Annotated in this window: 417 protein-coding genes, 9 tRNA genes, 1 other RNA gene, 3 pseudogenes and 2 riboswitches (2 of these 432 cut by a window edge); of the genes and pseudogenes, 240 read left to right on the top strand and 190 right to left on the bottom strand. The window is 64.4% G+C overall.

The window, feature by feature from the left end:
* On the top strand, positions 1–1,310 hold the 3' portion of the coding sequence (gene aroA / locus L0V05_RS08380; protein WP_234869657.1) for a 3-phosphoshikimate 1-carboxyvinyltransferase. Its footprint begins 34 nt before the window's first position; the window shows 1,310 of its 1,344 coding nt (coding positions 35–1,344); the start codon falls outside the window, past its left edge; the stop codon is at positions 1,308–1,310.
* Positions 1,311–1,401: 91 nt separating this feature from the next.
* Here the strand turns inward: aroA and L0V05_RS08375 are convergent, their stop codons facing one another.
* A complete protein-coding gene (locus tag L0V05_RS08375; protein ID WP_234869656.1) occupies positions 1,402–1,800 on the bottom strand; it encodes a VOC family protein in 399 nt (132 codons plus the stop codon).
* A gap of 106 nt (positions 1,801–1,906) precedes the next feature.
* Here L0V05_RS08375 and L0V05_RS08370 point away from each other — a divergent pair, with 106 nt between their 5' ends.
* Positions 1,907–2,521 carry a (d)CMP kinase gene (locus tag L0V05_RS08370; RefSeq protein ID WP_234870569.1) on the top strand — a complete coding sequence of 205 codons (615 nt, stop codon included), beginning with the start codon at positions 1,907–1,909 and terminating at the stop codon, positions 2,519–2,521.
* A complete protein-coding gene (locus tag L0V05_RS08365; protein ID WP_234869655.1) occupies positions 2,518–3,294 on the top strand; it encodes an SDR family NAD(P)-dependent oxidoreductase in 777 nt (258 codons plus the stop codon). The genes L0V05_RS08370 and L0V05_RS08365 overlap by 4 nt, the downstream gene beginning before the upstream one ends.
* Positions 3,295–3,311: 17 nt before the next feature.
* On the opposite strand, the gene L0V05_RS08360 is transcribed toward L0V05_RS08365, so the two are convergent.
* Entirely contained in the window at positions 3,312–4,340 is a 1,029-nt protein-coding gene (locus L0V05_RS08360; RefSeq protein ID WP_234869654.1) for a COG3904 family protein, read from the bottom strand.
* A gap of 181 nt (positions 4,341–4,521) precedes the next feature.
* Here L0V05_RS08360 and rpsA point away from each other — a divergent pair, with 181 nt between their 5' ends.
* The 9 genes from rpsA to L0V05_RS08315 all read left to right on the top strand — a co-directional run bounded on the left by rpsA (position 4,522) and on the right by L0V05_RS08315 (position 11,571).
* Positions 4,522–6,243, top strand: coding sequence for a 30S ribosomal protein S1 (gene rpsA, locus L0V05_RS08355; RefSeq protein WP_255683684.1), 1,722 nt, complete (start codon positions 4,522–4,524; stop codon positions 6,241–6,243).
* Positions 6,244–6,429: 186 nt separating this feature from the next.
* Positions 6,430–6,711 carry an integration host factor subunit beta gene (ihfB, locus tag L0V05_RS08350; RefSeq protein WP_234869652.1) on the top strand — a complete coding sequence of 94 codons (282 nt, stop codon included), beginning with the start codon at positions 6,430–6,432 and terminating at the stop codon, positions 6,709–6,711.
* A 49-nt stretch (positions 6,712–6,760) separates the two neighbouring features.
* Positions 6,761–7,120 (top strand): lipopolysaccharide assembly protein LapA domain-containing protein, encoded by a 360-nt coding sequence (locus L0V05_RS08345; protein ID WP_234869651.1) that lies wholly within the window; start codon positions 6,761–6,763, stop codon positions 7,118–7,120.
* A gap of 2 nt (positions 7,121–7,122) precedes the next feature.
* Positions 7,123–7,776: a phosphoribosylanthranilate isomerase gene (locus L0V05_RS08340; protein ID WP_234869650.1), complete on the top strand. Its 654-nt coding sequence runs from the start codon at positions 7,123–7,125 to the stop codon at positions 7,774–7,776.
* A gap of 120 nt (positions 7,777–7,896) precedes the next feature.
* Positions 7,897–9,123 (top strand): tryptophan synthase subunit beta, encoded by a 1,227-nt coding sequence (trpB, locus tag L0V05_RS08335; protein ID WP_234869649.1) that lies wholly within the window; start codon positions 7,897–7,899, stop codon positions 9,121–9,123.
* A 224-nt stretch (positions 9,124–9,347) separates the two neighbouring features.
* Positions 9,348–9,488, top strand: a complete 141-nt coding sequence (locus L0V05_RS08330) for a hypothetical protein (protein WP_234869648.1) — start codon at positions 9,348–9,350, stop codon at positions 9,486–9,488.
* A gap of 154 nt (positions 9,489–9,642) precedes the next feature.
* Positions 9,643–10,284 (top strand): hypothetical protein, encoded by a 642-nt coding sequence (locus L0V05_RS08325; RefSeq protein WP_234869647.1) that lies wholly within the window; start codon positions 9,643–9,645, stop codon positions 10,282–10,284.
* A 379-nt stretch (positions 10,285–10,663) separates the two neighbouring features.
* Positions 10,664–11,038: a hypothetical protein gene (locus tag L0V05_RS08320; protein WP_234869646.1), complete on the top strand. Its 375-nt coding sequence runs from the start codon at positions 10,664–10,666 to the stop codon at positions 11,036–11,038.
* Entirely contained in the window at positions 11,035–11,571 is a 537-nt protein-coding gene (locus L0V05_RS08315) for a helix-turn-helix transcriptional regulator (RefSeq protein WP_234869645.1), read from the top strand. Before L0V05_RS08320 ends, L0V05_RS08315 begins: the two co-directional genes overlap by 4 nt.
* 3 nt (positions 11,572–11,574) lie before the next feature.
* Here the strand turns inward: L0V05_RS08315 and L0V05_RS08310 are convergent, their stop codons facing one another.
* The 4 genes from L0V05_RS08310 to L0V05_RS08295 form a co-directional block, all read right to left on the bottom strand.
* Positions 11,575–11,949, bottom strand: a complete 375-nt coding sequence (locus L0V05_RS08310) for a DUF2237 family protein (RefSeq protein ID WP_234869644.1) — start codon at positions 11,947–11,949, stop codon at positions 11,575–11,577.
* A gap of 63 nt (positions 11,950–12,012) precedes the next feature.
* Complete coding sequence (locus tag L0V05_RS08305; protein WP_234869643.1) at positions 12,013–13,122, bottom strand: calcium:cation antiporter; 1,110 nt, start codon at positions 13,120–13,122, stop codon at positions 12,013–12,015.
* A gap of 66 nt (positions 13,123–13,188) precedes the next feature.
* Positions 13,189–13,878, bottom strand: a complete 690-nt coding sequence (gene pth / locus L0V05_RS08300; protein WP_234869642.1) for an aminoacyl-tRNA hydrolase — start codon at positions 13,876–13,878, stop codon at positions 13,189–13,191.
* A gap of 138 nt (positions 13,879–14,016) precedes the next feature.
* Positions 14,017–14,610, bottom strand: coding sequence for a 50S ribosomal protein L25/general stress protein Ctc (locus L0V05_RS08295; RefSeq protein WP_234869641.1), 594 nt, complete (start codon positions 14,608–14,610; stop codon positions 14,017–14,019).
* A gap of 199 nt (positions 14,611–14,809) precedes the next feature.
* Between L0V05_RS08295 and L0V05_RS08290 the strand changes: the two genes are divergently transcribed.
* Positions 14,810–15,967 (top strand): MFS transporter, encoded by a 1,158-nt coding sequence (locus L0V05_RS08290; protein WP_234869640.1) that lies wholly within the window; start codon positions 14,810–14,812, stop codon positions 15,965–15,967.
* A gap of 23 nt (positions 15,968–15,990) precedes the next feature.
* Here the strand turns inward: L0V05_RS08290 and L0V05_RS08285 are convergent, their stop codons facing one another.
* From L0V05_RS08285 to L0V05_RS08260, 6 genes are all read right to left on the bottom strand, one after another.
* The gene (locus L0V05_RS08285; RefSeq protein WP_234869639.1) at positions 15,991–17,154 is read right to left on the bottom strand and encodes an alpha-hydroxy acid oxidase; all 1,164 of its coding nucleotides are present in this window, start codon (positions 17,152–17,154) and stop codon (positions 15,991–15,993) included.
* A gap of 62 nt (positions 17,155–17,216) precedes the next feature.
* A complete protein-coding gene (locus L0V05_RS08280; protein ID WP_234869638.1) occupies positions 17,217–17,795 on the bottom strand; it encodes a TMEM175 family protein in 579 nt (192 codons plus the stop codon).
* Positions 17,796–17,889: 94 nt separating this feature from the next.
* Positions 17,890–18,681 (bottom strand): tryptophan synthase subunit alpha, encoded by a 792-nt coding sequence (trpA, locus tag L0V05_RS08275; protein WP_234869637.1) that lies wholly within the window; start codon positions 18,679–18,681, stop codon positions 17,890–17,892.
* 80 nt (positions 18,682–18,761) lie between these two features.
* Complete coding sequence (locus tag L0V05_RS08270) at positions 18,762–19,151, bottom strand: VOC family protein (RefSeq protein WP_234869636.1); 390 nt, start codon at positions 19,149–19,151, stop codon at positions 18,762–18,764.
* Positions 19,152–19,313: 162 nt separating this feature from the next.
* On the bottom strand, positions 19,314–19,802 hold the full coding sequence (locus L0V05_RS08265; protein ID WP_234869635.1) for a GNAT family N-acetyltransferase: 489 nt from the start codon (positions 19,800–19,802) through the stop codon (positions 19,314–19,316).
* Between the two features lie 71 nt (positions 19,803–19,873).
* Positions 19,874–20,284 (bottom strand): VOC family protein, encoded by a 411-nt coding sequence (locus tag L0V05_RS08260; RefSeq protein WP_234869634.1) that lies wholly within the window; start codon positions 20,282–20,284, stop codon positions 19,874–19,876.
* 118 nt (positions 20,285–20,402) lie between these two features.
* Here L0V05_RS08260 and ychF point away from each other — a divergent pair, with 118 nt between their 5' ends.
* Positions 20,403–21,500: a redox-regulated ATPase YchF gene (gene ychF, locus L0V05_RS08255; protein ID WP_234869633.1), complete on the top strand. Its 1,098-nt coding sequence runs from the start codon at positions 20,403–20,405 to the stop codon at positions 21,498–21,500.
* A gap of 78 nt (positions 21,501–21,578) precedes the next feature.
* Here the strand turns inward: ychF and L0V05_RS08250 are convergent, their stop codons facing one another.
* The 3 genes from L0V05_RS08250 to L0V05_RS08240 all read right to left on the bottom strand — a co-directional run bounded on the left by L0V05_RS08250 (position 21,579) and on the right by L0V05_RS08240 (position 23,525).
* Positions 21,579–22,364: an ATP-grasp fold amidoligase family protein gene (locus L0V05_RS08250; protein WP_234869632.1), complete on the bottom strand. Its 786-nt coding sequence runs from the start codon at positions 22,362–22,364 to the stop codon at positions 21,579–21,581.
* A 367-nt stretch (positions 22,365–22,731) separates the two neighbouring features.
* On the bottom strand, positions 22,732–23,313 hold the full coding sequence (locus L0V05_RS08245) for a disulfide bond formation protein B (protein ID WP_234869631.1): 582 nt from the start codon (positions 23,311–23,313) through the stop codon (positions 22,732–22,734).
* Entirely contained in the window at positions 23,310–23,525 is a 216-nt protein-coding gene (locus L0V05_RS08240; protein WP_234869630.1) for a hypothetical protein, read from the bottom strand. The genes L0V05_RS08245 and L0V05_RS08240 overlap by 4 nt, the downstream gene beginning before the upstream one ends.
* 148 nt (positions 23,526–23,673) lie before the next feature.
* Here L0V05_RS08240 and L0V05_RS08235 point away from each other — a divergent pair, with 148 nt between their 5' ends.
* Entirely contained in the window at positions 23,674–23,997 is a 324-nt protein-coding gene (locus L0V05_RS08235) for a hypothetical protein (RefSeq protein WP_234869629.1), read from the top strand.
* A gap of 29 nt (positions 23,998–24,026) precedes the next feature.
* On the opposite strand, the gene L0V05_RS08230 is transcribed toward L0V05_RS08235, so the two are convergent.
* Positions 24,027–24,479 (bottom strand): c-type cytochrome, encoded by a 453-nt coding sequence (locus L0V05_RS08230; protein ID WP_234869628.1) that lies wholly within the window; start codon positions 24,477–24,479, stop codon positions 24,027–24,029.
* A 235-nt stretch (positions 24,480–24,714) separates the two neighbouring features.
* Positions 24,715–26,901 (bottom strand): excinuclease ABC subunit UvrB, encoded by a 2,187-nt coding sequence (uvrB, locus tag L0V05_RS08225; RefSeq protein ID WP_234869627.1) that lies wholly within the window; start codon positions 26,899–26,901, stop codon positions 24,715–24,717.
* A gap of 148 nt (positions 26,902–27,049) precedes the next feature.
* Between uvrB and L0V05_RS08220 the strand changes: the two genes are divergently transcribed.
* From L0V05_RS08220 to L0V05_RS08205, 4 genes are all read left to right on the top strand, one after another.
* Positions 27,050–27,361, top strand: coding sequence for an ETC complex I subunit (locus L0V05_RS08220; protein WP_234869626.1), 312 nt, complete (start codon positions 27,050–27,052; stop codon positions 27,359–27,361).
* A gap of 99 nt (positions 27,362–27,460) precedes the next feature.
* Complete coding sequence (locus L0V05_RS08215) at positions 27,461–28,876, top strand: hypothetical protein (RefSeq protein WP_234869625.1); 1,416 nt, start codon at positions 27,461–27,463, stop codon at positions 28,874–28,876.
* On the top strand, positions 28,876–29,340 hold the full coding sequence (locus L0V05_RS08210) for a GNAT family N-acetyltransferase (protein ID WP_234869624.1): 465 nt from the start codon (positions 28,876–28,878) through the stop codon (positions 29,338–29,340). The genes L0V05_RS08215 and L0V05_RS08210 overlap by 1 nt, the downstream gene beginning before the upstream one ends.
* Before the next feature lie 43 nt (positions 29,341–29,383).
* Positions 29,384–29,461: transfer RNA gene (locus tag L0V05_RS08205), tRNA-Arg, on the top strand.
* Positions 29,462–29,530: 69 nt separating this feature from the next.
* On the opposite strand, the gene L0V05_RS08200 is transcribed toward L0V05_RS08205, so the two are convergent.
* The 5 genes from L0V05_RS08200 to L0V05_RS08180 all read right to left on the bottom strand — a co-directional run bounded on the left by L0V05_RS08200 (position 29,531) and on the right by L0V05_RS08180 (position 34,368).
* Positions 29,531–30,766, bottom strand: a complete 1,236-nt coding sequence (locus tag L0V05_RS08200) for a mandelate racemase/muconate lactonizing enzyme family protein (RefSeq protein WP_234869623.1) — start codon at positions 30,764–30,766, stop codon at positions 29,531–29,533.
* Between the two features lie 165 nt (positions 30,767–30,931).
* Positions 30,932–31,657, bottom strand: a complete 726-nt coding sequence (locus L0V05_RS08195; protein ID WP_234869622.1) for an alpha/beta fold hydrolase — start codon at positions 31,655–31,657, stop codon at positions 30,932–30,934.
* An 85-nt stretch (positions 31,658–31,742) separates the two neighbouring features.
* Positions 31,743–32,537, bottom strand: a complete 795-nt coding sequence (gene pcaD, locus L0V05_RS08190) for a 3-oxoadipate enol-lactonase (RefSeq protein ID WP_234869621.1) — start codon at positions 32,535–32,537, stop codon at positions 31,743–31,745.
* Positions 32,534–33,511, bottom strand: a complete 978-nt coding sequence (locus L0V05_RS08185; RefSeq protein ID WP_234869620.1) for a threonine ammonia-lyase — start codon at positions 33,509–33,511, stop codon at positions 32,534–32,536. The genes pcaD and L0V05_RS08185 overlap by 4 nt, the downstream gene beginning before the upstream one ends.
* Positions 33,508–34,368: an alpha/beta fold hydrolase gene (locus L0V05_RS08180; RefSeq protein ID WP_234869619.1), complete on the bottom strand. Its 861-nt coding sequence runs from the start codon at positions 34,366–34,368 to the stop codon at positions 33,508–33,510. The genes L0V05_RS08185 and L0V05_RS08180 overlap by 4 nt, the downstream gene beginning before the upstream one ends.
* A gap of 223 nt (positions 34,369–34,591) precedes the next feature.
* On the opposite strand from L0V05_RS08180, the gene L0V05_RS08175 reads away from it, so the two are divergent.
* Together L0V05_RS08175 and L0V05_RS08170 are read left to right on the top strand one after the other, a co-directional pair.
* A complete protein-coding gene (locus L0V05_RS08175) occupies positions 34,592–36,367 on the top strand; it encodes an ABC transporter transmembrane domain-containing protein (RefSeq protein WP_234869618.1) in 1,776 nt (591 codons plus the stop codon).
* Positions 36,368–36,477: 110 nt separating this feature from the next.
* The gene (locus tag L0V05_RS08170; RefSeq protein WP_234869617.1) at positions 36,478–38,373 is read left to right on the top strand and encodes an acyl-CoA synthetase; all 1,896 of its coding nucleotides are present in this window, start codon (positions 36,478–36,480) and stop codon (positions 38,371–38,373) included.
* An 87-nt stretch (positions 38,374–38,460) separates the two neighbouring features.
* On the opposite strand, the gene dtd is transcribed toward L0V05_RS08170, so the two are convergent.
* From dtd to L0V05_RS08150, 4 genes are all read right to left on the bottom strand, one after another.
* On the bottom strand, positions 38,461–38,904 hold the full coding sequence (dtd, locus tag L0V05_RS08165; protein ID WP_234869616.1) for a D-aminoacyl-tRNA deacylase: 444 nt from the start codon (positions 38,902–38,904) through the stop codon (positions 38,461–38,463).
* On the bottom strand, positions 38,901–39,824 hold the full coding sequence (locus L0V05_RS08160; protein WP_234869615.1) for a carbohydrate kinase family protein: 924 nt from the start codon (positions 39,822–39,824) through the stop codon (positions 38,901–38,903). Before L0V05_RS08160 ends, dtd begins: the two co-directional genes overlap by 4 nt.
* A 66-nt stretch (positions 39,825–39,890) precedes the next feature.
* Positions 39,891–40,865 carry a phosphoribosylaminoimidazolesuccinocarboxamide synthase gene (locus L0V05_RS08155; RefSeq protein ID WP_234869614.1) on the bottom strand — a complete coding sequence of 325 codons (975 nt, stop codon included), beginning with the start codon at positions 40,863–40,865 and terminating at the stop codon, positions 39,891–39,893.
* 47 nt (positions 40,866–40,912) lie between these two features.
* Positions 40,913–41,890, bottom strand: a complete 978-nt coding sequence (locus tag L0V05_RS08150) for a LysR family transcriptional regulator (RefSeq protein WP_234869613.1) — start codon at positions 41,888–41,890, stop codon at positions 40,913–40,915.
* A 91-nt stretch (positions 41,891–41,981) separates the two neighbouring features.
* On the opposite strand from L0V05_RS08150, the gene L0V05_RS08145 reads away from it, so the two are divergent.
* The 3 genes from L0V05_RS08145 (at position 41,982) to L0V05_RS08135 (ending at position 44,856) form a co-directional block, all read left to right on the top strand.
* Positions 41,982–42,428 (top strand): cupin domain-containing protein, encoded by a 447-nt coding sequence (locus L0V05_RS08145; protein WP_234869612.1) that lies wholly within the window; start codon positions 41,982–41,984, stop codon positions 42,426–42,428.
* Positions 42,429–42,441: 13 nt separating this feature from the next.
* Complete coding sequence (locus tag L0V05_RS08140) at positions 42,442–43,239, top strand: glutathione S-transferase family protein (RefSeq protein ID WP_234869611.1); 798 nt, start codon at positions 42,442–42,444, stop codon at positions 43,237–43,239.
* A gap of 66 nt (positions 43,240–43,305) precedes the next feature.
* Positions 43,306–44,856 (top strand): acetolactate synthase large subunit, encoded by a 1,551-nt coding sequence (locus tag L0V05_RS08135; protein ID WP_234869610.1) that lies wholly within the window; start codon positions 43,306–43,308, stop codon positions 44,854–44,856.
* 218 nt (positions 44,857–45,074) lie between these two features.
* Here L0V05_RS08135 and L0V05_RS08130 read toward each other — a convergent pair whose 3' ends face one another.
* The 6 genes from L0V05_RS08130 to L0V05_RS08105 form a co-directional block, all read right to left on the bottom strand.
* Positions 45,075–46,193, bottom strand: a complete 1,119-nt coding sequence (locus tag L0V05_RS08130) for a TFIIB-type zinc ribbon-containing protein (protein WP_234869609.1) — start codon at positions 46,191–46,193, stop codon at positions 45,075–45,077.
* A gap of 12 nt (positions 46,194–46,205) precedes the next feature.
* Positions 46,206–47,300, bottom strand: coding sequence for an SPFH domain-containing protein (locus L0V05_RS08125; protein WP_234869608.1), 1,095 nt, complete (start codon positions 47,298–47,300; stop codon positions 46,206–46,208).
* Between the two features lie 22 nt (positions 47,301–47,322).
* Positions 47,323–48,270, bottom strand: a complete 948-nt coding sequence (locus L0V05_RS08120; protein WP_234869607.1) for a DUF2927 domain-containing protein — start codon at positions 48,268–48,270, stop codon at positions 47,323–47,325.
* A gap of 17 nt (positions 48,271–48,287) precedes the next feature.
* Positions 48,288–49,457, bottom strand: a complete 1,170-nt coding sequence (locus L0V05_RS08115) for a toxic anion resistance protein (protein WP_234869606.1) — start codon at positions 49,455–49,457, stop codon at positions 48,288–48,290.
* 3 nt (positions 49,458–49,460) lie between these two features.
* Positions 49,461–50,402 (bottom strand): 5-bromo-4-chloroindolyl phosphate hydrolysis family protein, encoded by a 942-nt coding sequence (locus L0V05_RS08110; RefSeq protein ID WP_234869605.1) that lies wholly within the window; start codon positions 50,400–50,402, stop codon positions 49,461–49,463.
* Positions 50,403–50,585: 183 nt separating this feature from the next.
* Complete coding sequence (locus L0V05_RS08105; protein ID WP_234869604.1) at positions 50,586–51,704, bottom strand: pseudouridine synthase; 1,119 nt, start codon at positions 51,702–51,704, stop codon at positions 50,586–50,588.
* Between the two features lie 133 nt (positions 51,705–51,837).
* Between L0V05_RS08105 and L0V05_RS08100 the strand changes: the two genes are divergently transcribed.
* Together L0V05_RS08100 and L0V05_RS08095 are read left to right on the top strand one after the other, a co-directional pair.
* Entirely contained in the window at positions 51,838–52,296 is a 459-nt protein-coding gene (locus tag L0V05_RS08100) for a nucleoside deaminase (RefSeq protein ID WP_234869603.1), read from the top strand.
* A gap of 342 nt (positions 52,297–52,638) precedes the next feature.
* Positions 52,639–52,860: a hypothetical protein gene (locus L0V05_RS08095; RefSeq protein WP_234869602.1), complete on the top strand. Its 222-nt coding sequence runs from the start codon at positions 52,639–52,641 to the stop codon at positions 52,858–52,860.
* Positions 52,861–52,875: 15 nt separating this feature from the next.
* Here L0V05_RS08095 and L0V05_RS08090 read toward each other — a convergent pair whose 3' ends face one another.
* Entirely contained in the window at positions 52,876–53,571 is a 696-nt protein-coding gene (locus L0V05_RS08090; RefSeq protein ID WP_234869601.1) for a metal-dependent hydrolase, read from the bottom strand.
* A gap of 56 nt (positions 53,572–53,627) precedes the next feature.
* On the opposite strand from L0V05_RS08090, the gene L0V05_RS08085 reads away from it, so the two are divergent.
* The gene (locus L0V05_RS08085) at positions 53,628–54,284 is read left to right on the top strand and encodes a ceramidase domain-containing protein (RefSeq protein WP_234869600.1); all 657 of its coding nucleotides are present in this window, start codon (positions 53,628–53,630) and stop codon (positions 54,282–54,284) included.
* On the opposite strand, the gene L0V05_RS08080 is transcribed toward L0V05_RS08085, so the two are convergent.
* The gene (locus L0V05_RS08080; protein WP_234869599.1) at positions 54,265–55,008 is read right to left on the bottom strand and encodes a heparan-alpha-glucosaminide N-acetyltransferase; all 744 of its coding nucleotides are present in this window, start codon (positions 55,006–55,008) and stop codon (positions 54,265–54,267) included. The genes L0V05_RS08085 and L0V05_RS08080 overlap by 20 nt on opposite strands.
* Before the next feature lie 159 nt (positions 55,009–55,167).
* Here L0V05_RS08080 and gatC point away from each other — a divergent pair, with 159 nt between their 5' ends.
* The 8 genes from gatC (at position 55,168) to L0V05_RS08040 (ending at position 60,636) form a co-directional block, all read left to right on the top strand.
* Positions 55,168–55,455, top strand: a complete 288-nt coding sequence (gene gatC / locus L0V05_RS08075; RefSeq protein ID WP_234869598.1) for an Asp-tRNA(Asn)/Glu-tRNA(Gln) amidotransferase subunit GatC — start codon at positions 55,168–55,170, stop codon at positions 55,453–55,455.
* On the top strand, positions 55,452–56,936 hold the full coding sequence (gene gatA / locus L0V05_RS08070) for an Asp-tRNA(Asn)/Glu-tRNA(Gln) amidotransferase subunit GatA (RefSeq protein WP_234869597.1): 1,485 nt from the start codon (positions 55,452–55,454) through the stop codon (positions 56,934–56,936). The genes gatC and gatA overlap by 4 nt, the downstream gene beginning before the upstream one ends.
* Before the next feature lie 57 nt (positions 56,937–56,993).
* Positions 56,994–57,770, top strand: a complete 777-nt coding sequence (locus tag L0V05_RS08065; protein WP_234869596.1) for a hypothetical protein — start codon at positions 56,994–56,996, stop codon at positions 57,768–57,770.
* Entirely contained in the window at positions 57,767–58,462 is a 696-nt protein-coding gene (locus L0V05_RS08060; protein ID WP_490372019.1) for an N-acetylmuramoyl-L-alanine amidase, read from the top strand. Before L0V05_RS08065 ends, L0V05_RS08060 begins: the two co-directional genes overlap by 4 nt.
* Before the next feature lie 12 nt (positions 58,463–58,474).
* Positions 58,475–58,879: RNase P RNA component class A (gene rnpB, locus L0V05_RS08055), an RNA gene on the top strand.
* A gap of 216 nt (positions 58,880–59,095) precedes the next feature.
* Complete coding sequence (gene rpmG, locus L0V05_RS08050) at positions 59,096–59,263, top strand: 50S ribosomal protein L33 (RefSeq protein ID WP_018301779.1); 168 nt, start codon at positions 59,096–59,098, stop codon at positions 59,261–59,263.
* An 83-nt stretch (positions 59,264–59,346) separates the two neighbouring features.
* Positions 59,347–59,853 (top strand): GNAT family N-acetyltransferase, encoded by a 507-nt coding sequence (locus tag L0V05_RS08045; RefSeq protein ID WP_234869595.1) that lies wholly within the window; start codon positions 59,347–59,349, stop codon positions 59,851–59,853.
* Positions 59,854–59,943: 90 nt separating this feature from the next.
* Positions 59,944–60,636 (top strand): VIT1/CCC1 transporter family protein, encoded by a 693-nt coding sequence (locus tag L0V05_RS08040; protein WP_234869594.1) that lies wholly within the window; start codon positions 59,944–59,946, stop codon positions 60,634–60,636.
* Between the two features lie 64 nt (positions 60,637–60,700).
* Here L0V05_RS08040 and L0V05_RS08035 read toward each other — a convergent pair whose 3' ends face one another.
* Together L0V05_RS08035 and L0V05_RS08030 are read right to left on the bottom strand one after the other, a co-directional pair.
* Positions 60,701–61,444 (bottom strand): Bax inhibitor-1/YccA family protein, encoded by a 744-nt coding sequence (locus tag L0V05_RS08035; protein ID WP_234869593.1) that lies wholly within the window; start codon positions 61,442–61,444, stop codon positions 60,701–60,703.
* 143 nt (positions 61,445–61,587) lie between these two features.
* Complete coding sequence (locus tag L0V05_RS08030; protein ID WP_234869592.1) at positions 61,588–61,806, bottom strand: DUF1127 domain-containing protein; 219 nt, start codon at positions 61,804–61,806, stop codon at positions 61,588–61,590.
* A gap of 130 nt (positions 61,807–61,936) precedes the next feature.
* Between L0V05_RS08030 and L0V05_RS08025 the strand changes: the two genes are divergently transcribed.
* Complete coding sequence (locus L0V05_RS08025) at positions 61,937–62,806, top strand: LysR family transcriptional regulator (protein ID WP_234869591.1); 870 nt, start codon at positions 61,937–61,939, stop codon at positions 62,804–62,806.
* Here the strand turns inward: L0V05_RS08025 and L0V05_RS08020 are convergent, their stop codons facing one another.
* The gene (locus L0V05_RS08020; RefSeq protein WP_234869590.1) at positions 62,807–63,766 is read right to left on the bottom strand and encodes an NADPH:quinone oxidoreductase family protein; all 960 of its coding nucleotides are present in this window, start codon (positions 63,764–63,766) and stop codon (positions 62,807–62,809) included.
* A 332-nt stretch (positions 63,767–64,098) separates the two neighbouring features.
* Between L0V05_RS08020 and L0V05_RS08015 the strand changes: the two genes are divergently transcribed.
* From L0V05_RS08015 to L0V05_RS08000, 4 genes are all read left to right on the top strand, one after another.
* Complete coding sequence (locus L0V05_RS08015) at positions 64,099–64,464, top strand: helix-turn-helix domain-containing protein (RefSeq protein ID WP_234870566.1); 366 nt, start codon at positions 64,099–64,101, stop codon at positions 64,462–64,464.
* Positions 64,465–64,538: 74 nt separating this feature from the next.
* Positions 64,539–65,339, top strand: a complete 801-nt coding sequence (locus L0V05_RS08010; RefSeq protein WP_234869589.1) for an inositol monophosphatase family protein — start codon at positions 64,539–64,541, stop codon at positions 65,337–65,339.
* A gap of 245 nt (positions 65,340–65,584) precedes the next feature.
* Entirely contained in the window at positions 65,585–66,922 is a 1,338-nt protein-coding gene (locus L0V05_RS08005) for an 8-oxoguanine deaminase (RefSeq protein WP_234869588.1), read from the top strand.
* Positions 66,923–66,934: 12 nt separating this feature from the next.
* Positions 66,935–67,255, top strand: a complete 321-nt coding sequence (locus L0V05_RS08000; protein WP_234869587.1) for a ribonuclease E inhibitor RraB — start codon at positions 66,935–66,937, stop codon at positions 67,253–67,255.
* Here L0V05_RS08000 and guaD read toward each other — a convergent pair.
* On the bottom strand, positions 67,252–68,532 hold the full coding sequence (gene guaD, locus L0V05_RS07995; RefSeq protein ID WP_234869586.1) for a guanine deaminase: 1,281 nt from the start codon (positions 68,530–68,532) through the stop codon (positions 67,252–67,254). The two genes, L0V05_RS08000 and guaD, sit on opposite strands and share 4 nt — an antisense overlap.
* Before the next feature lie 128 nt (positions 68,533–68,660).
* On the opposite strand from guaD, the gene mgtE reads away from it, so the two are divergent.
* The 9 genes from mgtE (at position 68,661) to L0V05_RS07950 (ending at position 78,272) form a co-directional block, all read left to right on the top strand.
* Entirely contained in the window at positions 68,661–70,043 is a 1,383-nt protein-coding gene (gene mgtE / locus L0V05_RS07990) for a magnesium transporter (protein ID WP_406565961.1), read from the top strand.
* Positions 70,040–70,597, top strand: a complete 558-nt coding sequence (locus L0V05_RS07985) for a 5-formyltetrahydrofolate cyclo-ligase (RefSeq protein WP_234869585.1) — start codon at positions 70,040–70,042, stop codon at positions 70,595–70,597. Before mgtE ends, L0V05_RS07985 begins: the two co-directional genes overlap by 4 nt.
* A 190-nt stretch (positions 70,598–70,787) precedes the next feature.
* A complete protein-coding gene (locus L0V05_RS07980) occupies positions 70,788–71,600 on the top strand; it encodes a TIGR00282 family metallophosphoesterase (RefSeq protein ID WP_234869584.1) in 813 nt (270 codons plus the stop codon).
* Positions 71,597–72,502, top strand: coding sequence for a DMT family transporter (locus L0V05_RS07975; RefSeq protein WP_234869583.1), 906 nt, complete (start codon positions 71,597–71,599; stop codon positions 72,500–72,502). Before L0V05_RS07980 ends, L0V05_RS07975 begins: the two co-directional genes overlap by 4 nt.
* A gap of 51 nt (positions 72,503–72,553) precedes the next feature.
* Positions 72,554–74,338, top strand: a complete 1,785-nt coding sequence (locus tag L0V05_RS07970; RefSeq protein ID WP_234869582.1) for an SLC13 family permease — start codon at positions 72,554–72,556, stop codon at positions 74,336–74,338.
* Positions 74,339–74,429: 91 nt separating this feature from the next.
* Complete coding sequence (locus L0V05_RS07965) at positions 74,430–75,170, top strand: YebC/PmpR family DNA-binding transcriptional regulator (protein ID WP_234869581.1); 741 nt, start codon at positions 74,430–74,432, stop codon at positions 75,168–75,170.
* 150 nt (positions 75,171–75,320) lie between these two features.
* Positions 75,321–76,226, top strand: a complete 906-nt coding sequence (locus tag L0V05_RS07960) for a lysophospholipid acyltransferase family protein (protein WP_234869580.1) — start codon at positions 75,321–75,323, stop codon at positions 76,224–76,226.
* 176 nt (positions 76,227–76,402) lie between these two features.
* Positions 76,403–76,786: a hypothetical protein gene (locus tag L0V05_RS07955; protein WP_234869579.1), complete on the top strand. Its 384-nt coding sequence runs from the start codon at positions 76,403–76,405 to the stop codon at positions 76,784–76,786.
* 181 nt (positions 76,787–76,967) lie between these two features.
* Positions 76,968–78,272 (top strand): UDP-glucose dehydrogenase family protein, encoded by a 1,305-nt coding sequence (locus tag L0V05_RS07950; protein ID WP_234869578.1) that lies wholly within the window; start codon positions 76,968–76,970, stop codon positions 78,270–78,272.
* Between the two features lie 39 nt (positions 78,273–78,311).
* On the opposite strand, the gene L0V05_RS07945 is transcribed toward L0V05_RS07950, so the two are convergent.
* Positions 78,312–79,232: a glycosyltransferase gene (locus L0V05_RS07945; protein ID WP_234869577.1), complete on the bottom strand. Its 921-nt coding sequence runs from the start codon at positions 79,230–79,232 to the stop codon at positions 78,312–78,314.
* A 109-nt stretch (positions 79,233–79,341) separates the two neighbouring features.
* On the opposite strand from L0V05_RS07945, the gene L0V05_RS07940 reads away from it, so the two are divergent.
* Entirely contained in the window at positions 79,342–81,786 is a 2,445-nt protein-coding gene (locus L0V05_RS07940; RefSeq protein ID WP_234869576.1) for a calcium-binding protein, read from the top strand.
* Here L0V05_RS07940 and L0V05_RS07935 read toward each other — a convergent pair.
* Both L0V05_RS07935 and L0V05_RS07930 read right to left on the bottom strand, forming a co-directional pair.
* Positions 81,768–82,448, bottom strand: coding sequence for an ABC transporter ATP-binding protein (locus L0V05_RS07935; protein WP_234869575.1), 681 nt, complete (start codon positions 82,446–82,448; stop codon positions 81,768–81,770). The genes L0V05_RS07940 and L0V05_RS07935 overlap by 19 nt on opposite strands.
* Positions 82,449–82,450: 2 nt before the next feature.
* Positions 82,451–83,656, bottom strand: a complete 1,206-nt coding sequence (locus L0V05_RS07930; RefSeq protein WP_234869574.1) for a KpsE/RkpR family capsule polysaccharide export protein — start codon at positions 83,654–83,656, stop codon at positions 82,451–82,453.
* 86 nt (positions 83,657–83,742) lie between these two features.
* Here L0V05_RS07930 and L0V05_RS07925 point away from each other — a divergent pair, with 86 nt between their 5' ends.
* A complete protein-coding gene (locus L0V05_RS07925; protein ID WP_234869573.1) occupies positions 83,743–84,531 on the top strand; it encodes an ABC transporter permease in 789 nt (262 codons plus the stop codon).
* Between the two features lie 19 nt (positions 84,532–84,550).
* On the opposite strand, the gene L0V05_RS07920 is transcribed toward L0V05_RS07925, so the two are convergent.
* Genes L0V05_RS07920 through L0V05_RS07910 form a run of 3 tightly spaced genes read right to left on the bottom strand, consistent with a single transcriptional unit; the run spans position 84,551 to position 88,601 of the window.
* Positions 84,551–85,315 carry a sulfotransferase family 2 domain-containing protein gene (locus tag L0V05_RS07920; protein ID WP_234869572.1) on the bottom strand — a complete coding sequence of 255 codons (765 nt, stop codon included), beginning with the start codon at positions 85,313–85,315 and terminating at the stop codon, positions 84,551–84,553.
* Entirely contained in the window at positions 85,315–86,043 is a 729-nt protein-coding gene (locus tag L0V05_RS07915) for an LbetaH domain-containing protein (RefSeq protein ID WP_234869571.1), read from the bottom strand. The genes L0V05_RS07920 and L0V05_RS07915 overlap by 1 nt, the downstream gene beginning before the upstream one ends.
* Positions 86,040–88,601, bottom strand: a complete 2,562-nt coding sequence (locus L0V05_RS07910) for a glycosyltransferase (RefSeq protein WP_234869570.1) — start codon at positions 88,599–88,601, stop codon at positions 86,040–86,042. The genes L0V05_RS07915 and L0V05_RS07910 overlap by 4 nt, the downstream gene beginning before the upstream one ends.
* Positions 88,602–88,882: 281 nt before the next feature.
* Between L0V05_RS07910 and galE the strand changes: the two genes are divergently transcribed.
* The 3 genes from galE (at position 88,883) to L0V05_RS07895 (ending at position 91,685) form a co-directional block, all read left to right on the top strand.
* Positions 88,883–89,869 (top strand): UDP-glucose 4-epimerase GalE, encoded by a 987-nt coding sequence (galE, locus tag L0V05_RS07905; protein WP_234870562.1) that lies wholly within the window; start codon positions 88,883–88,885, stop codon positions 89,867–89,869.
* A gap of 13 nt (positions 89,870–89,882) precedes the next feature.
* Positions 89,883–90,872: an MDR family oxidoreductase gene (locus L0V05_RS07900; RefSeq protein WP_234869569.1), complete on the top strand. Its 990-nt coding sequence runs from the start codon at positions 89,883–89,885 to the stop codon at positions 90,870–90,872.
* A gap of 354 nt (positions 90,873–91,226) precedes the next feature.
* Positions 91,227–91,685 carry a hypothetical protein gene (locus L0V05_RS07895; protein ID WP_234869568.1) on the top strand — a complete coding sequence of 153 codons (459 nt, stop codon included), beginning with the start codon at positions 91,227–91,229 and terminating at the stop codon, positions 91,683–91,685.
* Here L0V05_RS07895 and L0V05_RS07890 read toward each other — a convergent pair.
* The 9 genes from L0V05_RS07890 to L0V05_RS07850 all read right to left on the bottom strand — a co-directional run bounded on the left by L0V05_RS07890 (position 91,659) and on the right by L0V05_RS07850 (position 103,355).
* Entirely contained in the window at positions 91,659–92,240 is a 582-nt protein-coding gene (locus tag L0V05_RS07890) for a recombinase family protein (RefSeq protein ID WP_234869567.1), read from the bottom strand. The genes L0V05_RS07895 and L0V05_RS07890 overlap by 27 nt on opposite strands.
* Before the next feature lie 305 nt (positions 92,241–92,545).
* Positions 92,546–95,710: a type I restriction endonuclease subunit R gene (locus tag L0V05_RS07885; protein WP_255683682.1), complete on the bottom strand. Its 3,165-nt coding sequence runs from the start codon at positions 95,708–95,710 to the stop codon at positions 92,546–92,548.
* A complete protein-coding gene (locus L0V05_RS07880; protein ID WP_234869565.1) occupies positions 95,707–96,060 on the bottom strand; it encodes a hypothetical protein in 354 nt (117 codons plus the stop codon). Before L0V05_RS07880 ends, L0V05_RS07885 begins: the two co-directional genes overlap by 4 nt.
* Positions 96,057–97,283 carry a restriction endonuclease subunit S gene (locus L0V05_RS20640; RefSeq protein WP_234869564.1) on the bottom strand — a complete coding sequence of 409 codons (1,227 nt, stop codon included), beginning with the start codon at positions 97,281–97,283 and terminating at the stop codon, positions 96,057–96,059. The genes L0V05_RS07880 and L0V05_RS20640 overlap by 4 nt, the downstream gene beginning before the upstream one ends.
* Positions 97,280–98,845 carry a type I restriction-modification system subunit M gene (locus L0V05_RS07870; protein ID WP_234869563.1) on the bottom strand — a complete coding sequence of 522 codons (1,566 nt, stop codon included), beginning with the start codon at positions 98,843–98,845 and terminating at the stop codon, positions 97,280–97,282. Before L0V05_RS07870 ends, L0V05_RS20640 begins: the two co-directional genes overlap by 4 nt.
* A 220-nt stretch (positions 98,846–99,065) precedes the next feature.
* Positions 99,066–100,391 carry a hypothetical protein gene (locus L0V05_RS07865; RefSeq protein WP_234869562.1) on the bottom strand — a complete coding sequence of 442 codons (1,326 nt, stop codon included), beginning with the start codon at positions 100,389–100,391 and terminating at the stop codon, positions 99,066–99,068.
* Positions 100,388–101,008: a hypothetical protein gene (locus tag L0V05_RS07860; RefSeq protein WP_234869561.1), complete on the bottom strand. Its 621-nt coding sequence runs from the start codon at positions 101,006–101,008 to the stop codon at positions 100,388–100,390. Before L0V05_RS07860 ends, L0V05_RS07865 begins: the two co-directional genes overlap by 4 nt.
* A gap of 607 nt (positions 101,009–101,615) precedes the next feature.
* Positions 101,616–103,199, bottom strand: a complete 1,584-nt coding sequence (locus L0V05_RS07855) for a DUF6538 domain-containing protein (protein ID WP_234869560.1) — start codon at positions 103,197–103,199, stop codon at positions 101,616–101,618.
* Positions 103,200–103,280: 81 nt separating this feature from the next.
* A tRNA-Thr gene (locus L0V05_RS07850) sits at positions 103,281–103,355 on the bottom strand.
* A 138-nt stretch (positions 103,356–103,493) separates the two neighbouring features.
* On the opposite strand from L0V05_RS07850, the gene L0V05_RS07845 reads away from it, so the two are divergent.
* The 4 genes from L0V05_RS07845 to L0V05_RS07830 are packed head-to-tail and all read left to right on the top strand — an operon-like array spanning position 103,494 to position 106,026.
* Complete coding sequence (locus L0V05_RS07845) at positions 103,494–103,682, top strand: hypothetical protein (protein WP_406565960.1); 189 nt, start codon at positions 103,494–103,496, stop codon at positions 103,680–103,682.
* Between the two features lie 9 nt (positions 103,683–103,691).
* Complete coding sequence (gene murA, locus L0V05_RS07840; RefSeq protein ID WP_234869559.1) at positions 103,692–104,960, top strand: UDP-N-acetylglucosamine 1-carboxyvinyltransferase; 1,269 nt, start codon at positions 103,692–103,694, stop codon at positions 104,958–104,960.
* Positions 104,960–105,436: a DUF2948 family protein gene (locus L0V05_RS07835; protein WP_234869558.1), complete on the top strand. Its 477-nt coding sequence runs from the start codon at positions 104,960–104,962 to the stop codon at positions 105,434–105,436. Before murA ends, L0V05_RS07835 begins: the two co-directional genes overlap by 1 nt.
* Positions 105,437–105,489: 53 nt before the next feature.
* A complete protein-coding gene (locus L0V05_RS07830) occupies positions 105,490–106,026 on the top strand; it encodes a dihydrofolate reductase family protein (protein WP_234869557.1) in 537 nt (178 codons plus the stop codon).
* Between the two features lie 13 nt (positions 106,027–106,039).
* On the opposite strand, the gene L0V05_RS07825 is transcribed toward L0V05_RS07830, so the two are convergent.
* A complete protein-coding gene (locus L0V05_RS07825; protein ID WP_234870558.1) occupies positions 106,040–107,665 on the bottom strand; it encodes an alpha-amylase family glycosyl hydrolase in 1,626 nt (541 codons plus the stop codon).
* A 214-nt stretch (positions 107,666–107,879) separates the two neighbouring features.
* Between L0V05_RS07825 and L0V05_RS07820 the strand changes: the two genes are divergently transcribed.
* Positions 107,880–108,395, top strand: a complete 516-nt coding sequence (locus tag L0V05_RS07820) for a putative pterin-binding protein (RefSeq protein ID WP_234869556.1) — start codon at positions 107,880–107,882, stop codon at positions 108,393–108,395.
* A 44-nt stretch (positions 108,396–108,439) separates the two neighbouring features.
* Here the strand turns inward: L0V05_RS07820 and L0V05_RS07815 are convergent, their stop codons facing one another.
* Complete coding sequence (locus tag L0V05_RS07815) at positions 108,440–109,462, bottom strand: LLM class flavin-dependent oxidoreductase (RefSeq protein WP_234869555.1); 1,023 nt, start codon at positions 109,460–109,462, stop codon at positions 108,440–108,442.
* Between the two features lie 256 nt (positions 109,463–109,718).
* Between L0V05_RS07815 and L0V05_RS07810 the strand changes: the two genes are divergently transcribed.
* A complete protein-coding gene (locus L0V05_RS07810; protein WP_234869554.1) occupies positions 109,719–110,888 on the top strand; it encodes a Gfo/Idh/MocA family protein in 1,170 nt (389 codons plus the stop codon).
* Here the strand turns inward: L0V05_RS07810 and L0V05_RS07805 are convergent.
* Positions 110,878–111,765, bottom strand: a complete 888-nt coding sequence (locus L0V05_RS07805; RefSeq protein ID WP_234869553.1) for a LysR family transcriptional regulator — start codon at positions 111,763–111,765, stop codon at positions 110,878–110,880. The genes L0V05_RS07810 and L0V05_RS07805 overlap by 11 nt on opposite strands.
* 121 nt (positions 111,766–111,886) lie before the next feature.
* Here L0V05_RS07805 and L0V05_RS07800 point away from each other — a divergent pair, with 121 nt between their 5' ends.
* Positions 111,887–113,101 carry an acyl-CoA dehydrogenase gene (locus tag L0V05_RS07800; protein WP_234869552.1) on the top strand — a complete coding sequence of 405 codons (1,215 nt, stop codon included), beginning with the start codon at positions 111,887–111,889 and terminating at the stop codon, positions 113,099–113,101.
* Positions 113,102–113,815: 714 nt separating this feature from the next.
* On the opposite strand, the pseudogene L0V05_RS20635 reads toward L0V05_RS07800, so the two are convergent.
* A pseudogene (locus L0V05_RS20635) lies at positions 113,816–113,959 on the bottom strand (IS3 family transposase); the annotation flags it as partial.
* Between the two features lie 193 nt (positions 113,960–114,152).
* Between L0V05_RS20635 and L0V05_RS07790 the strand changes: the two are divergent.
* The 8 genes from L0V05_RS07790 to L0V05_RS07755 all read left to right on the top strand — a co-directional run bounded on the left by L0V05_RS07790 (position 114,153) and on the right by L0V05_RS07755 (position 130,186).
* Positions 114,153–114,581: a hypothetical protein gene (locus L0V05_RS07790; RefSeq protein WP_234869551.1), complete on the top strand. Its 429-nt coding sequence runs from the start codon at positions 114,153–114,155 to the stop codon at positions 114,579–114,581.
* Positions 114,582–114,868: 287 nt separating this feature from the next.
* Positions 114,869–116,485, top strand: a complete 1,617-nt coding sequence (locus L0V05_RS07785) for a YcjF family protein (RefSeq protein ID WP_234869550.1) — start codon at positions 114,869–114,871, stop codon at positions 116,483–116,485.
* Positions 116,472–118,010 carry a GTPase family protein gene (locus tag L0V05_RS07780; RefSeq protein WP_234869549.1) on the top strand — a complete coding sequence of 513 codons (1,539 nt, stop codon included), beginning with the start codon at positions 116,472–116,474 and terminating at the stop codon, positions 118,008–118,010. Before L0V05_RS07785 ends, L0V05_RS07780 begins: the two co-directional genes overlap by 14 nt.
* 432 nt (positions 118,011–118,442) lie before the next feature.
* Positions 118,443–121,952 (top strand): DUF8742 domain-containing protein, encoded by a 3,510-nt coding sequence (locus L0V05_RS07775; protein WP_234869548.1) that lies wholly within the window; start codon positions 118,443–118,445, stop codon positions 121,950–121,952.
* 31 nt (positions 121,953–121,983) lie between these two features.
* Entirely contained in the window at positions 121,984–122,799 is an 816-nt protein-coding gene (locus L0V05_RS07770; protein WP_234869547.1) for a hypothetical protein, read from the top strand.
* Positions 122,796–125,585 carry a DUF1156 domain-containing protein gene (locus L0V05_RS07765; RefSeq protein WP_234869546.1) on the top strand — a complete coding sequence of 930 codons (2,790 nt, stop codon included), beginning with the start codon at positions 122,796–122,798 and terminating at the stop codon, positions 125,583–125,585. Before L0V05_RS07770 ends, L0V05_RS07765 begins: the two co-directional genes overlap by 4 nt.
* A 285-nt stretch (positions 125,586–125,870) precedes the next feature.
* On the top strand, positions 125,871–129,173 hold the full coding sequence (locus tag L0V05_RS07760; protein WP_234869545.1) for a DUF499 family protein: 3,303 nt from the start codon (positions 125,871–125,873) through the stop codon (positions 129,171–129,173).
* Positions 129,174–129,469: 296 nt separating this feature from the next.
* Positions 129,470–130,186, top strand: a complete 717-nt coding sequence (locus tag L0V05_RS07755) for a PEP-CTERM sorting domain-containing protein (RefSeq protein WP_234869544.1) — start codon at positions 129,470–129,472, stop codon at positions 130,184–130,186.
* A gap of 452 nt (positions 130,187–130,638) precedes the next feature.
* Here L0V05_RS07755 and L0V05_RS07750 read toward each other — a convergent pair.
* The 3 genes and pseudogenes from L0V05_RS07750 to L0V05_RS07740 all read right to left on the bottom strand — a co-directional run bounded on the left by L0V05_RS07750 (position 130,639) and on the right by L0V05_RS07740 (position 133,793).
* Positions 130,639–131,545 (bottom strand): annotated as a pseudogene (locus L0V05_RS07750) (IS481 family transposase).
* Positions 131,546–131,608: 63 nt separating this feature from the next.
* A pseudogene (locus L0V05_RS07745) lies at positions 131,609–132,770 on the bottom strand (IS3 family transposase).
* A 678-nt stretch (positions 132,771–133,448) separates the two neighbouring features.
* Positions 133,449–133,793 (bottom strand): hypothetical protein, encoded by a 345-nt coding sequence (locus tag L0V05_RS07740; RefSeq protein WP_234869543.1) that lies wholly within the window; start codon positions 133,791–133,793, stop codon positions 133,449–133,451.
* A 363-nt stretch (positions 133,794–134,156) separates the two neighbouring features.
* On the opposite strand from L0V05_RS07740, the gene L0V05_RS07735 reads away from it, so the two are divergent.
* Together L0V05_RS07735 and L0V05_RS07730 are read left to right on the top strand one after the other, a co-directional pair.
* Entirely contained in the window at positions 134,157–136,529 is a 2,373-nt protein-coding gene (locus tag L0V05_RS07735) for a hypothetical protein (RefSeq protein ID WP_234869542.1), read from the top strand.
* A complete protein-coding gene (locus L0V05_RS07730; protein ID WP_234869541.1) occupies positions 136,526–142,465 on the top strand; it encodes a DEAD/DEAH box helicase in 5,940 nt (1,979 codons plus the stop codon). Before L0V05_RS07735 ends, L0V05_RS07730 begins: the two co-directional genes overlap by 4 nt.
* A 226-nt stretch (positions 142,466–142,691) precedes the next feature.
* Here the strand turns inward: L0V05_RS07730 and L0V05_RS07725 are convergent, their stop codons facing one another.
* From L0V05_RS07725 to L0V05_RS07675, 11 genes are all read right to left on the bottom strand, one after another.
* Positions 142,692–143,729 (bottom strand): ADP-ribosylglycohydrolase family protein, encoded by a 1,038-nt coding sequence (locus L0V05_RS07725; RefSeq protein ID WP_234869540.1) that lies wholly within the window; start codon positions 143,727–143,729, stop codon positions 142,692–142,694.
* Between the two features lie 65 nt (positions 143,730–143,794).
* Entirely contained in the window at positions 143,795–144,040 is a 246-nt protein-coding gene (locus tag L0V05_RS07720) for a hypothetical protein (protein ID WP_234869539.1), read from the bottom strand.
* Between the two features lie 400 nt (positions 144,041–144,440).
* Positions 144,441–147,554 carry a helicase-related protein gene (locus tag L0V05_RS07715; protein WP_234869538.1) on the bottom strand — a complete coding sequence of 1,038 codons (3,114 nt, stop codon included), beginning with the start codon at positions 147,552–147,554 and terminating at the stop codon, positions 144,441–144,443.
* The gene (locus L0V05_RS07710; protein WP_234869537.1) at positions 147,547–149,388 is read right to left on the bottom strand and encodes a phospholipase D family protein; all 1,842 of its coding nucleotides are present in this window, start codon (positions 149,386–149,388) and stop codon (positions 147,547–147,549) included. The genes L0V05_RS07715 and L0V05_RS07710 overlap by 8 nt, the downstream gene beginning before the upstream one ends.
* A complete protein-coding gene (locus tag L0V05_RS07705) occupies positions 149,378–150,535 on the bottom strand; it encodes a DUF6361 family protein (protein WP_234869536.1) in 1,158 nt (385 codons plus the stop codon). The genes L0V05_RS07710 and L0V05_RS07705 overlap by 11 nt, the downstream gene beginning before the upstream one ends.
* On the bottom strand, positions 150,535–153,693 hold the full coding sequence (locus tag L0V05_RS07700) for a UvrD-helicase domain-containing protein (protein WP_234869535.1): 3,159 nt from the start codon (positions 153,691–153,693) through the stop codon (positions 150,535–150,537). Before L0V05_RS07700 ends, L0V05_RS07705 begins: the two co-directional genes overlap by 1 nt.
* Entirely contained in the window at positions 153,690–156,278 is a 2,589-nt protein-coding gene (locus tag L0V05_RS07695) for a PD-(D/E)XK nuclease family protein (protein WP_234869534.1), read from the bottom strand. Before L0V05_RS07695 ends, L0V05_RS07700 begins: the two co-directional genes overlap by 4 nt.
* Before the next feature lie 61 nt (positions 156,279–156,339).
* Positions 156,340–156,990, bottom strand: coding sequence for a HEPN domain-containing protein (locus L0V05_RS07690; RefSeq protein WP_234869533.1), 651 nt, complete (start codon positions 156,988–156,990; stop codon positions 156,340–156,342).
* 179 nt (positions 156,991–157,169) lie between these two features.
* Entirely contained in the window at positions 157,170–157,595 is a 426-nt protein-coding gene (locus L0V05_RS07685; RefSeq protein ID WP_234869532.1) for a DUF6508 domain-containing protein, read from the bottom strand.
* 109 nt (positions 157,596–157,704) lie between these two features.
* Positions 157,705–158,814, bottom strand: a complete 1,110-nt coding sequence (locus tag L0V05_RS07680) for a hypothetical protein (RefSeq protein ID WP_234869531.1) — start codon at positions 158,812–158,814, stop codon at positions 157,705–157,707.
* 42 nt (positions 158,815–158,856) lie between these two features.
* On the bottom strand, positions 158,857–159,237 hold the full coding sequence (locus tag L0V05_RS07675; RefSeq protein ID WP_234869530.1) for a thermonuclease family protein: 381 nt from the start codon (positions 159,235–159,237) through the stop codon (positions 158,857–158,859).
* 441 nt (positions 159,238–159,678) lie between these two features.
* On the opposite strand from L0V05_RS07675, the gene L0V05_RS07670 reads away from it, so the two are divergent.
* On the top strand, positions 159,679–160,671 hold the full coding sequence (locus tag L0V05_RS07670) for a helix-turn-helix transcriptional regulator (protein ID WP_234869529.1): 993 nt from the start codon (positions 159,679–159,681) through the stop codon (positions 160,669–160,671).
* A gap of 209 nt (positions 160,672–160,880) precedes the next feature.
* Here the strand turns inward: L0V05_RS07670 and L0V05_RS07665 are convergent, their stop codons facing one another.
* On the bottom strand, positions 160,881–161,432 hold the full coding sequence (locus L0V05_RS07665; protein WP_234869528.1) for a hypothetical protein: 552 nt from the start codon (positions 161,430–161,432) through the stop codon (positions 160,881–160,883).
* Between the two features lie 228 nt (positions 161,433–161,660).
* Here L0V05_RS07665 and L0V05_RS07660 point away from each other — a divergent pair, with 228 nt between their 5' ends.
* From L0V05_RS07660 to L0V05_RS07650, 3 genes are all read left to right on the top strand, one after another.
* Entirely contained in the window at positions 161,661–164,540 is a 2,880-nt protein-coding gene (locus L0V05_RS07660; protein ID WP_406565968.1) for a UvrD-helicase domain-containing protein, read from the top strand.
* 784 nt (positions 164,541–165,324) lie between these two features.
* On the top strand, positions 165,325–166,341 hold the full coding sequence (locus L0V05_RS07655) for a tyrosine-type recombinase/integrase (protein ID WP_234869526.1): 1,017 nt from the start codon (positions 165,325–165,327) through the stop codon (positions 166,339–166,341).
* A 107-nt stretch (positions 166,342–166,448) separates the two neighbouring features.
* Positions 166,449–166,522 (top strand) — tRNA-Cys (locus L0V05_RS07650).
* A gap of 116 nt (positions 166,523–166,638) precedes the next feature.
* Here L0V05_RS07650 and L0V05_RS07645 read toward each other — a convergent pair.
* Together L0V05_RS07645 and L0V05_RS07640 are read right to left on the bottom strand one after the other, a co-directional pair.
* Positions 166,639–167,691, bottom strand: a complete 1,053-nt coding sequence (locus tag L0V05_RS07645; protein ID WP_234869525.1) for a sugar phosphate isomerase/epimerase family protein — start codon at positions 167,689–167,691, stop codon at positions 166,639–166,641.
* A 66-nt stretch (positions 167,692–167,757) separates the two neighbouring features.
* The gene (locus L0V05_RS07640; RefSeq protein WP_234869524.1) at positions 167,758–168,684 is read right to left on the bottom strand and encodes a LysR family transcriptional regulator; all 927 of its coding nucleotides are present in this window, start codon (positions 168,682–168,684) and stop codon (positions 167,758–167,760) included.
* Between the two features lie 148 nt (positions 168,685–168,832).
* Here L0V05_RS07640 and chvE point away from each other — a divergent pair, with 148 nt between their 5' ends.
* The 8 genes from chvE (at position 168,833) to L0V05_RS07600 (ending at position 178,869) form a co-directional block, all read left to right on the top strand.
* A complete protein-coding gene (gene chvE, locus L0V05_RS07635) occupies positions 168,833–169,900 on the top strand; it encodes a multiple monosaccharide ABC transporter substrate-binding protein (RefSeq protein ID WP_234869523.1) in 1,068 nt (355 codons plus the stop codon).
* 81 nt (positions 169,901–169,981) lie between these two features.
* Positions 169,982–171,496 (top strand): multiple monosaccharide ABC transporter ATP-binding protein, encoded by a 1,515-nt coding sequence (gene mmsA / locus L0V05_RS07630; protein WP_234869522.1) that lies wholly within the window; start codon positions 169,982–169,984, stop codon positions 171,494–171,496.
* A 16-nt stretch (positions 171,497–171,512) separates the two neighbouring features.
* Positions 171,513–172,706 carry a multiple monosaccharide ABC transporter permease gene (gene mmsB, locus L0V05_RS07625; RefSeq protein WP_234869521.1) on the top strand — a complete coding sequence of 398 codons (1,194 nt, stop codon included), beginning with the start codon at positions 171,513–171,515 and terminating at the stop codon, positions 172,704–172,706.
* Positions 172,707–172,715: 9 nt separating this feature from the next.
* Positions 172,716–173,687, top strand: coding sequence for an AraD1 family protein (gene araD1 / locus L0V05_RS07620; protein ID WP_234869520.1), 972 nt, complete (start codon positions 172,716–172,718; stop codon positions 173,685–173,687).
* Positions 173,688–173,699: 12 nt separating this feature from the next.
* On the top strand, positions 173,700–175,442 hold the full coding sequence (gene araD / locus L0V05_RS07615; RefSeq protein WP_234869519.1) for an L-arabinonate dehydratase: 1,743 nt from the start codon (positions 173,700–173,702) through the stop codon (positions 175,440–175,442).
* A gap of 2 nt (positions 175,443–175,444) precedes the next feature.
* Entirely contained in the window at positions 175,445–176,371 is a 927-nt protein-coding gene (locus L0V05_RS07610; RefSeq protein ID WP_234869518.1) for a Gfo/Idh/MocA family protein, read from the top strand.
* A gap of 34 nt (positions 176,372–176,405) precedes the next feature.
* Complete coding sequence (locus L0V05_RS07605; protein ID WP_234869517.1) at positions 176,406–177,911, top strand: aldehyde dehydrogenase (NADP(+)); 1,506 nt, start codon at positions 176,406–176,408, stop codon at positions 177,909–177,911.
* A 220-nt stretch (positions 177,912–178,131) separates the two neighbouring features.
* Entirely contained in the window at positions 178,132–178,869 is a 738-nt protein-coding gene (locus tag L0V05_RS07600; RefSeq protein WP_234869516.1) for an SDR family oxidoreductase, read from the top strand.
* On the opposite strand, the gene L0V05_RS07595 is transcribed toward L0V05_RS07600, so the two are convergent.
* The 3 genes from L0V05_RS07595 to L0V05_RS07585 all read right to left on the bottom strand — a co-directional run bounded on the left by L0V05_RS07595 (position 178,853) and on the right by L0V05_RS07585 (position 180,180).
* Positions 178,853–179,155 carry an ArsR/SmtB family transcription factor gene (locus L0V05_RS07595; RefSeq protein WP_234870556.1) on the bottom strand — a complete coding sequence of 101 codons (303 nt, stop codon included), beginning with the start codon at positions 179,153–179,155 and terminating at the stop codon, positions 178,853–178,855. The genes L0V05_RS07600 and L0V05_RS07595 overlap by 17 nt on opposite strands.
* 220 nt (positions 179,156–179,375) lie before the next feature.
* Positions 179,376–179,879, bottom strand: coding sequence for a flavin reductase family protein (locus tag L0V05_RS07590; RefSeq protein ID WP_234869515.1), 504 nt, complete (start codon positions 179,877–179,879; stop codon positions 179,376–179,378).
* Between the two features lie 154 nt (positions 179,880–180,033).
* Positions 180,034–180,180 (bottom strand): hypothetical protein, encoded by a 147-nt coding sequence (locus L0V05_RS07585; protein WP_234869514.1) that lies wholly within the window; start codon positions 180,178–180,180, stop codon positions 180,034–180,036.
* A gap of 226 nt (positions 180,181–180,406) precedes the next feature.
* On the opposite strand from L0V05_RS07585, the gene L0V05_RS07580 reads away from it, so the two are divergent.
* The gene (locus L0V05_RS07580; RefSeq protein ID WP_234869513.1) at positions 180,407–181,366 is read left to right on the top strand and encodes a magnesium transporter CorA family protein; all 960 of its coding nucleotides are present in this window, start codon (positions 180,407–180,409) and stop codon (positions 181,364–181,366) included.
* 12 nt (positions 181,367–181,378) lie between these two features.
* Here the strand turns inward: L0V05_RS07580 and L0V05_RS07575 are convergent, their stop codons facing one another.
* On the bottom strand, positions 181,379–182,074 hold the full coding sequence (locus tag L0V05_RS07575; RefSeq protein WP_255683680.1) for a DUF1045 domain-containing protein: 696 nt from the start codon (positions 182,072–182,074) through the stop codon (positions 181,379–181,381).
* A 59-nt stretch (positions 182,075–182,133) separates the two neighbouring features.
* On the opposite strand from L0V05_RS07575, the gene L0V05_RS07570 reads away from it, so the two are divergent.
* The 3 genes from L0V05_RS07570 (at position 182,134) to L0V05_RS07560 (ending at position 185,014) form a co-directional block, all read left to right on the top strand.
* Positions 182,134–183,276, top strand: a complete 1,143-nt coding sequence (locus tag L0V05_RS07570; protein WP_234869512.1) for an alpha-D-ribose 1-methylphosphonate 5-triphosphate diphosphatase — start codon at positions 182,134–182,136, stop codon at positions 183,274–183,276.
* A 57-nt stretch (positions 183,277–183,333) separates the two neighbouring features.
* Positions 183,334–184,257, top strand: a complete 924-nt coding sequence (locus L0V05_RS07565; protein ID WP_234869511.1) for a PHP domain-containing protein — start codon at positions 183,334–183,336, stop codon at positions 184,255–184,257.
* A 97-nt stretch (positions 184,258–184,354) separates the two neighbouring features.
* Positions 184,355–185,014 (top strand): hypothetical protein, encoded by a 660-nt coding sequence (locus L0V05_RS07560; RefSeq protein ID WP_234869510.1) that lies wholly within the window; start codon positions 184,355–184,357, stop codon positions 185,012–185,014.
* 160 nt (positions 185,015–185,174) lie between these two features.
* Here L0V05_RS07560 and trpE read toward each other — a convergent pair whose 3' ends face one another.
* From trpE to fabI, 7 genes are all read right to left on the bottom strand, one after another.
* Positions 185,175–186,683 (bottom strand): anthranilate synthase component I, encoded by a 1,509-nt coding sequence (trpE, locus tag L0V05_RS07555; RefSeq protein ID WP_234869509.1) that lies wholly within the window; start codon positions 186,681–186,683, stop codon positions 185,175–185,177.
* Positions 186,684–186,695: 12 nt separating this feature from the next.
* Entirely contained in the window at positions 186,696–188,582 is a 1,887-nt protein-coding gene (locus tag L0V05_RS07550; protein ID WP_234869508.1) for a peptidylprolyl isomerase, read from the bottom strand.
* Positions 188,583–188,736: 154 nt separating this feature from the next.
* The gene (locus tag L0V05_RS07545) at positions 188,737–189,909 is read right to left on the bottom strand and encodes an aminotransferase (RefSeq protein WP_234869507.1); all 1,173 of its coding nucleotides are present in this window, start codon (positions 189,907–189,909) and stop codon (positions 188,737–188,739) included.
* 72 nt (positions 189,910–189,981) lie between these two features.
* Positions 189,982–190,482: a DUF2127 domain-containing protein gene (locus L0V05_RS07540; RefSeq protein ID WP_234869506.1), complete on the bottom strand. Its 501-nt coding sequence runs from the start codon at positions 190,480–190,482 to the stop codon at positions 189,982–189,984.
* Between the two features lie 5 nt (positions 190,483–190,487).
* Complete coding sequence (gene gpt, locus L0V05_RS07535) at positions 190,488–191,009, bottom strand: xanthine phosphoribosyltransferase (RefSeq protein ID WP_234869505.1); 522 nt, start codon at positions 191,007–191,009, stop codon at positions 190,488–190,490.
* Between the two features lie 10 nt (positions 191,010–191,019).
* A complete protein-coding gene (locus L0V05_RS07530) occupies positions 191,020–191,634 on the bottom strand; it encodes a LysE family translocator (RefSeq protein WP_234869504.1) in 615 nt (204 codons plus the stop codon).
* Positions 191,631–192,461, bottom strand: a complete 831-nt coding sequence (fabI, locus tag L0V05_RS07525) for an enoyl-ACP reductase FabI (RefSeq protein WP_234869503.1) — start codon at positions 192,459–192,461, stop codon at positions 191,631–191,633. The genes L0V05_RS07530 and fabI overlap by 4 nt, the downstream gene beginning before the upstream one ends.
* 110 nt (positions 192,462–192,571) lie before the next feature.
* Here fabI and pdxH point away from each other — a divergent pair, with 110 nt between their 5' ends.
* From pdxH to L0V05_RS07505, 4 genes are all read left to right on the top strand, one after another.
* Entirely contained in the window at positions 192,572–193,174 is a 603-nt protein-coding gene (pdxH, locus tag L0V05_RS07520) for a pyridoxamine 5'-phosphate oxidase (protein WP_234869502.1), read from the top strand.
* A gap of 145 nt (positions 193,175–193,319) precedes the next feature.
* On the top strand, positions 193,320–193,823 hold the full coding sequence (locus L0V05_RS07515; RefSeq protein ID WP_234869501.1) for a cold-shock protein: 504 nt from the start codon (positions 193,320–193,322) through the stop codon (positions 193,821–193,823).
* Positions 193,793–194,278: a DUF192 domain-containing protein gene (locus L0V05_RS07510; protein ID WP_234869500.1), complete on the top strand. Its 486-nt coding sequence runs from the start codon at positions 193,793–193,795 to the stop codon at positions 194,276–194,278. Before L0V05_RS07515 ends, L0V05_RS07510 begins: the two co-directional genes overlap by 31 nt.
* Before the next feature lie 41 nt (positions 194,279–194,319).
* Positions 194,320–194,396 (top strand) — tRNA-Pro (locus tag L0V05_RS07505).
* Between the two features lie 132 nt (positions 194,397–194,528).
* Here the strand turns inward: L0V05_RS07505 and L0V05_RS07500 are convergent.
* On the bottom strand, positions 194,529–195,293 hold the full coding sequence (locus tag L0V05_RS07500; protein WP_234869499.1) for a hypothetical protein: 765 nt from the start codon (positions 195,291–195,293) through the stop codon (positions 194,529–194,531).
* 207 nt (positions 195,294–195,500) lie between these two features.
* Here L0V05_RS07500 and L0V05_RS07495 point away from each other — a divergent pair, with 207 nt between their 5' ends.
* Positions 195,501–196,061 (top strand): hypothetical protein, encoded by a 561-nt coding sequence (locus L0V05_RS07495; RefSeq protein WP_234869498.1) that lies wholly within the window; start codon positions 195,501–195,503, stop codon positions 196,059–196,061.
* Between the two features lie 244 nt (positions 196,062–196,305).
* Entirely contained in the window at positions 196,306–197,124 is an 819-nt protein-coding gene (locus tag L0V05_RS07490) for a class I SAM-dependent methyltransferase (protein ID WP_234869497.1), read from the top strand.
* 22 nt (positions 197,125–197,146) lie between these two features.
* Here the strand turns inward: L0V05_RS07490 and L0V05_RS07485 are convergent, their stop codons facing one another.
* From L0V05_RS07485 to L0V05_RS07465, 5 genes are all read right to left on the bottom strand, one after another.
* Complete coding sequence (locus L0V05_RS07485) at positions 197,147–198,541, bottom strand: glutamine synthetase family protein (RefSeq protein WP_234869496.1); 1,395 nt, start codon at positions 198,539–198,541, stop codon at positions 197,147–197,149.
* A gap of 1 nt (position 198,542) precedes the next feature.
* A complete protein-coding gene (locus L0V05_RS07480) occupies positions 198,543–199,934 on the bottom strand; it encodes an aspartate aminotransferase family protein (RefSeq protein ID WP_234869495.1) in 1,392 nt (463 codons plus the stop codon).
* A gap of 195 nt (positions 199,935–200,129) precedes the next feature.
* Positions 200,130–201,743, bottom strand: a complete 1,614-nt coding sequence (locus L0V05_RS07475) for a 5-guanidino-2-oxopentanoate decarboxylase (RefSeq protein ID WP_234869494.1) — start codon at positions 201,741–201,743, stop codon at positions 200,130–200,132.
* A 40-nt stretch (positions 201,744–201,783) separates the two neighbouring features.
* The gene (locus tag L0V05_RS07470; protein WP_234869493.1) at positions 201,784–202,971 is read right to left on the bottom strand and encodes a pyridoxal phosphate-dependent aminotransferase; all 1,188 of its coding nucleotides are present in this window, start codon (positions 202,969–202,971) and stop codon (positions 201,784–201,786) included.
* The gene (locus tag L0V05_RS07465) at positions 202,968–203,612 is read right to left on the bottom strand and encodes a TetR/AcrR family transcriptional regulator (RefSeq protein ID WP_234869492.1); all 645 of its coding nucleotides are present in this window, start codon (positions 203,610–203,612) and stop codon (positions 202,968–202,970) included. Before L0V05_RS07465 ends, L0V05_RS07470 begins: the two co-directional genes overlap by 4 nt.
* 124 nt (positions 203,613–203,736) lie before the next feature.
* On the opposite strand from L0V05_RS07465, the gene L0V05_RS07460 reads away from it, so the two are divergent.
* The 5 genes from L0V05_RS07460 to L0V05_RS07440 all read left to right on the top strand — a co-directional run bounded on the left by L0V05_RS07460 (position 203,737) and on the right by L0V05_RS07440 (position 208,381).
* Complete coding sequence (locus L0V05_RS07460; protein ID WP_234869491.1) at positions 203,737–204,528, top strand: ABC transporter ATP-binding protein; 792 nt, start codon at positions 203,737–203,739, stop codon at positions 204,526–204,528.
* Between the two features lie 34 nt (positions 204,529–204,562).
* Positions 204,563–205,336, top strand: a complete 774-nt coding sequence (locus L0V05_RS07455) for a transporter substrate-binding domain-containing protein (RefSeq protein WP_234869490.1) — start codon at positions 204,563–204,565, stop codon at positions 205,334–205,336.
* Between the two features lie 13 nt (positions 205,337–205,349).
* Positions 205,350–206,087, top strand: a complete 738-nt coding sequence (locus L0V05_RS07450) for an ABC transporter permease (RefSeq protein WP_234869489.1) — start codon at positions 205,350–205,352, stop codon at positions 206,085–206,087.
* Positions 206,084–206,860 carry an ABC transporter permease gene (locus L0V05_RS07445; RefSeq protein WP_234869488.1) on the top strand — a complete coding sequence of 259 codons (777 nt, stop codon included), beginning with the start codon at positions 206,084–206,086 and terminating at the stop codon, positions 206,858–206,860. The genes L0V05_RS07450 and L0V05_RS07445 overlap by 4 nt, the downstream gene beginning before the upstream one ends.
* Before the next feature lie 93 nt (positions 206,861–206,953).
* Entirely contained in the window at positions 206,954–208,381 is a 1,428-nt protein-coding gene (locus L0V05_RS07440; protein WP_234869487.1) for an arylsulfatase B, read from the top strand.
* Positions 208,382–208,384: 3 nt separating this feature from the next.
* On the opposite strand, the gene L0V05_RS07435 is transcribed toward L0V05_RS07440, so the two are convergent.
* Positions 208,385–209,359, bottom strand: a complete 975-nt coding sequence (locus L0V05_RS07435; protein ID WP_234869486.1) for a GlxA family transcriptional regulator — start codon at positions 209,357–209,359, stop codon at positions 208,385–208,387.
* Between the two features lie 69 nt (positions 209,360–209,428).
* Between L0V05_RS07435 and bcoG the strand changes: the two genes are divergently transcribed.
* The 11 genes from bcoG to L0V05_RS07380 all read left to right on the top strand — a co-directional run bounded on the left by bcoG (position 209,429) and on the right by L0V05_RS07380 (position 220,821).
* Positions 209,429–210,343: a 3-dehydrocarnitine:acetyl-CoA trimethylamine transferase BcoG gene (bcoG, locus tag L0V05_RS07430; protein WP_234869485.1), complete on the top strand. Its 915-nt coding sequence runs from the start codon at positions 209,429–209,431 to the stop codon at positions 210,341–210,343.
* A complete protein-coding gene (locus L0V05_RS07425; protein ID WP_234869484.1) occupies positions 210,340–210,876 on the top strand; it encodes a lipocalin family protein in 537 nt (178 codons plus the stop codon). Before bcoG ends, L0V05_RS07425 begins: the two co-directional genes overlap by 4 nt.
* Before the next feature lie 168 nt (positions 210,877–211,044).
* Complete coding sequence (locus L0V05_RS07420; RefSeq protein WP_234869483.1) at positions 211,045–212,508, top strand: carnitine 3-dehydrogenase; 1,464 nt, start codon at positions 211,045–211,047, stop codon at positions 212,506–212,508.
* A gap of 1 nt (position 212,509) precedes the next feature.
* Positions 212,510–213,265: an SDR family oxidoreductase gene (locus L0V05_RS07415; protein WP_234869482.1), complete on the top strand. Its 756-nt coding sequence runs from the start codon at positions 212,510–212,512 to the stop codon at positions 213,263–213,265.
* A 9-nt stretch (positions 213,266–213,274) separates the two neighbouring features.
* Positions 213,275–214,438, top strand: coding sequence for an acyl-CoA dehydrogenase family protein (locus tag L0V05_RS07410; protein WP_234869481.1), 1,164 nt, complete (start codon positions 213,275–213,277; stop codon positions 214,436–214,438).
* Between the two features lie 3 nt (positions 214,439–214,441).
* A complete protein-coding gene (locus L0V05_RS07405) occupies positions 214,442–214,741 on the top strand; it encodes an Rdx family protein (RefSeq protein WP_234869480.1) in 300 nt (99 codons plus the stop codon).
* Positions 214,742–215,074: 333 nt separating this feature from the next.
* Positions 215,075–217,078, top strand: a complete 2,004-nt coding sequence (locus L0V05_RS07400) for an acetate--CoA ligase family protein (protein WP_234869479.1) — start codon at positions 215,075–215,077, stop codon at positions 217,076–217,078.
* Positions 217,075–217,878, top strand: coding sequence for a carnitinyl-CoA dehydratase (locus tag L0V05_RS07395; protein ID WP_234869478.1), 804 nt, complete (start codon positions 217,075–217,077; stop codon positions 217,876–217,878). Before L0V05_RS07400 ends, L0V05_RS07395 begins: the two co-directional genes overlap by 4 nt.
* A 183-nt stretch (positions 217,879–218,061) precedes the next feature.
* A complete protein-coding gene (locus L0V05_RS07390; RefSeq protein ID WP_234869477.1) occupies positions 218,062–218,481 on the top strand; it encodes a DUF1810 domain-containing protein in 420 nt (139 codons plus the stop codon).
* Between the two features lie 114 nt (positions 218,482–218,595).
* Positions 218,596–220,212, top strand: a complete 1,617-nt coding sequence (locus L0V05_RS07385) for a GMC family oxidoreductase (protein ID WP_234869476.1) — start codon at positions 218,596–218,598, stop codon at positions 220,210–220,212.
* A gap of 180 nt (positions 220,213–220,392) precedes the next feature.
* Positions 220,393–220,821 carry a hypothetical protein gene (locus L0V05_RS07380; protein WP_234869475.1) on the top strand — a complete coding sequence of 143 codons (429 nt, stop codon included), beginning with the start codon at positions 220,393–220,395 and terminating at the stop codon, positions 220,819–220,821.
* Positions 220,822–220,880: 59 nt separating this feature from the next.
* Here the strand turns inward: L0V05_RS07380 and L0V05_RS07375 are convergent, their stop codons facing one another.
* The 6 genes from L0V05_RS07375 to fabA form a co-directional block, all read right to left on the bottom strand.
* On the bottom strand, positions 220,881–221,087 hold the full coding sequence (locus L0V05_RS07375; protein WP_108436549.1) for a cold-shock protein: 207 nt from the start codon (positions 221,085–221,087) through the stop codon (positions 220,881–220,883).
* A gap of 240 nt (positions 221,088–221,327) precedes the next feature.
* The gene (gene cysK, locus L0V05_RS07370) at positions 221,328–222,401 is read right to left on the bottom strand and encodes a cysteine synthase A (protein ID WP_234869474.1); all 1,074 of its coding nucleotides are present in this window, start codon (positions 222,399–222,401) and stop codon (positions 221,328–221,330) included.
* Positions 222,402–222,420: 19 nt separating this feature from the next.
* Complete coding sequence (locus L0V05_RS07365) at positions 222,421–223,914, bottom strand: pyridoxal phosphate-dependent decarboxylase family protein (protein ID WP_234869473.1); 1,494 nt, start codon at positions 223,912–223,914, stop codon at positions 222,421–222,423.
* A 217-nt stretch (positions 223,915–224,131) separates the two neighbouring features.
* On the bottom strand, positions 224,132–224,920 hold the full coding sequence (locus tag L0V05_RS07360) for an enoyl-ACP reductase FabI (RefSeq protein WP_234869472.1): 789 nt from the start codon (positions 224,918–224,920) through the stop codon (positions 224,132–224,134).
* A 25-nt stretch (positions 224,921–224,945) separates the two neighbouring features.
* Positions 224,946–226,175, bottom strand: coding sequence for a beta-ketoacyl-ACP synthase I (gene fabB, locus L0V05_RS07355; protein WP_234869471.1), 1,230 nt, complete (start codon positions 226,173–226,175; stop codon positions 224,946–224,948).
* A 22-nt stretch (positions 226,176–226,197) separates the two neighbouring features.
* On the bottom strand, positions 226,198–226,707 hold the full coding sequence (fabA, locus tag L0V05_RS07350) for a bifunctional 3-hydroxydecanoyl-ACP dehydratase/trans-2-decenoyl-ACP isomerase (RefSeq protein WP_234869470.1): 510 nt from the start codon (positions 226,705–226,707) through the stop codon (positions 226,198–226,200).
* 206 nt (positions 226,708–226,913) lie between these two features.
* On the opposite strand from fabA, the gene irrA reads away from it, so the two are divergent.
* Positions 226,914–227,330, top strand: a complete 417-nt coding sequence (gene irrA, locus L0V05_RS07345) for an iron response transcriptional regulator IrrA (RefSeq protein WP_234869469.1) — start codon at positions 226,914–226,916, stop codon at positions 227,328–227,330.
* A gap of 8 nt (positions 227,331–227,338) precedes the next feature.
* Here the strand turns inward: irrA and L0V05_RS07340 are convergent, their stop codons facing one another.
* Positions 227,339–227,593, bottom strand: a complete 255-nt coding sequence (locus tag L0V05_RS07340; protein WP_234869468.1) for a DUF1127 domain-containing protein — start codon at positions 227,591–227,593, stop codon at positions 227,339–227,341.
* Positions 227,594–227,811: 218 nt separating this feature from the next.
* Positions 227,812–228,087 (bottom strand): hypothetical protein, encoded by a 276-nt coding sequence (locus L0V05_RS07335; RefSeq protein WP_234869467.1) that lies wholly within the window; start codon positions 228,085–228,087, stop codon positions 227,812–227,814.
* A gap of 167 nt (positions 228,088–228,254) precedes the next feature.
* Here L0V05_RS07335 and L0V05_RS07330 point away from each other — a divergent pair, with 167 nt between their 5' ends.
* Positions 228,255–229,115, top strand: coding sequence for a helix-turn-helix domain-containing protein (locus tag L0V05_RS07330; protein ID WP_234869466.1), 861 nt, complete (start codon positions 228,255–228,257; stop codon positions 229,113–229,115).
* A gap of 4 nt (positions 229,116–229,119) precedes the next feature.
* Here L0V05_RS07330 and L0V05_RS07325 read toward each other — a convergent pair whose 3' ends face one another.
* Positions 229,120–229,998 carry a glycosyltransferase family 2 protein gene (locus L0V05_RS07325; RefSeq protein WP_234869465.1) on the bottom strand — a complete coding sequence of 293 codons (879 nt, stop codon included), beginning with the start codon at positions 229,996–229,998 and terminating at the stop codon, positions 229,120–229,122.
* 134 nt (positions 229,999–230,132) lie between these two features.
* Here L0V05_RS07325 and miaB point away from each other — a divergent pair, with 134 nt between their 5' ends.
* The 16 genes from miaB (at position 230,133) to L0V05_RS07245 (ending at position 243,176) form a co-directional block, all read left to right on the top strand.
* Complete coding sequence (miaB, locus tag L0V05_RS07320; protein WP_234869464.1) at positions 230,133–231,437, top strand: tRNA (N6-isopentenyl adenosine(37)-C2)-methylthiotransferase MiaB; 1,305 nt, start codon at positions 230,133–230,135, stop codon at positions 231,435–231,437.
* Positions 231,438–231,651: 214 nt separating this feature from the next.
* Entirely contained in the window at positions 231,652–232,218 is a 567-nt protein-coding gene (locus L0V05_RS07315) for an OmpA family protein (RefSeq protein WP_234869463.1), read from the top strand.
* A 2-nt stretch (positions 232,219–232,220) separates the two neighbouring features.
* Positions 232,221–232,550, top strand: coding sequence for a hypothetical protein (locus tag L0V05_RS07310; RefSeq protein ID WP_234869462.1), 330 nt, complete (start codon positions 232,221–232,223; stop codon positions 232,548–232,550).
* Positions 232,551–232,747: 197 nt separating this feature from the next.
* On the top strand, positions 232,748–233,767 hold the full coding sequence (locus L0V05_RS07305) for a PhoH family protein (protein WP_234869461.1): 1,020 nt from the start codon (positions 232,748–232,750) through the stop codon (positions 233,765–233,767).
* The gene (gene ybeY / locus L0V05_RS07300) at positions 233,751–234,254 is read left to right on the top strand and encodes an rRNA maturation RNase YbeY (RefSeq protein ID WP_234869460.1); all 504 of its coding nucleotides are present in this window, start codon (positions 233,751–233,753) and stop codon (positions 234,252–234,254) included. The genes L0V05_RS07305 and ybeY overlap by 17 nt, the downstream gene beginning before the upstream one ends.
* Before the next feature lie 57 nt (positions 234,255–234,311).
* Complete coding sequence (locus L0V05_RS07295) at positions 234,312–235,229, top strand: transporter associated domain-containing protein (protein ID WP_234869459.1); 918 nt, start codon at positions 234,312–234,314, stop codon at positions 235,227–235,229.
* A gap of 1 nt (position 235,230) precedes the next feature.
* A complete protein-coding gene (gene lnt / locus L0V05_RS07290) occupies positions 235,231–236,709 on the top strand; it encodes an apolipoprotein N-acyltransferase (protein WP_234869458.1) in 1,479 nt (492 codons plus the stop codon).
* 34 nt (positions 236,710–236,743) lie between these two features.
* Positions 236,744–236,791, top strand: a riboswitch (SAM-SAH riboswitch).
* A gap of 6 nt (positions 236,792–236,797) precedes the next feature.
* Positions 236,798–237,964, top strand: a complete 1,167-nt coding sequence (gene metK, locus L0V05_RS07285; RefSeq protein ID WP_234869457.1) for a methionine adenosyltransferase — start codon at positions 236,798–236,800, stop codon at positions 237,962–237,964.
* 55 nt (positions 237,965–238,019) lie between these two features.
* On the top strand, positions 238,020–238,469 hold the full coding sequence (locus L0V05_RS07280; protein WP_234869456.1) for a DMT family transporter: 450 nt from the start codon (positions 238,020–238,022) through the stop codon (positions 238,467–238,469).
* A 41-nt stretch (positions 238,470–238,510) separates the two neighbouring features.
* Positions 238,511–238,975: a preQ(1) synthase gene (gene queF / locus L0V05_RS07275; protein ID WP_234869455.1), complete on the top strand. Its 465-nt coding sequence runs from the start codon at positions 238,511–238,513 to the stop codon at positions 238,973–238,975.
* 147 nt (positions 238,976–239,122) lie between these two features.
* Entirely contained in the window at positions 239,123–239,830 is a 708-nt protein-coding gene (gene trmB, locus L0V05_RS07270; protein WP_234869454.1) for a tRNA (guanosine(46)-N7)-methyltransferase TrmB, read from the top strand.
* A 77-nt stretch (positions 239,831–239,907) separates the two neighbouring features.
* Entirely contained in the window at positions 239,908–241,221 is a 1,314-nt protein-coding gene (gene hisD, locus L0V05_RS07265; protein WP_234869453.1) for a histidinol dehydrogenase, read from the top strand.
* The gene (locus L0V05_RS07260; protein ID WP_234869452.1) at positions 241,218–241,697 is read left to right on the top strand and encodes a UPF0262 family protein; all 480 of its coding nucleotides are present in this window, start codon (positions 241,218–241,220) and stop codon (positions 241,695–241,697) included. The genes hisD and L0V05_RS07260 overlap by 4 nt, the downstream gene beginning before the upstream one ends.
* Positions 241,698–241,762: 65 nt before the next feature.
* Positions 241,763–242,179, top strand: coding sequence for an arsenate-mycothiol transferase ArsC (locus L0V05_RS07255; protein ID WP_234870552.1), 417 nt, complete (start codon positions 241,763–241,765; stop codon positions 242,177–242,179).
* A complete protein-coding gene (locus L0V05_RS07250) occupies positions 242,176–242,592 on the top strand; it encodes a ketosteroid isomerase-related protein (RefSeq protein WP_234869451.1) in 417 nt (138 codons plus the stop codon). Before L0V05_RS07255 ends, L0V05_RS07250 begins: the two co-directional genes overlap by 4 nt.
* Positions 242,589–243,176 (top strand): GNAT family N-acetyltransferase, encoded by a 588-nt coding sequence (locus tag L0V05_RS07245; RefSeq protein WP_234869450.1) that lies wholly within the window; start codon positions 242,589–242,591, stop codon positions 243,174–243,176. Before L0V05_RS07250 ends, L0V05_RS07245 begins: the two co-directional genes overlap by 4 nt.
* Here L0V05_RS07245 and L0V05_RS07240 read toward each other — a convergent pair.
* Positions 243,163–244,185 (bottom strand): ABZJ_00895 family protein, encoded by a 1,023-nt coding sequence (locus L0V05_RS07240; protein WP_234869449.1) that lies wholly within the window; start codon positions 244,183–244,185, stop codon positions 243,163–243,165. The two genes, L0V05_RS07245 and L0V05_RS07240, sit on opposite strands and share 14 nt — an antisense overlap.
* A 106-nt stretch (positions 244,186–244,291) precedes the next feature.
* On the bottom strand, positions 244,292–244,750 hold the full coding sequence (locus L0V05_RS07235; RefSeq protein WP_234869448.1) for a hypothetical protein: 459 nt from the start codon (positions 244,748–244,750) through the stop codon (positions 244,292–244,294).
* A 272-nt stretch (positions 244,751–245,022) separates the two neighbouring features.
* On the opposite strand from L0V05_RS07235, the gene infA reads away from it, so the two are divergent.
* The 13 genes from infA to L0V05_RS07170 all read left to right on the top strand — a co-directional run bounded on the left by infA (position 245,023) and on the right by L0V05_RS07170 (position 261,035).
* On the top strand, positions 245,023–245,241 hold the full coding sequence (gene infA / locus L0V05_RS07230) for a translation initiation factor IF-1 (protein WP_234869447.1): 219 nt from the start codon (positions 245,023–245,025) through the stop codon (positions 245,239–245,241).
* Positions 245,242–245,817, top strand: coding sequence for a Maf family protein (locus tag L0V05_RS07225; protein ID WP_234869446.1), 576 nt, complete (start codon positions 245,242–245,244; stop codon positions 245,815–245,817).
* Complete coding sequence (locus L0V05_RS07220; RefSeq protein ID WP_234869445.1) at positions 245,814–246,857, top strand: ribonuclease E/G; 1,044 nt, start codon at positions 245,814–245,816, stop codon at positions 246,855–246,857. Before L0V05_RS07225 ends, L0V05_RS07220 begins: the two co-directional genes overlap by 4 nt.
* 8 nt (positions 246,858–246,865) lie before the next feature.
* Positions 246,866–247,033, top strand: a complete 168-nt coding sequence (locus L0V05_RS07215; RefSeq protein ID WP_406565967.1) for a DNA gyrase inhibitor YacG — start codon at positions 246,866–246,868, stop codon at positions 247,031–247,033.
* Positions 247,034–247,121: 88 nt separating this feature from the next.
* Positions 247,122–247,197: transfer RNA gene (locus L0V05_RS07210), tRNA-Phe, on the top strand.
* A 202-nt stretch (positions 247,198–247,399) separates the two neighbouring features.
* Positions 247,400–249,244, top strand: coding sequence for an NAD(P)H-dependent oxidoreductase subunit E (locus L0V05_RS07205; RefSeq protein ID WP_234869443.1), 1,845 nt, complete (start codon positions 247,400–247,402; stop codon positions 249,242–249,244).
* The gene (locus tag L0V05_RS07200; RefSeq protein ID WP_234869442.1) at positions 249,241–249,960 is read left to right on the top strand and encodes a 2Fe-2S iron-sulfur cluster-binding protein; all 720 of its coding nucleotides are present in this window, start codon (positions 249,241–249,243) and stop codon (positions 249,958–249,960) included. Before L0V05_RS07205 ends, L0V05_RS07200 begins: the two co-directional genes overlap by 4 nt.
* Positions 249,953–250,522, top strand: coding sequence for an NADH-quinone oxidoreductase subunit B family protein (locus tag L0V05_RS07195; RefSeq protein ID WP_234869441.1), 570 nt, complete (start codon positions 249,953–249,955; stop codon positions 250,520–250,522). Before L0V05_RS07200 ends, L0V05_RS07195 begins: the two co-directional genes overlap by 8 nt.
* A gap of 9 nt (positions 250,523–250,531) precedes the next feature.
* The gene (locus L0V05_RS07190; protein WP_234869440.1) at positions 250,532–251,974 is read left to right on the top strand and encodes a Ni/Fe hydrogenase subunit alpha; all 1,443 of its coding nucleotides are present in this window, start codon (positions 250,532–250,534) and stop codon (positions 251,972–251,974) included.
* The gene (locus tag L0V05_RS07185) at positions 251,967–252,437 is read left to right on the top strand and encodes a hydrogenase maturation protease (RefSeq protein WP_234869439.1); all 471 of its coding nucleotides are present in this window, start codon (positions 251,967–251,969) and stop codon (positions 252,435–252,437) included. Before L0V05_RS07190 ends, L0V05_RS07185 begins: the two co-directional genes overlap by 8 nt.
* Positions 252,438–252,852: 415 nt before the next feature.
* A complete protein-coding gene (locus L0V05_RS07180; protein ID WP_234869438.1) occupies positions 252,853–257,919 on the top strand; it encodes a peroxidase family protein in 5,067 nt (1,688 codons plus the stop codon).
* Between the two features lie 93 nt (positions 257,920–258,012).
* Positions 258,013–259,734 (top strand): type I secretion system permease/ATPase, encoded by a 1,722-nt coding sequence (locus tag L0V05_RS07175; protein ID WP_234869437.1) that lies wholly within the window; start codon positions 258,013–258,015, stop codon positions 259,732–259,734.
* The gene (locus L0V05_RS07170) at positions 259,731–261,035 is read left to right on the top strand and encodes an HlyD family type I secretion periplasmic adaptor subunit (RefSeq protein WP_234869436.1); all 1,305 of its coding nucleotides are present in this window, start codon (positions 259,731–259,733) and stop codon (positions 261,033–261,035) included. Before L0V05_RS07175 ends, L0V05_RS07170 begins: the two co-directional genes overlap by 4 nt.
* A gap of 15 nt (positions 261,036–261,050) precedes the next feature.
* On the opposite strand, the gene L0V05_RS07165 is transcribed toward L0V05_RS07170, so the two are convergent.
* Positions 261,051–261,644: a response regulator transcription factor gene (locus tag L0V05_RS07165; protein ID WP_234869435.1), complete on the bottom strand. Its 594-nt coding sequence runs from the start codon at positions 261,642–261,644 to the stop codon at positions 261,051–261,053.
* Between the two features lie 536 nt (positions 261,645–262,180).
* Here L0V05_RS07165 and L0V05_RS07160 point away from each other — a divergent pair.
* Complete coding sequence (locus L0V05_RS07160) at positions 262,181–263,317, top strand: efflux RND transporter periplasmic adaptor subunit (protein ID WP_234869434.1); 1,137 nt, start codon at positions 262,181–262,183, stop codon at positions 263,315–263,317.
* Positions 263,318–263,327: 10 nt separating this feature from the next.
* Complete coding sequence (locus L0V05_RS07155) at positions 263,328–266,474, top strand: efflux RND transporter permease subunit (protein ID WP_234869433.1); 3,147 nt, start codon at positions 263,328–263,330, stop codon at positions 266,472–266,474.
* Between the two features lie 4 nt (positions 266,475–266,478).
* Here L0V05_RS07155 and L0V05_RS07150 read toward each other — a convergent pair whose 3' ends face one another.
* Positions 266,479–267,132 carry a glutathione S-transferase gene (locus L0V05_RS07150; RefSeq protein WP_255683678.1) on the bottom strand — a complete coding sequence of 218 codons (654 nt, stop codon included), beginning with the start codon at positions 267,130–267,132 and terminating at the stop codon, positions 266,479–266,481.
* A gap of 103 nt (positions 267,133–267,235) precedes the next feature.
* Here L0V05_RS07150 and L0V05_RS07145 point away from each other — a divergent pair, with 103 nt between their 5' ends.
* From L0V05_RS07145 to L0V05_RS07135, 3 genes are all read left to right on the top strand, one after another.
* Positions 267,236–268,447, top strand: coding sequence for a polyhydroxyalkanoate depolymerase (locus L0V05_RS07145; RefSeq protein WP_234869431.1), 1,212 nt, complete (start codon positions 267,236–267,238; stop codon positions 268,445–268,447).
* A 91-nt stretch (positions 268,448–268,538) separates the two neighbouring features.
* Positions 268,539–268,880, top strand: a complete 342-nt coding sequence (locus tag L0V05_RS07140) for a helix-turn-helix transcriptional regulator (RefSeq protein ID WP_234869430.1) — start codon at positions 268,539–268,541, stop codon at positions 268,878–268,880.
* A gap of 84 nt (positions 268,881–268,964) precedes the next feature.
* Complete coding sequence (locus tag L0V05_RS07135) at positions 268,965–270,893, top strand: HEAT repeat domain-containing protein (RefSeq protein WP_234869429.1); 1,929 nt, start codon at positions 268,965–268,967, stop codon at positions 270,891–270,893.
* Positions 270,894–270,919: 26 nt separating this feature from the next.
* Here L0V05_RS07135 and rfbA read toward each other — a convergent pair whose 3' ends face one another.
* The 11 genes from rfbA to L0V05_RS07080 all read right to left on the bottom strand — a co-directional run bounded on the left by rfbA (position 270,920) and on the right by L0V05_RS07080 (position 282,732).
* Positions 270,920–271,798, bottom strand: a complete 879-nt coding sequence (rfbA, locus tag L0V05_RS07130) for a glucose-1-phosphate thymidylyltransferase RfbA (RefSeq protein ID WP_234869428.1) — start codon at positions 271,796–271,798, stop codon at positions 270,920–270,922.
* A 1-nt stretch (position 271,799) separates the two neighbouring features.
* Positions 271,800–272,651: a dTDP-4-dehydrorhamnose reductase gene (rfbD, locus tag L0V05_RS07125; protein WP_234869427.1), complete on the bottom strand. Its 852-nt coding sequence runs from the start codon at positions 272,649–272,651 to the stop codon at positions 271,800–271,802.
* Positions 272,652–272,753: 102 nt separating this feature from the next.
* Positions 272,754–273,794 carry a dTDP-glucose 4,6-dehydratase gene (rfbB, locus tag L0V05_RS07120; protein ID WP_234869426.1) on the bottom strand — a complete coding sequence of 347 codons (1,041 nt, stop codon included), beginning with the start codon at positions 273,792–273,794 and terminating at the stop codon, positions 272,754–272,756.
* 4 nt (positions 273,795–273,798) lie between these two features.
* Positions 273,799–274,359, bottom strand: a complete 561-nt coding sequence (gene rfbC, locus L0V05_RS07115; RefSeq protein ID WP_234869425.1) for a dTDP-4-dehydrorhamnose 3,5-epimerase — start codon at positions 274,357–274,359, stop codon at positions 273,799–273,801.
* 80 nt (positions 274,360–274,439) lie between these two features.
* The gene (locus tag L0V05_RS07110) at positions 274,440–275,954 is read right to left on the bottom strand and encodes a DUF2793 domain-containing protein (RefSeq protein ID WP_234869424.1); all 1,515 of its coding nucleotides are present in this window, start codon (positions 275,952–275,954) and stop codon (positions 274,440–274,442) included.
* Between the two features lie 247 nt (positions 275,955–276,201).
* Positions 276,202–277,647 carry a gamma-aminobutyraldehyde dehydrogenase gene (locus L0V05_RS07105; RefSeq protein ID WP_234869423.1) on the bottom strand — a complete coding sequence of 482 codons (1,446 nt, stop codon included), beginning with the start codon at positions 277,645–277,647 and terminating at the stop codon, positions 276,202–276,204.
* A 14-nt stretch (positions 277,648–277,661) separates the two neighbouring features.
* A complete protein-coding gene (locus tag L0V05_RS07100) occupies positions 277,662–278,471 on the bottom strand; it encodes an ABC transporter permease (protein WP_234869422.1) in 810 nt (269 codons plus the stop codon).
* Entirely contained in the window at positions 278,461–279,402 is a 942-nt protein-coding gene (locus L0V05_RS07095) for an ABC transporter permease (protein ID WP_234869421.1), read from the bottom strand. The genes L0V05_RS07100 and L0V05_RS07095 overlap by 11 nt, the downstream gene beginning before the upstream one ends.
* Positions 279,399–280,400: an ABC transporter ATP-binding protein gene (locus L0V05_RS07090; protein ID WP_234869420.1), complete on the bottom strand. Its 1,002-nt coding sequence runs from the start codon at positions 280,398–280,400 to the stop codon at positions 279,399–279,401. Before L0V05_RS07090 ends, L0V05_RS07095 begins: the two co-directional genes overlap by 4 nt.
* 130 nt (positions 280,401–280,530) lie before the next feature.
* Positions 280,531–281,691: an ABC transporter substrate-binding protein gene (locus L0V05_RS07085; protein ID WP_234869419.1), complete on the bottom strand. Its 1,161-nt coding sequence runs from the start codon at positions 281,689–281,691 to the stop codon at positions 280,531–280,533.
* A 123-nt stretch (positions 281,692–281,814) separates the two neighbouring features.
* Entirely contained in the window at positions 281,815–282,732 is a 918-nt protein-coding gene (locus L0V05_RS07080) for a LysR substrate-binding domain-containing protein (RefSeq protein WP_234869418.1), read from the bottom strand.
* A 131-nt stretch (positions 282,733–282,863) separates the two neighbouring features.
* Here L0V05_RS07080 and L0V05_RS07075 point away from each other — a divergent pair, with 131 nt between their 5' ends.
* Both L0V05_RS07075 and L0V05_RS07070 read left to right on the top strand, forming a co-directional pair.
* Entirely contained in the window at positions 282,864–283,691 is an 828-nt protein-coding gene (locus L0V05_RS07075) for a glycosyltransferase family 2 protein (protein ID WP_234869417.1), read from the top strand.
* Positions 283,688–284,473, top strand: a complete 786-nt coding sequence (locus tag L0V05_RS07070; protein WP_234869416.1) for a hypothetical protein — start codon at positions 283,688–283,690, stop codon at positions 284,471–284,473. Before L0V05_RS07075 ends, L0V05_RS07070 begins: the two co-directional genes overlap by 4 nt.
* Here the strand turns inward: L0V05_RS07070 and L0V05_RS07065 are convergent.
* The gene (locus tag L0V05_RS07065) at positions 284,437–285,273 is read right to left on the bottom strand and encodes a glycosyltransferase family 25 protein (protein WP_234869415.1); all 837 of its coding nucleotides are present in this window, start codon (positions 285,271–285,273) and stop codon (positions 284,437–284,439) included. The two genes, L0V05_RS07070 and L0V05_RS07065, sit on opposite strands and share 37 nt — an antisense overlap.
* Positions 285,274–286,716 carry a mannose-1-phosphate guanylyltransferase/mannose-6-phosphate isomerase gene (locus L0V05_RS07060; RefSeq protein WP_234869414.1) on the bottom strand — a complete coding sequence of 481 codons (1,443 nt, stop codon included), beginning with the start codon at positions 286,714–286,716 and terminating at the stop codon, positions 285,274–285,276.
* A 129-nt stretch (positions 286,717–286,845) separates the two neighbouring features.
* Here L0V05_RS07060 and L0V05_RS07055 point away from each other — a divergent pair, with 129 nt between their 5' ends.
* The 7 genes from L0V05_RS07055 to L0V05_RS07025 all read left to right on the top strand — a co-directional run bounded on the left by L0V05_RS07055 (position 286,846) and on the right by L0V05_RS07025 (position 295,587).
* Complete coding sequence (locus tag L0V05_RS07055) at positions 286,846–288,216, top strand: phosphohexomutase domain-containing protein (RefSeq protein WP_234869413.1); 1,371 nt, start codon at positions 286,846–286,848, stop codon at positions 288,214–288,216.
* 87 nt (positions 288,217–288,303) lie between these two features.
* Positions 288,304–288,741, top strand: a complete 438-nt coding sequence (locus L0V05_RS07050) for a sugar 3,4-ketoisomerase (RefSeq protein WP_234869412.1) — start codon at positions 288,304–288,306, stop codon at positions 288,739–288,741.
* Positions 288,738–289,847, top strand: a complete 1,110-nt coding sequence (locus L0V05_RS07045) for a DegT/DnrJ/EryC1/StrS family aminotransferase (RefSeq protein ID WP_234869411.1) — start codon at positions 288,738–288,740, stop codon at positions 289,845–289,847. The genes L0V05_RS07050 and L0V05_RS07045 overlap by 4 nt, the downstream gene beginning before the upstream one ends.
* 88 nt (positions 289,848–289,935) lie before the next feature.
* Positions 289,936–290,907, top strand: coding sequence for a glycosyltransferase (locus L0V05_RS07040; RefSeq protein ID WP_234869410.1), 972 nt, complete (start codon positions 289,936–289,938; stop codon positions 290,905–290,907).
* Between the two features lie 289 nt (positions 290,908–291,196).
* Positions 291,197–293,524, top strand: a complete 2,328-nt coding sequence (locus L0V05_RS07035) for a glycosyltransferase family 2 protein (RefSeq protein WP_234869409.1) — start codon at positions 291,197–291,199, stop codon at positions 293,522–293,524.
* 51 nt (positions 293,525–293,575) lie between these two features.
* The gene (locus tag L0V05_RS07030; protein ID WP_234869408.1) at positions 293,576–294,043 is read left to right on the top strand and encodes an acyltransferase; all 468 of its coding nucleotides are present in this window, start codon (positions 293,576–293,578) and stop codon (positions 294,041–294,043) included.
* Positions 294,044–294,660: 617 nt separating this feature from the next.
* Complete coding sequence (locus tag L0V05_RS07025) at positions 294,661–295,587, top strand: glycosyltransferase family 61 protein (RefSeq protein WP_234869407.1); 927 nt, start codon at positions 294,661–294,663, stop codon at positions 295,585–295,587.
* 40 nt (positions 295,588–295,627) lie between these two features.
* Here L0V05_RS07025 and L0V05_RS07020 read toward each other — a convergent pair whose 3' ends face one another.
* Positions 295,628–297,223, bottom strand: a complete 1,596-nt coding sequence (locus tag L0V05_RS07020) for a glycosyltransferase family 2 protein (RefSeq protein ID WP_234869406.1) — start codon at positions 297,221–297,223, stop codon at positions 295,628–295,630.
* A gap of 348 nt (positions 297,224–297,571) precedes the next feature.
* On the opposite strand from L0V05_RS07020, the gene L0V05_RS07015 reads away from it, so the two are divergent.
* Together L0V05_RS07015 and L0V05_RS07010 are read left to right on the top strand one after the other, a co-directional pair.
* Positions 297,572–299,899 (top strand): Tex family protein, encoded by a 2,328-nt coding sequence (locus tag L0V05_RS07015; RefSeq protein WP_234869405.1) that lies wholly within the window; start codon positions 297,572–297,574, stop codon positions 299,897–299,899.
* A gap of 100 nt (positions 299,900–299,999) precedes the next feature.
* On the top strand, positions 300,000–300,854 hold the full coding sequence (locus L0V05_RS07010; RefSeq protein WP_234869404.1) for a class I SAM-dependent methyltransferase: 855 nt from the start codon (positions 300,000–300,002) through the stop codon (positions 300,852–300,854).
* A 37-nt stretch (positions 300,855–300,891) separates the two neighbouring features.
* Here L0V05_RS07010 and tldD read toward each other — a convergent pair whose 3' ends face one another.
* Complete coding sequence (tldD, locus tag L0V05_RS07005; RefSeq protein WP_234869403.1) at positions 300,892–302,313, bottom strand: metalloprotease TldD; 1,422 nt, start codon at positions 302,311–302,313, stop codon at positions 300,892–300,894.
* Positions 302,314–302,483: 170 nt separating this feature from the next.
* On the opposite strand from tldD, the gene coxB reads away from it, so the two are divergent.
* The 13 genes from coxB to L0V05_RS06940 all read left to right on the top strand — a co-directional run bounded on the left by coxB (position 302,484) and on the right by L0V05_RS06940 (position 313,593).
* Positions 302,484–303,386 (top strand): cytochrome c oxidase subunit II, encoded by a 903-nt coding sequence (coxB, locus tag L0V05_RS07000; protein ID WP_406565959.1) that lies wholly within the window; start codon positions 302,484–302,486, stop codon positions 303,384–303,386.
* Between the two features lie 73 nt (positions 303,387–303,459).
* A complete protein-coding gene (gene cyoE, locus L0V05_RS06995; protein WP_234869402.1) occupies positions 303,460–304,404 on the top strand; it encodes a heme o synthase in 945 nt (314 codons plus the stop codon).
* Between the two features lies 1 nt (position 304,405).
* A complete protein-coding gene (locus tag L0V05_RS06990; RefSeq protein ID WP_234869401.1) occupies positions 304,406–304,597 on the top strand; it encodes a cytochrome c oxidase system small membrane protein in 192 nt (63 codons plus the stop codon).
* The gene (locus L0V05_RS06985) at positions 304,594–305,184 is read left to right on the top strand and encodes a cytochrome c oxidase assembly protein (protein ID WP_234869400.1); all 591 of its coding nucleotides are present in this window, start codon (positions 304,594–304,596) and stop codon (positions 305,182–305,184) included. Before L0V05_RS06990 ends, L0V05_RS06985 begins: the two co-directional genes overlap by 4 nt.
* 54 nt (positions 305,185–305,238) lie before the next feature.
* Positions 305,239–306,057, top strand: a complete 819-nt coding sequence (locus L0V05_RS06980) for a cytochrome c oxidase subunit 3 (protein WP_234869399.1) — start codon at positions 305,239–305,241, stop codon at positions 306,055–306,057.
* Positions 306,058–306,138: 81 nt separating this feature from the next.
* Positions 306,139–306,810: an SURF1 family protein gene (locus tag L0V05_RS06975; RefSeq protein WP_234869398.1), complete on the top strand. Its 672-nt coding sequence runs from the start codon at positions 306,139–306,141 to the stop codon at positions 306,808–306,810.
* An 11-nt stretch (positions 306,811–306,821) separates the two neighbouring features.
* The gene (gene thrC, locus L0V05_RS06970; RefSeq protein ID WP_234869397.1) at positions 306,822–308,207 is read left to right on the top strand and encodes a threonine synthase; all 1,386 of its coding nucleotides are present in this window, start codon (positions 306,822–306,824) and stop codon (positions 308,205–308,207) included.
* The gene (locus L0V05_RS06965; RefSeq protein ID WP_234869396.1) at positions 308,204–309,463 is read left to right on the top strand and encodes a M16 family metallopeptidase; all 1,260 of its coding nucleotides are present in this window, start codon (positions 308,204–308,206) and stop codon (positions 309,461–309,463) included. The genes thrC and L0V05_RS06965 overlap by 4 nt, the downstream gene beginning before the upstream one ends.
* Positions 309,463–310,053: a GNAT family N-acetyltransferase gene (locus L0V05_RS06960; RefSeq protein ID WP_234869395.1), complete on the top strand. Its 591-nt coding sequence runs from the start codon at positions 309,463–309,465 to the stop codon at positions 310,051–310,053. The genes L0V05_RS06965 and L0V05_RS06960 overlap by 1 nt, the downstream gene beginning before the upstream one ends.
* A 3-nt stretch (positions 310,054–310,056) precedes the next feature.
* The gene (locus tag L0V05_RS06955) at positions 310,057–310,584 is read left to right on the top strand and encodes a DUF1697 domain-containing protein (protein ID WP_234869394.1); all 528 of its coding nucleotides are present in this window, start codon (positions 310,057–310,059) and stop codon (positions 310,582–310,584) included.
* Between the two features lie 66 nt (positions 310,585–310,650).
* The gene (locus tag L0V05_RS06950; protein WP_234869393.1) at positions 310,651–311,451 is read left to right on the top strand and encodes an MBL fold metallo-hydrolase; all 801 of its coding nucleotides are present in this window, start codon (positions 310,651–310,653) and stop codon (positions 311,449–311,451) included.
* 50 nt (positions 311,452–311,501) lie between these two features.
* Positions 311,502–312,914, top strand: coding sequence for an FAD-binding oxidoreductase (locus L0V05_RS06945; protein ID WP_234869392.1), 1,413 nt, complete (start codon positions 311,502–311,504; stop codon positions 312,912–312,914).
* A gap of 187 nt (positions 312,915–313,101) precedes the next feature.
* On the top strand, positions 313,102–313,593 hold the full coding sequence (locus tag L0V05_RS06940) for a DUF2165 family protein (protein WP_234869391.1): 492 nt from the start codon (positions 313,102–313,104) through the stop codon (positions 313,591–313,593).
* On the opposite strand, the gene L0V05_RS06935 is transcribed toward L0V05_RS06940, so the two are convergent.
* The 6 genes from L0V05_RS06935 to L0V05_RS06910 all read right to left on the bottom strand — a co-directional run bounded on the left by L0V05_RS06935 (position 313,590) and on the right by L0V05_RS06910 (position 318,592).
* On the bottom strand, positions 313,590–314,123 hold the full coding sequence (locus tag L0V05_RS06935) for an adenine phosphoribosyltransferase (RefSeq protein ID WP_234869390.1): 534 nt from the start codon (positions 314,121–314,123) through the stop codon (positions 313,590–313,592). The two genes, L0V05_RS06940 and L0V05_RS06935, sit on opposite strands and share 4 nt — an antisense overlap.
* Before the next feature lie 16 nt (positions 314,124–314,139).
* Complete coding sequence (locus L0V05_RS06930) at positions 314,140–314,799, bottom strand: DUF2927 domain-containing protein (RefSeq protein ID WP_234869389.1); 660 nt, start codon at positions 314,797–314,799, stop codon at positions 314,140–314,142.
* Positions 314,796–315,665 carry an S-methyl-5'-thioadenosine phosphorylase gene (locus L0V05_RS06925; protein WP_234869388.1) on the bottom strand — a complete coding sequence of 290 codons (870 nt, stop codon included), beginning with the start codon at positions 315,663–315,665 and terminating at the stop codon, positions 314,796–314,798. The genes L0V05_RS06930 and L0V05_RS06925 overlap by 4 nt, the downstream gene beginning before the upstream one ends.
* Before the next feature lie 146 nt (positions 315,666–315,811).
* Entirely contained in the window at positions 315,812–316,816 is a 1,005-nt protein-coding gene (locus L0V05_RS06920) for an LLM class flavin-dependent oxidoreductase (protein WP_234869387.1), read from the bottom strand.
* Between the two features lie 70 nt (positions 316,817–316,886).
* Positions 316,887–317,945 carry a glycosyl transferase family 90 gene (locus L0V05_RS06915; protein ID WP_234869386.1) on the bottom strand — a complete coding sequence of 353 codons (1,059 nt, stop codon included), beginning with the start codon at positions 317,943–317,945 and terminating at the stop codon, positions 316,887–316,889.
* A 56-nt stretch (positions 317,946–318,001) separates the two neighbouring features.
* Positions 318,002–318,592, bottom strand: coding sequence for a flavin reductase family protein (locus tag L0V05_RS06910; RefSeq protein WP_234869385.1), 591 nt, complete (start codon positions 318,590–318,592; stop codon positions 318,002–318,004).
* Positions 318,593–318,674: 82 nt separating this feature from the next.
* Here L0V05_RS06910 and L0V05_RS06905 point away from each other — a divergent pair, with 82 nt between their 5' ends.
* A complete protein-coding gene (locus L0V05_RS06905) occupies positions 318,675–319,160 on the top strand; it encodes a GNAT family N-acetyltransferase (protein ID WP_234869384.1) in 486 nt (161 codons plus the stop codon).
* Positions 319,161–319,204: 44 nt separating this feature from the next.
* Entirely contained in the window at positions 319,205–319,972 is a 768-nt protein-coding gene (locus tag L0V05_RS06900) for an EcsC family protein (protein ID WP_234869383.1), read from the top strand.
* 9 nt (positions 319,973–319,981) lie between these two features.
* On the opposite strand, the gene ptsP is transcribed toward L0V05_RS06900, so the two are convergent.
* Both ptsP and L0V05_RS06890 read right to left on the bottom strand, forming a co-directional pair.
* Positions 319,982–322,225, bottom strand: a complete 2,244-nt coding sequence (gene ptsP, locus L0V05_RS06895) for a phosphoenolpyruvate--protein phosphotransferase (protein WP_234869382.1) — start codon at positions 322,223–322,225, stop codon at positions 319,982–319,984.
* A gap of 173 nt (positions 322,226–322,398) precedes the next feature.
* Entirely contained in the window at positions 322,399–323,646 is a 1,248-nt protein-coding gene (locus tag L0V05_RS06890; RefSeq protein WP_234869381.1) for an aspartate kinase, read from the bottom strand.
* Positions 323,647–323,824: 178 nt separating this feature from the next.
* On the opposite strand from L0V05_RS06890, the gene L0V05_RS06885 reads away from it, so the two are divergent.
* The gene (locus L0V05_RS06885; protein ID WP_234870549.1) at positions 323,825–325,327 is read left to right on the top strand and encodes a pyruvate kinase; all 1,503 of its coding nucleotides are present in this window, start codon (positions 323,825–323,827) and stop codon (positions 325,325–325,327) included.
* Here L0V05_RS06885 and L0V05_RS06880 read toward each other — a convergent pair.
* Positions 325,324–326,226, bottom strand: coding sequence for a bestrophin family protein (locus L0V05_RS06880; protein ID WP_234869380.1), 903 nt, complete (start codon positions 326,224–326,226; stop codon positions 325,324–325,326). The genes L0V05_RS06885 and L0V05_RS06880 overlap by 4 nt on opposite strands.
* A complete protein-coding gene (gene purD / locus L0V05_RS06875) occupies positions 326,223–327,488 on the bottom strand; it encodes a phosphoribosylamine--glycine ligase (protein WP_234869379.1) in 1,266 nt (421 codons plus the stop codon). Before purD ends, L0V05_RS06880 begins: the two co-directional genes overlap by 4 nt.
* A 119-nt stretch (positions 327,489–327,607) precedes the next feature.
* Here purD and L0V05_RS06870 point away from each other — a divergent pair, with 119 nt between their 5' ends.
* Together L0V05_RS06870 and xseA are read left to right on the top strand one after the other, a co-directional pair.
* On the top strand, positions 327,608–328,255 hold the full coding sequence (locus L0V05_RS06870) for a glycine-rich domain-containing protein (RefSeq protein WP_234869378.1): 648 nt from the start codon (positions 327,608–327,610) through the stop codon (positions 328,253–328,255).
* Between the two features lie 104 nt (positions 328,256–328,359).
* A complete protein-coding gene (gene xseA / locus L0V05_RS06865) occupies positions 328,360–329,916 on the top strand; it encodes an exodeoxyribonuclease VII large subunit (RefSeq protein WP_234869377.1) in 1,557 nt (518 codons plus the stop codon).
* 4 nt (positions 329,917–329,920) lie between these two features.
* Here xseA and L0V05_RS06860 read toward each other — a convergent pair whose 3' ends face one another.
* Together L0V05_RS06860 and L0V05_RS06855 are read right to left on the bottom strand one after the other, a co-directional pair.
* Positions 329,921–330,316 (bottom strand): hypothetical protein, encoded by a 396-nt coding sequence (locus tag L0V05_RS06860; RefSeq protein ID WP_234869376.1) that lies wholly within the window; start codon positions 330,314–330,316, stop codon positions 329,921–329,923.
* 25 nt (positions 330,317–330,341) lie between these two features.
* Positions 330,342–331,403, bottom strand: coding sequence for an alkane 1-monooxygenase (locus L0V05_RS06855; RefSeq protein ID WP_234869375.1), 1,062 nt, complete (start codon positions 331,401–331,403; stop codon positions 330,342–330,344).
* Positions 331,404–331,516: 113 nt separating this feature from the next.
* On the opposite strand from L0V05_RS06855, the gene ftsY reads away from it, so the two are divergent.
* From ftsY to L0V05_RS06840, 3 genes are all read left to right on the top strand, one after another.
* Positions 331,517–332,599, top strand: coding sequence for a signal recognition particle-docking protein FtsY (gene ftsY / locus L0V05_RS06850; RefSeq protein WP_234869374.1), 1,083 nt, complete (start codon positions 331,517–331,519; stop codon positions 332,597–332,599).
* Positions 332,600–332,811: 212 nt separating this feature from the next.
* Positions 332,812–334,899: a hypothetical protein gene (locus L0V05_RS06845; protein ID WP_234869373.1), complete on the top strand. Its 2,088-nt coding sequence runs from the start codon at positions 332,812–332,814 to the stop codon at positions 334,897–334,899.
* 3 nt (positions 334,900–334,902) lie between these two features.
* Positions 334,903–335,505: an inner membrane-spanning protein YciB gene (locus L0V05_RS06840; RefSeq protein ID WP_234869372.1), complete on the top strand. Its 603-nt coding sequence runs from the start codon at positions 334,903–334,905 to the stop codon at positions 335,503–335,505.
* Positions 335,506–335,650: 145 nt separating this feature from the next.
* Here the strand turns inward: L0V05_RS06840 and L0V05_RS06835 are convergent, their stop codons facing one another.
* The gene (locus L0V05_RS06835) at positions 335,651–336,562 is read right to left on the bottom strand and encodes a DUF726 domain-containing protein (RefSeq protein WP_234869371.1); all 912 of its coding nucleotides are present in this window, start codon (positions 336,560–336,562) and stop codon (positions 335,651–335,653) included.
* Between the two features lie 171 nt (positions 336,563–336,733).
* A riboswitch (SAM riboswitch) is annotated at positions 336,734–336,811 on the top strand.
* Between the two features lie 77 nt (positions 336,812–336,888).
* Here L0V05_RS06835 and metZ point away from each other — a divergent pair.
* The 3 genes from metZ (at position 336,889) to L0V05_RS06820 (ending at position 340,801) form a co-directional block, all read left to right on the top strand.
* Complete coding sequence (gene metZ / locus L0V05_RS06830) at positions 336,889–338,070, top strand: O-succinylhomoserine sulfhydrylase (protein ID WP_234869370.1); 1,182 nt, start codon at positions 336,889–336,891, stop codon at positions 338,068–338,070.
* A 138-nt stretch (positions 338,071–338,208) separates the two neighbouring features.
* Entirely contained in the window at positions 338,209–339,300 is a 1,092-nt protein-coding gene (gene folE2, locus L0V05_RS06825) for a GTP cyclohydrolase FolE2 (protein ID WP_234869369.1), read from the top strand.
* 28 nt (positions 339,301–339,328) lie between these two features.
* The gene (locus L0V05_RS06820; protein WP_234869368.1) at positions 339,329–340,801 is read left to right on the top strand and encodes a TrkH family potassium uptake protein; all 1,473 of its coding nucleotides are present in this window, start codon (positions 339,329–339,331) and stop codon (positions 340,799–340,801) included.
* 79 nt (positions 340,802–340,880) lie between these two features.
* On the opposite strand, the gene fabF is transcribed toward L0V05_RS06820, so the two are convergent.
* From fabF to L0V05_RS06805, 3 genes are all read right to left on the bottom strand, one after another.
* A complete protein-coding gene (gene fabF / locus L0V05_RS06815) occupies positions 340,881–342,149 on the bottom strand; it encodes a beta-ketoacyl-ACP synthase II (RefSeq protein ID WP_234869367.1) in 1,269 nt (422 codons plus the stop codon).
* Positions 342,150–342,223: 74 nt separating this feature from the next.
* Positions 342,224–342,643, bottom strand: coding sequence for a MarR family winged helix-turn-helix transcriptional regulator (locus L0V05_RS06810; protein ID WP_234869366.1), 420 nt, complete (start codon positions 342,641–342,643; stop codon positions 342,224–342,226).
* Positions 342,644–342,693: 50 nt separating this feature from the next.
* Complete coding sequence (locus L0V05_RS06805; RefSeq protein ID WP_234869365.1) at positions 342,694–344,466, bottom strand: serine protease; 1,773 nt, start codon at positions 344,464–344,466, stop codon at positions 342,694–342,696.
* A gap of 155 nt (positions 344,467–344,621) precedes the next feature.
* On the opposite strand from L0V05_RS06805, the gene L0V05_RS06800 reads away from it, so the two are divergent.
* The 10 genes from L0V05_RS06800 to glmM all read left to right on the top strand — a co-directional run bounded on the left by L0V05_RS06800 (position 344,622) and on the right by glmM (position 357,280).
* Positions 344,622–345,560, top strand: coding sequence for a glycine--tRNA ligase subunit alpha (locus tag L0V05_RS06800; protein WP_234869364.1), 939 nt, complete (start codon positions 344,622–344,624; stop codon positions 345,558–345,560).
* Positions 345,557–346,078 (top strand): DUF6446 family protein, encoded by a 522-nt coding sequence (locus tag L0V05_RS06795; protein WP_234869363.1) that lies wholly within the window; start codon positions 345,557–345,559, stop codon positions 346,076–346,078. The genes L0V05_RS06800 and L0V05_RS06795 overlap by 4 nt, the downstream gene beginning before the upstream one ends.
* A complete protein-coding gene (gene gltS, locus L0V05_RS06790) occupies positions 346,075–347,286 on the top strand; it encodes a sodium/glutamate symporter (protein WP_234869362.1) in 1,212 nt (403 codons plus the stop codon). The genes L0V05_RS06795 and gltS overlap by 4 nt, the downstream gene beginning before the upstream one ends.
* A 72-nt stretch (positions 347,287–347,358) precedes the next feature.
* Positions 347,359–348,069: a class I SAM-dependent methyltransferase gene (locus L0V05_RS06785; RefSeq protein WP_234869361.1), complete on the top strand. Its 711-nt coding sequence runs from the start codon at positions 347,359–347,361 to the stop codon at positions 348,067–348,069.
* Positions 348,070–348,098: 29 nt separating this feature from the next.
* Positions 348,099–350,204 (top strand): glycine--tRNA ligase subunit beta, encoded by a 2,106-nt coding sequence (gene glyS, locus L0V05_RS06780; protein WP_234869360.1) that lies wholly within the window; start codon positions 348,099–348,101, stop codon positions 350,202–350,204.
* A 204-nt stretch (positions 350,205–350,408) separates the two neighbouring features.
* The gene (locus tag L0V05_RS06775) at positions 350,409–352,961 is read left to right on the top strand and encodes a putative PEP-binding protein (RefSeq protein ID WP_234869359.1); all 2,553 of its coding nucleotides are present in this window, start codon (positions 350,409–350,411) and stop codon (positions 352,959–352,961) included.
* 219 nt (positions 352,962–353,180) lie between these two features.
* Positions 353,181–353,858 carry a cell wall hydrolase gene (locus L0V05_RS06770; protein ID WP_234869358.1) on the top strand — a complete coding sequence of 226 codons (678 nt, stop codon included), beginning with the start codon at positions 353,181–353,183 and terminating at the stop codon, positions 353,856–353,858.
* 115 nt (positions 353,859–353,973) lie between these two features.
* Positions 353,974–354,882, top strand: a complete 909-nt coding sequence (locus L0V05_RS06765; RefSeq protein WP_234869357.1) for a dihydroneopterin aldolase — start codon at positions 353,974–353,976, stop codon at positions 354,880–354,882.
* A gap of 44 nt (positions 354,883–354,926) precedes the next feature.
* Entirely contained in the window at positions 354,927–355,940 is a 1,014-nt protein-coding gene (gene folP / locus L0V05_RS06760; RefSeq protein WP_234869356.1) for a dihydropteroate synthase, read from the top strand.
* Positions 355,937–357,280, top strand: a complete 1,344-nt coding sequence (glmM, locus tag L0V05_RS06755) for a phosphoglucosamine mutase (RefSeq protein WP_234869355.1) — start codon at positions 355,937–355,939, stop codon at positions 357,278–357,280. Before folP ends, glmM begins: the two co-directional genes overlap by 4 nt.
* A 13-nt stretch (positions 357,281–357,293) precedes the next feature.
* Here the strand turns inward: glmM and opgC are convergent, their stop codons facing one another.
* The 3 genes from opgC to ilvC form a co-directional block, all read right to left on the bottom strand.
* Positions 357,294–358,469: an OpgC domain-containing protein gene (gene opgC, locus L0V05_RS06750; RefSeq protein WP_234869354.1), complete on the bottom strand. Its 1,176-nt coding sequence runs from the start codon at positions 358,467–358,469 to the stop codon at positions 357,294–357,296.
* Between the two features lie 288 nt (positions 358,470–358,757).
* On the bottom strand, positions 358,758–359,255 hold the full coding sequence (locus tag L0V05_RS06745) for a GFA family protein (protein ID WP_234869353.1): 498 nt from the start codon (positions 359,253–359,255) through the stop codon (positions 358,758–358,760).
* Between the two features lie 102 nt (positions 359,256–359,357).
* Positions 359,358–360,380, bottom strand: coding sequence for a ketol-acid reductoisomerase (ilvC, locus tag L0V05_RS06740; protein ID WP_234869352.1), 1,023 nt, complete (start codon positions 360,378–360,380; stop codon positions 359,358–359,360).
* Between the two features lie 132 nt (positions 360,381–360,512).
* Here ilvC and L0V05_RS06735 point away from each other — a divergent pair, with 132 nt between their 5' ends.
* The 3 genes from L0V05_RS06735 (at position 360,513) to L0V05_RS06725 (ending at position 362,708) form a co-directional block, all read left to right on the top strand.
* Positions 360,513–360,968 carry an Lrp/AsnC family transcriptional regulator gene (locus tag L0V05_RS06735; RefSeq protein WP_234869351.1) on the top strand — a complete coding sequence of 152 codons (456 nt, stop codon included), beginning with the start codon at positions 360,513–360,515 and terminating at the stop codon, positions 360,966–360,968.
* Positions 360,965–361,423 (top strand): Lrp/AsnC family transcriptional regulator, encoded by a 459-nt coding sequence (locus tag L0V05_RS06730; RefSeq protein WP_234869350.1) that lies wholly within the window; start codon positions 360,965–360,967, stop codon positions 361,421–361,423. The genes L0V05_RS06735 and L0V05_RS06730 overlap by 4 nt, the downstream gene beginning before the upstream one ends.
* A gap of 157 nt (positions 361,424–361,580) precedes the next feature.
* Positions 361,581–362,708, top strand: coding sequence for an aminotransferase class V-fold PLP-dependent enzyme (locus tag L0V05_RS06725; RefSeq protein WP_234869349.1), 1,128 nt, complete (start codon positions 361,581–361,583; stop codon positions 362,706–362,708).
* Positions 362,709–362,711: 3 nt separating this feature from the next.
* Here L0V05_RS06725 and L0V05_RS06720 read toward each other — a convergent pair whose 3' ends face one another.
* From L0V05_RS06720 to L0V05_RS06710, 3 genes are all read right to left on the bottom strand, one after another.
* Complete coding sequence (locus L0V05_RS06720; RefSeq protein WP_234869348.1) at positions 362,712–363,911, bottom strand: UbiH/UbiF family hydroxylase; 1,200 nt, start codon at positions 363,909–363,911, stop codon at positions 362,712–362,714.
* A 75-nt stretch (positions 363,912–363,986) separates the two neighbouring features.
* Positions 363,987–364,211, bottom strand: a complete 225-nt coding sequence (locus tag L0V05_RS06715; protein ID WP_234869347.1) for a hypothetical protein — start codon at positions 364,209–364,211, stop codon at positions 363,987–363,989.
* 80 nt (positions 364,212–364,291) lie between these two features.
* Entirely contained in the window at positions 364,292–364,939 is a 648-nt protein-coding gene (locus L0V05_RS06710) for a pyrimidine 5'-nucleotidase (RefSeq protein WP_234869346.1), read from the bottom strand.
* Between the two features lie 92 nt (positions 364,940–365,031).
* Between L0V05_RS06710 and L0V05_RS06705 the strand changes: the two genes are divergently transcribed.
* Positions 365,032–365,685 carry a GntR family transcriptional regulator gene (locus tag L0V05_RS06705; RefSeq protein WP_234869345.1) on the top strand — a complete coding sequence of 218 codons (654 nt, stop codon included), beginning with the start codon at positions 365,032–365,034 and terminating at the stop codon, positions 365,683–365,685.
* A gap of 110 nt (positions 365,686–365,795) precedes the next feature.
* On the opposite strand, the gene L0V05_RS06700 is transcribed toward L0V05_RS06705, so the two are convergent.
* Both L0V05_RS06700 and carA read right to left on the bottom strand, forming a co-directional pair.
* Positions 365,796–367,679: a glycosyltransferase gene (locus tag L0V05_RS06700; protein WP_234869344.1), complete on the bottom strand. Its 1,884-nt coding sequence runs from the start codon at positions 367,677–367,679 to the stop codon at positions 365,796–365,798.
* Positions 367,680–367,762: 83 nt separating this feature from the next.
* Positions 367,763–368,932 (bottom strand): glutamine-hydrolyzing carbamoyl-phosphate synthase small subunit, encoded by a 1,170-nt coding sequence (carA, locus tag L0V05_RS06695; RefSeq protein ID WP_234869343.1) that lies wholly within the window; start codon positions 368,930–368,932, stop codon positions 367,763–367,765.
* Positions 368,933–369,113: 181 nt separating this feature from the next.
* Here carA and L0V05_RS06690 point away from each other — a divergent pair, with 181 nt between their 5' ends.
* On the top strand, positions 369,114–369,572 hold the full coding sequence (locus L0V05_RS06690) for a GatB/YqeY domain-containing protein (RefSeq protein WP_234870547.1): 459 nt from the start codon (positions 369,114–369,116) through the stop codon (positions 369,570–369,572).
* A gap of 79 nt (positions 369,573–369,651) precedes the next feature.
* Here L0V05_RS06690 and L0V05_RS06685 read toward each other — a convergent pair whose 3' ends face one another.
* The 5 genes from L0V05_RS06685 to lipB all read right to left on the bottom strand — a co-directional run bounded on the left by L0V05_RS06685 (position 369,652) and on the right by lipB (position 374,055).
* Positions 369,652–369,981 (bottom strand): GYD domain-containing protein, encoded by a 330-nt coding sequence (locus tag L0V05_RS06685; RefSeq protein ID WP_234869342.1) that lies wholly within the window; start codon positions 369,979–369,981, stop codon positions 369,652–369,654.
* Positions 369,982–370,441: 460 nt separating this feature from the next.
* A complete protein-coding gene (locus L0V05_RS06680) occupies positions 370,442–370,969 on the bottom strand; it encodes a DUF2244 domain-containing protein (RefSeq protein WP_234869341.1) in 528 nt (175 codons plus the stop codon).
* Positions 370,970–370,978: 9 nt separating this feature from the next.
* Complete coding sequence (gene ctaD, locus L0V05_RS06675) at positions 370,979–372,649, bottom strand: cytochrome c oxidase subunit I (RefSeq protein WP_234869340.1); 1,671 nt, start codon at positions 372,647–372,649, stop codon at positions 370,979–370,981.
* Between the two features lie 237 nt (positions 372,650–372,886).
* The gene (locus L0V05_RS06670; protein WP_234869339.1) at positions 372,887–373,297 is read right to left on the bottom strand and encodes a c-type cytochrome; all 411 of its coding nucleotides are present in this window, start codon (positions 373,295–373,297) and stop codon (positions 372,887–372,889) included.
* An 83-nt stretch (positions 373,298–373,380) separates the two neighbouring features.
* On the bottom strand, positions 373,381–374,055 hold the full coding sequence (gene lipB / locus L0V05_RS06665; RefSeq protein ID WP_234869338.1) for a lipoyl(octanoyl) transferase LipB: 675 nt from the start codon (positions 374,053–374,055) through the stop codon (positions 373,381–373,383).
* 166 nt (positions 374,056–374,221) lie between these two features.
* Between lipB and L0V05_RS06660 the strand changes: the two genes are divergently transcribed.
* A tRNA-Leu gene (locus tag L0V05_RS06660) sits at positions 374,222–374,308 on the top strand.
* 59 nt (positions 374,309–374,367) lie between these two features.
* On the opposite strand, the gene L0V05_RS06655 is transcribed toward L0V05_RS06660, so the two are convergent.
* Positions 374,368–375,216, bottom strand: a complete 849-nt coding sequence (locus L0V05_RS06655) for a LysR family transcriptional regulator (RefSeq protein WP_234869337.1) — start codon at positions 375,214–375,216, stop codon at positions 374,368–374,370.
* Positions 375,216–375,785: an isochorismatase family protein gene (locus tag L0V05_RS06650; RefSeq protein ID WP_234869336.1), complete on the bottom strand. Its 570-nt coding sequence runs from the start codon at positions 375,783–375,785 to the stop codon at positions 375,216–375,218. Before L0V05_RS06650 ends, L0V05_RS06655 begins: the two co-directional genes overlap by 1 nt.
* 107 nt (positions 375,786–375,892) lie before the next feature.
* On the opposite strand from L0V05_RS06650, the gene L0V05_RS06645 reads away from it, so the two are divergent.
* The 8 genes from L0V05_RS06645 (at position 375,893) to L0V05_RS06610 (ending at position 387,578) form a co-directional block, all read left to right on the top strand.
* Positions 375,893–378,334: a GcvT family protein gene (locus tag L0V05_RS06645; protein WP_234869335.1), complete on the top strand. Its 2,442-nt coding sequence runs from the start codon at positions 375,893–375,895 to the stop codon at positions 378,332–378,334.
* Positions 378,331–379,362: an alcohol dehydrogenase catalytic domain-containing protein gene (locus L0V05_RS06640; protein ID WP_234869334.1), complete on the top strand. Its 1,032-nt coding sequence runs from the start codon at positions 378,331–378,333 to the stop codon at positions 379,360–379,362. The genes L0V05_RS06645 and L0V05_RS06640 overlap by 4 nt, the downstream gene beginning before the upstream one ends.
* Entirely contained in the window at positions 379,359–380,246 is an 888-nt protein-coding gene (locus L0V05_RS06635) for a homocysteine S-methyltransferase family protein (protein ID WP_234869333.1), read from the top strand. Before L0V05_RS06640 ends, L0V05_RS06635 begins: the two co-directional genes overlap by 4 nt.
* Positions 380,243–382,690 carry a GcvT family protein gene (locus L0V05_RS06630; RefSeq protein WP_234869332.1) on the top strand — a complete coding sequence of 816 codons (2,448 nt, stop codon included), beginning with the start codon at positions 380,243–380,245 and terminating at the stop codon, positions 382,688–382,690. The genes L0V05_RS06635 and L0V05_RS06630 overlap by 4 nt, the downstream gene beginning before the upstream one ends.
* A 77-nt stretch (positions 382,691–382,767) precedes the next feature.
* The gene (locus tag L0V05_RS06625; protein WP_234869331.1) at positions 382,768–383,601 is read left to right on the top strand and encodes an isocitrate lyase/PEP mutase family protein; all 834 of its coding nucleotides are present in this window, start codon (positions 382,768–382,770) and stop codon (positions 383,599–383,601) included.
* 30 nt (positions 383,602–383,631) lie between these two features.
* Positions 383,632–385,185 (top strand): trimethylamine methyltransferase family protein, encoded by a 1,554-nt coding sequence (locus L0V05_RS06620; RefSeq protein WP_234869330.1) that lies wholly within the window; start codon positions 383,632–383,634, stop codon positions 385,183–385,185.
* Between the two features lie 5 nt (positions 385,186–385,190).
* Positions 385,191–386,621 carry an aldehyde dehydrogenase family protein gene (locus L0V05_RS06615; protein ID WP_234869329.1) on the top strand — a complete coding sequence of 477 codons (1,431 nt, stop codon included), beginning with the start codon at positions 385,191–385,193 and terminating at the stop codon, positions 386,619–386,621.
* 57 nt (positions 386,622–386,678) lie between these two features.
* Positions 386,679–387,578 carry an NAD(P)-dependent oxidoreductase gene (locus L0V05_RS06610; RefSeq protein WP_234869328.1) on the top strand — a complete coding sequence of 300 codons (900 nt, stop codon included), beginning with the start codon at positions 386,679–386,681 and terminating at the stop codon, positions 387,576–387,578.
* 198 nt (positions 387,579–387,776) lie between these two features.
* On the opposite strand, the gene L0V05_RS06605 is transcribed toward L0V05_RS06610, so the two are convergent.
* From L0V05_RS06605 to pyrC, 13 genes are all read right to left on the bottom strand, one after another.
* Positions 387,777–388,754 (bottom strand): DMT family transporter, encoded by a 978-nt coding sequence (locus L0V05_RS06605; RefSeq protein WP_234869327.1) that lies wholly within the window; start codon positions 388,752–388,754, stop codon positions 387,777–387,779.
* Positions 388,755–388,943: 189 nt separating this feature from the next.
* On the bottom strand, positions 388,944–389,603 hold the full coding sequence (locus L0V05_RS06600) for an SDR family NAD(P)-dependent oxidoreductase (protein WP_234869326.1): 660 nt from the start codon (positions 389,601–389,603) through the stop codon (positions 388,944–388,946).
* Positions 389,604–389,666: 63 nt separating this feature from the next.
* Positions 389,667–390,047, bottom strand: a complete 381-nt coding sequence (locus L0V05_RS06595; protein ID WP_234869325.1) for an iron chaperone — start codon at positions 390,045–390,047, stop codon at positions 389,667–389,669.
* A complete protein-coding gene (gene purF / locus L0V05_RS06590) occupies positions 390,044–391,507 on the bottom strand; it encodes an amidophosphoribosyltransferase (RefSeq protein ID WP_234869324.1) in 1,464 nt (487 codons plus the stop codon). Before purF ends, L0V05_RS06595 begins: the two co-directional genes overlap by 4 nt.
* Before the next feature lie 90 nt (positions 391,508–391,597).
* Positions 391,598–392,254, bottom strand: a complete 657-nt coding sequence (locus L0V05_RS06585; protein WP_234869323.1) for a CvpA family protein — start codon at positions 392,252–392,254, stop codon at positions 391,598–391,600.
* Between the two features lie 95 nt (positions 392,255–392,349).
* Positions 392,350–393,708 (bottom strand): DNA repair protein RadA, encoded by a 1,359-nt coding sequence (radA, locus tag L0V05_RS06580; RefSeq protein WP_234869322.1) that lies wholly within the window; start codon positions 393,706–393,708, stop codon positions 392,350–392,352.
* A 52-nt stretch (positions 393,709–393,760) separates the two neighbouring features.
* Entirely contained in the window at positions 393,761–394,090 is a 330-nt protein-coding gene (locus L0V05_RS06575) for a hypothetical protein (protein WP_234869321.1), read from the bottom strand.
* Positions 394,091–394,205: 115 nt separating this feature from the next.
* A complete protein-coding gene (locus tag L0V05_RS06570; RefSeq protein ID WP_234869320.1) occupies positions 394,206–394,952 on the bottom strand; it encodes an ABC transporter ATP-binding protein in 747 nt (248 codons plus the stop codon).
* Positions 394,949–395,731, bottom strand: coding sequence for an MlaE family ABC transporter permease (locus L0V05_RS06565; protein WP_234869319.1), 783 nt, complete (start codon positions 395,729–395,731; stop codon positions 394,949–394,951). The genes L0V05_RS06570 and L0V05_RS06565 overlap by 4 nt, the downstream gene beginning before the upstream one ends.
* On the bottom strand, positions 395,728–396,777 hold the full coding sequence (gene alr, locus L0V05_RS06560; RefSeq protein ID WP_234869318.1) for an alanine racemase: 1,050 nt from the start codon (positions 396,775–396,777) through the stop codon (positions 395,728–395,730). The genes L0V05_RS06565 and alr overlap by 4 nt, the downstream gene beginning before the upstream one ends.
* A gap of 182 nt (positions 396,778–396,959) precedes the next feature.
* Positions 396,960–398,453 carry a replicative DNA helicase gene (locus tag L0V05_RS06555; protein ID WP_234869317.1) on the bottom strand — a complete coding sequence of 498 codons (1,494 nt, stop codon included), beginning with the start codon at positions 398,451–398,453 and terminating at the stop codon, positions 396,960–396,962.
* 345 nt (positions 398,454–398,798) lie between these two features.
* Positions 398,799–399,479, bottom strand: coding sequence for an orotate phosphoribosyltransferase (locus L0V05_RS06550; protein ID WP_234869316.1), 681 nt, complete (start codon positions 399,477–399,479; stop codon positions 398,799–398,801).
* A 20-nt stretch (positions 399,480–399,499) separates the two neighbouring features.
* Complete coding sequence (gene pyrC, locus L0V05_RS06545; RefSeq protein WP_234869315.1) at positions 399,500–400,540, bottom strand: dihydroorotase; 1,041 nt, start codon at positions 400,538–400,540, stop codon at positions 399,500–399,502.
* 215 nt (positions 400,541–400,755) lie between these two features.
* Between pyrC and L0V05_RS06540 the strand changes: the two genes are divergently transcribed.
* The 13 genes from L0V05_RS06540 to ureG all read left to right on the top strand — a co-directional run bounded on the left by L0V05_RS06540 (position 400,756) and on the right by ureG (position 408,442).
* On the top strand, positions 400,756–401,586 hold the full coding sequence (locus L0V05_RS06540) for an urease accessory protein UreD (RefSeq protein ID WP_234869314.1): 831 nt from the start codon (positions 400,756–400,758) through the stop codon (positions 401,584–401,586).
* 13 nt (positions 401,587–401,599) lie between these two features.
* On the top strand, positions 401,600–401,902 hold the full coding sequence (locus L0V05_RS06535; protein WP_234869313.1) for an urease subunit gamma: 303 nt from the start codon (positions 401,600–401,602) through the stop codon (positions 401,900–401,902).
* A gap of 9 nt (positions 401,903–401,911) precedes the next feature.
* Positions 401,912–402,217 (top strand): urease subunit beta, encoded by a 306-nt coding sequence (locus L0V05_RS06530; RefSeq protein ID WP_234869312.1) that lies wholly within the window; start codon positions 401,912–401,914, stop codon positions 402,215–402,217.
* 33 nt (positions 402,218–402,250) lie between these two features.
* Positions 402,251–402,571, top strand: a complete 321-nt coding sequence (locus L0V05_RS06525) for a hypothetical protein (RefSeq protein ID WP_234869311.1) — start codon at positions 402,251–402,253, stop codon at positions 402,569–402,571.
* A complete protein-coding gene (locus tag L0V05_RS06520; protein WP_234869310.1) occupies positions 402,568–402,954 on the top strand; it encodes a lysozyme inhibitor LprI family protein in 387 nt (128 codons plus the stop codon). Before L0V05_RS06525 ends, L0V05_RS06520 begins: the two co-directional genes overlap by 4 nt.
* 16 nt (positions 402,955–402,970) lie before the next feature.
* The gene (locus tag L0V05_RS06515) at positions 402,971–403,156 is read left to right on the top strand and encodes a hypothetical protein (RefSeq protein WP_234869309.1); all 186 of its coding nucleotides are present in this window, start codon (positions 402,971–402,973) and stop codon (positions 403,154–403,156) included.
* 16 nt (positions 403,157–403,172) lie between these two features.
* Positions 403,173–404,882, top strand: a complete 1,710-nt coding sequence (gene ureC, locus L0V05_RS06510) for an urease subunit alpha (RefSeq protein ID WP_234869308.1) — start codon at positions 403,173–403,175, stop codon at positions 404,880–404,882.
* A gap of 89 nt (positions 404,883–404,971) precedes the next feature.
* Positions 404,972–405,628 (top strand): hypothetical protein, encoded by a 657-nt coding sequence (locus tag L0V05_RS06505; protein WP_234869307.1) that lies wholly within the window; start codon positions 404,972–404,974, stop codon positions 405,626–405,628.
* The gene (locus tag L0V05_RS06500; RefSeq protein ID WP_234869306.1) at positions 405,625–406,269 is read left to right on the top strand and encodes a hypothetical protein; all 645 of its coding nucleotides are present in this window, start codon (positions 405,625–405,627) and stop codon (positions 406,267–406,269) included. The genes L0V05_RS06505 and L0V05_RS06500 overlap by 4 nt, the downstream gene beginning before the upstream one ends.
* A gap of 100 nt (positions 406,270–406,369) precedes the next feature.
* Positions 406,370–406,594 (top strand): hypothetical protein, encoded by a 225-nt coding sequence (locus L0V05_RS06495; RefSeq protein ID WP_234869305.1) that lies wholly within the window; start codon positions 406,370–406,372, stop codon positions 406,592–406,594.
* 11 nt (positions 406,595–406,605) lie between these two features.
* The gene (ureE, locus tag L0V05_RS06490) at positions 406,606–407,196 is read left to right on the top strand and encodes an urease accessory protein UreE (protein WP_234869304.1); all 591 of its coding nucleotides are present in this window, start codon (positions 406,606–406,608) and stop codon (positions 407,194–407,196) included.
* Positions 407,196–407,834, top strand: a complete 639-nt coding sequence (locus tag L0V05_RS06485; protein WP_234869303.1) for an urease accessory protein UreF — start codon at positions 407,196–407,198, stop codon at positions 407,832–407,834. The genes ureE and L0V05_RS06485 overlap by 1 nt, the downstream gene beginning before the upstream one ends.
* On the top strand, positions 407,831–408,442 hold the full coding sequence (ureG, locus tag L0V05_RS06480) for an urease accessory protein UreG (protein WP_234869302.1): 612 nt from the start codon (positions 407,831–407,833) through the stop codon (positions 408,440–408,442). The genes L0V05_RS06485 and ureG overlap by 4 nt, the downstream gene beginning before the upstream one ends.
* Here ureG and L0V05_RS06475 read toward each other — a convergent pair.
* Both L0V05_RS06475 and L0V05_RS06470 read right to left on the bottom strand, forming a co-directional pair.
* A complete protein-coding gene (locus tag L0V05_RS06475; protein WP_234869301.1) occupies positions 408,439–409,386 on the bottom strand; it encodes a phosphoadenosine phosphosulfate reductase in 948 nt (315 codons plus the stop codon). The two genes, ureG and L0V05_RS06475, sit on opposite strands and share 4 nt — an antisense overlap.
* 148 nt (positions 409,387–409,534) lie before the next feature.
* The gene (locus tag L0V05_RS06470) at positions 409,535–410,563 is read right to left on the bottom strand and encodes a glycosyltransferase family 2 protein (RefSeq protein WP_234869300.1); all 1,029 of its coding nucleotides are present in this window, start codon (positions 410,561–410,563) and stop codon (positions 409,535–409,537) included.
* A 203-nt stretch (positions 410,564–410,766) separates the two neighbouring features.
* Here L0V05_RS06470 and L0V05_RS06465 point away from each other — a divergent pair, with 203 nt between their 5' ends.
* From L0V05_RS06465 to L0V05_RS06455, 3 genes are read left to right on the top strand one after another with little or no spacing between them, the layout of a single operon-like run.
* On the top strand, positions 410,767–411,477 hold the full coding sequence (locus tag L0V05_RS06465; RefSeq protein ID WP_234869299.1) for an FkbM family methyltransferase: 711 nt from the start codon (positions 410,767–410,769) through the stop codon (positions 411,475–411,477).
* Positions 411,477–412,430, top strand: a complete 954-nt coding sequence (locus tag L0V05_RS06460) for a hypothetical protein (RefSeq protein WP_234869298.1) — start codon at positions 411,477–411,479, stop codon at positions 412,428–412,430. The genes L0V05_RS06465 and L0V05_RS06460 overlap by 1 nt, the downstream gene beginning before the upstream one ends.
* The gene (locus L0V05_RS06455; protein WP_234869297.1) at positions 412,390–413,475 is read left to right on the top strand and encodes a glycosyltransferase family 61 protein; all 1,086 of its coding nucleotides are present in this window, start codon (positions 412,390–412,392) and stop codon (positions 413,473–413,475) included. The genes L0V05_RS06460 and L0V05_RS06455 overlap by 41 nt, the downstream gene beginning before the upstream one ends.
* Here the strand turns inward: L0V05_RS06455 and L0V05_RS06450 are convergent.
* Positions 413,472–415,322: a glycosyltransferase family 92 protein gene (locus L0V05_RS06450; RefSeq protein WP_234869296.1), complete on the bottom strand. Its 1,851-nt coding sequence runs from the start codon at positions 415,320–415,322 to the stop codon at positions 413,472–413,474. The two genes, L0V05_RS06455 and L0V05_RS06450, sit on opposite strands and share 4 nt — an antisense overlap.
* 339 nt (positions 415,323–415,661) lie before the next feature.
* On the opposite strand from L0V05_RS06450, the gene L0V05_RS06445 reads away from it, so the two are divergent.
* From L0V05_RS06445 to L0V05_RS06415, 7 genes are all read left to right on the top strand, one after another.
* Positions 415,662–416,471, top strand: a complete 810-nt coding sequence (locus tag L0V05_RS06445) for a hypothetical protein (protein ID WP_234869295.1) — start codon at positions 415,662–415,664, stop codon at positions 416,469–416,471.
* Positions 416,472–416,482: 11 nt separating this feature from the next.
* Positions 416,483–417,409, top strand: a complete 927-nt coding sequence (locus L0V05_RS06440; RefSeq protein ID WP_234869294.1) for a GT-B fold glycosyltransferase domain-containing protein — start codon at positions 416,483–416,485, stop codon at positions 417,407–417,409.
* A 221-nt stretch (positions 417,410–417,630) separates the two neighbouring features.
* On the top strand, positions 417,631–418,338 hold the full coding sequence (locus L0V05_RS06435) for an FkbM family methyltransferase (protein WP_234869293.1): 708 nt from the start codon (positions 417,631–417,633) through the stop codon (positions 418,336–418,338).
* Between the two features lie 65 nt (positions 418,339–418,403).
* Positions 418,404–419,750, top strand: a complete 1,347-nt coding sequence (locus tag L0V05_RS06430; RefSeq protein ID WP_234869292.1) for a DUF1800 domain-containing protein — start codon at positions 418,404–418,406, stop codon at positions 419,748–419,750.
* A 3-nt stretch (positions 419,751–419,753) separates the two neighbouring features.
* On the top strand, positions 419,754–420,911 hold the full coding sequence (locus L0V05_RS06425) for a DUF1501 domain-containing protein (RefSeq protein ID WP_234869291.1): 1,158 nt from the start codon (positions 419,754–419,756) through the stop codon (positions 420,909–420,911).
* Between the two features lie 22 nt (positions 420,912–420,933).
* Positions 420,934–421,830 (top strand): MBL fold metallo-hydrolase, encoded by an 897-nt coding sequence (locus L0V05_RS06420; RefSeq protein ID WP_234869290.1) that lies wholly within the window; start codon positions 420,934–420,936, stop codon positions 421,828–421,830.
* Positions 421,831–421,934: 104 nt separating this feature from the next.
* Positions 421,935–422,414 (top strand): DUF2721 domain-containing protein, encoded by a 480-nt coding sequence (locus L0V05_RS06415; RefSeq protein WP_234869289.1) that lies wholly within the window; start codon positions 421,935–421,937, stop codon positions 422,412–422,414.
* 52 nt (positions 422,415–422,466) lie between these two features.
* Here L0V05_RS06415 and infC read toward each other — a convergent pair whose 3' ends face one another.
* Positions 422,467–423,120, bottom strand: coding sequence for a translation initiation factor IF-3 (gene infC / locus L0V05_RS06410; RefSeq protein ID WP_319937754.1), 654 nt, complete (start codon positions 423,118–423,120; stop codon positions 422,467–422,469).
* Between the two features lie 98 nt (positions 423,121–423,218).
* On the opposite strand from infC, the gene L0V05_RS06405 reads away from it, so the two are divergent.
* Positions 423,219–423,821 carry a hypothetical protein gene (locus L0V05_RS06405; RefSeq protein ID WP_234869288.1) on the top strand — a complete coding sequence of 201 codons (603 nt, stop codon included), beginning with the start codon at positions 423,219–423,221 and terminating at the stop codon, positions 423,819–423,821.
* Between the two features lie 48 nt (positions 423,822–423,869).
* On the opposite strand, the gene L0V05_RS06400 is transcribed toward L0V05_RS06405, so the two are convergent.
* Positions 423,870–424,301 carry a MerR family transcriptional regulator gene (locus L0V05_RS06400; protein WP_234869287.1) on the bottom strand — a complete coding sequence of 144 codons (432 nt, stop codon included), beginning with the start codon at positions 424,299–424,301 and terminating at the stop codon, positions 423,870–423,872.
* A 101-nt stretch (positions 424,302–424,402) separates the two neighbouring features.
* On the opposite strand from L0V05_RS06400, the gene L0V05_RS06395 reads away from it, so the two are divergent.
* Complete coding sequence (locus L0V05_RS06395; RefSeq protein WP_234869286.1) at positions 424,403–426,664, top strand: heavy metal translocating P-type ATPase; 2,262 nt, start codon at positions 424,403–424,405, stop codon at positions 426,662–426,664.
* A gap of 63 nt (positions 426,665–426,727) precedes the next feature.
* On the opposite strand, the gene L0V05_RS06390 is transcribed toward L0V05_RS06395, so the two are convergent.
* The 6 genes from L0V05_RS06390 to cobA all read right to left on the bottom strand — a co-directional run bounded on the left by L0V05_RS06390 (position 426,728) and on the right by cobA (position 431,607).
* Complete coding sequence (locus tag L0V05_RS06390) at positions 426,728–427,567, bottom strand: ferredoxin--NADP reductase (RefSeq protein ID WP_234869285.1); 840 nt, start codon at positions 427,565–427,567, stop codon at positions 426,728–426,730.
* A gap of 51 nt (positions 427,568–427,618) precedes the next feature.
* Entirely contained in the window at positions 427,619–428,032 is a 414-nt protein-coding gene (locus L0V05_RS06385) for a DUF934 domain-containing protein (protein WP_234869284.1), read from the bottom strand.
* 61 nt (positions 428,033–428,093) lie between these two features.
* The gene (locus L0V05_RS06380) at positions 428,094–428,870 is read right to left on the bottom strand and encodes a phosphoadenylyl-sulfate reductase (protein ID WP_406565958.1); all 777 of its coding nucleotides are present in this window, start codon (positions 428,868–428,870) and stop codon (positions 428,094–428,096) included.
* Positions 428,839–430,509, bottom strand: coding sequence for a nitrite/sulfite reductase (locus tag L0V05_RS06375; protein ID WP_234869283.1), 1,671 nt, complete (start codon positions 430,507–430,509; stop codon positions 428,839–428,841). Before L0V05_RS06375 ends, L0V05_RS06380 begins: the two co-directional genes overlap by 32 nt.
* A gap of 16 nt (positions 430,510–430,525) precedes the next feature.
* Positions 430,526–430,828 (bottom strand): DUF2849 domain-containing protein, encoded by a 303-nt coding sequence (locus L0V05_RS06370; protein WP_234869282.1) that lies wholly within the window; start codon positions 430,826–430,828, stop codon positions 430,526–430,528.
* The gene (gene cobA / locus L0V05_RS06365; protein WP_234869281.1) at positions 430,825–431,607 is read right to left on the bottom strand and encodes a uroporphyrinogen-III C-methyltransferase; all 783 of its coding nucleotides are present in this window, start codon (positions 431,605–431,607) and stop codon (positions 430,825–430,827) included. The genes L0V05_RS06370 and cobA overlap by 4 nt, the downstream gene beginning before the upstream one ends.
* Before the next feature lie 142 nt (positions 431,608–431,749).
* Here cobA and L0V05_RS06360 point away from each other — a divergent pair, with 142 nt between their 5' ends.
* Positions 431,750–432,211 (top strand): Lrp/AsnC family transcriptional regulator, encoded by a 462-nt coding sequence (locus L0V05_RS06360; RefSeq protein ID WP_234869280.1) that lies wholly within the window; start codon positions 431,750–431,752, stop codon positions 432,209–432,211.
* Between the two features lie 141 nt (positions 432,212–432,352).
* Here L0V05_RS06360 and L0V05_RS06355 read toward each other — a convergent pair whose 3' ends face one another.
* The 6 genes from L0V05_RS06355 to L0V05_RS06330 form a co-directional block, all read right to left on the bottom strand.
* Positions 432,353–433,537 (bottom strand): cytochrome P450, encoded by a 1,185-nt coding sequence (locus tag L0V05_RS06355; protein WP_234869279.1) that lies wholly within the window; start codon positions 433,535–433,537, stop codon positions 432,353–432,355.
* Position 433,538: 1 nt separating this feature from the next.
* Positions 433,539–434,453, bottom strand: coding sequence for a DMT family transporter (locus tag L0V05_RS06350; RefSeq protein WP_234869278.1), 915 nt, complete (start codon positions 434,451–434,453; stop codon positions 433,539–433,541).
* Between the two features lie 79 nt (positions 434,454–434,532).
* On the bottom strand, positions 434,533–435,273 hold the full coding sequence (tpiA, locus tag L0V05_RS06345; RefSeq protein ID WP_234869277.1) for a triose-phosphate isomerase: 741 nt from the start codon (positions 435,271–435,273) through the stop codon (positions 434,533–434,535).
* A gap of 64 nt (positions 435,274–435,337) precedes the next feature.
* Complete coding sequence (locus L0V05_RS06340) at positions 435,338–435,724, bottom strand: HesB/IscA family protein (protein ID WP_234869276.1); 387 nt, start codon at positions 435,722–435,724, stop codon at positions 435,338–435,340.
* 78 nt (positions 435,725–435,802) lie between these two features.
* Positions 435,803–436,297, bottom strand: coding sequence for a DapH/DapD/GlmU-related protein (locus tag L0V05_RS20630; RefSeq protein ID WP_319937750.1), 495 nt, complete (start codon positions 436,295–436,297; stop codon positions 435,803–435,805).
* Between the two features lie 35 nt (positions 436,298–436,332).
* Positions 436,333–436,698, bottom strand: coding sequence for an SUF system Fe-S cluster assembly protein (locus tag L0V05_RS06330; protein WP_234869275.1), 366 nt, complete (start codon positions 436,696–436,698; stop codon positions 436,333–436,335).
* Between the two features lie 228 nt (positions 436,699–436,926).
* Here L0V05_RS06330 and tgt point away from each other — a divergent pair, with 228 nt between their 5' ends.
* Positions 436,927–438,057 carry a tRNA guanosine(34) transglycosylase Tgt gene (gene tgt / locus L0V05_RS06325; RefSeq protein WP_234869274.1) on the top strand — a complete coding sequence of 377 codons (1,131 nt, stop codon included), beginning with the start codon at positions 436,927–436,929 and terminating at the stop codon, positions 438,055–438,057.
* Positions 438,058–438,065: 8 nt separating this feature from the next.
* On the opposite strand, the gene speD is transcribed toward tgt, so the two are convergent.
* Positions 438,066–438,515, bottom strand: coding sequence for an S-adenosylmethionine decarboxylase (gene speD / locus L0V05_RS06320; RefSeq protein WP_234869273.1), 450 nt, complete (start codon positions 438,513–438,515; stop codon positions 438,066–438,068).
* Positions 438,512–438,967, bottom strand: a complete 456-nt coding sequence (locus L0V05_RS06315) for a PACE efflux transporter (protein WP_234869272.1) — start codon at positions 438,965–438,967, stop codon at positions 438,512–438,514. Before L0V05_RS06315 ends, speD begins: the two co-directional genes overlap by 4 nt.
* Before the next feature lie 271 nt (positions 438,968–439,238).
* Between L0V05_RS06315 and L0V05_RS06310 the strand changes: the two genes are divergently transcribed.
* The 4 genes from L0V05_RS06310 to L0V05_RS06295 all read left to right on the top strand — a co-directional run bounded on the left by L0V05_RS06310 (position 439,239) and on the right by L0V05_RS06295 (position 443,837).
* Positions 439,239–440,312 carry an alkene reductase gene (locus L0V05_RS06310; RefSeq protein ID WP_234869271.1) on the top strand — a complete coding sequence of 358 codons (1,074 nt, stop codon included), beginning with the start codon at positions 439,239–439,241 and terminating at the stop codon, positions 440,310–440,312.
* 256 nt (positions 440,313–440,568) lie between these two features.
* Positions 440,569–442,968 (top strand): endopeptidase La, encoded by a 2,400-nt coding sequence (gene lon, locus L0V05_RS06305; RefSeq protein WP_234869270.1) that lies wholly within the window; start codon positions 440,569–440,571, stop codon positions 442,966–442,968.
* A gap of 157 nt (positions 442,969–443,125) precedes the next feature.
* Entirely contained in the window at positions 443,126–443,743 is a 618-nt protein-coding gene (locus L0V05_RS06300; RefSeq protein ID WP_234869269.1) for an HU family DNA-binding protein, read from the top strand.
* Positions 443,744–443,762: 19 nt separating this feature from the next.
* Positions 443,763–443,837 (top strand) — tRNA-Val (locus L0V05_RS06295).
* 62 nt (positions 443,838–443,899) lie between these two features.
* Here L0V05_RS06295 and L0V05_RS06290 read toward each other — a convergent pair.
* Complete coding sequence (locus L0V05_RS06290) at positions 443,900–444,835, bottom strand: ATP-grasp fold amidoligase family protein (RefSeq protein WP_255683675.1); 936 nt, start codon at positions 444,833–444,835, stop codon at positions 443,900–443,902.
* Between the two features lie 128 nt (positions 444,836–444,963).
* Here L0V05_RS06290 and L0V05_RS06285 point away from each other — a divergent pair, with 128 nt between their 5' ends.
* Entirely contained in the window at positions 444,964–446,028 is a 1,065-nt protein-coding gene (locus L0V05_RS06285; protein ID WP_234869267.1) for an N-acetylneuraminate synthase family protein, read from the top strand.
* A 72-nt stretch (positions 446,029–446,100) separates the two neighbouring features.
* Here the strand turns inward: L0V05_RS06285 and L0V05_RS06280 are convergent.
* Positions 446,101–446,175: transfer RNA gene (locus L0V05_RS06280), tRNA-Glu, on the bottom strand.
* 63 nt (positions 446,176–446,238) lie between these two features.
* Positions 446,239–447,036 carry a lytic murein transglycosylase gene (locus L0V05_RS06275; RefSeq protein WP_234869266.1) on the bottom strand — a complete coding sequence of 266 codons (798 nt, stop codon included), beginning with the start codon at positions 447,034–447,036 and terminating at the stop codon, positions 446,239–446,241.
* A 209-nt stretch (positions 447,037–447,245) separates the two neighbouring features.
* Here L0V05_RS06275 and L0V05_RS06270 point away from each other — a divergent pair, with 209 nt between their 5' ends.
* From L0V05_RS06270 to L0V05_RS06260, 3 genes are all read left to right on the top strand, one after another.
* Positions 447,246–447,719: a hypothetical protein gene (locus L0V05_RS06270; protein WP_234869265.1), complete on the top strand. Its 474-nt coding sequence runs from the start codon at positions 447,246–447,248 to the stop codon at positions 447,717–447,719.
* 98 nt (positions 447,720–447,817) lie between these two features.
* A complete protein-coding gene (locus tag L0V05_RS06265; RefSeq protein WP_234869264.1) occupies positions 447,818–450,010 on the top strand; it encodes a DUF3141 domain-containing protein in 2,193 nt (730 codons plus the stop codon).
* A gap of 40 nt (positions 450,011–450,050) precedes the next feature.
* Positions 450,051–450,503, top strand: a complete 453-nt coding sequence (locus L0V05_RS06260) for a hypothetical protein (RefSeq protein WP_234869263.1) — start codon at positions 450,051–450,053, stop codon at positions 450,501–450,503.
* Between the two features lie 38 nt (positions 450,504–450,541).
* Here the strand turns inward: L0V05_RS06260 and L0V05_RS06255 are convergent.
* The 3 genes from L0V05_RS06255 to L0V05_RS06245 all read right to left on the bottom strand — a co-directional run bounded on the left by L0V05_RS06255 (position 450,542) and on the right by L0V05_RS06245 (position 452,949).
* Positions 450,542–450,616: transfer RNA gene (locus tag L0V05_RS06255), tRNA-Glu, on the bottom strand.
* 54 nt (positions 450,617–450,670) lie between these two features.
* Complete coding sequence (gene recJ, locus L0V05_RS06250) at positions 450,671–452,410, bottom strand: single-stranded-DNA-specific exonuclease RecJ (protein WP_234869262.1); 1,740 nt, start codon at positions 452,408–452,410, stop codon at positions 450,671–450,673.
* A gap of 80 nt (positions 452,411–452,490) precedes the next feature.
* A complete protein-coding gene (locus L0V05_RS06245; RefSeq protein ID WP_234869261.1) occupies positions 452,491–452,949 on the bottom strand; it encodes a cupin domain-containing protein in 459 nt (152 codons plus the stop codon).
* Between the two features lie 108 nt (positions 452,950–453,057).
* On the opposite strand from L0V05_RS06245, the gene L0V05_RS06240 reads away from it, so the two are divergent.
* Positions 453,058–453,972, top strand: a complete 915-nt coding sequence (locus L0V05_RS06240; protein WP_234869260.1) for a LysR family transcriptional regulator — start codon at positions 453,058–453,060, stop codon at positions 453,970–453,972.
* Between the two features lie 3 nt (positions 453,973–453,975).
* Here the strand turns inward: L0V05_RS06240 and glpX are convergent, their stop codons facing one another.
* Positions 453,976–454,085, bottom strand: partial view of a class II fructose-bisphosphatase gene (glpX, locus tag L0V05_RS06235; RefSeq protein ID WP_234869259.1) — the end only. It continues 856 nt past the right edge of the window; the window shows 110 of its 966 coding nt (coding positions 857–966); the start codon falls outside the window, past its right edge; it ends in the stop codon at positions 453,976–453,978.

Here is a 454,085-nt window from a genome sequence, read left to right as displayed (position 1 = left end):
CCCGCCGCTCGGGCCCGCTCAAGGGCCGCGCCGAGGTGCCGGGCGACAAGTCGATCAGCCATAGAGCCCTGATCTTCGGGGCGATGGCCGTGGGCGAGACGAAGATCACCGGCCTTCTGGAAGGGCAGGATGTGCTCGACACCGCCAAGGCGATGCGCGCCTTCGGGGCCGAGGTCACGCAACATGGTCCCGGAAGCTGGTCGGTGAATGGCGTGGGGGTGGGCGGATTCTCTGAACCGGCCGATGTGATCGACTGCGGCAATTCCGGCACCGGCGTGCGGCTTATCATGGGGACGATGGCGACGACCGCGATCACCGCAACATTCACTGGCGATGCCTCGCTGCGCAAGCGGCCGATGGGCCGGGTGACCGATCCCCTGTCGCTGTTCGGCGCGCGCGCCTTCGGACGGCAGGGCGGCCGGCTACCGATGACCATCGTTGGCGCGGCCGATCCGGTGCCGGTGCGCTACACGCTGCCGGTCGCCTCGGCCCAGGTGAAATCGGCGGTGCTGCTCGCCGGCCTTAATGCCCCTGGCGAGACCGTGGTGATCGAGAAGGAACCGACCCGCGACCATTCGGAACGGATGCTGCTGGGTTTCGGTGCGAAACTGTCGGTCGAAAAGACGGCCGAGGGCCACGTCATCACGCTGACGGGCCGGCCGGAGCTCAAGCCGCAGACAGTCGCCGTTCCGCGCGACCCGTCCTCGGCCGCATTTCCGGTCTGTGCCGCACTGATTGTCGAAGGGTCGGACATCCTCGTGCCCGGCGTCAGCCAGAACCTGACTCGCAATGGCCTTTACATCACGCTGGTCGAGATGGGGGCCGACATTGAATTCCAGAACCCGCGCGAAGAAGGCGGCGAGCCTGTGGCGGACCTGCGGGTGCGGGCCAGCAGCCTCAAGGGAATTGAGGTGCCGCCGGAGCGGGCGCCCTCGATGATCGATGAATACCCGATCCTGTCGGTCGTCGCGGCTTTTGCCGAAGGCAAGACGGTGATGCGCGGGGTGAAGGAACTGCGCGTCAAGGAAAGCGACCGGATCGACGCCATGGCGCGCGGGCTTGAGGCCTGTGGGGTGCGTGTTGAGGAGGACGATGACACGCTGATCGTCCACGGCCTAGGCGCGGGTGGCGTTCCGGGCGGCGCGACGGCGAAGACCCATCTCGACCATCGGATCGCTATGAGCTTCCTTGTCTGCGGGATGGCGGCGAAGCAACCGGTCGGCGTGGATGACGCCTCGCCCATCTTGACCAGCTTTCCGGTCTTTGAAGGCTTGATGAAGGGGCTGGGCGCGGACCTCGTCCGCCGCTGACGCCGTGGGTCAGGCAGAAGGGGGCGCTGCCCCCTCGCGCCCTTGGGCTCACCCCCCGGGTTGCTTTTTCAAAAGAAGAAACCCGGCGCCGCTAGTCGAGGGGACGTTCGCCAATCCTCTGGGCGACCATCACCAGATAGCCGTCGGGGTCCTGCACGAGGAATTCCCGCTGGCCGCCCAGCCTGTCGCCCCAGTGGCGCCAGCGTTCTCGAAGTGCCACATAGAGGGGCACGCCCGCCGCGGCGACGGTCCGGGCCAGCGCATCGACATCGTGAACATAGACCTGAAACACCACGCCACGGCCGAAGGGGCGCTCCATCGGGCCGGTCTCCCAGGCACCGTCGCGCGGATACATCATCGCCTGTGCGCCATCGGGATGCTCGAGATAGACAAATTGCTGCTCGGGCCGGGAGTAGGCGATGCGGAAGCCGAGGACACCGCGCCAGAAGGCGAGGCTTTCGTCCAGATCAGTGACGAGGAATTCGGGCATGCCCATCGCCCAGGTTCGAGGCGGTGCGCCGGTGATCATCGGTCCCTCGCGGTTTGACAGGGCTCCATCCTTGGGCAACAAGGTCAGCCGGCGCAAGGAGGAGCGGATGATCTTCACGGTGGCGATCGACGGGCCGGCGGCATCGGGCAAGGGAACGATCGGACGTGCCATTGCGGAGCGGTTCGGCTTTTCGCACCTGGATACGGGCCTTCTCTACCGGGCAGTGGGAGCAAAAGGGGGCGATCCGGTCGATGCGGCGCGCGGGCTAGGGGCAGCAGACCTGGCGCGCGAGGACTTGCGCACGGCCGAAGCGGGACAGGCGGCGAGCAGGGTGGCTGTCATCCCGGAGGTCCGCGCCGCCCTGTTCGATTTCCAGCGGCGCCGGGCACGGGCCGTGGGGGGCGCCGTGCTGGACGGGCGCGACATCGGCACGGTGATTTGCCCCGAGGCCGAGGTGAAGCTCTTCGTCACCGCCTCGCCCGAGGTGCGGGCGCGGCGGCGCTGGCTGGAGCTCGGCGGAGAGGCGGCGCCTCTGAGCTACGACGCGATGCTGGCCGAGGTGCGCGACCGCGACGCCCGCGACATGGGCAGGGCCGACGCTCCGCTGAAGCCGGCAGAGGATGCCATAACCCTCGATACATCCGAGATGGATATCGACAGCGCGGTCGCCCGCGCCATATCGATCGTAGAGGTGGCTTTGGCAAAGGGCGGGGCGGGATGACAAGGCTTCGGATACCTGATCTGGAAGGCAAGGCGGTTCTTGTTACGGGAGCTTCGACCGGTATTGGCGCCGCCGTCGCGCGTGCATTCGCCGCCCAAGGGGCACGGGTGGGGCTGCACTACAACGCAAGTGTCGAGGCGGCGGAAAAAATTGCAGCCGAGATCGAGGCGGGGCAGGGCAAGGTCCGGCTGATCCGTGCGGATGTTTCGACGGGAGCGGGCGCGCGCGACGCGGTGGAGCAGGCCGTGCGGGCATTTGGCGGCCTTGATGGCCTCATCAACAACGCGGGCGGCATGGTTCGACGCGTGCCCTATGCCGAGGCGCGTGAGGCCGATTACGACGAGATCATGGACCTCAACGCCCGGTCCGTGATCGTGGCGTCGCAGGCGGCCATCGCGCCGATCAAGGCGGCAGGAGGTGGGTTCATCATCAACACCACTTCGGTTGCGGCGCGAAATGGGGCGAGCGGCGGGGCAGGGCTTTACGGCGCGTCCAAGGCCTTCGTGCACAACGTGACGCGCGGCATGGCGAAGGAACTGATCCCCTTTGGCATCCGGGTCAACGCGGTCGCCCCGGGGGTAATCGAGACGCCGTTTCACGAACGCTATTCGACGGAGGCGCAACTCAAGGCGCAGCTTGCGACCATTCCCCAGGGCCGGCTCGGAACGGTAGAGGACTGCGTGGGTGCCTACCTGTTCCTCGCCTCGGCGGTCCTTTCTCCCTACATCGTCGGCCAGGTGATCGAGGTGAATGGCGGACAGCTTATGCCGTGATCCGGCCCCCGGGGCGATCAGTCCTCGGGCACCCAGCCGCCGAGGGCTGGCTGGCTGTCGATCACCTTCAGATAGGTCTGGATCGCAGTCAACTGGTCAAGTCGGGCTGTCAGCGCCGCGCCGATACAGGCAGGGACGCGCCGGTCGGGAGCCACGGTGCGGGCCAGTTCCATCGCCTCGGGCAGGGCATCGCTGAATCGCACCCCCGCGCAGGACCGCCAGTTGGCCTCGAAGCGTTCGGTCTGGGCCATATCGTCATCTGCCCGTTCGTCGCCCGACAATGCCGCCGTCACCAGTTCGATCTGGCGATAGATGCGCGCCAGATCGACCTCGGTGCACAGCCAGGCTTCTGCCTCATCAGCCGGCCCGGCCCCGGCTGCCGCGCAGGAGGCCAGCCGTCCTTCCACAACGGGCAGATATTGCGATGGCCGCAGCGCGGTCGTGATGATCCCCCAGTTCGCCAGATCCGGGTCGGCGACCAGGGCGGTGTTGGTCGAGCCCACCTGCAGCGCCGCGCGGATCATCCGGTCGTCGCCGATCATCTCTCGCGCATAGGCGATCTGGTCCACGGCAAAGGATTGCAGGTCGAATTGCTGGGCCAGCGCCTCTTCGGAGGGCACCACGACATCATTTTCATAGCGCGCCGCATGGATGCCGAAGTCACCCTCGACTTTCCGCTTTACCCCGCCCAGGAACATAAGCGTGCAGGCCGAATGGCAGCCGACGTCTCCGGCGGGGACCAGGGTGTCAAGTCCCGCCTCGCGCACGGTGCGGCCCAGAATCATTGCCGTGCCCGGCTCGCCGCCGCCTGACTCGAGGACCAGAAGCGGGCGGTAGGGGCTGTCGGGCGCCATGGCGACCAGCGACTTGAACAACGCCTCGGGGAAAAGCGCGAAATCGTCGGGCGTGATCGTGCCCGAGGCATGCAGGATGACCCGGCCGCTCTCGGCATCGGTCGAAACCTCGTAGCTCATCGCATCGGCGGGACCTGCGCCAAGGCCAGCTGGCAAACAGACCGACAGGATCACGGCCGCGGTTTTCGTCATGGAGTCCCCCAGTCGCAATTTCGCGGCGCAACGCTACCACAACCACGTACCGGCTTCATCGTCGCTTGCCAGCGGGCCGGATACTCCCTATATCGGCGCCGACCCGTACGGGTCTTTGCCCCTCCGGCCTCCGGACGGGGTAATTGCTGTTTCGAGCATGAAGACCGGCGGAGCCAACCGCATGGCCAGTGAAAATGATGAAAGGACCAAACTACGCATGTGCGCTAAAGCATCCATGGAAGAATTCGAAGCCCTCCTGAAGGAAAGCTTCGAGATTGACACCCCCGAAGAGGGCTCGGTTGTCAAAGGCAAGGTGATCGCCATCGAGGCGGGCCAGGCCATCATCGACGTCGGCTACAAGATGGAAGGCCGCGTTGACCTGAAAGAATTCGCAAGCCCCGGCGAAGCGCCCGACATCCATGTCGGCGACGAAGTCGAGGTCTATCTGGACCGGGTCGAGAACGCGAAAGGCGAGGCTGTCATCAGCCGCGAGAAAGCCAAGCGCGAAGAGGCCTGGGACCGTCTGGAAAAAGCCTATGCCGCCGAAACCCGCGTCGAAGGCGCGATCTTCGGCCGCGTCAAGGGTGGCTTCACCGTCGATCTGGGCGGCGCCGTCGCCTTCCTTCCGGGCAGCCAGGTTGACGTGCGCCCCGTGCGCGACGCCGGCCCGCTCATGGGCATGAAGCAGCCCTTCCAGATCCTGAAGATGGACCGCCGCCGTGGCAACATCGTGGTGTCGCGCCGCGCGATCCTGGAAGAGAGCCGCGCCGAACAGCGTGCCGAAGTCATCTCGAACCTGACCGAAGGCCAGGTTGTCGATGGTGTGGTCAAGAACATCACCGAATACGGTGCGTTCGTTGACCTGGGCGGCGTGGACGGCCTGCTGCACGTGACCGACATGGCCTGGCGCCGTGTCAACCATCCGTCGGAAATCCTGTCGATCGGCGAGACCCTGAAGGTTCAGGTCATCAAGATCAACAAGGACACCCACCGGATCTCGCTTGGCATGAAGCAACTCCAGGCCGATCCGTGGGATGCCGTTGAGAAAGCCTATCCGATCGGGTCGGTCCACAAGGGCCGAGTGACCAACATCACCGATTACGGTGCGTTCGTCGAACTGGAAGCCGGCGTCGAAGGCTTGGTCCACGTCTCGGAAATGAGCTGGACCAAGAAGAACGTCCATCCCGGCAAGATCGTCTCGACCTCGCAGGAAGTCGACGTCATGGTTCTCGAGATCGACAGCGCCAAGCGTCGCGTCTCGCTGGGCCTGAAGCAGACGCAGCGCAATCCGTGGGAAGTCTTCGCTGAAAGCCATCCGGTCGGTTCGACCATCGAGGGCGAAGTCAAGAACATCACCGAATTCGGTCTGTTCGTCGGCCTCGACAACGATATCGATGGCATGGTGCACCTCTCCGACCTGAGCTGGGATCAGCGCGGCGAGGATGCGATCCAGAACTACCGCAAGGGCGATACGGTCAAGGCCGCCGTCACCGAGGTGGATACCGAGAAAGAGCGCATCTCGCTCTCGATCAAGGCTCTGGGCGACGACAGCTTCTCGGATGCGGTCGATGGCGTGAAGCGCGGTTCGGTCATCACGGTCACTGTCTCGGCGATCGAGGATGGCGGGATCGAGGTGGAGTACAACGGCGCCAAGTCGTTCATCCGCCGCTCGGACCTGTCGCGTGACCGTTCGGAGCAGCGCCCTGAGCGCTTCCAGGTCGGTGACCACATCGACGTCCGCGTGACCAACATCGACCCGAAGACCCGTCGTCTGGGCCTGTCGATCAAGGCGCGCGAGATCGCGGAAGAGAAAGAGGCCGTCGAACAGTATGGCTCGTCCGATTCGGGCGCGTCGCTGGGTGACATCCTTGGGGCGGCGCTCAAGGGCTCCGACCGGGGCTGAGGCCGCTCGCCGCTCCGCAGCAATTGGGGCTCCGCCGCTGGCGGGGCCCTTTCTTTTTGCGCGAAGCCCCGCCAAGTGCAGGCGCTGGAAGGGTTTTCCTGTTTGTGCGACGAATATTCTTCCCTATAGTCGACCAAAGAACATGTGGCGGCGGCCTGGCACGACCACAGGGGGGGACTTAAGGACATGATCCGGTCTGAACTGATCCAGAAGATCGCGGACGAGAATCCGCATCTCACTCAACGCCACGTCGAGCGTATCGTGAACACCGTGTTCGAAGAGATCATCGAGGCGCTGGCCAAGGGCGACCGTGTCGAGTTACGGGGCTTCGGTGCCTTCTCGGTCAAGGCCCGCGATGCCCGTCTGGGCCGCAATCCGCGCACCGGCGAAGCGGTCGATGTCGAGCAGAAGGACGTGCCGTTCTTCAAGACCGGAAAGCTCTTGCGCGACCGGTTGAACGGCAAGTAAACCCCCCGTCGGGATCGACTGCCCGATCCTTGGGACGCGAGGTCTGACGATGCGGTTTCTTCGCTACCTGCTGCTTGGGCTACTTACAGTTGCCCTTCTGACGATTGCCCTCGCAAATCGTGATCCTGTCGCGCTGCGGCTTCTGCCTGACAGCATCGGCCCCTTCGCCGGGATCGGTTGGACGATCCAGATCCCGCTGTTCCTGGTTGTCTTTGGCGGCATCGTCGTGGGGGTGCTGATCGGTTTCGTCTGGGAATGGCTGCGCGAAACCAAGCATCGGTCGATCGCCAGCCGCAAGTCGCGGGAAGTGGCCAATCTCGAACGCGAGGTTGCCCGGCTTCGCGAGGATAAGCCTGAGCACAAGGACGAAGTTCTGGCGCTCCTGGAAAGCCCCCGCAAGGCGAGCTGAGCATGACCGAGATCCGGGTCAAGATCTGCGGCCTGCGGACGGCGGCAGATGTCGAGGCTGTGGCCGAGGCGGGTGCCGCCTATGCGGGCTTCGTCTTTTTTGCGAAATCGCCGCGCAATCTTTCGATACCTGAGGCGCGGACAGCCGCTCTTGCCGCTCCGGTCGGCCTCGCAAAGGTGGCGCTCGTGGTCGATGCCGATGACGCTGCCCTCGACCGGATCACCGGCGAGGTGCCGCTCGACATGCTGCAACTCCACGGGCGCGAAAGCACTGACCGGGTTGCCGAGATCCGCGCCCGCTACGGGTTGCCGGTGATGAAGGCGGTGGGCGTGGCCGAGGCAGGTGATCTGGCCGCGGTGCTCGACTACAGCCTCGTGGCCGACCAGATCCTGGTCGACGCCAAGCCTCCCATGGACGCGGTTCTGCCGGGCGGCAACGGACTGACCTTCGACTGGCGGCTGGTGGCGCAGCGCCGCTGGCTTCGGCCGTGGATGCTCGCGGGCGGGCTGACAGCCGAAAATGTCGCCGAGGCGATCCGGTTGACCAACGCGCGGCAGGTCGATGTCTCGTCCGGCGTCGAAGGCGCGCCGGGGATGAAGGACCCGGCGAAGATCCGGGCGTTTGTGAAGGCGGCCCGCGGCTTCACGCTTCCTTAGGAGCCACAGTCTGCGGCCAAGGTTCTCAGATTGGCTCCCTGCTTCGGTCGGGTCAAAACCTCGCGCTTTACCCTGCGCCTGTGCAGCGCTACATCCATCGGGCCAAGCCCGGAGGATGCGATGCCCGAAGACATGCCCAACAGCTACATGACCGGCCCCGACGAACAGGGCCGCTTTGGCATCTTTGGCGGGCGCTTCGTATCAGAAACGCTGATGCCGCTCATCCTCGATCTCGAGGAACGCTACGAGCATGCCAAGACCGACCCGACCTTCTGGGCCGAGATGAACGATCTCTGGACCCATTATGTCGGCCGCCCGTCGCCGCTTTACTACGCCGAGCGCCTGACGCAGCACCTTGGCGGTGCGAAGATCTACATGAAGCGCGACGAGTTGAACCATACCGGCGCGCACAAGATCAACAACGTGCTGGGCCAGATCATCCTTGCCCGCCGCATGGGCAAGACCCGGATCATTGCTGAGACGGGGGCGGGCCAGCACGGCGTGGCAACCGCGACCGTCTGCGCCAAGTTCGGGCTGAAATGCGTGGTCTACATGGGGGCCCATGACGTCGAGCGCCAGGCGCCGAACGTGTTCCGCATGAAGCTTCTCGGGGCCGAGGTGATCCCGGTTACGTCAGGCCGCGGCACGCTCAAGGATGCGATGAACGACGCGCTGCGCGACTGGGTCACCAATGTGCGCGACACCTTCTACTGCATCGGCACGGTTGCCGGTCCGCATCCCTATCCGGCGATGGTCCGCGACTTCCAGTCGATCATCGGCAAGGAAGCCAAGCAGCAGATCCTCGAACGCGAGGGCCGGCTGCCCGACACGATCATCGCCGCGATCGGTGGCGGGTCGAATGCGATGGGGCTGTTCTATCCCTTCCTCGACGACAAGAGCGTGCGGATCATCGGGGTCGAGGCCGGCGGCAAGGGTGTGGACGACCGGATGGAGCATTGCGCCAGCCTTACCGGCGGTCGGCCCGGCGTCCTTCACGGCAACCGGACCTACCTCTTGCAGGACGAGGACGGCCAGATCCTCGAAGGCTATTCGATCTCGGCGGGGCTCGACTATCCCGGCATCGGGCCAGAGCATTCCTGGCTGCATGATGTCGGCCGTGCCGAGTACGTCTCGATCACCGATGCCGAGGCGCTGGCAGCCTTCCAGCTCTGCTGCGAGCAGGAGGGAATCATCCCGGCGCTGGAGCCGAGCCATGCGCTGGCCCATGTGATGAAGATCGCGCCGACGCTTCCGAAGGACCACCTGATCGTGATGAATCTCTGCGGTCGCGGCGACAAGGACATCTTCACGGTGGCCAAGCACCTTGGCGTCAACATGAAAATCTGACGGACGGTCTCATCCTCCGAAATTCTGAAAGCCCTGCCTTTTGGCGGGGTTTTTCCTTTTCCGACAGTGGGTTGCGCTGAGCTCCAAGCGCCTAAACCCAGGTTTATGGACCTAAACCGCCTGCCAATGGCACCAATGCTAAACTCTCGGCGAATGGTCCGCTGCCAGAATATGCGGCCTCGTTGGCTTGTCGCAACACCGCGGCGCAACAGAGAGGAAAGGCCATGAAGATCTTGATCGCGTCCTCGATCGCCATGTTCATCTTCGCGGCTGGCAGCCTGCCATCTCAGGCTGCCGCATTATCCGGTGTCGGGCTTCAGCCCACCGTGATGGAGAGCGGCAAGACATCAGGCGAACCGGCTTAACTCGCTCGCCGCGGCCGTGGCACCGACGATCCAGCAGGAGATACGCGCCACTGATGCGGCGCCGAAGATCCGGTTGGCCATGGCCAAGCCAGACGATCGCGGTCGGCTGCCGTCGCGGCCGGCCGTTTCCCCAGAATCCTGAAAGGAGACCCCATTGAAACACACACTCCTCCCCGTCACGCTTTTCCTGCTGCTCTCGGGCGGCGGCGCCTCTGCCGAGGTCAACGTCAACGCCCTTGCTGCGGACCTTCAGTCGCAGGGCTTCACGCGCATCGAAATGCGGGAGACACCAAACCAGCTGAAAGTCGAAGCAATCCGCGGCACCGAAAAGGTCGAGACCATCTACGACAAGTCGACCGGTGCCGTCCTCAAGTCCGAGACCGAGAAGGTCGGCGCCTTTGAAGACACCAGCCCCGGTGTTACCCTGCGCCAGAGGAACCGCGATTTCGTTCGCGCGGCCGAGGGGCAGTCATCCGACGACGATTCCGCAGACGATAACTCGTCCGATGACGACAGCCAGAGCACGGGATCAGATGACGGTCCGAACCACGATGTCGGAGACGATCATGGCAGCGATGACCGTGGCGATGACAGCGGCGATGATGGCGGTGATGACAATGGCGGCGATCATTCGTCTGGTGGCAGTTCCGGTGGTGGATCGGATGATGGCGGCGCGGATGATCACGGCGGCAACAGCGGCTCGGATCACGGCGACTCTGGCGGTGATAGCGACGGCGGATCGGGTGGATCGGACCACAGTGGGAGCGGCGGCGGAGGCGAAGGATCGGACGACTGATCTGCTCCTCGATTGAACCTTGAGACCCGGCGTGGGGAAGTCTTGCCCCGCGACCGGGCCTCGTCGATACTGACCCGGCCCTGCCCGGGGGAGAGTGAGGAAGACATGCGGCGAAGAACCCTGCTTCTGGGGCTGGCACTGATGGCGGTTCCACTCGCGCCTGCCCTTGCTCAGGATGTTGGCCAGCAGATTGCTAGCCGCCTGCGTGAGCTTGGTTACCAAGACATTACCATGTCGCGGACCCTGTTGGGGCGGGTGCGCATCACGGGCATTCGCGGCAGTCAGCAGCGTGAGATCGTCATCAACCCCAGCTCGGGAGAAATCCTACGCGACCTCGCGACGGACACGCGCACAGGGTCGGCGGCGTCTGACATTCTCGATGACGATGGCCGATCGGATCAAGGTCGTTCCGGATCGTCCGGAACTTCGGGAGGTGACGACTCCGGCGGCAGCAACTCGGGAAGCGGCGGGTCCGGAAGTGGCGGCTCGGGTGGCGGCGGCTCGGACGATGGCGGGTCTGGTGGAAGTGGCTCCGGCGGAAGCGGTTCCGACCATGACGGCGGCTCGGGTAGCGACAGCGCCGGCTCCGGCGACGGTGGTGGCTCGGACAGCAGCGGCGGGTCCGGCAGCAACAGCGGTTCCGGAGGGTCCGGTTCGGGAGGCTCCGGATCGGATGATTCAGGTGGAGATCACGGATCTGGTGGCGATGACGACTGACGGCGTACTGCGACGGCGCAGGGTGGGCCGGGAATGAGGAAGGGTTGGCTTGTTCTGGCCATTCTGTTCTTTCAGGCCGTTTGCACGGTTTTCTTCGTCTGGGACATCCTGAGTTCGGTTCTGGGTTTGCAATCGCACCCCCTCAGCTGGGAGGCGCGGGAACTCCTGGAAATCGGCGCGGCTGTCGGTCTGTTGCTTGGGCTGGTTCTGGGGGGCTTCGCGCTGTTCCGCGCCATCGCGGATCGCAACCGCGCAGAAGAGCGGTTGCGCCGTGCGTCTGGGGCCTTCATGGAGCTTCTTGAGGAGCGGTTTGCCGAGTGGGGTCTTACACCGGCGGAAAGTGATGTTGCCCTGTTTGCGATCAAGGGGATGACAACCGCCGAGATCGCCAGCCTGCGCAAGACCAGCGAAGGTACGGTCAAGGCGCAAACCAACGCGATCTACCGCAAGGCCGGGGTGACCGGCCGCTCGCAACTCTTGAGCCTCTTCATCGAGGATCTGATGACGGGCGAACTTGGCGGTGCGAGCCCGGCTGTCGAGAAGGCTGCACGCCAGGTCGAGACCGTCTGAACGCTATTCTGCATCCACGGCATAAAGCCGAAGCGTTTCCAGCGGGACGATGTCGAGCGTCCGGCGGTGCGTCGCCTTCAGCCGAACCTGCGGGGCTGCGCCTTCGTGATGGGCCTGCAGGAAGCGCGCCGCACAAAGGCACCACTGATCCCCGGCCTTCAGTCCGGCAAAGCGGTATTCCGGCCGTGGGGTTGACAGGTCGTTGCCGAGGTATTTCGACAGTGCCAGGAACTCGTCTGTCATCAGGGCGCAGACAGTGTGGACGCCGTGGTCATAGGGTCCGGTGTCGCAGCAGCCGTTGCGGAAGAAGCCGGTCAGAGGCTCGGTCGAACAGGAATCGAGCGGCCCGCCCAGCACGTTGATCGACTTTTCCTGCATCGCCGCCTCTCTCAGGTTCGACCCAGCATCTATTTCAGGTCGGCCGCCCGGCAAGTCACTTGGTCAGGGGATGGCCGAAAGCAAAAGGAAGATCGCGAAGATGACCAGATGAACCGCCCCCTGAAGCACGTTTGTCCGTCCCGTCGTGCCAAGCGTCAGGAACGAGATCACCAGGGTCATCACCAGAAGCACCGTATGCTCGCCGTTCAGGCCAAGCTCCAACGGGCGGTCAAGCGCCAGCGATACAACGGCGACCGTCGGGATGGTCAGGCCGATGCTGGCGAGGGCCGAGCCGAGCGCAAGGTTGACGCTGCTTTGCAGCCGGTTGGCATGGGCGGCCTTCAGCGCCGCCATGCTTTCCGGCAGCAGCACGATGGCAGCGATCACCACGCCGACGAAGGATGGCGGCAGGCCCGCCCCGACGATCGCTGCATCGAGCGGCTTCGACAGCACCTTGGCCAACAAAACGACAGCGACCAGCGACAGGAGAAGCAGTACGAGGCTGGCTGCTGCGATGCGATTTGAGGGCTGCTGCGCGAGGGGAACCGAAGAGTGATCCGGCAGCGTCGACAGCTCGAGGAAGTATTCGCGGTGCCGGACTGTCTGAACGAAGACGAAGGTCATGTAGAGGATCAGTGACACGACGCCCACGACCAGCAGCTGCTGCGGTGCATAGGTCGGACCGCGGGTCGCCAGCGTGTAATTGGGCAGGACCAGCGCCACGATCGCCAGGGTGCACAGGACCGAGAGGGTCGCGGCAGCTCCGTCAATGCGGAAGGACTGTTCGCGGTGGCGGATAGACCCGACCACAAGACAGAGCCCGACGATGCCGTTCAGGACGATCATCACCGCCGCATAGACCGTGTCGCGGGCCACGGCCGAACTGCCCGGCGCATCGGACAAAAGGATCGACACGATCAGCGCGACCTCGATGATGGTGACCGAGACAGCGAGCAGGATCGACCCGAAGGGCTCGCCCAGACGCAGGGCCAGCACCTCGGCGTGATGGACGGCGGCGAAGACCGACCCGCCCAAGAACAGTGCCGCCAGGACAAGGACGGGCGCCGATCCGGCATAGACCGTTCCGGTCAGGATCAGGGCAAGCCCGACCAGCGCAGCTATCGGTATCGCCGAGGTCCAGAGCGGCACTCGATCGTGGGAGTTTGCGACCATGCGGTGTCCCTCCGTCCATCCTGCCCGGCAAACGTGCGCAACCGGCGAACCAAGGTCAATGGCGGTTCAGCGGAAGCGGTCGGCCAGACGCTGCAGCGCGTTCCGGGTATCCGGCTCAGGCTCCGGTTTGGGTTTGGGTTCGGGCTTGGAAGCAGAGGCCGCCGCCTGCATCCCGGTGGAAGATCGGGGCGGGGCCGTTCGCAGCGCGACCGAGTTCAGAAAACGGGGGCCATCGCCCTCGGCCAGCGCCACCGCGCCATCCGAGACCCCGCGCAACACGGCGTCGAGCCAGTCCTGATCGGACTTGGCGAAATCGTGCAGGACATAGGACGCAACCGCGTCCTTGTGCCCCGGATGCCCGATGCCAAGCCGCACACGACCATAAGCCTCGCCGATATGGGCGTGAATTGAGCGCAAGCCGTTATGCCCGGCATGGCCGCCCGATTGCTTCACACGCACCTTGGCAGGAGCGAGGTCAAGCTCGTCATGAAAGACCGTCACGTCGGCCGGCGTCAGCTTGTAGAAGCGCAGCGCTTCGCCGACGGACTGGCCGGACAGGTTCATGAAGGTCTCGGGCTTGAGAAGGATGACCTTTTCGCTGCCAAGCCGCCCTTCGCTGACCAGCCCCTGAAAGCCCTTCCGCCACGGACCAAATCCGTGGTCGGCCGCGATCCGGTCCACGGCCATGAAGCCGATATTGTGCCGGTTGCCGGTGTACTTGGCGCCCGGATTGCCGAGGCCGACGAAGAGCTTCATCGCAGGGGTCTTCCGTCCAAGGGGGCGGTTTCGCTTCTGGAGGTAGCCTTGCCAGGGCACGCGCGCAAGGCGCGCGTTGCAAAAGGAAAGGGCGCGGTCGGGTTTCCCCGCCGCGCCCCGGTTCCGCCTGAGCGGTGATTACTCGGCGTCGGCCGCCACCAGGCCCGACGGGGCCGAGATGTTGGCGATCACGAAGTTCCGCTCGATCGTCGGTTTCGCGCCGGAGGGCAGGGCCACGTCGTTGATGTGGATGACGTCGCCGATCTGCTTGCCGGTCAGGTCCACGGTGATGTGGTCCGGGATGTCCGACGCAACCACTTCGAGTTCGACTTCGGGACGAACCACGGTCAGGGTGCCGCCGCGCTTGATGCCCGGGGCCGCTTCGTGGTTGATGAAGTCGACGTGGATGAACAGGTTGATCCGGCTTTCGTCATGCAGGCGCATGAAGTCGATATGCGTCGGCAGGTCTTTCACCACGTCGCGCTGGACGCCACGGCAGATGACATGCGTGTCGGGCTGGCCTTCGACCTTGAGGTTGATCAGGGTCGACAGGAAACGGCCGGCTTTCAGACGCTTCAGAAGGGTGTTGTAGTTCACCTTGATCGGCGTCGGCTCCTTGCCGTCGCCATAGATGATGCCAGGTACGTAGCCCTCGCGACGGGCTTGACGGGCGGCCCCCTTGCCTGTCCCCGTCCGTACCTCGACCATAAGATCCGGGATCTCACGAGCCATAGAGGTTCTCCATATGTTAGGTCCGCCGCCCTCCAAGGGTGTGCGGCGCGACCGGGGGCCTATAGCGGGGATTCGTCACCTTGGAAAGCGGAAATCGCGCCATTCGCATACGCCGTCGCCGTCAGGACGGGCCGTGTCGGGGCCAGACTTGCCGGATTGCGGGACCCCCGCTACCTATCGCCGCGAAGACGGAGTTCCCATGTCAGCCCTTACCACCCTCAAGGTCGCACGTCCGGCCGTGGCCGCCTTCGCTGCCATGGGCGTGGTCTGGGGCACCTATGCAGCGGTCCTGCCGGATATCAAGGCGCAGCTTGGCGTCGATGAAAGCCAGCTTGGCTTCCTGATGCTGATGACGCCGATAGCTGCGGTTCTTGCGATGCTCATAGCCCCGGCGGCGGGTGTCGCATTCGGCCGGGTGGCGCTTCCTGTTGCCGCCATCGCGATGGCGCTTGCCTTTGCCCTGCCGGGGCACGTTCATGCGCTTTGGCTGTTCCCGCTGGCGATGATGGCCTGCGGTGCCGCGACCGGCCTCACCGACGTGCTGATGAATGCGCGCGTCGCCGATATCGAGAACAGTCGCGATGTCCAGCTGATGAACCTCAGCCATGCCGCCTATTCCTTCGGTTATGCCGGCGCCGCAATCGGGACGGGCGTCCTCCGGTCTGCCCAGTGGTCCCCCGCCTGGGTCATGGGAACGATGGCGCTTGTCGCGCTGCTTTTGGCATTTGCGACCTTCGAGCGGGACGGCACCATCCACGGGCTGAAAAAGCCGAAGGACGGTCGCCATGGCGGTCTTGGACTTGTGCCAATCATCGGCGGGGCGATCGTACTCATCGCCTTCATGACCGAGAATGCGGCCGAGAACTGGTCGGCGCTGCATATCGAGAAGACGCTGCACGGCTCGCCCGCCCAAGGGTCAATGGGGCCGGCGGCGCTGGCGCTGACCATGGGCTTTGCGCGGTTGGCAGGGCAGGGACTGGTTACGCGGACAAGTCCCTTGTTCCTGCTGCGGGCCGGTGCGGTGATATCTGCCGTCGGGGCGATGGTGGCGGCCATGGCCGTCAGCCCGGCGATGGCCTATGCCGGCTTCATCGTGATGGGGGTCGGATCTTCCGTCATTGCGCCCACCGCCTTTTCGCTGGTCGGTCGCCTTGCGCGCCCCGATGCACGGGCGCGCGCTGTCGCGCGGGCCACGCTTCTTGGTTACTTCGGCTACTTCTTTGGCCCGCCGATGCTCGGCTTTCTTGCTGGATCGTTCGGTCTGCGGGCCGCTTTCGTCTTCGCAACCGTCATGCTGCTGACCGTGCTGGCGCTTGTGGCGGTGATGGAGCGGAACCGCTCGACCGTCGCCGCCTGAGACGCGCTTCGACCGATCCAGCCCTAGGCCCAGACTCCCTCGAAATCCGCCGGCACCAGCAGGTTGTGCCGGCCGAAGTTCCGAATGTCACGTTCGCCGCACAGTGCCATGGTGATGTCCATCTCCTTGCGGATCACCTCGAGTGCCTGTGTCACGCCTTCTTCGCCCATGGCGCCAAGACCATAGATGAAGCTGCGGCCGATGAAGGTGGATTTCGCCCCCATGCCTATTGCCTTGAGCACGTCCTGGCCGGACCGGATGCCACCGTCGACATGGATCTCCACCTGGTCGCCCACCGCACGGACGATCTGGGGCAGCATCCGGATCGAGGACAGTGCTCCGTCCAACTGCCGCCCGCCATGGTTCGACACCACGATGGCGTCGGCACCGAAATCGGCCGCCATCCGGGCATCGTCAGGGTCGAGGATGCCCTTGAGGATCATCTTGCCGCCCCACTGGTCGCGGATGCGGGCGATCTTCTTCCAGTCGAGCTGCGGGTCGAACTGCTCGTTGGTCCAGCTCGACAGCGAGGCAAGGTCGCCCACGTTCTTCACATGGCCGACGATGTTGCCGAAGCTGCGCCGCTTGGTGCCGAGCATCCCCATGCACCAGCGCGGCTTCGTCATCATGTTCAGGATGTTGGGAAGGGTCAGCTTCGGCGGCGCGGACAGTCCGTTCTTTATGTCCTTGTGACGCTGGCCGAGGATCTGGAGATCCAGCGTCAGGACCAGCGCCGAGCAACGTGCGCGCTTGGCCCGCTCGATCATCTCGTCGACAAAATCCTCGTCGCGCATGACATAGAGCTGGAACCAGAAGGGCTTTGCCGTATTGGCGGCCACATCCTCGATCGAGCAGATCGACATCGTCGAAAGCGTGAACGGCACGCCGAACTTCTCGGCAGCCCGCGCCGCCTTGATCTCGCCATCCGCCCATTGCATCCCGGTCGAGCCCACGGGCGCCAGCGCAACGGGCATCGTGACCGGCTGGCCGATCATCTCGGTCGCAAGCTTTCGGTCCGACATGTCGACGGCGACCCGCTGGCGGAGCCGGATCTTGCTGAAATCGCTGCAATTCTCGCGGAAAGTCTGCTCAGTGTAACTGCCGCTCTCGGCATAGTCCCAGAACATCTTCGGCACGCGCCTGCGGTGCAGCCGCTTGAGGTCGTCAATGCAGGTGATGATCGTCAAGGCGCTCTCCGATGATACTGGTCATTTTTTTTTACCAATTCTGCCGAACGTCTGCAATCCGGTCATGCGGCTTCCGGCGGGCGAGCAAAGCGGCGGTCGGGCACGATCCAGATCAGGGCGACAGCAAGGATGAGCGCCAGCGAAATCCAGACGTTCACAAAGGCCATGGGCACCGACACGACATAGGCAAGGAGCGATATCTTCCCCTTGCGGTCCGATCCGAGTGCCTTGGCAAAGTCGGAGTTGCGGCCATGCTCTGCCAGGAGCGACATGACGAGCAGCGTGTAGGCCACCGCACACATCAGCAGGTCGAAGCCGTAGACGGCCACGGGAATTGGTTGAAAGCCGCTCTCCTCCATAAAGCCTGTAGCGAAGGGCATGAGCGACAGCCAGAACAGAAGATGCAGGTTGGCCCAGAGCACCCAGCCGCCGACATGCTTTACGGCGTGAAACATGTGGTGGTGATTGTTCCAGTAGATGCCGACATTCGCAAAGGACAGCACATAGGCGAGGAAGATCGGGAGGAGCTGCCGCAGAGCTTCCAGATTGTATTCCTCCGGCACCCTCAGTTCCAGCACCATGATGGTGATGATGATCGCCAGGACTCCGTCCGAGAATGCTTCGAGCCGCCCCTTGGTCATGCAAAAATCCCCCGCTTGCCGCAGAGTCATGCTGCGCAGGACGCTCGGGAAAGGCAAGCCGGGCCGGTCACTCAAGGCCCGCGGGGGCCGCGTGTCAGGCCGAATGTGCGCCTTGGGCCAGGGCCGCCACCTGCGCCAGCACTTCGGCCGGGGCCTTGCCGGCACCGATCTCCTTGACGATGGCGGAACCGACGACGCAGCCGTCGGCGATGGTCGCGATGGCCTTCGCGCTGTCCGGCGTGGAGATGCCGAAGCCCACGATCACGGGCAGGTCGGTTGCCGCCTTGATCCGGGCAACCTCGGGCGCGACCTCGGCCGCCTGCGCAGCCGCCGCCCCGGTGATCCCGGTGATCGAGACGTAGTAGACGAAGCCCGACGTATTCTGCAGCACCTTGGGCAGGCGCTTGGCATCGGTCGTCGGCGTGGCAAGGCGGATGAAGTTCAGCCCGGCCTTCTGCGCGGGGAGGCACAGTTCCTCGTCCTCTTCCGGCGGAAGGTCCACGACGATCAGCCCGTCGATCCCGGCCTCCTTCGCCTCGACGAGGAAGCGATCGACGCCACGCGAATAGATCGGGTTGTAATAGCCCATCATCACGATGGGTGTGGTCTGGTCGGTCTTGCGGAAGGTCCGCACCATGTCGAGCGTCTTGGCCAGCGTCTGGCCGCCGTCGAGCGCACGCTGCCCGGCCAACTGGATCGTCGGGCCGTCTGCCATCGGATCGGTGAAGGGCATGCCAAGCTCGATCACATCAACCCCGGCGCCCGGAAGGCCCTGCATGACCGCAAGCGAGGTATCGAGGTCCGGGTCGCCGGCCATGATATAGGCCACAAAGGCCTTGCGGCCCTTGGCTTTCAGCTCCGCAAACCTGTCGTCGATCCGGGTCATCTGCCCCAAGCCCTCGCCTTGAAATCCTCGCGCCCCGGTTTGCACGGGGCGGCCGGGAAAAGCAAGGACTGGCGGGCGGGTCACTCGGGGCGGTGGCAGACCGCCTCGACATTGTTGCCATCGGGGTCGAAGACGAAGGCTCCGTAGTAGTCGGGATGGTACTGCGGGCGCAGACCTGGTCCGCCATTGTCGCGCCCGCCCGCCTTCAGCGCGGCCTTGTGGAAGGCATCCACCTCGGCGCGGTTCCGGGCCGACAGGGCGATGTGAATCGGCGATGAGGCCCCCTCGGGCCCGGCCTCGGTCAGCCAGAAGACCGGGTTCTCGCGCCCGAACCCGAGAACAGTCAATCCGCCTGTGTATTCCTTGGGAACTTCCTTTCGCTCGCCTCCGCCAATTGCCGCGAAGGCCTCATCATAAAAGCGGCGCGAGGCGGCGATATGGGCGGTTCGGATGCCGATATGATCAATCATGGGAAACTCCTGTCCTGAAATGCCGGCAGTCTGGCATGCCGGCGGGTCTTGGGCCAGCACCCTGGGTTTCAAGTTCGGGGCAGGGAAGGGGGCTTTCCGCCCCCTCGCGCGCGGCGCGCGCTCACCCCCGAGGATATTTGTGAAACAGAAGAAGGGGAAAGATCAGCTCTCGCGGATAAGATAGCGCACGACCTTGCCGGGGGCAGGGGAGCCGCGCCCCATCTCGGTGAAGCCGAGCGCTGCGTGGAAGGCATCGGATCCGGGATTGGGCGGGTCGGAGTTCACCTCGCAGACGAGGGGGCCTAGGTCGTGTGCGGCGGCATGCGCCGCGAAGGCGTCGTACAGGCGGCGGGCATGTCCCTGGCCGCGCGCGGTTTCGGCGACCACGACACGGTCGATATAGGCGAAGCGGGGCAGGCGGTCGCAGAACCAGCGGTAGTTCGGACTTTGGTAATCGGCGCCGGTGGCGAAGCCGATCAGGAAGGCGGCAAGCGGGCCGTCCGGGGCAGGTATGCCCTTGGCGAAGGTCGCAGCGGCGAGGAGGCGGTCCAGCGCTGGCCGGTCGAGGGGCGAGGTCTTGACCTCGACCGCGCGGTTGAGGGCGAGCACTTCATCGAGCCGGGCATCGCCGGCGCGTTTAAGATTGCGCAAATGCATCTGATCCTTCCCGTCTTGCCCGCGTTCGGTTCTGTCAGGGTCGCTGCGGCACGGCAAGGCACCCTTCAGGATGCAGGTCCGGCCGCGATGATCCAGTGGGTGCCGAAGCGGTCCTTCACCATGCCGAAGCCCGAGGAAAAGAAGGTCGGGCCGAACGGCTGGATGACCGCGCCGTCCTTTGCGAGCGCCGTGAACCAGCGGCCGGCCGTCGCGACGTCGGGTGCGCTCTGCATGACCGACACCGCCGCCTGCGCCTCGCCGGGCGCTCCGGGCGGGAAGTCCGATGCCATGAGCGTGCCGTCCCCGATCGTGACCTGGCCGTGCATGATCCGGTCCGAGCCAGACCAGGCGGGGGGCGCGTCCGGGCCGTCTGCGTAGCGCATCATCTGCAAGTTGGCGCCGCCGAAGACCTCGGCATAGAAGGCGAGTGCGTTCGCGCAGTCGCCGCGGAAATGCAGGTAGGGCATCGTGGGCATGGGGTTCTCCTGTTCGCAGCCGTCAGGATAGGGACGACGCCCGAGTCGCGAAACCTTGAACCTGCTCCGCGGGATCACTAGAAGCGGCGCCGGATGACGGTCGGCGGAGGCAGGGCAGATGGGTTTCAAGATGGGCATCGTTGGCCTGCCGAATGTCGGCAAGTCGACGCTCTTCAACGCGCTGACGCGCACGGCGGCGGCGCAGGCGGCGAACTTTCCCTTCTGCACCATCGAGCCGAACGTGGGTGAGGTTGCAGTGCCCGATCCGCGGCTCGATACGCTCGCAGCCATCGCCGGGTCGAAGCAGATCATTCCGACCCGTATCACCTTCGTCGATATCGCCGGACTTGTCCGCGGTGCCTCGAAGGGCGAGGGCCTCGGGAACCAGTTCCTGGCCAACATTCGCGAATGCGATGCCATTGCCCATGTGCTGCGTTGCTTCGAGGATGGCGACATCACCCATGTCGAGGGCCGGATCGACCCGGTCGCCGATGCCGAGACGATCGAGACCGAGCTGATGCTGGCCGACCTCGAGTCGATCGAGCGGCGTCGGGCGAACCTCGCCCGCAAGCTGAAGGGCAATGACAAGGAAGCGGCAGACCAGGACCGTCTCCTGGCGCAGGCACAGGCGGCGCTGGAACAGGGCCAGCCCGCCCGCACGGTCAAGGTCGCCGAGGACGATCAGCGCGCCTGGCGGCTGCTGCAGCTCCTGACCGCGAAGCCCGTGCTTTACGTCTGCAACGTCGAGGAGGCTTCGGCCGCCACCGGCAACAGCCAGTCGGCCCGAGTCGCCGAGATGGCGAAGAAACAGGGGGCGGCGACGGTGGTGATTTCGGCCCGGATCGAGGAAGAGATCAGCCAGTTACCCCCCGAAGAAGCAACGATGTTCCTCGAGGAGATGGGCCTGCACGAGGCCGGGCTCGATCGTCTGATCCGTGCCGGCTACGACCTTCTTGGTCTGCAAACCTACTTCACTGTCGGACCGAAGGAAGCCCGCGCCTGGACGATCACCAAGGGCACGCTTGCGCCACAGGCGGCGGGTGTGATCCACGGCGACTTCGAGAAAGGCTTCATCCGCGCTGAAACCATCGCCTACGACGACTATGTCGCTGGCAATGGCGAAGCCGGAGCAAAGGAAGCCGGCAAGTTCCGGGTCGAAGGCAAGACCTACGAGGTGCAGGACGGCGACGTGCTGCACTTCCTGTTCAACGGCTGACGCCGACAGGCCGCGCAGACCGTTCCCGTTCCTCACACGCCCGCAAGGCGCGAGCTCGCCTTGCGTTGGCTTCGGCGCCTATTCGGCGGCAAGCCGAGGAACTCTGCCTTCAGGGGATTCGTCGTTGCCGCAGCCTTCCAGGCCCTGCCACATCGCCCCCATCCAAAGGTCGCAGAGAGGGGTAACCTCTCGGCCCCGTGCCGGAAAGGGTGTGAACTCGCCAAAGACCGGGCCTCGGGTCGTGGCATAGAGGTCGATCCGCATGAACACGTTGAGATGCCGCCCGATGTCGGAGGCCATGGCGAACATTGCGTCAAGAAATGGCGGGGCCGGTGCGATCCCGCGCTCTGGACGGACGTCCCACCTCAGGCGCATCGGCACCTCTTTCCACTCTGGCGTCATGTACCAGTAGCGGTTCAGGTCGCCGTGCCCGGTAATCGTGTTGCGCTCGATCACGGTGCAATAGGCGATCCGCGGGCCGAAACAGGAGAACTTGTAGTCAAGCGGCGCGCCGGCCCGTCCGTCGAAGTTCACCAGCAACTCTTCCGCCATGTAGGGAACGTCGGCCTGCTTTCCGGCTTCGGACAAGAGCCAGTCGCGTGTCGCCGTCTTGCCCGTCAGCTGGTCCACTCCGTCCCGCAGCAGGAAGACGCCCTTGGCGGAATAGCCGTGCTGGGGCTTCAGCACGACGTTGGGGGGGAGCTGCTCAAGCGAAACCTCGGCGAGGCTCGGGAACAGGCCGTATGTCTCGGGTACTGCATGACCAAGGCCGCGGATGTACTCGATGCCCTTCAGCTTGCGGGAAAGCCCCGCGGTCCAATGCGCAGTGTCAGGATCACGCCAACGGACGATGCGATCGCGCATTCTCTGCTGGAACCCGATTGTTCCCAGCTCCGATGCGCGGGGACAGGTAAGTCTGGACAGCCTGCGGCGTACAGGCAGCGCAAGACGGTCGAGGCGTCCGGCAATGGACATGATGAACCCACAAGCAAGGAATACTTTCAATTGTGCCCAATTTATCAGCAAAGGACGCATTCACGCAATTGAAGATTGGGCAAATGACTGTCCGCGACTGACATAGCAATCGAAGGCGATCCGCACAGCCAAACCGGCCGGCGCCTTTCTGCCCAGGGTTGTCCCGCAGGGAAGACTTGGGCCGTCAGGCACAAGGCTCCAAATGCTCGCGGGATTGGCGCCAGAGGCAAGGGCGCTGTTCCGTCACTTCAGACGGCTAGCCTGCGGGCAGAGGATCCCCGAGCAAGCGGTAACCTTCGGTATGGCATTGGCCGAGACCGCATTGGACCACGACGGCGACGAGGTTGATCGCACAGAGCAGGATAAGGATCAGCCCAACTGCGCTGCCGATCCGAAAGAGCGAAGGGAAATAGTGCGACGGAACCTGGTGAAGATGGCCATCATTGCCCAGGGCCGTCAGCTTCAGCGCATAGGCAAACAGCGTGCCAAGCCCGATCAGGATCGACCAGACCGGCATGTGCAGGCCAAGGATGGCGCTGCCGATATAGGCGTGTCCCGGCCGGGGATAGATGTCGAGGAGGGTCTGGCGCGTGGCGATGACCACCAGCAGGATCGCGAAAAGCAGGATCAACCCCATATGCTTGCCGCTGAACCCACCGCGCAGGTTCATCACCACGCCAAGCCCGATGCCGAACATGCAGACCCGTTCCAGAAGGCACAGCGGGCAGGGCAATTCGCCCATTGCGAACTGGATCACCAGAGCGGCGGTAAGAATGGTTGCCATCATCGCCGCGAGCGCGACCTGAAAGCCGTAGTCCAGAAGGGCAAGCGTCCTCATGCCTGTGCCTTCGTCTCGATCCGTTCCAGACGGGTGTCGATCCAGGGCATGCGGAACCCGTCGACCGGACTCCAGACCTCCCAAAGGAAAAGCAACGCCGTCAGGAGGAGGCAAAGACCCGCAGCCACCCAGGTCGCATCCTTTTGCCGTGCCCAGGCAAACGACAGAGCCGCAAGCATCGTGAGAAAGATCGCGACCATCATCGTCGGCACGCCCCTTTGTTTCCGCAACGGCAGGCTAGCCGGTTTTCGGGCCGGGACAAGCCGCATCGCCTCCGCAGGAGCGCCGCGAAATCGTCTGATTGGGAGGAAATCCTGGACGCCAATGAGGGAGGATAGGGTGCGCCCGAGAGACCGCGGAATGCCGCTTGCCAGCCTGCACGAGGACCTGCCTCTCGAGGTCGAACCACTGCGCGACCCGCGCCCCCTTGCTGGCCGTCTGCGTGGCCTTGCGCATCGCAACGGCGCCGCCATTGCGCTTGCGCTGGCGATCCTTGGCCTGACTGCGCCCGTACTCTCTGCGTCCTATTTGGTTGGCACTGATCTGCTGCCTGACAGTGCCGCGATGTCAACTTGCGCGTCAGAGTCGCTCTTTCGCGATTCTCGCGTCACTCAGGCGAATGCCGTGCCATTGCAGGCCGCAGACATTGCCAATCCAGTTTGCGACAACGATCTTGCAGGATAGGACTAGCCGACAGGGCAGGCATCCTTCTCTCAGTCTTGGATCGACTCAAGATAGTAGGCCAACGAAAGTACTCTGCCCCTCACCAGTAGCTCAGGTTCTCCGGCCTCCTCGACGAAGACCGCATCCTCTTTGAAGCGATCTCCCCAAACCGGCATGGGCGCGCCGTGGGCCTGAATTTCAGGAGTTGGCCGACTGCAGGGCTTACCTTCTAGCAGGGGTCCGCACCGACGGCCATCGACGATGTGCAAAACATCGCTCATGGGGAATACACCGTTGTTCTTCGCGGAAAGCGTCGTCAGATCGGGCACAGTGACCTTTAGAAACTTGGCCATCTGCCCGTCTCCCTTTCCTCCCGCCCCGTGACAACTTGCGCAGGAGTTCATGAATTCCATTTGACCGATATCTTCGGCGGCGGCAGGCATCGACGAGGCAATTGCGGTACAAAATACCACTGCGAACAATGAAGCTGATGCTTTCGACATGATGAAAACTTCCCTCCTTGGGCTGCCCAGATCAATCTCGGACGCGTTTCCCCTTCGTCGAACACCCTTCCGACTTGGCCTACGTCCGCTCCCTGATTGAACGATGGACCATGTCGAATGGCTTGCGTTTGATCTGGCGCAAAATGAGGAAATCATATGCTTCGCGAAGAATGCTTGACTGATCCTTGTCGGGCCAAGGGGAAGTATTGGATGCCGCAAGAGTGAGCGGAGCGCGTTACCGCCTTCCCCGGTTCGACCTTTTCCCGCCGCGCTGACCAGGTCTGCCGGCGGTGGAGCGCCCGGAGAGTTTCACCGCATCTTCGACTGCTTCCTCGACCGCAGATTGACGCGCGAGCGGGTCGTCGGCCACGGCAAGCTCCACCGCCTCCAGCCGCTTGATCTCGTCGCGAAGCCGTGCGGCTTCCTCGAATTCCAGGTTCTCGGCGGCCTTGCGCATCTGGGTCCGAAGGCCGTCGAGATGCGCGGCCAGGTTGGAGCCGACCATCGGCTTGTCCACCTTGGCCGTGACGCGGGCCATGTCGGTGTCGCCTTGCCACAGGCCCGCCAGCACATCCTCGACGTTCTTCTTCACCGTCGTCGGCGTGATGCCATGTGCCAGGTTGTAGGCGGTTTGCTTCTCGCGGCGGCGGTTCGTCTCGGCAATCGCTCGCTCCATGCTGCCTGTGATCCGGTCGGCATACATGATGACGCGCCCCTCGGCATTCCGCGCCGCGCGGCCGATGGTCTGCACCAGCGAGGTTTCCGACCGCAGGAAGCCTTCCTTGTCGGCATCCAGGATTGCGACCAGCCCGCATTCAGGGATGTCGAGCCCCTCGCGCAGCAGGTTGATCCCCACGAGGACGTCGAAGGCCCCAAGGCGCAGGTCGCGCAGGATCTCGATCCGCTCGATCGTGTCGATGTCGGAATGCATGTAGCGCACGCGGATGCCCTGCTCGTGCAGGTATTCGGTCAGGTCTTCGGCCATGCGCTTGGTCAGGGTGGTGACCAGCGTCCGCATCCCGTTGGCGGCGACCTTGCGCACCTCGTCCAGAAGATCGTCCACCTGCATTTCCACCGGGCGGATCTCGACCTCCGGGTCGATCAGGCCCGTCGGGCGGATCACCTGTTCGGTAAAGACGCCACCGGTCTGCTCCAGCTCCCAGGCGGCGGGGGTGGCGCTGACGAAGACCGACTGGGGCCGCATCGCGTCCCATTCCTCGAATTTCAGCGGGCGGTTGTCCATGCAGGAGGGCAGGCGGAACCCGTGCTCGGCCAGCGTGAACTTGCGCCGGTAGTCGCCGCGATACATGCCGCCGATCTGCGGCACCGAGACGTGGGATTCATCCGCGAAGACGATCGCATTGTCGGGGATGAACTCGAACAAAGTCGGCGGCGGCTCGCCCGGCGCGCGGCCGGTGAGATAGCGCGAATAGTTCTCGATCCCGTTGCAGGAGCCAGTGGCCTCGAGCATCTCGAGGTCGAAGTTGGTCCGCTGCTCCAGCCTTTGGGCCTCAAGTAGTTTCCCCTCGTTAACCAGCTGGTCGAGCCGTGTGCGCAGCTCGTGCTTGATGCCGTGGATCGCCTGCTGCAGCGTCGGGCGCGGGGTGACGTAGTGGCTGTTGGCGTAGATGCGGATCTGGCGGAAGGTGTCCGTTTTCGCGCCGGTCAGAGGATCGAATTCGACAATTGATTCAAGTTCTTCTCCGAAGAAGCTGAAGCGCCAGGCCCTGTCTTCGAGGTGCGCCGGCCAGACTTCCAGGCTGTCGCCGCGCACCCGGAACGATCCACGCGCGAAGGCCTGATCGTTGCGGCGATACTGCTGGGCCACGAGTTCGGACATGACCTTGCGGATATCGTAGGGGTTGCCCACAATCAGGTCCTGCGTCATTGCCGAATAGGTCTCGACCGAGCCGATGCCGTAGATGCAGCTGACCGAGGCCACGATGATCACGTCATCGCGTTCCAAAAGCGCCCGGGTGGCCGAGTGGCGCATCCGGTCGATCTGTTCGTTGATCTGGCTTTCCTTCTCGATATAGGTGTCCGACCGCGGCACATAGGCTTCGGGCTGGTAGTAGTCGTAGTAGCTGACGAAGTACTCGACCGCGTTGTCGGGGAAGAAGCCCTTGAACTCTCCGTAAAGCTGGGCGGCCAGCGTCTTGTTGGGCGCAAGGATGATCGCCGGGCGCTGCGTCTCCTCGATGATCTTGGCCATGGTGAAGGTCTTGCCGGTCCCGGTCGCGCCAAGAAGCACCTGGTTCCGCTCGCCCGCGAGCACCCCTTCCGTCAGTTCCGCAATCGCCGTGGGCTGGTCACCCGCCGGCTGGAACGGGGTCGAGAGAGTGAAGCGACGGCCACCCTCAAGCTTGGGTCGGGTCAGCACCTCGGGGCGCTGCGAAAGGGCGTTGTCGTTGTTGTGGGGCATGGCGCTGATTCCTGCGGGAGCACAAGATTTGATCCGTTTTTGTTCCGGTTCAAGGCCAGTGCCGCGCAGCTTGCCGCAGATGGGCGCCGCCCCTTGCATCATCGGGGGGATTTCCGCCATAAACGGGCGTCGAATTTCGGAGTTCCGCATGCAAGCCCGTATCTACCAGCCCGCCCGCACCGCGATGCAGTCCGGCACCGCCAAGACCAAGGACTGGGTTCTGGAATTCGCCCCCGATAGCCCTCGCGAAATTGATCCGCTGATGGGCTGGACCTCGTCCTCTGACACGCAGCGTCAGGTCAAGCTGCGCTTCGAAACCCAGGAGGCCGCCGAGGACTATGCCAAGGCGAAGGGCATCGATTACGTGGTGCTCCAACCCAAGACGCGCGCCGCCAACGTTCGTCCGCGCGGCTATGGCGAGAATTTCGCGACCGACCGCAAGGGCGCCTGGACGCATTGACGCCACAGTCCGGCGGCACGGTCCCCAAAATTGATTCCAAGGGAGGACTCTGCCGTGATTCATTTTCGTAATTGCCTGACGGCCCTGCCGTTGTTTGTCATGACCGGTACCGCCGGTCTGGCTGCCGATGCGACGCCCGAAGGCGCCGTCCGCCTCACGGAAGTCTTTCAGACCTATCTGGGAAAGACCCCGGGCGTAGTGACTGTCACCCCGGCCGGTGCCGTGTACGACCTGCGGCTTGATGCGGGCCCACTCCTGGCCAAGATGCCGGAGGGCGAGGGGACTGCCACGGTATCGCCGCTTGTGATGCAATTGACCGACAATGGCGACGGGACCTGGGGCGTAACCCAAGACCAGGCGCTTGACGTGAAGATCCAGGTGCCCGGCGAAATCGACATGTCTGTGAAGGTCGGATCCTACAAGGGAACCGGCGTCTTCGACGAGAAACTCGGAGTCTTCACGACCTCTAGCGCCGACTTCACCGATCTGACGGCAGTCCAGACCATCACGACTCCCGAAACAGGGCAGAGCCATTCCGAATACTCGGTGGCGAGCGGCCATATCGACATGACGGGCTCGGCCGGTGCGACGGGCGGGGCCGATCTGGTCCAGACATTCAACATGAGCAAGCTGAGCCAGACGATCCGCGCTCCCATGGAACCGGGCGGGTCGCCTGTGGACATCATCCTGACCGCAGATACGTACAACATCGACGGCACGATGAAGGGCCTCCGTTCGCATCCTGTGCTCGGGACGCTGGCCTTTTTTATCGCCCATCCGTCGGAGACCGAGGTCAAGGCGGCACAGGAGGATCTGCGCGGTGGCCTGAAAGAGGCCTTGCCGGTCTTCGACAGCATGACGGCATCGGGCCTGCTCACCAATGTCGCGGCACAGACGCCGATTGGTCCGGTCACGGTCGCACGTCTTGGGGTCGATGTCGATGCGAATGGCCTCGTCGCCGACGGCATGGCTCGTGAAGCGATAAACCTGGATGGTCTGGTGCTGCCGCCGGGGCTGGTGCCGGAATGGGCAGCCGCGCTATTGCCCGAGAAGACTGCGCTCGACGTAAAGGTTTCGGGCTTCGATCTCGCCAACCCCATCGGCCAGATGATTGCGACCTTCGACCTGACCAAGCCCGAACCACTGGAGCAGGCCTTCCTCGACAGCCTCCTTCCGGCATTCCTTCCGAACGGAGCGGTCGACATCACGCTCGCCCCGGGGGAAACGGTCGCTCAGGCGTTCACGCTTGGCTACGAGGGCACGATGAAGGTTGGTCCCGAGCAGCAGATTCCCACCGGCACGGCCAAGATCAGCCTGAAGGGGTACGACGCCATCATAGCTGCGCTGTCCGGCGCTCCGCCCGAAGTCGGGCAGCAGATGCTGCCGGCGCTGACGATGATCCGGGGCATGGCGCAGCAGGTCGGGGATACGCTGGTCTGGGACATCGACGCGTCGACCCCTGGGACAATGCTTGTCAACGGTGCCGACCTCGGCCCGATGTTGGGGCAGCCCTGATGACGATCACGATCCGGCGGGAAAGCCCGGCAGGGGCGGACCTCACCCTGCTTTTCGAACGGCACACTGCGGACATGCACGCCGATACACCGCCCGAGAGCATCCACATGATGGATGCCTCGGAACTGGACATACCCGAGGTGTCGTTCTTCGTCATGCGCGACGCGGGCGAACCGGTCGCCATGGGGGCATTCAAGCGGATCGGCGAGGGTCATGGCGAGATCAAGTCGATGCATGTGCTGGTCGAACGCCGGGGGCAGGGCCTGTCGCGCCGGATGCTGGACCACCTCCTGTCCGAAGCCCGGGCTGCCGGACTAACGCGCCTGAGCCTTGAGACCGGATCGCAGGCGATGTTCGAGCCGGCCCGCGTCCTTTATGCCCGCGCGGGCTTCGAGGAATGCGGGCCGTTCGAGGGCTATGTGCCAGATCCCAATTCGATCTTCATGACGCGAAGCCTTGCGTGAAGCCTTGCCTGATGGGCGCATCTGCCGCTAAACGGGCGGCGACGGTCCCGTAGCTCAGCTGGATTAGAGCAGCCGCCTTCTAAGCGGCGGGTCGGGGGTTCGAGTCCTCCCGGGATCGCCAGCACCACAGGCTGCCATCCGCACGGGCATCGAGCCCGTGCGTCCGGCGTTGCCACGGACAGTGGAGCCGTCAGGTCTCGGACGGGGCGCCGCCCTCGAAGCGGTTGCCGTGGCGGTAGTCGCAGGGGGCTTCCTGCATCTCGAGATGAAGGCGCGTGCCAGTGTAGGGATGGGCGCGGGCAAGGTCCTCGTCGAAGTCGATGCCGAGGCCCGGAGCCGTGGGCGGAATGATGTAGCCGTCTTCCCACTGGATCGTGTGCTTGATGAGCGCAAGGTGGAAGGCGCCGCCGGTCTGGATCGTCTCGGCCATCAGGATGTTCGGAATCGACGCGGCGAAGTGGATGTTCGCTGCCCATTCGACTGGACCCGCATAGAGATGCGGCGCCACCTCGGCGTTGAAGACCTCGGCGATTGCGGCGATCTTCTTCGCCTCCCAGATGCCGCCGACGCGCCCGAGGGCCGGTTGCAGGATCTTCACTCCGCCAAGACGCAGAAGCGTGCCGAACTCGGCCTTGGTCGTGAGCCGTTCGCCGGTCGCGAGCGGAATTCGGACCTGCCGCGCCACTTCGGCGAATTCGGGCAGCATGTCGGGCGGGATCGGTTCCTCGTACCAGAGCGGGTTGTAGGGTTCGAGCTCGCGCCCGAGCCGGATCGCGCCGGGAGTGTTGAACTGGCCGTGCGTGCCGAACAGGAGATCGGCCTTGTCGCCAACCGCTTCGCGGATCTTCGCGCAGAAGGCCACCGAGCGGCTGATGTCGGACATGGCGGGCTGATGCCCGGTGCGGATCGTGTAGGGGCCGGCGGGGTCGAACTTCACCGCGGTGAACCCTTGCCTGACGCAGTTCGCCGCCGCTTCAGCGGTCCAGTCCGGGTTGACCCAGAATTCGGCCGCATCCTGACCCGGTTCCGGGTAGAGATAGGTGTAGGAGCGAATGCGCTCGTTGATCCGTCCGCCAAGAAGCGCCCAGACCGGGCGGTTCCGCGCCTTGCCGATAATGTCCCAGCAGGCGATCTCGAGGCCCGAGAAGGCGCCAATCGTCGTCGGGTCGGGGCGCTGCGTAAAGCCCGAGGAATAGACGCGGCGGAACATCAGTTCGATCTCTTCCGGCGAGGTGCCGAGCATGTGGCGTTCGAACACGTCGCGGATGACGGCATCCATCGCCTTGGGTCCGACGGTCGAGACGTAGCATTCGCCGATGCCGCTTATGCCGTCGTCGGTCGTCAGTTTCACGAAGGTCCAGTATCGCCCGCCCCAGCCTGGCGCTGGCGGGGCAACGGTGAAGATCTCGAGATCGGTCAGGCGCATCGGTGGGCCTTTCATTCTGACGGCGGTCCGGGTGGCGATCCCCGGGGGTTTCACACCCCCGGGACCCCCGTGGGGTATTTCTCGAGGAGAAACTGACAGCGGAGGCTAGAGCCATCACAACGCAGAGCGCGCGGGATTGCGACATTTTCTGCCGCAAACGGGTAATCAACTGGTGCCCCGGAACCGGGCGGCGATATCGAGAAGGCGTGCCGCAAGGGCGTCTGGTGCCGCGAAATAGGGGGAGTGGCCGCAATCGAGAGAACTTGTGTCAACGCCCGCCGCATGTGCCATCGCGGCCTGCCACTCGGGTGGGATGACGCGGTCGGCGGTGGTGACGATCGCATGGCGGGGCAGGGAGTGCGACGCTTCGGTCAGGGGCAGCGCCGTTTCCTGTGGCGCGACGGGCTCGGCTCCGAGCAGGGGCAGGGCACGGCTGGCAGTTCCGGGCGGGCAGTCGTGGAAGAGGAGCGGTGCGATCGTCGCCGGGTCGAAGCGGTAGGTTGGTGCGCCGCGGTCGTGGAGGATCTTGCCGCGCAGGGGCTGGCTCGGTCCGGCCCGGCGCAGGTCTGCCACCGACAGGCCGGGCCGGGGGATATAGGCGCAGAGGTAGATGAGACCCGAAACCTTGCCTTGCGCGGCTTCCGCCGCCGCGGTGATCGGAAAGCCCCCCGCGGAATGCCCGACAAGGATCACGGGGTCTTCGATCCGGTCGAGGATAGCGGTTCCATAATCCGAAAGGGTGACCGCGGCCGGGTCGGACCGGTCGGCGCCATGTGCCGGGAGGTCAATGGACCTGGCCTCGGCACCGGCGAGGACGAGACGGGGCAGGAGGTCCTGCCAGCACCAGGCGGCATGGCAGGAGCCATGGACCAGGAGGAAGCGCATCGTCATCGCGGCGCAGGGCCGGGCCGCCCGGCACGTTGAGCGGGACGGCCCGGCCCTGGGCGTGGGTCTCGGCGCAGGGTGGGGTGCCCTGTCAGCATTGGCCGATGGAGCTGAGGAAATCCGACACGGCTCCGGCCCAGGCCTCTGGCCTGTCGACCGGCGGAAGGTGGCCGGCGCCGCGTAGGAGTTCAAAGCGGCTGCCGCGGATCAGCGCGGAGGTTTCGCGGACAAGGTCGGCGGGAGTGGACCCGTCCTCGGATCCGGCAAGGGCCAGCGTGGGCAGGGTCAGTGTGGCGGTGGTGGTGTAGAAGTCGGTTCCCGCGATCGCTGCGGCGCAGCCGATCCAGCCCTGAGGGTCCTGCGCCAAAAGTCGGTCGCGCCAGTGCTGCGCCGCCGCCGAGGAGCGGGAGGCACGAGAGAACCAGCGCTCGATCGTCTGGTCGGTCACGGCAGCCATGCCCCCCCTGCGGACGGCATCGATCCGCGCAGCCCAGGTTTCGGCTGTGGCGATCTTGGCGGCTGTATTCGACAGCACGAGCCCGCGCACGAGGTCAAGTCGCTTCACCGCGAGCCCCTGGGCGATCATGCCGCCGATCGACAGTCCGATCACGACTGCATCGCGTATCCCGAGCAGTTCCATGGCGCGTTCCGTGTCGCGGATCAGCGCTCCCATGGCATAGGGCGGGGGCGGGCAGTCCGAGGCGCCATGGCCGCGCATGTCGAGGCGGATGTAGCGAGGGCCGTCCGGCAGAAGGGGCAGGACATTGTCCCAGAGCGTCAGATCGGTGCCGAGCGCGTGAAGGAACAGCACAGGCGGGCCGTCGGCGCGGCCATCCAGGGCCAGGCTTACGGTCAGATCACCCAGGTCGAGCCGAGTCGCTGTCACGAGCCGAACCTGTTGAGGGCCTCGATGAAGACCGAGGGATCGACATTCCCGCCCGAGGCGACGGCGATCACCGGTTCGTCCGGGCGTGCCGGCTTGCGGAATATGGCAGCCGCCAAGGCCACCGCCCCGCCAGGTTCAAGCACGATCCTCAGATGGGCGAAGGCGAGCGCCATCGCGTGCAGCGCTTCGTCATCGCTCACCGTCAAGCCTGGCCCGCACAGGCGCTTCATGATCGGAAAGGTCAGTTGGCCGGGTGTCGGTGTGATGATCGCGTCGCAGATCGAGCCGGTCAGCCGCTCGTTCTTCCGGTGCGCCCCCGCTGCCAGGCTCCGCGCCACATCGTCGAAGCCTTCCGGCTCGACCGGGCGGGCGCGCAGGCCTGGGGCATGCCTTTCGAGTGCAAGGGCGATACCGGAGGTCAGGCCTCCCCCACCGCAGCACACCAGCACATCGGCCATGTCGATACCAAGCAGGGCGGCCTGTTCAGCGATCTCGATACCGGCGGTGCCTTGCCCGGCGATCACTTCCGGGTTGTCGAAGGGCTTGATGAGTGTCAGGCCGCGCTCATCGGCCAGTTTCTCGCCAATCGCGTCTCGATCCTCGGTTTCGCGGTCGTAGAGGATGACCTCGGCGCCATAGGCACGGGTATTGGCGATCTTCACGGCCGGCGCGTCCGACGGCATCACGATCACTGCCGGAATACCGTGCCGGGCGGCGGCCAGCGCAACGCCCTGGGCGTGGTTGCCCGAGGAAAAGGCGATGACGCCGCGATCGCGCACCGGAGCGGGGAGGGCCGAGATGGCTGCCCACGCCCCCCGGAACTTGAACGAGCCGGTGAACTGCAGGCATTCGGCCTTGACGAAAATCCGCCGGCGCGCGAACCGGTCGAGCAGCGGCGAGTTCAACAGCGGCGTGCGCCGGACATGACCCTTGAGCCGTTCCGCGGCCCTTTCGACCCGATGAATGTCGGTCATGGTGCTGCGGCCGCAGGTTGCAGCTCGGCCACGAAGGCGCGGATCGCCGCGATGCATTCGGCTTCGTCGAGGAAGGGGGTATGGCCACGGTCGCGCACGGTCACCGCGACAAGGCCCGGATGGCGCGTCCGCATCTTTTCGACGGTCGAGCCCGAGAGGATGTCGGAGTTTTCACCGTGAAGGACCGTGACCGGCAATTCCTTGAGCTGGTCGAAGAACAGCCAAAGATCTGGCGCGGCGCCGGCTGCCGATTGCTCGATCAGGGCCCGGCGCAACAGCGGGTCATAGCGCAGGGCCAATCCTTCGGGGCTTTCGCGCCACATCCGCTCTGCCGCCTGCCGCCATTCACCGCGCGAAACGCCGGGGAACTCCTTGGCGAAAGACCGGGTCAGCCTGTCGGTCACCGCCTCGTAGGTCGGTTCGGCCGGAGGGATGCCGACATATTCCATGATCCGGGTCATGCCCTGCGTTCCCACCTCGGGGCCGACATCGTTCAGGATCGCGCCAAGGAGCCGTTCGCGGTGCATCGCCGCAAGGGCCATCGCGATCAGCCCCCCCCGCGAGGTGCCCAGGATCGCTACCTTATCGATACCGAGGTGATCCAGCAGCTCCAGAACGTCGTGAGCCTCGCGCAGGACGTTGTAGTTCATGTAGTCCGGGTCGTTATCCGACAGGCCGCGTCCCCGGCTGTCAAGCCGGATGAGCCGGCAGATGCCCGCCAGAGGCTCAAGGATCGGTTCGAAGTCTGCCATGTTCCGGGTCAGCCCTGCGAGACAAAGAAGCGGCAGTCCGCTTCCTCGGTCGTCATAGGCCAAGCGCAGGCCATCGCTTGTCGTGAACTGCTGCGCACCGGTCAATTGGCGCTTCTCGCGAAATGAGCGTGGGTGAGCGAGCGGATCACCAGCGTCCTCCTCATTCGTTGGGATACCTGCCGAAGGTGGCACAGCGATGACACCGAGGAAAGGGCTGAAGGCCCGCCGCCGCCGAATGCCGCAGTTCCATGAGGGCGAAGGCCGCTTGCCGCACAGGCGGTCAGGGCATAAACCCCTGCGGACGGCAGGACGACAGGAAGACGCGCGGATGGCGGAACAGCTGGAAGAACGGCAGGGCTCGAAAAGGGTCGGTGCTCTCGGCGGATTGATGCCCTTCCTGCGGCCCTATCGGGTGCTGGCCATGATGGCGGGGCTGGCGCTTGTCCTGACGGCGGCGGTCAGCCTTGTGCTGCCGATCGCCGTGCGCCGGGTCGTGGACGGTTTCGAATCCGGCAGTGCTGCGCTTCTCGACCAGTATTTCGTCGCGGCGCTGTTCATCGCGGCCCTGCTCGCGATTGGAACCGGTGCGCGATACTATCTTGTCACCCGTCTGGGCGAACGGGTCGTGGCCGACATCCGCCGCGCGATGTTCGACCGGGTCGTCGGGCTTAGCCCCGCTTTCTTCGAGCGCATCATGACGGGCGAGGTCGTCAGCCGCCTGACCACGGACACGACGCTGATCCTGTCGCTGATCGGGTCGTCCGTCTCGGTGGCGCTGCGCAACCTGCTGATCCTGATCGGCGGCATCGTGATGATGTTCTTCTCCTCGCCCAAGCTTGCAGGGCTGGTGCTGCTGCTCGTGCCGCTGGTCGTTGTGCCGATCGTCGTGCTGGGCCGGCGACTGCGGGCGCAGAGCCGCGAGAACCAGGACTGGATCGCGGCTTCGTCGGGCAATGCGTCCGAGGCACTGCAGGCCGTTCAGGCCGTGCAGGCCTTTACCCATGAAGCGGAATCGCGCGACAGCTTCGGCGAGATCACCGAGAAGTCCTATGCCTCGGCCCGGACCCGGATCGGTACGCGGGCGGTGATGACGGTTATCGTCATCTTCCTCGTCTTCTCCGGGATCGTCGGCATCCTGTGGATCGGCGCGCGCGACGTGCGGGTGGGCGCGATGAGCCCGGGCGAACTGATCCAGTTCCTGATCTATGCGGTGATGGTCGCGGGATCGGTGGGTGCGCTGTCCGAGATCTGGGGAGAACTCCAGCGGGCGGCGGGCGCGACCGAGCGGCTGCAGGAACTTCTGGCGACCGAAGACCCCGTGCTTGACCCTGCGCGGCCCCGGCCGCTGCCGCGCCCGGTGCGGGGCGAAGTGGTCTTCGACGACGTGATCTTCCACTACCCGGCGCGGCCCGAATACAGGGCGTTGAACGGGGTGAGCTTTACCGTGCAGCCGGGCGAGACGGTGGCGCTCGTCGGCCCCTCGGGTGCGGGGAAGTCTACGGTCTTCCAGATCCTCCTTCGCTTCTATGACCCGCAGTCGGGCCGGGTGACGCTGGATGGGATCGACCTGCGCGACATGGCGCGCGGCGATTTCCGCCAGGCGATGGCGCTGGTGCCGCAGGATCCGGTGATCTTTGCCACCTCTGCACGCGAGAACATCCGCTTCGGACGTCCGGAGGCGACCGATGCCGAGGTCGAGGCGGCGGCGAAAGCGGCGGCTGCGCATGATTTCCTGATCGCGCTGCCCCAAGGTTACGACACCTTCGTGGGCGAGCGGGGGGTGATGCTCTCTGGCGGGCAGAAACAGCGCATCGCCATCGCCCGCGCGATACTGCGCGATGCGCCAGTGCTGCTGCTGGACGAGGCGACAAGCGCGCTGGATGCGGAAAGCGAGCGGGCGGTGCAAGTGGCAGTGGAGCGCCTGTCGCAGGACCGCACCACGATCGTCGTGGCGCACCGTCTGGCCACGGTGAAACGCGCCGACCGCATCCTGGTCTTCGATCATGGCCGGATCATCGACAGCGGCACCCATGACGAACTGGTGGCGGGCGGCGGGCTTTACGCGCGGCTTGCGCGGCTGCAATTCACCGACGGCACGCTCTGACGCAACGCTGCGTCGCCTCGGGTCGCCACGCCTTGCGAGGCTGCGACATTCCGTCCATCCTCGGCGCGGGAGACAAGCTCGCCGGTCAACGGCGGCAGGGAGGGGTTTGAATGCGGGAGTTCTCGTCCGTCGCGGATGTGCGCGCCATCGAGGCCGAGGCCGACTGGGCTGGCCGGGGTGAACCGGCGACGATCTATGATTTTCTGAGCCGCACCAAGGCAAGACACGGCGACAGGCCGGCGGTGTCGTTCCAGCTTTTGTCGGGTGCAGCCGACCCGGCCCGGACCCTGACCTGGAGCGAGTTGCATGGCCGCGTCACCCAGGCCGCAAACGCCTTTCGCGCGCTTGGTGTAAGTGAGACGGATGTCGTCGCCTATGTGCTGCCGAATTGCCTCGAAACGGTCGTGACGCTGCTAGGCGGCATGGTCGCCGGGATCGTCAACCCGATCAACCCGCTGCTAGAGCCGCAGCAGATCGGCGCGATCCTGCGCGAGACCAAGGCAAAGGTCGTGGTCACCCTTCGTGCCTTTCCCAAGACCGATGTGGCTCAGAAGGTGGCGGAAGCGGTGCGCCACGCACCGAACGTCCGCACGGTCATCGAGATCGACCTTGTGCGCTACCTGAGCCCGCCGAAAAGCTGGATCGTCCGCATGATCCGGCCGAAGAACCCGACATCCCATGATGCGCTGGTGAAGAGCTTTCGGTCGCAGCTGGCGGCGCAGCCCGCCGACCGGCTGACCTTCGAGGACCGCAAGGCCGACCGGGTCGCGGCCTATTTCCACACGGGCGGCACGACGGGGATGCCGAAGGTCGCACAGCACCGCGTCTCGGGCATGGTCTATAACGGCTGGCTCGGCCATACGCTCTTGTTCCGCGAGACGGACGTGGTGATCTGCCCGCTGCCGATGTTCCATGTCTTTGCGGTCTATCCGATCCTGATGTCGATGATTGCCTCGGGTGCGCATGTCGTCTTCCCCACCCCGGCCGGCTATCGCGGCGAGGGGGTGTTCGACAATTTCTGGAAGCTCATCGGGCGCTGGAAGGTGACCTACATCATCACCGTGCCGACCGCGCTGGCCGCGCTGATGCAGCGCAAGGTTGACGCCGATGTCTCGACGCTGCGCGGCGCCTTCTCGGGGTCGGCCCCGTTGCCGGTGGAGCTTTTCAACCGGTTCGAGTTGGCGACTGGCGTGAAGATCATCGAGGGCTACGGCCTGACCGAATGCACTTGTCTCGTTTCCTGCAACCCGCCCGGCGGGGCCAAGAAGATCGGCTCGGTCGGCATTCCCTTCCCCTATACCGAGGTGCGGATTCTGCAGTTTGGCTCGGATGGCCAGGTCAGCCGCACCTGCGGCACCGACGAGGTCGGGGAGATCTGCATCTCCAGCCCGGGGGTCTTTGTCGGCAAGACCTATACGGAAGCCGAAAAGAACAAGGGCCTTTTCGCTGATGAGCGCTTCCTGCGCACCGGCGATCTGGGGCGCATCGACGCCCAAGGCTATTTGTTCATCACCGGCCGGGCGAAGGACTTGATCATTCGCGGAGGTCACAACATCGACCCCGCCGAGATCGAGGAAGCCCTGATGCGGCATGAGGCTGTCGCCTTTGTCGGTGCAATCGGCCAGCCCGACAGTTTCGCCGGAGAACTTCCCTGCGCCTATGTGGAACTCGTCAAGGACAAGACGGTGACCGAGAAGGAGCTTCTCGATTTCGCGCGTGAGCACATTCACGAGCGGGCGGCAGTGCCGAAACACATCGAGATCCTGACGGAACTGCCGAAAACCGCGGTCGGCAAGGTGTTCAAGCCCGACCTCCGCCGCAAGGCGATCATCCGCGTCTACGACGCTGCGCTGTCCGAGGCCGGTCTTGCGGCAGGCGTCCGCGAGGTCGTCGAGGACAAGAAGCGCGGCCTTGTCGCCAAGATCGAGCGGCGCGGCGATGTGGACGAGACGGCGCTGAAGCAGGTGCTCGGCACCTTTGCCGTCGCCTGGGACATGGCCGACTGACGCAAGGAGAGAGGGGGCTGTCTGCCCCCTCGCGCGCGGCGCGCGCTCACCCCCGAGGATATTTGGGAACAGAAGAAGGGCTGCCGATCAGAGTGTGGCCGTGTCGAGCCAGATCGTCACTGGCCCGTCGTTGACGAGGTTGACCGCCATGTCCGCCCCGAACTCGCCGGTCTCGGTCGCGAACCCTTCAGCCCGCATCCGCGCGGCGAAGTGTTCGTACAGGCGCCGGCCCTCGGCGGGAGGGGCTGCGTAGGAAAAGCCGGGACGGTTGCCGCGCAGGTCGGCGGCCAGGGTGAACTGGCTGACGACCAGAACGGACCCCTGAGTGTCCCGGAGAGAGAGATTCATCTTCCCTGCTTCGTCCTTGAAAATGCGGAGCTTTGCGATCCGTTCGGCCAGGCGATCCGCCTCTGGCTCTCCATCACCCTGCATCGCGCAGACGAGGATCATCAGGCCCGGACCGATCTGGCCTATCACGTCACCTTTGACCGTGACCCGGGCTTCGGTAACGCGCTGGACGACCGCCCTCACAGCTCGTGCGCCCAGGGCGGGTTTGCGCCGGGTCGCGAGACGGTGACGGCGGCGGCGCGGCTGCCAAGCGACAGGGCGGCGTCCAGGGCGGCATCCGACAGCTCGGCCACCGCGGCTTTGGTCAGCATCCCGTCCCGGTCGAGCGCCGCCATAACCCCGGCGTTGAACGTGTCACCCGCCCCGACGGTATCGGCCACGGTGACTTTCTGCGAGGCGACGAAACGCTCGCCGGTCGCGGTGATGGCGCGGGCCCCCTTCGCGCCTTCGGTTATGAATACGACCTTGGGTCCGCGCGCAACGATCCCGCGGGCCAGCGCAGTGATGTCGCCTGCGCCTTCCAGCCAGTGCAGATCCTCGTCCGACAGTTTCACGATGTCCGCGCGGGCCATCATGCGGGCGATCCGGGCACGGTAGGCGGCCTGATCGGTGATGAAGCCGGGCCGGATGTTCGGGTCGATCATCGTCACCCGGCCCGCGGCGGCGGCGCGGGACTGAAGCTCGTCATAGGCCCCGGCGGCAGGGTCGTTCACAAGACTGATGCCCCCGAAGAACAGCGTGCCGATATGGGAGGGCAGGGCAGGCAGGTCCGCGACGGAGAGGAGGCGACCAGCAGTGTTCTCGTCGTAGAAGGCATAGGTTGCCTGCCCGTTCACCAGCTTGACGAAGGCGAGCGTCGTTGGCCGCCCCGAGCGGGCGCAAAGCGACGTGTCGACCTTGGAGGCGGCCAGCGTCTGGTCGAGGATTTCGCCAAACAGGTCGGTCGAAAGCCCGGTGAAGAAGCCCGATGTCGCTCCAAGCCTGCCAAGGGCGATGGCGGTGTTGAACACGGCGCCGCCTGCATAGGGCGCGAAGGCGGCCTCTCCAGCCGTGCTTTCGCGCGGCAGCATGTCGATCAGCGCTTCGCCGCAGCTCAGGATCATCGGAACTCCCCCTTCGGTCTTTTCCCCTCCATAGGCGGGCGGGGCGTTTCGGGCAATGGGAAGATGTTAGCGCCCAAACCAGGGAGCGAGGTTTGTCCGGACCCGCTCCAGCGGCGTTGCACCCGACATGTCGGGCACGAATGTCTGGCCGGTGATCGTCTCGTAGGCCTCGATATAGACGCGGGCCGTCCGCTCGATCATCTCGGCCGGAATTTCCGGGATCGGATCGTGGTACGGATCGCAGCGCGCCGCGACCCAGGCCCGGATCACGTCCTTGTCGAAGGACGGTGGGCGGGCGCCCGTTTCGAAAGCCTGCTCATAACCCGAGGCGATCCAGTAGCGGCTTGAATCGGGGGTGTGGATCTCGTCGGCGATCAGGATGTTGCCTTTGACATCGACGCCGAACTCGTACTTGGTGTCGACGAGGATCAGCCCCCGCGCTGCTGCCATCTGCTGTCCGCGCGCGAAGAGCGCCAGCGCCCGGTCCGAGACGAACGCCCATTGCTCTGCAGTGAGGATGCCCGACGAGATGATCTGCTCGGGTGTGAGCGGCGCATCATGGCCGCCATCGAACTCCTTCGAGGTCGGCGTGATGATGGCCTGCGGCAGCGCCTGGTTCGGGCGCAGGCCGTCGGGGAAGTCGTGGCCATACATCTGCCGTTCGCCCTTCTGGTAGAGCGTCAGGATCGAGGTTCCGGTGGTGCCCGCCAGATAGCCCCGCACCACCATCTCGACCGGCAGGATGGTGACATGCTTGCCGATCACCACGTTCGGATCGGGATAGGCGAGGACGTGGTTCGGGCAGATGTCGACCGTATGTTCGAACCAGTAACGCGCCATCTGGGTCAGAACCTGCCCCTTCCACGGGATCGCCGCCAGAATCCGGTCGAAGGCCGAGATCCGGTCGGACGAAATCAGGATGCGCCGCGGCCCGTTCACGCCATCGTCGGGCAGGTCGTAGCAGTCGCGGACCTTGCCGAAATAGGGGTTGGGCAGTTCCGCGATGCGGGCGTGGTCGAGGACGCGGGACAGGTCAATCATGGGGCGCTCCGGGCTATGGCGCTCTATCCGTCGGAGGCGCGGGGGAGTCAACCGGACGCAAGGCTGGGCGGGCGGCTGTCGTCAAGCGGGCGCATCGACTGCTGAAGCAGGGTGCGCAGCCATCGGTGTGTGGGATTGCCGGTCGAGCGCCGATGCCATGCCGCCACGATGCGCATGGTCGGCATCGGGATCGGCGGTTCGTAGGAGACAAGCCCCATCTTCGGGCCAAGGATCAGGCCAAGCTGTCTTGGCACGACCGCGATGAGATCGCTTTCGGCCACGACCCGGCAGATGCCCGAAAAGACCGGCATCGTCATCACGACCTCACGCGATTTCCCGATCTTCGCCAGCGCCTCGTCGGTGATCGACTGCATCCGCCCCTCGGGCGAGAACAGGGCGTGGCCAAGCGAACAGAACAGATCGAGCGGGAGCGTGCCGCCCGGCGCGATGCCCGCTGCCAAGATGGCCGGATGGTCCGGCCGGGCAATCACGCCGAATGGCGACTGGAACAGGGTGGCCGCTTCGACCCAGTCCGGAAAGGTCTCCGCCGGGATCAGCGCGATGTCGGCCTGATACCGCTCGAGGCTGTCGAGATAGTTGCTTGGCAGCAGGTCGATCAGTTGCACCCGGACCTTCGGGGCGCGGGCCGGAAGCTCGCGCGCCAGGACCGGCATCAGCACCTCGGCGAAGAAATCGCTGCCGGCCAGCCGAAAAGTGCCTTCAGCCGTGGACGGATCGAAGGCTGTCGGTGGAATGAACAGCGCCTCGATCCGGTCGATCTCCTGTCTGAGCGGCAGGGCAAGACCGCGCGCATAATCCGTCGGCACGAGGCCCGATCCCTGGCGGACGAACAGCTCGTCGTCCAGCGCATGGCGAAGGCGACCAAGTGCAGCCGATACGGCGGGCTGCGACAGGCCAAGGCGTTCGCCAGCCCGGACCGTTGATCCTTCGCGCAAGAGCGCGTCGAGCACCCGCATCAGGTTGAGGTCGAAGGTCGCGAAATTCATGATGTCGATACCGTGCATAACATCAATCGATTTGGTTTATACGCCATCGCCCGGTAACGTCCATCCCAGAGGCGCCTCACCTTCACCCCTGTGCAAACGGAGACTTCCGATGTTCGACGAATTTCAGGGACCCGGCACGCTGGACTGGAATGGTGTGCTCTACCGCGTCCTGCTTTCGACCGCCGACACGGGCGGTGCCATGTCGATCGTGGACAGCTGGTGCCCGGCCGGCGAGGGCCCGCCGCGCCATGTGCATGATGCCGAGGATGAGGCCTTCGTCGTGATCTCCGGCCGGATGCGGTTCTGGCTCGACGGTGTTCTGAGCGAGAAGGGCCCGGGCGAAACCGTGTTCATTCCCCGTGGCCATGAGCACACCTTCCAGGTCACCGAGGACGGACCCTCGCGCCACCTCGTTATCCTGACACCCGGCGGGTTCGAGGGATTCTTTGCCGACATGGCGGCGGGCCGCTATCAGATCCCGGCCGACATGGGTCCGATCCTCGAATCCGCCGCCCGCCACAACCTGCGCTTCACCGGCCCGCCGATCGGCGCCTGACACGAGAGAGACCATGACGACCGCGACCCGACCGATTGTTTACCACATCCCCGTCTGCCCCTTTTCCCAAAGGCTCGAAATCCTGCTCGGGTTGAAGGGGCAGCGCGACGCGGTGGAGTTCCGCACAGTTGACATCACCAAGCCCCGCGACCCGGAGCTCTTGCGCAAGGCGAACGGCACGACCGCCTTGCCGATGATGGAACTGCCAGACGGTCGGATCCTGAAGGAAAGCCTGGTCCTGCTCGACTACCTCGACGAAACCCTGCCCGGCGGCCCGATCCGCCGGGCCGCCCCCTACGACCGTGCGGTCGAGCGGATGCTGATCGCGAAGGAAGGCCCCTTCGCCACCCAGGGCTATGTCTTCGTGATGAACGCCGACCCCGAGCGGCGCGCGGCGCATCAGGCGAAGATGGACGCGCTCTGGCGGGATCTGGATACCTTCCTTGTCCAGCACAATCCGCAGGGCGACTTCCTGTTCGATCGCTTCGGTCTGGCGGAGGCGGTCTTTACGCCGCTATTCATGCGGTTCTGGTTTCTCGGTTACTACGAGGGCTATGACCTGCCGGCAGACGCGATCCGCGCCCGGCGCTGGCGTGAGGCCTGCCTTGCCCATCCGGCGGCGCAGCAGGTGACCCGGGAAGAGATCGTCAAGCTCTACTACGACTATGCGCTTGGAGCCGGGAACGGCGCGCTGGTCGAAGGACGCACGCGGTCGAGCTTCGTCTTCACCCCGGACTGGCGAGAGCGGCCCTGGCCGAGCCCCGACAAGTATGGTCGCCGCGCGACGGATGCGGAACTCGGGCTGGTCTGAGCCGCGCCCCTTGCATCGCTGGTCCCCTTCGGCGAGCCTCCGCACGGATCACGACGGAGGCACAGCATGAACGGGGCAGAGACGCTGGCGGATACGCTGCTGGCGAGCGGGGTGACCGTCTGTTTCGCCAATCCCGGCACGTCGGAGATGCATTTCGTCTCGGCGCTGGATGCCCGCCCCGAGATGCGTTGCATCCTGTGCCTGTTCGAAGGCGGCGTGACCGGCGCGGCGGACGGCTATTTCCGCATGTCGGGACAGGTGGCGGCGACGCTTCTTCACCTTGCGCCCGGCTTCGCCAACGGCATCGCCAACCTGCACAATGCGCGCAAGGCGGGCAGCGGCGTGATGAACGTCATGGGCGACCATGCGAGCTATCACCTGCGCCACGAGACGCCGCTCAAGGGCGATACCGAGGCCATGAGCCGCACCGTCTCGCACTGGACGCGCAAGACCGCCGATGCCGGGTCGGTGGCGCAGGACGGCGCTGCGGCGGTTCGGGCGGCGCGGTCGGCCAACGGCCAGATCGCCACGCTGATCCTGCCCGCTGATGCCGCCTGGGGCGAGGCCGCCGAGGCCGTCGTCGCCGCAGCCCCGCCCGTTCTGCCCCGCCCGACGGCGGCGCAGGTCGCGGCGGCGGCAGAGGCGCTGAAGGTGCCGGGGGCGGTCCTGTTCCTCGACGGTCCGGTGCTGCGGCCCGAGCATGCGATCTGGGCGGCGCGGGTGCAGAAGGCGACAGGCTGCCGCCTGATGACCCAGTACTTCGCCGCCCGGATTCCTCGTGGTGAGGGGGCGCTCCGGCTCCAGCGCTTGAGCTACCGGATCGACGATGCGATGGCCGACCTGAAGGGCGTGCCGGAACTGGTGCTGCTTGGCGCGACGCGGCCAGCCGGGTTCTTCGCCTATCCGGGCAAGCCGAGCCTGTCGGAAGACCCGTCTTCGCGCGTGACAGAGCTTTGCACGCCCGAGATGGACGGGGTCTGGACCCTTCAGGCGCTGGCGGCGGAACTGGGCGCGGCGGCGCTCGAGGTGACGGACGCCGACCTGCAACCCCATATGCGCTCTTCGCTGCCTGCCGGTCCGATCACTCCTGCCGCCATCGGCCAGTCTGTGGCGGCACTGATGCCCGCCGGCACGGTGGTGGTGGACGAGGCGATCACCGCCTCGGCCCCGCTGGCGGCGGCGACGGAGAAGGCGCGGGCGCATGACTGGCTGAACGTCACCGGCGGCGCGATCGGCTTCGGCCTGCCGGTCGCGGTCGGCGCGGCGGTGGCCTGCCCCGACCGAAGGGTGCTGGCGCTGCAGGCCGACGGCTCGGCCATGTACACGCTGCAATCGTTCTGGACCATGGCGCGGGAGGAGCTGGACGTGACCGTGGTCATCCTCGCCAACCGCGGCTACCAGATCCTGCGGCTCGAGATGCTGAACCTCGGCCTGCCCCCCGCCGGCGGCAACGCAAGGCGGATGGTCGATGTGGCGGGGCCGGAACTCGACTGGGTGGCACTGGCGAAGGGCCACGGGGTCGAGGCAATTCGGGTGACGGACATGGACGCCTTCAACGCCGCGCTGGAGGCCGGGCTGGGGCGGAAGGGGCCGTATCTGATCGAGGCGGTGTTGTAGGGGGCGTCCTGCGCGTGGCAGAGGGCAGGGCCCGACCGCGGGAGGGCGCTGCCCGGCGGCGCTTGCGCGCCTTGTTCCGGGCGGGTCCGGATGTGGCAGTCGTTAGCACTTTCTAAAGCCTGTTTCGGCCAGCCTGCATGGAACGGGAACAGGTGGACGGAGTTCGCTGTCTGAAAGAGGGTACGGCGAACTGGTCGTATCCGGACCATCGCCGTCTCCTACTGGATCTGTATCACCCCGATCTCCCGCAGATACACCAGCCCGCCAACCACAATCGCCGCCGCCAGCACCGCCAGCATGATCTTCCACACCGAATAGGGCCGCTCGCCCTGGACCTCGCCGGTCTGGGCGTTGACGAGGAAGCGGTAGCTCTTGCCGTTGTACTTGTAGGCCGCCGACCAGATCGGCAGCAGGATGTGCTTGAAGGTCTCGGCCGAGTGGCGCGTCTCGACCGCCTCGATGCGCTGCTCGTCGCCGCCGATGTCGCGGGCGACGTCGAGGCGGATGATCTGGTCCATCCGCGCCCGTGCCTCGGCATGGCCGTCGCGCAGCGCCACGGTGTAGCCCTCGGCCCGGAAACCGGCGAGGTAGTCGGGGCGGTAGGGCACCAGCGCGCCAAGGTCCCAGGGCGTCAGCTCGTCGCCCAGCCGCTTCGGCAGGCTGGTCGAGGCCATGACCAGCACATCGTCGAAGCGGCGCGTGACCTGGCCTGAAACCGGATACCAGCGGATCTTGCGCACCTGCACCTGCCGCCGCTCGTTGCGGCCGTTGACGTTCACGGTGACCGTCTGCGTCTCGTAATAGGCGACGCCGCGCTGGCCGCGATAGCGGCTGGCGGTGTCGGCGTCGAAGGTCCAGAAGGGCACATACATGCCGGCGAGTGCCCGCCCCTTGCGGGTGTACTCGACCAGCCCGTTCGGCGCGAACCACAGGCGCCCCAGCCACTTGACCATCTCGGCCCGCGCCTCGGCCTCGGACAGCCGGAACGGGATCAGCGCCTGCGGCTTGATGAGCCGGCTCGTGCCGGTGTCGATGACCACGGGCGTGGCGCAGAACGGGCATTCGGCGGCATGGGTGGCGCCGTCGAACTCCACCACCGCGCCGCAAGAGGGGCAATGCGCGGTGCGCACCTCGACCATCTGCGATTGCGGCAGGTCGTTGGCGAGGCCCGAGCGCAGGTCGTATTCGGTCAGCGCCGAGCGGCGCGAGGGCGTGTCGGCCTGAGGGATGCCCTGCACATGGCCGCAATAGGGGCAGACAAGCTCGGTCTGGCCGGGCGCGAACCTCAGGTCCGCGCCGCAGCTTTCACAGGGAAAGCGGTGTTCTTCCTGCGGCACGTCGGCCTCCCGTCAGGCCCCCGGCGGCAGGGGCGGCGGGGTTTGCGGCAGAAGCTCGGCCAGCGCGGTGTCAGCGGCGACCTTCCAGCCCTCCTGCCCGGCGGTCCAGACCAGGGTCTTTGCCGTCAGAGTTCCGTTCGCGGCCATGCCGGCGAGTTGCGACTGCGGGAAGGGTCCTTGCGTCGCGCCATTGGCGGCGATGTGCCACTGGCGCTCGGTTGGCGGTGCCGGCGGCGGGGGCGGGGCAGCGGCGCCTGGAGCCGCGCCCCAGGGCCCGCGCCGCGCCATCTCCATGCCAAGGCCCGCGCCCATGCCCGTCGCCATGGCCGAGCCCGCTCCGGAGGCCGGGTTGTTCAGCGCCTCGGCGGCCGAGAATTCGGTGTATTTCGACAGGTCGCCCGCGATGCCCGTGGACGTCCGCTTGTCGAGCACTTTCTCGACTTCCTCGGGCAAGCTGATGTTCTCGATGTAGAATTCCGGCAGGATCAGCCCGTATTCGGCGATCTGCGGCGCGATCGCGGTGGTGATGAGCTTGGACAGGTCCTTGGTATTCGCCGCCATGTCGAGCACGGGAATGTTCGACGAAGCCAGCACCCGGCTGACCTCCTGCAGGATGACGTTGCGGATCTGGAAGCTGATCTCGTCTGCGGTGAATTCGCCATCGGTGCCGACGATCTCGGTCATGAAGCGGGCGGGGTCCGCGACGCGCATCGAATAGGTGCCGAAGGCGCGCAGGCGGATTGGGCCGAATTCGGGGTCGCGGGTAATGATGGGGTTCTTGGTGCCCCATTTCTGGTCGTTGAAGCGCGTGGTGTTGATGAAATAGATCTCGGACTTGAACGGCGACTTGAAGCCATGGTCCCAGTGCTGGAGCGTGGTCAGGATCGGCAGGTTGTTGGTCTCGAGCATGTAGAGCCCTGGGCCGAAGGTGTCGGCCAGTTGCCCCTCATGGATGAAGACCGCCGCCTGCCCCTCGCGCACGGTGAGCTTTGCGCCGTACTTGATTGCGTTGCCATGGCGCTCGAAGCGCCAGACCATCGTGTCGCGGGTGTCATCGGTCCATTCGATGACGTCGATGAATTCTCCGGTGAAGAAACCAAGGACCATCAGGGCCTCCTTGTTCTGACAATCAACTGTTGCCGCCGACGAGCTCGGTGGCGAGGGAATAGACGATGGGCCGCGCCTCGGCCTCGGTCATGCCGGTCGTCAGGCGCTTGTCGTAGAGCATCTTCAGCATCATCTCGTCCATCGGCGTGAGCAAGGCGAATTCCTCATCATCGTTGAAGATCGATGGGCGCGCATCTGGGCTGTCATTGGCGAGGCCCAGCCCCTGCGTCACCTCTTCATGGATGCAGGACAACTCCATCAGGTCCGGGTGCTCGGCCCGGATGACAGCCAAGGCCCGAGTATAGGCCGACTGACCATTCGGAGACATGGCATAGACGAGACAATAGGTCGAAAGCGGCATGTCGGTGATGCCCCGCAACTCGGCGGAACTGAGCCCCGGCAAGATCGAGGAGAACACGTGCCCCATTCCGCGCCGCTCATCCTCGTCCACGACAAAGATGAAGAAATTCGGGCTCTCGTCGGTCAGGAGAATTGGATGACCGCTGACCTTCTGCAAGCGTTTGAGGAACGAGCCGATCAGGGCCCGGTCGGTTGCCTGCCTTTCCTTCGAGACTGAAGCTCCGAAGCGAAGCGAGACCCGCACCGGTTCCTCCCACCGTCGCAACACGCTTGGTGTCGCGCGTTGCACCGGCCCAAGCGGGGAACGGGCGTATTCGTCGAACAGCGCCACCCGGATGAAGCTCTCCGCCAGCATCGTGTCGGTGAAGGGCGCATCTTGCCCGCCGCCATCCGTCCGCATCAGGCCGCGGGCCAGAAGACTGTCCTGAACCTGAGCGTAGTAGGCCTGAACCCGCAGGCTTTCGGCCGACTGTGGCTTTGCCTTCGGTTCTTCATGCGGCGGCGGTGGAGGAGCAGAGACAGGTGTCGGAGGGGGGGTGACGCATCCCATCAGCGCCATCAGGACGATGAGGCTACATGCCCTGATGAGACGCAGATGCAAGGCGATCATGATCGACGATGACCCCCTCAGGCCGATGCGGGGGGCACTGTGCGGGCCCTTGCCGATGCCAGGGTGTCACGCAGTTCGGCCTCCATCTTTATGAGTTCGCCTTCGGCCACGGCCCGCCGGGCCTTGCCCTCGTCGGCGATCCGCAGAGAGTCTTCGATCGTCGCGATCAGGGTCGCATTGGCGTGTTTGACCGACTCGATGTCGAAGACACTGCGCTCCATCTCCTCGCGCACCACGCGGTTCGACTCTCGCAGGTTGTCGGCATTCGAGCGCAGGAGCTCGTTCGTCAGATCATTTGCCTCTTTGACTGCGGTTGCCGCCTCGTGCGAGCGCTGGATCGTAACCGCTTGCGCGAGCTGCGTCTCCCACAGCGGCACGGTGTTGACGAGGGTCGAGTTGATCTTGGTGACCAGGCTCTTGTCGTTCTCCTGCACCAGGCGGATCGACGGGAGGGACTGCATGGTAACCTGGCGCGTCAACTTCAGGTCATGCACCCGGCGTTCCAGGTCATCCCGCGCCGCACGCAGGTCGCGCAACTCCTGCGCCCGCATGACCTTGTCGGATTCGGCAGCGGCGTTCACGGCGGCTTCGCGCGCCGGGATCTCCTTCTCATCGACCTCCTTCAGCTTCGCCTCGCCGGCGGCGATGTATAGGCCGAGTTCATCGTAGAAATTCAAGGTCTTGGCATAAAGCAGGTCAAGCGACTTGATGTCCTTCAAGAGCTTGTGCTCGTGGCCCAGAAGCTCTTCCGTGACCCGGTCGATCTGTTCCTGGACCTTCTCGAACTTCGCCACGAACTCGGCAAAGGGGGCGGCCTGGCCGGTCAGCCATTCCCACCAGCTGCGTTCGCGCCGCACGTCGAGTTCTTCCGAAGAAAAGCCGCGCAGGGTCGAGACGATCTTGCGCAGCGAGTCGCCTGCCGGACCCACATCCTTGTTGCGGACATCGGTCAGCATGGCCTGGCTGATCGTCTGCAACTCCGCCTGCGCAGCCGAGCCGAAGCCGATGATCGACTGGGTGTTCCCAAGATCGAGTTCCGCCATTCGGGCGCGGATGGCCGCGGCCTTGTCCACCGTCGCGGATTCAAGCGGCACGATTTCGGCCACCGGCTCGGGCAGCAGGTTGGCCGTCAGGGCCTCTGCTTCGGCAAGGGCAGCCTGGGCTTCGGCGCGGGTCGAGTCGGACATCGGTCAATCTCCCTTGGGCAAGCTTTGTGTCGAAAGGATCGGGTCGGAAAGTGGATCGCCTAACGGGTTCGGCGCGGCGAGCGACAGACGTTCCCGCAGCACGCTGATCTCGACGTCAAGATCACTGCGGTCGTTCGACAACAGCATGTCGATGCGCTTGCGGAAATGGCTTTCGAGATCTGTCAGCAGCTGTTCGTAGTCGCTGCGGGCCTGCGCGGAACGGGTCTGGGCATAAAGGTCGACAAATTTCACCGTCGCATCCCGCGCCCCCATCAGGAAGACGCCGATCTCTCGGCGGGACGAGGTCAGGTCGCGCGGATCGCCTTCGATGGTCCGGAATAGCTGGCGGGCCGTCGCGGCAAAGCGGTCGACGCGCGCCTCGAGAGGCCGGTCCTGCGCGCGCAGGATCGCGTCCTGCATCGCCTTCAGATAGGCCTCGCCTTCATCGACCGCGCGGGCAACCCGGTCGGTCTGGAACTTGTCTATGCCCTCGGCACCCTTGTCCCTGAGCGGGTCGGGTCCGAAGGCCACAAAGTGGAGGACCGCGCCGATCAGGCCCAGTGCGGCGGGAATTATGAATCCCGTCCCGTTGACCAGCGCGCCGGTGAATAGTCCGACACCGGTCAGGGCCGAGCCGAAGATCTTGCGGGGCAGGGCGGGGCGGCGCGCAACGCGGCGGGCATCGTAGGCTTCCTGCGCGGCGACGCCTTCGCGGGTCATCCACGCGGCGGCAATCAGGATCGCGAAGGCGGCAAAGTTCAGCACCAGCCCGCTCTGGTCCATCCCGAAGGCCCGCAGGGCGAAGAGGATCGGCAGGACGAAAAGCAGGTTGACCCGCGCACCCATTCGGCTGGCACGTTTGCCTGCCAGTCCCGATGCGGGCGGGGCGGACGGCTCACCTTCCCTGGGCTGCGGGCTGTATTTGCCGCCGTAGCGCTGCGCCATCAGGCCCCGCCTCCAGCAACGGCGACATAGACCATCAGCGCCAGGAGAAGCAGATAGGCCAGTCTCTGAAGCCTCTCGTCCGTCATCCGCCTCTCCGACAGGTCATGGACCGTTTCCATTCTGGAGATGAACTATAGGGGATGAGGAAACGGCTTGCCAGCGGCTTTGGCCTGCCCAGACTGGCTATCCCTTGCGGGAGGGCGGTTTTTTTCCCCGCGGTCCGGCCGGTCCGGGGCGCCCGCCGCCTGGTGAGGCCGGTGCGCGCGGGGTGGCGGAGGGCGACGGACCTGACGATCGCGCCGGACGGGGCGCCGAAGCCGCTTGGTCGGCCGATGCGCGGCTGCGGAACGTCTTCGCGGCGGGTTTCGCGCTGTCCGTTTGCTGGCGCGAGACGAAAGGCCGTTCGGCTGGCTTGCCGATAGGGCGCGATCCACGCCCAAGGCCGTCACCCGGTCGGGCGGGCCTTGCCTTTGCGCCGCCGGGGCGTGGCGGTTTTGCGGTGGCCCGTCCTGTCCCTTCGGGTGCATCGAGGCCAAGCTGATCGCGCAAGACCTTGGGTCGTACCTCTTCCACCTCGCCGGGCTTCATCTCGTTCAGGCGGAAGGGGCCATAGCTGACCCGGATCAGGCGGTTCACATAAAGGCCGATGGCCGACATCGCCCGGCGGATCTCGCGGTTCTTGCCCTCGCGGAGGCCGATCGTCAGCCAGGCATTGGCGCCTTGCACCCGGTCGAGCTTGACCTCCATCGGCTGGAATCTCTCGCCTTCGACGGTGATGCCCTTGCGGAGCGGGTCGAGATCGGGATCGGTCGGGTTGCCGTTCACCCTCACCCGGTACTTGCGCAGCCAGCCGGTCGAGGGCAGCTCAAGCCGCCGCTTGAGTTCTCCGTCATTGGTCAGAAGCAGCAGTCCCTCGGAGTTGAGGTCGAGACGGCCAACGGACATCACCCGCGGCATGTCAGGGGGCAGGCGGTCGAACACGGTTTCGCGGCCCTTCTCGTCCGCGGCCGAGGTCACCAGGCCATCGGGCTTGTAGTAGAGCCAGAGGCGGGCGGGTTCCGGCTCCTTCAGCGGCTGGCCTGCAACGGTGATCTTGTCCTTCGCCGTCACATTGAGTGCCGGGCTGTCGATCACCTTGCCGTTGACCGTGACCTGGCCGAGTTCGATCAGCCGCTCGGCCTCGCGCCGCGACGACACGCCGGCGCGCGACAGGACCTTGGCGATGCGTTCACCCTCCGGGGCCGTCCCGGCTGAAGGAGAGGACGCAGCCGGTTTTCCGGAGCGGGAAGGTCTTTCGGTCATTGCGGAGTCCCGGCCGCGGGAGGGGCGGCGACCCCCGGGGGCTGTCTGCCCCCGGAACCCCCGAGGATATTTGGGAACAGAAGAAGGAACAAGGCGGCTTGCCTTGGACGGATGTCGGTTGCATGACCGAGCCATGACGTTCCGATCCCATATGGTCATCGCGCTGGACGAGGCGCGTGCGGCCGCCGCGCGGGGAGAGATCCCCGTCGGTGCCGTTGTCGTCTCGCCGTCCGGCGAGGTCGTGGCCCGGGCGGGCAACCGGACACGGGAACTGGCCGATCCGTCAGCCCATGCCGAGATGCTGGCAATCCGGGCGGCCTGTGCTGCCGCCGGATCGGAACGTTTGCCTGGCCATGATCTCTACGTGACGCTTGAGCCTTGCCCGATGTGTGCGGCCGCGATCGGCTTTGCGCGGATCGCGCGGCTTTACTACGGGGCCGCCGACCCGAAATCGGGTGGTGTGGCGCAGGGCCCACGCGTCTTTGCCCATCCGCAATGCCATCATGTGCCAGAAATATATGATGGAATTGGTGCCGGCGATGCGGAGGCACTGCTCAGGCGGTTCTTCGCGGGCCTGCGCGGCCGCGACTGAGGCGCGTGTCTGTTGGGCCACAGCCCTCGGCCCGGGGATGACGCAGCGGAAAATTTCGGTTGGCGCGACTCGGCCATTGGCCGTAGCACGGAGCATCTCGAAACCCTCAGCCTTGGAGGCGCGACATGACGATATCGTACAACGCCTGCCCACGAGAGGGATTTGGGTCAATCGGAGTCGGCGCAGCGCGCTACTGACCTGACCGAGACCGGCACGCGACGCGTGTCCTGACTCCACCCTCCGCAGCCACGCATGATTTAGCCCCTCGCGGGAGAGTTGTGCCCTTTTCATCCCCAACCAAGAGGCGCCGTCCGGCCATTGGCCCATGCGGCGGAATCCATCTTGACCCTGAACGACATCCGGGCGCTGGAGCGCCCCGACCTGATCCTGTCCGACCTCATCGCCCTGCACGGGGCGCGGCGAATGACCGTGGCGCTTCTGCGCGCGCTTGTCCGCCCGAACCCCGCCCCCCGCCTGCGCAACCTGCGGCTGTCGCCGCATCTGATGCGGGACATAGGGATGGAGCCACTGCCCGAGGCGCCGCCCTGGGACATTATCCGGTAAGGCGGGCGGAGCCGGTCAGATCGCGGCCGGCTCCAACACCTGCGGTTCGATCACGCGCACGCCGGGCGGCACCCCGGCGCGCAGCGCGTCGGCGGTCTGCTCCAGAAGCGGGAATGTCCGGTAGTGGCAGGGGATGATTGTACGGAAATTGAAATACTTCCGCGCCGCGAAAGCCGCACGCGCCATGTCCATAGTGAAATGCCCGCCGGCTGACAGGATGCCGATGTCGGGATTGTGCAATTCTCCCATCCAGGCCATGTCGGCCATAATGTCGGTATCGCCCGAGACATAGATCGTATGATCTTCGCCCGAGATCATGAAACCGGCTTCGGACCCGGCGGCGATCGGGCCGTCCGGCCCTGCGACCGAAGAGGAATGGCAGGCATTCACCATCGTCACCTTCGCTCCGTTGAGAGAAACGGTGCCGCCCTTGTTGAAGCCGATGATTTCCACCCCTTCGCGGGCCTGGTACCAGGTGACGAGATCGTAGATTCCCACGAGTGGAATGCCCTGCGCCTTGGCGGTCGCGGCGGCATTGCCCGCATGGTCGCCATGGCCATGCGTCAGGAGCACATGCGTCGCGCCCCGGATCGCCTCGTCCTCTCGCCCCTGCGGGAACATCGGGTTGCCGGTGAACCAGGGATCGATCAGCAACACCGCCTGTTCGATCTCGATGCGAAAGCCGGAATGGCCGAGCCAGATGATTTTCATATGTGCGTCTCCGCTTTAGGGTCGGGCTTAGGATAGGTCTCCTGGAGCAGAAGGGAATGCCCTGGCTCGATGCGGTCGACGGCTATTGCGAACGGCTCGGGCCGGGGCTTTGGGCCGAGCCGGTCAATGCCGTGACGAATCTCGCCTTCGTCGTCGCGGCCGGCTTCATGTGGCGGCGGTCACGAGGCGACCGTATGGCGCGCGCGCTGTCGCTCGTGCTGGGGGTGATCGGCATCGGCTCGGGCCTGTTCCACAGCTTTGCCAACCGTTTGACCGGGCTTATGGACGTGCTGCCGATCCTTGGCTTCATCCTGCTTTATCTGTTTGCCGCGAGTCGCGACATGCTGGGCCTGCGGACGGGCGGGGCCCTGGCCGCGACGGTCGCCTTCCTGCCCTATACGGCGGTCACCGTCCCGCTTTGGTCGCACATCCCGGGACTTGGCTCTTCGGCAGGGTATATGCCGGTTCCGGTCCTGATCCTGTTCTACGCCTGGTTGCTGCGCGCACGCTCGCCAGATACGGCACGAGGATTGGCCATCGGGGCGGGGCTTCTGCTTCTTTCGCTGGTCGCGCGAACGGTGGACGAGCCGCTTTGCGCCGTCGTTCCGGTGGGCACCCATTTCCTCTGGCATCTGCTGAATGCCACGATGCTGGCCTGGATGATCCTGGTCTACCTGCGCCACCGCGAGGCGATCAGCCGAATGCCCAGGTAAGTCCGCCGACCAGTGCGAGGAGGATCGGCTGGTGGACGAGATAGATCACGAGGCTGTGCCGACCCGGCCAGCTGAGCCGGTACGTCCATTTGCCGGGCCGGGCGGGCCAAGCCCGCAGACGGTCGGCAAGACCCGTTCTCGCCGCAGCCGAAGCGAGCGCGATGCCCAGAAGGAAAGTGCCGAACCAGGGAAAGAGCGGCTCGAAATCCATGGTCAGGGGCGGGAAGGGCGAGAGGCCGGTCCAGACCAGCCAGGGTTCGGCAAACAGCGGGGCGGTGAACAGGGTGCGTCCGGCATAGATGAGGCCGGCAACCGCCACGAGGAGGAGCGGCGGCAGCCGAATGAACAGAAGGCCCAGGACCGAAAACGCGGCGATGGCGTGGAGGATGCCGAAGAAGACATATTGCTCCGGCAACGCCATGTAGGTCGCAAGGCTCACAAGTGCGGCCGCGCCGACGATCCGGGCCAGCCTCAGCAGAAAGTCACGCCAGCGGATGCCGCCTCCATGGGCAAGGTAAAGGCTGACCCCGGCAAGGAAGATGAAGCTGCCCGCCACCACCCGTGCAAAGACCGCCCAGAAGCCCGGCCAGGCGGTTGTGCCGGGGGGAAGATGGCCGAAAAGCTCCAGATCAAAGGTGAAGTGGAAGATCGCCATTCCCAGCAGGGCTGCGCTCCGGGCCAGATCGACAAGGGCGATGCGCCGGGGGCGCAGCGAAGCGGGCATGGGACTCTCCTGGTTCTCGGGGCAGCATGGCGATCCTTCGGCGGGGGGCAAGGGGCTTGTCGCGCCCACGCGGCTATGCACATGCCCCCAGTCCTCGCGCTTGCAGCGCCGCCCCGGCATGGGTAAACGGGGCCGATCATTTCTGGAAAGCGAACTCGCATGTCCATCGACATCGACACGGCCCGCAAGGTGGCCAAGCTGGCGCGTATCCGCGTCGAGGAACCCGATCTGCCAGCGCTGGCGGGGGAACTCTCGGGCATCCTGACCTTCATGGAGCAGTTGAACGAGGTCGACGTGACCGGCGTCGAGCCGATGACATCGGTCACGCCGATGCGGCTCAAGCGCCGGGCGGATGTCGTGACCGACGGGAACATCCAGGCGCAGATCCTCGCCAACGCGCCGGACGCGAGAGAGGGCTTCTTTGCGGTGCCGAAGGTGGTGGAATGAGCGCGAACGAACTGACGATCGCCGCCGCGCGGGATGCGCTGCGCAAGGGAGACCTGACCGCGGTCGACCTGACCATGGCCTGCCTGACGGCGATGGACGCGGGCGACGAGTTGAATGCCTTCGTGCACAAGACCCCCGAGATCGCGCTGGATCAGGCGCGGGCGGCGGATGCGCGACTGAAGGCCGGCGATGCGCCGTCGCTCTGCGGCATTCCGCTTGGGATCAAGGACCTGTTCTGCACCAAGGGCGTGCCGAGCCAGGCGGCCTCGAACATCCTGCGGGGATTCAAGCCGGAATACGAATCGACCGTCACGACGAAGCTGTTCGCGGCGGGCGGAGTCATGCTCGGCAAGCTCAACATGGACGAGTTCGCCATGGGATCGTCGAACGAGACGTCCTGTTATGGCAATGCGGTGAACCCCTGGCGGCGCGGCAATGACGAAACCGCCCTGACCCCAGGCGGGTCGTCGGGCGGCTCGGCGGCGGCGGTGGCGGCGGACCTGTGCCTTGCGGCGACGGGCACCGACACCGGCGGCTCGATCCGTCAGCCGGCGGCGTTCGTCGGCATCACCGGCATCAAGCCGACCTATGGGCGCGTCAGCCGGTGGGGCATCGCCGCCTTTGCATCGTCGCTCGACCAGGCCGGGCCGATGACCAAGTCGGTGCGCGATGCGGCGATCCTGCTCGAGGCGATGGCCGGGCATGACCCGAAGGATTCGACCAGCGCCGACCTGCCCGTGCCGGATTTCGAGGCGATGCTGACCGGCGACATCCGCGGGAAGAAGATCGGTATACCGCGCGAATACCGCATGGACGGAATGCCCGACGAGATCGAGAAGCTCTGGGCCGATGGGCAGGCCATGCTCAAGGATGCCGGGGCCGAGATCGTCGACATTTCGCTGCCCCATACGAAATACGCCCTGCCGGCCTATTACGTGATTGCGCCTGCAGAAGCCTCGTCGAACCTCGCGCGCTATGACGGGGTGCGCTATGGCCACCGCGCCAAGCTGGCGCAGGGCGACGGCATAACCGAGATGTACGAAAAGACCCGCGCCGAAGGCTTCGGCAAGGAAGTGCAGCGCCGGGTGATGATTGGCACCTACGTGCTGTCGGCGGGCTTCTACGACGCCTATTACAACCGCGCCCGCAAGGTCCGCGCCCTTATCAAACGCGACTTCGAGTTCGCCTTCGCCGCGGGGATCGACGCGATCCTGACCCCCGCCACCCCGTCGAGCGCCTTCGGCCTGGGCGAGATGGCCAGCGCCGATCCGGTCGAGATGTATCTCAACGACGTCTTTACCGTGACGGTGAACCTTGCTGGCTTGCCGGGCATCGCCGTGCCCGTGGGCCTCGACCGCAAGGGGCTTCCCTTGGGGTTGCAGCTGATCGGCCGCCCATGGGAGGAGGGTGATCTGCTGAATCACGCCTATGTGCTGGAGAAGGCCGCAGGCTTTGTGGCAAAACCCGAGAAATGGTGGTAAGCGCCGCCGCTGAGTTTTGCCTGCCGATACGCGGGCCTGCTACGATCGAGGACTGACATGCGTCGTTTCCTGCCAATTCTCCCGCTGCTTGCACTCAGCGCCTGTGTGTCGGCTGAATCCGGGGCGGGCGGGAACAACATGTACAACGCGACCTATACCGGTATTCCGGCCGCGACCGGACCGATGGGGGCGACCTCGACCACCGCACTTGGCGGCGCGCCCGCGAGCGGCTTCGATCCGGCCCGTGTGGGTGCGGCGATCGACGCAGCCGAAGGCGGAACGGCCGCTCCGGCCGCCGCTCCCCTGCCGCAACCGACAGGCGATGCCCTGAGCCTTAACAACACGGGCTACAGCGCCACGCAAAGCGACGCAGCCCTCTTCGACCCCAATCGCCCTCGCGGCAACGCCCCCACGACCATCGCCGAGACGACAAGTGAAATGGTCCCGTCGCATGCCGGCATCTCGGACGAGCAGGACTTCGCCGCCGTGTCGTCGCGAGAAACCATCCAGTCGGACGCCGATCGCATTGCCCGCAACCGTGCGCAATATGTCGTCATCCAGCCGACTGAAGTGCCGCAGCGGCCGGACAACAGCGGTCCGAACATCGTGCAATACGCGATCCAGACCACGAACGCGCCCGGCCAGCAGCTCTACACCCGGTCAGCGATCCGGCTGTCCTCGCCCGAGGCGGCCTGCCGCCGTTACGGTTCCACCGACCAGGCCCAGGAGGCGTTCCTGGCCGCGGGTGGTCCGCAGCGCGATCCGAAGGGGCTTGACCCTGACGGCGACGGCTTTGCCTGCGCCTGGGATCCGCGCCCGTTCCGTCTGCAGTGAGTGATACCCTGCGCGTGACCTCCTGTCCGTCGCCGAATTTCGGCGAGCGGCGGAACGGTGCGGTGCCGGATCTGGTCGTTCTGCACTACACAGGCATGTCGAGTTGCGATGCCGCGCTGGAGCGTCTGTGCGACCCGGCGGCCGAGGTTTCAGCGCACTACCTGATCCGCGAGGATGGCGAGGTCGTCGCTCTGGTGCCGGAAGCCGCGCGGGCCTGGCACGCGGGGGCGGGCAGCTGGGGGGGCCGCGAGGACGTGAACTCGCACTCGATCGGGATCGAGATTGCCAATACCGGAGATGCCCCCTTTGCGGCCCGGCAGATTGCGGCGCTGGAGCCGCTTCTGGCCGGAATTCTGGCGCGCTGGTCCATCCTGCCCGAGCGGGTCATCGCCCATTCCGACATGGCGCCCGACCGCAAATCCGATCCCGGCCCGCGTTTCGACTGGCGGGCGCTGGCCCGGGCCGGCCTTTCGGTCTGGCCTGAAGCTGTGACCGCGCCGCCGGACGAGACGGGCTTTCTGGGAGCGCTGAGGCGCTTTGGTTATCCAGAAGCGATGCCGGACCAGTTGCTTCGCGCGTTTCGTCTGCGGTTCCGGCCCTGGGGACAGGGGGCACTGTCGGCAGGGGACATGGGCGCTGCGCTGGACCTAGCGCGGCGCTTTCCGGTTGACGGCGGTCGGTCGCGCGCCTAACTCCGGCGACGCGCGGATGGCCGGACGGCCGCGGGGGTGCAAACCCTCGAGGAAAGTCCGGACTCCATGAAGCAAGGGTGCCGGGTAACGCCCGGCCGGGGAAACCCGAGGGAAAGCGCCACAGAGAAGAGACAGCCCCGTTTCGACGGGGTGATGGTGAAACGGTGGGGCAAGAGCCCACCGCGGGACTGGCAACAGGACCGGCACGGCAAGCCCCACCCGGAGCAATGCCGAATAGGGGCCTCGCGCGGAAAGGTCCGGCCAGTGGTCGCAAGGCCGGTCGGAGACCTCCGCAGGGACGCTTCAGCCCAGAGGCCCGGGTTGGCAGCTAAAGCCCGTCGGCAACGGCGGGACGAGAGGAATGGCCGTCCAGGGGGCAACCCCGGACAGAATCCGGCTTACAGGCCATCCGCGCATTTCACGCCGATCAAGCGGAGCCGCCTTCGGCGGCACGCCTTTCCTCTCGCCTTTCGCGGATCCGCGAAAGGCTCGGGCCGGCTCCGCCGGGGGTATTTCGGCAAAGAAGAAACCGGGGTGTTTTCGCTGTTGACTCTGCCGGTTCGCTGGCTAAAAGGCGGGCTTCAAGGATTTCGCAGGGCGCAACCCGGTTGCACCCGCCAAGGAGAGACGACAATGGCGAAGCCGACGACGATCAAGATCCGTCTGAACTCGACGGCGGGCACCGGGCACTTCTATGTGACCAAGAAGAACGCCCGCACCATGACCGAGAAGATGACGGTTCGCAAATACGACCCCGTCAAGCGGGAGCATGTCGAATACAAGGAAGGCAAGATCAAGTAAGATCTGCCGTCTGCGTTCGGATTGCGGGGCCGCGTCGGAAGACGCGGCCCCTTTTGCTTTATATCCTGCGGAGGACCACGGTGATGACAGAGACCCTGCAACTGCGTCTGGCCCGACCCGCCGATCTGGCGGCGGTGGATGCGCTGCTTGCGCGGAGCTATCCGCGTCTGCTGGCGGCAGACTATCCGCCCTCCGTGCTGGTAACAGCCGTGCCGCTTATCGCGCGGGCACGGCCAGAGCTTCTGGCCTCTGGGCGCTATTGGCTGGCCTGTGACACAGAGGACCGCGTGCTGGCGGCCGGAGGGTGGTCGGCAGGGTCACCTGAGGCTAGTGACGTTCGGCAGGGGCTTGCGCATATCCGCCACGTGGCGACCGATCCTTCTGCCACCCGTCGTGGCATCGGCAGGGCGCTCCTGTCACGGGCGATGGACCAGGCCCGGGCTGAAGGCTTCGTCCGCTTTTCCTGCCTGTCCACCCGGACGGCGGTGCCCTTCTACGCCTCGCTCGGGTTCCGGGTGCTCGGAGAGGCCGAGATCGCTCTGGCGCCCGGCATCGGGTTCCCGGCCATACGGATGCAGGCGGGCGACTGAGGCAGTCCAGCCCTCGCCCTGATTGATCTGGCGCATTGCGCCCAGCGCCGGATCGGCGCTCTGTGTCTGCAGGCAACCGTGGAGGCGGCGATGGCAGGCAAGGGCGAGCGGCATTTCATCGACAGGATCGGCTGGCTTCGGGCCGCGGTTCTGGGCGCAAATGACGGGATAGTCTCGACGGCCAGTCTGATCGTCGGGGTGGCCGCAGCAGCGACCGGGCGATCGGAGATCCTGCTGGCCGGGGCGGCCGGGCTGGCCGCCGGGGCATTGTCGATGGCGGCAGGGGAGTACGTCTCGGTCAGCTCGCAGGCCGATGCCGAAAGTGCCGATCTGGCACGGGAGCGGGGCGAGCTGGCGGCCATGCCGAAGGATGAGCTCGAGGAACTGGCCGGGATCTATCGCGAGCGCGGTGTTTCGGCCGAGACTGCCTGGAAAGTTGCCGAGGAGTTGACAGCGAAGGACGCCCTGGCCGCCCATGCCCGCGACGAACTGGGCCTGTCCGCGCATTCGACAGCGCAGCCATTGGTGGCGGCCTTCGCCTCGGCTCTTTCCTTTGCCGTGGGGGCAACGCTGCCGCTTCTGGCTGCAGCCCTCGCGCCCGAAGCGTGGTTGGTCTGGGCCGTGACCGGACTTTCCTTGATCTTCCTCGCGATGCTCGGTGCCCTGGGGGCCTGGGGTGGAGGCGCGCCGGTTGGCCGCGGAGTATTGCGCGTCACCTTCTGGGGGGCCATCGCGATGGCCGTGACTGCCGGGGTCGGCAAGATCTTTGGTGCAGTCATCTGATCGGCCAGAATGAAAAAGGGCCGGTGAAACCACCGGCCCTGTCCCTTAGTCTGTCGCGTCCGCCTCAGTTGCGGTTGTTCCCCATGAACTGCAGCAGGAACATGAACAGGTTGATGAAGTCGAGGTAGAGCTGAAGCGCGCCCATGATGGCGGCCTTCCCCAGCCATTCGCTGTCACCGACCTGCGCGTGCTGAAGGTAGGTGTTCTTGATGTTCTGAGTATCATAGGCGGTCAGCCCGGCGAAGAGCAGGACACCGATCACCGAGATCGCGAAGGCCATCGCCGAAGAGGCGAGGAAGATGTTCACGACCATCGCGACCAGGAGGCCGATCAGGCCCATCATCAGAAAGGTGCCGAAGCCCGACAGGTCCTTCTTGGTGGTGTAGCCGTAAAGCGACAGGCCCGCGAAGGCGATCGCGGTGATGAGGAACGTTTGCGCGATCGATACGCCGGTGAACACCTGGAAGATCCAGGCGAGCGACAGGCCCATCACCGCGGCATAGGCATAGAAGAACAGCTGCGCGGTCGCGGCCGATGCGCGCTGAAGCACGGCACCGAAGGCGAAGACCATGATGAGCGGCAGGAACATGACAATCCAGCCAAGGATATTCGGCTGAAGCGTCGCCGGATCACGGAAGATCGCCAAAAGGGTTTCGCTGGTACCTACCGCCCAAGCGACGGCGCCGGTCAGCAGCATGCCCACGGACATCAGCCCGTAGACCTTGTTCATATGGGCGCGCAGGCCCTCATCGATCTCGAGGGCGCGCGTACCGGCACCGGTTCTCGGGATCGTCTGATAGTCAGCCATTCAAGCCTCCGATTAGCTCCCTGATGCGGGCCCGGTTGATCCGGACACCACCACACTTCGCGAATATCGGTAGCCGCTGTGCGGTTTTCAAGGATTTACATGTCCGACTTTGGACGGAACGGCGTGATTGGCCGTGACAGCCTTCAGCGACGCCAGCGCGGAGGGACATCCCACATCGGACGCAGCGCTTCTCGCATGGCCTGGTCGCGACTGAGCCCGATGTCGCGCAGAGTGGCATCATCCAGATCGGCAAGCCGGCGGCGTTCGGCGCGAACTGTCAGCATGGCGACCAGTCTGGCGAAAAGGTTGCGCCGGTGCGGGGTCGCGGCGCCGATCGCGGCGACAGAGCTGTGGTTGGACATCTCGAACTCCTTTCATTCGAATTGGCGATGGTGATTCTGTCATCCATCACACATGCTGATACTTGTCTCACGGATCGGTGTATTATAGAAATGAATGATAGTTGTCATCTGCATCAGAATCGGTGATGGAATGCGAAACCTTGATCTGACCGCGCTGCGGTCTTTTGTGGCCGTCGTCGATGCCGGGGGCGTGACCCGGGCAGCGGGGTTCCTGAACCTGACCCAATCGGCCGTCTCGATGCAGATCAAGCGGCTGGAAGAGTTGCTGGGCATCGATGTGCTTGACCGTTCGGCGCGGCGGGTGGCGCCGACCGCGGCGGGGGAGCAGTTGCTGAGCTACGCCCGGCGGATGCTGGCCCTGAACGACGAAGTATTTGGCCGGCTGACCCACGACGCCTTCGAGGGGGAGATCGTGCTTGGGGTACCCCATGACATCGTCTACCCGGTTATCCCCGGGGTGCTGAAGCAGTTTCACGCGTCTTTTCCGCGAATGAAGGTCAACCTGATTTCGTCCTTTACGCTCAAGCTCCTGGACGAGTTCGCGCGCGGCGAATGCGATGTGATCCTGACAACCGAAGACCAGACGGGTCCGGATGGCGAGACGCTCGCCGAATTGCCGATGGTTTGGGTCGGGGCGCCGGGCGGTTCAGCCTGGAAGCAGCGGCCGCTGCGCTTGGCCTACGAGCAGAACTGTCTGTTCCGGGCCGGAGCGCAGGCGGCTCTGGACCGGGCCGGCATTCCTTGGGAAATGGCCGTCGATTCTGGAAACACCCGGGCGATCGAGGCCGTCGTCAGCGCCGATCTGGCGGTGCACAGCATGCTGCTTGGGTGCGAGAGCCAGTATATGGAGCGCGTCCCGCATGGCGGGTTGCTGCCGGAACTGCCGGGCAAGCGCATCAACCTCTATATCGGTCAGGCGCTCAAGGGGCCGGCTGTCGCTGCTCTGGCGGACCTGATCCGCAGCGGTTACGCGGCGCGGCTCGCATCACGGGCGGCGTGATCAGGGGGTGATGACCACCTTGCCGGTTGCCGCGCGGCGACGGAGCAGATCGAGACCTACGGCCGCCTCGGTCAGAGGCAGCACATGGCTGACGTGGGGCTTCAGGCTGCCGTCGGCGATCCAGCCGACAAGCCGGCTCAGGCTGTCGCGGAGAACGGCCGGCCGAAATCCCATGTATCCGCCCCAGTAGAGGCCAATCACCGTCAGGTTCTTGACCAGAAGCAGGTTCGCGGGGATCTGCTGCACCTCGCCTCCGGCGAATCCGATGGTAAGCAGGCGGCCTTCAGGCCTCGTGGCGCGCAACGCTTCAAGAAAGGCGGGGCCGCCGACCGGATCGTAGACAACATCGACCCCGCCAAGCGCCTTGAGTTGGCCCTTCAGATCGGGCGTGTCGCTGTCGATGACAATATCCGCTCCTGCTGCGCGGGCTATCTCAAGGCGCTCCGGTCCCCTGGCCGAGGCGATCACCCGCGCGCCCATGCGTTTGCCGATTTCGACGGCGGTCAGTCCGACGCCTCCGGCCGCACCCAGAACGAGAAGGGTTTCGCCGGGCTGAAGACGCGCCCGGTGATCCAGCGCCAGATGCGAGGTGCCATAGGCAATTGGGAACGCCGCGGCCTGGATCATGCCGACCTCGGGCGGAAGGATCAGGCACCGGTCGACCGGTACGCAGGAGACTTCGGCCAGTCCGCCCTGGCCGGCAAAGGCGACGACCCGGCTGCCCGGTGGCGGACCATCGGTGCCCGGTCCGAGCGAAAGCACCGTGCCCGCGATTTCCATTCCAAGCGTGAAGGGAGGCGGCGGCGTGTCCTGATAGCGGCCTTCCGTCATCAGAAGATCGGCGAAGTTCAGCCCGCAGGCTTCAACGCCGATCTGGACCTCTCCTGCTGCGGGCAGGGGGACCGGCAGATCGGCCAAGACCGGGCTTTGACCTATGGATTCGACGCGTAGGCTTAGCATTGCGCACCTCATTCGGGGTCAAGACCGACGCTAGAGACGCGACGCGTGAAGTTCCAGCGCGCGGATTGTCCATTATGCAAGAAACTGCAGCCGAAAACGTTGCAAAATGCAATGCACTTTGGAAATCGCGCTATGCGGGAAAATGGAGCTTCGACATTTATCAACAGGCGATTTCAGGCTCTTCAGAGCCTCTGTATGTTCGGACATATCCGAAAAGACAGGTTTTGACTGCGCCGTCAATTTTCCGCCGATCAACTGGAGAGCATGAGGATTTGGCACGAATTCTGCTTATAAGGAGGGTAGGGGAAAGTCACTTTGTTACCGGAGCAGCTATGAAGCACCCTGTTGATGCGCATGTTGGGAAGCGGATTCGTCACCGCCGTTGGATGGTGGGGATGACCCAGCAGCAACTGGCAGACAAGGTTGGAATCAAGTTCCAGCAGATCCAGAAATACGAGACGGGCATGAACCGGGTCAGCGCCTCGCGCCTGTGGGACATTGCTGACGCACTGGGCGTGCAGATCAGCTTCTTCTTCGAAGGTCTCGAAGACGCCCAGGCTGCCGCCAAGAGCACCGAAAACGATCTGATGGCCGACAAGGAAGCACTGGAACTGGTTCGGTCGTACTATGCGATTCCGGAGGCGCAGCGCCGCCGCCTCTTCGACCTTGCCCGTGTCCTGAGCGACGCGGCCGCCTGATCCGGCATTCCTCATGCTTGACCGGCTCCGCCGCTTTGGATAGCGGCGGGGCTTGTCATGTGCGGGGGGGCGTCATGAGGAACTTTTCGCAGCAGGAAGTCGCAGATCTGATCGCGACTGCGAATGCCTTGGCCGACGTTGCCCGCGTTGCAACGCTCGCCCATTTCCGCAGCGACGGACTGACAGCCGACAGCAAGGAAGACCACCGCTTCGATCCGGTGACGGTGGCCGACAGGTTGGCCGAGGATCGCATGCGCGAGGTGCTGGCAGCGAGGCGCCCGCAGGACGCGATCCTTGGGGAAGAGAGGGGCGCATCGCAGGGCACCAGCGGACTGACCTGGGTCCTTGACCCTATCGACGGAACGCGCGGCTACCTGTCAGGCACGCCAAGCTGGGGGGTGCTTGTCGCGGTTGCCGACGCGCAGGGTCCGATCTACGGCGTGATCGACCAGCCCTTCATCGGCGAGCGCTTCCAAGGTGGTCTGGGACGGGCCGAGACCGAAGGACCGCTAGGCCCGCGGCGGCTCAAATGTCGACCGGGGCGGGACCTGCGCGAAGCGATCCTGTTCTCGACCTTCCCCGAGGTCGGCTCGCCTGAAGAGGGGGCAGCCTTTCACCGGTTGGCAAGCAGGATGCGCCTCACGCGCTACGGCATGGACTGCTATGCCTACGCGCTGGTGGCGGCCGGGCAGATTGACCTCGTTGTCGAGGCGGGCTTGCAGAGTTACGACATCATGGCCCCGATCGCGGTGATCGAGGCGGCGGGTGGCATCGTGACCAGCTGGGATGGCGGACCGGCGCATCATGGCGGCCGCGTGGTGGCTGCGGCGAACCGCGAGGTGCATGCCGCCGCGCTGGCGGTTCTCAATCCGTAGCCCCGCCGCGCGGGGGTATCGAGCCCCCTTTCGGCAGGCTGCCGCGGCACAATGTCGATGCCTTCGCGGCAGGCGACGCTCGGATCGGGTATTTGGCCGAAGAAGAAACAGCTTAGGGCCATCCCGAACGACCCCGCGATTGCGCGCGGCCCGCCGCTCCGGCAGATTGGGAGCCGGCGCGCCGAGTCCTTCCCCCTTCTGTCGCGCGTCCGGGTCCACCGAAGGGGGTGGAGAAGGGGAATCAGATGAACGAGCTGTTGATCCGGGGGGCCGAGGCCGTCGTTACCATGGATGGCGCACGGGCAGAGATCGCCGGTGGTGACGTGCTGATCCGGGGCGGGACGATCGTGGCGGTGGGGCAGGGGCTGACAACCACGGGCGAGGTGGTCGAGGCGCGGGGATGCGTGGTGACGCCGGGCCTCGTGAATACCCACCACCACCTCTACCAGACCCTCACCCGGGCAGTCCCGGGAGGGCAGGATGCGCTGCTCTTCGGCTGGCTCAAGACGCTTTACCCGATCTGGGGCCGCTTCGGGCCCGAGGAGATGTTCATCTCGGCCCAGATCGGGCTTGCGGAGCTCGGCCTGACGGGGTGCACGCTGACGTCCGACCACCTCTACCTTTATCCCAACGGCGCACGGCTGGATGACACCATTGCCGCCGCCCGCGAGGTGGGATTGCGTTTTCACCCCACTCGCGGCGCCATGAGCATCGGTGAAAGCGCGGGCGGCCTGCCGCCGGATGCGCTGGTCGAGCGCGAGGCGGCGATCCTGGAGGATTGCATCCGCGTGGTCGATGCATTCCACGACCCGGCGGAGGGGGCGATGGTGCGGGTCGGGTTGGCGCCCTGCTCGCCTTTTTCGGTGAGCCGCGACCTGATGCGCGAGGCAGCCCTGCTCGCGCGCGACAAAGGCGTGATGCTGCACACCCACCTGGCCGAGAATGACGAGGATATCGCCTATTCGCTGGCGCAGTTCGGCTGCCGGCCGGGGCAGTATGCCGAGGATCTGGGCTGGACCGGCGACGATGTGTGGCACGCCCATTGTGTTAAGCTAGATGGTTCGGAAATCGATCTTTTTGCCCGGTCGGGGACCGGAGTTGCCCATTGCCCATGTTCGAATTGTCGCCTTGGTTCAGGTATTGCCCCGGTACGGCGGATGCGCGACCGGGGAGTGAAAGTGGCGCTCGGCGTCGATGGTTCCGCTTCGAACGACGCAGGTAACCTGATCGGCGAGGCGCGGCAGGCGATGCTCCTCCAGCGCGTCGCAAACGGCGCCGACGCCATGAGCGCCCGGGAGGCGCTCGAGATCGCGACGCTCGGCGGGGCGCGGGTGCTGGGCCGGTCCGATTGCGGATCGCTGGAGCCGGGCAAACGCGCCGACATCGCGATCTGGGACGTGTCGCGCATCGAAGCGGCCGGTAGCTGGGACCCGGTCGCGGCTTTGATCCTCTGCGGACCGACCCGCGTGCGCGACCTGTTCGTCGAGGGGCAGCGCGTGGTAAGGGACGGGCAGATTGCCACGATCGACCTGCCACGGGTCATCGAGCGGCAGAATGCGCTGGCCCGGCGGCTGGCCGGATAGGGGGAGCGCGACGTGTCGCACAATTACGAGGCGCAGCGGCGCGAGACCTTCGCCACCTTCAAGAAGGCCGGAAAAGGTGTGAAGCTGCCCGCGACCGCCGTGGTCGACTACATCTTCTTCATTGAGGAACTCGATGCCAGCTGGTCCGCGCTTGAAAAGGCCCTGCGTGCCGCCGGCTTCAAGACCCGTCGCCTGCCCGACAATGAAACCCTGATCGCGAGCATCGGCCCCATCCCTGTGACCCCCGAGGCGATCTGGGAGCATGAACGCACGGCCACCACCATCGCGCTGACGCACGACTTCTATCCCGATGGCTGGGAACTGGCGGATTAGTCTGCCCGGGGTTTGCCCCCGACCCAGACCGCCCGGATCGCCCGGTCATCGCCCATCATGATTGTGGGGAACAGTGCCTCCCAGATCGTGCCGGCGCGGCGGGTCGCCTGTTCGATCGCGAAGGTCGAGGCGAGGTCGACCACCACCAGATCGGCCTCCATCCCCGGGGCGATGTTGCCGATCCGGTCCTCGGCGTGCAGCGCCCGGGCCGAGCCTTGTGTCGCCAGCCACCAGAGCTGCGCGGGATGCAGGGCCTGACCGCGCAACTGTGCAATCTCGTAGGCGGCTGCCATCGTCCGCAGCATCGAAAAGGACGACCCGCCGCCGGTATCCGTTGCCAGCCCGACCCTGAGCTTCGTCGCCAGCCCCATGTCGAACAGGCCCGAGCCGATGAAGGTGTTCGAGGTCGGGCAATGAACGAGGCTCGCACCTGCCTCGATCAGCCGGGCACGCTCGCGGTCGGTCAGGTAGATCGCATGGCCGTAGACGGCGCCTTCGCGCAACAGGCCCTGCGCCTCGTAAGTGTCGAGATAATCGCGCGACTGCGGGAAAAGCGACTTCACCCAGGCACATTCGTCAGGCTGTTCGGACAGGTGGGTCTGCATCAGGCAGTCGGGGAATTCCCGCCAGAGCGTTCCCATCGCTGCCAGTTGCTCGGGCGTGGACGTCGGCGAGAAGCGGGGGGTTATGACATAGGACAGCCGGTCGACCCCGTGCCATTTCTCCAGTAGGCGCTTGCTGTCGTCATAAGCCGACTGCGCGGTATCAAGCAGGCCATCGGGCGCGTTGCGGTCCATGCAAGTCTTGCCGGCATAGATCCGCTGCCCGCGTGCCTGCGCCGCCTCGAAGATCGCATCGACCGAGGCGGGATGGATGGTCGCGTAGGAACACACGGTTGTCGTCCCGTGGGCGAGGGTCAGGTCGAGGTAGCGGTTGGCGATCTCGGTCGCATAGGCGCGATCGGCAAAGCGCATCTCCTCGGGGAAGGTATAGGTGTTCAGCCAGTCGATCAGCCGCTTGCCCCAACTCGCGATCATCGCCGTCTGGGGATAATGCACATGGGCATCGACAAATCCGGCCGAGATCAGCGCCCGACCGTAGTCCGTCACCTGCGCCTGTGGATAGGCGGCGCGCAGCCGGTCTGCCGGGCCGACGGCCACGACGCGGCCCTGATCGACCAGCACCGCGCCTTGGCTGTCATGGCGGGCCGCGCCTTCGCCCTCGACCATCGGGTCGCCCTCGAAGCGCAGCACCTGTCCCAGCAGAAGATCGGCCATCGCACACCCCGTCCATTTCCCGAGCGGCAAGCCTACGGGGTTTCTGCGCCTGCGTAAATTTGCCGTGGCGACCCTGTTTCTTTGAAACACCTTTCGCTAAGGTCGCGCCAATCGACCAGGGGGGTACCATGGCAGAAACCGCCAAGCGCGAAGAGGTGGAGGAGGAACTGATGGGCCTCGACCCCGAACGCGTCGAGGCGATTCTCGAGGCGGTCGAGGAAGGCAATTCCGAGCGCCTCTCCGACCTGATGGCGCCACTCCACGCCGCCGACATCGCCGACCTTCTGGAGCAGATCAGTTCTGCCGACCGTCGCGACCTGTTGAAGCTGTGGTCGGGTGAGATCGACGGCGAGATCCTCTCCGAGATCGACGAGTCGATCCGCGAGGAAGTGGTCGAAGCCCTGCCGCGCGAGGTGCTGACCGAAGCGGTCCGCGAGCTTGAGACCGACGACGTCGTCGACATCCTCGAAGACCTCGAACAGCCCCAGCAGGACATCATCCTGCAGGCCCTCGACGATGCCGACCGGGTCGCCGTCGAACAGGCGATGTCCTACCCGGAACACTCCGCGGGCCGCCTGATGCAGCGCGAGGTCGTGGTCGCGCCGATGCACTGGACCGTAGGCGAGACGATCGACTTCCTGCGGCGTGAGGAGTGGCTGCCCGACCAGTTCTATCACGTCATCCTTGTCGATCCGCGGATGAAGCCGCAGGCCTATGTCACGCTCGGGCGGCTTCTGTCGTCCAAGCGGACCGTCGCGCTCAAGGACATCACCGAGGACAGCTTCCGCACCATCGCGGCCACCGACCCGGAAGAGGACGTGGCCTATATCTTCAACCAGTATCACCTCATCTCCTGTCCCGTGGTCGATGCCGATGACCGGCTCGTCGGCGTCATCACCATCGACGACGCGATGAACGTGCTGGATGAAGAGCATGAAGAGGATATCCTGCGCCTCGCCGGTGTGAGCGAGGAGCCCAGCCCCTCCGATGGCCCATTCGCCACGGCGCGGACGCGCCTGCCCTGGCTTATAATCAACCTCTTCACCGCCTCGATCTCGGCCTTCGTGATCTCGCGCTTCGAAAGCACCATCGCCACCCTGGTGACGCTTGCGGCGCTGATGCCGATCGTCGCCTCGACCGGCGGGATCGCCGGAACCCAGTCGCTGGCCGTGTCGGTCCGGGCGCTGGCAACACGCGATCTCACCTCGACCAACGCCCGCAGCGTGATCCTGCGCGAAATCGGCGCTGGCTTGCTGAACGGCATCGGCCTTGCCGCCATCCTCGCGCTCGGCGCGATCCTTGTCCTACACGAGCCGATGCTCGGCGGTGTGCTGGCTGCGGCGATGATCACCAACCAGCTGGTCGCGGCGCTTGGCGGAGTGCTGGTGCCGCTCGGTCTGCACCGGATTGGCCTCGACCCGGCGCTGGCCTCGGGCACCTTCGTCACCACGCTGACCGATGTGCTGGGCTATCTCGCCTTCCTCGGCTTTGCCACATGGTTCCTGTTATGACCCTGACCGAGATCAAGGCCGAGGCGCGCCGCGCAGCCTTCGCCCGCCGCAAGGCCGCCTTCGCGGCCGGGCAGGGGCAGGCCGCCGAGATCCTGGCCGATCTTCTGGCCGCCCATGCAGGCAAGGTCCTGTCTGGCTACATGCCGATGCGCACCGAAATCGACCCGCTTCCGGCGATGGCCGCGCATCAGGGGCCGGTCGGTGTGCCGGTCATCCCCGGCAAGGGCGTGCCGCTGCGGTTCCGCGAATGGTCGCCCGGCTGCGCCCTGGAGGAGGGGGAATTCGGCGCGCTGATCCCCGCCGAAGGCGCCTGGCTTGAACCGCAGGTGCTTATCGTGCCGTTGCTGGCCTTCGACCGGCGTGGCTACCGGCTCGGATACGGCGGCGGCTTCTACGACCGCACCCTGGAACGGCTCCGCTCCATGCACCCAGTCACCGCCATCGGCTTTGCCTTCGCCGCGCAAGAGGTGGACGAGGTGCCAATCGAACCCACCGACCAGCCGCTCGACGCCATCGTCACGGAACAGGGGATGGTCGACCTCCTGCGTTCCTAAGTTTCTTCTGTTCACAAATATCCTCGGGGGGAGGCGCGGAACGCGCCCGGGGGGATGAGCGGCGTCTGGAAAGCCGTCCAGTGGACGGCTTTCAGCCGCGAATGCCCGGCCCGTGGCCGGGCCGGGTGGCAGCCCCCCGTCCGTCCTCTCCACCTTGCCGACGCCCCGTCGACCGACTAAGCCTTTCTCCATGAAACTCCTCTTTCTCGGCGATGTCATGGGCCGTGCGGGCCGCGCGGCGATCACGGCGCGGCTTCCGGCGATCAAGGCCGACTGGGGCCTCGATTTCGTCGTGGTCAACGGCGAGAATGCCTCCTCCGGCGCAGGCCTGACCCCAGAGCATGCAAAGCTCATTCTTCAGGCCGGTGCCGATTGCGTCACGCTTGGCGATCACGCCTTCGACCAGAAGGACATGCTCGCCTTCATCGAGACCGAGCCGCGCATTCTCCGCCCCCTGAACTTTGCCCGCAGCGCGCCCGGGCACGGCGCACGGGTGTTCACGGCCTCGGGCGGCCGCAAGGTGCTGGTGATGCAGGCACTGGGCCAGGTCTTCATGAAGCGCCCCTTCGACGATCCCTTCTCGGCGGTCGAGGCGGTGCTCAAGACCCACACGCTTGGCGGGGTGGTGCAGGCGACCATCGTCGACATCCACGCCGAGGCGACCTCCGAAAAGATGGCGATGGGCCACTGGTGCGATGGGCGGGCGAGCCTCGTCGTGGGTACGCATACCCATGTGCCGACCGGCGATGCGCAGATCCTCACCGGCGGCACGGCCTACCAGACCGATGCCGGCATGTGCGGTGACTACGATTCAGTCATCGGCATGGACAAGCTCGAGCCGATGCGCCGTTTCATCACCGGCATGCCCAAAGGCCGCTTCGAGCCCGCCGCGGGCGAGGCGACCCTCTCGGGCACCTATGTCGAGACCGACGACCGCAGCGGAAAGGCGACGAAGGTCCGCATGATCCGCATCGGCGGGCGCCTAGAGCCGTCGTTTCCGTGACACCGCGCCGCCGCCTGGGCTTCACCGCCCTTCTGCTGATTATCGGCATCGGCTGGGGATCGACCCAATCGCTCGGCAAGATCGCTGTATCGACCGGCTACGGCCATTTCGGGCTGATCTTCTGGCAGCTCGCCATCGGTGCCGCAGTGCTTGGCGCGATCCTGATCCTGCGTCGCCGCCGCGTGCCGCTGACCCCTGTGACACTGCGCTTCGCCGCGCTGATCGCGCTGATCGGGACGCTGATCCCCAACTCGACCTTCTACCTCTCCGTGGCCCATCTGCCGGCAGGTGTCATGTCGATCATCATCTCGACTGTGCCGATGATGGCCTTCCCCTTGGCCCTGGCGCTTGGCATGGAACGGCTGAGCCTGCGCCGGCTTGCCGGACTGGCGCTTGGCCTCTGCGGCGTCGCGATGATCGCGCTGCCGCAGGCGGGGCTGCCGCAGGGGCTGGCGGCCGCCTGGCTGCCGATCGCGTTGATCGGACCGCTCTTCTACGCCATCGAGGGCAACGTGGTCGCCAAATGGGGAACAGCCGGCCTCGATCCAGTTCAGGCGATGTTCCTGGCTTCGGCCGTCGGGGCGGTGCTGGTGCTGCCCCTCGTCCTGGCGACTGGGCAATGGATCACACCGCCCTGGCCCCTGCAGAAGCCTGAACTGGCGCTGACGGCATCTTCCGTCGTCCATTGCCTGATGTATGCCGGTTACGTCTACCTCGCCGGGGCCGCGGGCGCGGTCTTTGCCACACAGACCGCCTATATCGTCACGGCATCGGGCCTGCTTTGGGCCATGGCCTTGCTCGGCGAACGGTTCACCCCGCTGGTCTGGCTGGCCGGTGCCGTTCTGCTTGCCGGATTGGCATTGGTGCAGCCGCGCGGACGCGAACAACGCCTGGCAGATTGAATCATTCGAAATCTCTGCTAAAGCGGTCGTGAATTCGCTGTGGCAGGGCCGATGATCGGAATAGAATTCTCCCAGACGGTGCAAGCCTTCATCGCACTTGCGATCCTCGCCGGAATGTTCGTGATGTTCGTGCGCGAAACCTATCCGGTGGAAGTCACGGCGATGGGCGGCGCGGCGCTGATGCTGGTGCTGGGGATCCTGCCCTTCAAGGAGGCAGGCGCGGTTCTGTCGAACTCGGCCCCCTGGACCATCGCCTTCATGTTCCTGGTCATGGGCGGGCTGGTCCGGACCGGTGCGGTCGAGATGCTGATCGGCATTGCCGAGGCACATGTCGGCAACCGGCCAAAGACCACGATCGTGGTCCTGTTCAGCTTCATCGCCGTCGCCTCGGCCTTCATGAACAACACACCGCTGGTCGCTGTGATGATCCCGGTGGTGATCCAGATCGCAGTGAAGCTGCGTACAGCGCCGTCGAAATTGCTGATCCCGCTCAGCCACATGACCGTGTTGGGGGGCATGATCACCTTGATCGGCACCTCGACCAACCTCCTGGTCGATGGAGTGGCCCGGGACCAGGGACTTGCGCATTTCTCGCTGTTCGAGATCGCACCGCTAGGCATCGCGGTGACCGTGGCAGGCGGCCTGTATCTGCTTCTCTTCGCCAACCGCCTGCTGCCGGTGCGCCAGTCGATGGGCACGCTGCTCGGGAAACGCAAGAACATGCGCTACTTCACAGAGGTCGCGATCCCCGAGGAGTCGATCCTGATCGGCCAGAAGGTGCTTGACGTGGCACAGTTCAAACCGAACGGCGTGCGGGTCGTCGATGTTCTGCGAGGAGATGCCTCGCTTCGACGCGACCTGGGTTCGGCAGTGCTGCAGGCCGGAGACCGCGTTGTGCTCCGCACCGAGATGACCGAGCTTCTGGGCCTGCAGGGCGACAAGGACATCCGCCTCGTGGATCGCCTGTCTTCGGTCGCGACCGAGACGGTCGAGGTCCTCATCACCCCCGGCTGCCGCCTTGTCGGCCGCTCGCTTGGCGAATTGCGCCTGCGCCGGCGCTACGGCGTCTATGTGTTGGCCGCACATCGTCGCAGCGAGAACATCGGCCGTCAGCTTGACGATCTGGTTGTACAAGTTGGCGACACGCTGTTGATCGAGGGCTCGGCGGAAGACATTCGCCGACTGGCGGAGGATGTGGACCTTGTCGACATCAGCCATCCTACCCACAAGCCCTATCGTCGGCAGAAGGCGCCGATCGCCATCGGGGCCCTGGCCTTCGTGGTCATCCTGTCGTCGCTCGATGTCGCACCCATTCAGGTGCTGGCCTTCATTGCCGTCACCGTGATCTTCGTGACCCGATGCATCGACGCCGATGAGGCGCTGAGCTTTGTCGATGGCCGCTTGATGGCGATGATCTTTGCGATGCTTGCGGTAGGCGAGGGACTGGACCGATCGGGCGCTGTCGAGATGATCGTCTCGCATGTGAGTCCGTGGATGATTGGCCTGTCGCCCTTTGCGATGATGCTCGCCGTCTATCTGCTGGGCCTGATCCTGACCGAGTTCCTGTCGAACAACGCGGTCGCGGTGATCTATACACCGATCGCGATCCAGTTGGCGCATTCGCTTGGGGCCGATCCGCGGCCCTTCGTCGTGGCGGTCATGTTCTCGGCCACGCTCGCCTTCGGCACGCCGATCGGTTACCAGACCAACATGATGGTCTATGGTCCGGGGGGCTACAAGTTCCTCGACTTCACCAAGATCGGGATCCCGCTGAACATCATCACCTGGCTGCTCTGCTCGTTCCTGATCCCGATCCTCTGGCCGCTCTACCCTTGACCACCCGATAGCCGAGGGTGCCGGGGTTGCGGCCCCCCCTGTGCCACGTGTATAGGGCGCCATCACCCAAAATGGGATCGGAGTAGGGGTCATGGCAGGCCATTCTAAATGGGCGAACATCCAGCACCGCAAGGGCAAGCAGGATGCGGCGCGCTCGAAGATGTTCTCGAAGCTGGCGAAGGAGATCACAGTCGCCGCCAAGATGGGCGATCCCGACCCCGACAAGAACCCGCGCCTGCGTCTGGCGGTGAAGGCCGCCAAGGCCCAGTCGATGCCGAAGGACGTGATCGACCGCGCCATCAAGAAATCCATGGGCGGCGACGCGGCGGACTATACCGAGATCCGCTATGAGGGCTACGGCCCGAACGGTATCGCGATCATCGTCGAGGCGATGACCGACAACCTGAACCGCACCGCGTCCAACGTCCGCAGCTACTTCACCAAGGGTGGCGGAAACCTCGGCCAGACCGGTTCGGTCAGCCATTCCTTCGACCGGGTTGGCGAGATTTCGTACCCTGCCTCGGCGGGCGATGCCGACACGGTGATGATGGCCGCACTCGAAGCCGGGGCGGACGATGTCGAGTCCGACGACGACGGCCACTGGATCTATTGCTCGGTCGAGAACCTGTCCGAGGTCTCGGACGCGCTGGAAAAGGCGCTTGGCGAGTCGACGGAATCAAAGCTCGTCTGGCGGCCGCAGACCCGCACGGAGGTCGATCTTGAAACCGCGCAGAAGCTGATGCGCCTCATCGACCTTCTGGAAGAGGACGACGACGTGCAGACCGTGACCCACAACTTCGACATCCCCGAAGAGGTCGCGGCGCAGCTCTGACGATCGCGTCAAGGGCCGTCCAAGGTGTTCGTCGGCCCTGGGCAGAGCCATTCGTAGATCTATGAGCCGCTTCGATTAGTAGGGCCCGTCACCGGGCCGTTACTCGGTCCCGCTATCCTGTGTCCTTAACTGGACAGAGCGGGGACGCATATGGAACAGGTGGTGAATGCAGGCGGCAGGATGCCTCGGCGCAAGGGGCGGCGGTTCCCGGTCACCTATGCCCGTCCCGAACAGGGCCTGTTTCGCCGCAGCCTCATCACCGGCATCGAATATCTGAGCGGTAGGGCCAGGCTGGAGCGCCTCTACGCAGAATGGGATGAAACGCGCGACCCGGAAGAGCCTGTGTTCTCGGCGGCGATCCGGGTGCTTGGAATCCGTTCGCGCGTCCTCGGCGTCGCAGCGGATGCCATGCCGGGCGAGGGGCCGCTGCTGATTCTGGCGAACCATCCCTTCGGCATCATCGACGGTCTGCTGATCGGCCATCTCGTCTCGCGCGTCCGCAAGGACGTGAAGATCATGACCCACAGCCTGCTCTGTCAGCCGGAAGCGGTGCGGGATGCGGTTCTGCCGGTTGATTTTGGCCCGGGCGAGGCCGCGCGCCGCACCTCCGCCGAGACGCGGCGGCAGGCGACTGAATGGCTCGACCAGGGCCATGCCCTGATCGTCTTTCCCGCCGGCAGCGTGGCAACAGCGCCGAAACCGCTGGCGCCCCACGCCGTCGATGCCGAATGGCATCCCTTCGCGGCGCGCCTGGCCGCACGACCGGGGGTGCAGACGGTGCTGATGCATGTCCACGGCCAGAATTCGCGCCTGTTCCAGATCGCGAGCCATCTGTCCTATCCTTTGCGGGTGGCGCTTATCTTGCGTGAAACCGCGCGGCGGATCGGGCAGCCGGTGACCGTTACCGTTGCGCCGCCGTTCGAACTGGGTCAGCACGGCCGTCGTGGCCGCAGCCTCGCTGCAGCGGAGTTGCGCCGCGCCTGCTGGTCCATGGCACGCGCCGAAGGTGCCGACCCCGATCAGGTCTTCGTCTGGCCGAAGCATATCCGCTGGTAGGCTTCCTGGGAGCGCTTCGCCCCTTGCGGTTCGCGGCAGGATCGGCTCCCTTTCGCCGATAACCGCGGCTGCCCTTTGCCATATGCGACCGGTCCGGGCTGTTCTCCGGATGCTGCTGTCGCGCCTGTGTTTCGTCGCGGTCAACGCCATCGTGCGCCATCTGGGAACGGCTGGCCTTGAGGCGGATCCTCGCGGTGCTGGTGGCACTTGCCGGCGCAATGGTGGTCCTGCGACGCGGACTTCGCGATCTTTCCTTTGCCCAGCTTTCGCAGCTTTGCGCCGCAGCCGGGTTCGCCGGCTCGTACCTTTTTGCCAAACGGCTGAGCCAGATTGCCCCGGCGGGGTTGATCGTTGCGATGATGTCGATTGCGGTGACGCTTCTTCTCATGCCGCTCGCCATCGCCGTCTGGCTTCCGGTGAGCGCCCCACAGATCCTGTGGCTTGGGCTTACGGTGGCCTTTGAGGCGCCGCCGACGGTGACGCGGCCGGTCAGATTCTTGCAACTCGTTTGGGCGTCGCTTCTGGGAACGATTGTCTTCGGCGAGCCGGTCGATCCTTAGGTGCTTGCAGGGGGCGCGATCATCATCGCGGCCGTCACTTACATTGCATGGCGAGAAACAGTGCTGGCCAAAAGAGCATCAAGACCTTTCGTCGAAGCGACAAAACTCCAGAAGGTTTGACACGGGTGCTGCAACTGCATAGTCAGGGTGCCGGGGGGCATTCTGAGCAGGTGCCGAATTCATGAAGATTGCAATGATTGGGACCGGATATGTGGGCCTCGTGTCAGGGGTCTGCTTTTCCGATTTTGGACATGACGTTGTTTGCGTCGACAAGGATCCATCGAAGATCGAGAAATTGAACCGGGGGGAGATTCCTATCTTCGAACCGGGTCTGGATGTGCTTCTGGCCAAGAACGTGAAGGCCGGGCGCCTGTCGTTCACCCAGGACATCAAGGCAGCCGTTCATGGCGCCGACGCCGTATTCATCGCGGTCGGCACGCCGACGCGGCGCGGCGATGGCCATGCCGACCTGACCTATGTGATGGCCGCCGCGGCCGAGATCGGTCAGGCGCTGACCGGCTATGCGGTGATCGTCACCAAGTCGACAGTCCCGGTGGGCACCAACCGCGCCGTGCAGAAGGCTGCGCGCGAGGCCAACCCGGATGCCGATTTCGACGTCGCCTCGAACCCGGAATTCCTGCGCGAGGGTGCGGCGATCGACGATTTCATGCGGCCCGACCGCGTTGTCGTGGGTGTCGAATCCGAACGCGCCAAGGCCGTGATGGCCGAGATCTATCGCCCGCTGTTCCTGCGCGACTTCCCGATCGTCTATACCGATCTCGAAAGCGCCGAGATGATCAAGTACGCGGCGAACGCCTTCCTCGCCACCAAGATCACGTTCATCAACGAGATCGCGGCGCTGTGCGAAAAGGTCGGTGCCGACATCAAGGCGGTATCGAAGGGTGTGGGGCTGGACGGCCGGATCGGCAACAAGTTCCTGCATGCCGGGCCTGGCTATGGCGGCTCGTGCTTCCCCAAGGACACGATGGCGCTGGCCCGTATCGGCCAGGAATTCGCCGCGCCGATGCAGATCGTCGAGACCGTGATCAAGGTGAACGACGAGATCAAGCGGCGGATGATCGGCAAGGTCATCGATCTGTGCGACGGCTCGGTCGCGGGCAAGACCATCGCGGTGCTGGGCGTGACCTTCAAGCCGAACACCGATGACATGCGCGATGCGCCATCGCTGACGATCGTTCCGGCGCTGGTCGGCGGTGGAGCCAAGGTTCGTGTCGTCGACCCGGAAGGCCGCCGCGAGGGCGTGAAGCTTCTGCCGGGCGTCGAGTGGATCGAGAATGCCTATGACGCGGCCACGGGCGCCGATGCCGTGGTGGTCCTGACCGAGTGGAACGAGTTCCGCGCGTTGGACCTCGACCGGCTGGCCAAGGTCATGGCCGCGCCGCGGATGGCCGACCTGCGCAACATCTATTCCGAGGAAAGCGCCACTGCGGCGGGCTTCTCGGACTACGTCGCCGTCGGCCGCTGACGCGCAAGGCGTGGCGGTTTGCCGCCGCGCCAGAGGCGGTTATGCCAGCCCACAGGCGGCCGCGCCCCACAAGGCAAGCGTGCCCAGCCGGCCATTGCGCCGAAGGCCGAGACGCCGGAAACTCTTCAGTCGGGCCGTCCCAGAGGGGGCGGCCCGCTGCATTTCGGTCAGGATCAGGCGCGCCTCGGGCGAGAGCAGATGCGACCGGAGCGCCAGCGCCCGCCGATGCGACTCTGACCAGCGGCGGAAATCGCGTCCCAAAACCAGCCGCGTGCGCGCAAGGGCGGAGGCGATCCCCCTCCCGCCACCGATCAGGTTCGTCCCATGCTGGCGGTACAGCGCCACCGGCTGAGGGTCGAACAGGCATTCGCCCCCGGCGCCGGACACAAGCTGATAGAGCCACCAGTCATGGAAGGCCAGGTCCCGAGGGATGCCCGCCGCACGTGCCAGCCTGACCGCCGCAGGGTTCAGGCAAAGGGTGTGACCGGAAAAAATGTTCTGTGCCAGAGAATTGGCGAAGGAAGCTGAAGCGCAGGCGGAGCGGTTCACGGCCTTCGGGCGCAGCGCGACATCAGTGATGAGGCTCGCAGCGCCGTATAGCCCGGGACGGTCACTGTTGGGCAGAAGATCAAGCGCGCGTGCCAGTTTTCCCCGCAGCCAGACATCGTCCTGATCGCAGAAGGCCACCGGGCCAAGGGGCAGATCCGCACGGCACAGCAAGGTCAGGAAGTTTGCCGCCGACCCGCGCCGGGGGCCATCGAACAGGCGGATGTCCCGGTCGGGATGATCTGCCGCAAAGCCCGACAGGAGCGCCCTCGTGCCGTCGGTCGATCCGTCATCGCTTACCCACAGCCGCCAATCGCCATGGCTTTGGCGGATGAGGCTTGCGAGTTGGTCGGGCAGATGGCGCGCGCCGTTGCAGGTGGCCAGAAGGATCGTGACGGTCGGCCATGCGCACATGTGCAAGTCCTTAGAGGTTTAGCTATTGCGGCCAGTCTTGCGCGTCGCGGTTAAGGAAAGACCAAGGACGGACAGGCGACTTTGGTGCAGTGGCGGCAGGAGGCGGCATGTGACGTTCAGGGTGGTCGGGACCTTTCTCGACGGGCCGGGCAACCTTCTTTCGGGCATCACCGACATGGAGGTGATGACGACAGCGGGCGGATGGCAACTTTTCACAGCGACCCGGCCGGGCGGCGGCGTCCTGTCGATCGCCGTGGGCGAAGCTGCGATGACCCTGACCGATCAGGAGGCGATCGCCGTCACGGGGACCCTGCCGGCGCCGGCGCATCTGGATATCGTGATGCTCGGCACGCAGACGGCGCTGCTCTACTCCGGGGCCAATGACGGGCGCCTCAACGATTTCGCGCTTGGCGGCGATGGCAGTCTTGGGAGCGTCGCGCAGATCAAGGGCAGCCCGGCAGGGGCGGTGACGGCCCAGGTCACTGTCGATCTGGGAAGCGAGCGTTTTCTCTACACCTCGCGCATGGGCGCCAGCGTGCTGACCACCAGTCACTACCTGTCGAACGGCCGGATGGAAGAGGTCGGTGAGCAGCTTCTGAACGTCTCGACCACGACGACGGACATTACCGCGCTGGCTTCGGTCGCGCTGGCGGACGGGCCCTATCTGCTGGCTCTCTCGGCGGTCCAGAACGCTGTTCTGGGCTTCAGGATCGGGGCGGACGGTCTGCCCGTTCAAGTCACCAGCCTTGGGGCCTCTGGCGGTCTGGGTATTTCTGCGCCCTCCGCAATCGAGACCGCGACGTTCGGTGCAAAGTCCTACGCGATCGTTTCTGGTACTGGGTCTTCGTCGCTGAGCGTGATCGAGATCGGGGCGGGCGGATCGCTTTCGGTGGTCGATCATGTCATCGACAGCCTGGATACAAGGTTTCAAGGCGTTCAGGCGCTGGATGTGGTGACGATCGGCGGTCGGGTCTTTGTCTTTGCGGGGGGCGGGGATGATGGGATCAATGTCTTTGTGCTTCTTCCCGAGGGGCGCCTCATCCTGCTCGACACCGTGCTTCAGGCCGAGGGGCTGACCCTGTCCGGCATCACCGCGATCGAGGCCGCGGCCAGCGGTGGCACGGTCGAGGTTTTCGTCGCAACCGAGGCAGCCGGCATCACCCGGCTGCACTTCGATCCCGGCAGCCTTGCGCCGATCAAGACCGGGGGGGCGACCGCAGACCGCCTGACCGGCGATGCGCGCGGCGATCTGATTTCTGGCGGGGCAGGGGCAGACACGGTCGATGGCGGAGCGGGCGCCGACATTCTGATGGACGGCCTCGGCAGCGACGTGATGACTGGCGGGGCAGGAGCCGACTGGTTCGTTCTGGCCGGCGACGGCGCCAGCGACAGGATCAGCGACTTCGACCCCACCGAAGACCGGCTGGACCTGACCGCCTGGGGACGTGTCTACGATATCTCTGCGATCGAGATTACCACCACTGCGACCGGTGCCATCCTGCGCTTTGGTGGTGAGACGCTGGTGTTGGACACGGCCGATGGATCGGGAATCCCCGGTTCGGCCTTCAGTTCGGGCGAATTGTTCACCCTGACCCATGTCGTCGGCGATCCGGTGGTGGCTGGGATGACCCTGACCGGCACCGCCGGCAACGACACGCAAAAGGGTGCAGCGGGCGACGATGTGCTGCTCGGGTCGCCCGGGGCCGACCGGATGGAGGGGGCGGGCGGCTTCGACTATGCCGACTATTCGATGGCAAACGGCAGCATGAGGGTCGATCTGCTCTACCCGGCGCTGAACACCAACCTCGCCGCAGGAGATGTCCATGTCGGGATCGAGGGGCTGATCGGCGGCGCTGGCCCGGACAACCTGCGCGGAACGCTCGGGTCGGATGTGTTGCGCGGGGGGGCGAATGTCGACTGGCTGTTCGGGCGCAAGGGCGACGATGTGCTTGATGGCGGGATCGGAGATGATGTTCTGCTCGGCGGGGCAGGGCAGGATACGCTTTCGGGCGGCGAGCATCGCGACCGCGCGCAGTATTCCGAGGCGCTGGCCGGGGTCACGGCCGATCTTCTGAAGCCGCAGACCAATACCGGCGAAGCGATGGGAGACGTCTATGTCGATATCGAGGATCTGGCTGGGTCGAGCTTCGATGACCGGCTCTCGGGCGACAGCGGCGCCAACCGGCTGTTCGGTCGGGACGGCAGCGACCTTCTCTCGGGCAGGAATGGGGCCGATTACCTGAATGGCGGTTCCGGGCGCGACACGCTCGACGGCGGCCCGCACGGCGACACGCTTCGCGGCGGAACCCAGGCCGATCTGTTCATCTTCAACGGAGGTTCGGATGTGATCGAGGATTTCAGGCCTGCCGAGGGCGATCGTCTGCAGATCGACGACACGATCTTTGGCCCCGGATGGACATCAACAGATCTGGTGCAGGCCTTTGCCCATGTCGAGGGGCGCGCGGAGGTCTTCGACTTCGGCTTTGGCAACAGCCTGACCCTTGAAGGCAACGCCACGCTGACCGGCCTGGCCGGCTACCTTGAGATCATCTGAACCGCTTCGCTCCGCATCAGCGCTTCGTGGCGTGCAATGGCCTCGCTCACATCGTCGAACCAGGTGAGACGGCCATTCTCCAGCAGGCAGGCGGCATCGCAAAGCTCGCGGATCTGGCCCATCGCATGGCTGACGACGATGGCGCCGGCCTGCCGCATCCGGTCGCGGAAGAGGGCCGCGCTTTTCACCCGGAAAGCCGCATCGCCGACTGCGGTGATCTCGTCGACCAGATAGGTGTCGAAACGGATGCCCATCGATACGCCGAAGGCCAGCCGCGCCTTCATCCCCGAGGAATAGGTGCGGAACGGCGCGCGAAAGGCCGGGCCGAGACCGGCGAAGCCCTCGGCGAAGTCGACAAGCTCGTCGCTGTCCACCCCGTAGATGCGGGCAACGAACCGGGTGTTCTCGATGCCGGTCAGGTCCCCGTGGAACGACCCTGCGAAACCCACGGGCCAGGACACCCGGCCCGCCAGCCTGACCCGTCCCGAGGTCGGATTCATCGTGCCCGCGATCAGTCGCAGAAGCGTCGATTTGCCGGCGCCGTTGCGGCCAAGAAGCGCGACGGACCGCCCCTTCGGGATGGTCAGGCAGACATCGTCGAGCACCGTGCGGCGCTGCCCGCCCTGGTGGAAGACCTTGGTCAGGTGATCGAGTCGGATCATTTCTATCGCCGGTCACGCAACGCGGAGTATATCAGCACCAGCACCGTCCAGCCCAGGAACAGGAACAGCGTGGCGGTGGCGAAAATAGTCCAGCGTTGTGGGAACCGGGCGCTTTCGGGTCGGGCGGGCGGGACATGGGCGGCGATGTAGCGACCCTGCCGCCGTGCTTCGGCCTGGGCGGCGTCGTAGGCTGTGCGGGCGGCGCGGTAGCTTTCCTCGGCGAAGGTCAGATCGGCCGCCAGGGCCTCGTACTCGCCGAGGACGGCGGCTGCGGCGGCATCTCCGGTCGAAGTATCGCTGACCTTGCGCCGTTCCTCGGCGATACGATCTTCGACCACCCGCACCCGGTCACGGGCGTTCACCAGCCGGAAATCGCCCTCGCGTAACGAGGCTGCCAGCCGGTCGACATCCATCTGCGCCTCGGCGAGCTGTTCCTGCAGCGTGGCGATCAGCCCACCCTGGCTTTCCGCCTCGGCGCCCGGATCGACGAGGCGGTGGCTGACGCGAAAGCGCGTGACTTCTGCACGCGCGCGTCGCAGGCGGGTTTCGGCCTCGGCCAGATCGGTGCGGGCATTGGCGACGGTATCCTCGCGCGCGACCGCGTTGAGGTCATTCAGCATCGCTTGCGCATGGGCCAGCGCGGCGCGCGCAATTCTGACGGAATCATCGGGAGCGAAGGCCAGTACCCTGAGTTCGATCAGCCGCGTGCTGCTGTCATAGGAGATGCGGACCATCCGTTGCCAGTGATCGGTCAGATCCTCGATCGTGCCGGGGGCGGCATAGCCGAAGACCGGGTCGCCTGCGGCCTTCGACCAGATCTGGCGCAGGTCCAGTTCGCGGTCGATCTGGGCCACCAGGCGCGGGCTCGATAGGTAGTCGTAAAGAATGTCGGCGTCGGGAGCCGAGGATTCGCCAAGAGCTGTGATGCCGCCCAGAAGCTCCATCGCTGTGCCGCTGTTTTCCTTGCGGACGGAAAACGCCGTGGTCGCCGCGTACTGGTCGGCGGCCCGCAACCAGAGATAGGCCGCGGTCGCGGCTGCCGGCAGCGCCACGAGGATCAGAAAGCTGAGTGCCAGCGCGATATGCCGTCGGCGGATGCGGCCGGGCCGCGCGGCGGGGGGGAAGGCTGCGCTCCAGCCTGGGGGCAATGGCTGATCGGGCGACGGAATGGCGACGGCGGGGCGGGAAAGCGCGGCGGCGGCGGTCATGCTCGGCTCCGGGGCAAAGGGGTTAACTGGGCGTTAAGGCTGGCCATGCTTGGCTCGCCCCAAAGGACGGCCAGCGGAGCGGGGCAATGATCGGGATGGCGGCACCGGAACGGCGATGGGCAAGCCTCCGCGCGATCTGGGCCTTGCTTCTGCGCGAGATGGCGACGGGGTATGGCCGCTCGCCGGGTGGTTATGTCTGGGCCGTGCTGGAGCCGGTGGGTGGGATTGCGCTTCTGTCGGCATTGTTTTCGCTCGGCTTCGAACAGCCGGAACTCGGGCGCAACTTTCCGATCTTTCATGCGACAGGGCTTCTTCCGTTCCTTGTCTTTGCGACGGTCTCGGGCAAGGTCGCAACCTCTCTGCTGTTTTCGCGCGCGCTGTTGGCCTATCCGGCGGTCACCTGGGCGGATGCGATCATCGCCCGCTTCCTGCTGACGCTCGCGACCCAGCTTCTGGTGGCCTATCTGATCCTTGGCGGCATTCTCTGGTCCTTCGAGACCCAGACCGTCCTTGATCCCTCGCCGATCGCTCTGTGCTTTGGCCTCGCCGCGGTGCTGGCGCTTGGGGTCGGTACGCTGAATGCCTTCCTGTTCACCCGCTTTCCGGCCTGGCAGATGGTTTGGTCGATCCTGATGCGGCCGGTCTTCCTGATGTCGGCGGTGTTCTTCACCCCCGACCGGTTGCCCGCGCAATACCGCGACATTCTGTGGTGGAACCCGCTCGCCCATCTGCCTGGCCTGCTGCGACGCGGGTTCTATCCGGGGTACCACGGCGATTACGTCTCGCCACTCTATGTCCTCGCCGTTGCCCTGATCGCCCTTGCTGCCGGGCTTCTGCTTTTGCGCTGGCAGGCGCGGGACCTGCTGAACGACTGACGAGCCGGTCATCTTTGAATCAGGTCCAGGCATGGCGCGGGGCAAGCAGGGCTTCGTCGCGGTCGACGAAGCTTTCGATCCGTCGCCGGGCGGCATCGCTGCCGAGCGCGTCGAGAAGGATGGGCCAGCGCCGGGTTTCCGGTCCAAGGTCGGCGGCGTTGTCCTTGCGGGTGTCGAAGCGCACGGTCAGGCCATAGCGTTCGGCCAGGGCCGCCTCGAGAGGTCTGAGGTCGTGGGTCGCGAAAACGCCATCCAGCGCCGCGAGCCCTTCGCGGGCACGCGCGATGGCGGTATGGGCCGTCAAGGACCGGATCGCGGCTCCGCCCCGGAACCTGCCAGTGCCGAAATAGCCGCAGTAGAAGTTGTCGTAGTGGTCCCGGATGAAGGTCTGCCAGGCGGCGTCGCCGCTGAAGAAGTAATCCTCCGCAGTCCAGTCGAGTGCTCGGCGGCGGCCGATATTCGACGGGAGCGCCAGTTGGGCCGGATCGAGCCGCAGTGAGTCGCGGCGCAGGTAAAGCCAGAATGAGGCGATGCGTTCGCGCGGGTCGCGCAGAATGGTGAAGGTGAAACGCCCCCGCGGCAGATGCCCGGCCTCGGCCATGTCCAGATGCCCTGAGTATAGCGCGTAACCCGGCGGAAACTGCCGACTGCCCTCGGCATGGCTGTGCACTCGGATCGGTGAGACATGCTGGTTCCTTAGCGCGGCGGCGAGCGCATTGTGCACCGTCTGGCCCGCCGTCTTTGGCAGGTGAAGAAAGACGATCGGGTGCTGGATCAGGTCCATCAGGCGGCCTCCCTCAGGTCGATGACGGTAGGCGCAAAGGGTTCGACCGCATCCATGCGGAAGACACCGGTGATGAAGGCCTCGGGGCGCGCCGGGTCGAGATGGGCGAGTTGCCAGGGAGCGAAGCGCCACCACCGGCAGCGGAGCATCGGGGCGATGAGAAGCGGCGGAAGGCGGAACTTGCGGATGGTCGCGGGATTGCCCGCCACCACCGCGTAAGGTGGCACGTCGCGCGCGACGACAGCGCCCGCAGCCACCACCGCGCCGTCGCCAATCGTCAGCCCGGCCCGGATCATTGCCCCGTGTCCGATCCAGACATCGTTGCCGATGGTGGTGATGCGCGCCCGGGTCGGCGTTTCGGACGGGCGGGTCTGGAAGCCTTGCCATTCGGAGGCGCCGGAAAAACCGCTGCTCAGATCGAAGGTGCGACCGTTAAGGTAAAAGACCGGGCTGGTCGAGGCCCAGGTCATCGGGTGGTCTTGCCGGCCGATCTGCACCTCTTCGCCGAAGGAACAGTAACGACCGATCCGCGCCGCGAAGCAGTAGCCCGAGACCTGGTAGGAAAACGCGCCGAGTTCGATCGAATGGCCGAAGACAGTCCATTTCAGGCTGGCCGGCGCCTCGATCACAGTATGGGCAGGCAAGGTGAGGCTCGCGCCCTGTCCGGGCCTGCGCAGGACTTCGACACCCTGGCAGATCAGGTCGGCGATCTGGATGGCGCGGGTCATGCGCTGAGCCTCTCAGTCGCGGTCCGAGAGGGGGCGAGGAGCCGCGCGATGATCCTGTCGGCGGCCTCGCAGCCCTCGGGGAGCGGCAGGATCCCGCCCGCAGCCCCCTCGGCCAGCGCCGCCGCCACGGCCTCTGCCTGGGCTCCTAGGTCGAAACACCAGACCGGCAGGCCCGTGGCCAAAGCCTCTCGCACGCTGAACGAGAAGGTTTCCGGCCAGATGGACGGGATCAGCCAGCGATCGATACCGTAGCGGCTGGCCAGAGCCGGGATCTCCTCGCGCCGGTAGGCGCCGTGAACCTGCGTCTGCGGCGACAGGACATAGGCCGGGTCGATGGTGCCGATCAGCACGAGGTCGGCCGCTCCGGTGGCGGCAAGGCGGCGGCTCAGTTCGGCGACGACAGCGGCACCTTTCTGATAGCCGATGTTGCCCAGCACGCCGATCACCGGACGGTGGCGGGCAGGCGGAATGACACGGGGCAAGGCGGCGAGAGGCCGGTGAGGAACCAGCCGTAGCGCCGCCGCGGCTTCGGGATAGGCGCCGAGCATGAGTGCGCGGCTGGTTTCGGAGAACACCGTCACCGCGTCGGCCTCGGCGATCAGTCGGCCCCAGGCGCTCCGCCAATCGGCCAGCGTGGTCACCCTGCGGTCGCGTCCGACGTGGCGATGCGCGCGGTCGGCGCTCTCCGGGACGGGCAGGCCGCGGAACCGTCCATCGCCACCGAGCAGCGTGTAGGATGGGCTGAGCGGCAGGTAGTCGTGCACGAGCACCTCGATCCGGTCATCGACCGCGCGCTTCAGCGACAAGAGCTGGCCCGGCAGCGCGAGAGGATCCTCGACGCCGACCCCGCAGGAATAGCGGATGTCACGGCGCCGGACCGGCTCGAGCAGGCGCTGGACAAAGGCGAAGCTGTCGGTCGCCCCCAAAAGGACGCCATCGCGGCGATGGAGTTCGATCTGCCAGGCGAAGGCGCCGCCGACCCGCAGGACGATGGCTGCGCGGCCATCAGCCAATTCATCATTCAGCCTGGCCTTCAGCCAGTCCTCAGCGCCGCCACCAAGCGAATGCGCCAGATAGATCGGCATCGGCAGCACGGCCGCATCTGCCGCCAGCGCTATGGCCAGGGCCAGCCGCGGGGTGACGAGCGGATCGTTGCGCAGCGCTGCCTGGACCTCGGTGTCGAAACGGGGGTAGCGGCGGGAGATGATCGCATTGTGGGCGGCGATGAGGGCACGTTTCTCGGCACCGAAGGACGCCCCGCCGCGATGCTCGACGAAAAGGCCGGCATGCCCAAGATGCCGCCCGCCAAGCGCCCTCACGCGCTGGCACCAATCGACCTCTTCGCCGTAGCCACGACCGAAGGCCGTGTCGAAATCCGGGACCTTCCGCAGCCAGTCGATTCCGATAGCCATGCAAAATCCGACGCCAGTCGGCAGATCGGTCAGCGCCGCATCAGGATGGAAGCGGCCGGCAAGCGTATCGATCCGGTCCGCCACTCCTGGGGAGAGGTCCGACCGCTGGCAAGCGAGCGGCGCGGACAGAAGTTCGGCATCGTTCGACATCGGCGTTACGCTTGCAATGTCGGGATGGGCGAACAGCGGCCGGATCAGGCGCGAGGCCCAGCCAGACGGAAGCAGGGCGTCGGAATTGAGCAGGACGACGTGGTCGCCCCTGTCCCGGGCGCGGGCAAGGGCGAGATTGACCGAACCGATGAAGCCGAGATTCCGTTCGTTCTCGATCAGCGTCACGCGCGGCCCCTGGGCTGCGGCCCAGTCGCGAAGGAAGGGGCGCACCGCCGGATCGCTGGAGGCATCCTCGACCGCGACAAGGTGCCAGGGCAGGTCGGTATGGCGCGCGATGCGATCCAGCACCACGGGCAGAAGATGGAATGCATTGTAGACTGGCAGGATCAGGGTGACGGCGCATCTTTTCTTCTGGGGAAGGTCGAGACGCGCCAGCTCGGCTTGCCTGCGCTCCGGCGGCAGGGAGGCGAGCGCATCCTCAAGGAAAAGATGCGTCTGCAGGCCACGTGCCGGGGTGTCCCCTGCCATGCCGAGCCTTCGCTTCACCCGCGCCCGGGCCGATGGACTGCCCGTGGCCAGGGCCACGACGATGGCGGGCGATGCCAGGGTCAGATCGCGCACGAAGCGAGGCAGTAGCCGTGAGGCTGCCCATGCCTCCGTCAGGGGACCGGGCTTTGGGAGCGGCAGGAAGACCTGCCGCCCGGGCAGCGACAGACCGACCAGCACCTGGCTGCCAGCCGGCGTCAGGTCCAGGAAAAACCCCGGCTTGATGTCGGCGAGGTCCGGATGCGCGCAGAGCACATCCGTGCGCTCGAGCGTTGGCACCACATCGGCCGCCGCCATTCCAGAGCGCAGCATCACGCGATCGGCTGTGGTCCAGCCCTCGACGCGGATGCGGCCCTGGACAAGTTCGATGCGGTCGATCCGGCCAAAGGGGCGACCTGCCTCGTCTTCCAAGGCCATGCCGGGAAGGGACATGGCAAGGTGAGTGGCGCGGTAGCGCCGGAACAGGGCGGCAAGGCGGCGGATCGGCATGGCAGGTCTCGCTTGGCAATGGGGAACCGGCCTCGCGCGGTGGGGGCGCGAGTTGGGCGGGTAATGATTGGCGTTCGAGAGGATCAGCCGTCAGGTCTGGATATCATCGGCGGCTCCGGCATTCTGCAGCGGGCTGTGGTCAGGCTTTGCGCAGAGTTCGCCGGTCATGCTTAAGGTGACGTTACCGAATTCTTCTGCGGCCCGTCCCCGGGCGCTTCCGGTCGACGTCCGGATGTGCAAGGGTCACGATCGATTGGGACGGGCAGGGATCGCACGGGATGATCGCGGAGCGTATTCTGGTGACGGGCGGGGCGGGCTATATCGGCTCTCACGCCTGCAAGGCCTTGAAAAACGCCGGTTTCATTCCTGTGGCCTTCGACAATCTCTCAACCGGCTGGTCCGAGGCTGTCCGCTTTGGCCCCTTCGTCCAAGGCGATCTGATGGACAGGGCGTCCATCGACGCGGCCCTTGCCGAATGGCGCCCCGTTGCCGTGATGCATTTCGCCGCCCTGTCCCTTGTCGGCGAATCGATGCGCGATCCCGGGCGCTACTGGCGCGAGAACGTGACCGGCGCCCTGAACCTGATCGAGGCGACACTCGCAGCCGGCATCAGCCGCTTCGTCTTCTCCTCGACCTGCGCCACCTATGGCGATCAGGACGGGGTCATCCTGACCGAGGACACACCGCAGCGCCCGATCAACGCCTATGGCGCCTCGAAGCTTGCGATCGAGGAAATGCTGGAGAATTTCGCGAAGAGCCACGGACTCGACCACGTCATCTTCCGATATTTCAACGTGGCCGGCTGCGATCCCGACGCTGAAATCGGCGAACAGCATGATCCGGAGACGCATCTGATCCCGCTGATGCTGGACGCGATCGCGGGTCGACGGCCGGCGCTGACGGTGTTCGGGAGCGACTACGATACCCCCGACGGCACCTGCATTCGCGACTATGTCCATGTCTCGGATCTCGCAGAAGCCCATGTGCTGGGACTGAGGCGGTTGATGAATCAGGGCGGCAGCCGCGTCTATTGCCTTGGATCTGGCACGGGTTTTTCGGTTCGCGAGGTCATCGCCCATGCCGGTCAGATCACCAATAGCCCCGTCCCGATCATCGAGGGGGGCCGGCGCCCCGGCGATCCGACACGTCTTGTCTGCGGAAGCGAGCGCGCAAAGAGCGAACTGGGCTGGTCTCCTCGTCGCTCAACCCTTGATCAGATGATCGCCGATGCCTGGCGATGGGCCAATCGGCCCGGCTTTACCCGTTAGAAGGAGAAGACCGATGTTCCGAGCTCTTGTGGTCGAAAAGGACGATGCCGGTGCAACCCGCGCCACGATCCAGGACCTGCCCGATGACCGGCTTCCGCCGGGCGACGTCACCGTCGCGGTCGAATATTCAACGCTGAACTACAAGGACGGACTGTGCCTTGGTTCCGGTGGCGGGCTGGTGAGGCAGTGGCCGCATGTTGCGGGGATCGACTTCGCCGGCACGGTCGAGACGAGCGAGGACCCGCGCTATCGCCCTGGTGACCGGGTGGTGCTGACCGGCTGGCGCGTGGGCGAAGTCCACTGGGGAGGGTATGCGACGCGGGCACGGGTCAAGGCCGATTGGCTGGTGCCTCTGCCCGAGGGGCTGACGACACGGAACACAATGGCTGTCGGTACGGCAGGATTTACCGCGATGCTGGCCGTCATGGCGCTCGAGGAGCATGGGCTGACGCCGTCGTCGGGCGATGTGCTCGTCACCGGTGCGGCCGGCGGCGTCGGATCCGTGGCCACGGCAATTCTTGCGCGGCTCGGCTACTCCGTGGCCGCCGTGACCGGACGGCCCGAGACGGAGGCCTACTTGCGCGATCTGGGTGCGACCAGGATCGTCCCTCGCTCCGATCTGGCAGATGCGCCGAAACGGCCGCTTGAAAGCGAAACCTGGGCAGGCGCCGTCGACTCGGTCGGAGGGCCGATGCTGGCGCGGGTTCTGGCGCAGATGAAGATGGACGCGAGCGTCGCCGCCGTCGGCCTCGCCGGCGGGGCTGACCTGCATACGACTGTCATTCCGTTCATCATCCGGGGCGTCAACCTGCTCGGCATCAACTCTGTCTTCCAGCCCTTCGCCCGCCGCCGCATGGCCTGGGAGCGGATCGTCACGGACCTGCCGATGGCCAAGCTTGAAGGCATGATCCACGAGGCGACACTCTCCGACCTGCCGGACCTGGGCCGCGCTATCCTCAAGGGCGGCGTGCAGGGCAGGGTCGTGGTGGACGTGAACGCCTGACACTTGGGAGCAAAGGCTGGCAGGGCGGCTGCGACGTGACCGCATACAGGAACGGCAGGCGGACCATCAGGGCAAGAGGGGGATAAATGGTGCTGCAAGAGAGGATTGAACTCTAGCAGATCATGCAAATACCATTGATTTTGCGTAACTTTTTGGCTTGTTCTCGCTCCGTTTGTGTACCAAGCGTGTGCACCTTTTTCCAGCGCCGTCAAGATGCGTGGCTCGCTCATCAGAAAGAAGTACTCCTGCATAGCCAGTAGCGGGCCGGGGCGAACGGCACCCAGTGGTTGTCTTGTGCAACCTTTCCATGTTCCCTAGGGTGTATGGGTCAACCGTATTATTTGGAGTGAAGTTGTGTTTCGCGGAGTCAAGGATCAGTGGAAGAAGGCTGAGGCCGCAACCGTTATCGAGATCTTGCTTGAGAGACAGGTCAAGATGGGTCTACTCGATGCTAACCCCGCTTTGGTGGCCAACAAGCTGGTAGAAAAAGCCTGGGATAACCAGCGGCAGTTTTTCGACGGTCGCATAGGTAATCGGCCCCACAAGATCTCATTTGCCGCTGGTGTTATGGCCATGGCTTTGGAGCAGCTTCCCCCGACTGGGTTACTCTACGGACCAGTAATGGAATGTCTTTGCGCACTTTTGACAGACTTGGATGAACGGGGAATTGACTTCCCAGTGACGTCGATTGACGCAAAGCTCCTTGCAGCAGCACAGCAAGTGGTAATTGACCAGTTGAGCGATTTGCCACGCAGCGAACTGCACCAAGAGTTGGACGCCCTGCTGTCAACGGCTAGAGATGGCGGTGTTTGACGCTGTACCTGCCAAAGCACGGTAAACGCTCGCCCGCCCAATACCCAGTCTCTTTGCGATTTCCGATGCGCCAAGACCTTCGTCCCTAAGGCGTCGTACTTCAGGCTCTTTCGCCATCGCCGTAGGTCGCCGCCCTTTGTACTTTCCTTCCGCCTTCGCCTTCGCGATCCCTTCGCGCTGCCGCTCCAGCATGATTGACCGTTCGAACTCGGCCACCCCGCCGAGGATCGTCAACATCAGCTTCCCGGTCGGTGTGCCCGTGTCGATCCCCATCCCTAGAATACGAAGTGCAGCGCCCTTTTTGTTGATGCGGTCTAGGACTTCCATCAAGTGCGCAACGGAGCGGGCCAGGCGATCCAACTTGGTGACAACTAGCGTGTCCCCCTCACGCATGAACTCGAGTGCCTCGGTTAGCTTCACCCTTCCGACTGCATCAACGGATGATATCTGTTCCACAAAGAGCTTCTCACACCCAGCGGCGTACAGGTCACGCTCTTGCGCCTCTAGGCCAGCCTTCTGCTCAATTGTCGAAGTCCGCGCGTAGCCGATCAGCATTTCTCACTCCTTGTCTCAATGAGATCTAAGACATGGTGAAGGGGCTGTCTCAGAATGTCAATACCAACCTCAATGAGACATCAGAGTGTGGAGGCGGAGACGTCTCATTGAGGCAAGGTTCAATGAGACGTGAAGGTAGGCTTTCAGCTGCTCCAGACAACGCGCTTACCCCCGGGGAGGGGGGGATGCCGAGCAATCCGCAATTGATCTCAGGGCAAAGAAAAGTTTGCTGTGAATATTCCGCGTTAGAGGATCTACCTTGAACACAGACGGATTACTGTTGGGTGAGCCATAAAGCCCAACAGCTAGGCGGCTGCGTAGATACCGCTGGGACCAGAATGATACGCTTCAAAGACGTGGCGGTAGAGGCTGTCGCACTTACGGTTGAAAACCGCCTCGTCATAGGGATCGGGAAGACCATCGTCGAGGGTCAGCTCGATGGCCTGCCGAACCGCTCCTCGCGTCTCTTTTTTCTTCGTCCAGTCAAGGACGAGCTTCTCGCGCTTTAGGGTGTCGAGCAACGAGCGGGCAACGCCCTTCACCTTTTCCCGTTCCTTCTCCGTGAGTTCGGGTTCCGGCTTGGTCAAGATGTCGAAGATAGCCTTCTCTTCCTCGGTCAGCCCTTCCCTGATGGTCTCTTGCTCCTCTGCAGACAGGTCCTCGGCAAAGGCCATCAACGCTCGGAAGAAGGCCTCGATGTTCTGGCTGCCGTTGTTGTAACTGTCGATCAGCTTCTGGAACCGCTCGAGGAAGTCCGTCCGCGTCGGGTTCCTTGCGACCATCTGCGTGAGCTTTTCCGCCAGCAATGCCCTCAGCTTCTCTGCCTCGGTCCGCCTGCTGCCTGTGTCGAACATCGCTCGGAGCTTGTCGAAGTCCACCGCGCTGATGTCGATCACCTCCGGCTCTTCTGGGGTGGCGTAGGGGATCGGAGCGACGGACCGATCAAGGAGGTCTTCTACGTCCTGCATAATCGCTGCGATGTCCGGCTGCGGCAACAGCGCACGGATGCGTTCCGCAAGGACGGAAATCAGCACGACATCAGGTGAGAACTCGGAAGAGGCTGGATCGGGCAGGATCGCCTTGTAGACCCGCGCGACCGTCCGCGCTCGTGACAGGTAGTCACGCTTCTCGACATCGGTTCCGATCAGTTTCTCCACCGCTTCCCCAAGTAATGCGACTTTCTCCAGTCCCTGCGCCCGCCTGATCTGTCCGCTGTCGATGCTGCGCTCTTCAAGGTAGGCCAGCATGGCCGCAACGAGATGGCGGAGGTGTTCGACCAGATCGCTCTTGTCCCTGATCGGCGGGTCTCCTGCACCTGTATTCCCGCCCCCGTAGATGGCGAGAGCCTTCTGGAGGTTCCTGAACACCCCCACGTAGTCAACGATGAAGCCTGCTTCCTTGCCGGGGTAGTTGCGGTTGGCCCGTGCAATGGTCTGCATGAGCGTGTGATTCTTCATGGGCTTGTCGAGGTAGATCGTCGAGCAGGACGGCACGTCGAAACCCGTGATCCACATCGCGCAGACGAACACCAGACGGAGAGGATCGCTGGCATCCTTGAACCGCTCGTCGAGGTCTTCTTCGACCATCCGCTTTCTGTGCGGCCTGATGTCCAGCCCCTTGGCTTCTAAGTCCCTGATCTCGTTCTGGCTCTGTGACACCACCACGGCCATGTCGGTGGTCCGCATGGTTTCGATCTGCGCCTCGATCACTGGCCTCTCTTCTGGGGCTGCCAATGCCAGAGAAGCCTCGAGCGTTGCCTGATGGGCTGCCCAGTGCTTGCGGACCTTGTCATGCATCCGCACCGCCGTGGCTTTGTCGATGCACACCATCATGGCCTTGCTGCGACTGCCCCGGCCAACGAAGTGCTTCACCAGATCGGCGGCGATGGTCTCCAGTCGGTCATCTCGGGTGATCAGGTGGTATTCCCGGGCGAACTCCCGCTCGACCTTCCGCGCTTGGGCGTCGTCCAGATCAGCCTCGTCCAGCAGCTCCTCGAGGTCGTCGCTCAGGTTCTCGTTCGTCAGCTGCAGCTCGGGGATGCGGTTTTCGTAGTAGAGGGGGACGGTCGCACCATCCGCGATGGACTGGGCGAAGTTGTAGACCGAGATGTAGTCACCGAAGACATCCCGCGTCTTCTCCTCCCCGGCCATCAGCGGTGTCCCGGTAAAGCCCAGGAACGCGGCGTTGGGCAGGGCGTTCCGCATGTTCAGGGCCAGCGTGTCATACTGGGTGCGGTGTGCCTCATCAGTGATCACGATGATGTCGCGGCGGTCAGACAGCTTCGGATAGGCCGCACCATCCCGGGTGCCGAACTTCTGGATCAGCGTGAACACGTAGCGGTGGTCAGCCGACAGGAGCTGCTTTAGATGCGCCCCGCTGTCTGCATGAACCTCGGTGTGCGTAACCGCCCCAGTGGAGAGGAAGGTCTTGTAGATTTGCTCGTCCAGCTCTTGCCGATCCGTGACGATCACGAAGGTCCAGTTCCCCGGCACAGTTCGCAGTATCTTCTGGGTGAAGAAGACCATCGACAGCGACTTGCCGCTTCCTTGCGTGTGCCAGAACACGCCCAGCCGCCCCGCCTCACCCTCCGGTCTGTCCTTCGAGCGGATCACCTCCGTGATGGCACGGTTGACCCCGAGATACTGATGGTTCTTCGCCAGCATCTTGATCAGCCCCGCGTTCGCCTCCTCGAAGACCGTGAAGTTCTCGATCAGGTCGAGCAGCCGCTCCTTGGCGCACATCCCTCGGATCACGGTCTCCAGAGAGACGATGCCTGCTTCTCCCTCGTCGTTGATCCGCTTCCACTCGTTGAAGAACTGCCAGCCCGCGAAGGTGCTGCCCACCTTGGTGTCTGCACCGTTCGACAGGATGATGAAGGCGTTCGGAACGAAGAGGTGAGGGATGGTGTCGCGGTAGTCGGTCAGGTTGTCGTCATAGGCTGCCTTCACAGGGACGCTGAACTTCTTCAGTTCGACCATCAGCAGGGGCAGGCCGTTGACGAAGCCGATCAGGTCGGGTCTGCGGCGGTGCATCTCACCCTTAACCCAGAACTGCGAGGCCAGCAGGAACTCGTTCGCCTCCGGGTTCCGCCAGTCCACGATCCGCACGGTGCGGGTCTCTGCCCGTCCTCGGTCGTCCACCACCCGGACCTTCACCCCGTCCCGCATGAGCGCCCAGAGTTCGCGGTTGGCGTTCACGGGGATCATGCGGGAACGGTCGAGCGTGACCTCCTCCGCCACCTGATCAATGGCGCTCGGCGGCAAGCCGGGGTTCAGCCGTGCAATGGCAGACCGCAGCCGCGCCTCCAGCACGACTTCCCGTTCGGTCTGCCTGCCTTCCGTGGACTTCCCGCTGGCCCACTCGTTGTAGAGGTTCACCGTCTCCCAACCCATCGATGCGAAGAGCTGGATCGCGGGCTGCTCAATAGCCGCGTCCTCTCCGTATTCGTGAGCTTGGCTGGGTGGGGTCAATAGCAAGCCGCTCCGCTCTCTGCGCGGCAGTTGAACCGTTCCACCACCTCGTTGGCGCGTTCGATCTGCTCTGTCTTCTCCTGCTCGATCTCGTCGATCTGCTGTCTCAGGTTTTCAATCTCGCTTAGTTTGGCTTCCTGCTCTTCCTGCTGGCACTCGGCAAAGTCGGTTACTTCCTCGACGAAGTTCTCGACCTCCCAGCGGCAGCTCTCGAACTCGTCCTCGCTCCGAAAACTGTCATCGTCATCGAGGCAGAACGGCTCACTACCGGGTTCGGAGCAGTTAGCGACAGCAGCAGTCGGCAGAGTAAAGGCCACCACGCAGGTAAGGGCAGCAGCGGAAAGCCTCATTCTGCCGCCTCCAGCAGCTCCTCAGCACCGCTTACGTCGATCTCGCCTGAAATGAGCTTCGGCAGCAGCATGTCGCGCTGGGCGTGGAGATTGGCGTTTTTCCGTTTCAGGGTCAGGATTTGGCCGTAGCTCGGTTCCAAATGCTTCATGGCAAGGTCAAGACCGCGCTGATCAGGCAAGACAATCTGCATCTGCTTCATGTCACGGGCGCTGAGATGTGCCACGGTCGTGCCTACGATGGTTTCCTCAAGGCGCTTGATCGGGCTTGCGACAGTCTGGAACAGCAAATGGCGAGGCATCCAAGGCTTCGGTCGAAGGCAGCAAACTCGTTGGTTGAGCCAAGCATCCCCCCCCGCCCACCGTCCCAAGTAGAAAGCACCGTCCATGCCAACGAGGATGTCACCGTTCGACAACCGATGCTGAGGCTTACCTTCTTCGGTCGTGGAGGCACTTGCGCGATCCGCGATCACGTCACGTATTCGAACGACCCCAAGTCCTTGTCCGTCGGTGTTGAAGAGACCCGACTTGAAGGGATGGCCATACACAACGTCTGCCACGTCGTAGAGGCCCGTTCGCGCCCAGCCTTTCGGCAGTCTCTCTTCTTCGTCCCCGTCGAACTCCGCCTCCTCATGCCCCGGAAAGCGGAAGTGGACGAACCACTCCTCGTAGAGCCGCCGCGCCATCTCCTCGAGGATCGCGATGCGGCGCGTGTTGTTCTGGAGCAGGTCATCATAGGCCGACAGGATCGCGGCGATGCGCTGTTGAGTTGGCAAAGGGGGGACAAGGAAGTCAAAACGAAGGAGCTTGTCCAAGCTGAGATTGTCTTGCGTCGTGCCGAGAGAAGCGGCTTGCATCGCCAGTTTCAGCGTATCAAGCCGATACTTGATGAACTTCGTGTCGGCGAGATTAGGGTCGGCTACGAAACCGACAACGCTGTCAGGAAAGCAGCCGGGGATGGTCAAGATCGCACTTTCTGCGATGTTGGCTGCGATGGTTATGCATAGTGTCCCGGGCTGCCAGAGCTTGCTCTGGGCTAATCCGAGTTCGTTGTAAGTCGCCTCATGCTCACGCAGATAGAGTTCCGCCGCCTTCACGTCTCCTGTCTGGAAGAAGGGATACCTGCCCCCATAGAGGCGGGGATCATTCCTTGGACGATGTCTCGACTTCCCTCTGCCGACGAAGCCAAGTTCATCGAGCTTGAAAGCCTTCCACTCACCGTTCACTGCGCGGCCTCCAACACCAACGCCGCGTTCTCCGCGATCTGCTGCTCCAGCGCCGCCGCCTCTGCGTTCAGCTGCACCAGCTCCTCGTTCAGCGCCTCGAACCGCTCGACGAAGTCCACATCCTCGCCATCCCGCGCCGTGGCCCCGACATAGCGCCCGGGGTTCAAGCTCCAGCCCTGCGCCTCGATCTCTGCAAGCGTGGCGACCTTGCACAGCCCAGGCACGTCCGCGTAGCCCGCGTCCAGCCCATGCTGCGCCAGCAGGCCATCGCTGCCCGCCTCCGTCTCCACCTCCTCGCCCCGGTAGAGCCGCACGATGTTGGCAAGGAACTCGATCTGCTCGGGCAGGAAGTCCCGATGGGCGCGGTCGATCTGGCGGTAGATGGCGCGGGCATCGAGGAACAGCACGGTATCGGCGCGGTCGGTCCTCCGCTTGCCCTTGTCGAAGAACCACAGGGTGCAGGGCAGCGTGACCGTGTAGAAGAAGTTCGACCCGATGGAGGCGATCACATCGACCGACCCATCATCGATCATCCGCTGCCGTATCAGCTGCTCGCTCCCCCGCGCATCGGCTGCAGAGTTGGCCATGACGAAGCCCGCACGGCCCCGGTCGTTCAGGGCAGAGTGGAAGAGTTGCATCCAGAGGTAGTTGGCGTTGTCGGGCTTGGGGATGCCGTAGGGAAAGCGCCAGTCGCCCTCCAGATCGTCCTTGCGGACGCCCGAGACGTTGAAGGGAGGGTTGGCCATCACGAAGTCGAACCCGCCGCCCTCGCTGAAGACACGGGGGAAGAGTTGCCTGATGTCTGCCGCATAGGTGTTGGCCTCGCGCACGTCGCCCGACAGACCATGAACGGCGAGGTTCATCTTGTTCAGGTTGACCGTCACACGGTCCTTCTCGATCCCGTAGATGCTGATCTCGTTGGTTGCGTTCTGACCGTGCCGCTCGACGAAGGCAGCTGACTGCACGAACATGCCACCTGACCCACAAGCTGGGTCCAAGATGCGCCCGTGGAAGGGTTGGATGATCTCCACGATCAGCTTCACGATGCTCTCGGGCGTGTAGAAGACCCCGCCCTTCTGCCCCTCGCGCATGGCGAAGTTGCCGAGGAAATACTCGTAGACTTTGCCGAAGGCGTCCCCCGTCAGGTCGATGGGGGCGAGGAGGCGGAGCAGCTCCACCAGCACCGCGTTGCCGAGGTCGGTGTATGTTCGGGGAAGCGCTCCAGCCAGATCGGGGTTGTCCTCCTCGATGTTGGCCATCGCCTCGTTGATCGCCTTGCCGATGTCGTCGCTCTCGGTGAGCTGCTGGAGATGGCTGAAGCGGGCTTCCGGGCGCAGGAAGATCACGCCCTCCGCGTCATAGTCCGCCTTGCTGACCTTGCGCCTGTTGCCCGACCCGACCGGACCGATGCGCTGCTCCGCCTCCGCGAACCGCTTCTCCGCGTAGCGCAGGAAGATCAGACCGAGGACAGGTGTCGAGAACTGGGCAGGCTTCAGCCCTGTGTTGGCCCACAGTTGATCAGCTGCTGCCCATAGGCGCTTCTCAACATCCGCACTGACCACTGTACACCTCCCGAACGCTTCGCCTAACAGTTGCGAGTCATTTCTCGCAGGATTGAGAGACCAAGCGCAAGTGTCGATCTCGATTGGGCTTTCCGGAGAAAGAAGGCTTATGAGTCCCTTTAAGGGGGAGGGTGAATATATACCTATGATAGATAACCATTACCCTCTCCCTGATAACCATCCTATCAAGATATCCATACTAGCTGACTTAGCTTCATTGTCAGTATCGGTGGACTATTGCCCCTAAGCCGGTTCTTGCTCTGAACACATCCTCCATCAAGGCTTGAGCCTCATCAGCCCTGCTTCGCTTTACGATGATTGCGTCGTGGATCGGCAAGGCGACCAAGCCGATGTCGTTGCATCGAGTTAGCAGCTCGACCAGCAGCTCGCTTTCCAGAAACTGAAGATGATGGCCGATGCCGGTGTGGAAGCAGTGTGCGATGGCTGGATGCTCTCGCTGCAAAGCATCGACAAGTCTCCCGATGGGAGCATTGGGTAGCAGCTTTGCAGTGCCTTGGGGCTTTCTCGAGAGTGGTCGATCAGCGAAGAGAAGCGCGTTGAAGAGCTTCTTGAACCCATTGCGAAAGATTGCCGGGTGATGGCCACTAATCAGATAGGCGTCATCGCTGGGAGGAGTTGCTCCGACGAGCGCGTAGAGGAGCCTCGGAGCCATCTGGCCATAGTCAAGTTCTACCGTCTCCTCATCTTCGATGGTTAATCCCTCCCTGCGATCAGCCTTCGTCATCTCCTGCCAGAAGCCCCCGAAGAGCCTCCCGCCACTCTGGAACGACCCGCGCGTGAACACTCGGTACAGCCAGCGCTGCCGCGTCGAGAGATGATCGGGCAAGGCCCAAGGATGGCAGTCGATATCAGCGGTTTCGAGGAATGAGTTCAAGTTGCGAACTGCAGATCTCATCCCAAGCGTTTCCGCTGTGTCGTCGTACTCGATCCATTCGCCCTGATCGAAGTGCCCCTCCTTTGGTCGTTTCAGGATGATGCACTCCCGCTCGGCGCAGTAACCGAAGTCGCCTTCCTCGAGGGACAGTTCCTCGATGCGGCTGGTCAGCCTTCTACCTGGTTTGACCAACGTCAGCTGATTGCCAAGAAATGGATTGAGATGACCGAGTTCCTGAACAACAAACTCAAGTTCTGGAGACGCCAGCTTGTCGAGGATGACCGGTAGCGTCTTGTTGGCGCAAGCAGGTCGATATCGTGATTTGCGGCCAAGCACCCGGTTGGATCGGCTCAGGAGAACCCCATCATCAGCCCAAATGTGGGCCAGCGCCAGATCGCAGACGATGGCTTCGATGGTACTTTCGAGCACTTCCTGATCGCGCTTTCTTCTTGCTCTTTGTCTAGGTGATCGGTGCTGCTCGTACCGAAGAAACTGGCCGAGAACTGTCCTGACCAGTTCCTTGGCTGCGGGGCTCTTGGCAGTGCGCCAGGGATCGAAGTTTCTCGTCGGTCTTTGGTCGGTTTGGCCTGCGTCAGGCTGAATCGAGGCTTCGGGTAAGCATCGGGGCCAGTGCTTCTCGATCACGCTCATCGCTGGACGATTTCCATGATTGCTTCCTTTGTTGCCCTAACGAGCTGTTGCTTCTGCTCCCGGTGCTTCATCGCCGCTTTTGCGATGGCAAGCCCGAGCCCCCCGAAGGTCGCGCCGAGGATTTGGGCAAGCGCCATCACCTCCTTCTCTCTGGGTGTGTCGTAGCAGTGCTTTGTCTTCCCCGAAGCAGGATCAAACCAAGATCCGCGCGAGGTCAGGGTCATGTTCCGGACTCGTCGAACTACCTGAAAGACAAATGCCCGATCTGACACAAAACGTTCCGGGCGAAGCTCCCGATAGAGATAGAGCGAGGCGACGGTGACCAGGATGTCTTCAGCGAGAACGTCTTTGGACAAGTTGCTTAAGGTCTGGGCTGCTTTCACCTTCCAACTCGGCAACGCCTTTCCCTGCTCATGATATTCATCGAGGGTCAGCCTGGCTTGATCGACAACACCGGCCCACAGCTGGCCAACGACCGCCTTGCCAGACCAGTCCTTCTGTCCGCCAAGGATCGACTTTATCTCTCGCTTGAGTGGTTCAAGCTCTACCGCCTTGACGCCTTTCTGGAGTGCGTCCCCATGGCGTCTATGGGCGGTCTGGTGTGCGGCACAGCGCACGTCTTTGCCCTTCGCTGGGCGGCTACACCCAGCAATTCTGCAAGCTTTCATCGAAGTACGGTCCTGATTGATTGGCGAAGGAACCCACTCGGTTCTCTTCTTTCGGGATGATTGGGGGTAATCAGGACAGCCCAGTCATCAGACAGAAGGTGTGATGAAGGCGGTGATGCTCGCTACCGAGATCTCACAGGAGCCCTGCTTAACCGGGGTTACAGGGCTATCTTCCATATGGCCTAGTGCTGGTAGCCAATCTTTCGAGATACCCTCTAAAATGCCACTTATCGGGCCTCAGAGCCCTCCTGCATCAGGGACAGTCGGTCATACTTCCTTTGCTTCAGCCCAGCGTGTCCAGATAATCCCCTCGGTCTTGGTCCATGCAATCTCCCCCAAGGAATGGAAGACGAAGGTAAGGCCCGGCTTTGTCATAGGAGAAAAATACCCTGAACTGCCCGCGGCCAAAGCCAAAGTGGAATATCATTCTTGTGGTCCCTTACTGGTTGAGGCATCCAGAAAAGGAATAATCCCTCACGAGTGGAGGACTAAATAACAAATAATTACAGTCACTTATGGAACCATCCCGCCTGAGGATTGGTGTTCTGATTGTCCGTCACACCGAAAACCGAGGAAGCTTACAAATCTCTTTGTACAAGGTCGATAATTCGTATTCCCCATAGCCGCTGCTGGCACTTCCGTCTTCGTGGCCTGTAATCGCATCGCTCATGTCTCTGGGTATGCCAACAGTTCTCGCAATCGTCTTGAAGCGGTGACGCCATGCATGGTTGGGTTGAAGGCTCTTGTCTTCGATGCCAGCCACTTCCCGCACCCACTGGCCGACCTTACCGCGAACATCTGCCGCTTGCGTTGTTCCGTCCTTCCTTACCCGCCCGGTAGAAACGAAAAACAACGGCCCATCAGGACGTGAGTTGACCCAGTCCAGAAGACCAATCTCTATCAGATGTGGGTGTAGCGGGACGATGCGGAACTTCCTTGTCTTCGTCGAGCCTGCCTCTGGCGTGATCTTGATTGCAGTAACCCCGCCTTGTTCGATCACGTCCATTTTTCGCAACTGTGTGATCTCCCCAGATCGTGCTCCGGTGTAAGCGCATATCCACGGCACCCACTTGCATGCTGCCTTGGTCTCTGGAGCAGCCCCGCTCTTGTTGTGTTCTGCGCTCAGTGCCGCCTTGAGGATCTGAATTGCCTCTTCGTCTGTGAAGCCCTTGGAGCGGATAGACGGGGCCTTCGCCACCTTGACCCGCACGTTCACTGTCGGATCGACCGAGATGATCCCCGATCTCAACCCAGTCCGATAGATCGACCTGACAGCCGCCAGGTATTTCTCCGACACGGTCTTACCTGACAGATTGAGTTCAAGAGACAGGTGATCGCACCAACGCCTTATGTCTGTCTGACTGACGCGCTGAGCCTCGTCGTGACCGAGGAAGGAAACCAGACTGTCGATCTTTCCCTTGAAGTCTCCCACCGTGCGTTGGGACTTGCCTTCCTTGAGGTGGTAAGAGGTCCAGTGGTCGAAAAGACGAGTAAGCAAGATCACCTCACCGCCATCTCTCGGGGCCACCGAAGCAAGCGGAAAACGATTGATTGTCTCGTCTGTGCTGTAATCACCTGAGGCCCGTTTCTTGAGTGTCTCGACTGCGTCCAAGTGGGCTCGATTCATCTCTCCGATGAGGGCATGTCTGCTGGTCGTTGAGATCATCGCCCCGAACTTGCGAAGCAGTAGGTCTGCGTCTGCCCCATGTAGCCGTTCGGCAAGAACGGGATCATCGAACGCTGCAATCACAGGGTCGAGGCTCGCATCCCATCCATCTGCAGGACCGGGGTTATCTTGGTGAGCCGCTACAACCGTGCGGTAGTACTCGCCCGCCAAGGCCAAAACCTCTCTGTGAGTCAGATCAACTAACCCATTTGCACCTGCTTTCCTCGCTCGTGTCCAAGCCTCGCTTAGGGCGTATGCGACGGTTTGATGCCGATCCTTCGCTTCCCTGACTAGCTTCGTCCTGAGCGATAGCTTGACCATCCCCTTGGCAACTGAAGCAGTCACGCGTTCTTCGCCGATTGACAGGTCTATCCTCTGTCCTTCCACAATGGGCGCAACGTCGACCGGCACTCGTTGCCTGTAGTAGAACGTTCCTGTGTCAGGGTGTTTCCAAGGTGTCTGCATCTTGACCATCGTGTGTACCGCCCTTGTGTACCAGTCGAGCGGACCAAAGCCTTGATAGGCAAGGCAATATCACGAAATCAAGGAGATAAATGGTGCTGCAAGAGAGGATTGAACTCTCGACCTCTCCCTTACCAAGGGAGTGCTCTACCACTGAGCTACTGCAGCGCCGGGGGCGTCCAAGGCCGGATCGGGCCAGCGCTTCGGGCGTCACGGGCGGCTGATTAGACGCAATCCGGGACCCGTGCAAGAGCAATCTGGCGGCATCTTCTGGACCCTTCTGTGGCACTGGAGTATGGGAACGCAATGTCGCGGATGCAGGACAGGGGCAGGGACGGTGGCGCGTCGCAGGGGAAATCCGCTGCGGAGGAACGCGCAGACCGTCTGAAGGCGGCGCTGAAGGCCAACATGGCCCGGCGCAAGGCCCAGGCGCGCGCGAGAGACGACAACGGACAAGGCCGCGAGGACGACGGCCCGAGCGACAACAACGACTGAGGCGGGCAGATGGATTCGATACTGATCAAGGGGAACGGCCCCCTCAACGGCCAGATTGCGATCGCAGGGGCGAAGAACGCCTGCCTGACGCTCATGCCGGCAACGCTTCTGACCGACGCGCCGCTGACGCTGACGAATGCGCCGCGCCTGTCCGACATCCGCACGATGACGCAGCTGTTGCAATCACTTGGCGCCGAGGTGGCCAGCCTACAGGGCGGGCAGGTGCTGGCGCTGTCGTCGCATGACCTGACGAGCCACCGGGCCGACTATGACATCGTGCGCAAGATGCGCGCCTCGATCCTTGTTCTGGGTCCGATGCTGGCGCGCGCCGGCGAGGCGATCGTATCGCTGCCGGGCGGCTGCGCCATCGGCGCGCGCCCTGTGGACCTGCACCTGAAGGCGCTCGAGGCGATGGGGGCGGTCCTTGATCTGCGCGACGGCTATGTTCACGCCAAGGCGCCGGCGGGCGGGCTGAAAGGTGCGGTCATCGACTTTCCGCTGGTATCGGTCGGCGCGACCGAGAACGCGCTGATGGCAGCGACTCTGGCCAAAGGGACGACGGTCCTGAAGAACGCCGCCCGCGAGCCTGAGATCGTCGACCTGGCCCAGTGTTTGCGCCGCATGGGGGCGCGGATCGAGGGTGAGGGGACCGAGACCATCACCATCGAAGGGGTCACCGCGCTTGGGGGTGCTACCCACGCCGTCGTGGCCGACCGGATCGAGCTTGGCACCTACATGCTCGTCCCCGCGATCACCGGGGGCGAGGTGGAGTGCCTTGGCGGCCGGATGGACCTTGTCGGTGCCTTTGCCGAGAAGCTCGATGCCGCCGGCGTTTCGGTCAGCGAAACCGAGCGGGGCCTGAAGGTCAGCCGGAAGAACGGTCGCATCCGTGCGGTGGATGTGGTGACCGAACCCTTCCCCGGATTTCCCACCGACCTGCAGGCGCAGATGATGGCGCTTCTCTGCACCGCGGATGGGGTCAGCGTTCTGGAAGAGCGCATCTTCGAGAACCGCTTCATGCACGCGCCGGAGCTGACGCGGATGGGCGCGCGGATCGATGTCCAGGGCGGCACGGCGACCGTGACCGGGGTGGAAAAGCTGAAGGGGGCACCCGTGATGGCGACCGACCTGCGCGCCAGCGTGTCGCTGATCCTTGCGGCTCTGGCGGCCGAGGGCGAGACCGTCGTCAGCCGGGTCTATCACCTCGACCGCGGCTATGAGAAAGTCGAAGAGAAGCTCTCGGCTTGTGGAGCGCTGATCGAAAGGATCCATGGCTGATGGCGGACGCGCGCTTCGAGGATGCCGACGAGGGCCCGCTGCATCTGGTCGCGCTGGATGGCGAGGACCTGCGCGTCATCGCAGCGCTGACACAGGATGCGGTCTTTCCGATCACCGAGATCAGCTGGAACCCGAAGCGCCGGCGTCTTGCGCTGCTCATCAATCGTTTCCGGTGGGAGGATCGCGAGGCGGCGGATCGGGCCGGCAGGCCCTATGAACGGGTTCAGGCGCTGCTCTGGGTCGAGGACGTACTCAAGGTCCGGTCACAGGGGATCGACCGTGCGGCGAAGGAGACCGTCCTGTCGCTGCTCGACATCGAGTGGGCCGAAGGGGCGGAAGGTGCGGGTGTCGTGACCTTCGTCCTGGCAGGAGACGGCGCCATTGCGATGGAGGTCGAGGCGCTTGAAGTGGCTCTGCGCGACGTGACGCGGCCCTATATCGCCCCGTCGCATCAGGCTCCGTCGCATCCGGAATAGCCGCAGGCGCGGGCGGTCCATTCGCGGTCGGACTGGACAGGGGAGGGGCGCCCGTGATCGGCGGACATGTCTTCATTGCCACCAGCCTCGACGGCTTCATCGCCCGCGAGGATGGCGATATCGGTTGGCTCTTGAGCCGAGACGATCCGGATGAGGATCACGGCTACACCGATTTCATTGCTGGAATGGACGGCCTTGTCATGGGGCGGGGCAGCTACGAGGCCGTGTCGCGGTTTGGTGCCTGGCCCTATGACAAACCGGTTGTCGTGCTTTCTCGGTCATTGGCCGGAACGGCTGTGCCCGAGGTTCTGCTGGGACGTGTCCGCTTCGTCGACCTGACCCCGTCTGCGGCTATGGAGATGCTGGCAATCGAGGGGTGGCGGCACGTCTATGTCGATGGCGGACGAGTGGTCCAATCCTTTCTGCGCGACGGGCTGATCGAGGATCTGGTGATCACGCAAGTCCCCGTGCTTATCGGTCAGGGACTGCGCCTGTTCGGGTCGCTCGACCGCGACGTCGCGCTGCACCATCTGGGCACGACTACATTTCCTTCGGGACTCGTCCAGTCGAAGTACCGTGTCCAGCGCTAGGCACGGCTGTCCCTCAGCCCCCGAGGACCAGGGCCTCAGTTGCTCCGCTTGGGGCAAGGAAGGCGAACCCGCTCGGTCCGAGGCGCAGCGTCTCACCCACGAGGGTTGCATCCTGCGCGGGGCCTGACAGGCGCCCCCCCTTCGCCGGTATGGTCACCGGTATCGGGGACAGATTGAACGCGCAGGCGATGCTCTGCCCTCCCGCATCCCGCCGGAAGGCGAGGAGGGGTTCGGGCGTTGCAAAGAAGCGGGTCCGCCCGGTTCGCAAGGCGGGCGAGCCCCGGCGGTAGGCCAAGAGGGCGCGGTATGTTTCCAGCACAGATCCGGGCACGCCTTCTTGCGAGGCCACATTTCGCGCAAGCTGCGGCGGTTTGACGGGCAGCCAAGGCCTGCCAGTGGTAAATCCACCGTTGGGACTGTCATCCCAGACCATCGGCGTGCGACAGCCGTCTCGCCCCTTGTATTCCGGCCAAAAGGCGATTCCGGGCGGGTCGGTCAATTCCTCGAACAAGATGTCGGTCTCGGTCTGGCCAAGTTCCTCGGCCTGATAGAGGCAGAGCGACCCTTCGAAGGATACCAGCATCGCAGCGGCGAGCCGCGCCAGCGCCTCGGGCGAGGCGCCGTGCTTTTCCCATCGGGTGACATGGCGGATCACGTCATGGTTCGAAAAGGCCCAGCAGGGCCAGCCATCGGGGGCCCCCTCGAAGAAACCCTCGATCTTGCCGCGGAAATGTGCGGCTGTGAACTCGGGGCCCAACATGTCGAAGCTGTAGGCCATGTGCAGCCGCCGGTCGCCGCGGGTGTAATCTGCCATCACCTGAACCGCCCGGCGCTTGGCCTCGCCAACCTCGCCCACTGCGGCGCGATCGGGAAACTCGTCAAGCAAAGCGCGGATGCGTTCGAGGAATGGCAGGTTCTCGGGCTGAGTCTTCGAGTAGAGGTGATCCTGCATGTCGTAGGGGTTGACCGCAGGCTCGTTCTCTTCGCGCTCCTCGGGCGGGTTCGAGCGCAGACGCCGGTCATGGAAATAGTAGTTCACGGTATCCAGACGGAACCCGTCCACGCCGCGCTCCAGCCAGAAGCGCATGTTGGCCAGGTGCCAGTCCTGCACCTCGGGATTGTGGAAGTTGAAATCGGGTTGCGATGGCAGAAAGTTGTGCAGGTAGTACTGCCGCCGCCGCGTATCCCACTCCCAGGCCGGGCCGCCAAAGACCGAGACCCAGTTGTTGGGCGGGGTGCCGTCGGGCCTGGGATCAGCCCAGACAAACCAGTCAGCCTTGGAGTTGCTGCGGCTGGCCCGGCTTTCGACAAAGGCGGGGTGATCCTTGGAGCAGTGGCTGATCACCTGGTCGATGATGACCTTCAGGCCGAGAGCATGCGCGCGTGAGACCAGAGCATCGAAATCGGCAAGGCTGCCGAACAGAGGATCAATGTCGCGGTAATCGGACACATCATAGCCCATGTCGGCCATCGGTGAGCGGAAGACCGGCGAAAGCCAGACCGCATCGGCCCCGAGCCGCGCGACATGCTCAAGCCGTTCTGCGATCCCTTTAAGGTCGCCTATGCCGTCGCCATCGGAGTCCTGAAAGCTGCGGGGATAGACCTGATAGGTCACTGAACCGCGCCACCACTCGTTCATGCCCGCCTCGCCCATGCTTTTGAGGGGAAGGCTAGCTGGTGGTCCGAAAATCGCAACCTGATCGGCGAGATGGCGGCTGAGATTGTGCGGAATGGTACCATCTGGGCCGACATTCCCGCCTATAGTGCCAATATCTATGCTTTCGAGACATGGCAGGGCCTTGGATTTGCCGACAGATGAGGGAAAACTGCTCCAATTGGCATTTGGTTCGGGCATGTCGGTTCTGAGATTTCGTGCTTTGCTGGCCCTGATTGTGGCCGCTCTTGCCTCCAGTTTTGCTCTGGCCAGTTGGGCAGAACATCGCGCTGGCGATGACGTCGTTCTCACGGTGCGTAACCTGTCGGGCGTCATGCATGTCTATAGCAGGTCTGATCTGGCAAAGATGCGCCGTGTGACGTTCTCGACGACAACGATCTGGACAGAAGGCAAGCACGAATTCTCGGGCGTACCGCTGAGCGACGTCCTGAAGGTGTCAGGCGTCGAGATCGGCGTTGTCGATCTTTACGCTGCAAACGATTATGTCGCGACCGTGCCGCTGGACGAGATCACTCCGGACGTGCCGATCGTTGCCGATCTCTTCGACGGTCAGCCGATGAGCCTTCGTGACAAAGGCCCCCTCTGGGTCGTCTACCCCTATGACTCGGATCGCGCCTATCAGTCCGAGACCACCTATACGCGGAGCGTATGGCAGCTTGTCAGGATCGAGGCGGTGCCTGCGACCGGCGATTGACCCGAGACGCATGGCATCGCACGCAAAGCCGCCAATCTGCCCGATCAGCGCCAGCCGAGCGCTGGCGCGACATGGGTCAGGATCGCCTCGATCACATGCGCATTGTAGTCGACGCCCAACTGGTTCGGAACCGTGAGAAGCAGCGTGTCGGCCTCGGCAATCGCTTCGTCCTTGCGCAAATCCTCGATCAGCTTGTCAGGCTCGGCTGCATAGCTGCGGCCGAAGATCGCGCGGGTCCTCTCGTCGATATAGCCGATTGAGTCCTTCTCGGGGCGGCCGCCGCCGAAATAGGCACGGTCCATGTCGCTGACCAGCGCGAAGATGGACCGGCTCACCGAGACACGCGCCGGCCGCGTGTGACCTGCCGCCTTCCACGCGTCGCGATAAACCCGGATCTGGCGTGCCTGCTGCACATGGAACGGCTCGCCGGTCTCGTCGTCCTTCAGCGTCGAGCTCTGCAGGTTCACACCGAGCTTCGCCGCCCATTCGGCCGTCGCGTTCGACCCCGATCCCCACCAGATCCGGTCGCGCAGCCCTTCGGAATGGGGTTCGAGCCGCAGAAGGCCGGGCGGATTCGGGAACATCGGCCGCGGGTTGGGTTGTGCAAAGCCCTCGCCCTTCAACACATCTAGAAAAACCTCGGCATGGCGACGGCCCATGTCGGCATCGCTTTTTCCCTCTTCGGGGCGGTAGCCGAAGTATTTCCATCCGTCGATCACCTGTTCCGGCGATCCGCGGCTGAGGCCCAGCTGCAACCGTCCGCCGGAGATCAGGTCAGCCGCCCCCGCGTCCTCGGCCATGTAGAGCGGGTTCTCATAGCGCATGTCGATGACTGCGGTGCCGATTTCGATCTTCTTCGTGCGCGCGCCCACCGCGGCAAGCAACGGGAAGGGCGAAGCGAGCTGGCGAGCGAAGTGGTGCACCCGGAAATAGGCGCCATCCGCACCCAGGTCCTCGGCCGCTACGGCGAGGTCGATGGATTGCAAAAGCGCGTCGGCGGCTGAACGCGTGCCCGATTGCGGAGAGGGCGTCCAATGGCCGAAGGAAAGGAAGCCGATCTTTTTCATGGTTCATTGCCCTTCAATGCGGCCCTGTTGATACCGCCTGCTTGGTCCCATGTAGGAGGGGATCGCCCGCTGCGGCAAGGCCGGCGCGTGGCTGCGGCCGCACAGAACCTGTGCGGCGAAGCCACGACGAACTTGCGGGGCAGGTTACTTCCCGGCATCAAAGGCAGCGAGGAGGGGGCGCTGCCCCCTCGCCCCCTTGCGGGGCTTCACCCCCGGGGTATTTGCGCAAAGAAGAGACAACAGGGAGGAGGACGCAATGGCGATCGAAGGTCGCAACGAAGGCCGCTCGCCGCGGATTCGGCTTGGCATGGTAGGGGGCGGTCGCGATGCGTTCATCGGCGCGGTCCATCGCATCGCAGCCCGGCTCGACGACCAGTACGAGCTGGTCGCAGGTTGCTTTTCCTCGACCCCGGAAAAGGCGCTTGCCTCGGCCGCCGACCTCGGGGTGCCGCGCGCCTATGCAAGCTTCGCCGAGATGGCGGTGAAGGAGGCCCGGCGTAAGGACGGTATCCAGGCTGTGGCGATCGTCACGCCGAACCATATGCACGCGCCGGTGGCCATGCAGTTCCTGCGCCGCGGCATCCATGTGATCTGCGACAAACCGCTGACCGCGAGGCTGCCCGAGGCGAAGAAGCTGGCCAGAGCCGCTGAGGAGTCGGGCGTCGTCTTCGCGCTGACCCACAATTACACCGGCTATCCCATGGTCCGGCAGGCCCGTGCGATGGTCGCGGCGGGCGAGCTTGGCGACATCCGCCTTGTGCAGGTCGAATATGTACAGGACTGGTTGAGCGAGCCGATCGAACAATCGGGCCAGAAACAGGCGGGTTGGCGCACCGACCCCAAACAGACCGGGGCAGGGGGATCGACCGGCGATATCGGCACCCACGCCTTCAATCTCGCCAGTTTCGTCTCGGGGCTGGAACTGGAGTCGCTGGCGGCAGACCTGCAATCCTTCGTGCCGGGCCGCCGGGTGGATGACAACGGCCATGTCCTGCTGCGCTACAGGGGCGGTGCGCGGGGCATGCTGTGGTGCAGTCAGGTCGCCGCCGGCAACGAGAACGCGCTGAAGCTCCGCGTCTTCGGAACCAAGGCCGGCATCGAATGGGCGCAGGAGGATCCGAACTACCTTTGGTTCACGCCCCTCAACGGATCGCGCCAGCGCATCACCCGTGGCGGGGCGGGGGCCGGTCCAGAGGCCGCGCGCGTGACCCGGGTGCCGCCCGGCCATCCCGAAGGCTATTTGGAAGGCTTCGCCAATATCTACACCGAGGCCGCGCGCGCGATCCGCGCCCGGATCGAAGGGACTGCGATAGATCCGGCGGTGACCTTTCCGACGGTCCGCGACGGTGTCACGGGTGTTGCCTTCGTCGATGCCTGCGTCCGCTCCTCGGCACGGAATGCCGCCTGGGTGACCCTCAACCTTTGACCTGCTCCGCCAACCAGTCGGTCAGGCTCGCAAGCGCGGGCCTGGCCGGGCGGTTCTTGGGCCAGACCAGCCAGTAGCTGCCCGAACTGCGCTGCCGTGCGCCCCATGCGATTGTCAGCCGGCCGGAAGCAAGCTCGGGCTCGGCCAGGAAGGTGGGCAGAAGGCCGATTCCAAGGCCGTGGATCGCAGCCTGGCTCATGGTCGAGAACTGATCGAAGACCATGCCACGGGGGATTGTCGCCGACACACCCTCCGCCGCCATCCAGCGATGCCAGGCACCTGGACGGGATTCCAGCAGGAGAAGCGGATAGGCGAGCAGATCTTCCGGCGCCTTTGGCGGTTCCTTCAGGAAGCCGGGGGCACAGACCGGCAACACCTCTTCCTCCATCAGCAGGAGATGCTCGGCCCCCGGCCAGTCGGCGTGGCCGAAATGGATGGCGGCATCGAAGCCCTCGGCGTCGAAGTCGAAGGGCTTCATCCGGGTCGAGAGGTTGACTGTCACCTCCGGATGCAATCGCGCGAACTCGGCCAGCCGCGGTGCGAGCCAGTGGACGCCAAACGCGGGCAGGATCGCGAGGTTCAGCGTACCCCCCGTGGGATTGGCCTTGAGCTTGAGCGAGGCCTGGGCGATCTGCTCCAGCGCCGCCCGCACCTGACGGACATAATCGCGCGCCGCCGGTGTCAGGCGCAGCTGCTTGCGGTCGCGCAAGAGGAGCTGGACGCCCATCTGTCCCTCGAGCGTCTGCAGTTGCCGCGAGATCGCGCTTTGCGTCAGCGACAGCTCCTCGGCCGCCGCCGAGGCGCTGCCGAGCCGATCCAGCGCCTCGAGTGCCAGAAGCGAGGGGATCGAGGGTAGATAGCGGCGCGGCGCGATCATTGCGTTTTACTCATAGGTCATGGAGGACATATCGTTAGTCCTCTCATCTGTTCTGTGCAATATGCGCTTCAGATCCCTTCGCCTTGCATGAGCAAAGCGCGACGAAACTCGAGGAAATGCCATGACCGCGACGCTGAAATCCAAGGACGCCCCCGATCTTTCCAGCTTCAATTGGGAGGACCCCTTCCGCCTTGAGGACCAGCTGACCGAGGAAGAGCGGATGCTGCGCGATGGCGCCCGCGCCTTTGCCCAGGAGAAGCTCCAGCCCCGCGTCATCGCCGCCTATCGCGAGGAAAAGACCGATCCGGCGATCTTTGCCGAGATGGGCGAGATGGGCCTTCTCGGCTCGACCATCCCCGAGGAATATGGCGGGATCGGTGCCTCCTACGTGGCCTACGGCCTGATCGCCCGCGAGGTCGAGCGGGTCGATAGCGGCTATCGCAGCATGATGTCGGTGCAGTCCTCGCTGGTGATGTACCCGATCTATGCCTACGGCACCGAGGCGCAACGGAAGAAATACCTGCCCGGCCTCGCCGCCGGCACACTGATCGGCTGCTTCGGCCTGACCGAACCCGATGCGGGGTCGGACCCGGCGGGCATGAAGACGACGGCGAAGAAGACCGCCAACGGCTACGTGCTGAACGGCGCGAAGATGTGGATCTCGAACGCACCGATCGCCGATGTCTTCGTGGTCTGGGCCAAGTCAGAGGCGCATGGCGGCAAGATCAAGGGCTTCGTGCTTGAGAAGGGCATGAAGGGGCTCTCGGCGCCCAAGGTCGGAGGCAAGCTAAGCCTGCGCGCCTCGATCACCGGCGAGATCGTGATGAAGGATGTCGAGGTCGGCGAAGACGCGTTGCTACCGAATGTCGAGGGGCTCAAGGGCCCGTTCGGCTGCCTCAACCGAGCCCGCTACGGCATCGCCTGGGGCGTGATGGGCTCGGCCGAGTTCTGCTGGCACGCCGCCCGGCAATATGGCCTCGACCGGCATCAGTTCGGCCGCCCGCTCGCCCAGACCCAGCTGTTCCAGCTGAAGCTTGCCGACATGATGACCGAGATCAGCCTGGGTCTTCAGGCGGCGCTCCGCGTCGGCCGGCTGATGGACGAGGCGAAGGCCGCGCCCGAGATGATCAGCCTCATCAAGCGCAACAATTGCGGCAAGGCGCTGGAGATCGCGCGCAAGTCGCGCGACATGCATGGCGGCAACGGCATCCAGGAGGATTTCCAGGTGATCCGCCACATGGTGAACCTCGAGACGGTCAATACCTACGAGGGCACGCATGATGTCCACGCGCTGATCCTCGGCCGGGCGCAGACCGGGCTGCAAGCGTTCTTCTGATCGCAAGCGGGGCCGAACGGCGCCTCCTGATCCGCAGTCAGACCGGCCGGAGGATGGGGGCGTCGGGGGTAAAGGCCACTGCGACCGCGCGGCCGCCGCGTCCGAAGAACCGTCTCAGAATTTCCCAGATCATCGCACCGATCCTGCTCGTTACGTCACTGCCCCAATTCCGCCGCATTTCCGCCCGGTTTCAAACGAAATCGCCTTGCGGCCCTTTGGCGGCATCTGGCCGTGGACGGTCCATTTTCCGAAGCGGGATTGGTGCGGCGGAGGAAATCGTCGAGGCTGGGATCCTGTCCCGAAGCAGATACGATTCGCAGGGTCCCTGACGGCAGGAGCACCTCGCCTGTCGCAGGTTCCACCTTGACGCTACCGAGGAAAGCCCCTAATCCCCGGCTGGCTCCGGCGGGTTGGCGGAGAGGTTACGCAGCGGATTGCAAATCCGTCTGCTATATTATTTTAATACAATGGTTTAGATCGTTTTTCTGCAACAGACATAGCGTGAACGAAGCGTGAAAGTTGACAAAACTGTCCGCTCCGAAATGTCGTAATCTGCGAATTTCTTGGGAAGTCTTGTGCGAAGTTCGTCGGCATGTGCGACGTGGTTTCTCGCAATTCCGCGCGCTAGATCGCGGAAGTTCGAGGCTGCCTTCAGTTCGCGTCGTTGCCGGAGTTGAACGGCAAAGAAATCCTGGTGGCCGATGTCTCCGTTTCGATGTTTTCCTCGCCGCGCAGCCCTTCCAGCACGATCCTGATCTTCTCTTCGGCACATGGGTGCATCTGCGTGCGCAGGCGGATGTCATTCAAAACGACCTCCGCAGTCGCCTTCGATGTTCCGGGTTTCTGTCTCGTCCTCACTCCTAGGCGGTTCCCATGAGCCAGAAACCCTCTATCGCGAAGTCAACTCAGACGCCCCAAGGGCGATGATGCCGGACAGGTCACGCCACCACTTCCGGAGCCAAGCAGCGTTCGCCGACCGTCATCTCATACCTCTAGGCAATCACCGTTCCATTCGCCTAGTGTTGAGAGATAAGCGTTTCAGGGTGCCTCTATGTCTAATGTTCCAAAAGTCGATGTTGAGAATTTGCGCGAGATCAATGCAGCACTACCGTTGCGCAAGATTTCCGACCAGATCGACAGGTTAGCGCTTTCCGCTGATGTAAAATCACTTGTCATGGATCTTGCGCGCGTCACCGTGGCGGTTGGTGACGTGGTCCTGCAGATCGGCCGCAAGATCCTGACGGTCGTGTTCGAAATCTTGGCGCGCTTTCCAAACACGGTGTTCGGCGTCGTGATCTCGGTAGCTGTCGGACTGCTCGTTGCCTCGATCCCATTTATTGGCGCGACCTTGTCTGCTTTCTTGATGCCACTGCTTGTCGCCTTCGGCTTGACACGAGGGGCTATCGCCGATTTTGCCAACGCGAGTTGGACCTCGCGGATCAACGAGCTCGAGGCTCGGCTTGCTCGGGTCGGGGCCTAATGGAAGCGGATGGGGCCGCCCGCCCGGTCGGTTTTGATAGAGTCGCGCGAGTCGTCGCAGATCCACTTCGCTTCAAGGCCAAGCTTGGCATCGGAGAGGATGCTTATCTGAGTTTGACAGCCGGGCGCACTGTCGGCGATCTCTGGCAGGTCGGTTCTGCAGCTGCAGCCGGAGCAGTCGTCGCAGGTTCATCGACTGTCGCTTCCACTTTCTTCGGCACATGGCTCACTGCGATCGGAATAGGCACGGCGGTTACGCCGGTTGGTTGGGTAATTGGGGCGGCCACGATGGCTGGTGCGATCAGCTGGGGTGTCATGAGGGCTTGGCGGAGCTACTCAGGATCCCGGGTCGAAGCCGTGCCCAAATTCATAAACACCCCAATCGATCTTTTGGCCGCTTCACTGTTCGACTTGATTGCGGGGCTATCAGTCCTGATCCAGCGAGAGGCTGGCGCGCTCGATCAAGCCGAACTTGGCGCGATTGCGGAGTACTTCACCAGCGAATGGGGGATAGCGCCCGACTACATCGACGCAGCACTGCCCATCATTGAAGAAAGCATCAGTGGCAGATCAATCACGGAAGCAGCGAAAGCACTGTCTTCATACAAGCGACAGAATCCTGATTGCGACTACGACGCGATGTCGGCCGAGGTCCTCCGCTTTCTGACGGAAATCGCCGAGGTTGACGGCCATGTTAACTCAATCGAAAAAGCCAGCATCGCTGAGGTAGGCCGAGTGTTTGCCGACGAAAATGGGTGGCGGTTTTGGGGTGCGGTTTCCGATGCCGCAGGGGCCGTCGTCGATGCACCAAAGGCGCTCTGGAACGAAGCAAAAGACTGGATCTGGTCCGCCTCGCCCGACGACAGGCCAAGTCCGAAAGCTGTCGGCGAAACGTGCCTTCCGGTGCCAACGCTCTGGTTGCTCGGAAAGACAGGAGCAGGCAAGAGCTCGCTAGTTCAGGCGCTGACCCGCCTAGATGGGGCGGCGATTGGAAATGGGTTCAATCCTTGCACGCGTACGGCGCGGTCCTTTGATTTTCCGCCGAACGAACCCGTGATGCGATTTCTTGACACAAGGGGCCTTGGCGAGATCGACTACGATCCTGCCGCCGATCTTGCCGAGATCCAGACTACAGCGAACGTAGTTTTGGTCGTGATGCGGCTTGACGATCCGGTGCAGGGCGCAATCGTCGAGGCCTTGCGCCGCATTCGCAAGGTGAGCCGCAAGCAGCCGGTCATCGTGATTCACACAGGGGCAGACCTTATTTCCGATGTGTCGGCACGGGGCAGAGCGCAGGCCCACAACCAGAAAGCCATCGAGTCGGTTTTTGGAGCAAACTTGCCAATGGTCACGCTTGACCTCTCCAATCCCGTTAAGGCCGATTTGGAGCCGTTTTCGAAAGAACTTGTCGAGATACTGCCTTCGGTTGTGATGTTCTTGGCGGGCGAGACTTCCTCGGACGAGGAAGGCTCGGAGTTTGGGCGGAACCGGGCGTTGGTGCTAGGTTACGCAGGCAGCGCTACCGCTGCTGGAGCACTCCCTTTGGTCGGCGCGGCGTCTGTACCTACTCTTCAGGTTGCGATGCTGTCGGCATTGGCAGGTCGCTACGGAGTTGAGTGGAGCGCGAGCCGACTGGCACAGCTTGGTGCAGCCCTCGGCGCTGGCGTATTGGGTGGCCAAGCCCTGGCCTTTGCCGCTCGTGAGGGGGCTAAACTGGTGCCGGTAATTGGCCAGACTGTTGCCCCAGTCGCGGGCGCTACTTGGGGTTTCACGTCAACCTGGGCCCTTGGTCGGGTAGCAGCTTGGTGGTTTTATCATCTTCGTGAGGGTAACCCGATTGACGAAGCGGAACTTCGGCGCCGCTTCTCCGATGCAATGCGTGGGGCCGCGCATGACCCCGCATAGGAAGATCCTGTCGCTGTTTCTCAGGGGCCGGGTGTTGCTGGGAATCCTGCTCTATCTCATGCCGCTCGTCGTCTTGGTTGCTCTTGGCTTCCTTTGGTTGGCTGAAAAGGGTTGGCTGCTGCGCTTCGTTCTAGCGACTGTCGCGGTGATCGGCATCTCCCGGCTCGCTCTGTGGGCGATGTCACGCTGGGCTAGGCGCGCCGCTCGCGCGACCCCCGGTAACTCATCGCCTCTGGTCAAGGCAAACCCGGATTGGACGGATCGGGAGCTTGAGGTCTTCCTGCGCCTGAGTTCTGACATCCGGGATCAACTCATCGCACCATTGCCTTGGGGCGACCTGCAAAGGCAGGCGATCGATGTCGTTGGTCGCGCGGCCGGAGAGCTTTCAGGTGGAACACGTACCGCTCTGGATTTCTCGATTCCCGAGGCACTCTTGCTATTCGACCAGGTCGCGACCCGGTTGCGCGGGGACATGCGCAGCTATGTGCCAATGGCCGATACGATACGCATTAGTACTTTGGTCTGGTTCTGGTCCAATCGAATTTGGTTCCGGCGCGGTGCATACATTGCCCAAAATGCATGGCGCATGAAGCGACTTGTCGCCAACCTGCCGGTCGCAATTCTGCAGGAGATACAAAACATTCTCTTGGGTGAGGCAACAGGCGCAATTCAAAATACCGCCGAAACAAGCCTGCAAAGGCTGATCCTTGAGGAAGTCGCCCGCGCTGCAATTGACCTGCACGCAGGCCATCTGCGGTTTTCGGATGCTGAGCTTCTCGAGATTGAACTGGAATCGCATCGCAGAGATCTGGCACGCGAGCCCGAAGTGGATGCGCCGTTGCGGGTTATGGTCGTTGGTCAAGTGAGCGCTGGGAAAACAAGCCTTATCAATGCTTTGTCTGGGTGTGATATGGCGGAAACAGACGTCGTGCCGACCACTCAGGGACTTGTCAGTCATCAGATCGAATTGTCAGGGATCGGATTCACTTTCGTTGACAGCGAGGGGATCGATGGTTCCGACATGGTCGAGGAACGGCTTCTCGAACAGTTAATGCAATGCGATCTGGTCTTATGGGTCGTTCGTGCCAACCGGCCGGCACGGGCTCCCGACCTTGCGCTGCTGTCGCGTTTTCGGGAGAGCTTCGCCAGCGATTTTGCACGCCGCCGACCTCGCGTCATCGTCGCTGTAAATGCAGTGGACAACTTACTTGAAGGTTGGCCCTGGGCCGAACACCTGTTGCCGCCGGAGGCACTAGCGAAGCTAGCCGAAGTGGTGCGGGCCGTTTCGGCAGATCTTGGAGAACCCATCGTCTTGCCTATTTCATGTGAGACGCCAGTCTGGAACATCGGCCAACTCGAGACGCTCATCGCGCAGGAGGCCGGAGAGGCGCTTATGGTCCAGCGCAACCGCCGCAGGCTCGAAGGGAGGTCGGAAGTAAGTGGAGTGCTGGTTGAAGTCGGCCGGGCAGGAGCAGGAGCAAGGCAGCTTGGTCGCCTTCTTTGGCACGGGTGGCGAGACAGGTAGATGATTAGTCGGCCGTGCCCTGCTGAATCGGGTCTATTGGTCAGAGCAGATCATTTTTCTAAGAATGGGTGCCATCTAAACTGCTCGACCATCTACAACTCCTTGTGGTTGTTTCACTTTGCTGATCTTCTAATCACCGAACTGTTCGCGCAAATGTTCGTGGATGAACTGGTTCGGCAATGTTGTTGTGTGGCTTCGCGGCCAGAGAGAAAACAGTGAGAATGGTTGGTCGGAAATACGCAGGGGGGCAGGGCAGTCGCCTGACTTCCAGATCAACGGTTTTCGGCCACCGTCACCGTTTGTTCCGGGAAAAGTCCATTCCTATGTTCTATCCGACGGGAATTGCTGGTTTTCAGGCTGTTTGGTCACGCGTTTAAAGTAGGCTGGTGTGCTGCGTCAATTCGAACAGCGCGTGAGCCGGGCGGAGGTTAGATGACGGTTCTGGAAGACATCAAGAACGGCGCTCAATTGCGCGGTGTCGTTCCCGGCCAGCCAGTCGAGGTCGTTTCTGTTGAATGGATTGGAGATCAAGCGATCAATCTGGTATTCAGAGCGCCGGGTGGTGGTGTTTCTGAAACGACCCTTTATCGCGATGATCAGGCCCGAATTGAACTCGATGCTCATGGACGAGTCTGGTCGTTTGATGCAGACGGCAATCTCTTGCGTCTTGTCACCGAGGCTAATCGCATCAAGCTGGCGCATTATTTCGATCCTTACCTCGCCATTCATACCAGCCTAGTTGATCCGCTTCCGCACCAGATTTCTGCGGTTTATGGTGAAATGCTGCCCCGCCAGCCGTTGCGGTTTCTCTTGGCTGACGATCCGGGTGCCGGGAAAACCATCATGGCGGGCCTGCTGATCAAGGAATTGATCGCCCGGAGTGATCTTGAACGCTGTCTAGTCGTTGCGCCTGGAAGTCTCGTCGAACAGTGGCAGGATGAACTGGGCGAGAAGTTCGGGTTAGAGTTCAACATCCTGACCCGCGACATGATCGAGAACTCAAGGTCGGGTAATCCGTTCAGCGATCACAACCGGTTGATTGCCCGACTGGACGTCCTCGCCCGCAATGAGGAACTGCAGGTCAAGCTGGCGAAAGCGGCTGAGTGGGACCTGATTATCTGTGACGAAGCCCACCGCATGTCCGCGACCTATTTTGGTGGTGAAGCTAAGTACACCAAGCGATACCGCGTTGGTCAGAAGCTCGGCGAAGTGTGCCGTCATCTGCTGCTGATGTCGGCAACGCCCCACAATGGGCATGAACAGGATTTCCAATTGTTCATGGCGCTGCTCGACGGTGACCGTTTCGAGGGTCGGTTCCGCGACGGTGTGCATTATGCTGACACCGCTGACATGATGCGCCGCCTCACCAAAGAAGAGCTCCTGCGGTTTGATGGCCGCCCGCTTTTTCCCGAACGCCGAGCCTATACCGTCAAGTATGATTTGTCGGCAGACGAGGCGGCGCTCTACGCGGCGGTGACCGAATATGTCCGCAACGAAATGAACCGGGTCCAGCGCTTTGCTGCAGAGGATGGCAAGAAGCGGAACAATGTCGGCTTCGCATTGCAGATCCTGCAGCGTCGTCTGGCTTCGTCCCCAGCCGCGATCTACCAGTCCTTGAAGCGGCGCCGCGAACGGTTGGAGGCAGAATTGGCCGAGGCAAGGCTGATGGTTCGCGGCAAGCGCTCTGGTTTCGACGCGCCCGACGTGCCAGACGATGTGTTGCAGAACATCGAGGAATTTGGCCAGGACGAGATCGACGACATTGAGGACCGGATTTCCACGACGGCGACAACGGCTGAGACCGTGGATCAGCTCGCGCTTGAGGTCGAAGCATTGCAAACCCTTGAACGGATGGCGCTCGGGGTGCTCAGTTCCGGGCAGGACACGAAGTGGTCGCAGCTCAACCGGATCCTCGACGACGAACTGATGGTCGATTCCCACGGCAATCGCCGGAAGCTGATCATTTTCACCGAACCCAAAGACACCCTTTATTACCTACATGACCGCGTGCGCTCGAGGCTCGGTCGTGCCGATGCTGTCGAGGTGATCCATGGCGGCGTGTCGCGCGAGGATCGGCGGAAGATCGTCGAGCGGTTCATGCAGGACCGTGACATGCTGGTACTGATCGCGAACGACGCGGCTGGTGAAGGCGTGAACCTTCAGCGTGGCCATCTTATGGTGAACTACGACCTCCCCTGGAACCCGAACAAGATCGAACAGCGGTTTGGCCGTATTCACCGCATCGGTCAGACCGAGGTCTGCCACCTCTGGAACCTTGTCGCGGCCGACACGCGCGAAGGTGAGGTCTATGCCCGGCTCCTAGAAAAGCTGGAGGCCGCGCGCGAGGCGCTGGGTGGGCGAGTCTACGATGTCCTCGGCGAGTTGTTCGACGGGACGGCGCTGAAGGATCTGTTGTTCGAGGCGATCCAGTACGGTGAGCAGCCCGAAGTGAAGGCCCGGCTGTTCCAAGCCGTCGATGGTGCCGTCGATCAGCGGCACCTCCTTGATCTTTTGGCCCGCCGGGCGCTGACCAACGATACGATGCCTGCCGCCAAAGTGCAGGAAATCCGCATCGACATGGAACGCGCCGAGGCTCAGCGCCTCCAGCCGCATCACATCCAGAGTTTCTTCGTCGAGGCGTTTAGGCGCCTCGGCGGCCAGATCAAGCCTCGGGAAGAGGGCCGGTGGGAAATCACCCATGTCCCGGTCAGCATCCGCGAGCGCGACAGGCAGATCGGGACCGGTTCTCCAGTCCAGAAAAAGTACGAGCGCATCTGCTTTGAGAAGGGAAAAGTGAATCAGCAGCCAGTGGCAACGTTCGTCTGTCCTGGCCACCCTTTGTTGGAAGCCGTCATCAGCATCGTGCGCGAACAGTACGACCACCTGATGAAACAGGGCGCGGTCATGGTTGATGAAACCGACCCTGGCCAGGACCTGTCCGCGATCTTCCTGTTGGAGCACAGCGTTCAGGACGGCCGCCCAACCAGCACTGGCAAACCCCACATCATTTCGGAGAAGCTGCAGTTCGCCTCGATCGACAAGACAGGGCAAGCCGCGAATGCGGGGATCGCCCCGCACCTGAACCTGCGCCCCGCTACGGCTGAGGAAATCGTGCTGGTTTCTGACAAGCTGCACGAGGACTGGCTGCGTAATGATCTGGAAAAGGCCGCCATCCGCTTCGCTACGATTGATCTCGCGCAGAGCCACGTGGCCGAGGTGAAGGCGCGGCGTCTGCCGGAGGTGGCGAAGGTCGAGCAGGAGGTAAAGGCTCGCCTGAAGAAGGAGATCAACTTCTGGGACAACCGGGCCGCCGAATTGCGCGAGGATGAGAAGGCCGGAAAAAAGACCCGCCTGAACTGGCAGAACGCAGAACGGCGTGCGGAAGACCTGGCCGATCGACTGAAACGCCGGATGGAACTTCTGGAGAAGGAGCGCTTCATCTCGGCACAGCCGCCGCGGGTGCGCGGGGGCATGGTCGTCGTGCCCAAGGGGCTGCTGTTGGCGAAGGCGGCTGTCGTTGCAGGCACCAAACCCAATGCGTTTGCTGAAGACCCGGAGGCCCGGAGGATCAGCGAGTTGAGGGCCATGGAAGCGGTCATCAAGGCAGAGCGGGCGCTGGGCAATGAGCCGCGCGATGTTTCGGCGCAAAAGGTTGGCTACGACATCGCCTCTTACGATCCTCGCTCTGGGCATCTGCGTTTCATCGAGGTCAAGGGTCGGATCGACGGCGCCGACACGGTGATGCTGACCCGGCAGGAAATCATCACTTCGCTGCATGAACCCGGGAAATACATCCTGGCCATCGTCCAGATCGAGCGTGGCTATGCGCAAGAACCGCGGTATGTGCGCGGTGCGCTGTCGGACCACGAACCGTCGTTCGAACATACGGCGATCCAGTTCAACCTAAAGCGCCTGTTGGAACGAGCTGAGCAACCGAAGTAGAGCAGAAACACAGGACTTAGTGGTCGAAAACATGCGTGATCAGATAATCGCGGCGCTTCAACAGGCCGGAAACCAACGACTTACCCGGAATAGCCTGTGGATGACTATTCCCGGCCTCGATGGCAGTCCAACCGATGCATACTGGGAAGCTGAACAGTCCCTCGTGGACGAGGGTCGAATTGAGCGGAGAAGGGGACGGAACGGTGGGATTCAGCTTCTGCCACCAGCTGAGGTAGCTGTTGAGGTTGTGCCTGCAGCGCAACCGCAACAAGCAGCGGAAGTGATGGAACAGGATCGAGAGATTGACCATTATGAGCCGGTGCTTAGGGAAATCCTGAATAACTGGACAGAGCAGCCCGGGTTCACCCATGTCTTCGGAGCTATCACTGGACAACAAGGTCGTAGACAGACGGGAGGCCGATGGAGTCGGCCAGACATCGTCCTTTGCACCGTTTCGGACTGGTTGTTCTCGTCGCGCCCGGAAGGAGACGTGCGCACGATTGAAGTGAAGCGTTTCGAGGTCACAGATGTCCTCGCCGTCTATGAAGCCTTGTCACACAAGGCGAGATCGCACTACGCGTACCTCTTGATCGTCGGCTTTCCGGCGCAACTTACCGAAGACCAACAGGCAGATTTCGAAAATCTTTTGGGAGTTGCTGGAAAGAACGGCGTCGGAGTGATTACAGCACCCGACAGTGGTGACTGGCGCACGTGGGAGTTCCAGCTTTATCCGACCCGCAGCGATGCGGATCACCAGGCAATCAACCAGCTGCTGTTGGACCAAGTGCCGCCCGGCGTTCGTGATGACTTTCGTGCGGCAATCAGAAGAATCGTTGTTCAAATATGACCCAACCCTACAAGAAGAAACTGATCGAAGTCGCCATCCCGCTTGAGGCCATCAACGCCGCCTCGGCGCGGGAGAAGTCGATCCGGCATGGGCATCCCAGCACGCTGCATCTGTGGTGGGCGCGGCGGCCGTTGGCGGCGTGTCGGGCGGTGCTCTTTGCGCAGCTGGTGGACGATCCCTCGAGTCACCCCGACCAGTTCCCCGCCCATGAGGATCAGGAGCGCGAGCGGCAGCGGCTGTTTGCCATCATCGAAGACCTGGTGAAGTGGGAGAACTCGACCAACGAAGAGGTGCTGGAACGCGCGCGGGCGGAAATCCGGCGGTCGTGCGGTGGAGTGCTGCCGCCGGTCTATGACCCGTTCTCGGGCGGCGGATCGATCCCGCTCGAGGCGCAGCGGCTGGGCCTGCCTGCCTATGGGTCCGACCTGAACCCGGTGGCGGTGATGATCGGTAAGGCGATGATCGAGATCCCGCCGAAGTTCAAGGACATGCCTCCCATCCACCCCGGCATCAAGGAGCGGTCGTTCTACCGCAACGCCGAAGGGCTGGCCGAGGATGTGAAATACTACGGCGAATGGATGCGCGAGAAGGCATGGGAGCGCATCGGGCATCTTTACCCGCAAGTGGACCTGCCGAAGGAGTATGGTGGCGGCAAGGCAACGGTGATCGCCTGGATCTGGGCGCGGACGGTGCCGAGCCCCGACCCGGCCTTTGCGGATGTCCATGTGCCGATTGCGTCGAGCTTCCTTCTGTCGTCCAAAGCCGGGAAAGAGGCATGGATCGAGCCTATCGTTGACCGGCAGGCCAAGACGATCACCTATCGTATCCGGCAGGGTGGGACGAAAGCCGAGCTTGAGGCGGCTAAAGAGGGAACGAAGGCCGGGCGCGGGGCAAACTTCCGCTGCCTGATCTCGGATACCGCGATCACAATGGAACACGTTCGGCGTGTTGCAAAGGATGGCTTGGGAGAGCAACTTATCGCAATTGTTGCAGAAGGTCCGCGAGAGCGGATTTTTGTTGCTCCAATCGCCGAACAGGTCGAAGCCGCCCGCGCTGCGAAGCCCTCATGGCGGCCAGAGATGACGATTTCGCCTGATCGCCGCGCGTTCACTCCTCCAGATTATGGAATGGAGACCTTCGGTGATCTTTTCACCGATCGGCAGCTAGTGGCGTTAAACACCTTCAGCGATCTTGTGCATGAGGCGCGGTCACAGATTGAGGCCAACGCATCCGCGACCCTTTCCGCCGATCCCACCGTGCTGCGCGACGGTGGCAAAGGCGCCAAAGCCTATGCCGAGGCAGTTAGTGTGTATTTGGCGTTTGGCGTCAGCAGATTGACTGACATTCAAAACTCACTTTGCAGATGGGAATCGTCGAAAACACAGGTCCGAAACCTTTTCGGTCGTCAGGCTATTCCCATGATGTGGGACTTTGGCGAAAACAACGTCTTTTGCGATGCTGCGGGAGACTACCGGACTAGTCTTGGAAGCATCGTTAAGGTGATTGAGCGATTTCACCCCAGTGGCGAAGGTATTGAGATCAACCACGACGCTCAAACCGTTGTCTACCCCGAAGGAGCGGTAATTTCTACTGATCCACCATACTATGACAATATAGGCTACGCTGATCTGTCAGATTTCTTCTTTTGTTGGCTAAAGCCAGCCCTCCGATCAGTATATCCTGATATCTTCAGTGTATTGGCTACTCCGAAGGCAGAGGAATTGATTGCTGCGCCCCACCGGCAAGGCGGGAGGGACGCAGCCGAAGTTTTCTTTCTGGACGGGATGCGCAGAGCAATCGCGAACATGGCTCACCAGTCCGCCAATGTTTTTCCTGCGGCGATCTACTATGCTTTCAAACAAAGTGAGGTCGCGAACGAAGGGATTAGTTCAACTGGTTGGGCGACGTTCCTGCAGGGGATTCTAGATGCCGGGTATTCAGTCGTAAGTACTTGGCCGATGCGAACAGAACTTGCGAACCGAATGAGGGGGCAGGAGAGTAACGCCCTCGCAAACTCCGTCGTCCTCGTCTGCCGCAAAAAGGAAGCCTCAGCCGAGGTCATCACCCGGGCCGAGTTCATCCGTGCCCTGAAACGCGAATTGCCACCGGCCATCGCCGAGCTTCAGGCTGCCAACATTGCCCCGGCCGACATGCCGCAATCGGCCATTGGCCCCGGCATGGGCGTCTTCTCGCGCTACAGGGCGGTGCTGGAATCCGATGACAGCCCGATGACGGTGAAGGCCGCGCTGCAGCTGATCAACCGCGAGCTCGACGAATACCTTGGCGGCATCCAGGGCGAGTTCGATGCCGACACCCGCTTTGCCATCACCTGGTTCGAACAGAACGGGCTGAAGGCTGGCGACTATGGCACAGCGAACAACATCGCCACCGCGCGCGGCATCTCGGTCGAAAGCGTGAAGCATGCCGGGATCGTGGAAAGCGCGGCCGGAAAGGTGCGCATCCTGAAGCGCGACGAGATGGATGCCGAGTGGGAGCCGGATGCCGATGGCCACCTGACCGTCTGGGAATGCTGCCAGCATCTGGTGCGTCTGCACGAGAAATACGGGATCGGCTATGAGGCGGCGGTGATGCTGAAGAAGTTCGGCTCCAAGGCGGATGACGTGCGCGACCTGGCCTATGTGCTTTACAACATCTGCGAAAAGCGGGGCGACGCGAAGGAGGCGACCGCCTACAACGCGCTGATCGCGGACTGGACGGACCTGACCCGTGAAGCCGCCACCGCGCCGCTGACGAACCGCAGCGGTCAGATGCGGATGGATGTGTGACATGACGGGAAGCTCGGCGCCAAAGTTCATGACTACTTGCTTCACCTGCGGGCGAGCTTTTCAGTTCGGGCCGCACCTCTATGCCGGCAAACACGTTCCGCGCTATAGCATCACAGTCTGTAGAGACTGCTATGACGCGAACTGGGATGGTTGGGCCCCGCAGTTCGAAGCCAAGATTCTGGCGCATCTCGAGAAGAACAACCTGCCAGCGCCAATACGAAATACTGATGGTTTGTTGCCCCGTGACTGAAGGCCAACTTCAGCAGAAAAGGTAGGATTGATCTGATGGCTAAGTCGACGCGCCAGTATGTGTTCGAGGGTATGGAGTTCATGCGCGACGGCCTGCATGGCTATGTCTTGCGGTCGCTGGAGAATGGCTTGGGGGCAAACTGGCCACAGAGGGTCATTGCCGATTTCCCTCAGTGGCGACCTGAGCAGAATGGCAAGTTCACACTGGATACTCAGAAGCTCTTGCAGATCATGGAGCGGTTCTGGAATGACTGCTTCCGGAACACGCTTGAGCGGACCCATCGATCCATCGTCAACGAGTTGGTCGATGTCCGCAACAAGCTGGCCCATGACGGCACATTCACCTACGACGATGCCGAGCGAGCCTTGGACAGCATGCGGCGGCTTCTGGAGGCCGTGAGTGCCAGTGAGGCGGCTGACAAGATTGCCGCCATGCGAGATACAATTTTACGCACCAAATTCACAGAGTTGCAGCGCAACGAGGAGCGTCGGAAGAGTCAGAAGCTGGACATCTCGGTCGACACAGTGGCCGGACTGTTGCCATGGCGCGAAGTGGTCGAGCCGCATCGTGATGTGGCGACCGGCGAGTTCCAGCAGGCCGAGTTTGCCGCCGACCTGGCCAAGGTCCACAATGGGAGTGCGCCGTCGGAGTATCGCAATCCGACGGAGTTCTTCTCGCGCACCTATCTGACGTCTGGCCTGTCGACCCTGCTGATCGGCGCGGCTAAGCGGCTGTCGGGCATCGGCGGGGATCCTGTTGTAGAGTTGCAGACCAACTTCGGCGGCGGCAAGACCCACTCAATGCTGGCGCTCTACCACATGGCGGGTGGCACGCCGGTCGAGGATCTGCCCGGGTTGGACCAGCTTTTGTCGCGTGAGGGGCTGACCGTTCCGGGCAAGGTCAACCGGGCGGTCCTGGTGGGCACCTCCTATGGGCCCTCGGATTCGGCAAAGCGACAGAAGGACTATGGCCGACCGATCCGCACGACCTGGGGGGAACTGGCGTTCCAGCTTGGCGGCGAAGCGGGTTACGCGCTGGTGGCCGAGAACGACGAGAACGGCATAGCGCCGGGTTCGAACCTGCTGGAAGACCTGTTCCGGCAATGCGCGCCGTCGCTGATCCTGATCGACGAATGGGTCGCCTACCTTCGACAGATCTACAAGGTTGAGGGGCTGCCCTCGGGGTCCTTCGACTCGAACCTGTCCTTCGTGCAGTCGCTGACCGAGGCGGTGAAGGCTAGCCCCGGCACACTGCTGGTGGCATCGCTGCCCGCATCGCAGATTGAAGTCGGCGGGGAAGGGGGCCAGGAGGCGCTGTCACGCCTGAAGCAGACCTTCAGCCGGGTCGAGACCGGCTGGCGCCCGGCCGACCAGGAAGAAAGCTACGAGATCGTCCGTCGGCGCCTGTTCAAGGAAATCCCCGGTGACAAGTTTCACCACAGGGACAACACGTTGAAGCAGTTCGCGAAGATGTATCGGGAGAGTCCTGAGTCATTTCCGCAAAACAGTGACGGCGAGGACTATCGCCGCAAGCTGGAAAAGGCCTATCCGATCCATCCGGAGCTTTTCGATCAGCTCTATACGAGCTGGGGATCGCTCGAGAAATTCCAGCGTACTCGTGGTGTGCTGCGGCTGATGGCGCAAGTGATCCACGAGTTGTGGATGAACAACGACCCGTCGGTGATGATCATGCCGGGCAGCGTCTCCATCAGCTCTGCAAGGGTTGAGCCTGAGCTACTGCATTACCTCGACGTGTCGTGGCAGTCGATCATCGCAGGGGATGTCGATGGGCCGAACTCCACTCCCTACCGGATTGACCAGTCTTCTCCCAACCTCAACCGATACTCGGCCACCAGACGAGTTGCGCGAGCGATCTTCATGGGGACCGCGCCGCTTTACAGCCAGGAGAATAGGGGCCTCGATGATCGCCGGATCAATCTTGGCGTCGTGCAGCCGGGAGAACGTCCCGCCATCTTTGGCGATGCCCTTCGACGGCTAGAGAATAACGCCCGGTTCATGCACGGCGATCTCGGTCGCTATTGGTATTCTATGTCGGCCAGCCTCAATCGCCTCGCGGCGGATCGGGCAGGGCAGATCGAGGAGCCAATGGTTCTGCTAGAAATTGACAAGGCCTTGTCAGTCTACATCAATGGTATTGGTGACCGCGGCTTCTTCGATGCCGTTCAGGTGGCACCAAGCAGCTCAGCCGATGTCCCTGATGAACCAGGCGGCGTGCGTGCGGTTGTGCTCGGCGTAGACCATCCCCACACGGGGCGCGACAGTTCTGACGCCCTGATCGAAGCGAAGAACATACTGCTGCAGCGGGGGGCAACGCCTCGGGTGTATCGGAACATGCTCGTCTTCCTCGCAGCAGAGTCACGACAGTTAGATGGGGTCAAAGAGGCGATGCGCTCGTTCTTGGCCTGGGCCGGTATCGTCAGGGATACAGACCGTTTGAATCTGACGCAGCGCGACAGCTTGCTTGCCAAGTCAAAAGTGGCTGAGGCGGCAGAAACGGTGAAGACGAGACTCAAGGAAGCCTGGTGTTACCTTCTCTATCCTGTGCAAGATGGTGCGCAGGCAGACTTGGAGTGGATCGCTTCGAAAGTGCCGGCGCAGGACGGTCTCTTATCTCGCGCCAGTAAGAAGTTGGCCAGTGACGAGGGCTTGCTCCCAGAGCTCGGACCAGCTCGTCTCGACCGCGAACTTCAGAAGTATATCTGGAATGGCAAGGATCACCTGCTTCTTCGAGATCTTTGGGAGTACTTGAACCGGTATATCTATCTGCCACGGGTCAAGGATCGAAATGTGCTCTTAAAGACAGTGCGGTCGTCGGTGGAGGCAATGGTTCCTGGCCCGTTCTCGTATGCGGAACGGTGGGACGACAAGGGCGGCCGGTACATCGGCTTGGTGCTCCAGAATGCGGCCAACGCACCGATTGTCATAGACGCAGACAGCGTCATCGTTAGGCCTGAGGTTGCAGAAAGGCAGGCCATCGAAACCACAGCAGCCATCGCTGCGTCATCGGAACCGGCACACATACAGTCCAATGCCGCGACCGAACAGAAAGTGCTTCGTTCCGCGGAGGGCGCCGTTCAGGTGGAGAGGGAGCCAACCAGGTTCATCGGGACTGTGTTGATTTCTGCCGATCGTCCTGCCCACGAAATGCGCCAGATCGTGGAAGCGATCATTGAACAGCTTACCGTTCTGCCGGACAGCGAGGTGACGCTAAAACTCGAGATCGATGCGGAAGTGCCGAATGGTCTTGATCGAAGCAAGGTCCGCACTTTGCTTGAGAACGCGAACACGCTGGGTTTCATCGACAAAGTAATCAAGTGAGCCGGAGCGTGACCGACATTTGCCGTCACGCGCTACCCGACGCGAGAAGCCGCAAGGCGGGGCATACTTGAGTACATCAAGTTGCGATACAACCCGCAGTGTAAGCAGAAGAACAACGGCATGGAGTCGCGCGTTGACATCGAAGTCAGGCAGCGGACACTGAATGAGGCGGGCGTCTAGGAAACTCGGGGCACCACAAAGCACCAAATTCTCTGGGTCGCGCTTTTCCTTGCCATTGGAGAATCACAAATGCCATGACACGTTCACGTTGTGATGAGTGTCAGGGAGATTGCTCAATGCGCTTTTTTGCGATTTTGGCGGCTGCATTCTTGGGAGGACAGGCGGAGGCAGCTACGCTGGTGACGGGGACGGCGACAGAGGTTCCATGCGGCCCCGACTATGAGACATATGATGGCAACGCCTATTGCTTGAGCAATGGCGAATACCTCTGGTCAAACAGCATGTCGTATCCGGATGGCTTCACTTATGTGCACGACGACAGCGGGGCCTTTACAACATTCTTGACCAGAAAGGATGGCAGGGCGTTCACCATCACTTCTGCCGAACTGTGGTTCCAGAACTACATCTGGCGAAGTTCAGATGATGCTCAACCGCCCAACGATGACGAAGGTATCGCCCTTAAGACTTGGGCGATGGCATCAAAACCGTACGAAGTTACGCTTAAGGTGCTTGGGTATGACGACTGGGGTGATTTGACGGCCCTTGATGAGGTCTCGAGCAAGGGAGGAATTGTCAACTACACTTTTGGATCGGACTTCAGAGATGTGAATCTGGTGGTATTCATGCTCGATATGCCACTCTTTGATCACTACTTTGACTTTTACGACGCTCTCGAACCTGGCCAAGAGTGGTGTGGAGACTGGTGCGGAGGTGTTATTGTATGGTCTCTAGAAGGAGAAGGTCCCGCCCAGGTTCCACTGCCAGCCAGCTTGCCACTTCTGGCCGGGGCGCTTTGCCTTGGGTTTGCGCTTCGCCGGCGGGACCTTCTCTAGACTGTTGCAGTGTACTCAGGCCAGCCCACAGGGCTGGCCGGCGCGCCAATCGAATCTGAGCGAAATCCGACTGCCGATAGCAAAGATTTTTGCATTGCTGAAGCCACAACACTGGCGGAAGTTGGGGCAAGTGCAATGCTGACCCGCAGTGCAGACTGTTTGAATTTGAAGGTTCAGATGTTCGGATGCTAACGGGCTTATCATTGTTTATCACTCGTGACCGGCCACGGGATTGTTTCTGCACCTGCGACCAGAGCGCGTCCCAAGATGCTGTGAGGCCTAACCTTTGACCGCCAAGGCCCGGAGTTTTCCGGTTCTGATCACGATGACGGGCTGGTTGCGCCGCCGATCGCCTGCGCCTTGAAAACTGGTCGTCCATGTCGTGAGGCTTTCGAGCCATTTGGAAGACGAAGAATTGCCCCAGAAGAAGCGCAAGCCCGAGGGAATCGTCACTAGGTGTTCAGTCCCGGCATCTGGTGGATCGGATCGAGGATGAAACGATCCGGCCCTGATGTCCAGATTTTGGAGATGTATTCGTAGGGCGTGAGGCCGCCGAGGGTCTTTGAGGCGCCTGGCGAAGTTGTGGGCTGCCAGGAAGTCGGCGAGATGAGTACGCAACTGATCGTGGTTTTCGTAGTGGAACCGTTTCACGGTCGCTTCCTTGATCGTCCGGTTCATCCGCTCCACCTGGCCATTGGTCCACGGATGGTTGGGCTTGGTGAGTCTGTGCTCGATGCCGTTCGCCTCGCAGATCATGTCGAAGCGCATTGGCCGGGAGTAGATGGTGTTCCGGTTCCGCAGCTGCTCTGCGAACTGAATGCCATTGTCGGTAAGAACCGTGTGGACTTGGTAGGGTACGGCTTCGAGCATGTGCTGCAGGAACTCCCAGGCTGTCTTTCTGTCCGCTGTCGCAACCAGTTGGGCGACAGCGAACTCGGACGTCCGGTCGATTCCCACAAAGAGAAAGAGCTTTCCTTCGGCGGTCTGCACCTCGGCAATGTCGATGTGGAAGAAGCCGATGGGGTACCGCTTGAACTTCTGCCGCCCGGGCTTGTCACCCTCCACATCCGGCAGACGCGAGATGCCGTGCCGTTGCAGGCACCGATGCAGTGCTCACCGCGTGAGGTGCGGAATCGAGGGCTGCAAAGCATAGAGGCAGTCGTCCAGCGGCAGCAGTGTGTGCCTTCGAAAGGCGACGACCGCTGCCTCCTCTTCCTCGGTCAGCACTGTCGACCGCGGTTCCTTCGGCCCGGTCTTCATGTCCTCGACCGCCGCACGTTTGCGCCACTTCGCTACCGTCTTGGGGTTGATGCCCAGTTCTCGGCTCAGCTGCGCGAGCGAAGCTTGCGATCGCTGTATTGCTGCTCTGACGGCGTGCGTGGTTGAGCTACTCCCCGATCCTTGGACAGATTTCCGGCTGACTTAAGCTACTGCCTGCGCCTGCGGATCGGTTTCGATGGTGTTGAAGTAGACTACGGCGGGCGGCTGTCCACCATGGGCGGTGTGTGGGCGATGGTGGTTGTAGAAGGTGATCCAGCGCCCGATGCCTGCCTTGGCCTGTGTCCCCGTCTCCCTCGCATGCAGGTAGACGCATTCATACTTCAGGGATCGCCAGTGGCGTTCGATGAAGATGTTGTCGAGGGTGAGGCCATCGCCGAACGCCCTTGCCGTCCATCGAGATCCGGGTGCCGATACGCTTTAACCGGTCGGTCCAGGCGAAGGATGTGAACTGGCTGCCCTGATCGGTGTTCATGATCTCGGGCGGGCCAAACTTGTGGACTGCCTCGTTCAGCGCCTCGATGCAGAAGTCGGCCTCAAGCGTGTTCGAGATACGCCAGGCCAGAACCTTGCGGGTGAACCAGTCCATGACGGCGACCAGATAGAGGAAGCCGCGGCGCATGGGCAGGTAGGTGATGTCGGCGCACCAGACCTGGTTGGGCCGCTCCACCCTTAGCCCACCCAGCAGATAGGGGTAGGTCTTGTGCCCATTCGCAGGCCGGCTGGTGTCGGGCTTCTGGTAGATCGGCATCAGGCGCATGAGCCGCATCAGTCGCCGGATGCGCTTGCAGTTCACAGCATGGCCCTCGTTCTGCAAGTGCCACGTCATCTGCCGCACGCCATAGAAAGGGGTTTCCAGGAACTGCTTGTCGATCAGCAGCATGAGGTCGAGGTTCATCACCGTCTCGCCCCGTGGCGCGTAGTAGAACGATGACCGCGAGATCGACAGCAGACGGCATTGCGCCCCGACCGACAGGCTTGGGTGGTTCTTCTCGACCATCCCGCGCATCACTTCCCGATCCAAGGCTTGAGCTTTCTGGACAAAAAATCGTTGGCCACGGCCAGTTCTCCGATCTTGGCGTGCAGGTCGCGGACCGTTTCTTCGGCAACCTCCGCCGCCATAGCGGCCTTACCACCGCGTTCGAAGATGCCTGTGGCACCCGCCAGCAGCGACGCTTCCATTGGTGGATCATCGTCGGATGCACGCCATATTCGGCGCCAGATCCGACACCGTGCGCTCTCCCTTCACGGCCTCCAGCGCCACACGCGCCTTGAATGCTGCGTCGTGGTTCCTGCGCTTCGACATGTCCTGATCTCCTCGTGCTTGGAGACCAGCAGACTTCAGATCGTAGCTTCCGTCACTGTCCGATTTTGGGGGAGTAGCTCACCCGAGCTGGCTAGATGATAGCCGTGTCAGCAAGCGTCAGCGCCAGTTCAGTCGCTTTGCAGCGATAGAGGTCCGTGAGAATTGGGCACTGACGCACAGACGAAGGTGCGGGCGCATTAAGTTCACGATCGAGTTCAGCGATTCATGCGTCGAGGTATTCCAACTGCGCCTTGATTCCCCAGCTCCGGAGACGCTCAGCAATTCCATGATAGAGACCGTCGAGTTTGTGCTGCGCGGTTGATTGCTCCGCCAAAGCCCACTGAGGTTGAATTATGTTCTGCAGAGAAGGTCGAGCGCGGACTATTTCAGAAGGGTTCTAATCCAGAGGGCGAAGTATAAAGCAGCAGATATTGCCTTGAAGTTGTGCAGATTGTGCGCAACGATCTGACAAAGATGAATATTTTACGCGGTGATTTCGTGAACTGTCGAGCATCCGACTTTCTTCTTTTCCAACAGCTGAAACGTGCCGAAGCCCCCCCATTCCTTGGTCTGCTCTCTCTGAGCGAGCAATCACGCGAGGAGGCCCTTTCGCGAGTACGCACCTTTCTGGGTGGCAGGGCACAAGCCATTCCGGGGTTGTTCCACGCGCATGGATACCTAGCGGGGTGGGCAGTGACCCATGCGCTGAATGACAGTTACGGCGGCAATGACCTGCGCATCTACGCGCATCTGGAAGATGTGCTGGGCGTGCGGCTTGGAACGCCAGCGGTGAGGGAGGGCTTGCATCGGAGCTTTCTGGCCCTGTGTGACAGGCTGGGCTTGCCCAGCCGGGGGCTGGAACGGATGGTGGACCTTTATCTTCTGCATGCGGGGGTGCCGCGGGCACATGTGCAGCAGCTTATCGAAGCGTTCCAGCGCCAGCATGACCTGTTCGGTGCGCCGCCGGTGGATTCCTCGACGTTGCTGAACCGATGGGAAGACGATGCGCTGGAGTTCCTGCATCCCACGGTCATCACTCCCCGGCGGTCGATCCTTTGGGATGAAACGGCCTGGCACGCCCGGCTTTATGCGCGGGTTGCGGCAAATCCGACTGGATTTCTGGCAAAAAGCCCGTTCGAAAGTTACTTTGCCGAATGCTTTGACCGGGCCGGAAAAGAGCGTGCCCGCGTTGGGTTGGCCGCGGCCCTTCCGCCCCGTCCGCGGCTGGTCTGGGACGCCGACGGGCTGGCCTTGCGGCTGCCTCGCGCAAACGGGCGGATCGCCGTGCAGATGGATGATGCGGCTCGGCCTCTGCGGCTGAAAGGGGGCGAGGACTGGGCGCTGGAGCAACCCTGGCCCAAGCGTTTGTCGGGGCTGATCGACGGAATGCCCTTTGCGCTGGAGTTTCTGGCCGATGACGGCCACTTTGCTGTGTTCGACCTAACGGTTGGCCAGTTCCTGTGGGAAGGTGCGGCCAATGGCCTCCGCGATCTGATGTTGGATACATCCGAGGCACTTGTTGCAGCGCGGCGCCCCTTTACGCTGGACAATCTGGAGTCGGTGCCCCTTGGCGACGGCTGTTTTCTGCAGCGCGCATTGCTAGACCAGAGGCCGAAGGTTCTGCGGATCGGCGGACAAAGCATGACGCTGGCGACCCGGCCGCGCCGCCGCTTGGGGTTGACCGGCGGAGTGATCGCCATTGGCCGGCAGGGGCGACTGTTCGGACCGCACGCAGTGGTCAGGGTCGAGACCGGGTTGCAGACCAACGAAACTCGGCGCATGCGCATGCGCGTGGCCGGCGTAGAAACGGTGATCGACGTCGCTGTGACAGAGGGCCTTGGTGAATGCGCTTTGGCCGATTTCCTGCCGCCCGGCCTTCCCTCGAGGCCGGCGCGACTACGGTTGGAACTTCTGGCGCCCGACAGGGAAGCGCGGTCAGCCGGCATCACCTTTGGCGCGTTTGTCTGGCCAGGGTTTGAATGTGCGCGGGGGCTGGACCTGATTTGCTCTGCAGCGCCATCCAACTTTCTGCCTTCGCATTCCCAGCATGTCACGTCCTTTGAGGGCGGCCTGCAGCTTGATCCCAAGGGGGGCTACGCTCATGCCACCGCCGCCTTCGGGATCGAGGGGGAGGTCGTGCCGTTCCACCTCGTTTGGCCCGACATCAGTCTGCAGCGCCTGCGGTCGGATGGGGCAGTCAGCCCGGTGCCTTTGGGCGCCCGCATTGGCGTAGGTGCGGAAGATAGGTTCGGCCATGTCTCGATTCGGTGCCCGGATCGCGGGGCGGCCTTGCGGGTTGGGGCGCGGCACGAAGCCCAGCCTTTTGCATTGGGGATGACCCGCAATATCGCGATTTCAGAGCTTGTGGGGCGGAACGCTGCAGTTGTGCTGCGACGGTCGAACGGGGCCGAGGTGGTGCTGTTCGAGGTCGTAGACGCACTTCAGCCCGCGCGGTTTGATCTGCGACTAGTCCGGGTTGGGGTGCAAGCCACCTTTGCCATTAGCACGGCCATTGATGCTGTTGCGGTCGAGGCCGAGGACGAGATGGGCAAGCGAAGCTTTCACGAGATCGCCCTGGGGAGACGGCCCGTACGCCGGGCGGCGTCCGAGTGGCTGCGTGCCGAGCTATCTGGCACTGACGCCCGCGACGTGACGCTCACCATCGCCCAGCAGCCAGCCAATCAAGGACTGATGATCGGGAAGATTTTCGTGCGGCCAGACATCGCTAACCCGGATCTTGGATGGCGTCCCCTACGGAACGGAAGGGGCGATACCTATGCCTTGCCGCTGACAGCTTCGCACAGCCTGTCTGATGCGCCAGTCGATTTCATCCAGACCCGGTTTGAGACACTGTGCCGCTGGCTTTCGGATTGTTATGCGGTGGACTGCTGGCTGGACCATGGTTTGGAACGCAGCCTGCTGCCTCGATGGCGTAAGCTGGGAGCTATGATAGCAGGCCTGCCCCTATCGAGTGGGCTTCTCATGCGGGCGGCGCTTTTGCCGATGCCGGGGGAAACTTCGCCAAGCTGGGTGCCGATGGTGCACCCGGTGGAGATCGATCCCGGGCTGTATTCTGCCCTGCCGGCTGCGTTTGATGCTTTGGCCGATCAGACCGATGATGGGCTGAGAGCAGGTTCCATGCTGAGTGCGTTTTCGCGGGAACGCCTGCGCGAGGGGTTGTTGCATGCGCAGGCGCTGATTGCCTTTGCTAATGCCACCGAAGCTGAACGGAACGCCGAAACGGTGCTGGCGGGCTTTCGGCCTGAACGCTTCTTCAAGCTTTTTGCGCCGCTGGATACCGATGCCGGAGCGGGATGGTTCTGGCATGGCACACCGATCATGGGCCCGGCCCATCTGCGGGCCGCACAGCTACGCATGCTGGAGAGATTCGAGGCGGCCAATGTGTTGTTCGATTCACCGAGCGAGAGCGGCGGCAACAGCCGGCGCGCGGAAGCCTTGTCGACCCTTGCCCTTCACGTGCTGGCTCAGTGTCCGCCCGTATGGCGCCCGCCCATGCCAAAGCGCCGACCCGAAGATGACCGTCCTCATGCGATCGATTTGGCCGTTGCGGCCACCCTTTCCGAGTTCGCCCGCGCCAGCCGGACAGGATCAGCCAGGCAGTTCATCGATACCCTAGCCACTACCCTGAGCTGGCGACCGGGCGATGTATTGGCATCCGTCGGGTTCCTACTGCGACTCGCACCCGAATTGTTCTTCTATTTCCTTCTTGTCTGGCAGCTGGCCAAGGTACGTCCATGACCCACGAACTCGACCCATTACTGTTCAAGGACCGGCTGCGTGAAACGCTTGCCCGCTATACCTCGACTGCCGCGGGGGTTTCGGCGGCCCGGGCGCCGCTTTTGTCGCAGCGCGTGGCGGCAACGATTGCGGCGGCCGATCTGGTGAAGGGCCCATTTGTGGAAAGCCTGCCGGATTTCGAAAAGGGCGCTTCGATCCGCCGGATGGTGCAGGACGGGCGGCTGCACAAGGGCTGGATGGCGCTAGAGGGCAGCGACAGTGGGCGCGCCCTGATGGACCGACCGTTGCATCTGCATCAGGCGGCGACCATCGGGCTGGAAGAAAACTATCTGGTGGCCACGGGAACCGGTTCGGGCAAGACGGAATCCTTCCTGTTTCCGCTGGTCGACAGCTTGCTGCGCGACCCTGATCTGGCGCGCCCCGGGGTTCGGGCCGTTCTGGTCTATCCGCTGAACGCGCTGGCCAATGACCAGATGCACCGCATCTCGCGACTGCTGTTTGCTGATCTGAAGGACCCCGGCATCACGCTGGGCCGATACACCGGTCAAGTCCGGTCGAATGAGATACGCAGCGACGTTGAAAACGACCTGGTGCAAAGCCCGTCGTTCCAAGCGAATTTTCCCGATGCGGCCCGCGTTCCGGCCAGCTGGCTGTTGTCGCGGCAAGAGATGCTGGACACGCCACCGCATATCCTGATTACGAACTATGCCATGCTGGAGCACATCCTGCTTCTGCCGCGCAACCGCCGGCTTCTGGAAGAGGCCGACCTGAAATGGATCGTGCTGGATGAAGTGCACACATATACCGGGGCGCAGGCCATCGAGGTGGCATTTCTGCTGCGCAAGCTGAAAACCCAGCTGGGACTGGCCCCGGGGCGGCTGCGTTGCGTGGGTACCTCGGCCAGCCTTGATCCGGCACGGCGCGATGAACTGGCGCGCTTTGCCGAAAACCTTTTCGGCGAACCCTTTCCCAGCGGGGATGCCGCGGTCATCACGTCAGCGCGGCGGCTGCACCCGCAGCTGATCGAAGGCGATGCAGCCCATGGGTTTGACGCGAAGACCTGGGTGCAGATCGGCGAGGTAATTGCCCAGCTACGCGCCGCGAACCTTTTTTCCGATGAGAATGCCGAACATCAAGTGGGCGAATGGAACGCCGCCATGGAGGCGGCGGGGATCGACGCGCTGCGGCTGGAAGGCCAGCATCTGGGCGAGGCGCTAATTCATGCACTATCTGGATTGGCCGAGGTTAGGCAGGTGGCACGGGCATTAATGTGCCGGTCTCTGCCGTTCGACGGATTGGCGCGAACGATCTTTGGCGACGATTCGGGGCTTGCCCACCAGGCCTTGACCGCGCTGATTGCTGCCGGTGTTCTGGCCAAGCCCGCTATACTAGGCGCCTTTCCGCTTTTGCCGGCGCGCTATCACCTGGCGGCATCGGGCGTGGAGGGCCTTGCACTGACGCTGTCAGCTGAAAATCCCGAGCATTGGGACGGGATGCCAGTCGTGCATCGTGCCGGAACGCATGTGGATGGCGTTCCGGCCTATCCGCTTCTGGTCTGTCGCAACTGTGGCGAGCCCTATGTCGAGGGATGGGATGATGGCCATGCTCTGCATCCCCGGCCCGATTTGGCGCAGCGAGGTACGCGCCGCGTGTTGCGGCTGGTCGGCGCGGGTCAGAGCGCGTTTGAGGACGATGCCGAAGAGGTTGAGGCCGCCGGGGCCGAGGCGGTGGAGCTGTTCTGGTTCGATCCTAAGACCGGCGACCTGATAGACGGGCCCGCGGATGGTCTGCTGGGGCTGCAAGAGGCCGAGATGGTGCAGGACACCGAGGAGCGGCGCAGCTATGTGAAGCGATGCCTATCTTGCGGGCAAAGGGGTGGCCGCTATGCTGAGCCGGTGACGGCGATCAACCCCGGTGACGATGCGCTGGCTGCGGTCGCTGCACAGACGCTGATCGAAGCCCTGCCACCGCCGGCCAACCGCGAGTCGGACGCGCCGATGAAGGGGCGCAACCTGCTGGTTTTTGCCGACAACCGTCAGGATGCGGCATTCTTCGCCCCATTCTTCGAACGCACTGCCCGGGATCAGGCCCTGCGCGCTGCGATGGTCGAGGCGCTGAAGCGGGCCGAGGACGAGAAGCTGGATCTGGAAGGGCTGAAGGAAGGGGTATGGCGGGCCATGCGGCGTGAGGGATTCCGGCTTTACGACCGGCGCAACCCCGATCCCCTGGGCAGCACGGCGGTGAAGGACAGGCTGATGGCGCTGATTGCCGGCGAATTGTGTGACGGCGCCCTGCGGCTTTCGCTGGAAACGCTGGGCCTGATGGAGGTGCAGTATCACGGTGAGGATCAGGTGGTGCGCAGCGTGGCCCAAGCCCTGCCCGAAGGCCGGCGGCACCTTGCCGCGCCACTGGTGCGGTTCCTGCTGGATCAGATCCGCTATTCCCGCGCGATCAACGATCTGGGTGGGGTGATTGACCTGACGGATGAAACCCTTTGGGGCGAGGGCAAGGCCAGCGGTGACATTTCCTGGGCCGAAGTCCGGGTGAAGGCGTCGCGCCGGTTGCACACGCTGATGCCAGCGCCAAACGCGCAGAACCGTATCAGCTGGCTTATGGGCCAGAAGCTGGGTTTTTCGCCCGATCAGATCGGCACCGCGATGCGCGCCTTCTGGCAGGCGGCCACGCGGCCCGGCTCGGGCCTTCTGAAACCGGGAGGTCATGGTCATGTGCTAAACTTGGCGGCATTGCGGTTCGTTCCGGCACCTGCTGGCAGCCTGTATCGCTGCCACAGTTGCGGGGCGGTCGCGCATGTCGATCTGGAAGGCCAGTGCACCGCGTGGCGCTGCGCCGGCGAGGTGGAGAAGGTATCGCGCGAGGCGCGCGCGGTTGCTGAAAGTTCGAACCACTATCTTGAGCGCTATCGCGCGCGACCGCAAAGCGCTATCGCCCGCGAACATACCGCTGCCATCGGCGTATCGGAACGGGCCGAGATCGAAGAGCGATTCCGGCGGGGTGAGGTGAACCTGCTTAGCTGCACCACCACGATGGAAATGGGGGTTGATCTGGGCGATCTTGAGGCCGTGTTCTGCCGCAACGTTCCGCCGGGTATCGCGAATTACCAGCAGCGTGCGGGCCGTGCCGGTCGACGGGCACAAGTCGCGCCGATTGCCCTGATGCTGGCGCGGGGAAGCCGGTATGACCAGTCTAGTTTCCGCAACCTGCAATCCTATCTGGAGGCGCTGCCGGCGCCGCCCTACCTGACCCTAGAAAACCCCGACTTCTTCCGCCGTCACCAGGTGTCCATAATCCTGTCGGGCTGGCTGGAGCATCGCCTTGCTGGTTCCACCAAGACAGGCGCGCCGCAGTTGCGCGACATTCTCGGCGAAAATCTGGACCATGCGCGCGAAGCCGCCATTCTGGCCGATCTGCGATCCTGGCTGGCGTCGGATGCGGGCAAGGCGGCGCTAGCATCTGCCGATGCTCTGGCGGGAACGCTTCCCGGTTCGCTGGCGTCGGTCGCCCTGCGCGGGGCCGATCTGGCGGCGCATTTCCTGCAGAAGGTGGAAGGATTTGTCGCCGTAATCGCCGGGCGCTGGCGCGGGATACACGAGGGCTATGAACAGGCCATGGCTGCGCATCATGCGGCCACGACTGATGCGGAAGCCCAGAAGGCGCTAAGACGGGCAAACGGCCGGATGCGCGACAAGAAGCTGTATCTGGACCGGTTTGTGGTCGAGGCGATGTCGCGCGCAGCCGTGATCCCGACCTATAGCTTCCCAGTTCATTCCATTCATCTGGAAATCGTGACCGATCAACAGTCGCACGGCGATCAGGGCCGAGCGCTGCAACTGGACAGGGATGCCAGCCTTGCCATCGCGGAATATGCTCCTGGGGCTGAGGTGGTGGCGGGGGGCCGCATCTGGACCAGCGAAGGCATCGCCCGCAAGGCTGCGATCGGCGGCGGGGATGCTTGGACCGAAAAGGGCTATTACCGCATCTGCCCTTCCTGCAACCATGTGCAAATTCACGACGACCGCGAGGGCTTCGAGGAAAGTTGCCCGCAATGCGGGGCTGGCCAGCAAGGGCTGAAGGCGCGCTTCATCGAACCCTTCGGATTCCTTACATCCTACACCGGGCGCATGGGCCGTGACCCCGGTTCATCGCGCCTGCGTGTCCGACCGGTGGATGAGGCGCGGTTGCTGACCCGCGCGATGGAAGAGGACTTCCGACCGTCCGACCTGAATGGTGTGATGAGCTTTTTCGCCCCGGCAGTACCACGCAGCAGGGAAAAGCCGGGGCAGATGTTCATCGTGAACCGTGGTCCGCAGGGCAGGGGCTATCTGTGCTGTCCGCGCTGCGAGTTCGCCATGCCCGCCCCGCGTGATCTGGCACATGGGGCCGAGGTGCAGAAGCGCCACAACAATCCACGCAGCGGCGAGACCTGCCAGGTGGACAAGCTGGGCTGGCCCGTCGATCTGGCCCACATCTTCGAAACCGACCTGCGGGCGATCCGCTTTTCGACCCCCTTGCCCGATTTTGGGCGTAAGAAGGAAAGTGAAACCCGCGAGGCACGCGAAGGCTTTGTCCGCACGCTGTCAGAGGCGCTGAGGCTGGCGGCGACCGACCTGTTGGAGACGGACCCGCGCGATATCCGCGCCACGGCCGAGATTCCGTCCGGGCAGCCGTCGGTCATCCTGTCCGACGCCGTGCCGGGCGGGGCTGGCTATTGCCGCCGCCTTCTGGCCGATGATGAGCCACGCTTTTCCGCGCGCGCCGTGATCGGGCGGGCCTTGCAGATCCTGGAATGCCCGAGCGGCGATGCCTGCGAGACAAGTTGCCCGCACTGCCTGAACGATTTTTCCAACCAGCAGCACTGGGACAAGCTGAACCGGCACCCAGTGCGAGCCTGGCTTACGGGCGTGCTGGCCCAGACGCAACCCCGGCCCCCGTTTGCGCCGGCGGATGTGGTGCCGATTGCCAATACCGCGGCCGAAACACTTGGCCTGCGTCTGCAGGGGGCCAGCCTAATCATTCTTGCTGCGCAACAGCTTTGGGGCGCGCAGGGGCATGAACAGGCGGCCGCAAGTCTGCGGGCCTTGCGCCGTTGGCTGGACGATGATCGAACGAGGAAGCTCTATTACCTGCTTCCGGAGACGGCCGATATGGCCGGGGCCGAAGCCACGGGGCTGGACCGGCGCCTGGTGGACGGATTGGTGGAGTATGAGCGCAATGCACAGATCGAGGTTCATCTTACCCGTGCCGATCGGCTTGCCGCAGCACCGCGGCTGACGGTGGTCAAGACCGATGCGGTAGAGGAATTTTGGGCCGAGGCCGATGCAGCCCCTGTGCTGGAAGGGCCATTGGCGGGCGTGTCGCATTTCGGGCGCAGGGCTGTGACGGAAAGCTGGATAGGGTGCAACATCCGTGAGCTTTCGTTGCGAAAGGGCGTGCTGGAGGCCTTCAACGCCCGAATCCGCCGCTTTGACTATCGTCCCGGCACGCAGCGAAATCTTGCTCCCGTTTTCGAGGCGATTTCCGGCCGGCAAGTGGATCTGCACATCGAAGACCCTTGGTGCCTTGCGCGCCCACCGCAGCGCGAACGACTGGAGGCCTTTCTTGACATGCTGAAGAGGCAGGGAGTGCAGGTGAGCCGCCTGACGCTGGTGTGGGAACCTGACAACACACCCGACCTGCCGCTACGCGATCAGATCGCTGAGGCCGAGCGGCTGCTTGGCAGGAAAGGGTTGTTTGCCCAACTGCGCCCCGAGCCCTCAGACCGCAACCGCCGCCGCCATTTCCATGATCGGTTTGTGGAAGCCGCCACAGTGGATGCGCTGGCCCCGCTCAAGGCGCGGTTCGACATCACCGCCGGGATCGACAACCTGATGGCGCTGCAGAAGGAATGCGCTGTCTTCCTTACGCTTGAGCGCCTTTAGTCGTCGGGCAACTTGAACCGCGCCTTGTTTGCCGTAGGGGCCAACTTTTTGGTCGGTTCGAGGGAAATGAGCATGCTCACGGATGGATTTTTCCGTGGAGTGCGCGAACGCGCCGTACAGCTAGTCCGCGACAAAGCGGGTCAGCGTGACCGGCCTCGGCGCTACTCCGGGATCATTCCAGATGTAGGCGATCTGTATCAGGCATGAAGCTCACAAAATCCTGCCGTCACCAGCCAGGGTATTGGTCGCCGAACTCTGCGGCGAACTCGGTACTATCGCGGCGGGCAAAAGCAAGGTCCCGCGCAATCCGAGCGATCAAGTCGGAACATTCGAGCTGTGTGCGGGACGCCTGCGCCTGATCGGGGTAGAGCAGACCCAAAAGGTTTCCGGCGATTGCACCGGTGCTGTCGCTGTCGCCGGAATGGGTGACTGCGATCTGCAGACCATGCCAGAAGTCTCGCCCCGCGAGTGCCGCATAGATGGCAATCGCAAGAGCTTCTTCGGCGACCCAGCCACTGCCAAGGCTCTCAACAGTTTCCGCTCGGCCGTCTCGTGGTGCATTCAGCGCAGCTTCGAGCGCCGCCATGATTGGAGGAGAAAGCCGCACCTTGTCAATCGCGCGTTTCAGAGGGGCGCCGTTGAAGACCTCAAAGAGTATGCGGGCGAAGGCCACAGCCGCCTCGATCCCGAGGGTATGGCCGTGGGTGAGCGCCGAGGTGTCACGGGCAAGCAGTTCGGCCTGTCCAGCGGAATCGGCGATCAAGGCGCAGGGAGATACACGCATGATTGTGCCGCAACCCTTGCTGTCATTGTTGGCGGGGTCGCCGAACTTTTTGGCCGCGGCCAGAGCCGACAGACAGGTATTGCCAGGCGCTCGACGAATCTGAAGACGCACATCGTTGACCAGTCCGACATCGGAAACCTGCATACGCGGTTTTCCACTTTGGGTCAGAAGCCACCGCAGCAGCGCGTGGTGTACTACCGCCTCGGGTGCACATATTCCTCTATCTCCGGCGCGCACAATGGCGCAGATCAGACCCTCTGCAGTGAAGAGCGTCATTTGGGTGTCGTCAGTGATATGTGCGCGGCGGCCGTCATGCCGCGGTAAAGAAGTCAGCCCATCGGGGAAACTCTTGCGGATTCGAGCAAGGTCCCAGAACTCGATCTCGGCGCCAAGTGCATCACCCGCTGCGCCGCCGAATAAACAGCCTCTGATCTTGTTTATAACCGGGTCGATACGCGGGCCAGTGATGAACTGCTGCATGGGGATTCACCATTTTTTGATCTTTGATAGATAACTTGGATGGGTATCAGATTCTCTCGCCGAGATCAGTATGAACTGCGCGACCAGTCGATGCAGAACCAGATATCTCCGAGTATGGCAGAAAGATTCCAGACAATCGTTTCGTCGTCTCCACGGCGCTTACCAGTCGGATGCCAGCAGAAATAAGTGCTGCTCTCGGTCCTCGCAACCGGTTCGCTGCCGATGCGGCGGGCGGCCTCTGCGGCATCCAAAGATTTAGTTTCGAAATATATGTCGAAAATGAAGGAACCGAAGCCGTTGGTCGTATTCATGAAATCCCTCCGTCCTCGAGCGGATGATGTTACCTAAAAAGACAACTAATTAAAATTCGGTGGAAATGACTATAGATGTGATTGGCGCAACGCGTCTCCAAATTCTTTTGTTGCAGATATATCTTAAAGGCGAGGGAAAATCCCAACAATCTGAGAGAAGCAGAGACTTGTGGCGTTGGCAAGTGCCGAAAAGTGCTATGTTTCACATAGATGCATGCCGCAATCTAGAAACCCTTTCAATTCAGATTCATGACATGTGTTGCCGCTAAGGCTGAGTTGGGCGGAGAAGTGGGTTCTGACGGCGAGGTCGGCTTCTCCCGAACTGGATGAGCCGAAGGTGATTGGAAGCAAGGGACACCTCAGATCTCTTTGCCTTCACTTCCACTGAGCAATGCGAAGCTCACGGCTTTAGGGATATCTGAAATTCAGACAGCGGTTGCTCGGGTTCGCTACTTTGTAGTTTGCTCAGCCAAGCTAGAAGATCGTCCTGCCTTGGCTGACCAAAAGCAAGGCGATAGACCGCTACGGACTGCTTGAGCCAGGCAAGTCGCGATACCTCGCGGCTGAAGGGAAATAACAAGGTGTGTCGCTCCACTCTTGTTGAGCCAGGGCAGATCCAATAGGGCTCTAGGTCGGAATTGCTTTGGGCAGAGGCCTTGGCCGCACGAAACATCGAAGCCCAAGGGTCTGGATCGTCGTTGTTGAGCATCATGCAACTCTGAGCAGCCGCTATATTCAGGCGGACAGCATGACTCTTGTAGCGGTGCACACGTCCTTCCCGTTGCTCCAGATCAACAGGATTGGAAGGGAGGTTCCAGTGAATGAGACGGTGGCAGTATGGATGGAAGTCGAGACCCTCCTGGCCTACGGATGTCGACGCAAGCACGAAAGGTCGGAATGGCGAGTTGAATGCCTCGCGCACGAGACCGGTCCGCTGTTCGCCGCTTTCATCTTCACCTCGGGGAGCGAGGCGCATTGCAAAGCGCCCACGCATCCTGAAGGGAGTGTTGACGATCTTTCCTCGGCGGATGCCGAACTGGTCGACATCAATCTGTGCCGGCCGCAGGGAAAGAGCTGCGACCATGGCGTCCGCGAGTTTCGGCACTGCCTTTTCGGACGGATGCCCCTGCAAGCCTTCAGCCTCGAGAAGCACGTGAACATATTCGTCGAGGACTGATTGCAGGTCATGCTCTACACAGAAACGCAGGATCGATTGCCAGTAATAGCCTTCTTCTGAGGCGCGCAGAAGCGCCTGGCTCTCCGGCTGGTTGAACAGCGATCGAAATCCCATGCCGACCTTTGCCGCTGATGTGAGCATTACAGCTGACGAAAGCTCGAGATCGGGAGCAATTCGGGAAAAGGCCCTGAGCGCACAGGTGGCCGGGCTTCCCAGGGCGACATCGGCGAGATGGGACGCCAGATCTGAGAGTTCAACCGAACCGAGGAGACCCTCGACTTGCGCTGCCGCATGCAGCGCTGAGACATGTGCCGGCCATGCTTCCTCGTCGCCGCAGGCTGTCAGGCCATCCGGCGCCTGGATCCAATCCATAAACGACTTGGCTTGGCGGAGGTCAATCCAGGCGAGGGATGCCCAATCCCATGTGACTTCCCGATCGGGCGGGGTTTGTGCGCGATGCAGGTCTCGTGCAAGGGGCTCCAGGGCCGACATAGCAGCGATCCGCTGGTGATGGTGGTCCTGAACCAGCTTGTTCTCGCGAAGAATATGCAGCGGATCGACGGCTGCCGCGAGCGTCGGCGAAGGGCAGACGAGTTGGAGGGCCCGCAACCCGGCCAGCCGCCCCTGGGCTTCCCTGAACTGAATTGGCCGGGAAGTCGGGCGATCGAAATAGCCGTGTCCATCGGCTCCCATTCCCATTTCACGCTCTGCCTCATGTGAAAGCAGGGCCGAAATCGCATCTGGCACCATCGACCAGGCAGAGAACACCAGTGCCTTGGTCGCTTCGATCCTCGCGCCGAAGTAGGGAAGAGAGGGCGGCAACCAAAGACGCCGTGCCAGATCCGCTTCGAAGGCGAGCCGCTTGAGGGCGCGCATCCGGCCGTTGTTCAGCGGGATGGACTGATATTGGTCAATATCCGACCGGTTCAGCTGGAATGGTCGAACAGACTTGAGTGCAGAGCGCAGTTCGACCGTCGGGTTGTTAGCCTGGGAGTCCAGTCGCTCTCGAAGCTTGTAGTCCCGCATGAAACTCATGAGGTAAGGCGCGGACTTCCAGTATTCGAGAGTTCCGGGCGCACGGGCAGCCACGGCCACGGCCGAAACTGCGCGTGCTTCGAGCAGATCAGCGGGCATGACGTCGACCGTTTCTGCCACTTCACGAACCATTGAATCGCGGGCTTCCGTTTCGCCAACGCGTTCGGTTCTGGCGACAACTCGGCGCAGGCGGGATTCGAGATTGACCCTCGCCTCCCTGGCCGCATCGAACCCGGATGGCAAGGCAAGCATGCAGTCGCGGTAGTGCTGAAGCTCCCTCTCCAGATCGGCGACGGTGCTCAATCCGTTTTCTTTCCCAAACAGGAACCTCATCACTTCAAGAAAATCGGTGTAATGGTTCCCTTCTTCCGGACTGTCTCCAGACAGGGTCAACATCCGATAGGGGGTGGCCGACAGCAGGAGTGTGCGGCACTCCTGTCCATTTTCATCAATGTATTCAAAAAGTTGTTGAGCAAGTTCCGCCGCTTCCGAGGTGCCATGAAGTACCTCGTGAAATCTCTGGAACTCGTCGAGGATGATGAGATCCGGTTCGAGCGCGGCAACACATTCCTTCGCCAGAAGTCCACGGAGCCGCGCGATCAGAGGATCGCGCCTGGCTCGCATGGCGCGTTCGATGCCGGATCTGGGCATCCAGATTTTGGCGAGATCGTTGATGTCATCGAGCAGCCCTGGTTCGGAGGCAACTCTGGCGCGGAACCTTGCAGCAATCTCTTCATCTATCGACTGTAATCGAATGTCTGCGAGCGTTACCTGCCAGGTGTCTTCCCGTGAGCCGACCCGAAACAGCGCGAATTTCCCGTCGCCCGGCGTAAGCAGATCGTCAAGTATCCGGACGATCAATGCGCGCTCTCTCGCAGTCCCGGTCGACGATTTCAGATCGAAGGTCGTTCCCGGGGTCAGACTGATGAAATTGATGCGGTTCCGGCGCAGTCCCTTGTCCCCGCCAAGCTGGAGCGGAAGCAATGTGAGCCGAGTAGGCAAGCTATGTGCTCGGTTGCCCAGCACATTGAGCCGGGCGAGGTTCTGCTGCGCGATTGCACCATTGGAGCAGATGTAGACGATATCGATCCTTGGAACGCTGTCTTGCATCAGCTCGATGGCCTTGGCGATCACGCCCCGGGCAACCATAGTCTTGCCCAGCCCGACTTCGTCGGCGACGAGAAACTGCCGTGTTCTATCCGGGTCGGTAAACAGCCGCGCAAAGGCATAGTCGACTGTCCTTCGCTGGAAGGCCTTGAGAGGGGCAAGTGCCGTTTCTGCCGAAAAGCGGAGATCAAGCATGACCGGCTCCCTTCCTGTTTCGTCCCTGCCGCATGGCCTGCCGGAACACTCTCCAGAGGTCGAGGAAGTCAGCCGGAATGACACTCACGCCGTCGGTGCCATGAGATGGACCAAGTCTTTCGATCAACCGGTCGACATCGCCCAAACGGTTCTCGTCCCTCGAAAAGGCGCGCACCAGTTCTTCGAACAGCGGCACCTCCTCGCCAGCGGCTTCTCTCCAGCCTCTTCCTTTTCGCATGGCCGCTGAAAATCCAATGCCCTGTTCGGAGCTGTCGAGAAGCAAGGCCAGGTATTTCAAAAATGCGTCGCGGTTTTCGATGACCGATCGAAGGATTTCCGCGTTTCTGTCCGCGGGCAGTCCTTCGATTTCGGCACCAATCGAAACCAGTTTGTCGATGCCAGCCTCGCGGTCGACAAGCCGGAAGCCAAGCCATCGCGTGACATCCCGAAGAGCGACGGTGCCAAGCTTTACCGGAGCATCCGCAAGACGACCTGCGTCGACCGCGTGGTTCGGCCCGGCGACCAACGGCCAGGCCTGCAGGTCGAGAGCGTCTGGAAGACGCAGATTTTCGGCAGACAAGGTCAGCCTGATGGCGTCGTCATCTCGGCGGCACCGCATCGTCAGCTTACTCGACGATAGCGCCGCCAGTCCGGCTTCGACCCTTTTCTCTGCCGCCTGCACAACTGAATCGAGCCGGGGAGGGCGCGCCTCGTATGGCCGAAGGAATCTTCCCAGCCGAGCAGCGGAAAACTGATCTTCAGTAGATCCGATCTTCTCCGTCGGTCCGGACAGGGTAGCGAACACTTCGACATTGCGCCCGTTGATCAGGGCCGACGTCGTCGCGTTTCCGGATCCGACTGTGACTAGTGTTGTTGCTTTGCGCTCCGTGACGAAAACCTTCGCGTGCAGACCCGTTGCCATACCTATCGCGTCGTCTGAATCGCCATCTTCGCCCTCACCTGCCTCGGCGAAGTCATCAAGAGTATCTATCCTGCCAAAGCGCGATCGCGTGTCTTCCATCAAATTGGCCAACTCGTCTTCCCGCGACAGGAGCCGTGCCTCGGTGGGGGACAATCCCCGGGTCAACTGGATGAGGGCGTCATCGGTGACGAAAGGAGAGATGACACCGAGATTGCGGCCGACTGGCGGCTTCCAGCATTTCTCACTCAGACCGTTCACCGCGAACTTCGCGCGTGCGAACCCCGGCGGAAGGTCCCAGATTGTGCTCTTGAGATCCTGAGCAAGGGTCTCCGAAATCCCGCGGGCCGAAGGCGGAGTTCTTCTGCCCGAGGCCAAATCCGGTAGCCGGGACAACAGCTCAACAATCGGCTGGTTTTCTGGGTTCTCCTCTGGTCCGCGCGCTCCATCAAGGGCCAGGGAGAGATCCCACGAGGCGTCCTTGGTGATGTTGCGCGACAGAAGGGCCAGGCGCAGGCGAGGGGGACGGTTTCCGGCTGTGAATCGAAGCAACCAGATCTTCGGATGGAACGCACCGCCTCTCGGTGCCCTGACTTCGGTGATTGTGTCCTCGAGAAGGGCAGTCAGGCGGCTGACCCCTTTCGGGGTGCCCTGGATCCGGCCCGATTCACAGAAAATGGCGATACGCCGGGCGTTGCGCTCGAGTCCTTCGAGCAGGGCAAGAGGCGTGTCGAGAACCTCGCTTCGACTCTCGGCCGCCTGGAAGGCCAGCGATGCGGGAATGACGAGGGCGGTCTCGAAGTCGAGTGTATAGGTCGTGGCCAAGGCGCAATCAAAACGATAGCCATGTGGCGCCCGCAGGATGTCGGTGTATAGGGCCCGGTTCTGTGGATCGAGTGCCGCTTCATTCTGCATTCGTCAGATCCTTCAGATGCGACGAAACCAGATCCCACCGGAATCCAATAACCTGGGTTCCGGAGGATCCGCTCCAGCGAGACAGCGCTGCGGTGTTGGCGAAGCGCGATTTTGCCCCTTTCAGCGTGCGCTCCCGCCGTTCGATGATGCGCCGCGCATCCGGATCGTCGCAGATGGACGAGCGGGTCTGGCGTGTTGTCTCGAGCCATTCGACTATGAAGCGACGGGTCAAGGGCGTTACACGGTGCGCCGTGGCTCCGACGCGTCGCCACAGGTCCTCGAGACGCCAGTCCTGCAAGGGGAGCTGCTCAAGTTCCCTCTGCCAGTCTTTGATGCGGCTCCGGTAATCGTCGGACCGGTCTTGCCAGGCAGATCCCTCTCCGGCCCTCTCCGACATCAGTTCCGAGAGCATGAGGTTGTAGAGCAGGCTGGCCCCAAGAACCATGCAGGCAAGAAACTCGGCATGCTGGACAAGTATCTGATTGTCCTCAGTCCAGGTCGCCCGCATCGGATGCGTCCAGATCGAGGTGCAGCGAACGGAATCGCCGGAGCCGACAAGCTCCCGAAAGAGGGATTGGGGTGCAACCTGATGCAACCGATCGATCAGGAACCCGGTCTCGTCCCGCGTGAGCCGGAAAGTGGTGGCGTCAAGGAAGCCCAATTGTTCATCGGGCAACCCTGCCGACCAGAGACCGATGTTTTCTTCGGCGCCTGGCTGCAGGTCGAAATAGGCGCTTCTGCTGCCATGGAAGCGACGAATACCCAGCACTCCAAGTCCTGCCCAGTAGACGTCACTCGGGAATCTTTTCAGCGCTCCCTTCGCGACCGATCCGATGACTCCCGTCTTTTCGCCGCCCGCGATCAGGGCTTCGATCAACCTGATTTCGAGCGATCGCGCGACCTCAGCGCGCGCGAGTCCACTCCCCGGGTGGCGATGTGCCTGCCGGTAAATCCACGGCACAAACAGCATGTAGCGTAGGCGGGTCTGGATGGTGCTCGTCCCTGGAAACATCAGGTCCGAGAGTCCGTCGCGCACTGCGCTGACCCCGAGTTCGTCGCGTGCCTCCTCCTCCGCGAACAGGTCCATGATGCGATGGGTCCGCTCGCGGTCGGATTGGTCGAAGTCGATCCAGGCGAGAAAGGACATCAGGCGTCCTCCCGAACTGCGCTGGACCCGGTCAGCTCGCAATGGGTCACCATGCCCTCGTTCATCCAATTGATGAGGACACCCAAAACCGGACGATCGGGCTGTAAGCCTTGCAGAGCCGCCGCATAGCTCATCAGCTGCGCCCGGTAGTCTTCGAACCTCGCCGCGGGATCGGGAGCAGGGCCGGACTTGTGGTCGACAATGAGCATCCCTGCCGGGCCGGAGGCGAGGCAGTCGATGATGCCGTTGATCTCCGATCCGCTCGCATCCTTGACCTGGATCGGCACTTCAAAAGCCAGTTCAGCGAAGCCCTGTCCGCCAAGCCACCCGGTAACCGCCGCGGCCTGGGCAGCGATGGCTTTGATCGTGTTGGCATCGAGGCCAGTTGATGCGGTCAGGCGAGACGCGAGGTCGGGGCGCTGAGACAGAACCCGAAATGCCAGATGCCATGCAGTGCCGCGATCCGTCGCGGTCGAGAAGCCATCCGGTGTCCCTCCGACCCTGCAACCCAGGAAGATCGTGCGCACGGGTGTTGCAGGCGCCTTGGTCGCGAGCGAGGAAGGCGCGACGCGCAGGGGCGTGCGGCCGGTGACAATGGGCGCTCGTCGTTCAGCAAAAAGTGTCGAGCCCGCGGTGGCTGCCCGAGTTTGTCCGTCATCCATTGCTGGCGTCACAGATGGCAGGGCAGTGACCCGTGCCGTGAAGCGCTTTCCTCCCAGCCAGACACCATCCTCCTCGTTCTTCAATCCACATTGGCTTCGAAGGATGGTCGCAAAGTCCGTTCTGGGCTCCCTCGGTTCGGGCGGCAGGGCAATAACAAGGCGGTCGCGGGCGCGCGTCATCGCGACATAGAGCAGGCGGTGTGCCTCGCTTCGGCAGGCGTCCTCACGGGCAGACTTGAAGGCCGCGGTCTGTTCCTTTGCTGCGAAGTGCGGCGTGAACTCCAGCTCTGCATGATCGAGCACGTTGTCGATGTCTTCAAACCCTTCAAATTCGGCCCGAAGAGAGTTGCCGCGTTCGCTCCAGTCGTATTCGAGCTCCGCCACAACGACCACCGGCCATTCCCGGCCCTTTGCTGCGTGCCAGGTGACGATCTCGATTCCGTCGGAGGACCAGCCGTCCGGGTCGGGGCGACGGTTGAAGGCCTTTTCGGACTGGGCATCCAACCAGCCCAGGAATGTCTTGGCGCGTCGTCCGTGGAAGCCTGCCGCCGCCGTGATCTCGGGGGCAAGTTCGTCGAAAGCCTGGGCCTCGGCCAGGAAGCGGCAGAGGTCTGCCCGTGCAGACCGGGGGTCGGGCAGCCCGGCGGCCCAATCCCATAGACCGGCGGCACAAACGGCTTTGATCGCAAGATCGGCCAACGAAAGCAGGTTCGGGTTAATCAAGCGGAGGGGATCCAGTCCGGGATGGACAAGGAGGTCGCCGGAAATGGACTGTCTGAGCGCTTCCTCAATCGGGACATGGGGGGGGCCAAGGGTGAGGAACGCCAGGGCGGCATGGGCATCATGGGGGTCGGCAGCAAAAATAAGCGCATGGCCGGCGACACGCACGGCCAGGCACTCGCGCCAGCCGTCTCCCTGGATCCGCACCGGTAGACCAAGAGACCGCAGGACATCCGCCTGCGCCTGCGCCCGGTCATGCCGGTAGCACAGGATCGCGATGTCATCGGGGCGGACGGGGCGGATTTGCCTGGTCTTGCGGTCGACGACAGGCTCGCCGTCGGCAATCATCGCGGCGACGCGCGCAGCGATGGCATCCTGCGGCTTTCCGGCCTTCGACCTGCTTCCCGGAACTTCGACGACTTCCAGCCAAGGGAGTCCGGGGTCGGACCGGGTGGCAGCGAGGGAAACATAGGCTTCGTCGAAGAGCGACTGGCCCAATGCGTTGACAAGTTCCATCACCGGCGGGGTCGATCGCCAGTTCTCGCGCTGTGGATCAAGGCTCTCCGGCAGCGCGCGGTTCAGGGCTTCCGAAAGACGCGGGTCCGCACCCTGGAAGCCCATGATAGACTGCTTGGTGTCACCGACAATCAGGCAACGTGGTGCATGTCGGGCAAGACGCCACAGCATGGCGAACTGGACCGGGTTGGTATCCTGAAACTCGTCGATCACCACACAGTCGATTTCGCCGATCACTGCGTTCAGGAGATCGGGCTGTTCCCGCAAGATCGCCTCGGTGTCGGAAATCATGTCGGCATAGTCGATCAGTCCTGCCGAGACCTTGGCCTGCGCATAGACGGCCATCACCTCCTGGGCCCCGCACACCAGCGCCCTGAGATGAATGCAGGCATCCTCGAGCGGACCGGGGTGGCTCGGCAAGACCGCCGCAGCCGCCATCACCTCGTCGGCGAGGGCATCATAGCCGTCCGGGGTCGGGCATCCGCGCTTGGACTGGCGCAGATTGCGCAGCTTCTGCCACAACTCCCAATCCTGCGTCAGCAGATCGGGTGAATGCGACGCTTTGCGGAGGCTGTCAAAGTTGGCGCGGAAGTCCCTGTTTGCCGTGACGTTTTTGGGCACCGTCAGACACTTCGGAAAGGCGCACATCAGCGCGTGGACAGCATCCGAAAGTCGTGCGGTCGCCGCCTGAGGGTCAGCTAGGCATGGCCCATACCGCCTGCGCAGTTCAGCCTCGGCATCACGCACGATCTCTGGATCAAGGCCGCGAGGACCGAGGCCGCGAAGCAGGTCGATGGTCGCAATGACCTTGGAGCGGAACTGCTCCTCGGCGCTCCTGCCGGTCTGCCTGTCCCAAGCGTAGGCAAATCGTCCAAGGTTCTCGCGGACAGGTCGCAGCGCCTCGCCATGTCCCATCTCCTGGCGCAGGAGAAGGTCCCGCTCCGCCTCCGAAAGGAGGCGGAGTGAGGGATTGCGACCCGTGGCAAAGGCGTGTTCGGTCAGCAGCCGCAGCCCAAGGCCATGAATGGTTCCGACATAGGCACGGTCAATCGCGAGCGCATCCTCGATGCGACCGGCGGCCATGAGAGATCCGCGCAGCCGCCCCTTCAATTCGTCAGCGGCGCTTTCGGTGAAGGTGACAGCCAGGATGCGCTCGGCCCTGATCACGCCGGACGTCACCAGCGCGGTCAGTTCGGTCTCGATCCGATGGGTCTTGCCCGACCCGGCCCCGGCAGGGACGAGGGTAATTCCTTGTTTCACTCTGCATCCTCCGAGGGTTCATCCGGGACCGGCAAGAGGAAGGCGGACACGAAGGCGTCGTCGAGCGCATAGGCCTTCATTCCCCGCTCCTTGTCGAACCGCTTGGCATCGTCGGCTCGACCGAGGGGAACGAGCCCGGCTCCAAGCTTCGCCGCGAGGCGGACAAGCTCGGCGACAGCCAACTCCGAGATGTCATTCTCGAGATCGTCGATGCCGGGCGCGTCGGCCAATCCATTCGACAGCACATGGTCGTCGAGCAGGCAATTGTAGGCGACGGCTATGGCGGAGAATGTGGGCACTGGCGCAGCGGTTGTTGGTCTTGCCAGCATGGCCCGGTAGAGTTCGACCTGCAGATCCCACCCGTGCTGCATGCGTTTTTCACGGCTGGCCGACCGGGACCGCTTGTGATCGACGATGACGTGGCGACCGTCGGCGATCTGCAGCAGGCAATCGGCTCGGCCGTTCAGCATCAGGCCGTAGCCCTCGCCGGACAGGGAGATTTCATTTGCAAGAACTGTCGCCCCGAGTTGCTCCAGGCGGCGACGCCAAGCGGATGCAATTGCTGTGATTTCCCGGACCAGCCCGCCCCGCTCGGTTTCCCAGCCAGGCTGCGCCAGCCAAGGAGAGATCCGCGCCACGGCGTCTGCGACAAGGTCCGGGCAGCTCGATGCAAGCGCCGCCTCGCTCGGCAGGGCGGCATTGGCGGGAAAGGCATGCTCCAGCACGTCATGGGCCAGCGAGCCGAGTGTCAGCACGTCGAGGCTTTCCGGTTTCCAGGGCACGGCGTGAAGATCGAGTTCGCTCAGTGTCCATGCGAGAGGGCTGACAAGGAGCGTATCGAGCCGGGAGGGGGACTGGGGCTTGGCCCTGCCGTCGTCGGTTCTGCGCAGTGACAGAAGATCGCTTCCCAGGGCAAGCTCGCCAGTCTCGGGCAGGGCGGGCTGGCCATCATCTTCATCGCGCGGAATGGTGCGCGAAAGGGACGGGACCGAACCTTTCGGAACCTTGCTGACGTCGGTGACGAGTTCGGCCGGCGTGGTAATGCCAAGACATCTGGCCATCAGCGCATGGGCCGTCGAGGTCGAAAGCCTTTTCCCGCCGGAATCCAGCGCCGGCACGAGAACGTCAACGGTCTCCGTTGCCGCGCAAAGTTGGCGGCGAAAGAGCTCGATACGCCGCGCCAGCACTTCCCCGCGCGTAGGAAGCCAGAGGTTCGTCAGCCTGCGAATTTCGAGTTTCTCGCGGTCAAGAAAGACCGGATCCGTTGCCGCCGACGTCGGATAGGCGTCGCCGGCAGCACCAAGAACGATCAGTCTCTTGCAGCGCCGCCACGGCAGGGCATCGGCCGTGAAGAGGCTTACGCCCTCGATGAACCGTTCGGCGGGAGCGCGGCTCGGCGCCGTATCGACGACTGCGCGGGCGAGGGTCCAATCCGGGCTCTCAAGCGTGAGCGCTGCCCTCAGCCGGCAAATGAGTTCAGCGAATGTCTCGCGGGCCTGCGGAAAATCTGCAGCAAGGGCTGCCTGAATGTCACCCAGTCGCGCAAATAGCTGGCGGACCGAGATTACAGGGCCACGCAAAAGGTCCAGCATTGGCGCCGATGCCGGGTCGGGGCGGATGTGGCCCCGGTCCATCAAGTGCCGGGCCATCGCGCTTCCGCGCGCGGTAGACCAAGGCATCAGCGGCGACGTGATCGCGGCTGCAAGCGCCATTCTCGCGCCGGGTCCCTGAAGCACGCGCAGCACATTTACCATCAGATCGGCGGCAAGATCGCGAACGGCCGGCCCTTCTCCGCCGGACAGTGGAAGACCTGCGGTCGCGAAGGCCGCGGCGGCGAGTGCAGGATATATGCTCCCGGGTGTCAGGATCGCGACGTCGGCGGGGGAGGCCACAATGCCATCGTCGAGCAGCTTCTGGATCATGCCTGCGGCGAAGGCCGCTTCCTCGGCCGGATCGCGCAGGCCCCAGAACGCGACGCTATGGTCAGGCGGAACTGCCGCTTCCGAAGAAGAAAGTCCTGCCTGGATTTCCCCCAGGGCGCCCGGTGCAAACGGAGCCATGCCCAAGCGCGGGGTGATCCCATCGGTCTGGACTTCGTGGCTGACCGTGCCGTGCTGATGTCTCAACAGGTCTTCCAGCGCGCGTTCGGCCGGGCTGGCGAAGTGGCAGGTCGGACTCTCGACGACGGGAAGTGCCTCGAGGGCGTCGGATGCGGAGGAGGACAGGACATCGCGCCAGATGGCAAGATCGTCCGGAAGGGTCCCGTCCATCCGCTCCCAAAGCTGCTTTATGCCGGTGAGATGGTGCTTTGCTCGACCGTCCGGCAGGGCCTCGGGGCGCAGGGACGACGGAACCATCTCTGGCGTCCCGGTCGCCACGGCGCGGAGAGCCGCCTGCAGCGCCGCTTCGGTTTCCCGGGGCGCGGCCGCGTGGCTCGCGGCCCAGGGATCGTCAGCACGGATGGCTGAGGCAAGGTCCAGCGGTTTTGCCTTCGGGACCAGATAGATCTCGGCCAACAGCGAGGGCGTCAAAGGTCGTATTGCACCGGTTGCCGGATGTCGCGTGAAGAGCGGATCAATCCTCATTTTTTCTGTCAATCCCGTCAAAACTCGCCAACGTTGCACTCATCATCCCGGAATGGTTTGACTAAGGACCTGTCCTTGCCGTCCCCGCCTGAAGCTTCGCGGACCCGGACGCGCCTCTTCTGGGGTTGCCCACGACCGGGTAGAAGGGGCGCCCCCAATCCTCGTCTGGGTTGTCCAGCATCAGGTCGATCATGGCGGGAAGGAAAGTGCCGAGAATGGCCGCTCCGTCGCGCACCTGATCGCGATTGACGTAGGAGCCCCAGGTCGTGCCCCCATGCACCATCTGGCAGCGGAGCACATAAAGCCGGTCGAGAACGATCATCAGGATTCGCGCGACATCATTGTCGATCATCGACTGCCGCGCCTCCATCGCCGAAGAACGGAAGGCGCGTTGGCAGTCGGCGTCGCTTCCCCAATTCACGTTCAGCCAGAAGGGGCGGAAGACATACCTGTTCTCGAGCAGTTTCCTGATCGGCCCCTGAAACCGTTGGGCAACGGCGCCCTGCAGGGTGGCGGAGGTGTCCAACCGCACGATCTGGCGCAGGACGGAGGCGAAGCGCGTCCTTTCCGAGATGGGAGTATCCGCGTCCTGGTCATCAGCGTAGGCCGCGTTGAAGGCGATCCAGTAGAAGAGGAAGGCAGCATCCGGGTCGTCGGGTTCCGATTGCGCCCGGCCGATCCAGGAAATCGCCCGATGCACCTTGACGGCCATAGTTTCTGGGAACCCGTCCCTGAGCAGGCGCTCCTTGGCTTTCAACTGTTCAAATGACAGGGCGCGCTCGGCCAATTGGATCACCTTCCGGTTGTCTTGCGTCAAGCAGCCATTTGATTTTGGCGAAGGTTGGGCGGATCGGGGAAGATTGTTTGGCTCGAGGAAACAGTCAGGGCTCTTCAGCTACCGAGTTCGGTCAAGATCGCTCGCATCCGCCTGACTATAAGAAGTAACATTCCCGACTCAATCATCTGGAGCAGCCGTCCTTCACAGAAGCGGTCCGCTCTGATGTCCGCCGTCGTTATCAGGACCAGTTGTTCCAGAGTGGCCTGCGCAATTTCCTCAGGGTGATCGCGGAAACGCTTTGCCTCCGCTGTTTGACTCCATTTCGGCCACGGCAGATCGCGCCGAACCCATTGCTGCTGGTAGGCCTGTTCTACCAACTCCACGATGGTGCGGTCATAGTGCACAAACGGCATCTGGCGGTGGCCATCGGAGAGCTTGCGATGAACCCAGGTGCCTCCGCGAAACGCCGGGTCCTCCAGTCGTGGCAAGAATGTAGTAATTGCTTCCAGGGCCGCGCGGATGTCTTTGGGCTCGTGCATTGCCATCTTTCCTCGTGACGCACATTTGGCGGGAAATCTTGCGATAAGGTCTGGTGCTGCTCTTCGTCAGTGTTTGACGGGACAGCCGCACGAGGTGGCCTGGCTGCAATCACTCCGCCGCATGAAGCCGGCTGATCCCCGATCCGGCCGCGACGGCGGATTCCCGGTTGCGCAGGGCGGCTTCGCGTTCGCCTATCTCGGCCTCTTCGGGGGGCTGGATGCGGTCGCGCATCAGGGGCTCGGCGCGGAGGCTGACGATGAGCAGGAGGGCGATCAGCGGCAGCATGTCGATTGCGCCGGCGGCGATCCAGGCGTGAAGAGCTGCGCCGAAAGCTTGGGCGCGGACGGCCTCGCCAAGGCTGATCGGGGCGGGGATTGGGACGCTGACCGAGGCATGGTTATCCGACCAGGCCTGCGCCTGCGAGACCCAGCCTTGGGTCGGGGCGTCGAGACCGGCGATGGTCTCCCCGTCGACGCGGACGATCCCGGTCGTCTGCACCACCACACTGGGATCAAGCGACTGCAGGTCGGTCACGGCGGCGGCGACGTCCTGCGCGGCGGTCAGGAAGGCGGCCTGGTCGCCCATCGCCGCGGCGGCGCGCAGGGCTGCGATGGCGTTGAGGCCGCGGGCATGGATTTCACCCGACTTGGCGTCGAGCGCCGTCAGGGTCTGTTGGGCTGTGTCAAAGCCTTCGGCGGCCAGGGTTAGCGTGGCAAAGCGCGGCCCTTCGCCGGATTTGCCAAAGGCGCCCTTGGCTTCCTGACCTGCCATTGCGCGATAGCCCGCGGCGATGGATGCGGCCGAGCCGATCAGGGGGCTCAAATCGGATTGCGCCGATGCCGTGGCCAGGGCGTCGCTGATCGGCTCGACCCGCTCGATCAGCTCCGCCGAAAGCGCGCTCCTGCCGGCCATCGTAACGACAACCGCTTGGGCGCTGGCCCCGATAGCCACGGCGGTCAGGGCAAAGCCCGTGAGAATGATCGCGGTTGTCCCGAGGACCGTCCTGGCCCGGCTCGCCGCGCCGATGGCGATGTGCCAGCTCACGCCGAGCGCGCCGGCAAGCACCAGCCCCCCGGCGGCCGCGACGATCGGATGGCCGCCGGCGGCATAGTAGCCGAGCGCGGTCCCGAGGGCCGCGAAGGCGGAGCAGCCAATGGCCGCGGACTGGGCCAGGCGCGTGCCGCGCTCGTAATGGGTGGGGAGGTCTTTGGTCGTCATCTCAGGGTCCTTTCTGGCAAGCAGTCTCGGGGTCGCCGAGCGTCATCGGGGAATGCAGTAGGCCGGCATCAGGCCGGTGTAGGGGCCCGCGTCCTGTTGCGGGACGCGGTAGAATCCGTCGGGGTCGTAGCGGGCGCAGCGCCCCGCGAGGCGCGCCGCAATCAGCTTGATGCCGAGGTCCTCGCCATCAATGGAGCAGCGGCCGACCTGACGGTCATGCGTGGTTTCGCCGGTCAGGGCGCAGGTCACGACTTCTCCACGCACCATGTCGCGAATGAACGCTGCGGCTGCTTCGCCTCGGGCTGTTCCCAGCTCATCGGCGGTCACGCCCGACAGACGGACGGGAACCCCGGAGACCACAATCGTGTCCCCGTCCCGCACATGGGTGACGACACCTTCGAGCATCAGCCCTGAACCCTGCATGGGATTCGACGTGAGGAGGATAAGTGCAGCAGCAAACAGAGATGTCTGGGCAGGGATCCGGCCAGGGGACTGGGTGGCTACGGGGGCAGGGGGTGTGACCATCGGGATACTCTTCACCTTGAGTTACTCGTGAACCGAAGGAATCGCCCCGACGGCCACAGAAACGTTAATAAGAGGTGAAGGTGTCAGATCCTGTCAGGGAGGCTGCGCGAGCCTGTACTCACCCGCCTTCCGGATGCAGTATGGAATTTCAGGACCAAGGCCCGCCAAAGTGATGACACGTTCCGAAAGGACGATCGCGGCAACGGCTGGCGGAAATGGCCGAAGGGATGACTGGACGGCGCAGTGCCAGTGTGATCGCTTGTTTTTGTTGAATATTTCTTCGGCGGCAGCGGTTCTGCTGGACCTTGCTCGTGCGCAGAGGTGTGGGGTGGAGGACAAATGTCCCTGAGCAAGGCTAAAGATCTTCTTCGGCTGGCCGAAATGGCCGCGGCGCGTCATGCCGGTGTGTCCCTTGCCGACATCGTTGAGGAGTTCGACGCCGATCATCGCACGGCACAGCGCATGACCAAGGCGCTGGAAGACGCCTTTCCCGGTGTCGAGATCCGCACGGATGCAGATCGCCGCCGCCGCTGGAAGCTGCGGGACACGAGCCTTCTGCGGATGCAGGGGATCCGCGACAGCGAGCTTGCCGCGCTTGAAATGAGCATCCGCCGCGCCGAGCGCGAAGGAGCTATCCACGAGGTCCGGACACTGACCTCGCTCAGGGATCGGCTGCTCGCCACGATGCCGAGTTCCCATGCGCGACGTGCGGAGGCCGATGCCGAGGCGGTGCTGGAAGCCTATGGCTACGCCTCACGGCCTGGCCCGCGAGTGAAGAGCGAGCCTTTGGTTCTCGAAACGATTGCCCAGGCGCTGAAGGGGCCCTTCCGGCTCGTCGTGAGCTACGCAGGCCCCAAGGAAAAGAATCCCCGCGAACGCATCCTCGAGCCCTATGGTCTGCTGATCGGTGTACGTAGGTATCTCGTCGCCCGGGAGGTCGGCAAATCGGGCGGGTTCCAGCACTACCGGCTGGACCGGATGCGCCACGCGCGCCTCGACATCCAGACCTTCGCCCGCGATGCCGAGTTCGACCTGTCAACCCATGCCGCGAGAGCCTTCGGGTCCTTCCATGCCGACAAGGAATTTGGCGAAGTCGTCTGGAGGTTCCGGCCCGAGGCAGCCGCCATTGCGAGGGAGTTCGAGTTTCATCCGGATCAGGAGGTTGCGGAGGAAGAGGATGGGTCTCTGGTTGTCCGCTTTCAGGCCAGCGGCTGGCTCGAGATGGCGTGGCACCTTTATCAGTGGGGCGACAAGGTCGAGGTCGTGACCCCCGTTGGTCTACGAAAGATGGTCGAGAACTACGGTCGCTCGGATTTCCCGGCGATGCCGTAACCTTGTATCAATTGAGCGTTGATCAGAGGTTGCTTCCGGCATTCGCATAGTTCGAGCGACTATCCGCGTTTTGGTCCTGCACGTTTAAGTGGTGGGGGCAGCCGATGCTGGAGAGCAGCTTTGCAGGTTCCAATATTCGGCACCAAGCGGGGAGCGGTAAGTGTCAGTGCGCAGCGACAACTGACATCGTCGCACAGTAAGCATTTTCGTCAGCTTCCGGAAGTTGAACTCGGCAGGTCCGCCCACCTGACCCTGAGATAACGCCCCCTTTGCGTCGGAAGGGACCTGCGATCAACCATTCGGCCACATACCTGAAATGCCTCGTTAATCTTGACGACAAGCAGCTTGCTGAAGTTGCCTGACAGGTCGACCAAGACCTCGTCCTTCTTCTTGAAGGGAGTAATTGTCTTGATCTCGACATGGTCGTTGCCAAGCCTTCCATCCGCACCTTGGGCGTAGGTTCGGTTCAATTTGATCCCGTATGTGATGGCGCCGAAGAGTTCACCGATGTCGCCGTAGGCGTTCAGGTGGAGTCCAGTTTCGAGATGGTAGCTTTCAGCAAGCGAGATCAGTGACTCGAAGTAGGGGATCATGGTTTGAACAGCGTTTGGATACTTGGCGCGCCATTCCTTGTGTCGCAACTGTTCATTGATTTCCGACCAGGTCACCCACTCGTCATCATCGAAAAATGCGCGGTCATCCCAGTCGATAGAGTCCATTCGAAGAAAGTCCTGATTGATGCTCATGAGCCAGAACAGCATCGCAATCAGGCTGATCTGTGGCAGATGGGACAATGACGCCGAAAAGCCTGACGTGCCGGGATGGTACTTTCCATTCTTTGGCCGTGATCTTCGTTCATGGTTGATGTCTGGCTTGTCCGAGAGACAAGCTGACCAGATGCGATCCCGAGGCTCAGCGCATTGATTCGACTGCAACAACGACCTCTGTTTGGTTTCCTTGCTGATCCCCTAGGCCGATTTGCTCGTGCGATTGAGTTGGACGGGAATAGCATCCGGATCACGCGACGCGGCCGGGTTGATGACTTGCCGTTGCGGTTGATGGTGGCCGCACCTTCCATTCGGAAGGGAATGCTCGGGACCTCACTAACCATCCGCTCGGGCGAAACTGACGTTGTCACGCTGAAGGGCGCGGGCAACCACGAGGCCCATGATTTCTCAGCACAGGTTGCGGCAGCGTGGACCAGCTTCAATCTCGGAGCCCTCGAGAGAGAAGCGGCGCAACTGGACAGGACCCTTGCCGAGGTGCTCGATTTGGCTGCACCGTCCCGATACCCCGCGGCGTGCCAGATCTCACCTGCACTGGATGACGCTCGACGACTGGAGGCGTCGCTGCTGTCGAAGCTGAATATCGATGCCATTGGTCCCGAGGCCGCCGCCCGTATTGCGCCCGTCAGGAAGTTTGCCGCTGACCCGCGCACGATGCGTGCGGATGGCATTGCCGCTTTCCTCTCCGCCGAACTGGAACGCTGGAAGGACTTCTTCGATACTATTGAGAGCAAGCCGCTGACGCCGGAACAGCGTCTTTCGGTTGTCGTCGATGAGGATGCGACGCTCGTTCTTGCCGGAGCGGGATCGGGCAAGACCAGCGTCATTACTGCAAAGGCCGCCTATCTGGTCAAGGCGGGCATCCGCCAGCCGCAAGAGATCCTGCTCTTAGCATTCGCGAAGAACGCGGCAGAAGAGATGTCGGAACGGGTCGAGGCCCGATCCGGGGTGCCCGTCGTCGCGCGGACGTTCCACGCAATTGCCTACGACATCATCGGGATCGTCGAAGGGTCGAAGCCAGCCTTGGCCGACCACGCCACGGACGACATGGCCTTCACCAACCTGATCAAGCAGATCCTGAAGGACCTTGTCCACAAGCTCTCGGACGTGTCGAACGCCATCATCCGGTTTTTTTCGCATTTCCTGGTCGAGCCGAAGACCGAATGGGACTTCAAGACCAAACACGACTTCTACACCCACATGGAAGCGCAAGACCTGCGGACACTGCAGGGAGAAAAGGTCAAAAGCTACGAAGAGCTGCAGATCGCCAACTGGCTCTATGAGAACGGCATCGAATACGAGTACGAGCCCATCTACGAGCACAAGATCGCGGAAACGGGCAGGCGAGATTACCAGCCGGACTTTCGGCTGACCGAAAGTGGCATCTACATCGAGCATTTCGGGGTGCGACGCCAGAAGATGGCCGATGGCAGCGAACGGCTATTTACGGCCCCTTTTGTGAACCGCGACCAATACTTGGCCAGCATGGACTGGAAGCGCCAGGTCCACGCCGAGCATCAAACCACCTTGATCGAGACCTACAGCTATGAACGGCAGGAGGGTCGCCTGCTGACCGGCCTCGCCGAGAAACTGGCGCCGCATGTCACCCAGAAACCCCGACCGGTCAACACGATCTATGACCGGATCGTCGAGTTGAACCAGGTCGATGACTTTTCGAAGCTGCTCGGAACCTTCCTGCGCAAGTTCAAGAGCGGTGGTTACAGCCTGCAGGACTGCGAGACCAAATCCGAGCGGATCAAGTTGGGTCAGCGAGCACGTGCGTTTCTCGATGTCTTTACGCCGGTCTTCGAGGAGTACCAGAAGCGCCTCAGCGGTCGCATCGACTTCGAGGACATGATCCTGCGCGCTGCAGGCTATGTAGAGACGAGGCGCTACATCAGTCCGTTCCGCCACATCCTGGTTGACGAGTTCCAGGACATTTCGCAAAGCCGGGCCCGGTTGGTGAAGGCGCTGAAAGCCCAGCATCCTGACGTGCGTGTTTTCGCCGTGGGCGACGACTGGCAGTCGATCTTCCGCTTCGCGGGGTCCGACATACACCTGATGCGTCACTTCGGGACAGAGTTCGGTGGCAGCTTCGATGGTGAGACAGGAGTGCACCGAACCGTCGATCTGGGTCGCACCTTCCGTTCGGTCGATCAGATTGCCTTCGCAGCCAGAACCTTCGTTTTGCAGAACCCGGCGCAGATCCAGAAACAGATCATCCCGGCCGGAACAGCGACCGAACCTGCGATCCGGATCATGACCGTCTCCAAGGGAGAGGATGAGGGGAAACTGTCCGAGGTTCTTGCCGCCATGTCAGCCGCTGTGGCGCCTGATGCAAAACCCGCGACGGTACTTCTCCTTGGCCGATACCGATTTATCGAGCCGGACATGCAGGAACTTAGGCGCCGCTACTCTCGGCTGAAGATAAGCTTCAAGACGATCCATGCCTCCAAAGGGCTGGAGGCCGACCACGTCATCCTGCTGAACGCCGACAGTGGGCGCATGGGGTTCCCGTCAGAGATCGTCGACGACCCGCTCCTGTCTCTGGTGTCGCCGGAGGAGGAAGCCTACCAGAACGCAGAAGAGCGTCGTGTCATGTATGTCGCGATGACCCGGGCACGGCACACCTTGACGATCCTTGCCTCGAACGCGCGGCCATCGTCTTTCGTCACCGAGCTTCGGAAAGATCCTGCTTATGGGATCTCGGCGGCCCCCGGAGCTGAGCCGGAGGCCCACGTCTGCGGCGAATGCGGTGGGCGTTTGCTGGGCGTCACTGGGCAGGACGGACGGCTGTGGTATCGTTGTGAGCATGTACAACATTGCGGAAACCTACTACCTGCCTGTCCATCCTGCGGAAGCGCACTGCCACGCCGTGTCAATGGGACGACCGAAGTTCGATGTAGCTGCGGTGCCAGCTATCCCACTTGCCCGGAATGCGATGATGGCTGGCTGGTCGAACGGAGCGGCAGCTATGGCAAGTTCCTTGGCTGCGTTCGCTATCCGACCTGTGTCGGGAAGGCGAAGATCTCGAGCGGCGAGCTGCCCACCGCCACGAAGCTGCGACGCAGGAGACGTACCTGATGTCGGGTGTGGAGTCGTCTCGGCTTCTACCGTCACGCCTGCGCCTACTCGCGCAAGACGACATATTCGCCCAGCTTCCGGACTAAGAAACGCCTCTATGCAGCGCCGTCAGTGCAGGCCTAAACAGCCCGGACATTTTCCTTTTTTCCAATTTCTTAGCATATTTCACCGCTGCCGCTTTTCAGTGATTGGCGTAATTCGTGCCTTGAATGGGGATTGGGATCACTTCGCGCCAGAAGACGCCGATGCGCTGGCCCTCAGGATAGCGGATGCTGGTCCATGTGACACCATACGACCCGGCCGCGCGGCGTCCGGTTCCTAAGACCTGTCATGCGCGATAGTTGTCAGGGTCGATCCGATCGGGGCGGCTAGTCGCGCCCACGCGTCCATGCGCGCGCCGCCACAACTATACATAGCTACGGATCTGTTTGGCTCATGTTTGGCTCAAGCGGTGGCTTATTCAAATCATTGTCTTCATGTGGATTTGATCCATTTTGGCGATGTTTATCTTGATATGAATGCAAACTTTCGAGCGCATTTTCTGCGCGAAAGTCGGAGATAATCCAGTTTTCGAGCTTGATCTTGCTGACCTGCGTCCGTGTCTGCCTCATCCAGAGCTGAGTCTTGTTTGGGTTTGGCCCTTCACTGACCGGTTGAGCACCTCTACCAGGCAAGTCTGGAGAGGCTCGTTGGCGGGTCAGGGTGGTTGTGATCGGAGTGTGACCATTTGGATTGGTCCTGCACTCGTGTACAATTCCACTCGTCTCTGGCTTGGGGTGAGGAAATGAAACGTGATCTTCCGGCCTTCTGTTATTGGAAGCGTCGCGGAAACTATAGCTATGTCTGGTTCATTCGCCGCGGCGAGCCGCCCAGGAGGATCAAGGCGGAACCAGGCACAGCGGACTTCCAGCGGGAATATGCCAGTGCACTCGATGGCGCCCGCATCACCGTTGCGGACAAGCGCACCTTCTCCGCCCTGATCGACCTCTACGTGTCCAATCCCGCCTTCACCGAGCTCGCGCCACGGACCAAAGCCGATTACAGGAAGATCCTCGACTTCCTGCGATCGACGATTGGCAAGATCCGCGTCTCTGCCATGCAAAAGAAGGATGTCGTGGCCCTTCGCGATGCCAATGCCGACCGGGTCAGGCAGGCCAACTACATCGTCCAGGTCATCCGACCGCTCTTGAAATTCGCTCATGAGAAGGGTTGGCGCGTGGATAACCCGGCAGTCGGGGTCAGCCTGCTCAAGACGCCCAAGGCGAAGCAGAAGCCGCATGTCCCATGGACGGATGAGGCTGTTGCGAAATGGCGCGAGGAATCGACCGGCCTGCCGCGGCTCTGCATGGAGCTCGGGATTGGCACCGTCCAGCGCCCGGACGACCTCACCCGCTTCCGCTGGCGCGACTATGACGGCGCCACGATCAAGGTGATGCAGGGAAAGACGGGCGTGGAGCTGATCCTCCCCTGCACCGAAGCCCTCAAGGCGGTGCTCGATGCCGAGCGCGCCCGCCTGACCCCGCATCCGAACCGCCACATCCTGACCAATCGGGACGGCTTGAGACTGACCTATCGGCGCATGGCCGAGATCATGCTGGCCGAGCGCAAGCGCCTCGGGACCGAAGAGCACGACCTCCATGCGATGCGCTACCGGGGCATCATGGAGCTGGCTTGGGCCGGCTGCAGCGACGACGAGATCGCCTCATACAGCGGCCATGTGACCATGGCGATGATCCGGAAATATGCCGGAATCGCGCGACAGATCATGCGGGCTAGACAGGCGAGCGCGAAACGGAAATAACGTGTTCCGAACGAATCGCGGACGAACCGTGAATGTTGACGAACTTGTTGCAGAAAACCTCACGGCGACAAGTTCTGAGTGAAAATACTGATTTAAATCAGTATGTTGGCGGGTTGGCGGAGAGGTTACGCAGCGGATTGCAAATCCGTGAAGACCGGTTCGATTCCGGTACCCGCCTCCAGCTTCTCCTTCGCATGACGGGAAAGTCCAGGCAGACCGCCTTCGTTTCTTCTTTGCGGAAATACCCCGGGGGTGAGCCCCGCAAGGGGCGAGGGGGCAGCGCCCCCTCCGGGGCCATCAGATCCCGAGCATCCGCCGGTTCGCCGCCTCGTCGGTCCCCGCGTCTGCGAAGTCGTCGAAGGCCTTCTCGGTCACCCGGATGATATGGGCCCGAACGAAGTCCGAACCTTCGCGCGCGCCATTCTCGGGGTGCTTCAGGCAGCATTCCCATTCGACCACCGCCCAGCCGTCGAAGCCGTACTGGGTCAGCTTCGAGAAGATGCCGCCAAAATCCACCTGACCGTCGCCGAGCGAGCGGAACCGGCCGGCGCGGTTCACCCAGGACTGGTAGCCGCCATAGACGCCCTGCCGCCCTGTAGGGTTCAACTCGGCATCCTTGACGTGGAACATGCGGATGCGGTCGTGGTAAATGTCGATATGTTCCAGGTAATCAAGGTGTTGCAGGACATAGTGCGACGGGTCGTAGAGCATGTTCGCCCGTGCGTGGTTGCCCGTCCGCTCCAGGAACATCTCGTAGCTGATCCCGTCATGCAGGTCTTCGCCCGGATGGATCTCGTAGCACACGTCCACGCCGCAGTCCTCGGCATGGTTCAGGATCGGCAGCCAGCGTCTCGCAAGTTCGTCGAAGGCAGTCTCGACCAGCCCCGCCGGGCGCTGCGGCCAAGGATAGACGAAAGGCCAGGCGAGTGCGCCCGAGAAAGTCGCGTGGGCATTCAGGCCGAGGTTCTTCGAGGCAGTCAGCGCCTTCTTCACCTGGTCGGCGGCCCATTCCTGACGGGCCTTCGGGTTGCCCCGGACCGACGGGGCGGCAAATCCGTCAAAGGCTTCGTCATAGGCAGGGTGGACCGCGACGAGCTGCCCTTGCAGGTGGGTCGACAACTCGGTGATCTCGAGGCCCGCCTCCTTCGCAACGCCCGTGATCTCGTCGCAATAGGTCTTTGATGTCGCAGCCTTTTCCAGGTCGAACAGCCGACCATCCCAGCTTGGAATCTGCACCCCCACATAGCCGCATTCGGCGGCCCACCGGGTGATGGAGGCCCAGCTGTTGAATGGCGCGTCATCGCCGGCAAACTGAGCCAGGAACAGGGCCGGCCCCTTGATCGTCTTCATCGTATCCCTCCCTCCGTTGGCGCTGACGCCAAGCCCACGCAAAGAGGCCTTGGTGATCCCACCCTGTCAAGCGGCAGCGACGAGCGACTTGATGAGGTCACGGCAGGTCGCGGCCACCGGAGACAGGCGCCGCTCGCGAAGCGTGACCAGCGAATAGGGGGCCAGAAGGACGGGATCGCGCATCGGCAAGATGACAAGATCGCTGCGGCCCCCGGACAGAAGCAGCGCGACCTCCTGGCTGACGGCCGTCACCACCTCGGGGTCGCGCAACAGCGCGAGCGTCATAAGAAGCGACGCGGTATTGGTCACGTTGCGGGGCAAAGGCAGGCCCTGCGACAGGAAGGCCTCCTCGATGGCGCGGCGGATCGGGGCGCCGGGTCCCTGCATGACCCATTCCTGTTCGACAAGATCGGTCAGGACGACCGGACCCCGTCCGGCAGCAGGGTTGTCCTTGCGCGCCACCAGATGCACCCTTTCTCCGGCTGCGCGGTGCAGGGCCAGGCCTCCCGCCGGTGTTCCGGGCGGGATGCGGGCCATGACCATGTCATGCCGCTGCGCCAGCAGGCCGCCGATGAGTTCCTCGCTCGTCGAGACCTCGACATGCACTTCGGCGTCCGGGGCAACGCGCTTCAACTGGCGGATCGCCGGGACGACGTAGCCCACGGCCGCACCGGTGACCGCGCCGATGCGCACAACGCCGCCACGACCGCTGCGCAGAAGCTCGACCTCCTCGGTCGCATCGGCAATCTCTCTCAACACGTTCCGCGCCCGACGGGCCATCGCCTCGCCGATGGCGGTCAGGACCATGCCGCGCGCATTCCGTTCGAACAGGGGGGCGCCCACCTGTGCCTCGGCTTCGGCCAGCATGCGCGAGGCGGCCGGTTGCGTCATTCCAAGCGCCTGAGCCGCGATGGTGATCTGAGCATGCTCGGCGACCGCAACGATCAACCGCAGATGCTTTATCATTAGTCTGCTGGCCAAATGCGCGGTCATGTCAATTCCGGTATGTCTTGCGTCAGATTCAGAATTTGAATGGTATGAAGGCGACTGTCTAGAGTGCGCTTCGGATCAGCACGATCCTACCAACGAGGGGCCAGGGCGCTGTCGCACCGTGCGGAAGCCGTGGCAGGGAGGAGAACCCATGAAGACTTTCACGTCACTTCTGGCGTCTGTTGCGGTTGGCGCGGCGCTTTTTGCGGCTCCGGCCATCGCGCAGGAAAAGGGCACCGTCGGCATTGCAATGCCGACCAAATCGTCGGCTCGCTGGATCTCGGACGGCAACTCGATGGTCGAGCAGTTCACGGCAGCCGGCTATGCCACCGATCTGCAGTACGCCGAGGATGACATCCCGAACCAGCTCGCACAGATCGAGAACATGATCACCAAAGGCGTGAACGTTCTCGTGATCGCCGCGATCGACGGCACGACCCTGTCGAACGCACTGGAAAACGCCCAGGCTTCCGGCATCAAGGTCATCGCCTATGACCGTCTGATCCGTGACAGCGGCGCGGTCGACTACTATGCGACCTTCGATAACTTCAAGGTCGGCGTGCAGCAGGCCGAGTCGCTGGTCCAGTGCCTGAAATCCCGCTTCCCGGACACCAAGCCGTGGAACGTCGAACTCTTCGGCGGCTCGCCCGACGACAACAACGCCTTCTTCTTCTACGACGGCGCCATGTCGGTCCTTCAGCCGATGATCGACTCGGGCGAGATCGCCGTCCCGTCGGGTCAGATGGGCATGGACAAGGTCGGTACGCTGCGTTGGGACGGTGCTGTTGCGCAGGCCCGCATGGACAACCTGCTGTCGGCAAACTACGGCGACAAGACCCTGAACGGCGCGCTGTCGCCCTATGACGGGCTGTCGATCGGTATCCTGTCGTCGGTCAAGGGCGTGGGCTACGGCTCGGGCGACCTGAAGATGCCCTGCGTCACCGGCCAGGACGCCGAAGTGCCGTCGGTCAAGTCGATCCTTGCAGACGAGCAATACTCGACGATCTTCAAGGACACCCGCAACCTTGCCGGCGTGACCGTGAAGATGGTCGATGCGATCCTTTCGGGCAAAGAGCCCGAGATCAACGACACCTCGACCTACAACAACGGCGTGAAGGTCGTGCCGTCCTACCTGCTGGCCTCGCAGCCGGTGGACAAGTCGAACTGGGAAGAGATCCTGATCGGTTCCGGCTACTACACCAAGGACCAGATCGAATAATCCCGTCCTGACGGCGACCTGACAACGGCCCGCCGCCGATTCAGCGGCGGGCCTCACCGAATACCTTGCAGGACGGCGGGCATGGGCACGATTCTGGAAATGCGGGCGATCACCAAGACTTTCCCGGGGGTCCGCGCGCTCGATCATGTCAATCTCTCCGTACAGGAAGGCGAGATCCACGCCCTCGTCGGCGAGAACGGGGCGGGCAAGTCCACGCTGATGAAGGTGCTGTCCGGCGTCTACCCGCACGGCAGCTACGAAGGCGAGATCCACTACGCCGGGTCGCTTGCCCAGTTCTCGGGCATCCACGACAGCGAAGCGAAGGGGATCATCATCATTCACCAGGAGCTGGCACTGGTCCCGCTCCTGTCGATCGCCGAGAACCTGTTCCTCGGTAACGAGGTGGCCCAGGGCGGGGTCATCAACTGGCAGGAAACCTACAGGCGCACCGAAAAGCTCCTCGCCAAGGTCGGCCTGCACGAGCCGCCGACCGCGACGGTCGATACGCTCGGTGTCGGCAAGCAGCAATTGATCGAGATCGCCAAGGCTCTTGCCAAGGATGTGCGCCTGCTCATCCTCGACGAACCGACGGCGGCGCTGCAGGAAAACGACAGCCAGAAGCTCTTGGACCTGCTACTGGAACTCAAGGCGCAAGGCATCACCTCGATCCTCATCAGCCACAAGCTGAACGAAGTCAGCCGCGTCGCCGACAATATTACCGTCATCCGCGACGGCACCAGCGTATCGACCATTCCGCGAGCCGAGATCACCGAAGACCGCATCATCCGCGACATGGTCGGCCGCGACATGGCCCACCGCTATCCCGAGCGTGACCGCCGCCCGGGCGAGGTGATCATGGAGGTGAAGAACTGGAACGCCTTCCACCCCGAACACCGCGAGCGCCAGGTCATCAAGAATGTCAGTTTCAACGTCCGCAAGGGCGAGATCGTCGGCATCGCCGGGCTGATGGGATCGGGCCGCACCGAGCTTGCCATGAGCCTGTTCGGTCGCAGCTATGGGCGCAACATCTCTGGCGAGGTCCGCATCAACGGCCAGGCCGTTGATTGTTCGTCGGTGGTCAAGGCGGTGGACTCGGGCCTTGCCTATGTGACCGAGGACCGCAAGGCGCTCGGGCTGGTGCTGGAGGAACCGATCCAGTGGAATATCTCTCTTGCGAACCTTGCCGGGATCGCGGTCAACGGCGTGATCAACCGCCACCGCGAACAAGACGTGGCCGAGGGCTACCGCAAGGCCATGAACATCCGCACGCCCTCGGTTTTCCAGAAGGTGGTAAACCTGTCCGGCGGCAACCAGCAGAAGGTCGTGCTGTCGAAATGGCTCTTCACCGAGCCGAAGGTGCTGATCCTCGACGAGCCGACGCGCGGCATCGACGTGGGCGCGAAGTTCGAGATCTACGGCCTGATGAACCGGCTGGCCGATGAGGGCCGCGCGGTGGTGATGATCTCGTCAGAGATGCCCGAGCTTCTGGGCATGTGCGACCGGATCTACGTGATGAACGAAGGCGAGCTGGTGGGCGAACTCACCTCCGCCGAAGCGAGCCAGGAACGCATCATGTCCCTGATCGTGACGCATTGAAGGGGAGGGGCAGGCAATGACCGACCAGACCGCAGGAGCGGCCGGCAAGAAGTCCGGGATGAATGTGAACCTGCGCGAGAACGGGATGCTGATGGCGCTTGTGGCCATCGTCGTCTTCTTCGTCGTGATCGTGCGGGCGATGCTCGGGGTCGACTTCCTGTCGGCCCAGAACATCACCAACCTGTTCCTTCAGAACAGCTACGTCATCATCATGGCGCTTGGCATGCTGCTGGTGATCGTGGCCGGCCACATCGACCTTTCGGTCGGCTCGGTTGCTGCCTTTACCGGCGCGGTCTCGGCGGTGCTGGTGCTGAACCTCGGCTGGCCGACATTCGCGGTCATTCCGACGGTCCTGATCATCGGCGGTTTGATCGGCGCGGCGCAAGGATACTGGATCGCCTACTGGCGCATTCCGTCCTTCATCGTGACGCTGGCGGGGATGCTGGTCTTCCGCGGCCTGACGCTGTGGCTGCTGGGCGGCCAGAACGTCGGGCCCTTCCCGAAAAGCTTCCAGCTTCTGTCAACCGGCTTCGTCCCGGACATGTTCGGCGTCGGCAAGCCGAACCTGACCGCGCTTCTGGTCGTGGCGATCGCGGCTGCGATCCTGATCTGGATCGGCTGGCGCGCCCGCAAGCGCAACGAGGCCTATGGTCTGGCGCAAGAGCCGGACAGCCTGTTCTGGATCCGCAACCTGATCGTGACTGCCGCGCTGATCTTCGTCGGCTACAAGCTCGCCAGCTTCCGCGGCCTGCCGAACGTGCTTGTGGTCATGGCGGTCCTGATCGTGCTCTACGCCTTCTTCACCGAAGCGACGACGACCGGCAGGCGTATCTATGCGATCGGCGGAAACCTGAAGGCCGCGAAACTTTCGGGCATCAATACCGAGCGGCTGACCTTCCTGACCTTCGTCAACATGGGGGTGCTGGCAGCGCTCGCCGGCATGATCGTGACCGCCCGGCTGAACTCGGCCACTCCGAAGGCCGGCGTCGGCTTCGAACTGGACGTGATCGCGGCCGTCTTCATCGGCGGAGCGTCGATGTCGGGCGGATCGGGCAAGATCGTTGGGGTCGTCGTTGGCGCTTTCATCATGGGTGTGATGAACAACGGCATGTCGATTCTCGGCATCGGCATCGACTACCAGCAAGTCATCAAGGGCCTCGTGCTGCTCGCCGCGGTCATCTTCGACGTCTACAACAAATCCAAGTCCTGAGGCGGCCCAATGCATCTTTCCCAACTCATCGGCGGCGGCGTTGTCGTCCGCTCTGGCAAGGACGCCCGGTTGATCCCCGGCGCGGGCAGCGTCCTTGAACTGGCGCAGGCCGCGATTGCCTCCGGCAAGCCGCTGTCCGAAGTCGTCGCCGGTCTGGGGCAGGGCGAGGCCGTCGATCTGCCCGACCTGCTGGCGGCGGGTCGTCTCGACTGCCCCGTTCGTCATCCCGATCCGGCGCATATGCATGTGACCGGTACCGGTCTGACCCATCTCGGATCAGCCTCGGCGCGCGACGCGATGCACTCGCAGGCCGATCCGTCCAAGATGACCGACAGCATGAAGATGTTCCGGATGGGCATCGAGGGTGGCAAACCCGCCGCGGGCGAGACCGGCGTGCAGCCGGAATGGTTCTACAAGGGCACCGGCGTGTTCGCAGTCGGCCCGGGCCAGCCGCTCACGTCGCCGGCCTTCGCTCTGGACGGCGGCGAGGAACCCGAGATTGCCGCCTATTACCTGATCGGCCCCGATGGCACGCCGAACCGCATCGGCTTTTCGCTCGCCAATGAATTCTCGGACCACGTGACCGAGCGGATCAACTACCTCTATCTCGCCCATTCCAAGCTTCGCCCTGCCTCCTTCGGCCCCGAACTGCTGGTTGGTGAACTGCCACAGGACATCCGCGGCACAAGCCGCATCCGCCGGGATGGCAAGGTGATCTGGGAAAAGCCGTTCCTGTCGGGCGAGACGAACATGTCGCACACCATCGCCAACCTCGAGCATCACCATTTCAAGTATGACCTCTTCCGCGTGCCGGGGGATCTGCACGTCCACATGTTCGGCACGGCAACGCTCAGCTTCGCCGATGGCGTCCGGACCATGCCTGGCGATGTCTTCGAGATCGAAGCACCCGAATTCGGCCTGCCGCTCGCCAATCCGCTTGCGGTTGCGGCTGAAACCCCTTCAACCGTCCGCGTTCTGTAAGGATTCCCTGAAATGACCTTCAAACCCGCCCCCTGGCCCCGCAAGCTGCGCTCGCAGGAGTGGTTCGGCGGCACGACGAAGGACGCGATCTATCACCGCTCCTGGATGAAGAATCAGGGCCTGCCGGCCGACCTGTTCGATGGCCGCCCGGTGATCGGCATCTGCAACACCTGGAGTCAGCTGACCCCCTGCAACGCCCATCTCCGCGACCTCGCCGAAAGGGTGGCGCACGGCATCTACGAGGCAGGCGGCCTGCCGATGGAATTCCCGGTCATGTCGCCGTCGGAATCCGCCTTCCGCCCGACCGCGATGATGTTCCGCAACCTCTGCGCCATGGATGTCGAGGAATGCCTGCGCGGCCAGCCGATCGACGGCGTCGTGCTGCTCGCCGGTTGCGATAAGACCACACCGGCCCTTCTGATGGGCGCGGCCAGCGTCGACATTCCCGCGATCCTGGTGTCGGGCGGCCCGATGCTGAACGGCTATTTCCGGGGCGAGACGGTCGGCTCGGGCACCCATCTGTGGAAATTCTCCGAGGCCGTGAAGGCGGGCGAGATGACGGCCGAGGAATTCGTCGAGGCCGAAGCCTCGATGTCGCGCTCGGCCGGGGCCTGCAACACGATGGGCACGGCTAGCACCATGGCCAGCATGGCCGAGGCGCTTGGCATGACCCTGTCGGGGAACGCCGCGATCCCGGCGGTCGACAGCCGCCGCCGCGTCATGGCCCATGTCACCGGACGGCGGATCGTGCAGATGGTCAAGGACGACCTGAAGCCCTCGGACATCCTGACCCGCAAGGCGTTCGAGAACGCGATGCGCGTCAACGGCGCCATCGGCGGTTCGACAAACGCAGTCATCCACCTTCTCGCCGTCGCGGGCCGCGTCGGCCTCGATCTGACGCTTGAGGACTGGGACAAGCAGGGGCGCGACATCCCGACCATCGTCAACCTGATGCCTTCGGGCAAGTACCTGATGGAGGAGTTCTTCTACGCCGGCGGCCTGCCCGTGGTCATCAAGGCGCTCGGCGAGGGCGGCAAGCTGCACAAGGATGCACTGACCGTGTCGGGCGGCCCGATCTGGGACGAGGTCAAGGACGTCCGCAACTGGAACGAGGACGTCATCCGCCCGGTGACCAATCCTCTGACCTCGCATGGCGGCATCGCCGTCCTGCGCGGCAACCTTGCCCCGAATGGCGCCGTGCTGAAACCCTCGGCGGCCTCGGCGCATCTGATGAAGCATCGCGGCCGCGCCGTCGTCTTCGAGACCATCGAGGACTACAAGGCCAAGATCGAGGACGAGAGCCTCGACATCGACGAGACCTGCGTGATGGTGCTGAAGAACTGCGGCCCGCGCGGCTATCCGGGCATGGCTGAGGTCGGCAACATGGGCCTGCCGCCCAAGGTGCTGCGCAAGGGCATTACCGACATGGTCCGCATCTCGGACGCGCGCATGTCCGGCACCGCCTATGGCACGGTTGTCCTGCATGTCAGCCCGGAAGCGGCGCGCGGCGGTCCGCTCGCCATCGTGCGCAACGGCGACATGATCGAGCTCGATGTCGAGGCGCGGCGGGTCCATCTTGACATTTCGGATGCGGAACTGGCGAAACGCCTTGCCGAGTGGAAATCCGGCATCGAACGCCCCTCGGGTGGCTGGGCGCAGCTTTACCACGACCATGTGCAGGGCCCGGAAACCGGCGCCGACATGGACTTCCTCGTCGGCTGCCGCGGCAACGCGGTGGCGCGTGAGGCGCACTGATCATGGGCGGTCCCATCCCCGTCGCCGTGGTCGGCGTGGGCAAGATCGCCCGCGACCAGCACCTGCCGGCCATCGCCGCGAACCCCGACTTCCTGTTGGCGGCGGCGGTGTCTCGCCACGGCAAAGTCGAGGGCGTGCCGAACTTCACCGACTTCGAAAGCTTCCTTCGCGACGGCCCGCTCGCGGCGGTCTCGCTCTGCACCCCGCCCGACGTGCGGGTCGAAATGAGCCTTGCCGCGATCGAGGCGGGCCGCGATCTGATGATCGAGAAACCGCCTTCCGCCACGCTCGGCGAGATCGAGACGATCATCTCGGCCGCAAAGGCGAAGGGGGTCACCCTCTTTGCAACCTGGCATTCGCGGTTCGCCCCCGGGGTCGAGCCCGCGCGCGCCTGGATGGCCAGCCGCGAGATCACCTCGGTCGACATCGTCTGGCGCGAGGATGTTCGGCGCTGGCATCCCGGACAGGCCTGGATCTGGCAACCGGGCGGCTTCGGCGTGTTCGATCCCGGCATCAACGCCCTTTCGATCCTGACCCATATCCTGCCGGGTCCGATCCACGTTCAGTCTGCCGATCTGGAAGTGCCGTCGAACGCCTTCACCCCGATCGCCGCCCGCCTGACGATGCAGGCGCGCGGGCAGGTGCCGCTCAGCGCGGATTTCGACTGGCGGCAGGAAGGCCCGCAGACCTGGTCGATCTTCGTGCAAGCCGGGGAGGAACGGCTGGAGCTTCACATGGGCGGGGCGGAACTGGTGATCGACGGTCGCCGGGTGGACGTTGGCCCCGAACAGGAATATCCGACGATCTATCGCCGCTTCGCGGAGCTGGTCTCGGCCCGCAAGAGCGACACCGACATTTCTCCGCTGCGGATCGTCGCGGATGCCTGCCTCAAGGGCCGGCAGGTGCAGACGGACGCATTCCACGACTGACGGGCGCAAGGCCCGAACTGAAGGACACCAGACCATGCTGACCGGCAAGCACCTGATCGCAGGCGAATGGGTGGCGGGCGACGCCACGTTCCTGTCCTCGCCCGCCACGGGCGAGGCACTCGCCTATGCCGTGGGCACCCCGGCCCATGTCGACCGCGCCGTGCAGGCTGCCGAAGCCGCCTTCGAGACCTATTCGCAGACCACCCGGGAGCAGCGGGCTGTTTTTCTCGAGAAGATCGCCGACGAGATCGAGGCACGGGGTGCCGAGGTGACCGCCATCGGCACTTCGGAGACCGGCCTGCTTGCGGCGCGCCTCGAAGGCGAGCGTGGCCGCACCACCGGACAGCTCCGGCTCTTCGCTTCCCATATCCGCAAGGGCGACTATCTCGACCGCCGCCACGACGCGGCGCTGCCCGACCGCAAGCCGCTGCCGCGCCCGGAGCTGAGGCTGATGCAGCTGCCGGTCGGCCCGGTCGCGGTGTTCGGCGCCTCGAACTTCCCGCTCGCCTTCTCGACCGCGGGCGGCGACACCGCCTCGGCGCTTGCTGCCGGCTGCCCGGTGGTGGTGAAGGGCCACTCCGCCCATCCCGGCACCGGCGAGATCATCTCCCAGGCTGTCCTCGCCGCCATCGAGGCGACGGGGATGCACAAGGGCGTGTTCAGCCTGATCCAGGGCGGCCGCCGCGACGTGGGCGAAAGCCTTGTCCAGCATCCGCTGATCCGCGCCGTGGGCTTTACCGGCTCGCTGATCGGGGGCAGGGCGCTCTTCGACCTCTGCGCCCGCCGCCCCGACCCCATCCCGTTCTTCGGTGAATTGGGCTCGGTCAACCCGAACTTCCTCCTGCCTGCCGCGCTCGCCGCCCGCGGCGACCAGATCGCCGCCCAGTGGGTCGCCTCGCTGACCATGGGCGCGGGCCAATTCTGCACCAATCCCGGCTTGATGATCGCCCTCGACGGTCCGGCGACCGATGCCTTCGAACGCGCCGCCTCCGCCGCGCTTTCGGCGGTTGCCGAGCAAACGATGCTGACCGACGGCATCGCCGCCGCCTACCGCGACGGCCAGGCGCGCATCGCGGGCGCCGAAGGCGTCGAGGCGCTGGTCGAGACCACCAGCGAGGGCCGCATCGCCCGCCCGAACCTTTACAAGGTCACCTCGGATGCCTTCCGCAAGTCGCATGGACTGGATGAGGAAGTCTTCGGCCCGCTCGGCCTTGTCGTCCGCGCGAAGAACGAGGAGGACATGCTCGACCTCGCCCGCGGGGTGGAGGGCCAGCTGACCTGCACGCTTCATCTCGATGCCGGCGACACGGCCCTTGCGCAGCGCCTGATGCCGATCCTGGAACGCAAGGCTGGCCGGATCCTCGCCAACGGCTTCGCGACCGGCGTCGAGGTCGCGGATTCGATGGTGCATGGCGGGCCCTATCCGGCCTCGACCAACTTCGGCGCGACCTCTGTCGGCACCATGTCGATCCGCCGCTGGCTGCGCCCGGTCTGCTTCCAGAACATCCCCGAGGCGCTGCTGCCGCCAGACCTGCGCTGAGGGGATTTCCTTCCCGGCTTCTTCTTGGCCCAAATACCCTGCGGGGGTCCGGGGGTGCAAAACCCCCGGCGCCCGCCGCTGCGCCGAAGGCCGGGCGAGGCGCGCAATGCCATACGGATGCCAGACGGAAACCCGAAAGGAAACTGACGGGTCGCGAAACGCTTCCTGCTTGCCATTCCGCCCGTCCCGACGCCAGATGGCCGCCAGAGGGAGGACCACCATGACCCAGCAAGGGATCGTCATCACCGGCGCCGGTTCCGGCATCGGCCGCGCCACGGCGCGGGCCTTTCTCGACGCCGGTTGGCGCGTTGCCCTGATTGGCCGGCGCGAGGAGGCCCTGCGTGAAACGGCTGACGAGTATCCCGCACTGGTTCTGCCCTGTGACGTCTCAGACCCAGCCGGGGTCGACGCCGCCTTTGCCCGGATCGTCAGCGACTGGGGCCGGATCGACGTGCTGTTCAACAACGCGGGCATCTCGCTGCCAGGTAACCCCATCGATGAGATCCCCGTCGACGACTGGCTGCGGCTGTGCAACGTCAACATCACCGGCATGTTCCTGTGCGCCCGCGCCGCCTTCGGTATCATGCGACGCCAGCAGCCCGCGGGTGGCCGGATCATCAACAACGGCTCGATCTCGGCCCATGCCCCGCGTCCCGGCTCGGTGCCCTATACGATGTCGAAGCATGCCGTGACGGGACTGACCAAGACCCTGTCGCTCGACGGCCGCCCCTGGAACATCGCCTGCGGCCAGATCGATATCGGCAACGCCCTGACTGACATGGCCGCCCGATTCACCAAGGGAGTGCCGCAAGCCGATGGCTCCATCCGCACCGAGCCGGTGATGCCGGTCCAGAACGTGGCCGAGGCAGTGTTGATGATGGCCCGTCAGCCCTTGGACGTGAACATCCCGTTCCTGACGATCATGGCCAATTCGATGCCGTTTATTGGCCGCGGCTGACGCCGTCGACATTGCAGAACATGTCGTAGACCAGGTTGATCGTGCGTCTGACGCGTTCATCGCCGATCGAGTAGTAGATCGCCTTGCCATCGCGCCGGGTGCTGACCAGCCCCTCGATCCGCAGTCGGGCCAGTTGCTGGCTGACGGCCGCCTGCCGCGATCCCAGAAGCTGTTCCAGCTCCGATACGGATTTCTCTCCGTTGGCGAGATAGCAGAGGATCATCAGCCGGCCCTCATGCGAGAGCGCCTTGAGGAATGCTGCGGCTTCCTGGGCGTGTTCGACCATCTCGTCAGTCGCGGTCTGCACGACCGGATCAGATGATTTCGGACTCAGTTCAACCCTCGACACCTTTGCCGCTCCTCAGAAAGACCGGGGCAGTTCCCGGAAACCAATAACCCTGTTCGGACCCCTCTCGGCCCAAAAGAACTTCCCGGCACCGAGAAGGATGCCGCATTGATTGGCGAACTTCCCTGCACAAAAATAGTTTTTGACGCATCGCAAAGCCTCAGTCCAGCCCCAAGGTGAAGCCGCCATAGCTTCCCTGACTGAAGACCAGAGGCGTACCGGCCCGTGCTGAGGCACGCAGCACTTCCCCGATCAGGATCAGGTGATCGCCGCCGTCATGCGAGGCGCGGTGCGCGCAGTCGAACCGGGCGAGCGTCCCCTCGATCACCGGGATGCCTTCGGGGTTCAGGCTGTACGGCAGGCCGTCGAATCCGGCCCCCCCACGGGCAAAGCGCCTGCAAAGGTCCATCTGTTCAGACCCGAGCACATGGATGACGTAATGGCGGGCAGCCGCGAAATACGGAAACCGCATCGAGGCACGGGACGGCGCCCACAGGACCAGCGGCGGATCCAGCGAAACCGATGCGAAGCTGTTTGCGGTAAAGCCCATTGGGCCTTCCAGCGTCGGAATCGTCACCACCGTGACGCCTGTCGCGAACCTGCCGAGTGCATCGCGGAAGGCGCGCTGGTTTGCGCCGATTGGAGAGAAGGTCTCGTCGGTCATCGCCGTCAGCCGCATATCTGTCCGGTCTGGATCGGCAACGCCTTCAGGGTCGATCTGTTTGTCGTGATATGCGCCATCGCCCTGTCGTTCCCACGCCCGTCGTTCTGGACATAGGGCCGATCACTGGTAGCGACAAGCAGAGAGGAGAGATCGCTCAGGCTTCTTCGCCGGTATCGATCAGCCAGCCGCCGGGGCCAGCGATCCGATCGGGCAGAACTACAACCATGGTCTGACGGAGTGCGATGCAGACCATCAGGCTGCACATGACGTTGTCGAAAGAAACTTGGCTCAGAAGCGTCATTTACCAAACTCCAGTACCCGTTGACCGTTCAATCGCCGCGAATCGGGGCATAACAATGGCCAATTCGCGGAATTTGCTGCACCTGCGGCGAATTCCCCGCGATCTTGCCGCAGACCAAGCTGCGGCGCGTCATGGCCGCGTCATGGGGCTGTTGCACATCAGGGGTTGGAGGATCGGTCGAGCCGCGCTAGGCAGCGGCGGAAGGAACAGACAATCGGTGTCCGCCATGCTGTTTGCCTATCGCGAAGACCAGGGCCGTCTCGATCGCCTGACGCCTGACGCGCCTCTTGAAGGAAGCGTCTGGATCGACCTCTATCGCCCGCTCAAGGTCCAGGTCGATGCGGTGACGGCGCTTGGCGTCGACGTGCCGACGCTTGAGGACATGGAAGAGATCGAAATCTCGAACCGTCTCTACCGCGAGAACGGCATGGACTACATGACGGTCGTTCTGCCCGGTCTGTCGGAGACCAAGGCGCCGATCTCGGGTCCAGTGACCTTCATCCTGACGCACGACCGGCTGGTGACGGTGCGCCACCATGCCCCCCGCCCGTTCGAGACCTATCCGACGCGGGCCAACAAGGTCGGCCCCGGCTGCAGCCGGCCTGAGACGATCTTTCTCGGTCTGACCGAGGAGATCATCGGTCGCCTGGCCGACCTGATGGAGAACGCCGGCAAGGCGCTCGATCAGGTGATGCGCGAGGTCTTCGCCCCCAGCAAAGGCGACCGGTCCGATCTTCTGGAGGATGCCTTGCAGCGGATCGGGCGCGAGGGCGACCTGGTCGGGCGCGTGCGGCTCTCGCTCCTGACGCTTGAGCGTGCGATCAGCTTCTTCGGGCAAAGCGAGATCCATCTCGGCGCCAAGGACGAGCTGCGTCCGGTGGTGAAGGGGATCATGCGCGACATCCAGGCGCTTGAGGTCCATGCCGATTTCCTGTCGTCTCGCGTCGCGCTGGCGGTCGATGCGACGCTTGGCATGATCGGTCTGTCGCAAAGCCAGACGATCAAGATCTTCTCGGTTCTGGCCGTGGTCTTTCTGCCGCCGACGGTGATCGCCTCGGCCTATGGCATGAACTTCGACGTGATGCCGGAACTGCACTGGGACTGGGGCTATCCGATGGCCCTGGGGCTGATGCTGGCCTCGGCGGTCGGCACCTACATCTTTTTCAAGTGGAAGCACTGGTTCTGAAGGCTGCGCCGGTTACCCCGTCAGCGCGTAGCGTTCGATCAGCCGGAACCGCCCGTCGTCCGCCTGGCCGAACAGGCACAGGCTGTCGACGCTGAAGGGGCGGGGCAGGAGAGGCGCGACCGCCGGGGCCAGCGCAGAGACCAACGCCTCGGCCTCGGCCGCGGGCAGGTCGCCGGACAGCGTCAGGTGAAAGCGGAACTCGTCCATGACGTAAGGATAGCCCCACCGCGCCAGATGCTCGCGCTGGCGCTCGCTCAGCCGCTCGGGCCGTCGCCGGGCGATCTCGGCGGCATCGGGCGGAAGGCGAAAGCGGTCAAGCGCCCCGACTACCCGTGCTGCGAGCCCTGCGAGCGCGGTCTGGTCGCCCTCGGGTGTCAAGGCCACGAAGCCGCCGATCCGATGTAGCGCCAACCCCGGCAGCGCAACCGGTGCCAGGTCTGCGCAAAGCGCGCGCGCGGTCTGGTCGAGTTCGGCGGCGTCCAGCCCATCGGCCAGGCGGAAAGGTGGCTTGACCGTGCCGTGGAAGCCGTATTTGCGCGGCGTGGCGGTGATCTCTGTCACCGGCCGGGGCAGTCCGGGCAGGTCGGGGTGGGACGGTTCGGTTCCGCCAACCGGATCCCAGCCGAGCCAGCCCGCCGCCCAATCGGCAAGCGGCCCCGGCTCCGGGGCCCAATAGATCGCGTAACGGGCGAAACCGCCGATTGCCATCCGCTGCTCCTTTTGTCACATGCGCGGGGTAGGGTCCGCCGCCGGACCTGGAGATGCCCATGACTGACCTTACCCTCGCCAATGCCACGCTTGTGCTTCCGAAGGAAGTCATCCGCGGCCGCATCACCTTCTCCGGTGGCCGTATCGCCGATGTGACAGAGGGTGAGGCCGTTCCGCCGGGCGCCGAGGATTGCGAGGGCGATCTGGTAATGCCCGGTCTGATCGAGCTGCACACCGACAATCTTGAACGGCACATCCAGCCCAGGCCCAAGGTGGATTGGCCCCATGCGGCAGCAATCCTGGCCCATGATGCGGAACTGGCGAGCGTGGGCGTCACCACGGTCTTCGATGCGCTCAGGGTCGGTTCGCTGCCCACGCGCTCCAAGGGCAACTACGGCGAATACGCGCGCGGTCTGGCCAACGAGATCATCGCGCTGCGCGCCGAGGACGCCCTGCGCATCAACCACCTGTTGCACCTGCGGGCCGAGATCTGCTCGGAAACCCTGCCCGAAGAACTCGACGCCTTTGGGCCCGAGGATGGCATCGGCATCGTCAGCCTGATGGATCACACCCCGGGCGAGCGGCAGTTCCGCGACCTCACGCAGCTGCGCAACTACCTGATGGGCAAATACGGCTTCAGCGAAGCCGAGTTCGACGCCCATGTCGTCGATCGGCGCGAGCTTGGCCTGCGGGTCTGTGCTGCGCATGAAGCGGCAGCAGTCGATGCGGCGCGCCGCTATGGCGCGGTGCTGGCCAGCCATGACGACACCGAGCCCGCGCACGTTGTCCGCTCGCGCCACAACGGCGTGCATTTCGCCGAGTTCCCTACGACGGTCGAAGCCGCCGCCGCCTGCCACGAGCACGGCATCGCGGTGATGATGGGTGCCCCGAACCTGATCCGGGGCGGATCGCATTCGGGCAACGTCGCCGCACGTACATTGGCCGATGCCGGGCTGCTCGACATAGTTTCGTCCGACTACGTGCCGGCGGCTTTGCTGACGGCGGGGCTGATGCTGGGTGATATCTGGAACGACCTGCCGCGCGGCATCGCCACCGTCACCACCGCTCCGGCGCAAGCAACGGGCCTTGCCGATCGCGGCGCGCTGAAGCCGGGGCTCAGGGCGGATGTGATCCGGGTTCGCCGGCTCGGCACGGCAGCGATGGTGCGCGGCGTCTGGGTCGGAGGGGCTCGGGTCGGCTGACACTGGACTGTCATGGCGGCCCGGTTAAGCTGGCCGCCACTGCGTCGCGAGGATTCCATGACCAGCCTGTCCGCCTTCACCGCCCCCGGCCGTTTCTGGCGCGGGAACCTGCACACCCATTCCACCCGTTCCGACGGCGTGCTGTCGCCCGAAGAGGTTTGCCGGCGCTACCGGGACGAGGGCTATGACTTCCTCGCGCTGACCGACCATTTCGTTGGGCGCTACGGCTATCCGATCATCGATACGCGCCCCTTCCGCACCAACAGCTTCACCACGATCCTTGGGGCCGAACTGCATTCCGGTGCCATGGCCAATGGCGAGCTCTGGCACATCCTTGCCGTCGGGCTGCCGGAAACCTTTGCGCCCTCGAACTCGCCCGATTTCCAGCCGGTCCCCGATCAGGAAACGGGCGCCGAGATCGCGCAGCGGGCGGTCGATGCCGGGGCCTTCGTCGCCATCGCCCATCCGCAATGGTCGGGCCTGACGCTGGCAGATGCCCGCACCATCACATCGGCTCACGCGGTCGAGGTCTACAACACCGGTTGCGCCGAGGGGGCCGACCGCCCCGACGGCTTTGCCATCGCGGACCTGCTGCTGTCCGAGGGGCGGAGGCTGACGCTCTGCGCGACCGACGACGCCCATTTCACCGAACCCGACCATTTCGGTGGCTGGGTCATGGTCAAGGCCGAGGCGAACGAACCCGAGGCGCTGCTGGCCGCGCTGAAGGCTGGGCACTACTACTCCAGCCAGGGTCCGGAACTGCGCGACGTGCGGATCACCGCCGATGCTGTCGAGGTCGAGTGCACCGCCGTCCGCTCGGTCATCGTGCAGGGGGCCGGAACGGCGGCCAAGGCGGTGCATGGCACCTCGATGACCCGCGCCAGCATCCCTCTCGACCGCTTCCGCAATTCGCCCTGGGTTAGGGTCAGCGTCATCGAAGCGGGCGGCAAGCGGGCCTGGTCGAACCCTTGGTTCTTCTGAGCGCCGCCGCACCGCTGCCTTCGCAATTCGGATAGCGAGACTCCACGCTGGTGGTCAGTATTCCTCAAAGGAAGCTTCGCATCTGATGGAGGTCCGCATGACAGTCCGTGCCGTCGCTGCTCTAAGTCTGGCCCTTGCTGCATCCATCCCGGTCTTGCCTGCAGTTGCGGATGAGCAGGCAGCGATCGATGGTTGCATCGATCGGCTTCGCGCGGTGGGCGGGCCGGATGCTGCGGGCGGTGGCGAGGTCTTGAGCCACGAATGGTCGCAGGCGGGTACGCTTGTCATGCTCCGCGATGCCGGAGGGTCCGTCTGGCGTTGCATCGGCTACGATGATGGTTCGGTCGGCGAACTTGCCATGTCCGACTCGACCGACGACGGCGGCGGGGCAATGCCAGGCAGTTCCGCAAACATCAGCGATGCAGGCAGTGTGGCGGTAGGCCAAACCTCTACAAAGAATGTGAAATTTGCCAAGGGAACCACCGGCGCCACATATGGGGGCAGGCTGGAACCGGGTGCAAGCATGCGATTTGTCCTGGGGGCCAGGAAGAACCAGTTTCTGTATGTGACGGTTGATGGACAAGCCGACGGCCTTTCCTATCAGATATTCAATCCTGACGGATCGTTCCTGCTCGACATGGTTCAAACTGCCACGCCCTACCGGGGTCAGCTTTGGCAGTCAGGCGACCATGTCGTCGAGGTGATCAATCGCGGCAATGACGCAGCTGGCTATCAGGTCAGCCTTGGCATCGATTAGGCGCTCCGGACTTACCTCGGCGGTTCGCCCGTCGGATGCTTGGTGTCCGTGAGCCAGCCGGTAGTGCGTGCGGTGCCTGCCGCCCCTGATTGCAAGGACCTGACATTACCTTGGCCCAGCATCTCATCCGCCGACCAGGCTGGCCGAGATTAGCTGGGGCTCAGCTGTTCCCGCGCCGGGCGAACAGGCCTGCATCCTCGGCCGCGCGGCGAAGCGCGCTCGACTTGTTGACCGTTTCTTGCCACTCGGCCTCGGGGTCGCTGTCATACACCACGCCACCCCCGGCCTGGATGTAGAGCGTCTCGTCCTTCAGGACCGCCGTCCGCAGCGCGATGCACATGTCCATCTCGCCATTGGCGGCGAAATAGCCGACGCCGCCGCCATAGACGCCGCGTTTTTCCGGCTCCAGTTCGTCGATGATCTCCATCGCCCGCACCTTGGGCGCGCCCGAGACGGTGCCGGCAGGAAGCCCCGCCAGCAGCGCGGAAAGTGCATCCTCTCCGTCGGCAATCTCGCCCACCACATTCGAGACGATATGCATGACGTGGCTGTAGCGCTCGATGATGAACTTCTCGGTCGGCCTCACGGTGCCGATCTTGGCGACGCGCCCAACGTCGTTGCGGCCGAGGTCGAGCAGCATCAGATGTTCCGCCAGTTCCTTCTGGTCCGCCAGAAGGTCGGCCTCGAGCGCGCGATCCTCCTCGGGTGTCGCGCCGCGCTTGCGGGTGCCGGCGATCGGGCGGATCGTGACCTCGCCGTCGCGCAGCCGTACGAGAATCTCGGGGCTGGCGCCGATGACCTGGAAGCCGCCGAAGTTGAAGAAGAACATGAAGGGCGAGGGGTTCGTCCTTCGCAGGGAACGATAAAGCGCGAAAGGCGGCAGCGTGAAGCTCTGCGACCAGCGCTGCGACGGCACCACCTGGAAGATGTCACCGGCGCGGATATAGTCCTTGGCCTTTTCGACGGCGGCCTTGTAGGCCTCCTTGCTGAAATTCGACTTCGCCGCCCCAAGCGGGGCCGTTTCGCCGAGGTCGCGCATGGCGGGGGGCGAGCGGTCGAGGTCGCGCAGCGCGTCCATCACCCGTTCGGCTGCCTGGGCATAGGCGGCGCGTGCCGAAAGCCCCGGCGTAACCCAGGCGGGCGCGACGACCGTTACCTCGCCCTTGACGCCATCCAGCACGGCCACCACCGAGGGGCGCATCATCACCGCGTCGGGCAGCCCGAGCGTATCTGGCGGCACATCCGGCAGATGCTCGACCAGGCGGATCATGTCATAGCCGAGATAGCCGAACAGGCCCGCGCCGACCGCGGGCAGGTCGGCAGGCATCTCGATCCGGCTTTCGGCGATCAGCGCGCGCAGGGTGTCGAGCGGAGCGCCGTCAAGCGGGCGGAACGACATGCGGTCATATCGCGCTTCGCGATTGATCGACGCCCTGTGGCCCTCGCAGCGCCAGATCAGGTCGGGTTTCATGCCGACGATCGAATACCGCCCCCGCACCTCGCCGCCGGTCACGGATTCCAGCATGAAACTGTCGGTCCCGGCCTCGGTCAGTTTCAGCATCAGCGAAACCGGCGTGTCGAGATCGGCCGCCAGCCGTGCGTAGACGACCTGATTGCGGCCGGCGGTCCAGCCACGCTCGAACTCTTCGAAACTCGGGATCAGCGCCAAGGGTCAGGTCTTTCAGTTCATCTGGGCGTTGACGGCATTGATCGCCGCCTCGTCCAGCGTCACGCCCGTTTGGGCGATCAGGGCATTGGTGAACAGCGCGAAAGCGTCCTGCGACAGGACCTGTCCGATCTGGCCACCCAGCTGGGCTCTGACCCGCTGCGCATCCGGGCCGTCGGCCGCCGCAGGCTGGATCGTGTCGAGCTTCAGCACTGCGACGATATCCTTGTCCGAGATCGTCTGCAGGTCGCCCTCGGCCATCTTGAACGCCGTCGTCATCGTCGTCTCTGGAGCTTTCTCGAGATAGCCGTCGCGGGTCGTCGAGACGGTCACATCGACGATGCCATAAGCACCGAGCGAGGCACCGCCCTTGACCGCGGCAACGATCTCGTCGGCGCGGGCAAGCAGTGCCTTGTGCAGGGCGTCGATCCGCCAGGCGTCCTCGACCTCGGTCTTCACGCTGTCAAAAGGCTTCAGCGTCGGAGGAACGATGCTATCGAGCTGGATCGCGACAATCCCGCCATCCTCAAGCTGGATGATCTCGGGCATGTCGTCCTCGGTCACCTTGTCGGCTGCCTTGCGGAAGGCCTCATATCCTTCGATCGGATCCTCGCCGGTCGTGCCGGTGACATAATCGACCGTGCCGAGTTTCATCCCGGCTTCCTTCTGCAAGTCCTCCAGCGTCGCGCCGCCTGCCAGCAGGTCGTCGATCTTTTCGGTCCGATCCGCGATCTCGCGCGCGGCGGCATCGGTGGACTGTTCCGAGGCGAGGGTTGCCCGCGCCTCTTCGAAGGGGATTTCCTGGGCCTGCAGGATGCCGTTCATGCGATAGAGAGCCGGACCCAGGTCCGAGGGAAGCGGACCGACAGCACCCGGTGCGGTCAAGGCAAAGACCGCTTCGCCCGCAGCGCCGAGATCGGCCTTCGACTGTTCACCCATGTCGACATCGGGAAGCGTCAGGCCCCGTGCCTCGACCAGAGCCTCGAAGGTGGTGGCGCCGGAGTCCAGCTGCGCCTTGGCGGCCTCGGCGGCAGCCTGATCCGGGAAGACAAGGCGTTCGACCAGACGCCGCTCTGGCTGTACGAATTCGCCGATGCGCTCCTGATAGGCGTCCTTCAGGGCCTGTTCGTCGAGTTTGACCGTATCCTTCAGCATCTCGGGCAGAAGCGCGGCATAGGTGATGCGCTTGGCTTCGGGCGCGGTGAACTGGTCTGGATGCCCGTCGTAGAAGGCTTTCAGATCGGCCTCGGTCGGCGCGGGAATGGGCGCGGCGAGATCCGCCTCGGTCAGGGTTAGCAGGCTGAAGCCGCGCCGTTCCGCGGCCCATGAAGCGATCGTCGCCAGCATCTGCTCGGGCGCGACGAAGCCCGAGGTCACCGCCCCCTGCAGCACCGATCGCGAGATATCGGAACGGATCTGGGATTCGAAGTCGCTTTCGGTGAAGCCGTTGCGGTCCAGCGTCTGGCGATAGGCCTCGCGGTCGAACTTGCCGTTCACGCCCTGGAAGGCCCGGATATCCATGACTTCCTTGGCCACACGTTCGTCGCCGACCGAGATGCCGATCCGATCCGCTTCGTTGTCGAGCGCGGCCATGGTCACCAGCCGCTCGCGCACGCGCGCATCGAGCCCGAACTGCTTGGCCATCTCCCAGGTGACCGGCTGGCCGATCTGGGCCTGGAAGGCCTGCATTTCCTGCCGCAGCGCCCTGGCATAATCCTGCACGTCCACGGTCTGGTTTCCGACAGTGGCCACCGCGGTCAGCTGGCCGCCGAAATTTGTCAGGCCGAAGCCGCCGAGGCCGGTCACGACCATCGCGAGAAGTACCCAGGCCATCACATGATGGTTCTTGCGCTTCTTCGGGCGGTCCTCGTCGTCGGTCTTCTGGGCGATCTTCTTGGCCATGTCTTGCCGATGCTCCCACAGGGTTTGCGCCTGTCTAAGCGGTTGGGGGCAGGGGGGCAAGATGGGCGTGGCGCGGGCCTGTTGGGGCGGAAGCGGGGGCTTCACGCCCCCCGCACCCCCGTGGGATGTTTGTGAGCAGAAAATGCTGCCGGGCTCAGAGCGCCGCCAGCCGTCGGAACATCTCGGCGATGCCGGTCGTGTCGATATTGGCGAAGGCGATGCGCAACTGGCGCTTGCCTTCGGGGTGCGTCGCTGGCTGGAACATCGTGCCGGGCAGCATCAGGATCGCCGCATCATGGACCATCCGCTTGGCCAGGGCGTCGGAGGCTTCCGGGAAGGGGTGTTCGACATAGGCGAAATAGGCGCCACAACCGAGGAGCTTCCAGTCGGGCAGCGCCGAGAAGCCCGAGATCATGGCGGCACGGCGGGCGAGGATCTCGTCCCGCTCTCCCGCCACCCATTGGCGCAGGTTGCGCATGCCCCAGAGCGCCCCGATCTGGCCAAGCTGTCCGGGGCAGATCGCGACGGTGTCGAGGAACTTCTCGACCTCGGCCAGCTGCGCCTCGGCGGCGACGATCGCCCCGACGCGATGGCCCGTCAGGCGGTAGGCCTTTGAGAAGGAATAGAGATGGATGAGCGTGCCCGCCCAGTCGGGATCGGCGAAAAGGTCGTGCGGCGCGCCCGGGCGGCTGTCGAAGTCGCGGTAGGTCTCGTCCACGATCAGGGCGAGACCGCGCGACCGGGCGAGGTCGAAGAAGGCGCGGAGCGTCTCTGCGGGATACTCCACGCCGCCTGGGTTGTTCGGGCTGACCAGCACGATGGCGCGGGTCCGGGGGGTGATGAGGGTCGCGGCGCGCTCGGCCTCGGGGATCAGGCCCGGACCGGCGGGCAGGGGCACGGCGGTGACGCCGGCCATGTCGAGCCACATCTTGTGATTGAAGTACCACGGCGTCGGCAGGATCACCTCGTCGCCCGCGCCGGCCAGCGTCGCCAGCACGGCGCAGAACGCCTGGTTGCAGCCCTGGGTGATAGCGACCTGGGTTGGCCGGATCGTGCCGCCATAGCTCGCCGACCACTGGCTGGCGATTTCCTCGCGGAGCGCGGGCAGGCCCAGGACCGGCCCGTAGAGATGCGCTGCCGGATCATTCAGCGCTGCCTCGGCGATGGCTTGGCGCAGGGCGAGCGGCGGCGGATCGACCGGGGCCGCCTGGCTGACATTGATGAGCGGGCGGTCGGCCGAAAAGCGTGCCTCGGCGATCCAGCGGCGGGCCTCCATCACCGGGGGCGGTTCGGTCGCGGCCATCGCCGGGTTCAGGGGCAGGGTCATGGGGCACCTCGTTTTCGCTCGGGCCAGACCCTAACAAGGCAGGCTGCGGGCCGGAAGGGGCGGCCGCAGATTTCACGCCGCCAGGCGCGTTGTCTTCAGGGTTCGATACTCACGCCAGACCAGGTAGATCATGAAGGCATCAAAGGCGGTCAGGACAAGCAGGGCGGGCGAATGGGTGTGGGTCCAGTGGTTCATCTGGTAAAGGATGAAACCCGTCAGCATCGCCATCGCCGCCGGATAGGCCCAGAGGATTCGGCGGGCCAGCAGCAGCACCATCGCGAGTTTCAGTGCACCGTGGGTCAACAGGTAGATGGCGAAGAAATGCTGCGTCTCGATCGAAAAGGCGGCCATGGTGTGCTGGGTCCAGGTCGCCATCGGATCGGTCGGGTCCTGCGTCAGCTCGTGCGAGGTCAGCCAGGCCACGAAGCGCAGGATCAGGTTGTTCGAGGTGAGCAGAAGCCCTAGCCCCGCCAGAGCCTCGCTGCCGGCGAGCAGGCCCTTGATGACAAGGCTGGCCTCGAACAGCTCGTGCCAAAGCCATGCCAGTCCACGTTTCTGGGCTGGCGCTGTCATGGTGTTTAGTCCGCCCCGCGGAACGGCTGGACGTATTGCAGCGCCATGTCCCAGGGGAAGAAGATCCAGGTATCCTGGCTGACCTCGGTGATGTAGCTGTCGACCATCGGCTTGCCCGAGGGCTTGGCATAGACAGTGGCGAAATGCGCCTTGGGATAAAGCGCGCGCACCAGTTCCAGTGTCTTGCCGCTGTCCACGAGGTCATCGACGATCAGGATGCCGGTGCCGTCGCCCATCAGCTCGGCCTGCGGCGACTTGGTCACCACCGCCTCGCTGCGCTGGTCCGCGGCCCCGCCGCCCATGTGATAGGACTTGACCGAGATCGTGTCGACCACGCGGATGTCTAGCTCGCGACTGACGATCATCGCCGGGACAAGACCGCCCCGGGTGATGCCGACGACGGCGCGCCAAGACCCGCCCTCGCCGGGCCCCTTGCCGTCCAGCCGCCAGGCCAGCGCCCGGGCGTCGCGGTGAATCTGGTCCCAGGAGACGTGGAAGCCTTTCTCGTGCGGCAGGCGGTCGGTCATGGCAATGTCCTCAGGTGGCGGCGATCTTGATCCCGAGCAGGCCGAGCATCACGCCGAAGGTCCGGTCGATCCGGGATTTCAGTCGCAGATAGGCGCGTCGAGCGGCGGGCAGCGAAAACAGCCGCGCGACGAGTATGTTGCACCCGGCCTCGTTCAGGAAGACGGCGACAAGCAGCGCACCGATCACCCAAAGCGGCGTTCCCGAGGGCACCGTGCCCAGGAAGACCGCCCCGAAGAACACAGCCGGTTTCGGGTTGGCCAGCTGCGTCGAGATGCCCAGACGCAGCGCCGACAGAGCCGAACGCGGGGTCGCTGTCGTGTCGCCCTCGACCATCGGCGCGTCGGCGTGACGCCAGAGGCCGATCGCGATCCAGACGAGATACAGTCCGCCCAGGATCTTCAGCGTCCAGAGCAGGGCAGGCGCGGCGCGGAACAGTAGCGACAGGCCGAAAAGGGCTGCCGTCGCCCAGAAGACCGCGCCGATCCCGATGCCCACGGCAAGCCAGATCCCGGTGCGCAGACCTTCGGTTACCCCCACGCGCGCCGTCATCAGCACCGCCGGGCCCGGCGAAGCCGCGGCCATCAGGCTCAGTGCCCAGGCGGCGAAGAAGGCGGCAAGCGTCACTGGCCGCCGTCCTTGCGGCCGGTGACCACGTCGATGTCCGGCGCGTCGACAGCCTTCATGCCGACGACGTGGTAGCCCGCATCGACATGAAGAACCTCGCCTGTCGTGCCCGAGCCGAGATCCGACAGCAGATACAGCGAGGCCTTGCCGACCTCTTCCTGCGTCACGTTGCGCCGCAGGGGCGAGTTCAGCTCGTTCCACTTCATGATGTAGCGGAAATCGCCAATGCCGCTGGCTGCCAGCGTCTTGATCGGGCCGGCAGAGATCGCATTGACCCGGATGTTGTCCTTACCGAGATCCTCGGCGATGTACTTCACTGAAGTCTCGAGCGCCGCCTTGGCCAGACCCATGACATTGTAATGCGGCATGACCTTCTCGGCGCCGTAGTAGGTCAGGGTCAGCAGGCTACCCCCGTTCGGCATCATCCCCGCGGCGTGGCGGCAGACGGCGGTGAAGGAATAGACCGAGATATCCATCGTCATGCGGAAATTCGCAGACGTCGTGTCGACATAGCGGCCACGCAGCTCGCTCTTGTCCGAGAAGCCGATCGCATGCACGACGAAGTCGAGCGTGCCCCAGACCTCGCGCAGTCGGGCGAACAGCGCGTCGAGCGAGGCTTCGTCGGACACATCGCATTCGACGAGCTCTGTTGCGCCGATAGAGGCGGCAAGCGGTTCGACCCGCTTCTTCAGCGCTTCGCCCTGGTAGGAAAACGCCATCTCGGCGCCAGCATCGGCGCAGGCCTTGGCGATGCCCCAGGCGATGGACTTGTCATTCGCCAGCCCCATGATGAGGCCGCGTTTTCCCTTCATTAGTCCGGTTGACATTCGGCGTCCCTCGCCCACTCATTCTGATTGAGCCCGAGGTTTAGGCGATCCGCCGAGCCGCATCAAGGGCGGGGCTGGGCGCGCAAGAGCGCCGGTAATGAGGTAAACTAGTGGACAGGACTGGTATCTTTGCGGGCGATGACCCGTTTGCCTTGGCGCGTAGTTGGCTGACCGAGGCCGAGAAGACGGAACCGAACGATCCGAACGCCATCGCGCTGTCGACGGTTGATCCCCAGGGTATGCCGAATGCACGGATGGTGCTCCTGAAGGAGATCGAGGCTGATGCCTTTGTCTTCTATACGAATTATGGCAGCACGAAGGGGCAGGAGATCGAGGCTTCCGGCAAGGCGGCCTTCGTGATGCACTGGAAATCGCTACGGCGGCAGATCCGGGTGCGGGGCATCACCAGCCGCGAGGAAGGCCCTCAGGCCGACGACTATTACAGTTCGCGCTCGCTCAAGAGCCGCCTCGGTGCATGGGCCTCGCGCCAGTCGCAACCATTGTCATCTCGTGCGGCTCTGATGGCCGAAGTGGCGAAGGTGACGATGGAGCATGGGCCGAATCCGAAACGTCCGCCGTATTGGGGCGGAATCCGCATCCATCCGGTTGAAATCGAGTTCTGGGCGGATGGTGCCTTCCGGTTGCATGACCGGTTTCGATGGTCGCGCGACGGGGTAGGGCTGGCCTGGAGCGTTGAACGGCTGAATCCCTAGACATGCTCTTTTGGACAGATTTCCGCTTATATTCAGTTTTTCGCTTGAAACGCCAAAGGAGTTAACAGAAAGACTCGATAGAAAAAACCGACAGGCAGGGGAAGTTACGCTGAATAATCCGGAAGACACCGGCGCGACGCAGGTCATGCGCGGCCATGTGAAGTGGTTCGATCCCGTCAAGGGCTTTGGCTTCATCGTGAGCGAGGATTGCCCGACGGACATCTTGCTTCACGCTAACGTATTGCGAAACTTCGGGCAGGGATCGGTCGCAGACGGGGCCGGGATCACGGTTCGGGTCCAGCGGACACATCGCGGCGCCCAGGCGACCGAGGTGCTCGAGATCGAACCTCCGGCGACGGGCGGACATCTGCTTGACGAGGAAGAGGACGTCCTTAGCCAAAGCGAACTGGCGAAGCTTCCGCTCGAGCCGGCGCGCGTGAAATGGTTCGACAAGGGCAAGGGTTTCGGCTTTGCAAATGTCTTCGGTCGAGCGGAAGATGTGTTCATCCACGTCGAGGTGCTGCGCCGGTCAGGATTCGCCGATCTGCAACCGGGCGAAGCCGTCGCCCTGCGCATCGTCGACGGGAAACGTGGGCGTATGGCGGTTCAGGTGGTTTCATGGGAAGTCGCGTCACGTCAGGGGTCCTGAGCGGCGCCCTCCTTGTTCTGTCGGCAATCACGGCCTGGGGCGGCGAATGTCAGCCTGACGTTCTGGAATGGCGTGGCGGCGGGGGCAGTGCCCGTTTCAATGTGGAGATTGCCGATACGTCCGAGGCCCGCAGCCGCGGCCTGATGTATCGCGAGAGTCTGCCGCGTTCGGCGGGGATGCTCTTCGTCTATCCCGAACCGCAGCATGCCAGTTTCTGGATGAGAAACACGCTGATCCCGCTCGACATGATCTTTGCCGACGCGACCGGCCGGGTGACCGTGGTTCATTCCAATGCTGTTCCGGGAGATGAAACCCCGATCGATGGCGGCGAGGGCGTCCAGTTCGTTCTCGAAATCAATGGCGGTCTTGCAGCTCGCATGGGCATCGTCCCGGGCGGCGAGCTGCGCCATCCTTCGATCGATCAGGCGCTCGCCGCGTGGCCTTGCGCCGAATAGCGGCTTTTCAAATGCGGCGGTCCCGGCTAGGAAGGCCGCGTCGGGGCGTAGCGCAGTCTGGTAGCGCGACGGTTTTGGGTACCGTAGGTCGGAAGTTCGAATCTTCTCGCCCCGACCACTTCCAGCATTCAGGTCTTGTGGCTTTCCTTCTCCGGAGGAATGGCCGGTCTAGCCGGTCCGTCCGATCAGCGAATCCATGCCTGGGTTGGTTCTGGGGCCATGATTGGCCCCAGACTTGCGACAACAATCCTCACGGATAGCAGGGAAGATAGGGGTAATGCCCGCAATTGGGCGGATAGGCAAAGCCTGGGTAGGTTGCAGCCGCTGCTGCGTCCGCGGTCGCCGCGCCCACAGCCGCAGCCGTTCCTGCAACGGCGGCACCCGCCACTGCCGCCCTGGCCACAGGCGCACCATACCAGGCTCCGTGCACGACCGGCGCATGCCAGTATGCCCCCTCATGGGCAACCGTCACTCCATCGACGCCACCGAAATGGGCCACGCCGCCATAGGCGTCCCTCGCGGCGAACCAGTCGATGAACAGGGCAGCGGGGCCGCTGTTGCCGATCTCGCCCTGCAGTACCTTAACCTGGAAGCTGAGCGTATCCCCCTTGAGTTCCGGCTTGGTAAGTTCAACGACGGCATCGTCAACGTCGCCGGGCGTGTCGCTGAGCACCGAGATGGTGGCGTTGGGCGGGTCGACGGCGAAGCTGTCCTTGCCCTCGTCCCATTGCTGGATGAACTGAGTCGTCATGACATGGCCCGCTGCCCGCACTGGACGGTCAGCGAAGACGATGGTGGTTTTGCCGACCCCGCTCAGGGTCAGCCGCCCGTCCGTGAGGGTCGCCCCGTCAGAATTCAGGACGGCGAGCGAAGGGACCGGGCCGGTCGCGGTGACCTGGCCAATGTTCTTTTCCAGCGGCACATGTGCCGGCTTCTCCTGTGCCTGGGCCACCCCAGTTGCAAGGACTGCTAATGCAACAGCCGCAATTACTGCAGTTTGTGCGCTACCTTTCATTTGGACCTCCTGCATGGGCCGGTTGAGAGTTGCGAAACGCATTTTCGATGCTGTCCGCCAAAGGTCAAAGCGTTGCTTTGGCGGCCGCCAGGACTTCCGTCGTGTTCTGGCGCAGAAAGACAAGATTTGTTACGGAACGGGCTATAAATGGGCCCGACAACCGTCCTTGCCGGATTGTGCCCGGCGGGAAACCATCGAGGAAAGCGCATGACCATGACCAATGACAAACCCGCCAACCGGAAGGGCCTCGGCCGCCGCGACCTTCTGGCCGGTGCCACCGCCCTTGCCTCTGGCATCGCCCTTGCAAGCGCGGTGCGCGCTGAAGACACGGCCAAAAGCGCGGATTTCCTTTTTGTGCAGACAGCGCTCGGGATGACCTACGATCCTGCGACCAAGCGGATGACCCTGACCGACACAAACCCGATCACGCTGTTTTTCGCGGACCGTCCGGACCGGATCGCGGGCAACATGACGACCGAGCGCTTCCTGAAGCTTTGGGGAGAAGGCAAGGACAGCTTCCTGTCCGATCCTCCGAACGCCGATGTCAGCATGATCATCGACGGGATGCTGCATCAGACGGTGGTCGTCCTGAAGGACCCGCAGCTTGACGGCTCGACCCTGTCCTATGCGGTCGAAGGTGTCGACAACGACATCCCGACCAGCGGCGGCCAGGTTTCGGTGTTCATCGACGTGATCGGCATGCCCCTGACGCCGGTTTCCTATGCGGGCGTGGCGCGCCGCTCGTTCCGCCGCGCTGCGATCTACTGAAGGTTTCGGCACTCCACAGGAAGGGCGCGGTTCCTTGGGGGGATCGCGCCCTTTTGATTGTCTGGATGTGCCCATCCGTCCCCGGTTCGCAAACCACCAGCCGTATGCAGGAAGGGAACAATCGGAACCGTTCATTTCCGACATAGGGCTTTCTTGGTGCGCCCATTCGCGTAAACTGAAAGCTGGGACTTTCTGCTTTGCTACAGCTCTTGCCGATCCCGCAATTTGCTCAAAGGACTGGACCATGAAGATATCGGCCGGTCACGATCAGGCTGTCTACCCAGATTGGGTATCCTATGATCCCGATCTGGTGCCGTCTCCGACGCTTATGGGACGTGAAGGCATCATCAATCTTGAAGAATGGTTTCGGTGGGCCGAGGAGTGGTCGATGCTCCTGCGGGTCTACGGGCGGATGAGTGTCCGGGCGTCTGTTCTCGAGATAGGCTGTGGTCAGGGGCGCATCGCCTTTGCACTCCGCTTCATCCTGCAGCAGGGGCGCTACCTCGGCTTCGACATATCCTCTGGCAATATCAGCAGGTTGCAGGCCGGATTTCAGGCCCGCTATCCGAATTTCCAGTTCGTCTACGAAGATCTGTACAACACGCACTACAACCCGACTGGGAAGGTCGCACCGGCGGAGTTCAGGTTTCCTGCCGAGGATTCGAGCACCGATCTCGTCTATGCGGCCTCGATCTTCACCCACATGCTGCCGCCGACTGTCGCGCACTACTTCAAGGAATCCGCGCGTGTGCTTAGGCCGGGCGGGCGCTGCGTCTTCAGCTTCTTCCTCTTCGATCACTATCGGAAAGGTCAACGCCGGCCCCTGGGTTTTGCCAGACCGGACTTCAACTTCGACCATTCCCATGGTCCATATGGCTCTGACTACGCCATCGTCGATCCATTCGACGTCGAGCGCATGACGGCCTTTTCCAGTGCACTGGTCTACCGCATGGCGGAAGAGGCCGGATTGAAGGTGGCGATGGAGCCTGTCCCCGGTCTCTGGTCCGGAAGCCATGACGCGCCCGTGGGCGCGCAGGACATCGTGGTGCTCGAGAAGCCCTAAGCTGTTGTTTGGGCCTCGGCCATCAGACCGTATGCAGGTAGAGGTCGAAATCGACCTCGGACACGGTCCGCGCCACCCGCCCATACTCAGCCGACAGGATAGCGGTGAAGGTGCGGTGCATGTCCGGGCCAAGGGCGTCCTTCAGGAATTCTGACCGCTTCGCCGCCTCGATGGCCGAGCGCCAGTCGACGGGGATGTCAAACTGCTCGGTCGTCTCGGCATAGGCGTTGCCGGTGGTTTCCGGGCCGGGATCGATCCTGTTCTTCAGCCCGTGGCGGATGCCCGCCAGCACCGTCGCCGCGACGAGGTAGGGGTTCGCGTCCACGCCCGAGGGGCGGTGCTCGATCCGCCGCGCGCGGATGTCGCCGGCCGGGATGCGCAGCGCCACCGAGCGGTTGTTGACACCCCAGCTCGGCGACACCGGCGCATAGCTCTGCGAGGCGAAGCGTCGCCAACTGTTGGCATGGGGTGCGAAGACCAGCATCGACTCGCCCATGGTCGCCTTGAGCCCGCCGATCGCATGGCGGATCGTGTCGTTCCACTGGCCCTCGACCGCCTCGACAAACACGTTGGTGCCGGCATCGTCCATCAGCGAGACGTGGAAATGCATGCCCGAGCCGGCATAGTCCTCGTTCGGCTTGGCCATGAAGCAGGCGGTGACCCCATGCAGCCTGGCATGCATCCGCACCAGCCGCTTCAGCCGCATCAGGTCATCGGCCGCCTGCAGCACGTCGGTGCGGTAATGCAGGGTCAGCTCGTACTGACCGGGCGCGAATTCCGAGATCAGCGTTTCCGCCTTGATCCCCGCAGCCTTGGCGCCCGCATAGATGTCGTTGAACAGGGGCAGCATCCCGTGCAACTGATCGACCGAATAGACATCGGTCTTGGAGTTCCGCCGCCGGTCCAGCACGTCGCGCGCCGGGACCATCTTGCCGTTCGCGTCGCGCTCGTTCTCGAGCAGGAAGAACTCAAGCTCGAAGGCGCCTGCCGGATGCAGGCCCTCGGCCGCCAGCGCATCGACCTGCCGCTTCAGTGCATGGCGCGGGTCCGACGTCATCGGAGTTCCGTCGAGGTTGTAAAGGCTCATCAGCACCTCGCCGCGCGGCGGGGTGGTCCCGGCCAGCGGCACCAGGGTGCCGGGGATCGGCCAGGCGCGGCGGTCGCCGTCGCCCTGGTCCCAGATCAGCCCGGTCTCGTGGACGTCCTCGCCGCAGATGTCGAGGCCGAGGATCGAAATCGGCATGTGCCGGCCCGACTTGTAGATCGACAGAAGTTCATGGCGGCGGATGATCTTGCCGCGCCCGATGCCGTTGGCGTCGTGCAGCACGATGTCGAAGGCCTCGATTTCGGGATGGGCGTCGAGAAAGGCTTCCGCCTCGGCAACGGTGGAACCGGAGGGGCTGTGGATATCGGTCATGTCACGCATCTTGGAACAGCTCGGTGAGGATTTCGTCGAAAGCAGCGATCAGGCGGTCGATCTGCCGCTTCTTCGTGGCGGGGCTCACCAGCATCATGTTGTGGAAGGGGGCGATCAGGCAGCCACGGTTCAGAAGGGCGGTATGGACCGCCGCCTCGACCTCGGGCTGGTGGGCGTGCGCCGCCTCGGAGCCGTTCTTGAGCGGGCCGGGGGCGCAGATGAACTCGACACGCGCGCCGACGCGAACGACATGCCACGGCGCCTTGTGCCTGGCGATCACTTTGGCCAGCCCCTCGGACAGGCGGCGCGCACCATTTTCCATATGGGCGTAGTTCTTCGCGGTCATCACATCGGACAGGTTCGCGCGCAGGCAGGCGAACTGCATCGGGTTGGCCGACAGGGTCGTGCCCATCCCGCTGTGGCCGGATTTGCGTTTCGCGTTGGCCTCGATGTAGCGATCGGCGACCTCGGGGGTCATGCCCCAGACCGAGGTCGGCATACCGCCGGCCACGCATTTGCCCACCACGAACATGTCGGGCGACAGCGAATGGACCCGGGTATATCCGCCGAGGCCGGACGAGATCGTATGCGTCTCGTCGATGATGAGCAGTGCGCCGTAGCGCCGCGACAGGGTGCGCAGCGCATCATGGAATCCGGCGTCGGGCAGAACCATGCAGGAGTTGGTCATCACCGGCTCGGTCAGGATCGCGGCGATCTCGCCGGTCTTCAGCGCGGCCTCGACTCCGGCAACGTCATTGAACTCGACACAGGTTGCGAGCTGCGTCAGGTCCGCGACCTGTCCCAACAGACCGGGGCGGGTGATGGTCTTGCCGTCCTTCAGCTCCACCATCGCATCGTCGATTGTGCCGTGGTAGCAGCCGTTGAATACCAGGATCTTGGGCTTGCCGGTCACCGCACGGGCGACGCGGACGGCAAAGCGGTTGGCATCGGTCGCCGTGGTGGCGATCTGCCATTTGAAGTTGCCGAAGCGTTCGGTCAGCCGCCGCCCGGCCTCGAGCGCATCTTCGGTCGGCAGCATGTAGGTCAGGCCGCGACGCGCCTGCTTGCGGATAGCCTTCGCGACCGGTGCCGGCGAATGGCCGAACATCGACCCAGTGTCGCCCAGGCAGAAGTCGTCGATGCCGTAGCCGTCGAGATCGGTGATGTGGGCGCCCTTCGCTTCCTCGACCAGCATCGGGAAAGGCATCGGCCAGTCCTTCATCCAGTGCAGCGGCACGCCGTCGAGATAGGTGTCCGCACCGGCCACCAGCGCGGCGTGAGTCTTCGGCCTGCTTTGCGCGAAACGGCTCTGCTCCCGTTTGGCAAGAGCCTCGAGGCGGTCGCGGCGGACGCCAGCGACGAGTTTCGATCTGGAGGCGGGTTTCTTCGACATGACGGCACCTGAATTCTGGCTGCGCCGTTATGACCAAAAATTTGATCAAATGTAAATGGGTCTGGGGAGGTCGGACCAACTTCCCCCCGGAATGTCGGGCCTGTTCACTGCGACCCAAAACCTTTGAAAGGCTCTTGGCGAATTCCTTCGAAGGAAACTGCGCGGCCCCGGCGCGGCGTCCGGGGCCCGCAGGGGTCACTGGCTGACGCGGATCTCGATCAGTCGCGGGCCGGACGAAGGCCGGGCGAGCGCCTCGCGCACCGCTTCGGCATCATCGGAAACCGAGGCGAAGGGCAGGTCGCAGGCGGCGGCGAAGGCGTCAAGCTTCAGCGGCGAGGGGTCGCAGCCGATGACCTCGGCGCCCACGTCGCGGAAAGCATTGGCGATCTCTCGGTAGCCGGAATTGTTCCAGACTAGGAAGGTCACGGGCAGGTTTTCGTCCCGCGCCACGCGAAGCTCGGCGGGCGAGAACTGCAACCCGCCGTCCCCTATCAGACAGACGACCTGCGCCTCCGGGCAGGCAATGGCCGCGCCGATCGCGGCGCCGGGGCCGTAGCCGAGCGCGCCGTAGCCGGTCGCAGCGTTGAACCAGCCGCCGGGGCGGTCATGGTCGTAGTAGAGGTTTCCGGCATAGACGGGCTGGGTGCTGTCGCCGACGATGAGGGCATTCGGCATTGCGGCCCGGATCGCCTCGACCACTGCCAGTTGCGGCTGCATGTACTCTGGCAGTTCGGCGCGGGCGGCGCTGCGGGTTGCGGCCGCACGGGCGGCACCATCTGCGGCCTTCTGCCGGATATGGGACATCAGTGCCCGCGCGACGGCGCCAGCATCGGCGCAGATGGCAAGCGCGGCTGGCTGGCGCGCCAGCTGCGCTGCGTCGACATCGACCCGGATCATGCCCGACATCTCGGGCAGGCCGCCGCGCACATACATGTCATAGTCCGTCTGCCCGAACTCGGTGCCAAGCGCGAGCAGCCTGTCGGACGCGGCCATCAGCGCGCGTGGCGCGTCTAGACTGGGCGAGGCCGGCACAAGCAGGGGATGGCCATGTATCAGCCCGCGGGCATTGGTCGTCGTGATGACCGGTGCATCCAGAGCCTCTGCCAGCGCGCGTAGCGCGGCCTCGGCCTTGCGCATTCCGCCACCCGCAAGGATCACCGGCCGTTTGGCGTCGTTCAGCAGCGCGGCGGCCCGATCGATCTCGGCACTGTCGGCCTGTGGCGGCAGCGCCGGCAGGGGCGCCTTGTCCGGAGCCGGCGGTGCCTGCAGCGGCATCACGTCAAGCGGCACCTCGATATGGAAGGGGCCGGGACGTTCGCTGCTGAAATGCGCGAAGGCACGGGTCAGCGCCGGCTCGATCTGGTCGGGCGCCTCGATGCGGATCGAGGGGCAGAGGGTCGCGATCATACCCCGCTGATCGGGCAATTCATGCAGATGGCCAAGGCCGCGCCCGAGGCTGTCGCGATGGTTGACGCCCGAGATCACCAGCATCGGCACCGAGTCCTCCCGCGCCTGCGCCATCGCGGTGATCGCATTGGTCAGTCCCGGCCCGGTGATGACGAAAGCGACCCCCGGCTTGCCGGAGGCCCGCGCATAGCCGTCGGCCATGAAGCCTGCGCTCTGTTCGTGACGAGGGATCACATGGCGGATCGCGCCACCAGCCAGGCCTCGGTAGAGCTGGATCGTATGGACCCCCGGAATGCCGAAGACGACTTCGACGCCGCGCAGTCTCAGACCGGCAACCAGCGCCTGCCCGACGGTGGGCGCATTCAATGCGATTTCGCGGGCCATCAGCGCAACCTTCCGCATTCCTGAGAAGCTAATGAATTGTCGCAGAAAATTCGGGGTATCATGCCGCTTCCCCTTGCAGGCGGCCGACATGCGCGGCGATCCGGTCGCAGGCAGCCGCGATCAGTTCGTCCGGCTGGGTCAGGCCAACCCGCAGCCAGCCGCCAAGAGCCTCGCCGAAGCTTTCGCCCGGCATCAGCGCCACGCCACCGCGCTCCAGAAGGTCCAGTGCGAAGTCACGGCCGGTCATGCCTGACGCGCGGGCGTCGAGCAGGGCGAACATTCCCGCCTCGGGGCGTTGGACGCGCAGGCCCGCAACACCATCCAGCCGGTCGTGGATCAACGAAGCGCGGCGCTGGAACCGCTCGACCATACCGGCGGCAACGGGCGAAGGCTTCGACACCGCCTCGGCGGTCATGTCGGCAATGAAGGGCTGATTGCCGAACAGCATGGTCTCTGACAGGGGCAGGAGCTTGGCGCAGAACTCTGCCGGGCCGACGCACCAGCCTGAGCGGAAGCCGGGCGCGGCATGGGACTTGGAGATCGAGGAGGCAACGATCACCCGCTCGGCCAGATCGGGGAAATCCAGCGGCGAGGTGAACTTCGTGCCGGGGAAAACCAGATCCTCGTAGACCTCGTCGCAGAGGATCCAGAGGTCGTGCTTTTTCGCGACTTCGCCAAGGGCAAGGATTTCGGCGGGTGTCAGGACTGCGCCGGTCGGGTTGTGGGGCGAGTTCAGGAACAGAAGCCGTGTCCGTGGCGTGACGCGCGCCTCGACATCCGCGGCCTGCATCCGGAAGCCATGCTCGGGCCGCAGCGGCACCGGCACGAGCGTCGCCCCGGTCGCGGCGACGAGGCCTTCGTAGGTCGCGTACATCGGGTCGCCCATCAGCACCTCGTCGCCTTGTTCGACAAGGGCGTGCAGCACAGCGAACAGGGTCGTCTGCGTGCCGGGGAAGCACATGATCTGGTCGGTCCCGATCTTGCGGCCGCGACGGGCGGTGTAGCGGTCGGACAGGGCCTTCAGAAGCGCGGGTTCACCGCGGCCATTTGAATAGCCGGTGCGGCCCACGCGCATGGACGTGCCGGCGATCTCCATCAGCTCGGGCGGCGTCGGGACGTCAGGCTCGCCGATGGTCAATTCGATGATGTCGCGGCCTTGCGTCTTGAGCTTGCGGGCCAGGGCGTGAACCTCCCACTTTGCCCCTCCGAGCCCGGCCAGACGTTCGGTGATGGTGGTGTATCTCATGCTGCGGCCTCCGGCAGGTAGGGGATAAGGTCCAAGCCGACGATCGCGCCGACCGAGGTCAGCCCGATGGTCAGGATTTCATTCGGGCCGAACGCCTCGGGCAGGGCCGAGCCTTCCAGCCAAAGTCCGTCGATCACCGCGTTGCAGGCGATGGCACGGGCACGGAGCGTGTGCTGCGGCGTTCCCGGGGGCAGGGCGGCTGCGATCAGCGCCTGCAACCTGTCGCGGAAGGCGAGGTAGCGCGTCTCGTGCACCGTCCGCATCTCGGGGTCGGCGCGCAGGCGGTGCAGGAAGGCCGCCCAGAGCACCAGTTCCTCGGTATCCATGACCGGCGGGCGGAGCGAGGCCGAGACGAAGCTGGCCAACCGGGCCGCGGGCTCGGCCGGAGCCTCGGCCAGAAGTGCATCCGAGGTGCGGATCATCCTATCCATCAGGGCGGCATAGGCAGCCCGGGTCAGGTCTTCCTTGCTGTGGAAGTAATGCCGAATCAGACCCTGTGTGACACCCGCCTGTTCGGCGATCGCCCGCACCGTCAGAGCTTCGGCGCCACCTTTTGACGCAAGGGAAAGCGACGCGGCAATCAATGCCTCGCGCCGCGCTTCCTCGCCTTCGCGCCTGAATTTCCTGCGTTCGCCAGTCATTTGAGCGCGAGAGCCTGCCGATTCCGTATTATACGCTTGCATAATTGCAATCGGGTTGCCTTACTGCAAGTCAGAATCGGCATGAAGACCGATCCCCATATGCGCTTCAGGGAGCGAAGCACGAATGACGGTGACGGCCCGAGAGGGCAAGGCGTCCGGCCCGCGTCCAGAGCGGATCAGGATCGAGAACCTGCATAAATCCTTCGGTGAGATCGAAGTCCTCAAAGGCGTGTCCCTGACCGCCTGCGAGGGGGATGTCGTGGCGGTGATCGGCGGCTCCGGTTCGGGCAAGTCGACGATGCTGCGCTGCATCAACTTCCTCGAGACCCCGACCTCGGGCAAGATCATCATCGGCGGCGAAGAGATCCGGATGCGTCCGGACGGCTCGCCCGCCGACCGACGCCAGATCGAGCACGCACGCCAGCATCTAGGGATGGTGTTCCAGTCCTTCAATCTCTGGTCGCACATGACGATCCTGCAGAACCTCATCGAGGTTCCGGTCCATGTGCTAAAGGTCCCGAAGGACCAGGCAGTCGCGATCGCCGAACGGCTGCTGGACCGCGTCGGGCTTCTGGCAAAGAAGGACGCCTATCCGGCCTATCTGTCGGGTGGTCAGCAGCAGCGGGCGGCCATCGCCCGGGCGCTAGCGATCGAACCGCGCGCCATGCTGTTCGACGAGCCCACTTCGGCTCTCGACCCCGAACTGGTGGGCGAGGTCCTGAGCGTGATCCGCGATCTGGCCGCCGAGGGGCGGACAATGATTCTGGTCACGCACGAGATGAAGTTCGCCCGCGAGGTGTCGAACCACGTCATGTATCTGTACAACGGCCTCGTCGAAGAGCAGGGACCGCCCGAACAGGTGTTCGGCGCGCCCCGGTCCGAACGGCTGCAAAAGTTCCTGAAAAGCCTGGGCTGAGAACCCGGCATCACAACACGGAGAGTAAACTGAAATGAAGAAACTTGCCCTGACCCTCGTGGCTACCCTGCTGATGGGTACTGCCGCGCTGGCAAACCCGGTGAAGGTCGGTGTCGCCGCCGAGCCCTATCCGCCCTTCACATCGCCCGATGCGAGCGGCAACTGGGTCGGCTGGGAGGTCGATTTCATGAATGCGCTCTGCGCCAAGGCCGAGATCGAATGCGTCCTCACGCCGACTGCCTGGGACGGCATCATCCCCGCGCTGACCTCGGGCCAGATCGACATGATCATGTCGTCGATGTCGATCACCGACGAGCGGAAGCAGACCATCGACTTCACCGACAAGTACTACAACACCCCGGCTATCGTCATGGCGGCCAAGGGGTCGGGCATCACGCCGACCGCGGAAGGTCTTGCCGGCAAGATCATCGGTGTGCAGGTCTCGACCATCCACGAGAACTACGTGAACAAGTATTTCGGCCCGACCGCTGCCGAAGTGAAGTCCTACCAGACCCAGGATGAGGCCAACCAGGACCTCGCCGCCGGCCGCATCGATGCCGTGATGGCGGACTCGATCGCGCTCCAGGCCTTCCTCGAAAGCGATGCGGGCAAGGCCTGCTGCGAGAACGTGGGCGCCGTGGCCGATGACCCGACGATCCTGGGGGCTGGCGTTGGCGCCGGCCTGCGTAAGGGCGACCCGCTGCTGCCCAAGCTGAACGCCGCCATCGCCGCGCTGCGCGAGGACGGGACCTACGCGACCATCACCGCGAAGTACTTCCCGTTCGACATCTACGGCGCGTCGAACTGAGGACGCTCCGGCCATGATGCCCCTTGCGGCCATGGCCGCATCGCCCTTCGAACTCCTGGCGCTGTCCCCTCCCGGCTGGGGGGGGACACTGCTGCTCGGCCTCGCCAACACGATGGTCATTGCGGTCGGGGCCTATGCGCTCGGGCTGGCGATTGGCATCATGGGCGCCTTCGGCAAGCTCTATGGTGGGCCGATCACCCGCGACCTGCTGGCCGTCTACACGACCATCGTCCGGGCGGTTCCCGAACTCGTCCTGATCCTGATCCTGTTCTATGCCGTGCCGGGTCTCATCAATGAAATCCTGATCGGGCTGGGGCATGAACGCATCGTGCTGCCGCCGCTCATAACCGGTATAGCCGTCCTGGGCGTGGTGCAGGGCGCCTATTCGACCGAAGTGCTGCGCGGGGCCATCCAGGCCGTGCCGCACGGCCAGATCGAGGCTGCCCGCGCCATGGGCATGACGCCCATGCTGACCGCCCGGCGCATCACCCTTCCATTGATGACCTCGAACGCCATTCCGGGCCTTGCGAACCTCTGGCTGAACGCCACCAAGGATACCGCGCTTCTGGCCGTGATCGGCTTTTCCGAGCTCACCAAGGCCACCTATCAGGCTGCGGCGACGACCAAGGCCTTCTTCACCTTCTATTTGGCCGCCATGGCGCTGTATCTCGCCATCTCGCTGCTCTCGACCGTGCTGTTCGGCCGGATCGAGAAATGGGCGCGCCGCGGGCAGAGGGTCATGAGCAGATGACGGATTTCCTTAAGCCCCATCGCATCGTGATGATCGCAATCGCGGTCGCTCTGGTGCTGGCCTGCATATTCCTGCTCAACTGGTCCTGGCTCGAGAATCCCAAGTACCAGACGCTGATCCTGCAAGGCATCTGGCGCACGATCTGGATCACCATCGTCACGATGGTGATCGGGATGCTGCTGGCGATCCCCATCGGTCTGGCCCAGGCCGCCGGTCCCTGGTACCTCGCCGTCCCCGCACGGGTGTTCTGCACCGTCATCCGCGGCACGCCGCTGCTGATGCAACTCTGGCTTCTCTACTACGGCCTCGGCTCGCTTTTCCCCTCGATCCCCTGGATCCGCGAGTCCGATCTCTGGCCGCTGTTGCGGCAGGCCTGGCCCTATGCGGTGGTGGCGCTGTCGCTGTCGGTGGCAGGCTATGAGGGCGAGGTGATGCGAGGCGCCTTCAAGGGCGTGCCGCATGGTCAGCTCGAAGCCGCCAGGGCGATGGGCATGCCGCGCTTCACGGCCCTGCGCCGCATCTGGCTGCCACAGGCAATCCACCGCGTCCTGCCGACGATCGGCGGCGAGACGGTGCTTCAGCTGAAGGCGACGCCGCTGGTCTCGACCATCACGGTCATGGAGATCTATGCGGTGGTCGGCCGGATCCGGCAGGACACCTTCATCATCTACGAACCGCTCCTGTTCCTCGCCGCTGTTTACATGTGCCTGACAGGGCTGATCGTGCTCCTTTACCGCTGGTTCGAAGGCCGGATGCCCAAGCGGGTCGCCTGACGTGGCGATCGGCCCTCACGCTGCGTTGCATTGACGGTGCTGCCAGCCGGTGGCAGGTTCCGCGCCATCGAGCACAACAAGAATGGTGACCCCATGTCAGTCCTCCCCGTTGCCGGCCGCGTTCTTGGCCGTCTTTTCGGAGTAGCTTGCGCCCTTGGTGTGGCGCAGGCCGCCGCCCAGGATGCGCCGCGACCGAACATCGTCTACATCGTCGCCGACGACCTTGGCTATGCCGATACGGGCTACCAGGGCTCGTCGATTCCGACGCCAACGCTCGATGAACTTGCCAAGACCGGCGCGGAACTGACCAATTTCTACGTCCAGCCGATGTGCACGCCCACGCGGGCCGCGCTGATGACCGGCCGCTATCCGCTGCGCTATGGCCTGCAGATCGGCGTGATCCCCGGTGCTGGCACCTATGGCGTACCGCTGGACGAATACATGCTGCCGCAGATGCTCAAGGATGCCGGCTACCACACCGCGATGGTGGGCAAGTGGCACCTCGGCCATGCTGACGCCAACATGTGGCCGATGCAGCGGGGCTTTGAAAGCTTTTACGGCGCGACCGTGGGCGAGATCGACCATTTCACCCATGAATCGCATGGCGTTCCGGACTGGTATCGCGGCAACGAGCCGGTGGTGGAGGCCGGCTACGACAACATCCTGTTCGGTGACGAGGCGGTGAAGGTGATCAAGGAACAGGATGGCAAGGAGCCGTTCTTCCTCTACCTCGCCTTCACGGCCCCCCACACGCCCTATCAGGCGCCCAAGGAGTATCTGGACCGCTTCCCCGACATCAAGGACCCGAACAAGCAGGCCTATGCCGCGATGGTGGCCGTCGTCGATGACCAGGTCGGTCGCGTCGTCAAGGCGCTCGATGAGAAGGGGATGCGGGACAACACGCTGATCGTCTTCCACAGCGACAATGGCGGCGTGGTCAACTCGCTTTTTGCCGGAGATACCAAGGTCGAGGGCGGGCTTCCCGCCTCGAACGCGCCGCTGCGCGACGGCAAGGGCACGATCTACGAGGGCGGGACCAAGGTCGCGGCGCTGGCCAACTGGCCCGACCATGTGAAGCCAGGGAAGCATGACGGGCTGATGCATGTCGTCGACATGTTCCCGACGCTGGCCGATCTGGCCGGCGGCAGCACGGCAAAATCCAAGCCGCTCGACGGGATGGACATGTGGCCAGTCATCGCCGATGGCGCGACGTCGCCGCGCACCGAGATTGTCTACAACGTCGATCCGCTGATGGGCGCGGTCCGCGAAGGCGACTGGAAGCTCGTCTGGAAAGCGTCGCTGCCCCCCGCGATCGAGCTGTTCAACCTCAAGGACGATCCGGCGGAGGCGACCAATCTTGCAGCCGAAATGCCGTCCGAGGTTGCTGACCTGCAGGCCCGGATCATCGAGCTTTCAACCCAGATGGCACCGCCCCAACTCATCATGGAAGCAATCCGTCTGACCTTCTATGCCCCACCCGTGTCGGGTGATCCGTCGGTGCTGCTCAATCAGGGCGACTGACCGTCAGGCGATGGCCCGCCGCTGATCGAGCGGGCTTATCCCGAAGCGGCGACGGAAGGCCCGCGAAAAGGCCGAGGGCGAGGAAAAGCCTGTCCGCAGCGCCACCTCCTGCACGGGGTGGCGCGTATCCACCAGCATCCGCCGCGCTGCCTGAAGGCGCAGGTCGAGCGCGTGCTGCCCCGGCGTGGTGCCGAGCGTGTCGCGGAACAGCCCCTCCAGCCTCCGCGTCGAGATGCCGATGGCGCGGGCGGTGCGGGCGGCCGGTTCCGGCGCGTCGATCCGCGCCTCCATCCGGGCGATGGCGGCCGCCACCCGCGGGTCGAGATGCGGATCTGGCGTCGGCGGGCTCGTCTGCGGCTCCGATCCGTCGCGCGCGGTGGTGATGAAACTTGCGGCGACCTGCAGGGCGAGGGCGGCGCCATAGCGCGCGCGGATCAGGTGCAGCATGAGATCGGCGGCGGGGGCTGCCCCTCCGGCCGTGAAGCGGGCGCCGGAGATGACGAAGCGGTCCGGCACCACATCCACCTGCGGATGGGCGGCGGCGAAATCCTCCAGATCCTCCCAATGCACCGTCGCACGATGGCCGTCGAGCAGACCGGCGCGGGCCAGAACCCACGACCCGGCATCGATCCCGCCGATCGCCCGGAACCGCGGCGCGATCCGGCGGATGTCACGGATCAGCGGACCTGTCGCCACCTCCGCCTGACGAAAACCAGCGATGACGACCAGCGCATCGGCCCCCTCGGCCGAGGCGAGCGGCCCGCTTGAGGGCAGCTTGATCCCGCAGGTCAGCGGCACCGACACCCCGTCGGGCGAGATCACCCGCCAGCGAAACCGCTCCTCGCCCAGATGCCGGTTCGCCGACCTCAGCGGGTCCAGCGTCGAGGCCACTTCCAGGATCGAGGCATGCGGCAGAACCAGAACGGCAAGCGAAAGCGGCTCGCGCGAGGGTGAGAAGATGTTTGCGCTTTTTGTCATGTCGATTGCGTAAATCGCACGGCACGGCGGCGCAAGCCCGCATAACGTGACGTGAAACAGGAGGAACCCATGCCGCTGACCATGAACCGCGAGGTCTTCATCACCTGTGCCGTGACCGGATCGGGTGGCACGCAGGACCGCAGCCCGCATGTGCCGCGCAGCCCCGCCCAGATCGCCGAAAGCGCCATCGCCGCTGCCAAGGCGGGTGCGGCTGTCGTGCATTGCCACGTGCGCGACCCCGAAACCGGCAAGCCCGCCCGCGACCCCGCGCTCTACCGCGAAGTGACCGAACGCATCCGCGACTCGGCGACCGACGTGGTTCTGAACCTGACAGCCGGGATGGGCGGCGACCTGATGTTCGACGGCACCGAGGCGATGAACCGCATGTCGCAGAAATCCGACATGGCCGGCGCGACCGAACGGGTCGCCCATGTCGTCGAATGCCAGCCCGAGATCTGCACGCTCGACTGCGGCACGATGAACTTCAACGAAGCCGACTACGTGATGGTCAACACGCCTGGGCTTCTGCGCGACATGGCCAAGCGCATGGTTGCCTCGGGCACGCGGATCGAGATCGAGGCTTTCGACACCGGCCATCTGTGGCTGGCCAAGCAACTGGCCGAAGAGGGGATCATTCCTGACCCGGTTCTGGTGCAGCTGTGCATGGGCGTTCCGTGGGGCGCGCCGGACGACCTGAACACCTTCCTCGCAATGGTCAACAACGTGCCGAAATACTGGCACTGGTCGGCCTTCGCTCTTGGCCGCCACCAGATGCCCTATGTCGCGGCGGCGGTTCTGGCGGGCGGCAACGTGCGGGTCGGTCTGGAAGACAACTTGTGGCTCGACAAAGGGGTGCTGGCGACCAATGCTCAACTGGTCGAGCGCGCCGTCACCATCATCGAGAATCTCGGCGCCCGGGTGATCGGGCCGGAAGAGGTGCGGGCGCGGCTCAAGCTGAGCAAACGTGGAGTCCGAACCTCATGAAACTGACCGTCGCCGTCTTGACCCTGGCCCTGACCGCCACGACCGCTTGCGCACCCTTCTGGCCCTCGAACCGCTGGGCGGGCAAGCCGATGTTTACTGTCTCGAACCTTCAGCCGGGGCAGCTGGCAGGGACCTGGTATCAGGTGGCGAGCTTCCCGCAGGAGTTCCAGCGCGGCTGCGGCCTGACGACGGCGACCTATACGCCGCGCGAAGACGGAACGGTCGGCGTGCTGAACCAGTGTGAGGTGAAGGGTCAGCCCGGTCATGTCTGGCAGATCGCCGGCACGGCGCGACTGGTCGGCCCTGGCCAGTTCAAGGTCCGTCTGGACGGGGTGCCAGTTCCTGCAGGCTACTGGGTCCTCGACATCTCGCGGGACGGGCGCACGATCATTGTCGGCAACCCGAACCGCCTTGGCGGCTGGGTGCTGAGCCGCGACCGGTCATTCTCGCCCCAGCAGTGGGATCGTGCGGTCGAGGTCTTTGCTCGCAACGGTTATGACGTGGCGGCGCTGCAGCGCAGCCCGCTGAAATAAAGACAGACGGGGAGGGGGCATGGAGACATATCGCGCCGCCGGCTTGCCCGGCACCCGACCCCGCTCTCGCCTGCGCCAGACTGGCCTTTCGAGCCACCCGAACCCCCGCCGCCGCAGCCCGACCGCCGGGGCGGCCAATCCTCGCTTGACCTTACGAAGAGCAACCAAATGACCAAGAACCGGAAGGCCGCGATCATCGGCGGCGGCGTCATCGGCGGCGGCTGGGCCGCGCGCTTCCTGCTGAACGGCTGGGACGTGGCGGTGTTCGACCCCGATCCCCAGGCCGAGCGCAAGATCAACGAGGTCCTCGCGAACGCCCGCGCCGCGCTGCCCGCGCTGTTCGATGTGCCGATGCCCAAGGAAGGCAAGCTGTCCTTCGCATCGACCATGAGCGAAGCCGTGGAAGGTGCTGAATATGTGCAGGAATCCGTCAGCGAGCGAATCGAGCTGAAGCACAAGGTCTATGCCCAGCTCCAGCAGGCCAATCCCGGCGTGCTGATCGGCTCCTCGACCAGCGGATTCAAGGCGTCGGACCTTCAGAAGGGCTCGCCGGCGCCGGAAAACATCATCGTCGCCCACCCATTCAACCCCGTCTACCTGCTGCCCCTGTCCGAGGTTTCCGGCTCGGACAAGAACTCGCCCGAAACCGTCGCCAAGACCGTGCAGATCATGAAGGACATCGGGATGTTCCCGCTGGTGATCCGCAAGGAGATCGACGCCTTCCTCGGCAACCGCTTCCTCGAAGCGGTCTGGCGTGAGGCGCTGTGGATGCTCAAGGACGGTGTCGCCACGACCGAGGAAATCGACGAGGCGATCCGCATGGGTTTCGGCCTCCGTTGGGGCCAGATGGGCCTGTTTGAAACCTACCGCATCGCCGGCGGCGAAGCGGGGATGCGCCACTTCATGGCCCAGTTCGGCCCGGCGCTGAAATGGCCCTGGACCAAGCTCATGGACGTGCCGGAGTTCAACGAGGAACTCGTGGACCTGGTGGCGAACCAGTCCGACGCGCAGTCGGGTGCATATGGCATCCGCGAACTCGAACGCATCCGCGACAGCAACCTCGTCGGCTTCATGCGGGCGCTCAAGGACCGCGACTGGGGCGCTGGACGAGTGCTGAAGGAGCATGATGCGCGTCTGGCCGAGCAGTTGCGGGCAGCCCCGACCGCCTTCGGTGCGCCGCTCGTGATGGCGCAGATGCAGGTCCTGCCGGGCTGGATCGACTACAACGGCCACATGACCGAAAGCCGCTACCTCTACGCGGCCTCCGAGACCTGCGACAACTTCCTGCGCCTGATCGGCGCCGACATGGACTATGTTGCCGGAGGCCACAGCTACTACACCGCCGAAAGCCACATCCTGCACAAGGGCGAGGCCAAGCTCGGCGACCGGCTGACGGGCACGCTGCAGGTGCTGCACGCCGACGAGAAGCGGCTGCACCACTACATCACCATCCGGCGCGGCGAGGACGTCGTGGCCACGGTCGAGCAGATGTGTCTGCATGTCGACATGAAGGCCGGCAAAACCTGCCCGGCAGTCCCCGAGGTGTTGGCCAAGCTCCTGCCGATCTTCGAGGCGCACAAGGCGCTGCCCAGACCGGCCGATGCCGGTCGCGCAATCGGCATGAAACGCTGACATGGCACAGCGGGTCGTCATCACCGCCGGAGCGGCGGGGATCGGTCTGGCGATGGCGAAGGCTTTCGCCGGGATCGGCGCCCGCGTTCGGGTGACCGATGTCGACGCGGGAGCTCTTGCCGACCTGCCGGAGGGGATCGAGGGCCGCCAGGTCGATGCCGCGAATGAAGAGCAGATGGAAGCCTTCTTCGCCGAGATTGCCCGCGACTGGGGCGGCGTTGACGTCGTCTGCGCCAATGCCGGGATCAAGGGGCCGACCGCCGCGGTGGCCGACATGGATCTGGGCGAGTGGCACCAGTGCCTGTCGGTCAACCTTGATGGCGCACTGCTCGCGGCGAAACACGCCGCGCGGCTGATGGTGCCGCAGAAATCGGGCGTGGTCATCTTCACCTCCTCCACTTCAGGCCTCTACGGCACGCCCTTCCGCGCGCCTTACGTCGCGGCGAAGTGGGGAGTCATCGGCCTGATGAAGACCGTGGCGATGGAGCTTGGCCCCCATGGCATCCGCGCCAATGCCATCTGCCCCGGCAGCGTCAACGGCCCCCGGATCGACCGGGTGATCGAGGCCGAAGCCGCCGCCAAGGGCATGACCCCGGACGCCGTGCGCGAAGGCTATGCCTCGGGCACCGCCTTGAAACGGCTGTCCGACCCCGAGGATGTGGCGGCGATGGCGCTGTTCCTCGCCTCCGACGCGGCGCGCATGGTCTCGGGCCAAGCGCTGGCGGTGGACGGCATGACCTACAACGTTGACCCCTGAGGTGACCAAATGGATTTCGGCCTGACCGAAGAGCAGAAGATGATCGTCGAGACGACGCGGAGCTTCGTCGAGACCGAGCTTTACCCGCACGAGATCGAGGTGGAGCGTAGCGGCAAGCTGCCGATAGAGCTCATCAAGGAGCTGCAGAAGAAGGCGATGGAGGCGGGCCTCTACGCCGCCAACATGCCGGCCGAGGTCGGCGGCGCGGGCCTCGATACCTTGTCCTGGCTGCTTTACGAAAAGGAACTCGGCCGGGCGAACTATGCGCTGCACTGGACCTGCGTAGCGCGGCCCTCGAACATCCTGCTCGCCGGCACGCCAGAGCAGCGCGAAAAATACCTGATGCCCTGCATTCGGGGCGAAACCTGGGACTGCCTCGCCATGACCGAACCCGGCGCCGGGTCGGACCTGCGCGGCATGAAGGCCTCGGCCCGGCAGGACGGCGAAGACTGGATCCTGAACGGCACCAAGCACTTCATCAGCCATGCCGATATCGCGGGCTTCGCCATCTGCTTCATGGCGAGCGGAGAAGAGGACACGCCGCGCGGCAAGAAGAAGCTCATCACCGCCTTCTTCGTCGACAAGGGCACCCCGGGCTTCACCGTCCGCGAGGGGTACCGCAACGTCAGCCACCGCGGCTACACCAACGCCGTTCTTGAATTCGACGACGTGCGCATCCCCAAGGATCAGGTGCTGGGCGAGGTCCACAAGGGCTTCGAGGTGGCAAACACCTGGCTCGGCGCGACGCGCCTGCAGGTCGCCTCGACCTGCCTCGGCCGCGCCGACCGTGCGCTCGGCCATGCCCTCTCCTATGCCGCCGAGCGCAAGCAGTTCGGCCAGCAGATCGGCAAGTTCCAGGGGATATCCTTCAAGCTCGCCGACATGGCACTGGCGCTGAAGGCCGCGAACCTGCTGACCTGGGAGGCCGCCTGGAAGTTCGACCAGGGTACGGTGACCGAGGCCGACATGTCGATGGCCAAGCTCAAAGCGACCGAGGCGCTGGCCTTCATCGCCGACGAGGCGATCCAGATCCATGGCGGTATGGGCCTGATGGATGAACTGCCACTGGAGCGCATCTGGCGCGATGCGCGGGTCGAGCGGATCTGGGAAGGCACGTCAGAGATCCAGCGCCACATCATCAGCCGCGAACTCCTCCGCCCGCTCGGAGCCTGACCGATGGCGGCGCCCGCGATCACCATCAGCTACTGCGTCCAATGCAACTGGCTCCTCCGTGCGGGCTGGATGGCGCAGGAATTGCTGTCGAGCTTCGGCCCCGATCTCGGCTCGGTCTCGCTGGTGCCCGGCACCGGCGGGATCTTCGAGATCCGGATCGATGGCGCGGTGATCTGGGACCGCAAGCGCGATGGCGGTTTCCCCGATGCGGCCGAGTTGAAGCGCCGCGTGCGCGATGTGCTCTGGCCCGAGCGCGATCTGGGCCATCTGGATGGCCATGGCAAGGCGCCGCCGCGCCCTTGACCGGCCGCGAGCGGAGGCTGTCTGCCCCGTAGCCGATGGTTCTTGAACCGATGGCGAACCATCGACTACCCCCGAGGATATTTGTGAGCAGAAAATGCACGACGTGAACCGTAACCAATCCTTAAGCAGAATCGGACGAACTGACTGGGCGGTACAGGCGGGGACGCCGATGACCGCAGCGGGAAATGGCGTCCTGCCTCTTCGGGGGCAGGACGTTCCCCGTGGCTCCTTCCGCTCCATTTTCTGCTTTCAAATATCCTCGGGGGGTGAGCCCCGCAGGGGCGAGGGGGGCAGACGGCCCTCCTGCGACATCTCCGCTGAAGGAGGACGGGCATGACACGCGATCTCTCCCGCCTGCTCCGCCCAAGGTCCATTGCAGTTCTCGGCTCGAGCTGGGCGAAGAACGTCGTCGAGCAATGCCAGAAGATGGGCTTCGACGGCCCGGTCTGGCCCGTCCACCCGACTCGGGACGAGATTGGCGGCGTGAAGTGCTACCGCTCGCTTGGTGACCTGCCGGGCGTGCCCGACGCAACCTTCATCGGGGTGAACCGTCATGCGACGCTCGATGTGGTGGCGGAACTCGCGGCCATGGGGGCGGGCGGGGCGACCTGTTTCGCCAGCGGCTGGGAGGAGGCGGGCGAGGCCGACCTGCAGGCCAAACTCGTGGCGGCGGCGGGCGACATGCCGATCCTTGGCCCCAACTGTTATGGCGTCATCAACTACCTCGACGGTGCGCTTCTTTGGCCCGACCAGCATGGCGGCAAGCGGGTCGAGCGGGGCGTGGCTCTGCTCAGCCAGTCCTCGAATATCGTCATCAACCTGACCATGCAGAAGCGCGGCCTGCCGGTCGCCTATGTCGCCTGTCTGGGGAATGCCGCGCAGGTGGGTCTGTCGGAGCTTGCAGGTGCGCTGCTTGCAGACGAGCGGGTGACGGCGCTTGGCCTCTATATCGAGGGGATCGCCGATGCGCCCGCCTTTGCCGGACTGGTCGAGGCGGCGCGCAAGGCGGGCAAGGGCATCGTCGCGATCAAGTCGGGCAAGACCGAGCTGAGCCGCACTGCCGCCGCATCGCATACCGCGTCGCTGGCCGGGGGCGGGGCCGCATCGTCGGCCTTCCTGCGCCAGGCCGGCGTGGCCGAGGTCAACACGCTGTCCGAACTCCTCGAGACGCTGAAGATCTACCATGGCTATGGGCCGGGCCTTGGGACGCGGCTCTGCTCGTTGTCTTGCTCGGGCGGCGAGGCGGGGCTGGTGGCGGACTTGGCCGAGCCGGCCGGGATCGACTTTCCGCCGCCCTCCGACGCGCAGCGGCAGCGGCTGGGCGAGATCCTCGGGCCGATCGTCGCGATCGCCAACCCGCTTGACTACCACACCTTCATCTGGGGCGACGGGCCACGGACGACCGATGTCTTCACCACCATGCTCGCGGGCTATGACGCGGGCATCTACATCATCGACCCGCCGCGCCCCGACCGCTGCGACCCGGCTTGGTACCAGCCGGCGATGGACGCGATCGTGTCGGCGCACAAGACCACCGGCAAGCCGGCCTTCCCGGTGGCCTCGATTCCCGAGAACTTCGAGGAGGATCGGGCCGAGTGCATGATGGCGGACGGTGTGGTCACGCTGATGGGGCTGGAAAGCGCACTCGGCGCGATCAAGGCGGCGCAGACGCCCGCCGGACGTGCGGGCTGGAGGCCTTGGCCCGCTCCGCCGGAGGCGGCGAATGCGCAGCTGATGCCTGAGGGCGAGGCGAAGCTGAAGCTTGCGGCGGCTGGGGTGACGGTGCCCAAGGGCGTCTCGGCCCCCACGCTGGACGCGCTGAAGACCAAGGTCGGCGAGATCGCCGCGCCCTTCGCGCTGAAGGGCATGGGCTTTGCCCACAAGACCGAGGCCGGGGCGGTGCGCCTGGGGCTGGCCTCGCTTGACGGTCAGGCCGAGATGGCAGGCGCGACCGGCTACCTCGCCGAGGAGATGGTGACGGGGGCCGTGGGCGAGGTGCTGCTCGGCCTGCGCCGCGATCCGGTCTATGGCATGACCATCACCATCGGCATGGGCGGCGTTACCGCCGAGGTGCTGGCCGATACGGTCACTCTGGTTGCGCCGGTTACCGAGGATGAAGTTGCGGCGGCGCTGAAACGTCTGCGTCTCTGGCCGCTTCTGGACGGCTATCGCGGGCGCAAGCGCGCCGATGTGGCGGCCATCGTCCAGGCGGCGGTCCGGCTGCAGGAACTGATGGCGGTCGAACCGCATCTGAAGGAAATCGAGATCAACCCGCTGATGGTCCGCGAAAGCGGTGCCGTGGCGGTGGACGCAGTCATCTGGGAGGACCAGCCGTGAACGACCTCTTCTTTCCGACCGAAGGCCCAATCAAGACCCGGCGCGAGGGTGCGATCCTCGAGGTCACGCTCGACCGGCCCAAGGCCAACGCGATCGACCTCAAGACCAGCCGGATCATGGGGCAGGTGTTCCGGTCCTTCCGCGACGATGACAGCCTGCGCGTCGCGATCATCCGGGCCGAGGGCGAGAAATTCTTCTGCCCCGGCTGGGATCTGAAGGCTGCGGCCGATGGCGATGCCGTCGATGGCGATTATGGCGTGGGCGGTTTTGGGGGCCTGCAGGAACTGCCGAACCTCAACAAGCCGGTGATCGCGGCGGTGAACGGCATCTGCTGCGGCGGCGGTCTGGAGCTGGCGATCTCGGCCGACCTGATCCTGTGCTCGTCGAACGCGACCTTCGCGCTGCCGGAAATCCGGTCCGGCACGGTCGCCGATGCCGCTTCGATCAAGCTGCCGAAACGCATGCCCTACCATGTGGCGATGGACCTTCTGCTGACCGGGCGCTGGTTCGATGCGGAAGAGGCGCTGCGATGGGGGATCGTGAAGGAGATCACCGCGCCTGAGGACCTGCTGCCCAAGGCCTGGGAACTCGCGCGTCTTCTCGAAAGCGGGCCGCCGCTCGTTTACGCCGCGATCAAGGAAGTGGTGCGTGAGGCCGAGAACATGCGCTTCCAGGATGCCTTGAACCGCATCACCAAGCGGCAGATGCCGACGGTCGACAAGCTCTATTCGAGCGAAGACCAACTCGAAGGGGCGCGCGCCTTTGCCGAGAAGCGCGATCCGGTCTGGAAGGGGCGGTGATCCTATGACTTCGGCGTTTCCGGACGCAACGGTCGCGCCCGGAAACGAAGGAGCTCCTCGAACGATTGCCTTGGGAACAGTCCGCGTCTTTCCCTGTCGTCGCGGCTGGCAGGAGGAGGTCTTTGACTTCCTCCTCTTTTTTGTTGTGCTTGGTTCCGGATGGTTACCTCACCAGGGACAACCATGGCGATCGAGCGCTTTACCGTGGCACAGGACCGCATCTGGCCTGCGCCGCTGAATGAGCTTCGGGCAGGGCGGAAGGCGACCCACTGGATGTGGTTCGTCTTTCCGCAATTGGCGAGCCTTGGGCGCTCTGCCACCGCAAAGTTCTATGGCATCCGCGATCTGGCGGAAGCAGCGGAGTATCTCGACCATCCCATTCTTGGCGTGCGCCTTCTGGAGGCCACCGCGGCAATCCTGACGCATAAGGGGCGGACAGCCGAGGACATACTTGGCTTGGTTGATGCGATGAAGCTACGGTCCTGCATGACCCTGTTCGCTGCTCTGCCTGGAGCGCCTGAGGCTTTTGCGGCGGTGCTGAAGGGGTTTTACTCCGGTCAACCCTGTGAGCTCACCCTCGCGGAATTGGAAGCAGGCCGGTAGCGCCAGATTTGTCGTCTGGTCATGCGAGTTCCGCGACATTCTCTGTCGCTTTCCGCAAGGATTGCGAGCTTCCAGCCGCTAGTGTCACGGGCAACATGGCCAAGGGGCAATCAGGTGGACGGCGCGGATTACATCATCGTGGGTTCGGGATCGTCCGGCTCGGTCCTGGCTGAGCGGCTCAGCGCAGATGGCCGGACCAAGGTGCTGGTGATCGAGGCGGGCGGGACCGACCTGCGCTTTTTCGTCCATATGCCGCTTGGCTATGGCAAGCTCTTCTACGACCCGGCGGTGAACTGGCTCTACAAGACCGAACCCGATCCTGGCCTTGCCGGGAACCGGGATCACTGGCCGAGGGGGAAGATCCTCGGCGGGTCGTCCTCGATCAACGCAATGGTCTATATCCGCGGCCACCAGAGCGATTACGACGACTGGGAAGCCATCGCCGGCCCGGACTGGGGCTGGGAGCAGGTCCTGCCGGCCTACAAGGCGATGGAAGATACCGAGGCCGGCGGTGACGCCTGGCGGGGGAAGGGCGGGCCGCTGTTCATCTCGGCCAACCGGCGCGGCCTGCATCCGCTGGTCGAGCCCTATATCGCGGCCACCGAGGCGGCCGGTCTGCCCCGGGTCGAGGATTTCAACGGGCCAGAGCAGGAAGGCGTCGGCACCTATCAACTGACGGTCAAGGGCGGGCGGCGCAATTCGGCGGCGCGAGCCTTCCTGCGGCCCGCGATGAAACGGCCGAATGTCGAGGTGATGACCGGGACGCTGGTGACGCGCGTCGTGGTCGAGCAAGGCCGGGCGGTCGGGGTCGAAGTGGTTCGGGGTGGCGAGCGGAAGGTGATCCGCACGGCCGGCGAGGTGATCCTTGCCGGGGGCGCGATCAACTCGCCGCAACTGCTGCAACTGTCGGGGATCGGGCCGGGGGCGCTCTTACAAGGGCTGGGCATCCCGGTGCTGCGCGACAATCCCAATGTCGGCGCCAACCTGAACGACCACCAGGGGCTGAACTACACCTACCGGATGAAGGTGCCGACCTTGAACGACGAGTTGCGTCCGTGGTGGGGCAAGCTGAAGGTCGGGCTGCAATACCTGCTGACCGGCACGGGGCCGCTCTCGATGTCGATCAACCAGGGGGGCGGGTTCTTCCGCACCGATCCGTCGCAGCCGCGTCCGAACATGCAGCTTTATTTCCAGGCTTTCTCGACGCTGCTGCCGCGGGTGGGCGAACGGCCGATCCTGTCGCCCGACCCCTTCTCTGGCATGTCGATCGGCCTGTCGAACTGCCGCCCGACCAGCCGGGGCCATATCCGCATTCGCTCGCGCGATCCCGACCAGCATCCCGAAATCGTGGCGAATGCCTACTCTACCAATACCGACGTCGAGGAGATGCTGGCGGCGGTGAAGTTCATTCGCAAGATCGCCGCGCAGAAGCCGCTCGCCGACCTGATCGCCGAGGAACTGCGACCAGGTCCTGATTGCCGGACCGATGAGCAGCTGATCGCCGATTTCCGCGCCCGGTCCGGCACCGTCTACCATCCCTCCTGCACCTGCCGCATGGGGCGGGACCAGGCGACAGCGGTGGTTGATCCGGCGCTGCGGGTCTTCGGGGTCGAGGCGCTGCGGGTCTGCGATGCCTCGGCCTTCCCGACGCTGATCGGCGGCAATACCAACGCACCAGCAATGCTCATGGGATGGCGTGGGGCCGACGTGATCCGGGCAGGGCGCCACTAGAGTTTGCGCAACGCGGACAATCATTCAACCTTTACGCGATTGTTTCCCCGACTTCGCCACAATCTGGGCCAATTCCCCCATTTCACTGGCCGGGAATGACCTATTTCATCCAAGTTTCAGCCACCCTCACCGTTTAGGACTGTTGCTAATGCCGACGGGAATCGGCAGCGGAGCAATTTCATGCGGGCTATTCGTCATCAGGATCAGGACGGCGCGGGGCTGGTTGGCCTCGGTGCGCGCGTGCTGCTCCTGGCGCCCGCTGAGAATGAGGCCCTGTTTCGCCGCATTGCCGGTCTTGGCGGACGCGTCGATCACGAGGTTGAGCTTTACTCTGCGCTGGACGCGGTGATCAGCGATCCAGCGGACTGGGACTTGTTCGTTATGGATTGCGACGCCTTCGGTGGAATTGAGGCGGGGCGGCGCGCCTTTGCTATGCTGGGGATGGTGGCGGAACGGATGCCGATGATCCTGACCTCGGCCAGCTGCCAGACGCAGGAGTTTCCTGCCGATCGTCGCGCACCGATCCTGCTGCGCGCGCCTGCGACGGTGACGTCGCTGCGCGTGGGCATGGAACACGCCCTGCACAGCCGGCTGAACTTCCGGTTCTGAGTGCCGGAAATGAAAAAGCGGGCCGAAGCCCGCTTCTCGTGGAAACCTCGTGCAAAGGCTCAGGCGAGCGAGAGGTTCGTCGCCGATTCGCGACCGTCACGGCCGGCTTCGATGTCGAAGGTCACGGCTTGGCCGTCCTTCAGGCCACGCAGGCCGGCACGCTCGAGCGCGGTGATGTGAACGAACACGTCCTTCTTGCCGCCTTCCGGGGCAATGAAGCCGTAGCCTTTGGTTTCATTGAACCATTTCACGGTGCCCTTGGCCATCGTGAAGTCTCCTCTGGTCATGCCGCCCGCGGGACTGCGGCGGCCCGGCTAGTCAGTGCACGATCGAATGACTGCAGCCTGAACAGGAAGACAGTGGTCGATAGGATAACGTCGCGCAGCGAAAATGAGCAAAGACGGCCCCAAAGGCAAGCAAATTCGCGACAACGCGCCGCGCCAGAGCGATCAGAGACCGACGAGCCGGCGTGATTTCGCGGCTCGTCGACTGTCCTGCCGGCCAGTTCAGCCCATCTGGTAGCCGGGTGTCGAGCGCATCAGCGCGATCTCCTCTTCGTCCATCTCGGCCTCGATACCATCGAAAAGCGGCGTCGAAAGATACCGCTCGCCGGTGTCGGGCAACATGGCGAGGATGACCGATCCGGGCGCTGCCTTCTCGGCGATCTGCATGGCGATGGCAAAGGTTGACCCGCCTGAGATCCCGGTGAAGATGCCTTCCTTCTGTGCCAGCGCCTTGGCCCATTTGATGCCTTCGGGGCCGGGGACGGGGATCAACTCGTCATAGTATTTGCCGTCGATCGCCTCCTGAAGCACCCAGGGGATGAAATCGGGTGTCCAGCCCTGGATCGGATGCGGCTGGAACGACGGATGACTGGCCGCCGGCGCGTTCATCTTGCCCCGCGGCTGCCGCGTGCCGGACGAGACGAGCGCGGCATTGGCCGGTTCCGACAGCACGATCTTCACCTCGGGCCGCTCCTTGCGGAGGACGCGCGCCACCCCCGTCACCGTGCCGCCGGTGCCGTAGCCGGTCACGAAGTAATCGAGCTGCTTTCCTTTGAAATCATTGACGATCTCTCGTCCGGTCGTCGCCTCGTGAATGTCGGCATTGGCCGAGGTCTCGAACTGGCGGGCAAGGAACCAGCCGTTCTTTTCGGCAAGCTCAACCGCCTTGTTGTACATGCCCGTGCCCTTTTCGGCGCGGGGAGTAAGCACGACCTTGGCTCCGAGCATCCGCATCAGTTTTCGGCGTTCGATCGAAAAACTTTCGGCCATGGTCACGACCAGCGGATAGCCCTTTTGCGCGCAGACCAACGCAAGGCCAATCCCGGTATTGCCGCTCGTGGCCTCGACCACGGTCTGGCCGGGTTTCAGCGCGCCGCTGCGTTCGGCTTCCTCGATGATGTTCAGAGCCAGCCGGTCCTTGACCGAGGCGCCCGGATTGAAGAACTCGGCCTTGACGTAGACCGTAACCCCTTCGGGGGCGAGGTTGTTGATCCGGACGACCGGCGTATCGCCGACCGTGTCGAGAATGCTGTCGAACAGCCGCCCGCGCCCCTTTGTGGTCCTTGGTCCGCTCATGCTTGCCTCCCTTGGCGCTTCAGGCAGACGCGCCCTGCGCGTCGCCGGTCAGCGAATAGATCTCCCGGCCCAGTCGCCGGATTTCGTTCACCAGCAGGTCAAGATCGTCGCGCCGTGTGCGATGGTTGACGATGGCGACACGCAGGCAGTGACGGCCATGCACCGTGGTGTCTGACGGCACGGCAATTCCCTGTTCCTGAAGCCGCAGCATGATCTCGATATTCAGCGCGCGCAACTCCGCCTCGCTTGCTTGACCCGGATTGAATCGTAAGGTGACGATGTTGATGATCGTCGGCGCAATACGCTCCATGAGGGGCTCACGGTCGATCAGGGCAGAGAGATACTGCGCCAGATCGATGGACTGGTCGATAAGCCGTCCGAACCGGGCTGCGCCATGTTCCTTGATCGCCATCCAGACCTTGAGAGCTCGGAAGCCGCGCGACAGTTGCAGGCCGTAGTCGGCAAGAAACTCGCCCGAGGCGACACCGCGCGGGCGCTCTTCCAGATATTCGCCATGATGGACGAAGGTGGTGCGGTGCAGCGCACCATCGCGCACGAGGATGCAGCCGACGTCGAACGGGGCCTGAAGCCATTTGTGTGGATCGAGTGCGATCGAATCCGCCAGTTCAATCCCCAGGACCAGGTCGCGGTGCTCTGGCGCCATCGCAATCAGTGCGCCGATGCAGCCGTCGACATGCATCCACAGACCCTCGCGGTCGCAAAGCGCCCTGACTGCGCGCAGATCGTCCATCGAGCCGGTGTTGACCGTCCCGGCGGTTGCGATGACGCAGGCCGGTTGCAACCCTGCCGCCCGGTCCTCGGCGATCGCCAGCTCCAGCGCGGCAATGTCCAGCCGCAGGTCGGGGCCCGTCGCTATCTTGCGCAGGGCGCGCTCGCCCAGGCCAAGCACACCCATCGCCTTGTCAGAGGCGTGATGAACCTGGTCAGAAGCGTAGTAGCGCAGCGGCCGTTGGATCGCCGCAACGCCATCCAGACGCACATCGACGCCGGCCATGACATTCCGTGCGACTGTCAGACCGATCAGGTTGGCGACCGAACCGCCACTTGTGAGCGTGCCGCTTGATCCCTCCGGCAGGTTGATGATCTGGCGAAACCAGTCGATCACCTGAGTTTCAACGAGGTTCGCTGCCGTATCGCCGCCACCGAGATTTGATGCGTCGATCGCGGCAAGGAAATCCGCAAGCGCGCCGGTGAAGTTCGACCCGCCCATGTACCAAGCCAGGAAGCGCGGATGCTTGTTGCCCATCGCATAGGGCAGAACCTGAGCGAGGAATTGATCGTAGACCTCTTCGAGTGGTTGCCCGTCAACGGGGACCCCGCCCTTGAAAGCGGCACGCACTGCGTCTGGCATCGGTTGCCAGACCGGCGCTTCGCGCAGGCTGGCCAAATGGTGGGTGGCGTCGTCGATCATCCGGCGGCCCAGGGCGCGCGCCTGCGCCCAATCGTCGGGATCCAGCGACTGTTCCGATGTCGGCAGAGCAGAATCGGGCATCGTTCCCCCCCTCGGTCCGGTATGTGGCACGGGCTTCGACTGGAACAGAACGGGCGTCACGTCAGCATCAACGGGCGGGACCGTGGCGTCCTGTAGCCAACCCTAGCACAGTCTGGGGAAGATTCGATGGTTCGCTTTGGCGAGGGAGGCGATGCCCGAACGGCCTGCCTGCGGGGAGCGTGTCTTCTTCCAAGGTTTAGTGAAGTAAATCAGTTTGTTACAGGTTTTCGGCCTGCGGCATGCCAAGGACATGGAACCCGCCATCGACATGCACGACCTCGCCCGTAGTGAAGGCACCGTAATCCGAAGCCAGCCAGACGGCCGTGCCGCCCACTGCTTCGAGCGTCGCGTTCGAACGAAGCGGCGCATTCGACTCGGTGTGGCGGAAGGTCGCCCGCGCGCCGCCAATGGCGGCACCGGCGAGTGTCTTCATCGGACCCGGAGAAATCGCGTTGACGCGGATCTTTTGCGGGCCGAGGTCATTGGCCAGATAGCGTACCGAGCTTTCAAGGGCGGCCTTCGCCACACCCATCACGTTGTAGTTCGGCGTCACACGGTTTGAGCCCTGGAAGGTCAGAGTCAAGAGCGTGCCGCCCTCGGGCATCAGCTCTGCCGCACGTCGGGAAACGTCGATGAAGCTGTAGCAGGAGATGCTGAGCGAGTTGCGGAAGTTCTCGCGGCTGGTGTTGATGAAACGCCCCGTCAATTCGTTCTTGTCCGAATAGGCGATGGCATGGACGAGAAAGTCGATCGTGCCCCACCGCTCCTTGAGCGCGGCAAAGCAGGCGTCGAGCGAGGCGTCATTCATCACATCGACATCGACAAGGAAATCCGACCCGACCGAAGCTGCGAGCGGTTCCACCCGCTTGCCGAAGGCCTCGCCCTGATATGAAAAGGCCAGTTCCGCCCCCTCGGCCGCAAGGGCACTGGCGATGCCCCAGGCGATAGAGCGGTCGTTCGCGACGCCCATGACGAGCCCGCGCTTGCCTTTCATCAGGTCAGCCATTCCGTCCGTCCCCCTCTGACCCGGTTCAGCCCAGGTACTTGCTCATCACCAGCGTGGCGTTCGTGCCACCGAAGCCGAAGCTGTTCGACAGCACACTGTCGATGTTCACACCCTCGCGCAGCTCGGTCACGATCTCGCCCGGGTCAAGCGCGGGGTCGAGCGTCGTGACGTTGGCCGAGGCTGCGATGAAACCCTTGTTCATCATGATGAGCGAATAGATCGCTTCATGGACGCCGGTTGCGCCAAGCGAGTGGCCCGTCAGCGACTTGGTGGAGGCGATGGGTGGCGTCTTGCCGCGACCAAAAACGCGGCGGATCGCCTCGACCTCGGTCACGTCGCCCGCGGGGGTCGAGGTGCCATGGCTGTTGATATAGTCGATCTTGCGGTCCGTAGGCAGGGTGGACAGCGCCAGCTTCATTGACCGCTCGCCGCCTTCGCCCGAGGGGGCGACCATGTCGTGGCCGTCCGAGGTCGCACCGTAGCCTGTCACCTCGCCATAGATCTTCGCGCCGCGGGCGAGGGCGTGCGACAGCTCCTCCAGCACCACGACCCCGCCGCCGCCGGCGATGACGAATCCGTCGCGGGTGGCATCATAGGTGCGGGAGGCCGTCGTCGGCGCGTCATTGTACTTCGACGACATGGCGCCCATCGCGTCGAACAGGCAGGACAGGGTCCAGTCCAACTCCTCGCCGCCGCCGGCAAAGACGATGTCCTGCTTGCCCATCTGGATCAGTTCGGCGCCATTGCCGATGCAATGCGCCGAGGTCGAGCAGGCCGAGGTGATCGAATAGTTCACGCCCTTGATCTTGAACGGCGTGGCAAGGCATGCGGAGTTGGTCGAGGACATCCCCTTGGTCACGCCGAACGGCCCGATCCGCTTGGGGCTGCCGCTTTCGCGCACGATGTTGTGGGCCCGGTAGAAGGACTTGGTCGATGGGCCGCCCGAGCCGACGATGATGCCGGTGCGCTCGTTCGAGATGTCCTTCTCTTCCAGACCGCTGTCGGCGATCGCATCGCGCATGGCGATGAAGTTGTAGGCCGCGCCATCGCCCATGAAGCGCAGGTCGCGCTTGTCGATCTGTTCTTCCAGATTGATGTTGGGCTGGCCCTTCACCTGACTGCGGAAGCCGTGTTCGGCATAGTCCTCGGCAAAGATGATCCCGGACTTTCCGGCGCGAAGGTTTGCTTCGACCTCGGCCGGAGAGTTGCCGATGGGCGAGACGATGCCGATCCCGGTGATGACGACGCGACGCATAGGCGTACTCCTTGCGGTAAGATCAGCTGGCGGACAGCGCGACCTTCATGTCCTTGACAAGATAAATCACTTCGCCGTCCGCTTCGACGCGACCGTCAGCCACGCCCATGGTCAGGCGGCGGGTCTGGATGGCTTTGGTGAAATCGACGTAGTAGCGCAGAAGCTTGCGGTCAGGGCGGACCATCCCGGTCAGCTTGACCTCGCCCACGCCAAGCGCATAGCCGCGCCCTTCCCAGCCGCGCCAGCCCAGGTTGAAGCCGGTCAGCTGCCACAGGCCGTCAAGGCCGAGGCAGCCGGGCATGATCGGGTTGCCGGGGAAGTGGCAGGCGAAGAACCACAGGTCGGGATGGATGTCGAACTCGGCCACGACATGGCCTTTGCCATGCTCGCCGCCGTCCTCGCTGATTTCGGTGATGCGGTCCATCATCAGCATCGGCGGCTCAGGCAATTGGGCATTGCCCGGCCCGAACAGCTCACCCCGCGCGCATTTCAGCAGCTCGTCCCGGTCGAAGGAATTGGGGTAGGGGGACATGCGCCGATCTCTCCTTGGCTTCGCTGGCGGTCACGCCGTGTTTCGGCATGTTTCAGCCTCTCCGTAGCATCGGCACGGAAGCTGTTGCAAGGGCGCCCGCCGGGGGGCGACGATCCGGCATGGGGCTTCGTCGGATCAATTCGTTTGGATTCCGCGCGTCAGGAGCCCTATATATCAGCAAAGAATGTGCACCGGACGGGCATCGAATGAACGACATGAGCATCGACAGAAGCGCCAACTGGCTGATGCGCGGGGGGCTGCGGCCCACGCGCCAGCGGATGGCCCTCGCTCAGTTGTTGGTTGGCGATGGTGAGGACCGGCATGTCACGGCCGAAGGCCTCTATGCGGCAAGCCTCGAGGCGGGCGAGCGCGTAAGCCTTGCCACCGTCTACAACACGCTGCGCGCGTTCTGCGACGCGGGGCTGATGCAGGAAGTAACGGTGGACGGCCATCGCAGCTATTTCGACACGCGGGTCGACGACCATCCACATTTCTATTGGGAAGAGCGGGGCGAACTGACTGACGCCCCCGCTGAACAACTCAAGATCGTGGGCCTGCCCTCCGCTCCGGAGGGCATGGAAGTGGCGCGGGTCGACGTGGTGATCCGCCTGCGCCGCGCCTGAGGCGCGCCCTAGAAGGGGTGGCGCGGGGCCGCCGGGATCGACGTGTCGGCCATCCGGTCAAGCACGTCGGCTTCCATACCCAGATCGCGCAGCATGTGCCGGTCCATTCGGGCCAGCGCCCGGATCGAGCGGCGCTCCTGGCGGGCCCGCGCCGCGTCGATCAGCAACTCGATGACGAATGTCGCGATCGAAAACCGATGTGGGGGAAGGCGGAAGATCAGGCTGTCCGGCCGGTTGGCGGGCGCATAGGTCGAAAATGTCATGTCTGGTCTCATGTATTCGGCAGGCGGCGCTGCCTTGGATGGAAAAAGGGGCCCGGGGGTCCGTTCCTTTCGGGATCGGACCCCCGTCACGGCAATGTGCGGACCGCCTGGGGAAAGTGCGGTGGTCCGGCCGTCTCGTCTTGCCTCCGCCGCCATTTGGGACGGTCGGCAATGTGTGTTAGAAAGGGCTTCCTGAAAAATCCTGGACCGAATAGCCGTTACGGTGCTTTCACGTTCAGGCTGTGCGACAGGCTCTGGTACGATTGCGCCGCCAGGGTCCCAGCCGTTACGAAGGCCATCACGAAGAAGGCGCCGACAGCGACCGAGGCGATATCCCACCGCATCCGCTGACGGCCGCGCCGGGCGCCGCGAGCGGCGGCTGCAGCGATGCGGTGTCGGGTCCGCGCCGAGGCTTCGCTGGCCGGGCCGAACTGCTTTTCAAGCGCGGTGAGGTGATAGCTGACAGACATCCTGTCCTGCATCGTCGGCGTCATGGGCTTACTCTTCTTTCGTCACATCTTACGTAAGGTCAGGTTTACCTTGGGGCGGTGGACTTGTCCGTTGCATCGCCCGGTGCGCGGTTGCACCGCCGGTCACCCTGTTGCATTCTGTTGCACGAGCCCGGGGAAAGACGGCACTGGTGCCGTGGGCGGAGCCTAAAATGGACGTACCCAGTGATTTCGCGGGGCGGCTGAAGCTTGCCCTCAAGGTGGTGAACCTTTCGCCCGCCGCGCTTGGTGCCGCAGTCGGGGTTGACAAGTCGGTGGTGTCACGCTGGCTTTCAGGGCGCGTCGCCCCGAGCGGGCACAATCTCAGCCGGATCGGGGCCGAGATCGCCCGCCTACGGCCGGGCTTCTCGACCCTGAGCTTCGAAGCGCCGCCCGCTGCCTTTCTTGCCGTGCTGGGCGTGGGTGCCCTTTCCGCGGCACCAGCCGCGAATTCGTCGACACCGGGGGGGATTGTCCTGCCGTTCAACGCGATTGAGGATGCCCGCAACGAAACCGCGCGGCGGGGGGTCGAGTATTTCGGCCACTACAGCATGTACTACTGGTCCTTCACCCAGCCGGGGCGGGTCGTGCGCATGGCGCTGATGCTGCGGCCGAAGGACGGGCTGATCGAGGCGCGCTACGGCGCCAACGGATTCGAATTCGGCGGCTGGGCGCTTCTGCTGATGAACCGCCTCTACATCCAGTTCGCCGAGCAGCGCTATCAGGCGATGGTGTTCATGGTCACCAATCCCGGCCAGCAGCCGGCGGCACGGCGGATCACCGGCCTCCTGATGGGCCCTTCGGACGGGATGATGGTGCCGACCGTCTCGCCCTTCGTGATGGACCGGGTCGGGCCGGTGACCGGCGACGAAGCGCAGGACGTTGCCGATTTCAACCGCGCGCAGGACTTCGATCCCTTCGCGGACGGCGCCGAGGTGCCCGCCGATGTCCGCGAGGCGTTGGTGCGTCAGGTCACCGTGACGAATACCCCACAGGAGGGGCAGATGTCGCTTCTGCGGATGAATCCCGCCTGACCGGCTAGAACCACTGGCCCGGTTCCATCAGGCCAAGATCCATCAACTGCCGGGATTGCCATTCGAAGGGGATCGAGTTCCGCCAGAGAAAGGTCGGGATGTCATATCGGGAACTCGGGTTGGCCTTGAGCGCCTTGGCGGTGCGGAACGAACAGATGGCCGTGGTCACGTTGTGATGCCACTGGCACTGGTAGGTGTTGTATTCTTCGTCGGTGAAGGTGAAGTCGGGCCGAAGCCGCAAGTCGGGCGCGGCCCTGAACAGCGCGATCCTGTCGATCTTGCGCTTCGTCCAGGGCACATGTTCCTCGAAGCGCCAGCGCAGACCGCCGTAGAAGTCCATCTGCCGGTCCTTGGCCGCCCAGCCCGCCGCTTCGTCCTTGCGCTGGAGGGCGTAGTAGCCCGTCCGGTCCAGCATCGCCTCTTCCAGCGACACGGCATTCGGGAATTGCGCCAGATCGCCGGCGTAAAGGTCGATCACGAAACTGACGAAGGCATTGCGCCGCTCTTCGAAATTGAAAGCGATCAGTTCGCGGACATTGCGGGTCTCGCAGAACGGATAGAAGAGGTATTCGGCATTGTAGCCGTAGTAGAGCCACGCCCCCGCCACCGCGGGGATCATCAGGTTGACCGCCGCGACAAGCGCATCCTCGGCATAGACGTCGAAATCGACGCGCGAGACCTGCGCCTCGACCGTCGGATCAACCAGCAGGTCGGGGTGGGCGAGCAGAACGACTTCCCTGAAGCCGGCCGCCAGATGATGGCGCAACGTCGTCCCCACCTCGACGGCGTCTTCAGCCAGGATCAGCGCCGTCGGTCCGCGTGACAGGGCCGCACCGGCCTGCGCAAGGTAACGCTCGAGCGATGCATGCCTGCCCCTGTTCACGATCGAATTCCTGCCCCCTGCCGTCAGTTTGCGGCAGATTCGGTGAAGGCTTTGGTCAATGCAACCCCGCATGGTTGCGAAGGAGGCTGCGCGTCGTGTAGAAGCCTCTGCTTGAACCAGGGGATCGCCGGGCCATGACCGAGGTCAAGAAGCTCTTCATCAAGACCTATGGCTGTCAGATGAACGTCTATGACAGCGAGCGCATGGCCGAGGCCCTCGGCGCCGAGGGCTATGTCACCACGGAGATCGCCGAAGAGGCGGATATGGTGCTGCTCAACACCTGCCATATCCGAGAGAAGGCGGCGGAAAAGGTCTATTCCGACCTCGGCCGCCTGAAGCCGCTCAAGGCCGCCAAGCCGGACCTCAAGATCGGCGTCGCCGGCTGTGTCGCACAGGCCGAGGGCGAGGAGATCCTGCGCCGGATGCCGCTGGTCGATCTGGTCGTCGGCCCGCAGGCCTATCATCGCCTGCCGCAGATGATGGAAAAGCTGGGCGAGGGGCAGCGCGCCGTCGACACCGACTTTCCGCCCGAGGACAAGTTCGACCACCTGCCGCAGCGCAAGGGCAGGGCGGCGCCGACCGCCTTTCTGACCGTGCAGGAGGGCTGCGACAAGTTCTGCGCCTTCTGCGTGGTGCCCTATACACGCGGCGCCGAAGTCAGCCGCGACCCCGCCCGCCTGATGGCGGAGGCCCGCGCCCTGGTCGAGCGCGGCGTGCGCGAGATCACCCTCCTTGGCCAGAACGTCAATGCCTATCACGGTCAGGACTGGACGCTGGCCCGGCTGGTGCGGGAGCTTGCCGCGATCGACGGTCTCGACCGCATCCGCTACACCACCTCGCATCCGAACGATATGTCGGACGACCTGATCGCCGCGCATGGCGATGTGGAAAAACTCATGCCTTACCTGCACTTGCCGGTGCAATCGGGCTCCGACCGCATCCTGAAGGCGATGAACCGCAAGCACACGGCCGAGGCCTATCTTCGGCTGGTGGAGCGCATCCGCGCGGCTCGGCCCGACATCCTGTTGTCGTCTGACTTCATCGTGGGGTTCCCCGGTGAGACGGATGCGGATTTCGACGCGACGATGGATCTGATCCGCGCGGTCGGCTTCGGTGCAGCCTTCAGTTTCAAGTACTCGGCCCGCCCCGGCACGCCCGCCGCTGAAAAGACCCCGATCGATGGCGAACTGGCCGACGCGCGGCTACAGGCGCTGCAGGCGCTCATCACAGACCAGCAGCGCGCGGCGCAGGCCGCGATGGTCGGACGCGAGGTCGGCGTGCTGTACGAGAAGCCCGGTCGCCTGCCAGGCCAGATGGTCGGCAAGTCGGACCATCTGCATGCCGTGCACGTCGCCGACCCCGAGGCGAAGGTGGGCGAACTGGTGCGGGTACGAATCACCGCCTCTGCCCCGAACTCGCTGGCCGGAGCGCGCCTCTGATGGGTCTGTTTCCGGCTCGGCAATGATTCAAGCCGGCACGCCGCATTGATCCGCGAACGCGTATCGATTGGGGCAGGAATGTGGCCGCAATCCGGTATTTTCTGGACACGCGCTGCTGCGTTAACCAATCCTAACGACCGGGGGCTCTGTACAAGTAATTTGAAGGAGAGTTGTTGCAGTGGAAAAGCATTTTTCCATCGCACGCTTGTGCTTTGTGGCCCTTTTTTCGGCCATGGTGCTTGTGCAGGGGATCTCCTCCCCTGCACAAGCCACCCCGTACTCGCCTGCAGAAGCCGCCGCCGCACGCGGCAAACCCGTCGCCCGCATCGATTGGGGCATCTGGGTTGATCCCGATGGCTGCATGCACTGGTGGGCCGATGGCGGCCTCGAAGGCTACATGATCGACCGAGTGAACCCCAAGACGGGTAAGCCTGTCTGCCTGAAGCAGAACACCTGCTTTGTCGAAAATACCGACACCCTGTTCGAGACAGACAGCGCCAAGCTGACCCCTGCCGCGCGTCAACGGCTCAACCGCTTCTTCCAGTCGGTCGACGTGTTCGGCGTCGCGGTCTATGGCCATACCGATTCTCGCGCCACCTACTCCTACAACCAGAAACTTTCGGAGCGCCGCGCTGCCTCGGTGGCAGCGGTGGCAAAGGCCAACGGTGTGGTGGTCGAGCGACAGATCGGCTTTGGCGAAACGGCACCGGTTGCCACCAACTCGACGGCTGCGGGAATGCAACAGAACCGCCGTGTCGAAGTGATCTGCTACAGGTGGTGACGATGCATATCCGTGTTCTTGCCCTTCTCACTCTCGGACCCGTCCTTTCCGCCTGCGCGCCTACCGTCGACGTGACCGGAACCGAACCACTGCCGCTGCTCGCGCAGGGCCGCGACACCTGGATCATCGACCGTAAGCCATTGACTCAGAAGCAGGCCGCCGTTGCGGTCGATCCCGACGGCTGCCAGGCCTGGATCATCGACGACGGCGCCGAAGGTTATGCAGGTCGGCGCCACGATCCGGTCTCGGGCTTGCCGGTCTGTCATGGCAAGCCGGGCTATGTCTATGGCGATCCCCGCGCAAACAGCTTCCCCGACATATTGCCGAACTGACCCATAGCGGGTTCCGACAGCATGCTACCAGCATTGGGGGCGCTCGGCAGGTGCGCCCCATTTTGTAGCGTGACAATTCTGCCCGTTTGAGAGGCAGCTGCCGCAGAACTGTCATCTTTCTCGGCCATTTTTCTTGCCAGCGGGTCCAGAGACTCGCACACTTCAGGTGACAGCCCTCGAAACAGAAGGAGTCGTCCTTGGGCCTAAGCGCTCTGACCCCCCCGACAGCCGCGGAAGACATCATCGAAACTCTTCTGGAATTCCCCGACAATCGTTTGTTGATCGAGCTGTGCGGCGAGTTTGACCGCAACCTCGCCCAGATCGAGCACCAGACCGGGGTTCACATTCTCAGACGCGGAAACAGGCTGGCGGTCATCGGGGACAAGGGCGCGAGGGAGCAGGCGGCGGCAGTGCTGCGGTCGCTTTATGCCCGGCTCGAAGGTGGCAAGTCGGTCGTCGCAGGCGACGTGGATGGCGCCCTGCGGATCGGGCGCGCCATGCGCGAGGCGCAAGGGACCGAGCTGGAACAGATGGAGATGTTCACCGGCGGCAAATACGAACTGCGGACCCGGCGGAAGTCGGTCGAGCCGCGCACCGAAGCGCAGAAGGCTTATGTGGCGAACCTGTTCGACCACGAGCTGGCCTTTGGCATCGGTCCGGCCGGCACCGGCAAGACCTATCTCGCCGTCGCCGTCGGCGTGACGCTGTTCATCGGCGGGCATGTGGACAAGATCATCCTCAGCCGCCCCGCCGTCGAGGCGGGCGAGCGTCTGGGCTTCCTGCCCGGCGACATGAAGGAAAAGGTCGATCCCTACATGCAGCCGCTCTACGACGCGCTGAACGACTTCCTGCCGCAGAAGCAGGTCCAGAAGCTGATGGAGGAAAAGCGGATCGAGATCGCGCCTCTGGCCTTCATGCGTGGCCGGACGCTGTCGAACGCCTTCGTCGTGCTCGACGAGGCTCAGAACGCCACGACCATGCAGATGAAGATGTTCCTGACCCGTCTGGGCGAGGGCAGCCGCATGGTCATCACCGGCGACCGCACCCAGATCGACCTGCCGCGCGGCACGGCGAGTGGCCTGGCCGATGCGGAGCGGCTGCTGAAGGGCGTGACGGGGGTGAGCTTCAACTACTTCACCGCCAAGGACGTGGTGCGCCATCCGCTTGTCGCCCGGATCATCGAGGCGTATGAGCGCGACGATGGAGCCTCTGGTTGACACCGTAATCGAAGACCCGCGTTGGGAGGCGATCGACCTTCCAGCGCGGGCCGAAGCCGCCGCCCGCGCCGCCTTCGCCGAACTGGGCCTTCGCCCCGAGGGCTTCACCCTCTGCGTGATGGGCTGCGATGACGCGCGCATAGCCGAGTTGAACGGAGAATTCCGCCAGAAGGGCAAGCCGACCAACGTGCTGTCCTGGCCGTCAGAGGAACGAGGTGCCGATGAACCTGGTCTGCGCCCAGACGTTCCCGACCCGGGCGAGCCAGACGACCCAGAGGAACTGGGCGACATCGCCATAGCCTGGGAAACCTGCGAACGGGAAGCGGTCGAGCAGGGAAAGCCGATGGCGGCCCATGTGACTCATCTTGTGGTTCATGCGGTACTGCATCTTCTGGGCTATGATCATATCGACGAGGCCGATGCGGAGTTGATGGAGGCGACGGAAATCGCCGCACTTGCCAGACTCGGGGTCGCCGACCCATATTGACGGGCTCAATCTTACCGGCGGGGCAGGGTGCCCTGGCTGACAGTCAGGAAAGGACAGATGGGCAGTAGCAACGACGGGTTATCCGAGGCGCAGGGCGCCGAAGACCCGAGTGAGGGACAGGAGGGACCGCAGCGCGGCCTTCTGGGACGGATCCTCAGTGCCTTCGGGGCCAGTGAAGGCGCGGCCCCTTCCGATCAGGACAGTGCGCTTCCGGCGGTCACCACCGCGCCTGTACCAGGCTTGAGCAATCTTCGCCGCCTGCGGGTCGATGACGTGATGATCCCCAAGGTCGAGATCACCGCCGTTCCCGTGGATATCGGCAAGGATGAACTGGTCGAGGTCTTCCGCGAACACGGCTTCTCGCGTCTGCCGGTCTACAAGGAGACGCTCGACAAGCCGCTTGGCTTCGTGCTGCTCAAGGACCTTGCCCTGCAATACGGCTTCGGAGCTGGAAACGGGCGGTTCAGCCTGCGCAAGATGCTTCGCCCCGTGCTGTATGTGCCGCCGTCGATGCCGGCTGCCGTGCTTCTGCAGAAGATGCAGAAGGAACGCATCCACATGGCGCTGGTCATCGACGAATATGGCGGTGTCGATGGCCTTGTCACCATCGAGGACCTGATCGAGACGGTCATCGGCGAGATCGACGACGAGCATGATGAAGCGGATGCAAAGCTCTGGGTGATGGAAAAGCCTGGCGTCTATCTCGCTCAGGCCCGCGCGCCGCTCGAGGAACTGGAAGAGGCGACCGGTCTGCGCCTGCGCACAGACGAGGATGACGAAGATATCGACACACTCGGCGGGCTGGTTTTCTTGCGGACCGGCCGCGTTCCAGCGCGGGGCGAGATCGTGCCGCACGAAAGCGGAGCGGCCTTCGAGGTGATCGACGCCGATCCCCGCCGCATCAAGCGCCTTCGCATCCGCCTGCCAGGGGCGCAGTCCACGCCTGCTGCACTGCCCGCCCCGGAAAAAGCCTGACATGCGGCTTGGCTGGCCCGGACGCTCCCCTGTCGGGGCGGCCTTCGGGCTGGGCGCGGTCATGGCGACCGGGCAGGCGCCGCTCGATTTCTGGTGGCTGACGCTCCCCGCGCTCCTGGCGCTGACCGCGCTGGTCTGCCGCCAGCCGGATTGGCGATCCGCAGGCTGGGTCGGATGGTTCGGTGGTGCGGGATACTTCGCTCTCGCGATGAGCTGGATCACCCAGCCCTTCCTGATCGACATTGCAACCTACGGCTGGATGTCGCCCTTCGCCCTAGTGCTCATGGCGTTTGGGCTCGCCCTTTTCTGGGCGGGTGCCGGTGCGCTGGCAGGGCTGGTTCGGACCCGCCGTCGCCCCATTGCATTCGCAGCCGCTCTGGCACTGGCGGAATTTGCCCGCGGTCATGTCCTGACCGGTTTGCCCTGGGCCTTGATCGGCCATGTCTGGATAACTTCATGGCCGGGTCAGACGGCTGCGCTGCTTGGCTCACTCGGGCTGACGCTCATGACGACAGTGGCGGCGGCGCTGCCGCTTTGGCGACCGGTGGCAGGATCTGTTGCAGCAACGCTCCTGTTGGGCGGTGCCGCGGCGTTCGGTTTCCTTCGGTTGGCAGAACCTGATCCGGTTTCCACCGGCGTGCAGGTGCGGCTGATCCAGCCCAATGCCACACAGGAGTCGAAATGGGACCCGGAAAAGGCGATCGCGCATTTCCAGCAGATGCTCGACTACACGGTGGAAGGGCCGGTTCCCGATCTGGTCATCTGGCCCGAGACGGCCGTTCCCTTCCTTCTTGACCAGAACCCGGAAGTGACCGGCGTGATCGCGGATGCGGCTCGGGGAGCGACCGTGGCCTTCGGCATCCAGCGCACCGATGGACCGGTGGCGTTCAACAGCCTCGTCTTTGCCCGTGAGGACGGCCAGCCGTTTGCGATCTACGACAAGCACCACCTCGTGCCGTTTGGCGAATACATCCCCTATGGCAACTTCTTCTATGACAACTTCGGCATCAGCGCCTTCGCCGCGCGTCTGGGCAACGGCTATTCGCCGGGGCCGGGGCCTCAGGTAGTCGATCTGGGGCCGCGTCTGGGGAAAGTGCTGCCCCTGATCTGCTATGAGGCCGTCTTCCCGCAGGATCTTGTCGTCGCGGAGAGGCCGGGCTGGCTGTTGCAGGTCACGAACGACGCCTGGTTCGGCCATCTCTCGGGGCCGCAGCAACATTTCGCGCAAGGTCGCCTTCGCGCGATCGAGCAGGGGCTGCCAATGGTTCGCGTCGCCAATACCGGCATTTCCGGCATCATCGACGCGAAGGGCCGTGTCGTTGCAACCATCCCCCTCGATACCGCGGGCTGGAAGGACGTGGTGCTGCCCGGCGCCCTGGCGCCCACGCCCTATGTCCGGCAGGGGGACTGGCCCGCGCTTCTGTTGCTCTTTGGTGTAGCGCTCTGGGGCTTCTGGCCGCGGGGGCGGGCATTGGCTTGACCCCGCCCATCTGCCCGCGCTACGCCTTCACCTCGAACCGCCACAACGGCTTCCTGGCGTGGCGGGGATATACAATGGAGCGGACCTCATGCCACGGCAGAACTACATCTTCACCTCCGAGTCGGTCTCGGAGGGTCATCCCGACAAGTTGTGCGACCGGATTTCGGACTCGGTGCTCGACGCCTTCCTGACCGAGGAGCCCAATGCGCGGGTGGCCTGCGAGACCTTCGCGACTTCGGGCATGGTGGTGATCGGCGGCGAGGTCGGCCTGTCGAACCATGACCGGCTAAAGACCTTCATGGGCTCGATCAGCCAGATCGCCCGCGATGCGATCCGGGACATTGGCTACGAGCAGGAGCAGTTCCATTGGAACACCTGCCGCGTGCTGAACTTCCTGCACGAGCAATCCGCCCATATAGCCCAAGGGGTGGACCGGGACGGGGCCGGCGACCAGGGGATCATGTTCGGCTATGCCGTGCGCGAGACCCCGGAACTGATGCCGGCGCCGATCCAGTATGCCCATGCGATCCTCCGCCGCCTCTCCGAGGCACGCAAGGCCGGCCACGAGCCGACGCTGCGCCCCGACGCGAAATCGCAGCTGTCGATCCGCTACGAAGGCGGGAAGCCGGTCGAGGTGACCTCGATCGTGCTGTCGACCCAGCACGCGCATGAACACCAGTCATCCGCCGACATCCGCGCCATCGTGGAACCCTATATCCGCGAAGTCCTGCCCTCGGGCTGGATCACCGAAAAGACCGAATGGTGGGTGAACCCGACCGGCACCTTCGTGATCGGCGGGCCGGACGGCGACGCGGGCCTGACAGGGCGCAAGATCATCGTCGACACTTATGGCGGCGCAGCCCCGCATGGCGGTGGCGCCTTCTCCGGCAAGGACCCGACCAAGGTCGACCGCTCGGCCGCCTATGCCGCGCGTTACCTTGCCAAGAACGTGGTGGCCGCCGGTCTGGCTGACCGCTGCACGCTGCAGGTCAGCTACGCGATCGGGGTGGCCAAGCCGCTCTCGATCTATGTCGATACCCATGGCACCGGCGTTGTGCCCGAGGAGCAGATTGAAAAGGCCGTGGCCCAGGTGATGGACCTTACTCCCCGCGGCATCCGCACCCATCTGGGGCTGAACAGGCCGATCTACGCCCGCACCTCGGCCTATGGCCATTTCGGCCGCGCGCCCGAAGCGGATGGTGGCTTCAGTTGGGAAAAGACCGATCTGGTCGAGGCGCTGAAGAAAGCCATATGATGAGAAAGGCGCGGCCGGATCCGGCCGCGCCCTCATCCGGGGAGGAGAGACTCGCATGTCATCCGAAACCCTGCGCTATGCGCTCATCATGCTCTTGGCCGGGATCGGTATCCCGCTCCTCGCAGCACTGAACAGCCGACTAGGTGCCAGCATCGGCGCACCGTTCGCCGCCGCGAGCGTGCTGTTCGTCGTGGCATTCGCGGTCGCGACGACGGCCATGATCCTCAGTGGGCAGGCCCGAGCTCTCGCCGTCCTGCCGGAACAGCCATGGTATTTGTTCCTCGGTGGTCTCTTCGTTGCCTTCTACGTGCTGTCGGTGACCGTGGTGGCGCCGCGCTTCGGCGTTGGCAATGCTGTTTTCTGCGTACTGCTCGGCCAGATGATCGCTGCGGCAACGATCGACCAATTCGGCCTTTTCGGGGCTGTGGTGCGACAGGTTACCCTCATCCGTGCGGTCGGACTGGGCACCATGGCGCTGGGACTTGCGCTGATCCAGCTTGGCTGAAGGGCCCCTCACTGACCTTTTCGGCGGAAAGGAAACCATCCATGACACGAACCGATGTCTCGGGCCTGACGCAGCTTGGCGCCAAGACTGATCTTCCAGCCTCGCCGGATGCAGCTGTGCTCGAACGGGTTCCCTACGGCCACCCGGGCAGCCTTGCGAATGTGCGCTTCACCGCGCCCGAATTCACCTCGCTCTGCCCGATGACCGGTCAGCCGGACTTTGCCCACATCGTCATCGACTACATTCCCCGCGACTGGCTGGTGGAATCGAAGTCGCTCAAGCTCTACCTCCACAGCTTCCGCAATCATGGCGCCTTCCACGAGGATTGCACGCTCGACATTGCCAAGCGGTTGATCGGGCTGCTTCATCCGGTCTGGCTGAGGATCGGAGCCTACTGGTATCCGCGCGGCGGCATCCCGATCGACGTGTTCTGGCAGACCGGCGCCCCGCCCGAGGCCGCCTGGGTGCCCGAACAGGGCGTTCCTCCCTATCGCGGCCGAGGATGAGGCCCGCAGGGGGGATCCTCCGATGTGGTTTGCTCCGGCCTTGGTGCATTTTCGGCGGAGATCGGCTGGGAGAAATCCCGGCCACACCGGTTCGGTAACCAGAGCCCGAGCTTGACGCCCGAAACCGCCACGGATAAGGCGCGCGCCATGACCGGCAGCACCCCTCCGAACGGCGCCCGCGAATGGCGCAACTTCTACGGCCGCACGCATGGCAAGACCCTGCGCGCCAGCCAGAAGACCTATCTGGAAGAAGACCTCGGCCGTCTCAGCCTGCCTGGGGTGGACCATGCGGGGAACCCGACGCGGCTACCGCTCGATCTGGCTGCCCAGTTCGGTCGCGAGGCGCCGGTCTGGCTTGAGGTGGGTTTCGGCGGCGGCGAGCACCTTATCCATATGGCCGCGCGTTATCCCGACATCTCGCTGATCGGCTGCGAGCCTTTCGTGAACGGCATCGCCATGCTGTTGGGCAAGATCCGGACCGAAGGCGTCGAAAACCTGCGCCTTCATCCCGGCGATGTGCGCGATCTCTTCGATGTGCTGCCGGAGCGGAGCCTGTCAAAGGTCTTCCTTAACTATCCCGATCCTTGGCCCAAGGCGCGCCATCACCGCAGGCGCTTCGTGACTCAGGATTATCTGCAACCTCTGGCCCGCGCGATGCAGCCCGGCGCCGAGTTCCGCGTCGCGACCGACATCCCCGACTATGTGCGCCAGACGCTGGAAGAGGTGCCGCAGGCCGGGTTCGATCTGGTGGCAGAGGGGGTAGAACCCTGGGACGACTGGCTTTCTACCCGCTACGAGCAGAAGGCCCTTCGCGAAGGGCGCGCGCCCCATTACCTGACCTTCCGTCGGCGCTGACTGGTTTCTGACGCGACCGCGCGACGCTTGAGTGCCGCGCCGCAGCGCGCTAAGGCGGGGCGACTGGAGGGAATGCCATGCCCGTTTTCCTGAATACCGCCGACTCCGGCTTTGAAGCCGCCTTTGCCGCTCTTCTTTCGGCCAAGCGGGAAGAGGCCGAAGATGTCGATGCCGCCGTCGCCGCGATCATCGCGGATGTGCGAGCCCGCGGGGATGCGGCGGTCCTGGAGCTGACGGCCCGCTTCGACCGACTGGAACTGACGGCCGGTCACATGGCATTTTCCGAAGCCGAGATCGCGGCAGAGATCGCCCGTGTCACCCCCGAGGACCGCGCCGCTCTGGAACTCGCCGCAGATCGTATCCGCGCCTATCATGAACGCCAGGTTCCGCCCGACGCGCGCTGGACCGACGCCACGGGCGCAAGCCTCGGGTGGCGCTGGACGCCGGTCTCGGCAGCGGGGCTCTATGTGCCGGGCGGGCTCGCCTCCTATCCGTCCTCTGTGCTGATGAACGCCATCCCGGCCAAGGTGGCCGGGGTCGAGCGCCTGGTGATCTGCTGCCCGACGCCAGGCGGTGTGATCAATCCGCTGGTCCTTCTGGCGGCACAACTGGCCGGGGTGGACCGGGTCTTTCGCATCGGCGGGGCGCAGGCGGTTGCCGCGCTCGCCTATGGCACAGAGACGATCGAGGCGGTCGACAAGATCACCGGTCCGGGCAACGCCTATGTCGCCGCGGCCAAGCGGCGGGTCTTCGGGCGCGTCGGCATCGACATGATCGCCGGGCCGTCCGAGATCCTGATCATCGCCGACCGCGACAACGATCCCGACTGGCTGGCGCTCGATCTGCTGAGCCAGGCCGAGCATGACGAAAGCGCGCAGGCGATCCTTGTGACCGATGACGCTGCATTTGGCCGGGCTGTCGCCGCGGCTGTCGAGAAGCGGCTCGAGACGCTGGAACGTCGCGCGATCGCCGGGGCGAGCTGGGCACAGAACGGGGCGGTGATCGTGACCCGCGACCTCTCCGAAGCTGCCCGCCTGTCGAACCGCGTGGCACCAGAGCATCTGGAGCTCTGCACCGCCGACCCCGAGGCGCTGGCGGAGGAGATCACCCATGCCGGGGCGATCTTTCTTGGCGCATGGACACCGGAAGCGATCGGCGATTATGTGGGCGGGCCGAACCATGTGCTGCCCACGGCGCGCTCGGCACGGTTTTCGAGCGGACTGTCGGTCATGGATTTTCTGAAGCGCACGACCCTTGCCCGGATGACACCCGAAGCCCTGGCCGCGATTGGCCCGGCGGCGGAGCGGCTGGCGATCTCCGAAAGCCTTCAGGCCCACGGACTGTCGGTCCGGGCACGCCTTGACCGGCTGAACGGCGGAGGCACGGCATGACCAACCGCATCTGCCATATTGACATCGACGAAAAGGGGCTTGTTCCACCCACGCCCGAGATCGAGCAGGAACGCCGTGTCGCGATCTTCGATCTGCTCGAAGAAAACAGCTTCGGCTTGCCCGAGCGGCCCGACCGCCCGGTTCCCCCTGGGCCTTACCGGCTGGGGCTTGCGATCCGCGAAGGGCGGCTTGTCTTCGGCATTTCGACCGAGGCCGACGAAAAGGTGGGCGAGTTCCACCTGTCGCTCGGGCCGTTCCGGCAAGTCGTGAAGGACTATTTCCAGATCTGCGAAAGCTATTTCGAGGCGGTCAAACGCCTGCCACCCAGTCAGATCGAGGCGATCGACATGGCCAGGCGCGGCATCCACAACGAAGGGGCGCGGGTTCTGCAGGAACGGCTTGAAGGCAAGGCCAAGGTCGATACCGACACGGCGCGACGCCTGTTCACCCTGATCTGCGTGCTGCACTGGGGCTGATATTGGCCGAGAACTTTCCCAGTTCCGTGCTGTTCTGCTGCGACCACAACGCCGTGCGTTCGCCCATGGCCGAAGGGCTGATGAAGCAGTTCTACGGCCAGCGCGCCTATGTACAGTCGGCCGGCGTCAAGAACGACATGGAGATCGACGGCTTCTCGGTCGCGGTCTGCAAGGAACTGGGGGTCGAACTCAGCCGCCATCGCTCACGCTCCTTCGATGAGATGAAGGAGTGGGGGGATGACCTGTCGCAATTCGACCTGATCGTCGCCCTGTCGCCTGCGAGCCAGAGAACGGCGCTGGAGCTTACCCGCTATCACCATCTGGACGTAGAATACTGGCCGATCCTTGACCCGACCGGTCTGGGCGAGACCCGGGAAGCCAAGCTGGCCGCCTATCGTCAGGCCCGCGACCAGATCCGCGACCGGATGATCGCCCGTTTCGGTCCGCCGACAAACCTGCCAGACGAGGAGACTAGAGCATGACCGCCGCTTCCGACGCCGCCCGCGCCCTCATCAAGCGCTATTACGACGCCTTCAATGCCGGGAATGCGCAGGGCATGCTCGACTGCCTGTCAGAGGATGTCGAGCATCGCGTCAACGAAGGCGGCATCCGGCGCGGCAAGGCCAAGTTCGCCGAGTTCTGCTCGCATATGGGCGTTTCCTATCGCGAAGAGCTGAAGGATATCGAGATCTTCGCCAATGACACGGGGACGCGTGGCGCTGCGGAATTCGTCGTGCACGGAACCTATCTCAAGACCGATCCCGGTCTGCCGGACGCCAGGGGGCAGACCTATGTCCTGCCTGCAGGCGGCTTCTTCGAGATCAGCGGCGGCAAGATCGTGCGGGTCACAACCTTCTACAACCTCAAGGATTGGGTCGATCAGGTCGCCGCATGAGCGTCGAGACGCGGGTCCTTCGGGGAGCGGAGGTCGAGGCGGCGCTGGACGACGTGGCACGGCTGCGGATCGCGGTATTCCGTGACTGGCCGTATCTCTATGACGGCGACCTCGACTACGAACGGCGCTATCTGCAGGTCTATCGCGACAGTCCGGGCACGGTTCTTGTCGGAGCCTTCGACGGCGACCGCCTGATCGGCGCCTCGACGGGCACGCCAATGGAAGATCACGCCGACGATTTTGCCGCTGCCTTTGCGGGCACAGGCCTGGCGCTGCAGCGGGTCTTTTATTGCGCCGAGTCGGTTCTTCTGCCGGAATATCGGGGGCAGGGGATCGGGCACCGCTTCTTCGATCTGCGCGAGGATCATGCCCGCGCGCTTGGCCGGTCGCATGTCGCCTTCTGCTCGGTCAGACGTCCTGATGACCACCCGCTAAGACCGGTGGGCGCGCGCAGCAACGATGACTTCTGGCGCAAGCGCGGCTATTCGCCCATGCGAGGCGTCCTGGCCGAATTCTCATGGAAAGACATCGGTCTGGACGCGGAAACGAAGAAACCGCTGCAATTCTGGATCAGGGCGATCTGACGCAGAGCGTGGAAGAGGGTGCGGAAGACCGTGATCCCATCCGCAGCAATGCCTTCATCACGAAGGTGACGACGACGAGCATCACAAGGGAGATGACCAGCGTAAGCGTTGCGACCATCGCAGCGTCCTTTGGCAATTGCGGCATGGGTGGGTCTAGCAGCAGGACAAATGTGCCGAATGCGGCGATCGTCAGGAAGGTCGAGATCATCGTGTAGCCGCCGGCGACACCCCAGGCGAATTCTGGCGACATCGGCCGTCGTGCCCGCCGGCCATAGTAGCTGCCGGTCAGGAAGCAGACGGCGATCGTAACGATCAATGATCCGGCATTCACGAAAAGGAGTCCGTTCCCGCCCTGACGCATGATGATGAACATCCCCACCCCAAGGAACGCACCGCCGATGATGTTCAAGAGGAACATTCGACCGATCATGGCAAGAACGCCCGGACCGGGCAGCGGCTCGGCAAAGCCAGGATAACTCGAGGGTTGGGGATGGGCATAGCCGTGTGGGGAATGGTAGATTTCGAGCGGAGTTTCGTGCACCTCGATCCGGGGCCGTGCGTTGACATGCAGCCGTTGACCGGCCCGCGCGCCGAAGATCAGGCCGAAACGCCCAAGGATGGCAGTTGCGGCGAAGAAGATCGCCCCGCCCAGCAGCAGGCTGTCGCGCATCTCTGGATCGTCGAACCCTGGCAACCCGTCGATCCTGCCCGCGGACTGGGCCTGGATCAACAGGACCAGAAGCGAGATGAGCGCCGTGGCACTGGTCAGGATCGCCGTGCGCAGGATGAAGAGCTCGCCCGGCACCTCGCCGGTCGTTTGCCCGATCAGCTTTCCGGCGCTGATCGAACCGGCAAGCTGGGCTAGGCCAAGAATGGCAAGGAAGGGCAACAGGCCGCTGACGTTCGCATGCAGGAACCCGATGGCCAGCGCCATTCCGAAGAATGCCAAAATCAGGGTCACGGCAAAAACGCCGAAGAAACGCAGAACAATCGAACCGATCGACGGCATGGTCGACCTCCTTCGGTCAATCCGGAACTTCAATTGGTTAATACTTGCAGGCCCATCGGGCAGGGATAAGGCCGCAACCTGTCAGGAATTCGTCGGTGCGTCGCTATTAGGGCTCTGCCGCCTGCGACAGCCACAGGCTGAGGGTATCGGCGTCGCTCAGGCCGAATTCGATGTCGCCGATCTGGACGCCGCCTGCGCCATCGGGAACAAGGATCAGACGGTCGCGCCATGCGCCCTCTGCCGATCCCAGAGGCCGGTATTCGATGGTCACGCTGCTTTCGTCGATCGCTTCCGGCAGGCAGCTTTCCGGCACGTCGGGGAAGGCCGACAGGCGCAGGCCGTCACCGAGCGGCGGCTTCTCGTCGGGATGGTTGGCGGCGAACTGGTCGTTCGCCCGCCTGGCGGCGGCAACGGCCTCTTGCAGGGCTGGCGCCATCATCGCAACGGCTGCTGTCTCATCCGATTTCTGGACGGCCACGCAGTAGTCGGCGACGAGCATTTCAGACGTCCGGGCGGCGGCCCCGACGGGCCAGAGCAGAAGCAGGGCGAGAAGGGGCGGGCGCATGAGGGCTCCGGTCGCAACTGACAGAGACTACGCAGAGGCCGGGCGGACGGGCAAGCGATCAGTGTCCTCCGCGACCCTTGCCACCCTTCGCAAAGCGGCGAATGGAGCGTGCCTTGCGGGGACGTTGGCGAAGGTCGGGTGAGCATTTGGTCCCGGCGCAAGGAAAACTGAGGCTGATCCGACCGAAATTCCGCTTGAAAATGCCCGTTTTCGGGCGCATGTAGCCCGACATTCCCGCCCACTCGAGGCGGGTCTATGCATTTGGAGTGACCATGGCCAAGGAAGACACGCTCGAATTCCCCGGTGTCGTGAAGGAACTCCTGCCGAACGCGACATTCAGGGTCGAGCTGGACAACGGCCATGAACTCATCGCGACGATGGCAGGCAAGATGCGGAAGAACCGCATCCGCGTTCTGGCGGGCGACAAGGTGCAGGTCGAGATGACCCCCTACGACCTGTCGAAGGGCCGCATCAACTACCGCTTCAAGTAAGTGCGCCTGATCCTCGGATCGGGCAGCCCGCGGCGGAAGGAACTTCTGGCGCAACTTGGGGTCGTGCCTGACGCGATCCTGCCCCCCGATATCGACGAAGACCCCCGCAAGGGCGAGTTGCCTCGCCCCTATTGCGAGCGGCTGGCCCGCGAAAAGGCCGCCGCTGTAGAAGCAGGTCCCGACGACATCGTTCTTTGTGCCGACACGACAGTCGCCCTCGGTCGCCGGATTCTTGGGAAGCCTGCCGATGCGGGCGAGGCGGCGGCGTTTCTGACGCTTCTCGGCGGACGTCGGCACGAGGTCATCACCGCGATCGCGGTTCGCCGCGGCGCCAGGGTCTGGCAGCGCACCAGCCTGAGCGCGGTCAAGATGAAACGGCTGTCGGATGCCGAGCTGAACGCCTATCTCTCCAGCGGCGAATGGCAGGGCAAGGCGGGCGGCTATGCCATTCAGGGCGCGGCCGGGGCCTTCATTCCCTGGATCTCGGGCAGCTTCACCGGCATCGTTGGCCTGCCTTTGTCCGAGACGGCCGCGCTTCTGGCTGCTGCAGGTTACCCCTTGTGGAGGATCGCATGAAGGGCCGCGTTGTCGCCATCGACACGCTTCGGGGTCGCGCCGCCGCCGCGCTGATCGTCGACGGGCAGCTTGAGGACTTGCTGATTGATGCCGACGATCCGGGCTTTGCCCCCGGCGCGATCCTGCGCGGCATCGTCGACCGGCCGATGAAGGGGCAGGGCGGCGTCTTCGTCAAACTGCCCGAGGGCACGTCCGGTTTCCTGCGGCAGGTCTCGGGGCTGGCTCCTGGGCAGGCGGTGCTGGTCCAGGTCACCGGTCCTGCCGAGCCGGGCAAGGCGCTTCCGGTGACGACGCGCCTTCTCTTCAAAAGCCGCTATGCCATCCTGACCCCCGATGCGCCCGGCCTGAACATCTCGCGACGCATCCACGACGACGACCTGCGCGACAGCCTCGCCGCCTTGGCCCAGGCTGGCATGGAGGGCGCTGCGCCATCGCTCGGCCTGATCCTGCGCTCGGCAGCGGCGCTGGCCGATGACGAAGAGATTGCCGGGGACATCGCCGCGATGCGCGACCTGGCCGAGGCGGTGCTGGCTGATCTAACCGGTCCGCCGGAACTTCTGGTGGATGCGCCGGATGCCGCCGAGGCGGCGTGGCGTGACTGGGCCGATCCGCCGCCCGACGAGGTGGCCGACGGCCATGGCAGCTTTGCCGCCCATGGGGTCGAGGATCTTGTTTCCGGTCTGCTTGCCCCGCGCGTGGCTCTGTCCGGCGGCGGGCATATGGTCATCGAGCCCACCCGCGCGCTGATCTCGGTGGATGTGAATACCGGCCCCGATACCTCGCCCGCGGCGAGCCTCAAGGCCAATATTGCCGCCGCACGCGACTTGCCGCGCCAGCTGCGGCTGCGGGGGCTTGGTGGGCAGGTGGTGATCGATTTCGCGCCGATGCCGAAGAAGGACCGCGCGACGCTGGAACAGGTCCTGCGCGCCGCCTTCAAGGGCGAGGCGGCAGAGACGAGCCTTGCCGGCTGGACCACGCTCGGCCTCTACGAACTGGTGCGCAAGCGCGACCGCCAGCCGCTGTCCGAGGTGCTGGCATGACCTGTCCGATCTGCAGCAAGGCCAGCGATCCGAAGTATCGCCCCTTCTGCTCGCGCCGCTGCGCCGATATCGACCTCGGCCGCTGGCTCAAGGGGTCCTATGTCATCCCCGGCGAGGCGTTGGAGGAAGAGGACACCGCACCCTCCCGACCGCAGGATCCCGCTGACCGGGACTGATTGCGAGATTCTTGCACTCCCCCTCTGGACAGCCCCGCCCGCCTCGCATAATACCCGCCACACCCGGACGGGATACCGTCCAGATGGGGCCCAGATAGCTCAGTTGGTAGAGCAGCGGATTGAAAATCCGCGTGTCGCTGGTTCGATTCCGGCTCTGGGCACCACCGCTCTCCCCATGAGCTCCTGCTCGTCCGTCAATCGTTTGCCTTTCAGCGTGACGACCTGCGGCAGATGCGATCGGTCGGGGCCAACTGGCGTGTTGCTTCGTGCGGCGGTCGTGTGCCAGAGTGAAGAGGGGAAGGCGCGGTCGGCGCATCCGTATGAACGGGGGCAGCACCGTTGGGATCGTCTCACGACCAGGCTGGATTGGCGCAACCGGAAGGCAAGGGCCTGAAGGATCACGCGATTGCCGAGATTTGCGCAGCTCAAGGCGACGATCCACACCGGATGATGGACATCCTGCGCGCCGTTCAGGACCGCAATCGCTGGATCTCCCCCGAAAGCCTTGAAGTGATTGCCGAACGCACCGGGCTTACCCGCATCCAGGTCGAAGGAGTGGCGAGCTTCTATTCCTTTTTCTCGCTCACGCCCAAGGGCAGGGTGACGATCCGCCTCTGTGACGACATCATCGACCGGTTCGCCGGCATGGAGGAAGTCGCGGCGGCACTTGAAGAGGCTCTTGGCATCCGAATGGGCGAGACGTCGCGCGATGGCGCCTTTTCGCTCGACCGTACTCCCTGCATCGGGCTGTGCGATCAGGCGCCGGCAGCGATGATCAACGATGTCGTGGTGACCAATCTGACGCCGGATCGCGCGCGCAGCATCGCCGCTGCCTTGCGCGCGGGGACGCCGCCTGAGGAGGTCGCGCTTCCCGGTTGCGGGGGGCTCACTCCCGCCGAACGCGTTCAGCGGATGGTCGCGGGCAACGTCCGCCATGCAGGGGCAAGCCTGCTCGGCCCGGTTCCTGCCGAGGCGGGGCTGCGCAAGGCGCTGGAGATGACGCCCGCCCAGATCATCGACACCGTTGAGGCAAGTGGCTTGCGTGGCTGTGGCGGGGCGGGCTTCGTCACCGGCCGGAAATGGCGGTTCGCTGCCGCCGAGCCCGCAGATCGGCGCTTTGTGATCTGCAATGCGGATGAGGGCGAGCCGGGCACCTTCAAGGACCGTGTCCTGCTTGTCGAACGCCCGCATCTCCTGATTGAGGGCATGACCATCGCCGCACGAGCGGTCGGTGCGGCTGAAGGAATCCTCTACCTGCGCGGTGAATATGCGTTCCTGCGCGATCACCTGCAGGTCGTGATCGACGACCGGCGCGCGAAGGGCCAGCTGGGGCAGGGGATCGGGGGCGTTCCGGGCTTCGATTTCGACCTGCGCATCCAGATGGGGGCAGGCGCCTATATCTGCGGCGAGGAGGGGGCGCTCATCTCCTCCTGCGAAGGTCTGCCGGGCGAGCCGAAGACCCGCCCGCCTTTCCCCGTCAACCGTGGTTACCTCGGCTTCCCGACGGTCGTGAACAACGTCGAGACTTTCTGCCATGCCGCGCGCATCCTCGATCGTGGGGCGGCGTGGTTCCATGCCATGGGAACCGAGGGCAGCCATGGCACCAAGCTTTTCAGCGTCTCGGGCGATTGCCTCAATCCGGGCGTCTATGAACTGCCCTACGGGCTGGAACTGGCCGAACTCTTGCGCCTTGTCGGTGGCGAGGACGCGGCGGCGGTGCTGGTGGGCGGGCCTTCGGGAACGATGGTGGACCGCGCGAATTTCCACCGACGGCTGACCTTCGACGACCTCGCCACGGGCGGGGCGGTGATCGTGTTTTCGCCGCGGCGGAATCTGCTTGAGATCGTCGAGTATTACCTGTCGTTCTTCGTGCATGAAAGCTGCGGATACTGCACCCCCTGCCGGGTCGGGAACGTCTTTCTCCAGCAGGCGATCGGCAAGTTCCGCCGAGGCCTCGCCAACCCGGAGGACGTGGAGTATCTGCGCGACCTGTCGCAGACGATCATCGAGACCAGCCGCTGCGGCCTCGGCCAGACCTCGCCCCGGCCGGTCCTGACGACGCTGGACAATTTCCCGCTCATCTATTCGGCGGTAATCAAGCCGTCCTCCGACCGGGTCCGAGCTTCCTTCGACGTCCAGTCCGCCATCGACACCGCGCGAAAGCTCGCCAAGCGGCGATCCTACATCTTCGACAGGGATTTCGGCGAATGAGCGAGCCTGCCTTCCACATCACCATTGATGGGGTCCAGATCGCGGCCCGTCCGGGCCAGACGATCATGGAGGCGGCGGACGAGGCAGGCATCTACATCCCCCGGCTCTGCGATCACGAAGGCCTGCGCCATCAGGGCAGTTGCCGGGTCTGCACCGTCAAGGCCGGGGGGCGCAGCGTCTCGGCCTGCACCCAGCCGGCCGCCCCCGGCCTGGTGGTCGAGAATGAAACCCCGCACATGGTCAAGCTGCGCCGCGACCTCGTGGAGATGCTGTTCCACGAGGGCAACCACCTTTGCCCGATCTGCGAGGCAAGCGGCAATTGCGAGTTGCAGGCGATGGCCTATCGCCTCGGCCTGACCGCGCCGTCGCGCTTTCCCTTCCTGCAGCCGACCCGGCCGCTCGATGCCAGCCATCCCGACATCGCGCTGGACACCAACCGCTGCATCACCTGCGGCCGCTGCATCCGCGCGTCGCAGGATGTCGATCACAAGGGAGTCTTCGGCTATGTCGGCCGCGGCATCCACCGCCGCGTTGCGGTCAACGGCCCGGACCTTGCCCATACCGATGCGGCGATCACCGACCACGCTATTTCGGCCGAGGTCTGCCCGGTCGGCTGTATCATCCGCAAGCGCGTGGGCTTCCGCATCCCGATCGGCGAAAGGGAATTCGACGCAGCGCTGATCGGCGAGGAGATAGAGGAGCACCGCGATGATTGAGGATCGTAAGCCCCGGATCGCCACCGTCTCTCTCGCCGGCTGTTTTGGCTGCCACATGGCGCTGCTCGATATCGACGAACGCCTGATGGCGCTGATGAAGTTGGTGGAGTTCGACCGCTCGCCCCTGACCGACATCAAGACCTTCACCCGCCGCTGCGACATCGGCATCATCGAGGGCGGCTGCTGCAACGAGGAGAATGTCGAGGTCCTGCGCGAGTTCCGCCGCCACTGCGATGTGCTGGTGGCGATCGGCCAATGCGCAATCATGGGCGGGCTGCCCGCCATGCGGAACGCGATCATGCATTCGGACGCGGCGCTGCGGGAATGTCTGGAAGAGGCCTACATCACCGGCCCCTATATCCGGAACACCGGCCATGCGATCCCAAACGATCCGGCGTTGCCGCTGCTCCTGGACAAGGTCTATCCCTGTTCCGACGTGGTCGAGATCGACCACCAGATTCCCGGATGTGCGCCTTCGGGCGACATCATCTTTGCCGCGCTGACCGGGCTCCTGTCCGGCAAGTTCCGCGGCTTCGATCCGCATCTCATCAGGTTCGACTAGGAGAGGCGCATGGGCGAGCCACGGCTGATCGAGATTTCCCCCGTCACCCGCGTCGAAGGGCATGGCAAGGTCACGATCCATCTCAACGACCGCAACGAGGTTGACGAGGCGCGGCTGCATATCGTCGAGTTCCGCGGCTTCGAGCGGTTCATCCGCGGCCGGCTTCTGTGGGAAGTGCCGGTGATCGTGCAGCGGCTCTGCGGCATCTGCCCGGTCAGCCACCACCTGGCCGCCGCCAAGGCGATGGACATGATCGTGGGCGTCGATGTGCTGCCGCCGACCGCCGAGAAGATGCGCCGGCTCATGCATTACGGGCAGGTGATGCAAAGCCATGTGCTGCATTTCTTTCATCTCGCCGCGCCCGACCTGCTGTTCGGCTTCGGCGCCCCGGCCGAGCGGCGCAACATCTTCGAGGTGATCCGCGAGAACCCCGAGCTTGGCCGGCGTGCCGTGGCCATGCGCCGCTTCGGGCAGGAGATCATCGAGGCGACCGCCGGCAAGAAGATCCACGGCACCGGGGCGGTGCCGGGCGGGATCAACCGCAATCTCGACATCGCCACCCGCGACCGGCTGCTGGCCCAGGTCGAGGAGATGCTGCTCTGGGCGCAGGACGCGCTGGCGCTGGCGCGCGGCTACACGCTGGACCATGCCGATCTCGTGGCGAATTTCGCGGCTTTCCCATCGAACCACATGGCACTGGCCCGGGCCGGAGATGGGGCGCTTGATCTTTACCATGGCCAGTTGCGGGCCATCGATGCCGGGGGCGGAACGATCTTCGAAGGCGTAGACTACCGCCGGTATCACGACCTTCTGGTCGAGGACGTGCGGCCCTGGTCCTACATGAAGTTCCCCTTCATCCGCGATCTCGGCCCCGAGGCGGGATGGTACCGGGTCGGGCCGCTGGCGCGGATGAATGTTGCGGCCTTCATCGACACGCCGCTGGCCGATGCCGCGCACCGGGATATGAAGGCGGCGACGGGCGGGCGGCCCAACAACACCGCGCTGGCCAATCACTGGGCCCGGATGATCGAGGTCCTGCATTGCGTCGAGAAGATCCGAGATCTTCTGCATGACACTGACCTGCAGGGCACTGACCTGATCGCCACGGGCGAGAGGCGGCGGGAAGGGATCGGCGTCATTGAGGCGCCGCGGGGCAACCTCATCCATCACTACGAAGTAGATGAACATGACCAGGTCACGTTCTGCAATCTCATCGTCTCGACCACCCATAACAACGAGGGTATGAACCGCGCCGTCAAGGACGTAGCGGTGCGTTATCTGGGCGGGCAGGAGCGGATCAGCGAGGGGATGCTGAACCATGTTGAGGTCGCGATCCGCGCCTTCGACCCCTGCCTGTCCTGCGCGACCCACGCCCTTGGGCAGATGCCGCTTCAGGTGGAGTTGATCGATGCCGGGGGCCGCGTGATCGACAGTCGGACGCGGAATGGCTGAGCCCGGCGAATTGCTGGTGATCGGATACGGCAATCCGGGGCGGGGCGATGACGGCCTCGGGCCGGAGTTCGCCCGCCGCCTTGCCGACCAGGCGGTGCCCGGGGTCCGGGTCGAGATCGACTACCAGCTGACCGTCGATCACGCGCTTGCGGTAGCCGAGGCCGGGCGCGTCCTGTTTGTCGACGCGGCGATGGGGTTGGACAAGCCTTGCAAGCTGGCGAGACTTTCCCCCGATCACGGCGCCGCCCTGGACAGCCACAGCCTTTCGCCGGAAGCAGTCCTGGCACTGGCCGAATTGCTTTATGGCCAGCGCCCAGAGGGCAGTCTGCTCGCCATCGGGGGCGAGCGGTTCGGTGAGGTCAGCGAGGGGCTGAGTCCGGCAGCCGAGCGCAACCTTGACCTCGGACAGGCGATGTTTCGCGCGTGGCTGGCCGATAACCCCGCCGCGCCCCCGCGCATCTAGGCAGGACGGGCATCACAAGCGCCCATGACCACAAAGCCGAATCGATTCGCAAATCAGCGAATCGGGTTGGACAGTCCAGATGGGCTGGGGCGGGCGCGCAGCTTCGAATTCATGGAAGACAAAGCTGCGTCGCAGCATCGTTTTCCCGTTACTTGATAAGAAGTTGCCAACGAGGCCCATACCTGCGAGCTGCTCTAAGGGCCAAGGCTTAGACCATGCGGTCTAAGCCATTTTGCATAGGCCATTAGCACGAGAGGCTATGCCATTTGCATGGCTTTTCGGAAGGCGGAATCCGGCTCACGCTTGCAAACAAATAGAGATTTGTCCTTGACACCCGCCTTCGTCAGCCGGGGCCGGTGCAGGGTTTGATAATTGCAGCCAGCCCGTCAGCCGGGTCAGCCAGATGGAGAGTGTTATGGTCAAATACAATCGCGCCGATCTCGATTTCATCCTCGACCAGATCAAGATATCCGAAGACCATACCGCCGCGATCAATGCGGGCGGCGATCCGCAGGCCTCTCTCGTGGCGCTTGTCGGCGACACCCAGCAGATGCTGGGAATTCGCACTATCTCGGGGATCTACAACAACCTGCTGCCCGGTAACGAGACCTACGGAGCAGTCGATCAGCCGTTCCCCAATCTGGTCAATACACCCTCGCAGCTCAGCTACGCACCGGGTGCCAGCGTCGTCGACAGCTCGCCCCGCACCATCTCGAACCTGATTTCCGACCAGACCAGCCTCAACCCTGCGGCGACCGAGGCCTACAACAGCGTCTCGAATCAACCGGGGGCCGGTTCCGTGCAGGCTACGACGATCCTGCAGGATGCGGACGGAAAGTTCGTGCGCGGACCGGACGGCAAGTTCGTCCAGGTTCCACAGGTCGACGATGAAGGAAACCCTGTCCAGCTTTACACCATCCCGAACGTCTCGACCCAGGCGGCAACGGTTCCTCCGATCAACACGATGATGACGCTGTTCGGCCAGTTCTTCGATCATGGTCTGGACTCGATCAACAAGGGGGGCGCAGGGACCGTCACCATCACGCTGGATCCGAGCGACGACCTCTACAACAATTCGCCGACTGCGGCGAACGTCATCACTCTGACCCGTGCCTCGCTTGACGCCGATGGCAATACCACCAACTCCACCACGCCCTTCATTGACCAGAACCAGACCTATGGCTCGATCGAGTCGCAGCACGCCTTCCTGCGGGAATATGTGCGTGATGCCAGCGGGGTGCATGCTACGGGGGCCCTGCTGAAAGGGGCGGATGGCGGGCTGGCGACCTGGGCCGACATCAAGGCCCAGGCGCTCAACGTGCTCGGCATCGAACTGGACGACATGGATGTGCTCGACATCCCGACCCTGGCGACCGACCTTTACGGTAACCTCGTCCTGAGCGGGGGCAATGCGCAGATCGTCCTTGCCGATGGCACGCTTGCAGTGGGCACACCGGGCAGCCCGGTCGATGCGACGCTGGCGAAAGATTCCGGCCACCCGTTTCTGCTCGACATCGCCCATGGCGCCGATCCGTCGAAGGCCGGTTACAACGCCGCGCTGCTCGACCAACACTTCATCGCGGGCGACGGGCGTGCGAACGAGAACATCGGCCTGACCGCCATCCACTCGGTCTTCCATTCCGAACACAACCGACTGCTTGAATCGACCAAGGCGCTGATCATCGAGCAGGGACAGGGCGGCGACATCGCCTTCCTGAACGAATGGATCACCAATGATTTCGCGCTGGACCATGTTCTGACGGCAAGTGACATCGCCAACCTGGAATGGGATGGCAACCGGCTGTTCCACGCGGCGAAATTCGGCACCGAGATGCAGTACCAGCACCTCGTCTTCGAAGAGTTCGCGCGCAAGCTGGAGCCGGCCATCGGTGAATTCCCCGGATACGACGCTACGATCGACCCCGCGATCACGGCAGAGTTTGCCAACGTGGTCTATCGGTTCGGCCATTCCATGCTGACCGAAAGCATCGACCGTTACTCTGCGGACGGGACGAAGTCCGATCTTTACCTGATCGATGCCTTCCTGAACCCCGGCGCCTTCTACCGGACCGACATCACCAGCGCGGCCGGCGACCTGACGATTGACGAAGCGATCGGCAACATCATCCGTGGCGCGGCGACCCAGGCCAGCAACGAGATCGACGAATTCGTCACCGATGCGCTGCGCGACAACCTGGTCGGCGTGCCACTGGACCTCGCGGCGCTGAACATCGCCCGTGGGCGCGATACCCAAGCGCCCTCGCTGAACCAGGCGCGCGAGGCCTTCTTCGCCGCCTCGGGGGACACGCGGCTTACCCCTTATGCGAACTGGACCGAGTTCGGCGCCAACCTCAAGCATCCCGCATCGTTGGTCAACTTCATTGCGGCATACGGCACCCACGCCTCGATCCTGGCCGCGACGACCGATGCCGAGCGCCGCGCAGCCGCCACTGCGCTGCTCTCGGACAGCGCCTTCATGAACGGAGCAGCGGCCGATACAGGGCTGGACAACGTCGACTTCTGGATCGGCGGCCTGGCCGAGCGGACCGAACCGTTCGGCGGGATGCTGGGATCGACCTTCGCCTATGTGTTCAACAACCAGCTTCAGTCGCTGCAGAACCATGACCGGTTCTATTACCTCGGACGTCTGGGCGGCACGCATCTTCTGCAAGAGATCGAGACGAGTTCCTTCGCCCAGATGATCGTGCGCAACTCGAACACCACCCATATCGCGCTCGACAACTTCTCGACCCCGGCCTTCACGCTGGAAGTCGATCAAACCAAGCAGTGGAACAACATCTCCGGAACATGGACCAATGCCGATCCGACCGGGGTGGTGCGCGGCGCCAACTTCATCGACTACACCGGCTCCGAGCATCTCGTGATCGGCGGCACCGATGGCAACGACACGATCTATGGCGGCGATGGCATCGACCACATCTGGGGCGATGGCGGCAATGACCGGATCGACGGTGGCCGCGATGGCGACAACGTCCAAGCGGGCGGTGGCGATGACATCATCACCGACATCTTCGGCGACGACATCATCCGGGGAGGTGACGGCAATGACGTCATCCAGTCTGGCCTCGGCCTCGACATCGTCAACGGCGACGACGGAAACGATGCGATCATCGCGATCGCCAATGCGACGCCCGATGCCTTTGGCGGGCAAGGCAACGACTTCTTCCTTGGCACGCAATCGGTCAGGGGCGCCCAACAGGGCAACGAAGGCGATGACTGGTTCCAGGGTGGCGGTGGCGGCACCGGTGACAACGGTGGAGCCCCGGTCCTGGCGCTGCAGGACGGCGTGAAGGGGAACGACGTCTTCGTCGGCGACGGCAATGACGACATTTATGTCGGCGAGGGCGGCGATGACATCTTCGTCGGCTCGGGCGGTATCAACCGGATGCAGGGCGACTCTGGCTTCGACTGGGCGACCTACAAGGACAATACCTCGGTCGTGGCAGACCTGACGTCTCCGGCGCTTCTGCCAGTGCCAAACACGGTGCGGGAACGCTTCCTGTTCGTCGAGGGTCTGGCCGGCTCGCAGGGCAACGACGTCCTGCTCGGTACGGATTCGACGGCAGCAACCATCGTCAACGAAGGCGTACAGGGCAGCGTGCTCGATCAGGCGGGCATCGCCCGCATCGAAGGGTTGCAGGCGCTGCTCGACAACGCGCTAGGCGGGCCGGTGACCTCTTTCGACGCGGGCAACATCATCATCGGCGGTGGCGGGAACGACACCATCACCGGCCGCGATGGCGATGACATCATCGATGGCGACAAGTGGCTCGACGTCCTGATCCGGAATGACAAGGGGAATGACAACCCACTTGATGACAGCTTCCACAAGAGTGCGGAAGAACTGCGCGCAGGTTTGCTCAACGGCACGATAAATCCCGGAAACCTGAGCATCGTACGCCGCATCGTCGACGCCCCGGCAAACGGCACGGCGGATCAGGCTGTCTATCAGGGCAACCGGAGCCAGTACATCATCACAACGATCGCGGGGGTGACCACGATCCAGGACACGGTTGCCAACCGGGATGGCACTGACCGGCTGACGAACATCGAGTTCCTGCAATTCGCCGACCAGACGATCGCCGTGCCCGGACCGGCACCGGAGAACAATCCGGCGACCGGCAGCCCCACGATCAGCGACACCACGCCGACGCAGGGCTTCGCGGTCACCGCGAACCTGGCCGGCATCGCCGACATTGACGGGTTCAACCCGGCGACGGCGAGCTTCCAGTGGCAAGCGCTCGTCGCCGGCATCTGGACGTCGATCGTGGACGCGACCGCCATCTCGTTTACGCCGACTGCGGCGGAGGCCGGGCAACAGCTGCGCGTCGTGGTCAGTTTCAACGATGCGCTCGGCAATCCCGAAAGCGTGGTGTCGGACGCAACGACGATTGTCGGGAACAACTTCGTCGGCAACGGCAACGCCAACAGCTTCACCGGCAATGATGGCGACGATGTCGCCGCGGGCAATGGCGGCAACGATACGCTGAGCGGGCTGGGCGGAAACGACACGCTCTCCGGCGGGTCGGGGAATGACTCGCTCAACGGTGGAACCGGCGACGACTCCACGACCGGTGGGTCCGGCAACGACGTCTTCGTTGTCGACAGCACAGGCGACATCGTTGTGGAAACAGCGGGCAACGGCACCGACCGTGTGAACACCACGCTGAACAGCTTCAACCTTGGTACCAGCGCGGCCAATGTCGAGAACCTCACATTCATCGGCTCGGGCGACTTCAGCGCCATCGGGAGCACCTCGGCGAACACCATCATCGGCGGGGGCGGAAACGACTCGATCTCCGGCATCAACGGCAACGATTCCCTGACCGGGAATGGCGGCAACGACACGATCGATGGCGGAACCGGCGCCGACACGATGGTCGGCGGTTCTGGCAATGACACTTACTATGTCAACTCGACCTCGGACGTCGTCACCGAGGTTGCAGGCAACGGCACGGACACGATCATCTCGACCGTGACCCGCACGGCCTCGACCAGCATCGAGAACATCATCCTCGACGGCACGGCCGACATCAGCGCCACCGGCACACAGTTCAGCAACACGCTGACCGGAAACATCGGCAACAACAGCCTGAACGGCCTAGACGGGAATGACCGGCTCCTGGGTGGCGCAGGCAACGATACGCTGAACGGGGGCAACGGCAACGACACTCTGACAGGCGGCGCGGGTGATGACTCGCTGGTCGGCGGTGCAAACGTGGACAGCTTCGTCTTCAATGAAACGGGCTTCGGCAACGACCGCATCTCCGGCTTCGGGGCTACGGCGGGGGCGAACCACGAGATCATCAATCTTGCCGGGTTGGGCCTCAGCGGCTTTGGCGATCTGACCGTCTCGTCGACTGCCACTGGGGCGCTGATCGACGTTGCGGGCCATGGCACCATCCTGGTTGAGGGCGTGGTCGCGGCCAACATTACCGCCGACGACTTCCTGTTCGTCTGACACCCGCCGTCAGGCCGTTCCCGGCCCCGATCCAGGGGCCGGGCAGCGTATCTGGCGCGAGCCAGATCGGATTGCTCCCGGAGGTCCCGTTTCATGAATTCCGGTCTTGACGAGTTGCGCCGCGCCCGGCGGGAAAGCCTCGGGCTTTTCTGGGCGGCTTTCGCCTTCAGTGTCGTGGTGAACATCCTGATGCTGACCGGGCCGCTTTACATGCTTCAGGTCTATGACCGTGTGCTGGGCAGTCGGTCGCGCGAGACACTTCTGGCACTTTCGATCCTTGTGGCTGGCTTGTTTCTGGGCATGGGCATACTCGATCACGCCCGGGCGCGGGTGATGACGCTCATCGGTGCCCGCTTCCAGGACCGCCTGGACCGCCGGGTCTTTGCAGCCGCGCTCAAGCGCTCGGCGGTCGCGCCGACCGATCCCGCGGCACTGGCCGCACAGCGCGATCTCGAGGCAATCCAGCGCCTGCTAGCATCGCCGGTCCTGATCGCCCTTTTCGACGTTCCCTGGACGCCGATGTTCATCGCGGCCATTTTCGTCCTTCATCCCTGGCTTGGCTGGGTGGCGGTCGGGGGCGGCCTGTTCCTCATTCTGGTGACGCTCCTCAACCAATGGGCGACCCGGACGCCGCAGAGGCTGGCGACGGGAGCGAGCCTGAGGTCTGAACGTCTGTCGGAACAGCTCAAGTCCGAGGCTGAACTCCTTCAGGCGCTCGGCATGACCGAGGCCGGTTTCGACCGCTGGAGCGTCGCCCGGCGCGAGACCCTCCGCCAGGCGATCCGCGCCTCGGGTCTGGGCGGGCTGTTCGGAGCCGTTTCCAAGACCTTCCGGATGTTCTTGCAATCGGCGGTTCTCGGTGTCGGCGCCCTGCTTGTTCTGCAAGGCGAGATGACCGGTGGCGCGATGATCGCCGGATCCATCCTCATGGGGCGCGCGCTGGCCCCGATCGAAGTGGCGGTTGGCCAGTGGGCGGTTGTTCAGCGGGCGGCGGAAGGCTGGAAACGGCTGGCGGAGCTGCTTGGCAAGGTGCCGGAGCCGAGCCCGACGATCAGGCTTCCCCGGCCCAAGGGGCATCTCCATGTCGAACAACTTACGGTCGTGCCTCCGGGCGAATCCGTCGCGACCTTGAGGCTCCTGAACTTCAGCGTCGAGCCTGGTCAGGCGGTGGGTGTGATCGGTCCTTCGGGCGCCGGCAAGACCTGCCTTGCCCGGGCTCTGTCCGGGGTCTGGAAGCCTTCGGGCGGGGTCATCCGGCTGGACGGGGCGACGCTCGATCAATACGACCCGACCATCCTGGGCCGCATGATCGGGTATCTGCCGCAGCGCGTTACCCTGTTCGAGGGCACAATTGCCGAGAACATCGCCCGGCTGGACCGGAATGCGGACAGCGACAAGATCGTCGAAGCGGCGCGGAAAGCAGCGGCGCATGACATGATCGTGCGTCTGCCCGAGGGATACGAGACGAGGATCTCGGGCATCGGTGGCCGCCTGTCCGGTGGCCAGTTGCAGAGGATCGGCCTTGCCCGCGCGCTTTATGGCGATCCGGTGGTGGTCATCCTCGATGAACCCAACTCCAATCTCGACAATGATGGCTCGCTTGCCCTGAACCTGGCGATCCGGGAGCTCAAGGCCCAGGGAAAATGCGTGTTCATCATGGCGCACCGACCAGCTGCCATCCAGGAATGCGATCTCTTGCTGGTGATCGAGGACGGCATCCGCAAGGCCTTCGGCCCGCGCGATGCGGTGCTGCGCGAGGTCGTGCGCAACCACACCGACATCATCAGGACAGCCAATGCGGGAGGCGTCGCATGACCGGCCATGACAACCACTGGTCCGTCCGCGGTCCGCTGGTGACGGGGTTCTTCACTCTGGCCCTCATCGTGGGCGGGCTTGGCGGCTGGGCGACGCTGACCACGCTTGCCGGGGCGGTGATCGCCCCCGGGCAGGTCGAGGTCGAACAGAACCGGCAGGTCATCCAGCATCCCGATGGCGGGGTTGTGGAGACGATCGCAGTCGAGGAAGGATCGACCGTCAAGGCCGGCGACCTTCTGGTGCGTCTGGACGGCACCCTGCTGCGATCGGAACAGGCGATCGTGGAGAACCAGCTTTTCGAACTCCGCGCCCGCGGTGCCCGTCTGATGGCCGAACGCGACGACGCGCACGAGGTCACCTTCCCGGCCGATCTGCTTGCGGTTGCGGCCGGCCGCGGGGACATTGACGAGGTCGTGCAGGGCCAGAGGAAGCTGTTCGACGCCCGCCTTGAGACGCTCGAACAGCAGATCGAACAGATCGGCAAGCGCACCGGCCAGATCGAAAGCCAGATCGAGGGCATCAATGCGCAGCGCAACGCGCTGGATCAGCAACTCTCCTTCCTCAACCGGGAACTCGACAACCAGCAGATGCTTCTCGACAAGGGCCTCGCGCAGGCTGGCAGGGTCATGGAGCTGTCGCGCGAGAGGGCGCGCATCCTGGGTGAGATCGGCCAGCTCTCCTCGGACCGGGCCCAGGCCGAGGGCCGCATCACCGAGCTGCAGATCGAGCGGCTGACGCTTGCCGCCAAGCGCCGCGAGGACGCGACGACCGAGTTGCGCGATGTCGCTACCAAGGAACTGGAGCTCGCGGAACGGGCAAGGGCGGTCGGCGAGCGGATCGCAAGGCTGGACATCCGCGCGCCTGTCTCGGGCGTAGTTCTGGGACTGCAGACGACATCGCCAAGATCAGTGCTGCAACCCGCTGCGCCCGTGCTTTACCTCGTTCCGCAGGATCGGCCGTTGATCATTGCGGCCAAGATCCCCACCATCCATATCGACCAGGTCGTTGTGGGTCAGGAGGCGAGGCTTCATTTCTCGACCTTTTCTTCCCGGACGACGCCGGAACTCGCCGGTCGGGTGACCGTTGTTTCGGCCGACTCGATCAAGGACGAGCGCTCGGATGCCACCTACTATCGGGTCGAGATCGTGCTGGAACCGGGGCAGGAGCAGAAGCTCGACGGCAAAATTCTCCTGCCGGGGATGCCGGTCGAGGCCTTCCTGCGGACCGAGGATCGCACGCCGCTAGCCTATCTGGTCAGGCCATTTCAGGACTTCCTCGACCGCGCTTTTCGGGAAAGCTGACCGGCGCATAACCGGTCAGATGATGAAATCGGTAAAGCCGACGCTGAGGAACATCAGCAGGGAACTGCCTAGTTTCTGGAACTCGTACTGGGCAAGCTTGGCGATCGCCTGAACCCGGTTGTTGACGTTCAACTGCTTGAAGACATTGTTCACATGAACCTTCACTGTGCCTTCGGCCAAGGAAAGCTCGCGTGCGATGGCCTTGTTCGTCATGCCGCGGGCCATCAGGACCATGACGGATCTTTGGCGGCCCGACAGGGGGCGGTTCTGTGGCAGGTCGATCCCACCGCCAAGACTGCCCGGGTGGGTCTCGCTGACGAAGGTTGGACTTTCGAGCGGATCCTCGACGCGGCGCGTGGCCGGGGTCGCCCTAGCCGAACTCGCAGCCGAACTGCCGACGACCGAGTTCGGTAGGTAGACCTGCCCTTCGGACACGCGCCGGATGGCATCCACAAGTTCGGCTGCGGTCTGTCGGCGCAAGACGCAGCCCTGCGCACCCATGGCAAGGTATCCGATCAGGTCGTTCAGCGAATGACTGTCACTGACTGCGAGGATCCGAGTGGAAGGAGTCCGCATCCCGTCCTGCGCCAGAAGGCGCTCAAGAGACACTGCGGCGGTATCGACAATGACGATGGTATCTGCCTCGGCAGAAATCAGACAATCAGAAGGATTTACTTCCTGAATGTCGGCGTCCGGATAGGCGCCCTTCAGGATCGCTCGAATTCCATCAAAAAACAGGTCTCTTCGACCCACTAAACGAAATACTGATACCACTTTTGAGATCCCCCGACCCTGATAAAAGGGTAATCTACAGTTCATGATCTGGCAACTGGCAGAAATCGAACAAAAATTCGCGTCTCGGTTGCGAACCGCTAAAAATCGACAATTGAGCCGGGATCAATTGCCAGAACAATCCGCTCGGAAACCCGGCTTTCAACATTTCCTGTCTTATGGGAAGCCGAGAAAGCGCCTCCTGGCGTCACATTGGCGCAGCGAACGGGGCGAGGAATTGACACCGCCTGCGCCCGGGGAACGATCAAGAATTCGAAATAAGGGTTTTCAAGGGCTTGGCGCCTGCTACCCTAGAGGCCAGACCGCTGTCCGGGACTGCCGAAGGGGCACCTTGGAGGGCAAGGGAGTATTCGATGCGCCTCTGGCTGCAGATTGTCGTGACACTGGTGCTTCTGGTGGCTGCCGTGCCGATGGTCATCCTCTACATGCCGGCGTCACATGCCTGGCTCGACCGGGCCGGGTTGCTCGCCCCGATGTCCAGGCTTGGTCTGGTTCCAGAAGCTGGGGAAGAGGCCGCACAGCCTAGCCGGAGGCGGCAAGGCGGCGCTCCCTATCTTGTTGTGGCGCGCCCATTGGAGGAACGCGCCCTGAACGAGGAAGTCGCCGCCATCGGCTCGGCACGGGGGGTGCGTGCGGTTTCGGTGGCGTCAGAGGTCACGGGCCGTATCGATAAGTTCGTCCTTGCAGCGGGCGAGCGGGTCGAGCAGGGACAGGTGATCGCGGAGCTCGACAGTCGGGCGGCCCGGTTTGCGCTCGAAAAGGCCGATCTGCTGCTGCAGGATGCCAAGGCCGCGCTGGACCGCGCGAAGCAGCTTTCAGCCAGCGGCGCCGGTTCGGCCCTGCAAATGCAGGAGGCGGAACTGAATGTGCGCACGGCCGAGTTGTCGCTGCATCAGGCCGAATACGATCTGAGCCAGCATACCATCGTCGCGCCCATATCCGGCTGGGTCGGGCTGATTTCCGTGGAAGCGGGCAGCCTTGTTTATCCTGGCACCGACATCACCCGGATCGAGGATCGCAGTTCGCTGATCGTTGACTTTCGCGTGCCCGAACGCGTGGTCAGTCGCCTGCAGGCCGGGGATTCCCTGCAGGCCTCGCCGCTGGCCGACCCGACGGTTGTCCTGCCGGGACGCATCCTTGCGCTTGACAACCGGGTAGACGAGGCGAGCCGGACCCTGCGCGTTCAGGCCTCGATCGAAAACCGAGATGACCGGCTTCGGGCCGGCATGGCGTTCCGCATCTCCATCGCCTTCACCGGCGAGCCCCACCTGGCTGTCGATCCGCTTGCGATCCAGTGGGGGGCTGGTGGAGCCTATGTCTGGGCGGTGCGCGACGCAAAGGCCAAGTACCTGCCGGTCCGCATCCTTCAGCGCAATGCCGAGACGGTCCTGATCGAGGCCGAGACCGAGCCCGGAGATCTGATCGTGACCGAGGGCGTCCAGTCGCTGCGCGAAGGCGCGGAGGTCACGCTGGCCGACGCCCCGACATGAGGCGGATGCCATGACCAACCTGCCCACCAATCTGCCTGCCGAGATCGACGAGAAGGAGCTGACGAGGTCTGGAACGGCGCTGTTCATCCGCCGCCCGATCCTGGCCTTCGTTCTGAATGCGCTGATCGTGCTGGCCGGGGTCGCGGCACTTTCGGGTGTCGAGGTCCGTGAACTTCCCGATGTGGACAACCCGGTCGTCACCATCACCACCGATCTCGATGGGGCCGCGCCTGAAACCATCGACCGCGAGGTCACCGCCGAGATCGAGGGAGCCGCCAGTCGGGTGGCGGGGGTCAAATCCATCTCTTCGTCATCGCGCTTCGGGACCAGCCGGGTGACGGTCGAATTCCGCGACAGCGTCACGCTGGACGTTGCGGCGACCGACCTGCGCGACGCTGTGGCCCGCATCCAGAACCGACTTCCCGATGGGGCAGGCGTTCCCCGCGTGGTGAAGGCCGACGCGAATTCCGATCCGGTCATGCGCATTGCCGTCACATCGCGCGAACGTACTCCGCAAGACCTGACCCAGATCATGCGCGACCAGATCGAGGACCGCTTGCTTGCGGCGCCGGGAGTGGCCGACGTGCAGACCTTTGGCGCGCGCGATCTGGTGTTTCGTGTCGATATCGACCAGATGCAGTTGGCCAGTCGTGGCCTGACCCTCGCCGACCTTCAGAACAGCCTGCGCAATGTCAGCTTCGATTCCCCGTCTGGCGCGCTCAGTTCCGACACGCAGAGCCTTGTCGTGCGCACCACGGCCTCGGTGACGACAGCCGACCAGATGGAGGCACTCGAGATCGCGCCGAACGTTCGCCTTGGCGATGTGGCACGGGTCACGCTTGGCCCCGCCCCGGGCTCCTCGATCCTGCGCGCCAACGGCGAGACCGGCATCGGGCTTGGCATCATCCGCCAGGCGCAGGCCAACACGCTGGAAATCTCCAAGGCGGTCCGCGAGGTGATCGACCGGCTCCGCCCAAACCTGCCACCGGATGTCAGTATCTTCGTCACCTCCGACAGCGCCCGGTTCATCGACGGGGCGATCCACGAGGTCGAACTGGCGTTGATCCTTTCCATCGTGATCGTCACGCTGACGATGTATGTGTTCCTGCGCGACCTGCGGGCGACGATGATCCCTCTGCTGGCCATCCCCGTGTCGCTGGTTGGCACGATCGCGGCGATCTGGATCGTCGGCTTTTCGGTCAACATACTGACACTCCTGGCGTTGGTGCTGGCAACGGGCATGGTCGTCGATGACGCGATCGTGGTGCTGGAAAACATCGTGCGGCGCCGAGCAGAGGGCATGGGGCCGCGCGCGGCAGCGGTATTGGGCACACGTCAGGTCTTCTTCGCCGTTCTCGCCACCACCACCACCCTGGCGGCCGTTTTCATCCCGCTGTCCTTCCTGCCGGGCCAGACCGGGCGATTGTTCCGCGAGTTCGGCTTCACTCTCGCGATCTCGATTGCCCTCTCTGCTGTGGCGGCCCTGACGCTTTGCCCGGTGCTGGCAAGCCGGCTCCTGCGAAGGGGGGAGGCAGAGCCGCCGAAGGCCGGCCTGCTGGGCTGGCTGGGTGGCTGGCTGGCCGCCTTCTATGCCCGCACCCTGCGCGCGACGCTCGCGGCACCGCTGGTCGCCGTTGCCGTTGCCGGTCTTTTCGCCGCCGGTGCGGCGCTGCTTTTCCCGACCCTGAGACAAGAGCTGACCCCCTCCGAGGACCGAGGGACGATCCTTCTTTCGATCAGCGCCCCACAAGGCGTCTCGCTCGACTATACCGACGGCAAGATGCGCGACATCGAGGCCATCCTTCAGACCTATCGCGATAGTGGCGAGGTCCGCAGCGTCAATGCCATCGTTGGGACGGGTGGCGACAATCAGGGCTTCGCTGTCGTGACGCTGGCCGACTGGGCCGAGCGCGCCCGCAGCCAGCAGGAGATAACTGCAGAGCTGAACGAAAAGCTGGACAGTGTCGTGGGCATTTCCGCCTACGCGATGCAGACCAATTCGCTCGGCATCCGCGGCGCGGGGCAGGGGCTGAAGTTTGCCATCCTCGGCAGTGACTATGGCCAGCTGGCCGAGGTCGGCGATCGGCTGGTTGACGAGATGGAAAAGGATCCCCGCTTTGGCAGGGTGAGCCTCGACTACGGCACAACCCAACCGCAGCTTTTCGTCGAGGTCGATCGCGACCGCGCCGCGGATCTGGGCGTGAACATCGAAGGTATGGGGCAGGCACTTCAGGCCGTGCTCGACGGGCGCACCGTTTCGACGGTCTATCTCGCCGACAAGAGCTTTGACATCAAACTGCTCTCCTCGGCCGAGCCGGTGAATGATCCGGGTGATCTGGAGAAGATATTCGTCAAGGCAGGGGACGGGCAGATGATCCCGATCTCAACCTTCGTAAGTCTCACGGAACGCGCCGTTGCACCCGAACTGCGCCGCGAGGGGCAGATGCGCGCCGTAACGGTCACTGCTGGCCTCAGCGGCGGCATGTCCCTCGGCACCGCCCTGACCGAGGCTAGGGAGCTGGCGTCTGGCATCCTCGCGCCAGAGAACCGGATCGAACCGCTGTCCGAAGCTGCGACGCTGGACGAAACCTCGTCGGGAATGCGCCTGACCTTCGGCCTGGCGATCATCGTCGTTCTTCTGGTGCTTGCCGCCCAATTTGAAAGCTTTGTCTCGGCCGTGGTGGTCATGGCCACGGTGCCGCTCGGGCTGGCCTGCGCGGTCTATGCCCTCGTGCTGACCGGAGGCAGCCTGAACGTCTACAGCCAGATCGGGCTTGTGCTGCTAGTGGGTATCATGGCCAAGAACGGCATCCTGATCGTGGAATTTGCCAACCAGCTGCGCGATCAGGGCCAGACGGTGCGAGAGGCCATCACCAACGCCTCGATCATCCGGCTCAGGCCGGTGATGATGACCATGGTTGCAACGGTGCTTGGTGGGCTGCCGCTGGTCTTCGCTTTCGGTGCGGGGGCCGAGGCGCGGTCGGTGCTGGGCTGGATCATCGTCGGCGGGCTGGGGCTTGCCACGCTGGCGACGCTTTACATGACGCCGGTTGCCTATCTGCTGCTGGCCGGCTTCTCGAAGCCCCGCGTGGCCGAGCAGGAGCGGCTGCAGGACGAACTGCGCGCGGCGGCGGCCGACCGGATGGCGCCGGGCTGAGGGATCAGAACTCGACCTCGAGTTCAACGATCTCGTCAGGCTCGGCCACGGCGCCCTCCGTCCATTCCCGCAGCAGCGACCAGTCGCGGATATGGTCAGAATAGGCTTGGGACTGCGGATCGAGCGGCACGCTGTAGGTGTGGAACCGGGTGCAGACCGGGGCATACATCGCATCTGCGACCGTCGGCTTGCCGAACAGGAAGGGACCGCCATAGGCATCGAGGCATTCGCGCCAGATGGTCTTGATCCGCTCGATATCGGCGCGCGCACCCGAGAAGACCTTGAAGCGTTCGTGCTTGGCCTTGAGGTTCATCGGCAGTGCCGAACGCAGGTTGTAGAAGCCCGAGTGCATCTCGCCCGAGATCGCCCGACAATGGGCCCGCAGCGCACGATCGGCGGGGTAAAGACGGGCATCGGGGGCGATCTCGTGAAGGTATTCGGCGATCGCCAGAGTGTCCCAGACCTCGACGTTGCCATGGGTCAGGCGCGGCACCAGGACCGACGGCGACAGCAGCAGCAGTTCCTGCCGCGCATCTGCCGTCTGCGGATCGACCATCTTTTCGCTGAAGTCGAGTCCCGCCATCCGGCACAGAAGCCAGCCACGAAGTGACCAGGAAGAGTAGTTCCTTGATGAAATTGTAAGCGTCGCCTTGCCCAAGCCGCCTTCCTCCCCGCCGGAACCGCACGTTCATACCGCTTTTTGTCACACGGCCCGCCGCGCACGGCTAGCGTTGGACTGTGGGAAGGCACGGAAGAACGACATGCTCTATGCAGGTTACCAGTCTGTTGATGATTTTTTCGGCCCCGTGCGAACGGCGGCGCTCTGGGGACTGAGTTTCCTGCCGCAGGGACGGGGGCCACTCGGTCGGATGTCGCGCCAGGCGGCGGCCGGACTCGAGATGACATCGCGGTTTCGGCTGACGCATGAACGCCCGGAATTCGGAATCTGGAGCGTGCTCTCCGGCAACCATGAGGTTCCGGTGACGGAAGAGAACGTGCTCGATCTGCCGTTCGGGCGGCTGGTGCACTTCGCCCGGCCTACCGAGACGGCGCTGCCCAAGGTGCTGGTCACCGCGCCGCTGTCGGGTCATTTCGCCACGCTCCTCGCCGGAACGGTCCGAACCCTTCTGCGCGATCACGATGTCTATATCACCGACTGGAAGAACGCCCGCGACGTGCCCCGGTCCGATGGCGAATTCGGTGTCGAGGATTACGTCGCCTACCTGATCCGGTTTCTCGAAGAACTCGGCCCGGGCGCACATCTGCTCGCGGTCTGTCAGCCCTGCGTGCAGGCCCTCGCGGCGGTGGCCGTCATGTCCGAAGACCACAATCCGGCAACCCCGCGCACGCTGACGCTGATGGCCGGCCCCGTCGATGTGCGCGAAAGCCCGACGGTGGTGAACGATCTGGCCAACGAAAAGCCGATAAGCTGGTTCCGGCGGAACGTCATTTCCAGCGTGCCGAACCGGTTTCCCGGTGCAGGGCGGCGGGTCTATCCGGGCTTTGTCCAGCTGACGGCCTTCATGCAGATGAACATTGACCGTCACAAGGCGCAGCACCGCAAGCTCTATAACCATCTCGTGGCCGGCGAGCTCGCCGAGGCCGAGAGGATCAAGGAATTCTACGACGAATACTTTGCGGTTCTCGACCTGACCGAGGAATTCTATCTCGAGACGATCGATCGGGTCTTCCAGCGCGCCGAGTTGGCCGCCGGCGATTTCACCTATCGTGGCCGCAAGGTGAATCCCGGCGCCATCCGCAAGACCGCGCTGCTGACGGTCGAGGGGGGGCGGGATGACATCTGCGGCATGGGCCAGACAGCCGCCGCGCACGAGCTTTGCGCCTCGCTCCGCCCGCATCTGAAGCGCCATCACCTTCAGGCGAATGTCGGGCATTACGGCGTCTTCAACGGCCGGAAGTGGGAAACCGAAATCTATCCAGTCGTCCGCAACATGATCGCGGCGCTGGAGTAACGCCCTCTGCGACAGCGTGTGGCGCGTGAGGGCAAGAGCCGCTCGCGCTTGGCGTTACCATGACTCGTGTAATCATTGAATGGAGTAACGAATGAACCTCCAGTCCCGCGATCCCGAGCAATGGATCGGAACGGTCCGCAGATTGATGCGCGATCTCCTCGATCAGGGCGAGGTGACGATCACCGTCCTTGCTGGGGCGATGAAGACAAGCACCCGCTCGCTTCAGCGCCATCTCGCGGCGCACGGAACGGGCTTTGCCGAGCAACTGGAATTGGTCCGCAAGGAAATCGCCCTCGATGCGCTGAAGGAGGGGAAGGTCAGCATGGCCGAGCTTTCCCGCAGGCTCGGCTACCGGCGGCAATCTGCGCTGACCCGCGCGGTACGGCGCTGGACTGGCCTCGCGCCGACCCAGTTCCGTCGCAACGGCCAGTGACGACTTGGCGTTGACTTCGCCCGCGCGGCCCCCGACTCTCGCCGTGCTGGCCGCGCGAAGGCCAGAACAGCAAGGAATCACGGCGTGCGTTTCGCCCGACCCAGCCTCATCGCGCTGATCACCCTGATCTGCCTTTTGCCGATGCGTCTTTTGGCCGAGGATGCTGCCGCGCCCAGCTATGTTGGCTCCGCCAGCTGCGCCACCTGCCATGAGAAGGCGACGGCAGACTGGGCCACGTCCGACCACGCCCATGCCTGGATGGAGCCGTCGGAAACCTCGGTTCTCGGCGATTTCAACGACGTGACCTTCGACCATGGTGGCCAGATCAGCCGCTTCTTCCGTCAGGGCGCTGACTACATGATCGAGACGGAAGGCGCCGATGGTCAGCGACGGGCTTACAAGGTAGTGGGCGTGGCCGGGATTCGCCCGCTTCAGCAGTACCTCCTGTCGCCGGAACAGGGGAGGACCCAGGCCTATGACATCGCCTGGGATGTCGAGCGCAAACGTTGGTATCCCGTCTTTGCCGACCAGAACCCGCCGCCCGGCGACGGTTTTCACTGGACCGGCCCCTACAAGAGTTGGGAGGCACGCTGCGCCGAATGTCACGCGACGAAGTACAGCCGGAACTACGACGATGCGACCCGCACCTATGCGCCGAAGATGTCCGAGATCGGCGTCGGCTGCGAGGCCTGCCATGGCCCCGGATCGACCCATATCGCCTGGGCCGAGAAGCCAGACGCGACCCAACTCGCCAAGGACCTGACCGCGCTTGGCCTCACAGTCGATCTGACCAGCCAGAAGGCAGAGGTCGGCCAGTGCATGGCCTGCCATTCGCGGCGCGAGGCGATGATCGACGGCAACATGCTGCCCGGCACCGATTACCACGACGTCTATACGCTGTCGCTTCTGCGCCCCGGCACCTACTTCCCGGATGGCCAGATCCTTGATGAGGTGTACGAGGGCGGATCCTTCCTGCAGTCGAAAATGTTCGCCAAGGGCGTGCGCTGCACCGATTGCCACGACCCCCATACGATGGCGCTGAAGGTCGAAGGCAATGGCGTCTGCACACAGTGCCATTCCGCCGCCGGAAACCCGCGCTTCCCGACACTCCCGCTCAAGGTTTTCGACGGGCCGGAACATACCCATCACCCGGAAGGCAGCGCGGGCGCGCAATGCGTTTCCTGCCATATGATCGAGCGCACCTACATGGGCATAGACACGCGCCGCGATCACAGCTTCCGCATCCCGCGCCCTGATCTTTCGACCCAGACCGGCGCGCCCGACACCTGCACTGCCTGCCATACCGACAAGGACGCGGCTTGGGCGGCCGAGCAGATCGCCGCCTGGTTCCCCGACAGCACGCATCGCGGGCCGCATTACGGCACCACCCTCGCCGCCGCACAGACCGATCCGACGAGGCAGGTGCAGGCGCTGCTGGCGCTCGCCGAATGGCCGGACGGTCCCGGCATCGTCCGCGCCTCGGCGATCGAGCTTCTGGGGCAGGCGGGGCACGCCGCCTCTGCTTCCCGGGTCGAGGCACTCCTGACCGATCCCGATCCGCTGGTCCGGGCGGCTGCGGCGGGCGCGCTTGGCGTCCTGCCTCCCGATCAACGCCTGAATGTGCTCGCGCCGGTTCTGTCTGATCCGTCGCGCTCGGTCCGCGAAGCGGCGGCCAAGGCACTCCTTGACGCCCAACCCGCTCCCGGATCGCCGCAAGCCGAGGCTCTTGGGAAGGCTATTGCGGAATGGCAGCAGGCGCTTCGCACCCGCACCGACTTCCCGGAAACCCATCTGCAGATCGGCGGAGCTGCATTGCAGATGCGCAACTATCCGCTAGCCGTGCAGGCATTCCAGACGGCGGCCAGCCTCGATCCGCAACTGGTCGATGCCTGGTCGATGGTGATCCGCATTCAGGCGGCGCTCGGCGATCAGGCGGGGGCGCAGCAGTCCCTGCAGCAGGCGCTGGCTGCCAATCCCGGCAATCCGCAACTCATGGCGCTTGGCGGGCAATAGTCCTCAGGCCGCGGCAAGCGGGGCTCTCAGCCCCGCTCCGCCACCTTCTTCAGATAGGCGCCGTAATCGTTCTTGCGGTAAGCCTCGGCCATTTCCAGAAGATGCGCCTTGCTGATCCAGCCCATCTGGAAAGCGATCTCTTCGGGGCATCCCGATTGCAGACCCTGCCGGTCCTCCAGCGTGCGCACGAAATTCCCGGCATCAAGAAGGCTGGCATGGGTCCCGGTATCGAGCCAGGCATAGCCGCGCCCCATCCGCTGCACTGACAGCTGGCCATCGGCCAGATACATCTCCAGAAGCGTGGTGATCTCGAGTTCGCCCCTTTCGGAGGGCTTGACCGTCTTCGCCCGCTCCGGCGCCGAACCGTCGAGGAAATAAAGCCCGGTCACGGCAAAGTTCGACGGCGGAACCTTCGGCTTTTCGATGATCGAGGTCACCTGCCCATCCGCGCCGAAGGCAACCACGCCATAGCGTTCCGGGTCGGCGACCTGATAGCCGAACACCGTCCCGCCGGTGGTCTGCTTGTCGGCAGCGGCCAGCAATTCAGGCAGGCCGTGGCCGTAAAAGATGTTGTCTCCCAGCACCATGGCCGACGGGGCGCCCGCCAGGAAATCCTCGGCCAGCAAATAGGCCTGCGCCAGCCCGTCGGGCGAGGGCTGCTGGATGAAGGTAAAGCTCAGACCCCATTGGCTGCCGTCGCCAAGAGCGCGCTTGAACTGATCGGCATCCTGCGGCGTGGTGATGATCGCGATCTCGCGGATGCCCGCCAGCATCAGCACCGAGAGCGGATAATAGATCATCGGCTTGTCGTAGATTGGCAGCAGCTGCTTCGAAACCGCCACCGTGATCGGGTAAAGCCGTGTGCCGGACCCGCCGGCCAGAATGATGCCCTTGCGCGCAGTCACGTCAGATCTCTCCAATTTCCTTAAGAATGCGATGCAGGCTCGCCCGCCAGTCCGGCCGCGTGATCCCGAACATGAGTTCCGTCGTGCGGCAGTCGAGTCGCGAATTGTGCGGGCGTTTCGCGGGGGTCGGGTAGGCTTCGGTCGGGATGTCGGTGACGTTCACCGCTTTCCCCGCCTGGCGAAAGATTTCGCGCGCGAAGTCGGCCCAGGACACGTCCGGCGCGCCGGAATAGTGATAGGTTCCCGGTGCCCCGTCGCCCCGGTGCAGAAGCCGCGCCATGTCAAGCAGCGTCGCCGCGATGTCGACCGCCGCTGTCGGCCCGCCGAGCTGATCCGAGACCACCGTAAGCGTGTCGCGCGACTGCGCCAGCCGCAGCATGTTCTTCACGAAGTTCGTCCCATGCGCCGAAAACACCCAGGAGGTGCGCAGGATCACGAACCGCCCACCAGCCGCGTGAACTTCCCGCTCGCCTGCCAGTTTGGACCGGCCATAGGCGCCAAGCGGCCCGGTCGGATCATCCGGATGCCAGGGCCGCGTCCCCGATCCGTCAAAGACGTAATCGGTCGAGACATGCAGGAACGGCACGCCCTTCTTCGCCGCCGCCCGCGCCATCGCCCCCGGCGCATCGCAGTTCACGATCCGCGCCGCCGCTTCCTCGGCCTCGGCCTTGTCCACCGCAGTCCAGGCCGCCGCGTTGATCACTGCCTCGGCATCCGAAGCCGCGATCGCAGCCCCGCAGGCCGTGGGATCCGTCAGATCGGCCTCGGCGCGCGAAAGATAGGTCGCGTCCGGCTCAAGCCGCTGCAGCTCCCGCGCCACCTGGCCCGTCGCACCGAACACAAGAAGTTTCATGTACCGCCCTTCTCGAATACGTCCGCAGGCCTTCGCTCCAGAATGCGATGCCGGTCAGGCAATTGTTGGGCAAAGCTTTGCAATCCCGCAACTGTTACGGGCTCAGGCCTTCACTCCCAGCCGCTGCCCGACGCCCTTGCGCTCCAGCAGCGGCCGCCACCAGTCCTCGTTGTCGAGATACCACTGCACCGTCCGCTCCAGCCCTTCCTCGACCGTGACAGACGGGCGCCATCCAAGTTCTTCGCGGATGCGCGTCGGGTCGATCGCATAGCGCAGGTCGTGGCCGGGGCGGTCCGCAACAAAGGTGATCTGGTCGGCATAAGGCGCGGCCTTGGGCCGCTTCGCATCTAGGATGTCGCAGATCGTCCGCACCAGCGCGATGTTCGTGCGCTCGTTCTCGCCGCCGATATTGTAGGTCCGCCCGACCTCGCCCTTCTCGACCACGGTCAGCAGCGCATCGGCATGGTCCTCGACATAGAGCCAGTCGCGCACGTTCTCGCCCTTGCCGTAGACCGGGATCGGTTCTCCGGCCAGCGCCTTCAGGATCACCACCGGGATCAGCTTTTCGGGGAAATGATAGGGCCCGTAGTTGTTCGAGCAGTTCGTCACCAGGACCGGCAGACCATAGGTCTCGTGCCAGGCCCGCACCAGGTGGTCGCTCGCCGCCTTCGAGGCAGAGTAGGGCGAGTTCGGCGCGTAAGGCGTTTCCTCGGTGAACTGGCCCGTCTCTCCCAAAGTGCCATACACCTCGTCGGTCGAGATGTGGTGAAACCGGAAGTCCTCTGGTTTGCCCTTGCGCACCCAGTATGCGCGGGCGGCTTCAAGCATGTTGAACGTGCCGGTGATGTTCGTCTCGATGAAATCGCCCGGCCCATCGATCGACCGGTCGACATGGCTCTCGGCGGCCAGGTGCATCACCGCATCGGGTTGATATTCTGCAAAGAGCCGGTCCAATTCGGCCCGGTCCCGAATGTCAACCTGTTCGAAAATGTAAAGCGGGCTGTTGGCCACCGGGGCCACATTCGCCAGGTTTGCGGCATAGGTCAGCGCATCGACATTGATGACGGAATGTCCGGCGCGCACGGCATGGCGCACGACGGCCGAGCCAATGAACCCGGCCCCGCCGGTCACGAGAATCTTCATCGGTCTATCCTTCAAAAACGAACGGGCTGCCGATTTCCGCAAGCAGTGGCGCATTCATATCCTTGGCGCTCAGCACCGCCTCGCCGGTCAGGCCCCAGTCGATCCCGATCGCCGGATCGTCATAGCGCACCGCGCCGTCACAATCCGGCGCATAATAGTCGGTGCACTTGTAGATGATTTCCGTATCCGGCTCTCGCGTGGCAAAGCCATGCAGAAAGCCGGCGGGGATCAGCAGTTGCCGGCCGTTCTCGGCGCTCAACTCGACACCGAGCCATTTGCCATAGGTCGGGCTGCCTTTGCGGATATCCACCGCCACGTCGAACAGCCGCCCCCGGCCGCACCTGACCAGCTTGGCTTGAGCATGGGGTGGGCGCTGGAAATGCAGCCCCCGAACCGTGCCGACCTGGGCAGAGAGCGAATGGTTGTCCTGAACGAAGTCATAGGTCAGCCCGTGCTGGGCATGCGTCAGCTTGTTCCAGCTTTCGCTGAAGTAGCCTCTCTGGTCACCGAACCGGCGCGGCGTCAGGATCAGGACGCCCGGAAGGCTCGTCTGTTCGATCTCCACGAAGGCTCCTTTCTCTAGAACCTTCGCGGAGATAGCAATTCAGCATGGCAGTGTCACGACGGCATTTGGGCAATCCGCGATCAGAACCAGCGGCCGATCGCCAATGCCCGGATTGACAGCGCCGTTGACTTTGAGACGGCGGAAACCGCCCGAAAACCCATCTGCGTCAGCGTCGGCGTGCCTCCCACCGCCCAGGCATCGCTATCATCGACTTCGCCTTTCACAACCGGCAGCGCGCTAAAAGAGGCCGGGTAGCTCCAGAAGACGCTGCCCGAACGGTAGAGCGCACCTGTCGCCGTCGAGGCGTTCGAAACCGACAGTCCCGCGATCGTGCAGATCTGGGTGCCGTCGGCAAAGCGCGTATACTCGCCGTTGGCGTTGCTGCCGCGCTCGATCGCCGCGCCGGTCGGAAGACCTCCGCTCTGGCTTACCGTCCCCACCATCGTTGACTGTGTCATGACCAGCGACCAGCCAGTCCAGGTGCCGCCGGAGGATCGTCGCAGCCAGGTCCGCATCGCGGCATCGGCGGAGGTCGCGGTCCAGCGCTGCTGGACGCTGTCCCCGCCCGCGCCGTGGAACACCTCGAGCAAACCCGACGCCGCCGAGATCGGCAGGTTCGCCGTCGCTATGTCTGTCCGATAGAACCCAGAGACCGTCACCGCCGCCGCATCCGCAACCGCCGCCCCGAGCGACTGCCCCTGCGCCACGCCAAGGCCGAAGATCCCGCCCGCTGCAAACACCCGAGCGACGCGCCCCGCTGTCGCATCATGGCTGCCCGAGCTTACCGCAGTCCCAGCCAAAGGCACGTCCAGTTGCAGGGCAGACCCCGACAGAAGCGCCCGCTGCACGCCCCCGGCGACCAGTCCGATCTGATCCACCCCGGGCCGAGCCAGGCCGGTATCAACATCGGCGGCAAAGCGTAGCCCCGGCAATGCCGCCGTGCCATCGGGCAAGAGCGCCCCGCCGGGCAGGCTCACGGCGCCGCCTGCGCCCACCCGCAGGCCCTCGGCAAAGGCCGTTCCATTCGACGAAACCTTGATCGAGAAGTCGTCATTGCCGGCCAGGCCCATCTCGGCCCGGCCTGAGAACCCGGTCTGGAACAAGAGGCTTGCCGTATCCGTAACGGTCGCCTTGTTGACTTTCAGCTGGTGCCCGGCGCCTTCATGGGTGAGAAGCGTCGCGGCAGAGGCAACGGCAAACCGGTTCGTGCCATCCGGACTGGTATTGATGCCCAGCCGATCGACCGACAGCGGCACGCCGCGCGTTGTCCAGGCGCTGCCGTCGAACACGGCGCTGGCCCCATCGTCCAGAACCTCGGCCCGCCAGCCGGGCAGCGGGGCGAAGAACACCCAGCCCTCGATATCGAAGACGGCGATCTTCCCGTCCTGTCCGGCCCAGGCTCCGGTTGCCGCCTCTCCAACGATGTGGCGCTCTCCGGGGGCCGGCTCCGCCGGTGGGGCCGTCAGGCTGCGGCTCAGAACGGCCAGCTGGACGATGACGTCGAGCACCCGCAGCGCCTCGTTATGAGTCACATGCTTCTGCGCCTGGGCGGGCTGGATATAGGGCAGGGCAAGAACCGCCGAGACCTCGGACATGGGGCTTCCTCCGACTTCGAATGCCCCGATCCTGCGTCGTGAGGGTTAAGATGCGCCAACCCGACCGAGCGCCGTCGGCCTGAGTCCAGGTTCACGCTATTAATACATGGCATCAGGTGGATATGATGACTTCCTCACAAATGGTGAGAGGATTTCTTACCCAAACCTTCCTCTTCTGTTTCCAAATATCCTCGGGGGTGCGGGGGCAGACAGCCCCCGCTCCAGCGCTTGCCCGCGGGCGCCGCCTTCAGCCGTGCTTGACCATCACATGCCGGACGAAGGTGTAGTCCTCCAGCGCATAGGCGCTCATGTCCTTGCCATAGCCAGATTGCTTGATCCCGCCATGCGGCATCTCGTTGACCAGCATGAAATGGGTGTTGATCCAGGTGCAGCCATAGCGCAGCCGCGCCGCGGTCGCCATCGCCCGGCCCACGTCCCTCGTCCAGACGCTCGATGCAAGCCCATAGTCGCTGTCATTGGCCCAGTCGACCGCCTGATCCACATCCGAGAAGGGAGTGATAGAGACGACCGGCCCGAAAACCTCGCGCCGGACGATCTCATCGTCCTGCCGGGCTCCGGCGATGACCGTGGGTCTGTAGTAGAACCCCTCGTCCATCCGCGTGCCGCCCGCCGTCACCTCGACATGTGGCAGTTCCCGCGCCCGTTCGACGAAGCTCGCCACCCGGTCGCGCTGGCGGAGCGAGATCAGCGGCCCGATCTCGTTCTCGGTGTCATCCTCGCGTCCAAGCACGATCGAGGACACGGCCGAGGACAGGTCGGCCACCAGCTTGTCGTAGACCTTCTTGCCGGCATAGATCCGGCAGGCCGCGGTGCAGTCCTGCCCGGCATTGTAATAGCCGAAGGCGCGCAGCCCCTCTACCACCTCGCCGACATCTGCATCGTCGAACACCACGACCGGGGCCTTGCCTCCCAGTTCCAGATGGGTGCGCTTTACCGTCTTGGCGGCGGCGTCGAGCATCTTCTTGCCGGTGGCCACGTCGCCCGTCAGGCTGATCATGTCCACGCCCGGATGGTTGATGAGGTAGCTGCCCACCGTCTGGCCGCGCCCGGCGATGACCGAGACCACGCCCTCGGGGAGTTCCTCGGCCAGGATGCGCGCCATCTTGATCGCGGTCAGCGGCGTCTGCTCGCTTGGCTTGAACACCACGCAGTTGCCGCCGCCGATGGCCGGGGCGAGTTTCCAGGCCATCATCATCAGCGGATAGTTCCACGGCGCGATGGAGGCGACCACGCCGATCGGGTCGCGCCGGATCATGCTGGTATGACCCGCAAGGTATTCGCCCGCGACCGCCCCGTGCTGGCAGCGCACCGCCCCCGCGAAGAAACGATAGCAATCCACGATCGCCGGGATCTCGTCATTGCGGGCCGCATTGATCGGCTTGCCACAGTTCAGCGCCTCGAGTGCGGCAAATCCGGTCGTCTCGGCCTCGACCCGGTCGGCAATCCGCAGAAGCGCGGCCGAGCGTTCGGCTGGGGTAGTCCGCGACCAGCTCTCGAAGGCCTTGCGGGCGGCGGCGACGGCGCGGTCGACCTGGGCGGTCGACGCCTCGGCCAGTTCCAGGATCAGCCCGCCGGTCCGGGGGTTGAGGATCGGCTCGAGTGCCTCCTGGCCCGGCTCGAAGCGGCCGCCGACCAGAAGCGCGGTATCGATGGTGTCAGCTTTGGTGTCCATTTGGACTTCTCCCTTCATTTTCCCCCGCCGGCCGTCTCATGGCCTTCGCGGGTCAGGTAGTAGGCGATCAGGATCGGCAAGAAGGTCGCGGCGAAGACCACGATGGCGACCACGTTCGTCACCGGGCGCTGGCGCGGGCGGATCAGTTCCTGAAGCATCCAGATCGGCAGCGTGGATTGCTGCCCCGCGGTGAAAGTGGTGACGATCACCTCGTCGAAGGACAGGGCGAAGGCCAGCATGCCGCCCGCCAGCAGCGCGGAGCCGAGGTTCGGCAGGATCACATGGCGGAAAGTCTGGAAACCGTTCGCGCCAAGGTCGGTCGAGGCCTCGACGATGGATCCCGACAATCGGCGGAACCGGGCGACGGCGTTGTTGTAGACGATGACGATGCAGAAGGTCGCGTGGCCCAGGACGATCGTCCAGGTCGAGAAGGGAATGTCCATGACCGCGAAGGCGGAACGCAGCGACATGCCGGTGATGATGCCGGGCAGGGCGATCGGCAGCAGGACCAGAAGCGTGATCTGGTCGCGGCCGAAGAACCTCGTGCGGGTCATCGCTGCGGCGCAGAGCGTGCCAAGGATCAAAGCCAGCGCCGTTGCGATGGCGGCGACCTTCAGCGACAGGTAGAGCGGCGGCCAGATATCGGCCCGCTCCCAGGCAACCCCGAACCATTTCAGCGTCAGCCCCGGTGGCGGGAACTGATAGCTCTTCTCCTCGGTGGTGAAGGCGTAAAGGAAGATCAGCGCGATCGGCAGGTGCAGGAACAGAAGGCCCAGGATCGCGCCCAGGCGCAGGCCGAACGAAGCGCGGGCATCAGAGTGCATCGAAGGCCCCCATGCGCTTGGCGATCGCCAGATAGACCAGCATCACCGCGATCGGCACCACCGCGAAGGCGGCAGCCAGCGGGATGTTCCCGGCCGTGCCCTGCAAGGTGTAGACCGCCTGCCCGATGAAGAGCCGCGATGATCCGACGATCTGCGGGATGATGTAGTCGCCCAAGGTCAGCGAGAAGGTGAAGATCGACCCGGCGACGACGCCCGGCAGGGCCAGCGGCAGGATCACCGTCCGCAGGGTCTGCCCCGACGAGGCACCGAGATCGCTCGACGCCTCGATCATCGACGTCGGCACCCGCTCCAGCGCCGCCTGCATCGGCAGGATCATGTAGGGGATCCAGACATAGACGAAGACGATCCAGGTCCCGATATAGGAGGTGGACAGCGAATTCCCCCCGATCACCGGCAGTGACAGCAGCGCGTTGAGGATGCCCGATGTGTGGGTGCCCTCGGCGGCCCAGGTGACGATGCCTTCCTTGGCGAGGATCAGCTTCCAGGCATAGACCTTGACCAGATAGCTCGACCACAGGGGCAGCATGACGCCAAGGTAGAACGCCGCTTTCCAGCGCCCCCGCGCATAGCGGGCGGCGTAATAGGCGATGGGAAAGGCGATGACGATGCAGCCCGCCGTGACCGCCGCCGCCATCATTACCGTCCGCAAGATGATGTCGAAATTCGATGGCCGGATCAGCTCGGCATAGGTCTTGAGCGTGAACTCCGGCACGACCAGACCCGAGAATTCGTCGATCGAGTAAAAGCTCTGCAACAGCAGCGCGAAGAGCGAGCCCAGATAGACCACGCCCAGCCACAGAAGCGGCGGCCCGATCAGCAGGGCCAGCAGCAGCCGGGGCCGGCGCCAGAACAGGTCCGACAGCCGGTCGCCGGGCCCACGGACGGGAAGGGTGGCGGGACGGGTCGTCATTTCTCGCCCGCCATCACATGCAGCGCCCCGGACATCGGCTGGAGCGCGACTGTCGTTCCCGGAGCGGGCACCGCCTGACCCGGAGGCAGGACAACGCTGATTTCCATGTCCTCGCTGCGGCCCAGGTGCACGGAGAGCTTTGTCCCGGCACCCAGATAGCGTGCCGATCCGGCGGTGCCAGTGACCTGCCCCGCACCTTCGACCACCCGGATCGCCTCGGGCCGGAGGCTGCACCAGGCGTCCGGGCCACCGAACTGGCGGCTGAGCGCGGGCGGCAGAACATTGGACGAGCCGACGAAATCGGCCACGAACTTGGTGGCGGGACGCTCGTAGATGTCGGTCGGGCTGCCCACCTGCGCGACCTTGCCATTGGCAAAGACCGCGACCTGGTCGGCCATGCTCAAGGCCTCGCCCTGATCATGCGTGACGAAGACGAAGGTGATGCCCAGCCGCTGCTGCAGCGCCTTGAGTTCGTCCTGCATCGATTCGCGCAGCTTCAGGTCCAGCGCGCCGAGCGGTTCATCAAGAAGCAGCACGCGTGGCTCGTTCACAAGCGCCCGCGCCAGTGCCACCCGCTGCCTCTGGCCACCCGACAATTGCCCCGGCTTGCGGTCGCCATAGCCGGCGAGCTTCACCAGCGACAGCATCTCTTCCGCCTTGTTGCGCCGCGTGGCCTTGTCGACGCCACGCACCATCAGCCCGTAGGCGACGTTGTCGCGCACGGTCATGTGCGGAAACAGCGCGTAGTCCTGGAATACGGTGTTCACGTTGCGGCGGTTCGGGGGAACGTGCCCCGAATCCTCGCCGAAAATGCGGATCTCGCCGCTGGTTGGGGCGTCAAAGCCCGAGATAAGCCGTAGGCATGTCGTCTTCCCCGAACCGGACGGGCCGAGCATCGCGAAGAACGATCCTTCGGCGATGGTCAGGTCCACCCCGTCCACGGCGCGGACCGGGCCGAAATGGCGGGTGACATTGCGAAATTCGACAGCTGCCGTCATGGATCTATCCTTGCCCGCCCGGTGAGGGCAGGAGAGAGGCCCCGGACAAGCCGGGGCGCGAGGTTGTTGTTCAGTTGTGCGGGCGGTCCGGCGGTGGGGCCGTCGGCCGCCCGTTCTTGGTGGTCCCGGCTCAGCGACCGCCGATCACGCCGATATAGTCGGACACCCAACGATAGTAGGGCACGCAGGCGCCTTCCCCTTGCGCGCAGTTCGCGGTCGGCGTGGTCCAGAAGTGGATCTTCTCGAAATCGTCGAAGCCGTTGGTGTGGCAGCCTTCCTTGGTCTGCATTCCACGCCCGTCGGTGCAGGCGGCGGGCACGGCGGGGTTCGAGCCGAACCAGACCGAAAGGTCGGATTGCAGGTTCGAGGACAGCGAATGCTCCATGAACTTGTAGGCGCAGTTCGGGTTCGCCGAGTCGGCATGCAACATCAGCGTGTCGGCCCAGCCCGTCGCGCCTTCTTCCGGAATGGTCGAGGCGATCGGCAGCTTCTCGGCCTGGAGCAGGTTCACCTGGAACGGCCAGGATCCCGAGGCGACGACACCTTCGTTCTTGAAGTCGTCGATCTGGATGAAGGCGTCATGCCAATAGCGGCCGACAAGCTCGCGCTGCTGTCGCAGCAGATCGAGCGCCGCCTTGTACTGGTCCTCGTTCAGCTCGTAGGGCGAGGTGATGCCTAGCTCCGGCTTGTGCTTCATCAGGTACAGAGCGGCATCGGCGATATAGATCGGGCCGTCATAGGCCTGCACGCGCCCCTTGTTCGACTGGCCGTCGGGCAGGGTCTGTTCCTCGAACACCACGTTCCAGGACTTGGGCGCTTCACCCTTGAACGCGTCGGTGTTGTACATCAGCACGTTCGGGCCCCACTGGTAGGGAACGCCGTAATGCACGCCGCCCACCGTGTGCCAGGGGGCGTCCTTCAGCCGGTCGTCGACCGTGCTCCAGGACTTGATGAGGTCGATGTTGATCGGTTGGACCTTCTTGCCGGCGATCAGGCGCAGCGAAGCATCGCCCGATGCTGTTACGAGGTCGAAGCCGCCTTCGTTCATCAGGGCCACCATCTCGTCCGAGGTGGCGGCGGTCTTGACGTTGACCTTGCAGCCGGTGTCAGCCTCGAACTTGGTGACCCAGTCATACGCCTTGTCGGTCTCGCCGCGTTCGATGTAGCCCGCCCAGGCCACGATGTTGACCGCGCCTTCGCCCTCTCCGACTTCAGTCATCTGTGCCAGCGCCGGCGTCACGGCCATAACGACGGACAGCGCCGTCGAACCCCAGAGGGTCAGTTTCTTCATCGGTAGTCTCCCTGCTGCATCCGGCCGATGGAGTCGGCCTGTCTTGGTGCAACAAGAAGAGATTGCCCGGCGACCTTTCGCAATAACAAAACGTGGAAAGGTAATATCGGTTTCTCCGATGGGTCAGCGGTCCGGCAGCGAACTCGCCGTCACCGCGCTCTGCGCCGCGCGGACGAAGTTCAGGGCCGGGGACGAAAGCGGCGCGCCGCGGCGCCACGCCAGGCCCACCTGGATGGTCGGCAGGTCGCCCGATACGTCGCGGATTTCAATTCGATCGCCTTCCAGCGACCAGGGGCGGTACATGAGCCCGGGCAGGATCGCGATTCCCGCTCCGGTCGCGACGAGGCTGCGCACCGCCTCGACTGACCTTGTGCGGAAGGCGATCTGCGGACGCACCTTCAGGGCGCCCATCAGCTCGCGCATCGATTCCTCGATCTCGTCCACCATCAGCTGGATCATCGGCTCGCCCCCAAGCTGGTCGAGGGCGATCGATTCCGCCGCGGTCAGCGCATGGCCAAGCGGCAGCCACAGGCGATAGGGCGAGACGACCAGTGTCTCGACCTGCATTGCCATCCGGTCACGGATCGAAGAGGTCAAAAGCACGGCCACGTCCAGCTCGCCCCCGATCAGCAGGTGCTGGAGGTATTCGCCCGAGTCCTCGATCACATTCAACTCGACCTGCGGATGGGCGCGGCGATAGCGGCTGAGGATGTCGGACAGGACGTAGCCTGCCACGAGACTGGTCACACCAAGCGAGAGTCGCCCCGTGCCCCCGCCTTCCTCTTCGGCGAATGCCATGCGGGCAGTCGCGACATCGCCCAGGATCTGCCGGGCATGGCGCAGGAACAGGCTGCCCTTGTGGGTGAGGCCAAGCCCGCGCGCCTGCCTGTCGAACAGGATCACCCCAAGATCGTCCTCCAGGGCCCGGATCGCCTCGGTCACCGACGACTGGCTGATCGAAAGCGCCCGCGCCGCGCCAGACACGCTGCCTTGCTCGGCAGCCGCCACGAAAAACTGGAGTTGACGGAAGGTGAAGGCCAAGGGGCACCCCAAGGTTTGCAGGCAATGGTGTCGCGCTGAGGGACGGTCGGCGTCAAGTCCCGCCAGCGGTCAGTCTTTCCTCGGCGGCGGGAACGGGCTATCAGCGGGCGATCCCCGTTCCGGATGGTTCCATGGCCAAGAGACAGATCGTCGTCACCCTCACCAGCATACCGCCGCGCTATGCGAACCTGCCGCGCAAGCTGGCCTCGATCGGAAACCAGACGGTCAGGCCGGACCGCGTGGAACTGCATGTTCCGAAGGAATACCGCCGTTTCCCCGGTGCCCGACCGGCACTGCCGTCGCTCCCCGACTGGGTGGAGGTGGTCGAGGACGATGTCGATTACGGCCCCGCCAGCAAGGTGCTGCCAGCTGCCGCCCGCTGGAAGGGGACGGAGACCGACCTTCTCCTGTGCGACGACGACCGCATCCAGGACCGTGGCTGGGTCGCACGCTTCGTCGCAGGGCGGAAGGAACGGCCGGACGACATCGTCTGCGAACGCGGCTGGAACATCACCGACCGCTTCGGCATCACGCGGACGGCCGCAGAGCAGCCGCGGGCCGAACTGGCGCCGGATCGGGGACGGACGCTCGGCTATCGTCTGCGCCGGATCGCGTCGCTGAATTTCTGGCACCCGCCGCGGAAGATCTATGCCAGCTCGGGCTATGCCGACGTCTTTGAAGGCTTCCTCGGCGCTCTCATCCCGGTCGATGCCTTTCCCGCCGCCACCTGGGATATTCCGCCGGTGGTCTGGACGGTGGACGATGTCTGGCTGTCGGGCATGGCTTACTCGAACGGTTTCAAGGTCTGGGTCAATGGCTTGCCGCGCCCGGTCTATGCCAACAGCTATTTCGACAAGGTCGCCGCCCTGACCCACCACGTCGAGGACGGCGTCGGGCGTGAGGCTGCCGATCGCCTTGCCGTCGAATACCTGCGCGACACCTGGGGGGCATGGCCGTGAGGGGACAGGACCGCGTCATCCTCTGCATGAAATGGGGCACCCTCTACCCCGCGGATTACGTGAATGTCCTGTATTCCGCTTGCCGGAATAACCTGACGGGCGACTTCAGGTTCGTCTGCCTTACCGATGATTCAAAAGGGCTTTTCGACGGGATCGAGACCTTCCCCATCCCCGAGCTCAAGCTGTCAGAGGGGATGGAGCGCAGCGGTCAGTGGAAGAAGGTCGTGATCTATGCCGCCGACCTGTACGGGCTGACCGGACGCGCGCTGTTCATCGACCTCGACATGGTGATCTGCGGCAATCTCGATGCCTTCTTCGACTATCCGTCAGCTTTCGTGACCACCGACATGGGCGACGATTGGCGGCCGAACCCCACGGGCAAGGCCAAGCCCGCCCCCGGCACCTGCCTGTTCGCCTTCAACCTCGGGCAGGAGGCGCAGATCCTCGACCGCTTCCTTGCCGCCCCGCAGAAGGCGGCGGATGAGTACGTGATCGAACAGGAATGGGTCGGCGCAACGGCCTCGTCGATGGACTACTGGCCTGCGGGCTGGGTCATCAGCTTCAAGCGCCACCTGCGCCAGCCGATCGGGCTGGACCTGTTCCTGCCGCCGAAGCTGCCGCCGAAGGACGCAAAGGTTCTGGCCTTCCACGGCGAGCCACGCCCCGCCGACCTGCTGAACCCCAAGGCCGGCTTCTGGGACCGCTTTCCGCATATGGGCCACGGCCAGGTGAAGTGGATCGCCGATTACTGGGTCGAGAACGGCGGACGGCTGCCCGGCTGAAGGGCCGTGCGGCGAGGGAAAAGCCGCCCCTTGCGCAAAAGCCAGAACAGCTTGCCGAACTGGTTGCGCCAACGCGTGCCATACATCGGCAGGCGCCGGTACCAGGGGAATTTCTTCACCGCCGCAAAGCTGGTTCCGGTGATCGTGCTTTCGTTGCCGTCATCGACATGGCTAGGGAACGGTTCCAGCCCGAAATGGCGGAAGTCATGGGCGGCAATGCGGTCCAGTTCGTGGTCGATCGGCCGGGTGATCGGCAGCATCGCGGGCAAGAGCCTTACCGCCAGGCTTCGCCGGATGAGATAGGCGCCAAGCCCGGTCGCCGGGCCAAGATAGGCGTTGAGCTGCCATTGCCCGATCGTGCCTTGGGCTATCGGCTGCTTGGCGCGGATCTTGTTCAGCTTCAGGAAATCCCAGTCGCCCCGGATCGACAGCGCCGCATCAAGCGCCGCGCGAAAGTCGGGATGGAAGACCACGTCATCCTCCATCACCAGCGCCACCTCGGCACCCGAGGCGACAAAGGCCCGCCAGACATTCAGATGGGCGTGATAGGCCCCGATCTCGCCCGGCAGCACCGGGCGGCCTACATGGGCGACAAAGGCCGCTTCGTCGAGATCGCCCTTCAGTCGGTCCCACTCGGCCCGGCCATCGACACCGGGGATCAGTGTGTAGGGCAGGCCAAGACCGGCCAGTTGTGTCTCCATCCGCTCCCGACGGTCGGACGAGCGAGGCAGGTTGATGAGGTAGCTGGCAAGGACGGTTCCCATGTCCGACCTATGCCATGCCGGGACGCTGCGCGCCACTCACCCCTTCGCCCCCTGACCGCGGGCATAGACGTCGTCGTAGCGGATGATGTCATCCTCGCCGAGGTAAGTGCCGGTCTGCACCTCGATCAGGACCATCGGCACCTTGCCGGGGTTTTCCATCCGGTGCTTGGCGCCGAGCGGGATGTAGACCGACTGGTTCTCCGACAGGAGTTTCACCTCGTCATTCACGGTTACCCGTGCAGTGCCGGAGACGACGATCCAGTGCTCGGACCGATGCATGTGGCTTTGCAGCGATAGCGCCGCGCCTGGATGGACGGTGATGCGCTTGACCTGAAAGCGGTCTGACAGCGCCAGCGTCTCGAACCAGCCCCAGGGGCGGTGGTCGCGGGGCAGGGTCTCGGCCTGCTTGACGCCCTTTGCCTTGAGGACCGCGACCGCCTCCTTCACGTCCTGCGCGCGGGAGCGGTCGGCCACCAGCACCGCATCGGGCATGGCGATGACGACGAGATCCTTCAGGCCGATGCCTACGAGTTCCTGCGCTTCGGATTGCGCGCGCAACAGCGTGCCTTCGCAGCCCATGACGGTAACGGGGCCATGCGTGCCGTTGCCTGCCGCGTCCTGTTCGCCCTCGCGCCAGACCGAGGCCCAGTCGCCGAGATCGGACCATTCGCCGCCGAAGGGCACGACCTGCAGGTTCGCCGCGCGCTCCATGATCGCGTAGTCGATCGAAATTTCCTCGGCCTCAGACCATGGATCTGCCGCCAGCCGAAGGAAACCGAGATCGGATTTCGCCTCCTCCACCGCTCGCCGGACCGGGGGCAACATCGATGGGGCATGGGCCTCGAAAGCCGCGAGCGCCGCCTTCACCGACATGAGGAAGATGCCGGCGTTCCACAAGTAGCGGCCATCGGCCAGCATCTGCTCGGCCGCGGCGGCTTTCGGCTTTTCGACGAAGCGTTTCAGCGGGATCGGCCGGGGTGTTCCCCCTTCGGGCAGGTGCGACAGCTCAAGCCAGCCATAGCCGGTTTCGGCGCGGGTCGGGCGGATGCCGAAGGTCACGATCGCGCCGGCTTCCGCCGCGGCCATGCCCGCCCGGACGGCCGCGTTGAAGGCATCGCTGTCGGGAATGACATGGTCCGAAGGCATCACGAGGAACAGCGCCTCGGGGTCACGCTCGGCAAGGTAGAGGATCGCCGACAGGATCGCCGGTGCGGTGTTGCGTGGTGCGGGCTCGATCAGGATCGGACCGGGATCGACCCCGGCCTCGGCCAGTTGTTCGGTCACGATGAAGCGGAAATCGGCGTTGGTGATGACCATCGGCGCGGCGACACCCGGCCCTGACAACCGCCGCGCCGCCGACTGGAACAGCGTCTCTTCGCCGGTCAGGCGCACGAACTGCTTGGGGAAGGACTTGCGCGACAGGGGCCAGAGCCGGGTGCCGGAGCCACCGCACAGCAGGACCGGATAGAGATTTGGCATGTCGTCACTTTCCATCGAGCGGATCACGCGCGATTTTCGCCGCAGCCTGCGTCGATGACAAGCCGCCTTGACCGCACCGCCGATCCATGGTCACCGCTTGAAAAATCCCGTCTGCGACCGGAGCCGTCGATGACCACTCTCACCTGCTTCAAGGCCTATGACATCCGCGGGCGGCTCGGTTCCGAGTTGAACGAGGATATCGCCCGTCGCATCGGCCGCGCCTTCGCCGAGGGGCTGGGGGCAGAGCGGGTCGTAATCGGCCGTGACTGCCGCGCCTCGTCCGAGTCCCTGATGGCCGCTTGTGTCGAGGGGCTGGTGGCGGGTGGAGTCGAGGTGCTGGACCTCGGCCTGTGCGGCACGGAGGAGATGTATTTCGCCGTGACTCATTTCGGCGCGGATGGCGGGATCGAGGTGACGGCCTCGCACAATCCGATGGATTACAACGGCATGAAGCTGGTGCGAAAAGGATCGGCGCCGCTCGACACCGCCACGGGCCTCGCCGCGATAAAGGCTTTGGCAGAAGGGCCTGAGCTGCCGTCGCACGCGGGCGGCCGCGTCGTTCCCGCCGAGGGCGCGCGCGCGGCCTATGTCGAGCGGGTCCTGTCCTTTGTCGATATCGCAGCGCTGCGGCCGCTGACCATCCTGGTCAATGCCGGCAACGGCGCGGCCGGGCCGACCTTCGACGCGATCGCCGCCGCGCTGCAAGCCCGGAATGCACCGCTAACCTTTGTGCGCCTCCATCACGAGCCCGACGGCAGTTTCCCGAACGGTATCCCGAACCCGCTTCTGCCGGAAAACCAGCCCGTGACGGCCGAGGCCGTGGTGGCAGCTGGCGCAGATATGGGCGTTGCCTGGGATGGCGACTTCGACCGCTGCTTCCTGTTCGACCATACGGGCCGCTTCATCCCGGGCGAGTACATCGTGGGCCTGCTGGCCGAGGTCTTTCTCGCCAAGGAACCGGGTGCGACGATCATCCATGACCCCCGCGTGATCTGGAACACCCGCGATGTGGTCGCGCGGGGAGGGGGTATCGCCGTGCAGGCGCGGACGGGCCATGCCTTTCTCAAGCAGGCCCTGCGCGACACCGGCGCGGTCTATGGCGGCGAGATGTCGGCGCATCATTACTTCCGCGATTTCATGTCCTGCGACTCCGGCATGATCCCGTGGCTGCTCGTAGCGGAACTCATGGGCCGCACAGGGCGCAGCCTGTCGGACCTGGTCGCTGACCGCATGACAGCCTTCCCCTCGTCCGGCGAGATCAACTTCCGCCTCGACGATCCCGGCGCGGCGATCGCGCGTGTCGAGGCCGCACTGGCTCCGTTACGGCCCGAGCGGGACGAAATGGATGGGCTGTCGCTGGCCTTTAGTGAATGGCGGCTGAACCTGCGTCGGTCGAACACAGAGCCGCTGCTGCGGCTGAACGTCGAGGCGAGGGCCGGCGTCGATCTCGCGATGCTGACCACAAAGGTCAGCAAGCTCATCGACGCACTAGAGGACTGAGCGTGAGCCAATCTCAGGACCCCCGTTGCCACCAATGGGGGCTTGTGCGAAGAGGTTTTTGTTCGGGAGCCAAGGTGGAGTAGCGCGATGCCCGGTTTGGAAACCAGAATAACCTTCTTTCGTGGTTGCCAGCTCGTCGATATCCCGAAGATCACGGATCCTCGAGGAAACCTGAGCTTCATCGAGGCCAACAGCCACATCGATTTCGATATCGAGCGGGTGTACTACCTTTACGATGTTCCTGCCGGTGCGGAGCGAGGCGGACATGCCCACAAGGCTCTCAGTCAACTCCTGATCGCGATTTCCGGCAGCTTCGATGTGCGTCTTGACGATGGGCTCAGCGAAGTCCGCGTCACGCTGAACCGGCCATTCCAAGGGCTAATTATCCGCCCAATGGTCTGGCGGGAACTCGACAATTTCTCTTCCGGCGCGGTTTGCCTTGTGCTCGCGTCGCACCACTATGACGAGAGCGACTACTATCGCGACTATGACATCTTCCAGAAGGCGGGAGCACAATTGAGATGATCGTTCCATTTCTGGATGTCCGTGCCAGCTATGCGAGCCTCAAGCCGGAAATCGACGCTGCGGTTCTTCGTGTGCTTGACTCCGGCTGGTATATCCTCGGGGCGGAAGTTGAGGCTTTCGAGGCAGAGTTCGCGGCCTATTGCGAGGCCCGCCATTGCGTCGGCGTTGCGAGCGGTCTTGATGCGCTTGTCCTGTCGCTGCGTGCCTCGGGTATTGGTCCAGGTGATGAAGTGATCGTGCCATCGAACACCTTCATCGCAACCTGGCTCGCCGTGTCGCAGGTCGGGGCAACGATTGTTCCTGTCGAGCCAGATCCAAAAACTCACACGATCGATCCTCGTCGCGTAGAAGATGCCCTGACCAGCAAGACCCGTGCCATCATCCCGGTACATCTGTACGGAGTTCCGGCGGATCTGGATCCTTTGCTTGAAATCGCAAAGCGCCACGGCTTGCGGGTGATCGAGGACGCGGCGCAGGCTCATGGCGCTCGCTATGGTGGCCGGCGCATCGGCGCCCATGGCGATATCGTGTGCTGGAGTTTCTATCCAGGCAAGAACCTTGGCGCATTTGGCGATGGGGGCGCGATCACGACTGACGACGCAGACCTTGCCGCGCAGGTCCGCCTCCTTGGCAACTACGGATCCCGGCAGAAGTACAAGAACGAGGTGCAAGGCTACAATAGCCGTCTTGACCCAATTCATGCCGCGGCTTTGCGCGTGAAACTGACGCATCTGGATGCCTGGAACGACCGACGGCGCGCCATTCAGGCGCGTTACACAGCGGAGCTTCCGGCGGACTTGATGAAGGTCCAGAGGGTTTCGCAGGTCATGGAGCCGGTTTGGCACCTGAGTGTGGTCCGCTGTGCGCACCGGGAGAAAGTGCAGGCCGCCCTCACCGCGCGAGGGATCGCAACCTTGATCCATTACCCAATCCCCCCGCATCGTCAGGATGCCTATGCGATGTTGGCAAAGGAGGAAGGCTCCTATCCTATAGCGGAGGAACTGGCGCGGCAGGTACTGAGTCTGCCCATGGGACCGGCTATGTCGGACGAGATGCAGGATGCCGTCATAGCCGCAGTCAATGAGATAGCCGCCGCGGGTCTGTGAGTTTTCCTTTCGCCCGTCTTCGCGATCAGATGGTTGTCACGCGGTCGCGCTCTGGAGTACGGCTTGAGCGAGGGAGCGTGCTACCATCATGACGGCCACCTTTGTGCTTCTGGCCTACAATCAGCAGGCTTTTGTCGAAGGAGCCGTGAGGGCAGTTCTTGCGCAGGTTGGAGAGCCGCTCGAGATTCTGATTTCCGACGATGCCTCTACGGATGGTACATTTGCTCGGATCGAAGCCGCCGTAGCGGGATATGCTGGTCCTCACCGTGTATCGATCAATCGCAACTCCGCAAACCTCGGGATTTGCGCACATATCAACCGTGTAATGGAGTTGACCTCGGGGGATCCCGTAATCATTGCCGCGGCCGACGACTTATCGTTTCCTCATCGTGCCCAGACGCTATGCGAGGTGTTCGCGCGAACCGGTGCGTTACTGGCACATTCCGACGTGGTGCCGATCGGCGATGCGGCTGACACCGAGACCTTCGACCGCGCCATCCGGCCCGGTATTCTCTTAATCAGAGACTGGACGTTGTCGGGCAGTTCCCTCTCCATGAGTCTGTACATTGGAGCAACAGGAGCATGGCGACGCGCTCTTTTTGACACTTTCGGTCCGCTGCCCATTCGCGATTGCTATGAAGACCTGATCCTCGGATTTCGTGCGGCGCTCTTGAATAGAGTAGCTTTCGTCCCCGAGGCACTGGTTAGGTATCGCGTGGGGATGGGCCTCAGCACCTTCGATGCTGCCCATGTCGATTTTGACAGTTACCGTCTTGCCCGTATCAGAAGCCTGATTCGTGAACGCGCAACGTTGACACAACGCATCGCGGATGCACGGCGCGTGGAGGTGGCGAATGCAGAAGGCCTCGTCGCCGAAATGGAGAAGCAATTGGCTGCCGTGGTGACGGATCATGATGCCCTGTCCTGTTCCTTCGCTGTGTTCGCGAGACACCTGCGCCGCAACCCGATCACCGCCTATCTGAAGTACAGGCGCATTAACCGCAGGTTCAGAAGAGGTTATCGCGAACTGCGGACTGCCGACCTCGGCCGCGTTCAATGAAAAAAGGCGATTGTCGGTCGACCCTTCTTTGGACCTAACTCCATAGGATGGAAGACAACGCCGATGGATGCGATGGCGACGTCGGCATGGCTTGGAGTAGAATGCGCGCAGCCAAAGACCATCTTGGCTTCTGTGCAGATTACCCGACATACCCGATAATCGGGGGGGATGCGCGCTTGACAAATACCCTCAAACCCAGCATCGGAGGCCGCGATCAGAGGCCGCAGAAAACCTGCCCCTCGTCCCCTTGATGATTTCTCTGGGGATTAAGCAAAGTCCTGAGGTAACAATGACATCCGTGAGCCCGCTCGTTTCGGTCATCATTCCCGCATTCAACGAAGAGTTGCATATTTCCGGAGCGATCGAGTCCGTTCTGCTGCAAAAGGTCGACTTTCCGATCGAAGTGATTGTTGTCGATGACCGTTCGTCGGATGCCACTTTTGAAGTCGCTTGCAGCTACGCGCAAAACGATGCCCGGCTTACCGTGCTTCAGAATGATGTGAACAGGGGTAAGGGGTTTTCTGTCCGGCGAGCGTATAACGCCGCCAGAGGAATATATGTTCACATCCTTGACGCGGATGACGTGTTCTCAAACTGGGATAAACTGCAGCGCCAAGTCGACATACTGCAAGCCCGCAGCGACTGCTTCGCAGTCGGTCACAACACGCTGTTTCTGCAGCCAGACAACCAAGTACGGGTCACTCCGGGCATCTCGGCCGACGTCGTGTATGACTACGCAGGGTGCTATCGTGGACGGTTCTATTGCCATACGTCAAGTTATCTGTTCCGCCGACTTCCAGATGGCCTGCCGGAGTACTTCGAGCGCGACACGATGCGCGGCGATACGGCCTTCTTTTTCTACCATGCCTTCCGCTGGCGGAAGTCGGTCTATGTGCTGAAGCAAGTGATGAGTGTTTACAACATTCACGGCGAGGGGATTTGGTCTAGTCTGCAACCACTTGCCCGGGCGGAACTGAATATTGCGATCCTGCGCGACCTTCAGGACTTGGTTGTCATCGATCCAGAGCGTCCTGAGGCCAAGGCATTGACTACCAGGATAGAGTGGAACGAAAGCCTGGCGCGGCTGCACGTCGAGTCCGGAGCCGCACCTCAGACAAGCTACATCCCGTTGGAGACGCTCGCTCAGTCCTGTGAGAAGACCGCGGCCAAGATCTTCAGGCCTGATATCCGCGCCGTCGCCTTTCAAGGCACGTATTCGTTGCCGGATGTCGATGCTACCATGGAGACCATCGGTCAGGCGCTGCTTCAGAGGAAAGGATTCCGCGTAAAGGATCGACAGTACGACGCGAACCGTGCGGTCCTGCTGGTATCAGGCTTCGTTCCGAACGGAGGCGGCATCTTCCGCGAGATAAAGGAAATCGTTCGGGGCTTGCTTGATTGCGGGATGAAGGTCGACATCATAAGCACTGGCCGGATCGCAACCGACCAGGAGATCGTCCTTACCCATTTCGGCGATCCGGAGATTACTTACAGGCAGCTTGACATCTCAAAAGGAACTGTCGAGCGCATAGCAGATGCGATCGACATTGTTGAGCAACTGGCACCGGACCGCCTTTATCCGTTTATCACCCATCATGACGTCGTGGGCCTTGCAGCTATGCAACGTGGGCTTGCACGTCGACTCGTGTTCGACTTTGTCTATGACCACGGTCTTTCCCTCGGGGTCCATTCCAGCAGTATCGATACGATTGTTACGAAGACCAACAGTCAGGCGTCCGGGCTTGCACCGGTAATTCCTGCATCCCGACTTGCGCTGCTTGCCCCTTTCTTCACGGACCGGCTGGCGACCAACCCGTACGTCCCCTTGCGAAACGGAATCCTGACCACCGCCTCGGCGGCTGCGAGGGCCTATAAGATCGAGTCGGACTACCGGTATTCCTACTTTGATCTGGTGGCGGAGGCGCTTGAGGCTCTTGATCTGCGTCATATCCATTACGGGCCTCTGTCGGACGATGCGAAGGCGACTTTCGTCGAACGGCTCGCTCACGCAGGAGTTCCCGAAGATCGGTTCGTCCACATTCCTTGGGCCGCGGATTTTGGGCATAGCCTTGTTGAAGAGGGGGTGGACGTCTTCATTGCGCCCTTCCCGATATGTTCGGCGCGGATAGGTATCGAGGTGATGAGTTGTGGCATTCCCAGCCTTAATCATCGGTCCAGCCTGCCCGGTTTGCCGGAGGCGGGTGACTTCTCCGACCCCAACCAGCCGAACTGGTATACGCCAGGGGACTTCCTTGCCGCGCTTTCTGCGATGGATGCCTCCAGGCTTTCCGATCTCTCGCGCTCTGCGCGGGAATATTTCGAAACTCACAATGACTCGAAGGTTTCGCTTCGGCGCTTCGCGGATATGGACTTTGATACTCCAACGCTGGATCCCTATCCACGCTTTCGCTTGAATGACTTGGCCCTGGAACCGTTCTTCGAGGAACCAAAAGCCCCTGCTCCCACGGAGAAAGCCCCTGCTCCAGCGGAGGAGGAAAGGCCAGAGGTCGTGCCCGAGCTTGGTCCGGCGCAAGTTCGTTTCTGGCGGCGGACGCCAGGCCGTCGGCGGTTGCGCGCATTCTTTTACCGCATGAAGGGCGTGTCAGTAGACATCTGACCTTCAAACCGCGATATCGGCGCTTGGTTGAAAGGCATGAGGACAAACCGAATGACGCAAAGCTTGGGCAAACCGGCTTTCATCCATCCTTCAGCAGATGTTGCCACGGCGGTTGTCGGAGAAGGCACCCGGATCTGGCAGTTTGTTGTTGTTCTTGCCGGCGCAAGGATTGGGGCGGGGGTCAACGTCTGTTCGCACTGCTTCATTGAGAACGACGTCATTATCGGCAATCGGGTGACGATCAAGTGCGGGGTTCAACTCTGGGACGGTATCGTCATAGAAGACGATGTGTTCATCGGTCCGAACGTCACGTTCAGCAATGATCGCTATCCCCGCAGCAAGGACTACTCCCGACCATTCGAGAAGACTGTCGTTCAGGAAGGTGCATCCATCGGCGCAGGTGCGGTCCTTCTACCAGGAATTACGATCGGGCGAGGTGCCATGATCGGTGCTGGATCAGTCGTTACGCGCGACGTCCCGCCGGGAGTGACTGTCAAGGGAAACCCGGCGCGTCCGTGATATCGTTTGTATGCATAAGCCATCTGCGCCCGTAGCACTCCGATCCATGTTCTTCCTTGAGACGCCGTGATCACGCCATTCTCGACTAAAGACGAAAGAAAACACTGGATTGAGTCCATCTTGGCGCAAGGCGCGTTCTGCCTCTGCGCCATTGGTTTCAGCGGACTTGACAACTGTTGGTCAGCGTCACACGTGCAAGCGGGTACGGCGAGTTGGGTCGCGGCATGGCTGTATTCTTGATGTAAGGCTAAGGGTCGATTTTGACGGACAACTGGATCGTAAGAAAGTACAAAAAAAAGGCCGCAAAGTTAGCCCGCAAACGGGATAGGCTGGCCGAGCAACTATTTCTTTACTTGTCCAAACGCGGGAATGCGAAGTCTGTCGTCCGCAAGGCGCCCGTGCTGCTCAATCGATTGGCCTCGGGCCGAATGTTCCTGCCACTAGAGTCGTACGAGTCGGTTGGCCAACATGTCGCTATTCTGGCTTCGGCTACGCCTTATGTTTCTGTCGCGCCGGATGCTGACACCGACACTAGCTCAATGTACCAAGGGACTTTGCCGGATATCTGCGCTCGACGTGTCCACAACGCGACTGTTTGCGGGATAAGTTCTGCGATAATGGCCGACAACAGGCTTGCTGTCCCGCCGCTCTATACGGAACACGCACATATGCAGGTTAGCGACAATCGCTTCCTGCTTCGCCACGCCGCTGGTCTGGCGGAGGTTCTGGAGTCGCGTACGGAAGCCGTCCATTCCGGCATCGGAGTATTCGGTGCAGGGGCAACCAACTGGTACCATTGGCTTATCGAGATCCTTCCAGCAGCGTTCCTTGCTGAGAGTCTTCCGAAGCAATACCTCGGTTTCCCTCTGCTTGTTCCAGAACACGTGCGCAGCATTACGACTTTTGGCGATGCACTCCAGTTGTTTGCTGGTGACCGTAGCGTTGTGCTGCTGAGCAACGAAACTCTAACCAGAGTTGATAATCTGGTGTTCATCGATCCGCCCGTTCGCGGGCCGATGAACATGCAGGCCGGCTACTGGCCCTCGCCAAAGGACTACAGTCAACATGACGTCGTCCTTCGAGCGTTCCGCAAGGCAATGATCGATCGTCTTGGCCTCGCAGAGACCAAACCGACGCGCCGGCTCTTTTTGGCAAGGTCCAACGCGCTGCGCAGTTACAATCAGGACGATCTAATTGCCATCGCGGCGGATCGTGGATTCGAGGTCGTCTTTCCGGAGACGATGACGTTCAGGGAACAGGTCGAGACATACTTGCAGTCCGAGTTTCTGATTGGGCCTTCTGGGGCGGCATTCGCGAATACACTGTTCTGCCAGCCGGGAACCCGGGCGCTCACCTGGATTCTGCCGCAGTACAGCGGATTTTGCGCATACTCTAACCTGGCGCGGGTGGTCGGGATCGACCTGCGCTATCTGTTCGTCAGCCCGACATCGACCATCGGAAGTACCCACGACGCCTACAAGGCTTCCTACAACCTCGACGCTGGTGCTTTCGGGGCAAGAGTCGATCTGATGTTGGGTCACTAAACAGTGCCGCCAAAACCTCTAAGGGTGCGACCGAAAGTCGTCAGGCGCGGACTCTGCGCGGAGGAAAAGCAGGTCTGAAGAAGACATCGAGCGACAGGTTGGTCGAGTAGTAGGGGTCGGTTGTGAAAAGCTCCGGGTAGATCGCGATCGCACGCCGGCATTCATCCTGTTCGCGTTTCAGTTTCTCTGGGGTTGTATTCGACCCGCGCGTCTTGCTTTCTAGATGCAGGAACAGTGGCTCGGCGAGGTAGATGTTCCGGTATCCTGCCGCCAGCAGATCGCAGCAAAGAACGACATCATTGAATGCAACCTCGAAGCTTTCATTCAGGCCACCGACACACTCGAAAACCTCACGCCGGATGGCGAGGCAGGCTGCCGTGACGGCACTGACCTCTCTCGTCGCCAAGGCCAGGCCTTGATACCCGCCTTCGTCTTCGGCAAGGCCTACGAACTCGTGCACAGCGCCACCATGCATGCCCAGAACGACACCGGCATGCTGGACCGTGCGGTCTTCGTACAAGAGCTTCGGTCCCACTGCGCCGACACCATCCTGCAGGGCAAGTTTCGCCATGGCTTTCAGCCAGTCCGGGCGTAGGGCCTCGGTGTCGTTATTGAGAAGAACCAGGATTTCTCCGCGCGCTTGGCGGGCGGCGATATTGTTGATCCGGGAATAGTTGAATTTCTCGTCATGGCGGATCAGGCGGATCCGTCCCGCAGATTCTCGCGTCTTCAGGCCCTCAAGACAGTCGAGGTCGGTCGAGCCGTTATCGACGACGATGATTTCCAGACGGTCCTGTGGCCAGTCTGTCTGGTCGAGCGAGGCGAGGCAGCGCGACAGAAGCGGCCAGGCATTCCGTGTGGGAATGATGATCGAGACCAGCGGCAAGGGCTCCGGCAAGGGGAAGCTCGGCAGGGCGAGAAGGGGCGCCGCGGGGCGGGTGTTGACAAGGCAAAGTCTGGGAACGTGGCTTACCTGCTCGTCATGCAAGGCGAACGCGAGTTCGGCGAGAATGCGCCGCCGGTCGGCCGTCGGAGCAAGCAGGTCGCGAGCTAACTCCTGTCGGTTCGGCACACGACCGAGATCGACCGCAACCATCCGGCCCAACAGGTTGCCTTGGCGTGCCAGAAGCGGCGAGTGCCGGGGCGGCTTGAACCAATGCTCGGACTCCGTCCCATCCCGCAGCAATGAGGCCTCGTCACCGTATGCGAGCGCGGACCCGTTGCGGTGGAGCGCGGAAAGGAGGTGAAACGGGCCGTAGGCGCGCGGTAGAGCCCCCTTCAAGAGGATGACCAGTCTGTCAGGCAACGCCCCGATTTCGAGTGGAGCAAGCGCCTGCGATCCGAATGCGTCCAGCAATCTCCGATGCTCGGTTTCAGTGACGGGCCGATCTGGCAACAACCGGACTGCAGGTTGCCACTTTCCGGAACGCGCCAGTGCCTCCGACAGGGCAGTGGGATCGGCGATCGTTTCATCGTCCAATTCAACCAGCAGCGTGCCCGGTTCCTTGAGCCCGACAGACGTGGCGATGGCCTCGATCTCGTCAGGCCGAGGGCTGTCGAACTCATTGATCCACCGGGTCAGGAGGGCGGACTCGAGAAAATCGCGTGTTTGTTGGTCGAGGTAGCGCCGGGGCAATCCATTCTTGCGGAAGATCGTTCTTAAGAACGGAATGCGGGGGAGCGCGTCAGACCGGAACACGATCAGGCGAGAGAAAGCGCGCGGGGCTCCATCCGCTCGCAGGAGAGCTTTTCGCAGAACGACGCGGACGAGTTGATGTCTGATAGACAGGGTCTGGTCGCTCATTCCGTCCGTCGCATTCTCTCGATAGGCTATTCTTCCGGTCGCGTGCATAGCTACCATGGACCCGCGCTGATAATCCATCTGCCTTCGGTCACGGGTTGATCCGGTCAGATGATCGCCAAGGCTCTGGCCTCCGTCATCCGACCGGATATAACCACCCTCCCGACGACAGGAGCCGTACCCATGACCATCGACCCCGCCCGCCGCATTACCCTGACCATCGCGTCCGAGATCGGCGCGCGGCCGGATCAGGTTGGGCAGGCGGTGGCGCTGCTGGACGAGGGCGCGACGGTGCCGTTCATCGCGCGCTACCGGAAAGAGGCGACTGGGGGGCTGGACGATACCCAGCTCCGCACCCTGGCCGAGCGGCTGGACTACCTGCGCGAGCGCGAGGCGCGGCGGGCGGCTATTCTCGCTTCGATTTCCGAGCAGGGTAAGCTGACGGCAGAGCTGGAGGCGGCGATTGCCAAGGCCGAGACCAAGGCAGAGCTCGAGGACATCTACCTTCCTTACAAGCCGAAGCGCCGCACCAAGGCGATGATAGCGCGCGAGAACGGACTCGGGCCGCTCGCCGAGGCGATCCTGGTCGACCGCGCCGCCGATCCGCAGGCGCTGGCGGCGGGCTATCTCTCCGAGGTGGTGCCGGATGTGAAGTCCGCACTGGAAGGCGCACGCGACATCATCGCCGAGGGGCTTGCCGAGAACGCCGATCTGCTGGGTCGGCTCCGCGCGCACATGAAGAAGGAGGCGCGGCTGACTGCGACCGTGGTCGAGGGGAAGGAGGCAGAGGGAGCCAAGTTCTCGGACTACTTCGCGCATTCGGAACCCTGGGCGACCGCGCCCTCGCATCGGGTGCTCGCCATGCTGCGCGGACGGAACGAGGGGGTCCTGTCGCTCGACCTTGCCATCGACCCTGACGCGCCGCGCGGCGAAAGCCCGGCTGAGCGGATGGCGAGCGCCGCCCTGCAGGCGACGGGGCGGGGGGCGGCCGACCTCTGGCTGAAAGATTCAGCGGCCTGGACCTGGCGGGTGAAGCTCCGCACCTCGCTGACGCTCGACCTGATGGCCGAGATGCGCGAGCGGGCCGAGGAAGAGGCGATCCGCGTCTTTGCCAGAAACCTCAAGGACTTGCTCCTGGCGGCACCCGCCGGCGGCAAGGCGACGATGGGCCTCGATCCCGGCATCCGCACCGGCGTGAAGGTCGCGGTGATCGACGCGACGGGCAAGCTGCTCGACACCGCGACGGTCTATCCGTTCCAGCCGAAGAACGACTTGAGGGGCGCGCAAGTGGAACTGGCGCAGCTGATCCGCAAGCATGGGGTGGAGCTGATCGCCATCGGCAACGGCACGGCCAGTCGCGAGACCGAGAAGATGGTGGCGGACCTGCTCGGTGTCCTGCCCGGGACAGGCAAGAAGCCGGTCAAGGTGATCGTGAGCGAGGCGGGGGCCTCGGTCTATTCGGCCTCGCCGCTCGCCGCGGCCGAGTTCCCGGGGCTCGACGTGTCCTTGCGCGGCGCAGTCTCGATCGCCCGCCGCCTGCAGGACCCGCTGGCGGAGCTGGTGAAGATCGAACCGAAGTCGATCGGCGTCGGACAATATCAGCACGACGTGGATCAGCACCGGCTGGGGAAATCTCTGGAAGCGGTCGTCGAGGATGCGGTGAACGCCGTGGGGGTGGACCTCAACACTGCCTCCGCGCCGCTGCTGGCGCGCGTGTCGGGGGTGGGGCAGGGGCTGGCCGACGCGATTGTCGGCTGGCGCGATGCGAACGGGGCCTTCGCCACCCGGCGCGACCTTCTGAAGGTCCCGCGTCTGGGGCCCAAGGCCTTCGAGCAGGCAGCGGGCTTTCTGCGCATTCCCGGCGGCAAGGAGCCGCTCGATGCCTCCGCAGTCCACCCCGAAGCCTATGACGTGGCCCGCAAGATCGTCGCCGCCTGTGGCCGCGATCTGAGGAGCCTGATGGCCGACCCCGCACCGTTGCGGCGGCTGGAGCCGAAGAGTTTCACCGACGACCGCTTCGGACTGCCGACGGTCAAGGACATCCTGGCCGAACTGGAGAAACCGGGCCGCGACCCGCGCCCGTCCCTCAAGACCGCAACATTTGCTGACGGGGTCGAGGACATAAAGGACCTGAAGCCCGGCATGATGCTCGAGGGCACCGTCACCAACGTGGCCGCCTTCGGCGCCTTCGTCGATATCGGTGTCCATCAGGACGGGCTGGTGCATGTCAGCCAGCTGGCCGACCGTTTCGTCAAGGACCCACATGACGTGGTGAAGGCCGGTGACGTGGTCAAGGTACGGGTGGTCGAGGTCGACGTGCCGCGCAAGCGCATCGGCCTGACGATGCGCACGGATGGGGCAGGGCGCGAGGCGGCGAAGGACAGGGCGTCCGAGCCCCGCGACGCGCCGCGCCCGAAAGAGGCAAAGCCGCTGCCCACTTCGTCGGCCCCAACCGGCGGCGGGTCGGGCAACGCCTTCGCGGACGCGCTGAAGGGCAAGTTCAGCCGTTAAGCGGCCCACCTGGCAGCCCACCCGGTCACGTCTCGGCAATTTGTCGGTCGTGCAGGATCAGACACGTGTATAGCTGTCGCCAGTGCAGGGGAGGGACGCCATGGCACAGACGGCAAATGACGGACAGGCGGATTTCTGGAACGCGGATCCTGGGCGCAACTGGGTGCTCTTCCAACCTGACATGGATCTGATTTTGGCCGAGGTCGCCGCCGAGGTCTTTCGGCAGGCGGCGCCGGCCCCAGGCGAGCGGGTCATCGACATCGGCTGCGGCGCGGGAACGACGACATTGGAGGCGGCCCGGCGGGTTGGCGCTGCGGGCCGGGCCCTGGGTCTGGACATTTCCCACCCCTTGCTGGAACGGGCCGAGGAGCGGAGACGCGATGCCGGCCTCGCCAATCTTGCGTTCCTCCATGGCGATGCGCAGGTCCATCCCTTTGAACCGGCGGGCACCGACCTGATCCTGTCGCGCTTCGGGGTAATGTTCTTTGCCGACCCGGTTGCGGCCTTCCGGAACATGGCCTCGGCCCTGCGTCCGGGCGGGCGCATGGTCTTCGCGGTCTGGTCCAACGGTCAGGTCAATCCGTTCTTCTCCACCCCGGGACGGATTGCTGCCGAGCGCCTCGGGCCACCGGAGGTAGTCGATCCCGATGGTCCGGGTCCAATGGCGCTGCGCGACCCTGCGCGCGTGCTTCACCTGTTCAACGAGTCGGGGATGGTCGAGGCCGAGGTTCGGAAGGTGCCGCTCGACCTGCACCATCCGGGCGGCGTCGATCGCGTGGTGACCATGCTTGGCCGGCTAGGCGGCATTCCTGGCATCCTGCGCGAAAAGGGCGGGACGGCCGAGGATCTGGCGGCGATCCTGGCCGGAGTACGGGAGGCCTTTGCCGGTTACGCGACCCCGGACGGCATCCGCATCCCGGCCGAGATCAACCTCTGCACGGCGGTGAAGTCCTGACCTAGCAAAAGAAGGTGGAAGTTCCTCGTCTGCCGCTTCAGGCCGCGCTGCCACCGACGGTAAGCCCACCAATCAGCAGCGTCGGCTGGCCGACACCCACCGGCACCCATTGCCCGGCCTTGCCGCAATTGCCGATACCGGGGTCAAGTGCCATGTCGTTGCCGATCGCCCGGATCTGCTTGAGTGCGGTTGCGCCGTCCCCAATCAGCGTCGCGCCCTTGACCGGCGCGCCGATCTTGCCGTTCTTGACCCGATAGGCTTCGGTGCAGGAGAAGACGAACTTGCCGTTGGTGATGTCGACCTGACCGCCGCCGAAGCCCACGGCATAGATTCCATCCTTTACCTCGCCCACGATTGCCCCGGGGTCGGCAGAGCCGGACAGCATGTAGGTGTTGGTCATGCGCGGCATCGGGATATGCGCGAAGCTTTCCCGCCGGCCGTTGCCGGTGGGCTTCACCCCCATGAGCCGGGCATTCTGGCGGTCCTGCATGTAGCCGACAAGGATGCCGTCCTCAATCAGCACGTTCTTGCCCGAGGGTGTCCCCTCGTCATCGACGCTGATCGAACCGCGCCGATCGGGGATCGTGCCGTCGTCCAGCACGGTCACACCCGGGGCGGCAACCCGTTGACCGAGCAGCCCGGCGAAGGCAGAGGTCTTCTTGCGGTTGAAGTCGCCTTCCAGGCCGTGGCCGACCGCCTCGTGCAAAAGAATCCCCGGCCAGCCCGCGCCAAGGGCTACATCCATCGTGCCTGCCGGGGCAGCCTCGGCGCGCAGGTTGACCAGCGCGATGCGCAGCGCCTCCCTGGCAACCCCTTGCCAATGGTCGCGCTCCAGCACTCGGGCAAGGCCATAGCGGCCGCCGCCGCCCATGCCGCCCGACTCACGCCGGCCATTCTCCTCGACGATGACCGAGATGTTCAGACGCGCCATCGGGCGGATGTCAGTAAAGCGCAGTCCTTCGGGACGCAGGATTTCGACCTCCTGCAACCCGGCCGAGATGGTAGCCGAAACCTGCACCACCCGCGGATCGAGATCGCGGGCAAAGGCGTCGATCTCGCGGAGGGTCTCGATCTTGACCGGGAATGTCGCATCCGCCATCGGGTCGGCGTCGCCGTAAAGCCTGAGATTGGTGCCGGTTGGTGCGGTTGCCAGGACGCCGCCGCCATCGCCGACCGCGAGACGCGCCGTTTCGCTGGCCCGCTTCAGGGCGCGCTCCGAGATTTCGGTCGAATGGGCATAGCCGGCGACCTCGCCCCGGACGGCGCGCAGGCCGAAGCCCTGCGACGCGTCGTAGCTCGCCTGGCGGATGCGGCCATCGTCCAGCACGATCGCCTCGGACCGCGAACGCTCGAGGAAAAGCTCGCCATCCTCGGCTCCTGCCGTGGTCTCGCGCAGGATGCGAAGCGCCGTCGCCTCGTCCAGATGGGTCTCGAAGGGGCGGAACGGGGTCTCGGTCATAGGTGCTGTCCTTGATTCAGGTCAAACGAGGGCAAGTTGCCGCATCGTTTCGCTTGTCGATCACCCTCCAATATGGTTTCAAAGGGCCACCATACAACGGGATTCCAGCCACAGATCCGGCAAGGGGGCCCGAGAAGCGGCGGCAAGCCGCAAAAGAACGGGATAGAGACATGGGACTGAACAGACTTTCCGGTTTCGTTGCCGGGATCGGTGCCTCTGCCGGGGCGCTCGTTTCGACGATGGCCTGGGCGCAGGACACGCTGCCGGTGATCGGCAAGCCCGTTGACGGGGCGATGGGCTTCCAGCCTGCGGCCACATCTCTGGCGTCCGACCTTCAGGGTCTGGATCACATGATCCTCTACATCATCACTGCGATCGTGATCTTCGTCACCGCGCTGCTGGTCATAGTGATCTTCCGTTTCAGCCGGCGTGCGAACCCCAATCCGCGCAGCTTCACCCACAACACTCCGCTTGAGGTGGCATGGACGCTGGTTCCGATTCTGATCCTGGTCTTCATCGGCGTGTTCTCGCTGCCCGTGTTGTTCAAGCAGCAGGAAATCCCGGAAGCTGACATCACCATCAAGGTGACTGGCAACCAATGGTACTGGGACTATGCCTATGTCGATGATGGTGTGACCCCGCCTCCCGCCGCGGGCGAGGACGCCCCCGAGCCGCTGTCGTTCTCGAGCATCATGCTGACGAAAGACGAGCTTGCCGCGAAGGGCTACGAGCAAAGCGACTATCTGCTTGCGGTCGACAACCCCGTGGTCATCCCGATCGGCAAGATCATCGTGATGGAAGTGACGGGGTCGGACGTGATCCATTCTTGGAAGATCCCCGCCTTCGGCGTGATGCAGGACGCCGTTCCGGGCCGCATCGCCCATCTGTGGTTCAAGGCCGAGAAGGAAGGCATCTATTACGGCCAGTGCTCGGAACTGTGTGGCAAAGATCATGCCTACATGCCGATCGAGGTGCGCGTCGTCAGCGAAGAGGCCTACAAGCAATGGCTGGCCCAGCAGGCCACTGCCTCGCTTGGCAACACGGCCCCGGTGAAATTCGCCGCAGCTGACTGACGGCTGAAGAAGGCAGGGCGGCGCGTTGCGGGTCTGATCCGCGCCGCGCCGCTTCACCCATCCGGAGCAGGACATGAGCGATATCCGCGCCTACGAACTTGACAGCCCGACGACGGGCGAAGCCGGCTTCGGCGATTTCATCGCGCTTCTGAAGCCGCGGGTGATGTCGCTGGTCGTCTTCACCGCGCTGGTCGGACTTCTGGTGGCGCCTTCTCCGGTTCATCCCTTCGTCGCTTTTGCCTCTGTGCTCTTCATTTCGCTTGGGGCAGGGGCGTCTGGTGCGCTGAACATGTGGTGGGATGCCGATATCGACGCGGTGATGCGTCGTACGGCGAAGCGGCCGATCCCGGCCGGCAGGGTTGCCCCGGGCGAGGCGCTTGGCCTCGGACTGGCATTGTCGGGCATCTCGGTCGTGATGCTGGGTCTTGCCGCGAACCTGTTTGCGGCCGGGCTTCTGGCCTTCACCATCTTCTTCTATGCCGTCATCTACTCGATGTGGCTCAAGCGCTCGACGCCGCAGAACATCGTGATCGGCGGCGCAGCCGGCGCTTTCCCTCCGATGATCGGCTGGGCCTGCGCCACGGGCGGCGTCAGCATCGAGAGCATCCTGATGTTCGCCCTTATCTTCATGTGGACGCCGCCGCATTTCTGGTCGCTGGCGCTGTTCATGAAGGATGATTACTCCAACGCCGACGTTCCGATGCTGACCGTCACCCATGGTCGCAAGGCAACGCGAGCACATATCCTTGTTTACACGATCGCGCTGGTTCCAGTGGCGTTGGCCACTGGCTTCACTTCGATCGGCGGGCCGGTCTATCTGGCTGTCTCTGCCGTGCTGAATGCTGGATTCCTCGTGGGGGCCTGGGCGATCTGGCGGCGCGACGAAGAGACGGCACAGGCAGACAAGTACGCGGTCGAGAAGAAGGTCTTCCGCTTCTCGCTCTACTATCTGTTCCTCCATTTCGCGGCCCTGCTGATCGAAGCCGTGCTGCACGCCAACGGCTTCGGGGGCTGGTAAGATGTCGTTCCGTCCCGACCACGAACTGCACCGCCGCCGCCTGGGCCGCAACGTTGGGCTTGGCGTCGTGCTGGCGGCCTTCGTGGCTCTGGTCTTTGGTCTGACCGTGGTGAAGATCACAGATGGCGGCCAGATGCAGGGCTACGACCATGTCGTGCAACCCGCGCTGGTGCCGCAGGGAGAGGGGCAATGAGACGGCTTTTCCCGAACCTCCAGGGCCCGAACCGTACTGCCGCCAAGCTGTCGCTCGTGGCACTGACGATGGTGTCGCTGTCCTTCGCCGCGGTGCCCTTCTACAGCTGGTTCTGCAAGGTGACGGGCTATGGCGGCACGACTGCAACGGCTGCCTCCGCCCCGGAGCAAATTCTCGACCAGACGATCAAGGTCCAGTTCGACGCGTCGAAGGAACGCGGAATGCCTTGGGAGTTCAAGGCATTGCAGCGCGAGATGACCCTGCGCATCGGCGAGACCGGCCTTGCCTTCTACGAGGCCTACAACCCGACCGACCGCGCCGTCGCCGGGCAGGCAAGCTATAACGTCGCGCCCGATGCCGCCGGCGGTTTCTTCACCAAGATCGCCTGCTTCTGCTTCAACGAGCAGGTCCTGCAGCCGGGCGAACGGGTGACGATGCCCGTGACCTTCTATGTCGATCCTGCCATCGTGCAGGACGAAGAGGGCAAGTTCGTTCGCGAGATCGTGCTGTCCTACACCTTCCACGAATTGCCGGTTCCCGAGTCGCAGGCGGCGCTAGCCCCCGCGGCAGTGGAACCGGTCAACTGAGGCAATAAGACCGGACCGCAAGGAACCGGAAGAAGAACAGAGGGAACGCCGCTCATGGCTCACGCGAAGAACCACGATTACCACGTTCTGCCACCGTCGATCTGGCCATTCATCGGCGCGGTCTCGGCGGTCACGATGCTTGTCGGCTTTGTGCTGATGGTCTCGCCGCAGATCGAAGCGGACAGCCGGCAGCCCTGGATGTTCCTCATCGGCTTGGTCGGCGTCCTCTTCACAATGTTCTGCTGGTGGGCCGACGTTATCGGGGAAAGCCGTGCGGGCGATCATACCAAGGTCGTGCAAATCGGCCTTCGCTATGGCTTTATGCTGTTCATCATGTCCGAGGTGATGTTCTTCGTCGCCTGGTTCTGGGCCTTCTTCAAGAGCGCGCTCTACCCGATGTCGGCAAATTACCCGACCGTCGATGGCGTCTGGCCGCCGGCCGGGATCGAGACCTTCGATCCCTGGCACCTGCCGCTCATCAACACGCTTATCCTGTTGTGCTCGGGCGCAGCCGCGACCTGGGCGCACCATGCCTTGGTGCATGAGAACAATCGCGAAGACATGAAGAAAGGCCTCGCGCTGGCGATCTTCCTTGGCGTTTGCTTCACCATTCTCCAGGCCTTCGAATACTCGCATGCCGCCTTCGGCTTTGCCGGCAACATCTACGGCGCGACCTTCTTCATGGCGACCGGCTTCCACGGCGCGCACGTGATCATCGGCACGATCTTCCTGACCGTCTGCCTGATCCGCGTCTACCGCGGCCACTTCACCCCCGAAAAGCATGTCGGCTTCGAGGCTGCGGCCTGGTACTGGCACTTCGTCGACGTGGTCTGGCTGTTCCTTTTTGCGGTGATCTATATCTGGGGTCAGTAAGACCCTCCGCGGCGAACGAAGCTACGAAAAGGGGCGCGGGCCGGCTACGGTTCGCGCCCTTTCATTCGAGGAACATCCATCATGTCAAAACGCCTGATCGCACCGCTCGTGATCGGACTTGTCGGCGCCGCGATCCTCGTTTCGCTCGGGGTCTGGCAGATCAAGCGTCTGGCCTGGAAAGAGGCGCTGCTGGCGGGGATCGAGGCGCGCCTCCACGATGCGCCGATGGCGCTGCCTGCTGCGCCCGATCCCGCCCGCGACCGCTACGCGCCAGTCTGGGCCGAGGGAAGCTTCACCGGACCCGAATTGCATGTGCTGTCAGCCGACCGCGAGTCAGGGCCGGGCTATCGCATCATCGCGGCCTTTCGCACGACAGACGGGCGGATGATCCTGATCGACCGGGGATTCGTCCCGGAGGATCAGCGCGACGCGGCCCGCGTGGCCACGGCAGCGCGGGTGGCCGGGACGCTGTTCTGGCCTGACGAGACGGACAGCTTCACGCCAGTCCCAGACCTGGCCGCAAACATCTGGTTTGCCCGCGATGTTCCGGCGATGGCGGCAGCGCTTGACACGGAACCGACATTTATTGTCGCGCGTGAGCCGACCGGTGACGGGATCAAGCCAGTTCCGGTGGATACGGCAGGGATACCAAATGACCATCGCAACTACGCGATCACATGGTTTTCCCTCGCTTTCGTCTGGCTGGGGATGACAGTTCTCTGGCTCTGGCGTATCAGGCGCCAATTGGAGTAAGCGAGGCCCCGATGTTCTATATCTCCACCCGTGGCTCCGCGCCGACCCTGCGCTTCGACGAGGCGATGATGACGGGTCTTGCGCGGGATGGCGGGCTCTACGTGCCCGAAACGGTCCCGGACCTGAGCAGGGGCGAGATCGCGGCGCTGGCTGGCCTGCGCTACGAGGAGATCGCCTTTCGTGTGATGCGACCCTATATCGGCGGCACCTTCACCGATGCCGAGTTCATGGGTCTGATCGAGGCGGCCTATGCCGGTTTCGGCCACACCGCCCGCGCGCCGCTGGTGCAGCTTGGCCCGAACCATTTCCTGCTGGAGCTGTTCCACGGGCCGACGCTGGCGTTCAAGGACTTCGCCATGCAGCTGATTGGCCAGCTGTTCCAGGCGGCGCTGGCGAAAAGCGGCAAGCGGATCACCATCGTCGGCGCGACGAGCGGCGATACCGGCTCTGCCGCGATCGAGGCGTTCAGGGGGCTTTCGAACGTCGATGTCTTCATCCTCTTCCCGCATGGTCGGGTGTCGGACGTGCAGCGCCGGCAGATGACGACGCCATCGGAGGATAACGTCCACGCACTTGCGCTGGACGGCGATTTCGACGATTGCCAGGCCCGCGTGAAGGACATGTTCAACGACTTCGCCTTCCGCGACGCGGTTGGGCTGGCGGGTGTGAACTCGATCAACTGGGCACGGGTGCTGGCGCAGGTCGTCTATTACTTCTCGTCCGCCGTCTCGCTCGGCGCCCCGCACCGGGCTGTGAGCTTCACTGTGCCCACCGGCAATTTCGGCGACATCTTCGCGGGCTATATCGCCCGGCGGATGGGTCTTCCGATCGAGAAGCTGGTCGTCGCCACGAACCAGAACGACATCCTGCATCGGGCGCTCAGCTCGGGCGGCTACATCACAGATGGGGTCAAGCCCTCGATCAGCCCGTCGATGGATATACAGGTCTCCTCGAACTTCGAGCGGGCCCTGTTTGATGCCTATGGCCGCGACGGCGCGGCAGTGGCGGCGCTGATGGACGAACTGAAGTCCGGCGGTTTCCGCATCAGCCCCAACGCGCTGAAGACCCTGCGCGAAACCTTCGCTTCGGGCCGCTGCTCGGAAGAGGAAACGCTCGCCGCCATCGCCCGGCTTCATGCGACCACGGGCGAGGTTTTGTGCCCGCATTCCGCCGTCGGTGTGAAGGTGGCCGAGGAGCATCTGGGCGCGACCCCGATGATCACGCTCGCCACCGCCCATCCTGCAAAATTCCCGGATGCCGTGGAACGCGCCACTGGCATCCGGCCCGACTTGCCCGCGCGCATGGCCGATCTGTTCCAGCGGTCCGAGCGCGTGACCCGCGTGCCGAACGATCTGGCCGCGCTTGAAACCCTGATCCGCGAAAGGACCGGTCATTGACCATCCAGACGACCACGCTTCCCAACGGCTTCCGCATCATCACCGACACCATGCCGGGGCTGAAATCCGCCTCGGTCGGGATATGGGTCACCGCTGGCGGGCGGCATGAGCGGGCCGAGCAGAACGGGATCGCGCATTTCCTTGAACACATGGCGTTCAAGGGCACCACGACCCGTTCGGCCCTGCAGATCGCCGAGCAGATCGAGGATGTCGGCGGCTACATCAACGCCTATACCTCGCGCGAGATGACGGCCTATTACGCCCGGGTGCTGGACGGCGATGTGCCGCTGGCGATCGACGTCGTCTCGGACATCGTGCTGAACCCGGTCTTCGACCAGCGCGAGATCGAGGTCGAACGCCATGTGATCCTGCAGGAGATCGGGCAAGCGCTCGACACGCCCGACGATGTGATCTTCGACTGGTTGCAAGAGGTCAGCTACCCCGACCAGCCCTTCGGCCGCACCATTCTGGGACCTGCCGAACGCGTGTCGGCCTTCACCCGGGACGACCTTACCCGCTTCGTGGGCGAGCATTACGGGCCGGACCAGATGATCCTGTCGGCGGCGGGCGGCGTGGACCATGACGCGATTGTGGCCCAGGCGACCGCAATCTTCGGGGGGCTGAATAAAGTCGGCGCCACCGTGATCCAGCCGGCTGCCTTCCGAGGTGGCGAGCGGCGCGAGGTCAAGGACCTGGAACAGGTCCATTTCGCCATGGCCTTCGAGGCGCCGGGTTATCGCGCGCCCGAGGTCTATACCGCACAGGTCTATGCGATGGCTCTTGGCGGGGGCATGTCCTCGCGCCTGTTCCAGAAGATCCGCGAGGAGCGGGGCCTGTGCTATTCGATCTTCGCCCAATCGGGTGCCTACGAGGATACCGGGCAGATCACGCTTTATGCCGGCACCTCGGAAGAGGAGATCGGCGAACTGACGCGCCTGACGCTGGACGAACTGAAACGCTCGGCCGAGGACATGACAACCGCAGAAGTCGCCCGTGCCCGCGCGCAACTGAAGGCCGGGCTGCTGATGGGGCTGGAAAGCCCGTCCTCGCGGGCGGAGCGCGCAGCAAGGCTTCTGGCGATGTGGGGGCGTGTGCCCGCGATCGAAGAGGCGGTCGCGAAGATAGACGCGGTGACAACCGAAGGCGTTCGCGCCTATGCGGGCAGCATGATGCGTGCTCCGTCCGCGCTGGCGCTTTATGGTCCGGTTGGGGCTGCGCCCGGACTTGATACCATTCGCGAGGGGCTCGCCGCCTGATGCTGGGGCGTGCGCGGCGCGTCCGGATCGAGACCGAGCGCATGACCCTGCGCCTCCCGCAGCATGCCGATTTCCGCCAATGGGCGGCCCTGCGCGAACAGAGCGCCGCCTTCCTGACCCCGTGGGAGCCGACATGGTCGGCCGACCATCTGGCCCGCCGCGCCTTCACCAATCGCGTCTACTGGGCGAATCGTGCTGTCGCGCAGGGCACCGCACTGCCTTTGTTCCTGATCCGCCGCACCGATCAGGCCTTGCTTGGCGCCATCACGCTCGACAACATTCGCCGTGGCCCGGCACAGGCCGGAACGGTCGGTTACTGGATCGGCGCGCCCTTTGCCCGGCAAGGCTTCATGCGCGAGGCGCTGCTGTCGCTGGTCCACCACGCCTTCACGGTGATGGACCTGAGCCGGATCGAGGCCGCGTGCCTGCCTGAAAACGCCGCGTCACGCGGCGTGCTGGAGAAATCGGGCTTCAAGTATGAAGGTGTCGCGCAGAGCTATCTTCAGATCGCCGGGCGCTGGAGGAACCATGTGCTTTACGCGAGCCTTCGCGCGGACCGGCGCGGGCGTACGGATGTGGGGCTCGCCTGAGCCATGAGACCCTGGGTGATCCTGCTGCGCGGCGTGAATGTCGGCGGGGCGGGAAAGCTGCCGATGGCCGAGTGGCGCGCGCTTCTGGCAGAGCAGGGGTTCGAGCGGCCAGAGACCTATATCCAGAGTGGCAACGCGATCATCGGGTCTGATGCGGACCGCAGATCTGTCGAACAACTGGTGGCAGAGGGGATCGCCGGGCGCTTTGGCTTCCGGCCCATGGTTCTTGCCCGAACGAGCGAAGAGATGCAGGTTCTCTGCGAGGGGCATCCGTTCAAGTCGCAGGACCCGAGCCGGGTCCATGCTTTTCTCTTGTCGGCCGCGGGGCAGGTGGACGCGGCTCTGGTGGATGCGGCGAAAGCCGCCGACGAGGATTGGGTCCTGACGGATGGGGCCTTCTACCTGTCCTGTCCCTCGGGCATCGGGCGCTCGGTCCTTGCCCAGAAGATAGACCGACTCTTGCCTGTGCCGAAAACCGCACGCAACCTGCGGACCCTGTCGGCACTGCGGGACATCGTCGCGCGCCGGTAACCCTTTCGTGAGCGCTGCGGATGTGCGCGAAACCCGCCCTACTTGCGAAAAAAGGAGGTGCCCGCCATGATCCGTGCCGCCATCTGCCTGAACCTTGCCTTGACGCTTCCGGCCTTCGCGCAGGACCGGATCCCCTCGCACTGCATCGCGCTTGCCCATGCCGGACCCGAGCGCGTCATGACGGCGGCCTTCGGCGATCCGCTGGCCGATGACCGGGTGCGTCTGACCTATGTTGGACATTCGACCTTTGTGATCGAGACGCCGGGCGGACTTGTGGCTGCCACCGACTTTACAGGCAGGCTCGGCCCGATCTCGACCACGCCTGACGTCGTGACCATGAACAATGCCCATGGTTCGCATTGGACGGCGGCACCCGATCCGGCGATCCCGCATGTCCTGCCGGGCTGGTGGCAGAACGGCGCGCCCGCCGATCATTCGCTGGATCTGGGCGAGATGCTGGTGCGCAACGTCACCACCGACCAGCGCAATCGCAGCGGTGGCTTCATACCCAACGGCAACTCGATCTTCATCTTCGAGGTCGCGGGGCTTTGCATCGGGCATCTCGGACACCTCCACCAGATCCCTAGCCCCGAACAATATGCGATGATCGGACGGCTCGACGTGGTGATGGTGCCGGTCGATGGCGGTTACACCATGAGCACGGAGGCGATGGCCGAGGTGGTCAAGCGGCTTCGGTCGTCGGTCGTGATCCCGATGCACTGGTTCTCCGGCGTATCGCTCGAGCAGTTCCTTGTCGACATGGATGGCGCCTTCGACGTGGTCCGACCGGAACAGTCGAGCCTCGAGGTCGCCCTGACCGACCTGCCGACGCGCCCGACCATCATGGTGCTTGAACCGGGGCGTTGAGCTTTTCTCTGTCGGGCAGGGCGGCTATTCAGGGGCGGAAGGAGAAGCCGATGCTCAATCCCGCCGATACAGGCTTCCGTGCCACGCTGGCTGCGCGCCTGCCCGAGGGCAGCTTGTCCGACGCAGATCCCGCCCACCTGACCGAGCCGCGCGGGCGCTGGACTGGTCACGGCCTGCTGGCGCGGCCCCATAGCACGGATGAGGTGGCGACGATCGTGCGCACCTGTGCCGAGGCGCGGGTCGGCATCGTCCCCTGGGGTGGCGGAACCGGATTGGTCGGGGGGCAGGTGATGCCTGATGGTCCGGCCCCGGTAATCCTGTCACTGGAGCGGATGGCCGCGCTGCGTGCGGTCTACCCCGAGGAAAACGCCATGGTTGTCGAGGCGGGGATGGTTCTCGCCGATGTACACGCCAATGCCCAGGCTGTGGGGCGGCTCTTTCCGCTGACGCTCGCCTCGGAAGGCTCGGCGCGGATCGGCGGCAACCTCGCCACCAATGCCGGAGGGGTGCATGTCCTTCGCTATGGCAATGCGCGCGACCTGTGCCTTGGCGTCGAGGCTGTGCTGCCGGATGGTTCGGTACTGAACGGCCTCAAGCGGCTGAGGAAGGACAATACCGGCTATGACCTGAAGAACTTGCTGATCGGCTCCGAGGGGTCGCTTGGCATCATCACCGCAGCCAGCCTGAAACTCGTTCCCATCCCGGCCGCCGAGGGCACGGCGCTGCTGGTCGTCGATGGGCCGCAAGCGGCGCTGCGGCTTCTCGCCCTTGCCCAGGCGCGGCTTGGTGGGCTGATTTCGGCCTTCGAGCTGATCGGTCGTGCGGGGCTCGACTTCCTCACGGAAACCCTGCCCGAGATCCGTCAGCCCTTTCCGACGCCACCCGACTGGATGGTGCTGGTCGAGTTGGGCCTGCCCGAGGGGCTGGACCCGGGAGCGGCGCTGGAAGGGCTTTTCGAGGAGGGCGTCGCGGAGGGTCTGGTCCTTGACGGGATCATCGCCGCGTCGGAAGCGCAGCGGCAGGAGTTCTGGCGGATCCGCGAAATGATCCCGGAGGCCAACCGCCGCATCGGCGCGGTATCAAGCCACGACATCTCGCTGCCTCTTGGCGAGGTGGCGGGCTTCATCGCCGGCTGCGGCCCGGAGATCGCGGCACTCGGGCCGTTCCGGATCAATTGCTTCGGCCATCTGGGCGACGGCAACCTGCATTACAACGTCTTTCCCCCGAAGGGTGGGAAGCGGGCAGACTGGGATGCGCAGCGCGACGCGATCAAGACGCTGGTCCATGACCGGGTCCACGCGCTTGGCGGATCTGTCAGCGCCGAACATGGCATCGGGCGGCTGAAGGTCGGCGATCTGGAACGGTATGGCGATCCTTCGAAACTTGCCGCGATGCGTGCGATCAAGACCGCGCTTGATCCGATTGGCATCCTCAACCCCGGAGCCGTGCTGCGCGCCCTTTAGGGTTTGCCCCGCCGGGCTGAAACGGCGGGGGCTTCTTGGGGGGTGATGTGGGGTCAGTGGGGTGATGCCGCGCGGGTGGCGCGACGGTCACAGCTTTCGCCTGGAACAGTTAGCGGCGGATTAACGCAATCGATCCATCGCGCATTCCGTGGTTTGATTGGCAGGGCCGCGCGAAGGAGGTGAGACGATGACCATGTCCCGTCTGGCAAAGATCGTGATGGTGCTGGGGCTGGCGCTTTTCGCCGCGCTCGTCACCTTCTCCAATATTTCCGACTATGACTCGAACTTCGAATTCGTGAAGCATGTCCTCAGCATGGACACGACCTTTCCCGGCAACAAGGCGATGTACCGGGCGGTCACTTCGCCCACACTCTGGACCCTCGGTTACTGGAGCATCATCGCGGGCGAAGGGCTGACGGCGCTCCTGTTCCTGATCGGGGGCTGGCGGATGATCCTTGCCGCCGACGCCCCGGCGGAAGAATTCGATCGCGCCAAGTCTTTCGTCATCGCGGGCGCGACGGTCGGCTTCCTGGTCTGGTTCGTGGGCTTCATGGCTGTCGGCGGGGAATGGTTCCTGATGTGGCAGTCCTCGACCTGGAACGGGCAGGAGGCGGCCTTCCGCTTCTACGTCACCATTCTTGCCGTGCTGATCTTCGTGAACCAGCCAGAGCGCGACTAAAGCCCCTCGAACTCGCACAGCGCATGGACTTCCATGCCCATCGCCTCGAGCTTCCGGCGGCCCCCCAGCTCCGGCAGGTCAACCACAAATGCACATCCGACGAGGACGCCGCCCAGTCGTTCCACAAGCTTGATCCCGGCTTCGGCGGTGCCGCCGGTGGCCAGCAGGTCATCGACCAGCAGCACCTTCTCGCCCGGCTGGATCGCGTCGTCATGCACCTCGACCACCGCCTCGCCATATTCCAGCGTATAGGCTTGGGCGATCGTCTGACCCGGCAGCTTGCCCTTCTTGCGGATCGGCACGAAGCCGGTTGAAAGCTGATGCGCGACCGCGCCCCCCAGAATGAAACCCCGCGCCTCGAGCCCCACGACCTTGTCGATCCGCGTGCCGGCATAGGGGTGCAGGAGCTGGTCGATTGCCATGCGGAAGCCGCGCGCATCGGCAAAAAGCGTGGTCACGTCGCGGAAGAGGATTCCTTCATGCGGGAAGTCGACGATGGTGCGGATGTAATCCTTGACGGTCTTGGCCATGAGATCCTCTTCGGGGTCAGTCGGTCGGCGGGTAGTGCAGCCGCAGCACCGCGGCATCCTGCCCGGTCAGGACCGTAACCGCATTGGTTTCCTGCGAAAAGATCGAACGGCGGCGATACTCGGGATCCGAGATGTCATAGGGCAGGCCCATGCCTTGCGTCAGCTCCTCGAGGAGGATCGAACGCACCTCGGACAGCCCGACCCCGGAGTTGATGAAGATGTTGACGCGGTCGATCTCGCCTGCGTCGCTCATCGCGAAGACCACCATCCCGCCCGGCAGATCGCGGTGATGCTTCTCTCCGGTCAGGATGGTCAGGCTGCGCGGACTGCGCACCGAGACATGGACCCGGGCGGGGCGGTTGTCCGGCAGGCGGTAAAGCTGCAATCGCGCGCCCGCCCCGTTGATCTGGGAGATTGCCTGATCGATCGCCAGATCGACCTGCGCCGAGAGCGCCGAGGAGACCGGATCGACGTCCTGAAGCCGCGAGACCGAGACATCCAGCGCCACGTCACGCGGCCACGCCCGCGGCTCGATGGCGCAGCGGCCGTAGACAGGGGCGCCGCAGGAGACGATGCGGTGAAACTCCTTGTCCGACAGCAGTCCGCGCGCGGGAATGAAGTCCTGGGCCGCCGCCGGGGCTGCGAGGAGCAGCGCGAGGGCGGCGGCGAGCCTCACCCCAGCACGCGGCCCGCCACCGCGTCGAGCTTCATCACCAGAGCGGCGTCGCGTTTGTCAGGAGCGGTCATTATGGCGAAGTCCAGCGCCCGGTCGCAGCCATGCGGGCAGGGCGCGCGATCAGCGCCAAGCAGGCCGGGCAGGCGCGCGACCATGCCACGCGCGTTCGCGGCGTTGCCGGTCAGAACGGCAATCACCTGCGCCACATCCACGGCGCCATGGCTTTCGTGCCAGCAGTCATAGTCTGTCACCATCGCCACGGAAGCATAGCAAAGCTCTGCCTCGCGGGCGAGCTTGGCTTCGGGCATGTTGGTCATCCCGATTACGTCGCAGCCCCAACTGCGGTAAAGTCGGCTTTCGGCCAGTGTCGAGAATTGCGGACCCTCCATGCACAGGTAGGTTCCGCCGACATGCACAGTAATCCCCTCGGCGCGAGCAGCCTCGGCCACGTGGCCGGACAGGCGCGGGCAGGTCGGATGCGCCAGACTCACATGCGCGACGCAACCCGTTCCGAAGAAGGACTTTTCCCGCGCAAAGGTCCGGTCGATGAACTGGTCGACGATCACGAAGTCGCCCGGCGCATAGTCTTCGCGGAACGATCCGCAGGCCGAGACCGAGATCAGGTCGGTCACGCCCAGCCGTTTCATCGCGTCGATATTGGCGCGGTAGGGCACTTCGGTTGGCGAATGGACATGCCCGCGTCCGTGCCGGGGCAGAAAGGCCATCGGCACACCGTCCAGCCGTCCGACCAGCACCTCATCCGAGGGGGCGCCCCACGGCGTCTTGACCTTGACCCAGGAGGCCCCTTCAAGCCCGTCGATCTGGTAAAGGCCCGATCCCCCGATGACGCCGATCATGGTCTGCATGTGAATCTCCCGCAGGTTGCGGCTGCGAGGTTACGGGAGCGGTAGAGGCGGGGGAAGGGAGGTCATGCCCACCTGGCGCGACCACCCTTGGGAAGGTCAGGGTCGAGGCACCATCATCTCTATCAGGGGCCCCGATGGCTCAAGTTTCAGGCAGCCGGCTGCAGACGAAGATCGGTCAGCACATCCGCGGCGATCTCGAAACTGCGCAAGCGTGCGGAATGGTCGTGGATCATGCCCGTGATCATGAGCTCGTCCGGCCGATGCCGGTCGATCAGCATCGCCAGCTCGCGCCGGATCGTCGCGGCCGAGCCTGTGGCGGAGACCGAGAGCGCCTCGGACACCTGCGCCATCACTGGAGGAGGGATCTCGGCCGACAGATCATGCGCCGGGGCCGGTAGCTTGCCGGGCCGGCCCGAGCGCAGACGGGCGAAGGCGAGCACTTGAGAGGAGCGCAAATACTGCGCCTGTTGGTCGGTCTCGGCGGCAAAGACCCCGGCTGCCATCATCGCATAGGGCTGCGCGAGCCATTTCGACGGTCGGAAGGTCTGCCGATAGGTGGCCAGCGCCTCGGACAGCTGCGCGGGCGCGAAATGGCTGGCGAAGGCATAGGGCAGGCCGAGCCAGGCAGCGAGCTGCGCGCCGTACAGGCTGGAGCCGAGGATCCAGACTGGAACATGGGTGCCTTCGCCGGGAAAGGCACGCACGGCAGCGCCTTCGACCGGATCGTCAAGATACTGGAGCAACTCCACGACGTCGTTTGGAAATTCCGACTCGCCGGTCATGTAGCGCCGGAGCGCCCGCGCGGTCGCCATATCGGTTCCCGGTGCCCGGCCAAGGCCAAGGTCGATCCTACCCGGAAACAGGGTGGCCAGCGTTCCGAACTGTTCTGCCACGACCAGCGGTGCATGGTTGGGCAACATGATCCCGCCCGCGCCGACGCGGATCGTCGAGGTTGCCTGAGCGACCTGCCCGATGACGACCGCCGTTGCGGCACTGGCGATGCCGGGCATGTTGTGATGCTCGGCCAGCCAGTAGCGATGATATCCCCATCGCTCCGCATGGCGGGCCAGATCCACCGTGTTGCGCAGGGCGTCCGCTGCGGTCTGGCCTTCGGGGACTGGCGACAAGTCGAGGAGGGAGAAATGATGCATGGTGGCTGCTCCGATCAGTTCATAGCTAGGCATGCACGCCGCTTTGGCCAAGGGGCAGAAAGAACGCCGGTCAGGCCTTGCCGCGTGCCCGCCGGATCGCGGAGTCAAGTGGAACGACCGTGCGCTGTGCCAAACGTTCGAACAGGCCAAAGTCGAGATGCAAATGCACCTTGTTCAGATAGGCCGCAGCGATAGTGCGGCACAGCCGATCCTCGTTCTGCCGGTCGAGGAACCGTGAGATGAAGCGCTTGCCATTCTGCGCGATTTCTTCGCAGGCCGGGAGATTGGCAAGGCACCAGTCATAGACCTCGCGGATGTCGGACAGATCGTCCTTCACGGGAACATAGTGTTCGTAGGGAACCAGTTCGCCCTCACAGGCCCAAGTCTCGCAGGTGGGGCGTGGCATGACGACGGTCGAGTTGGAATACAGCATCCATTTCAGCCCCGTCGCGACATCGTTGCCCTCGAGGGAAAGCAGGAACTTCGAGCGGAGCTGTTGTTCGATCGAAAGGGATGGGCGCAGCTTCGGCCGCAGCGCCTCAACGGGGAGATCCGAGGTTTCCGGGCTTATTTGGACAATTTCGCTATAGCCGATATCCAGATTGGGGTCATCGGACAGGCTGGCGACGTAGAAGCGGCTTGCGTAGGGCATGCCGGCATACCATGGCTTGAACGCACCCGTAGTCGCGCCCCGCCAGACCAAACGGTTGTCCTTTTCCCCTAACGGTACATCCATCGCCGCGATCCGCGGCAGGTCACCCCAGTGGCGGCGCTGATCAAGCGGCAGAAGCACACACCCTGAATCGCGGTCCCGGACCATGCGGGATTTCACCAGTGTCGGAAACGCGAAGCGGCTTCGGCTGTCTTCGGGATAGATCGCGAAGACCGAATAAGGGGCGGCCCTGCGAAACAGGTCCTGCGCCTGTCGGATATAGGCCTTGTAGGGCCATTTGAGGCTGTTTCCGGGGTAGATCGTTCCGTAGCGGTGTCTGAGACTGTTCTTCGTCTCGGAGGTGCCGCAGACGAGCACACGAGGTTCCGGGCCTCTCGCGAGCGTGGCCTCATCGCAGTCACGCAGTCCGCCCAGGCATACGGCGAGCCGCCGTTCGTCGAAGTCCGAAAACGCCATTTCGCCTGTTCACCCACAACTGTCCTCCGTCCTGATAGCGCAGGAGGTGTCGGATGTCAGCGTCCGCGCTCGTTCGGTCGTGCAAGCTCGACGACGTCCCGCACGATCGCGTAGTCGCGGTAGCCCATGCGGGCCACGGGGTGAAATCGAGTCGGGTCGAACCGGCCGTTCACCAGACAGTCGTCGCGCAGATGGATGCCCGTCACCTCGCCGATCACGAGGATGTTGTCCCGCCCGAGCAACTGCACTTCCTGCACCACCCGGCATTCGAGCGTCGCGGGCGCTCCAGCCAGGCGCGGGCAGTCGATCGTCTCGCAGGGGGCTTTCGGCAGGCCGTTGAGCAGGAATTCGTCCTGGCCACGGGGAAGGAGTGCCGAGGTCTCGCTCATTGCGTTCAGCATTGCTTCCTCGACGATGTTCACCGCAAAGACACCGGTCTCGCGGATGTTGGTCAGAGAATCCTTTATGCCGGTCGAGGCGAAGATCACCTGCGGCGGCACATAGGCGACGGCATTGAAGAAGGAATGGGGTGCGATGTTGTCGCCGAGCGTACCTGTTGTCGAGATCCAGCCGATCGGGCGCGGCGTCACGATCGCATTGAAGGGATTGTGCGGCAGGCCGTGGCCATCGGCGGGTCGGTAAAACATGGCGGAGTCCGGACGGGTTCGGTTTGAATGTGACCTTAGCGCGTGATAGGGCCGCATCCAGCGGAAAAGGCGGGGGATTCCGGTGTACCGGCTGGAAGAGGAGACGGCGGAGGACTGGTGGGAGGTCGAGGCTCTGCTCGACCTTTGCTTCGCGCCGGGCCGCACGGCCCTGTCCTCCTACCGCCTGAGGGAGGATGTCCCTGCGGTAAAGACCCTCTGCCATGTACTGCGCGACGATGACGGCGTGCTGGCTGCCGCGATCCGCTACTGGCCGGTGCGGGTCGGGGGCCGGGATGTGCTTCTGCTCGGTCCCGTTGCCGTTCACCCGACGCGGCAGGGCGAGGGGCTTGGCGGGCTTCTCATCCACGAAACGCTGGCCGAGGCGCGCCGTCTCGGCTGGAGCCGGGTGATGCTGGTCGGCGACGCGCCCTATTACTCGCGCTTCGGCTTCCGCAAGCTCGAAGGCGTGTACATGCCGCCGCCCACCAACCCCGACCGGGTGCTTGGCCTGGAGCTGTCGCCGGGCGCCTGGCATGGCGTCGGTGGCACGGTCGAGAAGGCCGAATAAGCGCGCCATTGCGGGAAGGGGCCTCGCGCCCTACCTTCTGGCGCATGGATGCCACCCAACCCCAGTTGCCCGCTGTCCTTGACGACCCCGCCACCGAGATTGCGCGGCTGGCGCTGCGCTTCCACCGCGCCAACGGGCCGGTGATGAAGCTGATGAACCGTCTGGGCGGCCGCGCGGAAGAAGCCTTCGCTGCCTTGCCGCAAGACATCCGCAGCCGCATCGAGACCGTGACCAGGAAAGCCTTGGAGCAGGGCTACCGCGTAGCCGCGACGGGACGCCATGCCCCCGATCTTGGCCCGCGAGGGCCGATGGCGCTCGCGGCGCTTACGGGGGCGGCCGGCGGCGCCGGGGGCCTTGCCACCTCGATCGCCGAACTGCCAGTGACCATCACCGTGATGCTGCATGCCATCCGTCGCGCTGCCGCCGAGGAAGGGTTCGATCCCGATGACGAGGCGGTCCGGATCGAAGCGATCCGCGTCTTTGCCGCGGGCAGCCCCTTGGCGGCAGATGACGGTGTGAATACCGGGTTCATGGGCGCGCGGCTGACCGTTACCGGACCGGCCCTGCAGAAGGTCATCGCCACCGCCGTGCCAAAGCTTGTCTCCACTCTCGGGCCCAAGCTCATGGCGCAGTCAATCCCCGTGCTGGGGGCACTTTCGGGTGCGGCGCTCAACACCGCCTTCATCGGCTACTACCGCGAGATTGCGCACGTCCGCTTCGGGCTTCTGAAGCTGGCCGAGCGGCATGGGGCCGAACCGGTCCTTTCCGCTTTCGCCAAGGCCGTCGACCACCCGAAGCTTGGCCGCGCCTGACCGCCGCGCCTATTCCGGCTGCGTCGCAAGCCACTCCATCAGTGCCGGACGTGCCGAGACCGCGCCATCCGTGATCGCCTTGTCGATCACCGCGCGCACTTCGCGGAGGTCCACGCGGCGGATGAGCGCCTTGACCGGGCCGATCGAGGCGGGGCGCATCGACAGCATGCGGAAGCCCATGGCGGCCAGCGCCAGCGCCTCGATGGGCCGACCTGCGTCTTCGCCGCAGAAGGAAAGCGGCGTGTCCGAATCCGCGCAGCGGTGGACCACATGGCACAGGAATTGCAGGAAGGCGGTATTCAGCGTGTCGTATCGCCGGCGAACCAGTTCGTTCTCGCGGTCGGCGGCGAAGAAGAACTGCTTCAGGTCGTTTCCGCCGATCGAGATGAAGTCCACCAGGTCGAAGAATTCCTTCGGCGCGTAGGCGAGCGACGGAGTCTCGAGCATCGCGCCGATCTCGATCTTCTCGGGTACGGGATGGCCAAGCGAGCGTTCGCGATGAATCTCGCGCAGGAGATGGCTGCGGGCCTGCGTGAATTCATCGAGTTGCGCGACGAAGGGGAACATCACTGTCAGAGGCCGCTTTCCGGCGGCACGGAGCAGCGCCTGAAGCTGCATGCGCAGGATGCCTGGCTTGTCGAGGCCGACCCGGATCGCGCGCCAGCCCATGGCGGGGTTCGGCTCGTCCTGCGGCTTCATGTAGGGCAGGACCTTGTCAGACCCGATATCGAGCGTGCGGAAGGCGACGCGGCGGCCCTTGGCGGCGTCCATGACCCGCGAATAGATCGCCACAAGCTCTGCCCGCCGGGGCATCTGGCTGCGGATCAGGAACTGCAGCTCGGTGCGGAACAGGCCAACCCCTTCGGCGCCCGAGCCCTCCAGGCTTGGAAGGTCGGCCATCAGGCCCGCGTTCATGTGCAGCTGGATGATCGTGCCACATTTCGATTGCGCCGGCAGTCCGCGCAGCGAGGCATAACGCTTCTGCGCCTCGGCCTGCATGGCGATCTTGTCGCGGAAGGCACGGGTGATCGTCTCTTCGGGGCGCAGGTGGACCACGCCCTGATCACCGTCAACCAGGATCGGATCGCCGTTCAGCGCCTCGGACTTGATGCGTTCGGCATGGATGACCAGCGGGATCGCCAGCGCGCGTGCCACCACGGCGGCATGGCTGCCGACCGAGCCTTCCTCGAGCACCACTCCGCGCAGCTTGCGGCCGTATTCAAGAAGCTCGCCCGGGCCGATGTTGCGGGCGACGAGGATCGGGTTCTCCGGCATTGCGGCGCCGGTATCCTTGCCCTGACCGGTCAAGATGCGCAGCAGCCGGTTCGAGATGTCGTCAAGGTCGGACAGGCGTTCGCGCAGGTAGGCGTCCGCGACCTGCTCCATCCGCGAGCGGGTCAGCGACTGTTCCTTTTCGACGGCGGCCTCGGCCGAGAGGCCCGCCTCGATATCCTCCTCCATCCGCTTGGACCAGCCGCGCGAATTGGCGAACATCCGATAGGCCTCGAGAACCGCCTTCTGGTCCTTGTCGAGATGTTCGACCGACAGAAGATCGTCGATGGAGACGCGCAGCTGCTGCACGGCGGCACGAAGCCGCTCGATCTCGGCGACCGGATCGTCGGCGACGGGGTTGGTGACCACCACCCGCGGTTCGTGCAGCCAGACCCTGCCTTCGGCCGCGCCCTCCTGTCCGGTGGCGCCGCGATAGATGACGGGGCGGCGGTGCAGGGCGGTCATCCCGTCGCCGTCGCCGGTAAAGGCGCCAAGCTCGGTCATTTCGGCCAGCACCATGGCCACGACCTCGAGCGCATAGACCTCGTCTTCCGAGAACTCGCGCGCGATCTTCGACTGCACGACAAGGACGCCCAGCCGCTCGCCCACCCTCTGGATCGGCACGCCAAGGAAGGAGGAATAGATCTCTTCCCCCGTCTCCGGCATGAAGCGGAAGCCCTTTTCACCCGGAGCGTTGCCGGTATTGACCGGCGAGGCGGTGCGGGCCACGCGGCCGACTAGGCCCTCGCCCAGCTTCATCCGCGTCTTGTGGACTGCCTCGCGCTTCAGCCCCTCGGTCGCGCAGAGTTCAAGCGTTTCTTCGTCGCGGAACAGGTAGATCGAGCACACTTCAGTGCCCATGGAATCCGCGATCAGATGGGTGATCCGGTCAAGCCGTTCCTGCCCCTGGCCAGGCTCGGCGAGGGAATCGCGCAGTCGGCGCAGCAGCTTGCGGCTTTCGGTATCGCTGCGGTCGGCCATCGATCCTTCAGTTCCTCGGCCCGGCGCAATTTCCGGGGCGCTTGGAGCAGCTTAGAGCACATCGTCTCGAAAGTGGAAACGGCATTCACGGTCTGGCCGGCAGAACTTCGCGCGCCGGTTGCATGGCCGGGCGGCCCAAAAGCCTTCGAAGAGATTCGCGCGCGAGCCTGGCCTCAGGCCTTTTCCAGCTGGAAGGCGTCGTGCAGTGCCTGCACAGCCAATTCCATGTACTTCCGGTCAACGAGGACCGAGATCTTGATCTCGGAGGTGGTGATGACCTTGATGTTGATGTTCTCGGCGGCAAGTGCCTTGAACATCGTTGCTGCGACGCCCGCATGGCTGCGCATGCCGATGCCGACGACTGAGATCTTGGCGACATCTGTATCGACGACCAGATCGGCATAGTTCACCGCGCCCGAAGCGCGGGCATCCTCCATCGCCTTCTGGGCGCGCATCACCTGGTTGGTGGGGCAGGAGAAGGTCATGTCGGTATAGGCGCCGCCATCGGCCAGTTCCGAGATGTTCTGCACGATCATGTCGACGTTGACGCCCGCCTCGGCCAGCGGCCCGAAGATCGCGGCGGCGATGCCGGGGCGGTCCTGGACCTTGACGAGGGTCATCTTTGCTTCGTCGCGCGAATAGGCGACGCCCGAGACGGCTTTCGATTCCATGATTTCATCCTCGTCGCAGACCAGGGTTCCAGAGTTCTCGTCGGTATCCTCGAACGAGGACAGCACACGCAGCCGCACCTTGTAGCGCATGGCCAGCTCGACCGAGCGGGTCTGCAGCACCTTGGCGCCGAGGCTTGCCAGTTCCAGCATTTCCTCGAAGGCGATCTTCTCGAGCTTGCGGGCCTTGGAGGTGATGCGCGGGTCGGTGGTGTAGACCCCGTCCACATCGGTGTAGATGTCGCAGCGCTCCGCGGCGAAGGCGGCGGCGAAGGCGACGGCGGTGGTGTCCGACCCGCCGCGGCCAAGCGTGGTGATCCGGCCCTCGGCGCTGACACCCTGGAAGCCGGCCACGACCGCGACCTTGAAGCCCTCGGCAAATTTCGCGTCGATGTTCTCGCGCGGGATGTCGATGAATCGGGCGGCGGAATGGGCGGAGGTTGTCAGGATCGGCACCTGCCAGCCCTGCCAGCTGCGCGCGGGGATATCCATCTCCTGCAGCGTCAGTGCCATCAGGCCGGCCGTCACGTTCTCGCCCGAGGACACGACGGCATCGTATTCGCGGGCGTCGAACAGGGGCGAGGTCTGCTCGACCCAGCCCACGAGTTCGTTGGTCTTGCCCGACATGGCCGAGACGATGACGATCACGTCATAGCCGCGCTCGACCTCGCGTTTGACCTTCAGGGCGGCGTTCTTGATGCGGCCGAGATCGGCCACCGAGGTTCCCCCGAATTTCATCACCAGAAGCGGCATGAACGCCCTCCGTGCCCGCCTTGAAAATCGACCGCTTCTTATGCGGGCAGGGCAGGGGGTGCAAGGGGAAGTGGGGTCGGGTCTGCGGCCGTGCCCCTTTCATTGTCATGGGGCTGTCACTATGGCCGGTGATAGGGTCCGTGCGCCGGACCTGCAGGGAGAACCGACTGTGACGGACATGACATTCGAGGCGGCGTCGGCGCTGACCCTCCGGCGGGAGCAGGCCCGCGAGCTTCTGGCGGACCTGCGGCGGATGCGTAAGGCGCTGGTGGCCGACTCTGATCGTCGCATGGCCCAGTGGGGGCCCGGTATCCGCCGCGAGGCATTCCGGTCCTCGGCGCTAAACCTTGCCGACTGGCTGGCACTGCGCCGGATGGACCTGACGGCGCTGCAGCCGCGTCTGACCGAGTTCGGGCTGTCGACGCTCGGCCGTCTCGACGGTCATGTCCGTCCCTCGGTCGATGCGGTGATCGCCGCGCTTGCAGCGATCGCGGGGGAAGCAGAGCCGGTCTTTCCGCTGCCCGAGGCGATCAGCGGCGAGCGCGCCCTGTTGGATGCGCGTCGGGACGAGCTTTTCGGAAGCGGGACCGACGGGCCGCAGACGCGGGTCATGGTGACGCTGCCGTCAGAAGCAGCCGAGGATCCCGACCTGATCCGCGACCTCGTCCTGGCGGGAATGGACTGTGCGCGCATCAACTGCGCGCATGACGGCCCCGACATCTGGAGAAGGATGATCGGCAAGGTTCGTCTGGCGGCCGGTCTGGCGGGGCGCCGTGTTCCGGTCTCGATGGATCTGGGCGGGCCGAAGTTCCGCATCGAAACCGTGTCGAAGGATCACAAGCACCGGTTCCTGCCCGGCGATCGCTTCGCCATCGCCGCTGCGCTGTCGGACGGGCCGCACAAGACCGTCTGCACGACCCTCAGCCATCCGGCACTGCTCGAGGCTCTCGAGGTCGGCTCGGAGATTTCGATTGATGACGGCAAGCTCTGGGCAAAGGTTGTGGAACGGCCAGAGAGCCACGCGCTCCTCGAGGTCACCCATTCGCCGGCAAAGGGGATGCGGATCAAGCCCGAGAAAGGCGTCAACCTGCCGGGATCCGACCTTCGGGTTTCCGCGCTGACCGAAGACGATATCGCCGCGCTTGATGTGGTCGTGACGCAGGCTGACATGGTCTCTTATTCCTTCGTCCAGACGGTCGGAGACATCCGCGCGCTGATCGAAGAGATGGAGAAGCGCGCCGATGACGGGCGGATGCCCGCGATCATCCTCAAGATCGAGACGCCCCTGGGTTTGCGCAACCTGCCGGACCTGATCGTCGAGGCCGGCGGCCGCTTGCCGGTCGGCGTGATGATCGCCCGCGGCGATCTGGCGGTGGAGATCGGCTTCGAGCGCCTGTCGGAGGTTCAGGAGGAAATCCTTTGGCTGTGCGAGGCGGCCCAGGTGCCGGTGATCTGGGCTACGCAGGTGCTCGAGGGAATGGTGCGCGACGGTCAGGCCAGCCGGGCCGAAGTCACCGATGCGGCCATGGGCCAGCGGGCGGAATGCGTGATGCTGAACAAGGGGCCGCATGTGGTCGAGGCGGTGCGCTTTCTGCGCGGCATCCTCGGGCGCATGGACCGTCACCAGATGAAGAAATCCGCCCGCCTCGTGCAGCTGAAGGCCTGGGGCGACGGCAGCTAATCCAGCCGGAAATCGACCGGAGCCAGCGGCGCGGGCGCAGGACGACCGAGATGAGGGGCGAGGCTGATCTCGACCGTGCGGCAGATCGCGTCGAGCGGCAGCGCGTTCGGTGTCTTGCCGAAGGGGTGGGCCAATTCCTCGGTCACCTCCGCCAGGCCGAAGAACACGTAGGCGACTATGCCGACGAAGATCGGGGCCAGCCAGCCCGCCGGTTCGATCATCGCCAGCGGCACCAGCATGCAATAAAGCCAGACGGTGCGGTAGATCAGCAGCGAATAGACGTATGGGAGGGGGGTGGTGGCAATGCGCTCGCAGCCCGCCTGATTGAGGGCAATGCTTCCAAGGCGCGCCGAAAGCGCCCGCGCGCCGAAACCGTCGATCTGGCCATCGCGATGCAGCACGGCAAGTTCGGCGCTCATGCGGTCGAGCGCGGCGCAGGGCGGATGGGGCGCAGACGTGAGGTCGAGCCTCGCGGCATGGATGGCGGCCTCGGCGTCACTGTCGGGCTTGGTCCGACGCAGGTTCAGCCGGTGGAGATGCAGGAAGGCCAGACACAGTTCAAGCTGGCGGTGCCTGGCCGCAGCGTCGGGCAGGAACAGCTCCAGTTCGCGCGCCAAGCTCCGCAGGTCGGCCACCAGTCCGCCCCAGAGCTTGCGCGCCTCCCACCAACGATCATAGGCGGCATTGTTGCGGAAGCCGAGGAACAGCGACAGCGCGATGCCGAAGGTCGCGAAAGGCGTGGCCGACAGGTGGGGTAGCGGATGGACCAGACCGTCGAACACGACCAGCGCCGCCGAGAATGCCATCACCACAAGAAGTTCCGTCGCGATATGCGGCAGGACCGATCCGCGGATCGCGGTGAGAAGCTCGATCGGGCCGGGCTTCTCGCGCAGGATCACGGCAGCGCCCGCCAGCCGATGTCGCGCCGACAGAACCCGCCCGGCCAGTCGATGCGGTCGACCATCGCATAGGCTTCTGCCTGCGCCTCGGCCAGGGTCATTCCACGCGCCGTCACGTTCAGCACGCGCCCGCCAGTAGCGATGATCTGGCCGTCGCGGGCGGCAGTTCCGGCATGGAATACCATGTGGCGGCTATCCTCGGGCAGCTCCTCGAGGCCGCGGATCTGGCTGCCCTTGGCGTAGTCGCCGGGATAGCCCTGTGCCGCCATGACCACGGTCAGGGCATGATCGTCCGCCCAGTTGACCTTCGCTTCCCTGAGCCGCCCTTCAGCGCAGGCGAGCATCAGGTCCAGCGCCTGCGCGCCCAGGCGCATCATCAGCACCTGGCATTCGGGGTCGCCGAAGCGGACGTTGTATTCGACAAGCCGCGCGCGGCCGTTCTCGATCATCAGCCCGGCATAGAGCACACCTTGATAAGGCGTTCCGCGCCGCGCCATCTCGCGCACAGTCGGAAGGACGATCTCGTCCAGCGCTTGTTTGGCAATGGCGTCGGTCAGGACTGGGGCAGGGGAATAGGCTCCCATGCCGCCGGTATTCGGCCCGGTATCGCCGTCGCCAACACGCTTGTGGTCCTGTGCGCTGCCGACAGGAAGGCAGGCCTCGCCATCGGTCAGCACGAAGAAGCTGGCCTCCTCACCCGCCATGAATTCCTCGATCACCACCTCGGCCCCCGCCGCGCCGAAGCTTCCGCCGAACATCTCGTCGATCGCGGCCAGCGCCTCGGCCTCGGTCATCGCGACGATCACGCCCTTGCCGGCGGCGAGGCCATCGGCCTTGACCACGATCGGCGCGCCTTTCTCGCGGATGTAGGTCTTTGCCGGCTCGGCTTCGGTGAAGCGTGCCCAGGCGGCGGTGGGCGCGCCGCAGGCATCGCAGATTTCCTTGGTGAAGCCCTTCGATGCCTCCAGCCGCGCTGCCGCCGCAGAGGGGCCGAAGGTCAGGATGCCGGACTCCCGTAGCGCGTCCGCCACTCCGGCGGCCAGCGGTGCCTCGGGCCCGACGATGACGAAGTCGATCGCCTGTTCCTCGCAGAAAGCCACCACCGCTGCGCCATCGAGAATGTCGAGCGTCGCGCATTCCGCCACCTGCGCGATCCCGGCATTGCCCGGCGCGACGATCAGCTTGTCGGTCTTGGGGTTCTGGCTGACTGCCCAAGCCAGCGCATGTTCCCGCCCGCCCGATCCGAGGATGAGGATGTTCATGCGCTTGCTCCCGGCTGTCGTCCACTCTACTGGCGCATAGCCGTCCCCCGCCCCGGAGACAATATCCAGTCGGATCGAAGCATGGTATGCTTCATGGGTCGGTCCGCGCAGAGAGAAGAATGCCGCTTTCTGATCCTGAGCTATGGGAATGGGTGCAGCGACGCCCCATGCCGGCGGTCTCCGCGCCGCCGCGCTTCGGGCCAGGCCGGCCAAGGGATCGCGGCTTTGCCACATGGATCGGGGACCGGCTGACTCTCTTTCCCGAAAATGCGGCGGGTGCGGTTGCAGAGTATCGGCGGTTTCTCTATCTCGACCTGCTCGATGAGATGCCGGCCGTTCCGTCAAAGATCATTTCCGAGATCAGGGGACTGCATCGTCACTTTTGGCCCGACGATTTCGCGGAAACATACTGCGGCACCGGCAGACGGCCCGACCGCGCCGGCATGACCGGCGAGGTACGCGCGAACCCGGATGCCTACGCGCGCTTTCTTGCGCGCTACGCTCAGGAATTCGACCAGCCGGCGCCAGAAGCATTCTGGCCCACTGACCATACGGTGCGGCGCGCTCGCTGGGCATGGCGGGCCTTCGCGGTGGGATTGGTCATCAGCGTCGTTGCCAGCCTGCTGACCGGATTGCTGTTTCACCAGATCGACGCCACTGCCTACCGCTTCAATTGGGGGGTCTTCCTGCTCGGGCTGGCAATAAGCTCCAGCCTGGGCGCCCGCGCGCCCCGTGTCGTCAATTCCGGTGAGGCGTCGGACGAATAGCAGACATCAATTCCGGGGAGGATGGCCGGAGGACTGGCCGGGGAGGCTCAGAAAACTGCTCTTGCCGACTTCGCAAGGTGCATCCGACTTGCTATCCAGAGGCCATGGACCTGTTCGAAGACCCCGTGCCCCAAGGCAACGCCCCGGAATTCACCGTCTCGGAACTGTCCGGCGCGGTGAAGCGCGTGATCGAGGGGGAGTTCGGCCTCGTGCGCGTCCGCGGCGAGATCGGGCGGGTCTCGCGGCCCGCCTCGGGGCATCTCTACTTCGACCTCAAGGATGACCGCGCCGTGCTTGCTGCGATCTGCTGGAAGGGGCAGGCGGGGCGGCTGTCGGTCAGGCCCGAGGAGGGGCTCGAGGTTGTTGCGACCGGACGGCTGACGACGTTCCCCGGACAGTCCAAATACCAGATGATCGTTGAGGACATGGCCCCGGCGGGCGCCGGCGCGCTGATGGCGATGCTGGAGAAGCGGCGGCAGGCGCTGGCCGCGGAGGGACTTTTCGACGAAGGGCGGAAAAAGCCGATCCCCTGGCTGCCCGAGGTGATCGGCGTTGTGACCTCGCCCTCGGGCGCGGTGATCCGCGACATCCTGCACCGGCTGCGCGACCGCTTCCCGCGCCATGTGCTGATCTGGCCAGTGGCGGTGCAGGGCGAGAAATGCGCGCCCGAGGTGGCGGCGGCGATCCGGGGTTTCAATGCGATTGCGCCCGGCGGGCCGATCCCGCGCCCCGACCTGCTGATCGTGGCGCGGGGCGGAGGCAGTCTGGAAGACCTCTGGGGTTTCAACGAAGAGATCGTGGTGCGCGCGGCGGCGGAAAGCCGCATCCCTCTGATCTCGGCCGTCGGGCACGAAACGGACACCACGCTGATCGACTACGCCGCCGACCGCCGTGCCCCCACCCCGACCGCTGCCGCCGAAATGGCGGTGCCGGTGCGGCTGGAGTTGCAGGCCACGGTTGACGCGCAGGCGGCGCGGCTGTCGCGGGCGGTGGCGCAGGGGGTGACTCAGCGCAGCCAGCGCGTGCGCGATCTGTCCCGCGCGCTGCCGCGGCTTGATACATTGACCAGCGCCGCCTCGCAACGGCTGGACCTGTGGACGGGGCGGCTCGGCGGGGCGCTCGGACTTGCGGCGGCGGCCAAGCGGACCGGATTCGAGCGGGTGGCCGGGAGGTTGCGCTCCGAGATGCTGCTCGCACTGGCGATGCAGAAGCGCCAGAAGCTCGACAACGAGACCCGCATCCTCGGTGCTGCCCGCGACCGCCGGATCGCGCAGGAGCGACGGAGCTTCGACATTCTGTCGTCCCGGCTGGCCCCCGCGCTTGCCCGCCTGATCGGCGATGCGGACCGTCGGGCGCGCGAGGGCCGCGCCAGGCTCGACGGGCTTGCAGCGCGGCTTGAAGCGACACCGAAGCAGCGGCTCAAGACCTTCGCCGACAGGCTTGAGGCGCTGGACCGCACGCGCCAGACGCTCGGTTATCGCGAAACTCTGGCGCGCGGTTACGCTGTCGTGCGTGGCGACGGTCACGTCGTCACAACCAAGGCAGGGGCCGAGAGCGCGCAGTTGCTCGAGATCGAATTCCGCGACGGCCGCCTCTCGCTCGGGACGAAACCCGGGAAAAAGGGTGGCAAAGCGCCGGACGGGCAGGGATCGCTGTTCTGATCCGTCAGACCCCGAGATCAGGCCCGGCGCAGGAAAGGGGCTGCGTGCTTTCATCGACGGCAGACAATTCAGTTCCCTCCGGATCACCGATGAAATGGGCTTTCAGCCCGTCGGCGCGCTGGAAGAAGAGCCAGCACTGCGGGTCTGGGTTGTCTTCGTAGATAAAGCAGATTGCTGGGCCTTGCTCGTACCAGGTGCCCTTGCGGCATTCCTCGCCGCTGAAGGCCCAGACCACCTGGCGTCCTGGCAGGTATTGCTCGATCCCATAGACCTGGCCGGCTTCTGCATAGGTCATGGTCTTGCCGGTCAGTTGTGCCTCGAACTCGGCCCCGGTCATGGGGGATTCGGCCAGGGCGAGCGCTGGCAGAGAGATCAGGGCGAGGACAAGCAGGCGCAACATGTGCGAAAACCTGCCAGAGGACCGATCACGGCGCCAGACCCGTGCCATCGCTTTCGCGTGAGGCGAGCCGCGCGAGCCGGCGGTCCATGACCCGGAACCACAGGGGCGGGATCAGAGCCAGCGCGCCCATCAGCGGCAGCCCGCGCGGCAGCATGGGTGCGTCACCGGGCAGGCGAAGGCCCGGATAGGGGCGCGAAGGGTGGGCATGGTGATCGGAATGGCGCGGCGCATGCAGCATCATCTTGCCGCTGAACCACTGCGGCGCATTCCAGGAATGGCGGTCGCCGACGGGCTCCAGTCGACCGTCACGACGCACCGCCCGGCGTAGCCCGTAATGCTGGACATAGTCCGAGATCAGGAGTTGCGAGGTCACATGCAGCGCCAAAGCCAGATGCACCGCGAGGCCGATCCATCCGGCAACGACCGCCGACAGGATCAGGCTCAGCCCGGACAGGCCGAGATAGATCGCGTAAGGGTGCAGGCCGCGCCCCCGCCGCAGGCGCACTTCGGCGGCGTAGCCGGCGCGGAAGGACCCGATCCATGCCCGGGGCAGGAATTGCCAGACCGTTTCGCCTCGGTAGGCGGAATTCGGATCGCCATCGCTCGCGACATGTACATGGTGCACAAGCCGGTGCGCCGAGGCGTGATGGGCAAACAGCATCGAGGCATAGACCGCTACCCCCAGCCAGAAGAGCCGACGGTCGCTGCGATGGATCAGTTCATGCGCGACCGGATTCGAGATCTGGCCAAAGGTCAGCCCGAAGGCAAAGAAGGCCAGGATGCCGCCGGCCGGACCGAACCCCGTCCGCCCCGCGATCACCGCGACCGCCACCGGCCAGAGCGTCAGATGGGCAAGTGCCAGGACAACCAGCAACGCGTCCGAGCCGGGGAACTCGGCCCCCTCCGGCGCCTCTAGCAGAAGGTGCGGCAGTATCCGGTCGAGCAGCGCCGCGAATCCGCCGACATAAAGGAGCGCGGCCAGAAACCAGCCCCAGCCGCCAGACAGCCCCGCTGCCAGAAGCGCCATTGGCGCAAGGCTCGCGGCGGCGAAGACCAGCATCAGGGATCGGGTGGGAAAGCGCGTCATCGGCACACAGGATAGCGGCGGCGCGACTGTCCGGACAGGGTGAAAGCCGCAGGGACTTCCGCTTTCGTGCCGAAACGACTACGTGGAATGGGCAGACTAGGAGGTGGCGGCGCATGTCCTTCTTCAAGAAACTCCGCGACCGAATGTTCAAGTCGTCGGACAAGATCGGCCAGGGACTGGATGAGATCGTTTCCGAGGCTCCGGTCGAGGAAGCGCCAAAGCCTGCCGACGCGCCATCCGAACCGCCAGCCGACCTCGCACCGGCCGCTGCCTCTCGCCCGGAGCCGGAACCGACGACGGTGGCTGCGGCGAAACCTGGCCTTCTGGGCCGGTTGCTGGGTGGCGGGCGCGAAGACGAGCCGCGCAGGGTGCTGGATGACTCGATGCTCGAAAGCCTCGAGGAATTGCTGATCCAGGCCGATATGGGCGTAGACACTGCCTTGCGGGTCACGGCCAACCTTGCCGAAGGCCGCATGGGCCGCCGTGTGTCTGCCACCGAGATCAAGCAGGCGCTTGCCACCGAGATCGCCCGGATCATGGAGCCGGTCGCGCGCCCGATGCCCCTTTACCCGAAGAAGCCGCAGGTGGTTCTGGTGGTCGGCGTGAACGGCTCTGGCAAGACAACGACGATCGGCAAGCTTGCCAGCCAGTTCCGCGCCGCCGGCAAGACGGTGGTGATCGCTGCAGGCGACACCTTCCGAGCCGCTGCGGTCGAGCAACTCCAGATCTGGGGCGAGCGCGCGGGTGTGCCGGTGATGACCGCGCCGGAAGGGTCCGACCCTGCCAGCCTTGCCTTCGATGCGATGACCCGTGCCGAGGCGGAAGGGGCCGACCTCCTTCTCATCGACACGGCCGGCCGTCTTCAGAACCGTGCCGACCTGATGGAAGAGCTTGCAAAGATCGTCCGTGTTATCCGCAAGAAGGACCCGTCCGCCCCCCACAACACGCTTCTGGTTCTGGATGCAACCACGGGGCAGAACGCTGTCCTTCAGGTCGACATCTTCCGCAAGATCGCCGATGTCTCTGGCCTCGTCATGACCAAGCTGGATGGCACGGCAAAGGGTGGCGTCCTCGTGGCCTTGGCAGACAAGTTCGGCTTGCCAATCCACGCGATCGGTGTGGGCGAGCAGATCGACGACCTGTCGCCCTTCGACCCCGAGGATTTCGCCCGCGCACTGGTGGGGCTCGACGCCTGACAGCCCGCTGCAGTCTGCGCTTGGCCGAAGACCCTGAACGGCGCTAGCTTGTCCGCCGTAACTTCTGAGCGAACGCTTGGAGTCGTGGGATGGTGTCGCCTAGCGCCGTGCATTGGGTCTTTGCGATTTTTGTTTGCGGCCTTCTCGAGTCCGGTCCTGCCCTGTCAGAGACCGCCACGAGGGACGTCTCTTCTGTTGCGCCGGCGCCCCAGGTGGTGCAAGCCCCGGCGGAGACCGCAGCGCGCGACTACACGCGATTGCTCGACTATTCCGAAAAATGCCCGGTCGGCCTTCCGGATTGGGCGACCGAAGGCGAGAGGTTCGCATGGCGGATGATCTGTGCCGGACGCATTGCCGACATGGGCCAGTTTACTCCGGCCGTCCAGACCTCGCTCGACCAGCCCCTTGCCCTTGGCCCGGCGTCCACGCCCCAAACCTCTGCAGACGGATTTGGGTGCCGGGCGCTTCCGAAAGAAAACGAAAAGAAACAGATCTGGCCGGACAGTCGACGGCTTTCCGCGCGGTTCATCAAGCTTGTCGCGACCCGTAAGCCCTATGTCGAGGTGCCTGCCGTCCCGACCATCATCATTCGCTGCGCGCGGATAGACGACCAGATCTATCTTTACCACGAGGACCTCCCGCGGCAGCTCGTCCTTCAGGACAGCAGGATCATGGGCGGAATGTACGTTCAGGGCGCGCGATTCGACTCTGATCTGGTGCTGGATGGCAGCGATCTGGGAGGGTCCTACTTCTATGGCGATGGACTGGAGGCAGAAAACCTGAGTTTTCGGTCTGGTCGGGCCGGCATTGTCGGGCTCACCTCGGCAAATGTCCGTGGCAACGTTGACCTGAGCGGCACGTTGATCGGCATGCTTCCCGATCCGAAAACCCCCGATGAAAGAGGTGGCCTTATCGCTTCCGGGCTTCAGGTCGAACGGAACCTCATGCTTGATCCGTCTGACAATATCCAGGCCGACCTTCAAAAGGTCGATCTGCGCTCGGTCCGGATCGGCGGCGATCTGCGCGCCGACTCTGCCAGGGTCCGGACGAAAATGAACCTCAACGGCGCCGATATCGGCGGCGCATTCTTCATGCGCTACGGCGCCGAGGCGCGCGAAATAGACCTGATCTCGGCCAGGATGGCGAAGGGACTGGAACTCACTGGCCTGCGGGTTCTGAAGCCTGCTGACAATGCGACGATCCCGGTGAATGACGGGACTGTCGACAGCGGCATCTGGGCACAGACAGGCTCGATCTGGGCCGCGCGGCTGGTGGTGAACGACAGCGCCTTCTTCAACTGGCTCCAGGTCGAAGGCAAGCTCGTCCTGGACGAAGCCTCGATTTCCGGGCCGCTCTATCTTGGGGGCTCGCGGATAGTCGATCAGCTCTCGGCGAACGGGCTCCATGTCGAAGGTCCGATTTCCATGGGGTGGAACGCTGACATGACGGCCGTCAGCTTTCGCGGGGCGTTCGTGGAAGGGGCGGTGCAGCTGTTCGCATCCAGGTTTGACGGCCCTTTCGATCTGCGCAACGCGCATCTCGGCGCGCTCGAACTTTGGGAGAATGGCGAGGATGTCTCCTGGGGCCCGAAGGCGTCTCTCGATCTGCGCAATGCCGATATCGGGGTACTCCAGGCACGGTTTCCGCAGAACTGGGAACTCTCGGACCTGCATGACCAGCAAGGCGCGCCGTTGCGCCTGCCCGTCGAACTCGAGAATCTTCGCTATGACCGCCTGGGTTCCGCCACCCCGCCCCAGTCATCGCTTCCGCCCGAACTCGACATCGACAACCTGATCCAATGGGTCTCGGACTCGCTGCCGAAAAGCGATCAGGGCCAAGCGGCCGGTTTCATCCCCCAACCGTTTCGGCAGTTGGAGGAGACCTTGCGATCAATGGGGGCGGACTCCGAGGCTGACGAAGTTCAGGTCGCGGGGCATGTCCACCAGATAAAGGCCTATTCCACCGATCTTTCCGGTTGGCTCAAGACCCTTGCGGGCGTGATCTGGTGGGCGCTCGTTGGCTTTGGCGCCTATCCGTTCCGCGTGTTGTGGTGGTTCGCGACGCTGGTCGGACTCGGCGTGCTCGTGAGCCGGTGGAGCCCCATACTCCGTGACAAGGGCTGGACCGACTGCTTCTGGTACTCGCTGGAAAACGCCTTTCCCCTGCTGCAGCCGTCGAGCGAGCACCAGAAGGTCATCCATGACCATCCGTTCCTGCAGAATTTCTTCCATTTCCAGAAGGTCGCTGGATTTGTCCTTGCCACTATCCTAGTTGGAGCCCTGACGCTGCTCGGAGGATAGGACGTGGCTGCCAAGAAGATAAATCCCTGGCTGAAGCTGGGGCTCGAACTCGGGCCGGTTCTTCTCTTCTTCGTCGGTTTCAGCCGGTTCAAGGACAGCACCGTCGTGTTCGGTGGGCAGGCGTATCACGGCTTCATCCTTATGACGGCGCTGTTCATCCCGCTGATGATCGTGACGACCGCCATCCTGTGGAAGCTGACGGGCCAGCTCTCGAAGATGCAGGTGGTCACTCTTGTCCTGGTGATCGTGTTCGGCGGGCTCTCGGTCTGGCTGAACGACGAGCGGTTCTTCAAGATGAAGCCGACGATGATCTACGCGCTCTTTGCCGCGATCCTCGGCTGGGGGTTGATGCGGGGCAAGTCCTACATGCAGCTCGTCATGGAAGAGGCCCTGCCAATGCGGCACGAGGGCTGGATGATCCTGACCAGGCGGGTCGCCCTGTTCTTCGCCGGTCTCGCCATCGCCAACGAGGTCGTCTGGCGCACGATGAGCACAGAAACCTGGGTCAGCTTCAAGACCTTCGTCCTGACCGGGGCGCTGTTCGCCTTCTTCATGACCCAGGGCAAGCTGTTCGAGACCTACGGGATCGACAAACCCGAAGAATAGGCCCGGCCCTAGAAACCTTCGATTTTCCTGCGAAAAATCCGGACGCCTTTGATTTTTCGCAGAAAAATCGTGGCCCAGCCTCCGCCCGGACTTGCGGCAGGAGCACCACGTGCCGGCGCCGCTCTCCACCCGGGGCCGCGCGGGGTCAGGCCGTCTCGCCGGGCAGGGACAGCCCCGCCCCGCCCGCCGGTGGCAGGAAGCGTGAGCCGGTTTCGAGCCGTGTTGCTGTCAGAGCTGTCCTCAACAGGGGCAGGGGCAGGCGCCGCTCGAGCAGGGCACGGTACAGCCGAAACAGACCGGGGCGGAGGAAGGGCGACCAATGACAGATCTGCGCCTGGGTGCCGCCGAGGCGGAAGCCAAGGCTGCGAAGCGCGGCGACGGCAGCCGGATCGTCGGCGCGCAGGTCCGTCCAACCGGGGTGAGGCTTGGACAAACCGGACGAAACAGAGGCATGGGTGCCCCCGGACAGCAGGGCTTCCAGCAGGAAATCGAACATCCGGTTGGCCTGCGTCGTCACGTTCAGCACTTGTGCGGCGCGTCCCGCCTCGGTTGCCATTGCGGCTTCCGCCGGTCCGCGGAACTCGGCTGCCGACAGCAGGATCGCCAGCCCGACGGCACCCGGTTCGATCTGTGGGAGCGCCGCAAGCGCAACACGTGCGCCAAGCGAATGACCTATCACGTCGACCTGCCGCTCGGGCGCGATGCGGCGGACAAGGGCGACCAGCTCGGCCAGGGCGCGGCCTGCCTGCGGCGCCCGGGCATGGACCGCCCAGAGCGTCCCACGCGAATGCCATCCGAAAGCCAGGCCCAGCCCGCCGTCGGGACGCCCGAAGCCCAGATGGCGTGGCCAACTGATCGCCTTGCGGTCCGGATGTTCGGGATGCAGCGCGAGGATATGTTCATGCGGACATTGGCCTGGCAGGTCGGGCTGGAAGCGGAAGCCGTGTACCATCGCGACGACGGGCGCGCGCGGCGCGAGCCTGTCGAGCGCGGCGCGCAAGGCGGCCTCGTCTAGGTGAAGTCCCTCGCTATCCGCATTTACCTTGATGACTGCCATGCGACGCCGAGTTCTGTTGGTTAGACAAAATCTGGTGGATTGCTTCTGAACAGTACCCAATTGCTGCAACAGCTGCGTGACTGCTGCGTTGCAGCAGCATGACGGTTCGCCCGCCTTGCAAGCGGCGATCCCTGTGCAAAGGGCCGTTGACCTGCGGCAGGCAGGAGCGTATTCCACCCGCGTGGCGATTTGTTACCGGATTGCGGGCCACGTAAAACAAGCCGCTAAAGAGGTGAGGGACGCGACCCGCGACCCCCGTTGCCTCTTTCAGGCCGGGGGTTTTTTCTTGCGCAGCGCACTGGGATGGGCGCGGGAAGGGAATGACGATGACTAAGGATTGGAACCGCCGCACGAAGCTGGTGCACGAGGGCAGCCGCCGCAGCCAGTATGGCGAGATGGCCGAAGCGATCTTCCTGACGCAAGGGTTTGCCTATGACAGCGCCGAACAGGCCGAGGCCCGCTTCATCAAGGCGGGCGAGGACGAGTTCATCTACGCCCGCTACGGCAACCCCACGACCCGCATGTTCGAGGAGCGGATCGCCGCGATCGAAGGCACCGAAGATGCCTTCGCCACCGCCAGCGGCATGGCGGCAGTCAATGGCGCGCTGACCTCGCTCCTGCGGGCGGGCGACCATGTGGTCTCGAGCCGGGCGCTCTTCGGCTCGTGTCTTTACATCCTTGAAGAGGTGCTGGTGCGCTACGGCGTGAAGGTGACCTTCGTCGACGGCACCGACCTCGACCAGTGGCGCGCGGCTGTGACGCCGGGGACGAAAGCGGTGTTCTTCGAGTCGATGTCGAACCCGACCCTCGAGATCATCGACATCGCTGCGGTGTCGGAGATCGCCCATGCCCAAGGCGCATTGGTGATCGTCGACAACGTCTTTGCCACGCCGGTGTTCAGCCGTGCGGTAGAGCAGGGGGCGGATGTCATCGTCTATTCGACCACCAAGCATATCGACGGGCAGGGCCGTGCGCTCGGTGGGGTGATCTGCGGCACGACCGAGTTCATCCGCAAGACCGTCGAGCCCTACATGAAGCACACCGGCGGCTCGATGAGCCCGTTCACCGCCTGGATCATGCTGAACGGCATGGTCACGCTTGACTTGCGCTGCCGGGCGATGGCCGAGGGCGCCGCGAAGATCGCGGCAGCGCTCGAAGGGCACCCCAAACTTTCGAAGGTCATCTATCCGGGCCTTGCCAGCCATCCGCAGGCGGATCTGGCCGAACGGCAGATGGGCTCAGGCGGCACGCTTGTAGCTTTCGACATCGCGGCGGGAAAAGAGGCGGCGTTCCGCTTCATGAATGCACTCGAAATCGCCAAGATATCGAACAACCTCGGCGATGCCAAGACGATCGCCACCCATCCTGCCACCACGACTCACCAGCGGCTGCCTGCCGACCAGAAGGAAAAGCTCGGGATCACCCCCGGTCTGATCCGGCTTTCGGTCGGACTCGAGGATGCCGACGACCTGATCGCCGACCTCATGCAGGCCCTGGACCGGGCCTGATTGAAGACCATACCGGAGGCGCGACGGTGATCCGATGTCGCCTCCGGGTCGTATTCGTTCGGTAAGGGTGGACGGAAGGCTTGTGGGACCCCACATAATGCAGCCTTGCCACCACGGGACCGAGAAGGGGGCACTGCCATGAACATCCTGACGCCATTCACCGAGCGCAAGCCGAGCCGGGAAGAGGCTGAGGCCGCATTGGCTCTGCTGCGCCAGTGGGCCGGCCGGTCATCGGATTCCGAGATCGCGACGCTGGATTCTTCGGTTGCCATGCTTATCCCAGGCAACGGCTATCCCGCACTGAGTCGGGAGTATCCGGTCGGTTTCGAGGTTGACGACGCCTACAAGGCGACGCTGCCTGACCTGCAGAATGGTCCGGCAAGCCTCATCAAGGGGGCGCGGACGCAGATCCAGCATGTCGGCATCTCGAATTTTCGCCTGCCGATCCGCTATCGGACGCGGGACAACGGCGATCTTCTGCTTGAGACCAGCGTGACCGGCACGGTCAGCCTCGAGGCCGAGAAGAAGGGCATCAACATGAGCCGTATCATGCGGTCCTTCTATGCCCATGCCGAGCGCGCTTTCAGCTTCGAGGTGATCGAGCACGCGCTCGACGACTACAAACGTGACCTCGAAAGCTTCGATGCCCGGATCCAGATGCGCTTCTCTTTCCCGGTGAAAGTGAAGTCCCTGCGCTCGGGGCTCAGCGGCTGGCAGTATTACGACATCGCGCTGGAACTGGTCGACCGCGCCGGGGTGCGCAAGAAGATCATGCACCTCGACTATGTGTATTCCTCGACCTGCCCCTGCTCGCTGGAGCTGTCCGAACATGCCCGGCGCGAGCGCGGGCAGCTTGCAACGCCGCATTCGCAGCGGTCGGTTGCGCGCATCTCGGTTGAGGTGGTGGGCAAGCAGTGCCTGTGGTTCGAGGACCTGATCGAGATCGCCCGTTCGGGGGTGCCGACGGAGACCCAGGTCATGGTCAAGCGCGAGGACGAGCAGGCCTTTGCCGAGCTGAACGCGGCCAACCCGATCTTCGTCGAGGATGCCGCCCGCAGCTTCTGCGAAGCGCTGGAGCGTGACCCGCGCATCGGCGATTTCCGCGTGATGGCGAGCCATCAGGAAAGCCTGCACAGCCATGACGCGGTCAGCCTGCTGACCCAAGGCGAGACCTTCGCTGCAGAAAGCCTCGATCCCCGGCTGTTCGCCTCGCTGATCCACGGCGGCTGACAGTTCCAGACCCGTCTTGACAGGCGCCATGCGCCTGTCCATGGCTTCTGCCATGATCGACCTGCGCCCGGTGGGCTATATCCTTGCGGTAATGATCGTCGTTCTCGGCGTTCTTATGTTCATTCCTGCGACGGTCGACTGGATGGCAGCCTCGGGGAATGAGACCGCCTTTCTGACCTGCGGGGTGATTTCCATCGCAGGGGGGCTGTTTCTGGCGCTCGCCACACGGAACTCGCTTGGGCCGGCCATGACGATCCGTCAGGCCTTCCTCCTGACCGCAGCGATCTGGATCACCGTGCCCTTGGTTGGCTCGATCCCGTTCATGGCGGGTGCCCCGTCGGCTCCCTTCATCGATGCCTATTTCGAGGCCGTTTCGGGCATCACCACCACGGGATCGACCGTTTTCGTCGGTCTCGACAATATGCCGCCGGGCATGAACCTGTGGCGGGGAATGCTGAACTGGCTCGGCGGTCTCGGCATCGCCTTCATCGCCATGATCTTCCTGCCGGTGATGCGCGTGGGCGGCATGCAGTTCTTCCGTACCGAGGGCTTCGACACATTCGGCAAGGTCGCCCCGCGCGCCACCGATATCGCGAAATCGCTGCTCTGGGTCTATTTCGCGCTGACTGTGGCCTGCGCGCTGACCTATCTCGCCATCGGGATGACGCCGCTCGATGCGACGGTGAATGCGATGGCCTCGATCGCGACGGGGGGCTTTTCGCCCACCGACATCTCCTTCTCCAAGTATCAGGGGGCGGGGGAATATGCCGGCGCGCTGTTCATGGTGCTCGGCAGCCTTCCCTACATCCGCTATGTCCAGATGACGACCGGCAGTCCGGTCTCGATGTGGCGCGACAAGCAGGCACGGGCCTATCTTCTCTGGCTTATGATGGCGGTCCTTGTCGTGACGGCCTGGCGGGTCGTCGTTCATGGCGGATCGGTGGAACCCATCTTCCGCGAAGCGCTGTTCAACCTGACCTCGATCATGAGCGGAACCGGCTTCTTCTCGGGCTCTTTCGCGGCTTGGGGCAGCTTTTCGCTGGTCGTCGCCTTTGCCCTGGGGCTGATCGGCGGCTGCTCGTCGTCCAGTTCCGGGGCGCTGACCGTGTTCCGCGTGCAGGTCTCGCTATCAGCGATCAAGGCGCAGTTGCGTCTGATCGCCTCGCCCAGCCAGATCATCCCGGTCAAGTATGACGGGCGGACGGTGGATGACGAGACGATGAACGGCATCGTCATGTATGTCTGCGCCTATATCCTGACCATCGGCGTGATGAGCGTCGCCGTGACATTGATGGGCGTCGATACCGAGTCGGCGCTGATGGCCGTTTGGACTTCGATCGGCAATATCGGCTACGGCTATGGCCCGCTGGTGGCACGGACCGGCACTTTCGTCGATTTCCCCGATACCGCCAAGGCGCTGCTGATTGTCACGATGCTTATGGGGCGGCTCGCACTGCTGGCGATTTTCGTCGTGGTCTTGCCCCGCTTCTGGATGCGCTGAGACCTCTGTCGCGCCTTGACGGCGGCAGGGTCGGTTCGACACCGCCGCGGCGGTTACATCTGTGCGAAGGACCTGGGCCTCAGTCCATGCGGCGGAACACCAGCGCCGCGTTGACACCGCCGAAGCCGAAGGCGTTCGACAGCACATGACGGACAGTTGTGCGCCGCGGCCCGCCGGCCAGCAGGTCGAAATCCCCCGCCCCCTCCATCGGCGTCTCGATGTTCAGTCCAGCCGGCAGTATCTGGTCGCGCAGGGCCAGAACCGAAAACACCGCCTCGATGGCGCCGGCTGCACCCAGCATGTGGCCGGTCGCCGACTTGGTTGAACTGACCGGCACGCCTCCGCCCCCCAAGCCGAAAACCCGCGTCAGTGCGGCAAGCTCAGCCGCGTCGCCGACCGGGGTCGAAGTCGCGTGGGCATTGACATAGCTGACCTCGGCCGGGGCGATCCCAGCCATGGCTAGCGCCATCTCCATCGCCCGTGCCGCCTCGCGGCCATCGGCCCAGCCGGCGGTGACATGATGCGCATCGGTGGTCGTGCCATAGCCTGCCACGACGGCAAGCGGGCAGGCCCCCCGCGCCTCGGCATGGCTGAGGCGTTCGATTACCAGCATGGCCGCGCCTTCGGACAGCACGAAGCCCTCATGCGCGGCGTCGAAGGGGCGGGACGCGCGCCGGGGATCGTCGTTGAAGCCGAAGGCAAGGGCGCGCGCCGCGGTGAAGCCGCCGATGGCCACCGGGTCGACGCAGGCCTCGGTTCCGCCGCAGAGGGCGATGTCGGCCTCGCCGGAGCGAATAAGGCGCATCGCATCGCCGATCGCCTGGGCTGAGGCCGCGCAGGCAGTGACGGGCGCGCCCGAAGGGCCGAAGAACCCGTTGCGGATCGAAATCTGGCCGGTCGCCAGATTGGGAAGGAAGGACGGCACGACAAAGGGCGACAGACGGCGAACACCCTCGCCGTTGATAGTCTCGGCGGCCGCCGTGATGGCGGGAACCCCGCCGACCCCGGTTCCGATCACTGTCGCGGTCCGCCGGCCCTGCGTGCCATCTCCGGGATGCCAGCCGGCCTGGTCCAGCGCCTCGCTGGCTGCGGCCATGGCATAGTGGATGAACAGATCGGTCCTGCGCAGCTCTTGCGCGGACATCGCCGCCTCCGGGTCGAAACCGTCCGTCCGGTCCAACCGCGAAGGAACGAGCCCGGCGATCTGGCATTTCCAGCCGGTGGCATCAAAGCGGGTATTGCGGGTGATGCCGCTTTCGCCGGCAAGAAGCCGCCTCCAGCTTGGCTCCACTCCGGCTGCCAGCGGGGTGACGGCCCCAAGGCCGGTGACTACGATCGGGTCCTGCATGGCTACCTCTATGTGTATTTGCACTGTGCATATACATCAAGCTAGGTCTGCGCAAGAGCGGCTGGTGGCGATCCTCAGTCTCTGGAAAAGCGACGGGCGAGGCGAAGGTAGATGTTGGCCTCGGTCTCGCCGATCCCGTCCAGAAGCTCGGCCTGCGCCAACTGCCATTCCCCGAGCAGACTGTCGAGCAGGGCATCCCCCGCCGGGGTCAATGCGCAGATCCGGGAATTGCCGGTATTGGCGATCCGCGTCACCAGGCCGCGCTCTTCGATCCGGTCGAGGTTCCGCGACAGGCTTGTGCGGTCCAGCGCGATCTTCGGCGCCAGGTTTGTCACCGGATCGCCCGGATTGAAGCGGATCGCGGCGAGAAGCGAGAACTGCTGCACCGTGACGCCATAGGGCTTGAGCTTGGCGTCATAGCGGCGCAGCAGTGTGCGTGCGGCAGCAACGGTGTTCAGCACCAGGCAGCGGGACAGATCCTCGGGCATCGTCATGGTGCGATGATGCGGGGCAGGGGAAGGGCGGTCAAGCGCCCCTCCGCCGGTCATTTCCAGCAGGAGACCAGCACCGTCATCGCCAGCGCCTGTTTGGTCAGATCCTCGGGCGGCAGCGCGCCGACGGCGGTCGAGGCAGTCAGCTCGATCCCTGCGGCCTTCAGCCGGTCCTCTATCGCGGCGGCGGTGGCCGCAAAGGCCACCTCGGCGGGAAGCACCTGCTTGGCGTCAGTCTCGCGCGGAAGCAGCATTCCGACCACGGCGCCGGTGCCATCCAGAACCGGCCCGCCGGCATCGCCCACCCGCGTGGCGAGGGCCAGCCGCTTGAGGCCCGGTTCACCGTTCAGACCCGTCTGGGCCTCGACCGTGCCGAAGGTCAGCGTTGGGGCGGGCAGGGCGTCCTCGTAGGGGTAGCTTGCCAGCGCGACCTGCGCGCCCACTCGTTCCGACATCGACTGGAAGCGGCCGAAGGCGCGCGGGGAAAGCTTTCCCTTCGGGGCCAGCACAGCAAATCCGCTTGCCGCATCGTTCAGGGCAACCTCCATCTCGGTGCCGCCGTCGATGGTGACCCGGCTGCAGGATTGCAGGGCATCGGTCGTGGTCAGGACATGGCCCGCCCCGTCGATGAAGAAGCCGGAACGCGAATAGTCGGGGCGGCGCAGATCAAGACCCGCGACCATGCCCTGCTTCTGTGCATCGCTCATTGGCGCAAGGCCGGGGTCGAGCGCACGGTCGCCCACCGCGCGGAAGCTCGATTTCATCGCTGCAAGCGCCGGGGCAATGTCTTCCGATTTTGCGACCGGCCAGACCAGCGTGAAGCCCTTCACAAGTCCGCCGGCCAGTTCGACATGCGTGAAACTTTCGATCTCGGCGTTCTTGCCGGAGATTTCGAAGCCCCGCTCGTTGCGCTCGCGCGGCCCGTCGAGCGGCACGATCTCCAGCGACTGCATCATGTCGTAGAGACCATAAAGCGTGGTCAGATCGCCGGGTTCGCTGATGAGAAGGGCGCGGACGCCGCTGCCGTTCTTTTCGCGGTATTGCACGAAGGGGGGCGCATAGCCGTCGAATTCCACCATGGCGAGCGGCAGGATGATGTCGATACCCGCTTCCGGCTCGCTGACCGGGGTCAGTCCGAGCTTCGCCATCGCGCCGCGATAGGCGGTGAGCAGGGTGTTGCGCTGTGCCGAGGTCAGAATTCCCGTCACCTCAGCCGCATTGGCCTGCTGCCAGGCTTCCATCGCCGCACGCGTGCCCGAGCCAAACGCGCCGTCGATTGCCGCGTCGTAATGGCCGAACCAGCCGAGCGCCGCCTGCAATTCCTTGCGTTCTTCCATCGTGAGAGCAGCTTCCGAGGCTTTCGCCTGTTCCGGCGTCTCGTCCTCGGCGACCGGTTGCGGCGCCGGATCGACCGGGATCACGTCCGTATCCTGCGTCGGGGCCGGATCTGTCTGGATCGCCGGATCGGGTTGGGTCAGGACAGGCGGAGCGGTCTCTCCGGCGGCGGGCCAGAACTGCTTGCGGAACTTCCGGCCGTCATTGATGAAGCTGTCTCCGGGGATCAGCCGCTCGCGCTTGAGTTCGCGCAGCTTGCCGTCAGCCTCGGCCGCCTCGTAGGGGCCGAGCAGGATCGCAAACCAGCCCGAGGGCAGCGCATAGCCCGAGACATCGGGGAAGGCCCCGGCATAGGCGCGGGCGCGCAGGCTGCCTTCCTCGACAGTCGGTTGCGCTTCGATCTGGATCCAGACCTGTTGCGCCAAGGCGGGGGTTCCGATCAACAGGGTGAACAGAAGGGCCAAACGAACCGCAATTGCCTTTAGTCTCACGCCAACCTCGCCGTGCGTCGTGCTTGTCAAATCGAGGCGTATCTAGCAGAGCGCCCGGCGGATGCACGTCAAATCCGCGACAGATCATGGTCGTCACATTGACCCTGTGACACGCCTTGCCTATGGAGGGGGCGCTTTCCCTCAGGAGACCCGCGATGACCGGCAGCCCCCGCACGCCCAAGAGCTTTCAGGAAATCCTGATGCGGCTTCAGGCCTATTGGGCCGCCCAAGGCTGCGCCGTGCTTCAGCCCTATGACATGGAGGTGGGCGCTGGCACCTTCCACCCAGGCACCACGCTCCGTTCGCTCGGCTCGAAACCCTGGGCTGCTGCCTATGTCCAGCCCTCGCGCCGTCCGACCGACGGGCGATATGGCGAGAACCCGAACCGCCTTCAGCACTACTACCAGTATCAGGTCCTGATCAAACCCTCGCCGCCTGACCTGCAGGCCCTGTATCTCGGTAGCCTCGAAGCCATCGGCATCGACATGGACCTGCATGACATCCGCTTCGTCGAGGACGACTGGGAAAGCCCGACGCTCGGCGCCTGGGGTCTGGGATGGGAAGTCTGGTGCGACGGGATGGAAGTCAGCCAGTTCACCTATTTCCAGCAGGTCGGCGGACACGACTGCAAGCCAGTATCGGGCGAGCTGACCTACGGGCTCGAGCGTCTGGCGATGTACGTGCTCGGCATCGACCATGTGATGGACATGCCCTTCAACGACCCGCAATCGCCGATCCCGCTGACCTATGGCGACATCTTCCGCCAGACAGAGCAGGAATATTCGCGCTGGAACTTCGACCAGGCCGATACCGAGATGCTGTTCCAGCATTTCCGCGACGCCGAAACCGAGTGCGAGCGCATCCTTGCCGCTCCGGTGCGTGACAAGGCGGGTCGCGCCATCATCATGGCGCATCCAGCCTATGATCAGTGCATCAAGGCCAGCCATCTCTTCAACCTGCTCGATGCGCGCGGCGTGATCTCGGTGACCGAGCGGCAAGCCTATATCGGCCGTGTCCGGGCGCTGGCCAAGAAATGCGCCGATGCCTTCGTGCAGACCGAAGCGGGCGGCGGCAATCCTGTGGAGGCGGCGTGAGCGCCGGGAAGCTTGTGGCGGGGGGCATTGTGCTGACAGGATTGGCAGCCGGAATCGCCATGTGGTGGCTGCAGGTCTACGCCTATTACGCGCCGGCGGTCTTCGTTCCGGGGCAGGAAATCACGCTCATGCCGATCGAAGGCAACACACCCGAGGCGATCGTGGTGGCGAACCTGCAGGGGATCGACGCGAGTTCGTCGCCGCTGCGGTTCCGGGCCTGCTTCACCACGCCGCTGTCTCAGGCGACGCTGACCGAAACCTACCGGCTGTACGACCATCCGGAGCCACTGAACGCGCCTTCGTGGTTCGACTGCTTCGACGCGAAGGCCATCGGCGCGGCGCTGGAACGTGGCGAGGCGCTGGCATTCCTGTCGATCCCCGATGTCGAGTCGAAGGCCGATCCGCAGACCGGCGCGGTCCGCCCTTCGGGGGTCGACCGGGTCGTGGCAGTCTTCCCTGACGGGCGCGCCTATGCCTGGCACCAGCTGAGTCCCTCTGAGCAGGAGCAGAGCCAATGACCGGAACGCCCGTCACGGTGCCTGCTTTCGAGACCGCGACGCTTGGCTTCCTCGTCTACCTTGTCGGGGTGCAGATCACCCAACGTGTCCGGTTCCTGCGCGATTTCAACATTCCCGAGCCGGTAACCGGCGGCATCCTTGCCGCGCTGGTGACGCTTGCCTTCTACCTCGCCTTCGGCCGGTCGGTGGAATTCGACCTGACCGTGCGGGACTACCTCTTGATCCTGTTCTTCTCTGGCATCGGCCTGAATGCCCGGCTTGGCGATCTGGCCGCCGGGGGCAGGCCGCTCTTGCTCTTGCTCGGGCTGACGGTCGGGCTGATCTTCATGCAGAACCTTGCGGGTCTGGCCACCGCGCTTGCCTTCGGCCTGCCCCCCCAGCTTGGGGTTCTGCTCGGCTCGGCCAGCTTGATCGGTGGCCACGGCACCACGATTGCCTGGGCGCCCGCCATCGCCGAAGAGACCGGCTTTGCCGGCGCACTAGAGCTTGGTGTCGCCAGCGCGACGCTTGGGCTGATCGTTGCGGCGCTGCTCGGCGGGCCGGTCGCACATTTCCTGATCGAGCGGAACAAGCTGCATCCGGCTGCAACCGATCCGGCGACCGCCATCGGCATCGAGTTCGAGAACGTGGCCCGGACGGTCCTGACGCCGACCGACCTGATGCGGGCGATGATGACCCTGCATGTGGTGATGATCATCGGCCTGGCCCTAGCCGACGTGATCAAGCTGACCGGCGTCAAGCTGCCCAGTTTCGTGCCCTGCATGCTGGTGGCGATTGCCTATGCCAATCTCATGCCGCGCCTCCTGCCGCGTTTGCCCCGCGTGGCGGGCACCCCGGCGCTGGCGCTGGTGACCGATTTTGCGCTTGGCGCCTTCCTCGCCATGTCGCTGATGGCGATGCAGCTCTGGACACTGAAGGGGCTTGGACTGTTGATGGCGGTGTCGATCGCGCTGCAGACGGTGATCGCTGTGGCCTTCGTGCTGTTCCTGCTGTTCCGCCTGATGGGGCGGCAATACCTGGCGGCGGTTCTTTCGGCCGGGTTCCTTGGCTTTGGCCTAGGGGCGACGCCGACAGCCATTGCCAACATGAACGCCGTGACCAAGCGCTATGGCCCCGCGCCTTTGGCCTTCGTCATCCTGCCCCTCGTGTCGGCCTTCTTCGTCGACCTGGCCAATGCGGCGGTGATGCAGCTGTTTCTGGCCCTCTAGTCGCCTTAACCTTCTATTGCTTTGCCTAGCCGGCGCCTGCGCTGCTATGACAGTGAAAAAAAGAGCAGGTGCATGATGGGCAAGAAAAGCGACAAGGCCGCGCAACCCGGCGTGTTCAAGCGCACGGTTGCCGCCGCCGAGGCTATCGCGGGTGGCGAGATGGAACGCGGGGACGATTTCGCGCTGTACAGGTATCCCGATTACGAAACCTACCGCGCCGTCCAGACCAAGGGCAACAAGGCCAAGCTCAAACGGCAGTTCGTCAAGGAATCCCATATAGAGCTGCTGGCGAAATTCCTTAACCAGACGCTTGGCGCAACGACCTTCGGTCTGTGCCACGGCACGCGCCGAGGGGCCGAGCAGGCCTGGTTCACGAAACATCTTGCCGGCGCGCCCGAGGTGATCGGCACCGAGATCTCGGACACCGCCGACCAGTTTCCCAACACGGTGCAATGGGACTTCCATGAGACGCGCGACAACTGGGTCGGCCGCGCCGATTTCGTCTATTCGAATTCCTGGGACCACGCCTTCGATCCCGTCCGGGCCTTTTCGGCCTGGATCGGCCAGCTGCGGCCGGGCGGTGTTCTTCTGCTGGACCACACCCGCGGCCAGATGCCCGATGCCTCGAATGCGCTGGACCCGTTCGGTGTAAGCTTCGAGCGGCTGCAAGAGATGCTGGCCGCGAATTTCTTGGCCCAAGGCGGGTTTCTTCCGGTCATCGATGCGCGCAAATCCAATCCCGACTATCGGGCACGCGTTGTGGTCTTCCGCAAGAACGGCTAGGACACCGCCGAACGACTTCCGGTGGACCAATGCCCGATCTTCTGCTTGAGCTTTTCTCCGAGGAAATCCCTGCACGCATGCAGGCCAAGGCGCGCGAGGACCTGAAATCGCTCGTGACGAATGGTCTGGTCGAGGCCGGTCTGACCTATGCCTCGGCGGGCGCCTTCTCGACCCCGCGGCGGCTCGTCCTGTCGGTCGAGGGGCTGTCGGCCCAGTCGCCCGCGCTGAAAGAGGAACGGAAAGGTCCCCGCTCCGACGCACCCGACGCAGCGCTCGAGGGGTTCCTGCGCTCGACCGGGCTGACCCGCGACCAGCTGGAACTGCGCGACGAGAAGAAGGGCCAGGTCTGGTTCGCCGTGATCGAGAAGCCCGGCCGCGCCGCGCCCGAGATCGTGGCCGAGGTGGTGGAGCAGGTCATCCGCAGTTTCCCCTGGCCCAAATCGATGCGGTGGGGGGCGGGCTCGCTCCGGTGGGTGCGCCCGCTCCATTCGATCCTCTGCCTTCTGACCGACGAAACAGGCGCGGAGATCGTGCCGCTGACCGTCGACGGGATCGCTGCCGGCAACACCACCGAGGGCCACCGCTTCATGTCCAAGGGCCGCTTCGCCGTGTCGTCCTTCGACGACTGCCGCGCGAAGCTCCTCAAGGCCCATGTCGTCCTCGACAGTGCCGAGCGCGAGGCGCGGATCTGGCATGACGCCACCACCGCGGCCTTCGCGCAGGGGCTGGAAGTGGCCGAGGACAAGGGCCTGCTGGCTGAGGTCGCGGGTCTGGTCGAATGGCCGGTGATGCTGATGGGCGCGATCCCCGAACGCTTCCTCGACCTGCCGCCCGAGGTGCTGCAGACCTCGATGAAGGAGCATCAGAAGTTCTTCTCGGTGAAGAACCCGCGCACGGGGCGCATCGAGAAATTCGTCACGGTGGCCAACCGCGAGACCGCCGACCACGGCGAGACCGTGCTGAAGGGCAACCTCAAGGTGCTGTCGGCCCGCCTGTCGGACGCCAAGTTCTTCTGGGAGAACGACCTGCGCACGGTCAAGACCGTGGGGATGGAAGGCATGGCCGCCGGCCTTGCCAACGTCACCTTCCACAACAAGCTCGGCAGCCAGGCCGACCGCATCGCCCGCATCGAGGCGCTGGCGCGCGAGATCGCGCCGCTGGTCGGCGCCCCGCCCGACCTCGCCGCCGAGGCCGCCCGCGTGGCCAAGGCCGACCTGCAATCGGCGATGGTCGGCGAATTCCCCGAACTGCAGGGCACCATGGGCGGCTATTACGCCCGCGCCGCCGGCCTTCCCGAGGCGGTCGCCGCCGCCTGCAAGGCCCACTACTCGCCGCTCGGGCCGTCTGATGACGTACCGACAGAGCCGGTCTCGGTCGCCGTGGCGCTGGCCGACAAGATCGACACGCTGACGGGGTTTTGGGCGATTGATGAGAAGCCGACGGGGTCGAAAGACCCGTTTGCGCTGAGAAGGGCGGCACTTGGGGTGATCCGGTTGCTGCTCGGAAGTGGAGTTCGGACGGGCCTTATCGGTACAAATGCTCCGATCGGGAAGGCGCGCGATCTTCATGGTATACACGAGACGGCTTCCGGACCGTCTGGGGCAGACGTCAATGAACTCCTCACCTTCTTCCACGACCGCCTGAAGGTCTTTCTCCGCGACCAAGGCATCCGCCATGATATCATTGATGCCGTCCTCGCCATGCCCGGCAATGACGACCTGACGCTGCTCGTCAAGCGCGCCGAGGCGCTGTCGGCCGCGCTCAAGACCGAGGATGGCGCGAACCTGATCCAGGGCTTCAAACGGGCGAACAACATCCTGACCCAGGCCGAGGAAAAGGACGGCGTCGAATACTCCTTCGGCGCTGATGAGAAATTCGCCGAAGGCCCGGAGGAAAAAGCGCTCTTCGCCGCCCTCGACCGCGCCGAAGCCGCCATCGTCCCGGCGATGAAGGCCGAGGATTTCACCGCCGCGATGTCGGCCATGGCCGCGCTTCGCGCCCCCATCGACGCCTTCTTCACCGCCGTGCAGATCAACAGCGACAATCCAGTGATCCGCCGCAACCGCCTGAACCTGCTGCACCGCATCCGCGCCACCTGCGCCCAAGTCGCCGACCTGACCAAGATCGAGGGGTGAGGCGCGCCCGGAGGATCGTCCAGTGGACGGTCCTCGGCGCCGAACGCCCGAGCCGCAAGGATCGGGCCGGAGGGGGCGCGGCCATTGTCCTTCTTCTGTTTCCAAATATCCTCGGGGGTGCGGGGGCAGACAGCCCCCGCTCTGACCGTCCCGCTTGCGTGACGCCCCAACAGGCGTATGCTGCGCCTGAACAGGAGCGCCGCAGTGCAGAAACACGACCCCATCCTCGATTTCAGCGAGATCACGCCGGTGGCGCGCATCGCCACGGTCACGCATGGCTGGCGTGCGAAATGCCTGCAGCGGCTGGTCCGCCTTGACCTGCCTGTGCCGAAATCGGTGGCCCTGTCAGCCTCCGCCGTGCGGGCCATTGCCGCTGGCGTGCCTGTCGATGGCGCCGGCATCCTGCGTCTCTTCGGTCCCGACCCTCTGATCTCGGTACGCCCAAGCCCGGAGAACCCCGATTGGGGCGGCCCGGCTACGGTTCTGAACATCGGAATGAACGCGGCGCGCCACGCCCTGCTCGTGCAAAGTCACGGTCAGGCAGCGGCTGATGCGCTCTACCTGCGGTTCATCCAGTCTTTCGCCACCCATGTCGCGCGTCTCGATCCCGACATGTTCGATAGCGCCAAGCCATCCGAGGTCGCCATTGCCGCCGCGCTGAAGGTCTACGACTCCGAGATGGACGAACCCTTCCCCGAGGACCCGGCCCGGCAACTGGCCGAGGCGCTGCGCTCGATGGCGCGGGCCTGGGAGGGCACCTCGGCGCGGCTTCTGCGCATGGCCAAGGGGGCGCCCGAAGACGGCGGCCTGGGACTGGTCGTGCAAGAGATGGCGCAGGGCATCGGGCAGGGCATCTCCGGCTCGGGCGTGATCCAGTTCGTTGATCCTGTCACGGGTACGCCTCAGATCACCGGCCGCTACCTTGGCCAGAGCCAGGGTCGCGACGCGCTGCGCCAGCAGGGGGCGATCTACCTGACCAAGGACAAGCGCGGCGCGTCGCTCGAGGATATTGCGCCTGACCTTTTCGCCGAGTTGATCCGGTATGGCGCCATCTGCCGCCAGCGCCTGCGCGAGGAAATGCAGATCGAGTTCACCATCGACAATGGCCAGCTGGCCGTGCTCGACGCGGTGAAGGTCGCCCGCAGCAGCCGCGCGGGGCTTCATATCGCCGTGGCGCTGGCCGAGGACGGGATCATCACCGAGGAAGAGGCGGTGTTGCGGGTCGAACCCCGGGCGCTCTCCGAGCTTCTTCACCCGCAGGTCGATCCGCGGGGGGAGCGGGATGTCTTCGTGCGTGGGATCGCCGCCTCGCCGGGCGCCGCGACGGGGCGATTGGTGTTTTCCGCCGACGCCGCACAGGCCAGCGCCGCGCGGGGCGAGCCGTGCATTCTTGTCCGCCGTGAAACCGCGCCCGAGGACATCCGCGGCATGCATTCCGCCGCTGCCGTCCTGACCGAGCGCGGGGGCATGACCAGCCACGCCGCCGTGATCGCCCGGGGGATCGGTCTGCCCTGCGTCGTGGGGGCGTCTGACCTGCGGCTCGACAGCAAGGACAAGAAGCTGACCGCCCCGGATGGCCGGATCTTCCGCGAGGGCGACATCGTCACCATCGACGGGACCAAGGGTGAGGCTCTTGCCGGGCAGGCCGAAATGTTGCCGCCCGCGCTCGACGACAGTTTCCGCACGCTTCTCGCCTGGGCCGACGAATTCCGCGACATCGGCGTGCGCGCAAATGCCGACACACCCGCCGATGCCGAGACCGCGCGCGCATTCCAGGCACAAGGGATCGGGTTGTGCCGGACCGAGCACATGTTCTTCGAGGATGACCGGCTGGTCGTGATGCGCGAGATGATCTTCGCCGATACGGCGAAGGACCGCGCGGCGGCGCTGGCCCGCCTTCTGCCGATGCAGCGCGAGGATTTCATCCAGCTTTTCGACATCATGCAGGGGCTGCCCGTATGCATCCGGCTTTTCGACCCGCCGCTGCACGAGTTCCTGCCCCACACCCGGGAGGGCCTGCGCGAACTGGCCGAGGCGCTGGACCGCCCGCTGTCGGAGGTCACGCGGCGGGCCGATGCGCTGTCCGAGGTCAACCCCATGCTCGGGATGCGGGGGGTGCGCCTGGGTGTCGTCCTGCCCGAGATCTATGACATGCAGGCGCAGGCGATCTTCGAAGCAACGGTCGAGGTCGGCAAGCGCGGCGCAGCCGTGGTGCCCGAGATCATGATCCCGCTGGTTTCGGCCAAGCGCGAGGTCGAACTGGTGAAGGCGCGTGTCGATGCCGTGGCCGCCGCGGTCCGTGCCCGAACCGGCACCGATTTCGCCTACAAGCTTGGCGTGATGGTCGAAACCCCGCGTGCCGCACTCCGCGCAGGCGAGATAGCCCAGCATGCGGCCTTCCTGTCCTTTGGCACCAACGACCTGACACAAATGACCTATGGCCTGTCGCGTGATGATGCCGGCCGGTTCATGAACACCTACGTCCAGCAGGGAGTTTTCGCCGAAGATCCATTCCACAGGCTGGATGTCGAAGGCGTGGGCGAATTGCTTCTGATCGGTGCGCAAAGGGGTAGAAGAACGCGGACCGACTTGACTCTGTCGATCTGCGGCGAACACGGAGGCGACCCCGAATCAATAGCCTTCTGTCGGCGCGCCGGCTTCGACTATGTCTCGTGCTCGCCCTTCCGGGTTCCGATGGCTCGTCTGGCGGCGGCCCATCTTGCGTTGCAGGATCGCAACAGATTGCCTCAAGCCTGAGGTTTCCCTGCGTCAAGTGGGCGGCTTTCCGCGCGCAAACTCTGCAATCCTAAAGCGAGTTCGGCGGAACTTGGCGCAAGTAACTGATTCAATTGTTGTATTTCGGCAACGGTGGGTTTACGCGACCGGAGTGATCGCGTAAGTCCCGCTGCTGTTGCCTGCGGGTGGGGGAAACCCGGGTCAGGCGCTGCCAGGAAGTACAACCGGGAACAAAGCAAAATGCGCGTGCGAAAGCATTGGATTGGCGGCCTTGCCGGGCTGCTCGTCCTGAACGGCGCGGCTTGGGCCGATGTGACTGACCGTCAGATCAACGACCCGACCGACGCCTTCGGCCAAAGCCCCGCCGGCCCATTCGGGCAGGGCCTTTACAACCAGACGGGTTCGCTCCCTGTGCCGTTCGAGACGATGGCGCGGCTGGCGGAACCCGGAACACCGGCACTCGTGAAGCCGGCAGAGCCGGAATACTCGGCAGTCTGGCTTGCCGGACTGCCCGCGGCGACCGGCGACAAGGAGTGGGAATGCCTTGCGAAGGCGATCTACTTCGAGGCCCGGGGCGAGTCGATCAACGGGCAGTTCGCGATCGCGGAAGTGATCCTGAACCGTGTCGATTCTCCCTTGTATCCCAATTCGATATGTCGCGTTGTTAAACAAGGCGGGCAGGGCGGTTGCCAGTTCTCCTTCGTCTGCGACGGGCGGTCCGACGCGATCCGTGAGAAGGCAGCCTACGAGACAGCCGGCAAGATTGCCCGGCTGATGCTGGACGGCATGCCTCGGGCGCTGACGCATGGCGCCACGCATTTCCACGCCGCGGGCGTGAGGCCGGGCTGGGCGCGCCGCTATGCCGAGACGGCAGAGATTGGATCGCACAGGTTCTACCGCGCGACGGTCAGGCAATGACGAGCGGGCGACACGGCATGTCGCCTTTCTTGCTTTCCGTGCCGCCCTTGGGGTAAGGCCAGCGCGCCGGCAGTTTATGCTTCGGCGCGACGGAATTGCCGGCGGGGACCGGATCATGACCAGCGACATCAGTCTTGCCTTCGCGCATCCCGAGGAGCGCGCCGAAGCCTCTGCGGGGGCAGATCCGCGCGACCGGATCAGCCTGCGTGACCATGTCGTCGAGGTGGAGATCGGCGCCTTTCAGCAGGAACGCGGCACCCGCCAGCGTGTCCGCTTCGACGTTGTGGTCGAGGTTCGCCCGCATCCTGCGCCGATCGAGGACGACGTTGATCGGATCCTGTCTTATGACCGGATCGCCGAGTCGATCGCAGCCGAACTCGCCTCTGAACGGCTCAACTTGTTGGAAACGCTTGCGGAACGCATCGCCGAGCGCATTCTGGCCGAGCCTCAGGCTATGCGTGTTTTCGTCCGCATCGAAAAGCTCGATCGTGGACCGGGTGCCCTCGGGGTTGAAATCGTGCGCTCGCGCGCCGAAGTGCCGACCCGCTCTGTCGATGCCGAAGGGGCGGAGACGGCGCTGCATCCGGTGGTCGTGTTCTTCGACAATCCGGGGATACTGGCCGGTGATCTGGCCGAGCGGTTGGACCGCCTGCAGGCGACCGGCAAGCCGGTGATCCTGACGGTCGGTCTGCCCGATCTGCCGCGGCCGGAGACCGGCCATCGCCCGACGCAGCGCCGTATCGATCTTCTGGCGATCGAACAGAATGCCTGGGTGCTGGCTGCCCGCGACCCGCGCTGCGTCGTTGTTGCCACCCGGACCGAGATCGACTGGGCGATGAAGCATGGCCGGATGATCGTCTGGGCGCCGTCGAAACTGGTGCTCGATGCGGTCGATGGGCCGCAATCGCGCGAACCGGTGGCGCTGGCCCTGTGGCTGGCCGAGACGCTGGCAGCAGAGCGGCTGGTCCTTCACGGGACTGCAACAGTTCCGGCAGGAAGCCGCGTGCCGGTCGAGCAGGCCTGAGCGCGACGCTTGCCAAGCGGGTCAGGCCGAGGCACAGACTTGCCATGACCTATTTTCGTCCGATCCCGATGACCGATCCTGCCCGCCCCGATGGCGGGTTCTATCTTGCCGGCGGCTGGTGCTGGTTCGACCGCGTCGAGGTGCTGGAGCGTGGGCGCGCCTCGCAGTTGGTCCCGGCCCGCGACATCCCGCGCGAGGCGAGGGCCCGACTGACCGATCCCAGGCCCGATTTCGCCGGGTTGAAGATGGATCGGCCACGGCTCATGGGCATCCTGAATGTGACGCCCGACAGCTTTTCCGATGGGGGCCTTTTCCTTGCGCCCGAAGCCGCGCAGATGCAGGCCCGCACCATGGCTGGGGCGGGTGCCGACATCATCGACATCGGTGGAGAAAGCACGCGCCCCGGTGCGGCGGAAGTTCCCGAGGAAGACGAGATCCTTCGCACCGCTCCGGTGATCGAGGCGCTGATCGAAGGTGGGCTGCGCGCGCCCATCTCGATTGACACGCGCAAGGGGGCGGTGGCAGCGGCGGCGCTGGCCGCCGGCGCGGCGATCGTCAACGATGTTTCGGCCTTCACTTTCGATCCGGCGCTGGTCGGTGTTGTGGCAAAGGCAAGGGTACCGGTGATCCTGATGCATGCCAAGGGCACGCCGCAGACGATGCAGGACGACCCGACCTATGACGACGTGCTGCTGGATGTCTATGATTTCCTGTCCGAAAAGGTGATGGAGGCCGAGGCCGCCGGCATCCCGCGCACGAAGATCATGGTCGATCCCGGCATCGGCTTCGGCAAGACCGCCGAGCACAACCTGACGCTTCTGCGCAACCTGTCGCTGTTCCACGGGCTGGGCTGCCCGGTGCTGCTCGGGGCTTCGCGCAAGCGCTTCATCGGTTCGATCGGGGGCGAGGCGCAGGCGGACCGGCGGGTGCCGGGGTCGCTCGCGGTGGCGCTGGCGGGGCTGGCGCAGGGTATCCAGGTGCTGCGCGTGCATGACGTGGGCGAGACGCGCCAGGCGCTGGCGCTCTGGCAGGCAATCTATTCGGGAGGCACGGCATGAGCCGCAGGCTTTTCGGCACCGACGGAGTTCGGGGCACCGCGAACATCCATCCGATGACTGCCGAGATGGCATTGAAGCTCGGCGCCGCCGCAGGCCGCTACTTCCGCCGTGACGGACAGGGGGCGCATCGGGTGGTGATCGGCAAGGACACGCGCCTGTCCGGCTATATGCTGGAAAACGCGCTGACCGCCGGGCTGACCTCGACCGGCATGAGCGTCCTGCTCCTTGGTCCGGTTCCGACCCCCGCCGTGGGCTTCCTGACGCGGTCGATGCGCGCCGATCTGGGCGTGATGATTTCGGCCAGCCACAACCCGCACGAGGACAACGGCATCAAGTTCTTCGGCCCCGACGGCTTCAAGCTGTCCGACGAGGCAGAGATGGAGATCGAGGCGATGGTCGCCTCGGACATCGAACTGGTTCCTGCGGCCGAGATCGGACGGGCCAAGCGCATCGAGGACGCGCGCGGTCGCTACCAGGAATACGCCAAGACCACCTTTCCGGCGGGTTTGCGGCTTGACGGGCTGAAGGTGGTGATCGACTGCGCCAATGGCGCTGCCTACCGCACCGCGCCCGAGGTGCTGTGGGAACTCGGGGCCGATGTGGTTCCGGTCGGCGTCAGCCCGAACGGCACCAACATCAACCTCAAATGCGGCTCGACCCATCCCGACACGGCGGCCGAGGCGGTTGTCGCGCATGGCGCTGACGTGGGCATCTGCCTCGATGGCGATGCCGACCGGGTGATCCTGATCGACGAGGCCGGGCAGGTGGCCGACGGCGACCAGATCATGGCGCTGTTCGCGGCGCGGTGGGCCGAGGAGGGGCGGCTGAACCACGGGGCGCTGGTCGCCTCGGTGATGTCGAACCTCGGGCTTGAGCGGTTTCTGGCGGGTCGCGGGTTGCGGCTGGAGCGCGCGCCGGTCGGTGATCGCTACGTCGTCGAGGCGATGCGCAAGGGCGGCTACAACCTTGGTGGCGAACAGTCGGGCCATATCGTGATGACCGATTTCGCCACGACCGGCGATGGCCTGATCGCGGCGCTGCAATTCCTTGCCGAGATGGCGCGGACCGGGCGCAAGGCCAGCGAGTTGGTCCGCAACTTCGAGACGGTGCCGCAGCTCTTGAAGAACGTCCGCTACGGGGCGGGGGCCGAGCCGCTGAAGGCACCGTCCGTCCAGGCGGTGATCGCCGGAGCCGAGGCGCGCCTGAACGGTCGCGGCCGACTGCTGATCCGCAAGTCGGGCACCGAGCCGCTGATCCGGGTGATGGCCGAATGCGAGGATGAAACCACGCTGATCTCGGTCGTTGATGAGATCGTCGAGGCGGTGAAGGCGGCGGTCTGAAGCGGCGCTTGGTTCAGGCGGCCACCGGCTTTCCGCCTGCGGCCTGCAGCCTTGCATGCCCCCAGGCTGCGGCGAACAGCGGCAATGGCGACAGCAGGATTGCGATGTTCGCGGCGAGGCGCCCCGGCTCGGCGTTCAGGAAGTAAAGCTCCAGCGCATAGACGCACAGGATATGTGCCGAGAAGACGTGCAATGAATGCTGGCCGAGGAAGACCAACGGCTTCCAGGTGAAGATCGTCGTCATGACCCTTGCCCCGAGTGCAATTCCCGGCAGCGACGATTGCGGACCCGCGACCAGCAGCCAGACGATCGCGAACAGGTCGAGGAAGAAGGCGACGGCATAGATCGTGCTGAGATTGCCTCGGTCCGTCATGTCAAGCACGTGGTCTGAGTAGCTGTGCGAGATCCAGAAGTCGAAGACAATACGGTCATAGAGGCCAAGAAGAAGAATCGCGCAGGCCGCAACCGCGAAGGCCCGCGCCACACCGGGCCGGTGCAGCCAACCTAGATCGAGTTCACCCGCCGCCCTCAGGTAACCGGTGCAGAGCCCGGCGAAGAAGATCAGTTGCCAACCCGCGACGTTGAAGAAGATGCCGAGATGGAGCCGGTAGCCATAGTCGTTGAGCGTGGACTCGACGTTGTCGACGGCCGTGTCGCTGAGTCCCGTCTGTGCGAAGAGCCACAGACAGAGACTGCCCGTCACGATCGCCGGCAGGTAGCCGAGCCGCAGCCAGCTCAACACGAAGGGGGTGAACAGCAGAAACAGGATATACATGGGCAGGATGCCCATATGTGCCGAGCCAGTCACCAGCCCGAGTGAGGCAAGCGTGAATGCGGCCGGGGCGTTTGCGTAGGGGGCGAGATAGCCAAGTTTCAGACCCAGGGCGGTGGCTGCCATTGCGGCAATCGCGAGGATGAGAATCAAACCGGCCTGATGCAGGTAGATGGTTTTCATCCGCCGCCAGATGGCCTTTTCCATCGCAGGTTGGCCCTTGCGGATCAGGATGCCGCCATAGACGAGGCCGACAACGAGCCCCGACAGAAAGACGAAGCCCTGCGCATCCTCCACCCAGCCGAAATAGTGGTGGTTCAGTTTCCCGATGGTGGTCTTCAGGAATTCGTTGGCATGGACCACCATCATGAAGATGAGGAAAAAACCGCGAAATCCGTCGATGATTGAAATGCGCATCACCACTACCCCCTCAACTCGCCAGTGTCAGAAGGGTATCACGCTCTCGTGACGCGGGAATGAAATGGCAGGGGCTCGGCCCGCAATTGCGCAGCCATCAGCCGCCGTTTGCCGTGACTTGCAGCCGGGTGCCCACGAAATACGCAGGGCTGGAGCGATTGCCCCGGCCCTTCTGCCTCGATGTGGCGGGATCAGTTTCGGGCCTTGTCGACCATCGTGTTCTTGGTGATCCACGGCATCATGGCGCAACGAGCACTTCGTTCCGGGATGCAATGGGGAAGGATGCGCTCAACGGGTAGGCCATTCGGCGGTGTCGTGATCGGGATGCTGGCGGCTGGAGAGGCGGATCTTCTCGAAACGCTCGGGCGTGTCGCCAACACCGTTGTCTCCCTCGCCTGTGACCGTCTCGGGCAGGAACGGCAGATCGGAAAACCAGGGCTCGCGCGCCTCAATCCCGAATTGGGCCTGCGGCCTCACCTCTGAATGGCGATCGAGCGAACCGATCGAAACGCCGATGCGATGGCCTGTCATGAAGCTGTAGAACAGCGGAGTGCCGCAATCCCGGCAGAAACCGCGCATGGCCTCGTCCGAGCTTTGGAACCAGCCCGGCGCGCCGCGAGTGATCCGGAAATTGTCGGGGTGAACATCGGCAAAGGCGCCGAAGAAGCTGCCGAACTGCTTCTGGCACATGCGGCAGTGGCAGATGCAGGCGTTTTCCGGTTTTTCCAGCAGTGCATAGCGCACCGCGCCGCATTGGCATCCGCCGGTCCAAGTTTCGCTTTCCATCACGGCCCTCCGCAAGGCGTTGAGGGAAGTCACTGCCGTCTGGACATCTTCTCGTGGTGCGTGTGGGCGCCCGCTTGTCTTGGGCGCCCACACTGAAGCATATCAGTTCCGCGCCTTGTCCACCATCTTGCCCTTGGCAATCCAGGGCATCATCGCGCGCAGCTTTTCACCGACCTTCTCGATCTGGTGCTCGTCATTGATGCGGCGGGTGGCCTTGAAGAAGGGCTGGCCGACGGCGTTTTCCTGCATGAAGTCGCGCACGAACTTGCCGGTCTGGATGTCGGTCAGGACGGCCTTCATCCGGGCCTTGGTCTCGTCATAGGGCAGGATGCGCGGGCCCGAGACATACTCGCCATACTCGGCGGTGTTCGAGATCGAGTAGTTCATGTTGGCGATGCCGCCTTCGTAGATCAGGTCCACGATCAGCTTCACCTCGTGCAGGCATTCGAAATAGGCCATCTCGGGCTCGTAGCCCGCTTCGACCAGCGTTTCGAAGCCCATGCGGATCAGCTCGACCAGACCGCCGCAGAGCACGGCCTGCTCGCCGAACAGGTCGGTTTCGCATTCCTGGCGGAAGTTGGTCTCGATGATGCCCGAACGGCCGCCGCCGATGGCCGAGCAGTAGCTGAGGCCGATTTCCATTGCCTTGCCGGTCGCGTCCTGATGGACGGCCACGAGGCAGGGCACGCCGCCGCCCTTGACATATTCGCCACGCACGGTGTGGCCCGGGCCCTTCGGCGCCATCATGATGACGTCGACGCCCTTCTTCGGCTCGATCAGGCCGAAATGGACGTTCAGGCCGTGTGCGAAGGCGATCGCCGCGCCTTCGCGCAGGTTGTCGTGCACGTATTTCTTGTAGGTCGCGGCCTGCAGCTCGTCGGGCATGGTGAACATGATGAGGTCACACCACGCTGCGGCCTCGGCGATGCCCATGACTTTCAGGCCTTCGGCTTCGGCTTTCTTGGCCGAGGGCGAGCCTTCGCGCAGCGCAACGACAAGGTTCTTTGCGCCCGAGTCGCGCAGGTTCAGCGCATGGGCATGGCCCTGGCTGCCATAGCCGAGGATGGCGACCTTCTTGTCCTTGATGAGGTTGATGTCGCAGTCGCGATCGTAATAGACGCGCATGGGTGTCTCTCCTTTTTATGCCGTTCTGGCGGGCATCATAGGGACAGGCACGTAAATCGTCGTGCAAAGTTTGACGATTCTTCCATGATCTGCGAAAGATCATGCGTAACATCGGCAATAAACGAAGTTTCCATGCTTGACGATACCGACCGGCGCCTGCTGCGTCATCTTCTGGCCGAGCCCGCGCTTGGCACCGGAGAACTGGCCGAGCGCACGGGGTTGACCACCGCGACCTGCTGGCGCCGGCTGGAAAAGCTACAGGCGGCCGGGGTGATCCAAGGCCGCGAAGCGGTGATCGACTGGCGGAAGCTCGGCTATGCCGTGGAGGTGTCCCTGCGCTTCACGCTCGACAAGACCGATCCGCGCGCCTTCGACGACTTCATCGCGGCGGCGCGCGAGGTGCCGGAGGTGGTGGCGATCGAGACCTTCCTTGGCCGCGTGGATGTACGGCTGAACGTCATCGCCCGCGACATGGGGCATTACCAGGACCTTTATCGCAGCCGCATCCTGACGCTGCCGCATATCGCCGAGCTGGATGCGCTGATGCTGATCTCGACCATCAAGGATGACGGGGGGCTGCCGGTTTGATCGACCTTGATGACCACGACCGGGCGATCCTGCGTATCCTGACCGCAGACGCCACCGTCAGCGCCGGCGAGCTTGGCCGGCGTCTGGGCCTGAGCCAGCCCGCCGCCTGGCGCCGGGTGAAGCGGCTGGAGGAGGCGGGCGTGCTGGCCGGGACGCGCGTGGTGGTGGACCGCGAGGCGATCGGCTTTGGCGTGACGGTGTTCCTGGGCATCAAGCTGGCCACGCGGGGGCGCGTTGCCCTCGAGGACTTCGAACGGGCGGTGACGGCAATCCCCGAGGTGCAGGTGGTGCAGCACGTGCTGGGCCTGTTCGACTACCGCCTGCGGGTCGTGGCCCGCGACATTGCCGATTTCGAGCGGGTGCTGCGCCGGCGGATCATGACCCTGCCGGGCGTAGGGCAGGTCGAGGCCAACGTCCTACTGAGCGAGGAGCGGCGGCCGGGGCCGATCGGGTAAAGGCAGGGCGGTGCCGACCCATGCCCGCCGTGCAGGAGGGGGCCGTCTGCCCCCTCCTGCACCTCCCCCGAGGATATTTGCGAACAGAAGAAGTGCAGGGGGTGGCGCGGGCGCGCGGCGCCTGTATCTTTACCGGTGCAAAGAGGAGGATTGGCCCATGCCCGGATTGCTGCCCGAAATCGACCCAGAGGGGCTCCAGGAATTCTCGGTGGTTTTCACCGACCGGTCGCTGAACCACATGTCGGCGAAGTTCCAGAAGGTGATGCGTGACATTTCGGAGATGCTATGCGAGGTCTACAGCGCCTCTGGCGTGGCGGTCGTGCCGGGCGGCGGCACCTTTGCGATGGAAGCGGTCGCCCGCCAGTTCGCCCGCGACCGCCACGCGCTGATCGTGCGGAACGGCTGGTTCTCCTACCGCTGGACGCAGATCTTCGAGGCGGGCGGGTTCGCGGCGGAAACGACCGTCTGCATGGCGCGGACCGGTGGGAATGGGCCGAAAGCGCCTTACGCGCCGCCGCCGGTGGACGAGGTCGTGGCGAAGATCCGCGAGGTGAGGCCGGATGTTGTCTTTGCCCCGCATGTCGAGACCAGCGCCGGGATCATCCTGCCGGACAGCTACATCACTGCCATCGCGGCGGCGGCGCATGAGATCGGCGCGCTGATGGTGCTCGACTGCATCGCAAGCGGAGCGGTCTGGGTGGACATGGGCGCGACGGGTGTCGACGTGCTGATTTCTGCCCCGCAGAAGGGCTGGTCCTCCTCGCCCGCAGCCGGCCTGGTGATGCTGTCCGAGCGGGCGGAGAAGCGGCTGGCCGAAACCACATCGGACAGCTTCGCGCTCGACCTAAAGAAGTGGCGGGCGATCATGTCGGCCTATGAGAATGGCGGCCATGCCTATCACGCCACCATGCCGACCGAGGCGCTCGTCCGTTTCCGCGACGCGATGCAGGAGACGAAGACCTACGGCTTCCAGCGGCTTAAAGAGGCGCAGTGGAAGCTGGGCGAAGGCGTTCGGGCGATGATGAAGGCCAAGGGCGTGCCCTCGGTCGCCGCCGATGGCTTCGGAGCGCCGGGGGTGGTTGTCAGCTTCACTGACGACCCGGACATCCAGAACGGCAAGAAATTCGTGGCCGAGGGTCTGCAGATCGCGGCGGGCGTGCCGCTTCAGGTGGGCGAGGGGACCGAGTTCCGGACGTTCCGACTGGGGCTGTTCGGGCTGGACAAGCTTTACGACGTGCCGGGCACGCTCGCGCGGCTGCAGGCGGCGGTCGACAAGGTTCTCTAGTCTTCAGCGCACCCCGAGACCGGCCTTCATCAGGGTCCGGCGCACCGGGGCGATGGAATAGAACGCATTGAGGGCGCCTGCGCGCAGATCGCGCAGGAAAGGCTCGCCCATCATCGAGGCGCGGTTCAGCGCGTCGATGCCTGTGACCCGCGCCATGACCTCGGTGTGGCGCGCCTTGTGATAGGCGTCGAGCATCGCGGCATCGCCAAGGCGGTCCGGCGCTTTCGCCGCAAGGTCCAGGAGGACCCGCAGGTCGGCGAGGCTCATGTTCAGCCCCTGAGCCCCGATTGGCGGGACGACATGCGCGGCCTCGGCGATCAGCGCCGCACGTTCGCCCGCCATGCGGTCGGCGATCTGGCTGATGATCGGCCAGACGGTGCGGCGGCTGACCAGCTTCAGCGGCCCGAGGATGCCGCAGGAGCGTTCGGTCATCGCCGCCTCGAACTCCGCCTGGGGCAGGGCCGCGAGGCGCAGTGCTTCGGGGCCGCGCTCCATCCAGACGATGGCCGAGGAATGGGCGCCGTCGCGGTCGGGCAGGGGCACCAACGTAAAGGGGCCGCCCGAGCGATGGATCTCGGTCGAGACGTTGTTGTGCGGTTCGGGATGGGTGACCGCGAAGGCCAGCGCCTTCTGTCCATAGCGCAGCGTCTTGACCGGGATGCCGAGCGCCTGCCGGACGGTGGAGTTGCGCCCATCGGCGGCGACCACCAGCCGGGCAGAGACACCCGTGCCGTCAGACAGCGTCACCAAGGCCTCGCCCTCGCGGGTGATGAGCCGAGCCGTGGCGGTGCCGGGGCGGAACGAGACATTCGGCAGCTCGGCCAGCCGCGCCACCATCTCGCGCCGCAGCAGCCAGTTCGGGAGGTTCCAGCCAAAGGGCTGGTCCGAGATGTCCGAGGCGTCGAAATCCTTGATGATGCGCGGCTCGGGCTTCTCGCCGCCGGCATCGATGATCCGCATGATCTGCAGCGGCGCCGCATGGGGCTCGAGCCGTGACCAGAGGCCTGCAGCTTCCAGCACCGGAATTGAGGGTTGGAGGAAGGCTGTCGTGCGCTGGTCGGACCCTGCGGCATCGCGTTCGGTGACCGGAGGCTCGGGATCGACGCAGATCACGCGAAACCCGGCACAGCCGAAGGCTGCAGCCGCAGTCAGGCCCGCAACGCCGCCCCCAGAAACCAGGATATCCGTGCTCTGCCTAGCCATGACGCGCCCTTTCCGTTCGGCCCACAGATAGGCCGGTCCGGGGGGCGCGTCCAAGCGACATTTTCGCCCTGGGCGTCAGCCCCGGGTGATCATGATGAGAAGCACGAACATCACCGGCACCATTGCCAGCGCCGTCATGGCCAGCGCGACCAGACCCCAGGTCTTGACGGCCAGCGCGAGGGCCGTCAGCAGGATGACCAGCGCATACCAGACGTTGTTGATGTCGCGGGAAATGTCACGGGCGATCCAGCCGAAAAAAGGGATGGCGTAGAAGCCGCGGGCAAACGTGGCAGAGGTCATCGATGAATCTCCTGTTCAGCATTTACCCACATAATGTCTGGTGCAGTCGGGGCAAATGGACAGGATGCCGCAGTGCGGCGTCAGTCGATCAGTCGGCCGAGGAACTCGCTCAGATCCTCGGCATGGTGGTGGATGTGCTCGGCAGGTTCGGGCTCGGGCGCGATATGAACGGTGCGCATCCCCATCTCGTGCGGTGCAGCCAGGTTGCGCGGATCATCCTCGAACATCGCTGCCCGGGCCGGGTCGAGCCCATCGCTGGCAAAGACCGTCTCGAACGCCCGACGCTCGGGTTTTGGGCGGAAGCCCGCATGTTCGACGCCGTACACGGCATCGAAGAGCCCGGACAGGCCGCGCGCCGCGATGACCCGCTCGGCGTAAGGCGCGCAGCCGTTGGTGTAGACGATCCTGCGACCGGGCAGGGCCGCGATCCGGCGCGCCAGCACGGCATCCGCCACGAGGCTGTCGAACGAGATGTCATGCACATGGGTCAGATAGGGCGCGGGATCGACCCCGTGCTCCGCCATCAGCCCCGCCAGCGTGGTGCCATAGGTCATCCAGTAGTGGCGCCGCAGCCGGTCGGCTTCGGGCCGGTCGACGCGCAGCGCCTCCATCACCCAATCGATCATCCGCACCTCGATCTGGTCGAAGAGCCGTGCCGAGGGCGGGTAGAGCGTGTTGTCCAGGTCGAAGACCCAGGTCGTGACATGGTGGAAATTCGTGCGGACCATGCGACATAGGTAGTGATGCTGCGCCCGGCGATCAATCCGATTGATCCCGGGCAAGGGGCGTGTCTATTTCGGGGCGGGGGGACGGGTCGAAGATGAAAGAACCGAAAGACGTGCAGAAGGATGCCTATTCGCTGATCCTCGAGGCGATCGACGCAGGCGTTTACCGTCCGGGCGACCGGCTGGTGGAATCGGAGCTGGCCGAGCGGCTGGGCGTGTCGCGCACGCCGGTCCGCGAGGCGCTGCAGCGGCTGGAGACCCAGTCAATGCTCACGCGCGACGGGCGCAGCCTGATCGTCGCATCGCTGGATCATTCGCAGCTTTCCGATCTTTACGCCGTGCGGTCGGAACTCGAGGGACTTGCCGCGCGGCTTGCGGCGCGCCATGCCTCGGATGAGGAGATCCGGGTGCTCCATGGGATGGTTCTGGAGGATCACAAGCTGCTGGGGGGCGATCCACGGGCGCTGAGCAGGGCCAACAAGCGGTTCCATCGCCAGATTCACCTGGCGTCTCACAACCGCTTCCTGATCCAGCAGCTCGATCTGGTGAACCGGGCCATGGCGCTGATGGCAACGACCAGCTTCGCGGCCGAGGGTCGCGACGAGATTGCCTTGCAGGAACATGCCGCGATCGTGGCCGCCATCGAGGCTCGGGATGGGGAGGCAGCCTATCAGGCGCTGAAGACCCATATCTCGAAGGCCTTCGAGACCCGCCTTCGGGTGGATGCCGGCGAGCTGAAGACCCGCTGAGGCGCTCGTGGGATCGGTCGGCAAAGGGGGCTGTCAGCCCCCTCTGGGCCTCTGGCCCATTCACCCCCGAGGATATTTGCAAACAGAAGAAGGTGCCTTTGTGTTGGCTCTTACCCGCCAGCTCGGTCGAAGCGGCCGTGGCGTGTCTTGTCCCAGTAGAAGGGTTTGAGGACCATCTCCCAAAGCGCCTTGTAGGCGGCAAGGGAGGCCAGCGGGTGGTAGACCGACAGGGTCAGGAGCCAGATCGGATTGAGCACCTCGCGCCGGCGGCGCAGACCGATCAGACCGATGGCCAGGTTCAGCGCCTCGCAAAGCAGGAACAGCCCAATCATCGCTCGGAAGGCCGCAGGCGGCAGGACCGAGATCACCGGATGCCAAAGGCCAAGACTGGCGGCCCAGAAGCTGAGCAGTAGCGGCGCGAGCAGGGCGTGCAGGATCGATCCTAGGAAAAGGACCTGCACCGCGAGGAAACCCCTCACCCCGAGTTGCCGGCAGAGGAGGGCAGGCTCGCGCATGTGGACGCGCCAGGTCATCATGTAGCCCTTGATCCAGCGCGAGCGCTGGCGGATCCACGGCAGCAGCAGGCAGTTCGCCTCTTCCCCTGTTTCAGTCTCGATCAGTTCGGTCCGGTAGCCGTGGCGGGCCAGCCGCAGGCCGAGATCGGCGTCCTCGGTGACGTTATGCGCATCCCAGGCCCCGAGGGATTCAAGGGCATCGCGGCGGAAGAACAGGGTCGTGCCGCCAAGCGGCACCGGCAGGCCCAGTCGCGCGAGGCCGGGCAGGATCACCCTGAACCACGCGGCATACTCCATCGTGAAGCAGCGGGCCATCCAGTTGGTCTGCGGGTTGTAGAAGTCGAGCACGCCCTGCAGGCAGGCCACCTCTGGCCCGCGTTGGTGGAAGCGGTCGACAACCCTGCGGATCTGGCAGCCCTCGGGCGCGTCTTCCGCATCGTAGATGCCGATGAAGATGCCGCGGCAGAAGTCGAGCGCATAGTTCAGCGCGCGCGGCTTGGTCTTCAGGCTGCCTTTCGGCACCGGCACGATCCGCATCCAGCCGGGCAGCCCGGCGCGTGCCAGGGCATGGCGGGTGAGTTCGTCTTCCTCTTCGACGACAAGCACGATGTCGAGCAGTTCGCGCGGATAGTCGATCCGCCCCAGCCGGCGGACAAGGCGGGGCGCAATCTCGGCTTCCTTGTAGAGCGCGACCATGACCGATACCACTGGCAACCGGGCGATCAGGGGCGGCGGATCGGCGGGGGGCGGGCGGCGCAGGGCAGCAAGAAGCGCAGCGCCCTTGAGCACCATGCTGGCGGTCATCGCCAAGAGGGCAATCAGCGTCAGAAGGCCCAGGGTCATGGCAAGCGGGAAGAGGCCCAGAAGCACACCGAGGACAAGAAGCACCGGGTGCAGCAGCCGGGGCCGTGCCGGCAGAGACCGGCAGCTTTCGCTGGCCTCGGTGCGGCTTTCGGCGCGCCGAAGCAGGGGATCGCGGCTGAGTTCGGCAACGACGGCCTGAAGCGCCTCGCGCGGGGCGAGGGCAAGTGTCACCGGCCCAAGCGCGGCTTCGACCGTGCCGCGATGCCGGCGAAGCGTGTCGGGATGATCCGCCAGAACGACCGTGGCCGCGCCGATCCGGCGCCAGGGCAGAAGGCCAAGGCGCAGACAGTCAACCGCCCCCAGCCGGTCGATCTGGCGCGGATCGGGCGCTGACTCGCGCGGATCGACGAAGCGCAGCCCAAGATATGCTGCGCGCGCACGGGTCAGGGCCGGATCGCGCGCCAGCCCCTCTGTCAGCAGGAGCGTGCCGAGATCGCCGCCCCTTTCGCGCTGCAAGGCCAGTCCACGCACGAGCGCAGCCGGCCCGACCACCCCCGCGTTCAGCAGGTGGAGGCCGAGCGCGCCCGCCTCGTCGCGAGGCCGGACCTCGCCGGGCCGCAAGAGCGGCAGGGCGAGTTGCGAGGGCGTAACAAGCTGAAGGGCAGGGGCGGGCATGGCGGCCTTTCTGTCAGGCCGTGCCAGCTTCGTTCCCCCTTGGTTAACAGGGGGTTAACAGGAGGAGGGCCCTGGCTGCCCGGTCAGGCCGAACGGCGGGCGCGCATTGCCTCGGCGAAGCGGTCGAACAGGTAATAGCTGTCCTGCGGGCCGGGGCTTGCCTCCGGGTGATACTGCACCGAGAAGACAGGGCGGTCGGTCATGCGGATACCGCAGTTCGATCCGTCGAAGAGGCTGACATGAGTCTCGATCACGCCTTTCGGCAGCGTCTGGCTGTCGACCGTGAAGCCGTGGTTCATCGAGGTGATCTCGACCTTGCCGGTTTCGACATCCTTCACGGGATGGTTCGCGCCGTGGTGACCGTGGTTCATCTTGACCGTGCGGGCGCCAAGCGCCAGCGCCAGCATCTGGTGGCCAAGGCAGATCCCGAACAAGGGCAGGTCCCTTTCCAGAACGCCCCGGATCATCGGAACGGCATATTCGCCCGTCGCCGCCGGGTCGCCGGGGCCGTTCGACAGGAACACGCCTTCTGGGTTCAGGGCCAGGACGTCCTCGGCCGTGGCCGTGGCCGGCAGCACCGTGACCTCGCAGCCCGAAGAGGCGAGGCAGCGCAGGATGTTGCGTTTTGCGCCGTAGTCGATGGCGACGACGCGCAGCCCCGGACCTTCGCGGCGCTTGTAGCCCTCGGGCCAGGCCCACCGCATCTCGTCCCAACGATAGGACTGGGTGCAGCTCACGTCCTTGGCAAGGTCGAGCCCGACCAGGCCGCGCCAGGCGCGCGCCTTGGCGACCAGCGCGCCGATGTCGAACTTGCCTTCGGGATCGTGGGCCAGCGCCACATGCGGGGCGCCCTGCTGGCGGATCGCGCGGGTCAGGCGGCGTGTATCGACCCCGCCCATGCCGATCCGGCCCTTGACCTTGAGCCAGTCGACCAGATCGCCGGTAGAACGCCAGTTCGACGGTTCGGTCGGGTCCCACTTCACCACAAGGCCGGCCGCCACCGGATCGGCGGTTTCATCGTCTTCGGTGTTCACGCCGACATTGCCGATATGCGGGAAGGTGAAGGTCACGACCTGCCCGGCATAGGAGGGGTCGGTCATGATTTCCTGATAGCCGGTCATCGCGGTGTTGAAGACCAGCTCCGCAACCGTCTCGCCGGTGGCGCCAAAGCCGTGGCCATAAAAGATCGTGCCATCCGCCAGCGCAAGGCAGGCTGTCGGGCGGGAGGCGGGCTGTTGGCTGGTGGCGGACATGGCGCGACTCCCGGGTCTGGATAAACGGCTGGAACCTATGCCCGCGCTCCGGCGGGGTCAAGGGTGCGCGGGAAATGTCTTTTCTTTTCAGAACAATAACTTGACGCAAGGGCGCCTGTTGTCTTGCACCTGCCCCCCCTGTATTGTGGTCGCCCGGACACCCAGGGGGATGGATGAACCGATGAACATGCGCGACCGTCTGCAGACCGCGTTGAAAGAGGCGATGAAGGCTCGGGAAGCCGAACGGCTTTCGGCCCTCCGGCTCATCAACGCTGCGATCAAGGACCGTGACATCGCCGCGCGCGGTGAAGGGCATGAAGACGGAATCTCGGATGCCGAGATCCTGGCCGTGCTGGGCAAGATGGTGAAGCAACGCCAGGAAAGCGCCCGCATCTACGAAGAAGGCGGGCGGATCGAACTCGCCGAGAAGGAACTGAACGAGATCAAGGTGATCGAGGAATTCCTGCCGCGCCAGCTGACCGCCGCAGAGGTCGAGACAGCCATCGCGACGGCGATTTCGGAATCCGGCGCCACGAGCATCCGCGACATGGGGAAAGTCATGGCCGTGCTGAAGGCCAAGTATACCGGTCAGATGGATTTCGGTGCAGTCGGGGCGAGTCTGAAGCAAAGGCTGGCCTGACAGGCTCTTTGCCCGTCAGGCGGCCAAGTCGGTCTGCGCGAAAGGGCTGCATCCGGACTGCCGGATGCAGCCCCACTCATCAGCTGGGTGCCGCGTATTTTGAAGCCAAAGCACCGGCCTTCTTTTGTGCGGTCACGAACTCGGCCGAGGTGAAGGCCTGGACCGTCTTTAGGTTCGCGACGGCCCCCGACGCGCCGGCCACCATGAGCGCCGCGATAAGCCCGGTCGAGTCGTCGGATTCGGTCACCATCAGGAAATCGTTGTCGCCGGTGGTCAGCAGATAGGTCAGCATCTTGCCGCCCGACGCTTCGACAAGCGCGCGGGTCGCCGCTTCCCGATCGCTTGGATGGGCAATCATGCCCCGCATTCCCGCCGACGTGTAGCTGCCGGTGATGATATAGCGTGCCATTTGTCGTGTTCCCCCCGTCGTGGCATCCGGCTCCCCCGGGGCCTGATGCGCCGGGCCGGTGCACGACCACAGGATAGCACGGATCGACGCCGCACAGAGATTCCTGCAAAAAGTTTCAGAACGGCGCGGGTGGCCGGTCCGAACTTGTCCGTGACGTTGCCGGAGAGGTCGATGTTGTCTGGATCGAGAACCCGGACGGGCGCACCCGCTGACTGGGCCATCTGCGCAAGATCGGACCATGTGACCTTCGCGACGTTGGTCAGTTTGAAGTCACAGCACCCGACAGGAAGCGGGTGCAGGCCATCGTCTCAACCGCCGAGATGGTCGCAACCGACGCGACATATCCGGCAATGAGACAGCCGCGAAGCAGTTCCGTACCTCCTCCAGATCGACAGGATTCTGAATATGGCAGAGCCCTGGACGGTGAAATGCCGCGCCCAATGCTGTCGGTGATTGTCCGTCAGAGGCCCGGGCTAAGCGCGACACGCAGGTCGTGGATCAGCGCGAGTCGTTCTTCTTCTGCCAGGAAAGACCCGATCTCGACCTCTCGGCCATTGCCGCGGAGGGTCAGGTAGTTCGGCACCGGCCCCCCCGTTTCATGCAGGGTCACCCGCACCCAGTGCGGGTTGGCCTGCCATTCCTGCCGCTGCCCGCGCGGTCCGTGGCGCACCAGCGTCACGCGGTCGCGCCAGATCGTCAGATCCTCGACCACCTCGCCGTCGCGGTAGTTGCGCTGAAGCGCGAACCACAGGCCCCAGACCGCCAACAGCAGGAAGGGCAGCAGCCCCCACAGGATCGGCGTTCCCATCACCGGCCAGAGCGGCAGCGAGATCAGCGCCGCCGTCGCCGCGATCAGCCAGACGAATCCACGCTTGGGAAGCGACCGGAAAGGCCACAGATGCAGGCGCGCCAGCGGGGCATCCTCAGTGAAAGAGGCCCCGGATTGCTCCGGGGCCTTTTGGGGATCGATCAGCCATTCGTAAGGCATGGCCGAAGGTCAGTGGGCGTGGCCCTTGTCCCAGTCGGAGCGCTTCGGAAGGATCTCGAAGGTATGCTCCGGCGGCGGGCAGGGCAGGGTCCATTCCAGCGTATCCGCGTGCTCGTTCCAGTAGTTGTTCACCGTGATGCGCTGGCCGGCGCGGATCGTGTAGAACATGATCCCGATGAAGAACAGGAACGAGGCGAAGGACAGGAACGCGCCGAGCGACGAGATGTAGTTCCAGTAGGCGAAGGCCTCCGGATAGTCGATGTAGCGGCGCGGCATGCCCTGGCGGCCCAGGAAGTGCTGCGGGAAGAAGGTCAGGTTCGCACCGATGAACATGGCCCAGAAGTGCAGCTTGCCCGCCCATTCCGGATATTGCCGGCCCGACATCTTGCCGATCCAGAAGTACATGCCCGCAAAGATCGCGAAGACCGCGCCAAGCGACATGACGTAGTGGAAGTGCGCCACGACATAGTAGGTGTCGTGATAGGCGCGGTCGATCGGCGCCTGGCTCAGCACGATGCCGGTCACGCCGCCAACGGTGAACAGGAAGATGAAGCCGATGGCGAAGAGCATCGGAGTCTTGAACTCGATCGAGCCGCCCCACATCGTTGCGATCCACGAGAAGATCTTGATGCCGGTCGGCACCGCGATCACCATCGTGGCCAGCATGAAGTAGGACTGCTGGGTCAGCGACATGCCGGTGGTGTACATGTGGTGCGCCCAGACGACGAAGCCCAGCACGCCGATCGCCACCATCGCATAGACCATCGGCAGGTAGCCGAAGATCGGCTTGCGCGAGAAGGTCGCGATGACCTGGCTGACGATGCCGAAGCCCGGCAGGATCACGATGTACACTTCCGGATGGCCGAAGAACCAAAGGATGTGCTGGTAAAGCACCGGGTCACCGCCACCGGCCGGCTGGAAGAAGGTCGTGCCGAAGTTGCGGTCGGTCAGAAGCATGGTGATCGCGCCGGCCAGAACGGGCAGCGACAGAAGGATCAGCCACGCAGTGACGAAGATCGACCAGGCAAAGAGCGGCACCTTGTGCAGCGTCATGCCCGGCGCGCGCATGTTCAGGAAGGTGGTGATGATGTTGATCGCACCGAGGATCGACGAGGCGCCCGACAGGTGGACCGCGAAGATCGCAAGGTCCATGGCGATGCCGGTCTCGCTGGTCGAAAGAGGCGGATACAGGACCCAACCAACGCCCGCGCCCGACTGGCTGTTACCGCCCGGCGCGAAGACCGAGATCACTGCCAGGGTGCCACCGGCGGCGAACATCCAGAAGGAGAGGTTGTTCATCCGCGGGAAGGCCATGTCCGGCGCGCCGATCTGCAGCGGCATGAAGTAGTTGCCGAAGCCCCCGAACATGCCCGGAATCACGACGAAGAACATCATCAGAACGCCGTGGCCAGTGATGAACACGTTCCACAGGTGTCCGTTCGGCGTGCAGGTGTCGGCTGCAGTCGCGGCCGTCAGGCGCGCGCCCTCAAGACACATGTATTGCACGCCGGGGTGCATAAGTTCCATGCGCATGTAGACGGTGAACGTCACCGACAGCAGGCCGAGGAAGCCCGCAAAGAACAGATAAAGGATGCCGATGTCCTTGTGGTTCGTCGACATGAACCAGCGCGTGAAGAAGCCGCGATGGTCTTCGTGGCCGTGAATGGCTGCGTCCGCCATACTCGCCTCCAGTAATCCCGTAGTTGCTTTTTTTCGTGGGAAGTGGAGTGACTCCCCCCTTGCGACCCGTTCTAGAGGGGGCGGTCGTTGGCGGCAACGCCAGACTTTGATCCAGATCAAGAAATATGGTGCGGGAATTGGGGTTGCCTGCGGCAATGCGCCGCAGGCGGACGCAAAAGGGCCGGGCCAAGCCGGCCCGGCCCCGTCTGATGCGGGTTTGCCTGAAGGGTGTGAGGCTTACTTCGCGACCGAGGCGAGGTAGGCTGCAACATCCTCGCCGCCTTTCGGCAGCTTGAAGCTCATCTTCGACTTGGCCTTGGGATCGCCGGTCTGCTCTTCAAGCCATTTGGTCGGATCCGCGACATAGGCCGCGATCATCGCCTCGTCCCAGACAAGACCCTTGCCCGCGGCTTCCTTGATGCCGTCGCCGTAGGCAAAGCCCTCGACCGAGGCGAGCGGCCGGCCAACCACGCCGTAAAGGTTCGGGCCGACCTTGCCGCCCTTCACGATGTCAGTCCCGTCGGGCGCGGTGATCGCATGGCAGGCCTTGCATTTCTTGAACTCGTTTTCGCCCTTGGCCGCGTCGCCCTCCGCAAAGACGGGGGCGGCGACAAGCGTCAGGCTGGCAATGAGCGGCAGAAACTTCATGGGGTGTCCTCTCTCTGGTGCTGGCTGGCAGCGGGGGTGAGTCGCTGCCCTGCCCCTGACAGAACGCCTCCCCCGCATGGCGATCAATATGTGCATTCGTCGCGGGTGTCGCTGTCCATCGCGGCGGCGAAGGTCCGACGAAGCGCAGCATCGAGATCGGCCATCGTGACCGGCAGGCCCAGATCAACAAGACTCGTGACACCATGGTCGCGGATTCCGCAGGGCACGATGCCGTCAAAATGGCTCAGGTCCGGTTCGACATTGATGCTTATGCCATGGAAGCTGACCCATTTGCGCAGCTTGACCCCGATCGCGGCGATCTTGTCCTCCGCGGGGCTGCCATCGGGCGAGGGCGGCCGGTCCGGCCGCACCACCCAGACACCGACGCGGCCCGCGCGACGTTCACCCTTGACGCCGAATTCGGCCAGTGTCGCGATCACCCAGTCTTCGAGCCTGCAGACGAACTTGCGCACATCGCGGCCGCGGGTATTGAGATCGAGCATCACATAGACCACGCGCTGCCCCGGCCCGTGATAGGTGTATTGCCCGCCGCGCCCTGCCTTGAACACGGGAAAGCGGTCGGGATCGGTCAGGTCCTCGGCCCTGGCCGAGGTGCCGGCGGTGTAGAGCGGCGGATGCTCCAGCAGCCAGATCATCTCTCCGGCCCGGCCTTCGGAGATGGCCGCCACCCGTTCCTCCATCGTTGAGAGCGCTTCGTCATAGGGCACGAGTCCCTCGGAGAGTCTCCATTCGACCATGAAATGCTCCTGCCGCCGGTTTCACCCGAGATGCGTCGGGATTGCGGGAAATGCAACCTTCGGAACTCGCCGTGCAAAACCGTTCGGGCGGTGCAGAATCCCCCTTTCCTTCCCCGGGGCGCTTCGCTAAAAGCCCGCCATCCGAGCCGGGGCATCCCGGAAACGGGCGGTTGTGGCGGAATTGGTAGACGCGCAGCGTTGAGGTCGCTGTGGGGTAACTCCCGTGGAAGTTCGAGTCTTCTCAACCGCACCATTTCTCGACAAAGCCCCGCAATTGCGGGGCTTTTTGTTTCCTGTCATCCTGACTGTACCCTACCGGCGCCCCAGTTGCCGCTCGACGATCTGCAAGAGCCGTCGGTGCATCGCCGATGTCCGGTGGCGCAGGTGCATGGCCGCAAAGACCGGCTGGGTGATCGCAGGCACGTCGGCGACCGGGCGGAACCCCTGGGCGGCAAGGGCCTGAACCGTGTCTGCCAGCACGAAGCCCGCGCCGCCGAGCGATTGCAGCAGGCCCGCAACGGCGGCGTTCTGACCGGCCGCGAGGGCGGCCGCACCCATTTCCGGCAGAAGCGCCCGATGCGCCACCTCGAAGGCGGGGGAGTAGTTCGCCCGGATGTATCGTTCCGGTCGCAGGTCGGCCCGCCGGTCGCCATCGGACGAGATCAGCCGGTAGGCGATCTGGCCGACGCTGGCGAAATGCAGGTCGGGCTCGGCGCGGGGGCTGAAGAGCACGGCGAAATCAAGGGCGCCCGCCACGAGGTCGCTGCACATCTGCGCCGAATAGTCGGGCTCGATGTAGAAGCCGGTCTGGGGCAAGGCGCGGCGAAAGCCCGAGACCCAGTCGCCGATATGGCCCGCGGCGAGGTCGTTCTGGATGCCGATCCGCAGCGCCACTGCCTGTGCTCCCGTCGGCTCCACCGCGCGCCGCGCCTCAGCCCAGCCATGGCGCAGCGCGCGGGCATGGGGTTCGAACTTCAGCCCCTCGGTGGTGAGTTGTGTTCCCGACCGCGAGCGTTGGAACAGCCGCGTGCCAAGCGTCGTCTCCAGCGCCTGCACCCGGGCCGAGATCGTGGACTGGGTCAGCCCCAGACGCTCGGCCGAGCGGTGGAAGCTGCGGGTCTCGACGAGGTCGAGGAAAGTGTCGAGGAGTTCAGGGGTCATCAGAGCGTCACGCCCGGCGGCGGAGCGCCATTCAGCGACCGCAGCGCGACACAGGTGGCAAGGTCGCGGGCCCATTCGTAGTAAAGGCCCTTGGTATTGGTCAGGATAATGCCCTCGCCCTGCATCCGGGCAAGGCCCGCCGCATGGTTGTCGCCGGGGCTGCCGGTCGCATCGGTCACCACCGCCACGGTGAAGCCTGCGTCCTTGAGCCCAAGTGCCGAGTGGCAGATGCAGACATCTGTCTCTAGCCCGACCAGTACGGCTTGCGGGCGGTTCAGGGCGCGCGCGGCGGTCAGCAGATCGGGCTGACCGGCCAGTCCGAAAACCCGCTTGTCGTGGATGGGCAGGCCGGGCGGCAGTGCCTCGAGGATCGCCGGCACCGGCGGGCCCTCTGAGGGCAGGTCCTCGGCCAATGCCAGCATCGGAATGTCGAGCGCCCTCGCGACGCGGATGATCCAGGCGATCCGCGCGACCAGAGGGTCGCGCTCGGCGAGCGCCAGCTTGTCCAGAAAGGCAGGCTGCACGTCGATCAAGGCAAGGAAGCTGCGGCTGCGGTCGATGAGCGGCATGGCTCTCTCCTGATCGGATTTATCGATCAATAAGCCGGGTCATGCCGAATTGAAAGCCATCGCGCGCCCGCAGATAATCCCGCGCAAGACAAGACAGGGAGAAGCAAGTGTCCGATCTGCCGAAAAGCGCGCGCGTGGTCATCATCGGGGGCGGGGCGGTCGGTGCCTCGGCGCTCTATCACCTGGCCAAGGCGGGCTGGACGGATTGCGTCCTGCTGGAGAAGAACGAGTTGACCGCCGGGTCCACCTGGCACGCGGCGGGCAACGTGCCGACCTTCTCCTCCTCCTGGTCGATCATGAACATGCAGCGCTATTCGGCCGAGCTCTATCGCGGGCTGGGGCAGGCGGTCGGCTATCCGATGAACTATCACGTCACTGGTTCGGTCCGCCTTGGCCACACGAAGGAGCGCCTGCGCGAGTTCCAGCGCGTCGTCGGCATGGGCCGCTATCAGGGCATGGACCTCGACATCCTGTCGCCGGACGAGATCCGCAGCCGCTATCCCTTCCTCGAGACGCATGACCTGACCGGCGCGCTTTACGACCCCTATGACGGCGACATCGACCCGGCGCAGCTGACGCAGGCGCTAGCGACCGGCGCGCGCCAGATGGGGGCGAAGATCGAGCGCTTCTGCCCCGTCACCGCCGTCCGCCGCGAGAACGACGAATGGGTGCTAACCACGCCCAAGGGCGAGATCCGCTGCGAGATCGTCGTCAACGCCGGCGGATATTACGCCGCCGAGGTCGGCAAGATGTTCGGCCGCCGCGTGCCGATGATGGTAATGAGCCACCAGTATCTGCTGTTCGACACCATCCCAGAACTGGAATCGTGGTCGAAAGAGGTGGGTCACAAGCTGCCGCTGCTGCGTGATGTGGACAGCTCCTATTACCTGCGGCAGGAGAAATACGGCTTCAACCTCGGCCCCTACGAGAACCCCTGTCGCGCCCATTGGGCGACGCCGGACGATCCCTTCCCCGAGGATTTCAGTTTCCAGCTGTTCCCCGACGATCTGGAGCGGCTGGAATGGCACATCGCCGATGCGATGGCGCGCGTGCCCCTTCTGGAAAAGGCCAACCTCACCAAGGTCATCAACGGCCCGATCCCCTATGCCCCCGACGGCAACCCGCTGATCGGCCCGATGCCGGGCGTGCCGAACGCCTTCGAGGCCTGTGTCTTCACCTTCGGCATCTGCCAGGCGGGTGGCGCGGGCAAGGTGCTGGCCGAATGGGTGACAGAAGGCGCGACGGAATGGGACATGTGGTCCTGCGACCCGCGCCGCTTCACCGGCTGGGAGGATCACGACTACTGTGTCGCCAAGGGGATGGAGGTCTATGGCCACGAATACGCCATCCACTTCCCCCACCACGCCTGGCCCGCCGGCCGGATGAAGCGCCTGTCGGCCGTGCATGACCGAACCGCCGCCCTCGGCGCACAGTTCGGGCCCTACAACGGCTGGGAGCGGGCGCTGTGGTATGCCCGCCCGGGCGATGACACCTCCGAGGCAGGCACCGAGACCTGGTCGCGCGAAGGCTCCTGGTATGGCGCAATGCGCGAGGAATGCCTCGCCGTGCGCGACGCCGCCGGCATCCTCGACCTGCCGGGCTTCTCGCGCTTCCGCCTGTCGGGCCCCGGCGCGATCGACTGGCTGACGCGGCAGATCACCGGCAAGGTGCCGAAGGTCGGCCGCCTGGGCCTCGGCTATTTCGCCGATGACAAGGGCCGCATCGTCACCGAGATGTCGATTGCCCGCATCGCCGAGGACGAGGCGCTGCTCATCACCGCCGCGACGGCGCACACTCACGACCGTGACTGGCTGGTGAAGCATCTGGACCCTGGCCTGACGCTGACCGACGAGACCGAGAACTGGTCCTGCCAGATCCTGACCGGGCCGAAATCCCGCGCCATCCTGTCGGAAGTCACCAAGGCCGACCTGTCGCTGCCCTGGCTCACCTGGCAGAAGGCGACCATCGGCGGGGCGGAGGTCTTCCTGATGCGCGTCTCCTTCGCGGGCGAGCTTGGCTGGGAAATCCATTCCCGCGTCGAGGATACCCCGGCGATCTGGGACATCGTGATGCGGGCGGGCAAGTTCCATGGGCTGAAGCCGTTCGGCATGTTCGCGCTGAACTCGCTCCGCATCGAGAAGGGCTACCGGGCGTGGAAGGGCGACCTCTCGACCGACTACACGGTGCTTCAAGGTGGGCTCGAACGCTTCGTCGACTGGGCCAAGCCCGAGTTCCGAGGCAAGGCGGCGCTCGCAGCGGAAAAGCAGCGCGGCGTCACCAAGCGGTTCACCGTGCTCAAGGCCGACGTGGGGGATTGCGACCCGCCCTACATGTCGACGCTCTGGCATGACGGCAAAGTCGTGGGCGAGACGACCAGCGCCTATTGGGGCCACCGCGTCGATGCCTGCCTCGCGCTCGGAATGCTGCGCTCCGACCTGACCGCGCCGGGCACGAAACTGGAGATCGAGGTCTTCGGCACCCGCTATCCGGCCGAGGTCATGGGCGACGGCGCGGTCTGGGACCCGCAGAACGAACGGATCCGCGCATGACGCATGCTCCCACCATGTCCGGCGTGCAGCTGGTCCGCCACGGCGGGCCGGAGGCGCTGGTCTGGCGGGAGGATATCCCGGTGCCGCATCCCGGCCCAGGCGAGGTGCTGGTGCGCGTTCTGGCCGCGGGGGTGAATGCGACCGACATCAACACCCGCGTCGGCTGGTACGGCAAGGGCGAAGAGGCCGGCTGGTCCGGCGCGATTGCCTTTCCGCGCATCCAGGGGTCGGACCTGTGCGGGCGAGTCGTGGCGCTCGGCGAGGGCGTCGAGGGGATCGCCATGGGCGCAAGGGTGATCTGCCCGACCAACCAGTCGGAACCGACAGTAGAGAACCCGGTGCATTTCGTCGCCATCGGCTCGGAATATGACGGCGCCTTCGCGCAATTCTGCGTGGTCCCGGCGCGGCACCTGCATGACGTGACCGCCTCGCCCCTGTCGGATGTCGAGATCGGCGCGATGCCCTGCGCCTATGGCACGGCGAACAACCTGCTGCACCGGGCCGGAGTGCAGGCGGGCGAGCGGGTTCTGGTGACCGGCGCGTCGGGCGGCGTCGGACTGGCGGCAGTTCAACTCGCGGTGCTGCGTGGGGCCGAAGTGGTGGGCCAGTGCTCGCCCGCCAAGGCCGGGGCGGTGCGACAGGCGGGGGCCGAGGTGCTGGACCGCGATGCCAAACCGTCGCCTCGCAGCTTCCATGCGGTGATCGACCTCGTCGGCGGTCCGGGCTGGGCGGACCGGCTCGACGCTCTGAAGCCGGGCGGGCGCTATGCTACCTCGGGCGCGGTTGGCGGTCCACTCGTCACGGGCGATCTGCGCACGATCTACCTCAACGACCTGACGATCTTCGGGGCCACCAACCAGCCCCGTGACGTCTTTGCCCGGCTCGTCGAACTCATCAATGGCGCGCGCGTCCGGCCGGTCGTGTCGCGGACCTATCCGCTGCGGGATATCGCCGGGGCGCAGGCCGATCTGGCCGCGAACCGCTATCCCGGAAAGCTGGTTCTCATTCCACCGGAGACACTTGAATGATCACCCTTCTTGATGGCGGCATGGGCCAGGAGCTCATCAATCGCTCGGGCGATCCGCCGACGCCGCTCTGGGCGACGCAGGTGATGATCGACCATCCCGGCCTCGTGCAGGCGATCCATGCCGATTACTACGCGGCAGGCTCGACTGTGGCCACGACCAACACTTACGCGATCCATCACGACCGTCTGCGCGATTTCGGCCTCGATGATCGCTTTGCGGCCCTCCACGGCCAGGCGCTGGCCGAGGCGCAGGCAGCGCGCAAGGCGGCAGGGGGCGGGCGCATCGCCGGGTCCATCGGGCCGCTCGGCGCGTCCTACCGCGCGGATGTCGGCCCGGAATACGACACGGCGGTTCGCCTCTATGGCGAGGTCGCGGCGATCCTGGCCCCGCAGGTCGATGTCATTCTGGGCGAAACCATCGCCACGCTGGCCCAGGCGCGGGCGCTGCTTGATGGCGCTGTGAAGACGGGCAAGCCGGTCTGGCTGTCGGTCACGGTCGAGGATCGCGACGGAACGAAGCTCCGTTCGGGCGAGCCGGTCGCGGAACTGGCGGCGATTGCGAAGGACGGTGCGGCGGCGGTGCTGGCCAACTGCTCGGCCCCCGAGGCGATGGCGGCCGCGCTCGAGGCGCTGTCGGCCGCCGGTCTGCCGTTCGGCTGCTATGCCAACGGCTTCAAGCAGATCACCGAGGATTTCCTCAAGGACAGGCCGACAGTCGATGTGCTGGAGGCACGGCCCGACCTCACCGCCGAGCTTTACGCCGATTTCGCCGAGCACTGGGTGGGACAGGGCGCCACCATCATCGGCGGTTGCTGCGAAACCACGCCTGCCCATATCGCCGCGATCCGGCGCCGCCTGACCGACAAAGGATACCAGCTGACATGAACGCCGTTCCAAGCAAAGCCCGTGCGGTCGTCATCGGGGGTGGCGTGTCCGGCTGTTCGGTCGCCTATCACCTCGCCAAGGCCGGCTGGACCGATGTCGTCCTGCTGGAACGCCGCAAGCTGACCTCGGGCACGACATGGCACGCGGCGGGGCTGATCGGGCAGCTGCGCGGCAGCGCCAACATGACGCGCCTCGCGAAATACTCCCGCGACCTCTACATCCGGCTCGAGGCCGAAACCGGCGTCGCGACGGGCATGCGGCAGGTGGGGTCGATCTCGGTCGCACTGACGGCCGAGCGGCACGAGGAACTGCTGCGCAACGCGACCATCGCGCGGATCTTCGGCGTCGACGTGGCCGAAATCTCGCCCGCCGAGGCCAAGGCGATGTATCCGCACCTGAACATCGGTGACGTGGTGGGGGCGGTGCATCTGCCCGGCGACGGGCAATGCGACCCGGCCAACATCGCCATGGCGCTGGCCAAGGGCGCCCGGATGCAGGGCGTTAAGATCTTCGAGATGACGAAGGTCACCCGCGTCACCACCGCCGGGGGCCGCGTCACCGGCGTCGACTGGGAAACCGCCGAGGGTGCGGGCCACATCGAGGCCGACGTCATCGTCAACTGCGGCGGCATGTGGGGCCGCGAGTTGGCGGCGCAGAACGGGGTCACGCTGCCACTCCACGCCTGCGAGCATTTCTACCTCGTCACCGAGCCTGTGGCGGGGATCGCATCAAGCCTGCCGGTCCTGCGCGTTCCGGACGAATGCGCCTATTACAAGCAAGACGCCGGCAAGATGATGCTCGGCGCCTTCGAGCCCAAGGCGAAACCCTGGGGCATGGACGGGATCCGTCCCGATTTCGAATTCGATACCCTTCCCGAGGATTGGGACCATTTCATGCCCATCCTCGAGAAGGCGATGAACCGGATGCCGCTGTTCCAGACGGCGGGCATCCACACCTTCTTCAACGGGCCGGAAAGCTTCACCCCCGACGACCGCTATTACCTGGGCGAAGCGCCAGAGGTAAAAGGCTACTGGATCGCCGCCGGCTACAACTCGATCGGCATCGTCTCGTCCGGCGGGGCGGGACAGGCGCTGGCCGAATGGATCACCCATGGCGAGCCGCCCTTCGACCTGTGGGAGGTTGACATCCGCCGCGCCCAGCCCTTCCAGCGCAACCGCCGCTACCTGAAGGAGCGGGTGACCGAGACGCTCGGCCTCCTGTACGCCGACCACTTCCCCTACCGTCAGGTCGTGACCGCCCGCGGCGTCCGCCGCTCGCCGATCCACGAGCATCTGAGGGCGCGCGGCGCGGTTTTTGGTGAAGTCGCGGGTTGGGAGCGGGCCAACTGGTTCGCCAATCCGGGGCAGGAGCGGGAATACCACTACAGCTGGAAGCGGCAGAACTGGTTCGAGAACCAGAAGGCCGAGCATCTGGCTGTGCGCAATGGCGTGGGCCTGTTCGACATGACCTCCTTCGGGAAGATCCGGGTCGAGGGGCGCGATGCCTGCAAATTCCTCAACCGCATCTGCTCGGCCGAGGTCGATGTCGAGCCCGGCCGGATCGTCTATACGATGTTCCTGAACGAGCGCGGCGGGATCGAGGCCGACCTGACGGTGACGCGCCTCAGCGAGACCGCCTATCTGCTCGTCGTGCCCGGCGCGACCTTCCAGCGCAATCTCGACTGGCTGCGCCGCACGGTTGGCGATGACTTCGCGGTCATCACCGATGTCACGGCGGCGGAGTCGGTTCTCTGCGTCATGGGACCGAAGGCGCGCGATCTGATGACGCGTGTCTCGCCAAACGACTTCAGCAATGCCGCGCATCCTTTTGGTACAGCACGGGAAATCGAGATTGGCATGGGACTGGCCCGCGCGCATCGGGTGACCTATGTGGGCGAGCTTGGCTGGGAGCTTTATGTCTCAGCCGACCAGACCGCCCATGTCTTCGAGACGCTGGACGAGGCGGGGGTCGATCTTGGGCTGAAGCTCTGCGGGCTTCACACGCTCGACAGCTGCCGGATCGAGAAGGCCTATCGCCACTGGGGCCATGACATCACCGACGAGGACCATGTGCTGGAAGCGGGCCTTGGCTTCTCGGTGCGCACGAAGAAAGCGGGCTTCATCGGCCGCGACGCAGTGCTGCGGAAGAAGGACGAGGGGCTTACCCGCCGGATGGTGCAGTTCCGGCTGGAGAACCCCGAGCCGCTCCTCTTCCATAACGAGGCGGTGGTGCGGGACGGCAAGATCGTCGGCCCGGTGACCAGCGGCAACTACGGCCATTTCCTCGGCGGCGCCATCGGCATGGGCTACGTCCCCTGCAAGGGCGAGAGCGAGGAAGAGGTGCTGGCCTCCTCCTACGAGATCGAGGTGGCGGGGGTGCGGCACAAGGCAGTGGCCTCACTGGCGCCGATGTACGACCCGAAATCCGAGCGGGTGCGCATGTGACGAGCGCCGGGAGGGCTGTCTGCCCTACCGGACCCACCCGGGGATATTTGGGGACAGAAGAAGGACTAAGTTCGGGCATGAGACTGGCGGAGCGGCACGAAGCCTTTGCGGTGCTGCATCAGGGCGGCTGCTTCGTCATCCCCAACCCCTGGGATGCCGGATCGGCGCGGATGATGGCGGCGCTCGGGGCGAAGGCTCTGGCGACGTCCTCCGCGGCCCATGCCTTTACCCTCGGGCGGGCGGATATGGGCGGGGTGAGCCGCGACGAGGCGCTGGCCCATGCCGCCGATCTGCTGGCGGCGACCGATCTGCCGGTTTCGGGCGATTTCGAGAACGGTTTTGGCGACACGCCGGCGGATGTGGCCGAGACGGTGCGACTGGCGGGCGAGGTGGGGCTGTCGGGATGCTCTGTCGAGGATACGGTGATGGTCGGCGGAACCCCAGCCTACGAGTTCGACCTCGCGGTGGAGCGTATCCGGGCCGGGGCGGCGGCGGCACGAGCACTCGGGCGGCCCTTCGTCTTCTGCGCCCGGGCCGACGGGGTGATGAACGGCGCCTATGACCTGGCCGAAGGGATCCGGCGGCTGAAGGCCTTCGAGGCGGCGGGTGCGGACCTGCTCTATCTGCCGGTGCCGCCGGGCAAGGCGGAATTGGCACAAGTGCTGGCGGCGGTGTCGAAGCCGGTCAATGCGCTCGCCGCGGGGCCGATCAAGGCGATGACGGTTGCGGAACTGGCCGCCATGGGCGTTCGGCGGATTTCGACGGGCAGCCAGATTGCCCGGCTGACCCATGCGGCGATCCGCGATGCAGTGACGGCGATGCTGGACGAGGGGTCTTTCGCGCCCCTTTCGGGTGTGGCGTCGGGTGACGATATCGATGCGCTTCTTCGCAGGGGCGCGGCAACGGACTGACAGCGGGGGCGGACCCCCGGGAGGGATGACATGACCGAGATTGGCGAGATTTGCGAACCGGCCCGCGCGCGGCGGTCGGGCGGACGTGCGGCGCGGGTAGCGGTGCGGGCGGCGCCCCTCGCTGAAAACCTGCGACCGGTGCGGCCGGGCCTTCCGGGCGGGCAGTACAAGCCGCTGACCGAGGCGGGGGTCGAGCAGATCCACCAGTCGGCGCTCGAGGCGCTGGAGGTCATCGGCCTTGCCAATGCGCCAAAGTCGGGGGTCGAGATCCTGACCGGGGCAGGGGCGATCCTGGGCGATGACGGGCGCATCCGCTTCCCGCGCGCGCTGGTCGAGGACATGCTGGCGGTGGCCGCGCGCGGCATCACCCTCCATGCCCGCGATCCGAAATTCGACCTGCATCTGCAGGGCACCAACGTCCATTACGGCACCGCCGGTGCGGCGGTGCATATCGTCGATCCGGTGACGCTCGACTACCGCGAGTCCACCGCGCAGGACCTCTACGACGCGGCGCGGCTGGTCGAGAACCTCGACAACATCCATTTCTACCAGCGCACGATGGTCTGCCGCGACGTGGTGGACAACAGGGAGATGGACCTCAACACGCTCTATGGCTGCCTGTCGGGCACCCGCAAGCATGTGGGGACCTCGTTCAGCGATCCGTCCCATGTCGCCGACTGCTTCGACATGATCTACATGGTCGCGGGCGGCGAGGAGAAATGGCTTGAGCGGCCGTTTGTCAGCAATTCCAACTGCTTCGTCGTTCCGCCGATGAAATTCGCCGAGGAAAGCTGCATCACGATGGAGGACTGCATCCGTCGGGGCATGCCGATGCTGCTGCTGTCGGCGGGGCAGGCGGGAGCGACCGCTCCGGCACCGATTGCGCTGGCGATCGTGCAGGCGGTTGCGGAGTGCCTGGCCGGCGTCGTCTATGTCAACGCGATCAAGAAGGGCGCGCCCGCGATCTTCGGGACCTGGCCCTTCGTGAGCGACCTGCGCACCGGGGCGATGTCTGGAGGCAGTGCCGAGCAGGCGCTGCTCACGGCGGGCTGCGCGCAGATGCACCGCTTCTACGACCTGCCGGGCGGCGCGGCTTCGGGCATCTCGGACTCGAAGCTGCCGGACATGCAGGCAGGCTGGGAGCAGGGGATCACCAACTCTCTCGCCGGTCTGGCGGGACTGAACATGTGCTATGAGGCGGTCGGCATGCATGCCTCGCTTCTGGGCTTCTGCCTCGAAAGCCTGGTGCTGGGCGACGACCTCCTGGGTCAGGCCATGCGGCTGGTGCGCGGCATCGACGTGACGCCGGATTCGACCTCGATCGAGGCGATGAAGGAAGTCTGCCTTGGCGGACCGGGCCACTACCTTGGCTCCGAGCAGACGCTTGGCCTCATGCAGACGGAATACATCTATCCGGCCGTCGGCAACCGCATGAGCCCGAAGGAATGGAACGAGGCGGGAAAACCGCTGCTTCTGGACGCCGCTATTGCCCGCAAGAATGAAATTCTGGCAAAAGCGGGATCGGTGATCGATCCCCAGATCGACGCGGCCATCCGCGCAAAATACAACATCTATTTCCGGTGAGAGCCATGATCTCGAAAAACCTGCAGAAATTCTACATCAACGGCGAATGGGTCGAGCCAATCTCGAAGCAGCGCCTGGGCGTCGAAAACCCGGCGACCGAAGAAATCGTGGGCGAGATCGCGCTCGGCTCGACCGCCGATGCCGACAAGGCCATCCTCGCCGCCCGTGCGGCCTTCGATGCCTGGACGGTCGTTCCGGTCAAGGACCGGATCGCGGTCGTGAAGCGCATCCTCGAGGTCTACAATTCCCGCGCCGAAGAGTTCGCGGTCGCCATGTCGACCGAAATGGGCGCGCCGATCACCTGGGCGCGCGAGGCGCAATTCTGGGCCGGTCAGGTGCATATCGAAAGCACCATCAAGGCCGCCGAAGAGTTCGAATGGGAATACATGCGCGGCACCACGCGCATCGTCCATGAGGGGATCGGGGTCTGCGCACTGATCACGCCGTGGAACTGGCCGATGAACCAGATCGCCTGCAAGGTCGCCCCGGCATTGGTCGCGGGCTGCACCATGGTGCTGAAGCCGTCGGAAATCGCCCCGCTGTCGGGTATCCTCTTCGCCGAGGTCTGCCACGAGGCGGGCGTGCCGAAGGGCGTGTTCAACCTCGTGAACGGCACGGGTCCGGAGGTGGGCGCCCATATCAGTGCCCATCCGCAGGTCGATATGGTCTCCTTCACCGGTTCGACCCGTGCGGGCACGGCGGTGGCGGCCGCGGCGGCACCGACGGTCAAGCGCGTGGCGCAGGAACTGGGCGGCAAGTCGGCCAACATTATCTTGCCGACCGCCGATCTGGCGGCGGCGGTGAAAGGCGGGGTCGAGGGCTGCTTCGGCAATACGGGGCAAAGCTGCGACGCGCCGACCCGGATGTTCGTGCCGCGTGACCGCCACGACGAGGCGCTGGTCCATGCCAAGGCGGCGGCCGATGCGGTCGTCGTCGGCGATCCGCGCGACGAAGCCACCACCATGGGGCCGCTGGTGTCGAAGCTCCAGTTCGACAAGGTACAGCGGCTGATCCAGGCCGGTATCGACGAAGGCGCGACGCTGGTGACTGGCGGCATCGGGCGCCCGGTTGGCGTGAACCGCGGCTGGTTCGTGCGCCCGACGATCTTCGGCAATGTCACCAACGGCATGACCATCTCGAAGGAAGAGATCTTTGGTCCGGTGCTGTCGATCCTGCCCTATGACACGGTCGACGAGGCGATCGAGATGGCCAACGACACGGTCTATGGTCTGGCCGCCTATATCGCCGGTCCAGTGAAGGATGCCCAGCCCGTCGCCCGCCGCCTGCGTGCCGGCACGGTCAATCTGAACTACCCGGCCTGGGACACCTTCGCGCCCTTCGGCGGCTACAAGCAGTCGGGCAACGGTCGCGAATATGCCGACTGGGGCATCCATGACTTCTGCGAGGTCAAGGGCATCGTCGGCTGGGGCGCCTGAGTCAACTGATCGGCGAGGGCGGCGATTTCGCCGCCCTCATCATGTCTGGGGAGCGACATGCATTACGGCTATATCGGACTTGGCAACCTCGGCGCGGCCTGCGCGGGTTGCCTCCTAAAGGCGGGTTTCAAGGTCACGGTCTTTGACCTGAACCCTGCGCTGGCGGACCCGCTGGTGGAAAAAGGCGCGGTTCTGGCAAAGAGTGCCGAGGATCTGGCCGCATCGGTCGACCATGTCATCACCTGCCTGCCGTCGCCTGCGGTGTCGGAGCGTGTACTGCGCCAGATCCTGCCGCATATGAAGAAGGGCGCGAGCTGGATCGAGATGTCCACTCTTGGCCGCGACGATGTGCTGGCGCTCGCCAAGGTCGCGGACGCGGCGGGGGTGCGGATGTTGGAACTCCCGGTCACGGGCGGGGTGCATCTGGCCTATCGCGGCGAAATCACCATGCTGCCGGGCGGCGACAAGGACCTCGTGGACCTGCACTGGAAGGCCTTCGAGGCCATGGGCAACCGAATCTTCCACATGGGACCCCTGGGATCGTCCTCGATCATCAAGGTCATCACCAACATGCTGGCCTTCATCCATCTCAAGGCCTGCGGCGAGGCCTTGATGCTGGCAAAGCGCGGCGGTCTAGACCTGGGTCAGGCCTGGCACGCGATTCAGGCCTCGTCCGGGAATTCCTTCGTCCATGAAACCGAAGGCGCCCTGATCCTGAACGGCTCCTACGACATTGCCTTTTCGATCGACCTTGCATTGAAGGACCTGGGTTTTGCGCTCGGGTTCGGCAAGGAATTCGGCGTGCCGCTGGACCTCGCCTCGGCAACGAACCAAACCTACATCGCTGCCAAGGCCGCCTATGGCGGGGAGGCGCAGTCGCCGATGATCGCGAAGCTTCTGGAAGACCTGCTGCACACCGATCTTCGCGCCCCTGGCTTTCCGGCCCGGCTCGAATAAGCGCAGTTGATCGCCGAACTGGCACAGCCCGGGGATGGGCTACATTCCCCGGGCTGCGCTTTACTCATCACACTCTCTTGACGGTCGGCTACGTCTGTAGAGAAGCGGCACTCATTAACAAGTTCAGCATGGCTGATTCCCCATTCGCCTTCTGTAATCTGGATCACAGTTCGGAAAGGCAGGCGGATATTTCTTGCATCACGCCTGACCTGCCGAAGCCGCGGGCCGGGTCTCGGCGCGCCAGATCAGGACCATGGCGGTGATGACGCCGGCGCAACCGACGAGTTCCATCGGGCGCAGGAACTCGCCAAGAAGCGCGGCGGCCAGAGCGGCGGCGATGGCGGGCTCGATCATGCTGGCGACAAGACCGCTGGTCGAGGAGCGGCAGAGACGGATGCCCACCGCAAAGGCAAGATAGGCGCCTCCAGTCGCGAAGAGCCCGAGGTAGAGCAGGATCGCGAGGTCGCGCCGTTCAAGCGTTGCGACTTGCGCCATGTCCAGACTGCCGCCGATCAGGGCATGTCCGGCAAGAAGGACGGTGCAGATCGCCAGTCCGAGACCGGTTCCGAACAGCGGCGGGACCACCCCTGACAGGCGGCGCGCCGAAGCGGCAACACCGGCAAAGGCGAAGGATGCGGTCAGAAGCAGGATCCATCCCCCGGCATTGACGGGGCGCAGGAGGTGCGCCTCGGACCCAGGCAGCAGGATCGCCGCGACACCGGCCCCCGCAACCACGAGTGCAGTCGTGACCAAGGCGCAGGGCAGGCGGCGGGCAAACATGGCATCGGCGACTGCCAGGATCAGCGGTGGCAGGCAGACCGTGACCGTCACTGTGATCGTCACGCCGACTTCGCGGAAGGCGCGGAACAGGCAGACCTGAAAGATGGCGGCGCCGATGCCAAACACCAGGAGAGGCAGGGCCGGCAGCCGCATGCCGCGCGGGACGCCGCCGGTTGCGACCGCCGCTGCCAAAAGGACTGCGGCCCCGATCAGCGTCCGAACGAACCCGAGCGTATCCGCGCCAAGGCGGTGGCTGTCCATCATGCCGACCGCGACCCCGACCGTCGCCCAGAGCGCCGCGGCGAGCATGACCAGAAGCAGGCCGGCGAAGGGCAGAAGGGCAGGGAACCTCGGGCCTTTCAGGTTGGGGAATGCAGGGAGAAGGACGTTCGTCATCGGTGTTTCTCCACGCGGTTCGGAGCCATCGGGCTGCCAGGTCCGCGCGGGACGACTCCATCGCCATGCGCGGTTGCCATGCTGGGAGAAACCATGCGGCCAGAACGCCGCGGGGTCTGTGAACGGGGTTACAATCGGATCCGAAGGTGCAGCCGGCACAGCGCGTGCGCGCCGCGCCTGCCCTTGCGATCAGAGAAGGTCGGCGAGCCGCCTGGCCTCGTCATGGGTCGGAGTCAGGCGCGCGCGGTCTTCGCCGGGGAAGAAGCGGGCGCGAGTGGCGGTGGGCATGGGCTTCGGCGTGACGATTTCGACGCGCGGACCGGTCCGTGCCGTCTCTGCCTGCCAGCTGCGCGCCAGAGCGATCTGGGCGGCCTTTGTGGAACCGTAGGCGGCAAAGAACTTCTCGCCCGCGCGCGGGTCGTCGAAGAACAACGCTGTGCCGCTTTCCGAGGCGCGCAGCAGTGGCTCGACCATCGGGATCAGGATGCCCGTCGCGCGGACATTCGTGGCGATCGACTTGTCGAGGTCCTTGGCGTCGACATGCCCTGCGGGGGAGAGGGGGGCGGCATGGATGGCCGCATGAACCCAGAGATCGACCTTGCCCCACCGTTCGTAGATCGAGAGGCAGAGATGCCGCATGGCGTCGTCATTGGTGATGTCCATTGGCGCCAGCGTCACCTCGCCGCCGCCGGGCTGCCGTCTGGACTTGATCCGGTCATCGAGCTCTTCAAGCCCACCCACGGTCCGCGCCACGGCAACGACATGCCAACCACGTGCGGTCAAGACCTCGGCCATGGCGCCGCCAAGGCCGCGCGATGCGCCGGTGATGAGGGCAATGTTCTGGCTCATTCTGTCGGACTCCCGTTCTCTGTCCGCGGGATAGGGGCGCGAGGCGCGAATGGCAAGCGGAGGTCAGGACTTGCGGCCATAACCCGCAGCCAGTTCCGCCTGCCGCCTGCGCACGATCTTCTCCAGAAGCGCGTCTGGCAGTGGATGGTCCGGGGTGAACAGGACACCGCTTTTCGAGGTCTTGAACCCGGCACAGTCGGCGGCGAGGGCCGGAATGACGCTGCCCGAATGAGGATAAAGGCCGAGATGCCGGGCGAAGGCGGCGTAGCCGGCGACCATCTTGCCTTTGCTGCCCGGCTCGCGGAATCCGGGCATCGCATAGGACATGCATTCGACATGGTCCGGCAGAAGGCGCGCCAGACGCAGGCGCAAGTCGCTCAGGGCGTCGCGCTGGTCGGGGGGCAGGGCGGTGAGATAGGCGTCGACCTCGGCTGAGCCGGTCACTCGGCCGCCTTCATCTGGAAGCCTTCCTCGATCTTGTCGGAAGGCGCGACCGGATACTGGCCGCTGAAGCAGGCGTCGCAATACTGTGGTGCATTCGGGTTGCGCCCTGCCGCCTCGCCCGCGGCGCGGTAAAGACCGTCGAGCGAGATGAATTTGAGGCTGTCCACGCCGATCCAGTCGCGCATCTCGTCTTCCGACATGTTGGCCGCCAGAAGCTTCGAGCGTTCCGGCGTGTCCACGCCGTAGAAGCAGGGCCAAGCCGTCGGCGGCGAGGCGATGCGGAAATGGACCTCTGCCGCGCCGGCATCCAGGATCATGTCCTTGATCTTGCGGCTGGTGGTGCCGCGGACGACCGAGTCATCGACCAGGATCACCCGCTTGCCTTTGATGAGCGCGCGGTTGACGTTCAGCTTCAGCCGCACGCCCATGTTGCGGATCTGCTCGGTCGGCTCGATGAAGGTCCGGCCCATGTACTGGTTGCGGATGATCCCCATGGCATAGGGGATACCGCTTTCCTGGCTGTAGCCGATTGCCGCCGGGGTGCCGCTGTCGGGCACGGGGCAGACGAGATCGGCTTCGACCGGGGCCTCGCGCGCCAGTTCCACGCCGATCTGGCGGCGCGTCTCGTAGACCGAGCGGCCGCCGAGGATCGAGTCGGGGCGCGAGAAATAGACATGCTCGAAGATGCAGAAGCGAGAGGCCTTGCGCTCGAACGGGTAAGAGCTTTCGACCCTGCCGTTCTCGATCACCACCATCTCGCCGGGCTCGATCTCGCGGACGAATTCGGCGCCGATGATGTCGAGGCCGCAGGTTTCCGATGACAGCACCCAGGCATCATCGCCGATCCGGCCAAGGACGAGCGGGCGTACGCCAAGGGCATCGCGCACGCCGATCAGCTTGGTGCGGGTCATGGCGACGACGCTGAACGCGCCTTCGACCCGACGCAGCGCATCCTTGATCCGTTCCGAGATGTTCTTCTGGATCGACCGCGCCATCAGGTGGATGATGCATTCGCTGTCCGAAGAGGACTGGAAGATCGAGCCGCGCTCGATCAGTTCCCGGCGCAGAGCGGCGGCGTTGGTCAGGTTGCCGTTATGCGCGATTGCTGCGCCGCCCATCGAGAATTCGCCGAAGAAGGGCTGCACGTCGCGGATGGCGGTGGCGCCCTTGGACCCGGCAGTAGAATAGCGGACATGGCCGATGGCCAGCGATCCTGGCAGGCCTTCCATGACCGAGGCGTTTGTGAAGTTGTCGCGCACATAGCCGAAGCGGCGGGCCGAGTTGAAGCCGTGCTCGGGATCGTAGGCGACGATGCCCCCTGCCTCCTGCCCGCGATGCTGAAGCGCGTGCATCCCGAGAGCCACGAAATTGGCGGCGTCCGAAACGCCGATCACGCCGAAGACGCCGCATTCCTCCTTGAGCTTGTCGTCATCGAAGGGGTGGGCGAGATAGGGCTGCATCGGCGGGGTCTCCGAATCCGGTGGCTGCGGACGCCCTTCATGTAGTGCGTCCGCAGCGAATAGTCACGGGGGCTTGTCGCAGTGGCGGGCTCAGCCGCCCGATGACGTGGTTCCGCCGGCAGCGGGTGCCTGTTCCGCAGGCGCTGCTCCGCTTCCGTCTGCCGGCGCCGGGGCGGGAGCGACCGGCGCCGCAGCCGGGCCGCAGGTCGAGACCAGCTTTTCATACTGGGTCACGATCCAGCCGGGCGCATCCTGGGGGATCGACTGGTTGATGCCGTCCTGGAACGAGGCGAAGATCTTGGCCGAACGGGAATTGTCCACCATCGGCACGGTGTCCGCAGCCACGGCACGGTCGTAGACCACGAATGCCACGGCAACGAGCACCATGCCCCGTAGCGCGCCGAACAGGAAGCCAAGACCCTGGTCGATGCCCCCAAGCACCGAGCGCTGCACGGCGGAGGAGAAGAACGGCGTGAAGAGCGAGATCACTATCAGGCACAGCGCGAAGACGCCAGCGAAAGCCGCGATGATCGACAATTCGCAGCTGTCGGCGAGGAAAGTGCCGACGACGGGAAGCTCCTTCACCAGTGGTTCGACCTGCGGGGCGAACATGTAGGCGAGGATCGCCGCGCCGACCCAGCCGACAATCGCCAGCCCCTCGCGGACGATGCCGCGCGAATAGGCGAGTATCGCCGACAGCACGATGACGGCCGCAACAACGCCGTCGATGATGGTGAAGCCCTGCATTTCCCGCTCCTGCCAGGTCGGGAAACCGCCCGGCTGTCTGTCCCTTGAAGGGAAGGCTCAGCCCGCCCCTTTACTTCGCTTCTCTGGGGGCCTGCCTAGCCTGCCCCGAAGATATCGCCCACGAAGGCCGTCAGGTCGGGTATCTGGTGCACCCGCATCCCCTCGGCCGTCCCGATCTTCGACCGGGCCGGAAGCGTCGCCTGTGAAAAACCAAGTTTCGAAGCTTCTTTCAACCGGTTTTCGGTCTGGCCGACGGGCCGCAGGGCGCCCGACAGGCTGATTTCGCCGAAAAGCACCATGTCTGGCGGAATTGCCACATCCTCGCGCGCCGACAGGAGCGCGCCTGCCACGGCAAGGTCCGCCGCCGGCTCGGAAATCTTCATCCCCCCTGCCACGTTCAGAAAGACGTCCAGCCCGGCGAATGGTATGCCGCAGCGCGCCTCGAGGACGGCCAGAATGGTCGAGAGCCGCCCGCTGTCGAGCCCGACGACCGTCCGGCGCGGTGTGCCGAGGGTCGATGGCGCGACCAGCGCCTGAATCTCGGTCAGGACCGGACGCGTGCCCTCGACCCCCGCAAAGACTGCCGATCCAGGTACGGCCTGACCTCGATCCGACAGGAACAGGGCAGAGGGATTCGACACTTCCGACAGACCTCCGCCCGTCATCTCGAAGACGCCGATCTCGTCGGCGGGGCCGAAGCGGTTCTTCACCGCGCGAAGGATGCGGAACTGGTGGCCGCGCTCACCCTCGAAGTAGAGCACCGTATCGACCATATGCTCGACCACGCGCGGCCCCGCGATCTGGCCATCCTTGGTGACATGGCCCACCAGGATCACCGCCACGCCGCGCTTCTTGGCGAAGCTCACAAGCTCATGGGCCGCCGCCCGCACCTGGCTGACAGAGCCTGGGGCGCTTTCCACCGTGTCGAGCCACATCGTCTGGATCGAGTCGATGATCGCCAGCGCCGGGCGTTCGGCATCGAGCGTCGTCAGGATGTCGCGCAGGTTTGTTTCGGCCCCGAGCGCCACCGGCGCATCGGTCAGACCCAGCCGTTGCGCCCGCATCCGCACCTGCGCCGAGGCCTCTTCCCCAGACAGATAGAGGCATTTCAGCCCCTGCCGCGCGATGCTTGCGGCCGCCTGCAAAAGAAGCGTCGACTTGCCGATGCCGGGATCGCCGCCCACGAGAACAGCCGAGGCTGGGACGAGCCCTCCACCCAGCACCCGGTCCAGTTCGGCAATTCCAAAGGCGGCGCGGGGGGGCGGTGCTTCCTCGGTCGCAAGGTCGGTCAAGGCGACCGCCCGCCCCTTGGCGCCAAGCGACTTTGGGCCAGAGGACAGCGGCGCTTCCTCGATGATGGTGTTCCAGGCGCCGCAGGCATCGCAGCGACCGGCCCACTTGCGATGGACGGCGCCGCAGGCCGTGCAGGTGAAAGTCGGGGAAGCCTTGCTCATGCGCCCTTAGTGACGCGTTCGCGCAGGCTGTGCAATGCGGGTCTGGAGCAGGTCAGGGGTAGGTGCGACGGCGCACGCGCATCAGGAACGCCATCGCCAGCGCGCCCCAAAGGCACAGCCAGGACAGGACAAGCCCGATTGCGTGCAGGCGGCTCAGGCCGTCATCGAGACCGTGCAGCTCCGGCGGATTGAACAGGATCAGCGCCGTATTGAAGACCAGGATCGCGCCGCTGACATACATGGCCGCGCGCAGCACCGACCGGCGCTCGTCGGAGGCCGAGGAAAGGCGACGTGCGGACATGATCAGCGCCACCGCCGGCGGCAGGCACAGCGACAGAATTGAAATGCCGATCAGCAGGACGAGCGCAATTGCAGCGGTCATGTCGGTTCCCATTCAACAATGGCCGGATAACGGCAGCTTTAGAAAGCATAGCGCAAAAGTATGGGGAATCCGACCCCCTGCCAAGATGCCGCGGTGCAGCATCGCGAAATCGTGCTCAGCGAACGGCCTCAATAGGCCCTTCGGCACGACCATGGATGAATTGTTGAACAAACGGATCGGCGGTTGCATCCATTTCGCTCACCGGGCCGGTCCACTGGATCACCCCGTCATGCAGCATAGCGACCCGATCCGCGATGGCGCGGACCGAGGTCATGTCATGGGTGATGGTCATCGCGGTCGCGCCCATCTCGGTCACGATCTCGCGGATGAGGTCGTTGATGACCCCGGCCATGATCGGATCGAGGCCGGTCGTCGGCTCGTCGAAGAAGATGATCTCGGGTTCGGCCGCAATGGCGCGGGCGAGGCCCACGCGCTTCTGCATGCCCCCCGAAAGCTCGGCGGGATAAAGGTCGGCGGTCTCGGGCTTCAGCCCGACGCGCCGCAGCTTCTCGATGGCGATGGCGCGCGCCTCGGCCTTGGGTTTCTTCAGAGCGCCGTGGCGCAGCCGGAACGCCACATTCTCCCAGACCCGGAGCGAATCGAAGAGCGCGGCGCCCTGGAACAGCATTCCGAAGCGGGCGAGGAAGGCGTCGCGGTCGACCTTGGTCACGTCCTGTCCATTGAGCAGGATACGGCCCGCATCGGGTGTGACAAGGCCAAGGATGCATTTCAGCAGCACCGACTTGCCGGTGCCCGATCCACCGATGATGACCATGCTCTGCCCGCTTGGAATGGTCAGGTTCACCCCGCGCAGCACGTGGTTCCGGCCGAAACTCTTCTTGATGTCCTGCAGGTCGATCATGAGGTGAAGAACAGCTCGGTCAGGAGATAGTTCGCGGCAAAGATGAGGACAGAGGCGGAAACCACGGCCCATTTCGTTGCCTGGCCCACACCCTGCGCCCCGCGCCCCGAATGCAGGCCGTGATAGCAGCCCATCAGCGCGACAATGAAGCCGAAGGCCGCACCCTTGATGAGGCCCGAGGTCACGTCCCATGCCTCGAGGAAGTCAGCGGTGTTCTGCAGGTAGGTGGCCGAGTTGAACCCAAGCCGCTGCACCCCCACGGCCCAGCCGCCCATGATGCCGATGGAATCCCCGACCGCGACCAGAACCGGCACGGTCAGGAGCGCAGCCAGCACCCGCGGTACCGCGAGATAGCGCAGAGGATCGGTCGAAAGGGTCACCAGCGCATCGACCTGTTCGGTCACCTTCATCGTCCCGATCTCGGCCGCAATCGACGAGGCGACACGCGCCGCCACCATCAGCCCGCCAAGGACCGGGCCAAGCTCGCGGGCCATGCCGATCGCGACGATCGACGGCACCACGGCTTCGGCGTTGAAGCGCGAGCCGCCCGCATAGATCTGCAGCGCCAGTGCCCCGCCGGTGAACAATGCGGTCAGTCCGACGACAGGCAGGCTGAACCAGCCGATCTGCAGGACCGCGATCAGGAACTCGCGCGGATAGAAGGGCGGTCGGAAGAAGCGACTGACCACCGCGATGGCAAATAGCGTGATCCGCCCCACCAGGGCGAGGCCTGCGAAACTGGCGCGGCCGAGCCGGGCAACGGGCGCGAGCAGGTTCATGCGCCGCTTCCGCTGTAGCGGCGGACATAGCGCTGAGACAGGCCCGTCAGCATCTCGTAGCCGATGGTCCCGGCGCTGCCGGCAAGGTCGTCGATCGTCTGGTTCGGCCCGAGGATGTCGAGCGTCTGCGGAGTTTCGTCCAGATGGGAAATGTCCACCGTGACGAAATCCATCGACACCCGGCCAACCAGCGGGCAGGGGATGTCGCCATGCCAGAGGACGGCCGTGTTCGACAGGGTCCGGTGCAGCCCGTCGGCATAGCCGCCGACGACGGTGGCCGTGCGCGCTGGAGCCTCGGCGGTCCAGGTCGCGCTGTAGCCAACGGTCTCGCCGGGTTCGAGTTCGTGCACCTGAACCACCGGCAGGGACAGCGTCACCACCCGCGCCGCGCCGTCGAAGGGCTGGCCCCCGTACAGGCCGACGCCCGGGCGTGTCAGGTCGAAGTGATAGTCGGGGCCAAGCATGATCCCACCGGTCGCCGAGAACGAGCGTGGCACGCCGGTGCCGTCGGTCAGGGCATGGAAGGCCGCAAGCTGGGCCGCGTTCATCGGGTGGCCGTCCTCGTCGGCGCAGGCGAGATGGCTCATCAAGAGTTCGGGGCCGGCCTCGAGCAGGAAGGGCGCCACGGCCTGCCATTCGACGGCCTTCATGCCGAGCCGGTTCATCCCGGTGTCGATCTGCACGCCGAAGGGATGGCCCGGCAGCGCCTCGAGATGGCGGGTGACCTGATCGATGGAATTGAGCATTGGCGTCAGGTCGAGATCGCCGATCATCTCGGTATCGCCTGCGATATGGCCGGACAACACGCAGATCTGCGGACCGGGGCCTAGCGCCTGGCGTACGACGGCGCCTTCCTCGGCCAGCGCCACGAAGAAACGGCGTGCCCCCGCCTGGGCCAGCGCCCGCGAGATGCGGGCGGCACCAAGGCCATAGGCGTCGGCCTTGACCACCGCGGCTGTCTGGGTATCGGGCCCCGACAGCCGATCCAGCGCGCGCCAGTTGGCGGCGATCGCGTCGAGGTCGATGGTAAGGGTCGCGCTGGCCATGCGCGGTGTTTTGACCGCGAGAGGGGAGAGGTCAAGCGGAAACGGCGCAAGGGCGGGCCGTCCTCGGGGGCATCGAGCCCCCTCGGCCGGCGCTGCCGCGGAAACGGGCAGAGCCTCGGGAGGGATGGAAAGGGCAGGAGCGCTCCGCGCGGGGGTATTTAAGCCAAGAAGAAGCCGGGGTGTCAGAAGCCCTCGGAGCCGTTCTGCCAGGGCTTGGCCAGATTGCCGAAGCGGGTGAAGCGGCCCTCGAAGGCCAGTTCCACTGTGCCGATCGGCCCGTGGCGCTGCTTGCCGATGATGACCTCGGCCTTGCCATGGACCTGCTCCATGATCTGCTGCCATTTGGCCATGGCTTCCAGATCGTGATCGCCGGGCTTTTCCCGCTCGCGGTAGTATTCCTCGCGGAAGACGAACATGACCACGTCGGCATCCTGTTCGATCGAGCCGGATTCACGCAGGTCGCTGAGCTGCGGGCGCTTGTCGTCCCGGCTTTCTACGGCCCGCGACAACTGGCTTAGCGCGATGACCGGGATGTTCAGTTCCTTGGCGATGGCCTTCAGGCCTTGCGTGATCTCGGAGACCTCCTGCACGCGGTTCTCCTTGGACGAACCCTTGAGGAGCTGGAGGTAGTCGATGATGAGCAGGTCGAGGCCATGGGTGCGCTTCAGCCGGCGCGCGCGGGCGGCGACCTGGCTGATCGGCAGGGCCGGCGTGTCGTCGATATAGAGCGGGCAGGATTCGAGCGCCTTGGCGGCCTCGACGAAGCGGCGGAACTCGGCCTCGGTCATGTCGCCGCGACGGATCTGCTCCGAGGGCACCTCGGCCGCTTCGGAGAGGATCCGGGCAGCCAGTTGCTCGGCGGACATCTCGAGCGAGAAGAAGCCGACGACGCCCCCTTCGACCGCGCCTTCGCCGCCATCGGGCAGGCGGCCGCGGCGGTAGGCCTTGGCGATGTTGAAGGCGACGTTGGTGGCAAGCGAGGTCTTGCCCATCGACGGGCGACCGGCGAGGATCAGCAGGTCCGAAGGGTGCAACCCGCCAAGCTTCTTGTCGAGATCGATCAGGCCGGTCGAGATGCCGGCGAGGCCGCCGTCGCGCTGATAGGCGGCGTTCGCCACGTTAACAGCATCGGTTACCGCCTTCAGAAAGCTCTGGAAACCGCGTTCGGCGACGCCCTGTTCGCCCAGCTTGTAAAGCCGCTGTTCGGCCTCGATGATCTGGTCTCGGGGTTCCGAGGCGACCTCGACCTTCGCGGCTTTGGACGAGATGTCGCGGCCGAGCGCGATGAGTTCGCGGCGCACGGCGAGGTCATAGATCATCTGGGCATAGTCGCGCGCGGCATAGGCCGAGATCGCTGCCCCGGCGAGGCGGGCGAGATAGGCAGGGCCGCCCAGTTCCTTCAGGCCCGGATCATCCTCGAGAAAGGCCTTGAGCGTGACCGGCGAGGCGAGCGCGTTCTTCTGGATGCGGGCCGCGGCGATTTCGAAGATTCGCGCATGGACGGGATCGAAGAAATGCTCGGCGCGAACCAGCGAGGCGATCCGGTCATAGACCTCGTTCGCGGTCAGGATCACGCCGAGAAGTTGCTGCTCGGCTTCGATATTGTGCGGCAGTGCATCTTCCCCTGGGGCCGCAACAGCCGGCACCACGGAACGCAGCGTCGCAATTTCGGTCATCTTGCCCCCCGGCCGTTCGCCTGTTCTTCGCATTCCTGCGTCTGTGCCCCGCCGTCTGCCTGGCGCTGGTCGCGGCGGGTTTGGGTCTGATGCCCGTTCCGCGCGCTTCAGGCAATCCCTGATAACTCGGTGTGGAACCCGGTGGAGAACCCTGTGGATCATTTGGGGTCCAATGTCAGTCTAGCGTATATGGTCCGGTCGATCCACTACATCTGGGAGGGGTGCGTGACGCGCTCCCCTTGCTGTCCGATGTGAACGGTGAGTCAGGTATGAGTCGTCCACAGACCGTCGCTGCGGGATAGGCGGGTTTCAGCCAATGCAGCGTCCAACCTATCCTTTTGCGCGTCAGCCCTTGGTTCGGGCCGCCTGCCAGGCCCGCGGATCGTTCAGGAAGGCTTCGACTTCCGTAAGGGTCGCCGCATCAAAGGCCCCGCTGGCCCTTGCTTCCGCAAGCACGTCCCACCAGGTGCAGAGGTAGTGCAGCGCCACGCCGTGTTCCGCGAGCTTTGGCACCGTCTCGGGGAAGATCCCGTAGTAGAAGATCACCGCCGTATGGGCGCAGGTGGCGCCCGTCTCGCGGATCGCATCGACGAAGGACAGCTTCGAGCCGCCATCGGTGGTCAGGTCCTCGATCAGCAGCACCCGGTCGCCCTCGGCCATGACACCTTCGATCCGGGCGTTGCGGCCATAGCCCTTCGGCTTCTTGCGGACATAGGTCATCGGCAGGGCCAGCCGCTCGGCCACAAGCGCCGCAAAGGGGATGCCTGCCGTCTCGCCGCCCGCGACATTGTCGAAGGCTTCGAACCCCGCGTCGCGCATCACGGTGACGGCAAGGAAGTCCATCAGCGTCGAGCGGATGCGGGGAAAGCTGATGAGCTTGCGGCAGTCGATATAGGTGGGCGATGGCAGGCCCGAGGCCAGAGTGAAGGGCGTCTCGGCATTGAAATGGACGGCCTTGATCTCGAGCAGCATCCGCGCGGTGAGGCGGGCGATTTCTTCTTTCGGGGGGAAGCTCGACGGGATCATGGGCGGTCCTTTCGCAAGGGTCAGGTCTCTACGTGCCAGTGCACGGGAAAGCCGGGGTCGAACACGGTCACCGGGCCGGCGCCGGTCAGGATCTTTGCGGGCCATTCGGCCGGGCCGGCCTTGGTGAGGGTGATGGTGCCCTCGTTCGGCAGCAGCCGGTAGAACGCGGCGCCGTTCAGGCTGACATAGGCCTCGAGCCGGTCGAGCGCGCCTTCCTCCTCAAACACATGGGCCAGAAGCGCCATCGTGTTCGTCGCGGTGAAGCAGCCGGCGCAGCCGCAGGCATGTTCCTTAAGCGCATCCACATGCGGGGCGGAATCCGTGCCGAGGAAGAACCGCGCCTCGCCGCTGGTTGCCGCCGCGCGCAGGGCCAGACGATGCTTCTCGCGCTTGGCGACCGGCAGGCAATAGTAGTGCGGCCGGATACCCCCGGCGAGGATGTGGTTGCGGTTGATGATGAGGTGATGCGTGGTGATCGTCGCGCCAAGATCGTCGCCCCCCGAGCGGGCATAGGCGACGCCCTCCTCGGTGGTGATGTGTTCCATCACCACGCGCAGGCCGGGGGTTGCGCGGCGGATCGGGTCGAGTACCCGGTCGATGAACACCGCCTCGCGGTCGAAGATGTCGACCGCCGGGTCTGTGACCTCGCCGTGCACGCAGAGCGGCAGGCCGATCTCGGCCATCTTTTCCAGTACGCCCCGCACCTTGTCGAAATCGCGCACGCCCGAATGGGAGTTGGTCGTCGCCCCCGCCGGGTAGAGCTTCACCGCCTTCACAAGCCCGCTCGCATGGGCGGCGGCAATATCGGCGGGATCGGTGCCCTCGGTCAGGTAGAGCGTCATCAAGGGCTCGAACCGGGCGCCCTCGGGCAGGGCGGCCAGGATGCGGTCGCGGTAGGCGGCCGCGTCCTTCGCCGTCACGACCGGCGGGACGAGGTTCGGCATGATGATCGCCCGGGCGAAGTGGCGGGCGGTTTCCGGCAGCACGCCCTGCAGCATCGCGCCATCGCGCAGGTGCAGGTGGAAATCGTCAGGGCGGCGGATCGTCAGGCTCTGGGTCATGGCCTGCGGGGTAGCGCATCCCCGGACAGCTTTCCAGAGTGGAATCCCTCGAAACGCGGGCTGCAGCGATTCAGGTATGCCCAAATAATGGGCGGCAATGGCGCGGAATTGGGCGGGCGCTAAGCGGAGTGTGGTCGCGATGCCTGGCGCACCAGCCTCGGCATGGCTCGCGACCCGGGCTCATCCTAGCGTGACCACCGTAACTGGAGAACGAAATGCCCGAGGACGGCGGACTTGCCCTTGTGGATGCGCCGCGTTTGCAGCGCGCGGCCGGGCTTGCTCGCGTTGGGCTCGGGCAGCGGGATGGTCAGGCCGTCCTGGCCGATCTGCACCAGTCGGGATGTGCGAAGGCGTTTCTTCCGCGCATCCATGGCCCTGTCCCAGAAGTCGTTTTCCTGAACACCGCGGGCGGGTTGACGGGCGGAGACCGGGTTGGTTTTTCGCTTTCAGTGGCGGCAGGGACGCGCGCCGTCGGCACGACCCAGACCGCCGAACGGGCCTACGCCTCGGCCGGTGGTGTCGCACGGATGAGCGTCGATCTGGCGGTCGGGCAGGGGGCAGCGCTCGACTGGCTGCCGCAGGAGACGATCCTGTTCGATCGCGCGGCTCTCGAGCGGCGGACGACAGTGGCGCTCGCCAGCGAGGCCCGGCTGGTGATGTGCGAGATGATCGGGCTTGGCCGGGCTGCCATGGGCGAGACGGTGCGCCGCCTTTGGCTCAACGACCGGCGCGAGGTGCGGCGCGACGGAAAGCAGGTCTTGGTCGAGCCATTGCGGCTGGCGGACCAGACCCTGGCGGCAGGTCCGGCCGCTTTGGGCGAGGCGCGCGCCTTTGCCACAGTGGCGATGGTTGCGCGCGGGGCCGAAGACGCCGTCGATCCGCTTCGGCGGCTTGCGCCCGAGGGTGTTGATTGGGCTGTTTCGGGCTGGGACGGGAAATGTCTGGTCCGGGTGATGGGGCCGGATCTGCGGCCGGTCAAGCGGGCGGTGGCGCAAGTGCTCGAGCGGCTGCGGGGCAAGGCGCTGCCCCGGGTCTGGCAGATGTGAGGAAAAGGACGAGATGAACCTGACGCCACGCGAGAAGGACAAGCTGCTCATCAGCCTTGCGGCGATGGTCGCCCGCAACCGGCTGGCCAGGGGGGTCAAGCTCAACCACCCCGAGGCGGTGGCGCTCATCACCGATTTCGTGGTCGAAGGCGCGCGCGATGGCCGGTCGGTGGCCGACCTGATGGCGGCGGGCGCGCATGTGATCACCCGCGAGCAATGCATGGAGGGGATCGCCGAAATGATCCACGACGTGCAGGTCGAAGCGACCTTTCCCGACGGGACAAAGCTCGTCACCGTCCATCACCCGATCCGATAGGAGCTGGCCATGATCCCCGGAGAGATTTTCCCTGCCGAAGGCGAGATCGAGATCAACGCCGGCCAGCCCGTCGTAACGATGCTTGTCGCCAATACCGGCGACCGCCCCGTGCAGGTCGGCAGCCACTACCACTTTGCCGAGGTCAATCCGCTGCTTGCCTTCGACCGTACGGAGGCGGATGGTCTGCGGCTCGACCTGCCCGCGGGCACGGCGATGCGGTTCGAGCCGGGGCAGATGCGCGAAGTGCGCCTTGTGCCCTATCGCGGATTGCGGCGCGTGTTCGGCTTTAATCAGAAGGTCATGGGCGATCTCTAGGGTCGAGGCACCCCCTTGCAAAGGACTTCACCAATGGCCCGCAAAACCCTGACGCCCCTCGACTTTATCCAGCCGACCATCCTCATGTCCCAGCTCATGGTCGAGGCCAACATGGTCATCGCCATGCGGCTTTGGGGCATGGCGGGCGGCTGGAAGATGTCCCAGGGCGAGCATTCGCGCATGGTTCATGAAAAGGCACGCGCCGTGCAGGAATCGGGGCTGGCGGTGGCCCGTGCCGTGGGCGCGGGTCACGGTCCCGGCGAGGTTGCCATGGCCGCGATGAAGCCGGTGCGCCGCCGGACCAAGGCGAATGTCCGCCGCCTGTCCCGTGCCGTGACGGGGGCCAAGGGATGAGAACGCTCGCCTTGCTTCTTGCCTTTCCCGCCACGGCCATGGCGCAAGAGCCGGACTGCACGGCGCCCCAAACACAGGCTGACATGACCCAATGCGCCGGCATTGCGTTCAAGATGGCAGACGAGGATCTCAACCTCGCCTACCGCTTGGCGTTGAAGACCTATGGCGATTTCGAGACGGACGAACCCGAAGCGGGCAAGGGCGGGGTCGAGGCGCTGAAGCAGGCGCAACGCGCGTGGATCACCTTCCGTGACGCGGCCTGCGCGGTCGAAGCCTGGCCCTATCGAGGCGGGTCGATCGAGCCGATGGTCGTCGCCAATTGCATGGAGCGCCTGACGCGGGTGCGCACCGAAGACCTGCGGCTGATTGGCGAGACCAATTGAGGAAAGGAGTTTGCCGATGACCCCGATCGATTTCTGGCGCAACTGGTGGAGTTCGTGGTTTTCGCTGTGCCAGCACCAGTTCGCCCTGCAGGAACAGATCATGAGCGCCCTTGTGCCGGGCGCCATGTCGATTGCGTCGAGCGGCTCGCCCCTGTGCGGTGTTGCCCCGACACCAGCCAGCCGACGCGCCCGAACAGCCTGACCCCGAGGAGCCCGCCATGCCCGCATATATCCCCCGCGCCACCTATGCCGACATGTACGGACCGACCACGGGTGACCGGGTGCGGTTGGGCGACACCGATCTTATCATCGAAGTTGAGAAAGACCTCACAACCTACGGGGAAGAGGTCAAGTTTGGCGGCGGCAAGGTCATCCGCGACGGGATGGGTCAAAGCCAGATCCCCCGCGCGGGCGGGGCGGCGGACACGGTCATTACCAACGCGCTGATCCTTGATCATTCCGGCATCTACAAGGCCGATGTCGGCCTGCGTGACGGGCGCATCCTGAAGATCGGCAAGGCCGGCAACCCCGACACCCAGCCCGGTGTCGACATCATCATCGGGCCGGGAACCGAGATCATCGCGGGCGAGGGGCGCATCCTGACGGCGGGCGGCATGGACAGCCACATCCATTTCATCGCGCCGCAACAGATCGAGGATGCGCTGCATTCGGGGCTGACGACCATGCTGGGCGGCGGCACGGGGCCGGCGCATGGCACGCTCGCCACCACCTGCACGCCCGGGCCGTGGCATATCATGCGGATGATGCAGGCGGCGGACGCCTTTCCGATGAACCTCGCCTTCGCTGGCAAGGGCAACGCCTCGCTGCCCGAGGGACTGGTGGAGCAGGTCAAGGCCGGTGCCTGTTCGCTGAAGCTGCACGAGGACTGGGGCACGACCCCCGGCGCCATCGACTGCTGCCTGTCGGTGGCCGACGACATGGACGTTCAGGTGATGATCCACACCGACACGCTGAACGAGAGCGGTTTCGTCGAGAACACCCTTGCCGCCATCAAGGGCCGCACCATCCACGCCTTCCATACCGAGGGCGCGGGCGGCGGCCATGCGCCGGATATCATCAAGGTCGTGGCGAGCCAGAACGTCATCCCGTCCTCGACCAACCCGACGATGCCCTACACCGTGAACACGCTCGAGGAACATCTCGACATGCTCATGGTCTGCCACCACCTCGACAAGTCGATCCCCGAGGACGTGGCCTTTGCCGAAAGCCGCATCCGCAAGGAAACGATCGCGGCCGAGGACATCCTGCACGACATGGGGGCCTTCTCGATCCTGTCCTCGGACAGCCAGGCCATGGGCCGGGTGGGCGAGGTCATCACCCGCACCTGGCAGACCGCGCACAAGATGAAGGTCCAGCGCGGACGGCTGGCCGAAGAGACGGGCGCGAACGACAACGTGCGCGTCAAGCGCTATGTCGCGAAATACACGATCAACCCGGCCATCGCGCATGGCATTTCCCAGCACATCGGCAGCGTGACTGAAGGCAAGCGGGCGGACCTTGTCCTGTGGTCGCCCGCCTTCTTCGGCGCCAAGCCCGACATGGTGCTGATCGGCGGCACCATCGTCGTGGCGCAGATGGGCGACCCGAACGCTTCGATCCCCACGCCGCAACCGGTCTACACCCGGCCGATGTTCGGCGCTTTTGGCCGTTCCGTCGAGAATTCCGCCGTGGTCTTTGTCAGCGAGGCGGCGCAGGCAGACGGAGTGCGGGGCAAGTACGGCCTCGCCAAGCAGACGCTGTCGGTGAAGGGCACGCGCGGCATCGGCAAGTCGGACATGGTCCACAATGCGGCGACGCCGACCATCGAGGTGAACCCGGAAACTTACGAGGTGCGGGCCGACGGGGTGCTGCTGACTTGCGAGCCGGCGAAGGAGTTGCCGCTGGCGCAACGGTATTTCCTGTTCTGAGGCGAACTGACCACTTGCCGGGCAGGGGGCCATCGCGGCAGATTGCCCCTGATTTCAGCGGGCTGCCGCCCTTTGCGAAGGTGTTTTTCATGCGTCTTACCCTGATTGCCGCCTGTCTTGTCTTGCCCGTTGCGGCGCAGGCGGATTGCGTGACCCTGTACGACATGACCCATATGCCCGGCGCGACGCTCACGACCCAGCAAGGCTCGGTCGAGATCGGGCGGTGGGGTACCACCGATCACACGATGCGCGAAGGCAAGGCCATCTATCAGGACAAGGCCGGCAAGACCGATCACTGGCGGGTGTTCCGGGGGGGCGTCTTCGAGACCGAGGAATACTGGAATTACGAGGATCCCAAGACCGGCGCGCTTATGCTTGTCGATCTCCAGCGGAAATTCTCGGGCCGCCTGCCGAAGATCGAGCCGGGCAAGAGCTGGGAGACGATGGCGACCGATCGCATCAGCGTCCACAACAAGCTGACCGGCGAGGACACCAAGACGACCGAGAAGCTGACCGTGACCTACAGCTTCCTTCCCGCGAAACAGGTCAAGATCTCGGGCTGCAGCTATGAGACGATTCCGGTCGAAGCCACGCTTGCCGGCGACCAGACCCGCCTGACCCGGCGCTTCATCTACTTTCCGGCGCTGGAGGCCGGAATCGTCACCCGCGAACAGGATCATGTGAAGGGAACCGAGGTGAAGAACGGCATCACCGGCATGGCCAGCTGGAAGGAGCTGCACCCATGAACCGCGCCCTGCGCATCGTCGCCGTCGCGCTGGCCAACCTCTGCGCGGGCCCTGCCGCGGCCGAGTGCGTCACCGCCGAGAACCTGACCGGTCGCGGCATCCTGTTCACCATGGCCGACGGAAAGGTCTGGCTGGCCCGTGACGCCGGCAAGAAGGGTGTGCGGCTTGACCAGGCGAACGGCAAGCCCGCGGATGACGCCTATATCGAGGGGCCTTACGGCATCTACGAAGTCGTCCATGGCCATCGCGTCTATCCGAAGAGGGATTTCTGGGGCTACATCAAGCGCGACTTCCGCAAGCGTCCGCCCCAGCCCGTCGCAGGCGAAAGATGGTCCTCGAAACTGGAGGAGGATCAGGGCAGCTTCTTCGCCCAGAGCCGTGGGTCGGATTTCAAGGGTGAGGTGAGTTACCGCTTCCTGCCGGAGAAGACCGTGAAGATCAGCGGGTGTGCCTATCAGATCGTTCCGGTCGAAGCGACCTTCACCGGCAAGGACACGATCTGGGACGATCCGGTGCTCGACAGGAATGACCGCTGGATCTACTTCCCGGCGCTTGGCGTCGGGGTCCATACGATGAGCCGCGACGGCTATCGCCAGCAGGAGTGGAAGGCAGGGATCACCGGCATTTCGGTCGCCAAGTGAAAATTGCGCTGCGCTGCAGCGAAAGATTGGACAGTCCGGCGATCCTGGCCTATCCTTCTTTGGGAGGGAGGAACTCACCCACGCCGAAGGAGGCGATGCGATGACGTTCCGAGCCGCAAATTCCCCGCTCTCACCTGAAGCCGCCGCCGATCTGGACATGTTCTTTGCCATAGAAGCCTCCGGCTGCAACTCTTGGCCGATGCGCCAGCGGCGCGAGGCGGAATTCGCTCGACTGCATGCGCTGCCCGATGCCGCACTTGCCGCAATGGGGCTGTCGCGCGATCGCTTGGCGCGCTACGTTTTCCGCGAGATGTTTTCCCGCTGAGGAGCGCCCCCATGACCGACCTGCCGCCCGCCCGCACGCTCCACCGTCGCGGAGAATGGACGAATGCCTACGATCTGGTCGTGCTGGACTACGAGGCGCGCTTCCTGCGGCGCAAGCGCCTGAGCACGGCCCATGGCGAGCATTTTCTCGTCGACCTCCCCGAAACCGTCAGCCTCGACCACGGTGATGCGCTTGCCCTGGAGGATGGCCGTCTGATCGAGGTGATCGCGGCAGAAGAACCCGTGGTGGTGGTCACCGGCGACCTGCCGCGGCTTGCCTGGCATATCGGCAACCGCCACACGCCCTGCCAGATAGAATCCGGCCGGCTTCTGATCCGCCGCGACCACGTTCTTGAGGCGATGCTGGCGCAGCTTGGCGCTTCGGTTGCCTATTCCGATGAACCGTTTACCCCCGAAGGCGGCGCCTATGGCATGGGACGGACGATGGGGCATGACCACGGGCCGGGCCACGATCATGCACACGACCATGAACATGACCATGATCACGACCATGCGCCTGGCCACAGCCACCGCCATGTCCACCATCATGGCGCCCATCACCATCCGAACGACGACGACGACATTCCGGTGGATGTCGACTGATGTCGGAAGCCGGGCTTCTGACACTGGTCCAGTGGCTTTCGCCGGCCTTTCCGGTGGGGGGCTATGCCTATTCGCACGGGCTGGAGGCGGCAATCGCCTCAGGGCAAGTGCGCAACGCGGCGGCGCTGGAAGGCTGGATCGCCACGATCCTCGCCGAGGGAGCCGGTCGCAACGATGCGATCCTGCTTGCCGAGGCTCTGAAACCCCGCGCCGACCTGCCTGCGCTGGCGAGTTTGGCCGAAGCGATGGCCGCAAGCCGTGAACGACTGGTCGAGACGATGGAGCAGGGGCGGGCGCTTCTCGCTACAACCAATGCGCTGAAGGGCGACGATCATCCGCCAATGCCCTACCCAGTGGCGCTTGGCGCGGCGGCGGCGCCGCTTGGCCTGCCTGCAGGGCAGGTGCTGGGGCTCTACCTGCACGCCTTCGGCTCGAACCTTGTGCAGGTCGGGGTGCGGTTCATACCGCTTGGCCAGACCGATGGGCAGAAGGTGCTTGCCGCTCTGCACCCGGTGATCCAGCGCGTCGCGCGCGAGGCGGCAAAGGCAGGGCTCGAAGGTCTCGGCGGCGGGGCCTTGCGGGGAGACCTCGCGGCGATGCAGCATGAAACTATGGATGTAAGGATCTTCCGCACATGACTTCCCCCAACGGACCCTTGCGCGTGGGCATCGGCGGCCCCGTCGGTGCCGGAAAGACCACGCTGACCGAACAGCTGTGCCGCGCGCTCCGCGACGAGTACTCGGTCGCGGCCATCACAAATGACATCTATACCCGGGAGGATGCCGAATACCTGATGCGGGCGCAGGCCCTGCCGATCGAGCGCATCCGCGGGGTCGAGACCGGGGGCTGCCCGCATACTGCGATCCGCGAGGATGCCTCGATCAACCTCGCCGCCGTGGCCGACCTGAGCCGGGCCTTTCCCGATCTCGACATCGTCCTGATCGAGTCGGGCGGCGACAATCTGGCGGCGACCTTCAGCCCGGAACTGGCTGACATCACCATCTATGTCATCGACACCGCCGCCGGACAGGACATCCCGCGCAAGCGGGGACCGGGAGTGACCCGCTCGGACCTTCTGGTCATCAACAAGGTCGATCTGGCCCCTTACGTCGAGGTCGATCCGGCGCTGCTGGAAAGCGATGCGCGCGCGGCGCGCGGCTCGAAGCCGTTCGTGATGGCAAGCCTGAAGAAGGGCCGAGGCGTCGACGATATCGTCGCTTTCATCAGGGCCGAGGGCGGGCTTTAGTCCTTCGCTGGCTTGACCTGCCGCATCTCCATCTCGGCCAGATGCTTGCGCAGTTTCGGGGCATCGACGCGCTTGAGCGCGCAGCGCGCGGCGCGGATCGCCAGTGCCGACCGACCAAGCTGGTCCAGGATGGTGACCAGCCGGCGCAGATAGGGGGCATTGTCACGCCGTGCCCGGAAGGCCTTGGCGAAAAGCCCGGGCGTCAGCTGACCTTCGCCAGCTGCATCAATAAGTTGCGGCAGGATGTTCATCTGCTCAAGAGCCTTCTCGACATCGGGGCCGACATGGCGGGCGCGCAACATGGTGACGAAGGGCTTGGTGAAAAGCGCCGCATGCATCGCGTCATATGGCTGATGCGGGTCGAACAGGACGAAGACCTGTCCCGCCCCTTCGACCATGTCAGGCGCATAGCCGTAGCGATCGGTGAAGTTCATCCGCCGTGCGGCACGACGGCGGCGGTCCCAGCCGGTGACGCCGGGGTCGAGCGTGGCCAGTGGCTGGATGGCGACAACCGTCGCGCCGGGGGCGGTCACCGAGTAGGCGCAGGCGGCATAGGCGCCCATGCCGGTGCCGTAGAAGACGACGCGATCGAAATCCTCGAAGAAGGCATCGTCCACCAGCCGGTCAAAATAGCGATAGACTGCGGGGTCGCGATACCAGGTCTCGCCATCGGCGATGATGCAGAGATGCGACCAGCCCTTGGCGCGGGCCAGCGCATGGCCTTTCGGCAGCTGGTCCGGTTCGGCCATGATCGCCGCGACCGTCTCGAAGGTGACGAGCAGGGTCGGGCTTTCGTCGATGAAGTAGGCCCAGTGCCTGTCGCCAAGCGGCTGGAAATAGCCTGAGTCTTCGCCGACCTCTTCGATCCTGGCAAGCCACGCGGCCTTGTCTGCCGGTTCGGGTCCGGCAGCGGGGGCATCTTGAAGAAGACCGGGATCGTCCATTGAAACTCGGAGAATGATTACGGCAGGTCGGGCAGAACCTTTGATCGCAAGGTCACATGGCGCCTTTGGGCGGTCATTGCGGCAATGCTGCGAAAGAATGAACCAGTCTGAAAACAGTAGGGCAGGACTGTTTCCCGCTCAAGCTCCGTCACTGGTTTTGCGCAAGACGCCAGATGGTTCTGGCCTGTTCTTCATCCAAGGGTTGTGATGGTCCGGAGAGAAGCAACCTGCCATAGAGCGCCCTCATCGCCTCGTCCTTCATCAGCACAGCGAAGCGCGACCGCCGCCATTGGATCGCAGCCCGGTTGAGCGGCCCCAGCACGGGGTCTGCCAGAAGCTCGGCCCGGAGGGGGGCAGAAAGAGGCGCGGTGCGCAGGACCGACCGATCCTCATCCGAGGAGAAATTCCGCTCGATCCAGTAGCCGGCATCGGCCGCGCTCGCTTCCCGGTTGGCCCGGCCCCTGTCGCCCTTGAGGATGAAGTCCTGTGCCGAGCCGAGCGCATAGTGGTTCAATTGCGCTAGCCGGTAATTGTCGCGCCCATAATCGGCGTAAAGTCGGTTGGTGCGGAAGCCCTCGCCCAACTCGCGCCCCGATCCGTCGAACCAGCGCGATCCCGCCAGCCGCTTGGGGTCCGGATCGCGCGGGCGGTGAACGCCGAGCCGAGCATAGGTGCCGTCGTTGCGGAAGAGCGTCTTGAAAAGCGCGGCACGCCAGGGCCACCACAGCACAGACGGCGCCGCGCGGGTGAAGCGTTCGGTCACCAGCCGGTCGGCAATCTCGACCTCGCCTGCATTCCCGAACAGTCGCCATGCCAGTGGAATTGCGGTCGCCTCGGGAAGGGCTGCGTGGAGGGCCGCCAAGGTTCCGTCGCCGGCCCGGATGTTCACGAACTCGTCGATGTCGAGCACCATGATCCAGTCGGCGGATCGGCGAAGCGCATGGTCTTCAGCCAACTTCAGGGCAGACCATTGGGGCCCACGCTGGCCGGGCCGGTCGTTGCGGATATGGGTCAAATGCCCGAGCGCCTGCAGGCGATCGAGCAAAGCGTCAGTGCCGTCCTGACAATCGTTGGAAAAGACCATGAAATCGGTGAAGCCGATGGCATGGTGATGGGCCAGCCATTCGATCAGGAACGCTGCCTCGTTCCGGACGCAGAGAATGGCGAGATGGCGCATCTGAGCCTTTCAATTGCGGAAGCGAGAGCCTCCGGCGACATTAGGCAGGGGCGCGCGGGCTGTCCACAGGCCGGGGCAGGGAAGCAGGCGCGGCAATCAGGCAACGCCCCACCGCTGCGGTTGAGAAGCCTGATGACACCTGTTTTGAGCCCCGGTAGCATCTCGCGGACCGGACGAAGATCCGGACTGCGCATGAGGCGGGCATGGAACAGATGGGAACGGCAGAGCCGCCTCAGGTTGTGGCGACGTTTCATGGCGTGACGATTCCTGCGGCTCCGCATCTGACCCCGCGCATGATCCGGTCGATGGACGAAGGCCGTTACGAACGCCCCGAGGTGATGTCCGCGCTGGCGACGATCACGACCGAGGATCGGGTGCTGGAGTTCGGCGCCGGATCGGGCGCAGTGGGCGCGGCGATTGCACTGAACTGCCAGCCCAAGGCCTTGCTGTCCTTCGAGGCCAACCCCGATCTGGTGCCGCATGCGCGCAGCCTGCATCAGCTGAACGGCCTGTCGGACCGGATGGAACTGCGTCACGGCGTTGTGCTCAGCGACCCGGATGCTCCGTCCGGGATCGAATTCCTCGTGCGCGGCAATTTCCTGGGCTCTGGTCTTGAACTTGCCCGTGGCGTCGAGAAGGCCCGTCGCGTTCCGGTACCGGTCTGGCGCTATGCCGATGTGAAGCGCGAATTCCCGCACGAGGTCATCGTGATGGACATCGAGGGAGGGGAACTGGCCTTCCTGCGACACGCCGACCTGACGGGTGTTCGGCTTGTCCTGCTTGAGTTGCATCCCGGCCTTTACGGCGAGGTGGGGATGCGTGGCTGCCGCCGGGCCTTGCGCCGTGCCGGATTCGAGGCGGATCGCGAGTTGTCCCGGCGGATGGTCTTCGTCTATCGGCGCAAGGTTGCTTGATGAACGAGGCCCGCCCCCGCCCTCCGCCCCGCCACCCGGTCCCCGCCCCCCCCTTCGTCGCCACGGCGGACGAGGCCGCACGCCTCGATGCGTTTCGCCTTGCCGGCGGGCTTTGCGACGCCTGGTTCGAGCGCGGCTCGGACGTGTTGTTCGTGACCTTCGATAACCTGCTATCCTTCGGGGAATACGACCCGCCGCAGCCTTGGCTGCGGATGCGGGTCCGACGGCAGGGCTTTTCGGTGCTCGGCATCCTAGCATCGCGCAAGGACTGGTATCGCAACCCCGACGCCCCGGCTTTGATCATCGCGCTTCGGGAGGCCGGGCTGTTCGAGCCGTTTCGCCGCATCGTCTTCGCCGGGTCGTCGATGGGAGGATTCGCGGCGCTGACGCTATCCTCGCTTTTGCCGGGCAGCACGGTTCTGGCCTTCAGTCCGCAAACGACCCTTTCACGAACCATCGCTCCGTTCGAGCGACGCTATCCCCGCCCGTATCGCAAGTTCGACTGGACCACGCCCGCCTTCCTCGATGCCCGGGTCGATGCAACTGTCGCGTCGCGGATCTGGTTGCTCTACGACCCGTTCGAGCGCGAGGACGCGGCCCATGCCGCGCGCCTGGCCGACCTGGAGCAGGTCCGGGCGATGCGCTTTTCCTTCTTCGGCCACGGGCTGGTCTGGTCGCTGCGTCACTGCGGCATGTTGGATGCCGTCATCGGCGGCGTCGGGCGCGGTGACCTTGATGAACTCGCCTTGAGGCGGGCCCTGCGCAATCGACGAGAAAAACGGCGATGGCAGGTAACGCTGTTCAAAGCGGCAGAACAGCGTGGGCATACCAAGCTGCTCAGAATGGCAAAGCGCCGGGCGCGGAGGCTCGCCAACGCGGCGAAACTGTCGGCGGAAGCGGGGGAAGACCGGGATGAGCGAGCAGGGCCTGCAGGACCGCATCACGACCGTTGAACCGGCGCTGATCCTGCCTGAACGCGAAACCGACGCTAAACTTGCCACCGGGGTTCTGGATGGCGAGGGACGCTTCGTCGAGGACTCTCGCACCTGGATCCGCGCCGGCAAGGCGACGGGCGTACCACAGCTTTCCCCGGGAGAACCGGTGAAAGCCCTGTCGGGACGCTGGTTGTTCGGGGGGCATTTCCGCGGCCATTTCGGCCATTTCCTGGTGGAAAGCACAGCGCGGCTCTGGGCTCTCGACCGGCTGAAAGGGCAGGTCGATGGCATCCTTTACCTGCCATTCCGCGCGCGCCCGCGCCAGACGCGCCAGCAGATCCGCGACTATGAGGCGTTCTTTCGTCAGCTTGGCGTGGATGTGCCGATCGAGGTTTGCGACGGGGCGATGCGCGCGGACCGCCTATACGTGCCGGAATTGGGTTTTGGCTGGCTGGAGCGCTATGCTGGCTCACCGGCCTATCGCGCCTTGATGCGCGAGCGGTTCGCTCACGATGTCGCGCCCGACGGACCCGAGAAGCTGTATGTCTCACGCTCGAGGCTGGCGGTCGCGCGGGGCGGAGTGCTGGGTGAAACCGTCATCGAGGAGAACCTCGCCAGACAGGGGTTCGAGATCTTCCATCCGGAGAAGCACCCGTTTGAGGTGCAGATTGCCCGCTACAAGGCGGCGCGTCAGATCGTGGGCCTTGATGGATCGGCGCTGCACCTCGCCGGTTTTGTTGCCGCACCGGAGACTCGTGTCGCGATCATCCTGCGCCGGAGCAAGGCCAATGTCGGCGACTACCAGCGTCAGTTCCGAAGCTTCTGCGGCATCGAACTAGATGTTCTGGACATGATCAGCCGCGACTGGGTCTCGATTGAGGTTAAGCGTTCCGACTATCGCTCGATCGGTGAGCTTGATTTTGCCCGTCTGTTCATGCGGCTAGCCGAGCTGGGTTACGTCGCCGCCGATTTCCGCCCTGATCTGCCCGAGGCGGCAGAAATCCTGCGCCTTCTCGACATCTTCTCGAAAGGCCGGGGCGAGACCTTCACTGCCCTGGGCTAGGTCTTCCGGGCGGTTCCCGGCCGCTGAAAGGCGACCGTCAGGGCTATGTCCAGCGGATTGTGCTCGGTCAGGCCGATCGCGGCAAAGGCGGGCGGGCAGGCCTCGAAGTCGAGCCGGTGAACCGCGAGGTTCCGGTTGCTCAGCAGGACAAGGTCGGGAGTCTGACCGCTCGCCGCGATGGCGTCGGCAAGCTCCGGCCCGGTGATTTCGGGATCGCCCAGAATGATCGAGCGCGGCTTAAGATCGGCCAATAGCGCGGGCAGGCTGTCCCAGTCGGGCAACAGGCGCAGGCCTTCGCCTTCGACGACGCCGTTCCTCTGCCAGATGCGGCGCAGGGCCTCGCGCAGGTTCGGGTTCCGCTCCAGCAGCGTCTGGCGGATATCGGGCCGCTGGTGGTTGAGCACTGCGGCAACATATCCAGGGCCGCAGCCGATCTCGAGCAGGCGCGAACCGCGCGGCAGGGTCTTGCACAGGCTGCGGCAGAGATGCCGCTCGAACTTGCCGGCCTGAAGCGGAACTAGGCCGCCGGGCGTGAACAGGCGTGGATCGGCGGGCAGGTCGATCCCCTGGTTGCTGACCCATGTCATCGGCACGTCCTCGGTCATCGCCGGGGGATTGCGCACGTAAAGCCCGGTCACGCCGGGCCGCCTTTCAGGCGGCGTCGCCGCTTTCTCGGCCTTGCGGCCGGCCGCGCGGGTCTTTTCCACTTCGGACATGAGGGCCGCGATCTTTTCGGGGTCGCGGGCCTGCGGCGGTTTCGCCTCGACATCCGAGATCGGGATACGGCTGGCGTCCTTCAGGCGGCCCACCAGCTCTTCATAGGCCGGAGTGCCCTTGAATTCGGCCAGCCGCGCCTCGGCACGTTCGAGTGCGGCGAAATGGAGCTGGTTCAGGACCGGGTCGGTCAGGAGCGCGTCGAAGACACGCTTCCGCTCGGTCGCATAGCGCAGCATCGTGTCGTCGCGCACCTCGTTGCGGTCCTGCAGCGCCCAGTAATCGGCGTTGTACTTGTCCTTCTTGAAGTTCACGTTGCCGCGGAACTTGCGGATCGCGTAGCTGTCGATCGACTTGACCGCGTAGTGGTTCATCTGGACCCAGTCATAGCCCACGGTCCGCACGATCGACCGCCAGCCGCGGAACTTGAAATAGTCTTCCATTGGCAAGCCGGAGCCGTTCAGCCAATGCACCTGGTCGGGGAAATCGGTCTTGAGCCATTTTGACTTGATCTTGGGCCGATGGATGCCGAGCTTCCAGTGATCGGGATCGAAGCGGAACAGCGTCTTGACCCCCCAGCCCTTGTTCCACATCGGCGGCGCTGCGTAGAGGTACTGCTCGGTCACCGGGGCGCGCGACCAGTCCTGCACTCCGCCTGAACCGAAGATGCGCCAGGTGACGATGATGCCATTCGCCCCGCGCGCCTCGATTGCCGCGATCAGGCTGTCGAGCGTGCCGTCTCCGAACCGCACCTGGAGGAATTCATCGGCATCGAAGACCATCACCCAGTCGCTCTCGCCGACCAAGGGCTCGTCCTGCGCATGGTTGAGCGCCGATGGTTGAGGCCGCTGCCCTTCCGGGATGACGTTGGCGCGGTGATGGGCCAAGCCCAGCTCCTCGAGCCGCATCAGCATCCGGTCGGTGCCGTCCGAGCAGTCGTTGGTATAGACAATGAGCCGGGTGAAGCCGACGACGAGGTGATGGGCCACCCACTCAAGGACGAAGGGGCCTTCGTCCTTCATCATCGAGACGGCCGTGACCATGCCATGCGGACCAGTGCGGGGCAGGGGCAGGCCGTTCGCACCGATCTCTATCAGGCGGGCGACCGGCTGGGGCGGGGCGGGATCATCCATACCGGACCTGCTCTGCGGCGGGCATCGCCCTTCCTCCGGTTGCCCGGCTCCTGCGGCCGGGTCGTTTCTGCTCGGGACCGAGGCTTGTCCGTGCCCGATCCTGCTGTCAAGCGGGGCCGCCGCGCAAGGCTGGTTTCGCCGGACTTCCACCGACGATTTTTCTGCGAAAAATCAAGGGCAGCGGGGAATTTCCGTAGAAAGTTCGTTGAACAGGGCGTTGCAGGCGGGACCCAGACCGCCAACCGAGCTTCCGGCAGACTGGACAGGGCAGGGATTGCCGTGCACGATCGGACCCAAAGAGCGGCCGCCAGATGCCGCCATCCCGGCTTGGAGCAGATCATGGCCACCAGACGACCCGTCGCCTCCCTCTGGATCGGCACGCGGCTGCATTACCTCAACCAGCTTTGCCTGCTCAGCCATGTGCGGCAGGGGCATCCGACGACGCTTTACTGCACCGACACGGTCGAGAACCTGCCCGAGGGGGTCGAGGTGAGGCCGGCCTCTGAGATCATGCAGCTTGACCGCGAGATCATCGCCCAGACCAGCGCCAGTTTCCTGTCGAATGTCTTCCGCTACAAGATGATCCAGAAGACCGACGCGATCTGGATCGACTGCGACGCATTCTGCTACCGGCCCTTTCCGGACGGGATGGAAAACATCTATGCCGGCCACGGCTTCCGCGGCGCATTGAACTGCGGCGTGGTCTACATCCCACCCAGGGGCGAGCTGATCGCCCGGCTTCTCGACTACTACGACAACCTTCCCGAAGCGCCGCCTTGGTTCAACAAGCAGCAGCGCAAGAAGCTCGACCGGCAGGACCCGTCCTTGGCCCATCCGGTGCGCATCTACATGGCCGAGCGCACCGCCTTTGGCCCGCAGGCCTTCACCTATTTCGCCCAGCAGACCGGCGACTACGACAAGGCCTTGACGCCCGACTACCTGTATCCGGTGCCGTTCCAGCTGAACGACGTGTTCTATGACCCGTATGGCCGTGTCGAGGGGCATTTCACCGACAACACCCTGTCGGTCCATCTCTACACTAACGGCACCCGGCCCTGGTGGCGCAAGCATGTGCCGTTGCCCGGCTCCTATGCCTACCGGATGTGCCAGGAGATCGGCGTCGATCCGGCTGCGGCACTCGAAGAGTGACAGAGGCGGACATGAGCGACCGGCCCGAACTGACCTTCGCCTATATCGCCGAGCCGCCGGATTATCAGTTCATGGGCTGCATGCTGCTCGCCTCGATCCGGCAGCAGTTTCCGTCCAGCGTGAAGGCCATCGGCTATTGCCCCGAGCACCGGATGGGCGAACTGCACCCGGCGGTGATCCGCGCGCACGAGATCATGGGCGGAGAGATCCGCCCGATGCGGACCGAGGGGATGTGGGATACGCCCTATCCCCATGGCAACAAGATCATCGCGGCAATGCAGCCGCGCGACAGCCGGTACTCGGCTTTCGTTGACAGCGACGTGCTGTTCCTGCGCCCGAACGACCCGGCGAACCTGTGCCGGGAAGGCCATGTCTCCTGCTCGGTGGCGGCGTCGATGGTCTGGGCGGAACAGTCGATCTGGGACACGATCTATGGCGCCTTCGACATGCCCGTGCCGACTGAGCGCATCCGGCTGATGCGCCGCTCGGGCAAGCAGGTCGTTCCCTATTTCAGCGCAGGTCTCGTGGTGTTTCCCGAAGACGCCGGGCCGGGCGGGCGCTTTCCCGATGTCTGGTACGAGACCGCCCGCCGGATCGACCGGATCGAGGCGCTCGACAAGCGCCGCCCCTATCTGGACCAGATGTCGCTGCCGGTGGCGATCCGGCGGGCAGGGCTGCAGTGGAACATGCTTCCAGAAGAACAGCATTACATCCTCGGCGGACGCATCCGCGGCAAGCCGCTGCCCAAGGATCACGAGATCTTCACCGTGCACTACCGCGACAGCGAGATCCTTCGCGAGGTGGGCTTGATGAAGGCGGCGCGCCGCTTCCTTCAGGCGCAAACCGGCGAGAAGTTCATTCGGCGCCTCGCCCCAGGCGGGGAAGCCGATGGTGAGGCGGACGACTTGGTGTCGCCGCAGGGCGAACGGCTGGAATAGCAATGGGCATCTTTCTGGCGCCTGGCTTGTTCCTCGCTCGGCAGGCAAAGACCGCCGGCGGCCAACCCGGATCATCTCGATCGCAGGTCCGACGGGCTAGCTGCGTTGAGCTAAACGCCCGGTCGAGGGGCCGCACATGATCCTGTATGCAGCGCGGAAGCTGATGGAGCAGCAGGCCTTGGTGCCGCTCATCCGGGGTCGTTATGTCTGAGGAACCCGCCATGCCAAAGAACGCGACAGCCAGCATTGCCAATGAGCCAGCCACGTCCGAGGCCGAACTGCGGGCGGAAAAGCTGATCCGTCGGCAGAAGCGAAACCTGCGAAAGGCGTCTGCCGAAGGCTTCCTGGCGGGGGTGGCGGCTATGTTGCGTCCCGGAGATCTGGCAATCGACTGCGGCGCGAATGTCGGGGTCGTGACAGCCGTTCTCGCCGAGACGGGGGCCGATGTGATCGCTTACGAGCCGGACCCCTTCGCCTTTGGCCAATTGTCCGAGCGGTTCTCGGGCCATCCGCGCGTGACGTTGATAAATGCTGCCGTCGGGACCAGTTCCGGTACCGTGCGGCTGATGCGTGCCGGAAACTTCGATCAGAATCCCAAGGGAGCGTCTGTCAAGAGCACGATCCTTCCGGGAGGCCGTGCCATCGACGAGGCAGGCGGCGTCAACGTGCCGCTTCTGGACTTTCCGGAGTTTCTGAAGGGACTGTTCGCCGAGGGCAGGGAGGTTGCATTCCTGAAGATGGATATCGAGGGCGCCGAACTCGATCTGCTCGAGGCGCTCGACAGGGACGGATTGCTCGAACGGGTTCGGGTTCTGGTGGCCGAGACGCACGAACGGAAGTTTCCCGATCAGCGGGGACGCTACCGCGCGCTGCGCGCGGCGATTGCCTCCCGCTATCCGGCAGGCCGGTTCAACCTCGACTGGATTTGAAGGCGTGCCGCTTGAATTGACCCGACCCTGCAACCACTTGCAGCGGATGGGGCAGGGATGTAACGGTGGAAGCCAGCCTTCTGGAACAAATTCGCTTCGGCTATGGGCCGCGCACTGGAACCGAGCCAGCGGCGGGGGGCGTCGATCCCTCACGCGTGCTGGCGCAGCTTGATGCCGCCGATCCGGCTTCGATCATGACGGATCGCCCCTCTCTCGATCAGCGCCTTGCCATGGTCGCCGAGGCACAGCGGGAGGCCAAGCAGTTCAAGGCCGGTCAGATTGCGGAACTCACGGTTCTGCCACGCTTGAAACAAGCTACCCGCGACGATGCCACGGCGTGGATCCTTACGCCTGTCGCATCCGAAGCCGGGTTTCGCGAGCGGCTCGTCAATTTCTGGGCCAACCGCCTGACGGTCGGTCTGCGCCGTCTCGGGTCACTACCCTATCTGTCCGGCGGCTATCCCGATGACGTTGCGCGCCCGTATCTGAACGGGCGGTTTTCGGACATGTTGCGCGCTTCGGCCTGGCATCCGGCGATGCTGCTCTATCTTGACCAGGCGAAATCGGTCGGGCCGGACTCGCGGATCGGGCGCAAGAAGGACAGCGGCTTGAACGAGAACTATGCCCGCGAACTTCTGGAACTTCACACGATGGGCTCCGGCTACAGCCAGGCCGACGTGACTGAGACAGCGCGGCTTCTGACCGGGATGTCGGTGGGGCCTGCGGGCAGCACGTTCGAACCGGCCCGGGCCGAGCCCGGCCGCAAGACCATCCTCGGGCAGACATACGGCGAGGGCCCCGAAGAGATCGACCGCTTCCTGAATGACATCGCGCTTCGCCCCGAAACCGCGCAGAGCGTCAGTCTGGCGCTGGCGCGGTCGTTCCTGGCCGATCAGCCATCAGAGGCCACGGTCGCGCGGATGGCGGCTGCTTATCTCGAATCAGGATCAGAGCTGAGGTCGGTCTATGCAGCAATGCTGGCCGATCCCGCCGCCACGTCGAACGAACTGGTCAAGATCCGCTCGCCGCAGGAATTCGTTGCGGCGACCCTCAGGGCCGTGGACTGGCCGGTCGAGGGGCTGGATGGCAAGGTCAGGTTGCCGGGCAAAGTCAATCAGGCGTTGGCCGCAATGGGGCAGCCGCCTTTCCGCCCGCGCGGTCCCGACGGCTGGCCCGATACGGCGGCAGGCTGGGTCTCGGCGCCGATGCTGGCCGCCCGGATCGATTGGGCCGAGACGGTAGCGCAGGCCGTGTCGCGCGCGACGAAGGACCGCGCAGAGCCGGTGCCTCTGGCCCGGTCGGCCTTGGGTGATCTGGGAAATCCCGATACGATCCGCGCCGCCGGCCAGGCCGAGCAGCGCTGGGAGGGCATAGCCGTGCTGCTCGGCTCGCCCGATTTCATGCGGAGGTAATGGATGGCCCGCGAATTGCTTCTGTCCCGGCGCGGGTTTCTGGTCGGCTGTTCGCTGGCGGCAAGCCCGTTGCTGACGCCAGTCACCTTCGCGGCTGCCCCGGGCCAGAACCGGCTGGTGGTGATCGTGCTGCGTGGCGCACTGGACGGGCTCGATCTGGTTCGGCCCGTGGGTGATCCTGCCTATGGCGCCTTGCGGCCGTCGCTGCTGAAGGGCGAGGGCGGGATCGCGCTCGATTCCGCCGGTTTCTTCCAGCTGCATCCAGGCGCTGCGGCTCTGATGCCGCTTTGGCAGGCGGGCGAGCTGGGCTTCGTTCATGCCGTTGCCACACCCTATCGCAGCCGCAGCCATTTTGTCGGGCAGGACGTGCTCGAGAATGGCAGTGCGTCGGATCAGGGAACGCTGACGCCGGGCGGAGATGGTTGGCTGAACCGCGCGCTGGTGCCGCTCGGCGCGCGGCAGGATCTGGCGGTGACCGTCGGCCAGGAGCCGATGCTCATTCTCGAAGGCGATGTGCCGGTTGCGCATTGGTCGCCCATCGACGACAGCTCGCTGTCAGCACAGGGCGAGGCGCTGCTGGCCCGACTTTACGCCGAGGACCCGCTTCTGGCCTCGGCCTACCCTGGGGCGACGGACCTGCGGCACGATGGCGGGGCGGGGGCGGATGTGCAGCCGGTGGAGCTTGGGGCCTATGTCGCCGAGCGTCTGCGGGGCGAGGCACGGATCGCTGCTTTCTCCTATGGTGGCTGGGATACGCATCAGAACCAGTCAAAGGTGCTGGCCAAGCGGCTCGGCGAACTCTCCGAGACGATCCTGGCGCTGAAGCAGGGGCTTGGGCCAGACTGGGCGACGACGCTGGTTGTCGCGATTACCGAATTCGGTCGGACCGCGCGCGAGAACGGCACGGTCGGCACCGATCACGGCACGGGTGGTGCCATGATCTTCGCCGGGGGCGCGGCAAAGGGCGGGCGCGTGCTGGGCGACTGGCCCGGCCTTGGCGATAGCGCGCTGCTGGAAGACCGCGACCTGATGCCGACCCGCGATGTGCGCGCCTATGCGGCCTGGGCGCTGCGCAGCCAGTTCGGGCTTGGCGTCTCTGATCTCGAAGGGGTGGTCTTCCCCGGTCTGGATCTGGGCGCCGATCCGGGCCTCGTGCTGTAGCCTGAAGCCGAAGAGGCACCCGATGCACATTCAACATCTGCGCGTCCTCGAGCCTGCACCGGGGATCTTTGCCTATTGCGACGGGCGCGTTCCGGGTCAGCGCTTCATGACGGCGCCGAACTGGGTCGATGAGGGGGCTCTTTCGCTTGGCATTGCCGCTTATGCTCTGGTCCGCGGTGAAGAGGCGCTCGTCTACGATCCCCATGTCAGCACCGACCATGCCCGGGCGATGCGCGCTCATCTGGCAGGGCTGGGTGTGCAGCGCTTTACGCTGGTTCTCAGCCATCACCACCTTGACCATATTGCCGGGACCGAGGCTTTCGCGGATTGCGAGATCATCGCCAATGCCCGAACGCTGGCGCATCTCGAGCGGGACGGGGCTGCGATCGAGTCGGGAACGCTCGGCGGCCCGCCGGCCATTGCGCCGCTGGTCCTGCCGAACCGCATCTTCTCGGGCAAGATGACGCTGATCCTGGGGGGAGAGCCGGTCGAACTGATCGAGACCGAGATCCATTCCGATGACGCGACCGTCGTATGGCTGCCGTCGCGGCGGATCCTTCTGGCGGGCGATACGCTGGAGGATTGCGTCACCTATGTCGTCGACCCTCATCGCCTGTCATGCCATATCGAGGAGATCGGGCGGTTGCGCGGCCTTGGCGCAGTTTCGATCCTGCCCAATCACGGCGATCCAGGGGTGATTGCATCGGGTGGCTACAGCCCCGCGTTCCTTGATGCGACCGAGGACTACATCCGCTGGCTCATCGCCCTTCCGAACAGTCCGGGGCGTGCCACGGAACCGCTTCAAGAGGTCATCGGCCGCTGGCTTGACGATGGGGCGCTGAGGTGGTTCGACGGCTATCTCGCCGTCCATGCACAGAATATGGAGCGGGTGCTGAGCGGGGCCGATCACGAAACCTAGTGCAACCGGTCATTGCTGGCGCGACATGCAAAACTGCGATGAAAAAAGGATGGGTCTGCGGCCGCCAGTTGCGCTAGATCGTCCTCGCACTTTGGAGGGCGTTCATGGACTCGGTCGTCCAGCATCTGTCGGAAGCGATCACTCACGCCGCCGCGCCGGCCTTCTTCCTTGGCGCGGTGACGGGTTTGCTGTCGGTCGTCCTGACGCGCCTGAGCGGCGTTATGGCCGAATTCGCCGATGTGAGCCGCAAGGGCAAGGCCGCGACGCCGAGGGGCCGGCGACTGCTGCGCCGCGCCCGCCTGCTGCATTCGGCCGTGTCCTTCGCCGTTGCGGCTGGCATTTCGACCACGACGCTTCTGGCGGTGACCTTCCTGGCCGCATTTGTCCATATGCCGCATCTCTATGTTGCGGGTTTGCTGTTCGTTGGGGCAACCACGCTGACCGGTTTCGCATTGGTCCGCTTCTACCAGGAGGTGCGGTTCGAACTTCTTGTCGTGAAAGAGGAAATCGACCGGAGCGGCGGGCCGATCGACGCCGAGCCAACCGAGGATGAGGCTCCGACAAAGGCACACACCCAGCCGTGATGAGCGAAAAAGGGGGCCCGTGGCCCCCTTCACGTCTGGTCGGGTGTCAGACTTACTTCGGGGCGATCATCATCACCATCTGCCGGCCTTCCAGCTTCGGCATGCTTTCGATCTTGCCGGCCTCCGCGCCACCGACATCGGCGGCAACCCGGTTCAGAAGCTCGAGGCCCAGTTCCTGGTGCGCCATCTCGCGGCCACGGAAGCGCAGGGTGACCTTCACCTTGTCGCCTTCCTCTAGGAACTTCAACACCGAGCGCATCTTGACGTCATAGTCATGCTTGTCGGTACCGGGGCGGAACTTGATTTCCTTGATCTCGATGATCTTCTGCTTCTTGCGCGCTTCGGCCTCGCGCTTCTGCGTCTCGTACTTGAACTTGCCGAAGTCCATGATCTTGCAGACCGGGGGCTCGGCGTTCGGCGAGATTTCCACGAGATCAAGACCAACCTCGGCCGCCAGTGCCATTGCCCGAGCCGGGGTTACAACCCCGACATTCTCGCCATCCGCGCCGATCAGGCGGATTTCGGGGGCGCGAATGCGGTCGTTGATCCGGGGACCGGTTTCGCGTTGCGGCGGGGCATTGTGCGGACGGCGGGCTATGGTGGCGATCCTTGTGTGATTTCGCTTTGGCTGCGCAAGATAATGGTGCGCCAGTGGGCTTTCAACCCGGTTTCGCCGGAGGAGTCGAGGAGATTCCGCGATGCCCATTTCCCGGGCAGGCGTGCATTTTCTCCTTTGGACGCCGCCCCCGTGCCGGCCTAGAATAGGATCGTCGCGCTGCTGATGCGCGTTAGAGGAGAACATCGATGAAACGAGTCATTCTTGTTATTGTGGCGCTGCTGCTCGCCGTCGGCGCCTATTACCAATTCAGCTACCTGCCGTCGCAGCGCGCCACGCAGGCGGCCGAAGACGCAGCCAAGGCGACGGAAGACGCCGCGAAAGCGGCCGAGGATGCGACGAAAGCTGCGACCGACGCCACTCAGGACGCTGCCAGCGCCGCCTCGGATGCCGCCAGCACCGCCGTCGATGCCACCAAAGATGCTGCCGCAGCAGCGGTCGACGCGACCAAGGACGCCGCCGCGGCTGCCGTTGATGCGACCAAGGATGCCGCCGCCGCCACTGCCGGTGCCGCAACCGAAGCCGCGACTGCCGCTGGTCAGGCTGCCACCGATGCCGCCGCCGCCGCGGGCGAGGCAGCGACCTCTGCCGCGACTGCGGCCTCGAATGCCGCTGCCATGGTCTGGGATGCGACCAAGCTGTCCGGACAGGATATCCTTGACCGGATCAATGCCGCGAACATTCCGCAGGCGACCAAGGACACGCTGCTGGCCACCTACAACCAGGTGAAGGACAACCCCTCGGCAGTCCAGAACCTGCTCGATCAGCTGAAGCAGGCGATGGGTCTCTGATCCCGGCTTTCGAAACGACCGGAAAAGCAGCCCCCCGGGGCTGCTTTCTCATTCCGCGGGCTCGGCGCCGTGCGGTCTTGCGCACTGGCCGTGGTCGCCAAGGACCTCGATCACCCGGCAACCTGCGATGGTGCCATGGGCGCATTGTGCCACCATCCGCTCCAGTTCATCCTCCAGCGCCCTCAATCGCGCGATCCTGGCACGCACTGCGGAAAGCTGCCGCCGGGCAATCGCATCCGCCGCCGTGCAGGACTGGTCGGGATGGTCGGACAGGCTCAGCAATTCGCGGATCGCCTCGAGCGGAAAGCCAAGCTCGCGGGCATGGCGGATGAAGGCCAGCCGGTTCATGTCGGAGGCGCCGTAAAGCCGCTGGTTTCCGCTGCTGCGATCAGGCTGCCCAAGCAGGCCGATCTGTTCGTAATAACGGATGGTCGGGACCTTCACCCCCGCCGCCGCCCCGAGTTTTCCGATTGTCAGCATCGAAACCCCCTTGAACCTATAGTTGCTAGAGACATTAGATTTCCGATTCGATGAGAACAAGACCCGCCCCGAGGCGAAGTCGCAGGGCGGCAGGAGCAGAAATGGACACGAAGCAGACGCGGCGCGAATGGACAGTCACGGGGATGGATTGCGCCGCCTGCACGCTCAAGGTGACGCGTGCAGTCGAGAAGATGCCGGGCGTCAGCGATGTGAAGGTCGCCTTGATGACCGAACGGCTGTCACTCGAGCTGGAACCCGGAACGACCGAGTCCGGCACCATCGAGGACGTGGTCCGCAAGCTCGGCTACGGGATCGCCCCACGCGGGCAGGAGGCGCCGCGGAAGCGCGGGTTCGTTTTGCCGGATGACATGCCCGTCAAGCCTGCTCTGTCGGCAGATGGGGAACAGCTGGGCCGGGACAAAGCCGTCGGAGCGCGGGACGATCACGGGCATCACCACGACCACGGGCATGACGATGCCGAAGATCGCGGCAGGCGCTGGTATGAGACGGACAAGGGGCGGCTGGTGATCGTCACCGGCGCGCTTCTGGCCTTCGCCTGGATCGCCGAGCTGCTGAGTCCGGCAGGGGCGGGCAAATGGGCCTTCGTCCTCGCCTGCCTGATCGGGATCGCGCCCGTCGCGCGACGGGCGTTCGGGGCGCTGAGGCTCGGCCAGCCCTTCACCATCGAAAGCCTGATGACCATTGCCGCTTTGGGCGCGCTGGTCATCGGGGCACAGGAGGAGGCGGCGCTGGTCGTATTCCTGTTTGCGGTTGGCGAGGTGCTGGAGGGAGTTGCAGCCAACCGGGCGCGCGATGGAATCCGGGCGCTCGCGACTCTCGTCCCGAAGACGGCGCTGGTGGAAATCGCCGGGCAGATTCAGGAGGTGCCTGCCGCCTCGCTTGTCATCGGACAGACGGTGATGATCCGCCCCGGCGACCGTGTGCCCGCCGATGGCGAGGTGCTCGAAGGGGTGTCAGGCATCGACGAAAGCCCGGTGACCGGGGAAAGCGTACCCGTCGCCAAGGGGCCCGGTGATGCGGTGTTTGCCGGGTCGATCAACACCGAGGCAGTCCTGAAAGTGAAGGTCACGAAGACTGCCGCCGACAACACGATCGCCCGTATCATTCGCCTGGTCGAGGAGGCGGAAGAGGCGCGCGCGCCGACCGAACGCTTCATCGACCGCTTCAGCCGCTGGTACATGCCTGCCATCGTGGCTCTTGCGGCGCTTGTGATCGTGGTGCCGCCGCTGGCCATTGGCCAACCGTGGGACATCTGGATCTATCGAGGCTTGGCACTTCTGCTCATCGGCTGCCCATGTGCACTGGTCATCAGCGTGCCTGCCTCAATCGCCTCGGCCCTGTCAACCGGGGCCCGCCGCGGGCTTCTGATGAAGGGCGGCGCGGTGATCGAGGCGGCGGCGACTGTATCGCGTGTGGCCTTCGACAAGACCGGCACGCTGACCCTTGGCCGGCCGGTGGTGACCGACCTTGTCCCGGCCCAGGGTGTAACCGAGTCCGAGTTGCTGGCCGTCGCGGGCGGGGTCGAAAGCGGGTCGAGCCATCCGCTGGCCCGCGCCATCCTTGACCGGCTGACAGAAGCCGGCTTGTCAGTCCTGCCCTCGCGCGAGGCGAAGGCGCTGCCGGGCAAGGGCGTCGAGGCGATCGTGGGGGAAAGCCGGGCCTGGGTCTCGGCGCCGCGCCACGCGGCAGAGGATGGCGCGATCGATGACCGGACGCTCGACCAGGCCGCAAGGCTGGAAGAGGAGGGCAAGACCGTCGTCGCAGTCTACCGGGAACTCGCGCCGCTTGGCCTGATCGCCATGCGCGACGAGGCGAGGAGCGACGGGGCCGAGGCGATCCGACAGCTGAAGGCGCTAGGCGTCGAGGGCGTGATGCTGACCGGCGACAACGCCCGCCCCGCCGCGGCGATTGCCGCAAACCTTGGCCTGACGTTCCGCGCCGGGATGATGCCCGAGGACAAGCTGGATGCCATCCGCGACCTGCGGTCGGGCGGAGGGGTGATGATGATCGGTGACGGCATCAACGATGCCCCGGCGTTGAAGCAGGCAACGGTCGGCGTCGCCATGGGCTCGGGCACCGACGTGGCGCTGGAAACCGCCGATGCGGCGATCCTGCGAGACCGGGTGACCGACGTTCCGGCGCTGATCCGGCTGGCGCGTGCTGCCATGGCCAATATCCGCCAGAACGTGGCGCTGGCGCTTGGGTTGAAGGCGGTGTTCCTCGTGACCTCTATCCTCGGGATCACCGGGCTCTGGATGGCGATCATGGCCGACACAGGGGCAACCGTTCTGGTGACGCTGAACGCGCTGCGCCTTCTGCGCTATGACCCGAGCAAGACCTGACCGCGCAGAAGAAGGCCCGCCCCATTGCGCTGGCGGGCCCTTTGACTTCGATCGGCGAGCAAGTCAGATTCCGTCGCCGACAAAGGCCTTCTCAACCACGTATTCCATCGGTTCGGAATTCGCCCCTTCCTGAAGGCCGAATTTCTCCAGAACCGCCTTGACGTCATGGTTGAAGGCAAGGCTGCCGCAGACCATGGCGCGGTCATCCTCGGGGTCGATTGGGTCGATGCCGAGATCGGCAAAGACCTTGCCGCTGGTCAGGTTGTCGGTGATGCGCCCCATATGCGGGCTCTCTTCCCGGGTCGTCGTGGGATAGTAGAGCAGCTTGCCCTCGACCATCTCGCCGATCAGCGGGTCGTCCTTCAGGCTTTCCACCAGCTGCCGGCCATATTCAAGCTCTGCCACCTCGCGGCAGGTATGCATCATGATGACCTGATCGTATTTCTCGTAGGTCTCGGGGTCGCGCATCAGGCTTGCAAAGGGAGCGATGCCGGTGCCGGTCGCGAGGAACCAGATCCGCTTGCCGGGCAGCAGCGCGTCATGCACCAGCGTGCCTACGGGTTTCGGGCGAAGGATGATCTCGTCGCCGACCTGGATATGCTGGAGACGCGAGGTCAGCGGCCCGTCCGGAACCTTGATCGAGTAGAACTCCAGCTCTTCGTCCCATGAAGGCGAAGCGATCGAATAGGCGCGCAGGAGCGGCTTGCCGTTGTCGCCGAGCAGGCCGATCATCACGAATTCACCCGAGCGGAAGCGCAGGGATTTCGGCCGGGTCACCCGAAACGAGAACAGCCGGTCCGTCCAGTGAGTGACGGCGGTGACGGTCTGGGCGTCGGGCAGGTGCGGTTTTGCAGCGGCAATCGGGGGGGCGGGGACGTCGGTCACGGCACTCGCTTCGGTCATTTGATCATGCTTTCGGAATACGTCACTCGGCAGCGCCGGGAAACCCGTAAATCAGGCCCTGAGCCGCGACTGATAGTCATGGGCCTGCCAGTTCGCACGGAAGCGCCACTGGTCTTCCGGCTGGCGGGCGGCCAGGTCATCGGGAATCTCGATCTCGTCGAAGCCCACGCGGCGCGCCATCGCATATTGGTCGGCGACGATCGGGCCATGGGCGCGCAGCCGCCCGGTGTAGCCCATCATCCGCAGGCGGCGCGCAACGGTGAAGCCGCGCCCGTCATTGAAGGCGGGAAAGGTGATGCGGATGAGCTCGATCCCGCCCAGCAGGTTCGACAGCGGCGTCGGGTCGTCGGTCCCGGCCAGATCGACAGCCTTGGCTGTCGGCAGGGCATCGACCTCGGCCAGAGCCACGAAGCCGCCTGTCCAGTCCTCGGCCGCGAAGCCCTTGTCGGTGACGATCACGGTCATGCCAGTTCTCCCATTCGAAATTTCTGCGAAATTTCTGAATTTTCGTAGAAAATTCGCCCGGTCATGCGGCGTTCTCCGTCGTGACCGGGCCGCGCACGGCCTTGCCATTGATGAAGTGGATGCCGCATTCAGTCTTCGCCGTGCCGCGCCAGCGCCCTGCGCGTTCATCCTCGCCCGGCTTCACCGGGCTCGTGCAGGGCGCGCAGCCGATCGACGGATAGCCCTTGGCCACCAGAGGATGCCGGGGCAGCTTGTTGTTGATCATGTAGTCCTGGATGTCCTCCTTGCCCCAATGGGCAAGCGGGTTCACCTTGATGCGATAGTCGCCCTCGGCCTCGAAGAACTCGACCGCCGCACGGCTGGTGCCCTGGTACCGTTTGCGGCCCGTGATCCAGCCATCGAAGGTCGAGAGAGCACGTTCGAGCGGTTCAACCTTGCGGACATTGCAGCAGGCGTCGGTGCTGAACTGGTGCAGCGTTCCATCGGGATCCTCGAAGGACACGCGTGGCTGCGACGCGCGGATCGTGCGGATGTCGCAGAGGTGCAGCATCTCGGCTACCTGACGCTGATACTCCAGCGTCTCGGGGAAGAGCATCCGCGTATCGACAAAAAGAACCGGCGTTTCCGGCGCTACGACCGAGACGAGGTGCAGCAGAACCACCGACTCCGCCCCAAAAGAGGAAACCAGTGCAACGCGGCCCAGGTCTGCGTCCTTCAGCGCATGCTCCAGCACCGCGGTCGCCCCGTGGTGCTTGTAGCGCGAATTGAGGAGGGCGACCCGCTCGGCGACTTCGCCCTGATGCAGGTCACGCGGCATCCCGGTCGCCTTCCGCGTCATAGAGGGCCGCCTTGAACGGGGCCATGCCGAGGCGACGATAGGCCATGAGGAAGGTCTCTTCCGGCCCTTCGCGATGCTCCAGATAGGCGCCGACGATGCGCTCGATGGCTGGCACGATCTCGTCATAGGCAAAGCCGGGGCCGGTCTTTTCCCCGATCGCCGCCGTCTCGGTGCCATCGCCGCCAAGGGTGATCTGGTAGTTCTCCACCCCCGCCCGGTCGAGGCCGAGGATGCCAATATGGCCGACATGGTGATGGCCGCAGGCGTTGATGCAGCCCGAAATCTTGATCTTGAGCGGTCCGATGTCGTGCTCGAGCTTCAGCGCGTCGAAGCGGGTGGCGATTTCCTGTGCGACCGGGATCGAGCGGGCCGTGGCCAGCGCGCAATAGTCCATGCCCGGGCAGGCGATGATGTCCGAGATCAGCCCGACATTGGCCGTGCCGAGCCCGGCCTTGTGGAGCGCGGCATGGACCGCCGGCAGGTCGCCCTTGTGGACATGCGGCAGGATCACGTTCTGCTCGTGGCTGATCCGCAGTTCCGAATGGCCATAGGTCTCGGCCAGATCGGCGAGCACGCGCATCTGTTCTGCCGTCGCATCGCCCGGCGTTGCGCCATGGGCCTTCAGGCTGACGGTGACGATGGCGTATTGGGCGTTGCGATGCGCGGTCAGGTTGGTGTCGGCCCAGGCGCGGAACACCGGGTCAGCCTTGTAGAAGGCATCGTAGGCTTCGGTCGACGTCACCTTGAAGGCGGGCGGCGCGAAGGCTTCCTCGATCTCCGCCAGCAGCTTCTGGTCATTGCCGCCGAACAGCGGACGCAGCTCGGCGAAGCGATCCTCGATCATGCGGGAGATCTCTTCGACGCCCGTCTCATGCACGGTGATCTTGATGCGCGCCTTGTACTTGTTGTCGCGCCGGCCGAGCGTGTTGTAGACACTCAGCACCGCCTCGACGTAGGGCAGAAGGTCCGCCTTCGGCAGGAAGTCCCGCACGGTATGGCCGATCATCGGCGTCCGGCCGAGGCCGCCGCCCACGATCACCTCGAAGCCCGGCTCGCCGGCCGAATTGCGGACCATGCGCAGGCCGATATCGTGGGCCTTGGTCACGGCGCGGTCATTCGGGCTGCCTGTGATGGCGATCTTGAACTTGCGCGGCAGGAACTGGAATTCCGGGTGGTCGGTCGACCATTGGCGCAAAAGCTCGGCCACCGGGCGCGGATCCTCGATCTCGTCGGCTGCAGCGCCGGCGAAATGGTCCGAGGTCACGTTCCGCACGCAGTTCCCGCTGGTCTGGATGGCATGCATCTCGACATCTGCCAGGGCGGACAGGATCGCGGGCACGTCCTCGAGCTTCGGCCAGTTGAACTGGATGTTCTGGCGGGTGGTGAAATGGCCATAGCCCTTGTCCCAGGTCTCGGCAATATAGGCGAGCTGGCGCATCTGGCTGGGGTTCAGCGTGCCGTAGGGGATCGCCACCCGCAGCATGTAGGCGTGCAACTGCAGGTAAAGCCCGTTCATCAGGCGCAGCGGGCGGAACTCATCCTCGGAGAGCGAGCCGTCAAGGCGCCGTTCGACCTGCTGGCTGAACTGGGCGACGCGCTCGCGCACGAAGGCTTCGTCGAAGTCGGAGTAGGAATACATCTGGCTGGCTCCGGTCTCAGTTCAGCTCGGCCTGCTTGCCGTGGGGATAGTTCGAGGGGCCGCGGGTGCGGAACTCCTCGCGGAAATGGGTGGGCTCGGGGCCGTTCGGCCCGGCCTTCGCATCGGCGAGATAGGCGCCGACGACAGTCAGCTTCTGGGCGGCAGCGTGGATGAGGCGCAGTTGGGCATGCGCCTCGTCCTCGATCAGCTCGGCTTCGTGGTGATGGCGGCTCCAACGGTCATTGGCGGTCAGATAGACCACGTCGCCGAGGCGCAGGTCGTTGGCGGTGACGACTTTCGGGGTGAAACGGCCCTTCATGCGAAAGCCTCCTTCAACTGGGGCAGGGTGGCCGCCGCCCGGCGCGGGGCGAGGCCATAGAGGATGACGGCGGGGCCTTCAACCCCGGCGATGGTCTCGGGCAGATCGGCCAGAACCGTGCCGAGGATGCGCTGGTCGGGGCGCGAAACGTTTTCGACGATGGTCACGTCGGTGGCCGGATCAGCGCCGTGCATCATCAGCCGGCCCTGGACGAAACGGGCCGATTTCTTGCCCATGTAGATCGCCGCGACTTCGCCCGTGCGGGCCATGCCGCGCCAGTCCTGCTCGGCGAAGCCGGCCACGTCATGGCCGGTCACGATGCGGAGGCTGGCATTGCGGCCACGCCGGGTGAGGCTCTGCCCGATTTCGGCGGCGGCAACGGTGGCCGAGGTCAGGCCCGGCACGATGGTCCAGCCGAGCCCGCGCGCCTCGAGCGCCTCGATCTCCTCGTCGAGCCGGCCGAAGATCCCGACATCGCCGCCCTTGAGGCGGACAACCCGCGATCCGGCGGCGGCGTGGACAACGATCAGGGTGTTGATGTCGGCTTGCGCGGTCGAGGGGCCGAAGCCTTCCTTGCCGGCGTCGATCAGAAGCGCTGCCGGATTGGCCAGCGCCAGGACTGATGCGCCGACCAGACGGTCGTGGATGATGACCTCGGCCTCTGCCAGCGCGCGGGCGGCGCGCAGCGTCAGATGGTCGGCGTCGCTTGGCCCGGCGCCGACGAAGGTGACGGAGCCGGGTGAGGTGACCATGGGACGAGGCGAAACAGCATCGGGCATGACAGGACCGGTTAGCGGGAAAATCCTCGCCTAGATTAGGACATTTTTCCGGTTTTCCGCCAGAGGCCCTTGCAGATAAGGAAATCTGTTCTCACTATTGCGCCGCGCGGAACATGGTTCTGCAAAACGGAGGAAAGCGCGAATGGTGGCCCGGCTGGATGAAATGGACCGGAAAATCCTTGTTCTGCTGCAGGAGGATGCGAGCCTGTCGCTGGACGAGATCGCCCGCCGCGTAGGCTCTTCCAAGACCCCGGTCTGGAACCGGATCCGGCGGATGCGCGAGCAGGGCGTGATCCTGAAGCAGACCGCGATCCTCGACCCAGAAGCGCTTGGACTCGAGGCCTGCTTCTTCGTGCTGATCCGCACGAGCGAGCACGAAGCGGAGTGGCAGAGGAGGTTCCTTCAGGTCCTGCGCGACCGCCCGGAAGTGCTGGAGGCGCATCGGCTGGCCGGCGATATCGACTATATCCTCAAGGTGCGGGTGCCGAATGCGCGCGCCTATGACACCTTCTACCAAGCGCTGATTTCCGAGGTGAAGATCTACAACGTCACCGCACTTCTCAGCATGGAGGAGATCAAGGCGACGACGGTGCTGCCGCTTTAGCTCTTCACGCCAAGCCGTCAAATTTTCTGCGAAAATTCTTGCGTCAGATTTTGGCTCCTGCTCGGGTCGAGAGGTTGGAAGCGGGGGCCGTCTGCCCCCGCACCCCCGAGGATGTTTCCGCAAAAGAGACGGGGCGGGCCTTCAGTTGCAGGCGACCATCAGCCGCTTCAAGCCGTGGAAGTGATAGACATCGGCGTAGCGCGGCGTTTCTGCGAGGCGCAGGGTCGGACAGCGCTCGAACAGGATCGGAAGCGCGATCTGCAGTTCGAGACGGGCAAGGGGAGCGCCGACGCAGAAATGCAGGCCGCCGCCAAAGGCGACGTTGGTCTTTTCCGGGCGGGCGGGATTGAAGTGATCCGGCCGGTCCCAAACCCCCGGATCGCGGTTGGCGGCGGCGAGCAGCAGCCCCACTTCCTCGCCCCGGCGGAAGGTGCGGCCCATCACCTCGACCTCGTCATAGGCGTGGCGGGTGAAGAGATGGAGCGGCGGGTCGTAACGCAGGATCTCCTCGACGGTGGCTGCGGCCTTGTCGGGGGCGAAGGCGGCGACGGGCGTGCGGGTCTCGAGCAGCGTCTTCACGCCGTTGCCGATCGAATGCACCGTCGCCTCGTGGCCTGCGTTGAGCAGCAGGATGCAGGTTGTGATGAGTTCGTCTGTCGTCAGCTTCTCGCCCGCCTCCTCGGCAGAGATGAGCGAGGTGATGAGATCGTCGGCGGGGCGCCTGCGCCGCTCCTCGACATAAGAGCGCATGAAGGAGACGAAGGCCTCGGTCGCGGAGACGGCGCGATCCTCGGTCTCGCGGGTGCGGCCTGCCATGTACATGCCGACCATTGCGTTCGACCAGCGCAGCAGGTCGTCCGACATCTCCTCCGGCACGCCGAGAAGGCGGGCGATGATGATGACGGGGATCTTCTGGGCGAAAGCCGGCAGCAGGTCGAAGGGACCGTGGGGGAAGGCGTCGATCAGCTCGTGGGACAGGGCGCGGATCTCGGGATCGAGCGCCCCGATCCGCCGCGAGGTGAAGGCGCGCAGGACGAGGCCGCGCAGCCGCGTGTGGCGGGGCGGTTCAAGTTCCAGCATGGAATGCGCCTCGACCGCGTAGAAGGGGGCAAGGTGGTCCGGGGCGAGACGGCGCTTCTCCTCTGGCACCTCACGGCCGAAGCGGCGGTCACGGAGGATGGCATTCACCGCCGCTGCCGAGCCGGTGCAGGTAAGGTCGTAATCCTGCCAGTGGAAGAAAGGGCCCGCCGCCCGGGCGCGGTTGTAGAACGGGTAGGGGTTCTGGACGAAGGCGGAATCGGTCGGGGATTGGGAGAGCGTCTGCATGTCAGATCCGGCGCGGGGTGAGCATTCCTTGCGCGACAAGGACGCCGATCACCACGATGGCCGCCCCGATCGCCTGCGCCCAGTTCCACGCCCCACCCAGGGCGAAGGTGATGAGCATGACATAGAAGGGCACGGCATTCATGTGCAGGCTGGAAATGCCGATGCCGAGCTGGCCGACCGAGATGATCCACAGCGTCTGGCTGAGCGCGATCGAGCCGACCGATGCCGCGACGAGGGCTGCGATCTCTTTCCAGCCGATGCCGCTCCAGGTGATCGTCGGGCCACCGGAGTGCGAGATGATGACCGCCAGGATCGACATGCCAAACCCCGCGCCCGCCACGGTTATGGCGGTGCGGCCGAGCGGCGAGAGGGCGGGAAAGGCCGAAACGGTCGCGCGCGACCCCCAGGTGAAGGCCAGCACCGAGACGAAGGCGGCAAGCGCGCCCCAGCCAAGGGATGGCCGCGCGCCGGTCAGGTCAAGTGCGACGAGGCCGCCAAGCAGCGACAGAAGAAGCCCGATCCACAGTGCCGGGGTCATCTTCCGACCGTCCAGGATGACTTCGAGGCCGATGCCGACGAGCGGCATCAGCGCGGTGATGATCGCCACTGTCACCGGATCGGTCAGCTGCAGCGCGACTGCGACCAGCACGGCGCCGAGGCCCATCACCACGAGCCCCACACCGATACCGCGCCCCCAGGGCGCCCGCAGGACGGTCGAGGGGCCTTCCACCAGCAACCAGGCCAAAACCAGAACGATCCCGGCCAATCCGACCCGGAAGGCGGTGAGGCTGAAGGGCGGGATGAACTGCACCAGGTATCCGAGCGCCGGCAGGCCGAGCGCCCAGGTCAGCATCGATAGCAGGCATATGCCATTGGCGGCCAGCGCCGACCGGGCCGTGGGGATCGTTGCGGTCATGGGGTTGATGTCCTCGCTCGCCCCAGCATGGCATGGCCTCTGACGGTGCGGATCGCTTGTCTGCGACGCGCCCGTGTCGTCAGGCGGCGGAAAGCGCCGCCACGATCGCCCCGAAATCGCTGGCTTTGAGGCTTGCCCCGCCGACGAGCGCGCCATCCACGTTCGGCAGCGCGAAGATCTCCGCGGCGTTCGACTGCCTGACCGAACCGCCGTAGAGCAGCCGGAACCCGGCGGCGTCCGCGCCGAAGCGCGCGGTCAGCCGGGCGCGGATATCGGCATGGACCTCGGCGATCTCGGGCAGTGTGGGCGTGCGGCCGGTGCCGATTGCCCAGACCGGCTCGTAGGCGATGACGGTATTGGCCGAAGACGCGCCATCGGGCACCGAGCCTGCGAGTTGCGTCCCGATCACGGCCAGCGTCTTGCCCGCGTCGCGTTCGGCTTCGGTCTCGCCCACGCAGATGATCGCGATGAGGCCCGCGACCCAGGCCGCCTCGGCCTTGGCGCGCACCAGGGCATCGCCTTCGCCATGGTCGGCGCGGCGTTCGGAATGGCCGAGGATGACATAGCTCGCGCCGGCATCCTTGAGCATCGCCGCCGAGATGTCGCCGGTATGGGCGCCCGAGGCCTTCGGGTGACAATCCTGTCCGCCGACAGCGATCCGGCCAGCGGCCGTTGACGCCATCGCGGCCACGAGGGTCGAGGGCGGGCAGAGGAGCACATCGCAGGAGGGCGAAGGATGGGCGGCGATCAGCGCCGTCACCTCTGGCAACTGGGCGGTCAGCCCGTTCATCTTCCAGTTCCCCGCCGCAAGCTTGCGCATAATCCGACCTCCGCATGACTGACTGGGGCAGACTTACGCGAAGGCAGGGCGGGACGGAAGGGTGTCAGGCTTGCGGGGCGGCGCTATCGGATGCCGACCCTACCGGGTCCTTGAACTTGATCGACTCGCCGCAGCCGCAGGCCTCGGCGACATTGGGGTTGTTGAACTTGAACCCGGATTCCAGGAGCGACGTCTGAAAGTCGATTTCCGTGCCGAACAGGAACATCTGTGCCATAGGGGCGATCATCACCCGCGCGCCGTCCTGTTCCACCACCTCATCCATCGGGTTGACAGTCTCGGCGAAGTCCATGGTGTATTCCATGCCCGCGCAGCCGCCCTTCTTCACCCCGATGCGGAGACCCGCCGATCCCTGACGGTCCATCAGGCGACGAATCTGGCCCGCTGCGGCGGGGGTTAGGGTGATGGCCTGCTTGCCGGGGATGCCGAACATGAGGAAGTACTTTCTCTGACTGTCCGAAATGTATTTCCCGAGACGGGTGTATTCAAGTGGCGGGCGGGTCTGCAGACCTCAGCGCATGATCCTCGCCGGATTGCCCGAGGCCGTCGCGCCCGGCGGGACGTCGCTGACGACGACAGCTGCCGCGCCGATGATCGCATCCTCGCCGATTGTCACGCCGGGATGGATCGTCGCGCCGGCCCCGACCCAGACGTTTCGCCCGATCGTTACCGGCCCACGCCGATTTTCGACATCGAGCACCGTGAGGATGCGCACGTCTCGCGCAAGCTGGGTGAAGGACCCGATGCGCACAGGATAGGTGTCATCGATGGAGCAGCCTTCGTTGACGAAGCAGGCCTCGTCGAAATGCAGGTTGGATCCGTTGGTGACCTGGAAGGGGGCCTTCACCACCGCCCCGTTCCAGGTGCCGATCAGCTTCTGCAGGATCTGGCTGCGCTTTCGTTCTTCCCGGGCGCCAAGCGAGTTGAATGTTTCCAGCAACTGGGCTGCGGTAATGCGCAGGCCGTCCGTGGCGGCGGATTTTCCGCGGCTGGGATGCTGCGTCACGCTGCCCTCCTCTCGTGCCGGGGCAATCCGGTTCATCACATGAAGCCGAGTTCGAGCCGTGCTTCGTCCGACATCATGTCCATACCCCAAGGCGGGTCGAACGTCATCTGTACGTTCACTTGTTTCACACCGGGCAAAGGCTCGACCGCATCGGCCACCCAGCCCGGCATTTCCCCGGCGACCGGACAGCCGGGTGCGGTAAGGCTCATGACGATATCGACCTCGTTTTCATCATTGATCGCAATGGTATAGATCAGGCCGAGGTCGAAGATGTTCACCGGAATCTCCGGATCGAACACCGTACGGCAAGCATTCACGACATCATCGTAAAGCGGATGATCGGTGGTGGAGGGCCGAATCAAGGGCTGCCCCCCGATCCGCTCCGCTAGTTGGCTGGTCATGAGCGCCTCGTCGTTTGTTGAGCATTTATATAGGGAAAGGACGGGGCAGGTCCAGTGCCCGCCAAGGCAAGGGGGCTTTCCGCCCCCCTCTGGCCCCTTGCGGGGCCATTCACCCCCCGAGGGTATTTGTGCCAAGAAGAAACGCGGAGGTCGGGTCTTGGCTTTCGCGCCCCGCTGCCCGAGAAGCGGCGGCGGACGGAACCGGCAAGGGCGGTGGAGAGGCGGCAGATGGGGCAGGCATTCGAATTCGGGATCGGCGCGCGGGACGGCAAGGCGCGGACCGGCGTGATCCACACCCCGAGAGGCGAGATCCGCACGCCGGCCTTCATGCCGGTCGGTACGGCGGCGACGGTGAAGGCCATGCTGCCCGAAAGCGTGCGGGCGACCGGGGCCGATATCCTTTTGGGCAACACCTATCACCTGATGCTGCGTCCGACAGCCGAGCGGATCGCGCGGCTGGGCGGCCTGCACCGCTTCATGAACTGGGAGCGGCCGATCCTGACCGACAGCGGCGGCTTTCAGGTGATGAGCCTTGGGCCCCTGCGCAAGCTCACCGAGGAAGGCGTGGTCTTCTCGTCGCATATCGACGGCTCCAAGCACATGCTCTCGCCCGAGCGCAGCATGGAAATCCAGAAGCTTCTCGGGTCGGACATCGTCATGTGTTTCGACGAATGCCCGGCATTGCCCGCCGATGACGCGACGGTGGCGAAGTCGATGCGCATGTCGATGCGGTGGGCACAGCGCTCGCGTGATGCCTTCGGCGACCGGCCCGGTCACGCGCTGTTCGGCATCCAGCAGGGCGGCGTGACCGAAGAATTGCGCGGCGAAAGCGCCGAGGCGCTGAAGGCGATCGGCTTTGACGGCTACGCGGTCGGCGGACTGGCCGTGGGCGAGGGGCAGGAGGCGATGTTCGGCGTGCTCGACTATGCGCCCGGAATGCTGCCCGACGACAAGCCGCGCTACCTGATGGGCGTGGGCAAGCCCGACGACATCGTCGGCGCCGTCCAGCGCGGGATCGACATGATGGATTGCGTGCTTCCCTCGCGCTCGGGCCGGACGGGCCAGGCCTGGACGCGGCGCGGTCAGGTGAACATCAAGAATGCCCGTCACATGGACGACCCGCGGCCGCTGGACGAGCACTGCACTTGTCCCGCCTGTCGCAGCTATTCGCGGGCCTATCTGCACCACGTCTTCCGTGCGCAGGAGATCATCAGCTCGATGCTGCTGACGTGGCACAACCTGCACTACTTCCAGGAGTTGATGCAGGGCCTGCGCGAGGCCATCGCTGCGGGTCGCCTCGAGGGCTTCGTGGCGGAGTTCCACGCGCAGCGCTCGGAAGGGGATATTGAGCCGCTTTAGCTCATTTTCTAACTCATTGCGGACTCGGCCCAGGCCGGCTCATCCTGCGGATAGAGATTCTGCGACGGATAGCGCAGGCCGCGCGGCTGGACGAAGACGTCGAAGTCGCTCATGCCGAGCGCTTCGGCCAGATGCCCGGTGATCGCATCGGTGTCGAGGCTGTTCTGGCAGGTATAGATGTCGAGTGTCACGAAACCGCGCGCCGGAAAGGTGTGCAGGCTGAAATGGCTTTCCGCGATCATCACGAAACCCGAGAGGCCGCCAGGGTCTTTGCGGTTCATCGGGCCGACATTCACGAGAACGGGCGTGCAGATGCGATGCATCCCCAGCCGGTCTGGCAGACTGACCAGAAGGCCCTCGAGCAGCGGCGCATCGGCAAGACGCTCCGGGTCGGCATCGTAGCCGTCGATCATGAGATGCAGTCCGAACTGTTCCGTCGGCGTGGTGTGTAGGGTCATTCGATCTCCTCCGGGGATGACAGCCTGGCCGTGCGCACGGGGCGCAGCCGGTCATAAGTCCAGTGAAACATGTAGGCGTAGAGCGTGTAGATCAGGGTCAGGCCCAGATCGGCGACGAGCGCCTCGAACAGGCCGAGGCCGCCGAAACCCATCAGGATCGGCAGGGTGACCACCAGCGCGGTCGCCTCGTGGGACAGGGCGTGGATCAGGCGCAGCCGGTGCGGCCTGTCGCTGGCCAGCCGCCCGGCGCATCGCCATTCGACCCAGTCGAACAGCGTGTTGTGGATGGGCGACCACAGCATCACCGCCAGCGACAGCAAAAGCAGCAGCAGGGCGGACTCTTGTGCCCCGGTGCCAAAGGCGAGGGCAAAGAGCGGTGTCGCCACGGCAAGGCCGCCCAGCTCGTAGGCCAGTGTCTGGAGCAGACGCTCGCGTGGCGATCTTAGGGTCAATGCCGGTCCTCCGCAACAAGTCGGTCGGTTTGACCATGCGTCAGTCATCGCAAGCGGCGCGTCAGGCGCGCGTCACCGCAGCGTCAATACCGCGCGACCTCCAGCACAGCAGAGCGAATGGCGCTGTCGTCTGACTGCAGGATGACGGAGCGGGATCTGAACCGAACGGTTCGAACCGTTGCGTCGGGCGCATGTCGGACATGATGGGGGAAGGTGGTTGAAGATCAGCACTTCAAGTTTACTTGAAACTTCCCGAAAGAAGGAACCACCCATGACCGACAAGCTTTTCACGCCTCTCGATGCCGGTGCCATCCACATGAAGAACCGCATCGTGATGGCCCCGCTGACCCGCAACCGCGCCAAGAACGATACACCCGGCGTCCTTCAGGCCACCTATTACGCGCAGCGCGCCGGCGCCGGCCTGATCGTCAGTGAGGGCACGCCGATTTCGCCCACCGCCAAGGGCTATGCCGATACTCCGGGCATCTGGAGCGACGAACAGGTTGCCCAGTGGCAAGAAGTCACGAAGGCGGTCCATGACAAGGGCGGCAAGATCGTCGTCCAGATCTGGCATGTCGGCCGCGTGAGCCATGAAAGCCTGATCGGCGGGCCGCCGGTCGCGCCTTCAGCCATCACTGCCCAGTCGCGCACCTTCGTCGGCGGCGAGTTCCTGCCGACCTCGGAACCGCGGGCGCTTGAGACCGCGGAGATTGCCGGCATCCTCGAGGATTATGCCCGCGCCGCCCGCAATGCGATCCGAGCCGGTTTCGACGGCGTCGAGATCCACGCCGCCAACGGCTATCTGATCGACCAGTTCCTGCGTGACACCAGCAACAAGCGGACCGACGGCTATGGTGGCCCGATCGCCAACCGCGTGCGCTTCCTGCGCGAGGTGGTGGCGGCCGTGACCGGCGCCATCGGTGCCGATCGCACCGGCATCCGCCTGTCGCCCTGGTCGAATGCCAACGATGTCGGAATCGACAGTGACACGCCCGCGCTTTTTGCCGCCGTCATCGACGTGCTTAACGAGGCGGGTCTTGCCTTCCTTCACGTTGTCGAAGGCCAGACCGGTGGCCCGCGCGAGTGGCCGCAAGGCGGGATCGAGGCGCTGCGCGACCGCTTCAAGGGGGTCTGGATAGCCAACAACGGCTACAGCCGCGAAAGCGCGATCGAGGCAGTCGACAGTGGCGCCGCCGATGCGGTCGCCTTCGGCAAGCTCTACATCTCGAACCCAGACCTGGCCGAGCGTCTGGAGGCCGACTTGCCGCTTAGCCCGCTGCCGACGCAGGGTCTTTATGGCGGCGGTGCCGAGTTCTACACCGACTACCCCGCCAGGGCGGCCTGACCCCCGGGCGGACATGCGCCGCCCCCTGTCACCCATTGCGGACAGGGGGCGAACGCAGATTGCTGCCTGCCGAGACAATGCGGCCCGATCTGCCCTTGCCCTCGGCCGATCACAAGATCATGCTGCACTGCAAGACAGACCCAAGGACCTGTTGAAAGACGGCGGCGGGTCACCCAGATATGGATGCCGAACAGGGGAGAGCCGCAGGCTGCCGATACCCGGGGCAAGGCTCTCCTGCCGGAGGAAGGAAACGCGAATGACCACTCTATCTCACAGCTACGCCGTGCTGCCGCTGCGCGACATCGTGGTGTTCCCGCACATGATCGTGCCGCTCTTCGTGGGGCGCGAGAAATCGGTGCGGGCGCTTGAAGACGTGATGGCGGAGGACAAGCAAATCCTCCTGTCCAGCCAGATCGATCCGTCGGTTGATGATCCGACAGCCGAGGGCATCTACCGCACCGGCGTGTTGGCCAATGTTCTCCAGCTTCTTAAGCTGCCCGATGGCACCGTGAAGGTGCTCGTCGAGGGGAAGACCCGTGTGCGCATCACCGACTTCGTGTCGAACGACCGCTTCTTTGAGGCCCATGCCGAGGAACTGACCGAAGTGCCCGGCGACCGCACATCGGTCGAGGCGCTTCTGCGTGGCGTCGGCGAGGAATTCGAGAAATACGCCAAGATCAAGAAGAACATCCCCGAAGAGGCGCTGGCCGCCGTTTCGGAAACCCGCGAGCCGAACAAGCTGGCCGACCTTGTCGCCGGTCATCTCGGCATCGAGGTGGGACAGAAGCAGGATCTGCTTGAGACGCTCGACGTGGCCGAGCGGCTGGAGAAGGTCTATGGCCTGATGCAGGGCGAGATGTCGGTGCTGCAGGTCGAGAAGAAGATCAAGTCCCGCGTCAAGACGCAGATGGAGCGCACGCAACGCGAGTACTACCTGAATGAGCAGATGAAGGCCATTCAGAAGGAACTCGGCGACGGCGAGGACGGCCAGAACGAGATCGCCGAACTCGAAGAGCGCATCAAGAAGACCAAGTTCTCGAAGGAAGCCCGTGAAAAGGCGGACGCCGAGCTGAAGAAGCTCAAGGCCATGTCGCCGATGTCGGCCGAAGCGACGGTGGTGCGCAACTACCTTGACTGGCTCCTGGGCGTTCCGTGGGGAACCAAGAGCCGCGTCAAGAAGGACCTGAACAAGGCCCAGGAGGTGCTCGACGCCGATCACTATGGGCTGGAAAAGGTCAAGGAGCGGATCGTCGAATACCTTGCCGTGCAGGCGCGGTCCGACAAGCTGAAAGGTCCGATCCTCTGCCTCGTCGGCCCTCCCGGCGTGGGCAAGACCTCGCTTGGCCGGTCTGTGGCGAAAGCGACGGGGCGCGAATTCATCCGCATCTCGCTTGGCGGGGTGAGGGATGAGGCCGAGCTTCGCGGTCATCGCCGGACCTATATCGGCTCGATGCCCGGCAAGATCATCCAGGCGCTGAAGAAGGCCAAGACCACGAACCCGCTGATCCTGCTCGATGAAATCGACAAGATGGGCCAGGATTTCCGTGGCGACCCGGCTTCGGCCATGCTCGAGGTGCTGGACCCCGAACAGAACTCGACCTTCGTCGACCACTATCTCGAGGTCGAATATGACCTGTCCAACGTGATGTTCATCACCACGGCGAACTCCTACAACATGCCGGGCCCGCTTCTGGACCGGATGGAGATAATTTCGCTCGCTGGCTACACCGAGGACGAGAAGCGCGAGATCGCGAAGGGCCACCTGATCGAGAAGCAGGTCAAGGCCCACGGCCTGAAGAAGGGCGAGTTCGAGATCACCGACGCGGCGCTGACCGAGATGATCCGCACCTATACCCGCGAGGCGGGCGTGCGGAACCTGGAACGCGAGATCGCCAAGCTGGCCCGCAAGGCCATCACGGAGATCGTCAAGAAGAAGGGCAAGGCGGTCACCGTCACGCCCGAGAAGCTTGAGGAATACCTGGGCGTGAAACGCTTCCGCTACGGCCTGGCCGAGAAGGAGGATCAGGTGGGTGTCGTGACGGGGCTGGCCTGGACCAGCGTCGGCGGCGACCTCCTGTCGATCGAGGCGCTGAAGCTGCCCGGCAAGGGGCGGATGAAGACGACCGGGAAACTGGGCGACGTGATGAAGGAGTCGATCGAGGCCGCGTCGAGCTATGTCCGCTCGATCAGCCCCGAGCTTGGCATCAAGCCGCCGAAGTTCGAGGCGATCGACATCCACGTCCACGTGCCGGAAGGGGCGACCCCGAAGGACGGTCCGAGCGCTGGTATCGCCATGGTCACCTCGATCGTCTCGGTGCTGACGGGCATCCCGATCCGCAAGGACATCGCCATGACCGGCGAGGTAACATTGCGCGGGAACGTGCTGCCGATCGGCGGGCTGAAGGAAAAGCTCCTGGCGGCGCTTCGCGGCGGCATCAAGACGGTGCTGATCCCTGAGGAGAACGCCAAGGACCTGACCGAGATCCCCGACAGCGTTAAGTCGGGCCTCGAGATCATCCCGGTCAGCCACGTCCGCGAGGTTCTGCCCCGTGCCCTCGTGCGGATGCCGGAACCGGTGGAATGGGATGAGGATGCCGAGGCGGCAGCGGCGCTGGTGAAGCCGGTGGAAACACCGGCAGCGCCGATCGCGCACTGACATCAGGCCAAATCCAGGCATGGGGCGCGGGAAACCGCGCCCCATGTGTTTTTGGTTCCCGATCCTGCGGAAGAATGTTCCCTGCTGCGCGGGGCTCGGCTAGTCTGCCGCCAGCGAATTGCAGTCTGCAGCAACAATAACAGGGAGACAGGCCATCATGACCACCGAAGCACCCGCCGCACCGAAGCGCGCCGCCAAGGCAGCAGCGGCCAAGCCTGCATCTGCCAAGCCCACTGCGGCAAAGCCTGTGGCGGCCAAACCTGCTGCGGCCAAAGCCGCCGCAGCCAAGACCGCGTCCCCGAAGAAGCCTGCTGCCGCCAAGGCACCAGCCGCCCGGAAAGCGCCGGCAAAGCCTGCCGCCGCCAAAGCTGCATCCCCGCGCAAGCCGGCCGCTCGCAAGCCTGCACCTGTCGTGGTTCCTCCGCCCACCTTCGGCGAAGAGATGAAGGCGATCGCCACCGAAGGCGCGGCCCTCGCCTCGACCGCTGCGGCGGTCGTGACAAAGACGCTTGCCCTGAAGAAGAAGGAGCTGGTCGATCGGGTGGCGGCCCTGTCGGGCGGCAAGAAGAAGTCGGTCCGGGACGTAGTAGAGGCCACTCTTTCGGTGTTGGGCGAGGCGCTGGAGAAGGGCGAAGAGTTGATCCTGCCGCCCTTCGGCAAGGCCAAGGTCAACCGCTCCAAGGACGGCGCCGCGGGCAGCAAACTCCTGACCGTCAAGCTGCGCCGGGGCGAGTCGAGAGCATCGAAACAGCCCCTTGCAGAGGACGAGGAGTGAGTCTAATACCCCCGCCATCGGGCGATTAGCTCAGCGGTAGAGCGCTTCGTTCACATCGAAGATGTCAGCGGTTCAAATCCGTTATCGCCCACCATCGTTTTCCCGAAAGGCGCTGCAACACCGGTTGCGGCGCCTTTTGTATTCGGTGCTCCGGCCTCATTTCCACGGCGGCAGGACTTGAGGCTCCATCGCCTTTGCGGCGGCGAGGATCGGTCGCCAGTCGGGCAGGGGCGCATTCAGGTCCAGTTGTTGTCCCATCTCCAACTCAAAGCTTAGCGGATCGAAGCTTTCGTATCCGGCGAGGGGGCTGAAGGTCAGTTCGCTTACGAAGAACTGGTCTTGGCCAAGCAGGATATCCACCCGGCAAAGCGCGAAGGGACGGGCGAGCGCCTCGGCAGTCTCGCGGATGCGGTTGAAATCACGCGGAGGCGTGACTTCCCCTTGGGCGGTCGGGCGGCGGAGGCGACTGACCGCCAGGGGACGGCAGTCGCGGTCGACGAGGATACCCTTCTGTTCGGCAAGGATGGCGCCGGGCTTGAAGGTCACCGCAAAGCGCGCAATGCCGTTCAGGCAGTAGATGTTGATCTCGCCCATATCCAGGGCGCTCTGGTCGACCAATTCTTCGACGATCACCGCAGGCGGAATGTCCAGATACTGCCGTTCGCGGTGATCCCAATAGAAGCTCCGATTGAGACTCGCCGCAAGCTTGCGGCGGATATGCGGCCAGTCGGCCGCCGCGGTGTCGGGCAGGACGAAGGCCAGTTGCGAGGCATGGTTCGGCTTGATGACGCAGGACCGCACAGGGATCGATTCCGCGGACAGCATCTGCGGATCGGTGGTGCGGAAATAGCGCGGTGTCGTCAGGCCCGGACCGGCAATCGAGGCAACATAGGCCGCAGCGGTGATCTTGTCGGCGCAGTAGCTGTGAAGGGGCGTCAAGCCGCGGAGCCTGAGCCAGCATATCTTTTCGTGAAATCCCTTGGGATTGGCCAGATCGAGTGGCCGCCCGACGCGCCGCCGGTAATCGCGCCGCACAACGAACTCGTCTGGAAGGAGGCGCGATAGTCGCTCTCCAATGCTCGATAAGTTCATTATGTCCCTCTCTCCCGCAGCCACGATACGCGGCAGACCGAGGTTCCGGCAATCGCGACGACGGCACGTTGCAATCGCCGGGGGCAGGGGGCAAGAAGGGCACACTGCCCGAACCGCCGGAGACTCCCATGAAAATCGCCCACCGAGAGATCGGACCCGCCCATCCCCCGCTCGTCATCGCCGAGATCGGGATCAACCATGGCGGCAGTCTCGACGTGGCGAAGGAGATGGTCCGGCTGGCGCATCTGGCGGGCTGCGAATGCATCAAGCACCAGACCCATTTCCTTGACGATGAGATGACGGACGAGGCGAAGTCGATCTTCCCGCCCAATGCCGATGTCTCGATCTGGGAGGTGATGGCGCGCTGTGCGCTCTCGGCCGAGGACGAGGTGAAGCTGAAGGACTACACCGAGTCCCTCGGGCTCATCTACATCTCGACCCCGTTCAGCCGGAAAGCCTCGGATTTCCTTGAGGAAATCGGTGTGCCGGCCTTCAAGATCGGCTCGGGCGAGGCGGACAACCTCCCGCTGATCCGCCACATCGCCCGCAAGGGCAAGCCGGTGATCCTGTCGACCGGCATGCAGACGATCGAGACGATCCGCGAGTCGGTTGCGATCCTTGATGCCTCGGGCGTGGACTATGCGCTTCTGGAATGCACGAACCTCTACCCGTCGCCGCCCGAGATCGTCAGCCTGCAGGGCGTGACCGACCTCAAGGCGGCGTTCCCGAAGGCCGTGGTCGGCTTCTCGGACCATTCGATCGGGCCGGAAATGGCGCTTGCCTCGGTCGCGCTCGGGGCCTGCATTCTGGAGCGGCATTATACCGACACCCGTTACCGGATCGGTCCGGACATCATCAACTCGATGGATCCGGCCGAACTGCGCTTCCTGATCGACCGTTCGCGCGAGATCTGGATTGCCGCGAACAATCCCAAGCAGCGGACCCAGGCCGAAGAGCCAGTCTATCGCTTTGCCCGCGCCAGTGTCGTTGCCGACCGCGACCTGCCAGAGGGCCATATGATTGCCGAGGCCGACATCTGGGCGCGCCGCCCCGGTTCGGGCGAGATCGCGGGTTACGACTTCGATCTGGTGGTGGGGCAGCGCCTGACCCGTGCGGTCACGCGGAACACCCAGTTGAAATGGTCGGATATCGGCCTGAAGGGGCGTCCAGCGACAGCATCGAAGCGGGGCTGAGGCCCCGCTGGCGCATCGCTTGAACATCGCCTCTCAAGCAATTGAACTTGCCGTAATTTCGGGGAGGTCGCCTGGCAGCCCGTAGGGGAGTCGAACCCCTCTTCCCAGGTTGAAAACCTGGTGTCCTAACCGATAGACGAACGGGCCGCGCTTGGCGTGGAGCGGTGTCTAGGCGACAGCCCGACGACTCGCAAGAGGGAAAATCGCGGCTCAGCGATCGATCTGCGCCGCCATGATGGCGATCGCCTGTTGGTAGACCGAAGCCGCGTTCCACTGCTTGATGACTTCGAAGTTCGGTTCGCCCGGCTGATAGCCCTTGCCGGGTTTCCATCCCTTCTGCGCGAAGAAATTCGCCGTCGAGGTCAGAGCATCGGCCAAGTCGGCGAAGTCGATCTGCCCGTCGCCGTCGCCGTCCACGCCGTAGGCGAGCGCGTTGCCGGGCAGGAACTGGGTGTGACCCAACTCACCATGCCGTGCGCCTATCGTCGAGGAGGTGATTTCTCCCCGGTCCACCAGCACCAGCGCCGCCAGAAGATGCGGCTCGAAGAACTCCGACCGGCGGCAGTCATAGGTCAGCGTCGCGATGGCAGAAACCACCTGCGTGTCTCCCATCACCGCGCCGAAGCCCGTCTCCATGCCGTGGATCGCAAGGATCACCCCGGCCGGTACGCCATATTGCCGTTCCAGCGAAGCGTAGAAATCGGGGTTCTTGGCCTTGCGCTTGCGGCCCTGCGCCACGATCACATCCGCGCCCCGGACCTGCATGAACTTCTCGAGCGAGTACTTGAAGCTCTTCTGCCCGCGATCGGCGCTGATCGTCTTGGTCGAATAGCTGGCGCCCTTCAGTGCCGCGATCCCCTTCTTTCCGACGCCCGCTGACTTGGCGACCGGGACGAAATCAACCTTCCACGCCTCGAACCCGGACGAGGTGTTGCCGCATTCCTGGGCAAACGCCGGCGCGCAAAGGAAGGTGGCGACGGCGGCGGCTAGGGCAAGGGACGTGCGCAATCTCGATCTCCAAATAGGTTTTGCGCAGTTTATGGGGGAGTTGCGCGGCGGCAAGAGGCAAGCGGCGGAAAAGTCGTAGCTCCGGCCAAGGAAGGGACTCCACGCGCACGGGAATCGGCGCTAGCATCGCTCCAAATTCGGGGATCGGACTCGGGGCAGGCGAAACCGCCGGCCGGGGTCCGGATGGCGGGTTCGGGGGGGCTTCAGCCATGCGGGACATGCAGGGAGACCAGACGCCGGTCGAGGCCGGTCATCAGGCCGTCTCCGAGCCGGTGGAAAGCGATCACGCGGCGATCATCCGCCTGCTGAATTCCGAGACCTGGACCCGTCGCCTCGAAGAGGCGCGCCAGTCACGCAAAAAGATACTGGCCCAGAAGCAGCGCCCGGTCTCGGCCCCGGTCTTCCGTCCCGCGGCGGCGCAGCGCGTCAGCCGGCAGGACCGTCTCCCGCCGCTCGAGCCGGCAGTGCCAGTCGTCACCCGTCCTGCCGAACCTTCGCCCGAACGGGGGGTCGTCGTTCAGTTTCAGCCGCCGGGAGCGGTGTTCCGGCAGATGCCGGACCAGACCGAACCCACGGATCTGACGTCTGAGGAGGCCGGTCGCGATATGCTGCGTCTTGGCCAGATCGCGGTCGCCTTTGTTGCCGGGATCGGCCTTGGCCTCGTGTTGAGCGCCCTCTTCTGATCCAGGCCGACTGACCTGGATCAAGGTTATCCTGCGGTGGAAGCTGCAGGATCCGTATCAGTTAGTGACGCCTCGCCGACAGGATCAAGGAGGATGCAATGAGCATTCCGACCGCCAAAGACATGGCCGATTACGCCGTGGATGCCGCGCAGCGCAATATTCTGTTCCTTGACGTGCTGCGTCAGCGGGCCGACCAGTATCTTGCCCATGCGGCGGAGAAACTGCCGACGGTTCTGGACTATGACCACGACCTTGTGCTGGACGGCCGCGATCTGAAGCGCCCCTGCAACTATTTCCTGTTGCGGATCAGGCCGCCGGAAGGCGTTGCCGTCGACCCTCTGAAATGTCCCTTCGTGATCGTCGATCCGCGGGCTGGGCATGGCCCCGGCATCGGTGGCTTCAAGGCCGACAGCGAGATCGGCGTGGCGCTGAAGGCCGGGCATCCCTGCTATTTCATCGGGTTCCGTCCGAAGCCCGAGCCCGGACAGACCATTCTCGACATTCTCGATGCCTGGGCGGCGTTCCTCGAGACCGTGATCGCCAGCCATCCGCGGGCCGAGGGCAAGCCTTGCGTGATCGGGAACTGCCAGGCTGGCTGGTCGGTGATGATGCTGGCCTCGCTTCGCCCGGAGCTTTTCGGGCCGGTCATTCTGGCCGGCACCCCGTTGTCCTATTGGGGCGGCGTGCGCGGACGCTATCCAATGCGCTATTCGGGCGGGCTGTTGGGCGGGTCTTGGCTGACCGCGCTGACCGGCGATCTGGGCGGCGGCATCTTCGACGGCGCCTGGCTTGTGCAGAACTTCGAGAACCAGAACCCGGCCAACACGCTCTGGTCCAAGCAGTACAATCTCTGGGCCAACGTCGATACCGAGGCCGACCGCTATCTCGGGTTCGAGAAGTGGTGGGGCGGCCACGTAACGCTGAACGCAGAAGAGATGCAGTTCATCGTCGACGAACTGTTCGTCGGCAATCACCTCGCCGCAGGAGAGATCCGCGGCAGGGACGGGACCGAGATAGATCTGCGCAACATCGCCTCGCCCATCGTCTGCTTCTGCTCGCGGGGGGACAACATCACCCCGCCGCAGCAGGCGCTGGACTGGATCCTCGACCTCTATGACAGCGTTGATGACATCCGGGCGAACGGCCAGACCATCGTCTATGCCATCCATGACACGATCGGGCATCTGGGTATCTTCGTCTCAGCCGGCGTTGCCCGGAAGGAGCATGACGAATTCGCCTCGAACATCGATCTGATCGACGTGCTGCCCCCCGGCCTGTACGAAGCCGTCTTCACGCCGCGCGCCGAGGCGGGCGAGGACGAGTTCATCCATGGCGACTGGGTGATGCGCGTCGAGGCGCGCACGCTTGATGACATCCGCGCCCTGGGCGGCAACACGCTGGAGGACGAAAAGCGGTTCGAGGCGGCGGCAAAGGTGTCGGAGATGAACCTTGCCCTGTACCGTACCTTCGCCCAGCCCTGGGTAAAGGCTATCTCCAATCCGCAGATGGCCGAGGCGATGCGCAAGCTGCACCCGCTGCGGCTGGGCTACGAACTGTTTGCCTCGCAGAACCCGTTCATGGCCTGGGTGCAGCCCGCAGCCGAGAAGCTGCGCGAGAACCGCCATGAGGCAGAGGAAGGCAATCCGCTGCTCGACTGGCAGAAAGCCGCCTCGGAAAAGATCGTCGAGGGGCTGGAGGCCTGGCGCGAGGCGGTCGAGAAGCTGTCAGAAGACACCTTCCTTGCCGTCTACGGCAACGAGATGCTGCAGAAGGCGGTCGGCGTCGATCCGGAAAGCCCGGTCGAGCCACGTCACGCCCCGAAGCGTCTGCTCCACCGGCAACTGGTCGAGCGGCGGATCGGCGAACTGCGCGCTGCCTTCGGCAAGGGCGGACTGCGCGAGGCGACCCTTCGGGCTCTGATCTACGCCGGACGGAGCCGGGGTGGCGTGGACGAACGGGGGTTCGAGGCGATCCGCCGTTTCCGCCGGACCGAAACGGGCAAGTCGACACTGTCACTGGCCGAGTTCAAGCAGCTTGTCCGCGAGCAATACCTGATGCTGCTGATCGACGAAGACGCTGCAATGGCGGCGCTGCCGGACCTTCTGGCCGTGGACGAGCCGGCGCGGGCGATGGCGGTATCGGCAATCCGGACGGTCCTTGGCGCCTCCGGCCCCATCGAGCCCGAGGTCGAAGCGCGCCTGCAGACCGTCGAACGCATGTTCCACCTGCCAGAGGCCCCCGTTTCCCTGCAGTCAGCCCCGAAGCGGCGCAGTGGCCGGGCGCCATCCTGACGATCCGCTGCACACCCATGTCAAATCAAAGGAGATGAAGATGACCGAGCCCGCCAACAGCATCACTGCCGAAGACCTCCGGATGAAGATCCTCCAGAAGGAGATGGAGGAGATGTCGAGGCAGGAGGCCGCAAAGGCCGACAAGGAAAAGCAGCTGCATGACTTCACCGACAGCTTCCTGCACGATCACATTTCGGATGATGAGCGGGCGATGATCCGCAAGCTGGTGCTGAGTGCCGTCAACAACGGCAAGTTCGAGGCGCTGGTCTATTCCTTCCCTTCGGACCTTTGCACCGATAGCGGACGGGCCATCAACAACCGCCAGCCGCACTGGCCCGAGACGCTGCAGGGCAAGGCGAAGGAACTCTACGACGCCTATGAAAAAGTCGCGAAGCCGCAGGGTTTCAAGCTCAAGGCCGCGATCATCAACTTCCCGGGCGGCATGCCGGGAGATGTCGGTCTGTTCCTGGACTGGGCGCCGGAGAAGGCCTGATTTTTAGGAGTTTCGCGGGTCCGCCTTTGCGGCGGACCTGGCAGCCCGTAGGGGAGTCGAACCCCTCTTCCCAGGTTGAAAACCTGGTGTCCTAACCGATAGACGAACGGGCCACGCGGTCTGGCGGGGTATTTAGGCGAGGCGAGGGGGCCGCGCAAGCCGAATCTTCAGGCGCGCGCGGCATCCTCGAGCCGAAGCTGGACCTTGCTCTGGCCGCGCCAGTGGTTCATCTCGAGCCGGCCTGCCAGATGGAAGCGGTTCGCGCCCGGATTTTCCAGCGCCGGGCCAAGCGGGCCGTCGAAGGCACCGAAGGCCACAGCCTCCAGCCGCCCCCCATCCTCGATGCCGAAGCTCAGGCGCAGGTGGCTTTCGCCCATCCGCCGGGCGCTGACCGCCTGCGCGGCGAAGGCGAAACGCGGAGCAGGGGCCGCGGCCCCAAAGGGGCCGGCCGCTTCCACCTGCTCGACGAATTGCGGGGTCGCCGCTCCGGGCATCAGGAGGCCGTCGAGCTTCAGGTCCGCCGGGCCGGATGCACCTGCCCCTTGGCGGGCAAGAAGCTCTCCCAGCCGCTCCATCGCCGCTTCGATCCGGTCGTGGGCCACGGTCAGACCCGCAGCCATCTTGTGACCACCGCCCTTGATGAGAAGCCCCTCCGCCGCCACCCGCTGGATCGACGCGCCAAGGTCGACGCCCGAGATCGACCGGCCCGACCCCTTGCCCTCGGCCCCGTCGATGCCGATCACGATTGCGGGCCGGTTCGTCGCCTCTTTCAGCCGCGCGGCGACGATGCCGACCACGCCCGGATGCCAGCCCGGTGCCGCGGCCCAGACGAGCGGGCCGTCAAGACCGCGCGCCTCGGCCTGTGCCATCGCCTCGTCCCGAACGCGCATCTCGATCTCGCGCCGTTCGGTGTTGAGCTGGTCAAGCCGCGCCGCGAGGCTCGCGGCTTCCTGCGCGTCTTCGGTGCTCAGCAGCCGCGCACCCAGATCCGCGCGGCCGATCCGCCCGCCGGCATTGACGCGTGGACCCAGCAGGAAGCCGAGCGCATAGCTGTTCGGCGCCTGGTCCATCCGGGCGATATCGGCCAGCGCCACCAGGCCGGGCCGTTCGCGCCGCGCCATCACCTTCAGTCCCTGCCGCACCAGCGCCCGGTTGACCCCGATCAGCGGCGCGACATCGGCCACCGTCGCCAGCGCCACAAGGTCGAGCATCGCCATCAGATCCGGCCCCTGAACCCCCTCGGCGCGGAGCCTGCGGTTGACCTCGACCAGCAGCAGGAACACGACCGAGGCCGCGCAGAGATGCCCGAGCGCGCCATCCTCGTCCTGACGGTTCGGGTTCACGACCGCAAGCGCCGGGGGCAGCGTCTCTGCCCCGAGGTGATGGTCCAGCACCACCACATCTGCCCCCTTCGCCGCCGCGATCGGTTCGTGGCTGAGCGTGCCGCAATCGACGCAGAGGATCAGGTCATGCTCGTGCGCCAGGCCCGCCATGGCCGGCACGTTCGGGCCATAGCCTTCGTCGATGCGGTCGGGGATGTAGAGCGTCGCATCCCGCCCCATCGCCCGCAGCCAGGTGAGAAGCAGCGCCGAGGCCGAACCTCCATCGACGTCATAATCGCCGAAGACCGCGATCCGCTGGCGATCCTTCACCGCCCGGATCAGGCGTTCGGCGGCGATCCCCATGTCACGCAGCGACAGCGGGTCGGGCAGGAGATCACGCAGTTGCGGCGCAAGAAAGCGCTCGGCTTCCTCAGCCGTCACGCCGCGCCTGACAAGCGTGCGGCAGAGAGGCAGGGGCAGGCGGGTATGCTGGGCCATCGCCTCGGCCAGCCGATCCTCCTCTGCGGAAGGTCCGATCCAGCGCCGGCCGGTCAGCGAGTGTTCGACATTCAGGAATGCAGCCATGCGCCGGTTCTGTCTGCTCAGGCCGGGCTTGGCAAGCAAAAGGGCAGGCCATCGCCCGCCCTTTCCCGGTCCTGTCAGCGTCAGGCGGCCTGCTGGGCCTCGAGCACGAAGCGCAGATGGAACCGGGCGGCGATCCGGTCGATCTCCGCCGGCGTCACCGGGCGCTCGGCGGCTACGGCGGGGAAGAAGCCCTCGAACCCGCCCGGGGTCATCACGACCATCAGCCGCCCCTCGTCGCTGCCGATGTTCTGGAACCGGTGGACCGATCCGCGCGGGACGCAGATCGTTCCGTCTGTCTCGAGTTCGACGTAGTCGTCGTTGCACCAGAACCCGAAGGTACCCGACAGCACCCGGAAGAATTCGTCCTCGGCCTCGTGGATATGGGGCGGCGGGCCTTCGCCGGCGGGGACAGCAGCCTCGAAGCAGCCGAGACGGCCCCCGGTTTGTTCTGCGGTAATGCGGATGATGTGGCGACCGAAGGCTTCGGTTATGGCGCCGGCGTTTGCGTGGGAATAGGCCGCCTTGTCGAATGTTGTCATCTTTTGCTCCATTCAGGGGAAGGGATTTGAAGTGGCGCCGCTATAGCCTCTCGACATCAGGACGATAATCCGGTCGGATCTGACAGGATTGTCAGAATGGTTTGACGAATGAAGAGCGTTGATCCGATGCTGGGCCTCTCGGCCTTCCTTGCCGTCGCCGAACAGCAAAGCTTCACCGGCGCTGCCGGGCGGCTCGGCCTCACCCGCGCGACCGTCAGCGCGCAGGTGGCCGACCTCGAGGACCGGCTGGGCGTGCGGCTCCTGCACCGATCCACCCGTGTGGTTCGGTTGACCCCCGCAGGGCAGGCCTTCCGAGACCGGTTGGCGGATTTGCCTGAACGGGTCAACGTGGCCGAACGGGCGGCGCGGGCCGAGCAGACGGCGCCGGAAGGCAGGTTGCGCGTGACCGCGCCACCGGATCTGTGCCAGCGCTTTCTCGTGCCCTGGGTGGCGGAATTCCTGGCGCTGCATCCGGCGATCAGCATCGAGCTGGACCTGTCGAACCAGGCCAAGAACCTGATCGAACAACGCCTTGATCTTGCGATCCGAGGAACGCTGGCCGTGGAGCCGAACCTCGTCACCCGGCAGATCGGGCTTTCGCCGCTCTGGACGGTGGCGCGCCCCGATTACCTGGAAAGGCGCGGCACACCGCAGGATCCGATGGAGATGGTCGGCCATGACCTGCTGCACTTCGGCCACCTGCGTAAAGGTCGCATCTGGACGATGACCCGCGGGGCCGAGTTGGTCGAGGTACCGATCGCGCCTCGGCTGGAGTTGAACGACGGCTGGGCGCTGCGGCTGGCGGCGCTGGAAGGGGCAGGCATCTGCCAACTGCCCGGCTTCGTCGTGGGCGACGACATCGCAAAGGGCCGTCTGGTGCCGATCCTGACCGACTGGTCGCCGGGCAAGGTGCCGCTGCACGCGGTCTATCCCGACAACCGTCTGATCGCGCAGCGGGTGAAGGCCTTCGTTGCCTTCCTGGCCAGAAAGGCCCGGTCGGAACCGGACCTTTCTGCGTCGTGAGACTTACTTAACCGGCGCGCGGTATTCGATGCGGCGGACCGAGCCGGTCTTGGACCGCATCAGGATCGTCTCCATCGTCACCCAGCCCGGCTCGCGGCGGATGCCGTGCAGGA

The sequence above is a fragment of the Alitabrizicola rongguiensis genome (assembly GCF_021491355.1).
Classification (GTDB): Bacteria; Pseudomonadota; Alphaproteobacteria; order Rhodobacterales; family Rhodobacteraceae; genus Aliitabrizicola; species Aliitabrizicola rongguiensis.
This window is presented reverse-complemented; position numbering and strand designations above follow the sequence as displayed.

Bases quoted from the DNA above. Each gene is read 5' to 3' on its own strand.
- L0V05_RS08270 (WP_234869636.1), bottom strand. From the start codon at position 19,151: ATGATTGATCATATCGGCATCCGAACCGCCCATATCGCCGCCTCGCGC.
- L0V05_RS07785 (WP_234869550.1), top strand. From the start codon at position 114,869: ATGGCTGGTGCGATCAGCTGGGGTGTCATGAGGGCTTGGCGGAGCTAC.
- coxB (WP_406565959.1), top strand. From the start codon at position 302,484: ATGGGACTGAACAGACTTTCCGGTTTCGTTGCCGGGATCGGTGCCTCT.
- L0V05_RS07945 (WP_234869577.1), bottom strand. From the start codon at position 79,232: ATGTGCGCATGGCCGACCGTCACGATCCTTCTGGCCACCTGCAACGGC.
- infC (WP_319937754.1), bottom strand. From the start codon at position 423,120: ATGGGCATCGCGGAATCTCCTCGACTCCTCCGGCGAAACCGGGTTGAA.
- ptsP (WP_234869382.1), bottom strand. From the start codon at position 322,225: ATGGCCGACCGCAGCGATACCGAAAGCCGCAAGCTGCTGCGCCGACTG.
- L0V05_RS06380 (WP_406565958.1), bottom strand. From the start codon at position 428,870: ATGACGCGGAAGGCGACCGGGATGCCGCGTGACCTGCATCAGGGCGAA.
- L0V05_RS08010 (WP_234869589.1), top strand. From the start codon at position 64,539: ATGAGGAACTTTTCGCAGCAGGAAGTCGCAGATCTGATCGCGACTGCG.
- L0V05_RS07855 (WP_234869560.1), bottom strand. From the start codon at position 103,199: ATGGTCAAGATGCAGACACCTTGGAAACACCCTGACACAGGAACGTTC.
- fabI (WP_234869503.1), bottom strand. From the start codon at position 192,461: ATGTCAACCGGACTAATGAAGGGAAAACGCGGCCTCATCATGGGGCTG.
- ureG (WP_234869302.1), top strand. From the start codon at position 407,831: ATGACTTCCCCCAACGGACCCTTGCGCGTGGGCATCGGCGGCCCCGTC.
- L0V05_RS07755 (WP_234869544.1), top strand. From the start codon at position 129,470: ATGCGCTTTTTTGCGATTTTGGCGGCTGCATTCTTGGGAGGACAGGCG.
- L0V05_RS08090 (WP_234869601.1), bottom strand. From the start codon at position 53,571: ATGAAAATCATCTGGCTCGGCCATTCCGGCTTTCGCATCGAGATCGAA.
- tgt (WP_234869274.1), top strand. From the start codon at position 436,927: ATGGGGCAGGCATTCGAATTCGGGATCGGCGCGCGGGACGGCAAGGCG.
- L0V05_RS07175 (WP_234869437.1), top strand. From the start codon at position 258,013: ATGAATTCCGGTCTTGACGAGTTGCGCCGCGCCCGGCGGGAAAGCCTC.
- L0V05_RS06960 (WP_234869395.1), top strand. From the start codon at position 309,463: ATGCTGGGGCGTGCGCGGCGCGTCCGGATCGAGACCGAGCGCATGACC.
- L0V05_RS07900 (WP_234869569.1), top strand. From the start codon at position 89,883: ATGTTCCGAGCTCTTGTGGTCGAAAAGGACGATGCCGGTGCAACCCGC.
- L0V05_RS07440 (WP_234869487.1), top strand. From the start codon at position 206,954: ATGTCAGTCCTCCCCGTTGCCGGCCGCGTTCTTGGCCGTCTTTTCGGA.
- L0V05_RS08375 (WP_234869656.1), bottom strand. From the start codon at position 1,800: ATGCCCGAATTCCTCGTCACTGATCTGGACGAAAGCCTCGCCTTCTGG.
- fabB (WP_234869471.1), bottom strand. From the start codon at position 226,175: ATGCGTCGCGTCGTCATCACCGGGATCGGCATCGTCTCGCCCATCGGC.
- rfbD (WP_234869427.1), bottom strand. From the start codon at position 272,651: ATGAAACTTCTTGTGTTCGGTGCGACGGGCCAGGTGGCGCGGGAGCTG.
- L0V05_RS06270 (WP_234869265.1), top strand. From the start codon at position 447,246: ATGCGGGACATGCAGGGAGACCAGACGCCGGTCGAGGCCGGTCATCAG.
- L0V05_RS07310 (WP_234869462.1), top strand. From the start codon at position 232,221: ATGCATATCCGTGTTCTTGCCCTTCTCACTCTCGGACCCGTCCTTTCC.
- L0V05_RS07485 (WP_234869496.1), bottom strand. From the start codon at position 198,541: ATGACCGATATCCACAGCCCCTCCGGTTCCACCGTTGCCGAGGCGGAA.
- L0V05_RS07465 (WP_234869492.1), bottom strand. From the start codon at position 203,612: ATGACTGGCGAACGCAGGAAATTCAGGCGCGAAGGCGAGGAAGCGCGG.
- araD (WP_234869519.1), top strand. From the start codon at position 173,700: ATGACCTTCAAACCCGCCCCCTGGCCCCGCAAGCTGCGCTCGCAGGAG.
- fabF (WP_234869367.1), bottom strand. From the start codon at position 342,149: ATGCAGGACCCGATCGTAGTCACCGGCCTTGGGGCCGTCACCCCGCTG.
- L0V05_RS06615 (WP_234869329.1), top strand. From the start codon at position 385,191: ATGATCTCGAAAAACCTGCAGAAATTCTACATCAACGGCGAATGGGTC.
- L0V05_RS07095 (WP_234869421.1), bottom strand. From the start codon at position 279,402: ATGACGACCCGTCCCGCCACCCTTCCCGTCCGTGGGCCCGGCGACCGG.
- pth (WP_234869642.1), bottom strand. From the start codon at position 13,878: ATGAAGCTCTTCGTCGGCCTCGGCAATCCGGGCGCCAAGTACACCGGC.
- metZ (WP_234869370.1), top strand. From the start codon at position 336,889: ATGACTAAGGATTGGAACCGCCGCACGAAGCTGGTGCACGAGGGCAGC.
- L0V05_RS07760 (WP_234869545.1), top strand. From the start codon at position 125,871: ATGGCTAAGTCGACGCGCCAGTATGTGTTCGAGGGTATGGAGTTCATG.
- L0V05_RS07950 (WP_234869578.1), top strand. From the start codon at position 76,968: ATGAAGATTGCAATGATTGGGACCGGATATGTGGGCCTCGTGTCAGGG.
- L0V05_RS07245 (WP_234869450.1), top strand. From the start codon at position 242,589: ATGAGCGTCGAGACGCGGGTCCTTCGGGGAGCGGAGGTCGAGGCGGCG.
- L0V05_RS08245 (WP_234869631.1), bottom strand. From the start codon at position 23,313: ATGAGGACGCTTGCCCTTCTGGACTACGGCTTTCAGGTCGCGCTCGCG.
- L0V05_RS08120 (WP_234869607.1), bottom strand. From the start codon at position 48,270: ATGATCGCCTTGCATCTGCGTCTCATCAGGGCATGTAGCCTCATCGTC.
- L0V05_RS07475 (WP_234869494.1), bottom strand. From the start codon at position 201,743: ATGCGGAAGGTTGCGCTGATGGCCCGCGAAATCGCATTGAATGCGCCC.
- L0V05_RS06240 (WP_234869260.1), top strand. From the start codon at position 453,058: ATGAAGAGCGTTGATCCGATGCTGGGCCTCTCGGCCTTCCTTGCCGTC.
- L0V05_RS07890 (WP_234869567.1), bottom strand. From the start codon at position 92,240: ATGCTGATCGGCTACGCGCGGACTTCGACAATTGAGCAGAAGGCTGGC.
- L0V05_RS07510 (WP_234869500.1), top strand. From the start codon at position 193,793: ATGGGAAGTCGCGTCACGTCAGGGGTCCTGAGCGGCGCCCTCCTTGTT.
- opgC (WP_234869354.1), bottom strand. From the start codon at position 358,469: ATGCGCATTTCAATCATCGACGGATTTCGCGGTTTTTTCCTCATCTTC.
- L0V05_RS06655 (WP_234869337.1), bottom strand. From the start codon at position 375,216: ATGACCCCTGAACTCCTCGACACTTTCCTCGACCTCGTCGAGACCCGC.
- L0V05_RS06710 (WP_234869346.1), bottom strand. From the start codon at position 364,939: ATGGTCCGCACGAATTTCCACCATGTCACGACCTGGGTCTTCGACCTG.
- trpB (WP_234869649.1), top strand. From the start codon at position 7,897: ATGCCCGAAGACATGCCCAACAGCTACATGACCGGCCCCGACGAACAG.
- L0V05_RS07645 (WP_234869525.1), bottom strand. From the start codon at position 167,691: ATGAAGACGATCAAGGGGCCGGCCCTGTTCCTGGCTCAGTTTGCCGGC.
- L0V05_RS06765 (WP_234869357.1), top strand. From the start codon at position 353,974: ATGACCAGCGACATCAGTCTTGCCTTCGCGCATCCCGAGGAGCGCGCC.
- L0V05_RS06575 (WP_234869321.1), bottom strand. From the start codon at position 394,090: ATGACCGCTGCAATTGCGCTCGTCCTGCTGATCGGCATTTCAATTCTG.
- L0V05_RS06650 (WP_234869336.1), bottom strand. From the start codon at position 375,785: ATGCCGCTCATCGACCGCAGCCGCAGCTTCCTTGCCTTGATCGACGTG.
- L0V05_RS07280 (WP_234869456.1), top strand. From the start codon at position 238,020: ATGTCATCCGAAACCCTGCGCTATGCGCTCATCATGCTCTTGGCCGGG.
- L0V05_RS08110 (WP_234869605.1), bottom strand. From the start codon at position 50,402: ATGGCGCAGCGCTACGGCGGCAAATACAGCCCGCAGCCCAGGGAAGGT.
- L0V05_RS06890 (WP_234869381.1), bottom strand. From the start codon at position 323,646: ATGCCGCTTCTGGTGATGAAATTCGGGGGAACCTCGGTGGCCGATCTC.
- L0V05_RS07470 (WP_234869493.1), bottom strand. From the start codon at position 202,971: ATGAGATACACCACCATCACCGAACGTCTGGCCGGGCTCGGAGGGGCA.
- L0V05_RS08065 (WP_234869596.1), top strand. From the start codon at position 56,994: ATGCGTCGTTTCCTGCCAATTCTCCCGCTGCTTGCACTCAGCGCCTGT.
- L0V05_RS07450 (WP_234869489.1), top strand. From the start codon at position 205,350: ATGATGCCCCTTGCGGCCATGGCCGCATCGCCCTTCGAACTCCTGGCG.
- L0V05_RS07845 (WP_406565960.1), top strand. From the start codon at position 103,494: ATGTCGCGGATGCAGGACAGGGGCAGGGACGGTGGCGCGTCGCAGGGG.
- L0V05_RS07400 (WP_234869479.1), top strand. From the start codon at position 215,075: ATGACACGCGATCTCTCCCGCCTGCTCCGCCCAAGGTCCATTGCAGTT.
- infA (WP_234869447.1), top strand. From the start codon at position 245,023: ATGGCCAAGGAAGACACGCTCGAATTCCCCGGTGTCGTGAAGGAACTC.
- L0V05_RS06625 (WP_234869331.1), top strand. From the start codon at position 382,768: ATGAGACTGGCGGAGCGGCACGAAGCCTTTGCGGTGCTGCATCAGGGC.
- L0V05_RS08220 (WP_234869626.1), top strand. From the start codon at position 27,050: ATGCAAGCCCGTATCTACCAGCCCGCCCGCACCGCGATGCAGTCCGGC.
- L0V05_RS08295 (WP_234869641.1), bottom strand. From the start codon at position 14,610: ATGGCTCGTGAGATCCCGGATCTTATGGTCGAGGTACGGACGGGGACA.
- L0V05_RS07910 (WP_234869570.1), bottom strand. From the start codon at position 88,601: ATGCCGATCCGCCGCCTTGCCGCCCTGTTCCGGCGCTACCGCGCCACT.
- L0V05_RS06720 (WP_234869348.1), bottom strand. From the start codon at position 363,911: ATGGCTAGGCAGAGCACGGATATCCTGGTTTCTGGGGGCGGCGTTGCG.
- L0V05_RS07100 (WP_234869422.1), bottom strand. From the start codon at position 278,471: ATGCACTCTGATGCCCGCGCTTCGTTCGGCCTGCGCCTGGGCGCGATC.
- L0V05_RS07255 (WP_234870552.1), top strand. From the start codon at position 241,763: ATGGCCGAAGGGCTGATGAAGCAGTTCTACGGCCAGCGCGCCTATGTA.
- L0V05_RS06785 (WP_234869361.1), top strand. From the start codon at position 347,359: ATGATGGGCAAGAAAAGCGACAAGGCCGCGCAACCCGGCGTGTTCAAG.
- L0V05_RS07610 (WP_234869518.1), top strand. From the start codon at position 175,445: ATGGGCGGTCCCATCCCCGTCGCCGTGGTCGGCGTGGGCAAGATCGCC.
- trmB (WP_234869454.1), top strand. From the start codon at position 239,123: ATGACCGGCAGCACCCCTCCGAACGGCGCCCGCGAATGGCGCAACTTC.
- L0V05_RS06260 (WP_234869263.1), top strand. From the start codon at position 450,051: ATGACCGAGCCCGCCAACAGCATCACTGCCGAAGACCTCCGGATGAAG.
- queF (WP_234869455.1), top strand. From the start codon at position 238,511: ATGACACGAACCGATGTCTCGGGCCTGACGCAGCTTGGCGCCAAGACT.
- L0V05_RS07045 (WP_234869411.1), top strand. From the start codon at position 288,738: ATGATCGTTCCATTTCTGGATGTCCGTGCCAGCTATGCGAGCCTCAAG.
- ctaD (WP_234869340.1), bottom strand. From the start codon at position 372,649: ATGGCGGACGCAGCCATTCACGGCCACGAAGACCATCGCGGCTTCTTC.
- L0V05_RS07925 (WP_234869573.1), top strand. From the start codon at position 83,743: ATGATCGGGATGGCGGCACCGGAACGGCGATGGGCAAGCCTCCGCGCG.
- L0V05_RS08020 (WP_234869590.1), bottom strand. From the start codon at position 63,766: ATGCTAAGCCTACGCGTCGAATCCATAGGTCAAAGCCCGGTCTTGGCC.
- irrA (WP_234869469.1), top strand. From the start codon at position 226,914: ATGAACGACATGAGCATCGACAGAAGCGCCAACTGGCTGATGCGCGGG.
- L0V05_RS06610 (WP_234869328.1), top strand. From the start codon at position 386,679: ATGCATTACGGCTATATCGGACTTGGCAACCTCGGCGCGGCCTGCGCG.
- L0V05_RS06725 (WP_234869349.1), top strand. From the start codon at position 361,581: ATGCCCGGATTGCTGCCCGAAATCGACCCAGAGGGGCTCCAGGAATTC.
- L0V05_RS08310 (WP_234869644.1), bottom strand. From the start codon at position 11,949: ATGCAGGAAAAGTCGATCAACGTGCTGGGCGGGCCGCTCGATTCCTGT.
- L0V05_RS07725 (WP_234869540.1), bottom strand. From the start codon at position 143,729: ATGCAGCAGTTCATCACTGGCCCGCGTATCGACCCGGTTATAAACAAG.
- L0V05_RS06310 (WP_234869271.1), top strand. From the start codon at position 439,239: ATGACCGACAAGCTTTTCACGCCTCTCGATGCCGGTGCCATCCACATG.
- cyoE (WP_234869402.1), top strand. From the start codon at position 303,460: ATGAGCGATATCCGCGCCTACGAACTTGACAGCCCGACGACGGGCGAA.
- radA (WP_234869322.1), bottom strand. From the start codon at position 393,708: ATGAGCAAGGCTTCCCCGACTTTCACCTGCACGGCCTGCGGCGCCGTC.
- L0V05_RS06570 (WP_234869320.1), bottom strand. From the start codon at position 394,952: ATGATCGACCTGCAGGACATCAAGAAGAGTTTCGGCCGGAACCACGTG.
- L0V05_RS06950 (WP_234869393.1), top strand. From the start codon at position 310,651: ATGATCCGTGCCGCCATCTGCCTGAACCTTGCCTTGACGCTTCCGGCC.
- L0V05_RS06910 (WP_234869385.1), bottom strand. From the start codon at position 318,592: ATGTTTTACCGACCCGCCGATGGCCACGGCCTGCCGCACAATCCCTTC.
- L0V05_RS06495 (WP_234869305.1), top strand. From the start codon at position 406,370: ATGACGTTCCGAGCCGCAAATTCCCCGCTCTCACCTGAAGCCGCCGCC.
- L0V05_RS06520 (WP_234869310.1), top strand. From the start codon at position 402,568: ATGAGAACGCTCGCCTTGCTTCTTGCCTTTCCCGCCACGGCCATGGCG.
- L0V05_RS08280 (WP_234869638.1), bottom strand. From the start codon at position 17,795: ATGACCAAGGGGCGGCTCGAAGCATTCTCGGACGGAGTCCTGGCGATC.
- L0V05_RS06375 (WP_234869283.1), bottom strand. From the start codon at position 430,509: ATGTATTCCTACTCCGACTTCGACGAAGCCTTCGTGCGCGAGCGCGTC.
- L0V05_RS06670 (WP_234869339.1), bottom strand. From the start codon at position 373,297: ATGAAGTTTCTGCCGCTCATTGCCAGCCTGACGCTTGTCGCCGCCCCC.
- pyrC (WP_234869315.1), bottom strand. From the start codon at position 400,540: ATGACCCAGAGCCTGACGATCCGCCGCCCTGACGATTTCCACCTGCAC.
- L0V05_RS07460 (WP_234869491.1), top strand. From the start codon at position 203,737: ATGACGGTGACGGCCCGAGAGGGCAAGGCGTCCGGCCCGCGTCCAGAG.
- L0V05_RS07105 (WP_234869423.1), bottom strand. From the start codon at position 277,647: ATGGACACCAAAGCTGACACCATCGATACCGCGCTTCTGGTCGGCGGC.
- lipB (WP_234869338.1), bottom strand. From the start codon at position 374,055: ATGGTCGAATGGAGACTCTCCGAGGGACTCGTGCCCTATGACGAAGCG.
- L0V05_RS07720 (WP_234869539.1), bottom strand. From the start codon at position 144,040: ATGAATACGACCAACGGCTTCGGTTCCTTCATTTTCGACATATATTTC.
- L0V05_RS07380 (WP_234869475.1), top strand. From the start codon at position 220,393: ATGCGGGCTATTCGTCATCAGGATCAGGACGGCGCGGGGCTGGTTGGC.
- L0V05_RS07570 (WP_234869512.1), top strand. From the start codon at position 182,134: ATGACTGACCTTACCCTCGCCAATGCCACGCTTGTGCTTCCGAAGGAA.
- L0V05_RS06395 (WP_234869286.1), top strand. From the start codon at position 424,403: ATGGACACGAAGCAGACGCGGCGCGAATGGACAGTCACGGGGATGGAT.
- L0V05_RS07480 (WP_234869495.1), bottom strand. From the start codon at position 199,934: ATGTCGAAGAAACCCGCCTCCAGATCGAAACTCGTCGCTGGCGTCCGC.
- mgtE (WP_406565961.1), top strand. From the start codon at position 68,661: ATGGCAGAAACCGCCAAGCGCGAAGAGGTGGAGGAGGAACTGATGGGC.
- L0V05_RS06515 (WP_234869309.1), top strand. From the start codon at position 402,971: ATGACCCCGATCGATTTCTGGCGCAACTGGTGGAGTTCGTGGTTTTCG.
- L0V05_RS07550 (WP_234869508.1), bottom strand. From the start codon at position 188,582: ATGGCCAAGAAGATCGCCCAGAAGACCGACGACGAGGACCGCCCGAAG.
- L0V05_RS06485 (WP_234869303.1), top strand. From the start codon at position 407,196: ATGTCGGAAGCCGGGCTTCTGACACTGGTCCAGTGGCTTTCGCCGGCC.
- ihfB (WP_234869652.1), top strand. From the start codon at position 6,430: ATGATCCGGTCTGAACTGATCCAGAAGATCGCGGACGAGAATCCGCAT.
- gpt (WP_234869505.1), bottom strand. From the start codon at position 191,009: ATGACCGACCGCCTGCCGCACGAGAAAGGCTTCCACGTCTCCTGGGAC.
- L0V05_RS06540 (WP_234869314.1), top strand. From the start codon at position 400,756: ATGCCCGAGGACGGCGGACTTGCCCTTGTGGATGCGCCGCGTTTGCAG.
- L0V05_RS07110 (WP_234869424.1), bottom strand. From the start codon at position 275,954: ATGTCCGAGGTCTCGGCGGTTCTTGCCCTGCCCTATATCCAGCCCGCC.
- ureE (WP_234869304.1), top strand. From the start codon at position 406,606: ATGACCGACCTGCCGCCCGCCCGCACGCTCCACCGTCGCGGAGAATGG.
- L0V05_RS06585 (WP_234869323.1), bottom strand. From the start codon at position 392,254: ATGCAGGGCTTCACCATCATCGACGGCGTTGTTGCGGCCGTCATCGTG.
- L0V05_RS08195 (WP_234869622.1), bottom strand. From the start codon at position 31,657: ATGACGATGCGCTTCCTCCTGGTCCATGGCTCCTGCCATGCCGCCTGG.
- glyS (WP_234869360.1), top strand. From the start codon at position 348,099: ATGCCCGATCTTCTGCTTGAGCTTTTCTCCGAGGAAATCCCTGCACGC.
- L0V05_RS07365 (WP_234869473.1), bottom strand. From the start codon at position 223,914: ATGCCCGATTCTGCTCTGCCGACATCGGAACAGTCGCTGGATCCCGAC.
- L0V05_RS07970 (WP_234869582.1), top strand. From the start codon at position 72,554: ATGATCGGAATAGAATTCTCCCAGACGGTGCAAGCCTTCATCGCACTT.
- L0V05_RS07655 (WP_234869526.1), top strand. From the start codon at position 165,325: ATGAAACGTGATCTTCCGGCCTTCTGTTATTGGAAGCGTCGCGGAAAC.
- L0V05_RS08340 (WP_234869650.1), top strand. From the start codon at position 7,123: ATGACCGAGATCCGGGTCAAGATCTGCGGCCTGCGGACGGCGGCAGAT.
- L0V05_RS06800 (WP_234869364.1), top strand. From the start codon at position 344,622: ATGACCGGCAGCCCCCGCACGCCCAAGAGCTTTCAGGAAATCCTGATG.
- purF (WP_234869324.1), bottom strand. From the start codon at position 391,507: ATGCAGCCCTATCTCGCCCACCCCTTCGATGACGACAAGCTCAAGGAG.
- L0V05_RS06980 (WP_234869399.1), top strand. From the start codon at position 305,239: ATGGCTCACGCGAAGAACCACGATTACCACGTTCTGCCACCGTCGATC.
- rpmG (WP_018301779.1), top strand. From the start codon at position 59,096: ATGGCGAAGCCGACGACGATCAAGATCCGTCTGAACTCGACGGCGGGC.
- L0V05_RS07010 (WP_234869404.1), top strand. From the start codon at position 300,000: ATGGCACAGACGGCAAATGACGGACAGGCGGATTTCTGGAACGCGGAT.
- L0V05_RS07880 (WP_234869565.1), bottom strand. From the start codon at position 96,060: ATGAGGCTTTCCGCTGCTGCCCTTACCTGCGTGGTGGCCTTTACTCTG.
- L0V05_RS07090 (WP_234869420.1), bottom strand. From the start codon at position 280,400: ATGACGGCAGCTGTCGAATTTCGCAATGTCACCCGCCATTTCGGCCCG.
- L0V05_RS08160 (WP_234869615.1), bottom strand. From the start codon at position 39,824: ATGATCCTGAGCTGCGGCGAAGCGCTGATCGACATGCTGCCGCGCGAA.
- cobA (WP_234869281.1), bottom strand. From the start codon at position 431,607: ATGCCCGATGCTGTTTCGCCTCGTCCCATGGTCACCTCACCCGGCTCC.
- L0V05_RS06450 (WP_234869296.1), bottom strand. From the start codon at position 415,322: ATGGATGATCCCGCCCCGCCCCAGCCGGTCGCCCGCCTGATAGAGATC.
- L0V05_RS06735 (WP_234869351.1), top strand. From the start codon at position 360,513: ATGCTTGACGATACCGACCGGCGCCTGCTGCGTCATCTTCTGGCCGAG.
- L0V05_RS07580 (WP_234869513.1), top strand. From the start codon at position 180,407: ATGCTGTTTGCCTATCGCGAAGACCAGGGCCGTCTCGATCGCCTGACG.
- L0V05_RS07455 (WP_234869490.1), top strand. From the start codon at position 204,563: ATGAAGAAACTTGCCCTGACCCTCGTGGCTACCCTGCTGATGGGTACT.
- L0V05_RS06475 (WP_234869301.1), bottom strand. From the start codon at position 409,386: ATGGACGATCCCGGTCTTCTTCAAGATGCCCCCGCTGCCGGACCCGAA.
- L0V05_RS06265 (WP_234869264.1), top strand. From the start codon at position 447,818: ATGAGCATTCCGACCGCCAAAGACATGGCCGATTACGCCGTGGATGCC.
- L0V05_RS07375 (WP_108436549.1), bottom strand. From the start codon at position 221,087: ATGGCCAAGGGCACCGTGAAATGGTTCAATGAAACCAAAGGCTACGGC.
- L0V05_RS06705 (WP_234869345.1), top strand. From the start codon at position 365,032: ATGAAAGAACCGAAAGACGTGCAGAAGGATGCCTATTCGCTGATCCTC.
- alr (WP_234869318.1), bottom strand. From the start codon at position 396,777: ATGGCCAGCGCGACCCTTACCATCGACCTCGACGCGATCGCCGCCAAC.
- L0V05_RS06885 (WP_234870549.1), top strand. From the start codon at position 323,825: ATGACATTCGAGGCGGCGTCGGCGCTGACCCTCCGGCGGGAGCAGGCC.
- L0V05_RS08015 (WP_234870566.1), top strand. From the start codon at position 64,099: ATGAAGCACCCTGTTGATGCGCATGTTGGGAAGCGGATTCGTCACCGC.
- tpiA (WP_234869277.1), bottom strand. From the start codon at position 435,273: ATGCGCAAGCTTGCGGCGGGGAACTGGAAGATGAACGGGCTGACCGCC.
- speD (WP_234869273.1), bottom strand. From the start codon at position 438,515: ATGACCCTACACACCACGCCGACGGAACAGTTCGGACTGCATCTCATG.
- L0V05_RS07260 (WP_234869452.1), top strand. From the start codon at position 241,218: ATGACCAACCGCATCTGCCATATTGACATCGACGAAAAGGGGCTTGTT.
- L0V05_RS07405 (WP_234869480.1), top strand. From the start codon at position 214,442: ATGGCGGCGCCCGCGATCACCATCAGCTACTGCGTCCAATGCAACTGG.
- L0V05_RS07185 (WP_234869439.1), top strand. From the start codon at position 251,967: ATGGCTGAGCCCGGCGAATTGCTGGTGATCGGATACGGCAATCCGGGG.
- L0V05_RS07690 (WP_234869533.1), bottom strand. From the start codon at position 156,990: ATGGCCGTCAAGGTGCATCGGGCGATTTCCTGGATCGGCCGGGCGCAA.
- ftsY (WP_234869374.1), top strand. From the start codon at position 331,517: ATGTCCTTCTTCAAGAAACTCCGCGACCGAATGTTCAAGTCGTCGGAC.
- L0V05_RS06700 (WP_234869344.1), bottom strand. From the start codon at position 367,679: ATGCCCGCCCCTGCCCTTCAGCTTGTTACGCCCTCGCAACTCGCCCTG.
- L0V05_RS06860 (WP_234869376.1), bottom strand. From the start codon at position 330,316: ATGTTGCGCCTGCTTGTCCTCGCCCTGATCTCTCTGCCAGCGCTCGCC.
- L0V05_RS07330 (WP_234869466.1), top strand. From the start codon at position 228,255: ATGGACGTACCCAGTGATTTCGCGGGGCGGCTGAAGCTTGCCCTCAAG.
- L0V05_RS08100 (WP_234869603.1), top strand. From the start codon at position 51,838: ATGACGTTCCGATCCCATATGGTCATCGCGCTGGACGAGGCGCGTGCG.
- L0V05_RS08345 (WP_234869651.1), top strand. From the start codon at position 6,761: ATGCGGTTTCTTCGCTACCTGCTGCTTGGGCTACTTACAGTTGCCCTT.
- L0V05_RS07935 (WP_234869575.1), bottom strand. From the start codon at position 82,448: ATGATCCGACTCGATCACCTGACCAAGGTCTTCCACCAGGGCGGGCAG.
- L0V05_RS07810 (WP_234869554.1), top strand. From the start codon at position 109,719: ATGGCGATCGAAGGTCGCAACGAAGGCCGCTCGCCGCGGATTCGGCTT.
- L0V05_RS07960 (WP_234869580.1), top strand. From the start codon at position 75,321: ATGGAACAGGTGGTGAATGCAGGCGGCAGGATGCCTCGGCGCAAGGGG.
- L0V05_RS06350 (WP_234869278.1), bottom strand. From the start codon at position 434,453: ATGACCGCAACGATCCCCACGGCCCGGTCGGCGCTGGCCGCCAATGGC.
- L0V05_RS08210 (WP_234869624.1), top strand. From the start codon at position 28,876: ATGACGATCACGATCCGGCGGGAAAGCCCGGCAGGGGCGGACCTCACC.
- L0V05_RS07590 (WP_234869515.1), bottom strand. From the start codon at position 179,879: ATGACCGACGAGACCTTCTCTCCAATCGGCGCAAACCAGCGCGCCTTC.
- L0V05_RS07775 (WP_234869548.1), top strand. From the start codon at position 118,443: ATGACGGTTCTGGAAGACATCAAGAACGGCGCTCAATTGCGCGGTGTC.
- L0V05_RS07800 (WP_234869552.1), top strand. From the start codon at position 111,887: ATGACCGCGACGCTGAAATCCAAGGACGCCCCCGATCTTTCCAGCTTC.
- L0V05_RS06370 (WP_234869282.1), bottom strand. From the start codon at position 430,828: ATGAAGGGCCGTTTCACCCCGAAAGTCGTCACCGCCAACGACCTGCGC.
- L0V05_RS07490 (WP_234869497.1), top strand. From the start codon at position 196,306: ATGAAGATATCGGCCGGTCACGATCAGGCTGTCTACCCAGATTGGGTA.
- L0V05_RS07445 (WP_234869488.1), top strand. From the start codon at position 206,084: ATGACGGATTTCCTTAAGCCCCATCGCATCGTGATGATCGCAATCGCG.
- L0V05_RS07055 (WP_234869413.1), top strand. From the start codon at position 286,846: ATGACCACTCTCACCTGCTTCAAGGCCTATGACATCCGCGGGCGGCTC.
- L0V05_RS06900 (WP_234869383.1), top strand. From the start codon at position 319,205: ATGGATGCCACCCAACCCCAGTTGCCCGCTGTCCTTGACGACCCCGCC.
- xseA (WP_234869377.1), top strand. From the start codon at position 328,360: ATGGACCTGTTCGAAGACCCCGTGCCCCAAGGCAACGCCCCGGAATTC.
- thrC (WP_234869397.1), top strand. From the start codon at position 306,822: ATGTTCTATATCTCCACCCGTGGCTCCGCGCCGACCCTGCGCTTCGAC.
- L0V05_RS06915 (WP_234869386.1), bottom strand. From the start codon at position 317,945: ATGGCGTTTTCGGACTTCGACGAACGGCGGCTCGCCGTATGCCTGGGC.
- L0V05_RS08005 (WP_234869588.1), top strand. From the start codon at position 65,585: ATGAACGAGCTGTTGATCCGGGGGGCCGAGGCCGTCGTTACCATGGAT.
- L0V05_RS06355 (WP_234869279.1), bottom strand. From the start codon at position 433,537: ATGCAGACGCTCTCCCAATCCCCGACCGATTCCGCCTTCGTCCAGAAC.
- L0V05_RS08105 (WP_234869604.1), bottom strand. From the start codon at position 51,704: ATGACCGAAAGACCTTCCCGCTCCGGAAAACCGGCTGCGTCCTCTCCT.
- rpsA (WP_255683684.1), top strand. From the start codon at position 4,522: ATGGCCAGTGAAAATGATGAAAGGACCAAACTACGCATGTGCGCTAAA.
- L0V05_RS08115 (WP_234869606.1), bottom strand. From the start codon at position 49,457: ATGTCCGACTCGACCCGCGCCGAAGCCCAGGCTGCCCTTGCCGAAGCA.
- L0V05_RS08155 (WP_234869614.1), bottom strand. From the start codon at position 40,865: ATGATTGACCTGTCCCGCGTCCTCGACCACGCCCGCATCGCGGAACTG.
- L0V05_RS06530 (WP_234869312.1), top strand. From the start codon at position 401,912: ATGATCCCCGGAGAGATTTTCCCTGCCGAAGGCGAGATCGAGATCAAC.
- ureC (WP_234869308.1), top strand. From the start codon at position 403,173: ATGCCCGCATATATCCCCCGCGCCACCTATGCCGACATGTACGGACCG.
- L0V05_RS07180 (WP_234869438.1), top strand. From the start codon at position 252,853: ATGGTCAAATACAATCGCGCCGATCTCGATTTCATCCTCGACCAGATC.
- L0V05_RS07835 (WP_234869558.1), top strand. From the start codon at position 104,960: ATGGCGGACGCGCGCTTCGAGGATGCCGACGAGGGCCCGCTGCATCTG.
- L0V05_RS08235 (WP_234869629.1), top strand. From the start codon at position 23,674: ATGCCGCTTGCCAGCCTGCACGAGGACCTGCCTCTCGAGGTCGAACCA.
- L0V05_RS07085 (WP_234869419.1), bottom strand. From the start codon at position 281,691: ATGAAGAAACTGACCCTCTGGGGTTCGACGGCGCTGTCCGTCGTTATG.
- L0V05_RS06455 (WP_234869297.1), top strand. From the start codon at position 412,390: ATGAGCGAGCAGGGCCTGCAGGACCGCATCACGACCGTTGAACCGGCG.
- L0V05_RS06975 (WP_234869398.1), top strand. From the start codon at position 306,139: ATGTCAAAACGCCTGATCGCACCGCTCGTGATCGGACTTGTCGGCGCC.
- L0V05_RS07715 (WP_234869538.1), bottom strand. From the start codon at position 147,554: ATGCTTGATCTCCGCTTTTCGGCAGAAACGGCACTTGCCCCTCTCAAG.
- L0V05_RS08305 (WP_234869643.1), bottom strand. From the start codon at position 13,122: ATGGTCGCAAACTCCCACGATCGAGTGCCGCTCTGGACCTCGGCGATA.
- L0V05_RS06770 (WP_234869358.1), top strand. From the start codon at position 353,181: ATGCGCGTGCGAAAGCATTGGATTGGCGGCCTTGCCGGGCTGCTCGTC.
- L0V05_RS06940 (WP_234869391.1), top strand. From the start codon at position 313,102: ATGACCATGTCCCGTCTGGCAAAGATCGTGATGGTGCTGGGGCTGGCG.
- L0V05_RS07735 (WP_234869542.1), top strand. From the start codon at position 134,157: ATGCCCTTTGCGCTGGAGTTTCTGGCCGATGACGGCCACTTTGCTGTG.
- L0V05_RS06810 (WP_234869366.1), bottom strand. From the start codon at position 342,643: ATGACGATGCCCGAGGATCTGTCCCGCTGCCTGGTGCTGAACACCGTT.
- L0V05_RS06925 (WP_234869388.1), bottom strand. From the start codon at position 315,665: ATGCAGACCATGATCGGCGTCATCGGGGGATCGGGCCTTTACCAGATC.
- L0V05_RS06445 (WP_234869295.1), top strand. From the start codon at position 415,662: ATGGCCACCAGACGACCCGTCGCCTCCCTCTGGATCGGCACGCGGCTG.
- purD (WP_234869379.1), bottom strand. From the start codon at position 327,488: ATGAACATCCTCATCCTCGGATCGGGCGGGCGGGAACATGCGCTGGCT.
- L0V05_RS06290 (WP_255683675.1), bottom strand. From the start codon at position 444,835: ATGAACTTATCGAGCATTGGAGAGCGACTATCGCGCCTCCTTCCAGAC.
- L0V05_RS07560 (WP_234869510.1), top strand. From the start codon at position 184,355: ATGACAGTCCGTGCCGTCGCTGCTCTAAGTCTGGCCCTTGCTGCATCC.
- L0V05_RS06630 (WP_234869332.1), top strand. From the start codon at position 380,243: ATGAACGCCGTTCCAAGCAAAGCCCGTGCGGTCGTCATCGGGGGTGGC.
- L0V05_RS06870 (WP_234869378.1), top strand. From the start codon at position 327,608: ATGCCGCTTTCTGATCCTGAGCTATGGGAATGGGTGCAGCGACGCCCC.
- L0V05_RS07600 (WP_234869516.1), top strand. From the start codon at position 178,132: ATGACCCAGCAAGGGATCGTCATCACCGGCGCCGGTTCCGGCATCGGC.
- L0V05_RS08025 (WP_234869591.1), top strand. From the start codon at position 61,937: ATGCGAAACCTTGATCTGACCGCGCTGCGGTCTTTTGTGGCCGTCGTC.
- L0V05_RS07920 (WP_234869572.1), bottom strand. From the start codon at position 85,315: ATGGACCTGATCCAGCACCCGATCGTCTTTCTTCACCTGCCAAAGACG.
- L0V05_RS07780 (WP_234869549.1), top strand. From the start codon at position 116,472: ATGACCCCGCATAGGAAGATCCTGTCGCTGTTTCTCAGGGGCCGGGTG.
- L0V05_RS07765 (WP_234869546.1), top strand. From the start codon at position 122,796: ATGACCCAACCCTACAAGAAGAAACTGATCGAAGTCGCCATCCCGCTT.
- tldD (WP_234869403.1), bottom strand. From the start codon at position 302,313: ATGACCGAGACCCCGTTCCGCCCCTTCGAGACCCATCTGGACGAGGCG.
- L0V05_RS07575 (WP_255683680.1), bottom strand. From the start codon at position 182,074: ATGGCAATCGGCGGTTTCGCCCGTTACGCGATCTATTGGGCCCCGGAG.
- L0V05_RS07710 (WP_234869537.1), bottom strand. From the start codon at position 149,388: ATGCAGAATGAAGCGGCACTCGATCCACAGAACCGGGCCCTATACACC.
- L0V05_RS07675 (WP_234869530.1), bottom strand. From the start codon at position 159,237: ATGCAGGGTTCAGGGCTGATGCTCGAAGGTGTCGTCACCCATGTGCGG.
- L0V05_RS06605 (WP_234869327.1), bottom strand. From the start codon at position 388,754: ATGACGAACGTCCTTCTCCCTGCATTCCCCAACCTGAAAGGCCCGAGG.
- L0V05_RS06690 (WP_234870547.1), top strand. From the start codon at position 369,114: ATGAACATGCGCGACCGTCTGCAGACCGCGTTGAAAGAGGCGATGAAG.
- L0V05_RS07195 (WP_234869441.1), top strand. From the start codon at position 249,953: ATGATTGAGGATCGTAAGCCCCGGATCGCCACCGTCTCTCTCGCCGGC.
- L0V05_RS07145 (WP_234869431.1), top strand. From the start codon at position 267,236: ATGCTCTATGCAGGTTACCAGTCTGTTGATGATTTTTTCGGCCCCGTG.
- L0V05_RS08320 (WP_234869646.1), top strand. From the start codon at position 10,664: ATGACGATGGCCGATCGGATCAAGGTCGTTCCGGATCGTCCGGAACTT.
- folP (WP_234869356.1), top strand. From the start codon at position 354,927: ATGACCTATTTTCGTCCGATCCCGATGACCGATCCTGCCCGCCCCGAT.
- L0V05_RS08030 (WP_234869592.1), bottom strand. From the start codon at position 61,806: ATGTCCAACCACAGCTCTGTCGCCGCGATCGGCGCCGCGACCCCGCAC.
- gatA (WP_234869597.1), top strand. From the start codon at position 55,452: ATGAGCGCGAACGAACTGACGATCGCCGCCGCGCGGGATGCGCTGCGC.
- L0V05_RS07790 (WP_234869551.1), top strand. From the start codon at position 114,153: ATGTCTAATGTTCCAAAAGTCGATGTTGAGAATTTGCGCGAGATCAAT.
- bcoG (WP_234869485.1), top strand. From the start codon at position 209,429: ATGCCGCTGACCATGAACCGCGAGGTCTTCATCACCTGTGCCGTGACC.
- L0V05_RS06945 (WP_234869392.1), top strand. From the start codon at position 311,502: ATGCTCAATCCCGCCGATACAGGCTTCCGTGCCACGCTGGCTGCGCGC.
- rfbB (WP_234869426.1), bottom strand. From the start codon at position 273,794: ATGAAGATTCTCGTGACCGGCGGGGCCGGGTTCATTGGCTCGGCCGTC.
- L0V05_RS06385 (WP_234869284.1), bottom strand. From the start codon at position 428,032: ATGACCGTGATCGTCACCGACAAGGGCTTCGCGGCCGAGGACTGGACA.
- ychF (WP_234869633.1), top strand. From the start codon at position 20,403: ATGGGTTTCAAGATGGGCATCGTTGGCCTGCCGAATGTCGGCAAGTCG.
- L0V05_RS07665 (WP_234869528.1), bottom strand. From the start codon at position 161,432: ATGCTGTTCTGGCTCATGAGCATCAATCAGGACTTTCTTCGAATGGAC.
- L0V05_RS06440 (WP_234869294.1), top strand. From the start codon at position 416,483: ATGAGCGACCGGCCCGAACTGACCTTCGCCTATATCGCCGAGCCGCCG.
- L0V05_RS07680 (WP_234869531.1), bottom strand. From the start codon at position 158,814: ATGACGACCAAAGACCTCCCCACCCATTACGAGCGCGGCACGCGCCTG.
- cysK (WP_234869474.1), bottom strand. From the start codon at position 222,401: ATGAGCGGACCAAGGACCACAAAGGGGCGCGGGCGGCTGTTCGACAGC.
- L0V05_RS07220 (WP_234869445.1), top strand. From the start codon at position 245,814: ATGAAGGGCCGCGTTGTCGCCATCGACACGCTTCGGGGTCGCGCCGCC.
- araD1 (WP_234869520.1), top strand. From the start codon at position 172,716: ATGCATCTTTCCCAACTCATCGGCGGCGGCGTTGTCGTCCGCTCTGGC.
- L0V05_RS06955 (WP_234869394.1), top strand. From the start codon at position 310,057: ATGAGACCCTGGGTGATCCTGCTGCGCGGCGTGAATGTCGGCGGGGCG.
- L0V05_RS06245 (WP_234869261.1), bottom strand. From the start codon at position 452,949: ATGACAACATTCGACAAGGCGGCCTATTCCCACGCAAACGCCGGCGCC.
- L0V05_RS06390 (WP_234869285.1), bottom strand. From the start codon at position 427,567: ATGACCGAAGCGAGTGCCGTGACCGACGTCCCCGCCCCCCCGATTGCC.
- L0V05_RS07200 (WP_234869442.1), top strand. From the start codon at position 249,241: ATGAGCGAGCCTGCCTTCCACATCACCATTGATGGGGTCCAGATCGCG.
- L0V05_RS06565 (WP_234869319.1), bottom strand. From the start codon at position 395,731: ATGAACCTGCTCGCGCCCGTTGCCCGGCTCGGCCGCGCCAGTTTCGCA.
- L0V05_RS08330 (WP_234869648.1), top strand. From the start codon at position 9,348: ATGAAGATCTTGATCGCGTCCTCGATCGCCATGTTCATCTTCGCGGCT.
- L0V05_RS08200 (WP_234869623.1), bottom strand. From the start codon at position 30,766: ATGCGCCTGACCGATCTCGAGATCTTCACCGTTGCCCCGCCAGCGCCA.
- L0V05_RS07030 (WP_234869408.1), top strand. From the start codon at position 293,576: ATGACGCAAAGCTTGGGCAAACCGGCTTTCATCCATCCTTCAGCAGAT.
- L0V05_RS07805 (WP_234869553.1), bottom strand. From the start codon at position 111,765: ATGATCGCGCCGCGCCGCTATCTACCCTCGATCCCCTCGCTTCTGGCA.
- L0V05_RS06415 (WP_234869289.1), top strand. From the start codon at position 421,935: ATGGACTCGGTCGTCCAGCATCTGTCGGAAGCGATCACTCACGCCGCC.
- L0V05_RS08035 (WP_234869593.1), bottom strand. From the start codon at position 61,444: ATGGCTGACTATCAGACGATCCCGAGAACCGGTGCCGGTACGCGCGCC.
- L0V05_RS06400 (WP_234869287.1), bottom strand. From the start codon at position 424,301: ATGCTGACAATCGGAAAACTCGGGGCGGCGGCGGGGGTGAAGGTCCCG.
- L0V05_RS07140 (WP_234869430.1), top strand. From the start codon at position 268,539: ATGAACCTCCAGTCCCGCGATCCCGAGCAATGGATCGGAACGGTCCGC.
- L0V05_RS06820 (WP_234869368.1), top strand. From the start codon at position 339,329: ATGCGCCTGTCCATGGCTTCTGCCATGATCGACCTGCGCCCGGTGGGC.
- L0V05_RS07985 (WP_234869585.1), top strand. From the start codon at position 70,040: ATGACCCTGACCGAGATCAAGGCCGAGGCGCGCCGCGCAGCCTTCGCC.
- L0V05_RS06420 (WP_234869290.1), top strand. From the start codon at position 420,934: ATGCACATTCAACATCTGCGCGTCCTCGAGCCTGCACCGGGGATCTTT.
- ybeY (WP_234869460.1), top strand. From the start codon at position 233,751: ATGGAGCCTCTGGTTGACACCGTAATCGAAGACCCGCGTTGGGAGGCG.
- L0V05_RS06555 (WP_234869317.1), bottom strand. From the start codon at position 398,453: ATGACCGAAATTGCGACGCTGCGTTCCGTGGTGCCGGCTGTTGCGGCC.
- L0V05_RS07825 (WP_234870558.1), bottom strand. From the start codon at position 107,665: ATGAACGAGTGGTGGCGCGGTTCAGTGACCTATCAGGTCTATCCCCGC.
- L0V05_RS08125 (WP_234869608.1), bottom strand. From the start codon at position 47,300: ATGGTCCTTGGTTTCTTCACCGGAGAATTCATCGACGTCATCGAATGG.
- L0V05_RS07155 (WP_234869433.1), top strand. From the start codon at position 263,328: ATGACCAACCTGCCCACCAATCTGCCTGCCGAGATCGACGAGAAGGAG.
- L0V05_RS07435 (WP_234869486.1), bottom strand. From the start codon at position 209,359: ATGACAAAAAGCGCAAACATCTTCTCACCCTCGCGCGAGCCGCTTTCG.
- L0V05_RS06920 (WP_234869387.1), bottom strand. From the start codon at position 316,816: ATGCATCATTTCTCCCTCCTCGACTTGTCGCCAGTCCCCGAAGGCCAG.
- L0V05_RS08290 (WP_234869640.1), top strand. From the start codon at position 14,810: ATGTCAGCCCTTACCACCCTCAAGGTCGCACGTCCGGCCGTGGCCGCC.
- L0V05_RS06460 (WP_234869298.1), top strand. From the start codon at position 411,477: ATGAACGAGGCCCGCCCCCGCCCTCCGCCCCGCCACCCGGTCCCCGCC.
- L0V05_RS06535 (WP_234869313.1), top strand. From the start codon at position 401,600: ATGAACCTGACGCCACGCGAGAAGGACAAGCTGCTCATCAGCCTTGCG.
- L0V05_RS07025 (WP_234869407.1), top strand. From the start codon at position 294,661: ATGGCCGACAACAGGCTTGCTGTCCCGCCGCTCTATACGGAACACGCA.
- L0V05_RS08140 (WP_234869611.1), top strand. From the start codon at position 42,442: ATGACGACCGCGACCCGACCGATTGTTTACCACATCCCCGTCTGCCCC.
- L0V05_RS08360 (WP_234869654.1), bottom strand. From the start codon at position 4,340: ATGACGAAAACCGCGGCCGTGATCCTGTCGGTCTGTTTGCCAGCTGGC.
- L0V05_RS07170 (WP_234869436.1), top strand. From the start codon at position 259,731: ATGACCGGCCATGACAACCACTGGTCCGTCCGCGGTCCGCTGGTGACG.
- metK (WP_234869457.1), top strand. From the start codon at position 236,798: ATGCCACGGCAGAACTACATCTTCACCTCCGAGTCGGTCTCGGAGGGT.
- L0V05_RS07335 (WP_234869467.1), bottom strand. From the start codon at position 228,087: ATGACGCCGACGATGCAGGACAGGATGTCTGTCAGCTATCACCTCACC.
- L0V05_RS07670 (WP_234869529.1), top strand. From the start codon at position 159,679: ATGTCCCTGAGCAAGGCTAAAGATCTTCTTCGGCTGGCCGAAATGGCC.
- lnt (WP_234869458.1), top strand. From the start codon at position 235,231: ATGCGGCTTGGCTGGCCCGGACGCTCCCCTGTCGGGGCGGCCTTCGGG.
- L0V05_RS07035 (WP_234869409.1), top strand. From the start codon at position 291,197: ATGACATCCGTGAGCCCGCTCGTTTCGGTCATCATTCCCGCATTCAAC.
- L0V05_RS08080 (WP_234869599.1), bottom strand. From the start codon at position 55,008: ATGCCCGCTTCGCTGCGCCCCCGGCGCATCGCCCTTGTCGATCTGGCC.
- L0V05_RS08150 (WP_234869613.1), bottom strand. From the start codon at position 41,890: ATGCACGGTATCGACATCATGAATTTCGCGACCTTCGACCTCAACCTG.
- chvE (WP_234869523.1), top strand. From the start codon at position 168,833: ATGAAGACTTTCACGTCACTTCTGGCGTCTGTTGCGGTTGGCGCGGCG.
- folE2 (WP_234869369.1), top strand. From the start codon at position 338,209: ATGAACATCCTGACGCCATTCACCGAGCGCAAGCCGAGCCGGGAAGAG.
- L0V05_RS06330 (WP_234869275.1), bottom strand. From the start codon at position 436,698: ATGACCAGCCAACTAGCGGAGCGGATCGGGGGGCAGCCCTTGATTCGG.
- L0V05_RS06635 (WP_234869333.1), top strand. From the start codon at position 379,359: ATGATCACCCTTCTTGATGGCGGCATGGGCCAGGAGCTCATCAATCGC.
- recJ (WP_234869262.1), bottom strand. From the start codon at position 452,410: ATGGCTGCATTCCTGAATGTCGAACACTCGCTGACCGGCCGGCGCTGG.
- L0V05_RS06990 (WP_234869401.1), top strand. From the start codon at position 304,406: ATGTCGTTCCGTCCCGACCACGAACTGCACCGCCGCCGCCTGGGCCGC.
- L0V05_RS07410 (WP_234869481.1), top strand. From the start codon at position 213,275: ATGGATTTCGGCCTGACCGAAGAGCAGAAGATGATCGTCGAGACGACG.
- L0V05_RS06620 (WP_234869330.1), top strand. From the start codon at position 383,632: ATGACCGAGATTGGCGAGATTTGCGAACCGGCCCGCGCGCGGCGGTCG.
- L0V05_RS07500 (WP_234869499.1), bottom strand. From the start codon at position 195,293: ATGAAAGGTAGCGCACAAACTGCAGTAATTGCGGCTGTTGCATTAGCA.
- ilvC (WP_234869352.1), bottom strand. From the start codon at position 360,380: ATGCGCGTCTATTACGATCGCGACTGCGACATCAACCTCATCAAGGAC.
- L0V05_RS08185 (WP_234869620.1), bottom strand. From the start codon at position 33,511: ATGACCGACATTCATCGGGTCGAAAGGGCCGCGGAACGGCTCAAGGGT.
- L0V05_RS07770 (WP_234869547.1), top strand. From the start codon at position 121,984: ATGCGTGATCAGATAATCGCGGCGCTTCAACAGGCCGGAAACCAACGA.
- L0V05_RS07730 (WP_234869541.1), top strand. From the start codon at position 136,526: ATGACCCACGAACTCGACCCATTACTGTTCAAGGACCGGCTGCGTGAA.
- L0V05_RS06340 (WP_234869276.1), bottom strand. From the start codon at position 435,724: ATGTTCGGCATCCCCGGCAAGCAGGCCATCACCCTAACCCCCGCCGCA.
- L0V05_RS07495 (WP_234869498.1), top strand. From the start codon at position 195,501: ATGACCATGACCAATGACAAACCCGCCAACCGGAAGGGCCTCGGCCGC.
- L0V05_RS07605 (WP_234869517.1), top strand. From the start codon at position 176,406: ATGCTGACCGGCAAGCACCTGATCGCAGGCGAATGGGTGGCGGGCGAC.
- uvrB (WP_234869627.1), bottom strand. From the start codon at position 26,901: ATGCCCCACAACAACGACAACGCCCTTTCGCAGCGCCCCGAGGTGCTG.
- L0V05_RS08170 (WP_234869617.1), top strand. From the start codon at position 36,478: ATGCGGGAGTTCTCGTCCGTCGCGGATGTGCGCGCCATCGAGGCCGAG.
- L0V05_RS08085 (WP_234869600.1), top strand. From the start codon at position 53,628: ATGCCCTGGCTCGATGCGGTCGACGGCTATTGCGAACGGCTCGGGCCG.
- L0V05_RS08135 (WP_234869610.1), top strand. From the start codon at position 43,306: ATGAACGGGGCAGAGACGCTGGCGGATACGCTGCTGGCGAGCGGGGTG.
- L0V05_RS07540 (WP_234869506.1), bottom strand. From the start codon at position 190,482: ATGACAGCGCCAGCCCAGAAACGTGGACTGGCATGGCTTTGGCACGAG.
- L0V05_RS07640 (WP_234869524.1), bottom strand. From the start codon at position 168,684: ATGACCGCGCATTTGGCCAGCAGACTAATGATAAAGCATCTGCGGTTG.
- L0V05_RS06285 (WP_234869267.1), top strand. From the start codon at position 444,964: ATGAAAATCGCCCACCGAGAGATCGGACCCGCCCATCCCCCGCTCGTC.
- L0V05_RS07965 (WP_234869581.1), top strand. From the start codon at position 74,430: ATGGCAGGCCATTCTAAATGGGCGAACATCCAGCACCGCAAGGGCAAG.
- L0V05_RS07515 (WP_234869501.1), top strand. From the start codon at position 193,320: ATGCGCGGCCATGTGAAGTGGTTCGATCCCGTCAAGGGCTTTGGCTTC.
- L0V05_RS06470 (WP_234869300.1), bottom strand. From the start codon at position 410,563: ATGCGCCATCTCGCCATTCTCTGCGTCCGGAACGAGGCAGCGTTCCTG.
- L0V05_RS06685 (WP_234869342.1), bottom strand. From the start codon at position 369,981: ATGGCACGCTATATCATCACCGGCAGCTACACGTCGGCGGGAATGCGG.
- guaD (WP_234869586.1), bottom strand. From the start codon at position 68,532: ATGGCCGATCTTCTGCTGGGACAGGTGCTGCGCTTCGAGGGCGACCCG.
- L0V05_RS07040 (WP_234869410.1), top strand. From the start codon at position 289,936: ATGACGGCCACCTTTGTGCTTCTGGCCTACAATCAGCAGGCTTTTGTC.
- mmsA (WP_234869522.1), top strand. From the start codon at position 169,982: ATGGGCACGATTCTGGAAATGCGGGCGATCACCAAGACTTTCCCGGGG.
- L0V05_RS07190 (WP_234869440.1), top strand. From the start codon at position 250,532: ATGGGCGAGCCACGGCTGATCGAGATTTCCCCCGTCACCCGCGTCGAA.
- miaB (WP_234869464.1), top strand. From the start codon at position 230,133: ATGACCGAGGTCAAGAAGCTCTTCATCAAGACCTATGGCTGTCAGATG.
- L0V05_RS07390 (WP_234869477.1), top strand. From the start codon at position 218,062: ATGGCGATCGAGCGCTTTACCGTGGCACAGGACCGCATCTGGCCTGCG.
- L0V05_RS07415 (WP_234869482.1), top strand. From the start codon at position 212,510: ATGGCACAGCGGGTCGTCATCACCGCCGGAGCGGCGGGGATCGGTCTG.
- L0V05_RS06360 (WP_234869280.1), top strand. From the start codon at position 431,750: ATGGTGGCCCGGCTGGATGAAATGGACCGGAAAATCCTTGTTCTGCTG.
- L0V05_RS07695 (WP_234869534.1), bottom strand. From the start codon at position 156,278: ATGAGGATTGATCCGCTCTTCACGCGACATCCGGCAACCGGTGCAATA.
- L0V05_RS06425 (WP_234869291.1), top strand. From the start codon at position 419,754: ATGGCCCGCGAATTGCTTCTGTCCCGGCGCGGGTTTCTGGTCGGCTGT.
- L0V05_RS06300 (WP_234869269.1), top strand. From the start codon at position 443,126: ATGACCACCGAAGCACCCGCCGCACCGAAGCGCGCCGCCAAGGCAGCA.
- L0V05_RS06525 (WP_234869311.1), top strand. From the start codon at position 402,251: ATGGCCCGCAAAACCCTGACGCCCCTCGACTTTATCCAGCCGACCATC.
- L0V05_RS06405 (WP_234869288.1), top strand. From the start codon at position 423,219: ATGAAACGAGTCATTCTTGTTATTGTGGCGCTGCTGCTCGCCGTCGGC.
- L0V05_RS08145 (WP_234869612.1), top strand. From the start codon at position 41,982: ATGTTCGACGAATTTCAGGGACCCGGCACGCTGGACTGGAATGGTGTG.
- hisD (WP_234869453.1), top strand. From the start codon at position 239,908: ATGCCCGTTTTCCTGAATACCGCCGACTCCGGCTTTGAAGCCGCCTTT.
- L0V05_RS06745 (WP_234869353.1), bottom strand. From the start codon at position 359,255: ATGGAAAGCGAAACTTGGACCGGCGGATGCCAATGCGGCGCGGTGCGC.
- murA (WP_234869559.1), top strand. From the start codon at position 103,692: ATGGATTCGATACTGATCAAGGGGAACGGCCCCCTCAACGGCCAGATT.
- L0V05_RS07240 (WP_234869449.1), bottom strand. From the start codon at position 244,185: ATGCCGTCGATCGGTTCGATTGTTCTGCGTTTCTTCGGCGTTTTTGCC.
- L0V05_RS07820 (WP_234869556.1), top strand. From the start codon at position 107,880: ATGTCGGTTCTGAGATTTCGTGCTTTGCTGGCCCTGATTGTGGCCGCT.
- glmM (WP_234869355.1), top strand. From the start codon at position 355,937: ATGAGCCGCAGGCTTTTCGGCACCGACGGAGTTCGGGGCACCGCGAAC.
- gatC (WP_234869598.1), top strand. From the start codon at position 55,168: ATGTCCATCGACATCGACACGGCCCGCAAGGTGGCCAAGCTGGCGCGT.
- L0V05_RS08260 (WP_234869634.1), bottom strand. From the start codon at position 20,284: ATGCCCACGATGCCCTACCTGCATTTCCGCGGCGACTGCGCGAACGCA.
- L0V05_RS07340 (WP_234869468.1), bottom strand. From the start codon at position 227,593: ATGACATTTTCGACCTATGCGCCCGCCAACCGGCCGGACAGCCTGATC.
- L0V05_RS06500 (WP_234869306.1), top strand. From the start codon at position 405,625: ATGAACCGCGCCCTGCGCATCGTCGCCGTCGCGCTGGCCAACCTCTGC.
- trpA (WP_234869637.1), bottom strand. From the start codon at position 18,681: ATGACCCGGATCGACGACAGGTTTGCGGAGCTGAAAGCCAAGGGCCGC.
- lon (WP_234869270.1), top strand. From the start codon at position 440,569: ATGACCACTCTATCTCACAGCTACGCCGTGCTGCCGCTGCGCGACATC.
- L0V05_RS07235 (WP_234869448.1), bottom strand. From the start codon at position 244,750: ATGCGCCCGCCCCTTCTCGCCCTGCTTCTGCTCTGGCCCGTCGGGGCC.
- L0V05_RS06680 (WP_234869341.1), bottom strand. From the start codon at position 370,969: ATGCCTTACGAATGGCTGATCGATCCCCAAAAGGCCCCGGAGCAATCC.
- fabA (WP_234869470.1), bottom strand. From the start codon at position 226,707: ATGTCCCCCTACCCCAATTCCTTCGACCGGGACGAGCTGCTGAAATGC.
- L0V05_RS07360 (WP_234869472.1), bottom strand. From the start codon at position 224,920: ATGGCTGACCTGATGAAAGGCAAGCGCGGGCTCGTCATGGGCGTCGCG.
- L0V05_RS06855 (WP_234869375.1), bottom strand. From the start codon at position 331,403: ATGACGCGCTTTCCCACCCGATCCCTGATGCTGGTCTTCGCCGCCGCG.
- L0V05_RS06640 (WP_234869334.1), top strand. From the start codon at position 378,331: ATGACGCATGCTCCCACCATGTCCGGCGTGCAGCTGGTCCGCCACGGC.
- L0V05_RS08365 (WP_234869655.1), top strand. From the start codon at position 2,518: ATGACAAGGCTTCGGATACCTGATCTGGAAGGCAAGGCGGTTCTTGTT.
- L0V05_RS08215 (WP_234869625.1), top strand. From the start codon at position 27,461: ATGACCGGTACCGCCGGTCTGGCTGCCGATGCGACGCCCGAAGGCGCC.
- L0V05_RS07295 (WP_234869459.1), top strand. From the start codon at position 234,312: ATGGGCAGTAGCAACGACGGGTTATCCGAGGCGCAGGGCGCCGAAGAC.
- L0V05_RS06600 (WP_234869326.1), bottom strand. From the start codon at position 389,603: ATGAGCCAGAACATTGCCCTCATCACCGGCGCATCGCGCGGCCTTGGC.
- L0V05_RS07250 (WP_234869451.1), top strand. From the start codon at position 242,176: ATGACCGCCGCTTCCGACGCCGCCCGCGCCCTCATCAAGCGCTATTAC.
- L0V05_RS06715 (WP_234869347.1), bottom strand. From the start codon at position 364,211: ATGACCTCTGCCACGTTTGCCCGCGGCTTCTACGCCATCCCTTTTTTC.
- L0V05_RS07160 (WP_234869434.1), top strand. From the start codon at position 262,181: ATGCGCCTCTGGCTGCAGATTGTCGTGACACTGGTGCTTCTGGTGGCT.
- L0V05_RS08250 (WP_234869632.1), bottom strand. From the start codon at position 22,364: ATGCGCGATCGCATCGTCCGTTGGCGTGATCCTGACACTGCGCATTGG.
- L0V05_RS08230 (WP_234869628.1), bottom strand. From the start codon at position 24,479: ATGTCGAAAGCATCAGCTTCATTGTTCGCAGTGGTATTTTGTACCGCA.
- L0V05_RS08175 (WP_234869618.1), top strand. From the start codon at position 34,592: ATGGCGGAACAGCTGGAAGAACGGCAGGGCTCGAAAAGGGTCGGTGCT.
- gltS (WP_234869362.1), top strand. From the start codon at position 346,075: ATGACCGGAACGCCCGTCACGGTGCCTGCTTTCGAGACCGCGACGCTT.
- L0V05_RS07915 (WP_234869571.1), bottom strand. From the start codon at position 86,043: ATGACCCGCGCCATCCAGATCGCCGACCTGATCTGCCAGGGTGTCGAA.
- L0V05_RS07420 (WP_234869483.1), top strand. From the start codon at position 211,045: ATGACCAAGAACCGGAAGGCCGCGATCATCGGCGGCGGCGTCATCGGC.
- L0V05_RS06550 (WP_234869316.1), bottom strand. From the start codon at position 399,479: ATGATCCCGTCGAGCTTCCCCCCGAAAGAAGAAATCGCCCGCCTCACC.
- L0V05_RS06835 (WP_234869371.1), bottom strand. From the start codon at position 336,562: ATGGCAGTCATCAAGGTAAATGCGGATAGCGAGGGACTTCACCTAGAC.
- carA (WP_234869343.1), bottom strand. From the start codon at position 368,932: ATGTCCGCCACCAGCCAACAGCCCGCCTCCCGCCCGACAGCCTGCCTT.
- L0V05_RS06505 (WP_234869307.1), top strand. From the start codon at position 404,972: ATGCGTCTTACCCTGATTGCCGCCTGTCTTGTCTTGCCCGTTGCGGCG.
- L0V05_RS07050 (WP_234869412.1), top strand. From the start codon at position 288,304: ATGCCCGGTTTGGAAACCAGAATAACCTTCTTTCGTGGTTGCCAGCTC.
- L0V05_RS08045 (WP_234869595.1), top strand. From the start codon at position 59,347: ATGACAGAGACCCTGCAACTGCGTCTGGCCCGACCCGCCGATCTGGCG.
- L0V05_RS07015 (WP_234869405.1), top strand. From the start codon at position 297,572: ATGACCATCGACCCCGCCCGCCGCATTACCCTGACCATCGCGTCCGAG.
- L0V05_RS06465 (WP_234869299.1), top strand. From the start codon at position 410,767: ATGGAACAGATGGGAACGGCAGAGCCGCCTCAGGTTGTGGCGACGTTT.
- L0V05_RS07705 (WP_234869536.1), bottom strand. From the start codon at position 150,535: ATGTCCTTTCTCGCCTGGATCGACTTCGACCAATCCGACCGCGAGCGG.
- L0V05_RS08315 (WP_234869645.1), top strand. From the start codon at position 11,035: ATGAGGAAGGGTTGGCTTGTTCTGGCCATTCTGTTCTTTCAGGCCGTT.
- L0V05_RS07595 (WP_234870556.1), bottom strand. From the start codon at position 179,155: ATGGTCGAACACGCCCAGGAAGCCGCAGCATTCCTCAAGGCGCTCTCG.
- L0V05_RS08370 (WP_234870569.1), top strand. From the start codon at position 1,907: ATGATCTTCACGGTGGCGATCGACGGGCCGGCGGCATCGGGCAAGGGA.
- L0V05_RS06985 (WP_234869400.1), top strand. From the start codon at position 304,594: ATGAGACGGCTTTTCCCGAACCTCCAGGGCCCGAACCGTACTGCCGCC.
- L0V05_RS07565 (WP_234869511.1), top strand. From the start codon at position 183,334: ATGACCAGCCTGTCCGCCTTCACCGCCCCCGGCCGTTTCTGGCGCGGG.
- L0V05_RS07980 (WP_234869584.1), top strand. From the start codon at position 70,788: ATGAAACTCCTCTTTCTCGGCGATGTCATGGGCCGTGCGGGCCGCGCG.
- L0V05_RS07865 (WP_234869562.1), bottom strand. From the start codon at position 100,391: ATGAGCGTGATCGAGAAGCACTGGCCCCGATGCTTACCCGAAGCCTCG.
- L0V05_RS07545 (WP_234869507.1), bottom strand. From the start codon at position 189,909: ATGACCCTGCCCCTGAACCCGGCGATGGCCGCGACCGAACCGCCCCCG.
- L0V05_RS07685 (WP_234869532.1), bottom strand. From the start codon at position 157,595: ATGCACGAGCCCAAAGACATCCGCGCGGCCCTGGAAGCAATTACTACA.
- L0V05_RS06435 (WP_234869293.1), top strand. From the start codon at position 417,631: ATGCCAAAGAACGCGACAGCCAGCATTGCCAATGAGCCAGCCACGTCC.
- L0V05_RS07425 (WP_234869484.1), top strand. From the start codon at position 210,340: ATGAAACTGACCGTCGCCGTCTTGACCCTGGCCCTGACCGCCACGACC.
- mmsB (WP_234869521.1), top strand. From the start codon at position 171,513: ATGACCGACCAGACCGCAGGAGCGGCCGGCAAGAAGTCCGGGATGAAT.
- L0V05_RS07815 (WP_234869555.1), bottom strand. From the start codon at position 109,462: ATGAAAAAGATCGGCTTCCTTTCCTTCGGCCATTGGACGCCCTCTCCG.
- L0V05_RS07060 (WP_234869414.1), bottom strand. From the start codon at position 286,716: ATGCCAAATCTCTATCCGGTCCTGCTGTGCGGTGGCTCCGGCACCCGG.
- L0V05_RS07585 (WP_234869514.1), bottom strand. From the start codon at position 180,180: ATGACGCTTCTGAGCCAAGTTTCTTTCGACAACGTCATGTGCAGCCTG.
- L0V05_RS07930 (WP_234869574.1), bottom strand. From the start codon at position 83,656: ATGACCGCCGCCGCCGCGCTTTCCCGCCCCGCCGTCGCCATTCCGTCG.
- L0V05_RS07740 (WP_234869543.1), bottom strand. From the start codon at position 133,793: ATGCAGGAACTCCAGCGCATCGTCTTCCCATCGGTTCAGCAACGTCGA.
- L0V05_RS08040 (WP_234869594.1), top strand. From the start codon at position 59,944: ATGGCAGGCAAGGGCGAGCGGCATTTCATCGACAGGATCGGCTGGCTT.
- L0V05_RS07075 (WP_234869417.1), top strand. From the start codon at position 282,864: ATGGCCAAGAGACAGATCGTCGTCACCCTCACCAGCATACCGCCGCGC.
- L0V05_RS06935 (WP_234869390.1), bottom strand. From the start codon at position 314,123: ATGGCCAAGACCGTCAAGGATTACATCCGCACCATCGTCGACTTCCCG.